General features: G+C 53.3%; 417 protein-coding genes, 5 tRNA genes and 3 pseudogenes (2 of these 425 cut by a window edge). 182 read left to right on the forward strand and 243 right to left on the reverse strand.

Annotation, left to right across the window (positions count from 1 at the left end):
- Positions 1-511 carry the 3' portion of a 4-hydroxy-tetrahydrodipicolinate synthase gene (gene dapA, locus IMCC3135_RS19620; RefSeq protein WP_088919147.1) on the forward strand. 365 nt of this gene lie to the left of the window's left edge, so 511 of the gene's 876 nt are visible here — the last part of the coding sequence; its start codon lies beyond the left edge, outside the window; the stop codon is at positions 509-511.
- Positions 512-570: 59 nt separating this feature from the next.
- On the opposite strand, the gene IMCC3135_RS19625 is transcribed toward dapA, so the two are convergent.
- Positions 571-1,029 (reverse strand): MaoC family dehydratase, encoded by a 459-nt coding sequence (locus IMCC3135_RS19625; protein WP_088919148.1) that lies wholly within the window; start codon positions 1,027-1,029, stop codon positions 571-573.
- Between the two features lie 151 nt (positions 1,030-1,180).
- Here IMCC3135_RS19625 and IMCC3135_RS19630 point away from each other — a divergent pair, with 151 nt between their 5' ends.
- Positions 1,181-1,582, forward strand: a complete 402-nt coding sequence (locus IMCC3135_RS19630) for a phosphopyruvate hydratase family protein (protein ID WP_205737622.1) — start codon at positions 1,181-1,183, stop codon at positions 1,580-1,582.
- 57 nt (positions 1,583-1,639) lie between these two features.
- On the opposite strand, the gene IMCC3135_RS19635 is transcribed toward IMCC3135_RS19630, so the two are convergent.
- Entirely contained in the window at positions 1,640-2,302 is a 663-nt protein-coding gene (locus IMCC3135_RS19635; RefSeq protein ID WP_088919150.1) for a GntR family transcriptional regulator, read from the reverse strand.
- Positions 2,303-2,498: 196 nt separating this feature from the next.
- Here IMCC3135_RS19635 and IMCC3135_RS19640 point away from each other — a divergent pair, with 196 nt between their 5' ends.
- From IMCC3135_RS19640 to IMCC3135_RS19670, 7 genes are all read left to right on the forward strand, one after another.
- Positions 2,499-4,061, forward strand: a complete 1,563-nt coding sequence (locus IMCC3135_RS19640) for a sulfatase family protein (protein WP_088919151.1) — start codon at positions 2,499-2,501, stop codon at positions 4,059-4,061.
- A 16-nt stretch (positions 4,062-4,077) separates the two neighbouring features.
- Entirely contained in the window at positions 4,078-5,232 is a 1,155-nt protein-coding gene (locus IMCC3135_RS19645) for a mandelate racemase/muconate lactonizing enzyme family protein (protein WP_088919152.1), read from the forward strand.
- A 37-nt stretch (positions 5,233-5,269) separates the two neighbouring features.
- On the forward strand, positions 5,270-7,210 hold the full coding sequence (locus IMCC3135_RS19650) for an ABC transporter substrate-binding protein (RefSeq protein WP_088919153.1): 1,941 nt from the start codon (positions 5,270-5,272) through the stop codon (positions 7,208-7,210).
- A 99-nt stretch (positions 7,211-7,309) separates the two neighbouring features.
- Positions 7,310-8,290: an ABC transporter permease gene (locus tag IMCC3135_RS19655; protein ID WP_257790430.1), complete on the forward strand. Its 981-nt coding sequence runs from the start codon at positions 7,310-7,312 to the stop codon at positions 8,288-8,290.
- On the forward strand, positions 8,287-9,438 hold the full coding sequence (locus tag IMCC3135_RS19660) for an ABC transporter permease (protein ID WP_169727495.1): 1,152 nt from the start codon (positions 8,287-8,289) through the stop codon (positions 9,436-9,438). Before IMCC3135_RS19655 ends, IMCC3135_RS19660 begins: the two co-directional genes overlap by 4 nt.
- Positions 9,428-10,474 (forward strand): ABC transporter ATP-binding protein, encoded by a 1,047-nt coding sequence (locus IMCC3135_RS19665; RefSeq protein ID WP_205737623.1) that lies wholly within the window; start codon positions 9,428-9,430, stop codon positions 10,472-10,474. Before IMCC3135_RS19660 ends, IMCC3135_RS19665 begins: the two co-directional genes overlap by 11 nt.
- Positions 10,467-11,450, forward strand: coding sequence for an ABC transporter ATP-binding protein (locus IMCC3135_RS19670; RefSeq protein WP_088919156.1), 984 nt, complete (start codon positions 10,467-10,469; stop codon positions 11,448-11,450). The genes IMCC3135_RS19665 and IMCC3135_RS19670 overlap by 8 nt, the downstream gene beginning before the upstream one ends.
- Before the next feature lie 42 nt (positions 11,451-11,492).
- On the opposite strand, the gene IMCC3135_RS35275 is transcribed toward IMCC3135_RS19670, so the two are convergent.
- Positions 11,493-11,621: a hypothetical protein gene (locus tag IMCC3135_RS35275; protein ID WP_257790393.1), complete on the reverse strand. Its 129-nt coding sequence runs from the start codon at positions 11,619-11,621 to the stop codon at positions 11,493-11,495.
- 477 nt (positions 11,622-12,098) lie between these two features.
- Here IMCC3135_RS35275 and IMCC3135_RS19680 point away from each other — a divergent pair, with 477 nt between their 5' ends.
- Positions 12,099-12,881, forward strand: coding sequence for a GntR family transcriptional regulator (locus IMCC3135_RS19680; protein ID WP_088919157.1), 783 nt, complete (start codon positions 12,099-12,101; stop codon positions 12,879-12,881).
- 39 nt (positions 12,882-12,920) lie between these two features.
- The gene (locus IMCC3135_RS19685; RefSeq protein WP_088919158.1) at positions 12,921-14,609 is read left to right on the forward strand and encodes an MFS transporter; all 1,689 of its coding nucleotides are present in this window, start codon (positions 12,921-12,923) and stop codon (positions 14,607-14,609) included.
- A gap of 10 nt (positions 14,610-14,619) precedes the next feature.
- Here the strand turns inward: IMCC3135_RS19685 and pta are convergent, their stop codons facing one another.
- The 7 genes from pta to IMCC3135_RS19720 form a co-directional block, all read right to left on the reverse strand.
- Positions 14,620-15,630, reverse strand: a complete 1,011-nt coding sequence (gene pta, locus IMCC3135_RS19690; RefSeq protein ID WP_088919159.1) for a phosphate acetyltransferase — start codon at positions 15,628-15,630, stop codon at positions 14,620-14,622.
- Entirely contained in the window at positions 15,627-16,664 is a 1,038-nt protein-coding gene (locus IMCC3135_RS19695) for a YeiH family protein (RefSeq protein ID WP_088919160.1), read from the reverse strand. Before IMCC3135_RS19695 ends, pta begins: the two co-directional genes overlap by 4 nt.
- A 2-nt stretch (positions 16,665-16,666) precedes the next feature.
- A complete protein-coding gene (gene xsc, locus IMCC3135_RS19700) occupies positions 16,667-18,445 on the reverse strand; it encodes a sulfoacetaldehyde acetyltransferase (protein WP_088919161.1) in 1,779 nt (592 codons plus the stop codon).
- Positions 18,446-18,556: 111 nt separating this feature from the next.
- Positions 18,557-19,843, reverse strand: coding sequence for a TRAP transporter large permease (locus IMCC3135_RS19705; RefSeq protein WP_088919162.1), 1,287 nt, complete (start codon positions 19,841-19,843; stop codon positions 18,557-18,559).
- Between the two features lie 10 nt (positions 19,844-19,853).
- A complete protein-coding gene (locus IMCC3135_RS19710; protein WP_236994621.1) occupies positions 19,854-20,327 on the reverse strand; it encodes a TRAP transporter small permease in 474 nt (157 codons plus the stop codon).
- A gap of 153 nt (positions 20,328-20,480) precedes the next feature.
- The gene (locus IMCC3135_RS19715; protein ID WP_088919164.1) at positions 20,481-21,704 is read right to left on the reverse strand and encodes a TRAP transporter substrate-binding protein; all 1,224 of its coding nucleotides are present in this window, start codon (positions 21,702-21,704) and stop codon (positions 20,481-20,483) included.
- A gap of 109 nt (positions 21,705-21,813) precedes the next feature.
- Positions 21,814-23,487: a GMC family oxidoreductase gene (locus IMCC3135_RS19720; RefSeq protein WP_088919165.1), complete on the reverse strand. Its 1,674-nt coding sequence runs from the start codon at positions 23,485-23,487 to the stop codon at positions 21,814-21,816.
- 151 nt (positions 23,488-23,638) lie between these two features.
- On the opposite strand from IMCC3135_RS19720, the gene IMCC3135_RS19725 reads away from it, so the two are divergent.
- Positions 23,639-24,412, forward strand: a complete 774-nt coding sequence (locus IMCC3135_RS19725; protein ID WP_088919166.1) for an IclR family transcriptional regulator — start codon at positions 23,639-23,641, stop codon at positions 24,410-24,412.
- 50 nt (positions 24,413-24,462) lie between these two features.
- Here the strand turns inward: IMCC3135_RS19725 and IMCC3135_RS19730 are convergent, their stop codons facing one another.
- The 7 genes from IMCC3135_RS19730 to IMCC3135_RS19760 form a co-directional block, all read right to left on the reverse strand.
- On the reverse strand, positions 24,463-24,852 hold the full coding sequence (locus tag IMCC3135_RS19730; protein ID WP_157736138.1) for a Rieske (2Fe-2S) protein: 390 nt from the start codon (positions 24,850-24,852) through the stop codon (positions 24,463-24,465).
- Positions 24,853-25,093: 241 nt separating this feature from the next.
- Positions 25,094-25,660, reverse strand: a complete 567-nt coding sequence (locus IMCC3135_RS19735) for a helix-turn-helix domain-containing protein (protein ID WP_088919168.1) — start codon at positions 25,658-25,660, stop codon at positions 25,094-25,096.
- A gap of 40 nt (positions 25,661-25,700) precedes the next feature.
- Positions 25,701-26,750: an L-threonine 3-dehydrogenase gene (tdh, locus tag IMCC3135_RS19740; protein WP_088919169.1), complete on the reverse strand. Its 1,050-nt coding sequence runs from the start codon at positions 26,748-26,750 to the stop codon at positions 25,701-25,703.
- Between the two features lie 2 nt (positions 26,751-26,752).
- Positions 26,753-27,961: a glycine C-acetyltransferase gene (locus tag IMCC3135_RS19745; protein WP_088919170.1), complete on the reverse strand. Its 1,209-nt coding sequence runs from the start codon at positions 27,959-27,961 to the stop codon at positions 26,753-26,755.
- Positions 27,962-28,042: 81 nt separating this feature from the next.
- Positions 28,043-29,323 (reverse strand): TRAP transporter large permease, encoded by a 1,281-nt coding sequence (locus IMCC3135_RS19750; RefSeq protein ID WP_088919171.1) that lies wholly within the window; start codon positions 29,321-29,323, stop codon positions 28,043-28,045.
- Between the two features lie 2 nt (positions 29,324-29,325).
- Complete coding sequence (locus IMCC3135_RS19755) at positions 29,326-29,901, reverse strand: TRAP transporter small permease (protein ID WP_088919172.1); 576 nt, start codon at positions 29,899-29,901, stop codon at positions 29,326-29,328.
- An 89-nt stretch (positions 29,902-29,990) separates the two neighbouring features.
- Positions 29,991-30,977 carry a sialic acid TRAP transporter substrate-binding protein SiaP gene (locus tag IMCC3135_RS19760; RefSeq protein ID WP_088919173.1) on the reverse strand — a complete coding sequence of 329 codons (987 nt, stop codon included), beginning with the start codon at positions 30,975-30,977 and terminating at the stop codon, positions 29,991-29,993.
- A gap of 431 nt (positions 30,978-31,408) precedes the next feature.
- Between IMCC3135_RS19760 and peaA the strand changes: the two genes are divergently transcribed.
- The 15 genes from peaA to IMCC3135_RS19835 all read left to right on the forward strand — a co-directional run bounded on the left by peaA (position 31,409) and on the right by IMCC3135_RS19835 (position 47,292).
- Positions 31,409-32,953, forward strand: a complete 1,545-nt coding sequence (peaA, locus tag IMCC3135_RS19765; RefSeq protein WP_088919174.1) for a quinohemoprotein amine dehydrogenase subunit alpha — start codon at positions 31,409-31,411, stop codon at positions 32,951-32,953.
- 24 nt (positions 32,954-32,977) lie between these two features.
- Entirely contained in the window at positions 32,978-34,423 is a 1,446-nt protein-coding gene (gene peaB / locus IMCC3135_RS19770; RefSeq protein WP_088919175.1) for a quinohemoprotein amine dehydrogenase maturation protein, read from the forward strand.
- A complete protein-coding gene (qhpC, locus tag IMCC3135_RS19775) occupies positions 34,401-34,721 on the forward strand; it encodes a quinohemoprotein amine dehydrogenase subunit gamma (RefSeq protein WP_088919176.1) in 321 nt (106 codons plus the stop codon). Before peaB ends, qhpC begins: the two co-directional genes overlap by 23 nt.
- Before the next feature lie 33 nt (positions 34,722-34,754).
- Positions 34,755-34,940 carry a hypothetical protein gene (locus IMCC3135_RS19780; RefSeq protein ID WP_088919177.1) on the forward strand — a complete coding sequence of 62 codons (186 nt, stop codon included), beginning with the start codon at positions 34,755-34,757 and terminating at the stop codon, positions 34,938-34,940.
- Positions 34,937-35,845 (forward strand): quinohemoprotein amine dehydrogenase subunit beta, encoded by a 909-nt coding sequence (gene peaD / locus IMCC3135_RS19785; RefSeq protein ID WP_088919178.1) that lies wholly within the window; start codon positions 34,937-34,939, stop codon positions 35,843-35,845. The genes IMCC3135_RS19780 and peaD overlap by 4 nt, the downstream gene beginning before the upstream one ends.
- Positions 35,846-35,881: 36 nt before the next feature.
- On the forward strand, positions 35,882-37,558 hold the full coding sequence (locus tag IMCC3135_RS19790; protein WP_088919179.1) for an ABC transporter ATP-binding protein: 1,677 nt from the start codon (positions 35,882-35,884) through the stop codon (positions 37,556-37,558).
- A complete protein-coding gene (gene qhpE / locus IMCC3135_RS19795) occupies positions 37,555-38,235 on the forward strand; it encodes a subtilisin-like serine protease QhpE (protein ID WP_088919180.1) in 681 nt (226 codons plus the stop codon). The genes IMCC3135_RS19790 and qhpE overlap by 4 nt, the downstream gene beginning before the upstream one ends.
- Positions 38,223-40,292, forward strand: a complete 2,070-nt coding sequence (gene ccsA / locus IMCC3135_RS19800) for a cytochrome c biogenesis protein CcsA (protein WP_157736139.1) — start codon at positions 38,223-38,225, stop codon at positions 40,290-40,292. Before qhpE ends, ccsA begins: the two co-directional genes overlap by 13 nt.
- Before the next feature lie 561 nt (positions 40,293-40,853).
- Positions 40,854-41,894: a nucleotidyltransferase domain-containing protein gene (locus IMCC3135_RS19805; RefSeq protein ID WP_088919182.1), complete on the forward strand. Its 1,041-nt coding sequence runs from the start codon at positions 40,854-40,856 to the stop codon at positions 41,892-41,894.
- Positions 41,891-42,718 carry a hypothetical protein gene (locus IMCC3135_RS19810; protein WP_088919183.1) on the forward strand — a complete coding sequence of 276 codons (828 nt, stop codon included), beginning with the start codon at positions 41,891-41,893 and terminating at the stop codon, positions 42,716-42,718. Before IMCC3135_RS19805 ends, IMCC3135_RS19810 begins: the two co-directional genes overlap by 4 nt.
- 109 nt (positions 42,719-42,827) lie before the next feature.
- A complete protein-coding gene (locus IMCC3135_RS19815; protein ID WP_157736140.1) occupies positions 42,828-43,619 on the forward strand; it encodes a ThiF family adenylyltransferase in 792 nt (263 codons plus the stop codon).
- A complete protein-coding gene (locus tag IMCC3135_RS35615; protein WP_088919185.1) occupies positions 43,603-44,106 on the forward strand; it encodes a Mov34/MPN/PAD-1 family protein in 504 nt (167 codons plus the stop codon). Before IMCC3135_RS19815 ends, IMCC3135_RS35615 begins: the two co-directional genes overlap by 17 nt.
- Complete coding sequence (locus IMCC3135_RS19825) at positions 44,093-45,118, forward strand: hypothetical protein (protein ID WP_088919186.1); 1,026 nt, start codon at positions 44,093-44,095, stop codon at positions 45,116-45,118. The genes IMCC3135_RS35615 and IMCC3135_RS19825 overlap by 14 nt, the downstream gene beginning before the upstream one ends.
- An 8-nt stretch (positions 45,119-45,126) precedes the next feature.
- Entirely contained in the window at positions 45,127-46,602 is a 1,476-nt protein-coding gene (gene tnpC, locus IMCC3135_RS19830) for an IS66 family transposase (protein ID WP_088919187.1), read from the forward strand.
- Between the two features lie 60 nt (positions 46,603-46,662).
- On the forward strand, positions 46,663-47,292 hold the full coding sequence (locus tag IMCC3135_RS19835; protein ID WP_157736141.1) for an SAVED domain-containing protein: 630 nt from the start codon (positions 46,663-46,665) through the stop codon (positions 47,290-47,292).
- Positions 47,293-47,912: 620 nt separating this feature from the next.
- On the opposite strand, the gene IMCC3135_RS19840 is transcribed toward IMCC3135_RS19835, so the two are convergent.
- Both IMCC3135_RS19840 and IMCC3135_RS19845 read right to left on the reverse strand, forming a co-directional pair.
- Positions 47,913-48,326 (reverse strand): hypothetical protein, encoded by a 414-nt coding sequence (locus IMCC3135_RS19840; protein WP_157736142.1) that lies wholly within the window; start codon positions 48,324-48,326, stop codon positions 47,913-47,915.
- 267 nt (positions 48,327-48,593) lie between these two features.
- Positions 48,594-50,339 carry an AMP-binding protein gene (locus tag IMCC3135_RS19845; protein WP_088921955.1) on the reverse strand — a complete coding sequence of 582 codons (1,746 nt, stop codon included), beginning with the start codon at positions 50,337-50,339 and terminating at the stop codon, positions 48,594-48,596.
- A gap of 83 nt (positions 50,340-50,422) precedes the next feature.
- Between IMCC3135_RS19845 and qhpG the strand changes: the two genes are divergently transcribed.
- From qhpG to IMCC3135_RS19865, 4 genes are all read left to right on the forward strand, one after another.
- Positions 50,423-51,772, forward strand: a complete 1,350-nt coding sequence (gene qhpG / locus IMCC3135_RS19850) for a flavin-dependent monooxygenase QhpG (RefSeq protein WP_088919190.1) — start codon at positions 50,423-50,425, stop codon at positions 51,770-51,772.
- A gap of 200 nt (positions 51,773-51,972) precedes the next feature.
- Positions 51,973-52,827, forward strand: coding sequence for an EamA family transporter (locus tag IMCC3135_RS19855; protein ID WP_088919191.1), 855 nt, complete (start codon positions 51,973-51,975; stop codon positions 52,825-52,827).
- Between the two features lie 45 nt (positions 52,828-52,872).
- The gene (locus tag IMCC3135_RS19860; RefSeq protein WP_088919192.1) at positions 52,873-53,727 is read left to right on the forward strand and encodes a 23S rRNA (adenine(2030)-N(6))-methyltransferase RlmJ; all 855 of its coding nucleotides are present in this window, start codon (positions 52,873-52,875) and stop codon (positions 53,725-53,727) included.
- A 72-nt stretch (positions 53,728-53,799) separates the two neighbouring features.
- Positions 53,800-54,237, forward strand: a complete 438-nt coding sequence (locus IMCC3135_RS19865; protein WP_088919193.1) for a MerR family transcriptional regulator — start codon at positions 53,800-53,802, stop codon at positions 54,235-54,237.
- Here the strand turns inward: IMCC3135_RS19865 and IMCC3135_RS19870 are convergent.
- Positions 54,228-55,145: a LysR family transcriptional regulator gene (locus tag IMCC3135_RS19870; protein WP_088919194.1), complete on the reverse strand. Its 918-nt coding sequence runs from the start codon at positions 55,143-55,145 to the stop codon at positions 54,228-54,230. The genes IMCC3135_RS19865 and IMCC3135_RS19870 overlap by 10 nt on opposite strands.
- A gap of 134 nt (positions 55,146-55,279) precedes the next feature.
- Between IMCC3135_RS19870 and IMCC3135_RS19875 the strand changes: the two genes are divergently transcribed.
- The 4 genes from IMCC3135_RS19875 to IMCC3135_RS19890 all read left to right on the forward strand — a co-directional run bounded on the left by IMCC3135_RS19875 (position 55,280) and on the right by IMCC3135_RS19890 (position 58,964).
- Positions 55,280-55,900, forward strand: coding sequence for a glutathione S-transferase family protein (locus tag IMCC3135_RS19875; protein WP_088919195.1), 621 nt, complete (start codon positions 55,280-55,282; stop codon positions 55,898-55,900).
- 33 nt (positions 55,901-55,933) lie between these two features.
- On the forward strand, positions 55,934-57,976 hold the full coding sequence (locus tag IMCC3135_RS19880; protein ID WP_088919196.1) for an FAD-binding oxidoreductase: 2,043 nt from the start codon (positions 55,934-55,936) through the stop codon (positions 57,974-57,976).
- 100 nt (positions 57,977-58,076) lie between these two features.
- Positions 58,077-58,544: a nuclear transport factor 2 family protein gene (locus IMCC3135_RS19885; RefSeq protein WP_088919197.1), complete on the forward strand. Its 468-nt coding sequence runs from the start codon at positions 58,077-58,079 to the stop codon at positions 58,542-58,544.
- Positions 58,545-58,610: 66 nt separating this feature from the next.
- The gene (locus tag IMCC3135_RS19890) at positions 58,611-58,964 is read left to right on the forward strand and encodes a cupin domain-containing protein (RefSeq protein WP_088919198.1); all 354 of its coding nucleotides are present in this window, start codon (positions 58,611-58,613) and stop codon (positions 58,962-58,964) included.
- Here the strand turns inward: IMCC3135_RS19890 and IMCC3135_RS19895 are convergent, their stop codons facing one another.
- The 4 genes from IMCC3135_RS19895 to IMCC3135_RS19910 form a co-directional block, all read right to left on the reverse strand.
- Positions 58,965-59,456, reverse strand: a complete 492-nt coding sequence (locus IMCC3135_RS19895; protein WP_088921956.1) for a universal stress protein — start codon at positions 59,454-59,456, stop codon at positions 58,965-58,967.
- A 22-nt stretch (positions 59,457-59,478) separates the two neighbouring features.
- On the reverse strand, positions 59,479-60,819 hold the full coding sequence (locus IMCC3135_RS19900) for a TRAP transporter large permease (RefSeq protein WP_088919199.1): 1,341 nt from the start codon (positions 60,817-60,819) through the stop codon (positions 59,479-59,481).
- Between the two features lie 26 nt (positions 60,820-60,845).
- Entirely contained in the window at positions 60,846-61,385 is a 540-nt protein-coding gene (locus IMCC3135_RS19905; protein ID WP_088919200.1) for a TRAP transporter small permease, read from the reverse strand.
- Between the two features lie 133 nt (positions 61,386-61,518).
- The gene (locus IMCC3135_RS19910) at positions 61,519-62,523 is read right to left on the reverse strand and encodes a TRAP transporter substrate-binding protein (RefSeq protein ID WP_088919201.1); all 1,005 of its coding nucleotides are present in this window, start codon (positions 62,521-62,523) and stop codon (positions 61,519-61,521) included.
- 500 nt (positions 62,524-63,023) lie between these two features.
- Here IMCC3135_RS19910 and IMCC3135_RS19920 point away from each other — a divergent pair, with 500 nt between their 5' ends.
- The 7 genes from IMCC3135_RS19920 (at position 63,024) to IMCC3135_RS19950 (ending at position 69,489) form a co-directional block, all read left to right on the forward strand.
- Entirely contained in the window at positions 63,024-63,410 is a 387-nt protein-coding gene (locus IMCC3135_RS19920; RefSeq protein ID WP_088919203.1) for a nuclear transport factor 2 family protein, read from the forward strand.
- A 58-nt stretch (positions 63,411-63,468) separates the two neighbouring features.
- Positions 63,469-64,869 carry an NAD(P)/FAD-dependent oxidoreductase gene (locus IMCC3135_RS19925; RefSeq protein ID WP_088919204.1) on the forward strand — a complete coding sequence of 467 codons (1,401 nt, stop codon included), beginning with the start codon at positions 63,469-63,471 and terminating at the stop codon, positions 64,867-64,869.
- A 175-nt stretch (positions 64,870-65,044) separates the two neighbouring features.
- The gene (locus tag IMCC3135_RS19930) at positions 65,045-65,662 is read left to right on the forward strand and encodes a phosphoadenosine phosphosulfate reductase domain-containing protein (RefSeq protein ID WP_088919205.1); all 618 of its coding nucleotides are present in this window, start codon (positions 65,045-65,047) and stop codon (positions 65,660-65,662) included.
- A gap of 167 nt (positions 65,663-65,829) precedes the next feature.
- Entirely contained in the window at positions 65,830-66,714 is an 885-nt protein-coding gene (locus IMCC3135_RS19935; RefSeq protein WP_157736143.1) for an AraC family transcriptional regulator, read from the forward strand.
- 47 nt (positions 66,715-66,761) lie between these two features.
- Positions 66,762-67,955 carry an NAD(P)/FAD-dependent oxidoreductase gene (locus IMCC3135_RS19940; RefSeq protein ID WP_088919207.1) on the forward strand — a complete coding sequence of 398 codons (1,194 nt, stop codon included), beginning with the start codon at positions 66,762-66,764 and terminating at the stop codon, positions 67,953-67,955.
- Positions 67,956-68,207: 252 nt separating this feature from the next.
- A complete protein-coding gene (hpaR, locus tag IMCC3135_RS19945; RefSeq protein ID WP_205737626.1) occupies positions 68,208-68,663 on the forward strand; it encodes a homoprotocatechuate degradation operon regulator HpaR in 456 nt (151 codons plus the stop codon).
- Between the two features lie 118 nt (positions 68,664-68,781).
- Positions 68,782-69,489, forward strand: coding sequence for a haloacid dehalogenase type II (locus IMCC3135_RS19950; RefSeq protein WP_088921958.1), 708 nt, complete (start codon positions 68,782-68,784; stop codon positions 69,487-69,489).
- Positions 69,490-69,491: 2 nt separating this feature from the next.
- Here IMCC3135_RS19950 and IMCC3135_RS19955 read toward each other — a convergent pair whose 3' ends face one another.
- The 4 genes from IMCC3135_RS19955 to IMCC3135_RS19970 all read right to left on the reverse strand — a co-directional run bounded on the left by IMCC3135_RS19955 (position 69,492) and on the right by IMCC3135_RS19970 (position 72,546).
- Positions 69,492-69,758, reverse strand: coding sequence for a DUF4404 family protein (locus tag IMCC3135_RS19955; RefSeq protein ID WP_088919208.1), 267 nt, complete (start codon positions 69,756-69,758; stop codon positions 69,492-69,494).
- 46 nt (positions 69,759-69,804) lie between these two features.
- Positions 69,805-71,355, reverse strand: coding sequence for a phospholipase D family protein (locus tag IMCC3135_RS19960; protein ID WP_088919209.1), 1,551 nt, complete (start codon positions 71,353-71,355; stop codon positions 69,805-69,807).
- 17 nt (positions 71,356-71,372) lie between these two features.
- A complete protein-coding gene (locus tag IMCC3135_RS19965) occupies positions 71,373-71,708 on the reverse strand; it encodes an NIPSNAP family protein (RefSeq protein ID WP_088921959.1) in 336 nt (111 codons plus the stop codon).
- 127 nt (positions 71,709-71,835) lie between these two features.
- A complete protein-coding gene (locus tag IMCC3135_RS19970) occupies positions 71,836-72,546 on the reverse strand; it encodes a FadR/GntR family transcriptional regulator (protein WP_088919210.1) in 711 nt (236 codons plus the stop codon).
- A 142-nt stretch (positions 72,547-72,688) separates the two neighbouring features.
- Between IMCC3135_RS19970 and kduI the strand changes: the two genes are divergently transcribed.
- Genes kduI through IMCC3135_RS19995 form a run of 5 tightly spaced genes read left to right on the forward strand, consistent with a single transcriptional unit; the run spans position 72,689 to position 76,652 of the window.
- On the forward strand, positions 72,689-73,519 hold the full coding sequence (kduI, locus tag IMCC3135_RS19975; RefSeq protein ID WP_205737627.1) for a 5-dehydro-4-deoxy-D-glucuronate isomerase: 831 nt from the start codon (positions 72,689-72,691) through the stop codon (positions 73,517-73,519).
- Positions 73,516-74,292: a 2-dehydro-3-deoxy-D-gluconate 5-dehydrogenase KduD gene (kduD, locus tag IMCC3135_RS19980; RefSeq protein ID WP_249776155.1), complete on the forward strand. Its 777-nt coding sequence runs from the start codon at positions 73,516-73,518 to the stop codon at positions 74,290-74,292. The genes kduI and kduD overlap by 4 nt, the downstream gene beginning before the upstream one ends.
- Positions 74,293-74,328: 36 nt before the next feature.
- On the forward strand, positions 74,329-75,558 hold the full coding sequence (locus tag IMCC3135_RS19985; protein ID WP_088919212.1) for a D-amino acid dehydrogenase: 1,230 nt from the start codon (positions 74,329-74,331) through the stop codon (positions 75,556-75,558).
- A gap of 55 nt (positions 75,559-75,613) precedes the next feature.
- A complete protein-coding gene (locus IMCC3135_RS19990; RefSeq protein WP_088919213.1) occupies positions 75,614-76,108 on the forward strand; it encodes an RNA pyrophosphohydrolase in 495 nt (164 codons plus the stop codon).
- Between the two features lie 13 nt (positions 76,109-76,121).
- Entirely contained in the window at positions 76,122-76,652 is a 531-nt protein-coding gene (locus IMCC3135_RS19995) for a GNAT family N-acetyltransferase (RefSeq protein ID WP_088919214.1), read from the forward strand.
- On the opposite strand, the gene IMCC3135_RS20000 is transcribed toward IMCC3135_RS19995, so the two are convergent.
- Positions 76,647-77,042 carry a hypothetical protein gene (locus IMCC3135_RS20000; RefSeq protein WP_088919215.1) on the reverse strand — a complete coding sequence of 132 codons (396 nt, stop codon included), beginning with the start codon at positions 77,040-77,042 and terminating at the stop codon, positions 76,647-76,649. The genes IMCC3135_RS19995 and IMCC3135_RS20000 overlap by 6 nt on opposite strands.
- 155 nt (positions 77,043-77,197) lie before the next feature.
- On the opposite strand from IMCC3135_RS20000, the gene IMCC3135_RS20005 reads away from it, so the two are divergent.
- Positions 77,198-77,620: a VOC family protein gene (locus tag IMCC3135_RS20005; protein ID WP_088919216.1), complete on the forward strand. Its 423-nt coding sequence runs from the start codon at positions 77,198-77,200 to the stop codon at positions 77,618-77,620.
- Between the two features lie 91 nt (positions 77,621-77,711).
- Here IMCC3135_RS20005 and IMCC3135_RS20010 read toward each other — a convergent pair whose 3' ends face one another.
- From IMCC3135_RS20010 to IMCC3135_RS20035, 6 genes are all read right to left on the reverse strand, one after another.
- Positions 77,712-78,998, reverse strand: coding sequence for an amylo-alpha-1,6-glucosidase (locus IMCC3135_RS20010; RefSeq protein WP_088919217.1), 1,287 nt, complete (start codon positions 78,996-78,998; stop codon positions 77,712-77,714).
- A 38-nt stretch (positions 78,999-79,036) separates the two neighbouring features.
- A complete protein-coding gene (locus tag IMCC3135_RS20015; RefSeq protein ID WP_088919218.1) occupies positions 79,037-80,119 on the reverse strand; it encodes an ABC transporter ATP-binding protein in 1,083 nt (360 codons plus the stop codon).
- A gap of 62 nt (positions 80,120-80,181) precedes the next feature.
- Positions 80,182-81,039 carry a carbohydrate ABC transporter permease gene (locus tag IMCC3135_RS20020; protein ID WP_205737628.1) on the reverse strand — a complete coding sequence of 286 codons (858 nt, stop codon included), beginning with the start codon at positions 81,037-81,039 and terminating at the stop codon, positions 80,182-80,184.
- A complete protein-coding gene (locus tag IMCC3135_RS20025; protein ID WP_088919219.1) occupies positions 81,036-81,884 on the reverse strand; it encodes a carbohydrate ABC transporter permease in 849 nt (282 codons plus the stop codon). Before IMCC3135_RS20025 ends, IMCC3135_RS20020 begins: the two co-directional genes overlap by 4 nt.
- A gap of 112 nt (positions 81,885-81,996) precedes the next feature.
- Positions 81,997-83,265 (reverse strand): ABC transporter substrate-binding protein, encoded by a 1,269-nt coding sequence (locus IMCC3135_RS20030; protein WP_088921962.1) that lies wholly within the window; start codon positions 83,263-83,265, stop codon positions 81,997-81,999.
- Between the two features lie 11 nt (positions 83,266-83,276).
- A complete protein-coding gene (locus IMCC3135_RS20035) occupies positions 83,277-84,350 on the reverse strand; it encodes a substrate-binding domain-containing protein (protein WP_088919220.1) in 1,074 nt (357 codons plus the stop codon).
- Positions 84,351-84,840: 490 nt separating this feature from the next.
- Here IMCC3135_RS20035 and IMCC3135_RS20040 point away from each other — a divergent pair, with 490 nt between their 5' ends.
- Positions 84,841-85,305, forward strand: a complete 465-nt coding sequence (locus IMCC3135_RS20040) for a DUF3461 family protein (protein ID WP_088919221.1) — start codon at positions 84,841-84,843, stop codon at positions 85,303-85,305.
- 23 nt (positions 85,306-85,328) lie between these two features.
- On the opposite strand, the gene IMCC3135_RS20045 is transcribed toward IMCC3135_RS20040, so the two are convergent.
- Positions 85,329-86,036 carry a LysR family transcriptional regulator gene (locus IMCC3135_RS20045; RefSeq protein WP_088919222.1) on the reverse strand — a complete coding sequence of 236 codons (708 nt, stop codon included), beginning with the start codon at positions 86,034-86,036 and terminating at the stop codon, positions 85,329-85,331.
- A 988-nt stretch (positions 86,037-87,024) separates the two neighbouring features.
- On the opposite strand from IMCC3135_RS20045, the gene istA reads away from it, so the two are divergent.
- The 5 genes from istA (at position 87,025) to IMCC3135_RS20070 (ending at position 91,399) form a co-directional block, all read left to right on the forward strand.
- Positions 87,025-88,566, forward strand: coding sequence for an IS21 family transposase (gene istA, locus IMCC3135_RS20050; protein WP_088917075.1), 1,542 nt, complete (start codon positions 87,025-87,027; stop codon positions 88,564-88,566).
- Positions 88,547-89,338 carry an IS21-like element helper ATPase IstB gene (gene istB / locus IMCC3135_RS20055; RefSeq protein WP_088917074.1) on the forward strand — a complete coding sequence of 264 codons (792 nt, stop codon included), beginning with the start codon at positions 88,547-88,549 and terminating at the stop codon, positions 89,336-89,338. Before istA ends, istB begins: the two co-directional genes overlap by 20 nt.
- Positions 89,335-89,844, forward strand: a complete 510-nt coding sequence (locus IMCC3135_RS20060; RefSeq protein WP_088917073.1) for a hypothetical protein — start codon at positions 89,335-89,337, stop codon at positions 89,842-89,844. Before istB ends, IMCC3135_RS20060 begins: the two co-directional genes overlap by 4 nt.
- A 92-nt stretch (positions 89,845-89,936) precedes the next feature.
- Positions 89,937-90,491, forward strand: coding sequence for a nuclear transport factor 2 family protein (locus IMCC3135_RS20065; RefSeq protein WP_205737629.1), 555 nt, complete (start codon positions 89,937-89,939; stop codon positions 90,489-90,491).
- A gap of 32 nt (positions 90,492-90,523) precedes the next feature.
- Positions 90,524-91,399: a nuclear transport factor 2 family protein gene (locus IMCC3135_RS20070; protein WP_088919223.1), complete on the forward strand. Its 876-nt coding sequence runs from the start codon at positions 90,524-90,526 to the stop codon at positions 91,397-91,399.
- Between the two features lie 22 nt (positions 91,400-91,421).
- On the opposite strand, the gene IMCC3135_RS20075 is transcribed toward IMCC3135_RS20070, so the two are convergent.
- Together IMCC3135_RS20075 and ltrA are read right to left on the reverse strand one after the other, a co-directional pair.
- Positions 91,422-92,660: an RNA-guided endonuclease InsQ/TnpB family protein gene (locus IMCC3135_RS20075; protein WP_088919224.1), complete on the reverse strand. Its 1,239-nt coding sequence runs from the start codon at positions 92,658-92,660 to the stop codon at positions 91,422-91,424.
- A gap of 231 nt (positions 92,661-92,891) precedes the next feature.
- Complete coding sequence (gene ltrA, locus IMCC3135_RS20080; RefSeq protein ID WP_088919225.1) at positions 92,892-94,262, reverse strand: group II intron reverse transcriptase/maturase; 1,371 nt, start codon at positions 94,260-94,262, stop codon at positions 92,892-92,894.
- 555 nt (positions 94,263-94,817) lie between these two features.
- Between ltrA and IMCC3135_RS20090 the strand changes: the two genes are divergently transcribed.
- On the forward strand, positions 94,818-95,150 hold the full coding sequence (locus IMCC3135_RS20090; RefSeq protein WP_088919226.1) for a hypothetical protein: 333 nt from the start codon (positions 94,818-94,820) through the stop codon (positions 95,148-95,150).
- A gap of 409 nt (positions 95,151-95,559) precedes the next feature.
- Here the strand turns inward: IMCC3135_RS20090 and IMCC3135_RS20095 are convergent, their stop codons facing one another.
- Together IMCC3135_RS20095 and IMCC3135_RS20100 are read right to left on the reverse strand one after the other, a co-directional pair.
- Positions 95,560-96,570 (reverse strand): Gfo/Idh/MocA family protein, encoded by a 1,011-nt coding sequence (locus IMCC3135_RS20095; protein WP_088919227.1) that lies wholly within the window; start codon positions 96,568-96,570, stop codon positions 95,560-95,562.
- The gene (locus IMCC3135_RS20100) at positions 96,567-97,652 is read right to left on the reverse strand and encodes an isocitrate/isopropylmalate dehydrogenase family protein (RefSeq protein WP_088919228.1); all 1,086 of its coding nucleotides are present in this window, start codon (positions 97,650-97,652) and stop codon (positions 96,567-96,569) included. Before IMCC3135_RS20100 ends, IMCC3135_RS20095 begins: the two co-directional genes overlap by 4 nt.
- Positions 97,653-97,860: 208 nt before the next feature.
- Between IMCC3135_RS20100 and IMCC3135_RS20105 the strand changes: the two genes are divergently transcribed.
- The 5 genes from IMCC3135_RS20105 to IMCC3135_RS20125 all read left to right on the forward strand — a co-directional run bounded on the left by IMCC3135_RS20105 (position 97,861) and on the right by IMCC3135_RS20125 (position 102,308).
- Positions 97,861-98,868, forward strand: a complete 1,008-nt coding sequence (locus IMCC3135_RS20105) for a Bug family tripartite tricarboxylate transporter substrate binding protein (RefSeq protein WP_088919229.1) — start codon at positions 97,861-97,863, stop codon at positions 98,866-98,868.
- Positions 98,869-98,949: 81 nt separating this feature from the next.
- Entirely contained in the window at positions 98,950-99,708 is a 759-nt protein-coding gene (locus IMCC3135_RS20110) for a hypothetical protein (RefSeq protein WP_205737630.1), read from the forward strand.
- Positions 99,708-101,219, forward strand: coding sequence for a tripartite tricarboxylate transporter permease (locus IMCC3135_RS20115; RefSeq protein ID WP_088919230.1), 1,512 nt, complete (start codon positions 99,708-99,710; stop codon positions 101,217-101,219). Before IMCC3135_RS20110 ends, IMCC3135_RS20115 begins: the two co-directional genes overlap by 1 nt.
- Before the next feature lies 1 nt (position 101,220).
- Positions 101,221-101,514 (forward strand): putative quinol monooxygenase, encoded by a 294-nt coding sequence (locus tag IMCC3135_RS20120; RefSeq protein WP_088919231.1) that lies wholly within the window; start codon positions 101,221-101,223, stop codon positions 101,512-101,514.
- A complete protein-coding gene (locus tag IMCC3135_RS20125; RefSeq protein ID WP_088919232.1) occupies positions 101,511-102,308 on the forward strand; it encodes an N-acyl homoserine lactonase family protein in 798 nt (265 codons plus the stop codon). Before IMCC3135_RS20120 ends, IMCC3135_RS20125 begins: the two co-directional genes overlap by 4 nt.
- A gap of 32 nt (positions 102,309-102,340) precedes the next feature.
- Here the strand turns inward: IMCC3135_RS20125 and IMCC3135_RS20130 are convergent, their stop codons facing one another.
- On the reverse strand, positions 102,341-103,387 hold the full coding sequence (locus IMCC3135_RS20130) for an RNA-guided endonuclease InsQ/TnpB family protein (protein ID WP_236994623.1): 1,047 nt from the start codon (positions 103,385-103,387) through the stop codon (positions 102,341-102,343).
- 121 nt (positions 103,388-103,508) lie between these two features.
- Here IMCC3135_RS20130 and otnK point away from each other — a divergent pair, with 121 nt between their 5' ends.
- Together otnK and otnC are read left to right on the forward strand one after the other, a co-directional pair.
- Positions 103,509-104,729: a 3-oxo-tetronate kinase gene (otnK, locus tag IMCC3135_RS20135; RefSeq protein WP_088919234.1), complete on the forward strand. Its 1,221-nt coding sequence runs from the start codon at positions 103,509-103,511 to the stop codon at positions 104,727-104,729.
- Positions 104,726-105,364 carry a 3-oxo-tetronate 4-phosphate decarboxylase gene (gene otnC, locus IMCC3135_RS20140; RefSeq protein ID WP_088919235.1) on the forward strand — a complete coding sequence of 213 codons (639 nt, stop codon included), beginning with the start codon at positions 104,726-104,728 and terminating at the stop codon, positions 105,362-105,364. The genes otnK and otnC overlap by 4 nt, the downstream gene beginning before the upstream one ends.
- A gap of 88 nt (positions 105,365-105,452) precedes the next feature.
- On the opposite strand, the gene IMCC3135_RS20145 is transcribed toward otnC, so the two are convergent.
- On the reverse strand, positions 105,453-106,385 hold the full coding sequence (locus IMCC3135_RS20145; RefSeq protein WP_088919236.1) for an aldo/keto reductase: 933 nt from the start codon (positions 106,383-106,385) through the stop codon (positions 105,453-105,455).
- Positions 106,386-106,992: 607 nt separating this feature from the next.
- Between IMCC3135_RS20145 and IMCC3135_RS20150 the strand changes: the two genes are divergently transcribed.
- Genes IMCC3135_RS20150 through IMCC3135_RS20160 form a run of 3 tightly spaced genes read left to right on the forward strand, consistent with a single transcriptional unit; the run spans position 106,993 to position 109,688 of the window.
- Positions 106,993-107,832 (forward strand): transglutaminase-like domain-containing protein, encoded by an 840-nt coding sequence (locus tag IMCC3135_RS20150; RefSeq protein ID WP_088919237.1) that lies wholly within the window; start codon positions 106,993-106,995, stop codon positions 107,830-107,832.
- 24 nt (positions 107,833-107,856) lie between these two features.
- Entirely contained in the window at positions 107,857-108,828 is a 972-nt protein-coding gene (locus IMCC3135_RS20155; RefSeq protein ID WP_205737631.1) for a D-2-hydroxyacid dehydrogenase family protein, read from the forward strand.
- A 2-nt stretch (positions 108,829-108,830) separates the two neighbouring features.
- Positions 108,831-109,688: a Rossmann-like domain-containing protein gene (locus tag IMCC3135_RS20160; RefSeq protein WP_169727496.1), complete on the forward strand. Its 858-nt coding sequence runs from the start codon at positions 108,831-108,833 to the stop codon at positions 109,686-109,688.
- Here IMCC3135_RS20160 and IMCC3135_RS20165 read toward each other — a convergent pair.
- The 4 genes from IMCC3135_RS20165 to IMCC3135_RS20180 all read right to left on the reverse strand — a co-directional run bounded on the left by IMCC3135_RS20165 (position 109,685) and on the right by IMCC3135_RS20180 (position 113,302).
- Complete coding sequence (locus IMCC3135_RS20165) at positions 109,685-110,482, reverse strand: aspartate dehydrogenase (protein ID WP_088919238.1); 798 nt, start codon at positions 110,480-110,482, stop codon at positions 109,685-109,687. The genes IMCC3135_RS20160 and IMCC3135_RS20165 overlap by 4 nt on opposite strands.
- A 27-nt stretch (positions 110,483-110,509) precedes the next feature.
- Positions 110,510-111,895 carry an FAD-binding oxidoreductase gene (locus tag IMCC3135_RS20170; protein WP_236994624.1) on the reverse strand — a complete coding sequence of 462 codons (1,386 nt, stop codon included), beginning with the start codon at positions 111,893-111,895 and terminating at the stop codon, positions 110,510-110,512.
- Positions 111,896-112,019: 124 nt separating this feature from the next.
- Positions 112,020-112,535, reverse strand: a complete 516-nt coding sequence (gene msrA, locus IMCC3135_RS20175) for a peptide-methionine (S)-S-oxide reductase MsrA (protein ID WP_088921968.1) — start codon at positions 112,533-112,535, stop codon at positions 112,020-112,022.
- Positions 112,536-112,612: 77 nt separating this feature from the next.
- A complete protein-coding gene (locus tag IMCC3135_RS20180) occupies positions 112,613-113,302 on the reverse strand; it encodes a 5-formyltetrahydrofolate cyclo-ligase (protein ID WP_088919239.1) in 690 nt (229 codons plus the stop codon).
- A gap of 198 nt (positions 113,303-113,500) precedes the next feature.
- Here IMCC3135_RS20180 and IMCC3135_RS20185 point away from each other — a divergent pair, with 198 nt between their 5' ends.
- The 5 genes from IMCC3135_RS20185 to IMCC3135_RS20205 are packed head-to-tail and all read left to right on the forward strand — an operon-like array spanning position 113,501 to position 120,066.
- Positions 113,501-114,550, forward strand: coding sequence for an ABC transporter substrate-binding protein (locus tag IMCC3135_RS20185; protein ID WP_088919240.1), 1,050 nt, complete (start codon positions 113,501-113,503; stop codon positions 114,548-114,550).
- Between the two features lie 29 nt (positions 114,551-114,579).
- On the forward strand, positions 114,580-115,407 hold the full coding sequence (locus tag IMCC3135_RS20190) for an ABC transporter permease (protein ID WP_088919241.1): 828 nt from the start codon (positions 114,580-114,582) through the stop codon (positions 115,405-115,407).
- Complete coding sequence (locus IMCC3135_RS20195) at positions 115,404-116,183, forward strand: ABC transporter permease (protein WP_205737632.1); 780 nt, start codon at positions 115,404-115,406, stop codon at positions 116,181-116,183. Before IMCC3135_RS20190 ends, IMCC3135_RS20195 begins: the two co-directional genes overlap by 4 nt.
- On the forward strand, positions 116,176-118,290 hold the full coding sequence (locus IMCC3135_RS34250; RefSeq protein ID WP_157736145.1) for a nucleoside hydrolase: 2,115 nt from the start codon (positions 116,176-116,178) through the stop codon (positions 118,288-118,290). The genes IMCC3135_RS20195 and IMCC3135_RS34250 overlap by 8 nt, the downstream gene beginning before the upstream one ends.
- Positions 118,291-118,296: 6 nt before the next feature.
- The gene (locus tag IMCC3135_RS20205) at positions 118,297-120,066 is read left to right on the forward strand and encodes an adenine deaminase (RefSeq protein WP_088919242.1); all 1,770 of its coding nucleotides are present in this window, start codon (positions 118,297-118,299) and stop codon (positions 120,064-120,066) included.
- 28 nt (positions 120,067-120,094) lie between these two features.
- Here IMCC3135_RS20205 and IMCC3135_RS20210 read toward each other — a convergent pair whose 3' ends face one another.
- Positions 120,095-121,261: a M20 aminoacylase family protein gene (locus tag IMCC3135_RS20210; RefSeq protein WP_088919243.1), complete on the reverse strand. Its 1,167-nt coding sequence runs from the start codon at positions 121,259-121,261 to the stop codon at positions 120,095-120,097.
- A gap of 81 nt (positions 121,262-121,342) precedes the next feature.
- Here IMCC3135_RS20210 and IMCC3135_RS20215 point away from each other — a divergent pair, with 81 nt between their 5' ends.
- Together IMCC3135_RS20215 and IMCC3135_RS20220 are read left to right on the forward strand one after the other, a co-directional pair.
- Positions 121,343-122,062, forward strand: coding sequence for a phosphoribosyltransferase (locus IMCC3135_RS20215; protein WP_205737633.1), 720 nt, complete (start codon positions 121,343-121,345; stop codon positions 122,060-122,062).
- A 37-nt stretch (positions 122,063-122,099) separates the two neighbouring features.
- Entirely contained in the window at positions 122,100-122,444 is a 345-nt protein-coding gene (locus tag IMCC3135_RS20220; RefSeq protein WP_088919244.1) for a hypothetical protein, read from the forward strand.
- A gap of 127 nt (positions 122,445-122,571) precedes the next feature.
- Here IMCC3135_RS20220 and IMCC3135_RS20225 read toward each other — a convergent pair whose 3' ends face one another.
- From IMCC3135_RS20225 to uraH, 4 genes are read right to left on the reverse strand one after another with little or no spacing between them, the layout of a single operon-like run.
- Positions 122,572-123,351, reverse strand: a complete 780-nt coding sequence (locus IMCC3135_RS20225; protein ID WP_088919245.1) for a GntR family transcriptional regulator — start codon at positions 123,349-123,351, stop codon at positions 122,572-122,574.
- Positions 123,352-123,394: 43 nt separating this feature from the next.
- A complete protein-coding gene (locus IMCC3135_RS20230; protein ID WP_088919246.1) occupies positions 123,395-124,216 on the reverse strand; it encodes a bifunctional allantoicase/(S)-ureidoglycine aminohydrolase in 822 nt (273 codons plus the stop codon).
- Positions 124,213-125,421, reverse strand: coding sequence for a urate hydroxylase PuuD (locus tag IMCC3135_RS20235; protein ID WP_088919247.1), 1,209 nt, complete (start codon positions 125,419-125,421; stop codon positions 124,213-124,215). The genes IMCC3135_RS20230 and IMCC3135_RS20235 overlap by 4 nt, the downstream gene beginning before the upstream one ends.
- 10 nt (positions 125,422-125,431) lie before the next feature.
- Positions 125,432-125,794: a hydroxyisourate hydrolase gene (gene uraH / locus IMCC3135_RS20240; RefSeq protein WP_088919248.1), complete on the reverse strand. Its 363-nt coding sequence runs from the start codon at positions 125,792-125,794 to the stop codon at positions 125,432-125,434.
- A 157-nt stretch (positions 125,795-125,951) separates the two neighbouring features.
- On the opposite strand from uraH, the gene puuE reads away from it, so the two are divergent.
- Genes puuE through IMCC3135_RS20255 form a run of 3 tightly spaced genes read left to right on the forward strand, consistent with a single transcriptional unit; the run spans position 125,952 to position 128,316 of the window.
- Positions 125,952-127,394, forward strand: a complete 1,443-nt coding sequence (puuE, locus tag IMCC3135_RS35020) for an allantoinase PuuE (RefSeq protein ID WP_088919249.1) — start codon at positions 125,952-125,954, stop codon at positions 127,392-127,394.
- 58 nt (positions 127,395-127,452) lie between these two features.
- A complete protein-coding gene (locus IMCC3135_RS20250) occupies positions 127,453-128,097 on the forward strand; it encodes a MarC family protein (protein ID WP_088919250.1) in 645 nt (214 codons plus the stop codon).
- Positions 128,098-128,106: 9 nt separating this feature from the next.
- Entirely contained in the window at positions 128,107-128,316 is a 210-nt protein-coding gene (locus IMCC3135_RS20255) for a DUF3565 domain-containing protein (protein ID WP_088919251.1), read from the forward strand.
- A gap of 22 nt (positions 128,317-128,338) precedes the next feature.
- Here IMCC3135_RS20255 and IMCC3135_RS20260 read toward each other — a convergent pair whose 3' ends face one another.
- From IMCC3135_RS20260 to IMCC3135_RS20275, 4 genes are all read right to left on the reverse strand, one after another.
- Positions 128,339-129,649 (reverse strand): TRAP transporter large permease, encoded by a 1,311-nt coding sequence (locus tag IMCC3135_RS20260; protein WP_088919252.1) that lies wholly within the window; start codon positions 129,647-129,649, stop codon positions 128,339-128,341.
- Entirely contained in the window at positions 129,646-130,098 is a 453-nt protein-coding gene (locus tag IMCC3135_RS20265) for a TRAP transporter small permease (RefSeq protein ID WP_088919253.1), read from the reverse strand. The genes IMCC3135_RS20260 and IMCC3135_RS20265 overlap by 4 nt, the downstream gene beginning before the upstream one ends.
- Complete coding sequence (locus IMCC3135_RS20270) at positions 130,095-131,150, reverse strand: TRAP transporter substrate-binding protein (RefSeq protein WP_088919254.1); 1,056 nt, start codon at positions 131,148-131,150, stop codon at positions 130,095-130,097. The genes IMCC3135_RS20265 and IMCC3135_RS20270 overlap by 4 nt, the downstream gene beginning before the upstream one ends.
- Positions 131,151-131,255: 105 nt before the next feature.
- Complete coding sequence (locus IMCC3135_RS20275; protein WP_088919255.1) at positions 131,256-131,726, reverse strand: MarR family winged helix-turn-helix transcriptional regulator; 471 nt, start codon at positions 131,724-131,726, stop codon at positions 131,256-131,258.
- Positions 131,727-131,833: 107 nt separating this feature from the next.
- On the opposite strand from IMCC3135_RS20275, the gene hmgA reads away from it, so the two are divergent.
- Genes hmgA through maiA form a run of 6 tightly spaced genes read left to right on the forward strand, consistent with a single transcriptional unit; the run spans position 131,834 to position 137,936 of the window.
- A complete protein-coding gene (hmgA, locus tag IMCC3135_RS20280; protein WP_205737634.1) occupies positions 131,834-133,159 on the forward strand; it encodes a homogentisate 1,2-dioxygenase in 1,326 nt (441 codons plus the stop codon).
- 42 nt (positions 133,160-133,201) lie between these two features.
- Positions 133,202-134,458: a fumarylacetoacetase gene (gene fahA / locus IMCC3135_RS20285; RefSeq protein ID WP_088919257.1), complete on the forward strand. Its 1,257-nt coding sequence runs from the start codon at positions 133,202-133,204 to the stop codon at positions 134,456-134,458.
- Positions 134,459-134,487: 29 nt separating this feature from the next.
- Positions 134,488-135,438, forward strand: a complete 951-nt coding sequence (locus tag IMCC3135_RS20290; protein ID WP_088919258.1) for an MBL fold metallo-hydrolase — start codon at positions 134,488-134,490, stop codon at positions 135,436-135,438.
- Between the two features lie 27 nt (positions 135,439-135,465).
- Positions 135,466-137,088: an FAD-dependent oxidoreductase gene (locus IMCC3135_RS20295; RefSeq protein WP_088919259.1), complete on the forward strand. Its 1,623-nt coding sequence runs from the start codon at positions 135,466-135,468 to the stop codon at positions 137,086-137,088.
- A gap of 6 nt (positions 137,089-137,094) precedes the next feature.
- Complete coding sequence (locus IMCC3135_RS20300; protein WP_088919260.1) at positions 137,095-137,301, forward strand: DUF2783 domain-containing protein; 207 nt, start codon at positions 137,095-137,097, stop codon at positions 137,299-137,301.
- A complete protein-coding gene (gene maiA, locus IMCC3135_RS20305) occupies positions 137,298-137,936 on the forward strand; it encodes a maleylacetoacetate isomerase (protein ID WP_088919261.1) in 639 nt (212 codons plus the stop codon). Before IMCC3135_RS20300 ends, maiA begins: the two co-directional genes overlap by 4 nt.
- Before the next feature lie 7 nt (positions 137,937-137,943).
- Here the strand turns inward: maiA and IMCC3135_RS20310 are convergent, their stop codons facing one another.
- Together IMCC3135_RS20310 and IMCC3135_RS20315 are read right to left on the reverse strand one after the other, a co-directional pair.
- On the reverse strand, positions 137,944-138,360 hold the full coding sequence (locus IMCC3135_RS20310; RefSeq protein ID WP_088919262.1) for a hypothetical protein: 417 nt from the start codon (positions 138,358-138,360) through the stop codon (positions 137,944-137,946).
- A gap of 10 nt (positions 138,361-138,370) precedes the next feature.
- Complete coding sequence (locus tag IMCC3135_RS20315) at positions 138,371-139,684, reverse strand: molybdopterin-dependent oxidoreductase (RefSeq protein WP_088919263.1); 1,314 nt, start codon at positions 139,682-139,684, stop codon at positions 138,371-138,373.
- A gap of 150 nt (positions 139,685-139,834) precedes the next feature.
- Here IMCC3135_RS20315 and IMCC3135_RS20320 point away from each other — a divergent pair, with 150 nt between their 5' ends.
- Both IMCC3135_RS20320 and IMCC3135_RS20325 read left to right on the forward strand, forming a co-directional pair.
- On the forward strand, positions 139,835-140,827 hold the full coding sequence (locus IMCC3135_RS20320; protein WP_088919264.1) for an LLM class flavin-dependent oxidoreductase: 993 nt from the start codon (positions 139,835-139,837) through the stop codon (positions 140,825-140,827).
- 71 nt (positions 140,828-140,898) lie between these two features.
- Positions 140,899-141,432 (forward strand): methyltransferase family protein, encoded by a 534-nt coding sequence (locus tag IMCC3135_RS20325; RefSeq protein ID WP_157736146.1) that lies wholly within the window; start codon positions 140,899-140,901, stop codon positions 141,430-141,432.
- Here IMCC3135_RS20325 and IMCC3135_RS20330 read toward each other — a convergent pair whose 3' ends face one another.
- Positions 141,433-141,717: a hypothetical protein gene (locus IMCC3135_RS20330; RefSeq protein ID WP_088919266.1), complete on the reverse strand. Its 285-nt coding sequence runs from the start codon at positions 141,715-141,717 to the stop codon at positions 141,433-141,435.
- A gap of 597 nt (positions 141,718-142,314) precedes the next feature.
- Between IMCC3135_RS20330 and IMCC3135_RS20335 the strand changes: the two genes are divergently transcribed.
- A complete protein-coding gene (locus IMCC3135_RS20335; protein ID WP_157736147.1) occupies positions 142,315-142,551 on the forward strand; it encodes a hypothetical protein in 237 nt (78 codons plus the stop codon).
- A gap of 58 nt (positions 142,552-142,609) precedes the next feature.
- Here IMCC3135_RS20335 and IMCC3135_RS20340 read toward each other — a convergent pair whose 3' ends face one another.
- From IMCC3135_RS20340 to IMCC3135_RS20355, 4 genes are read right to left on the reverse strand one after another with little or no spacing between them, the layout of a single operon-like run.
- Entirely contained in the window at positions 142,610-142,960 is a 351-nt protein-coding gene (locus IMCC3135_RS20340) for a DHCW motif cupin fold protein (protein ID WP_088919268.1), read from the reverse strand.
- Positions 142,961-143,992 carry a histone deacetylase family protein gene (locus tag IMCC3135_RS20345; protein ID WP_088919269.1) on the reverse strand — a complete coding sequence of 344 codons (1,032 nt, stop codon included), beginning with the start codon at positions 143,990-143,992 and terminating at the stop codon, positions 142,961-142,963. It abuts the gene before it with no gap.
- Positions 143,976-145,646, reverse strand: coding sequence for an ABC transporter ATP-binding protein (locus tag IMCC3135_RS20350; RefSeq protein ID WP_088919270.1), 1,671 nt, complete (start codon positions 145,644-145,646; stop codon positions 143,976-143,978). Before IMCC3135_RS20350 ends, IMCC3135_RS20345 begins: the two co-directional genes overlap by 17 nt.
- Positions 145,643-146,482 (reverse strand): ABC transporter permease, encoded by an 840-nt coding sequence (locus IMCC3135_RS20355; RefSeq protein WP_088919271.1) that lies wholly within the window; start codon positions 146,480-146,482, stop codon positions 145,643-145,645. Before IMCC3135_RS20355 ends, IMCC3135_RS20350 begins: the two co-directional genes overlap by 4 nt.
- 121 nt (positions 146,483-146,603) lie before the next feature.
- Between IMCC3135_RS20355 and IMCC3135_RS20360 the strand changes: the two genes are divergently transcribed.
- A complete protein-coding gene (locus IMCC3135_RS20360) occupies positions 146,604-147,650 on the forward strand; it encodes an RNA-guided endonuclease InsQ/TnpB family protein (protein ID WP_236994625.1) in 1,047 nt (348 codons plus the stop codon).
- A 33-nt stretch (positions 147,651-147,683) separates the two neighbouring features.
- Here IMCC3135_RS20360 and IMCC3135_RS20365 read toward each other — a convergent pair whose 3' ends face one another.
- Both IMCC3135_RS20365 and IMCC3135_RS20370 read right to left on the reverse strand, forming a co-directional pair.
- Positions 147,684-148,655 (reverse strand): ABC transporter permease, encoded by a 972-nt coding sequence (locus tag IMCC3135_RS20365; RefSeq protein ID WP_088919273.1) that lies wholly within the window; start codon positions 148,653-148,655, stop codon positions 147,684-147,686.
- Positions 148,656-148,750: 95 nt separating this feature from the next.
- A complete protein-coding gene (locus IMCC3135_RS20370) occupies positions 148,751-150,310 on the reverse strand; it encodes an ABC transporter substrate-binding protein (protein ID WP_205737635.1) in 1,560 nt (519 codons plus the stop codon).
- Between the two features lie 138 nt (positions 150,311-150,448).
- On the opposite strand from IMCC3135_RS20370, the gene IMCC3135_RS20375 reads away from it, so the two are divergent.
- Positions 150,449-151,420: a LysR family transcriptional regulator gene (locus IMCC3135_RS20375; RefSeq protein WP_205737636.1), complete on the forward strand. Its 972-nt coding sequence runs from the start codon at positions 150,449-150,451 to the stop codon at positions 151,418-151,420.
- 8 nt (positions 151,421-151,428) lie between these two features.
- On the opposite strand, the gene IMCC3135_RS20380 is transcribed toward IMCC3135_RS20375, so the two are convergent.
- From IMCC3135_RS20380 to fmdA, 3 genes are all read right to left on the reverse strand, one after another.
- A complete protein-coding gene (locus IMCC3135_RS20380; protein ID WP_088919275.1) occupies positions 151,429-151,944 on the reverse strand; it encodes an AmiS/UreI family transporter in 516 nt (171 codons plus the stop codon).
- A 140-nt stretch (positions 151,945-152,084) separates the two neighbouring features.
- Positions 152,085-152,438 (reverse strand): FmdB family zinc ribbon protein, encoded by a 354-nt coding sequence (locus tag IMCC3135_RS20385; RefSeq protein WP_088919276.1) that lies wholly within the window; start codon positions 152,436-152,438, stop codon positions 152,085-152,087.
- Positions 152,439-152,448: 10 nt separating this feature from the next.
- Positions 152,449-153,681 carry a formamidase gene (gene fmdA / locus IMCC3135_RS20390; protein ID WP_088919277.1) on the reverse strand — a complete coding sequence of 411 codons (1,233 nt, stop codon included), beginning with the start codon at positions 153,679-153,681 and terminating at the stop codon, positions 152,449-152,451.
- A 139-nt stretch (positions 153,682-153,820) separates the two neighbouring features.
- Between fmdA and IMCC3135_RS20395 the strand changes: the two genes are divergently transcribed.
- The 3 genes from IMCC3135_RS20395 to IMCC3135_RS20405 all read left to right on the forward strand — a co-directional run bounded on the left by IMCC3135_RS20395 (position 153,821) and on the right by IMCC3135_RS20405 (position 159,685).
- Entirely contained in the window at positions 153,821-157,363 is a 3,543-nt protein-coding gene (locus IMCC3135_RS20395; protein ID WP_205737637.1) for a hybrid sensor histidine kinase/response regulator, read from the forward strand.
- A complete protein-coding gene (locus IMCC3135_RS20400) occupies positions 157,350-158,234 on the forward strand; it encodes a response regulator transcription factor (protein ID WP_088919278.1) in 885 nt (294 codons plus the stop codon). Before IMCC3135_RS20395 ends, IMCC3135_RS20400 begins: the two co-directional genes overlap by 14 nt.
- Positions 158,235-158,791: 557 nt before the next feature.
- Positions 158,792-159,685: a hypothetical protein gene (locus tag IMCC3135_RS20405; RefSeq protein ID WP_088919279.1), complete on the forward strand. Its 894-nt coding sequence runs from the start codon at positions 158,792-158,794 to the stop codon at positions 159,683-159,685.
- 22 nt (positions 159,686-159,707) lie between these two features.
- Here the strand turns inward: IMCC3135_RS20405 and IMCC3135_RS20410 are convergent, their stop codons facing one another.
- The 14 genes from IMCC3135_RS20410 to IMCC3135_RS20475 form a co-directional block, all read right to left on the reverse strand.
- On the reverse strand, positions 159,708-160,418 hold the full coding sequence (locus IMCC3135_RS20410; protein ID WP_205737638.1) for an RraA family protein: 711 nt from the start codon (positions 160,416-160,418) through the stop codon (positions 159,708-159,710).
- A 33-nt stretch (positions 160,419-160,451) separates the two neighbouring features.
- Positions 160,452-161,159, reverse strand: coding sequence for an alpha/beta fold hydrolase (locus tag IMCC3135_RS20415; RefSeq protein WP_088919280.1), 708 nt, complete (start codon positions 161,157-161,159; stop codon positions 160,452-160,454).
- Positions 161,156-162,289: a cobalamin-independent methionine synthase II family protein gene (locus IMCC3135_RS20420; RefSeq protein ID WP_088919281.1), complete on the reverse strand. Its 1,134-nt coding sequence runs from the start codon at positions 162,287-162,289 to the stop codon at positions 161,156-161,158. Before IMCC3135_RS20420 ends, IMCC3135_RS20415 begins: the two co-directional genes overlap by 4 nt.
- Positions 162,286-163,254, reverse strand: a complete 969-nt coding sequence (locus tag IMCC3135_RS20425; RefSeq protein WP_088919282.1) for a cupin domain-containing protein — start codon at positions 163,252-163,254, stop codon at positions 162,286-162,288. Before IMCC3135_RS20425 ends, IMCC3135_RS20420 begins: the two co-directional genes overlap by 4 nt.
- Before the next feature lie 6 nt (positions 163,255-163,260).
- Positions 163,261-164,229, reverse strand: coding sequence for a nuclear transport factor 2 family protein (locus IMCC3135_RS20430; RefSeq protein ID WP_088919283.1), 969 nt, complete (start codon positions 164,227-164,229; stop codon positions 163,261-163,263).
- A 15-nt stretch (positions 164,230-164,244) separates the two neighbouring features.
- Positions 164,245-165,252 carry a LacI family DNA-binding transcriptional regulator gene (locus IMCC3135_RS20435; RefSeq protein ID WP_088919284.1) on the reverse strand — a complete coding sequence of 336 codons (1,008 nt, stop codon included), beginning with the start codon at positions 165,250-165,252 and terminating at the stop codon, positions 164,245-164,247.
- Complete coding sequence (locus IMCC3135_RS20440) at positions 165,252-166,019, reverse strand: SDR family NAD(P)-dependent oxidoreductase (RefSeq protein WP_169727498.1); 768 nt, start codon at positions 166,017-166,019, stop codon at positions 165,252-165,254. The genes IMCC3135_RS20435 and IMCC3135_RS20440 overlap by 1 nt, the downstream gene beginning before the upstream one ends.
- A complete protein-coding gene (locus tag IMCC3135_RS20445) occupies positions 166,016-167,107 on the reverse strand; it encodes a nuclear transport factor 2 family protein (RefSeq protein WP_088919285.1) in 1,092 nt (363 codons plus the stop codon). Before IMCC3135_RS20445 ends, IMCC3135_RS20440 begins: the two co-directional genes overlap by 4 nt.
- A gap of 6 nt (positions 167,108-167,113) precedes the next feature.
- Complete coding sequence (hisD, locus tag IMCC3135_RS20450) at positions 167,114-168,442, reverse strand: histidinol dehydrogenase (RefSeq protein ID WP_088919286.1); 1,329 nt, start codon at positions 168,440-168,442, stop codon at positions 167,114-167,116.
- 73 nt (positions 168,443-168,515) lie between these two features.
- A complete protein-coding gene (locus tag IMCC3135_RS20455) occupies positions 168,516-169,046 on the reverse strand; it encodes an ester cyclase (RefSeq protein ID WP_088919287.1) in 531 nt (176 codons plus the stop codon).
- Positions 169,047-169,054: 8 nt separating this feature from the next.
- Positions 169,055-169,936: a carbohydrate ABC transporter permease gene (locus tag IMCC3135_RS20460; RefSeq protein ID WP_088919288.1), complete on the reverse strand. Its 882-nt coding sequence runs from the start codon at positions 169,934-169,936 to the stop codon at positions 169,055-169,057.
- Between the two features lie 11 nt (positions 169,937-169,947).
- Positions 169,948-170,970, reverse strand: coding sequence for a carbohydrate ABC transporter permease (locus tag IMCC3135_RS20465; RefSeq protein ID WP_088919289.1), 1,023 nt, complete (start codon positions 170,968-170,970; stop codon positions 169,948-169,950).
- A 70-nt stretch (positions 170,971-171,040) separates the two neighbouring features.
- The gene (locus IMCC3135_RS20470; RefSeq protein WP_088919290.1) at positions 171,041-172,276 is read right to left on the reverse strand and encodes an ABC transporter substrate-binding protein; all 1,236 of its coding nucleotides are present in this window, start codon (positions 172,274-172,276) and stop codon (positions 171,041-171,043) included.
- 59 nt (positions 172,277-172,335) lie between these two features.
- Positions 172,336-173,394: an ABC transporter ATP-binding protein gene (locus tag IMCC3135_RS20475; protein WP_088919291.1), complete on the reverse strand. Its 1,059-nt coding sequence runs from the start codon at positions 173,392-173,394 to the stop codon at positions 172,336-172,338.
- A 201-nt stretch (positions 173,395-173,595) separates the two neighbouring features.
- Between IMCC3135_RS20475 and IMCC3135_RS20480 the strand changes: the two genes are divergently transcribed.
- The gene (locus IMCC3135_RS20480; RefSeq protein ID WP_088919292.1) at positions 173,596-174,606 is read left to right on the forward strand and encodes a nuclear transport factor 2 family protein; all 1,011 of its coding nucleotides are present in this window, start codon (positions 173,596-173,598) and stop codon (positions 174,604-174,606) included.
- 39 nt (positions 174,607-174,645) lie between these two features.
- The gene (locus IMCC3135_RS20485) at positions 174,646-175,599 is read left to right on the forward strand and encodes an alpha/beta hydrolase (RefSeq protein ID WP_088919293.1); all 954 of its coding nucleotides are present in this window, start codon (positions 174,646-174,648) and stop codon (positions 175,597-175,599) included.
- Between the two features lie 21 nt (positions 175,600-175,620).
- On the opposite strand, the gene IMCC3135_RS20490 is transcribed toward IMCC3135_RS20485, so the two are convergent.
- A complete protein-coding gene (locus IMCC3135_RS20490) occupies positions 175,621-177,681 on the reverse strand; it encodes a CocE/NonD family hydrolase (protein WP_205737639.1) in 2,061 nt (686 codons plus the stop codon).
- 88 nt (positions 177,682-177,769) lie between these two features.
- On the opposite strand from IMCC3135_RS20490, the gene IMCC3135_RS20495 reads away from it, so the two are divergent.
- The 4 genes from IMCC3135_RS20495 (at position 177,770) to IMCC3135_RS20510 (ending at position 182,933) form a co-directional block, all read left to right on the forward strand.
- Complete coding sequence (locus tag IMCC3135_RS20495) at positions 177,770-179,356, forward strand: ABC transporter substrate-binding protein (RefSeq protein ID WP_088919294.1); 1,587 nt, start codon at positions 177,770-177,772, stop codon at positions 179,354-179,356.
- Between the two features lie 158 nt (positions 179,357-179,514).
- Positions 179,515-180,471: an ABC transporter permease gene (locus IMCC3135_RS20500; protein WP_088919295.1), complete on the forward strand. Its 957-nt coding sequence runs from the start codon at positions 179,515-179,517 to the stop codon at positions 180,469-180,471.
- A gap of 1 nt (position 180,472) precedes the next feature.
- A complete protein-coding gene (locus IMCC3135_RS20505; protein WP_205737640.1) occupies positions 180,473-181,297 on the forward strand; it encodes an ABC transporter permease in 825 nt (274 codons plus the stop codon).
- The gene (locus tag IMCC3135_RS20510; protein ID WP_088919296.1) at positions 181,287-182,933 is read left to right on the forward strand and encodes an ABC transporter ATP-binding protein; all 1,647 of its coding nucleotides are present in this window, start codon (positions 181,287-181,289) and stop codon (positions 182,931-182,933) included. Before IMCC3135_RS20505 ends, IMCC3135_RS20510 begins: the two co-directional genes overlap by 11 nt.
- 59 nt (positions 182,934-182,992) lie before the next feature.
- Here IMCC3135_RS20510 and IMCC3135_RS20515 read toward each other — a convergent pair whose 3' ends face one another.
- Positions 182,993-184,078: an isocitrate/isopropylmalate dehydrogenase family protein gene (locus IMCC3135_RS20515; RefSeq protein WP_088919297.1), complete on the reverse strand. Its 1,086-nt coding sequence runs from the start codon at positions 184,076-184,078 to the stop codon at positions 182,993-182,995.
- Positions 184,079-184,481: 403 nt separating this feature from the next.
- Here IMCC3135_RS20515 and IMCC3135_RS20520 point away from each other — a divergent pair, with 403 nt between their 5' ends.
- A complete protein-coding gene (locus tag IMCC3135_RS20520; protein WP_169727499.1) occupies positions 184,482-185,666 on the forward strand; it encodes an FIST N-terminal domain-containing protein in 1,185 nt (394 codons plus the stop codon).
- Positions 185,667-185,733: 67 nt separating this feature from the next.
- Here IMCC3135_RS20520 and IMCC3135_RS20525 read toward each other — a convergent pair whose 3' ends face one another.
- The 5 genes from IMCC3135_RS20525 to pedF all read right to left on the reverse strand — a co-directional run bounded on the left by IMCC3135_RS20525 (position 185,734) and on the right by pedF (position 190,876).
- Positions 185,734-187,518 carry a PQQ-dependent methanol/ethanol family dehydrogenase gene (locus IMCC3135_RS20525; protein WP_088919299.1) on the reverse strand — a complete coding sequence of 595 codons (1,785 nt, stop codon included), beginning with the start codon at positions 187,516-187,518 and terminating at the stop codon, positions 185,734-185,736.
- A gap of 207 nt (positions 187,519-187,725) precedes the next feature.
- A complete protein-coding gene (locus IMCC3135_RS20530; RefSeq protein WP_088919300.1) occupies positions 187,726-188,745 on the reverse strand; it encodes a quinoprotein relay system zinc metallohydrolase 1 in 1,020 nt (339 codons plus the stop codon).
- The gene (locus IMCC3135_RS20535) at positions 188,745-189,536 is read right to left on the reverse strand and encodes a quinoprotein dehydrogenase-associated SoxYZ-like carrier (protein WP_088919301.1); all 792 of its coding nucleotides are present in this window, start codon (positions 189,534-189,536) and stop codon (positions 188,745-188,747) included. Before IMCC3135_RS20535 ends, IMCC3135_RS20530 begins: the two co-directional genes overlap by 1 nt.
- Positions 189,537-189,547: 11 nt before the next feature.
- On the reverse strand, positions 189,548-190,327 hold the full coding sequence (locus tag IMCC3135_RS20540; protein ID WP_205737641.1) for a substrate-binding periplasmic protein: 780 nt from the start codon (positions 190,325-190,327) through the stop codon (positions 189,548-189,550).
- Between the two features lie 102 nt (positions 190,328-190,429).
- Positions 190,430-190,876: a cytochrome c-550 PedF gene (pedF, locus tag IMCC3135_RS20545; protein ID WP_088919303.1), complete on the reverse strand. Its 447-nt coding sequence runs from the start codon at positions 190,874-190,876 to the stop codon at positions 190,430-190,432.
- Positions 190,877-191,053: 177 nt separating this feature from the next.
- Here pedF and IMCC3135_RS20550 point away from each other — a divergent pair, with 177 nt between their 5' ends.
- From IMCC3135_RS20550 to IMCC3135_RS20585, 8 genes are read left to right on the forward strand one after another with little or no spacing between them, the layout of a single operon-like run.
- Positions 191,054-192,187, forward strand: coding sequence for a rhodanese-like domain-containing protein (locus tag IMCC3135_RS20550; RefSeq protein WP_088919304.1), 1,134 nt, complete (start codon positions 191,054-191,056; stop codon positions 192,185-192,187).
- Positions 192,184-193,179, forward strand: a complete 996-nt coding sequence (locus IMCC3135_RS20555) for an AAA family ATPase (RefSeq protein WP_088919305.1) — start codon at positions 192,184-192,186, stop codon at positions 193,177-193,179. Before IMCC3135_RS20550 ends, IMCC3135_RS20555 begins: the two co-directional genes overlap by 4 nt.
- 19 nt (positions 193,180-193,198) lie before the next feature.
- Positions 193,199-194,242, forward strand: coding sequence for a DUF58 domain-containing protein (locus IMCC3135_RS20560; protein WP_157736148.1), 1,044 nt, complete (start codon positions 193,199-193,201; stop codon positions 194,240-194,242).
- Complete coding sequence (locus IMCC3135_RS20565; RefSeq protein WP_157736149.1) at positions 194,239-194,733, forward strand: DUF4381 family protein; 495 nt, start codon at positions 194,239-194,241, stop codon at positions 194,731-194,733. Before IMCC3135_RS20560 ends, IMCC3135_RS20565 begins: the two co-directional genes overlap by 4 nt.
- Positions 194,730-195,692, forward strand: coding sequence for a VWA domain-containing protein (locus IMCC3135_RS20570; protein WP_088919308.1), 963 nt, complete (start codon positions 194,730-194,732; stop codon positions 195,690-195,692). The genes IMCC3135_RS20565 and IMCC3135_RS20570 overlap by 4 nt, the downstream gene beginning before the upstream one ends.
- Positions 195,693-195,694: 2 nt before the next feature.
- Positions 195,695-196,657 carry a VWA domain-containing protein gene (locus IMCC3135_RS20575; RefSeq protein ID WP_157736150.1) on the forward strand — a complete coding sequence of 321 codons (963 nt, stop codon included), beginning with the start codon at positions 195,695-195,697 and terminating at the stop codon, positions 196,655-196,657.
- Positions 196,657-197,556, forward strand: a complete 900-nt coding sequence (locus IMCC3135_RS20580; RefSeq protein ID WP_088919310.1) for a tetratricopeptide repeat protein — start codon at positions 196,657-196,659, stop codon at positions 197,554-197,556. The genes IMCC3135_RS20575 and IMCC3135_RS20580 overlap by 1 nt, the downstream gene beginning before the upstream one ends.
- Entirely contained in the window at positions 197,550-198,956 is a 1,407-nt protein-coding gene (locus tag IMCC3135_RS20585; protein ID WP_088919311.1) for a BatD family protein, read from the forward strand. The genes IMCC3135_RS20580 and IMCC3135_RS20585 overlap by 7 nt, the downstream gene beginning before the upstream one ends.
- Positions 198,957-199,383: 427 nt before the next feature.
- Here IMCC3135_RS20585 and IMCC3135_RS34255 read toward each other — a convergent pair.
- The 3 genes and pseudogenes from IMCC3135_RS34255 to tnpC (IMCC3135_RS20600) all read right to left on the reverse strand — a co-directional run.
- Positions 199,384-199,503, reverse strand: a pseudogene (locus tag IMCC3135_RS34255) (IS110 family transposase); the annotation flags it as partial.
- Positions 199,504-199,728: 225 nt separating this feature from the next.
- Positions 199,729-200,766 carry an IS110 family RNA-guided transposase gene (locus tag IMCC3135_RS20595; RefSeq protein WP_088921977.1) on the reverse strand — a complete coding sequence of 346 codons (1,038 nt, stop codon included), beginning with the start codon at positions 200,764-200,766 and terminating at the stop codon, positions 199,729-199,731.
- 92 nt (positions 200,767-200,858) lie between these two features.
- A complete protein-coding gene (gene tnpC / locus IMCC3135_RS20600; protein WP_088918329.1) occupies positions 200,859-202,310 on the reverse strand; it encodes an IS66 family transposase in 1,452 nt (483 codons plus the stop codon).
- Positions 202,311-202,635: 325 nt separating this feature from the next.
- On the opposite strand from tnpC (IMCC3135_RS20600), the gene IMCC3135_RS20605 reads away from it, so the two are divergent.
- Positions 202,636-203,523, forward strand: coding sequence for a LysR family transcriptional regulator (locus tag IMCC3135_RS20605; protein ID WP_088919313.1), 888 nt, complete (start codon positions 202,636-202,638; stop codon positions 203,521-203,523).
- A 55-nt stretch (positions 203,524-203,578) separates the two neighbouring features.
- A complete protein-coding gene (locus IMCC3135_RS35620; RefSeq protein ID WP_088921978.1) occupies positions 203,579-203,968 on the forward strand; it encodes a GFA family protein in 390 nt (129 codons plus the stop codon).
- A gap of 40 nt (positions 203,969-204,008) precedes the next feature.
- On the opposite strand, the gene IMCC3135_RS20615 is transcribed toward IMCC3135_RS35620, so the two are convergent.
- The 12 genes and pseudogenes from IMCC3135_RS20615 to IMCC3135_RS20660 form a co-directional block, all read right to left on the reverse strand.
- Entirely contained in the window at positions 204,009-205,037 is a 1,029-nt protein-coding gene (locus IMCC3135_RS20615; RefSeq protein WP_236994626.1) for a YVTN family beta-propeller repeat protein, read from the reverse strand.
- 32 nt (positions 205,038-205,069) lie between these two features.
- Positions 205,070-206,332, reverse strand: a complete 1,263-nt coding sequence (locus IMCC3135_RS20620; protein ID WP_205737642.1) for an ABC transporter substrate-binding protein — start codon at positions 206,330-206,332, stop codon at positions 205,070-205,072.
- A gap of 98 nt (positions 206,333-206,430) precedes the next feature.
- Positions 206,431-206,601 (reverse strand): hypothetical protein, encoded by a 171-nt coding sequence (locus IMCC3135_RS34260; RefSeq protein ID WP_236994627.1) that lies wholly within the window; start codon positions 206,599-206,601, stop codon positions 206,431-206,433.
- Positions 206,598-206,768 (reverse strand): zinc ribbon domain-containing protein, encoded by a 171-nt coding sequence (locus tag IMCC3135_RS35625; protein ID WP_418251403.1) that lies wholly within the window; start codon positions 206,766-206,768, stop codon positions 206,598-206,600. Before IMCC3135_RS35625 ends, IMCC3135_RS34260 begins: the two co-directional genes overlap by 4 nt.
- Positions 206,769-206,806: 38 nt before the next feature.
- Positions 206,807-207,682, reverse strand: a pseudogene (locus IMCC3135_RS20625) (RNA-guided endonuclease InsQ/TnpB family protein); the annotation flags it as partial.
- A gap of 109 nt (positions 207,683-207,791) precedes the next feature.
- Positions 207,792-208,661 (reverse strand): SMP-30/gluconolactonase/LRE family protein, encoded by an 870-nt coding sequence (locus IMCC3135_RS20630; RefSeq protein WP_088921981.1) that lies wholly within the window; start codon positions 208,659-208,661, stop codon positions 207,792-207,794.
- A 64-nt stretch (positions 208,662-208,725) separates the two neighbouring features.
- Positions 208,726-210,126 (reverse strand): FGGY-family carbohydrate kinase, encoded by a 1,401-nt coding sequence (locus tag IMCC3135_RS20635; RefSeq protein ID WP_088919314.1) that lies wholly within the window; start codon positions 210,124-210,126, stop codon positions 208,726-208,728.
- 3 nt (positions 210,127-210,129) lie between these two features.
- Entirely contained in the window at positions 210,130-211,149 is a 1,020-nt protein-coding gene (locus IMCC3135_RS20640; RefSeq protein ID WP_088919315.1) for an ABC transporter permease, read from the reverse strand.
- Positions 211,146-212,123 carry an ABC transporter permease gene (locus tag IMCC3135_RS20645; protein ID WP_088919316.1) on the reverse strand — a complete coding sequence of 326 codons (978 nt, stop codon included), beginning with the start codon at positions 212,121-212,123 and terminating at the stop codon, positions 211,146-211,148. Before IMCC3135_RS20645 ends, IMCC3135_RS20640 begins: the two co-directional genes overlap by 4 nt.
- On the reverse strand, positions 212,120-213,589 hold the full coding sequence (locus tag IMCC3135_RS20650; protein ID WP_205737643.1) for a sugar ABC transporter ATP-binding protein: 1,470 nt from the start codon (positions 213,587-213,589) through the stop codon (positions 212,120-212,122). Before IMCC3135_RS20650 ends, IMCC3135_RS20645 begins: the two co-directional genes overlap by 4 nt.
- Before the next feature lie 183 nt (positions 213,590-213,772).
- Positions 213,773-214,768, reverse strand: coding sequence for a rhamnose ABC transporter substrate-binding protein (rhaS, locus tag IMCC3135_RS20655; RefSeq protein ID WP_088919318.1), 996 nt, complete (start codon positions 214,766-214,768; stop codon positions 213,773-213,775).
- A gap of 94 nt (positions 214,769-214,862) precedes the next feature.
- Entirely contained in the window at positions 214,863-215,684 is an 822-nt protein-coding gene (locus tag IMCC3135_RS20660; RefSeq protein WP_088919319.1) for a DeoR/GlpR family DNA-binding transcription regulator, read from the reverse strand.
- 171 nt (positions 215,685-215,855) lie between these two features.
- Between IMCC3135_RS20660 and IMCC3135_RS20665 the strand changes: the two genes are divergently transcribed.
- Both IMCC3135_RS20665 and rhaI read left to right on the forward strand, forming a co-directional pair.
- A complete protein-coding gene (locus tag IMCC3135_RS20665) occupies positions 215,856-217,958 on the forward strand; it encodes a bifunctional rhamnulose-1-phosphate aldolase/short-chain dehydrogenase (protein ID WP_088919320.1) in 2,103 nt (700 codons plus the stop codon).
- 18 nt (positions 217,959-217,976) lie between these two features.
- Positions 217,977-219,266, forward strand: a complete 1,290-nt coding sequence (rhaI, locus tag IMCC3135_RS20670; protein ID WP_088919321.1) for an L-rhamnose catabolism isomerase — start codon at positions 217,977-217,979, stop codon at positions 219,264-219,266.
- Between the two features lie 119 nt (positions 219,267-219,385).
- Here the strand turns inward: rhaI and IMCC3135_RS20675 are convergent, their stop codons facing one another.
- The 3 genes from IMCC3135_RS20675 to IMCC3135_RS20690 form a co-directional block, all read right to left on the reverse strand.
- The gene (locus tag IMCC3135_RS20675) at positions 219,386-220,603 is read right to left on the reverse strand and encodes a serine/threonine-protein kinase (RefSeq protein WP_088919322.1); all 1,218 of its coding nucleotides are present in this window, start codon (positions 220,601-220,603) and stop codon (positions 219,386-219,388) included.
- A gap of 18 nt (positions 220,604-220,621) precedes the next feature.
- A complete protein-coding gene (locus tag IMCC3135_RS20680; protein WP_088919323.1) occupies positions 220,622-222,157 on the reverse strand; it encodes an autotransporter outer membrane beta-barrel domain-containing protein in 1,536 nt (511 codons plus the stop codon).
- Positions 222,158-222,882: 725 nt separating this feature from the next.
- Entirely contained in the window at positions 222,883-224,088 is a 1,206-nt protein-coding gene (locus IMCC3135_RS20690) for a hypothetical protein (protein WP_157736151.1), read from the reverse strand.
- Between the two features lie 399 nt (positions 224,089-224,487).
- Here IMCC3135_RS20690 and IMCC3135_RS20695 point away from each other — a divergent pair, with 399 nt between their 5' ends.
- Positions 224,488-228,027 carry a caspase family protein gene (locus tag IMCC3135_RS20695; protein ID WP_169727500.1) on the forward strand — a complete coding sequence of 1,180 codons (3,540 nt, stop codon included), beginning with the start codon at positions 224,488-224,490 and terminating at the stop codon, positions 228,025-228,027.
- A gap of 35 nt (positions 228,028-228,062) precedes the next feature.
- On the opposite strand, the gene IMCC3135_RS20700 is transcribed toward IMCC3135_RS20695, so the two are convergent.
- Together IMCC3135_RS20700 and IMCC3135_RS20705 are read right to left on the reverse strand one after the other, a co-directional pair.
- On the reverse strand, positions 228,063-229,055 hold the full coding sequence (locus IMCC3135_RS20700; protein WP_088919327.1) for a tetratricopeptide repeat protein: 993 nt from the start codon (positions 229,053-229,055) through the stop codon (positions 228,063-228,065).
- Between the two features lie 56 nt (positions 229,056-229,111).
- Positions 229,112-229,930: a PP2C family protein-serine/threonine phosphatase gene (locus tag IMCC3135_RS20705; protein WP_088919328.1), complete on the reverse strand. Its 819-nt coding sequence runs from the start codon at positions 229,928-229,930 to the stop codon at positions 229,112-229,114.
- Between the two features lie 260 nt (positions 229,931-230,190).
- On the opposite strand from IMCC3135_RS20705, the gene IMCC3135_RS20710 reads away from it, so the two are divergent.
- A complete protein-coding gene (locus IMCC3135_RS20710; protein WP_088919329.1) occupies positions 230,191-231,018 on the forward strand; it encodes a DUF4198 domain-containing protein in 828 nt (275 codons plus the stop codon).
- Positions 231,019-231,068: 50 nt separating this feature from the next.
- Here IMCC3135_RS20710 and IMCC3135_RS20715 read toward each other — a convergent pair whose 3' ends face one another.
- The 3 genes from IMCC3135_RS20715 to gdhA form a co-directional block, all read right to left on the reverse strand.
- Positions 231,069-232,064 carry a hypothetical protein gene (locus tag IMCC3135_RS20715; RefSeq protein WP_157736152.1) on the reverse strand — a complete coding sequence of 332 codons (996 nt, stop codon included), beginning with the start codon at positions 232,062-232,064 and terminating at the stop codon, positions 231,069-231,071.
- Positions 232,018-233,244 (reverse strand): autotransporter outer membrane beta-barrel domain-containing protein, encoded by a 1,227-nt coding sequence (locus tag IMCC3135_RS20720; protein WP_157736153.1) that lies wholly within the window; start codon positions 233,242-233,244, stop codon positions 232,018-232,020. The genes IMCC3135_RS20715 and IMCC3135_RS20720 overlap by 47 nt, the downstream gene beginning before the upstream one ends.
- An 83-nt stretch (positions 233,245-233,327) precedes the next feature.
- A complete protein-coding gene (gene gdhA / locus IMCC3135_RS20725; RefSeq protein WP_088919332.1) occupies positions 233,328-234,674 on the reverse strand; it encodes an NADP-specific glutamate dehydrogenase in 1,347 nt (448 codons plus the stop codon).
- Between the two features lie 452 nt (positions 234,675-235,126).
- Between gdhA and IMCC3135_RS20730 the strand changes: the two genes are divergently transcribed.
- From IMCC3135_RS20730 to IMCC3135_RS20785, 12 genes are all read left to right on the forward strand, one after another.
- Complete coding sequence (locus IMCC3135_RS20730) at positions 235,127-235,828, forward strand: DUF4331 family protein (RefSeq protein WP_169727501.1); 702 nt, start codon at positions 235,127-235,129, stop codon at positions 235,826-235,828.
- A 51-nt stretch (positions 235,829-235,879) separates the two neighbouring features.
- Positions 235,880-236,449 carry a DUF4331 family protein gene (locus IMCC3135_RS20735; protein ID WP_088919334.1) on the forward strand — a complete coding sequence of 190 codons (570 nt, stop codon included), beginning with the start codon at positions 235,880-235,882 and terminating at the stop codon, positions 236,447-236,449.
- Positions 236,450-236,558: 109 nt separating this feature from the next.
- Positions 236,559-239,105, forward strand: a complete 2,547-nt coding sequence (locus IMCC3135_RS20740) for a cyclic nucleotide-binding domain-containing protein (protein ID WP_088919335.1) — start codon at positions 236,559-236,561, stop codon at positions 239,103-239,105.
- Positions 239,102-239,986, forward strand: coding sequence for a hypothetical protein (locus IMCC3135_RS20745; protein WP_088919336.1), 885 nt, complete (start codon positions 239,102-239,104; stop codon positions 239,984-239,986). The genes IMCC3135_RS20740 and IMCC3135_RS20745 overlap by 4 nt, the downstream gene beginning before the upstream one ends.
- Before the next feature lie 15 nt (positions 239,987-240,001).
- Entirely contained in the window at positions 240,002-241,711 is a 1,710-nt protein-coding gene (locus IMCC3135_RS20750; RefSeq protein WP_088919337.1) for a cytochrome c3 family protein, read from the forward strand.
- Between the two features lie 23 nt (positions 241,712-241,734).
- Positions 241,735-243,957, forward strand: a complete 2,223-nt coding sequence (locus IMCC3135_RS20755) for a heme-binding protein (RefSeq protein WP_088919338.1) — start codon at positions 241,735-241,737, stop codon at positions 243,955-243,957.
- Between the two features lie 34 nt (positions 243,958-243,991).
- Positions 243,992-246,007, forward strand: a complete 2,016-nt coding sequence (locus tag IMCC3135_RS20760; RefSeq protein ID WP_088919339.1) for a hypothetical protein — start codon at positions 243,992-243,994, stop codon at positions 246,005-246,007.
- Between the two features lie 10 nt (positions 246,008-246,017).
- Positions 246,018-249,791: a multiheme c-type cytochrome gene (locus IMCC3135_RS20765; RefSeq protein ID WP_205737644.1), complete on the forward strand. Its 3,774-nt coding sequence runs from the start codon at positions 246,018-246,020 to the stop codon at positions 249,789-249,791.
- A 4-nt stretch (positions 249,792-249,795) separates the two neighbouring features.
- On the forward strand, positions 249,796-251,106 hold the full coding sequence (locus IMCC3135_RS20770; protein WP_088919341.1) for a multiheme c-type cytochrome: 1,311 nt from the start codon (positions 249,796-249,798) through the stop codon (positions 251,104-251,106).
- Between the two features lie 52 nt (positions 251,107-251,158).
- Positions 251,159-252,241: an FHA domain-containing protein gene (locus IMCC3135_RS20775; protein WP_088919342.1), complete on the forward strand. Its 1,083-nt coding sequence runs from the start codon at positions 251,159-251,161 to the stop codon at positions 252,239-252,241.
- A gap of 25 nt (positions 252,242-252,266) precedes the next feature.
- Complete coding sequence (locus IMCC3135_RS20780; protein WP_088919343.1) at positions 252,267-253,220, forward strand: D-2-hydroxyacid dehydrogenase; 954 nt, start codon at positions 252,267-252,269, stop codon at positions 253,218-253,220.
- A 274-nt stretch (positions 253,221-253,494) separates the two neighbouring features.
- A complete protein-coding gene (locus tag IMCC3135_RS20785) occupies positions 253,495-253,659 on the forward strand; it encodes a DUF1328 domain-containing protein (RefSeq protein ID WP_088919344.1) in 165 nt (54 codons plus the stop codon).
- 343 nt (positions 253,660-254,002) lie between these two features.
- Here the strand turns inward: IMCC3135_RS20785 and IMCC3135_RS20790 are convergent, their stop codons facing one another.
- The 5 genes from IMCC3135_RS20790 to IMCC3135_RS20810 form a co-directional block, all read right to left on the reverse strand.
- Positions 254,003-254,854: a metallophosphoesterase family protein gene (locus IMCC3135_RS20790; protein WP_088919345.1), complete on the reverse strand. Its 852-nt coding sequence runs from the start codon at positions 254,852-254,854 to the stop codon at positions 254,003-254,005.
- On the reverse strand, positions 254,851-255,864 hold the full coding sequence (locus tag IMCC3135_RS20795) for a diacylglycerol/lipid kinase family protein (protein WP_088919346.1): 1,014 nt from the start codon (positions 255,862-255,864) through the stop codon (positions 254,851-254,853). The genes IMCC3135_RS20790 and IMCC3135_RS20795 overlap by 4 nt, the downstream gene beginning before the upstream one ends.
- A gap of 145 nt (positions 255,865-256,009) precedes the next feature.
- Positions 256,010-257,350, reverse strand: coding sequence for a PQQ-dependent sugar dehydrogenase (locus IMCC3135_RS20800; protein ID WP_088919347.1), 1,341 nt, complete (start codon positions 257,348-257,350; stop codon positions 256,010-256,012).
- A gap of 33 nt (positions 257,351-257,383) precedes the next feature.
- Positions 257,384-257,656 carry a hypothetical protein gene (locus IMCC3135_RS20805; RefSeq protein ID WP_088919348.1) on the reverse strand — a complete coding sequence of 91 codons (273 nt, stop codon included), beginning with the start codon at positions 257,654-257,656 and terminating at the stop codon, positions 257,384-257,386.
- Positions 257,657-257,768: 112 nt separating this feature from the next.
- Positions 257,769-266,183, reverse strand: a complete 8,415-nt coding sequence (locus IMCC3135_RS20810) for a GH36-type glycosyl hydrolase domain-containing protein (RefSeq protein WP_205737645.1) — start codon at positions 266,181-266,183, stop codon at positions 257,769-257,771.
- A gap of 325 nt (positions 266,184-266,508) precedes the next feature.
- Between IMCC3135_RS20810 and IMCC3135_RS20815 the strand changes: the two genes are divergently transcribed.
- Positions 266,509-267,639, forward strand: coding sequence for a phage tail sheath family protein (locus tag IMCC3135_RS20815; RefSeq protein ID WP_088919349.1), 1,131 nt, complete (start codon positions 266,509-266,511; stop codon positions 267,637-267,639).
- A 29-nt stretch (positions 267,640-267,668) separates the two neighbouring features.
- Here the strand turns inward: IMCC3135_RS20815 and IMCC3135_RS20820 are convergent, their stop codons facing one another.
- The 4 genes from IMCC3135_RS20820 to IMCC3135_RS20835 all read right to left on the reverse strand — a co-directional run bounded on the left by IMCC3135_RS20820 (position 267,669) and on the right by IMCC3135_RS20835 (position 271,610).
- Complete coding sequence (locus IMCC3135_RS20820; RefSeq protein ID WP_088919350.1) at positions 267,669-268,997, reverse strand: TRAP transporter large permease; 1,329 nt, start codon at positions 268,995-268,997, stop codon at positions 267,669-267,671.
- The gene (locus IMCC3135_RS20825) at positions 268,997-269,524 is read right to left on the reverse strand and encodes a TRAP transporter small permease (protein ID WP_205737646.1); all 528 of its coding nucleotides are present in this window, start codon (positions 269,522-269,524) and stop codon (positions 268,997-268,999) included. The genes IMCC3135_RS20820 and IMCC3135_RS20825 overlap by 1 nt, the downstream gene beginning before the upstream one ends.
- Before the next feature lie 22 nt (positions 269,525-269,546).
- The gene (locus tag IMCC3135_RS20830; protein ID WP_088919352.1) at positions 269,547-270,587 is read right to left on the reverse strand and encodes a TRAP transporter substrate-binding protein; all 1,041 of its coding nucleotides are present in this window, start codon (positions 270,585-270,587) and stop codon (positions 269,547-269,549) included.
- Between the two features lie 138 nt (positions 270,588-270,725).
- The gene (locus IMCC3135_RS20835) at positions 270,726-271,610 is read right to left on the reverse strand and encodes a TIGR01459 family HAD-type hydrolase (RefSeq protein ID WP_088919353.1); all 885 of its coding nucleotides are present in this window, start codon (positions 271,608-271,610) and stop codon (positions 270,726-270,728) included.
- A gap of 75 nt (positions 271,611-271,685) precedes the next feature.
- Between IMCC3135_RS20835 and IMCC3135_RS35630 the strand changes: the two genes are divergently transcribed.
- On the forward strand, positions 271,686-272,006 hold the full coding sequence (locus IMCC3135_RS35630; protein WP_088919354.1) for an alpha/beta hydrolase fold domain-containing protein: 321 nt from the start codon (positions 271,686-271,688) through the stop codon (positions 272,004-272,006).
- Between the two features lie 5 nt (positions 272,007-272,011).
- Here IMCC3135_RS35630 and IMCC3135_RS20845 read toward each other — a convergent pair whose 3' ends face one another.
- From IMCC3135_RS20845 to IMCC3135_RS35635, 3 genes and pseudogenes are all read right to left on the reverse strand, one after another.
- A complete protein-coding gene (locus tag IMCC3135_RS20845; protein WP_088919355.1) occupies positions 272,012-272,755 on the reverse strand; it encodes an ankyrin repeat domain-containing protein in 744 nt (247 codons plus the stop codon).
- Positions 272,752-274,530, reverse strand: a complete 1,779-nt coding sequence (locus IMCC3135_RS20850; RefSeq protein ID WP_157736155.1) for a Tle-like phospholipase domain-containing protein — start codon at positions 274,528-274,530, stop codon at positions 272,752-272,754. The genes IMCC3135_RS20845 and IMCC3135_RS20850 overlap by 4 nt, the downstream gene beginning before the upstream one ends.
- A 252-nt stretch (positions 274,531-274,782) precedes the next feature.
- A pseudogene (locus IMCC3135_RS35635) lies at positions 274,783-275,136 on the reverse strand (DUF6531 domain-containing protein); the annotation flags it as partial.
- 184 nt (positions 275,137-275,320) lie between these two features.
- Between IMCC3135_RS35635 and IMCC3135_RS20855 the strand changes: the two are divergent.
- From IMCC3135_RS20855 to IMCC3135_RS20865, 3 genes are all read left to right on the forward strand, one after another.
- On the forward strand, positions 275,321-275,761 hold the full coding sequence (locus IMCC3135_RS20855) for an SRPBCC family protein (protein WP_088919357.1): 441 nt from the start codon (positions 275,321-275,323) through the stop codon (positions 275,759-275,761).
- On the forward strand, positions 275,762-276,070 hold the full coding sequence (locus IMCC3135_RS20860; RefSeq protein ID WP_088919358.1) for an ArsR/SmtB family transcription factor: 309 nt from the start codon (positions 275,762-275,764) through the stop codon (positions 276,068-276,070). It begins immediately after the preceding gene.
- A gap of 102 nt (positions 276,071-276,172) precedes the next feature.
- A complete protein-coding gene (locus tag IMCC3135_RS20865) occupies positions 276,173-277,771 on the forward strand; it encodes a DUF222 domain-containing protein (protein ID WP_088919359.1) in 1,599 nt (532 codons plus the stop codon).
- On the opposite strand, the gene IMCC3135_RS20870 is transcribed toward IMCC3135_RS20865, so the two are convergent.
- From IMCC3135_RS20870 to IMCC3135_RS20895, 6 genes are all read right to left on the reverse strand, one after another.
- Positions 277,768-279,321, reverse strand: coding sequence for a TRAP transporter large permease (locus IMCC3135_RS20870; protein WP_088919360.1), 1,554 nt, complete (start codon positions 279,319-279,321; stop codon positions 277,768-277,770). The two genes, IMCC3135_RS20865 and IMCC3135_RS20870, sit on opposite strands and share 4 nt — an antisense overlap.
- Positions 279,318-279,815 (reverse strand): TRAP transporter small permease subunit, encoded by a 498-nt coding sequence (locus tag IMCC3135_RS20875; protein ID WP_088919361.1) that lies wholly within the window; start codon positions 279,813-279,815, stop codon positions 279,318-279,320. Before IMCC3135_RS20875 ends, IMCC3135_RS20870 begins: the two co-directional genes overlap by 4 nt.
- A gap of 22 nt (positions 279,816-279,837) precedes the next feature.
- Entirely contained in the window at positions 279,838-280,932 is a 1,095-nt protein-coding gene (locus tag IMCC3135_RS20880) for a TRAP transporter substrate-binding protein (RefSeq protein WP_088921983.1), read from the reverse strand.
- 106 nt (positions 280,933-281,038) lie between these two features.
- Entirely contained in the window at positions 281,039-281,431 is a 393-nt protein-coding gene (locus IMCC3135_RS20885) for a pyridoxal-phosphate dependent enzyme (protein ID WP_088919362.1), read from the reverse strand.
- Positions 281,395-281,748: an aminopeptidase P family N-terminal domain-containing protein gene (locus tag IMCC3135_RS20890; RefSeq protein WP_088919363.1), complete on the reverse strand. Its 354-nt coding sequence runs from the start codon at positions 281,746-281,748 to the stop codon at positions 281,395-281,397. The genes IMCC3135_RS20885 and IMCC3135_RS20890 overlap by 37 nt, the downstream gene beginning before the upstream one ends.
- 11 nt (positions 281,749-281,759) lie before the next feature.
- Positions 281,760-282,503, reverse strand: coding sequence for a GntR family transcriptional regulator (locus tag IMCC3135_RS20895; protein WP_205737647.1), 744 nt, complete (start codon positions 282,501-282,503; stop codon positions 281,760-281,762).
- Positions 282,504-282,660: 157 nt separating this feature from the next.
- Here IMCC3135_RS20895 and IMCC3135_RS20900 point away from each other — a divergent pair, with 157 nt between their 5' ends.
- A complete protein-coding gene (locus IMCC3135_RS20900; RefSeq protein WP_088919364.1) occupies positions 282,661-283,251 on the forward strand; it encodes a HutD/Ves family protein in 591 nt (196 codons plus the stop codon).
- Here IMCC3135_RS20900 and IMCC3135_RS20905 read toward each other — a convergent pair.
- Positions 283,248-284,630, reverse strand: a complete 1,383-nt coding sequence (locus tag IMCC3135_RS20905) for a formimidoylglutamate deiminase (protein ID WP_088919365.1) — start codon at positions 284,628-284,630, stop codon at positions 283,248-283,250. The two genes, IMCC3135_RS20900 and IMCC3135_RS20905, sit on opposite strands and share 4 nt — an antisense overlap.
- Before the next feature lie 78 nt (positions 284,631-284,708).
- On the opposite strand from IMCC3135_RS20905, the gene hutH reads away from it, so the two are divergent.
- From hutH to IMCC3135_RS20920, 3 genes are read left to right on the forward strand one after another with little or no spacing between them, the layout of a single operon-like run.
- A complete protein-coding gene (gene hutH / locus IMCC3135_RS20910; RefSeq protein ID WP_088921985.1) occupies positions 284,709-286,256 on the forward strand; it encodes a histidine ammonia-lyase in 1,548 nt (515 codons plus the stop codon).
- Positions 286,257-286,300: 44 nt separating this feature from the next.
- Entirely contained in the window at positions 286,301-288,004 is a 1,704-nt protein-coding gene (hutU, locus tag IMCC3135_RS20915; protein ID WP_088919366.1) for a urocanate hydratase, read from the forward strand.
- Positions 288,005-288,032: 28 nt separating this feature from the next.
- Positions 288,033-288,938, forward strand: coding sequence for a LysR substrate-binding domain-containing protein (locus IMCC3135_RS20920; RefSeq protein ID WP_088919367.1), 906 nt, complete (start codon positions 288,033-288,035; stop codon positions 288,936-288,938).
- Between the two features lie 5 nt (positions 288,939-288,943).
- Here the strand turns inward: IMCC3135_RS20920 and IMCC3135_RS20925 are convergent, their stop codons facing one another.
- On the reverse strand, positions 288,944-290,338 hold the full coding sequence (locus IMCC3135_RS20925; RefSeq protein WP_088919368.1) for a nucleobase:cation symporter-2 family protein: 1,395 nt from the start codon (positions 290,336-290,338) through the stop codon (positions 288,944-288,946).
- 114 nt (positions 290,339-290,452) lie between these two features.
- Here IMCC3135_RS20925 and IMCC3135_RS20930 point away from each other — a divergent pair, with 114 nt between their 5' ends.
- Both IMCC3135_RS20930 and IMCC3135_RS20935 read left to right on the forward strand, forming a co-directional pair.
- On the forward strand, positions 290,453-291,415 hold the full coding sequence (locus IMCC3135_RS20930) for a 2-dehydro-3-deoxygalactonokinase (RefSeq protein ID WP_205737648.1): 963 nt from the start codon (positions 290,453-290,455) through the stop codon (positions 291,413-291,415).
- Positions 291,412-292,014 carry a 2-dehydro-3-deoxy-6-phosphogalactonate aldolase gene (locus IMCC3135_RS20935; protein ID WP_088919369.1) on the forward strand — a complete coding sequence of 201 codons (603 nt, stop codon included), beginning with the start codon at positions 291,412-291,414 and terminating at the stop codon, positions 292,012-292,014. Before IMCC3135_RS20930 ends, IMCC3135_RS20935 begins: the two co-directional genes overlap by 4 nt.
- A gap of 15 nt (positions 292,015-292,029) precedes the next feature.
- On the opposite strand, the gene ppk2 is transcribed toward IMCC3135_RS20935, so the two are convergent.
- The 10 genes from ppk2 to IMCC3135_RS20985 all read right to left on the reverse strand — a co-directional run bounded on the left by ppk2 (position 292,030) and on the right by IMCC3135_RS20985 (position 301,832).
- The gene (ppk2, locus tag IMCC3135_RS20940; RefSeq protein ID WP_088919370.1) at positions 292,030-292,959 is read right to left on the reverse strand and encodes a polyphosphate kinase 2; all 930 of its coding nucleotides are present in this window, start codon (positions 292,957-292,959) and stop codon (positions 292,030-292,032) included.
- Between the two features lie 2 nt (positions 292,960-292,961).
- Positions 292,962-294,224: a glycerophosphodiester phosphodiesterase family protein gene (locus IMCC3135_RS20945; protein ID WP_088919371.1), complete on the reverse strand. Its 1,263-nt coding sequence runs from the start codon at positions 294,222-294,224 to the stop codon at positions 292,962-292,964.
- A 102-nt stretch (positions 294,225-294,326) separates the two neighbouring features.
- Positions 294,327-295,112, reverse strand: a complete 786-nt coding sequence (locus IMCC3135_RS20950) for an IclR family transcriptional regulator (RefSeq protein ID WP_088919372.1) — start codon at positions 295,110-295,112, stop codon at positions 294,327-294,329.
- Entirely contained in the window at positions 295,109-296,182 is a 1,074-nt protein-coding gene (locus tag IMCC3135_RS20955) for a Gfo/Idh/MocA family protein (RefSeq protein ID WP_205737649.1), read from the reverse strand. The genes IMCC3135_RS20950 and IMCC3135_RS20955 overlap by 4 nt, the downstream gene beginning before the upstream one ends.
- Entirely contained in the window at positions 296,175-296,504 is a 330-nt protein-coding gene (locus IMCC3135_RS20960) for an L-rhamnose mutarotase (protein WP_088919373.1), read from the reverse strand. Before IMCC3135_RS20960 ends, IMCC3135_RS20955 begins: the two co-directional genes overlap by 8 nt.
- A gap of 15 nt (positions 296,505-296,519) precedes the next feature.
- A complete protein-coding gene (locus tag IMCC3135_RS20965) occupies positions 296,520-297,629 on the reverse strand; it encodes a mandelate racemase/muconate lactonizing enzyme family protein (RefSeq protein ID WP_088919374.1) in 1,110 nt (369 codons plus the stop codon).
- Between the two features lie 18 nt (positions 297,630-297,647).
- On the reverse strand, positions 297,648-298,742 hold the full coding sequence (locus tag IMCC3135_RS20970; protein ID WP_088919375.1) for an ABC transporter ATP-binding protein: 1,095 nt from the start codon (positions 298,740-298,742) through the stop codon (positions 297,648-297,650).
- Positions 298,743-298,745: 3 nt separating this feature from the next.
- Positions 298,746-299,612: a carbohydrate ABC transporter permease gene (locus IMCC3135_RS20975; protein ID WP_088919376.1), complete on the reverse strand. Its 867-nt coding sequence runs from the start codon at positions 299,610-299,612 to the stop codon at positions 298,746-298,748.
- Positions 299,613-300,515: a carbohydrate ABC transporter permease gene (locus IMCC3135_RS20980; RefSeq protein WP_205737650.1), complete on the reverse strand. Its 903-nt coding sequence runs from the start codon at positions 300,513-300,515 to the stop codon at positions 299,613-299,615. It abuts the gene before it with no gap.
- 6 nt (positions 300,516-300,521) lie between these two features.
- Positions 300,522-301,832, reverse strand: coding sequence for an extracellular solute-binding protein (locus IMCC3135_RS20985; RefSeq protein ID WP_088919377.1), 1,311 nt, complete (start codon positions 301,830-301,832; stop codon positions 300,522-300,524).
- Between the two features lie 160 nt (positions 301,833-301,992).
- Between IMCC3135_RS20985 and IMCC3135_RS20990 the strand changes: the two genes are divergently transcribed.
- Positions 301,993-302,829 (forward strand): amidohydrolase family protein, encoded by an 837-nt coding sequence (locus tag IMCC3135_RS20990; RefSeq protein WP_088921989.1) that lies wholly within the window; start codon positions 301,993-301,995, stop codon positions 302,827-302,829.
- A gap of 47 nt (positions 302,830-302,876) precedes the next feature.
- Entirely contained in the window at positions 302,877-303,680 is an 804-nt protein-coding gene (locus tag IMCC3135_RS20995; protein ID WP_205737651.1) for an MBL fold metallo-hydrolase, read from the forward strand.
- On the opposite strand, the gene IMCC3135_RS21000 is transcribed toward IMCC3135_RS20995, so the two are convergent.
- From IMCC3135_RS21000 to IMCC3135_RS21020, 5 genes are all read right to left on the reverse strand, one after another.
- Positions 303,677-304,414, reverse strand: a complete 738-nt coding sequence (locus tag IMCC3135_RS21000; RefSeq protein ID WP_157736157.1) for a GGDEF domain-containing protein — start codon at positions 304,412-304,414, stop codon at positions 303,677-303,679. The genes IMCC3135_RS20995 and IMCC3135_RS21000 overlap by 4 nt on opposite strands.
- A 223-nt stretch (positions 304,415-304,637) precedes the next feature.
- Entirely contained in the window at positions 304,638-306,599 is a 1,962-nt protein-coding gene (locus IMCC3135_RS21005) for a bifunctional 2',3'-cyclic-nucleotide 2'-phosphodiesterase/3'-nucleotidase (protein WP_088919379.1), read from the reverse strand.
- A gap of 70 nt (positions 306,600-306,669) precedes the next feature.
- Entirely contained in the window at positions 306,670-308,280 is a 1,611-nt protein-coding gene (locus IMCC3135_RS21010; protein ID WP_088919380.1) for an NTP transferase domain-containing protein, read from the reverse strand.
- A gap of 70 nt (positions 308,281-308,350) precedes the next feature.
- A complete protein-coding gene (locus IMCC3135_RS21015) occupies positions 308,351-309,739 on the reverse strand; it encodes a sigma-54-dependent transcriptional regulator (RefSeq protein WP_088919381.1) in 1,389 nt (462 codons plus the stop codon).
- A 16-nt stretch (positions 309,740-309,755) separates the two neighbouring features.
- Positions 309,756-311,114 (reverse strand): sigma-54-dependent transcriptional regulator, encoded by a 1,359-nt coding sequence (locus tag IMCC3135_RS21020; RefSeq protein ID WP_169727502.1) that lies wholly within the window; start codon positions 311,112-311,114, stop codon positions 309,756-309,758.
- Between the two features lie 224 nt (positions 311,115-311,338).
- On the opposite strand from IMCC3135_RS21020, the gene IMCC3135_RS21025 reads away from it, so the two are divergent.
- A complete protein-coding gene (locus IMCC3135_RS21025) occupies positions 311,339-311,992 on the forward strand; it encodes a hypothetical protein (protein WP_088919383.1) in 654 nt (217 codons plus the stop codon).
- Here IMCC3135_RS21025 and IMCC3135_RS21030 read toward each other — a convergent pair.
- Positions 311,930-313,186, reverse strand: coding sequence for a M12 family metallopeptidase (locus tag IMCC3135_RS21030; protein WP_088919384.1), 1,257 nt, complete (start codon positions 313,184-313,186; stop codon positions 311,930-311,932). The two genes, IMCC3135_RS21025 and IMCC3135_RS21030, sit on opposite strands and share 63 nt — an antisense overlap.
- Positions 313,187-313,503: 317 nt before the next feature.
- On the opposite strand from IMCC3135_RS21030, the gene IMCC3135_RS21035 reads away from it, so the two are divergent.
- Positions 313,504-314,163 carry a peroxiredoxin gene (locus IMCC3135_RS21035; RefSeq protein WP_088919385.1) on the forward strand — a complete coding sequence of 220 codons (660 nt, stop codon included), beginning with the start codon at positions 313,504-313,506 and terminating at the stop codon, positions 314,161-314,163.
- 38 nt (positions 314,164-314,201) lie between these two features.
- Here the strand turns inward: IMCC3135_RS21035 and IMCC3135_RS21040 are convergent, their stop codons facing one another.
- Positions 314,202-315,035, reverse strand: coding sequence for a pyruvate, water dikinase regulatory protein (locus IMCC3135_RS21040; protein WP_088919386.1), 834 nt, complete (start codon positions 315,033-315,035; stop codon positions 314,202-314,204).
- 199 nt (positions 315,036-315,234) lie between these two features.
- Here IMCC3135_RS21040 and ppsA point away from each other — a divergent pair, with 199 nt between their 5' ends.
- Genes ppsA through IMCC3135_RS21055 form a run of 3 tightly spaced genes read left to right on the forward strand, consistent with a single transcriptional unit; the run spans position 315,235 to position 319,879 of the window.
- A complete protein-coding gene (ppsA, locus tag IMCC3135_RS21045; RefSeq protein WP_088919387.1) occupies positions 315,235-317,601 on the forward strand; it encodes a phosphoenolpyruvate synthase in 2,367 nt (788 codons plus the stop codon).
- A gap of 17 nt (positions 317,602-317,618) precedes the next feature.
- Positions 317,619-318,026: a hypothetical protein gene (locus IMCC3135_RS21050; protein ID WP_088919388.1), complete on the forward strand. Its 408-nt coding sequence runs from the start codon at positions 317,619-317,621 to the stop codon at positions 318,024-318,026.
- A gap of 26 nt (positions 318,027-318,052) precedes the next feature.
- Complete coding sequence (locus IMCC3135_RS21055) at positions 318,053-319,879, forward strand: HTTM domain-containing protein (RefSeq protein WP_088919389.1); 1,827 nt, start codon at positions 318,053-318,055, stop codon at positions 319,877-319,879.
- 15 nt (positions 319,880-319,894) lie between these two features.
- Here the strand turns inward: IMCC3135_RS21055 and IMCC3135_RS21060 are convergent, their stop codons facing one another.
- Complete coding sequence (locus tag IMCC3135_RS21060) at positions 319,895-320,461, reverse strand: thioesterase family protein (protein WP_205737652.1); 567 nt, start codon at positions 320,459-320,461, stop codon at positions 319,895-319,897.
- 125 nt (positions 320,462-320,586) lie between these two features.
- Here IMCC3135_RS21060 and IMCC3135_RS21065 point away from each other — a divergent pair, with 125 nt between their 5' ends.
- On the forward strand, positions 320,587-322,896 hold the full coding sequence (locus IMCC3135_RS21065; RefSeq protein ID WP_088919390.1) for a YgiQ family radical SAM protein: 2,310 nt from the start codon (positions 320,587-320,589) through the stop codon (positions 322,894-322,896).
- Between the two features lie 29 nt (positions 322,897-322,925).
- Here the strand turns inward: IMCC3135_RS21065 and IMCC3135_RS21070 are convergent, their stop codons facing one another.
- The 6 genes from IMCC3135_RS21070 to IMCC3135_RS21095 form a co-directional block, all read right to left on the reverse strand.
- Entirely contained in the window at positions 322,926-323,828 is a 903-nt protein-coding gene (locus IMCC3135_RS21070) for a hypothetical protein (RefSeq protein ID WP_088919391.1), read from the reverse strand.
- A 212-nt stretch (positions 323,829-324,040) separates the two neighbouring features.
- A complete protein-coding gene (locus tag IMCC3135_RS21075; protein WP_088919392.1) occupies positions 324,041-324,817 on the reverse strand; it encodes an SDR family oxidoreductase in 777 nt (258 codons plus the stop codon).
- A 73-nt stretch (positions 324,818-324,890) separates the two neighbouring features.
- A complete protein-coding gene (locus tag IMCC3135_RS21080) occupies positions 324,891-325,793 on the reverse strand; it encodes an ABC transporter substrate-binding protein (RefSeq protein WP_157736158.1) in 903 nt (300 codons plus the stop codon).
- 22 nt (positions 325,794-325,815) lie between these two features.
- The gene (locus IMCC3135_RS21085; protein ID WP_205737653.1) at positions 325,816-327,441 is read right to left on the reverse strand and encodes a bifunctional metallophosphatase/5'-nucleotidase; all 1,626 of its coding nucleotides are present in this window, start codon (positions 327,439-327,441) and stop codon (positions 325,816-325,818) included.
- 21 nt (positions 327,442-327,462) lie between these two features.
- Positions 327,463-328,449, reverse strand: a complete 987-nt coding sequence (locus IMCC3135_RS21090) for an aldo/keto reductase (protein ID WP_088921993.1) — start codon at positions 328,447-328,449, stop codon at positions 327,463-327,465.
- Between the two features lie 53 nt (positions 328,450-328,502).
- Complete coding sequence (locus IMCC3135_RS21095; RefSeq protein ID WP_088919394.1) at positions 328,503-329,612, reverse strand: Gfo/Idh/MocA family protein; 1,110 nt, start codon at positions 329,610-329,612, stop codon at positions 328,503-328,505.
- A 47-nt stretch (positions 329,613-329,659) separates the two neighbouring features.
- Here IMCC3135_RS21095 and hspQ point away from each other — a divergent pair, with 47 nt between their 5' ends.
- Genes hspQ through IMCC3135_RS21115 form a run of 4 tightly spaced genes read left to right on the forward strand, consistent with a single transcriptional unit; the run spans position 329,660 to position 333,611 of the window.
- Positions 329,660-329,986: a heat shock protein HspQ gene (gene hspQ / locus IMCC3135_RS21100; protein ID WP_088919395.1), complete on the forward strand. Its 327-nt coding sequence runs from the start codon at positions 329,660-329,662 to the stop codon at positions 329,984-329,986.
- Positions 329,987-330,015: 29 nt separating this feature from the next.
- On the forward strand, positions 330,016-331,440 hold the full coding sequence (locus tag IMCC3135_RS21105; RefSeq protein WP_088919396.1) for an MATE family efflux transporter: 1,425 nt from the start codon (positions 330,016-330,018) through the stop codon (positions 331,438-331,440).
- Positions 331,441-332,181 (forward strand): 23S rRNA pseudouridine(2604) synthase RluF, encoded by a 741-nt coding sequence (gene rluF, locus IMCC3135_RS21110; RefSeq protein ID WP_236994629.1) that lies wholly within the window; start codon positions 331,441-331,443, stop codon positions 332,179-332,181.
- A 56-nt stretch (positions 332,182-332,237) separates the two neighbouring features.
- Entirely contained in the window at positions 332,238-333,611 is a 1,374-nt protein-coding gene (locus tag IMCC3135_RS21115) for an FAD-dependent oxidoreductase (RefSeq protein WP_088919397.1), read from the forward strand.
- 37 nt (positions 333,612-333,648) lie between these two features.
- Here IMCC3135_RS21115 and IMCC3135_RS21120 read toward each other — a convergent pair whose 3' ends face one another.
- Entirely contained in the window at positions 333,649-334,821 is a 1,173-nt protein-coding gene (locus IMCC3135_RS21120; RefSeq protein WP_088919398.1) for an NAD(P)/FAD-dependent oxidoreductase, read from the reverse strand.
- 191 nt (positions 334,822-335,012) lie between these two features.
- On the opposite strand from IMCC3135_RS21120, the gene queC reads away from it, so the two are divergent.
- Together queC and queF are read left to right on the forward strand one after the other, a co-directional pair.
- On the forward strand, positions 335,013-335,702 hold the full coding sequence (gene queC, locus IMCC3135_RS21125) for a 7-cyano-7-deazaguanine synthase QueC (RefSeq protein ID WP_088919399.1): 690 nt from the start codon (positions 335,013-335,015) through the stop codon (positions 335,700-335,702).
- Between the two features lie 11 nt (positions 335,703-335,713).
- Positions 335,714-336,181 (forward strand): preQ(1) synthase, encoded by a 468-nt coding sequence (gene queF, locus IMCC3135_RS35170; protein WP_088919400.1) that lies wholly within the window; start codon positions 335,714-335,716, stop codon positions 336,179-336,181.
- Between the two features lie 20 nt (positions 336,182-336,201).
- Here queF and IMCC3135_RS21135 read toward each other — a convergent pair whose 3' ends face one another.
- From IMCC3135_RS21135 to iolD, 4 genes are read right to left on the reverse strand one after another with little or no spacing between them, the layout of a single operon-like run.
- Positions 336,202-337,035 (reverse strand): class II fructose-bisphosphate aldolase, encoded by an 834-nt coding sequence (locus IMCC3135_RS21135; RefSeq protein ID WP_088919401.1) that lies wholly within the window; start codon positions 337,033-337,035, stop codon positions 336,202-336,204.
- The gene (locus IMCC3135_RS21140) at positions 337,035-337,877 is read right to left on the reverse strand and encodes a 5-deoxy-glucuronate isomerase (protein WP_088919402.1); all 843 of its coding nucleotides are present in this window, start codon (positions 337,875-337,877) and stop codon (positions 337,035-337,037) included. Before IMCC3135_RS21140 ends, IMCC3135_RS21135 begins: the two co-directional genes overlap by 1 nt.
- Positions 337,878-337,889: 12 nt before the next feature.
- Positions 337,890-338,909, reverse strand: coding sequence for a 5-dehydro-2-deoxygluconokinase (gene iolC, locus IMCC3135_RS21145; RefSeq protein ID WP_088919403.1), 1,020 nt, complete (start codon positions 338,907-338,909; stop codon positions 337,890-337,892).
- 2 nt (positions 338,910-338,911) lie between these two features.
- Complete coding sequence (gene iolD, locus IMCC3135_RS21150) at positions 338,912-340,783, reverse strand: 3D-(3,5/4)-trihydroxycyclohexane-1,2-dione acylhydrolase (decyclizing) (protein WP_088919404.1); 1,872 nt, start codon at positions 340,781-340,783, stop codon at positions 338,912-338,914.
- Between the two features lie 126 nt (positions 340,784-340,909).
- Here iolD and IMCC3135_RS21155 point away from each other — a divergent pair, with 126 nt between their 5' ends.
- Both IMCC3135_RS21155 and IMCC3135_RS21160 read left to right on the forward strand, forming a co-directional pair.
- Positions 340,910-341,803: a sugar phosphate isomerase/epimerase family protein gene (locus IMCC3135_RS21155; protein ID WP_088919405.1), complete on the forward strand. Its 894-nt coding sequence runs from the start codon at positions 340,910-340,912 to the stop codon at positions 341,801-341,803.
- A gap of 21 nt (positions 341,804-341,824) precedes the next feature.
- Positions 341,825-342,982 carry a Gfo/Idh/MocA family protein gene (locus tag IMCC3135_RS21160; protein ID WP_088919406.1) on the forward strand — a complete coding sequence of 386 codons (1,158 nt, stop codon included), beginning with the start codon at positions 341,825-341,827 and terminating at the stop codon, positions 342,980-342,982.
- A gap of 93 nt (positions 342,983-343,075) precedes the next feature.
- Here IMCC3135_RS21160 and IMCC3135_RS21165 read toward each other — a convergent pair whose 3' ends face one another.
- The 6 genes from IMCC3135_RS21165 to IMCC3135_RS21190 all read right to left on the reverse strand — a co-directional run bounded on the left by IMCC3135_RS21165 (position 343,076) and on the right by IMCC3135_RS21190 (position 348,074).
- Complete coding sequence (locus IMCC3135_RS21165) at positions 343,076-344,104, reverse strand: LacI family DNA-binding transcriptional regulator (RefSeq protein WP_088919407.1); 1,029 nt, start codon at positions 344,102-344,104, stop codon at positions 343,076-343,078.
- A 3-nt stretch (positions 344,105-344,107) separates the two neighbouring features.
- Entirely contained in the window at positions 344,108-344,311 is a 204-nt protein-coding gene (locus IMCC3135_RS21170) for a hypothetical protein (RefSeq protein ID WP_088919408.1), read from the reverse strand.
- A 13-nt stretch (positions 344,312-344,324) separates the two neighbouring features.
- Entirely contained in the window at positions 344,325-345,095 is a 771-nt protein-coding gene (locus IMCC3135_RS21175; protein WP_088919409.1) for an ATP-binding cassette domain-containing protein, read from the reverse strand.
- A 3-nt stretch (positions 345,096-345,098) separates the two neighbouring features.
- Positions 345,099-346,130 (reverse strand): ABC transporter permease, encoded by a 1,032-nt coding sequence (locus tag IMCC3135_RS21180; protein WP_088919410.1) that lies wholly within the window; start codon positions 346,128-346,130, stop codon positions 345,099-345,101.
- 93 nt (positions 346,131-346,223) lie between these two features.
- Positions 346,224-347,162: a sugar ABC transporter substrate-binding protein gene (locus IMCC3135_RS21185; RefSeq protein ID WP_088919411.1), complete on the reverse strand. Its 939-nt coding sequence runs from the start codon at positions 347,160-347,162 to the stop codon at positions 346,224-346,226.
- Between the two features lie 96 nt (positions 347,163-347,258).
- On the reverse strand, positions 347,259-348,074 hold the full coding sequence (locus IMCC3135_RS21190) for a TIM barrel protein (protein WP_205737654.1): 816 nt from the start codon (positions 348,072-348,074) through the stop codon (positions 347,259-347,261).
- Between the two features lie 365 nt (positions 348,075-348,439).
- On the opposite strand from IMCC3135_RS21190, the gene IMCC3135_RS21195 reads away from it, so the two are divergent.
- Positions 348,440-350,188 (forward strand): DUF2628 domain-containing protein, encoded by a 1,749-nt coding sequence (locus IMCC3135_RS21195; RefSeq protein ID WP_088919413.1) that lies wholly within the window; start codon positions 348,440-348,442, stop codon positions 350,186-350,188.
- 261 nt (positions 350,189-350,449) lie between these two features.
- Here the strand turns inward: IMCC3135_RS21195 and IMCC3135_RS21200 are convergent, their stop codons facing one another.
- The 4 genes from IMCC3135_RS21200 to IMCC3135_RS21215 form a co-directional block, all read right to left on the reverse strand.
- Complete coding sequence (locus IMCC3135_RS21200; RefSeq protein WP_205737655.1) at positions 350,450-351,802, reverse strand: malonyl-CoA decarboxylase domain-containing protein; 1,353 nt, start codon at positions 351,800-351,802, stop codon at positions 350,450-350,452.
- 121 nt (positions 351,803-351,923) lie between these two features.
- Positions 351,924-353,087, reverse strand: a complete 1,164-nt coding sequence (locus IMCC3135_RS21205) for an MFS transporter (protein ID WP_088919414.1) — start codon at positions 353,085-353,087, stop codon at positions 351,924-351,926.
- A 42-nt stretch (positions 353,088-353,129) separates the two neighbouring features.
- Positions 353,130-353,900 (reverse strand): amino acid ABC transporter permease, encoded by a 771-nt coding sequence (locus IMCC3135_RS21210; protein ID WP_088919415.1) that lies wholly within the window; start codon positions 353,898-353,900, stop codon positions 353,130-353,132.
- Entirely contained in the window at positions 353,900-354,640 is a 741-nt protein-coding gene (locus IMCC3135_RS21215; protein WP_088919416.1) for an amino acid ABC transporter ATP-binding protein, read from the reverse strand. The genes IMCC3135_RS21210 and IMCC3135_RS21215 overlap by 1 nt, the downstream gene beginning before the upstream one ends.
- A gap of 94 nt (positions 354,641-354,734) precedes the next feature.
- Between IMCC3135_RS21215 and IMCC3135_RS21220 the strand changes: the two genes are divergently transcribed.
- Complete coding sequence (locus tag IMCC3135_RS21220; RefSeq protein ID WP_205737656.1) at positions 354,735-355,544, forward strand: transporter substrate-binding domain-containing protein; 810 nt, start codon at positions 354,735-354,737, stop codon at positions 355,542-355,544.
- A gap of 26 nt (positions 355,545-355,570) precedes the next feature.
- Positions 355,571-356,764 carry an amino acid aminotransferase gene (locus tag IMCC3135_RS21225; RefSeq protein ID WP_088919417.1) on the forward strand — a complete coding sequence of 398 codons (1,194 nt, stop codon included), beginning with the start codon at positions 355,571-355,573 and terminating at the stop codon, positions 356,762-356,764.
- A 78-nt stretch (positions 356,765-356,842) separates the two neighbouring features.
- Here the strand turns inward: IMCC3135_RS21225 and IMCC3135_RS21230 are convergent, their stop codons facing one another.
- Positions 356,843-357,217, reverse strand: a complete 375-nt coding sequence (locus tag IMCC3135_RS21230) for a Lin0512 family protein (protein WP_088919418.1) — start codon at positions 357,215-357,217, stop codon at positions 356,843-356,845.
- Entirely contained in the window at positions 357,214-357,579 is a 366-nt protein-coding gene (locus IMCC3135_RS21235) for a Lin0512 family protein (protein WP_088919419.1), read from the reverse strand. The genes IMCC3135_RS21230 and IMCC3135_RS21235 overlap by 4 nt, the downstream gene beginning before the upstream one ends.
- Positions 357,580-357,741: 162 nt before the next feature.
- Between IMCC3135_RS21235 and IMCC3135_RS21240 the strand changes: the two genes are divergently transcribed.
- Positions 357,742-358,461: a DUF4124 domain-containing protein gene (locus IMCC3135_RS21240; RefSeq protein ID WP_157736159.1), complete on the forward strand. Its 720-nt coding sequence runs from the start codon at positions 357,742-357,744 to the stop codon at positions 358,459-358,461.
- On the opposite strand, the gene IMCC3135_RS21245 is transcribed toward IMCC3135_RS21240, so the two are convergent.
- Positions 358,444-360,303, reverse strand: a complete 1,860-nt coding sequence (locus tag IMCC3135_RS21245; protein WP_157736160.1) for a serine/threonine-protein kinase — start codon at positions 360,301-360,303, stop codon at positions 358,444-358,446. The two genes, IMCC3135_RS21240 and IMCC3135_RS21245, sit on opposite strands and share 18 nt — an antisense overlap.
- Before the next feature lie 226 nt (positions 360,304-360,529).
- On the opposite strand from IMCC3135_RS21245, the gene IMCC3135_RS21250 reads away from it, so the two are divergent.
- Entirely contained in the window at positions 360,530-361,978 is a 1,449-nt protein-coding gene (locus tag IMCC3135_RS21250; protein ID WP_088919422.1) for a glyceraldehyde-3-phosphate dehydrogenase, read from the forward strand.
- Between the two features lie 44 nt (positions 361,979-362,022).
- Here IMCC3135_RS21250 and IMCC3135_RS21255 read toward each other — a convergent pair whose 3' ends face one another.
- The 4 genes from IMCC3135_RS21255 to xylF form a co-directional block, all read right to left on the reverse strand.
- Positions 362,023-362,895, reverse strand: coding sequence for a DUF4159 domain-containing protein (locus IMCC3135_RS21255; protein WP_157736161.1), 873 nt, complete (start codon positions 362,893-362,895; stop codon positions 362,023-362,025).
- Between the two features lie 340 nt (positions 362,896-363,235).
- The gene (locus tag IMCC3135_RS21260) at positions 363,236-364,021 is read right to left on the reverse strand and encodes an ATP-binding cassette domain-containing protein (RefSeq protein ID WP_088919424.1); all 786 of its coding nucleotides are present in this window, start codon (positions 364,019-364,021) and stop codon (positions 363,236-363,238) included.
- A gap of 27 nt (positions 364,022-364,048) precedes the next feature.
- Entirely contained in the window at positions 364,049-365,365 is a 1,317-nt protein-coding gene (locus tag IMCC3135_RS21265; protein ID WP_088919425.1) for a sugar ABC transporter permease, read from the reverse strand.
- 107 nt (positions 365,366-365,472) lie between these two features.
- Entirely contained in the window at positions 365,473-366,510 is a 1,038-nt protein-coding gene (gene xylF / locus IMCC3135_RS21270) for a D-xylose ABC transporter substrate-binding protein (protein ID WP_088919426.1), read from the reverse strand.
- A 124-nt stretch (positions 366,511-366,634) separates the two neighbouring features.
- Between xylF and IMCC3135_RS21275 the strand changes: the two genes are divergently transcribed.
- From IMCC3135_RS21275 to xylB, 4 genes are read left to right on the forward strand one after another with little or no spacing between them, the layout of a single operon-like run.
- Positions 366,635-367,867 carry an ROK family protein gene (locus IMCC3135_RS21275; protein WP_088919427.1) on the forward strand — a complete coding sequence of 411 codons (1,233 nt, stop codon included), beginning with the start codon at positions 366,635-366,637 and terminating at the stop codon, positions 367,865-367,867.
- A complete protein-coding gene (locus tag IMCC3135_RS21280) occupies positions 367,864-369,321 on the forward strand; it encodes a di-heme oxidoredictase family protein (RefSeq protein ID WP_088919428.1) in 1,458 nt (485 codons plus the stop codon). Before IMCC3135_RS21275 ends, IMCC3135_RS21280 begins: the two co-directional genes overlap by 4 nt.
- Positions 369,318-371,027 carry a CRTAC1 family protein gene (locus tag IMCC3135_RS21285; RefSeq protein WP_088919429.1) on the forward strand — a complete coding sequence of 570 codons (1,710 nt, stop codon included), beginning with the start codon at positions 369,318-369,320 and terminating at the stop codon, positions 371,025-371,027. Before IMCC3135_RS21280 ends, IMCC3135_RS21285 begins: the two co-directional genes overlap by 4 nt.
- A 30-nt stretch (positions 371,028-371,057) precedes the next feature.
- Positions 371,058-372,521, forward strand: coding sequence for a xylulokinase (gene xylB, locus IMCC3135_RS21290; protein WP_088919430.1), 1,464 nt, complete (start codon positions 371,058-371,060; stop codon positions 372,519-372,521).
- A gap of 44 nt (positions 372,522-372,565) precedes the next feature.
- Here the strand turns inward: xylB and IMCC3135_RS21295 are convergent, their stop codons facing one another.
- Together IMCC3135_RS21295 and IMCC3135_RS21300 are read right to left on the reverse strand one after the other, a co-directional pair.
- A complete protein-coding gene (locus IMCC3135_RS21295; protein WP_157736162.1) occupies positions 372,566-373,123 on the reverse strand; it encodes a TlpA family protein disulfide reductase in 558 nt (185 codons plus the stop codon).
- 14 nt (positions 373,124-373,137) lie between these two features.
- A complete protein-coding gene (locus tag IMCC3135_RS21300; RefSeq protein ID WP_088919432.1) occupies positions 373,138-374,241 on the reverse strand; it encodes a hypothetical protein in 1,104 nt (367 codons plus the stop codon).
- A 245-nt stretch (positions 374,242-374,486) separates the two neighbouring features.
- Here IMCC3135_RS21300 and IMCC3135_RS21310 point away from each other — a divergent pair, with 245 nt between their 5' ends.
- The 3 genes from IMCC3135_RS21310 to IMCC3135_RS21320 are packed head-to-tail and all read left to right on the forward strand — an operon-like array spanning position 374,487 to position 377,673.
- A complete protein-coding gene (locus IMCC3135_RS21310; RefSeq protein WP_157736163.1) occupies positions 374,487-375,590 on the forward strand; it encodes a hypothetical protein in 1,104 nt (367 codons plus the stop codon).
- The gene (locus tag IMCC3135_RS21315) at positions 375,587-376,654 is read left to right on the forward strand and encodes a hypothetical protein (protein WP_088919435.1); all 1,068 of its coding nucleotides are present in this window, start codon (positions 375,587-375,589) and stop codon (positions 376,652-376,654) included. The genes IMCC3135_RS21310 and IMCC3135_RS21315 overlap by 4 nt, the downstream gene beginning before the upstream one ends.
- Positions 376,655-376,656: 2 nt before the next feature.
- On the forward strand, positions 376,657-377,673 hold the full coding sequence (locus IMCC3135_RS21320) for an amino acid ABC transporter substrate-binding protein (protein WP_205737657.1): 1,017 nt from the start codon (positions 376,657-376,659) through the stop codon (positions 377,671-377,673).
- A gap of 48 nt (positions 377,674-377,721) precedes the next feature.
- On the opposite strand, the gene IMCC3135_RS21325 is transcribed toward IMCC3135_RS21320, so the two are convergent.
- The 12 genes from IMCC3135_RS21325 to deoC all read right to left on the reverse strand — a co-directional run bounded on the left by IMCC3135_RS21325 (position 377,722) and on the right by deoC (position 390,802).
- A complete protein-coding gene (locus IMCC3135_RS21325; RefSeq protein ID WP_088919436.1) occupies positions 377,722-378,549 on the reverse strand; it encodes a metal ABC transporter permease in 828 nt (275 codons plus the stop codon).
- Between the two features lies 1 nt (position 378,550).
- Complete coding sequence (locus IMCC3135_RS21330) at positions 378,551-379,456, reverse strand: metal ABC transporter substrate-binding protein (protein WP_205737658.1); 906 nt, start codon at positions 379,454-379,456, stop codon at positions 378,551-378,553.
- Positions 379,446-380,576 carry a hypothetical protein gene (locus tag IMCC3135_RS21335; RefSeq protein ID WP_088919438.1) on the reverse strand — a complete coding sequence of 377 codons (1,131 nt, stop codon included), beginning with the start codon at positions 380,574-380,576 and terminating at the stop codon, positions 379,446-379,448. The genes IMCC3135_RS21330 and IMCC3135_RS21335 overlap by 11 nt, the downstream gene beginning before the upstream one ends.
- 28 nt (positions 380,577-380,604) lie before the next feature.
- Complete coding sequence (locus IMCC3135_RS21340) at positions 380,605-381,162, reverse strand: hypothetical protein (RefSeq protein ID WP_169727503.1); 558 nt, start codon at positions 381,160-381,162, stop codon at positions 380,605-380,607.
- Positions 381,096-381,557, reverse strand: a complete 462-nt coding sequence (locus IMCC3135_RS21345) for a hypothetical protein (protein WP_157736164.1) — start codon at positions 381,555-381,557, stop codon at positions 381,096-381,098. The genes IMCC3135_RS21340 and IMCC3135_RS21345 overlap by 67 nt, the downstream gene beginning before the upstream one ends.
- A 279-nt stretch (positions 381,558-381,836) precedes the next feature.
- Positions 381,837-382,931 carry an ABC transporter ATP-binding protein gene (locus IMCC3135_RS21350; RefSeq protein ID WP_088919441.1) on the reverse strand — a complete coding sequence of 365 codons (1,095 nt, stop codon included), beginning with the start codon at positions 382,929-382,931 and terminating at the stop codon, positions 381,837-381,839.
- A gap of 104 nt (positions 382,932-383,035) precedes the next feature.
- A complete protein-coding gene (locus IMCC3135_RS21355) occupies positions 383,036-384,484 on the reverse strand; it encodes an extracellular solute-binding protein (RefSeq protein ID WP_088919442.1) in 1,449 nt (482 codons plus the stop codon).
- Between the two features lie 24 nt (positions 384,485-384,508).
- On the reverse strand, positions 384,509-385,537 hold the full coding sequence (locus IMCC3135_RS21360; RefSeq protein WP_088919443.1) for a carbohydrate ABC transporter permease: 1,029 nt from the start codon (positions 385,535-385,537) through the stop codon (positions 384,509-384,511).
- Positions 385,534-386,409, reverse strand: coding sequence for a carbohydrate ABC transporter permease (locus tag IMCC3135_RS21365; RefSeq protein ID WP_088919444.1), 876 nt, complete (start codon positions 386,407-386,409; stop codon positions 385,534-385,536). Before IMCC3135_RS21365 ends, IMCC3135_RS21360 begins: the two co-directional genes overlap by 4 nt.
- Complete coding sequence (rbsK, locus tag IMCC3135_RS21370) at positions 386,409-387,353, reverse strand: ribokinase (protein ID WP_088919445.1); 945 nt, start codon at positions 387,351-387,353, stop codon at positions 386,409-386,411. The genes IMCC3135_RS21365 and rbsK overlap by 1 nt, the downstream gene beginning before the upstream one ends.
- Positions 387,354-387,403: 50 nt before the next feature.
- A complete protein-coding gene (locus IMCC3135_RS21375; protein WP_169727504.1) occupies positions 387,404-389,776 on the reverse strand; it encodes an aldehyde dehydrogenase family protein in 2,373 nt (790 codons plus the stop codon).
- A 6-nt stretch (positions 389,777-389,782) separates the two neighbouring features.
- Positions 389,783-390,802 carry a deoxyribose-phosphate aldolase gene (deoC, locus tag IMCC3135_RS21380; RefSeq protein ID WP_205737659.1) on the reverse strand — a complete coding sequence of 340 codons (1,020 nt, stop codon included), beginning with the start codon at positions 390,800-390,802 and terminating at the stop codon, positions 389,783-389,785.
- A gap of 191 nt (positions 390,803-390,993) precedes the next feature.
- Between deoC and IMCC3135_RS21385 the strand changes: the two genes are divergently transcribed.
- A complete protein-coding gene (locus IMCC3135_RS21385) occupies positions 390,994-391,734 on the forward strand; it encodes a DeoR/GlpR family DNA-binding transcription regulator (RefSeq protein ID WP_088919448.1) in 741 nt (246 codons plus the stop codon).
- A 123-nt stretch (positions 391,735-391,857) separates the two neighbouring features.
- The gene (locus tag IMCC3135_RS21390; RefSeq protein ID WP_088919449.1) at positions 391,858-392,283 is read left to right on the forward strand and encodes a putative quinol monooxygenase; all 426 of its coding nucleotides are present in this window, start codon (positions 391,858-391,860) and stop codon (positions 392,281-392,283) included.
- 68 nt (positions 392,284-392,351) lie between these two features.
- On the opposite strand, the gene IMCC3135_RS21395 is transcribed toward IMCC3135_RS21390, so the two are convergent.
- Together IMCC3135_RS21395 and IMCC3135_RS21400 are read right to left on the reverse strand one after the other, a co-directional pair.
- A complete protein-coding gene (locus IMCC3135_RS21395; protein WP_088919450.1) occupies positions 392,352-393,053 on the reverse strand; it encodes an acylneuraminate cytidylyltransferase family protein in 702 nt (233 codons plus the stop codon).
- Positions 393,054-393,144: 91 nt separating this feature from the next.
- Positions 393,145-394,062: a LysR substrate-binding domain-containing protein gene (locus IMCC3135_RS21400; protein WP_088919451.1), complete on the reverse strand. Its 918-nt coding sequence runs from the start codon at positions 394,060-394,062 to the stop codon at positions 393,145-393,147.
- A gap of 99 nt (positions 394,063-394,161) precedes the next feature.
- Here IMCC3135_RS21400 and IMCC3135_RS21405 point away from each other — a divergent pair, with 99 nt between their 5' ends.
- Together IMCC3135_RS21405 and IMCC3135_RS34270 are read left to right on the forward strand one after the other, a co-directional pair.
- Entirely contained in the window at positions 394,162-395,160 is a 999-nt protein-coding gene (locus IMCC3135_RS21405; protein ID WP_088919452.1) for a hypothetical protein, read from the forward strand.
- A gap of 61 nt (positions 395,161-395,221) precedes the next feature.
- Positions 395,222-395,365, forward strand: coding sequence for a hypothetical protein (locus IMCC3135_RS34270; RefSeq protein ID WP_157736165.1), 144 nt, complete (start codon positions 395,222-395,224; stop codon positions 395,363-395,365).
- Positions 395,366-395,543: 178 nt separating this feature from the next.
- Here the strand turns inward: IMCC3135_RS34270 and IMCC3135_RS21410 are convergent, their stop codons facing one another.
- Positions 395,544-396,668: a type I restriction enzyme HsdR N-terminal domain-containing protein gene (locus tag IMCC3135_RS21410; protein ID WP_205737660.1), complete on the reverse strand. Its 1,125-nt coding sequence runs from the start codon at positions 396,666-396,668 to the stop codon at positions 395,544-395,546.
- Between the two features lie 240 nt (positions 396,669-396,908).
- Positions 396,909-396,996: transfer RNA gene (locus IMCC3135_RS21415), tRNA-Ser, on the reverse strand.
- Positions 396,997-397,312: 316 nt separating this feature from the next.
- Between IMCC3135_RS21415 and IMCC3135_RS21420 the strand changes: the two genes are divergently transcribed.
- A complete protein-coding gene (locus tag IMCC3135_RS21420) occupies positions 397,313-397,978 on the forward strand; it encodes a Bax inhibitor-1/YccA family protein (RefSeq protein WP_088919453.1) in 666 nt (221 codons plus the stop codon).
- A gap of 160 nt (positions 397,979-398,138) precedes the next feature.
- The gene (locus tag IMCC3135_RS21425) at positions 398,139-398,333 is read left to right on the forward strand and encodes a hypothetical protein (protein WP_088919454.1); all 195 of its coding nucleotides are present in this window, start codon (positions 398,139-398,141) and stop codon (positions 398,331-398,333) included.
- Positions 398,334-398,382: 49 nt separating this feature from the next.
- Here IMCC3135_RS21425 and IMCC3135_RS21430 read toward each other — a convergent pair whose 3' ends face one another.
- Positions 398,383-399,159, reverse strand: a complete 777-nt coding sequence (locus tag IMCC3135_RS21430) for an endonuclease/exonuclease/phosphatase family protein (RefSeq protein ID WP_088919455.1) — start codon at positions 399,157-399,159, stop codon at positions 398,383-398,385.
- Between the two features lie 27 nt (positions 399,160-399,186).
- The gene (locus tag IMCC3135_RS21435) at positions 399,187-400,650 is read right to left on the reverse strand and encodes a phospholipase D-like domain-containing protein (RefSeq protein ID WP_088919456.1); all 1,464 of its coding nucleotides are present in this window, start codon (positions 400,648-400,650) and stop codon (positions 399,187-399,189) included.
- Positions 400,651-400,788: 138 nt separating this feature from the next.
- Between IMCC3135_RS21435 and IMCC3135_RS21440 the strand changes: the two genes are divergently transcribed.
- The 5 genes from IMCC3135_RS21440 (at position 400,789) to IMCC3135_RS21460 (ending at position 404,905) form a co-directional block, all read left to right on the forward strand.
- Positions 400,789-401,433 (forward strand): HAMP domain-containing protein, encoded by a 645-nt coding sequence (locus tag IMCC3135_RS21440; RefSeq protein ID WP_088919457.1) that lies wholly within the window; start codon positions 400,789-400,791, stop codon positions 401,431-401,433.
- A gap of 16 nt (positions 401,434-401,449) precedes the next feature.
- On the forward strand, positions 401,450-402,478 hold the full coding sequence (locus IMCC3135_RS21445; protein WP_157736166.1) for a tetratricopeptide repeat protein: 1,029 nt from the start codon (positions 401,450-401,452) through the stop codon (positions 402,476-402,478).
- A 151-nt stretch (positions 402,479-402,629) separates the two neighbouring features.
- Entirely contained in the window at positions 402,630-403,589 is a 960-nt protein-coding gene (locus tag IMCC3135_RS21450; protein WP_088919459.1) for an SPFH domain-containing protein, read from the forward strand.
- A complete protein-coding gene (locus IMCC3135_RS21455) occupies positions 403,590-404,069 on the forward strand; it encodes an NfeD family protein (RefSeq protein ID WP_088919460.1) in 480 nt (159 codons plus the stop codon).
- A gap of 65 nt (positions 404,070-404,134) precedes the next feature.
- Entirely contained in the window at positions 404,135-404,905 is a 771-nt protein-coding gene (locus tag IMCC3135_RS21460; RefSeq protein WP_088919461.1) for a transporter substrate-binding domain-containing protein, read from the forward strand.
- A 48-nt stretch (positions 404,906-404,953) separates the two neighbouring features.
- On the opposite strand, the gene IMCC3135_RS21465 is transcribed toward IMCC3135_RS21460, so the two are convergent.
- Positions 404,954-405,517, reverse strand: a complete 564-nt coding sequence (locus IMCC3135_RS21465; RefSeq protein WP_169727505.1) for a hypothetical protein — start codon at positions 405,515-405,517, stop codon at positions 404,954-404,956.
- A 239-nt stretch (positions 405,518-405,756) separates the two neighbouring features.
- Between IMCC3135_RS21465 and IMCC3135_RS21475 the strand changes: the two genes are divergently transcribed.
- Positions 405,757-407,211 carry an HNH endonuclease signature motif containing protein gene (locus tag IMCC3135_RS21475; protein WP_088919463.1) on the forward strand — a complete coding sequence of 485 codons (1,455 nt, stop codon included), beginning with the start codon at positions 405,757-405,759 and terminating at the stop codon, positions 407,209-407,211.
- Positions 407,212-407,259: 48 nt separating this feature from the next.
- On the opposite strand, the gene IMCC3135_RS21480 is transcribed toward IMCC3135_RS21475, so the two are convergent.
- On the reverse strand, positions 407,260-408,384 hold the full coding sequence (locus tag IMCC3135_RS21480) for a PA0069 family radical SAM protein (protein WP_088921999.1): 1,125 nt from the start codon (positions 408,382-408,384) through the stop codon (positions 407,260-407,262).
- 114 nt (positions 408,385-408,498) lie between these two features.
- Complete coding sequence (locus IMCC3135_RS21485; protein WP_205737661.1) at positions 408,499-409,545, reverse strand: Gfo/Idh/MocA family protein; 1,047 nt, start codon at positions 409,543-409,545, stop codon at positions 408,499-408,501.
- A gap of 134 nt (positions 409,546-409,679) precedes the next feature.
- Here IMCC3135_RS21485 and IMCC3135_RS21490 point away from each other — a divergent pair, with 134 nt between their 5' ends.
- Positions 409,680-410,840 (forward strand): class I SAM-dependent RNA methyltransferase, encoded by a 1,161-nt coding sequence (locus tag IMCC3135_RS21490; protein ID WP_088919465.1) that lies wholly within the window; start codon positions 409,680-409,682, stop codon positions 410,838-410,840.
- A 100-nt stretch (positions 410,841-410,940) separates the two neighbouring features.
- On the opposite strand, the gene IMCC3135_RS21495 is transcribed toward IMCC3135_RS21490, so the two are convergent.
- The 16 genes from IMCC3135_RS21495 to IMCC3135_RS21570 all read right to left on the reverse strand — a co-directional run bounded on the left by IMCC3135_RS21495 (position 410,941) and on the right by IMCC3135_RS21570 (position 424,140).
- Positions 410,941-411,726: a copper homeostasis protein CutC gene (locus IMCC3135_RS21495; RefSeq protein WP_157736167.1), complete on the reverse strand. Its 786-nt coding sequence runs from the start codon at positions 411,724-411,726 to the stop codon at positions 410,941-410,943.
- Positions 411,723-412,625, reverse strand: coding sequence for an ROK family protein (locus tag IMCC3135_RS21500; protein WP_205737662.1), 903 nt, complete (start codon positions 412,623-412,625; stop codon positions 411,723-411,725). Before IMCC3135_RS21500 ends, IMCC3135_RS21495 begins: the two co-directional genes overlap by 4 nt.
- Positions 412,626-412,763: 138 nt before the next feature.
- The gene (locus IMCC3135_RS21505) at positions 412,764-414,653 is read right to left on the reverse strand and encodes an ATP-binding response regulator (RefSeq protein WP_169727506.1); all 1,890 of its coding nucleotides are present in this window, start codon (positions 414,651-414,653) and stop codon (positions 412,764-412,766) included.
- Between the two features lie 253 nt (positions 414,654-414,906).
- Entirely contained in the window at positions 414,907-415,437 is a 531-nt protein-coding gene (locus IMCC3135_RS21510; RefSeq protein WP_088919469.1) for a hypothetical protein, read from the reverse strand.
- Positions 415,434-417,371 (reverse strand): M35 family metallo-endopeptidase, encoded by a 1,938-nt coding sequence (locus tag IMCC3135_RS21515; protein WP_088919470.1) that lies wholly within the window; start codon positions 417,369-417,371, stop codon positions 415,434-415,436. Before IMCC3135_RS21515 ends, IMCC3135_RS21510 begins: the two co-directional genes overlap by 4 nt.
- A 168-nt stretch (positions 417,372-417,539) precedes the next feature.
- Positions 417,540-417,626: transfer RNA gene (locus tag IMCC3135_RS21520), tRNA-Leu, on the reverse strand.
- 146 nt (positions 417,627-417,772) lie between these two features.
- Positions 417,773-417,846, reverse strand: a tRNA-Cys gene (locus IMCC3135_RS21525).
- Between the two features lie 39 nt (positions 417,847-417,885).
- Positions 417,886-417,961: transfer RNA gene (locus IMCC3135_RS21530), tRNA-Gly, on the reverse strand.
- A gap of 46 nt (positions 417,962-418,007) precedes the next feature.
- Positions 418,008-418,083: transfer RNA gene (locus IMCC3135_RS21535), tRNA-Gly, on the reverse strand.
- A 68-nt stretch (positions 418,084-418,151) separates the two neighbouring features.
- A complete protein-coding gene (gene pgsA / locus IMCC3135_RS21540; RefSeq protein ID WP_088919471.1) occupies positions 418,152-418,712 on the reverse strand; it encodes a CDP-diacylglycerol--glycerol-3-phosphate 3-phosphatidyltransferase in 561 nt (186 codons plus the stop codon).
- 21 nt (positions 418,713-418,733) lie between these two features.
- A complete protein-coding gene (gene uvrC, locus IMCC3135_RS21545; RefSeq protein ID WP_088922000.1) occupies positions 418,734-420,551 on the reverse strand; it encodes an excinuclease ABC subunit UvrC in 1,818 nt (605 codons plus the stop codon).
- A gap of 44 nt (positions 420,552-420,595) precedes the next feature.
- Entirely contained in the window at positions 420,596-421,243 is a 648-nt protein-coding gene (locus IMCC3135_RS21550) for a response regulator (RefSeq protein WP_088919472.1), read from the reverse strand.
- 8 nt (positions 421,244-421,251) lie between these two features.
- Positions 421,252-422,223 (reverse strand): beta-ketoacyl-ACP synthase III, encoded by a 972-nt coding sequence (locus tag IMCC3135_RS21555; RefSeq protein WP_088919473.1) that lies wholly within the window; start codon positions 422,221-422,223, stop codon positions 421,252-421,254.
- Between the two features lie 88 nt (positions 422,224-422,311).
- Complete coding sequence (plsX, locus tag IMCC3135_RS21560; RefSeq protein ID WP_088919474.1) at positions 422,312-423,319, reverse strand: phosphate acyltransferase PlsX; 1,008 nt, start codon at positions 423,317-423,319, stop codon at positions 422,312-422,314.
- Between the two features lie 82 nt (positions 423,320-423,401).
- Positions 423,402-423,599, reverse strand: coding sequence for a 50S ribosomal protein L32 (rpmF, locus tag IMCC3135_RS21565; protein WP_088919475.1), 198 nt, complete (start codon positions 423,597-423,599; stop codon positions 423,402-423,404).
- Positions 423,600-423,621: 22 nt separating this feature from the next.
- A complete protein-coding gene (locus IMCC3135_RS21570) occupies positions 423,622-424,140 on the reverse strand; it encodes a YceD family protein (RefSeq protein WP_157736169.1) in 519 nt (172 codons plus the stop codon).
- Positions 424,141-424,172: 32 nt separating this feature from the next.
- Between IMCC3135_RS21570 and IMCC3135_RS21575 the strand changes: the two genes are divergently transcribed.
- Positions 424,173-424,754 (forward strand): Maf family protein, encoded by a 582-nt coding sequence (locus tag IMCC3135_RS21575; RefSeq protein ID WP_088919477.1) that lies wholly within the window; start codon positions 424,173-424,175, stop codon positions 424,752-424,754.
- 3 nt (positions 424,755-424,757) lie between these two features.
- On the opposite strand, the gene IMCC3135_RS21580 is transcribed toward IMCC3135_RS21575, so the two are convergent.
- The 3 genes from IMCC3135_RS21580 to cysS are packed head-to-tail and all read right to left on the reverse strand — an operon-like array spanning position 424,758 to position 427,290.
- Positions 424,758-425,237, reverse strand: a complete 480-nt coding sequence (locus IMCC3135_RS21580) for a phosphatidylglycerophosphatase A family protein (protein WP_205737663.1) — start codon at positions 425,235-425,237, stop codon at positions 424,758-424,760.
- Entirely contained in the window at positions 425,234-425,860 is a 627-nt protein-coding gene (gene nusB, locus IMCC3135_RS21585) for a transcription antitermination factor NusB (protein ID WP_205737664.1), read from the reverse strand. Before nusB ends, IMCC3135_RS21580 begins: the two co-directional genes overlap by 4 nt.
- A gap of 11 nt (positions 425,861-425,871) precedes the next feature.
- Positions 425,872-427,290, reverse strand: coding sequence for a cysteine--tRNA ligase (cysS, locus tag IMCC3135_RS21590; protein ID WP_088919478.1), 1,419 nt, complete (start codon positions 427,288-427,290; stop codon positions 425,872-425,874).
- Between the two features lie 138 nt (positions 427,291-427,428).
- Here cysS and IMCC3135_RS21595 point away from each other — a divergent pair, with 138 nt between their 5' ends.
- From IMCC3135_RS21595 to IMCC3135_RS21605, 3 genes are all read left to right on the forward strand, one after another.
- Positions 427,429-428,259 (forward strand): peptidylprolyl isomerase, encoded by an 831-nt coding sequence (locus IMCC3135_RS21595; protein ID WP_088922003.1) that lies wholly within the window; start codon positions 427,429-427,431, stop codon positions 428,257-428,259.
- Between the two features lie 105 nt (positions 428,260-428,364).
- Positions 428,365-428,865: a peptidylprolyl isomerase gene (locus tag IMCC3135_RS21600; protein ID WP_088919479.1), complete on the forward strand. Its 501-nt coding sequence runs from the start codon at positions 428,365-428,367 to the stop codon at positions 428,863-428,865.
- A 33-nt stretch (positions 428,866-428,898) separates the two neighbouring features.
- On the forward strand, positions 428,899-429,621 hold the full coding sequence (locus tag IMCC3135_RS21605; RefSeq protein ID WP_088919480.1) for a UDP-2,3-diacylglucosamine diphosphatase: 723 nt from the start codon (positions 428,899-428,901) through the stop codon (positions 429,619-429,621).
- 49 nt (positions 429,622-429,670) lie between these two features.
- Here IMCC3135_RS21605 and IMCC3135_RS21610 read toward each other — a convergent pair whose 3' ends face one another.
- Entirely contained in the window at positions 429,671-430,516 is an 846-nt protein-coding gene (locus IMCC3135_RS21610) for a ferritin-like domain-containing protein (protein ID WP_236994630.1), read from the reverse strand.
- A 57-nt stretch (positions 430,517-430,573) separates the two neighbouring features.
- Here IMCC3135_RS21610 and IMCC3135_RS21615 point away from each other — a divergent pair, with 57 nt between their 5' ends.
- On the forward strand, positions 430,574-431,473 hold the full coding sequence (locus IMCC3135_RS21615) for an EamA family transporter (RefSeq protein ID WP_088919482.1): 900 nt from the start codon (positions 430,574-430,576) through the stop codon (positions 431,471-431,473).
- A gap of 33 nt (positions 431,474-431,506) precedes the next feature.
- Here IMCC3135_RS21615 and recO read toward each other — a convergent pair whose 3' ends face one another.
- From recO to rpoE, 12 genes are all read right to left on the reverse strand, one after another.
- Positions 431,507-432,352: a DNA repair protein RecO gene (recO, locus tag IMCC3135_RS21620; protein ID WP_088919483.1), complete on the reverse strand. Its 846-nt coding sequence runs from the start codon at positions 432,350-432,352 to the stop codon at positions 431,507-431,509.
- A 5-nt stretch (positions 432,353-432,357) separates the two neighbouring features.
- Positions 432,358-433,245: a GTPase Era gene (gene era / locus IMCC3135_RS21625; protein ID WP_088919484.1), complete on the reverse strand. Its 888-nt coding sequence runs from the start codon at positions 433,243-433,245 to the stop codon at positions 432,358-432,360.
- 54 nt (positions 433,246-433,299) lie between these two features.
- Positions 433,300-433,983 carry a ribonuclease III gene (rnc, locus tag IMCC3135_RS21630; protein WP_088919485.1) on the reverse strand — a complete coding sequence of 228 codons (684 nt, stop codon included), beginning with the start codon at positions 433,981-433,983 and terminating at the stop codon, positions 433,300-433,302.
- An 82-nt stretch (positions 433,984-434,065) separates the two neighbouring features.
- Positions 434,066-434,518: a DUF4845 domain-containing protein gene (locus IMCC3135_RS21635; RefSeq protein ID WP_088919486.1), complete on the reverse strand. Its 453-nt coding sequence runs from the start codon at positions 434,516-434,518 to the stop codon at positions 434,066-434,068.
- Between the two features lie 325 nt (positions 434,519-434,843).
- Complete coding sequence (gene lepB, locus IMCC3135_RS21640; protein ID WP_088919487.1) at positions 434,844-435,641, reverse strand: signal peptidase I; 798 nt, start codon at positions 435,639-435,641, stop codon at positions 434,844-434,846.
- Positions 435,641-437,437: a translation elongation factor 4 gene (gene lepA, locus IMCC3135_RS21645; protein WP_088919488.1), complete on the reverse strand. Its 1,797-nt coding sequence runs from the start codon at positions 437,435-437,437 to the stop codon at positions 435,641-435,643. The genes lepB and lepA overlap by 1 nt, the downstream gene beginning before the upstream one ends.
- Positions 437,438-437,462: 25 nt before the next feature.
- Positions 437,463-437,834, reverse strand: a complete 372-nt coding sequence (locus tag IMCC3135_RS21650) for a glutaredoxin family protein (protein WP_088922004.1) — start codon at positions 437,832-437,834, stop codon at positions 437,463-437,465.
- 47 nt (positions 437,835-437,881) lie between these two features.
- Complete coding sequence (locus IMCC3135_RS21655; protein ID WP_088919489.1) at positions 437,882-439,330, reverse strand: DegQ family serine endoprotease; 1,449 nt, start codon at positions 439,328-439,330, stop codon at positions 437,882-437,884.
- The gene (locus IMCC3135_RS21660) at positions 439,327-439,875 is read right to left on the reverse strand and encodes a SoxR reducing system RseC family protein (protein ID WP_088919490.1); all 549 of its coding nucleotides are present in this window, start codon (positions 439,873-439,875) and stop codon (positions 439,327-439,329) included. The genes IMCC3135_RS21655 and IMCC3135_RS21660 overlap by 4 nt, the downstream gene beginning before the upstream one ends.
- 51 nt (positions 439,876-439,926) lie before the next feature.
- Complete coding sequence (locus tag IMCC3135_RS21665; RefSeq protein WP_088919491.1) at positions 439,927-441,033, reverse strand: MucB/RseB C-terminal domain-containing protein; 1,107 nt, start codon at positions 441,031-441,033, stop codon at positions 439,927-439,929.
- Between the two features lie 2 nt (positions 441,034-441,035).
- Positions 441,036-441,761, reverse strand: a complete 726-nt coding sequence (locus IMCC3135_RS21670; protein WP_088919492.1) for a sigma-E factor negative regulatory protein — start codon at positions 441,759-441,761, stop codon at positions 441,036-441,038.
- 3 nt (positions 441,762-441,764) lie between these two features.
- Positions 441,765-442,352 carry an RNA polymerase sigma factor RpoE gene (gene rpoE / locus IMCC3135_RS21675; RefSeq protein WP_088922005.1) on the reverse strand — a complete coding sequence of 196 codons (588 nt, stop codon included), beginning with the start codon at positions 442,350-442,352 and terminating at the stop codon, positions 441,765-441,767.
- 199 nt (positions 442,353-442,551) lie between these two features.
- Between rpoE and IMCC3135_RS21680 the strand changes: the two genes are divergently transcribed.
- Entirely contained in the window at positions 442,552-443,382 is an 831-nt protein-coding gene (locus IMCC3135_RS21680; RefSeq protein ID WP_088919493.1) for a sulfurtransferase, read from the forward strand.
- Between the two features lie 103 nt (positions 443,383-443,485).
- On the opposite strand, the gene rsgA is transcribed toward IMCC3135_RS21680, so the two are convergent.
- Positions 443,486-444,352 carry a ribosome small subunit-dependent GTPase A gene (rsgA, locus tag IMCC3135_RS21685; protein ID WP_088919494.1) on the reverse strand — a complete coding sequence of 289 codons (867 nt, stop codon included), beginning with the start codon at positions 444,350-444,352 and terminating at the stop codon, positions 443,486-443,488.
- 178 nt (positions 444,353-444,530) lie between these two features.
- On the opposite strand from rsgA, the gene orn reads away from it, so the two are divergent.
- Positions 444,531-445,076, forward strand: coding sequence for an oligoribonuclease (gene orn, locus IMCC3135_RS21690; protein ID WP_088919495.1), 546 nt, complete (start codon positions 444,531-444,533; stop codon positions 445,074-445,076).
- Between the two features lie 1,010 nt (positions 445,077-446,086).
- Here the strand turns inward: orn and IMCC3135_RS21695 are convergent.
- The 10 genes from IMCC3135_RS21695 to IMCC3135_RS21740 form a co-directional block, all read right to left on the reverse strand.
- Positions 446,087-448,072: an acetyl/propionyl/methylcrotonyl-CoA carboxylase subunit alpha gene (locus IMCC3135_RS21695; RefSeq protein ID WP_088922006.1), complete on the reverse strand. Its 1,986-nt coding sequence runs from the start codon at positions 448,070-448,072 to the stop codon at positions 446,087-446,089.
- Between the two features lie 5 nt (positions 448,073-448,077).
- Positions 448,078-449,673 (reverse strand): carboxyl transferase domain-containing protein, encoded by a 1,596-nt coding sequence (locus IMCC3135_RS21700; protein WP_088919496.1) that lies wholly within the window; start codon positions 449,671-449,673, stop codon positions 448,078-448,080.
- A 1-nt stretch (position 449,674) separates the two neighbouring features.
- On the reverse strand, positions 449,675-450,838 hold the full coding sequence (locus IMCC3135_RS21705; RefSeq protein WP_088919497.1) for an isovaleryl-CoA dehydrogenase: 1,164 nt from the start codon (positions 450,836-450,838) through the stop codon (positions 449,675-449,677).
- 119 nt (positions 450,839-450,957) lie between these two features.
- Positions 450,958-452,241 carry a phenylacetate--CoA ligase family protein gene (locus tag IMCC3135_RS21710; RefSeq protein WP_088919498.1) on the reverse strand — a complete coding sequence of 428 codons (1,284 nt, stop codon included), beginning with the start codon at positions 452,239-452,241 and terminating at the stop codon, positions 450,958-450,960.
- A 3-nt stretch (positions 452,242-452,244) separates the two neighbouring features.
- Positions 452,245-453,072: an ABC transporter ATP-binding protein gene (locus IMCC3135_RS21715; protein ID WP_088919499.1), complete on the reverse strand. Its 828-nt coding sequence runs from the start codon at positions 453,070-453,072 to the stop codon at positions 452,245-452,247.
- Positions 453,073-453,157: 85 nt separating this feature from the next.
- A complete protein-coding gene (locus tag IMCC3135_RS21720) occupies positions 453,158-454,396 on the reverse strand; it encodes an ABC transporter substrate-binding protein (RefSeq protein ID WP_088919500.1) in 1,239 nt (412 codons plus the stop codon).
- A gap of 78 nt (positions 454,397-454,474) precedes the next feature.
- Entirely contained in the window at positions 454,475-455,548 is a 1,074-nt protein-coding gene (locus IMCC3135_RS21725; RefSeq protein WP_088919501.1) for a branched-chain amino acid ABC transporter permease, read from the reverse strand.
- 111 nt (positions 455,549-455,659) lie between these two features.
- The gene (locus tag IMCC3135_RS21730; protein WP_088919502.1) at positions 455,660-456,553 is read right to left on the reverse strand and encodes a branched-chain amino acid ABC transporter permease; all 894 of its coding nucleotides are present in this window, start codon (positions 456,551-456,553) and stop codon (positions 455,660-455,662) included.
- Positions 456,550-458,490: an AMP-binding protein gene (locus tag IMCC3135_RS21735; RefSeq protein ID WP_088919503.1), complete on the reverse strand. Its 1,941-nt coding sequence runs from the start codon at positions 458,488-458,490 to the stop codon at positions 456,550-456,552. The genes IMCC3135_RS21730 and IMCC3135_RS21735 overlap by 4 nt, the downstream gene beginning before the upstream one ends.
- On the reverse strand, positions 458,487-459,350 hold the full coding sequence (locus IMCC3135_RS21740; RefSeq protein ID WP_236994631.1) for an ABC transporter ATP-binding protein: 864 nt from the start codon (positions 459,348-459,350) through the stop codon (positions 458,487-458,489). The genes IMCC3135_RS21735 and IMCC3135_RS21740 overlap by 4 nt, the downstream gene beginning before the upstream one ends.
- A 179-nt stretch (positions 459,351-459,529) precedes the next feature.
- On the opposite strand from IMCC3135_RS21740, the gene IMCC3135_RS21745 reads away from it, so the two are divergent.
- Positions 459,530-461,373 carry the 5' portion of a PAS-domain containing protein gene (locus tag IMCC3135_RS21745; protein WP_088919505.1) on the forward strand. 166 nt of this gene lie beyond the right edge of the window, so 1,844 of the gene's 2,010 nt are visible here — the first part of the coding sequence; the start codon lies at positions 459,530-459,532; the stop codon falls past the right edge of the window.

Genomic DNA, 461,373 nt, shown 5'->3' on the forward strand with positions numbered 1-461,373 from the left:
GAGCAAGAGCAATGAGCTGCCCATCATTGTCTACAACATTCCGGCACGAGCCATTGTCGATATTTCTGCCGACACCATGGCCCGCCTGGCAACTCTTCCTACCGTTGTCGGCGTCAAGGATGCCACAACCGATCTGGCCAGACCCGCTGTCGAGCGACAGCTTATTACAAAGCCCTTCTCCTGGCTGTCCGGCGAGGATGGCACCGCAGTCGCCTACAATGCCGCAGGCGGAAACGGCTGTATATCAGTCACAGCCAATGTCGCCCCGGCCCTGTGTGCCAGTATGCATAAAGCATGTGCTGATAATGATTTCCATACTGCCAGAGACATACAGAACTCATTGATGCCATTGCATCAATCCCTGTTCCTGGAGCCCAGTCCTGCAGGCATAAAATACGCTTGCTCACGACTTGGCTTATGCACAGATACCGTGCGCCTGCCGATTGTTACCCTGCAAGACTCTACCAAGGAAAAAATTGACCTGGCCCTGCAGTCCCTGAATCTTCTTTGATAACTACAAGCCCGTCCCACGCTCGATTGCGGGTGGGCTTGGTCGTTAAATATCAACGATCAATCAGAATCCACGGACGGCCTACGCTGAACCAGGTAGATGTGTTCGCAATACAAAACGCAGACCCCCTCCTGGTTGATGACATTGACTGACTCTATGACACGACCATGATCAGCGTGCTTCTTGTCCGGATACTTGTCCTTGATCGCCAGAACGGTGTGAATCGTGTCGCCTATATGCACAGGCTTCAGAAATCGTAGTCGGTCATATCCCAGACTGAAAGCGACCGGGTTGATCACGCTCGCTGACAGACCTATACCGATGGTGAATATCATCGTGCCATGCGCAATGCGCTGGCCAAACTCCTGAGTTGCACACCATTCAGCGTCCATATGATGCGGGAAATAATCACCGCTATGACCTGCATGTACAACGAAATCGGTTTCTGTAATCGTGCGACCGAAGGTCTGCCGACCGGCCCCGATTTCATGGTCCTCGAAAAATTGCTGGACGATCATCCTGTACTCACTGCCATTGAGGTATTGGGTTCTGGCAGTACAATACAACGCCAATATTCATTTGTAAAATGATGTTTTATATATGATTGATTAAACCTGAACAATCGAACCGGTAAAACGGATCAAAGAAGTATTTTGCAAGACAAAGTCTGTGATGATCTACCGCCTGCAAATCATCGGTGACGACTACCAGGTAACCAGCGCACCATTAGTTGAACAGGCGGCTGATGAGGGTGCCTGCAACGCGGTTCTGATCAAAGTCAATCAATCAGGCACCATTTCAGAATCACTGGACTGCCTGTCCACGGCACGACAACGCGGTTACCGTGCCGTCGTCTCGGCCCGTTCCGGTGAGAGCGAAGATGTGACCATCGCGCACCTGGCCGTCGGTCTGAATGCCGGCCAATTGAAAGTCGGCTCATTTACCCGCTCCGAGCGCATGGCCAAATGGAATGAATGCCTGCGTATAGCTGACCAGCTCGGCCCGGATTCTTTCGTAAAAGGCCTGCCGCTGGCGGATACCTGGTGGGCAAGACAATCAGTAAAAAGCTGAACCCTGTCAAATCCGGAGACCGGTGCTTGAGCAATCCGACTCAGTGTCGTCCTGCCTTCAGGTAATCCCAAGAACACGCATCTGTTGCGACATCTGCTTGAAGGAGCCTCCGGTATGGCGCTTGATAACGGCAAGAGACTCTTCCACATCGTTCTTGCGTAACGCTGCAAGCAGTGCGCGATGCTCCACGAGAATGGTTTCATGTCGCGGCGTCTTGATACTCAGCTTTGCCCCGTAGACATTCAATGCCCGTCGCAGCTTGTACCAGGTCTCAGCCGCAGGCTGGTTGTAATGTCGCTTGCAGATCGCCCAATGAAACTCATAGTCCAGCTTGCGAAAGACAGCCAGCTCGGAGATAGGTGTTTTCTCTATCTTTTCCTGAATCGCTTCCATCTCGTCAAGCAGATCTGGCGGTGCGAATTCGGCAAACCAGGCGACAAAATAAGGCTCCAGCAATTCGAGTATCTCGAAGATATTCTGAATGGTATTCGCATCACCCATGCGAATCGTTGCCCCGCGATTCGGGCTGATCACGACATAGCCCTCGCCTTGCATACGTCGCAGGACTTCGCGAACCGGACTTGTACTGACCCCATAACGCCTGGCCAGCTCAGCAACTTTCAGGCGTTGTCCGCCCTCCAGTTCGCCGGTAGAAATATCATTCAGAACCGCCTCATAGAGCGAGTTCGTCTCTTCTTGTTCAGTGCCGTTGGAAGTCAAGGTGATGTGTCATTCAAATTAGTAGACGTATTTAACCCGTTCGAGCCTGTATAGATCAACAAAAATCGTTCATGTGATTCAAATAATATATTATTTCTTCGCTTTCATGATACTTTGTCTCTCAGATACTCTAATCACAGGGAGCTAATGGTCGTGAAACTCTTTTCTATTCGGTTTACAAATGAGGACTGCACTCATGCCTGATGATGGAATTCCGAGCCAGGTAAAGCGTCCCAACGTTATTCTGATCACCACGGATCAACAACGTGGAGACTGTGTCGGCTATCAGCCGCGCGGTGTCAAAACTCCCCATATCGATCGAATCGCACAAGCCGGCACCCGTTTTGACACCTGCATAACTCCACACCCCATGTGTCAGGCAGCACGCGCCTCCATACTCACCGGCAAGCTGCCCTACACCCATGGTGTACGTGACAACGGTCGCAATCTGGCCAATCATTTTGGTGCCGATGGCCTGGGGGGAATATTTTCACAGGCGGGTTATCAAACTCAGTTCATTGGCAAAGCCCACCTATCTACCCATGAAACATTCAATGCCACCGGCCAGCCCGAGTGCTATTACAGCACTGCGGATTATCCGGCTGACTGGGGTGGCCCCTACTTCGGATTCGAATCTGTCGAACTGTTGCTTCGCCCACATCATCACTGCGCGTGGAACGATCCTCCGTACACATTGCATTATGAAAACTATCTGAACACGGACAATGCCGGTCGTCAACGCTGGGAGAAAGCCAAGGTGCATGCCAACCCGCAAGGCCTGCCAGATACCACTCATCTGCAAGTCTGGCGCTCGGCACTGGAAGATGAATGGCACTCAACCCCCTGGATTGCTGATCGCACGGTAGACATGATTCAAGACATGGGTGATGAACCCCTGTTTGCCTGGGTCTCCTTCCCTGATCCGCATCCACCGTTCCTTGCTGCCGAGCCTTGGGCCAGCATGTATCACCCTGATGAGGTCGACATTCCGGAACACCGTGAACTGGATCTGGACAATCGTCCCTGGTGGCATCGAGCCTTTCTGGAAAGCCCCATACGCAAGAACGTCAAACGACCTCATGCAGAAGCAGGCAAGGACTGGGGAGAATCCAAAGCTCTGACAGAGACTGAATTGCGAGATATCACCGCACTCTATTACGGCATGATTACCGCCATCGATCATCAGGTGGGCCGCATTCTGGATGCTCTGGAAGAAAGGGGCGAGCTGGAGAACACCATCATCATATTCACCAGCGATCACGGTGAATGGCTGGGTGATCATGGCTTGCTGCTAAAGGGGCCAATGTTGTATGACGGGCTGTTGCGAGTACCTTACGTCATGAGCGGACCGAATATTCCAGCTGGAAAAATAGTCCACGATCCGGTATCCACACTCGATATTCGCGCAACCCTGGCTGACATGTGCGGCCTGCAGGTCAGCGCTGATAACGGTGAATCACTCGTCGGCCTCCTGCAGAACACGGCAAGCCGCGACTTTGCACTCAATGAATGGGAGGTTGATGAAACACGCAGTGGTATCGGCATGGATCTGAGCACAGTACGCAGTCAACGCTATCGCATGTCCGTCGACTTGCGAACTGACACCGGCGAGCTGTACGACCTGCAGGAGGATCCCCATGAAATGCACAATCTGTTTGGCGATCCCGGGTATGCAAAAACCCAGGCCGAACACCTGTCAATGATCAACTCCCGGCCTGACGATCAGATACCTGTGGCCCCTCGTGTCGGCTGGCACTAACAGAAAACCAGATTCCATGACAAAAATAGCATCCATAGAACCCATACTGGCCCGCGTCGGCATCCGTAACCAGCTGCTGGTGAAAGTGACGACAGAAAGCGGCATTGTCGGCTGGGGTGAGTCCGGACTCTCTGCACGAGAAGAATCGGTAGCCGCCACCATCAGGCATTTTTCCGAATTCCTCATTGGCCAGGATTCAAGAAATATTTCGCGAATCTGGCAGGAAACCTACCGCAGTCAATACTTTGAAGGCGGACGTGTACTGACGGCTGCCATGTCAGCAATCGATATTGCTCTCTATGACATTCTGGGCAAACGCCTGGAGGTGCCGGTCTATCAGCTACTGGGGGGTAAACAACGCGATGTCATTCCTACCTTTGGCTGCTGTACCGGCAACAGCATCGAGGAGCTAGTCGACAATGTAAGAACACTGGTCAAGGATGGCTGGACCAGCGTGCGTATCAACTCATCAGGCTTTGAAACCGGCCAGATCTTTGATCCTCGTACCGCGATGGTCATCGCCGCAGAGGAACTGAAGCAGATACGCAAGGAATTCGGGCCCCAGCTCTGTCTGGGTATCGATCTGCATCATCGCCTGTCAGTGGCAGAAACCGCCAGCTTCTGCAACATGATGCCAAGCGGTACCGTCGACTATATTGAAGAACCCATTCGCGACGAGTCTCCCGAGGCCTACGCCAGCCTGAGGACACTTACCCAGATTCCGTTTGCCATCGGCGAAGAATTCTCTTCAAAATGGCAGGCAGCACCTTTCCTGGAACGTGGCCTGACGCAATACATGCGGGTTGATATCTGCAACATTGGCGGTTTCACCGAAGCCATGAAGCTGGCCGGCTGGAGTGAAGCTCATTACGTCGACATGATGCCACACAACCCCCTGGGTCCTGTCTGCACTGCCGCAACCGTGCATTTTTCAGCCGCAGTACCCAACTTCAGCTGGCTTGAAACACGCCAGTCCTCAGTTGAACAACTCGGTTTTCATGATCCCGAAATCTTTCCGAAACAAGTACAGATGGATGGAGCTGTCTATATTGTACCCGATGGCCCGGGGCTAGGCGTCGAAGTCAACGAAGAGATCATCAGAAAGCAAACCCCATTACATGTCGAACCTCCCCATCTGCGACGTCCGGATGGATCGGTAACCAACTGGTAGATTTATAAAAATACACACCAACCACAGTAGAGGAGCTATGACCACCAAAAACAACAAAATAAAATACCTGGAAACGGGGGTAGCAGGTGCCATTATGGCGTTTGCCACAGTAATGCCCGCATACGCCTACGAGCAGGCACCCTCATTGGATGAACAGGTGCAGGCAGGCACTCTGCCCGCCGTTGATGAGCGCCTGCCCAAGGAACCTCTGGTACTTGAGGTCGTTGAACAGCCCGGAGAATATGGCGGTACTTTGCGACGTGCCATTCTGGGAGGTGGCGATCAGCACAACCTGGTACGTACCATTGGCAGCGACAACCTGGTGCGCTGGGATGCCAACTGGACCGAAGTACGTCCCAACATTGCCAAGAGTTGGGAAGTATCAGCAGACGCCTCCAGCTTCATCTTCGAGCTACGTGAGGGCATGCGCTGGTCCGATGGTGCGCCCTTCAACGCTGATGACATCATGTTCTGGTACGAGGACATATTTCTGAACAGTGATCTGACACCCAACAAGGATCCAACCTTCATAGGCTCCACAGGGCCAGTCAAAGTCAGCAAGATTGATGACTACAAAGTCGAGTTCAACTTCGGGTCACCCAACGGCCTGTTCCTGCAAAACATGGCCTACGGCTTCGGTTATCACGTCACCGCTTACCCGAAGCACTATCTCAGTCAGTTCATGGAGAAGTACAACCCTGATCTGCAGACACTGGTTGATGCAGAACCTGCCGCAGCAGACTGGATACAACTGTTCAATCTGAAAGCAGGGCCGATGGACACCCCTCTGTTCTGGCAAAATCCGGATCGCCCTACCTTGCACGCCTGGAACCTGCGCAACGCCTACGGTTCAACCGAACGTGTCGTGGCAGAACGCAACCCCTACTACTACAAGGTTGACGAGAAAGGCCAGCAACTACCCTATATCGATCGCATAACCTACGATCAGGTAGAAGATGTCGAGACCATCCTGTTGAAAGCCTTCAACGGCGAGATCGACTATATGCTGCGTCATGTGGGCCGTCCTGCCAACAAGGCCTCACTGACCGACAACATGGAACGTGGAAAATATCACTTTTTCGATGTCGGCGATCTGCCGGGCAATATCATGATTCTCATGCTCAACCTGAATCATCCTGACCCGGTGAAGCGCGAAGTCATCAATAACAAGGATTTTCGTATCGGTCTGAGTCATGCCGTCAACCGTCAGGAGATCATCGATCTGTTGTACTTCGGTGCTGCAATACCTGCCCAGACTGCTCCCAGAGAAGGCTCAGAACTCTACAAGGAATGGTATCTGAAGCAGTTTACCGAGTTTGATACCGAGCTGGCCAACAAGCATCTGGACATGGCCGGACTCGACAAGCGCGACGACGAAGGGTTCCGCCTTGGCCCTGATGGCAAACGCTTTACCCTGGTTTTTCTGGTAGCTGATGTATTTGGTCTGCAATACCCGGATGCCATGGAACTGATTGCAGGCTATGCCGCTGATGTCGGCCTGGATATACAGGTACGGGCAACTGATCGCTCACGACTGATTTCCTTGCATACCGCTAATGAACAGGATGCCTATCTGTGGAACTGTTCAGGTGGCCAGGCTGACGCTTATACCGCGCCATTGTGCTATGTACCGATGATCAGCAATTCCGTCAGCTGGGCGCGACTCTGGGCTGAATGGGGTGTAGACAATACCCGTGGCGAAGAACCTCCGCAGGCAGTCAAAGACATCTTTACCGCTTATAACGAAGTCAAGGCTGCCCCCACACCTGAAGAAATGAAAAACAGGATGGGAGAGCTACTCGACATGTCAATGGAGCAGTTCTTCACTATTGGCCTGGTGCAGAACAACCCGGTATTCGGAATTGCCCGCAACAACATGCGCAACGTTCCTGATCCGTTGCCTATTGCCGGACAGCTTTGGTTTCCAGCGCCTTATACCGCCCAGATGTATTTTGAAGGCGGCACCAACCTGCCCTGAGCAAGCATGCGAAGTCCGGGGCGCCTGCCCCGGACATCGACGTCTTGCAACAATCAAATCACCTTAGCGTTCTAAACACCTCAGGGGTATCAGACAATGATGGGGTTTTGCCTGCGACGGATCATGTACATGATTCCGACGCTGATTCTGGTGTCAATCGTCACCTTCATAATCATCCAGCTACCACCGGGTGACTATCTTGATTCCCTTGCCGCTGACATGGGGGAGTCAGGGTCTGACAATACGGCGGTCGTCGAGACCTTACGTCAGCAATATGGCCTCGGCCAGCCCATATACGTGCAGTATTACAAATGGATGAAGGGCATTCTTCTGCACGGCAATTTCGGTATTTCATTCGAGAAGAATGTTCTCGTGACCGATCTGATATGGGACCGGCTCGGCTGGACATTCGGCATTTCGATAATGACGCTGTTATTCATCTGGGTAACGGCACTTCCCATCGGAATTTACTCGGCAGTCAAGAAATATTCGTTTGGCGACTATACCGCGACCCTGTTCGGATTCATTGGCCTGGCAGTACCAAACTTCCTGTTGGCACTGGTCATGATGTACGTCTCCTTCAAGTTTTTCGGGCAAAGTGTTGGCGGCCTGGTCAGTCCCGAATACATAGAGGCAGCCTGGAGTTTTGATAAGGTCATCGATCTTCTGAAGCATATCTGGATGCCGATTGTCGTTGTCGGAACCTCAGGGGCCGCCGCTCTGATTCGCATCATGCGTGCAAATCTGCTCGATGAGATCTATCGACCCTACGTAGTCACAGCACGTGCCAAGGGCATGTCCGAATTCCAGCTTCTGATGAAATACCCTGTGCGTGTCGCCCTGAACCCATTCATATCGACGATCGGCTGGATTCTGCCAAGTCTGGTCTCAGGAGAAATCATTGTCGCCGTCGTCATGAACCTGCCGACCACCGGCCCACTACTCCTGCGAGCATTGCTGGTACAGGACATGTATCTGGCCGGATCATTGATCCTGATCGTAAGCCTGCTGACGGTGATCGGAACACTGATTTCAGACTTGCTCCTGGCATGGATTGACCCGAGAATTCGCTACCAATGAACATGAGTCAGAGCACCACTACAACTCCAGTCCAGGATGCGGATGATGTTCCCGCACCCGTGCTACTCAGCCCAAGAGCATTGACATGGCGCAAGTTCAAACGACACAGAATCGCCTGGTACAGTCTGTACATTGTCGCCTTCATCTACCTCATGGCACTGGTGGGGGAATTCATGACTCCGGCAGATATCCACAAGACCAGTACCCGACGTGCCTTTGCACCGCCTCAGGGAATACACCTCTTTGCTCCCAACGCCCAGGGTGGTACTGACTTTCAACTGCATGCCAAAGGACTGAAGCTGGAGATCGATCGCAAGGCCATGCGCAGAATCTTTGTCACTGATGAGGAAAAGATAATTCCACTCGGTTTTTTCGTCAAAGGCTACGAATACAAGTTATTGGGACTATTCCCCAGCAAGGTGCATCTGTTCGGCCCGGTGGACCCAAAACAGAGCGTCTACTTCATGGGTGCGGACCGACTGGGCCGCGATATCATGAGTCGTATTATCATCGGCACACGAGTGTCGATGTCGATCGGCCTGATCGGTGTCATCGTATCGCTGTTTGTTGGCGTCACTCTGGGAGGTATTTCAGGCTTCTTCGGCGGCTGGGTCGACAATCTGATTCAGCGCTTGATCGAATTCATACGCTCCATTCCCACCATTCCCCTGTGGATGGGACTGGCCGCGGCGATACCACTTGACTGGCCACCTTTGAGAACGTATTTCGTTGTCACGCTGATCGTGTCGATGATTGGCTGGACCAGTCTGGCCCGAGAAGTTCGGGGCAAATTCCTGTCACTCAGGTTTGAAGACTTCATCATTGCCGCCCGACTCGATGGTTTGAGCGATATGGAAGTCATACGCAAACACATGGTGCCCTCGTTCTCCAGTCATATCATTGCCTCTCTGACTCTGGCGGTACCGCTGATGATACTGGCCGAGACTTCGCTCTCATTTCTGGGTGTCGGCCTGCAGCCCCCCGTAGTCTCATGGGGCACCTTACTCAAAGAGGCACAAAACGTACGCACTATTATTGAAGCTCCCTGGCTTCTGATCGCCCCGGCAACGATGATCGTTATCGCTGTGCTGGCCCTCAACTTTCTAGGAGACGGACTTCGTGATGCAGCAGACCCTCATGCACACTGACCCAGCAATGGCGACCATCAGCAAACCCGAGGGCCCGCCTCTACTGGAGATCTCTGGCCTGAAGACGCAGTTCTTTACCGATGACGGTGTCGTCAAGGCCGTCAACGGGGTGGATCTTTCAATATTCAGTAATCGCACCTTATGCGTACTGGGAGAGAGCGGCTGCGGCAAATCGATTCTGGCACGCTCGATCCTCAGAATTGTCGATGCACCGGGCAGAATTACAGAGGGCAGCATTGTCTATCGTTCGGCTGATGGTCGCAGCATCGACCTTGCCGCCGCCAGGCAAGGCTCCAGGGAATTGCGGGCGATTCGTGGTGATGATATTGCCATGATCTTTCAGGAGCCCATGTCATCGCTAGGCCCGATCACCCGCATCGGCAAGCAGATTACCGAAACGATTCTGCTACATCGAAAAATTTCCAAAGCCGAGGCAAAGGAGATTGCCATCGAGTTACTGGACAAGGTCGGTATTCCAAAACCTGCTGAACGCCTCAACTCCTACCCCTTCGAATTATCGGGTGGCATGCGCCAGCGAGCGATGATTGCAATGGCCCTGAGTTGCCGTCCGCGTCTGCTGATCGCTGACGAACCAACGACCGCACTGGATGTGACAACGCAGGCACAGATCCTCGATCTGATCGCAGAGCTCAAGGAAGAGCTGGAGATGGGTGTCATGCTGATCACTCATGACCTGGGAGTCGTTGCCGAGGTAGCCGAGGATGTTGCCGTGATGTATATGGGAAAAATTGTGGAAAAGGGCGACGTTTTCTCAATTTTCGAAAACCCTCAACACCCCTATACCAGAGCCTTGCTCAAATCCGTGCCACGTATCGGCGCTAGCCGCAAGGCTCGACTGCCGGCCATTCGCGGCATGGTCCCCCACCCTCTTGCAGTGCCTTCTGGTTGTACGTTCCGGACGCGCTGTGACAGTTTCATGCCCGGCGTCTGCGATCAGAAGCAACCCGCGCTGGTCGAACACGATGATTCGCAGGTTGCCTGCTTTCTTCATTCGCAGGAGACAACAGATGACTGATGCCATAATGCAGGTCAGAGATCTGAACATGCAGTTTCGCAGTGGCGGAGGCCTGTTCGGAGGCAACCCCAATATCGTTCAAGCCGTAGACAACGCCTCGTTTGACGTCTATCGCGGTGAGACACTGGGTATTGTTGGTGAGAGCGGCAGTGGCAAGACAACACTGGGTCGTTGTCTCATGCGTATCCTGGATCCCACCAGCGGCTCAGTGCGCTTTCATCGAAAACACAAGGAAATCATTGAGCTGGTCGATTGCGACAAGAAGGCGCTGCGTAGTGTCTGGAGAGACCTGCGTATGGTTTTCCAGGACCCCCAGTCTTCACTGAATCCACGCCTGCGGGTAATCGACATTGTCGGTCAATGTCTGCGTAAAACGGAGAATCTTTCCGGCAAGGCACTTTCAATTCGAGTCGCCGATTTACTTGAAAAAGTCGGTTTGCGACCTGAATACCTGCTGCGTTACCCCAATGCGTTCTCAGGCGGTCAACGCCAGCGTCTGGGCATTGCACGGGCCTTGGCAACTCAGCCAGAGCTGATCATCGCCGATGAAGCCGTCTCGGCGCTGGATGTCTCCATACAGGCACAGACCCTGAACCTGTTGCAGGATCTGCAGGAACAATTTTCGCTGACCTACGTCTTCATTGCTCATGATCTTGCGGTCGTTGAACATATCTGCGACCGGATAGCCGTCATGTACCTTGGCCAGATTGTCGAGCTTGCTACCACCGATGAATTGTTCAACAATCCGAAGCACCCTTACACTCGCGCTCTGTTAAGCGCCGTACCGGTGCCAGATCCGCGCGCCAGGCTTAACCGGAAAAAACGGGTTGCACTCAAAGACGGGACATCGACAAATACAGGCTGTCATTTTGCAGCTCGCTGTCCACATGCCACTGATCTGTGTCTGACACAAGCCCCGCCAAGGAAAACGATCGATGGGGCCGATGTACTTTGTCACTATGCGGGAGAGTTATGACAACTCAGGCCCCTGAAACCGGAACGACCGATCAGCCGGCTTCTAGCGGCCTGCTTTCAAGCGCCAGGCTGCGAACAGCTCAAGCGTTTCCGGATGCGTTGCCGGGTATAGGCCAATGATGCTGGCGCCTTCAAGCACCCGTTCAGTGACAAAGTCTTCAAAACAGGTCATTTCGGCCGCCTCATCAGCGATGAGGGCCGCTGAGGATGCTCGGGGTTTCCGAAAACCTCCAGCTGATTGAGATCTTCACGGGCCGGAATGTATCTCAGCGTATAGGCAGGCCCAACCATATTGCCTCGGCCATTGCGCAACAGCAGCACATTGTTGAGATCGGCTCCCGCTTCGTGCGAATCAATGGACTTGTATCGGGAAACATATTAACATCTTAGTTTGACACATCTAGTATATATGTGGCTTGACGCAGAATGATCCGATGAACTTGATGAGTAACCCGAATAGCTTTCTTTAGTGCTGTCAATGCAGGTATTCACCGAACTTCTGAGCACCCGACTATCATTCGCGCCAGCTGATTCAGTACTCGCAGATTCGGACAAAACCTGACTAACCCAGGTGTCATGCGCTGTCGCCTATACCTATATCTGTTATTCTGATTTTTTCCCTTTATCGACTACTCAAGAACGGATAAGAATGGCCAACGACAAATCACTGGATAATGTGCAGCCATTCTCGGAACTGTTCAGCGATTTTTCGCTATCCGGCAAGGAAAGCATGGTCAACCAGATCCATGCCATTCTCTGGGAACTGATAACCACGACAAAATTGCTGCCCGGACAACTCTTGTCTGAAAAGGAATTGTCAGAGGCACTCAACGCCAGCCGCACACCGGTTCGCGAAGCACTCATCCGGCTCGAAGATGCCGGACTGGTTTACGTGATACCCAAAAGCGGTACCTACGTCACACCCGTACGTATCAGCACCTATATCGAAGCCTGCTTCATCCGTATCCAGCTCGAAACCGGTGCCGTCCGACGCGCTACCGAAAGATTTGCAAGCTACCAGTCCGATGAAGACCTGAGCGGCATCATCAAACGCCAGAAGGCGGCTCTGAAAGAAGACGATTACTCAAAGTTCTTCCAGCTTGACGAGCTGTTGCATCAAGCCATTTTCACAATGGCAGGCCTGCCGGGAGTCTGGGATGTGATGCGCCGAACCCAGTCGGAAGTCTATCGAATCCGGCATCTCAAACGCGAGTTTCAATTACGCCATGGGGCGAAGGTACTCAAGGCGCATCAGAACATCGTTGACTGCATCAAGGCCGGCGATCCGGATGCCTCAGAAGCAGCGATGATTGATCATCTGGGCCCCCTTGAACGCGAGATAGAACAGCTAACCGCGTTCCCTGAGTTGCTTAAATTCATCGAGCAGCAAAATGCAGACACGCCTCGCTCTCGTCGACGCTCGTCCAAGTAGGTAAAAAGCACTTCACTGGAAACCGGTTGATTCGAACACATGCGCAACTCCTCTGATTCCACCCAGAAAAAAACTGCCAGTCCGATAAAACCAAGCTCGTCACTTGCGCCTTTCAGTAACCCCGTCTTTCGCTCACTCTGGTTTGCAACACTGATTTCAAACCTGGGCGGCCTGATACAGGCGGTCGCCGCCGGTTGGGCCATGACCACCCTGACGGATTCGGAATACATGGTGGCTCTGGTCACCGCATCAACCACACTACCGATCATGGCCTTGTCTCTGGTTTCCGGAGTGCTGGCTGACAACTATGATCGCCGCCGTATCATGATGGTGGCACAGACACTGATGCTGCTGGCCTCTCTGGGTCTGACGCTGGCTACCTACTTCGGTGTACTGACCCCGTGGATGCTGCTGTTCTTTACCTTCCTCATCGGTTCTGGTGCCGCCTTGAACAACCCGTCCTGGCAGGCTTCGGTCGGCGATATCGTTCCCCGTGAACAGGTGCCGGCAGCTGTCATGGCCAACGGCATGTCATTCAACCTGATGCGCAGCATTGGCCCGGCCCTGGGCGGTCTCGTCATTGTGGCTGCGGGTGTGACCACCGCTTTCACCCTGAACACCGTCAGTTATCTGGCCATGATTCTGGCGCTCGCCTTGTGGAGCCGCCCCCCGTCCGAGCGCACACTACCGCGTGAACGATTTGGCCAGGCAGCTGCTGCGGGTATTCGCTATGTGGGGCTTTCTCCGAATCTGTTGCGCATCATCCTGCGCGGCTCCCTCTTCGGCCTGACCGGTGTTTCGGTATTGGCACTACTACCGCTTGTCGCTCGTGACGCCCTGAACGGCAGTGCTTCCACCTACGGCTTTTTACTCGGATTTTTTGGAATAGGTGCCGTCATCGGGGCCCTCAACAATGCTCGCATTCGCGCAAAACTCAACAACGAGACGATCGTGCGCAGTACCTTTATCGGCATGGCACTGGGCGTACTGTTGTTGTCGGCTGGTCATGGCATGCTGTTATCAGCCATCGCCTTGCTCATCTGTGGTGCCTGCTGGGTAACCACCAACGCTTTACTGAATGTCTCCTTGCAGCTATCAACACCACGCTGGGTGGTTGGCAGAGCACTGTCGTTCTACATGATGGGCAATGCTGCGGGTATGGCAGGGGGTAGCTGGATCTGGGGTTTGGTTGCAGAACAACATGGCTTGCAGCTGGCTCTGATGATATCCGCAGCGACACTGATAGTGGGCAGCATCATCGGTTATCTGCTACCGCTACCCGAGTTCGATCGCTTGAATCTTGATCCGCTCAACCGCTTTATCGAGCCGACGCTGGCGGTACAACTGGCGCCACAAACCGGCCCCATCATGGTCACTGTCGATTTTGATATTGCCGAACATGACATACCGGCTTTTCTGGCGGGCATGGCCGCACGTCGTCGTATCCGCTTGCGTGATGGGGCCCGACGATGGTCACTGCTGCGTGACCTGGAGCACCCCAATATCTGGACCGAGAAATATTATGTAGCGACCTGGGTGGAATATGTTCGCCACAATCAGCGCCGAACCGTCTCCGACTCGGGCATCTCAGAAACACTCCACGCTCTGCACCGTGGTAATGAGCCGCCCAAGGTACGCCGCATGATTGAACGACAAACAGTCCCTAAACTCGCAGAACCCCATATCGAAGGATATGAGGAACCGCGATTCGAAGAGGTGCCACACTAGCCTTAAAAGTTCAGGGCGCTACACCAGCACCCGCTTGAACAGCAGTAACGGCAATCAGCTTGTACACATCATCGGCATTACAGCCTCGCGAAAGATCATTTGCAGGCTTGGCCAAGCCTTGCAATATCGGTCCAATCGCGATGGCACCACCAATACGCTGGGCAATCTTGTAACCGATATTACCGGCAGCCAGATCAGGAAATACCATGATATTGGCATTACCTGCCAGTTTGGAATCAGGCGCCTTGTGAGCAGCGATGTCAGGTACAAACGCTGCATCAAACTGGAACTCACCATCGATCATCAGTTCAGGCGCCAGTTCACGGGCACGATCAGTAGCCTCGATGACATGCGTAACCAGAGGATGCTTCGCACTACCCGCCGTTGAGAAAGACAGCATGGCAACCCGCGCTGTCTCACCCGACAGAGCCTCAAAGGAGGTTGCGGATGACACGGCAATCTGCGCAAGCTCTTCCACACTCGGCTGTATAACCAGAGCACAGTCGGCAAACACCAGCACCCGGGGCGTGCCATGATGTTCCTGTTCAAGAAACATCAGAAAGAAACTCGATACCGTACTCACACCCTTTGCCCGACCAATGACCTGCAATGCGGCACGTACCGTATCGCCTGTCGTATGTATCGCACCACCGATAGTGGCATCCGCCTGCCCCTCACGCACCATCATAGCTGCAAAAACCAGGGGATTACCGGTGACAGCCTCAAGGGCCATGGCAGCATCCACGCCCTTGTGGGCACGCAATGCATGATAGGCAGCAGCGTAGTCAGGCGTCAGTTGCGAATTGGCAGGATCAATGATTTCAATGGATTCCGATGAACCACCAAACTGCTTGAGTAGTGGTTCAACCTGTCCGGCCTTGCCCACCAGAACCGGCTGCGCCAGGCCTTCGTTGAAGGCGCGCACAGCGCCTTCAACGATTCTTGGATCTTCTCCTTCGGACAACACGATCCGTTGATTCAGACCGCGTGCCCGACTCATGATTGATTCAAGAATACTCATTTGAGATACCAGAGTCCGCCCAGAATGAATAGCGCAAGGAAAACGGTTTCCGCCACAATCAGAATAATGGCCTGACCACCGACATCAAAGATGGTTTTCAAGGAGCACTTCATACCCACTGCAGCAATCGCTATCAGCAGTGCCCAGCGCGACAATTCACTCAGAAACGATGCAACTACGGCAGGGATCAGACCCAGTGAATTAAGGCCAGCAAAAACCATGAAGGCAATGACAAAACCAGGGACAAGTGGTGGTTTGACAGCAGGCTTGCCACTCTCATCCGCATCACTTTCCATATTCCTGAACATCAAGGCAAACAGCAGTACCACAGGGGCCAGCATGCTGACGCGTATCAGTTTGACCAGAGTAGCCGTTTCACCAGCGGCATCTGACACCGAGAATCCGGCACCCACCACCTGAGCAACATCGTGAATAGTGCCACCCAGAAATACGCCAATCATCTGTTCATCCATACCCAGGGTCTGCGCAATAATCGGATACACGATCATGGCAATCGTACTCAGAACCGTCACACTCAGAACCGTGAACAGCAGATTGCGTTCCGAGTGTTCATTCTTGGGTAGTACTGCCGCAATGGCCATGGCAGCCGAGGCACCACATATAGCAACAGAACCACCTGTCAACAGAGCAAAACGCCAGCCACGTCCCAGAAATTTCGCACCTACCCAGGCAAACAGGATAGTAACCACGACGCCCAGTACCACCAGCCCGATCAGCTCGACACCCAGCCCGATTAACAACTCGACACTGATTCTCGCTCCCAACAAGGCAACCCCCATACGCAATACGGTTCGTGCCGTAAAGTTGATACCCGATACACAACGGCCCTCTTCGGCCAGAAAGTGAAATGCAATGCCCAGTAATAAAGCCATTAACATGGCAGGGGCGCCATAGTGCTCAGACAAGAACTGAGCACAAATGCCAATGACGGTTGCAACAGCTATTCCCTGCACAAGCCCGTCAATTGGGCCGAACTGTTGTTCGGCCCAGCCTTTCAAAGAGAAAGTAGTCAACGTCAAACCGTCTGCTGAGGAATCATGTCAGCCAGATCAATACCTGCAACAGAAACTGGCTGCTTCATGGCATCACGACGGAAGGGTTCGCCCAGCTCTTGATTCAGCAGAATTTCGATGAAGGTCGTTACGCCGTCTTCCATCTGTTCCTTGACCGCGGTATTCAGCGCTTCGGTCAACGCCTCAGTGCTGTCAACCTGAACGCCTTTCAGGCCACAAGCTTCAGCAATTTTTGCGTAGTTGACTTGCAGATCCAGCTCGGTACCCACGAAGTTGTCATCAAACCACAATGTGGTATTGCGCTTTTCAGCACCCCATTGGTAGTTTCTGAAGATAACCATAGTGATAGGTGGCCAGTCGTTGCGTCCACAGGCAGTCATTTCATTCATCGAAATGCCGAATGCACCGTCACCTGCAAAACCGATAACAGGTACGTCAGGACAACCGATTTTCGCACCCAGAATCGCAGGAAAACCGTAACCGCAAGGACCAAACAGACCTGGCGAGAGATACTTTCTACCTTGCTCGAAGGTTGGATAGGCATTACCGATCGCGCAGTTGTTGCCGATGTCGCTTGAGATGATGGCATCAGCCGGCATCGCATCACGAATTGCCAACCACGCGTTACGCGGTGACATTTTTTTCGGTTCACGCTCACGAGCCCGTTCGTTCCAGTTAGTGCCCGGATCATCATCTTCATGCTCCATGGATACCAGTTCCTGGCTCCAGCGCTTCTTGGTCTGATCGATCAGAGATTTGCGCTCTGCACGATCAGCGTTACCAGCAGAGGCTGACAGCTGCTCCAGGAGTTGTTCGGCCACTCGCTTGGCATCACCCTGGATAGGCACGGCAACCGCTTTGGTCAGTCCGATACGATCGGCGTTAATATCAACCTGAATAAGCTTCGCATCTTTTGGCCAGTAATCGATGCCATAACCAGGCAAGGTTGAGAACGGGTTGAGACGTGTGCCCAGGGCCAGAACCACATCGGCCTTGGAAATGATTTCCATGGCAGCTTTGGAACCATTGTAGCCAAGCGGGCCCATCGACAAAGGATGGCTGCCAGGAAAGGCGTCGTTATGCTGATAGTTGCAGCAAACAGGCGCATCCAGCTTCTCGGCCAACTTGGCTGATGCATCGATACCACCGGCAAGCACAACTCCGGCACCATTGAGGATGACAGGGAATTTTGCTTCTGACAACAAAGCGGCAGCATCCTGGATGGCCTGCTCACCACCACGTGGTCGTTCCAGACGGAAAACCTGTGGCAATTCGATATCGATGACTTGTGTCCAGTAGTCACGAGGAATGTTGATCTGTGCAGGGCCTGCCAGTCTGTGAGCCTGCAGAATGACGCGATTCAGAACCTCGGCAATACGCGAAGGATCACGAACCTCTTCCTGATAGGCAACCATGTCTTCAAACAGAGCCATCTGCTTGATTTCCTGAAAACCGCCCTGACCGATGGTCTTGTTGGCAGCCTGAGGCGTTACCAGCAACATGGGTGTGTGGTTCCAGTAAGCCGTCTTGACCGGCGTTACAAAGTTTGTGATTCCCGGGCCATTCTGTGCGATAGCCATGGACATCTTGCCAGTGGCACGCGTGTAGCCATCAGCACTCATTCCCGCGTTGCACTCGTGCGCGCAATCCCAGAACTTGATACCGGCCGCAGGAAACAGATCCGAAATAGGCATCATTGCGGAACCGATGATACCGAACGCGTGTTCGATGCCATGACGTTGCAAGACTTTTACGAACGCCTCTTCAGTGGTCATTTTCATGATAAATACCTCAGCTAAAACCAGTAGGGGTGAATTAGAGTGAAACGCGCATGAACTTAAAAACTACGAGGATCAATCCGTTGATCCGGACAGTACAATAAAGATTGTTACTTAGCTAAGGCCAGGTGCCATCGCCAGAGAGAACCAGGGAACAAAGGCGATCAACAACCACGCTATCAACAGGCCTCCCAGATACATCAGTGCAAAGGGCACAATCTTCGAATAAGGAATACCTGTGGTGCCACTGGCAACGAAAAGATTCAGACCAAAAGGCGGTGTGATAAAGCCGATCGCAGCACCGACAAGAAAGATGACACTGAAGTGAACCGGATCGACACCGTGGGCCATGGCAATAGGTGCCAGGATCGGTGCAAATATCACGGTCACGGGCAGACTTTCAAGAATACAACCAGCCGCCATGACGATTCCCATACACACCAGCAGCACCACCACTTCACTATCGCCAAACCAGGCCACGAAGTTGGCAACCGCATCGGCAGCACCCAGCAAACCGAAAACCTGCTGCATGACGATCGATATGGCAATCATCGGCGCCAGCATGCCGGTCAACTGACCGGAGCGCAGCAAGATCGTAGGGATTTCCCGAAACTTGATTTCCCGAGTAAACAACAAACCTGCTATCAGACAGAAGCCTACGGTAATGGCCGCCGCCTCGGTTGGTGAAAAGATACCTGAATAGATGCCATAGATAACAATGAAGATGGCAAAGAATCCCAGATAGGCCCGTCGAGCAGTACGCCCTACCCGTTTCATATCCAAAGGCTCTACCGAACCCCAACCATTCTTCTTGGCAAGGTACCAGCAGACACCCTGCATCGCCAGGACCATCAGTATGCCTGGCATGATGCCAGCAACGAACAGGTCCGATATGGACAGATTCATCAAGAAGCCATAGACAATGAAGATGATTGACGGTGGAATGATGATCCCTACCGTGCCACCTGCCGCAGCCGTCGCTGCTGCGAACCGCGAATCATAGCCATCCTTCACCAATACCGGATGCATGATGCCGCCAATGGTCGCCGTGGTTGCAGAGTTGGAGCCAGAGATCGCAGCAAACAGGCCACAGGAACTGATCGTGGCAAGCCCCAGACCACCACGCATCCAGCTCAGACAGGCGTGAGCAAAGTCGGCCAGTCGTTTGGCTATACCCGCCGCGGCAATCAAGTCCCCCGTGAGAATGAACAGTGGCAGCGACAGTAGACCGAAGAAATTCAGACCTTCAAACAGTGTGAAACCGATATTGGCCAACGTAAAGTCGATGATGATGGACACACCCACCACCCAGAATCCGATGACCAGAAAAATGGGCACCCCGACCAAGAACAGCAGAAAAACACCGAACGACACTAAACCTATCAACATTCCCTGATCCATGATGATCTCCTCAGTCCTGTCCGATGGCTTGAATATCGAGGATAAAATCTTCGCGCTTTCTGAAGCGGCGAATATCATCGATCAGATTCTGAACCACCCTGATCATCAGCAGCACCCAGGCAACCGGTGTGGCCAGGTAGAACCACCACTGCATGACATTGTCGGTTCCCTGCACGATGGCCCAGTTCATTTGCACCAGGCGGGTCTGCTCTATCGTGAAATAGACAACTATTGATGCAAAGACCAGCCACAGAATGGCATCCAGCCACATGCAGGCATACTGCAAGGCGTAAGGCAGTCGCAGACGAATGTCATTGAAAACCAGATGACTGCGCTTGCGAACATTGTATGAACAACCGATCCATGTCACCCACAGGAACAGATAGATCGGTATGGATGAACTCCACGGAATTTGCGTTTTCAATACAAAACGCTCGAATACGGCATAGACAATGATCAAAGCCATGGCCGAGTATGCGATCAAGATCAGCACTCGTTCCACGTTTCGATCAAGCCACCTGAGACAGGCCATCAACGCTTTCATAGGAGAACACCCTTAGGGGTAAAAACACTCTGGAATAACCTGGGGTAGCACAAAGGCTCCCCCAGGAAGAAGGAACAGCAGACTCGTTAAAGCCTATCCTTGCCACCAACGGCGGGCTTCAACCGATGCCACATCAGCATCAGCCGGAATCTCACGAGCGATGTCGTAGATTTCCTTGTACACATCAAGACCACCTGACATCTTGTTCAGGCGTGAGCGCCACTGCTCCCACTCTGCCGGTTGGAATTCAGGGGAACACATCTGCTCGGCCTTCTTGATTTCCTCATCAGACAAGGTCGCCACGCGAACACCATTATCACCAAACACTGTGCCTGCCGGTGGGTTCTCGACAGCACCAACCACTTCGATCAGTGCTCGCTCCTGCTCACGCTGCGTATATTGTTGCGCTTCGAAGGATGTTTCCATGACAATGTCCTGCAAATGGGCAGGCAAGGACTCGAAGGTGTCGTTGTTCATGGCTGTATGCTCAGTACCGCAGAAGAACTTCAGATCAACAGCCTGTGACAGTACGGGTGACATATTGGCGTAGGCCGCGGCACCCATCCAGGTTTCAGCACCATCAATCAATCCCTGCTTGAGACCGTCCAGTGTTTCCTCCCAGGCAATCGGCACCGGATTCAGTCCCATCAACTGCATGGCAATACGTCCAAGCTGTGTGCCAGTAACACGGTTCTTGGTACCAGCCAGCTCGTCAATGCTGGTAATGGTTGGCGCATCAGAAAACTTCTTGCCCAGCATCAGACCACGCAATTCACAATGGGTATAGAGGAACTGGATATTGTGCAAACGACGCATGGGTTCACGCAGCAGCTCTTCACTTTTTGGATGATAGAAAAAGTGATGCTGAGCTGCACGACTGGGGAACATATAGGCAAAATCCAGCACGTTGTAGTATGGCGCCGAACCCGCTGAGTTCTGAGTACTTGCCGTAAACAGATCAACAATGCCCTGCTGCGTCTTCTTGACACAATCGAGCTGATTACAGATCGCGTTGCTACCAATGAAATCGATCTTCAGTGCACCGTCGCTGTTTTTTTCCAGCTGGCGGGCAAACCAGAGCTGACCGGATTCCTGAATCTTCAGGTTCTGTTCATTGAATCCCGAGGCGCCAAACTTCAGCGTTTTAACCGGTGTTGTTTTGTCTCTATCCGCCTCAGTCGCAGCAGCGGCAGTACCTACTCCTTCCAGAGTCAGTGGCCCTACTGTTCCGGCAACAGCCAGCAGTGCAGAGGTATAGCCGTATCGACTTGCGATTCGCAAGAATCCACGTCGGTCGAGTGGTGTCTTTTTGCTCATGAGTATTCGACTCCTTGTTTCACCCGATTCGATGTCAGGTGTTTATTTGAAATCAGTGCCGTATACCACTGGCACTGTCAGGTATTACCACCGCAAAAAAACTACTCAGTCAAACCGAGGTGGTGGCAGGCTCAGTCTTGGGGTCATGACGTGCTGAAACATCCTCACTTCCCGAACCTTTTCTGGCATCTTCCAGAATCATGTCAACCGCTTTCTCAGCCATCGCAACGACAGGTCCATTGGTATTACCAGACACAAGCGTTGGCATGGATGAACAGTCAATAACACGCAGCGCCTCGATACCTCGTACCCGCAAACGCTCATCCAGAACCGCCATCGGATCACTGGCAACACCCATCTTGCAGGTACCCGATGGATGGAAAATGGTGGCGCCATGATTACGACTGAATTCCAGCAATTCCTCATCAGTGGTGGCATCCGGACCGGGTTTGACTTCGCGCTTGACGTAAGGCTTCATGGAAGCAGACTCGGCGATCGCTCTGGCAGCACGCAAACTGGCAACAGCCGTGCGTCGGTCAAGATCGGTCGACAGATAGTTAGGCACCATTGCCGGTGGCACCATCGGGTCAGCGGATTGAATATGGGCATGACCTCTCGATTCAGGTCGCAGCTGACACACTGACAGAGTGAAACCGGAGAACGGATGCACACTGCCTCCCGCCATGTCGGCCGATAGCGTGGCGACATGGAACTGGATGTCAGGTGATTTTGCTTCATCAGGCAAAGCCTTCATGAAACACCCGCCTTGATTGATACCCACAGCCAATGGACCAGAGCGATGCAGTAACCACTGCAGACCCAGCTTGGCTTGACCTATCAATGAATTCAACTGATCGTTAGTGGTCGGTATCGTGGCTTCATAGGTTGCACGAATCTGTAAATGATCCTGCAGGTTCTCGCCCACACCTGGCAGTTCGTGTACTACCGGAATGCCAAACTTCTGCAAGACCGCGGCAGGACCGATGCCTGACAATTGCAGCAGTTGTGGAGATTGCAATGCGCCGGCAGAAAGTAACACTTCGCCCGTCGCCCGTGCTTCATGTGAAATGCCACCTTGAACATAGCGCACACCGACTGCCCTCTTGCCCTCAAGGATGAGCCCGGTGGCCTGCGCATTGGTTTCAACCGTCAGATTGGAGCGATTTCTGGCAGGCTTCAAATACCCCTTGGCCGTACTCCAGCGCCAGCCCTTCCAGGTGGTCAGCTGATAGTAACCAGCTCCTTCTTGCTTTTCACCGTTGAAGTCATCAGTTCTGGGCACACCGCTTTCACCCGCACCGCTGATAAAGGCTTCGATGAGTTCATTCTTGTCACCGATATCGGAGACAGACAGAGGGCCATCGCCACCGTGATACTCACTGGCGCCACGCTGATTACGCTCCGAACGAATGAAATAAGGTAGAAGCTCATCATAGGACCAGCCACTGTTGCCCAGTTCTGCCCAGTGATCGTAATCTTCTCGCTGTCCACGTATGTAGATCAGACCATTAATGGAACTACAACCACCCAGTGTCTTGCCGCGTGGCCAGTAGATGCTTCGATTGTTCATACCCGGATCGGGTTCGGTGTGGAAGCACCAGTTATACTTTTTACTCCACATCGTCTTGCCGTAACCGATGGGCAGATGTATCCAGAATGAGTTGTCCTTGGGCCCGGCTTCGAGAAGCAGCACGTTGACAGCTGGATTTTCACTAAGCCGCGAGGCAAGAACTGCACCGGCAGAACCGGCCCCCACTACAATGTAATCGTAACTTCCTTTCATAGACGATTCCTTACCGCTGGATGCACTTGTACGGTGCAAGTTCACTTTTATGTGCCTTTTATTCACAAGTGACTTGCCACGAGTGAAGTATACATTTATCTTATTTCGGAACGCAACATTCCATTTCAATTATTTTTACAACCTATTGATCATGAAACTCACGGAAAGCTCGAATCAGTCACGCGGAAGCAGCTCTGCAGAGCGCACTCTTCGTTTGCTCCAATACGTGGCAGAGCGCTCTCAGTCGGTGCCACTGGCGGAATTATCCACGGCCCTGGACCTGCCAAAACCGACAGCGCACCGCATGTGTCAGATGCTGCTGGAGCTTGGGATGCTTGCCAATGATGTCAACGAAAAGGCCTTTCTCATTGGTCCTGCCCTGCGACGATTGGCGCTGGATACACTGACCCACGGCACTCTGAGCGCTTTGCGCCATACCGTGCTTGATGACCTGGTGGATGAAGTAGGCGAAACCTGTAACTTCACCACCCTGAGCGGCTCCTCAGTACTTTATCTGGATCGAGTCGAGACTCGCCATGCCTGGCGCTTGACGATCAATGTCGGCGAGCGAGTGCCTATCCATTGCACTGCCAGTGGCAAACTGTTTCTGGCCTTCATGTCCTCGACAAAGAGAAACTACCTGCTCAGAAATATAGAGCTTCGCAAACTGACCGATATGACCGAAACGGATCCTGCCAAATTGCGCACCATGCTCGACGCGATAGCCAGCGACGGGTACTCGGAAGACAGGCAGGAGTTCATCACCGGACTGGTAGCCATTGCAGTACCCGTTTTTGATACCAACAACGAGCTGCGGGCCGCGGTGGCCATGCATGCACCGATCAGCCGTGTCAGCAGTAGCGATGCTCTGGATATGCTGCCCGCCCTGAAAAAAGCGGCTCAGCGACTGACGGCGTTGCTGTAGCTGTGCCGTTCACGTAATCACGCTTGGTGGCACAAGCCTCAGTCTCTCAATCAGCGAACAGCTGCCAGTTCGCCAAGAACCTCGGCAACAACGATTTGATTATCGGCGCTGATGATGATGGGCACAGCATCCAGACAGGCTCCTATCCCCAACCCCTCAACTCCCTCACCATTGATCACCGAAAATCCTGCACCGTGATTGCTACAGCGCAAGATCGAGCCATCAGCAGACAGCAGTTTCTCGCCGCGGTGATTCAATGGTAGATACTGATGGGGACAGGCATTGACGTATGCCTTGACGCTTCGGCCCTTGCGGGCCAGGACAATGGGAAAGCCATCGTGCACAATGCACAAGCTCCCCCCATCGGGAATGTCCACGAATGGACAAAGTGCGGTGCCAGGCATCGGTGCACCTGACCAGGAATCCCATAAATCGCTCATCGTCTTCTGACCACCGGACTTCACCCTGTGAGAAGCGACAGACGAAACTGTCCCTGAATCCACTGCTTCTGTTATTAAGGAAATACCGCGCCGTATGAGTAACCCGTAACCTGTCACCCTCTGGCCAACATGAAGCTAGCAGCCTATATAGCCGCTAGTCAACACCTTAATGGTTTCGTAATTTACGATTGTTTTAATCAAATGAGGGGCGTTCTCGTTTACGCCCCACAAGGGCTCATATTCACGAACCCGTGACAATCAACAGAGCCCTGCCCGCCTTGCCATCGGCTCGGATGGAATGAGGACGATCAGCGACATAACGAATCGTATCGCCTTTGTTAACCGCTTCTGACTCGCCATCCGATGTCACGATCAGACGACCATTCAGCACTGTCAGGCTTTCCATACAGCCCGAACGATGCGGATCACTTTCAAGCGCACCGCCGGCATCGAACATCAAATCGTAAACCTCGGTATCACCCACCGTTTCTGGTGCACTCAATATGCGAATCTTGCAGCCTTGGCCCTGCGAATGAATCACCGGAGTCTGATCAGAACGAATGACTTCCCTGATAGGACCACGCTCATTCGGACCACCATCCAGCAAACCGGAGAAGTCGATATGCAGCGCCTGTGTCAGATTCCACAAGATGGCGACCGTCGGGCTGCTTTCAGCCCGCTCGATCTGTGAAAGCATGGAGCGGGAAACACCGGACAATCGTGCCAGCGCCTCAAGGCTGAGGCTACGTGATTTTCTGGCATCCTTGAGCCGGCTGGCCAGCCTGACTGAAATTTCGTCACTACTCAATCAACTACCCTCTTGCATTGCATTAGTTTACGAGGCGATATCAAACCCCTGTCCAGTCCAGCACGACCTTGCCGCTGGAGCCGCCCATCATCGTCGCAAAGCCTGTTTCAAAATCCTGCGCCGCATAACGATGAGTGATGATGCCTGACACATCCAGCCCATTTTGCAACATGGAGATCATCTTGTACCAGGTTTCGAATATTTCACGGCCATAAACGCCCTTGACCGTCAGCGCCTTGAACACAATGCGTGACCAGTCAACCGGACTCTTGCCAGGCGGTATGCCCAACATGGCGATACGCCCTCCCATGACCAGAGACTCGATCATCTGATCCAGAGCAGGCTGACTACCCGACATTTCCAGGCCAACATCGAACCCCTGTTTTATACCAAGCCTGGCACAAACATCATTGAGATCTTCGCTGGAGACATCAACCGGAACGACATCAGCCACCTGAGCGGCCAGAGCCAGGCGCTCCTTGTTGATATCGGTGATGACCACATGACGTGCCCCGGCATGCCGGGCGACTGCTGCCGCCATGATGCCAATGGGGCCTGCCCCCGTGATAAGCACATCTTCGCTGACCAGATCAAAACTCAAGGCGGTATGAACAGCATTGCCCAACGGATCCAGAATGGCTCCTATATCGTCACTGATAGCATCCGGCAACGGCACCACATTAAATGAATCCAGTCGCAGATATTGTGCAAACGCACCATTCTCCTGCACACCAATTCCCAGTGTTTGTGGATCCAGATGAAATTTTCCCGCACGCGATTGACGTGACTCCTTGCCCACCAGGTGCCCTTCGCCACTGACACGCTGGCCAAGTGCCAGACCTTCAACCTGACTGCCCATTTCGACAATTTCTCCGGCAAACTCATGGCCGATGATCAACGGTACCGGTACGGTCTTGGCCGCCCACTCGTCCCACTTCCATATATGCACATCAGTACCGCAGATACCGGTCTTGTTGACACGGATAAGCACATCCTTGGCACCTATTTGCGGAACCGGCGCACTCTGCATCCACAGGCCTTCTGAAGCATGTGCCTTGACCAGTGCTTTCATTTCAGTATTTGTCGTCATGTTCAACCAATCACACCGGTCTTGCGACCTGCAATATCAAATGCATTCAAGGCCCGATCCAGATCATCGCGAGTCAGTGCGGCACTCATCTGAGTCCGTATTCGTGCCTGGCCTTTGGGAACCACTGGAAAGAAGAAACCCGATACATAGACTCCCAGCTCAAACAGCTCTCTGGACAAGCTTTGAGCCAGCTGCGCCTCGCCCAGCATGACCGGAATGATGGGATGTTCACCCTCTGCCAGCGTAAAACCCAGAGAGCTCAAACCTGAACGCCAGTACGCGGCATTTTCGAACAATCGAGCCCGTAGCTCGTCCCCTTCTTCCACCAGCCGAATGGCCTCGATGGAAGCGGCAACAATGCTCGGCGCCAGTGAGTTGGAAAACAGATACGGACGAGCCCGCTGTCGTAGCAGATCAATTACAGCCGCAGGACCTGCCACGTATCCACCCATGGCCCCTCCCAGAGCCTTGCCCAAGGTACCGGTCAGAATATCTACCTTGTCGTTAACACCAAAATGCGCAGCCGTACCCTGCCCCTTTGGCCCCATGAATCCGGTGGAATGGCAATCATCAACCATCACCATCGCGTCATAGCGTTCGGCCAGTGCTGTAATTTCCGGCAGTTTCGCCAGGTAACCGTCCATGGAAAACACACCGTCGGTGGCAATCATGATGAAGCGCGCACCACTCTCTTTTGCGGTCTTCAGTTTTTCTTCCAGATCATCCATATCTGAATTCTTGTAGCGATATCGCTGCGCCTTGCACAGGCGGATGCCGTCGATGATGGATGCATGATTCAGGGAATCTGAAATGATCGCATCTTCAGGACCCAGCAATGGTTCAAACAAGCCACCATTGGCATCAAAACAGGCCGCGAAAAGAATAGCGTCATCCTTACCCAGAAACTGCGCCAGACGACGCTCCAGTTCCAGGTGAATATCCTGCGTGCCACAGATGAAACGAACACTGGCCAGCCCGAAACCATGTTGATCCATGGCCTCTTTGGCGGCTTGAATCAGGCTCGGATGATTGGCCAGACCCAAGTAGTTGTTGGCGCACAGATTGATGACATCATCACGTTGAGTGCCATCGAGCTGGACCGATACTCTGCCAGATTGTGCCGTAAGAATGGCACGTTCGGATTTGAGCAATCCTGCAGACTCGATGTCTTCAAGCTCATGCTGTAGATGCGTCAGAAATTGATTGTTCACGATAGGCTCCCCTCAAACAGGAGCGTATCATATAGCGGATAATATCCAATATCAAGGATATCTAAGCACTGAACAGATCGCCTATGAGCGGTAGATCAAGGTTGGCAACCATAGAGCCAGGTCAGGAATAAAGACCACCAGCATCAGCACAATCACTAACGGCACCAGAAACGGCATGGTGGCCGTGACACAGCGCTCAAAACGCACCCCGGACACTTGCGACAGGACATACAACACCATCCCCACAGGCGGTGTCAGCAGGCCCAGCATCAGGTTCAGGATGACAATAATGCCCAGATGAACCGGATCGATACCGACCTGAGTGGCAATCGGTAACAGAACCGGTACCAGGATGGTGATGGCTGCGATGGTTTCCATGAACAGGCCGATGGCCAGTACCAGCACCATCATGATGAGCAGCAGTACATTCTTGTTGTCGGATATTCCCAGCAACGTATCACCCAGTGAAGCGGCAACCTGGTTGGCGGTCAGAATGTAGGCAAAAATCGAAGCTGCAGATACGATCATCAGTATGGAGGCCGATGTTTCGATCGTATCCATTGAAACGCGAATCAGATGCTTGAAGCTTAGCGTCCGGTAGACAACCAGACCGAGAAACAAGGCGTAGGTGACGGCAGCTACCGCCGACTCGGTTGGTGTAAACACTCCCGTTACGATGCCACCGATGATGATCATGGGCGTCAGCAACGGCAGAAAAGCGGCTTTGAAAGTGGTGATGAGTCGAGACATCTCGAAACTTGAATCACGCGGGTAATTTCGCTTTCGCGAATACCAGGCCACCATGACCATCAGAGACACCGCCATCAACAAGCCGGGAATCAGGCCAGCAGCAAACAGCTCGCCAATGGAGACCGACGCCATGACACCATAGATAACCAATGGCAGGGAGGGAGGAATGATAGGGCCGATGGTGGAGGATGCCGCCGTGATACCGACTGAGAAATCGGTGTCGTAACCCGCATCACGCATGGCCTTGATTTCAATAGTGCCCAGGCCACCGGCATCGGCAACGGCGGCACCTGACATGCCAGCAAAGATGACACTGGCACCCACGTTCACATGCCCCAGACCACCATGCATCCAGCCGACCAGCGCGCGGGCGAAGGCAAAGATCTTGTTGGTAATGCCGGCGGTATTCATCAGATGTCCGGCCAGGATGAAGAACGGTATGGCCAGCAAGGGAAAACTGTCGACACCATTGATCATGGTGTGAATCATGACAACCGCAGGACGGCCTTCTATCAGGATGTAAATCAGTGAAGCACCGGCCAAAGAGACTGCAACCGGCACGCCGATAATCAGCAACAGGGCCAGCAGAACGAACATGAATGTCAATGCCATGATTAGCTACCAGCCGGCTGTGATAGGCCAAGTCTTTCAGCAGCGATGTCGGCTGCCGGGCGCTTGATCAATTTGAGAATATTGATGAATGAGGTCACAGCCATGGCAAAACAGGCCACTACCACCACCCAGTAGATAATGCCCTTGGGCAGATCAACGGAAATCATTCGCTGTGCCAGTGTCCGTTGCGCCAGTCCGATACAGTAATAACCGGCAGCACTGAAAAAGACGGTAACAATCGTTTCGCAGACGATGGCCAATGGCTTGATGAAGCTGACTGGCAGATAGCGATAGAAAAATTCGAGATAGATATGAGAGCCCTTGCGAACACAGGTAATCGAACCGATGTAGGCCAGAAAGATCAGAAAGAAACGTGCAATCTCCTCAGTCCATGCCAGTGAATCGTTAAGCACGTAGCGCGTGAAGAATTGCAGAGCCACAATGAAGAACAATACCCAGAAAATGAGAAGAGCCGGATAATCAGTCCACTTGACATCCGAGATGTCGTTGGTGACTTCATCAAATGCAGCCGACTCGAGGTCTGTTTTAGGCGTATCAGAACTGGGAGGGCTTGTCATCGGTAACTCCGCGGGACAGGGGGCGACACCCGGTCGACAGTGACCGGGTACGAAAATCGCTTGAAACGGTTAGTGGTAGAAAACGCGGATCAGGAAGCGTCAGGGATAGCTTGCAGCCGTTCGTACACATCACTAGGCCAAGGCATATCATCACTGATCAGAAACGGTTTTACCGCGTCGATAAAAGGTGCGCGATCAACCTCGTTGACGGTATTGCCCTGCTCGCGAAACCATTCTGCAAGCTCACCTTCAGCTGTTTCAATCTGCGTGCTGGCATCATCAGCAGCATCCTTGAGCACCTCAACCAGGATATCTCGATCGGCCTCATCCATGGATGACAATGTACTACCAGCGACAACCGTAATCAGAGAGTTGGTGATGTGCGCTGTCAGATTGATGTTGCTCTGCACTTCATAGAATTTCTTGAACTGGATGGTAGGTAGTGGGTTTTCCTGAGCATCCACGACACCTTGTTGCAGTGCCAGATAAACTTCAGCAAACGCCATTGGCGTCGGGTTGGCACCGACGGCTTCTGGAAAAAGCAGGTAGGACGGTGCATTGGGTACCCGTATTTTCAGATTTTTCATGTCTGCCGGGGTCAGGATAGGCTTGTTGGCTGTCACATGGCGAGCGCCGTAATAGGTCAAAGCGACAATTTCATTGCCCGTGGCATTCTTGTAGCCATCGGAGAGTTCCGCGAACAGATCACTTTCACGATATGACTTCCAGTGATTCAGACCACGCAAGGTGAATGGGTAGTCAGAGATCGAAATAGGTCCGTAGGCATTGGCAGCAAATCCGACACCTGTGTAGATGATATCGACGGTTCCCAGCGAAAGCCCCTCGTTGATAGCGGTCTCCTTACCCAGAGATGAGGCCGGGAATACTTTCATTTCGTACCGGCCTTCGGTGCGCGCCTCTAACTCTTCAGCCGCCTTGAGAATAGCCTGATGATAAGGAGTGGCCATCTCGTAGACGTGTGCGAACTGCAGCGTCTTGGCGGCACTTGCCGGCAAGGCAACGGCCATAGCGACAGTTGCCAGCGCAAAAGCGCCTGCCAGTTTTCTGATTTTCATACTGCTTCTCTCCTTGATACCGTCGATGACGGCAGGGGTTATGGCGAATCCGCAGACTCACTGAAAAAGCGTCAGGCAAATAATCTTGTCTCTGCACGCCTTTTTAGTCCGACCAAGAAAAGGTACGAATTGAGACTGAACGACATACTTGCCCGATAGTCGACTATATTCATGACTATGGTACGACAATATTTCTATTTTGTCACGAAACATATTCTTGAACTGCAAGCGCTGTAAACAGCACATCCATCAATCAATATGAGCCCGGCGCATGTCAAGGCAATGAAGAGCTCTTATAAAGACTCACACATTCAACGCTGGAAATACAGAAAAACTTGGAGTAGGCTCAGTTCACGGTTTAGCGGAGCAGACGAAAATTTGTCTGATGCCAACCTACCCGCACAACATCAAGACGACGAGGTGAAGCTAGCATGCGATTGACGACGCTTTTCATTCTACTGGTCCCCCTGACGCTCCTTGGCGCCTCAGCGTCAGCCTCCGAAGCACTGCTCAACTCCAAGTGCTCTTCGTGCCATGTTGCGCAAGACGACGGAAGTCTGTATCGCGTCAGTGAACAGCGCAAGACACCGGAAGGTTGGAACATGACCCTGTTCCGCATGGAAAAATCACACGGCCTGAAAATCACTGACGACGAACGTCAGGATCTCATCCGCTATCTGTCCAATACGCTAGGTCTGGCACCGCAGGAAACCGCCTCACAAAGAGCGATTCTCGAGCGTCGGCCCGATTACATAGAAACACCGGCTGACGAGGATCTCAATGTTCTGTGCGCACGTTGCCATACCTTTGGACGTATCGCCCTACAGCGACGTACCGAAGTTGAATGGTTGAAGCATGTGCATTTCCATGTCGGTCAGTTCCCCACTATCGAATATCAGGCGCTCTCTCGTGATCGCAACTGGTTCGACGATGCAATCAATATCGCGGTCCCCAAGTTGGCTGAACTATACCCACTGAAAACAGCAGAATGGGACGCCTGGCAAGCGGCCGACAAGCCATCGCCTGTTGGTGACTGGGTCGTGTTTGGGCACTGGCCCGGACGTGGAGATTTCAACGCCCTTATGAGTGCCAGCGGCGATAGCGAATCCATGGATATCACGATCAAGGGTCAATACAACGATGGCACAGCCATTGATGATCAGGGACAGGCAACCTTGTATACCGGCTATGAATGGCGTGCTGATGCCAATGGCATTCGACAGATCATGGCCATGAGCGAAGATGGCAAAACCCTCACTGGACGCTGGTTCAGGACAGAAGATGATTCTCTGGGCGCTCAGGTGAGCGCCGCTCGCATCGGCAGCGATGCAGGCGCTATTGCGCTCTCCCCTTCAGCGGCAAGAACGGGCAACACTACAAGTATCACCCTTTATGGTACTGAGCTGCCAGAGACCTTGTCGGCAGAGGGTATTCAGTTCACGAACGTCAGCCGTTCCAGTGACGGCACACAGTTGAGCGCCGATGCACTGGTTGCCGAAGGTGCCGCAGCCGGGCCACGTACACTGGCCGGTGGCGTGGAACTGATCGTCTTCGAACAGATCGATCGCATCGCTGTGGAGCCTGCAGAAACCATTGCGCGGGTCGGATCCAATGGCGGACCGATTGCCGCAGTACCCGCACAATTCGACGCCATCGCCTGGTCAAATGGCAGCGATGGCGCTGCAGATACTGATGATGATCTTCGCATTGGTGTCGTCGAGGCAAGCTGGTCGAGCAACGCTTTTGATGCGCTCGCCGAAGAGGAAAAGGATGCTGAGTATGCAGGCAGCATCGATAGTACGACTGGCCTGTTTTCTCCGGCTGGCGCAGGTCCGAATCCGGAGCGTCGCTTCGGTACCAATAATGTCGGCAATCTTTCCATTGACGCAACGGTCAATGAAAACGGGACCGACCTGACAGGCAGTGCACACCTTATTGTGACGGTACAACGTTTCAATGATCCCCCTATTCGATAAGTTGGAGCCCAGCCCTTGTCCTCAATGCTCAACTATGTTCATCACAACTGCCACGATGTAGAGGTGGATCAACGCCGTGTGTTGTTCCACATTCCCAGCTCTGCATTGTTCAACCTTGACCCCCTGAGTGCCGAGTTACTTGATCTTTTCAAGAATCAGGGAGCCCTGAGTGCAGTCGACCTGGAGACCCACTTTCGTGGTCGCTGCACCCCGGATAGCCTGCTTGAAGCCTTGCAGGAATTTCGTGACCTGGAAATAATCAGTGAGAACGCTGATCAGGTACCCGCCAACCCCAAGGTCAGTATCGAGCAATACCCGCTTTCAACTCTGGTACTCAATGTGAATACGGGTTGCAACCTTGGCTGCACCTATTGTTACAAGGAAGACCTCACCACGCCCACACGCGGTGAGAAAATGGCCTTCGATACCGCTTGTAGCAGTATCGATCTGTTGCTCAAGGAAGGGGCCAGCCGCGAGCGCATCAATATCGTGTTCTTCGGTGGTGAACCTCTGTCCAATTTACCACTCATCAAGGCCGCTACCGAGTATGCCGAGACGCGCTGTGCCGAACTGGGAGTCACCGTTGATTTCTCGATGACAACCAACGCCACACTACTCAAAGAAGACACCGTGGACTGGCTCAACGCTCATCGCTTCTCCATTGCCATCAGCATGGACGGCCCGGCTGTCATTCATGACCGTCATCGCAAGACCATTGGCGGCAAAGGCACGCACGAACTGGTTGCTGCCAAGGCGCGCATGTTGCTCTCTCGATACGACTCACGTCCGGTGGGCGCCCGCGTTACTCTGACAAACGGCAACACCGACCTGCAAGCCATTCATCATCATCTGCGTGACGAGCTGGGTTTTTTCGAAGTCGGCTACGCACCGGTCACCACCAGCGATGTGGCTGTATTCAACCTTGATTCTGATGAATTGAAGACGGTGTTCGAAGGCATGAAAGCGCTGGGCCAGGATTATCTCGAAAAAGCACTGGCCGGTTCCAACAACGGTTTTTCCAACATGCATCAATTGATGACCGACCTGCACCTGGGCTCTCGCAAGGCGCTGCCTTGCGGAGCTGGCGTCGGCATGCTGGCCGTGGATCACGAAGGAGAACTCAATCTCTGCCACCGATTTACCGGCTCCGATCTACCCACCTTCGGCAATGTCAAGATTGGCATCGACAAGCCCTCACTGGGCAAATTTCTGAACAAAGCTGCAGATCGATCGGGTCGAGGCTGTGAAACCTGCCAGATTCGCAACCTGTGCTCAGGTGGTTGCTATCACGAATCCTATGCGCACGATGGTGACCCGCTGAAGCCGGTCTATCACTATTGTGATCTGATGCGTGACTGGGTCGATTTCGGCATTGGTATCTACAGCAGAATCATCGATGAAAATCCGGCGTTCTTTGACAAGCATGTGATGCCACGGAGAGTAAATTATGAAACGACTACAACCCATTAATCGCAAGGCAGATCTACTCAGGCAAGCCGTCGAAGAAGGCAAGCAAAAGGAGGTCTACAGCATGGCCACCATCGCAGGTTGCGCCAGCACCCTGGATCCGGGCTGGGAAGTTGATGCCTTTGGCGGCGTGGCAGCTCTCTGCCAGCCGATGGAAGCTGATCTGTACGGGTGTTCGGATCCTTGCTGGTGGCCTGCACAGGTACCCGATACCCTGAACACTTATCCAGACTGGGGGACAGGAGCTGATGATGCAGCCGAAGACTGGCGCAAGCTACAAAGCGTATTCCCCAAAAAATAATCCGGATAGTTCAGAAACCGCAGGAGATAGAGCATGAGCTGTAAAGGGCAGACTTTCCGAGCGCTTCTGTGCGTATTGGGCCTGGCAGTATCCGGTATCTGTAGCGCTACCGAATACCTGGTGGTAGCCAGCAAACCCAACTTGCTAAACATCGTCGATGTGAAGGCGCGCACGGTCGAAAAAAGCATCGAAATGCCGGACGCAGGTCCGGGGGCATGACCATATCCATAGACGAAGAACGTCATATTGCCTACGTGCTACTCAACAGTTGGGGCAGTGTGGCCGGCATTGATCTGAAAACCGGTGAGCAGGTATTCCGCGCCGACCTTTCCCGTGATGGCAGACGTGTTCGAGCCATTCAGGGTATGGAGATCAGTCCCGACGGCAAACATGTATATGTCAACTGCTTACCGGTGAAGATAGGCTTGGGTGAATACGAGGTAGAAGACAACTACATCGCCGTGTTCAACACAGAGGATGGCTTGAATGCCGAGCCGGTACGCAAGATACCTGTCCCACGACGCGTAGCCGTATTGATGAGTTCCAATGACGGCACCGAGATTTATGCTTTGGGCCACGACCTGTACGTCTATGACGCGGCCACCGGTGAACACCTGCGCGACTACCCTATTCGCGGCTGGGATGCCGCTGATCGCACGGCTCCCGATATTCTGGACTTCTGGAATCAGTGGGAACAATCCGATACCTTCTCCACCCCCTTCTTTACCGTCGACACCTCAAAAGCGGAAGACGACCCAGCCGCTTACCGTATGGGTATGTTGACAATGGATCTGGAGAAAAAGGATTTCAGAATGGATGAGTACGAGAATTTTGAAGTCATCATTTTCTCGACCGTAGTCAATCCCGTACGGCGCAACGAGGCCTACGGTGTGTACACACAATTGACCAAGATCGACTTGGAAAAAGATGAACTCATTGCACGCAAGGATCTTGATCACACCTACTATGCTGTGAACGTTTCCAGTGATGGCAGTGAGCTGTATGCCGGAGGCACGCTCAACGACATCGCCATCTATGACACGCAAACACTCGATAAAAAGGGCGAAATCATCATTCCGGGCGGCAACATGTCACTGAGTTCCATGAGAATGGTGGATATGTAAAGGCGCACGACAGCACTGAAGGAGGCGAAGACCTGCTTGCGTATTTCTGCCTCGCAGTACCAGTGGATACGACAGTTTCTGCAGCCGCGAATCCTGCCTTTGGCAGGCGTCATGGCGTTGGCTTTTCTGGGCACAGCCCTGAGTGTGCTCACGCCCTGGATTACCCGCAAGATCATCGACGATGGACTAATCGCCGGTAACGTCAGTGTGCTGCAGAACTGGGTTGGCATCATGCTGCTGGTTGCAATCAGCGCAGCCCTGCTGACCGGCATCAACCGCATTGCCTATGTCGCCCTGTCCAGCGACATGCTCATGAGCATGCGTGCCTATTTGTTCGATCATCTGGGCTCGCTCTCACCCGGTTTCTACTTGCGCTGGCGGCAAGGCGATCTGATCGCCCGGCTCGATGGCGATATGGGCGAAGTTCAGAGATTTCTCGTCGACAGCCTGCTGGCAGCCTTCAACAGTGTGCTGGCCTTTATCGGTGTTATCTGGTTGATGCTGCTGTTAAGCCCGCAACTGACCTTGATCGCCTTTGTGTTGGTGCCTGCCAGTGTCCTGTTCCTCAAGCTCATGCGACCGCGCCTGGAGGCGCAGACCCGGCGCTTTCGCGAAAGCTCAACGGATGTGTCAGCCCTACTGGTTGACCGCCTGCCCAATATGCTGTTACTGCAGTCTTTTCTGGCCGTGACCAGCACCCGCAAAGAACTGGACAGCGTTCAATCACGCTATCGCGATGAACTGCTGCGCAATCAGGTTCTGGGCTATTGGGTGGCAACGGTGCCAGCCTTGTTCAACACCCTGGCAACAGCTGCGGTCTTCATTATCGGTGGTCATGCCGTTATCAACGGCAGCCTGACCCTGGGGACCCTGATTGCGTTCGCCAGCTATCTGGGACGAGCCGCCGGGCCTGTCAACACCCTGCTCGGCTTGTATGTTGCCGCACAACGAGTCAAGGTCAGCCTGGCTCGCCTGCAACAACTGCTGGACGAAGACCCAGCTGCCAGTGACCCGGTACAGCCACTGGAACTGCCGGCAGGACACGGCAAGCTGCAATTCACAAAGGTGAGTCACACCGCTGCGGGCACGGGTTCAGCCCCCTTGTGGCAGCCAGCCTCATTGATTATTCCCGCTGCCGCCCGCGTCTGGATCAGTGGTGATTCCGGGGCCGGGAAAACCACCTTGCTGCATCTGCTGCAACGTCATGCGGATCCTGCACACGGCATCATTTCACTGGATTCTGTCGCACTGTCTGATCTGACGATCAACGATTTACGCCAGGCAATACTGCTGCTGCAACAGGATGCACCGATACTGGATGCAACGGTGCGTGACAACCTGACCCTGGGTGGCACGTTCAGTGACGAACAACTGATCGAGGCGATGAACAATGCGCAATTGCACCCCTGGCTGAATTCACTTGACGCAGGTCTGGACACACGACTGGGCAACCGCGGTGCCCGCCTGTCCGGTGGTGAACGCCAACGCCTGGCATTGACACGTGCGTTTCTCAGACAACCGCGCGTGCTGCTGCTCGACGAGATCAGTGCCGCCATGGATACCGAACTGGAAAACAGAATCTGGCTAACAGTGGATCGCCTGTTCACCCGTCAAAGCCTGCTGATTGTCAGCCATAGAAGGCCCGAACTGCCAGGGCTCAGCCATGAATTACGATTGCACGATGGTCGCTGGCAGCTGGAGGCACTGCCATGAGCGCCGGCCCGGTAAAAATTGGCATTCTTGATACGGGTTGTATCGGTACCGTTGCCGAACGCAAAGCCTTTCCTGCTCAAGACGACCCTGCCTGGCCAGCCGTCACCGTTAACGATCATGGCCATCGAATAGCAACCATCATCAGAACCCATTGCCCTGAGGCATGGCTATATGATGGGCGCGCCCTGACTCAGGGGCTTGCCAGCAGCACCGAGCAGATCGCCAGCGCTTTGGAATGGCTGCTTGAGCAACAGGTGCATATCATCAACCTGAGTATCGGACTGCGCCAGGACCGGCAGATTCTGGCCGATGCCATTTGTCGCGCTCACGACAAGAATGTTCTGCTGGTAGCCTCCGCCCCTGCATTGGGGTCTCCGGTATACCCCGCCGCCTATCATGGAGTCCTGGCGGTGACCGGTGATGCACGCTGCGCTGCCGGAGACTTTGCCAGTCTTGCACCATCGTCTGCAGGCGCACCCCCTCACGCTCTGGATTTTGGTGCAGCCCCAGGTGGGCCACATCACCGCGCACACTCTCGCGGCATGGGAGCCAGTTTTGCCTGCGCACATGTCAGCGCTCGCCTGGCACAGCTATGGCTGACATCACCTGCTGGCGCTGATATCGTCGAGCGGCTTCATCAGCAATGCCTGTTCCGGGGTCGGGAATGCCAGCACTGACTCTGATTGGTAATGCTCTGCTGCTTATCAGCCTGATAAGCCTTGCCCTGGGCTTGTATCGAAAGACAATCAGTCTCACACCCATCGTCTGTCTCTGGTCTGCCATTGTTCTACTGGAACTGGCACTGGCGTTCGATCGATTCGAGCTTGTTTATGTGTATAGCTACAGTGCAACAGCATTGCCCCTGTGGCTAAAGCTTGCCAGCCTCTGGGGTGGTGAGCAAGGCACGCTGCTGCTACTGAGTACCCTGCTCGCAACCCTTGGCTGGCATTATCGCGCCTGGCCCTCGACCCGAGTCGGTATGCAGCTCATTGCCCTGGCCATGTTGCTGGGTTGTCTCTGGTTCAATCCCTTTGCAGCCACCGGCACAATGGCCAACGAGGGACTCGGGCTCAACGCACATCTGGTCTCGCCCTGGATGGCGCTACACCCGCCAGCTGTATTACTCGCCTACAGTTTTCTGTGGCTGCCTGTCGGTGCCGCCATCCACGGTCTCAACGGCGCCAACTCGGCCGCCTGGCTGGTCGCTGTTCGCGGCGCTGCCAGTGTCGGCTGGGGGCTGATGTGCCTGGGTCTGGCCAGCGGCATGTGGTGGGCCTTTCAGGATTTTACCTACGGCCAGTTCTGGCACTGGGATCCGGTTCAGACTGCCGTTTTCACGGTCTGGGCACTGGCCAGTGGGCAACTGCACGGCATACGCCAGCTCAACCCGCAAAAACCGGCCCCCGCTCTGCTGCTCTGGTCCAGCGTTCTGTGCGCCATCAGCATTCCGTTAGCCTTGCTGATCGTGCGGGACAGTACTCTGGCAAGCTCGCACCGCTATATCGGCGATACCAGTCTGTGGCTGATGCTGATACTGGCTGCGGGTCAATTGCTAGCGGCACTCTGGGCTCGTTTTTCTCGCCAGCAGCGCACTATTGCCTCCAGGCAAGCCGTCATATTGATCATTGCCTGCTGGATGTTTTTCGCGATGGCTGCCGGTGCTGCCGGATCGCTCGCCTACAGTTATATCTGCGAGAATCTGCACTGTTCCCGAGATTTTGTGCCATTCAGACAAGCCGTCCTGAGTTGGACTGGCGGTGCTGAATATGCACACCTAGCCAAGGTGTTCGACCAATGGGAAGTCGATCATTTCGTGGTGGTGAGACTGCTGTTACCGCTAATGGCGGTCTTGCTGTTGATGACCGGTTACGCCTTTATCCGTACCTCAACCAAGCGTGCCTTGTCGCTTACCGTAATTGCCGGCATTACCGGGCTTGCTGTCGGCCTTTATTTCAAACCACTTGAAAATCTGATCGACGGTACCGGTGTAACAACCGCCCATACCATGCAGTTGTTCTCGGTACTCGACGTATTACTGATGTGGTGCCTCTGGGCGATACTGGCCACCCTGCTTTGGTGCTACCAGGCTTGGCGCAGGCGTGGCTGGAATGCCTGGTCTCGGCTGATACCGGTCGGCCTTGTTCATCTGGGTGCCATCCTCTTCATTGTCGGGGCAACCATTGCCAGCACGCTTGACAGCAGTTTGCAGAAGACATTCAGCCTGCCAGCCCAGTACGGCAAACAGATTCGACTGGGCAGTGAATTCACGGTTACCCTGGATGCACCACAGTGGATTCAGAGCCATGATGGTATTGCAGGAGGCTCAGCCCTGAGCGCCCTGAGTCGTTGGCAATTCAGCACCTCGGATGGGCTTGCCCAGCAAGAGCACGCCAGTATCCTGTACCGGGACACACGGGCACAGCAAGATGGCACGCAGATGGGTAGCTTCAGACAACGCTGCATGATTCTGGACTATCGATTTGCACGGGCGCTTGATCGTCCGGGCTATATGCTGCATCCGGTCATCAATCGAGGCTTGCTGGCCGACTGGCAAATCTGGATGCCCGCCGAGCCGCCACCATTGCAGGGCGAATCAAGGGAGCAACTGATGATTGCCCGACGCTTCCCCATGATGTCTTTGCTTTGGTCCGGACTTGTATTGATATTAGTGGGTACAAGCCTGATTCTGTTGTCCGGCTTGCGGCGGACCGTCTATCCGGTCACTTCCCAGTGATCATCGACGCTACTCCGTCATTTTTTAGCTGTCCGGTACTGTTGGGTAGCTTCAGTCGGCTAAGTGCCCATTGCTGTCTATTGGAGTTACAGAAAACAGCAGATAATTTAGTCCGCTCTAACCCTTAAAGCCGCCGTTGGTTGCTTTAAAAAGTGTCTTATTTGTGATGCGGATGCATATCCGCAGATCGCAACTCTGTAGCACGAGTATGCAATGCGCAATGACGCTTGTATGTCACCAAACAGACTGACAATATAGCGTTCAACGATGCAAAGGCATTATCAGACAAGCATTGAGCAGCCCTTGCTCCAGATCGGCAAAACTTATCTGAGACCGAGAGTGAGTTTTGCGCCCATTTAATCGCATCATATTTTTCTTTTTTCGCCGAAAACACTTGGTTTTATTGCCTTGATGACAGCACCATAAACAAATTTATGTCAGGTATTGCATTTAATTCTGATGCCCTTATATTTTCCGGTTAACTGTTGATCGATGTGCTGTCAGTACAAGTGGTAGCCCTGTCTCGCGTCTATCTACACTCGTCGATTCAGAGGATAAATAATGGGGCTTCAGGCGCACTTCAACACATTTCACAACAAGATCAAGCTTAGTCGCGAAGACGAGGCATATAAAAAAGCACGTGAACGTGACAACAGCATAACGGCTGACGTAAAAGAGGAATTCAAAGATGCCGGTTACCCGGTAATCGATGACTTTCTCACGGGTTCACACGGCAACAACACTGCCATTCATCCACTTTCGGGCGATCTGGATATTGATCGAACACTGGTTATTGATGACGATCAGGCGCCTGAGAATCCGCTGGACCCTAAGAAAAAAACGCTCTCGGTACTGGAAGATCGAGGATTTAAGAATGCCAAAATCAAAATGTCCTGTGTCACCGCAGACTACGCAAGTGACAACGTGCATATCGACTACCCCATTTACAAAAAATCGGGTGATTCGTATTCACTAGCCATCGGGAAGAATAACTCAGACGAGAAAAACCGTGAATGGTCTCCTTCCGATCCGAAAGGACTAAAAAGCTGGGTGAAAGATCAGTCGGTACACGCCGCGCCGGCTGAAAAGAAGCACGATCAATATCGTCGTCTCGTTCGCTATCTGAAACGGTGGAGAGATTTCAAATTTTCCGATCCTGTTCTATCTAAGGTCTATTCGATCGGACTCACGGTCATGGCAAAAGAGTGCTTTGTCTCTGACCTTGATTCTGAGGGCTTTCCGAGCGACCTGTCAGCGCTAAGTCAAACCGTTAGCCAGATACTAGACAACGAGTACTTTACATGCGTTGACGTGGATGCAGATCGCTACAAAGTGCAGGTCGCTTTACCGGTTTCACCCTATCGCGATATTTTCGATGGCTCCAGCGCTGACACGGGGACGCAGTTTCGCAATCGACTAAAGAAGATGCTCAGTAAGCTCGAAGAAGCGGAAGGCCTGGACGATGTGCGCAAGCAGTGCCAGATCATGAATGAGTTGTTCGGTGATGACTTCCCTGTGCCCGATGCCCCGAAGACGCCAGATGGAAAAGCCGCGAAGACGTTCTCTTCAGCTGGTGCGGTTGGTACATCACAAGGCGCATGAATCACGTTGAAATAGTTGAACACCTGGTAGCAACTGGATTCAACGCAATGCATAATGAGAGCTGTGACTGCCTTTCAGTGTCGTTCGATATCAACGGCCAGAAAGCAACGCTGCTCCATCGCTTTCCCGAAGGTAAACTGATAGAAAAGCTCCCGGTCTTTTCCTTGCTTGAGCCGATGCAATTTGGGCACCTTGCTCATCTCATGTATAGCGCGGATAAACAGAGCGCCGCTATTTGCGCAGGAGACAACGGAACGGTATCGATCAACTATGACGTTCCTACTCTGGTGTACGAATACGCACTGAATCGGCAAGTCGAACTGGTGCGGCAGGCGGCAACTGATGCCGGCTGGAATCACACTGAACTGATTCGGGAGTTCTCACCTAATTGGGCTTTAATTTGCGACAAAATAGTCTGTCCCACCCTGTACTGTGCGGCTTCAGATGATGACAATGAACACGTACAAACAAAAACGCCTGCGCCAAAAGAGGAATTTGGCCTTCAGTCCAAACTACTTGCTTTAGCTGAGCCGCTATCACATGGAGACGTGTTTAAAGCGATACGTCACTCTGCAAAATGGGACTCCAGGCCAGTATCCGGAAAAACGATCATGCTCGATTTGAGCGCGATCGAGGCAGCACCATTACTTGCTGATGACGTACCAAGATGGTATGCGAACGCGGTAAAGTCACTAACGACTTCATCAGGTAACAGATTTAATCGCTATGCTCGACTCAAGAGTAAGCGTCATTGGGTGATATTCAATGCGAGCACACCGACGGGGATTGTTCGCTGTGCAGTACGGTTCGATAGCCTAAGGTAACAACAAACGATCCATTCCTTTATCTGAAGCTGATTGCAAGCTATGGAAAATAGATCCCGTTGAGGTCGCTGTATTAGATCGGGATAGGTTATTACCACGCAGTGGCGCATTGACTGAGCTACACGAAAAATCGATTCTCATTGTAGGCTGCGGATCTGTGGGGAGTGAGCTTGCAACCGCTATCGCGTGCACCGGTGTTGGTGAAATCCACCTTTCCGATCCGGATAATTTTTCAAGCGACAATTTGTACAGACATACATTGGGTTTGCGTAGCGTCGGCATGCCAAAATCTGTCTGTGTCGCGCACGATCTTAGCCTTCATTATCCGTGGATTGTTACGCAGTGGGATCAAGAGACGCTTCAGTTAAAGACAGATGTGGAGAAGCTCAATCAGTACGACCTTATTGTCGTTGCGATTGGCACGCCGACCATCGAGCGACAATTTCATGATTTTGTAACAACAAATGATGTGAAGACGCCCGTTCTCTATACCTGGCTAGAAGGTTACGGCATCGGCGGTCATGCTGTACTCGATATACCCAAGTCTCAAGGGTGTCTTCGATGCGCATACCTCGATCCAGACACCTGTGAGCAAGGACTCGCATCGAACTTGAATTTTCTTTCCCCGAACCAGGACATCACGACAACGCTGGCTGGGTGTGGGCATCAATTCATCCCGTACAGCGGTATTTCAGCAAAGACGACTGCAGCCATGGCGGCAGAAATGGCGATGGGATACCTAAACGGGCTGAATACCAAATCGTCGCGAGTTAGCTGGAGAGGAAGTGAGCAGGCAGCCCTCGATGTAGGTCTTTCAGTTTCTTATCGATATCATTCCTTCACTCAATCCTTACAGGTTGAGCCACTGAAAAACCGAGAATGTGATGTCTGTGTTGGCTGACTACCCTGTTCACTATGCAGGCCTAGGCCGATCGGTCCACATACATCACAAGGTTTGGCTGCTTTGGCGTTCTCAAAGGCAAATCAGGCTTGAAACGCCCGAAACTGCAGGTGTTCTCATTGGCCTTTCAAGCGAGGATAATAAGACTATCTGGATTCAGGATTCGACAATAGCGACACCCTTTGATGAGCAATCGCGTCACTATTTCAAGCTTACCGATAGCATGCATCAGAGCATGGTCAACGACGCCTACGAAAAATCAAACGGTGCTCAAATCTACCTGGGAACGTGGCACACACATCCACAAGATATACCCAACCCATCTCACGTTGATCTAGATGATTGGAAACACTGTGTACACAGAAATACGGGACGACCATTGGTGTTTGCCATTGTGGGCACTCAGGCAGTGCGCCTGTACTCCAAATGGGGAAATCACTTCAAATCACTAAAGCTAAAGGAATGTGCAATCGATGAATTGCGGTAACACACTTATTCAAACAACCGAAAAGCCTTTTTCAACGTTAAAGCAGGCAACTGAGTTTCTTGAGTTGGTGGGAAGTGAATTGGCCTGGACAGGCGCAGGGGTAATTTATGATAAAGAGCCCGGTGCGATTCTATTTTTATTGCTGGTCGACGAGGCTATCGTCTGTGTTTTTCGCTGTGCCTTAGCGTTAGACGATACCGTTGCTATTGCAACTTTAATGGTGGGTTCAACTACTGACGAATTCATCATTGCTTCAACGCCAGGGTTATCGTTTCCACACGACGATGTTCGTAGCCTTGAAAAATTGAACGAGCACTGGGGTATCGCCCAGTCTGCCGGAGTGTCGATCGCCGAACTACATAATCTATTCGATTCTTTGTTCAAGAGCATTCTGACTAAAGGGCGTGGGGCAAATATAAAAACAGACACTCGAAATCAAGTGTTGTTGGATTCACACGGTCGATGTATGTTTGATGGATGCTCAGTTGATTTGACAATAGATCATCTCACTGGTAAAACAGGCAATTACAAAACTTTGGCACATAATGTCGCTTCGTCAGAGCAAGGTGCTCGAGGCGTGGTTTATTTATCAAATGAGCTGTCCAATAAGCCTGAGAACATTCTGGTGTTGTGTGATGTCCATCATCGATTGGTGGATTCTGTGGCTAAAGCCGAATACCCAGCGCATGTAATTACCGATATGCGTTCACGATTTTGTAATCAGGCCAAAAATCTTCTCGACTCAATGCGCTACGAGCCGATGCCCGCGATATGTGTATGTTGGCCAGTACGAGACGATCAATTTTCCTTGCCTACTGAACAGCAAATAGCGGAGTCACTTAAACCCCTAAAAGCACGATGGTCTGGTGAGTTTCTTCCGATAGTAGAAAAGGATGAGACACTGAGATCGATGGATCAGGCAGACCGATGGAGAGTAAGCGTTCACGGCGTTGGAATAGCGTTTTCTGACTATGTAGGCTATTCTGAAGAAAAGGCCCTGCGAGTTTATTAGCCATCATCGTGCCCGATCCTCATCTATTAAATCCACCCCAAACGCTTGATGAGGCTCGCACTCAGATCGAGCAATTGTGGGGTGTGGTCGGTCAGTTAGAATCGATAGTCTCAGAACTTAAAGCGCAAAATGAGGAGCTTGTTGAACAGGTTCGAGAGCTGAACGAACGCATGGGCAAAAGCTCGCGTAACTCCTCCCGTCCACCCTCTTCAGACTCCACCTCGCAACGAGCCAACCGAAAAAAGAAACCCAAATCTACAAAACGAAAGGGTGCGCAGCCGGGTCATGAAAAGCACGAACGCCCGCTGGTACCCGAAAGTGATGTCGATCAGATTCAGCGCTATTTTCCGACCGCGGCCTGTGGCTGTGGTGGCTCTATTTTTGTCGATCCCGAGCCACGCTGTCGTCACCAGGTGTTTGATATCCCGGTGGTGCGTTTTTCAGTGATTGAGCATCAGCTGTTCGGTGGGCAATGCAACGGGTGTGGCAAACATCATTGCGCCCAGACTCCCGATAGCGTGCCTTCGGGGCAGATGGGCCCCAATCTGGTGGCACTTATCGCTCATCTGTCCGGGCGTTATCATTTGTCGATTCGTAATATTCAGGATTATCTGGTTGAGCACTGGCAGTTGCATTTCAGTCTCGGTGCCCTCTCTCAGGCTCAGGCAAAAGCGACGAGCGCATTAGGCGACCCGTACCGACAGATTGGCGATTTTGTTCGCCAACAACCCGTGGCGCATGCCGATGAAACACGGCATTTTCGCGGCAATGAGTGCCGTTGGCTGTGGTCGTTAGTGTGTGTGCAAGCTTGCTATTTCCTGACACAGGCCTCGCGCGGCAAAGAGGCTGCCGATAGGCTGTTAGGCGAATTCACAGGGTATTTGGTCACTGATGACTACGTGGGTTATAACCGTGTACCGGAAAGTCGTCGTCAACTGTGTTGGCCGCACCTGATTCGAAAATTCATCGATATTGCTGGACGGGTAAGCAATGGCGGCAAGATCGGACGCCGACTTTTATTACTTGCCCACGCGGTTATCCGCACCCGACATCGATGGCAAGATCAACTCATCGACGAGGCCGTTTATTACCGGCGAATGCAGCGACTACGCCGCAGCTTTCACCAGACGCTGGAGCGAGGTGCCCGGCTACGAATCGATGGGCGAACCAAACGTCAATGCCAACATCTTCTCAAGCGAGAATCTATGTGTTGGACCTTTCTCAAAGATCACAGGATCCCGCTAGACAACAATAGCGCTGAGCGTGCGCTTCGGCCCTATGTGATCTGGCGCAAGTTGAGCTTTGCCACCCAATCTTATCAAGGCGATCAGTTTCGTCCCTTGATACTGAGCATCGTGGGCACTGCACAACGGATAGGGATCTCAAGCTATCAGTTTATCCGCATCGCGTGTCACCAGTCGATGATTGAGGGCGAGGTGAAAGTGCGCTTTCCGTTTGATACGCCTCGGTTAGCGACTAGCTGAAAGAATCAGCTGCGGTTCCTACACCCCGCATGCGGGGCCGTGAACGGTTACCGATGGAGAGTGCTTCCTGCAGCGATAAATGCCGCGGCCACAAGAGTTGAGGTAGTCGCATCAGGTAAAAACTACCGCGCTGCACTATTCGCAACCGGCACCATGCCTGCGCTTATCGCACTTGGTGCGAAAATAGGAAACAAGTCCTCTATTTTCCCAATGCTGAAGCATCGTGAAGGTGGAAAATGGTTTTGGCCTGCAAATGATCCGACAGACGATTGTTCAAACATCACTGGACTGGGCGAGCTGTCTGCAAACGAACCGGAGGTCACCATCCAGTTAGCATTGACCGCTCTACCAGAGGGCATGGAGAAAGCTGCCAGTGATCTGGGTCATAAGATCCTGATGATCAGGCCCGAAGGTGATCTTACTAATGGTGTGCTGGGGCATCCGGAAGATGCTTTGTCGTTCAGACAACGTATTCAAGAGTTGCTCCATCTGCTCAAAGATAAGCACAACGTCAGTAAAGTCCATCTTATGCCTTGTGCATCGAATGCCGCCTGTGTCTGCTTTGGTCAGGCAATAGACAACTACCATCCAGATATTTTGCTCTACGACTTCATCGATGAGGCAAAAACCATGGAACCTCGTATCCTGATTTCTACTACCGGGAATAGATGTGAAATCCACACTGCTTAAGGCGATGAATCTTGACACCGCAGGAGTTTCGCCGTGTGGTCACACGTAGTTGTATATTAAGTATACATACTGGCTTTTTCTAGTAAAAGGTGAGGGTATATGACTCAAGGACAAACAAACGGACCCGCCGCATAAAGTCGACGAGCCTGTTGCTTCCCGGATACAAGTTTCCTAAACCATTTCCAATGGCCGCTACCAAGCACTAAGCAGACCTACGCTATCGCAACGCTCGTATGTCGGGTGTTGGCCAGAACCGGCTGGACAGTAATCCCCCAATCCGCGTTGGGTAGCGTTCCAACTCAGAAGTATTGATCCGTGCGAAAATAACTAACTTCATTTACACCCCACAACTGGAACGGTGCGGTTTTCCTGAACTGTGAAAATTCAAAATTTTCAGGAAATAAACCTCCTATGCGTGCACCTGTAACTACCTCACTTTTCTCTATGCGATAGAGCTAGCGCCTCGGTACGTCTTCGATCGTAATGTTCTCAGCACCGTCTGGCAAACAAATGTCCTCGGATTTCTGCGGAAAGAGAATCCTTGCTGACGAAAGTTGGCCTTCGTCGTTTGGGTATTGCAACTAGCGCGTTGAACGCTGGCTGCCCGATCGCCTCTTGCTTTAATCCGGCAGTCGGTCCAAGTCGAATTCCAACACTACCTGTTTCTCCAGGAATTCCTGCTTGATAGCGACAAGCTGAACTTCATCAACTCGAAACCCACAAGGTGTTTTGACTTGCTCTTGACACAACATCTCCCATTCCCGCCAACTAGTACAATTAGTCTCTATACCTCTGGGCTCAGAGATTGACGTCAAGTACTCGCCCTCAACCGAATAGCTCGCTGTTTCGAACCTGGGGTATTGTTGGTTTAAAGACGCTTTTAAAACGCCAACGGCTAACTTGCCAAGCTTGTCTGTCACCGGCAACAGGATGACGTTCTCATATTTCGTCCAGGCTCTTCCGTCAGCCATTTGAGCCACTCCTTCGCCGAACATGGAAACACTGAATTCTTCACCAATGGCGACAAAATCCATTCGCCCAGCCAGCTGAAATCTCCCATCGGTGCCTATGAGCCATTGGCTGTCACTGGACACTCTCATATCGTGCCCATTCTGTCGGCTCGAATGCGTTGCCCCACAAACCCAATTACCAGCGAGCGACTCTGGAACCCTGATCTCTTGTCCCTCCTTCACCAGCGACACTGGTGAAGGGGCACTGCAAGCTGTTAGCGCTACAAGGAAAAATGCCGAAGCTGGAATATGTCCATTGCGCATTGAATGACTCTTCTCAGGGTGTGGATCTCAAGCCGTTTTCGCCTCAACCAGCTCCAGCTTTTCTACCATGCGTTTTCGCATGATGAATTTCTGCGCCTTACCGGTCACGGTCATGGGGATCTCCTCAACAACCTGCACATAGCTGGGAATCTTGTAATGGGCGATCTTGCCCTTGCAAAAATCCGTCACTGATTCTTTGGTTATGGATTGCCCATCGGCATCATTCCGGCAGACTATCCAGGCACACACCGCCTCGATATATTTTTCATCCGGCACACCAAAAACCTGTACCTGGGTGACACCGGGCATGGTGTACAGATATTCTTCTATTTCACGCGGATAAACATTTTCACCACCACGTACGATCATGTCTTTGACTCGTCCGGTTATATTGCAAAAACCTTCTGCATCGAGCGTGGCCAGGTCACCGGTGTGCATCCAGCCTTGCGAATCGATACTGCCTTGCGTCTGCTCAGCATCTTCCCAATAGCCTTGCATGACCGAATATCCCCGAGTACAGAGCTCTCCCTGAGTGCCTACAGGCACGACATTCTGGTCCTCATCAATAATCTTCACACTCACATGCGGATGCACCTGTCCTACCGAGGAGACACGTTTTTCCAGTGAGTCGTTGACACTGCTCTGAAACGATACCGGACTGGTTTCTGTCATGCCGTAGGCAATCGTGACCTGATCCATATTCAGTGTGGACTGGACGCGCTTCATGACTTCAACAGGACACGGCGAGCCTGCCATGATGCCGGTACGCAGGTGCTTGAATTCGAAGTCCTTCAATTCAGGGTGGTCCAGCATGGCAACAAACATGGTAGGTACACCGTACATCGCAGTGCACTGCTCATTGCTGAGTACGCGCAAGGTGGCAAGTGGCTCAAAGCCTTCTGTCGGTACGACCATCGTTGCCCCCTTGCTGACACAACCCAGCGTACCCATGACCATGCCAAAACAATGGTAGAACGGTACCGGTATGCACAGACGATCGTTTTCAGTCAGGCCAATGGCTCGGGTGACAAAATGCGCGTTGTTGACGATATTGCGATGCGTCAGGGTGGCCCCTTTGGGCATGCCCGTGGTACCGCTGGTAAACTGGATATTGATGGCATCATCGATATCAATACTTGCTGTCAATCGATCAAGTTGCTGCAACTGCGCCTCTGTCGCCTTACCAGTACCACCTGCTATGTCATCAAAGGCGTATATGCCGGCTGCCGCATCCCCCACCTTGATCACGATCTGCAAGGCGGGCAGACGGGCTGATACCAGTTCGCCCGCCTGACAGCTATCAAGCTCGGGCGCCAGCTCGCGCAGCATGTCAACATAGTTTGATGATTTGAACTGTTCAGCCGTAATCAGCGCCTTGCAACTGACCTTGTTGAGAGAATATTCAAGCTCACTGGTCCGGTAGGCCGGATTGATGTTCACCAGTATCAAGCCAATACGCGCCGAGGCGAATTGGGCCAATAACCATTCCACCCGGTTGGGTGACCATATGCCGACTCGATCACCCGCCTGCAAACCCAGATTCAGCAAGCCGATAGCCAGAGCATCGACTCGATCGGAAAACTCCTTATAGCTCCAGCGTATCCCCTGAGCAACGAACACGGCTGCGTCCCGATTGCCATGTAAGGCAACTGTCTGTTGCAGCAATGCCGGAATACTCAGCGTCAACAATGGCTCTGACACAGGCCCTGTTACTTGCGAAAGCCCTTCCGAAGGAATACGTCCGTCCTTACTCTCGTGCTCGTCGTTGCTCATCAATGATTTCTCCCGCGTATCAGTCGCGTTGCGACCCATGCTGTACTCTATTAACAACATCGGTGCAAGTCAAAGGTTCAGACATGAAATCCCCTTGCCCCACTCCATACGATGTATTCATCAGTGGCAGTGGACCCGCCGGCAGCCTGCTCGCTATTCATTTGCAACGCTTTGGCCTCAAGGTGCTGTTGTGCGGAACTGCACGCCGATTCGATTCACTGGAAGGCATGACGGAACGTGGTGTGCTTGCCCTGCGTGCATCCGACTGCAAGAACGCCCTGGCCTCTTTGGGCCCTTTGGTGTTGCGACAGGCAAGGTGGTCAGGCGAACAATTCGGGGGCAACCAGGAATACCTGGTACAGCGTTCTGAATTTGACAAGGCCTTGTGGCAAGATGCCGGCGAGGCGGATGTTGACAGACTGCCTGGTCGAGTCGACAGAGTTATCTGGCAAGAGGGTTGCTGGCAAACTACCGTCGACAAGCAACCGATCTGCGCCCGCTATTGGGTCGATGCGCGCGGCAGACAAGCACCTGCCAATGCGATGCTGCAGCAAGCCCCGGGAATATTGGGAGTCGGTGCCTGGTGGCAAGGTGCTGCGACAACGCCTGCTGCAGGCATCACCTCCTTTGCCGATGGCTGGTGCTGGTATGCACGCCTGCCTGATGGGCGCACCCAGATGCAGATGTTCGTGGATGCCACCACGCATCGCCCACCTTCACGCGCACAACTGCGCAGCTACTACCTGCAGCTGATTTCGCAGTGTGACGAGGCGGCCGCTATTGTCCAGGACTCACACCTTTTGATTGAGCCCTATGTACGAGGCTCCGGATTGAACTATTCGGAACCCATGCCCGGCCCGTTTCATGCCCGTGCCGGTGATGCGGCGCTGGCACTGGACCCTCTTGCCGGCCATGGAATGTTCGAAGCCATGGCCTTGTCGATGACTCTGGCCAGCTGTATCCGGACGCAGCTTGATCGCCCTGAAAACGCGCAGCTCGCCATGAACTTCTACCGTGATCGAGTCCACGATGAATTCTGGCGACTGGCCCGGACTGGTCGCGATTTCTATCAATTGGAAACGCATTGGCCGGAGCATAGCTTCTGGTCTCGACGCCAACACTGGCCCGATGCCGAACCTTCTCACCCAGCCCCGGAACCGGGTATCGGGCAAATCGAAATCCGGCCAGTCTCGATCAATGGCTATATAGAGAATCGTCAGGTGGTGAGCTGCCCCGATACGCCTCGCGGCACCTGGGTGGTTGGCGAGGTTCCATTGGTAGAACTGCTGGAATACATCCGGCAGAAAGGCGGTGTTCCGGCACGTCAGGATCTGGAGGCATTCTGCGCCGGCAGCGACTGGCCGATGCAGTCGGTCGGCGCGGCCATCACCTGGCTGGCACAGCGTCACTTACTTGATCTGCGCAGTGACTGACGAGGACCTCGCACTGCGCGCACGCCATTGACGCCCATTGCCCGATTCTCCTTGAACTTGACAGTCGTTACTGTTCCAATCGGGCCCCGATACTCGTGCGAAAAACGCAACAATGCTTTCCAACAATCCTGCCCCTGCCCCTGACTCGAATGCGGGCCGCGACGCGTTCTGGAAAATCAAAGCGTCCCTGAAAGCGTGACATGATCAATAGCATTCCGCCGCAAGGCCTGGTCCTACTCTCAATCGTAGCCATTCAAGTTGGCGCAGCCGTCGCCATCCATCTTTTCCCGGTGCTCGGTGCCAGTGGCACGGTGGCCGTACGCATCATATTCTCAGCCATACTGCTAGGCCTGGCAGCACGCACCGGCTTGCGTACTCTGGTCCAGACATTCAGGCTGCACTGGAAACTGCTGGTGGTTTTTGGACTGAGCATCGCTGCCATGAACCTTTTCTTCTACCAGGCCCTCGCTCGCATCCCGTTGGGAGCAGCGGTAGCCTTTGAGTTTATCGGTCCTCTGGGGGTGGCTGCTCTGGCCTCCAGACGATTGACTCAATTTGCCTGGATAGCTCTGGCAGCACTGGGTATTGTCCTGCTATCACCACTGTCCGGTGCAGATCTGGATCCGATCGGAATTCTCTTCGCGTTGATGGCGGGTACGGGATGGGCATGCTTCATTATTTTTGCAGGCCGGGTCGGAAAGCTCATTCCGGGCAATGATGGCCTGGCGATAGGGATGGCCGTTGCAGCCCTCGCAATGATCCCCTTTGCCCTCCCTGTTGCCGGCATACTCGTCACCAACCCACTGATATTGCTTGCAAGTATTGGTGTGGCATTGCTCTCAACGACCATACCGTTCACCTTTGAATTTACCGCATTGAAACGCCTGCCGGCCCGAACCTATGGCGTACTGGTCAGCCTGGAACCCGGTGTTGCAGCGCTGGTTGGTGCCCTGTTACTGGGAGAGCGAATTGGCCTGCAGGGTATGATAGCCATCACTTGTGTGATCATTGCCGCCATCGGCATTACCCTGTCAGATGCACGAACCCCGCCTTGACTCTTGTATTGAGTCCCAGACAACCCCGATAAATTCAGACACAACATGCTTTCCTACCGTCACGGCTACCATGCCGGGAACCATGCGGATGTTCTCAAACATACCGTGCAGATTCAGTGTATCGATTACCTGTCCCGCAAAGAGACACCCTTCTGGATAATCGACACCCACGCCGGCGCCGGCGGCTATGAGCTGAACTCAGCCTTCGCTCAAAAGAACCGTGAGTACCAGAGTGGCATTGAGCGTATTCATCAGACATCCAATCTGAATTCAGCCGCTCTGCTGCGCTATCGCGATCTGGTGCGTTCGTTCAACCCGGAGAGCACCGACACGACTCAGGCTCTGAGCTACTATCCCGGCTCACCGCAGTTGTCGCAGGCATTGTTGCGCAAACAGGACAAGCTGAAGCTCTTCGAATTACATTCGAATGAAGCACCTGATCTGCAGAACCGCATGTCACGCCACAGGCGACAAGTCCAGCTGGTCCACGGCGATGGACTGGCCGGTCTCAAAGCCCTGCTGCCACCAGCCCCACGCCGTGCCCTGACGTTGATAGATCCCGCCTACGAGCTGCCAGACGATTATGCCGATGTGATCAAGGCACTACAGTCTGCCTGCACTCGCTTTGCAACCGGTGTCTACGCTTTATGGTATCCAGTACTGGACAAACCTGCCGTAAAGACACTGGTTCCCCAGCTGTGCGACACCCTCGGGCTACCCTGGCTATCGGCCAGGCTGGACATTTGCGATCCGTCCCTCGGCGGTATGACCGGCAGTGGCATGTTCGTCATCAACCCGCCCTGGACCTTGCAGCAGAGTCTGGCAGAAGCGCTGCCGGAGATGGTGTCTCTATTGGGTCAGGACAACAAGGCCAGTTACTCCCTGACCGCCAGCGAATAAGCTATACGGTATTGAATTGAACTGGAACGCCTATAAAACCTCTAGTCATTAGAGCTTTCAAGGGAGATCCTTATGGTTTTTTCGATCGGTCAACTGGGCAAGCTGACCAATACCAAGGTGCCAACCGTTCGCTATTACGAGGAAATCGGACTGATAACACCACTGGGCAGAAGTGAAGGCGGACAAAGGCGCTTTGACCAAGGCTCGGTACGCCGGCTCGGTTTCATTCGCCACGCTCGCGAACTGGGCTTTACCCTGGATGCCATTCGACAACTCCTGGGCCTGGCAGACCGCCCTGCGGCCAGTTGCGAGCCGATCGACGTTATCGTACGTGAACAGCTGGATGAAGTTGACCGGCGTCTGGCAAATCTGCAGGCCATCCGTGATGAACTAGGCAGAATGCTGTCTGAATGTGATGGTGGGGTCGCCAGCCAGTGTCGCATTCTTGAAGTGCTGGGCGATCACTCACTTTGCCTTACAGAGGATCATGCCAACCCCATTCAGGCATGAGTTGATACTACAATCATGGCACTCGGATCAGCATAAAAACTGACCAGATGATCGATAAGCGCACGAATACGGACTGTCAAATAACGATTGGGAGGATAGACCGCGTACAGGGCGAATTCGCTGGTTTCCATCTCCTCGAACAGTAATTGCAACTCGCCGCTTTTCAGAAAAGGATCGGCAACATACTTGGGGCAACGGCCAATTCCCAGACCCTGTGCCGCCATATGGGCAATGGCACGTGGCGAGTTGGCTCGAAAGCTGCCGTTAACCCGAACGGTACGTGTCCCTCCAGCACCCATGAATTTCCAGTGCTCCGGAGTGGTCGATGATTGCTGAATCAGACAATCATGAGACGCCAAGGCTTCAGGCTTTTCAGGTTCACCGTGTAATTCCAGATACTGCGAAGAGACCACCGTCACCATTCTCATATCGAGCAAGCGACGCGCAATCAGGCTCGAATCCTCCAGCTTGCCGAAGCGCACAGCCAGATCATGCCCATCCTCAATCAACGCAACCCGTTTATCCGACAGGTGCAAATCGATGCTCACCTTCGGGTGTGTCATCTGGAACGGTGCCAGTGCGGCAACCAATTCACTACTGCCAAACGCGCTGGGAGCTGAAATACGGATGCGTCCAGCCAGCTCCGAATGACGGGTCTGCACCAGGCCTTCCAGTTCCTCGAACTGGTCCAACAAAGGCTGGCAACGCTCCAGGTACGCCAGACCGATATCGGTCAGTCGCACACTTCGAGTGGTTCTGTTGAACAACTGTACGCCCAGGCGAGTCTCCAGCTGCTGAACATATTTGCTGGCAAGTTTGGTACTGATATCCAGCCGTTTGCCGCCCCCGGTAAATGACTGCTCTGCAGCCACCGCAGCGAACGTACGCATGCTTTCGATCGTATCCATGGAGCCTCCCGTCTCTGCTCACTCTATCCACATATTGTACATAATGAATCCCAGAGATGCCCATTGTCTTCATAACAGATCATGCCTACGATGCATTCACCAACAAGATCCCTTTATCCAGACGCTGATATCTTATGTCCAAGCCAATTCGTATTCACACATTTCCTCTTTCCGGCCACGCACATCGCGTCGAGCTTTTTGCCAGTCTGGCCGGCATTGCGCACGAACTCATTACGGTAGATCTGCCTAATGGCGCCCACAAACAAGCTGACTTTCTGGCGCTCAACCCAGCTGGTCAGGTTCCCGTTATCGAAGATGGGGATGTCGTTATCAGTGATGCAAACGCCATCCTGGTCTATCTGGCAAGAAAGTACGCGCCCGCCTACCTGCCACAAGAACCGGCACTGGAAGCACAAGTACAGAAATTCCTGACACTGGCAGCCGGTGAGCTGGCGTTCGGTCCCGCCGCTGCCCGATTGATTACCGTGTTCAACGCCCCACTCGATGCCGAGTTCACCCAACTCATCTCAGCCCGCCTGTTTGATAAGCTTGAAGCGCATCTGGCCGATAGAGTGTTTCTGGTCGGTGAAACCGCCACCATTGCAGACGTTGCCCTGTATAGCTATGCCGCTCATGCTCCTGAAGGCTATGTTTCACTCGAGCCCTACCCGCATGTTCGCCGCTGGCTGCAAAGCATTGAAGCTCTGGACGGCTTCAAGCCTATGCCTGCAACCAAAGCTGGCCTGCTGGCCTGATCGAGCACTGATCGACAGAAATCAGGAATATTCATGAACAAGCCCACTACAGACTCGTCGCAAGACTCGCCGTTTCACGCCGGAGAATTGCAGATCCAGGCACGCACTGGCAGCCTCGAGTCTGTAGCGGCCTTTGCACGCCAGGCCATTCGCAATTTCATGCCTGATCAGCATCGGGCATTTTTTCAGCAGCTGCCTTTTCTGGTTGTCGGTAGCGTCGATCAGAACGGCAGCCCCTGGGCCTCCATCGTGCCCGGCAAGCCAGGATTCATCCAATCGGACACACCGACCACACTTGAGATTGCAGCAAGCCCTCTCTTCGGCGATCCTCTGTCAGAGAACCTGCTACCTGGCAAGCCATTGGGCCTGTTGGGCATTGATATAACCACACGTCGGCGTAATCGCGTCAATGTGACTGTCGCCAGCAAATCTACAGAGGGTTTTAGCGCACAGGTTGATCAATCCTTCGGCAATTGCCCCCAGTACATACAAAAACGTTCTGTAGATTTCGTTCGCGATGCAGGCAAATCGGGTTCGAATGATCAGATGACCCGATTGCAAAGTCTGGATACTGCCGCCCGAGATCTGATTACAGCTGCCGACACTTTTTTCGTCGCCAGTTACGCCATCCCTCGGGATCAACCAACGACAGAAGGCGTCGATGTCTCGCACCGCGGCGGACAGCCTGGCTTCGTCAAGGTGGAAGGGGACACGCTGACCATCCCCGACTACCCCGGCAACTATCTGTTCAATACACTGGGCAATTTTACGGTAAACCCCAAAGCCGGTCTGATATTCACAGACTTCAATACCGGTGATGTTCTGCAGCTAACAGGCAGTGTTGAGATCTTGTGGGAACACGATCCTGTCGTGCAGGCATTTCAGGGTGCAGAACGGGCCTGGCGCTTCAAGCTGGATCACGCCATACGCATCAGCAATGCTTTGCCGTTCCGCTCAATACTGGAAGAATTCTCGGCCAATACCCTGCTGACCGGAAGCTGGCAACAAGCCGAAATGGCACTGGCCGCCGAAGCCCAGCGCGACGCCTGGCGCCCTTTTGCCGTCACTCGTATACAGGACGAGAGTGAAGTGATTCGATCCTTTTATCTGGAACCTACGGATGGCCACGGCTTGCCCAGCTTCGAGGCCGGACAGCATCTGACGCTTCGCGCACAAATACAGACAAGCTCGGCGGCAGTCATCAGAAATTACACCGTTTCATCAGCCCCGGGTGAATCGTATTACCGCATCTCAGTCAAACGCGAGCCTGATGGTGTCATGTCGAACCACCTGCACCAGAGCCTCAAGACAGGTGACATCATTGAGATCAGGGCACCGCGTGGTGACTTCTTCCTGGACCCCGCTGAGCATCGCCCCGCCGTATTACTCGCGGCAGGCGTCGGCATAACACCCATGATGGCGATGGCACAGCATGTTGCCAATCAGGGTGTACTGACCCGCCACACACGCGAGCTGACCATTCTGCACGCCTCCCAGTCCATCGAACAACGTGCCTTTGCCGATCAATTAAGCCAACTTGAACTTTATAGCGGAGGCAAGCTGCGATACCTGTCATACATCTCGGGGAGTGACGGGCGCATCAACACCGAGGTACTCAAATCCAGACTTGCTCTGGATGACTACGACTTCATGCTGTGCGGACCTGCCGCCTTCATACAAGCCATGTATGACAGTCTGCAGGAGCTGGGGGTGAGTGACTCCCGGATTTACGCAGAAGCCTTTGGCCCATCGAGTCTGACTCGCAGACCTGAGCCCGGTGTCATTATCGAGCAACAGCTTGACGAGGCAGACGATGCCCTCGTGCACTTCACCGTGAGTGATGTTGAACAACGCTGGAACAAAGGCGACGCTACCTTGCTGGAGCTGGCCGAAATGCATGGATTGACCCCCGCTTACGGCTGCCGTAGTGGCAGTTGCGGCAGCTGCGCCGCCACATTGGTCAGCGGCAACGTGACCTACCGTACAACACCCTCCGCGCAACGAGATCCCGATCAGGTCCTGATCTGCTGTGCCGTTCCTGCCAAGGATAGCGCGACGCTGAAAATCGCACTCTAAGTGATTCGAAAACAGAACTCCAGATCAATTGATTCACAAACCGTAGACAGAACTCCAGAATCCTCTCATCCCGATTTGCATCAGCCACCAGAAAAAGAACATGACTACTCGCCCACCCTTGCCACCCTTCACTCAAGACAGTGCCATTCAGAAAGTACGCCTGGCAGAAGACGGCTGGAATTCGCGCGACGCCGCTAAAGTAGCACTAGCCTATACCACGGATACTCAATGGAGAAATCGCTCCACGTTCGTCACCAATCGCGACGAGGCGCAGGCTTTTCTGGCAAAAAAATGGGAAAGTGAACTGGAGTACCGTCTCATCAAGGAGCTGTGGTTGCATGGCGAAAACAGAATTGCAGTTCGATACGCCTATGAATGGCACAACACGGCCGGCGACTGGTATCGCTCCTACGGCAACGAAAACTGGGAGTTTGATGACAGTGGCCTGATGCGCTATCGTTATGCCAGCATCAATGATCTGGCCATTGCCGAAGCCGACAGACAATACCACTGGCCACTGGGCCGTCGACCCGATAATCACCCCGGCTTGTCAGAATTGGGGCTCTAGCCTGTCTACAATAGACGGCTCTACCGGACATCCCTCATTCCAACACAAGGAACGCCTGTCACCACCATGCAAACCATCTCATTTTCCAACCCACCCGCCTCGCAAACCCAGAGGCGCCTGGCAGATCTGCCTGATCGAGTTGTCGAAGGCGATCCGAACCACGTGACGGAAATTCAGTATGAAAGCCCGGACAAATCCTTGCTGGCTGGCAGTTGGACCAGTACCCCGGGGAAATGGCATGCATTCACCGAGCGAGATGAATTCTGCTTCATCGTCTACGGACACTGCCGCCTGATCAGCGACACCGGAGAGAGCAACACCTACAAAGGCGGCGATGCCTTCCTGATACCCAATGGCTTCAAGGGCTACTGGGAAGTGCTTGAAGAGACCCGCAAGCACTTCGTCATCAGGCAATACTGATCACTCAGGTCGGTATGGCACCACCAGTGTAGGAATGGTTGCCCGTCGCAAAACTCTCTTTGCGACGCTTCCCAGAAATGTTTGCGAAAAGCCGTGACTGTGAGCCCCCAGAACAATCAGATCACAATCAAGTTCTCTGGAACGCCGCAGAATCACTTCCGCGGGATGCCCTTCAACCACATCGATGGAGTCTATCTGTGCTCGCACCGATTGATTCTCCTCGGCAACCGTTGGCCAGAAGGCAGTCTGTCGTTCGTCCAGCTCGGCTTTGATGTATTCACCGCGGGTGCGTAGCGCGGTCTCACGAGCAGCTTCGTCCTGAAAGAACAGCCGCATGGTTATCCGTGCATCCTCACTCATCGGTTCTGCCACATGCAGTATATGCAGCCTGGCCCCTGTCGATTTCGCCAGACTCACCGCGTGGTGCAATGCATAGGTCGAATTCTTGGACAAATCCGTTGTAAACAGAATTCGGGAAGTCGATGTCCTCATGATCATTTTTCCTGTCTAAAGCCTAGTAACCAAAAAAGCGAGGCAGCCACAGAGATATCTGTGGAACGAACGCGATGATGAAGATGGCAATCGTATTGATAAAGGCAAAAGGCAGCGCCTTGAGTGATATTTCTTCGATCGATATCTTCGATATTCCTGATGCGATGAAAAGGTTCTCACCCAGGGGAGGCGTCTGGAAACCGATACCCAGCGTACAGATCATGACCACACCAAAGTGGACCGGATCAATGCCGACGCTGTAGGCAACAGGCAGCATGACAGGCACCAGTATCAGAATGGTCGCCAGAGTCTCCATGAACATGCCGACAAACAACAGGAAAAAGATGATCAAAGTCCAGATCACATAGATGTTGTCGGTAAACGACAGCATGTTTTCAGCGATGACTGCGGGAATCTGGTTCTCTACCAGCAAGCGTCCAAACACCGTTGCGGTAAACATGATCAACAGCACCCGACCGGTTAACCATGTGGTGGTCTCCAATGCGGTAAACAGTTTTTTCCATGTCATTTCCCGGTAAATGAACGTACCGACAATCAGCGTATAGAAAATCGCAACAACAGCTGCCTCAGTAGGCGTAAAGAAACCGGAATAGATCCCCCCCAGGATGACTACAGGAGCCATCAATGCCCAGAAGCCGCGGTAGAGCTCACACCAGATTTCGCGGGCTTCCCAACCTTCGCTTGTCCCCTTGTAACCATGCTTTTTGGCCAGTATGTAATTCATGACCAGCAGACTTCCTGCAATCAGGAATGCAGGCATGAAGCCGGCGATGAACAGCTTGGGAATGGAGACGGTCTGGAATACGCCGAACTTCTCGACAGCTTCCGGTGGAGGTGGCATACCCAGAGCAGCAATACCGAAAATGATCATGGGAATCGAGGGTGGAATAACAATGCCCAGACCACCTGATGAGGCGGTGATGGCCGATGCGTATCCCTTGCTGTAACCGCGATCGATCATCGCCGGGATCATCAGCATGCCAACGGCCGCTGTGGTTGCAGGGCCTGAGCCTGATATGGCACCAAAGAACAGGCAGGCAAACACGGTCGCCGCCGACATGCCACCGGTAAACGGTCCGGCAAAACTCTCTGCCACATTGATCAGGCGTCTGGACAAACCCGCCGCCTCCATCAAGGCACCTGCCAGTATGAATGCCGGTAGTGCCATCAGCGGAAATGATCCCACCGAGGTAAAGGCAATCTGTACAAACTTGATCGGATTGTCGCCCAGATAAATAAAGGATATGAGAGTCGACACGCCCAGCGCTACCGTGATCGGTGCACCGATAAACAGCAGGGCCAGAAACGATCCGAACAGGACCAGAATGATTTCACTTTCCATTGCAGTAGGTTTCCTTGGAGTGCCCGTTAGTTTCTGTTGACGTCAAGATCGGCTTTCACCGCATCCAGATCTATGGCGTCCGGGTCACGCACATCCTCTTTGAGGATCAGCTTCTTGTAATTGACTTGTAGTATGCGAAAGGTCATGAGACTGAAGGCGATGGGCAATACGATATACACCCAGCTGAGGTGAAAGCCCATGGTCTGGGATGACTGGAATTTGTTCATCTTGTTGAAGATGAAATCGATCGACAGATAGATGAAAGTGACATTGAACGCAATCCAGAACAAATCTGCAAACGCCTCAATGTATTTGATGGCACCATCTGGCAGAAACTTGAACTGGAAGGTGACGCGATTATGCGCAGCCATCTTGGCCGCATAGCTGGCACCAAAGAAGACGAACCATACGAACATGTAGATGGATAGTTCTTCAAGCCAGGAGAACGAAAAATCAAATAGCGTCCTGACAATCACCTGCAGAAAAAGCAGGCAGACAAATATGGCCAGCAACGTGCGGCACAGATAACTTTCGATGTTGTCTACAAAATGCCAGAATCGTTTCATGGTCACCCTCAATGCAAATGGGAAAGGGAAAGGCTCCGCAATGACGGATGCGCCCAAAAATTGCCAGACCGCCAAAAAGGCACACCGGCGATGCCGGTGTCCTTTTCAGTCGTTCAGTACTTGTCAAACGGTCTTATTCAGCAACAGGGTCGCGGCCGATTTCTGCAAGAACAGCATTCAGCTTTTCGATACCACCAATGCTTTCATAGAAATTAGGCCAAACAGCCTTGGTCGCCAATTCGATGAATTCAGCTTCATCATTCTCAGGGTCACTGATCTCCATACCCTCTTCGATCAGGATATTCTTGATTTCAGCTTCTTTCTCACGCAGGAACGTAGCAGAAGCCTCTGTTGCAGCTTCGCCTGCCTTGAGAATGATGTCCTGATCTTCAGCGGAAAGCTCCTGGAAGACCTGCTCGGAAATGATCAGTGGTTCAATGGAAAAGATGTAGCGCAGGTTGGTTACATATTTCTGAACTTCATAGAACTTCATGGCATTGATGGTGGTGTACGGGTTGTCCTGACCATCCACAACTTTCGTCTGAAGTCCTGCAAATGTCTCAGACCAGGCCATCGGGGTCGGGCTGATGCCCCACGACTTGTAAGTCTCGATCATGATCTCGTTCTTGGGAACTCGAATGACCAGTCCCTGCAGATCAGCTACTGATTTAACCGGCTTCTTGGAGTTGGTCAATACCCGAAAACCGGTGTAGGTCCAGGCAACGATTCGAACGCCTGCATCTTCAATCGTGTTTTCAGTCAGCTCAGCACCGATAGGTCCTTGAGTCAGCTTCTCGGCATCTTCAAGACTGAGGATGACGTATGGCAGGGTGAAGACACCCACGCTTGGAGAGAAAGGCGTGATGTTGTTGATCGCCAGTATTGACATGTCCAGCGTGCCGATTGCCGCCTCGTTCACCGTATCTTGCTCTGAACCCAGCTGACCATTGAGAAACAAGGTGGCGGTGTGTTTGCCGTCAGACAATTCTTCCAGTGCCTTGACAAAACCCTGGCCGGTCGCCTCCTGACTACTGCCACCACTATCGCCAACGGCAACCTTGAAATTCTTGGCGGCGGCAGGAGTTGCAATCAGCGTTGCGCTGAAGGCAGCTACAGCCAGTTTCGAAAATAACTTCATATTTCTCTCCAATTGATTAGTGTTCGAGAAAACTGCCCAGTCGCTTGCTGGGATTCCTTCCTCCGCTACGAGCGTCGAATGCATTGATCAGACATCGCAACCTGCAGGACTTGCATTACCGGCCAAAGCAGGCTCAGGAACAACTGACTAGCAAAGCGCTTGAACTTTCTACGCTTCTCCACAGGTTGCTATTTGTAACGCGTATCGGAGCTGAGGTCCAGATAACTTTGACCGTGGACCCAGTCATGGATAAAGATTGGACTCAGTTCAAAATGAGGCAATCAGGCGATATTTTCCTCATTATGATGCGAACCAAGCGCAATCCATTTCTATCCGTTGTAATAGCGATCTGGTTCCACTAATGTATTTTCAGTGGCCCGTACACTGACATCGCCACTGCCTTACCATCCGCAACATGCAGTCTGGCAAGCAAGTGCGTCAATGCGACCTTGCCCATCAGACAACTATTTTCAGAACGGAACGGAAAAGGAAAAAATCACATGTCCAATGAAATCACTGCAGAAGATCTGGCGGCCACTTTTGATGCATTCAATGCTCACGACATCGATGGTGTCATGAAGTGTTTTGCTGAAGACTGCGTCTTTTATACCGTTGGTGGCCCAGAAGTCTATGGCAACAAGGTCGAAGGCAGCACGGCTATCGCCGCAGCATTCAGCGGTGTTTTTGCCGCCATGAGCGATGCACACTGGGATCATCACAGCCATTTCGTGCACGGCAATCGTGCAGTATCCGAATGGACTTTTTCAGGCACCAGTGCTGACGGTTCACGCGTTGAAGCCCAGGGAGCAGATCTGTTCACCCTTCGAGACGGAAAAATTATCGTCAAGCAGGCATTGCGCAAAGATCGCCCTGTTCAGAAAGCCTGAACCTCAACATCTTCCAATAAACCCTGACTTTCACTGCTATTAGCCGAATATTACCGTCATGCCTGATTCACTGCGTCGAAAGCACTGGCCAAAATCCAGTTACGATCCACGATATGACCCGCTAGTCGATTCAGGCCCTGGTCATAACCGGGACTATGCGCCGACGTACTGGATTGGTACTGCCGGAGAACCACCTGAAGATGACGGCCCGGTATCCGGTGACATGGACGTCGATGTCGTCATCATCGGCTCGGGCTATACGGGACTTTCCTGCGCCATCCATCTGGCCAAGGAGCATGGCATCAAGGCAACGATTCTGGAAGCCAATACGGTCGCCTGGGGTTGTTCGACTCGTAACGGCGGTCAGGCACAGATGTCTTCAGGCCGACTCAAACGTTCGCAGTGGATTGATCGCTGGGGTGTCGACGTTGCCAAGAAGTTGCACGCTGAGATCAGCGAAGGTTTTGAGGTCTTTCGCGATCTGATAGGCAGCGGTGAATTTGATTGCGAGCCCCAGGAAGGTGGACATTTCTACATCGCTCACAAGCCAGGCGTCATGGCCAAACTGGAGAAAGAAAGCAAGCTGCTGAACGACACTTTCGGCTACGGCTCTCGCATCATGGGTAAAGAGGAATTGCACGAGCGGTACGTGAAAGACCAGGAAGCCGCCGGCGCGATGTGGGAGCCTGATGGCACCTGCATTCATGCCGCCAAGCTTGCGTTCGGCTACCAGCAGCTGGCACGCAAACTGGGTGCAACTATCCATACGGGTAGTCCTGTCATGGGCTGGAAGACAGTCAATGGCGTCCATCACCTGACAACTCCCGGTGGCACAGTGCGCGCCCGTTCGGTGGCATTGGCAACGGCTGGCTATACACCGGCAGGCTTGAACAATAAAACCAAGAATCGGCTGATGCCCATTCTGTCCAATTCGATCGTGACTCGACCGTTGACTGATGAAGAGAAAGAGGCCTGCGGATTCCAGACCTGCTCACCTTTGACGGATACGCGTACGCTGCGACATTACTATCGTTATCTTCCCGATGGTCGAGTGCAGATCGGCAGCCGCAGCGCCGTGACTGGCAAGGATGCAGAAAATCCGAAACACCTGGCCTTGATCAAACACGGACTGGCGAGAAAATTCCCGGCACTCGAAGGCATAGATCTGGACTATTCATGGTGGGGCTGGGTCGACGTCAGCCACGACATGATGCCAAGAATCTTTCAGCCTGATCCGAAGCAGACTATTTACTACGCCATGGGATACGGCGGCAACGGTGTCATGTATTCGGCACAGGCAGGACGACGCATGGCGCAACTGGTGGCAGGCAAGTCTCACGGGCTCGATCTGCCTATTTTCACCTCTCCGCTTCCCAGCCATGGTGTGCTGACACCTTTCCGCCGACTAGGGCAACGGTTCATGTACGCCTGGTACCATATGCAGGACGAAATGCTGTAGCGCACGAGATTCAACGCTCATTTCGACAAGCAGATTTGAGACCGGTGTCAGGGGCTCGCAGGCCCCTGCCCGCATCGTTCGTATATTGAATAAGCTTATAACAAGAAAATATTGGAGCCCTTTTATAAACTGACCGATACTTCATGAAACCTTCAGACACGGACTTGCAGTCAAGATGGCTAGTGACGACACAGTAGAGCTCAACTACAGGCACCAATTAGCTGTAGCCCGTCATGCTATCCAAAGCACCCTGGCAATCAGTTGCAAACCGATTGTCAGCACCAAGTTCTCTGAAGAATCTGCCATTTTCCTGCATCTGGTGAGCCAGGTTCAGCCCGGCATTGCGGTCATCTGGGTTGATACAGGCTACAACACACGCGCCACCCAGTCATTTGCAAGTGAGATAACAGAAAGGCTGGATATCAATCTGCATACCTTCGAGCCACTGGACCACACCATCATCATGCCACCGGCTCTGGATGATCCAGAGCATGCAGCCTTCTCCCGGGAGGTCAAGGTAGAACCCTTTCAACGCGCACTCAAAACATTGCGTGCCGATGCCTGGTTGAGCTCGATTCGCCGCTATCAGTCCACCCATCGCAAGTCCCAGCCCATGTTCCAGACCTTGTCTGACGGCATGCTGAAAACCTCACCGCTGCTGGACTGGACTGCCGAGACCATGACACGCTATCGGCTGGAAAACCAGCTACCTCTGGGAGCTCCCTGCTTTGACCCGACCAAAGGCGAAGCCTTTCGTGAATGCGGCCTGCATCTGGATCGCAGCACGGCCTGAGCACTACAGCTTGTATCGCGTATAGACGGCTTTTGCAGGATTTCCTGCAAAGCCTGACAGGCAACTTTTGCCTGAACACGCTACATCCAACAGTAATAGGTTATTGAACCGGACTGAGCTATGCTGGCGACTTCAATCCTGTGTCGCTTGGTGCTATTCTGAATTTGATGACGAATTTCCCGACCAGCAAGCCCATCACACCAGAACTCGAACATGTCGATGTCGACGCACGTTCAGTACTGGCTTTCCAGCATGGCTTTCCCAGCCCACTGGTGCGATGGCATCGCCACGAAGACTATGAAATTCATGTCATTGTCGCAGGCGCAGGCAAGATGTTTGTCGGCGATCACGTCAGCTCATTCTCGCCCTTTCAACTGGTCCTGCTCGGACCGCAGCAACCTCATAACTGGATCAGCGAAACCGCCACTGACGAGGTTGTTGAATTGCGTGATTTTGTCGTGCAATTCCGGCGTGAGCTGGTGCCCTCCATGGCTCTCAGTGTCAGCGAACTGAGTGCCCTGCTGCCATTACTGGAACGCGCCCAGTATGGAATCGAGTTTTCCGGCCCCATTTGCCGTGATGCTGCCACCTGGTCAGAGAAAATGATCGCGAGTGACAACATCAGCAGAATCGCCATGCTGCTGGATTTTCTCGGCAAGCTCACCCGTGAAACTAACTACCGACTGTTATCAGCCACACCACCCGATGCCAGTCAAAGTGAAGAGACCCAGGACAAGATCAGCAAAATTACCGGTTATATTGCCGAACATCACGCTCGCGATCTGCGCCTGGCCGAAGTCTCTGCCATCAGCCAGATGAGCGAGAGCACATTTTCGCGTTTCTTCACCAAAGCCACGGGCTGCAATTTCAGCCGTTATCTCAACCGTCTGCGTATAGCCCATGCCTGTGAGCTATTGAGCAAGAGCGATGAGCCTGTTACCAGCATCTGCCACGACGTCGGCTACAATAATGTGGCTAACTTCAATCGTCACTTCAAAGACTATAAATCGATGACTCCTCGCGAGTATCGAAAACAGGTCAAAACTCGCTAAGAGCTCGTGCAACACCGAGCCAGCCAGCATTTTCACAGGCATTTTCAATGAACAATCCGAGACATGACATCGTCGTCATAGGTGGCGGTGTTATCGGTATGAACATCGCGTACAAGCTTGCAAAATCAGGCCGCGATGTTGCCTTGATTGAACCCGATGAACTCGGCATGGGGGCCTCCTACGGCAATGCTGGCACCATTGCAGATTACGCAACCATTCCCCTGGGTACGCCCAATGTTCTGCGAGACCTGCCTCGCCTGATGTTCGATCGCGAAAGCCCCTTGTCCATCCACTACTCCGTCGTACCTCGCCTGCTGCCCTGGCTGATCCAGTTTGCCTTCCAGAGCTTGCCCGGACCCAGCCGTGCCAATGCAAAGGCACTGGGACAGCTACTGAACAATGCAAACGCTCTGTGGCGAACCACCGCCGAGGAGCTCGGTGCCTCCCACTTGCTGCATCAACGCGGCTGTCTCTATCTGTATGACAGTGAAAACGCCTTCATTGCGGCAAAAGCTGATGAAAAGATGCGGCGTGATAATGGTGTGGCCCTCGAGGTCATCTCTGCCAGCGAGGTTCTTCAGCTGGAACCCGGCCTGAGCACCTTTCAGGGAGGCGCTCATTATTTTCCTGATGCCACCAGCATTGATGACCCGGGAGCGCTCATGAAAACCTTTGCCTCCAGGCTGAATGATCTGGGGATGAGCGTCATCAAGGCCCGCGCCAATAACATCGTGGAACACGGTCAATATAGTGACATTCACTGTGACGACAATCTGATCGTCAGTGCACGCAAGGTGGTCATAGCCGCCGGCGCCCATTCCCGTGCCCTGGCCAGATCCGTGGGCGAGAACGTGACGCTGGATACCGAACGTGGCTACCATCTCGAATTCGACATGCCCAAGTCCCCGGTTAGCCGCCCGGTTTGCTCGGCACGTCGGGGCTTTTATGCATCGCCCATGAATGGTCGTCTGCGTATTGCCGGTACCGTAGAATTTGGCGGCGTTGATTTACCCGCCTCGCCACAACGTCTGGCAATGCTGGAACGTGGTGCCCGCGAGCTGCTGCCTCAGCTCGGTGAAGTGAGCCGAGCCTGGCTCGGATTCCGCCCCTCGGTACCCAACTCTGTACCGATCATTCGCCGTTCAAAACGCAGCAAGCATATTATTCTGGCTTTCGGTCATGGTCACATCGGCGTCACACTTGCGCCTGTCACAGCAACCATGGTTCAGGCACTGATCTGAGGCACCCCCGAACAGCCACCTTTGCCGACTTGTCACGTCTTGCTCGCAAGCGGATCGGGATGAGCAACAAACGTATACAGGACTTGGCTCCTTACCCCAATCGTCAATCTGATGATGCTCTATGCAGCATGTTCCTGGCGTAAATAACCCCTCGATCGTGCATTTGGTTAATCTGTTAAGTATTATTTGCAAGTAGAAAGTCGGACACTTGGCAACACGGCCCTGAATTGAGGGCTATTGGATAATGCAAGAATGACGACCGAAGAAACACCCCTGGCACCCGCACTCAAGCGTACAGACAGATCCTTGCCCATCGCACTGCTGCGGGCACGTGAAACGCTCATGATACCGGTGCGTGAAATGCTGCTGCAAAGCCGCATCACTGAACAAAAATATCGAGTGCTGAGAGTCGTTGAAGAGTCCGGCCCTATCGAGCAGACTCGTATTGCGCAAAAAGCCTGCCTGCACCAACCCAGCCTGACCAGAATCATGCACGCACTGGATCGGGATGGATTCCTCGTACGCACAACCAATGAACACGATAAGCGCCAGACAATAGCGGTTATAACTGACGCTGGCCGCCAGCTGATTCTGGAACATACGGCGCTGAGTGAGGATCTCTTCCTGCGTCTGGAGAATCAGTTTGGCACCGAGAAAATGGATACGCTGCTGGACTTGCTGGATGAGCTGCAACAAGTCCAGCTGTAACGAGTCCTGAACTTGTTTCAGGCCAGCTCAGCCCTGTACCCTTTCGGGTGTCATGCGGCTGTACGGACAATGCCCGGATGTCTATAGTAATACTTTGCTCTGGATGACACCAATAGCCATGCCCAACGACACACAGGTTTCGATCATCGTATTCGATGTCAATGAGACGCTTCTCGATATCACCACGCTGGAGCCGGTATTCAATCGACTCTTCTGCGATGCAACCTTGTTGCGTGAGTGGTTTGCACAATTGGTCCTGTATTCCCAGACAATGACGCTGTCCGGTCTGTACACCCCGTTCGGCGAGCTGGCCATTGGCACACTGCGCATGCTGGCAAGCATTCATGGTGTCGTCGTGTCCGAGCGAGACATTGATGAGATGCGACAACTACTCGGCTCCATGCCTGCTCACCCCGATGCGGCACCGGCACTCGAGCGCTTGCACAAAGCGGGTTTCCGTCTGGTGACACTGACCAACTCGGCAAGTGCCTCAAGCCCGACAGCTCTGGAGCAGGCCGGCCTTGCCCAATATTTCGAGCAATCATTCAGTGTTGAAGCGGTTCGAAAATTCAAACCGGCACCCGAGACATATCAATTGGTAGCCGATGAACTACAGGTCCAGCCTGCACAGCTCTGCCTGGTAGCCTGCCACCTCTGGGATACCATCGGTGCGCAGGCTGCAGGCTATCGAGGTGCCTTCCTGACCCGTCCTCACAATGCCTTTCTGCCAGCCGACAATGTTCTTGTTCCTGACATCAGCGCATCAGAGCTGGCAAGCCTGGCCGATCAGATCATTGCACGATGGGGCTCAGCCAGCACCTCCTGAGATCAGATGCCCATGGCAGCCAGTCGTGTCATCAGATCATTGGCCATTGCCGTAACGCGCGGGTATTTGGCTTCATAGGTTTCAACCAGCGCCATGACCGATTCAGCCGTCGACGGATCTTCGCTCAGGGGTTCGCCAATCAATTGAGCGTCCATGAGATCAGCCAGTTGCGCAAGATTGTTGCGTGTTTCGACATCACTGTCTTCCAGCGTTTCGATTTCTGATCGAAGTTCCTGAATTGCCTTGCCAAGCTCTAACTTGTTAGTCATTACACCTTGCTCCGTTGATCATTGTTTTCCTGTCAACAGTATATCCCTACAGCAACCATTCGAAAGGCAGCCAGGTCAACATATAGACACTGACACGCTGCAACCGAGTCATATCGGGTTCGGTCGTATGTACGATGGTTTCACCAGTCGGTGTCACTTCTATCCATTCCAGCGAATGGCTCTTGCCAAGCCTGAGGCGATACGCCGAGCTCTCCAGACGTTCGAGCTGCGATTGACAAAGCGATTCGGCAAATTCGACACTGTGGAAAAAGATACCCATCTCGGTATTGTGGATAGCCGAACGCGGATCCAGATTGAAGGAGCCGACGAATTGCTGCTTGCGATCGATGATGAATGTCTTGGCATGCAGACTGGATCTTTTCGAGCCCATAAAGGACAGACTTGTTGTCTGACTATCCGGTTTGAATTCGTACATTTCGACACCCATCTCAACCAGCTCCTGCCGATAATCGATATAGCCAGAATGTACTGCCACCACATCATTGGCAGCGAAGGAATTGGTCAGCAGACAGATCCGCACACCGCGCGCCCTCAGCTCGCGAAAAACAGCCATGCCTCGCTTGCCGGGGATAAAATAGGGCGAGCTGATCAGCAGCTCCTGCTGTGCCGATGACAGCAACTTGATGATGAGAGAGGCAAGATTGCCTTCAGTATCAAAGAGTCCAGTCATTACTTTTTGTGGAGGGTCGTACACGACCCGACTCGAGCCGAGACAGGCCTCAAGATTGCCTGACATCAGTTGCTCGAGAGCAAGTTCCTCATGCGCGTTGCTGTGTTCGCGAAATCTGTCCTGACCCTGCGCCATCTGCTCTTTACACAGTGCAAATTGCTCCTCGTTACAGGGCTTGCCAAGCTGTATCACCTCAACGGCAATACCACTATGCCAATAGGCATCGAACTGCTTGACGACATCCACAGCCACCGGTCCTGCACCGATGACATCAAAATCGGCGAAAGACACCCCGTCTCCCACATTGAAATACTCATTGCCGATGTTACGCCCACCCACGATGCTGACGATCTTGTCCACCGTGAAGGATTTGTTGTGCATTCGCCGGCTGGATCTGGGAAATCTTGCCAGATAGTCCAGAATACGCGCCGGTCGAAGCCACACCGGATTGAAAATACGGATCTCAAGGTTGGTGGTCTCTCTGGCCAATCGTGCCAAAACAGGCTCGCGCCCCTTGATGCCGATATCATCCAGCAACAGCCGCACCTTGACACCCCGTCCTGCCGCCTCGATCAGGTTGGCTAATAGAGCCTGTCCCGCCTCGTCGTCGTGAAACAGATAATACTGTGCATCAATGGTGTGCTGCGCCAGATCCGCCAGACGAAAACGGCTCAGCAAGGCTGTCGAAGCCTTGCCAAGCGGCGAGAACAGAGAGCCTGGATGCTTCTCGGCGTTAGCGTCAAGCAATGCATCGACAGCCTCTGATAGAGCCGTATCAGGAACCGTTTCATCGCAAGCACATGACTCTGGTACAACTTTCAACGCTCTGTTGCCAAGTACCCGAATGAGCAGCAACACGACGATGATCAGAGCGGTGACATACATCAGAACTGGATAGTCACTCATGCGCTGGCTCTAGCATCTCACTTGGCCGATCGGGCCTCCGGATCAAAAAATGGGGCTGGCTTGACCAAGGTGTTTGTCTGCAGAATGAGATTGCCTGCCGCCGCGCTATGCTTCAGAAAAACCTGCCATAACGGGTCTGCAACCATGTTCTTGCGTCGGTTTTCGCGATCTGCAGCACTTTCGTAAACCCAGATATGGATATAGGAATTCACATCGCCTGTCTCGACCTGACCATAGACCAACGGCTCCCCCAGATGCTTGCGCTGTACATCCCAACCGTGCTCTTTGTACAATTTCAGCTGTGCGGCAATGGTGCCTGGTTGGCAGCGGTAAGTGCGGACGTCATACAGCATCGAATCTACTCCAGATAAACCGAACAGCAATGGTATAACAGGAACGCCGATCTCTGTCTGCAGGAGTACTTCGGAACGAACTACCAATCATCAAAATTTGCTGATAGTTATCATACCAATCACGCAATCACCCTCTGGACAACGCTCGATATCGCTCCAGACTACCAACCAGATGTGCCCTCATGGCCTGCCTGGCCTCCTCAGCCGCATGCCGCTCTATCGCCAGCAATATCTCTTCGTGCTCTGCACGCAAATCCACCAGATAGGACTGATAGGCTTTACTGTCAGGCACAAAGCCCAACTTGCTTCTGGGAATGGTTTGTCGCCCAAGGTATTCCATGAAGGCTTTGTAGGCAGGGTTGTTAGTGGCATCTGCTATGGCCTGATGAAAATCAAAGTCTGCACCTTCTGTCTCTGTGCCATTGCTCAGAGCATCGGAGTAATTTTTCTGACAAGTGCGTATTTTCTCAACCTGCCCGGGTGATGCCCGAGTGGCAGCCAGAAAGGCTGCTTCTATTTCAACCGCAGCCCGCAGCTCCAACGTATCAACGATGGCTATGATTTCGTTTGACATATCGGACAGCGATGGCAATCCATTGAGCGATGACGGCTTGTCTGATTTGACGTACAAGCCACTGCCTTGTCGCGATTCTATCAAGCCTGCAGCCCGCAATCCGGCAATAGCCTCTCTGACCACTGTGCGGCTCACACCATAGGTTTCGCACAGAACCCGCTCGCTCGGCAGCCTTTCTCCGACCGGTGGCTGGCCTGCCACTATTTTCTTGCGCAGGTCTTGCTCCATACCGGCCGCCAATCGCGGTTTGTGCTTCGTACTCATCAGCCTCACTCGTTATGAGCATCCATTTCCAGACATCCTACACCCAAGCCCGTTGATAAATTAGTTGTCATACCAATTTAAAAAAAGATTGAAAAATCGGTATAATGCATTCATCTAAATTTCCCACCAGAGAAGCATGACAATGGATATTCGTCAGGTCAGTAGCCCAACTGAAACACGTGGTTTTGACACCCGGCAACTGCGCGAAGCCTATCTCATCGAAACCCTGTTTCGTCCCGGTGAGATCTGCATGACTTACAGCCACCTGGACCGCACCGTCATCGGTGGCGCAACACCCCTGAGCGAAGCCTTGCCGCTGGTAGCAAACAAGCAGATTGGCTCACCCCGATTTCTTGACCGCCGCGAACTGGGCATCTTCAACATCGGTGGCAGCGGTCGTATCGTTGTCGATGGCACCGAGCATGAGCTGAAACGCACCGACGCACTCTATGTCCCCATGGGCACCGCAGAGGTGGCTTTCATCAGTGACGACGCCGCCGACCCGGCGCGTTTCTACTTTATCAGCACCCCAGCCCATGCCGCCCACCCGCTCAAGAAGATTACGGCAGAAGATGCCAATCTGATCAATCTGGGAACACAGTCTGATGCCAACGTCCGGCAGCTGCGTCAGTACATCCACCCGGACGTCTGCACCTCCTGCCAACTGGTCATGGGCATGACACTGATTGCCGATGGCAGCGTCTGGAACACCATGCCGTGCCACACACACGATCGACGCACCGAAGCGTATCTATACTTCGACATGGCCGCTGACACACGCGTCATTCATCTGATGGGCGAGCCTCAGGAGACTCGACATTTGATCGTGGCCAATGAGCAGGCCATACTCTCACCTGGCTGGTCCATCCACAGTGGCACTGGCACCGGTCGCTATGGCTTTATCTGGTCGATGGCTGGCGACAACCAGGACTTCAACGATATGGATTTTGTAAAAATGCAGGATTTGAAATGACTGAGCTCTCCACCGGAATGTTCAATCTTGATGGCAAGACCGCACTGGTTACCGGTGCCAACACCGGCCTGGGACAAGCCTTTGCCGTAGCCTTGGCAAATGCCGGTGCACGAGTCGCCTGCCTTGGCCGCTCCGATATGGAAGAGACTCTGGAGCTTATCAATGGTGGCCAGAATGATGGCAAGCGCGCCATCGCCATCAAGGCCGACCTTGGCAGCCTGGAGCCCATCGATCGCATCGTCGCTGAAGTCATGGCCTGGTCTGGCAGTATCGACATACTGGTCAACAATGCCGGCATCATCCGACGTGCAGATGCGCTGGACTTCAGTGAAGCTGACTGGGATGCCGTCATGGATGTCAATCTCAAATCCCTGTTCTTCCTGAGCCAGGCAGTGGCCAAAACCATGGTGCCCGGCGGTACTGGCAAAATCATCAACATCGCCTCACTGCTGTCTTTCCAGGGCGGCATACGCATCCCCTCTTACACCGCCAGCAAGAGTGGCGTTGCGGGACTGACCAAGTTGTTAGCCTGCGAATGGGGACCCAAAGGCATCAATGTCAACGCCATAGCCCCGGGATATATCGAAACCAACAACACACAGGCCCTGCGCGAAGACCCTGATCGCAACAAAGCCATACTGGACCGCATTCCAGCCGGGCACTGGGGCAACCCCTCTGATGTAGCGGGAGCCGTAGTATTCCTCGCCTCAGATGCCGCAAATTATGTGCATGGGATTACACTACCGGTTGACGGTGGATGGCTGGCTCGCTGACACTGTATTCTCGATGGTTTAACTCAAAGGCGTTACATGAAACATATAGCAGTTGTCGGTGCTGGTATCTCCGGTGTCACTACGGCCTATTCCCTGCTCAAGCGCGGTTATAACGTTACGATCCTCGATCGCAATCGCTATGCAGCCATGATGACTTCATTCGCCAATGGAGGCCAGTTATCGGCCTCCAATGCAGAAGTCTGGACGCAGTTTTCAACCATCATCAAGGGCATGCGCTGGATGCTCAAGCGTGACGCCCCTTTGCTCGTCAACCCAAAACCTGACTGGCACAAGTATTCATGGATGGCCGAGTTCATGGCCAACATCCCCAATTACGAAAGCAACACCATCGAGACCACCCGTCTGGCCATTGCCGCGCGTGAACACCTGTTCGAATGGGCCAAACAGGAAAATATCGATTTTGACCATGAAGCGCGTGGCATTCTGCATATCTGCGTGGACAAAGCCGGCTTCGAGCATGGTGAGCGTGTCAACGCAATGCTGGCCAAAGGCGGACTTGAACGTCGTGCAGTCACGCCTGATGAGATGCGTGCCATTGAACCTGCCATCCGTGGCGATCTCTACGGTGGCTTCTATACCGAGAGTGATTCAACCGGTGACATTCACAAGTACACCCGAGGCCTGGCTCAGGCTTGCGAGCGAATGGGCGGCCGTTTCATGTTTGATGTCCGAGTCCAGACTCTGACTCACGAAGGCGACAAGGTTCATGTGACCTACCATCAGGACGAAAACTACAGCGTCGAACGCGACACCTTTGACGGCGTGGTCATCTGTGCTGGTATCGAAAGTCGACGATTCGCCGCCCAATTGGGTGATCGAGTCAACATCTATCCGGTCAAGGGCTATTCAATCACCATTGATCTACCTAACGCTGAAAGCCGTGAAGCGGCCGCCTGGGTCAGCTTGCTGGATGACAAAGCAAAAGTGGTGTCAAGTCGCCTGGGCGAAAACCGTCTGCGCATTGCCGGCACCGCTGAATTCAACGGGGTGAACTACGACATACGCGACAATCGCATACGTCCTCTGGTGGCCTGGACGCGTCGCCTGTTCCCGGGTGTCGACACGGAACATGTCGTGCCTTGGGCAGGTCTGCGGCCAATGATGCCGAACATGATGCCTCGTGTTGGCGCAGGTAAGAAACCCGGCGTTTACTACAACACCGGTCACGGCCATCTAGGCTGGACATTGTGCCCTGCGACCTCCGAGATACTCGCGGATGTCGTCGAGCAAACAATGCCGGTATAAGAAGGCCAAACACAGCCATTCGAAAAACCAACGCTGACCCACAAAAAACATTACCGTGACCCCTGAACAAATCGCTCAATTGCCCTATCGCCCCTGCGTAGGCCTGATGATTATCAATAGTGATGGCCATGTGTTTGTGGGTCAGCGTATCGACAACGTGGAACCCGCCTGGCAAATGCCTCAAGGCGGGGTCGAGAAAGGTGAAACCACCCCCTTGGCCGCTCTGCGTGAACTGGGAGAAGAAACGGGACTCGCTGCTGCCGATATAAAAATCGTGGCTGAAAGTGCCGATTGGTTTACCTATGATCTGCCGCATGATCGAGTGCCGGGAATCTGGAACGGTCAATATCGGGGACAAAAGCAGAGGTGGTTTCTGCTACGACTGCTAAGCGAGGATTCTGCCATCAACATCCAGACCGATGAGCCTGAATTCAACCAATGGCGCTGGCTGGAGCCTGCACAGCTGGTTGACAGCGCAGTACCATTCAAACGTGAAGTCTATGCCTCCGTACTCGCAGAGTTCTTACCTTTGATCCAAAAGGACTCGTGAATCAACACCGTTGATGCGAACTGAAAGACTGCTATTACGGCAATGGAAAGAAGCGGATAGAGAGCCCTTTGCAGCGTTGAATTGTGACGCTGATGTCATGCGCTACTTCCCTCGCCTGATTACTCCTGAGCAGTCCAATGGCTTCATCGACGCCCAAACCGATCACATCGCCACCCATGGCTGGGGAGCGTGGGCGGTCGAAAGAATCGACAGCGCAGAGTTCATCGGCTTTGTCGGCTTTTCTCACCCGGCAAGCTGGCACCCCTGCGCCGGGGAAATTGATATTGGCTGGCGTCTGGACAAGCGACACTGGGGCCAGGGCTATGCTACCGAGGCGGCCAGTTTCGCCCTGAAAACAGGCTTCAATTCACTCGGATTCAAGGAGCTGGTCTCGTTCACCTCAGAGTGCAATTTGCCATCCATTGCCGTCATGATAAAAATTGGCATGCGAGAAGATCTACAGGGATTCGAGCACCCTCGCATAGATGTTTCAAGTCAGCTGCGCAGACATGTCATCTATCGCCTGGCCAGAGCCGCCTTATAACGGATTGTACTTGAGCGATCGAAGAAACAAACCCAGCCCACCAAATGCCAGAACCAGTATCACAAGCAGGTCGAATGAGCTCATGCCACGCAGGCCAAATTGCGCATTAGCCAGCACGCCGACAACCAACGCCACCAGCGATCCGATGCTCAGCAGCCAGCCAATATAGTTTTTGACATTGTAGAAAATGAAGACAACGCCTGCGATCAACGGGATCATCAGTGTTCCAGAGGTGATACCCAGCCCACCAATGCCGTAAAGACGCATTCCCAGGCCAAATCGAGACTCGATGGTGATGGCGTTGAACAACAAGTAAAATCCGGCAACCATCATCACGATACCAATCAGGAACTGCAGCTCCCCGCCTTGACTGCCACCTGCTCCACGCATCGCGATAACTCCATGTTGTAACTTTGACGCATAGAGTATAGCGGCAAAAACAGACAGAATTATTGGCCGCACTGAGGTCACAGCGTCCCATCAAATCAATCACGACACGCCAAAACTTGCTATCTTGAAACTTGTCATCACACAAGGTGTAAGTCATGACTGATCAAAACGATGCAGGCAAGGTCACTGGCATTGGTGGAATTTTCTTTCTCGCCAACAAAGACACCAAAAGCCTGACCCAGTGGTACGAAAAGCATTTAGGCATCCCCTTGCAGGAATGGGGCGGAGCTGTCCTTGAGTGGAAAAATGATACCGCTGAAGACGGTGGCGCAACCGTCTGGCATGTTGCAGCCACTGACAGCGATCTGCTGGCGCCGAGTCGTGCGCGATTCATGATCAACTACCGCGTCGATGATATGCAGGCGCTTATTGCGAAATTAACAACTGCTGGCGTAGAGATTCTTGAGGGTCCGCAATATCACGAAAATGGCGTATTCGCATGGATTGTTGACCCGGAGGGCAACAAGATAGAGCTCTGGGAACCCATGATCTGGGATGAGAAAAACAAGGGCGCCTGAGCACTCGTACAAGAAAAATTCAACAAGTTGCACAGCCTGCATTACACCAGGCTGTGCATTTCCCTGAACGTACTCGAATTACACGATGATGCTACGAAGCATTATCACGCAGAAATTCCATGACCATGGCCGCCGTCCACGTGAAAGTATCTCCACCCAGTGGCTCGCCAGATTTCGGATCGTAGTATTCAGCAAACCCTGACTCATCAATGAGCTTCAGGCTGGCCTGCCTGATCTTTTCGAACAGTTCGGTATGCCCTGCCCGGTCAAGCCCGTTGGCGATCATGTAGTTGATGATCAGCCAGGCAGGTCCGCGCCAGTAACGCTTGCCGTCGTAACGACTATCCGTCGGATCATGGCTGGGCACCAGGTAGTTGACCTGCTCACCCAGTGTTGTAATACGCTTTGCCAGTGACTCCATTCTTGCCGTTGGTACACCGGCAAAAACCGGCAACAAACCACCCACGGAAGCGCTATCTACCGCCTTGCCACTCACCCTGTCAAAACAGACATACTGTTGCAAGCGCTCATCCCACAGCGAATCCAGCGCGGCCAGACCCGCCTTGGCACGCGCCCTGTTGCGTTCTGCAACCTCAGGCTCACCCAGCGCATCGGCCAGGCTCGCCAGGTCGTTACACGAACGAATCAAAATGGCGTTGAATCCCGGATCAACCACCTTGAATGGTGATTGCTCATGCAACACCTCATTGTTCCAATCCAGTGACCTGAAGTGCTGCACCAAAGAGATGAATCGATCGTATTGCGCCATCGTAGGCCTGTGATCCGCATGAGCGTGCTGCAGATCACGGCGTTGATACGGCTCAAGCCCCTCTGTAGGCACGGCATCCAGGGCCGCATCCCAATCAATTGAATTATCCCGTCCCGACTCCCACGGATGTATCAGCGCAACCACGCCGGTACCGTGCGGATCACGACAACGAAAGAACCATTCGTGCCAGCGGTCTATACGTTGCAATAGATGGCCAGCCTTTTCTCTTGCCAGATCCTTGTCTTTCGCACGTTCGAATAGCAGGTTGGCGGCAAAACCTGCCACCGGTGGTTGAGTGATACCGGTCGTTGGCACAGTCCGGCCCGTTCTCCACACCTCGGGCCCCGGAAAGTAGCCATCATCAAGCTTGTGAAAAATGATATGCGGCACCATGCCATCATCCCACTGGTGCTCGAACAGAGTGACAAGCTCGGTCCAGGCACGTGCTTCGTCCACGTGTTGCTGGCCGATGGCAACCAGGCATGAATCCCAGTTCCATTGAAACGGATAAAGCCCGCTGGTGGGCACGGTGTAGTGACCACGATCGTTGATATCAAGAATCTGGGCAGCGCGCTTGTACAGGTCGTCGCGATGTGTATTTTGTGCCATGTGATTAAGTTCGAATATGTTGAAAGACGACGCCGCTGTCAGACTGACGCAATGGCAAGTTCGCTGCCTGGATCAAACCAGCGAACACGATCACTAACCGGTGACCATTGCAGTTCATCGCCCGACTTGATCGGATCGTCACTGTCCAGAACCACACGCAACATCTGATCATCGATCTTGCAACTGGCCAGCAAGTGGGAGCCTAAGGGTTCAAGTATGCGCACTGTGGCCGAGAACACCGGCTGCTGCTCTGTCGATGCGTTAACGGAACCTGTCGGATGCACTCTGATGTCTTCCGGACGAATCCCGAAACGCAGCTTTGCTTGACCTCCGGCAGGGCCAGAAACCCGTACTCCACCTACATTCCAGAAACCATCACCTGCGGGCGTAGCATCCAGAAAATTCATCGGTGGGTTACCAATAAAGGATCCGACAAAGTGAGCAGCCGGGTTTCTGTACACTTCAACAGCGGAGGCTGCCTGCACGATTTCACCCTTGTTCATGATGGCAATACGATCGGCCATACTCATGGCTTCAACCTGATCATGCGTCACATAAATGGTGGTCGTCTTGCTCTCTGCCAATACCGTTTTCAGCTCCGCACGCATCTCCATGCGCAGCAAGGCATCCAGGTTCGACAGCGGCTCATCCATCAACAGCACTTCAGGCTCGGTCGCCAGCGCACGAGCCACCGCGACACGTTGTCGCTGTCCGCCACTGAGCTGACCTGAATAACGCTGTAGCAACGCTTCTATATGCATCAATTCGGCGGTGCGATTGACCCGCTTGTCCACTTCGGGCTGAGGCAGCTTGGCCATGCGCAAACCAAAGGCGATATTTTCATAAACCGTCAAATGGGGAAATACCGCGTAGTTCTGGAACACCATGGCGATGCCACGATCACGAGGTGGTAACTGATCCACCCGTCTGTCACCGATCCACACCTCACCAGAGGTGGCGGTCTCCAGTCCTGCCACAATTCTTAAAAGGGTCGTCTTGCCGCACCCTGAGGCTCCTAGCAGCACAAGGAATTCCTGATCAGCAATGGTCAGGTCGATGGAGTGCAAGGCATGAGTTGACCCGTACTGCTTGGCCACTTGCTTGATTTTGATTTCTGCCACGATTACACCTGCAAATGAGTTGAGTGATGAGAGTTGATGCCTGCTATAACGAGAATGTCTCGCTAGCGATTGGCAATGCCCCACATGGAAAACAGATACTTCCTCACCAGGAAGATGAATATGAGCGCTGGTAATACCAGAACGGCTCCGCCAGCAAACTTCAAGTGCAACGGCGCAAATGACAGACTTTGCAATAAAAAGGCGGGCAAGGTTCTGTTCTCGATGGTGAGCACCGCGGCTGCAAATACCTCATTCCATGAAATAACAAACGCAAAGATGGCTGAGGCGGCAATACCCGGCAGTACCAGCGGAAAGATGACTTTCTGGAACGCCTGCAGACGACTGCATCCCAGTGTCCAGGCAGCCTCCTCCAACTCAATGGGAATGCCTGAAAACAGCGAGTAGGTAATCAGCACAGCAAACGGCAGAGCCAGTGTGGTATGTACTAATGCAAGTCCGAGTATGGAATCGTCCAGACCAATACGGATGTACATGACCGCCAATGGCAGCGCCAGCAAGGGCAACGGGAACGCCCTGGTCATCAACACCAGTACACGAAATGTGCTTTTGCCGGTGAAGTCGAAACGCGACAGGGCATACCCTGCTGGCGCACCGGCCAGAATGGACAACACCATGGTGACGGTGGCGACTTTGACCGAGCTCCACAAGGCTTGACCCACGCCTGCAAAATTCAGGAAGAAGCTGACACTATCGGTGTTCAGATCAGGGAACAGACTCTTGGGAAACGCATTGACATCCTCCGGCGAGGACAGCGTGTTGACCGCCAGCAGATAGATGGGTACCAGCACCCACAGACACAACAACACGACGACGCCGGTAAAAATGTATTTGTGCAACGGACTTCGCCCATGCACTGGACCGTCGAACATCACTTTGGCCGGTTGGATTTGCTGACTCATACCCGTGCTCCCTTAGGCACTCGCAAGGCCCACATGATCAACAGAGTGAAGGCAATGGAAATTGCCAGGATAACCAGCGCATAGGCCGCTGCTACGTGAGCATCACGCAATTCATACTGCCATGTGAAGACTTCGCTCATCAGCACCGGCAGGTTGGTGCCTCCCAGAGCCACCACAACCGCAAACACTTCAAATGCCAGAATGACACGCAGAATCATGGCCGTCTGCAAGCTTGGCTTGAGCATGGGCAAGGTGACTCGCGTGAAACGCTGCCAGCGGCTGGCACCGAAGACCTCGGCGGCTTCCGCATATTCTTTCGGTATCAGTCCCATCCCGGCAACCAGTATGACCAGTACGATGGAGGTGGCCCGCCATATTTCAGCCAGCACTATCGCCAGGAAAATAATGCCCTTGTTCTCATAGCCCAGAAAGCCTACCGGCTGTTCGACGACGCCCAGAGTGTGCAGAAAACTGTTGAGAAAACCGGATTGCTCAAAGATTGCCAGCCAGATCAGACCGGCGGCCAGATCTGAAATACCCAGTGGGATTGTCCAGATATAAAGGACTGCATCCCGACCTCGTTTCATGCCATTGACCAGCGTTGCCATGTAAATGGCCAATGCCATCTGGAACGGTACGACGGCCAGAGCCAACAACAGGGTATTGATCAGAGCGGTGTTGAATTTCCAGTGAGAGGCCATCTCCTGAAAGAAACTGGAGGTGAATTCACCGGTATCAGTAGTAAAGGCCTGCCACGCAACCAGCGTGAACGGATAGATGAAGAATATGCACAGAAACAATGTGGCTGGTAACAGCAACATATAGGGAAGGCTTTTCGAATACATGGGATACCTTTTCGAGAAAAACCGGAAGATGACGATATTGTCAATTCACCCGCCCGGCTTATGGCCGGACGGGCTACAGATTTACTACTTCACAAAGTTACAAACGCTAGAACTAGTCGACCGGACAAGCACCTTCGGAAGGCGCATCAGGAGCCCAGCAAGGAGCACCAGCTTCCTCCATGATCTTGCGCAGGCTGTCGGCCTGATCATCAAGTACTTCTCTGACATCCTGGCCCGCCAGGACGATGCGTTCGAAAGCGTCCACATAGACGGCGTTGAATTTTCCACCCAGATCGCCCAGACCTACCGGCAAAAGTCCCGGGTTGGCATCAGCAGAACCGGACATGGCAGCTACGGCAGCACCGGCCGCTTTCACAGAGGCAGGCATATCATCAGGCAGCTCGACGTCAACCACTGGGAAGAAGTTGGTCGCACGCAGCGTTTCTATCTGTACTTCAGGCTGGCTCATGTAGCTGATCAGATTTTTGGCAGCTTCCATGTCAGGCGCAGAGTTTGGTACAGCCATACCAACAACCACCGGCATGAAGCCACGACCCGTAGGACCTGCAGGCGCAGGGAAAGCGATGAAATCATCAGGACGCTGGTTAAAGGCGTCAGCCAGGCGCGCAGTATGATCAAACACGACCCAGACTTCATCGGTCAGCAGTTGTTCCTGCATGAAGGAGAAGTTGGTGGAACTGCGATTGGTGTAGCTCCACAGTTCCTTGAACTTGTTCCAGGCCAGTTCAGCTTCGGCGGAACGAAATTTCGTGACCATGGAATTGGTGTAGGACGGATACATATAGCCCTGGAAAAAACGGTGCTTCAGACCCTTGGGACCTGCCGGAAAACCGAACTTGGGAGAGCCTGTTTCTTCCGCCATCGTCTTGGACCAGGCAATCAGCTGGTCGTAGCTCAGTGCATTGATGTCCGCACCTTCAGGCAAGAATTCCAGCGCCTTCTTGTTGGCCGCCATGATGTAGGTAGCCTGCATCCAGGGTATGTACTTCTGTTCATCGGTACCCAGCTTGCCCAGTTCCAGAAACGTCTTGTTCATGCTTGACGTGTCCAGCTCGGACAAGTCAACAAGACCATCGCTCAATTCGATCAGATCACCATGCAGTGATCCCAGAACACCGATCTTGCCTTCTCCAGCCTGCAATTCCGCCTGGATACGAGTCAGCCAGGGGCCACCCTCGCTGGGCGCAAAGTCAGCGCCACCTTCAAAATCAGCCAGAACCTTTTCACGCATGATCTGCTGCTCCTCCGGCGGATTGGCCTGTGTCGACCAGAACAGCACTTCAGCGTTCGCTGCGCCCATGGCTGCCGCGGACAAGCCGGTGGCCAATGTCAGCGACAAGAGAGTTTTTACTGGTTTCATATTCATTTTCTCTAGTGGTTGGTGATTGAAGAAACAACAGGTGCAGGTGCGGGCGCAGGCCCATGACTACCGCGCTTGATCAGTATTGGTTCGATCATGGTTTGGGTGATGCCTGTCTGGCCATCCAGGATGTTTGCCAGCAGTGCGGCCATCTGGCGGGCTGTATCCTGAGTCGACTGGTCAAACGTGGTGAGCCCGGGCTTGGCATAAGCAGACTCGGGAATATTGTCATAGCCGATAACGCTCAGCTCGTCGGGAACACTGATTCCCATTTGCGCGGCACGCTCCAGAACACACAGACCCATCTCGTCAGTGAGCGCCAGAATGACCGTGGGGCGATGCCGGTCATTGAGTAACTGGTTGACCGAGAATTCACGCGCATCGATGTCGAACTGAGGAACACGCTGAATAACGACACTGACGTCCGGATCATTCTGCTCGGCAATCGCCTCTTGCAATCCCTCCTCACGATGACTGCGAAAGCTCATGGCTTCAGTGATGGATAGAAGACCAAAACGGCGATGGCCCAGTGAATACAACCATTTGAACATATCCGAAAATGCCTTCTTTCCATCGGTATCGATCCAGCTGTGCTCCGCACTGTTCTCCAGCGTTCTGCCATGAGTCACGAAAGGAAAGCCTCGTTTGATCAGGTAGTCAACGCGCTCATCGTGCTCGGCGATACGGTTCAGAACAATGCCATCTGCCCTGCCCGACTCCACCACGTGCCGCAAGACACCCAGATCGGTCTGGTTGGAGGCGACCGTGGACAGAAACAGGTCGCGCCCACACTCAACCAGGCCTTCACTCAGTCCGGTAATGTACTCGCCCAAAAACGGATCAATACGAGCCCGGTCACGCAACGGGAAGATCAGACAGACAAAATTGGTGCGGCCGGTGACCAGCGATCTGGCTGCCGAATTAGGCGAATATCCGGCACGCGCAGCCGCATCAAGCACGCGTTGGCGTGTGGCTGGCGCCACATCCGAAAAACCACCCAGAGCACGAGACACGGTCGTCACGGACAGATTCAGCTCTGTCGCGATACCCTTCAATGTGCCTTTACTGTCCTGTACCGCTGCCATATAACTCCGTCGAGGTCAATGAAACTGCCATCCGAAACGTTTCGGATACACAGTATCACAACGTTTGTTCCTGTAAAGCATTTATTATTAGAACTGCCCTGGAATTTCGCTAAACGACCGTTCAGGCGTTCAAAACCACTCTAACAATGAACAATGTTGCATAACACTCAGACTCTGCCATCGTGAAATGAATCACACATTCACCCGATGAGTACCTGTCACGATAATCGCGATTTCCAGGCGTCTTGCAAACCTGAACAGCATGGTCAGTCAGGAAGCAACTCCAAGCATCGGCTCTATAATGCAGCTCAGGCACAGCCGAGCAGGACTTCCTTGATTCGATAACAGCAAGAATTCGACAATCGTTTTTCGTATAGAAATGCCAGATTTCACAAATAGCCGTTTTTCGGGCTATATTGGCCACAGGCATGGGCGATGACTATGTCGTTCGAAATAATTCGTATCACCACACACTCAGGAGAAAATACCAATGGCTGGAAATCCGACTGATACAGACAAGCAATACCCCTCACTGACAGAAATGGGCATTGTCCGATTCAATGAAATCTCTCATTACAGTCTGCGCCAGAGTGGTCCTGACAAGGATGTATTGCGAATCATCTACAATCGCGCCAAAGGCTCCTTTCTACCGCATACCCGCAAATACAAATTTGGCCGCGCGCCAAAAACCGTGGTTGCTGATGGCGGCACAGCACGCATGGAACACACCTACGAAATTTCCCCGTTCCTGCTCAAGGCCGTGCACGAACTCGATGAACTGGTAAAGATCAATCAACACGATTCAAGCGCTTCATCTCACGAAGATCTGCAAACCGATCTCATGAATGAAATGAATGAATTGAAGCAACTGATCAACGAGTCAACCTCATCCGACAACAAGGCTGCCGTACTGGCAAAAATCGACAGTGTCAGCAAGCATATCGAAGCGCTCTAGCGTCACTGCCTGAGGAGGCACACTCAGTCGTCGAGAAAGAAATCGATCAGACGACGGGTCAATGCCTTCTCCGGATCAATATTTGGCCACACGGCGTAGACACCCATATCCGGCACGCCCCACTCGGGCAGAAGCTGGACAAGACTGCCCGAGGCGACCTCCTCTTCGATCTCGTCGAACGGGAGAAGCCGAAAGCCTAATCCCGCAAGGAGCGCGGATTTTGCCGAACCGATAGTGCCCACCTCGAGGCGAATATTCTCAGGCTTGAACGGAACAGACACGCCATCACACACGAAGGTATCCGTATTGGGCAGGCTTGACATCGCGATGTAGTCGCAAGCCGCAAGATCTTCGAACGTCTTCACCGCCGGGTACAAGCGGGCAAAACTCCAAAGCTTCTGACGCAATCGTGCTCGCCCACCCCAGGCCGGCATCGTGATGTGCAGTGTACCGACGGGGTCGTCGCCAACAGCCGTCAATGCATCGATGGCCTCCTCGCCTGCGGCGACCATCCGGCGGGCGGGCGACAGCGCGGTCTGACCCTCGGCGGTCAGGGACATCGAGTGCGTTGAGCGGAAGAACAGCGCCGTACCCATCTTCTGAGCCTCAAGCCGGGAAAGGTGATGACTGACAACCGACGTCGAGAGCTTCAAGCGACGCCCCGCTGCGCTAAGACTACCTGTGTCGGCAACAGCGACGAACACCGCTAGTCCGCGATAGCTATCGATCATCTTTCCAATCCTTCGAAATGTCTTTTAGCCAAATACTGGCTATTCGAGACGGGGCGCCAAGCCTATCCCTATCGTCAGAGCTGTCTACCAGAGAACACTATGAAACGCAGAACTTGATCAAGACTTCAGTGGGCGCCGCACTGGCATTGACCCTTGGACAACACGCAGGAGCACAGGAATTGGACGATCAGACACAGGTGTATACGACGCTCAATACCCGCGCATAGTTGCCGGGGAGCTAGTGCATTATAAAACAACCCTGCTCATCACTTCTGTTCAGGGTTCCAGGTTAGTTTGTTACCGATCCTCTGATTCGCGTGACACAGACTCAATCAACTGATAGGAAGGAATGGCCGTGTAGAAAGACGCGACGCCAGTCCTGATTTGACGGTCCGATCTGACGCCGCATCCCCAACCGTGTTTTCACACAGCCAAGTGAAGTATCGCACTTCATTAGGTTTCAATCCAGAGCTACCCGGCAGGGATTGCCGATGGACGACCTGGACACTGCACGGCGCTACCACTGCGCTCGTTGCCACCAACCGGTCATTATCTGCCGCCACTGTGATCGAGGCAATATCTACTGCTTCGATGGATGCGCCCAGGCTGCAAATAAAGAACGCTGCAAACGAAACGCAAAACGCTACCGACGCAGTCCTAAAGGCAGGCGTAGCACTGCCGCCCGTCAACGTCGTAACCGGTTGCGTAAAGCAATGCTTGAATCGGATCTCGAGTCGAGCAAACAACCCCCGCTCACGCTAAAGCCACCTGACTCAGAACCGAGTGCAACACCCTGCGATTCACCCATAGTAACGCACCGGGGTTCCGTCGAGGAGTCCGGCAGTGCTCCACTGATATCCAGGCCAACACAGTCTCGTTTTGTTTACTGCAACGGGTGTCAACGTGCCTGCAATGAGGCTATGAGAATCGATTTCCTGCGAACAACACGACATCACTCTCGACATCGGAATTACAAAGGGACACCACCATGACGATTCATGCTGAGTTGCATAGCCAGATTCTACGGCTTCACTTTGTCGAGCACTGGGGTGTCAATACCATCGCCCGCCAGCTGCATATTCATCACAGCGTGGTTGAACGTGTACTGAGCCAGGTTGGTGTGCCACAATCTGAGCGAACCGAGTCACGATCGATACGCGATCCCTACAACGACTTCATCGTAGCCACGCTGGACAAGTTCCCCGATCTGACCGCTACTCGCCTATATGTGATGGCATGTAATCGCGGGTATAACGGGTGTTCCAGTCACTTTCGTGCTCGCGTGGCGGAGCTGCGTCCCCGGAAAAATCCGGAGGCCTTCCAGCGTCTCAAGACTTTTCCAGGAGAACAAATGCAATGTGACTGGGGCTCATTCGGTCATCTGCAAATCGGCCGGGCCAAGCGTCCGTTGATGGCCTTTGTGATGGTGCTTTCCTGGAGCCGCATGATCTTCGTACGCTTCTATCTTAACGCACGCATGGAGAGTTTTCTGCGGGGACATGTTGCTGCCTTCGAGCATCTCGGCGTTGCTCGAGTTGTATTGTACGACAACCTGAAATCGGCTGTCATTCAACGCCACGGTGATGCGATCACATTCAATCCCGAACTGCTAAAACTCTCGGCACACTATCGTTTCGAACCGCGCCCCTGCGCACCGTACAGGGGGAATGAGAAGGGCCGAGTTGAAAGAGGAGTTCGTTTTATACGCGAGAATTTCTTTGCGGCCCGTGACTTCCGTGATCTGGATGATCTGAATAGACAGGCCGACCAATGGTGCACTGAGCACAGTACCCAACGCCCTTGCCAGGCGGATACATCAATCACGGTCGGTGAAGCGTTTGAAAAGGAGAAGGAGCACCTGATTGCATTACCGGACAATCCGTATCCAGCCGATGATCGGGTCAGTGTGTCCATCGGAAAAACACCGTACGCACGCTACGATCTCAACGATTATAGCTTGCCACACACTCATGTGCGTCGCGTGCTGACAGTACTTGCCTCGATGGGCACGGTGCGAATCACTGATGGTGCCAAGGTGATTGCCAGCCATGTTCGCAGTTATGGTAAAGGCGAACAGATTGAAGATCCTGCGCATCTGCAGGCACTCGTTAACTACAAGCGTCGGGGGCGTGCACACCGCGGCCAGGATCGGCTTTCGCAGTCTGCACCGAGCAGTACTGCACTACTGACACAAGGCGCCAAGCGTGGCTACCGGCCTAGCCAGGTGGTTGCCCAGCTACTGAACCTGCTGGACAGCTACGGGGCACAGGAGCTTGAACACGCCATTGCAGAGGCATTGAGACAACAGGTTCCACATCCCAATGCTGTGCGCATTGTGCTTGAACGACGGCGTGATGAGCACAACCGTCCACCACCACTGATCGTACCCTTGCCAGCTAACGCACGCGCTAATCACATTGTCGTGCGCCCGGGCTCATTGGATTGCTATGACCAGTTGAGCGACAACGACAACGACAACGACAACGACAATAGCGTGCCGGGAGAGACAGATGACGACTCCATTAAATAGTGAATTACAACAACGCGCCCTGGCCTTGAAACTTCATGGCCTTCTAGCACATTGGGATGAACTCTCAAAGGATCAGATTGCCTGGATCCCCTCTTTGCTGCAGTGGGAAGAGGTAGAACGAACACAGCGCGGCCTTGAACGACGTCTAAGCAGCGCTCACATTGGGCGCTTCAAGCCACTGGCAGACTTCGACTGGCAATGGCCTGAACAATGCGACAAAGGCGCCATCTCGGAGCTGATGAATCTGGAGTTTATTCACGAGACAAGCAATATCATACTGATCGGTTCAAATGGCTTGGGCAAATCCACTGTGGCTCAAAACATCACGCATGAAGCGGTGATGCAAGGTCATACCGCGTTGTATGTCAATGCTGCCGAAATGCTTGGAGATCTGGCATCACAGGATGGTGATAACGCGTTGCGACGCCGGCTCAGATATTACGCTCACCCCTCATTGCTGGTCATTGATGAGTTGGGCTATCTGTCCTATGGCGATCGACATGCGGATCTTCTATTTGAGATCGTCAACCGTCGCTACGAGAAGAAGCCGATCATTGTTACTACCAACAAACCGTTTAGCGAATGGGCATCCATGTTCCCCAACAACGGCAGTGTGGTCTCCATTGTTGATCGACTGGTGCATCATTCAGAAATACTGGTGATCAAGGGTGAATCGTATCGAGTCCATGAGGCCAAAAAAAGAGCAGCTTCAAAGAAAGGGACCCGAGCCAAAGTGACAAGAACGCCCAAACCAAAAGGCAAAGACTCATGAACTCACGTTGTGTTGATGTGGCCTTCTACTGGACGCCAGAGGAAGCTGCCGCCATTGTTGATTATCTTGACCGTTTGCGCGATACGGTTTGGGAGCTCTACAGCGAGGACATCATAGAGTGCCGCACGCCGGAGCTTGATGAGCAATGTGATCCACGCCAGCGGCATCTTTGTTTTGACGATGAAATAGACCGAATGGCAGGGGATGATAAACAGGAATCGACCTCATGTAACCAGTCCGGTAGAACCTCACAAGAGCCGGGTGTGATGAACGACAAAACCAAACTATGGGACGCACTGCCATCAATCGACGCTCTGTCCTCACTGAGTGACGAGGATATCGGTGAAATGCATAATTTGCTCCGTGCGCTATTGCACGCCTGCGAAGAACTCTACAAGGATCCGATAAGGCGCATGGGCGAACAAAGACATCAAGAACTTCACCCCCCGTGGAAGCGTGGCCTGTCCCGATCGTCAATGCCCAACTGGGACGACGAGGACTTCTAACAAAGACATGCTTTTCTAGCATCTGGATCCTGCGGGGTCCAGTGTCAGGCAGTCTCATTTATTGAAAAACTCTCCGGCAAATAGCCGCGCTTTTGATCCAGCAAAGACAACAGGCAAGCCTGGACACCGTCATGGCTTTCATGGGCGCGATGGGGGCCGGTGAGATGGAAAAGATGATGTCACTGATGGCCGACAACATGGTCTGGCACAACGAGGGCGACAAGAGCATGCCATGGATCGGACCCTGGGAAGGCAAAGAGGCAATCCTGAAGTTCCTGCCCGTCTTCTGCGAGAATTTCCAGACGACTCAATGGGAAAACACTGATGCATTTGCCTCGGGTGACACTGTCGCAGTCTTTGGAAAAATGAACGGGATCACAACACATTCGGGCAAGGAAATCGGTGAATTCACATTCGCTCTGCGAGCCAAGGTTCGCGACGGTCAGGTCGTCCTCTGGCACTGGTTTGAAGACAGCTTCGCCGTTAGGGATTGTGAAATAATTAAGTATCAATTTTCAGGTGTTCCTGCGCCTGTCCGGCAAGGCGTGAGAAGGGCGAATAGCCGGCTATTCAACCGCCGAACAACGCAGCAGGGCAGGATGCAGGGACGACTGAAAATGATAGTTAATTGTTTCACGATCCCTTAGTCAGGCGTTTCACGGTTAAAGGAATTTCTCATATGCTTAATACACGAACCCTGCTCCCGATTGGCCTTGTCGCACTTGCGCTGGTTGGCTGCTCAGATGATGATGATAATTCCAGCAACACCACACTGGAACCGACACAGACAGAAAGAGCACTTGCCGTACTCGATAGCATCGCCTCTGGCGATATCACCGACTTTACCGCTTTCGTCAGTGCTGACAACTACACACAGCACAACCTTGGATTCCCGGATGGTAGAGCAACCCTGTCAGAGGCTATTGATTCCGGCGCACTGAGTGGCACCACTGTCGAGAATGTTAGAGTCTTTGAAGACAATGACATCGTATTCCTGCACTCCATCTACGGCGGAACCTGGAACGGTGGCGTACCACAGGTCGGCTTCGACGTATTCCGTTTCGAAGAGGGTCAGGTCGTTGAACACTGGGACAACCTGGCTAACGTTGAAGATGATGGTGACGATTCCACCCAGACAAATGGCACATTGACGATCGATACAACAGTCGATACAGAAAGCAGTCGAACACTCGTAGCGAACACGATGCAAGCACTGTTCATCAACGGCGAGTGGAGCACGGTCACCGACTACTTCGATGAGGAAAACTACCAGCAACACAGCGTTGGTGCAGGCACCGACTTCACCGGTATTTCACAAATTGCCGCCAGCATCCCTGAAGGCAGCCCTTTCTATTCCTCAATGGAATACCTGTACGCAGACCATGACTTCGTACTGACAATGTCAGAAGGCTTCCCCGATGCTGACACGGGATTGAGCGATGCCTATTACGACCTGTTCCGGGTTGCTGACGGCCAGATCGTCGAGCACTGGGACATCATCCAGAGCATTCCGGATGAAAGTACCTGGGCCAATTTGACATCCTCCCCTCCCTGAATAAAGGGGATTCCTACGGCGTTCAAGCACATGCCTGAATCACTTCGGTGGGTTCCTGCTTCACTGGGGCTGCCTCAATTGCATGTTCGTGCAATTCAGGTCTGACGTCCCCTCCACAGGCCATCACGGCGTGTCCCGCCGCTACGATATTCTTTGCCGCATTGACATCGGCATTCTCTGCATGCCCACAAGACACACAGCAGAAGCTCTCTTGAATTTTGCGGTTCTCTTGCGCTACATGGCCACAGCCTGAGCATTGCTGACTGGTGTACTGAGCCGGCACCACAATCAAATCACCACCCACCCATTTGAGCTTGTAGCTCAGCTGTCGACGGAATTCACCCCAGCCTTGATCGAGAATTGCTCGATTGAGACCCGATTTCGCCTTGACGCTTTTTCCTGGAGCTTGTCGGGTGCCAGAAGCCGAACGAGACATATTGCTGACCTTCAGGTCTTCGATACACACCACTGCGTGGTTTTGACTAATGAGGTGTGATTTCTGATGCAGGTAGTCTGCTCGGACATTGGCTATTCGAATATACAGGCGGGCGATTTTCGCTTTCTGTTTTTTCCAATTGCGGGAATACTTGCACTGACGAGCCAGGGCTCGCTGTGCGTGTGCCAATTGTCGTCGAAGTTGTGCAAAACTGTTCTTCGGCAAATGAATGACACCGTCGCTTTGTGCTGCAAAAACGGTGATGCCCAAGTCGAGACCAATCGCTGTTGTGGATGGGTGTAGAGGAGTCTCAACCTGTTGTGCAGTCTGGACAGAAAAAAACCACTTACCACCTCGCTCACTGACGGTGATATTGCGTAGCGTGCCGATGACATTACGGCTGTTTCGGTAGCGCATCCAGCCTAACTTAGGTAGAAAAATACGATTGTTGGCCTGATCAAGCTTGAACTGTTTGGGTTCTGGAAAGCGAAAGCTATTACCACGGCCTTTCTTTTTGTACTTAGGGAAAGCAGCGCGTTTGGCAAAGAAATTCTGATAGGCCCGATCAAGATCTTTGAGCGATTGCTGCAACGCTTGAGCAGGTGCTAGTTGAAGCCACAGCGTGTCTTTATCTTTACGCCAGATTGTCAGATTTTTGCACATCTGGGCATAGCTGATGTACTTGAGTTCGGCCTTATGGTTCTCTTGCTGAAGTGCCAATGCCTTGTTGTAGACGAACCGGGAACTACCTGCAAACTGCCACAGTTGGCGGGTTTGTTCACCATTGGGGCGTAGCTCGAATTTGAAGGCTTGTAGACGTTCCATGAACTGAATAATACACTGGACCGATAGAGAGTATGCCACAGACATCCATTGAATACTGTTTTTATAAACAGCTATCCGAGAATGTGTTATCACTATCGAATCAAGGAAATCTTTGAGCTGGACGAGAAAGAGGCTTCGCCTCTAGCGATCGGGATAGGGGCCGACCGAAGTCGGGCCCCTCCCACACCACCCGGCATGCGGGTCCGCACCGGGCGGTTCGAGAAGTTGAGGTCATGAGAGACGAGGTACACCGAGGCTATCGTAGTACTTTACCGATAGAATAAGGTGCAATCCCGAAAGGCTGTTGTGCCAACAACGTTTGCTAGAGCAAGCGATGAGCTTAGCCAACTCCTGCGAGGCACCGAGACGACGTAAAGCGTCATACGCCGTACGGCCGCGTCGCCAGTGCTTGAGCTGGATAGCCCGCAATCGGCGTCGTATCCAGCCATCCAGATCACGGAAGATTTTCGGCGTTTGTGCCAGATGAAAGTAAGCCTTCCATCCGGGAATGAAACTCCGAAGTTCTACCGCAACTTGGACAAGGCTGCGACCACCGACGCGACGTGTGATCTGCCGGATGCGCTGCTTGAACTTGACGATTGCCGAGGGCGATACCGCGATCTTGACCGTGTTCCCACTCCACCGCCGTAAGCAGTAGCCCAGAAATTTACGACCAAACACGGGCCCGACTGCAGTCTTTGCCTCGTTCACCCGAAGGTGCAGTTTTGCATACAGCTTCCGAAGAGAGCGCAGTACCCGTTCCCCCGCCCGTTGACTACGAACATACACATTGCAGTCATCGGCGTATCGGGCAAACTTGTGTCCGCGCCTCTCCAGAGCCTGATCCACTTCGTCCAACAGCACATTAGCCAGTAACGGTGAAAGAGGGGAGCCTTGTACGGTTCCCTCCAAGCGTTCCACCAATACGCCGTTGATCATGACGCCAGCTCGAAGAAATCGTCGAATCAACCGAAGAACGGCCTTATCGTCGATTCGCTTACTCAGCCGGTCCATGAGAACGTCGTGATTGACCCTGTCGAAAAATTTCTCAAGATCCAAATCAACCACCACCTGATAGCCTTGTTGCACACACTGCTGTGCATGGAGCACAGCGTCATGAGCACTTCGACCCGGGCGAAAGCCGTAGCTGAATTCCGAAAACGTCGGGTCAAGCAGGGGTTGCAGTACTTGCAACAGTGCCTGCTGGATCAGGCGATCAATGACGGTGGGTATCCCCAATTCCCTGGAGCCTCCACCCGGTTTCGGAATTTCCACGCGTCGCACGGCCGATGGCCGATAACTACCGCGCAGCAATTCATCCCGGATCACTGGCCACTGGGTTTGAAGATATTCAATCGTTTGAGTGATTGAAAGACCGTCTACGCCCGCACTACCTTTATTGGCTTTGACGCGTTTCCACGCCTCCACCATGTTCTCTCGCGAGAGCGCCTGCTCAAGCAGATTCTCCCGCCCCAAGCTTTCGGTTCGTTGAGGCACCGACACCGCTTCACCGCGTGCAGGAAACTTTCGGGCTTCACCCGTTCGTCTCTCACTGCGCCTCGATCTCCCGAGTTTCTGGTGCTTTGCTTTGTCGAGCGTCATCGTCTTCTAGCTCTCCTTCTCGTTTAGCCCTTCATCGCATGATGACGACTACTATGGCCTCTGCTGACTTCTCACTCCGACCAGACGATCGTCGCCCTTTCAGGCACAAGGTGAGATCTCCCCGGGTAAGACTGCAATCCTTCCCCACACAACCGCCGAATCTACATTATCTCCCTTTGACCACAAGAGCTTCGCGATGATAGGCCCGCTCGCCCTGGTTGATAACGCCTCAATATTCGGTTCTTGTTCATCGGCTCGTGGTTTCGCTAGACACTTCCTCCCCACGCTTGGTCGCCCTTGCGCAGTTGTGCTTCACTTCGGTCGCTATGGTCAGCTTCCGGGAGGACTTTCACCTCCAAGATTGCACCCATGCCGGGCGCACCTATCCATCCCCGCCCTGAAGGACGGGGCTTTCCGCGCGTTGAGGTAAATCAAGTTTGATAATCGTGTCAGGGCAGATGACGACTGCCTGTCGTCTGGCCTGACGCTGGTTTCAGAGCACTACTGACATTTTCCAATGCGAAAGCCTTTCCCATGTTGGGAGACTAAAACACTATGACACATAAATTCGCACTGGCAGCCACAGTTGCATTACTCGTAAGCTGCGCCACAACCGTTGCACAGGCACAAGAACTCTGTGCACCTGATATCGACTTCAAAAGCGCCGTGGGTCACGACCAGGCACCAAGCTCGCTTGCGACTCTGAACTCGGCATTTAAATCGGCTTCCAAAAACGATCAGAACGATCTGGTATTCGTCTATTCAAAAGTTACCAGTGATACTGGGGTGTCAGCCGTTGTTGACTTGTTTCGGGTACGAGACAATATTCTGGTAGAGCATTGGGATGTCGTGCAGCAAGTGCCTGCGGATGAAGAGATTTTCGCATAGCTCACTCCTTGAGTCATTATGAGATATTTTCTGAGCCTGCCTGTGGAAACTCAAACTCTCAATGCTTGCCTGCTCTCGGGTTGGCCCTTGAACCTCAATCGATCCGAAACCCGCCCTAAAGAAGGGGGCAATACAGGATTTGGAATCATGTTGTGTGTACATGACTCCGATTCCTATTTCGCCCCTCCATACTGTCGATTGCGAATGCGAGCCCCGTAAGCCCGGTCTCGCTGCACCCCGCCAACGCGGCCTCGCGAATTGGAGTCCGTGACATTTTCAGACGAACCGCAAGTTCGTTTTCGAGATGAATTACCCACCGGAAAGTTCACCGCTAAAGATCAGTTCCCACAACTCTTCAATAGCACGATGGCTGCTAGAGCGAGACTTTGCGGTGCCGCTTTCCATCGGTTTAGACTTTCAATTTTTGAGCCTTATCTGCTGACGCATAAATGGCCTCTTCAATACGGATAACCTGCAAATATTCTCGGGCTTCGTTCTCGAACTTTGTACCATCTAAAATCCCGCAAATCACATGCGATTGCAAGCTATGGACGCAATCGCCACCGAATCCTTCCCTCGTATTCGGACCCAGCAGGGTCTTCATTGTCATTGTCGAATATTTTCGCAGCTGTACTGCGCCATCGCCAGTCAGGGTCAGGGTGCCTTCGGTGCCCTCAATCAGGCCCTCACCCATGGTGCAGCGTGTATTCTCCGCAGCATGGTCAAGGTGACGGTTCCCATCAAATATGGCACGCGCCCCATGAGAGTGGTCAAACAGAATATACCCTGCATCTTCGCCCGCAATCACAGGGTTTATCTTGCGTAGATCGGCATACACTGCCTTGGGGTCACCCAACAAATACCGGAATGTATCGATGAAATGGACAGCCGTTTCGTGGACCAAAAACTTTTCCATCTGCTGAAAGTAAGGCTGGCGATCAAGGTATGCGCGTGGCCCTTGCCCGTCGCCTGGACGAAGCCTGAATGTAGCCTGCTGTACCGTGCCAATTGCACCGTCATCGATCGCAACTTTGATCGCGCGATACCACGGTTGAAATCGGAAGTTTTCGTGGACGATGATGCGTGCGCCAGCGGATTCGGCCAGCGCGGTCATGTCCTCAGCCTCTGCCAGATCGTTACAAAATGGTTTCTGGCAAATGATTGTCTTGACCCCCGCCGCCAGCGCTGTCCTGATCGTCTCGGCGTGGGCAACTGGCGGCAGGATGATGTCGAGCAGGTCGGGAGTGGTATCCGTCAACATCTGATCAAGATCGTCGTACGCAGGCAAACCTGTTGCTTGTGCCTTACTGATTTCACGATTGCAGGACCCCACCAACGTGACGCGATCCATGCGCGCCCAACTGCCGTAATGGAATTGGCTGAAATAGCCCGCACCGACGCATGCAACTCGGATATTCATACTGCTAGCTCCTTAATAATAGCCAAACCAATGGATGACGTTGATCCCGTTCCACCCAAATCAGGCGTCAGACCGTCACCGTGCGCGATCACATCTTCGACCGCTTTACGCAAACGCGTGCCGTCTTTCATCATGGCAGCATTGTTATGCTTGGTGCCCAGCCACTCCAGCATCATTGCACCAGACAGGATCATGGCCATCGGGTTCGCTTTACCCATTCCTGCAATATCAGGCGCGGACCCGTGGCATGGTTGGAACACCGCGTTGTCCAATCCAATATCGGCGGATGGCGCCACACCAAGTCCACCCATCAGACCGGCACCCAAGTCAGACAGAATGTCACCAAACATATTCTCGGTTACCAAGACATCAAAGTCCCACGGCTTTTGCACCATCCAAAGGGCAGTGGCATCTACATAGGCGTGATCGGCCACCAGGTCGGGGAAATCCTTGGCAATACCATCAAAAATTTCGCGAAAAAACGCGAACGCGCGAAACACGTTTGCTTTATCGACACAGGTCACCCGACCAGGACCGACCCCTTTAGACTTACGATCACCAGCCAGTTTAAAGGCAAATTTGAACAGTTTTTCTGAAATATCGCGGGTGATAAGAAGGGTCTCACGGGCTTCGTCCTGTGTGACCTCGCCGCTTCCTTGTGAATAAAACAGACCTTCGGTGCTTTCGCGAATCAAAACAAAATCCACCTCGCGCCCCTCGGGCATATTCAAAGGAGTGCGCTGGCCCGGGAAAATGCGCACCGGACGCACGCCCGCAAACAACGTCAGTGCTTTGCGAATCTCAATCTGTGGGGAAATTTCGGTGCCATCATCGTAGCGCACGCTTGGCAGACCCATCGCCGACAGCAGGATCGCGTCCGATTCGCGCGCAACATCCATTGACGCCTTGGGCAGCGATTCACCGGTTTTAGCATAATAGGCCGCACCCGCCGGACAATCGGTGAACGACAGTTCATAGGTGCTTTGGGCTGCAAGCTTGCCCAGAATATCAATGGTCGGTCGTGTGATTTCGGGGCCGATACCATCGCCATCAAACACTGCGATATCAAAGCTGTTTTTCATATGATCCCTCGTTTCGATTTGCCCGTTGGGGCTATATAAATTCTGTTATCGTCTTAATTTGACAATGCATAATTTAATGTATACATTAAACGAATGCGACAAGAGACGCTCTGTTGTCGTCTTGAGTTGACAGTGCATAATTTAACGTATACATTAAATAAATGCAACAAGATACGAACAGTGTTTTTAGCCTCAGGGAGAAAGTGAAATGAAGACGACTTTTGGAAAGATTGCAGCGGTAGCTACACTTGTAATGGGTGTAGGTAGTGCGTCAATGGCTCAGGAATATCCATACCGCGACATCACCACGGCCGTAGTTTGGAGCGCTGGTGGCGGCACCGACAGCATTAACCGTATGATCATGGCGGAGATGGAAAAGCACCTGCCCGTCAGCATCAACGTCGTTAACCAAACGGGCGGCGTTGCTGGGTCTAACGGCATGGTTTATGTTAAAAACCAGGCGGATGACGGTTACACATTAGTCGGTCTGTCGGAATCCAACGTAACGGCCGCCGTCCAGGGCGGCTGGGACCAACGCTTTGATTTCTGGTTCCCGTTCATCGTTGGTGGATCGCCTGACCTGATTTCCGTACCCGCAGAAAGCCCTTACACCACACTTCAAGAGCTCATTGATGCGGCCAAGGCGAAACCCGGCTCCATTCCGGCGGCAGCATCCGGCGCAGGCGGTATTCACCATCTGAACCTACTTGCGATCCAGAATGGTACGGACGCAACGTTTAACTTTATTCCGTACGGTGGGTCAGCCCCCGGTCAAGAAGCTGCCATTGCAGGCGAAGTTGCTTTGGTTGTGACCTCACTGGCCGAACAGGCCGCACTTATCGAAGGCGGCCTGCTGCGCCCCTTGGCTATGCTGACACCAGAAGAAGCCACAATTGGCGATATCACTATTCCATCTGCCTTTGATCTATATGACGGGTTGGACGAATATCTCCCGCTGAAGCAGGCGATTGGTTTTGCTGTCCACGATTCCGCGCCTGATAACGTCAAAGCGGCGTTGGTAGCAGCATTTGATCAAGCAATGGCGGGCGATACGGTTGCCGAGTGGGCCTTGGCCAACAACTACGATATCGGTGGGCAATCCGGCGCAGAGGCAACGGCCCTGTTCACCAATCTTGAAGAGACATTTGCATGCACCCTCCAGGAACTTGGTGCTACAGAGGTTGATCCTGCTTCGCTGGGCATCACGTGCGAATAACCCGCACCTGAACGAGCTAAAACAGGGCGCTCACGCTGCGCCCTGTTTTATGATTTTCAGCATCTGCCAATGGACAACCACGTGGATAACACAAACGACATCAACGACATCGCTGTACTACGCGCCCGCGACTTTTGGGCTGCATTGGTGCTGATCGCGGTTTCGGCGTTCTTTTTATGGCGCACCAGTTACATTCCGCTCTTTGGCGGCAACCGCGCCGGCGTTAGTGGCGCCAGCTGGTACAGCTCTGCCGCCATCGTGCCTTTGGGCGTTTTTAGCGCTCTTTTCATCCTTTCGATCTTCCTGCTCGTAACGGCGATCCGCGCTGGAGGCGCCAAAACAGCCCTCACGGCAGTTGGTATTGGCTGGAACCGGTTTGAAGCGATCCGTTTTGGCACCATCGGCATCATCATCGGTTTCTTCATCGTCGGTCTCGTGCCGCGCGTTGATTTCATTTTATGTAGCGGCCTTTTGATTACTGCCCTGATCTACGGGTTTCATACGGGCAATCCACGTCGGATGATAATGTCTGCAATTGCCATGTTTATCCCCGCTTTCTACGCCTTGGCGATGCACCTTCCGCAATCGGAATGGGCAGCCCCCCATGACGATGACTGGCTGACCCTTGTCGCCTGGATCATCCTAAGCGCTATAGCTTGGCGCGGCCCACGCGACGCAGTGGCCCGTGCAACCCCTATTATTGCAATGATGGCCCCCCTCTTTTTAGTTTGCGTCATGGCCTTCGGGTTTCGCCAAAATGTGCCGAACCGCAGTGGTCTGATCTTTAGCCAGATCGAATACCAGTATTACGTCAACATTCGCCCGATCTGGAGAAACTGATGGAATTTGTACTGACACAGCTGTCCGGTTTCGGGAGCGCATTTTTAAGCCTTTCCAGCGATCCGATCACCTACATCTATCTGATCAGTTCGGTGTTTCTGGGGATCGTTTTCGGCGCTCTTCCGGGGCTGACGGCAACCCTCGCTATTACGATCCTGACAGGATTTTTCGGCAACAAGATCCCGCTGGATTATTCCATGATCGCCCTCCTGGGCGCATATGTAGGCGCAATCTATGGCGGCTCATACCCTACAATTCTTCTAAATATCCCAGGCACAGCCGCCTCTGCAGCCACCGCGATGGACGGCTATCCGTTAGCTAAACAAGGTCGCGGCGGTGAGGCATTAGGTCTGACCACCACGGCGAGCCTCATTGGAACGCTTATCGGCACAGTCGCATTGCTGATCTTCGTCTGGGTGCTGCTTTTGGTGTCCAAGAACATCGCAAGCCCGGAAAAGGCATTACTGGCGCTGTTTGGCATTCTTTTGTCTGGCACTCTTATGTCCGAGGATCTGGTTATAAAAGGTTGGATCGCCGGGTTGATCGGCTTAGCCATGGCCATGGTCGGGCTTGACCCCCTTCTGTCGGAGCCACGCTACACCTTCGGTTGGTCCTACCTTTTATCGGGCTTCCAGGTCGTGCCCGTATTGATGGGCGCCTTCGCCGTACCTCAGATCATCGAAGGGTTGCGCACCATGGAAATCGGGAAAATGGTCCAGCTCGAAGGACGTATTTTGCCCAATCTGAAAACCATCCGTAAACACATGCCAACGATTGCCCGCTCCGGCATCATTGGAACCAGCGTTGGTGCCTTGCCTGGTGTGGGCGAAGATGTTGCTGGCTGGGTCAGCTACGGGGTCGGTAAATCCGTCAGCCCCGATGGCAAGAATTTTGGCAAAGGATCGATTGACGGCTTGCTCTGTTCAGAAACCGCGAACAACGCCTGCATCGGCGGCGCGCTGATTCCGCTGTTGGTGCTGGGCATTCCGGGGTCGCCGCCTGCCGCGGCCCTGATGGGCGCGTTCACCATCAACAACATTATTCCAGGTCCGACCATTGACCCCGACATCATATTGCGGGTCGTTGCGATCATGGTAATGGCATCGTTTACGATGGCGATTATGGGCCTGTTCACAGCGCGCATTTTTATCAAGATCTTGCGCATCCCCCAGACCGTTTTCCTGCCAATCGTCATGGTTCTGACCACCATTGGTTCGTTCAGCGTTGGGGGCGGCATCAACGATCTGTACCTGATGCTGGGTGTCGGATTTGTAGCGTACTTCATGAACATGCTGCGCTATCCGATTGCGCCACTGGTCATCGGTGTCATCTTGGGCGGGCTGTTTGACGAAACCTTCCGTCGTTCCTTACTAATTTCCGACGGCGATCTGGGTGTCTTTATTAGCCGCCCCGGCGCCGCCATTCTGCTGGTGATGATTATTGCACTTGTCTTGTCACAATTGCCGCTCGTTCGCCGCATCTTCGCGCGTTTGCGCAAAAAGGCCGTCTAAAATGCCATACGCTGTTGTTGTAACCTTCAAAATCAAAGCTGACGCGATGGAGGATTTCACCTCTCTTGTGCTAGTTAATGCACGCAAAAGTCTGCTCCATGAGGACGGGTGCCATCAATTTGATGTGGCGACTGATCCCGCTTATCCGAACGAGGTATTTCTTTACGAAATCTATTCGGATCGCGCTGGGTTTGACGCACATCTCGCGTCAGCGCATTTTAAAAGCTTCGACAATGCCGTGGCCGACTTGGTTGAGTCCAAAGACCTGCGAACTTACTCGCAGGTTGAGCAATGACACATTGGGAGGTTCACGCCGTCAAATATGCGGATCGCAATGCGCGTACTCGTGCCGACAGCTTCCTGTTTGATGACAACCACGACGCGCCGCACGCTATGGACTATTACATATGGGTCTTGCGTCGCGGGCCCGAAGTGATTGTCGTGGACACCGGGTATGACAAGGCGGAAGCAACGACGCGCAACCGCCCCATCCGGATGGAACCCGCTGAGGCATTGGCCCCTTTCGGTATCAAGCCCGAGGATGTGACAACCGTCATCGTCACACATTTGCATTATGATCACGCTGGTGGGCTGCACCTGTTTCCCAATGCCAAACTGCATATGCAAGCCGCCGAGATGGCCTATGCGACTGGCCCGTGCATGTGTCACGACACCCTTCGCATGCCGTTTACATCCGATCATGTCTGCGAAGCAGTCAAACGATTGTATTCTGGTCAGGTCGTGTTTCATGACGGGGATGCGCAAGTGGCGGATGGTGTCACGGTTCATTGCATCGGCGGTCATTCACGCGGCTTGCAATGTGTGCGGGTGCTAACCGACGCGGGCTGGCTGGTTCTGGCATCGGACGCAGCCCATTACTATGAAAACTTCATGGCGCAAAAGCCATTCCCGATTGTGGTTGATTTGCAAAATATGCTCGACGGATTTGCGACGCTAAAACGTCTGGCAAGCAGCCCTGAGCTGATTGTGCCCGGCCATGATCCACTGGTCCGCCAGCTGTTTCCTGTCGGGATCGCCCCCCACATCACTCGGCTGGATCAAGGCCCCATGAAAGAAATTCCACATTGACATCCTCCTCTCCCTGAAGAAGAGGATTCCCACTAAGGAGCGCAATGTCCTGCGCCGAGACGGAGAATATTTCGAGCCGCGTTAACGTCACGATCATGCTGAACACCACATTCAACACATTGCCAGTCTCTTACCGAAAGAGCTCTTATTCCCTGCGGTCCGCACAGGCTTCCGCATTCGGAGCACGCTCGCGTGGTATAGGCTTCATTGATTTCTCGGTAGACAATACCGGCCTGCTGGCTCTTGTAGTCGAGCATTGTCTTGAAGCTGGCCCAGCTTGCGTCAAGCACAGACTTGGCCATCGTGGTTTTTGTCAGCTTCGAGCTACTGACATCTCCCACGTAGATCTCGCCGCATCGATTGACCAGATGGCGGCTGAATTTATGCAGGGCATCTGCTCTGCGATTCCTGATTTTTGCGTGAATCGCCCGGGTGCGCCGCTTGCGTCTTGCCCGTTGGGCCTTGGCAAGCTTGCCCTCCAGGTGGCGATACCAACGTCCCTCCAGCACGGTGCCATCGCTGCAGGTGGCAACGGTTTTCAGACCAAGATCGATACCAATACTATCTTGCCCCTTGGGACACGTGCGATCAACCGAGACACAGATGCAAAAATACCATCGACCGCGAGCATCCTCAGTGAAACAACCTGCCCTGAACTTGTAATTGGCAAGACCGAAGCTGTCCCATACCTTGAAGTGAGAACCTGCAAAGAAGACCTGCCCGTGCTTCCAGTGAGCTGCCCGAGCCTTGAAGGGCACCCATCCCAACGAGCGTTTATCGCCAAAACTCTTGCGCCACCTCAGCTTGCGACGCTTTGCCGAGTAGCGTTTACTGGCGTAGTGTTCGGCCGTTTCCTGAATCGTACTGCTGCCAATGTGCTCGAACTGCTTCGACGCACCCACCGTGTAAGCAGAGAAGTCAAATCCGGACATCCACCGACCACGCTCCCGAATCATACGATCAGACAGCTCGTTGCAGTAGTTCCATACCTGATTGACTTCAGCCGCCATGCTGCGCAAAAGCGGCGCGTGGCGATCTTTTACCCTGACTTTGAGAACCTTGATGTATGTTGATTTCACAGCTCGATTGTATAACCGTTCCGCCCCCATTCACCCAGAAGGGTCAACAATCACTAGATATATATACAGCATTCCAATTCCTCCCCGCCCTGAACGACGGGGTATCCTTGGAATTGAAGGGATGAAAATTGGCGTCATCGCAGATGATTTCACGGGCGCATCCGACATTGCGCTGACCTTCGCGCTTGGTGGCATGACCACCGTCCAATATGTCGGCGTGCCAAGCGGCCCATCAGGCGATGTGGATGCCGGCGTAGTTGCCCTCAAATCGCGCACGATTGCTGCAGCGGATGCGATTGCACAATCCCTCGCTGCCTGCGACTGGCTGTTGGCGCAGGGCGCGACGCAGATCGTTTTTAAGGTTTGCTCCACATTTGACAGCACCGCAGAGGGCAATATCGGCCCTGTCACCGCCGCGCTGGCCAAGCGCCTGGGTGAAACTGCTGTCATCGTTTGCCCGGCATTTCCTGAAAACGGACGCAGCGTTTATCAAGGGCACTTGTTCGTGAACGACGGGTTGTTGAGCGAAAGCGGGATGCAGGATCATCCCCTGACACCCATGACAGACGCCGACCTGCGCCGTGTGCTGTCGGCCCAAACCGACTGGCCCGTTGCTCATGTCGATTTTCGCACCGTGGATCGCGGTGCGAATGCCATTGTTGCCGCCATGCCAGCAGACGCAGCAATGGTGATCGTGGATGCGGTGCGCGACACCGATTTGATCCAGATTGGTGCAGCGGCAAAGCATTGCAAGCTGCTTGTGGGGGGATCCGGTATTGCGATCGGCCTGCCTGCCAATTTTGATCATGCTCCTGCCGCGCCTCACTGGCCTGGTATCTCGGGAAAGGCCGCAATCCTGTCTGGATCATGCAGCCGCGCTACCCGTGCCCAAGTACACGCCTACACCGGTCCCAAACGCGAAATCACCGCCGAGCAGGTCATGGATGCAACTGTCGACGCCGATGGCTTGGCCGATTGGGTGATGTCGACTGACGGCGCCCCGCTGATCTATTCCTCAGCCGATCCGGATGTCGTGCGCGCGGCCCAAGACACTTATGGGCGCGATGTGGTGGCGCACAAAATTGAAAATCTGTTCACCGATTTGACCGCCTGTCTTGTGCAACGCGGGATCAGACGATTGATCGTGGCGGGCGGGGAAACCTCTGGGGCTGCCGTGGCTGGCTTGAACGCAACCGCACTGCGCATTGGCCCCAAATTGGCCGCGGGCGTCCCAGCCATGAAAGTCGAGGGCACCGGAATTGCTGTGGCTCTTAAATCGGGTAACTTTGGCGGGCCGGACTTCTTTTCCGAAAGCCTGCACCTGATGGAGCAATCCACATGAGCGAAATCACCAAGATGCGCGACCAGATCGCGGCCTTTGCCAAATCGATCTATGATCGTGGGCTCACCTCGGGATCGACGGGCAATATCTCGGCCCGTTTGTCGGATGGCACAATCTTGATGACTCCGACGGGCAGTTCTATGGGGTTTATCGACCCTGCCCGCATTAGCCATTTGTCGGCCGATCTGCTCCTGCTGTCCGGCGACACCCCCACCAAGGAAATATCGCTGCACACGGCCTTTTATGACACACGGTCTGAAACAGGCGCAGTTGTGCATCTGCATTCGTGTCATTCGGTCGCATTGTCGATGATGCCAGATACCGACCCCGAAGACGTTATCCCTGCGCTGACACCTTATCCAATCATGCGCTTGGGCAAGGTCAAACTCCTGCCGTTTTTCCTGCCTGGTGACCCGGAAATGGGCACAGCGGTGCGGGGACTTGCGGGGAAACGCTCGGCTGTGTTGCTGGCAAATCATGGGCCGGTTGTTGCGGGCAAAGACCTTGAGGCATCGGTTTATGCGATGGAAGAACTCGAAGAAGGTGCAAAGCTGGCGATGATGACGCGCGGCATGGAGCGGATCGGCCTCTGCGCCGAAGATCTAACAAAGCTGCGCCTGAAATATCCCGCTTAGAACTATATTTGCCGTCCTTACGTGTTGCCCAGACACCAGACGCGGCAGTGAATCAAAACTTCACTGCCGTGTTGTAGTCTTGGTATTCTCAGGTATCTTCAGAACGGTCCGTTGCCGGTGCTGGAGTGGGACTGAGCTTGGTTATTTTTGCAAAAAGATCGTCCGACAGTTCCAGATTTAATGCATCTAGCGATGGCTGCAATTGGGAGACATTGCGCGCAGAGATCAATGTTGATGTGACTGCCGGATGCCGTGCTACCCAGGCCACGGCGAGTTCTATTGCGGGAATCGAGGAGCTTTCCGCCAGTGCACTCAGGCCGCGTGCAGTTTCGTGCATCCATGCCTGCCCATAGCGCGCAGCATAGGTGCGATCATCCTTAAGCCGCCCCGCTGCCCCATCGACGTATTTACCCGTGAGAAGTCCGCCACCCAAGGGCGAAAATGGGCAGACTGCGATGTCTTGGTCAATGCATGCCGGTAGAATCTCGACCTCGACTTGCCGCTTCACGAGGTTGTACATCGGCTGACAAACATCGATCTGAGTTCCGAATTTCGCACAAACAGCCTGTGCTTTCATGATCTGCCACGCCGCAAAATTTGAAACACCGATATGACGGATCATTCCTTCGGATTGCATCTCGGCCAAGGTGCCAAAGGTTTCTTCCAGCTCCGTTGCATCGTCGAACCGGTGCAGATAATAAAGATCTATCGTGTCGACCCCGAGGCGTTTACGGCTTTCATCATGGGACGCCCGCAGATTAGCTGCCGACGCAGGGCGATCGTTGGGTGCCTTCGTTGCTATAAGAACGTCGTCGGCAACGGGGGCGACGAACGCACCAAGGATACGTTCTGATTCACCGCCCGTATAGCTAAAGGCGGTGTCAAAGAGATTGATCCCGGCCCCAATGCACGCCTCGAACATCTCGCGGGCGTTGTTTTCATCCGCGGTGCCGCCAAACTGCATAGCCCCAAATCCCAATCGGGAAACAGCTGTTCCATTTTTCGTTTTGAGGCGCTTCATAGGTTGGCTTTCCAGATTGATGAATGGTATTTAGTGTATTTATTAATGTATACGTTAAAGTCTATGCCGTCAAGACACAATTACTGCTAAGCGGGGTTTGTCAACATCGTTGCGCGTCAAATCAGGATGCAGCTTGTTCCCTTTTCTCGGGGTTCAGCGTCATAACCGGTTGATGATTCCAGTCTCTGGATTTCCCACTCCATCTCTTCGGATTGACGGCTTTGGTTTTCTGGTATACCTCATCTGTACGACCGCGAAGTGGTGGGCTGGGCCATGGGAGCAAACAACGATACCGCACTCACACTACGTGCCTTGGACATGGCACTGAAGGCTCACAAACCACCAGAGGGACTTCTGCACCGTATAAGGATAGTGCTGGGCGGCATAAAGGTTCCCAATTATCCCTCGACCAGTTGAGTCGTGCAGGAAGAACCGGTGTCATAGACTACCTATGTCATAGACAGCAACAACCAGCAAGTCATCTCGACACAGACAACCCACCCACTGGAAAAACCCCCACGCATCCGGCAAAATACACCTACATCAGCCATACTGACCAACATCCCCTCACGGTGTACGACCGTCTAGCAACCCCCGGCCCCAAACTATGTCCATCATTGAAGTCGGGTGTCGACTTGAGTACCGAGTCCATTTTGAAACCAGTTTCATCTTTCAGGTAGCTGTTCTGGATTCAAAACATCAGAAAGTCATCAAGGAATCTCTGGTCTGCGATCCGCCGCATGAGATCCAGGTCTGCAAGGTTGGCAGCCTGGGCCATCGTATCCATCGCCTGATGGCGGAGCCCGGCTGTCTCAATCTGTTCTATTCGGCCACCATCGACAACAAGCCCAAGTCGGTTCGCTCCAGAAATCTGATCTCGAACTCGCATTCGAAACTACCCTGCGAAGTGCTTGAGTTTCTGAATCCAAGCCGGTATTGCGAATCGGACAAGCTTGAACAATTCGCGTGGGACCACTTCGGAAAAGTCAAAGCCGGGCATACCCGTGTGCAAGCCGTGGCGGACTGGGTTTTCAACCATCTGAAATACACCCCCGGCAGCACAAGCTCGCAAACCACGGCCTCTGATGTATTCATTCGCCGTGTCGGTGTCTGCCGTGATTTTGCACACCTCACCATTGCTCTGTGTCGTGCACTGGGTATCCCGGCCAGATACGTGGCAGGCTATGCGGTTAATCTGGTGCCGCAGGACTTTCACGGCCTGGTGGAGGCCTATCTGGATGGTGCCTGGTATCTGTTTGATGCCACCCGCCTGGCCCCCGTTAACGCATTTATCAGAATCGGTGTTGGCCGCGATGCATCCGATATGTCTTTCTCGACCTACGTCGGCAATTCATCTCTGAACCATATGTATATCTGGGCCTCCGATGCAGATGGGAAGCTGGTGCCTTCTGGAAAAACGAATAAAATGGCTATCAGCCTCGGTTAAACCTACAAGTCAGGAAGTATCTCAATGAGCAATCTGAAGATAGCGGTTCTGGATGACAGCGCCAACGCCTCGCAAAGAGTGGCGGACTGGAGCGTACTGAACGATGCCGACGTAACCGTCTTCACCGACACACTCAAGGCCGAGTCAGAGCTGATTGAACGCCTGCGTCACTTTGATGTTGTCTGCCTGATGCGTGAACGCACCCCCTTCCCTGCCAGCCTCATCAAGGCTTTGCCGAAACTCAAGCTGATCATCACCACCGGCCCTCGCAACTTGTCCATTGACATGGCGGCTGCGGCAGCTCTGCATATACCGGTATGCGGGACCGAATCGAGAAAAACCACCACCTCCGAATTCGCCATGCTACTGATGCTGACCCAGTCTCGTGGACTTCTCACCGAAGTGAACTCGATGCGTGAAACCGGCTGGCAGTCCAGCCTGGGTCGAGACTTGGCAGGACTTGATCTGGGCCTGATTGGCCTGGGCAAGATCGGTGAACAGATGGCAACACTGGGCAAAGCCTTTGGCATGACTATTCATGCCTGGTCGCCCAATCTGACAACCGCTCGCTGTGAATCACTCGGGGTCCAGTACCAACCCGACTTGTCCAGCTTGATGGCCAACACCGATATCGTCTCGGTCCATATGGTCCTGTCCGAACGCAGCACCCATCTGGTCAACGCTGCCGCATTTGCAAGCATGCGCAACGATGCGCTCTTCATCAATACCTCTCGAGGCCAGATCGTCGACCAGCAAGCCTTGCTGGATGGCCTGCACAACGGCAAGCCCCTCAAGGCAGCTCTCGATGTCTATGACGAAGAACCACTGCCCATGGACAGCCCACTTCGAGATACCCAGCTGACAGAATCAGGCAGACTACTCTTGTCACCCCACCTGGGCTATGTCACCGAGCAGACTTGGAAAGTGTTCTATTCGCAAACGGTGGACGCCATTGCAGCCTGGCAGAACGGCGCCCCCATTCGCCAGTTGAACTGAAGGTGGGCACACTGTATGAGGCTCTGCTTGAGCAGTTGTCGATCGTTGACAAGGCGATCGAACTGCCGGCAATCCAGGCCTTTACATTCCCGCCTCTGCCAGTCGATCCTAACGCACGTCAGAATAACTTTGCCTACCTCAGCCTCACTGACGGCTCTGTGGGGCTCACCTATGTGGCGCTCGACAATGCCCTTCAAGAGCTGCACAGTCAGCATGCCTTGCTACCAAAAGCCGGACAGTCTGCGATGGAGCTGGCTGGACTGTACCGGCACTCACAGGGCTGGAAACGTGCGCTTGGGCTGGCGGCCATCAATGCCATAAGCCAGCATCTGCTGTCCTACTCTGCCAGTGTCAATGCAATGCCCGACAACCTGCAGCTGCTTTCACCGCAAACCGATGAGCGAATCGGCATGGTTGGCTATTTTGCACGCCTGGTTGACCCTTTGCGTGCCAAAGGTATTCCGGTGACAGTGATTGAACTGGAAGAGTCACTATTGCGTGAAGAGCCCGGGCTTGAAGTCACGCTCGATACCTCACGCCTGGCGGGCTGCTCTCAGGTCATCATTACCGGCACCACGCTTCTCAACCACAGCCTGGACAACATCCTCAAACACTGCCATGAGGCTGACAATGTCTACCTGCTCGGCCCTTCGGCCAGTTGCCTGCCAGATGCGCTTTTTGCGGCAGGCATTACCCATGTAGGCGGTTTTCGTGTGGCACAGCCTGAGCTTTTCAAACAACGCTGGTCTGAGGCAGGACGCTGGAGAGATGCCGGTGAGCGATATTTTCTGACACGCGATAACTACCCCGGCGCAGCTTCGCTTATCAAAACAGCTCTGGGCGCTAATGAGCTGCCTTAGACAAGCCGTAGGCTCGAACCTCGCTTCTCCACAGCCTTGACCAGACTCATGGCCGTCAAGGCTGATGAACGCGGATTACCCGGTAAGGCTTCTCCTTCTATACTGAATTGCAGCTTACCGAACACACCCTGTGCTTCGATCTCATGCCGATTGGCGGTTATATCCGGATCAGCAATCAGTTCCACAGTAGTCTTGTCAAAACCGATTCCGGCTAGCGCAATGGTGGCGGCCACATTGGCATTCTTCGGGTACTGCAGTGCTGCCTCACGCGCACTGCCTGTAAAAAAGGTGGTTGCAGTGCTCAGCTCATCCAACACCAGCAGCTTTTCAGCAGGCGAGCCACGCCAACCTTGGACAGGTTTTCGACCTCTGTAGACAACGCGATTCAGGCCGCCGATGCTGGCCGCAGACAAGGCATCCATACCCCCTATGGCACCTGAAACCAGTGCGAGGTGCGATTGACCCATCGTGGAGGCCTGCTCGACCTGCGAGGCGAGATCACGCGCCGCCAGAGCACCACTGGAGACTGCCAACACATCCAGCCCCCAATGCAGAAGCGCAGGCACATGTTGTGCGAATCCTGCGTGACCGGCGCATTCAATCGCCAGATCCAGCGGCGGCAGCTTACTCAGATCCGAGACGCATACCATTGATTCGCCCAGCGCCTCTCTGACAGCCGCTTCACGTCCGGGTCTGCACAGTACCGCCGCAATCCGACTATGTTCACTGATTTGCAGAGCCTGATGCACATACTGCCCGATGGCACCAAAGCCGATTAACAGAATCTGTTGCATATCTGAGCTTCCCTGAGACTTGAGAGACTACTCAACCGTGACAACTTTGCCAGGGTTCATGATGTTGAGAGGATCAATACTGGACTTGATCATCCCCATCAAGGCATAAGCAGCACCATGCTCATCCTGCATGTATTTGCGCTTACCACTGCCAATACCGTGTTCGCCGGTGACCGTACCACCAAACTCAAGCGCAAGATGGCTCACTTGACCCGCCAGCGTCGTCGCACGCTGCATTTCATCCTCGCTGGCTGTATCAACCAGAATAAGCAGGTGAAAATTGCCATCACCCACATGCCCGACCAGAGGTGCCAGCAATCCGCTCTGTGCAACATACTCATTGGTACGCTCGATACAGGCTGCCAACGCCGAAATAGGCACACAGCAATCGGTGACAAGCCCCTCGGCTCCCGGACGCAAGGCTTTGCCTGCATAGTAGGCATTATGTCGAGCCTTCCACAGGCGGTTACGATCCTCGGTGCGAGTTGCCCAGTTGAAATCAGAGGCCCCGAACTCCTCGGATGCTGACTTGAACATCTCGACCTGTTCTGCGACCCCGGCTTCTGTTCCATGAAACTCCAGAAACAGATGCGGCTTCTCCGGCATCTGCATGTCCGGATTGTAGATATTCATGCCCTTCATCTGAACTTGGTCAAGTAGCTCTATACGAGCCATGGGAATGCCCATCTGAATCGCCATGATGACCGAGTCCACAGCCTCTTTAACGGAATCAAACGCACAGGTGGCAGCCGATATGGTGTCAGGCTGCCCGACCAGTCGAACGGTCAGCTCGGTGATGATGCCAAGCGTGCCTTCCGAACCAACCATCAGATGCGTCAGATCGTAACCCGAAGCAGATTTTCGGGCGCGACTGCCGGTTCTGATAATCTGCCCGTCTGGCAGTACCACTTCCAGCGCCAGCACGTTCTCACGCATGGTTCCGTAGCGAACCGTATTGGTGCCCGAGGCCCGCGTCGCTGCCATGCCACCCATGGTCGCATCAGCTCCCGGGTCGACAGTGAACATCAGCCCCGTGGCTCGCAATTCATCGTTGAGCTGAACCCGGGTCACACCGGGTTGCACCACCGCATTCATATCGCTTTCAAAGACGGTCAATACTCGCTTCATGCGACTGGTATCAACACTGACCCCGCCTTCGAGCGGAATCACATGGCCTTCCAGTGAAGTACCGATGCCATAGGGCACAACCGGCGTGCGGTTGGCCGAACAGATCTGCATGATCTGCGACACCTCTTGTGTATTCTCGGGGAACGCTACGGCATCAGGCAAATTTGGCGTACTGTGAGCTTCATCGTGACTATGCATCTCCAGGATGGAGCTACCTGTTGACAATCGTTCGCCCAACAGCTCACGTAATTGTTCGATGGCAACAGCAATATTCTCAGAGGGCACGGTTCGGGTTCCTGATGCGAAATGATGGTAGCGGATTCAGACACCCATCATGAATCGCCTATCCCGTGATGGCAAGTCCCTTTGCCTTAATACGACAGGATCATCAGCAAGTCAGTTGACTGATTCAGGCAACCGTACTGCGTTTCGGCAATTTCCAGCCTGGTCTGACAAAGTGACAGGTATAGCCGCTGGGAAGTCGCTCCAGATAATCCTGATGCTCGGGTTCAGCTTCCCAGAAATCAGAAACCGGTTCCAGTTCAGTCACCACTTTGGCGGGCCACAGCCCGGATGCATCCACATCGGCAATGGTGTCCAAAGCCACCTGCTTCTGCTCTTCACTGGTGTAGTAAATCGCTGAACGATATGATGGCCCTGTATCGTTACCCTGACGCATTGGTGTGCTGGGGTCATGAATCTGGAAGAAAAACTCCAGAATGGTGCGGTAATCGGTCGCCGCCGGATCAAAGATAATCTCGATGCCTTCCGCATGATTGCCATGATTGCGATAGGTCGCATTCTCGACCTCTCCACCGGTATAGCCGACACGCGTCGACACGATACCCGGCATACGACGTATCAGATCCTGCATGCCCCAGAAGCAGCCACCTGCCAGTACAGCTCGTTGATTGTTGGTACTCATGAATGTGCCCTGTATTCTGTTTCGATTGGATAGACACATAAGTGGTGTCTATGATGACTTTTTCGACCCCAAGGGCCCTATTGGTTCACTGCCCAGACGATATCCGATTCGGTAACAATGACATTCATCGGAATATCGTAGGGTTGCGGGAAAATGGTTGCTATTCGCGCTAGCGAATGACCCACGCCAATCACGATCGGTTTTACGCCCTTACCCTGCAGCTGCGCCAGAGTCCGGTCAAAGTAGCCGCCTCCATACCCCAGTCGATAGCTCTCCTTGTCAAAACCGACTAGCGGCGAGATAACGTGAGTCGGTATCAATGGCGGACCATCAACGGGCACCGGAATATTCCAGATACCGGGCTCCATCCTTGCCTCGGGCGTCCATTCACGAAAGACCAGTGGATGAGACTTGATTTCAACAACCGGCAAAGCGATGCGAACGCCTTTTCCGATAGCCCGCGCCATCCAGTCTCGCAAGTTAGGCTCACCCCGAAATGGCCAGTAGACACTGACGATGCAATTCTGTGAATCAGCCAGAATGGTATCGAGTTTTTCAGCCATACAATCGGCAGCCTTTTGACGCTCGCGAGCTGGAACCTCCAGTCGCAAATTGATCAAATGCTGCCTTTGCGCCTTGCGCCAGCGAGCGACATCGATCGCCGTTTGTGCATCGACAACTTCATAGCCATTCTGACCCGCTTGCAACTCGTGCGCAAAGCAAGGCGATGAGGAAAAACCAGAAGGCGTCTTGTCAGAATCGCTCATATTCAACTACCTGTGATAGTTGCAAAAATAGAATAACTCTTGTCTCGACCGGTTGTCGGGGCAAGGCGCCTCACAACTTGCCGGACTTGCTCGCTGTGCTATCTTTCCCAGCGACTGAGTAGCCCCGATCGCCGACCTGAAAGGACCCGAACGATGAAATGCGACAACCCATTCCGCACTCGACACGCTCACAGTGCAATGCAGCGCACTGTCCAGCTTCCGAGCCTGTCCGTAACTGCACTATCATTGTGCAGCCTGATCGCTCTTGGTTCAAGTGCTGCTCAGGCAGCCGATGAAAAACTGGTCATATCCGTCTACGGTTTTGCGCAGGATGCCTTCAGCGAGATCGTCTACAAACCGTTCGAAGAACAATGCCAATGTGAACTGGTTGTAGAAACTGGCAATAGTGTCGAACGCCTGGCAAAGCTTGAAGCTCGCAAGGATGACCCGGAAATCGACATGGCGGTCATGTCGACCCACGATGCACTTTCTGCAAACCGCAAAGGTGTAACACAAGCCATTGATGTGTCACGCCTCAGTAACTTCGACAAACTGTACGATATCGCCAAGGATCCGTTGGGTGACCACCTGGGGATCGGCTACACCTTCTATGCAACATCCATCGTCTATCGCAGTGACAAAGTCAGCATCGACAGCTGGCAGGATCTGTTCAAGGATGAATTGAAAGGCCGTGTGGCTTTTCCAAACGTGACGACCAATCAGGGACCTCCTGCGCTGTACATGCTGGGCAAGGCCATGGGTGATGATGATGCAAGCCTGGAAGCACCGATCAAACAGGTTGCAGAGCACCGGGACGATATCGTGACGTTTTATGAACGCTCTTCGCAAGTTGCCCAGCTGATGCAGCAGGAAGAAATACTGGCAGCACCGGTGGGTCGTTTCGCCTGGGGCGCCTACACGAAAATGGATATGCCTCTGGCATGGGCAACTCCCACTGAAGGCCAGACTGGCGGCATGAATGTGATGGTTCTCACCAAGGGCGCCAAGCATGAAGATCTGGCCTACCAGTTCATGGACTTCTGGCTCTCAACTGGTATCCAGACCCAACTGGCTGAGGCACTGGTGGACAGTCCTGCCAATGCAGAAGTGATTGTCAGCGACGAAGTGGCTGGCAACCTGACCTACGGCGCCGAGACAGTCAGCTCATTGAAGTTGATGGCACCTGATGTGATTCTCGACAATCGTGATCAGTGGCTGGAATCGTGGAACGACAAAGTTGCTCAATGATTCGCCATTAACCAGCAGACGGCATTCCGATGTTTGAAAACAAGTTTGTAGGCATGGCGCTGGTGCTGCCAGGGGTGCTGTTTGCAGCCCTGGTTTTTCTGCTACCCGTCGGTTACCTGCTCGCCGAAGGCTTCCAGAGCGCCGATGGCTGGAGCTTTTCCCCCTATATAGAGTTCTTTTCCAGCGAGCGTAATCGAACGGTATTCCTGCGCACTCTGAAACTGGGTGCCATGGTGACAGTGGTGTCGACCATCATCGGCTACGCGGCGGCCTGGAGTATCGTCTCACTGAAGCCTACCTCTCGTGGACGCCTGATCGGCCTGGTGATTCTGCCTTTGATGATTTCACCCGTGGCTCGGACTTACGCCTGGATCGTTATTCTGGGACGCACGGGCATCGTCAATCAGGCGCTAATGACCATCGGCCTCAGTGATGAGCCCATCCGGTTTCTGTTTACCGAGACGGCCGTCTTCATCGGCTTGTTACAGCTTTTCCTGCCTCTCATGATTCTATCGCTCTCCAGCGCCATGGAAAACATGCCTGCTGATGCCGTTGCGGCAGCCCGTGTTCTGGGTGCCAACCCGCTCCAGGTATTCTGGAAAGTGATTCTGCCCCTGACCCGGGAAGGCCTGGTGATTGGCGGCACACTCGTATTCACAGGTTCTCTGACCGCGTTCATTACACCCGCCATTCTGGGTGGATCAAAGGTGCTGATGCTCGAGACCCTGCTTTACCAGAGAGTAACCGTTGCCAATGACATTGCCTCAGCCAGCGTTATTGCCATGATTCTGATTGTCATGAGCTTCTGCGCCAACCAGCTGCTCAAGCGTGTCGCTACCGCCAGAGGTGCAAAGTGATCAGTCGATTTTTGCAATGGACAGTACTAGCGCTGACCATCGGATTCCTGATAGGACCTTTCTTCATTATCGTGGCGGCGGGCCTGTCTGCCGGAGAATCATTGGCCTTTCCACCACAGGGCCTGTCCCTGCGCTGGGTCATCAAAGTCTTCCAGATAGACAGTTTTCGCGATAGTTTCCTGCTGTCGATGGGATTGGCTATTTTTGGCACATTGGCAGCCCTGATACTGGGCGTACCGATTGCCTATGCGCTGGCTCGCTACAAACTACCTTTTGGCGAGACGCTGCGAACCATTGTCTCGGCCCCCATTATCGTGCCCGGCATCATAGTCGGACTGGCTTTGCTGCGCTATTTGGTGGTGCCTCTGAATGTCGAAGTTGTTGCAGCTTTGTTTGCGGCTCACACAGCGCTCATATTGCCCTACGCGGTGCGCGTTGTTTCTGCCTCTCTGAGCAATCTGAGAAGTGATATCGAAGAGGCCGCTGTACTGCTGGGCGCCTCGCGACTGGGAGCATTTTTCAGAGTCGTTCTACCCAACATCAAGAGTGGCATTCTGGCCGCCTTCATTCTGGGCTTTGTCACCAGTTTCAACCAGGTACCCGTCTCGTTGTTCCTTTCAGGTCCCGGGGTGCGCACTTTGCCCATCGACATGATCTCCTACCTGGAAACCACCTACGACCCATCGGTGGCAGCACTGTCCGCCTTACTCGCATTCCTTTCCATTGCCATTGTCTTCGTGGCTGAACGATTTCTCGGATTTTCCCGCTATGTCTGACTACCTACAACTCGAGTCACTGACACTGAACTACGGGAAAACAGTAGCCGTCGATTCCCTGAGCCTGTCTATTGCTCAGGGTGAACTGGTTGCTTTTCTGGGCCCCTCCGGCTGTGGCAAAAGCACTACCATGCGTGCTATCGCCGGTCTGATGAAAACCCGATCGGGCCGAATACGTCTGGACGGCAAGGACATTACTCGCAAGTCACCCAACAAGCGCGATGTGGGTATGGTGTTTCAATCCTATGCCCTGTTCCCTCATCTGAACGTGACCGAGAACGTAGCCTTCGGCCTGCGCCTCAAAGGCCTTGCCGATCTGGATGTTGCGATGCGGGTCAACGATGGATTGTCGATGGTAGGACTGACGGAGTTTGCCCAGCGCATGCCGGCTGAACTCTCCGGTGGACAGCAACAGCGCGTGGCACTGGCTCGGGCACTGGTCATGGACCCCAAAGTATTGCTGCTCGATGAGCCCCTGTCCAACCTGGATGCACGCCTGAGGCTGGAAATGCGCAGCGAGCTGCAACGGGTTCAGAAAAAAACCGGGCTGACCATGATCTTCGTGACGCACGATCAGGTAGAAGCACTGTCTCTGGCCGATCGTATCGTTGTCATGAACCGCGGCTGTGTCGAGCAGATCGGTACTCCCGAAGAGATCTACAACACGCCTGCAACGCGATTTGTGGCAGATTTCGTCGGCTTCGAGAATATCATTCCGATCAACAGTCCTCTGTCGTTGACAGGCTCCCTGCCAGCTGACGTTCAAGGGCTAGCCTGGCGTCCTGCCAGCGTGGTCATGGGAAGCGGCCCCTACAGCGGCAAGATCATGGGCAATGCCTTTGCAGGCACCGTGCGTGAATACCTGCTTGAGACCGCTTTTGGCCCTATACGTGCCGATGTGGCGCCCGAGCTACCCGCCTATCAATCCGGTTCTCAGATAGCCTTTGACCTGCCACTGTACATGGCGGTGCAGCTAACGAACATGAAACAGGATCCAGCCATCGAGCAAGCTATCGCTGCCTCTGATGCCGAAGCACAGACTGTGGCTGCACCCGGAGCAACTTCGCCGGAAACATCGGCACCCATGGCCGCGATTGCGCCCACCTCAACGACAAATCCTGTGTCCACGACTTTGAACGCGACTATGTCCGAACTCACAGAACCCAAGCTCAACCTCTGGGTCGATACCGACATGGGATTCGACGACATGCATGCCTTACTGGTCCTGCGTCACCAAGGGGTCAGACCCGCAGGACAATCCCTGGTGTTTGGCTGCACGCCGTTACCGCAGGTTCTCAACAATGCAATGAGCTTTGACAGCACATTCAACTGGTATGGATCATGGCATGCTGGTGCATCCGCCTCTTACGACGGCATCATCCGAACCGCTGAGCACGTGCTGGGCTGGAGCGGAATGCTGACCCGTGGAGCGATGCTGCCGCAAGGGCCTTTGATGCCATACGCCGCAGACTCAACAGCTGCCATGATCGACTGGCTATCGACGAACCCCGAGCAGCCTGAAATACTGGCCATGGGGCCGTTGACCAATATCGCTCAATTGGTACAGCAGGCACCTGAACTGGCCGCACGCATTACTCGCCTGACCTGGATGGGGGGTTCAACAGGCCAGGGTAACCAGACGGCCTATGGCGAGTTCAACGCCTGGGCAGATGCCAAAGCTGCCTCCATTGTGTTTGCATCAGGCATTCCCATTCAGATGGTCGATCTGGAAGTCTGCCGACAGGTTCAACTACAACCGGACGATCTGATCCCTTTGACAGACCCGGATTTACCAATGGGCCCACTGCTCCATGACTTGCTGGGTGGCTACCTGGATATTGGCCTGTCACGGGGCCGAAGCGGCATGGCGGTGTACGATCCGGTTGCCGCTGCGGCCATCGTCGCCAGTGATGATTTCGAATCAAGGCCTGTCAACATCCTGATCGAGACTCTGGATTCTGATCGTGAAGGTCAGACGATCATCTCTGATGCGATTGCCGGCCAGAGCCTGCATACGGTGCTCACGCTCAAGAATGCAAGCCGTGTCAAAAGCATGCTGATGGAAGCCTTGCTAAGCGCTGCGAAGAATGAAGGCTGGCAAGGGTAATCTGACATGAGAGCCACGGAACCGCAGGACTTGAACGAGCGTGCCTTGCGAGATCGCGCGGTTGCGGCGGCTCGTGGCGATGAACCATTCGATCTGCTGATTCGTGATGGCAGCCTGTTTGATGCCATCACCGGAGAAACACGTAAAGCGGATATTGGCCTGATCGGTCCATTGATTGCCAGCGTTCATGCAACAGGTCTGCATCAGGCAGCCAGCCAGAGCATTAATGCCAGTTGTCAGATTGCCATACCCGGGCTGATTGACACCCATATGCATGTGGAAAGCTCGATGATCACGCCTGCCAGTTATGCGCAGGCGGTGCTGCCACGTGGTGTCACCAGCATTGTCTGGGACCCGCATGAGTTAGGCAATGTCCACGGCATGGCAGGCGTCAACTGGGCGATTGAAGCAAGCTCCGAACTCGACCTGCGGGTCGTACTGCTGGCACCTTCCTGCGTGCCTTCAGCGCCGGGCTTAGAGCTTGCGGGTGCTGATTTCGCCGCCGATACCTTGCAAAGCATTCTGGCCATGCCGCAGGTTGGTGGCGTGGCGGAAGTCATGAACATGCGCGGCGTCATCGAACGCGAAGAGCGTATGACAAGCCTGGTACAGGCAGGACTGGACAGTGGCAAACCGGTTTTTGGTCACGCACGCAGTCTCAGCGGTCCCGACCTGGCAGCCTTCATGGCCGCTGGTGTGGTTACCGATCACGAGATTACCTCGGCCGAGGATCTGATGCACAAACTGCGAGCGGGTCTGGGTATCGAATTGCGTGGTTCACACGACCACCTGCTGCCCGAATGTGTGGCGGCCTTGAACGAACTGGGCTTTCTACCCAGCAACCTGACGCTGTGTACTGATGATGTCTTTCCAGACGACTTATACGAACGTGGCGGCCTTGATGATGTGGTGCGCCGCCTGATCAGCTACGGCATGCCGGCTAGCTGGGCACTGCGAGCAGCCAGCTACAATGCAGCCCTGCGCCTGTCACGCCCCGACCTTGGTTTGCTGGCAGCAGGACGCCGTGCCGACTTGGCCCTGGTTGATTCGCTCGACAATCTGCACTGTCATCGCGTCATCACCAATGGCAAGACTGTCGCAGTCGAGGGCAAGTGCCTGACGACTCCGATCGCCTGCGATACCACCCCCTTGATCTCATCTGTGAAAGTTGACAGCTTGGATGCCGGTGATTTCCATCTGCATGCCAAAGGTGATTCAGTCAAGATCAGAGCGATTCACAAACCCCGTTTTACCGAGCACGCCACGCTTGAGGCCCGTGTCGTTGATGGCATTGTCATACCTCCTGCAGAAGTCACCCTGATGGCGATCACACACCGCCACGGACGGGCCGCGGCCAAACCCAAAGTCGCTTTCCTCACAGGCTGGGGACAATGGCAAGGCGCCTTTGCCACAACCGTCTCTCACGACAGTCATAATCTGACAGCCTTTGGCGGCCATGAGCGCGACCTGGCTGCAGCCTGTAATGCCGTCATCCAGATGCAGGGCGGTATGGCGGTTGCCATCGACGGTAAAGTGATTGCCACCCTGCCCCTGCCCTTATCCGGGCTTATCTCCGACAGACCTCTCAGCGAGATCTCCGAACAGTTCAAGAACTTGCGAGACGCCATGGATCAGGTCATACAGTGGCAACCACCCTATCTGATATTCAAGGCCTGCTTCGGTGCCAGCCTGGCTTGCAATGCCGGTCCTCATCTGACCGATATGGGCATTGCGGATCACGCCATCAGCCCGACACCGCTTTCATCGATAATGTGATGCCAGGGCACCTGTCTCGAACAGCTTCCTAGGTAGGCAACACCTGCTCTGCCAGAGTCACCCAATAATTCATACCGGTTCGAATAGCACCGTCGTTGAAGTCGTAAGAGGTGTTGTGATGCAAGGCGCCATCCACCGCCGGACCATTACCAAGCCAGACATAGCAGCCGGGTATATCCTGACTGAAGAAGGAAAAATCATCGCCTGCGGTAGAGCGTGGAAAATCCGTCCTTACTGCTGCCCCGCATACCGTTTTTGCTGCCTGCAGCGCCAATGCGGTCGCGGCGGCATTATTGACCACGGGCGGTATACGGCGAATGTATTCGTAATGCGCACGAATACCAAAAGTGTCCGCTATTCCCTGTGCCAGCTGCCCGATACTCTGCTCAAGCTGATCACGTACCTGCGGCGTATAGGCACGCGCAGTTCCACCGATATGGACTTTGTCAGGAATGACGTTAAGTGCTTCGGGGTCACCTGCCTGAACCGAACAGGCACTCACCACCGCAGGTTCCAATGGATCAACCACGCGACCCGGAATGGTCTGCAGCGCACTCAGAAAATGCCCGGATGCGGTGATGGCATCTCGCCCCAGATGCGGCTTGGCACCATGCGTACCCACACCCTCAAAGACTACCCGCCACGAATCGGAGCTCGCCAACTGCGGCCCGACAACCACCGCCATCTCGTCAACCGCCAGTCCCGGCATATTGTGCAAACCAAACACCAGATCGCAGGGGAATTGTTTGAAAAGCCCTTCCTCCACCATGCGCCGGGCTCCACCTCGCCCTTCTTCTGCTGGTTGAAAAATACAATGCACGGTACCGGAAAAACGGCGACTTCGGGCAAGCTCCAGCGCCGCTCCCAACAGCATCACGGTATGCCCGTCGTGACCGCAGGCATGCATCTTTCCGGCAACCTTGGACTGGTAGGGGCGCTCGGCGACTTCGGTCATGGCAAGTGCATCCATATCCGCTCGCAAACCGATACTGCCTTTACCATCGCCAGCCGTGATGCTGGCCACCAGACCGGTACCGGCCAGGCCCGTATTAACCGTTATGCCTGCCGCCTCAAGATACTCCAGCACGCGGGCACTCGTACGTACCTCTTCGAAACCCAACTCTGGATGCGCATGCAGCTCATGGCGCAATTCGGTCAGAAATTCCAGGTCGGCGTTGGCGGTAGACTCTTTCATGACAGGGACTCTTGCTGACAGCTTCAAATAGTTTCCGGCACTATTCTACTCTTGGTACAGTAGTCGCGCAGAACAACTCCCATGGCAAATACGATGCAAACAACCAGCAACGATCCGGCCCTGCAATTTTGGCAGCAGATAGACCCTGCAGGCACCCACCCATTCAACCCGGACACCGGCTACCTTGATGGCTACCCGGCAACACTGAGTGACGGCAGTGAACTACTGCTACCCATCCGTGAGCGTGACAATGGCCAGTTTGCGCTGGCCTCACTCATCATCAATCAGGCAAGTTTTACGGTCGTCGATGCATTGGCCAGCGAACTGGCAGAGCAGCTAAGCACTTACCAACCGGACTTGATCGTAGGTGTACCGACACTAGGCCTGACACTGGCAGAGGCCACCGCACGCAAACTGGGCCACGCAGGCTATCTTCCTTTGGGCACATCACGCAAATTCTGGTATCAGGACTCGTTGTCCGTCCCCATGAGCTCAATCACAAGCCCCGGCGCCCAGAAGCGTCTCTATATTGACCCACGCCTGCTGCCCTTGCTTGAAGGTAAACGGATCTGTGTCATTGACGATGCCATCAGCACCGGCTCATCCATTGTCGCGGCTCTGAGCTTGTTGTCACAACTGGACATTACGCCGGTGTGCCTCGGCTTTGCCATGCGCCAGTCCAACGTCTGGAAACAGACATTGAAAGATACCCATCCAGGCATGGAAAACCTTGTGTGTTCAGCATTCCACTCTCCGAAACTGATACCGATAACCGGTGGTGGCTGGACTATAGAATCTTGATCTTATAACTGTATTCGGCCAGAACATCAGCCTGGCCATGGAGTGTATCGAAGGCACCTCGGAACCTGTTGAAGGCAAAGCCATCCCGCTGGATGAAGCCTCTATCCGCCAGCGTCTAAAGGCGCTTTCGCAAGAGATCACATCCAATCACGCTGATCTTCTGGAACTCCTGGTCCGGTTCGATGATCTTGAGGGCTGGAAAACCAGCGGCGCCCGTTACTGTGCCGCCTGGATGAATCTTGAAATCGGTATTGGCATACAGTCGGGTTGGGAATACCTGCGCGTTGGCCGCAAGCTACGCACCTTACCAACCCACATGGGGTACGAACGGATATACACGTGTATATTGCGGCGAGCCTGTCCAGGACAGTTATTTCGATAACTCAAGGGACATGCCTGCACTTTAATTCATTACTGAAACACCTGCCAGCTACGCAAGCATTGCCCGACTGCGGGAAAATAGTTCAGTTCACTGAACTTTCAGACTCGCTAACCTGGCTATCTACCTTTCAGTCCGCAGTTGTTCTCACATGTGCAAATGCCGCATATAGATCCCCCGGTGAGCGCTCATTATCCAGGTCGAGTTTGTCTTCCAGATGCTGCAGGTGAGCACTCATCGACGCCACTGCCGCCTGAGCATCGCCGCTGGCCATGACGTCGAGAATATCGAAATGCTCCTGATGTGAGCACAGGTCGTGATGGGGTATCTGATACATGGCAATAATCAGGGAGGTCTGCGGCACCAGCTCCTTCAGATAGCTCATCAGGGTTGTATTTTCCGACAGGGCAGATAACTGGATGTGAAAATCGCCCGACAATCTCAGACCGGCACCCTGTTGCTGTCTGCGCACATGATCCCGCTCATCCTCCACGCAGCGTCGCAGCATATTCAGTGACTCTGGTGTCGCATTGAGCGTTGCTTCGCGCACCACTTCTGCTTCGATCAACTTGCGGACACCCAGAATCTCACGGGCCTTGCGAACATCCGGACGGATGATGGTGGCACCGCGATTGGGCTGCATGTCAACGATTCGATCATGCGACAAACGCAGCAGTGCACGGCGCACAACGGTGCGACTGACCGAGAATATATCCGCCAGCTCATCTTCCTTGAGCTTCACACCGGGGCTCAGGCGATGATCGAGGATGGCATCCAGTATTTCATTGTAAAGCCGCTCATCCTGCGTCTGACCGCCCTGCACCGGAGCCGCCGGGCTCAGCATGCCTTCAAGCACACCACCCGACTTCCGGTTTTTTTCTGCTTTAGCCACTGTCGTCACTATTGCCATTAAAACGAGAACAATGATTGTACACAGTTGATGTATGCAACCGTTACAACAGAACCGCGTGGCGATTCACATCCTTGTAGAGCAGGTAACGAAACTTGGCAGGACCACCGGCATAACAGGCTTGCGGACAGAAGGCGCGCAACCACATGAAATCACCCGCTTCAACTTCCACCCAGTCCTGGTTCAGTCTGTAAACACCCTTGCCTTCCAGCACATACAGGCCGTGCTCCATGACATGAGTTTCCAGAAACGGGATGACAGCGCCGGGCTCCAGCGTGACAATCGTTACATGCATGTCGTGACGCAGATCGGCTGGATCAACGAATCGAGTCGTGGCCCAACGCCCTTCAGTATCAGGCATCACAGTTGGTGCAACATTTTGCTCATTGGTTACGAACGCTTCAGGCACCTCGACACCCTCGACGAATTCGTATTTCTTGCGAATCCAGTGAAATCGTGCCGCCTCGTCTGCTTGGTTATTCACCGTCCAGTTGCAACCGGGCGGTAAAAAAGCATAGCCACCCGGGCTCAGCTCATGCTGCTGCCCATCGATGCTCAGATTCAGGGTCCCTTCCATGACAAACAGAACGCTTTCAACCTTGGGATCTGGCTCGGGCTTGTCACTGCCGCCACCGCTCGAGACTTCCATGATGTACTGAGAAAAAGTCGTTGCAAAACCGGCGATTGGTCGTGCGATGATCCAGGCGCGTGTCTTGTTCCAGAACGGGAACGAGCTGGTCACGATGTCACGCAGAACACCTTTGGGTATGACGGTATAGGCCTCAGTGACCATCGCTCTGTCGGTCAGCAGATCGGTCTGCGGTGGCAGGCCACCATGCGGTGCGTGATAGACAGGCTTATTCATTCGGCTTTTGCTCCAGCCTGGTACCACTGATCAATAAGGGCTCGTTCTTCATCCGTCATTTGTGTCAGATTGCCAATAGGCATGGCTTTGGTGACAACAGTCTGCTGATGAACTGCGAGAGCTTGCCGCACGATATCGTCAGTCGTCTCCAGCACAATACCCTTGGGTGGTGCACTGAAACCTGGCTGTGAAGGCGAGTTGGCATGACAGACGGCACAGCGCTCTTGCATCACCGCTTCAACATTGGCAAACAGCTGCGCCGGACTTGCACTGGCGTTCTCGGCCGATGGCACACTGGGCTTGGGCACGATGGCTGCGGCTACACCCATGATCAGTACCGCTGCAATTACCAGTGGAACCGGCGTTGCCTTGTCATTGTGACGTTGTACGAAATAGACACGAATCAGAGCACCAGCGATCGACAATACAATCAGGATCAACCAGTTGTAGGCATGACCCCAGGTCATGGCGTAGTGGTTACTGATCATCACGAACAACACCGGCAGGGTAAAGAAGGTGTTGTGTACCGAACGCTGCTTGGCACGAATTCCATGGCTCGGATCCGGGGCGCGCCCTTCCTTCTTGGCCGCAACCAGATCTCGCTGACCAGGCATGATCACAAAGAAGACATTGGCAACCATGATGGTGCCCAACATGGCACCGTAGTGCAGATAGGCTCCACGTCCGCTGAAGATCTGACACAAGACAAACGCTGCAATGGAGACGAAGATCAGCATGGCAATACTGAGCTTGGTTTCATTCTTGCCGATTGCAGATTTACACAGCTGATCGTAGACAATCCAACCCACGGCAATGGTCAGCATGCCCAATATGACAGCGACCGGCTTGCTCAGATCCATGATTCGGGGATCGATCAGATAGATCTCGGCCTGATACCAGTACATAAGGCACAACAGGAACATGCCGGTTATCCAGGTGGTATAAGCCTCCCATTTGAACCAATGCAGTGTCTGCGGCAGCTCAGGGGGTGCAATCTTGTATTTTTGCGCATGGTAGAACCCACCACCGTGGACAGACCAGATCTCCCCTCCGACGCCCTGCTCGATGTCTTCAGCCATTTTTGGCTCTCGCAGGCTGTTATCCAGCCAGACGAAATAGAAAGAAGCACCGATCCACGCAATGCCAGTCACCAGATGTACCCAGCGGCCCAACAAATTGAGCCATTCAAGAATATAGCCTTCCATCGCTTAGCCCTCAGCTGCCTCGGTAAGTGGAATAACTGTACGGCGTAATCAGCAACGGCACATGGTAATGCTCATCGGCTGCTGCCACCCCGAACCGGATGACGACATCATCCAGAAATCGTGGCTCGCTCTTTTTGTCTGTACCACCATCAAGTGCGTTGAAATAGTCACCGACTGAAAACACCAGTTCATAGACCCCTTGCTGAAACTCATCCCCTTCCAGCAAGGCTTCATCACAGCGACCATCGCTGTTGGTCAGCACCTGATTGATTAGTGAACGCTGCTCATTGGATATGCGATACAGCGCTACAGGGATACCATCACCGGGCTTGCCCCGAGTAGTATCCAGTACATGCGTTGTGAGTCTGCCCATAACATTAGCCTCTTCCCCTGCCGATCAGACAGGTCATTGTGAGTTTGGCGATGGATGGACCATAGTTTGTTGACTTCATCATGTCAACATATTTGTACTTGATATTGTATCCATTTTTGTGTACAAATAATTCATACATTATTTCAGAGTTTGCACCATGACTGATTCGCAGGCAAATACGATGTTCAAAGAATCGCCGGCCGAACTGAGCCAGAGCGCTTTTGTGCAGCGATTTGGTGACATCTACGAGCATTCAGCCTGGGTTGCCGAGCGCAGCTGGGCGCAAGGCGTTAATGCCTCCCATAACCAGGTATCGGCACTGGCCGCACTGATGGCTGATGTATTGAGCCAGGCCAGCGAACAAGAGCAGATGCAATTGATTCGGGCCCATCCGGATCTTGCCGGCAAGGCCGCTTTGCAAGGTGAGCTGACAGACGACTCCACCGATGAACAGTCAAGTGCCGGTCTGGACCAATGCACAGCTGAGGAGCTTGCGCATTTCCAGCAGCTTAATGACGCCTACAAAGCCCGCTTCGACATACCTTTCATCATGGCTGTACGACACAGCAACCGTCATCAAATACTCGCAGGCTTTGAAGAACGCCTGCAAAATGAGCCTGCCGCTGAATTCGCACGAGCCCTGGCAGAGATCAATCGTATTGCCCTGTTCCGACTGCAAACTCAGGCAGAGCCGCTCTATCCGCGCGACATGATCGGTTACGGCAATCAGCCACCCAAAGTCACTTGGCCCGGCAAAGCCCGCATTGCCGTGCAATTTGTCATCAATTATGAAGAAGGCGCAGAGAACTGCGTGCTGCATGGCGACAAGGCATCCGAGGCATTCCTGTCGGAGATTGTCGGTGCACAGGCTCTGCCGGGCGTGCGCCATATGAATATGGAATCCATTTACGAATACGGCTCCAGGGTCGGCTTCTGGCGTCTGCACAAACTGTTTACCGAGCGCAAGTTACCGGTCACCGTCTTCGGCGTCGCCATGGCACTGGAGCGCAACCCTGAAGCGGTTGCTGCCATGCTCAGTGCTGACTGGGAAATAGCCAGTCATGGCTATCGCTGGATCGACTATCAGTATATGGATGAGGCCGAAGAAAAAGCCCATATGCTCAAGGCCATCGAGATACATACTCGCGTTACAGGCCAACGGCCTACGGGCTGGTATCTGGGCCGCTGTAGCCCCAACACGCATCGACTGGTTGCAGAAGAAGGCGGATTCGCCTACAACGCCGACAGCTATGCGGATGATGTGCCCTATTGGGATGCCGATTTTGGTGACAAACCTCAGCTTATCGTGCCCTACACCCTGGATGCGAACGACATGCGCTTTGCCTCGCCACAAGGATTCAATGCGGGTGACCAGTTCTTCAATTATCTGAAGGACAGCTTTGATACCCTGCACACCGAAGGGCTCGACACACCCCGCATGATGTCTATCGGACTGCATTGTCGCCTGGTGGGTCGCCCCGGACGTATCGCAGCACTGGCCCGATTTCTTGACTATGTCCAGTCATTCGATGATGCCTGGGTGGCACGCCGAATCGATATTGCCGAGCACTGGCAGTTACATCACCCAGCCGGAAATTGACAACTAAAGCGAGGCAAACGATGATGCCTCGCTTAACCCAGCGCTTCGAGTAAAACCAATGCCTTCACTGGAAAGTGTGATCAATGCGTTCATCACGCTATTTGTCACTGTCGACCCCATCGGCAACGTACCGCTGTTCCTGGGTCTGACGGCAGGCATGACGGCGCTGGTCCGTCGATCCATCGCCATTCGTGGTTGCACGATTGCACTGGGCATACTGCTCCTGTTTGCATTGACCGGCACCGGCATTCTCGATTCCATTGGCATAACCATTGATGCCTTTCGCATCGCAGGCGGCATATTGCTGTTCGTTACCGCCTTCGAAATGATCTACGGGCATCGGCAAGAGCGACGCGAAGAGGCCTCCAATACAGTTGCCATGGAGCGTGCGGCCAACCTGGCCGTTTTTCCACTGGCACTGCCACTACTGGCGGGTCCTGGCACCATTGCAGCCACCATTCTGATCGCCTCTGAAATGTCCTCTGAACCCGGCGTCAGTGTATGGGCGGGTAAAGCGACAATAATCGCGATACTGACGGTCATGATGCTATTGACAGCCGGTGTACTGATTGCGGCACACTCTCTGGACAAGTATCTGGGCAGCACCGGCAAACTGGTACTCACTCGACTGCTGGGTGTACTGCTGGCAGCCTTGTCGGTTCAGTACATCGCTGATGGAATCCTGGCTTTCGCACGCCACTGACAGCACCGCATGAAACAGAAGATCACAGGATTCCACAAGGATGAACTGGATGACTGGGTCGCTGAACTGGAATGCCGCCACACACAACATGTCCGGCACAACCCGCCCTGGACTAACCGGCCATGGGTTAGCTCAGAGCAGGGTCGGACCTGCAAGCTGGGTCTGGAGCTGGAATGCCTGAAGTGTGATCGGGACGAGCCAGTGGATTTTTTTTACTAAGAGAAGTAGCCTGACCGACCCACTAGATCAGCAATGCCAGCGATACCCAGGGCAATAGCAGTAACAAGGCAAGTCTGAGCATGTCAGCCAGCCAGAACGGTATCACGCCTTTGAAAATCGTCGCCAGTGACACATCGTTCAGCACTGAGCGCAGCACGAATACATTCATCCCGACCGGAGGCGTGATCAGACTGATTTCGGTCACCACCACCACCACAATGGCAAACCAGATACTGACCATTTCAGGGTCAGACAGCAGCCCGGTACCAAAATCGAGCTGAATGATTACCGGATAGAACACCGGAACCGTCAGCAGGATCATCGACAGACTCTCGAACACACAACCTAGCAGCAGATAGATGCCAACCATGATCAGGATGACGCCCCAGGCACTGAAACCCGAGTTGTAAACCATATCGACCAAGGCATCCGGCAGGCCTGCGAAGTTGACGAAGGCCGAGAAAATCTCAGCACCAATGATGATGGTGAATATCATGCCCGAAGACAGAATGGTCTCCCGACAGGCATCGACAAAATTTTCCCATGTCAGCCCACGAATCGCCAACGCCAACACCAGAGAGAAAAAAGCGCCCATGCCGGCAGCTTCAATCGGCGTGAATATCCCACCATAGATCCCGCCCATGATGAAGCTGAACAAAGCCAGCGTGCCAAATACACCTATCTTGTCGCGCCGCGTCATCGGCACCGGCTCACTGACCGGTGGAGCTCGTTCAGGGAATAGACGCACCGTGATCATGACGGCCACCAGATACAGAATGATGCCCAGCAATCCTGGCAACAGACCGGCAATAAAGAGCTTTGCAATATCGGTTTCAGTCAGAAGACCATAAATGATGAGTATGACTGACGGCGGGATCAGAATGCCCAGCGTGCCGCCAGCGGCAATCGCCCCTGCTGCCAGACCATCTGAGTAGCCAAAACGTCGCATCGGTGGCATGGCAACACGTGACATGGTGGCAGCGGTGGCCAGCGAGGATCCGGACACGGCAGAGAAACAACCGCAACTCAGAACCGTAGCCAGAGCCAAGCCGCCACGCATGCGTCCGAACAGGTGATCAGCACCGGCAAACAAGCCTTGTGCGATACCCGCCTTCGCCATGATATTGCCCATGAAGATGAACAACGGCACAACCGACAAGGAATAACTCAGTCCGGTTTCAAAAACCGCATTGCCTATCATGGAACCTGCCGGCGACATACCTCGCATCACGGCAAAACCTACACCACCGACCAATGCCATGGCAAAGGCTATGGGTACCCGCAGAAAGATCAGAGCCAGCAGTATCGCAATACCGATCAGTGAAATAGTCATCGACGGTAGGCCTCGATCAAACCGAAAATTGCCGCAAGCACACACGACAAAGCACCAAACCAGGCAAATGCGGCAAACGGTACATTCAGAGACTCTGAGTGTGCACCATCGATGAACTGCTTGTTTCCCAGCACCCACAGCCGCAAGGCAAAAAACAACAATACAGCTGCGGACAGCAGACCGATCAACACGGCCAGGGCACGCTGGACACCAGCAGGCAGGCACCCTGTCAACATATCAACATCGACATGAGCGCCCGCCCGGCTCACTAGCGGCAAGGAGGCAAAGACCAGCGCCCCGAGCAACATTTCTGTCAACTCGAAGGCACCGGTCAACGGCTTGTTGAGCAAGTAACGGCCGATCACATCAACGCCGGTCACCAACATCAGACTCACCAGCAAAGCGCCTGAAACAAACTCCAGCGCATTCTTGGCAAACTTCTCGATCATTGAGCAACGCCACTCAAGGTACGCAAACGCTCAATCGCAGCAGCGCCATCATAGCCTTCAGGCAAGCCTGCTGCCCAGTCCGACTCCAGCGTGGCAGCTGTGGATTGCACAGCACTCAGTACTGCTTCAGGTGCTGCGTACAGTTCGATCCCGGCTGCTTCGATTTCTGTCTGTGCAGCCTTGTCGGCATCGTTCCATGCCTGGCCAACACGCTCTGAAAATGCAAGCCCGGAAATACCTTCGATAGCGGCCTGATCCTCGGCACTGATGGAATCCCATTTGGCTTGATTCATGACCATGAACCAGGTCGTATTATAAACTCCGCCTGGTACCGTCATCGAGTACTTCAGATCCTTGGTCAGGTTGAAAGCGGTCAGCGCCTCGTAGGTAAAGGTCACCCCATCAATCACGCCGCGCGACAGCTTTTCATAGACTTCTGTCGAGGACATGAAAAGAGGCGTGGCACCCAGACCTTCCATCAGACCCGCCACGTAACCGCCGGGCACACGAATCTTCAGACCCGCGAAATCCTCAGGCGTATTGATCTTGCGTTGATTGTTGTGAAACAGCCCCGGACCATGTGTAAACAGCCCTAGAATTTTGGTACCTTCATGGTCCTTTTCTGCATCAAGATCTTCCATATAGACCTGATAAAAGGCCTTGGATGCCTCGATGGCATCATCGCCGATAAATGAGAACTGGCCAACCTCAGCTTTGGTAAATCGATCATCCTGGCTGAAGCTATGCAGACCGTAGGTAATGTCAGCCACATCATCCTTCGCCATGTCGAAATGCGCCGGTGGGCTACCGAGTGGCTTGCCCAGCACGCGGACCGTAACACGACCTTCGGTGACGGCCTCGACTTCCTTGGCCCAGGGCTTGATGGCATTGAGCGCAACCGGGTGCCGTGGTGGCAACCAGCTGGACATCACCAAGTCAGTTTGTGCCAAGGCGGGTGTTGCCAGCGTTGCGGCAAACAGACCGGCTAGCAAGGTAGCGCTGGTCGAGCCTAACAAGGCTCCCGCTATGGTCCGAGTCTTTAAACGATTCATTTACATCTCCAGTGGTAGCCCATTCTCGAAATGGAAGGGTGCTGGCTGGCGACAGTATCCGTTGCGCATGCAACTGTCAATGAAAAGACAGGGCTTTATGCAGAACTATTCGTGCTCAACCCCATCCTCACGGCGCACCAGATCCAGCGACAACTCGAGCTTGTTCATTGCATTGACAAAGGCGCTGTACTCATCCCCATTCAGGCATTGCATGATCTTGCGCTCCTGCTCCAACACCAGGGGGATCAACTTCTTGTGCAGGGTACGGCCTTTGGCTGTCAGGCGCAGACGTGCCATACGTCGATCTCCTTTGGCTTCCGTACGGGCGATCAGCTGCACCTCGATCATGCGACTGACACCCCGACTGACTCGCGACTTGTGTGTCCGGGTGCAATTGACAATATATTGCGCCGTGCACGCCTCATGCGCCGCCAGGGTCACCAGGATGCGCCACTCCACAATATCGATACCAAACCGGTCAGCATAGACCTCTGCCAGTTTGGTGCTCACTTCAGCAGCCAGCCGATTAAGTCGGAACGGGACAAAGTCAAGCAGTTGCAGATCAGTTTTGTGCATATGATTCAGTAATCTTTTATTTGTTGCATGCGCAACTTTGTTGACAGTTGCATGTGCAACGGTTAGATTCTACACCACGCGATAACGATGCACCCATGAGAACCCGCATGAGCAAGACACTCGGCACTCAAAACGCCTATATGCCAGGCTTTGGCAATGATTTCGAAACCGAAGCTCTGCCAGACGCCCTGCCGCAGGGCCGTAACAGCCCTCAGCGCTGCAACTATGGCCTGTATGGCGAACAGCTCAGCGGTACCGCCTTCACCGCACCCAGCCATCAGAATGAGCGCACCTGGTGCTATCGCATCCGCCCCTCTGTCAAGCATTCAGCTCGTTACCAGAAAATCGATTTGCCCTATTGGCAATCGGCTCCCAGAATCAATCCTGATGTCATCAGCCTGGGTCAATATCGATGGGATCCCATCCCCCACAGTGGCGAGTCATTAACCTGGCTGACGGGTATGCGCACCATGACCACGGCCGGTGATGTCAATACACAGGTGGGTATGGCTACTCATATCTATCTGGTGACAACATCCATGGTCGATGAATACTTCTACTCAGCCGATAGCGAGATGCTGATCGTGCCGCAGGAAGGCGAGTTGCGAATCTGCACCGAACTGGGCGTGATTGATCTGGCCCCCAAGGAGATTGCCATTATCCCTCGTGGTCTGGTCTATCGCGTGGAAGTGATGTCCGGGCCTGCGCGCGGCTTTGTCTGTGAAAACTACGGACAAAAATTCGAACTTCCAGGACGCGGCCCTATTGGTGCCAACTGCATGGCCAATCGGCGCGATTTCAAGTCACCGGTGGCAGCCTTTGAAGATAAAGAGGTGCCATCGACGGTCACGATCAAATGGTGCGGACAGTTTCACCAGACGCATATCGGTCATAGTCCACTGGATGTGGTCGCCTGGCATGGCAACTACGCACCCGTCAAATATGATTTACGTACCTACTGTCCGGTGGGCTCCATTCTGTTCGATCATCCGGACCCTTCCATCTTCACTGTGCTGACCGCCCCTTCGGGAGTTCCCGGCACGGCCAATATCGACTTCGTGCTGTTCCGTGAACGCTGGATGACCATGGAAGATACCTTTCGTCCGCCCTGGTATCACAAGAACATCATGTCCGAGATGATGGGCAATATCTACGGCGCCTACGATGCCAAGCCGCAAGGTTTCGTACCCGGCGGCATGAGCCTGCACAATATGATGTTGCCACACGGCCCGGATCAGCAAGCCTTCGATCGTGCCTCCAATTCCGAACTCAAGCCTGAGAAACTCGACAACACCATGTCGTTCATGTTCGAGACTCGATTCCCGCAGCATCTGACAGAATTTGCAGCCCATGAAGCACCTCTTCAAGATGAATACATAGACTGCTGGGATAGTATCGAGAAGAAATTCGATGGCACGCCGGGCCTTAAATAAGATACCCGACCAATCAAGGTCAACTTGACCACAGGAAACCTGATGACTCTTTTGAAAAGCTGGGTAGACAGCGCCAACAGCGCTACTACTGATTTCCCACTGAACAACCTACCCTACGGCGTTTTTTCCATTGCCGGTGGCGCACCCCGTTGCGGAGTCGCCATCGGTGATCAGGTACTTGACGTTACTGCACTGGAGAACGACAAACTGCTGGTGATCGCAGATTCTGCAGTACTGCAGCAAGCCGTCTGGAACCCGTTGATGGAATTGCCGGCAGATAGCTGGAGCTCGTTTCGCACTCAGTTGATTGCACTGCTTGAAGACGGCGCTGCCGATCAGGACAAGCTCACACCACACCTCTACGCTTTGGCCGATGTACAGCTGCACATGCCCATGCGCGTCAGTGAATTTACTGACTTCTACGCCGGGCGTTATCACGCAACCAACGTCGGCACCATGTTTCGTGGTGCAGAAAATGCCTTGCCACCCAACTGGCTGCACATCCCCATTGGCTATAACGGTCGTGCCTCCTCGGTTGTCGTATCCGGCACACCGGTACAACGTCCCTGGGGACAGTTGAAAGGCCCGGATCAGGAATTGCCCGCTTTCATGCCTTCACGCCGTTTCGACCTGGAACTGGAAATGGGCGCCATTGTCGGCAACGCATCGCAAGGCCCTGTCAGCGTCGATGAAGCCGATGCCATGATCTTCGGCTACGTCTTGCTGAACGACTGGTCGGCACGTGACATCCAGGCTTGGGAATATCAGCCTCTGGGACCGTTTCAGGCCAAGGCGACAGCCACAACCATCAGCCCCTGGATTGTCACAGCAGCGGCGCTGGATAGTTTTCGCGTCAGCACACCAGAACGCGAATTTGAACTACTGCCGCACTTGCAGGATACCGGCCCCATGCTCTATGACATCGAGCTGAGCGTCACCCTGGCACCGGACCAAAAAGCGGCAACCACCATTGCGCAAACCAACTATAGCGAGATGTATTACTCGGCAGCACAACAACTGGCTCATCACACAACATCCGGTTGTCCGATGCGCACCGGCGATCTGCTGGGTTCGGGCACCATCTCCGGCCCTGAAAAAAGCATGCGCGGGTCCCTGCTTGAAATCAGCTGGGGCGGCAAGGAACCGCTGACTCTGGATACCGGCGAGACACGTACTTTCCTCGAAGATGGCGACACGCTGACTCTGCAGGGCCATGCACAAGGTGATGGCTATCGCATCGGATTCGGTGATTGTTCCGGCACGCTGGTGCCGGCACTTGAAAAGCCCTATTCCCGCTAACTTAACTCCCAACATTCAGGACAACCATCATGGCCAAAGCATTTGCCTCACAAGGCGACATGACTGAAAAAGAAATCAGTTTTACCGAAGTCGGCAACGGCCTCTGGGCTTTCACAGCAGAAGGCGACCCCAACTCCGGCGTCATCATTGGCGACGAAAGCGTCATGATCGTCGAAGCTCAGGCCACACCTCGCCTGGCAGGTAAAGTGATCGAAAAAGTCCGTGAAGTGACGGACAAGCCGATCTCTCACGTCGTGCTGACTCACTACCATGCTGTACGCGTATTGGGTGCCAGTGCCTTCAATGCCGACCAGATCATCATGTCAGATGCTGCGCGCGCCATGGTGGTCGAACGCGGACAGGAAGACTGGGATAGTGAATTCGGTCGTTTCCCGCGTCTGTTCCAGGGCCATGAAAGCATTCCCGGTCTGACCTGGCCCACGCAGACGTTCAGCGGTCGCATGTCCGTGTATCTGGGCAATCGTCGTGTCGATCTGATGCAAATGGGACGTGCTCATACTGCTGGCGATATCGTCATTCATGTACCGGATGAGAATGTCATGTTCACCGGTGACATCGTTGAATATCACTCAGCCTGCTATTGCGGTGACGGCCACTTTGGTGACTGGGGCAAGACCCTGGACAATATTGCAGCCTTTGACGTCGATGCGATTGCACCGGGTCGTGGCGGTGCACTGGTCGGTCGTGAACAGGTCAATGCAGGCATCGACAGCACACGCGACTTTCTGGAAAGCACCTGGCGTCCTGCCGCGCGAGTTGCCGCACGTGGTGGTTCACTCAAGCAAGCCTGGGATGCCGTACGAGAAGCCTGTGATGCCAAGTTCTCCGACTACGCCATCTACGAGCACTGCCTGCCGTTCAACGTGGCACGAGCCTATGACGAAGCCCGTGGCATCGACACGCCTCGTATCTGGACCGCCCAGCGCGACCAGGATATGTGGGAAGCGTTACAAGACTAGCCTTTAACTCTACAGACGGGAAGCAGCATGGTTGACGTGCGTTACACAACAGCATTCGAACTCTACCCCTACGCCAGGGCCTCTGATCAGGATGAAGCTGCTCCTCAGCGTCATCCCGTCGTCATTGTCGGCGGGGGGCCTGTCGGCATGGCCATGGCACTGGACCTGGGGCGCAAGGGCACGCCGGTTCTGGTACTGGATGATCATGCCGGTGTCGGTCAGGGTTCGCGGGCCATCTGTTTTGCCAGACGGACACTGGAAATCACAGACCGTCTGGGTTGTGAACAACGCATGCTCGACAAGGGTGTTGTGTGGAACGTAGGTCGTGTTTTTCATGGTGAGGAAGAGGTGTTCAACTTCAACCTCTCACCGGCGACCGGCCTGCGTAATCCCGCCTTCGTCAATCTGCAGCAACCCTATTTTGAAAAGTTTCTGGTTGAACAGATACGCAAGGAACAGGAACGCGGTGCACCTATTCAGATTCGTGGCTGCAATCAGCTCACCGGGCTCAGCGACCTGGGTGAGCATGTCTTGCTGGATATCGATACGCCTGAAGGCCCCTACCAGCTGGAAGCCGATTGGCTGGTTGCCTGTGATGGAGCTCGCTCAAAGGTCAGGGACCTGTTGGGACTCGATTTTGAAGGTCGGGTATTCGAAGACAACTTCCTGATTGCCGATGTCAAGATGAGTGCGCCATTTCCTACCGAACGATGGTTCTGGTTCGAGCCACCATTCAAGAATTCCGGGCAATCAGCCTTGCTGCACAAGCAGCCCGACGATATCTGGCGCATTGATTTCCAGCTCGGCTGGGAGATTGATCGACAGAAAGAGCTGGAGCCTGAACGCATTCGAGCACGAGTCGATGCCATGCTGGGTGACGGCGTTGACTACGAACTGGAATGGACCAGCATCTATACCTTCCAGTGTCGTCGCATGGAAAAGTTTCGCCATGGCGCTGTCATGTTTGCAGGCGACAGCGCTCACCAGGTATCCCCCTTCGGAGCTCGTGGTGCCAACTCGGGCATTCAGGATACTGACAATCTGGCCTGGAAACTGGACCTGGTCATCAAGGGCCTGGCCCCGGAGAGTTTGCTCGACAGTTATTCAGAGGAACGCGTACACGGCGCCAACGAGAACATTCTCAATTCGACCCGGGCCACCGATTTTCTGACGCCCAAGTCTGCCATCAGCAAGCGCTTCCGCAATGCCGTATTACAGCTGGCGCAAAAGCATGAGTTTGCCCGTCCACTGGTCAATTCGGGTCGTCTGTCCCTGCCCTGCGTCTATGACAATCTGTCCCTGAACGGTCCCGACTTGCTTGATGGTCCGTTACAGACACGTGTCGGAGCGTGCTGTATAGATGCAACCCTGAAACAAGGCTTCCTGCTGGACCAACTAGGTAACCGTTTTACTCTGATGGGCATCGATGCCGAACTGCCAGACTCACTGCAGCTTGAAGGTCTGGATATTCACTGCCTGTCCCTGAGTTGTGACGATGACTCTAGCGACGGCCTGCGTCAGCGCTATCTCGGTGATCAGGCATCCGGCGTCTATCTGGTTCGACCTGATCAACACGTCGTGGCTCGCTGGAAGCACTACGACCCTGCACTAACTAGTGCCGCTTTGCGCATTGCCATTGGCAAGGGATAAACCATCATGACTCAGGAATCACCTACACTGAACCTTACTCCCAACATTGCCGATGCTGATGGTTTCTATGACGAGTTGCTACGAGCTCACGAATCACTGACAGACGAGCAAAGCGATGCGTTTAATGCACGTCTGGTACTGATCTTGTGCAACCATATTGGCAATCGCAGCCTGATCACCCAGGCGTTGGCCGCAGCGAGACTCGAATCATGAGTGAGACCATTCTCTACGACTATTGGCGATCAACGGCAAGCTATCGCGTTCGTATCGCTCTGAATTTAGCGAATATCCCTTACCAATCCGTATCGGTAGATCTGGTTGCGGGCGATCATCGCAAACCCGAACATCTGATCCTCAACCCTCAGGGACTGGTTCCGGTACTTGAGATTGATGGTGAACGATTTACACAATCACTGGCCATTATCGATTATCTGGATGCCACCAGAAACCTGGGCTTGTTGCCACAGAACCCGATCCTGCGCACTAAAGTACAAGCCCTGGCACAAGCCATCGCAGTCGATCTGCATCCGGTCTGTAATCTGGGCGTGGTCAAACATGCAACCAACGGTGAAGAGCCTGCTCGAACCGAGTGGATGCAGCATTTCATCACGCCGGGACTAAAAGCCTTTGACACTCTGCTGAAAGACTTCGAGCAGATTCCTTTTTGTACCGGCAGCACACCCAGCCTGGCCGACATCTGCCTTATTCCCCAGTTGTACAACGCGCAACGCTGGGGAGCTGACTATGCAGGATGCTCACGCATCATTCAGGCGGCTGATGCCTGTGCTGAACACCCTGCTTTTATTGCCGCACATCCTGATGCGGTTGCAAACGCGGTTAAATCCTGATTTACAACTACTCGACGGGACGGATTTCCAGTGCAGGCAGGTGATTGATACCCTGCACCGGACTCAAGGGCGCCAGACTTGAACCTGACGTTGGATCCATCGCGGCAGTGCTATTTTCAATGCCGAAATTGCTTGTCAGATAGCCCAATACCAAAGACCGATTGTCGCCTGATAGAGGCGGCATATTCTGTTTCGCCGACATCCAGTCCAGCAATACATCCCAGCCTTCATGAGTCAGGCCTTGCTGCTTGACCAGGTTCAGCGAATGACAGCCACCACACCAGGCGCCTGTCAATGCTCGTCCCTCACCTTCAGGCCAGCCGGCTCCGAACGGATCATCCTGTGCCTGCACACTGGCGAATGGCACAACAAGCCATGCCGCCAGCAGCCCTGTTGCAATACCTTGCAAGCCGTATTTACGCATGATGTGCCCCTTAAGCCTGAGGAACCATCACCGCGATACGGTGCATGGCATTATTCAGGTAGCCCTTGGGGTTCCAGGCGACACTGAACGGCTGCACCTTGCCCTGGTCATCCGTGGCACGCGCCCAGATTTCATAGTAGCCATGAGTTGGAAAACTGACTTCACCTTCCCAAGTGGCCCATGAGAAGGGGTTCATCAACGGTGCCAATGGCGCCTCGACCCAGGAGTTTCCAAAGTCGTTGGACAGCTCTACCTTGGTCACGGTTGAATCACCTGCCCAGGCATGTCCGCGCAGACGCAATGATTTTTGCCCCGGCGACAAGGTCTCTCCGGTCTGCGGACTGGTGATCAGGGATTTGACCGGCATTGATTCGAAAGTCACAAAATCCTTGTCTTCCACGACAGCTCCAGGCTGTACCGGGAAGGCCGGTACCGAGTAGGACGGGGGTGCCATTTTCGTACCAGTCCACTTTTCAGGTGAGAGCACAATTCCGGTCAGCCACTTCTGCGAACAGGAGCCAGGCCAGCCCGGTGTCACAAGACGCAGAGGTGCGCCGTTCATGGGATGAATGTCTTCACCATTCTGCTGGAAAGCAATGATGTTATGCGGATCCAGTGCTTTGGCGATAGGTACACCACGTGACATGGGGGCCTTGCTGGCATCACCGGACAGATGCGTATCCGCACCCAGGTTTCCGGTATAGACAGCTGTTGACTTGACACCGGCTTTTTCCAGTACATCTTTCAGGCGAACACCCTTCCACATGGAATTACCGATGGCACCGGTTGACCATTGATTGCCTTTGGCCGGTGGATTGAATCCAGCACGGCCATTGCCGCCACATTCGATCTGCAGGGCGAGCTCGACGACTTCAAATTGTTCTTTCAGCTCAGCGATCGTGAACGTCATCGGTGTCTCCACCTCACCACTGATCGTAAGCGTCCACTCATCAACATTCACCTCTTTGGGTGGAACGCCATTGTTACGCACGAAATGCCGATTGATCGGGGTGATATCCGCATCCAGCAAGTGTGCCGGTGTCTCGGCATTGATCGGGCGATCGTTGAGTACGCGTAAGCCATCCTTGCCTGCAATATCCAGCTCGATGGTGCCATCTGCAATCGCTGCAGGTATGAGTCCTGCCGGCATGAAACGATGGAAGGGAATGAATCCGCCCAGAGCGGCTGCCATGGCTGTCAGGCCTGCGCCTTTGAGAAAACCGCGCCTGTCCGGGTAACTGACCCGTCCGAAAATCTGTCGATCGGCCTCTTCCGCATTTTGCTGATAGAGCTCGAATAGATTACGTTTGCTTTGGTCGACCATACATTTCATCCAGAAAAGCGGACCCCATTATTAAGCTTTTGTTCCCGGCGATCTTCAGCCAGATGGACAGCGCTGACTGGACCAGCTTGAGAAGCCAGATTCAATGCCCACTTTATCTCGCATTGCCTGAAGTATCAAAGGAACCCCTATATGACTACCCTCTCCCTGCTCGATCTGGTCCACGTCCGTCAAGGAAAAACACCCGCTGATGCACTGGCCGATGCCTTGCTGGTCGCACAACGTGCCGAACAACTTGACTACCGTCGCTTCTGGGTCGCAGAACACCACAACATGATCGGTATTTCCAGTGCCGCCACCTCCGTGGTCATTGGTCATCTTGCTGCCGGCACATCAAAAATTCGTGTCGGTTCTGGCGGCATCATGCTGCCTAATCATTCGCCTTTACAGATTGCTGAACAGTTTGGCACACTTGAATCCCTGTTCCCGGGTCGCATCGATCTGGGTCTGGGACGCGCCCCTGGTACCGATCAGGTGACTGCCCGTGCCATGCGGCGCGACCTGCATGCCGCTGCCGAGAGTTTCCCGCAAGATGTACAAGAATTGCAACGGTTGCTGGATGAGCCCGTGCCCAACCAGACCATTATCGCCGTTCCCGGTGCAGGCCTGAAGGTGCCTTTGTGGATGCTCGGCTCCAGCCTGTTTGGTGCGCAACTGGCAGCACAACTAGGACTGCCCTACGCCTTTGCCTCGCATTTTGCACCCGATGCTCTGGATGCAGCACTGGCCAACTATCGCGCACGCTTCCAGCCTTCCAAGCAGCTTGCAACACCTTATGCCGTTCCCTGTGTCAACGTCATAGTGGCTGACACCGACGAGGAAGCTCGACATCTGTACACCACCTTGCAACAGATGTTTGTGGGCATGCTACGAGGCACTCGTGGCCTGATGCCAGCCCCGATCGAGAACATCGAGAACTTCTGGTCACCGGCAGAAAAAGCGCAGGTCTCGCATATGCTCTCCTGCGCCTTTGTCGGTTCACCAGCGACCGTGCAGGAAGGACTCGAACAATTCGTGGCTCGCACACAAGCCGATGAGCTGATGGTCAGCGCACCGATATTCGACCATCAGAAACGATTACGCTCTATCGAGTTGCTGGCGGAGATTGGCCCTCGTCTGGGATAATGGCAGGTATCCAAATAATCAACATTTTGCTATACGCTTTGCTGTGGGTATCCTTTGGATACCTGCACTCGGTGTTGACCCGGCCTTCGATAAAGAACCGGCTACCGGCCCATGTCAGGCATGGCTACCGGCTTGCCTACAATATTGTTTCGGCTATCCACTTTCTGCTTGTATACCTGATCGGCCGTGCACTGCTTGATCAGAGTCGCTTCGATCTGTCCTTGTCAAATCCTGCCGCCTTCCTCTATAGCTTACTCAGCATTGGCGGCGTTATTGTCATTCTGTTGGCACTGAGACAATATGATCTCGGCCTGTTTTCAGGCATAAGCCAGCTGTTGAAAAAGAACAATCCGGATGGTGATGTCATTGAGCCTCTCAACACCGCAGGCCTTAACCGATGGATCAGACACCCTCTCTACACAGGCGCTTTCATGTACCTATGGGGTGGTGCAAACTCGCAGTTCGGTTTATGGACCGCGATATTTGCCAGTGCCTATCTGTTAATCGGTGTTCACTACGAAGAGAGGAAATTGATAGCCGTTTATGGCGATGCCTATATCAATTACAAAGCGTCTGTTTCCAAATTCCTGCCATTGAAATTCTGACTAGGTTGTCGTGCGGCCAGAGCCCCTGGCATTCAACGCACCTACGACGCTGCCAAGCACGGTGCCACACAGCAAACCCCATTGAAACGAATTGACAGGTGACGAGACGACCATATCCATTCCTGCCAGCCCCAGAAAAGCCAAGGTGATCATTGCCAGCTGTGAGCCAATGGCTGCGCCGAGCAAGATCTGGTTGAACAGTGCACGTTCAGCTGTTTCAACTCCACGTCTCTGTTCGCCCTCCTGATCATTGCCAAGATCGAATCTCGAAGCTTTTATCACCATGAAACTGCACCCTCTCAGAAGTGGCACGATTGCCTGAGGTTCGCAGCAGATTGTCACGGGGGCAGTCGACGATTGCAGATTTGAAAATCTTTCCAGGTAATATGCAAACCTGGCGGGTCGATCGGGATGGTACCAGAACACAACCAACGCCCTGTTCAGCCGCGATTCAGTAGAGCCCGCTTATTCTTGATCCACACCTGAGCAAGGTCTGCCAGCCCGACAAACGGGCAGTCTCAAGATCTTACACAGATGTAAACCAACTGCAATCAGCTGGAATACCCGGACACTGATACTAGTGTCATGAACGGGGATACAGCCCTTGCCAGAAAGCTTACATATCAAGGAATACTACGATGAAGACTCTTGAAAACGCAAAACGAACCATGCGTCGCACAATGGGCCGCGTCATAGCTGTAGCCACTTTCAGCGCAATGGCCATTGCAGCAGCCCCGGCACAAGCCACTACCGCGAATGCAACCGACGCCTTTTACAGAACAGCTGCGGTGCCAACCAGCAATCAGAATGCAGCTCGTATAATCCCCGCAGAACTGACTATCGGAATTGAGCTTGCTCACGGTTATGGTCACAACAGGGGTAATGACCGTCACCGCAATGAGGGTCACAATTCCCGCCGCAATGATCGCGGACGCTCCGATTCTCGTCGAGGCGATAGCCGACATCACGATCGTCAAAGAAGACACTACGGCGCATCTGAAGGCCATTATGGCCGAGGCCACAATAAGCACGGCTCTTCACGCCGCGACCGTTCTCATGGTCACGGTGGACATCGACGTTTTTTACAACGTTTTCATCAACGTCACCATTGATCAGTAATTCGCCATCGCTGACTCACCGGGCACAGGCCTTATACATGCCCGGTGAGACAAATCACTTATTGCTTCAGAAAATCCCCATCGATGATCAACAGATGAGCACCACTCTCAGTCGTCACCGAGCGATGAGAGCTGAGACCATCTGAAACAACATAGGACATCCCCTCCGTCAACAAAGAACGAGTGCCGTCCTTGAGCTCGTTTATTACCTCGCCCTTCAGGCAATAGACGATATGGCCTTTCTCGCACCAGTGATCGGCCAGGTAGTTTTCAGAGTATTCAACGTACCGGATGCGCAGACCACCAAATTGCATGGTCTGCCAATAGGCCATACCGGTAACACCCGCATGTTCTGTAGGAGAAACTGCCGACCAGTCGATTGTCTGAAATGGAATATTGAGGCTTGTCATTTACTGATTACCTTGTTCCTGCGCGCCATTCAGAAAACTGGTCAGATTGCCTCCCAGCTCCGGCTGCAGATAGCCACCTTCCTGAACAAATAACACCGGCAAGCCGGCGGCGGCAATGGCAGCTCCGATCTGGGCAAAACCACCGCTCGTCACCTTGAGTGCCTGGAAAGGGTCGGCTTCATGGGCATCGAGCCCGAGGGCAACCACAATGATATCGGCACCAAAGGCCTTGATACGTTGTAGCGCGGTTGTCAGTGCGTCCAGAAAGACCGCATCGCTACTACCCATGGGCAATGGAAGGTTAAGGTTATAGCCTCGGCCACGGCCTTCTCCTCGCTCATGTGCATGCCCCCAATAAAACGGATAGAAACCGGAAGGGTCTCCATGTATGGATACGGTCAGCACATCATCACGCTCATAGAAGATGCCCTGGGTGCCATTGCCATGATGCACATCAACATCCAGAATGGCAGGTTTCAAGCCCTTGCCCAGTAGATAATCAGCGGCAATGGCGGAGTTATTCAGAAAGCAGAACCCTCCCGCCAGATCACTAAATGCATGATGGCCCGGCGGACGACACAGAGCGTAGGCCTGATGTTCGCCCTCCAGAACCAGGTCCGCCGCGCTCAGTGCTGTTTGTGCAGACCAGTAGGCCGATTCCCAGGTATGGCTGTTGATGGGACAGGACATGTCTGTCTGATGGTAGCCCGCCAGTCCCAATGCGGAGCTGGGATAGGAGGCGGTACGCCGATCGGGGCGAACACTGGACAGGATCTCATCGGGCGCATCCGGATTCTGCTTCCATAGCTTGTGAATGGTTTCCAGAAACACCAGATATTCAGGTGAATGCACACCGGCAATCGGCTGCATGCCATGATCACTGGGCGTGTCGAAGGTACAACCCGCCGCCATCGCACCCGCATACAAGGCATCAGCCCGTGCGGGCTGCTCCGGGCATGTTGACGCCACCCCGTTCGATATGTACTTCTGGGGGCTGTGCGCTAGCTGTCGTTCATCAAATATTGCTTTCACGAATATTCCTGTTTTGCTTCATATCGTGCAGCGCCTGCTCATAGAGCTGGCCCGGAATGGCATCCAGCAGGCTGCGTGTGTAGGGTGAAACAGGCGCATGCAGCACCTCACTTGCCAATCCAGTCTCGACGATTGTGCCATTTTGCATCACCACGACTCGATCGCAGATCTGCGCGGCTACCCGCAGATCGTGGGTTATGAAAATCATGGACAGATTGAGACGTTTTTTCAGATCCCCGAGCAACTCCAGCACCTGCGCCTGAACCGAGACATCCAGAGCGGATACCGCCTCATCGGCAATCACAATATCAGGCTCAAACGCCAGAGCTCGTGCGATACCGATACGTTGACGCTGCCCACCCGAGAACTCATGTGGAAAACGATTGAGCGCAGATTCATCCAGCCCGACCAGATTCAGCAATTGCTTTGCCTTGGCAATCGCCGTTGCGCGCGGCGTGCCATAGGCCAGCAAGCCTTCAGTGAGAATTCTGTCAACCCTGGCACGCGGATTAAGCGACGAGTATGGATCCTGAAAAATCATCTGCATACGTCGTCTGCTGGCCCTGAGCGCCTCCCCTGACAGGCTGGCTATATCAACACCGTTCAACAGCACGCTGCCCGATGTAGGATCCAGCAGCCGGACCAGACATCGCCCTACTGAGGACTTGCCTGAACCACTTTCGCCAACGATACCGATAGTCTCCCCTGCATACAGGGAGAACTCGACATCTTGTACAGCCTTGACGATGCGCTTCTTTCCAAAAATGCCACCGCTGGATGAGCTGAACGTCTTGCACAGCTGCCTGACTTCCAGGATCGGTTCTCTCTTCATCTGTTCTGTTTCAGCAGACTCGGTACCGGACACCGCAGATGCCATTCTGGGAACCGCGGCAATCAACGCCTGGGTATAAGGATGTTGCGGATGCAGCAGTACTTCATCCCTCTCACCACTTTCGACAATCTTGCCGGCCTGCATCACGATGACCCGATCGGCAATATCGGCCACCACACCGATATCATGGGTGATGAATATCACGCCCATCTTGTGCTTCTGTCGCAAGTCTTCAATCAATTGCAGAATCTGCGCTTGAGTGGTGACATCCAGCGCCGTGGTCGGTTCATCGGCAATCAGTATCTTGGGCTCCAGAGCCAGTGCCATGGCAATCATGACTCGTTGACGCTGACCGCCTGATAGTTGAAACGGATAGGCACGCGAGGTCATCAGTGGTTCGGGTATACCGACATCACTCAACAGTTCGATGGCCCTTGCGGTGCGTTGGGCACGGCTCAAGACGCCATGAGCCTCGAAGACTTCCTCTATCTGAGCACCCACCCGCATCAGAGGGTTCAGGGCACTGAGAGGTTCCTGAAAAATCATGGAAATCGACTTGCCTCTGATCTTGAGCAAGGCTGTCTCATCAAGGCTGAGCAGATCCACACCATCAAACTGGGCTGTACCTGCAACTGGTAAAACCCCTTCGGGCAACAAGCCCATGATGGCATTGACGGACATGGACTTGCCCGAACCACTCTCACCCACAATGCACAGAATCTCACCGGCATCCAGCGTGAAAGAGACATCCTCAATCGCGTGTTTGCGATCAGCATTCACCGGCAATGCCAAGGTCAGGTTGTTGATGCTGAGAATGCTCATTGGCCTCTTCTCGTCAAACGCGGGTTCAAGGCATCATTAAGCCCTTCACCAATCAGGTTGAGCGACAGCACGGTCAACAGGATCGCCACACCGGGTATAAAGGACAACCACCAGGCGGTACGCATGACCGTTCGTGCTGCACCAATCATGAAACCCCATGACATGACATTGGGATCGCCCAGGCCCAGAAAGGACAGGGAGCTTTCCAGCAGAATGGCCGTGGCGACCATCAGGGAGGCCAGAACAATGATCGGCGGCAAAGCGTTGGGCAGGATATGGCGCAGAATTATAGAGGTGTGACTCAGGCCGGAAAGCGTTGCCGCTTCAACAAATTCACGTGTTCTCAGGCTCAAGACTTCACCGCGTACCAGTCTGGCCACCGGTGGCCAGCTCACGATGGCAATGGCCAGGATGATGAACAGCAAGCTGGGTTGAAAGATGACCAGCAAGACGATTGCCAATGCAAAACTGGGAATCGATTGAAAGAACTCGGTAAAACGCATCATCAGATCATCTACCCGACCTCCGAAATAGCCTGCAATGGCTCCCATCGGAATACCGATGGCGAGCGCCGCAATCGTTGAGACCAGACCTACTATCAGCGACACATAGGCACCATGTGCAAGTCCTGCCAGCACATTGCGCCCCAGCGCATCGGTACCCAAGGGCAGACCATCGGTGCTGAACGGCGCCAGAAACGGTCTTTGCACCATCTTCCACGGACTCTGTGGAAACAGGAATGGAGCGCTGATGGCGATAATGACAATGAACAGCAGAATGAACAGACCGATAACGGCTCCGCGATTCTGTGAATAACGCATCCAGAAATCTTTCATCCCTTCAATTCCAAGGATACCCCGTCGTTCAGGGCGGGGAAATATTGGAATGCTGTATAAATTGCCAGTAGTTGTTGACCCTTCTGGGTGAATGGGGGCGGAACGGTTATACAATCGAGCTGTGAAATCAACATGCATCAAGGTTCTCAAAGTCAGGGTAAAAGATCGCCACGCGCCGCTTTTGCGCAGCATGGCGACTGAAGTCAATCAGGTATGGAACTACTGCAACGAGCTGTCTGATCGTATGATTCGGGAGCGTGGTCGATGGATGTCCGGATTTGACTTCTCTGCTTACACGGTTGGTGCGTCGAAGCAGTTCGAGCACATTGGCAGCAGTACGATTCAGGAAACGGCCGAACACTACGCCAGCAAACGCTACTCGGCAAAGCGTCGCAAGCTGAGGTGGCGCAAGAGTTTTGGCGATAAACGCTCGTTGGGGTGGGTGCCCTTCAAGGCTCGGGCAGCTCACTGGAAGCACGGGCAGGTCTTCTTTGCAGGTTCTCACTTCAAGGTATGGGACAGCTTCGGTCTTGCCAATTACAAATTCAGGGCAGGTTGTTTCACTGAGGATGCTCGCGGTCGATGGTATTTTTGCATCTGTGTCTCGGTTGATCGCACGTGTCCCAAGGGGCAAGACAGTATAGGTATCGATCTTGGTTTGAAAACCGTTGCCACCTGCAGCGATGGCACCGTGCTGGAGGGACGTTGGTATCGCCACCTGGAAGGCAAGCTTGCCAAGGCCCAACGGGCAAGACGCAAGCGGCGCACCCGGGCGATTCACGCAAAAATCAGGAATCGCAGAGCAGATGCCCTGCATAAATTCAGCCGCAACCTGGTTAATCGATGCGGTGAGATCTACGTGGGAGATGTCAGTAGCTCGAAGCTGACAAAAACCACGATGGCCAAGTCTGCGCTTGACGCTAGCTGGGCCAGCTTCAAGACAATGCTCGACTACAAGAGCCAGCAGGCCGGTATTGTCTATCGAGAAATCAATGAAGCCTATACCACGCGAGCGTGCTCCGAATGCGGAAGCCTGTGCGGGCCGCAGGGAATAAGAGCTCTTTCGGTAAGAGACTGGCAATGTGTTGAATGTGGTGTTCAGCATGATCGTGACGTTAACGCGGCTCGAAATATTCTCCGTCTCGGCGCAGGACATTGCGCTCCTTAGTGGGAATCCTCTTTCTTCAGGGAGAGGAGGATGTCAAGAAATCACACTGATTCTGGGATCAACCAGACCATAGAGGATGTCGGTAATCAGATTGAACAGCAGCACCATGGCGGCACACACGAAGAAGACGCCAAGAATCACATTGTAGTCACGCTGATTGATGGCCTCGAACATCAGTCGGCCGATACCCGGCCATGCAAAGACCGTTTCTGTCAGAACCGCACCACCCACCACCTGACCGGCTTGCAGTCCGGCCAGCGTGATGACGGGCAGAAGAGCGTTGCGCAATATGTGCCGCCGTTGAATCAGCTTCATGGCCAAGCCCTTGGCTCGTGCTGTTTTCACAAAATCCAGCCTTGATACCTCCAGCATTGAAGCCCGCGTCATACGCATATAGACAGCGGTGAAAAACAGACCCAAGGTGCTGGCAGGTAGAATCAGGTGCGTGCCTATATCCAGAGCCCGGCGCAGACCGGTATAACCTGCACCGATGGTCTCATAACCGAATCCCGGCAACCATCCCAACCCCACAGAGAACAGCAAGGAGGCCATCAGGGCAACCCAGAACAGCGGCGTTGCATAAAACAATAACGCAACTGTGGAGATAATGGTATCGACCCAGGTTCCCTGCCTTGCTGATGCCTTGACACCTGCCAGCACGCCCAGAACAATGGACAGACTGAACGCCGATAGCGTCAACAGCAAGGTGGCTGGCAGTCGGCTCCAGATCAATTCCGAGACAGGCATCTGCTGACGATAGGAGAATCCCAGGTCCAGGTGCATGGCACCCCAGACATAGGTTCCCAGTTGCACCATCAGCGGCTTGTCAAGACCGAACTGCTCGCGCAGATCTGTCAGAAATTTCTCATCTGCAGCGCCCGCCTCTCCCGCCATGATCGCCGCCGGATCACCCGGTGCTGCATGTATCAGGAAAAAGTTGAGCACCAGAATGGCAAACAATATGATCACCGACTTGAATAGCCGGCCCGCTATGAATCTGAACATTCCATCTTCTCATTAACAAGCAACAGACCATGGAAGTGGCAGGCCATGCAGACCCGCCACCCGCTCCCTGAAAACAAGGGCGTCGACACCAGCTACTACTGTTTGATCCAGGCGTCACGCATACCGTCATTCACACCCGTTGCGGTATTGATCGGGTTCTGGACAGAGCAGCGGTAGATGGTTGGAAAGCTGAGCTCCAGCAACCAGGCAACAGGGGCCTCTTCTACCAGTTTTGCCTGCACTTTGGAGTACAGCTCTTGACGCTGTTCGGCATCACCCGCTGCCGAGGCTTCTGCAAACAAGGCATCAACTTCCTCGTTGATATAACCCGAGACATTGTTCCACGGAGAGCCGGGCTCTGCATTGGTAGAAATATAGGTTCGTGATACACCCAGATCAGGGTCACCGTACTGGTACAGATAGGTGAAGGCCAGATCATAATCACGCTCTGCCAGTTTCTGGTTCCAGCCGCCCGCATCGGTCGCTATCAGTTCGACATTGATACCGACTTCACTCAGATTCTGTTTGACAGCCTCGGCCCAACGCTGCCAGGTTTCTCCATAGGGCAATGGCAACAAACGTAGTGTCTCACCGTCATAACCGGCATCTTTCAGTAACTGACGCGCCTTGTCGGGATCATAAGCCAACTCTGGCAGGTTTGAATCATAAAAGCGTGTGGATGAGGATACCGGACCACTGGCTACTTTGCCGACACCATTCCACAATGCGTTCAGTGCAAACTCACGATCAATGGCAAGCGAGACAGCCTGGCGGATTCGTACATCTGCCAGAGGGCCACTCGCATTGTTCATCCACAACCAGGACAAGGGACCAAAGAACTCCCAGCCCTTGTCAGAACTACAGGTATTGTCCATCGCCAGCAGGCGCTCTACATCAAAATTCTCGATTGAGCCACCGGGCAATAAATCAACCTTGCCCGTCTCATAGGCGATGGAACGCGAGGCGGCATCGGGAATGATGTGGTAGTAGATATCATCCAGATAAGGCTTGCCTTCAAGATAGTATTCTTCGTTCTTGACCAGGTGGATGTAGCTACCCTTCTCCCACTTATCGAATTTGAAAGGCCCGGTTCCTATGGGCGTATTGTTGGCGGGATTGTTCTTGAAGTCAGTGCCTTCGTAGATGTGTTTCGGAATGATGGGAGCTGAACCTGCTTCAAAGACCCCTAGAAAAGGCCCGAAGGGTGCCGACAATTTGAATACGACGGTGTTGTCATCCGGTGCGGTTATGCTCTCCAGACGCTGCATATTGTTACGCAGACGTGTATTGGTTTCAGGTAGAAAAACATCAATCGAAAAGACAACATCGGCTGATGTAAACGGTTCTCCATCATGCCACTTGACGCCTTCTTCCAAGTGAAAAGTATAGGTTAGCCCATCATCAGAGATGGACCACTCCTTTGCCAGGCTAGGCATCGCATCGAGGTTTTCGTCGTAACGCAAAAGTCCTTCGTATATCTGACCCGCCACGTTCTGCGTGGGCCCATTTTGCAAAATGCCCAGCATCAGGCCCGGCGGCTCAGGCTGTACGACGGCATTCAGGGTTCCGCCACTTTGCGGGGTCTCGGCTATGCTGGCACCGCTACACAAGAGGCCAAGACTGAGCAAGACTGTTTTACCAATGGAATATTTCACTAACGTTTTTCTCCGATTGACAATGACGACTCCCACCACGAGGGTTGAGTCGCAGACAAGTCCGAACACCATGGAATCTAACTTGACACTTTGAATAAATCAAATAGATAATAAAAATTGTCTATATAGATTAAATCTATGATGAAGGAAGTTGATCCCGAGATAGCCAGCCGCTTCGTACGGGAACTGGACTGGAACCTGTTGCGAACCTTTGTGGTCATTGCCGAATCGGACAACATTACCCATGCGGCGCAGACGCTGAACTTGCGCCAACCTTCCGTATCCGCGGCCTTGAAAAGGCTCGAACAGGTTGTCGGCAAGCAGCTGGTGGTCAGAAACCCCAATGAATTCCGACTCACCGATACCGGCCAGCTCCTGTATCGAGAAGCGCTGGATATTCGTGGCTCCATTCTGCGACTGGGCACGATTTTGCGAGATGTGGAAGACAAGATTCGCGGGCATGTCACGCTTGCCATGGCCAGCCATGTCATCTCACCTATCATCAATGAGGTGCTTACTGAGTTCTATGAGATGTGCCCAGAGGCCTCAATCAGTATCGACATCATGGCCAGCAAACTGGTGCAGGCCAAGGTCTATGAGCAAAGTGTTTCGTTCGGTGTCTGCCTGGTCAGAAACCAGAATCCGAAGATGAAATATCAGCGTTTGTTCAGAGAGTATTTTGGTCTGTTCTGTGGGCAGACTCATCCGTTATTCGGCAAGCAGAACCTGACCAAAGGCGATCTTCGTGGCTACACCAGCGTCAGCTTTGTTACTGACCAGATGAACGATGCCCTGCGCCCGGTAACGCTGATGCGCGCCGAGGCCGAACTCTCTGATCGTGTGTTCGGCACATCAGCCCACCTGGAAGAGATCAGGCGCATGATCGTCAGTGGCCTGGGCGTCGGGCCCCTGCCCTTGCATGTGGCACGTGCCGATGTGGACTCGGGCATTCTGTGGCGACTACCGCCCTATGATGATCCACCGGCAATTGACGTAACACTCGCCTGGAATCCGAATGCCAGAAAAAACCGGGCCGAGATGATCGTTCATGAACTATTCCTGAAGAAGGTAGCATCCATGCCATTTTCTGAACGGGATTATTTTGTCTAGCGTAAAGCCTATTTCAACACCCCATCGAGCAATAGATACCCTGGCAACCAGCCAGTTAACACACCCACTGACGTGGCAACAGTTCCTGTGAGTTTCACGATCGGTTTTTGCAAAGCCAACAGCAGAAAGAATAAAAACCACAAGAATGACCAGGCCACCCAGGATAGACCAAACCAGACTTGCCAGATGCTCGATGCATTCATCAAAGTGTCAAGGGCAACAGGCACAGCAGTGATCGCGACAAACAGGCTGAACCAGCCAAGCCCCTTGCCATCCGACTTGTTGAAGCGATTGATGGCTATCCAGAAATAGGTAAAGCCGAAGAGAAATGTCAGCGCAGCAGCCTTGATAGATTCGGCATCGGCATCGACGCCAAAGGCAAGTTTGAAGGACACCATGCAGGCAATAATTCCCGAGAATACATTGATGACCCAGATTTCATTGTCAGCAATACGACCGTGAAGCCAGATACCGTTGAGAACCAGCACGGCACCGACGTAAAATAGTGAAAGTCCCAGCAGCATCAGAAGTCTCCATAGTCAGATTGAACAAGAATCCAGGCAAGGCTGTATCGCGTTCAGGCTGGGCACACTTGCCAGTCTGAGCAATCAATAACCGTTTTAAACAAGCAGTGCAGCGTCAATACATGACGCTGCGCACACCTCTAGTGGCTGATCATCCACGGCCGTTTGCCAGGGAATGACTTGGCCCCATTGGCTGCTGTCACTGTCGCCTTCGACTTGGATTTTCCTGATCCACAACAACCGCAACTGGCTGGATGCGGCATCTGACGCGGATCTTGATCGCGCGACATTTTCGGTACATTCGATGAAAGCTCATTGACATCCATGGCATGTCGCGTATGTGCTGATGTGACGCTCTGACGTGGCGCTGTCAACCAGGCCCGACTCAGCGGTGACTGACATTGACTGCATTCCATTGCCTTGTCTCTGTCTTCGTAGTCGCGACGGAACTCATGAGGACCGCAGTTATTACACACATAGTCGTAGACTGGCATTGGTATGCCCTCAGCTTTTGTCAAGTGACAGAGGCATGGACACGCCACCAAAGTCCTGAACCACCGGCCCCGCAGCACTGGGGTTGATATCGAAATCAAAGATCTCCGTAGGCAACCACAAGGTTGCGCAAGAATTGGGAATATCCACGACCCCACTGATATGCCCTTGCACAGGTGCGGTACCCAGTATTGAGTAGGCCTGAGCGCCGCTGTAGCCGAACTTCTTCATGTACTCAATCGCATTCAGACACGCCTGCCGGTAGGCAACATTTACATCCAGATAGTGCTGCTTGCCTGATTCGTCAACTGAAATTCCTTCAAATATTATGTAATCCTGATAATTGGGAGTAATCGGACTGGGTTTAAAAAGTGGGTTCTTGACACCATAAGTCTTCATGCCACCCTTGAGTACTGATACTTTCATGTGTACCCATCCTGCCATCTCGATCGCACCGCAGAAGGTAATTTCGCCATCGCCCTGACTGAAATGCAAATCCCCAACCGACAGCCCACCGCCTTCAACATAGACAGGAAAATAGATCTTTGAGCCACGTGAAAGATCCTTGATATCACAGTTGCCACCATGCTCCCTGGGGGGCACGGTACGGGCCCCCTCAGCCGCCGCTTTCGCCTTGGCATCCCCGGTAAGTTTTCCCATATGAGCTGTTTGTGCATACGGCGGGTTGGCCAGCGGTGGTACTCGATCGGGGTCCGTTGCAATCAGTCCCAGCTCACGCTCGTTCCATGTGGACAACAATGACGGATCAGGCAAACAGCCAATCAGTCCGGGGTGAATCAGACCCGCGTATCGAACGCCGGGTACATGACGAGACTTGGTAAACATGCCTTCAAAATCCCAGATGGATTTTTGCGCTGAAGGAAAATGATCAGTCAGAAAGCCACCCCCATTGGTCTTTGAAAAGAAGCCATTGAAGCCCCACATGCTTTCCTCTTTTGCACCGATATCCAGTAATTCCACAACCAGAAGATCACCCGGCTCCGCCCCCTTGACACCAATCGGACCGCTCAGAAAGTGAACCGTACTCAAATCAACGTCGCGTACGTCATCAGCACTGTCGTTGTTCTGGATATACCCGCCAGTCCAGTCATAGGTTTCCAGTATGAAATCATCGCCTGGCTTGACCCAGGTGGCCATCGGAATGTCCGGGTGCCAGCGATTGTGAACATTCTCGTTTTCATAGGGAGAACTGTTCAAGTCGACCTTGATAAGAGTGTCAGTCATGGCATACCTCGTTTTGTTAGATTGTGGTAACAGAGGAAATTATCTACAGCGAATAGCAACAACGGGTTTGTCCGTTCTTTGCGGAGCTAGTTATGCTTGCGCTTCACCGTTCACTTCGGCAATCAGTATTGCCAAGACCATGGCGATGACACAATACGTCAATCGACGTACACTCGATACGCAGTACCTTTCGCGAGTCGCTTGTAGACGAGATTCAGATGCCCTTCAGGAACGTATCGTCAACGAACATCCAGCAGACTCCGAAATTCAACCCACAGCGACTACTGACATGAGCGCGCAAAGGGCTCCGCAAAAGATTTTCCCGATCCGCCGCAAGTACAACAGCTGGGTCGCCAATGAATCCATGGAAGACTATGCCCTGCGCTACACGGCACGCAGCGTACGCAAGTTTTCCATCTGGCGTGTTGGCAACACCGCCTTCGGTGCTGCATCCTTTCTTGCCCTGGAAGCCATTGGTGCGGCCATGGTCCTGAACTACGGTTTCATGAACACGCTGTGGGCCATCATCGCCGTCGCCGCCATAACCTTTATGGCGGGATTGCCCATCAGTTATTATGCAGCTCGATACGGTGTCGACATGGACTTGCTCACACGCGGTGCAGGCTTTGGCTATCTGGGTTCCACCATCAGCTCGCTGGTGTATGCCTCGTTCACCATCATCTTCTTCGCTTTCGAAACAGCCATTCTTGCCGTCGCTTTGCAGATGTGGATCCCACTACCACTGTGGGCCTGGTATGTCATCTGTTCCTTGCTCATCGTACCTTTGGTGGCACGCGGCATCACACTCATCTCGCGCATACAGCTTTGGTCCCAGATACCCTGGTTAGCACTGCTGATAGCGCCATACATCGCAATTGCCTGGAAAAACCCGCAGGCCTATGTGACTTTCAGTCAGTTTGCTGGCTCAGTTTCCGGCAGCGCAGACTTCGATCCGATTCTGTTCGCATCGGCAGCAACCATTGCGTTTGCACTGTGTGTGCAGATTGGTGAACAGGTGGATTTTCTGCGGTTTCTACCAGAACGCACGCCGCAGAACCGATTTCTCTGGTGGTCAGCTGTAATATTGGCAGGGCCCGGTTGGATTCTGACAGGCGCGATGAAGATGCTGGGTGGCGCCTTCCTCGCCTTCCTCTTGCTGGAAGCTGGCAATACTGCCTCGCAGGCCATGGAGCCAACGCGTATGTACCTGCTGGGCTTCGAGCACGTCTTTGATAATCCGCGCCTGGTGCTGTTTGCAACCCTGGTGTTTGTTGTAATATCCCAAGTCAAGATCAACATAGTCAATGCCTACGCAGGATCATTGGCCTGGTCGAATTTCTTTGCCCGACTGACCTATAGCCATCCCGGCCGTGTGGTCTGGCTGATTTTCAATTGCCTGATCGCCATTCTGGTCATAACGCTTGGTGTTTTCGAGTCACTGGAGCATGTTCTTGGACTGTACAGTACGGTGGCTGTTGCCTGGGTCGGCACCCTGGTCGCTGACCTGGTTATCAATAAGCCCTTGGGACTCAGCCCGAAAGGTATCGAGTTCAAACGCGCTCATTTGCATGACTTCAACCCGGTAGGACTGGGCTCAATGGCCCTTTCCGCCGCTATCGGGATGACAGCTCAGCTGGGCGTATGGGGAGCGATAACAGCAGCTTTCGCACCGTTCCTCGCTCTGGGCTGTACCTTCATCTTCACGCCCTTGTTGGCCATCCTGACACGCAGTCGATACTACCTTGCAAGGACACCGTCTATTCCCGGCAACAATGGCAAGGTATTGCGCTGCACCGTCTGTGAAAACCTGTTCGAAACCGATGACATGGCGCAATGCCCTGCCTATGGTGCGCCTATTTGTTCACTGTGCTGCACTCTGGAATCTCGCTGTCATGATTTGTGTAAAGACCCCGCGCCCATCATGCAGCACACGCACAGAGTACTCTCGGCTATTCTGCCCAACAGTGCCGCTCACCTGGTAAACAGGCGTGTTGGCAGCTACCTGTTCGTACTGCTTGCACAAAGCATCGTGCTGGGCTCTATCATCGGCCTTGTCTACCTGCAATCACTAGCAACGATGGGCACTGACAGTAACCGTGAGCAACTGGATAGCCTGTTCTTCGAGATCGCCGTTATTCTATTGATCCTGGTCACTATTTCGAGCTGGTGGACTGTACTGGGCAAGGAAGGTCGACGAATGGCTCAGGATGAACTCAACCGTCAGAACGAACTGCTGATTCAGGAAAGTGAGGCTCATCGCCTGACAGATTCTGCCTTGCAGAAAGCAAAGGAGTTGGCCGAGCAAGCCAATCAGGCCAAGTCCAGTTATGTTGCCGGCATGTCGCACGAGTTACGCTCACCACTGAACGGAATTCTTGGCTACTCACAGATTCTCTTGCATGACGAGAGCCTGAGTGACAAACAGCGCAGCGCTGTACAGATAATTCATCGTAGTGGCGAACATCAGCTCGACCTGATAAACGAACTGCTTGATCTTGCTCGTATCGAAGCCGATCGTGTTCGACTGGAACCTGCACCGTTGCCATTGGACGAATTCTTCAAGGAAGTGTTGCAGATGATTCGTCCACTGGCTGAGGCGAAGGATTTGCAACTGAATCATGCTTGCCAGGGAATCATGCCGGACTTCGTGCACGCCGATGCCAAGCGAATGCGTCAGATACTGATAAACCTGTTGAGCAATGCCGTGCGATTCACCGATGCAGGACGCATTACACTGGCCGTAGCATTCACAGATAACGAGCTTGTTATCAGCGTTCAAGATACCGGCATTGGCATTTCGTTGCACGACAAAGTGCGGATTTTCGAGCCCTTCGAACGGGGTTCTGCTGGCCGACAACGGGGTGAACCAGGCGCTGGATTAGGATTGACAATCACGGAGAAATTAGTCTCCCTGATGAAAGGTCGTCTGACGTTGCACAGTGAACCAAATCAGGGCAGTACGTTCAAGGTGTTCCTGCCTTTAATACATGCCAAGCCACCATCTCCAAATGAAGCCCCCGAACGTGAGGTCATAGGTCACAGCGGCTCTCCGCGCAGATTACTGGTGGTGGACGATCAGGCAGTACAGCGTCATATGCTGATTGGCATGCTTACCCCCTTGGGATTCAGCGTACGAGAAGCTGCAAGCGGTACCGAGTGTCTGGAACAACTCGATACTTACAGGCCAGACGCCATTTTGCTCGATCTGAGCATGGCCGGACTGGACGGATGGCAGACCGCAAGAAAAATACGCGCTCGAGGCATCATCAACCTCCCAATCATCATTGTTTCAGCAGATGTACTGGGTAATCACGCACAAAAAATGTCGGCTTCGCAATGCCAGGCTTTCGTGGCCAAACCCGTGCTGGAGTCTGAGCTTCGTGCCGCACTCAAGACCGAGCTTGATCTTGCCTGGATCTATAAATCCAGAGTTGTCATATTGAATAGTCAGCTTGAAACATCAAGAGCACCTCAATTGTCCTTCAACAACCAGGACCGGGATGCACTGCTGCGACTGGTTCGTATTGGCCACGCAAATGGCCTGCATGAGCTGCTTGATGAACTACTGCGCAGGGATGAGAGCCTGACTGCATCCTGCACCACTGCACGCGACTGGCTTGACAGGTTCGAACTGGACCATCTGGAAGAATTACTACTGGAGATCGACAATGCCCACCTTTGAGTTGGACGGACTCGCAACAAAACCCGTTGTACTCGTTGTTGATGATGAGCCGGGCAGCCTGAAACTGCTGTGTGACACACTCGGCACGACTGGTTATACGGTTCTGGTGGCAAGGGACGGTGAATCCGCAATGAAGCGATTGTCACGAATCATCCCGGATGCCATTCTAATGGATGCACTGATGCCAGGGCTTTCTGGGTTCGATACATGCCGTCAGATCAAATCTCACCCAGAGTGGATGCATATCCCCATCATTTTCATGACTGGTTTATCCGAGACAACCCATGTTCTGGAAGGTTTTGACAGCGGTGGCGTGGACTACGTCGTCAAACCGTTACGCATTGCAGAAGTAATCGCCCGACTACGCACTCATATTCACACTGCTCGTGAGGTCAGACTTGCTCATACAGCCATCGACCGAGCCGGCCTGTCTATCGTGCGAGTGGATGAAAAATTGCAGCGCGCCTGGTGCTCACCACATGCAATGAAGGTGATCGAAAAGCTGGGCATAGACACAAGCGCTGCATTGCTGGCTGGGTTCTGGCTTGACACCGCTCAGTCCGAACAGTGGTCAGAAATGCTGGATATCAGGGATCTGGGGGAAACTGTCAAGGGTGAAATACTACTGCTGATTTCCTGCCGAAACACCATTTCCAAAGCTGTTGCAAGAATCGCTAACGCTGCCCTCACTCCCAGAGAAACGGAGGTACTTTCCTGGATAGCCAAAGGCAAGACAGATCGGGAGATAGGTGACATTCTCGGTATCAGCCCCCGCACCGTCAACAAGCACCTTGAGCATACCTTTACCAAACTCGGCGTGGAAACAAGGGCCGCCGCCGCCGCACTGGCAAGCCAGCAAGTCAGTGCCTGACTTCACACTAACCACCCCACGGTGAGCCCCTTGGCAAGCCGTTACATCGTCACACCAGAAAACCTGATAATGCACCCGCGCAAACACTCCAACAGCAAGGTTTTCAACTCTTTTTAAAGCCATTTTTTCGCCCCATGACGGTGCGTCGAACTCGTGTGTGCAACCTTCTGGTGCATGCAAAAATTACTGTTGCCATAGGAACCAAGACGTTCTACGCTACAGTCAGGAGACGGTAATTTACAGACTAGAACTGCACGGCTTCGACTGAAAACGGTGAATGATTCCTTGCAAAAAACCATGTTGGTTCCAGTCTGAAATACCGCCTCAAGCTCAGCCTGTCAAGTATAAAACCTACAGAAATACAAGCATGGCTCATTATTTGTAACCCGTATGAACTTGACAACACCTCAAGGATTGGAATAACACACAACTGATATCAACTCGGACGGGCAAGCGAAATCACAGAGCAGACGACAAACTGCCAACCCGCAAGCACACCACACTAGAGACAACTTTCACAGACTTTCAGACAAACACGTATATACCGGAGATAAGCAATGGCATTTGGTACTTTGCTGGCAGGAAATGCTGTACTTCTGGACACTGACATACGGCATGGTGGTTTTAGAGTCAGAAATCGTGGTGGCAACAATTACGCGGCACCAGGTGCACGCGACAACGCAGTAAAGACACCGGTTGAGCTGTCTGACACATACGGACTCTGGCATCGCTCATGGTTGCAAACTCCGTCTGTTTACGATAATTCAACGCATGTCATGTGGATGCAAGCCGCTGAACTACATGTGGACATGCGTTTGCCCGAAGGCGTTAGAGAAATGGAATCTGCAAGCTCTCTTGCGGCTCTGAACTCGTCACAATTACGATTGCTTGCCGCAGCAGATGGCTTTGCCGGCAAAACCTCAGTCACTGACAGCATCTGTACATGGTCCCGGCGTATCAACTTCCAGGGCCCCTTGAAAGGCATGGATGTGGGAGAGCTTAAACAGACGACTGAAGGCCTGCTGGAAACCGGTCTGTATGCCAACTACAATGAACTCTGGCAACATGTGGACAATGAAAAACCGCAGGAACGCCTTCTGTCAGACAACCATGGCAGAACCATCGTGATCTTGTGGACAGAGACACAATTTGCACTGGGTCGAGGCTGGTCCGGTAGAATCGACCACAATCGTTCTCTGCGTGAACATGTAGATTTTGCCTTGGGTCGTCAGGATCAGGCGGCCCTGGCACGTGCTTTTGATCAGGAATTCTGCTTCGGTCAAATTGAAGACGGACGCGGTATTGTCGAGCATTCAACTCAACCCATGCGACGTGGCACTTCTGTATTTGATGCTACAGAGTTGTTTTCTGGTGCTGCGAGTATCGAATTCAGCCTGGTAGATTTTTTTGGAGAATCAACAAAGGTGAAATTCAAGTCGTCGAGGCGTTAACAGTCCATCGTTATCGCTGATTTCAGGTACGTGATGCCTCAAATTCGCGCCAGGCCTTCTCAAGCTTTTCAATATTGAATCCTGGCTCACGCGCAGGCCCCAGAATCAGATGCTCACTACCCTGCATCTTGAGGATGGCGGCTTCCAGCTCCGCAATGACCTCAGTTGGTATGACCAAGGCGCCGTGACGATCTGCATGCACCAGATCACCGGTGGCAACCGTGATACCCATTACTTGCACAGGAATACCAATTTCTCGCACATGCACAAAGGCGTGACTTGGACCAATGGAACCTGCCACCACCGGGAAGCCTGCTTGCAGATCACCCAGATCCCGCATGACCCCATTGGTTAAAGCACCATTGAGACCCAGCCCCTTGTGCACGGTGGTATGCACCTCTCCCCACCAGGCACTGACACAATGTGGGTAATCCATATCCTCGATCACGGCGATGGCAGGCCGTGGTCCGTCTGCCATATGCCGGAAGTAATTCAGCCGTCGTTCGCGAATCACCTCTTTGGACTCGACAGGTGCCTCGAGCCCTGCGATTCTGGCGGTGCGCGCAAAGCCGACCATGGCTGGCGCTAGCGGGTCTGAGGCCTGCATCGTCCCCTTGGTGTATTGATTAAAGCCTCGCTTGCCCTGCGCTACCTCTATGGCATTGCAGACAGTGGGCGTATCAACTTTTTGCAATAACGCCAGTAAGCTGGGCGACAAGCTGTGTTCTGACATGACTTGAATCCGGGTTAGGTTGGTTGATAGAGGTTAATGTTGATAGTCACAGGCCTGCAACCAGGCTTGCAGATGGGCATTGGTTTCAGCCGGTTGCTCCAGCACGGGCAAGTGCCCTGCGTCAGCAACAATGGCAAGGGAGGAGTGGGACACCAGCTCGTGCATCAGGCGGTGTCTTTCAGGTGGGCACAGCCGGTCCTGATCACCACACAGTATCAAGGTGGGAACCCTGACCGATCGTAGCGTTGCACTCTGATCAGGCCGCTCCCGCAGCGCCAGGGATTGCCGGATGAAGACATCACTCCCCAGCTCCTGCGCCATCTGCGCACACAGATCCAGAATCTCTGCCTTGTTGTGATTATCGGCCAGATAGTTAGGCTTCATCTCGTCACGCATCACCTCCAGCAACCGACCCTGCCTGACCTTTTCCATCTGCGGAGTACGTACCTGCTTGACCTGATCCAGCTCTGCCAACGGGTTGGTGTCCAGCAGTGCCAGCCCGCGCACCCGCAGCGGTGCCTGGCGCTGCACTTCCATGGCCACAATGCCGCCCATGCTAAGACCGCATAGTGCAAACTCGGAAGGTGCGTGCCGCAAAACCTGTTCTGCCAGGCTCTGCACATCTGAGTGCTCGCTCAAGGGACTGAACTGGACGGCACGTTCGTTTGAGAATTGCGCTATCTGATGGTGGTACATCCGGGCATTGCACATCATGCCCGGCAATAGCAGCAGAGGAATCAAACAGCTGATCTCGCCAGCGCTGCGCCTTCTGCCAGAGAGGCCAGTTTGGCGTAGGCAATATCCGTATCAACCGCACCAAAACCTGCAAAGGTACCAAAGCCGCAATCTGAGCCTGCCTGTACCCGCTCAGCACCCACGATATTGACAAACCGTGTCAGCCGTTCGGCAACCAGTTGCGGATGCTCAACGAAGTTGGTGGTGGTATCAACCACCCCGGGAATCAGAATCTTGTCATCCGGAATTTCGCGGCTTCTATCGCGAAACACGGTCCACTCATGTGCATGCCGGGGGTTCGAAGTTTCGAATAACAGATGCTGGGCGCGCGTTTTCATCAGAACGGGAAAGACCGTTGCCATATCCACATCGCACACATGCGGGCCTTCGTAATTGCCCCAACAGATATGTACACGTACCCTGGCAGGATCAATATCGCTCAGCGCATGGTTGAGTGCCTCGACGTGTTGATGGGCAATCTTGACGAATTCTGCATCACTCAGATCACTGAACAACATATGCCGCGACAAGGCCAGATCCGGACAATCCAGCTGCAATATCAGCCCAGCATCAACAATGGTCTCGTATTCGGCCTTCATGGCGTCGGCCAGCACTCCCAGGTATCGCTCACGGCTGGGGTAGAAACTGTTCTGCAAAAACAAAGAGATGACGCCCGGCGATGCCGCGTTCATGAAACCAGCCTCGGCGCCATGCTCTGCCATACCCGCCTTGAGGTTGGCAATATCCTTTTCCAGCTCTCCCTGGCCTTTGGATACCACTTCACCGGTACACATGGGCCGGGCATATTGCGGGGTGCCTCCTTCATTGGCCAGTCGCTCCAGAAAACCTGGGAACAGCTTCAGATCAGCCGGTGCATTGCGTTCGCTATCGCCAGAAAAGCCGGTGTAGCGATCCTTGACGTAGGTGGCGTAGCTGATCTTGCTGGTCTCACCATCAGAGACGATATCCACCCCGGCGTCTACTTGCCGTTTAACCGTTGCCGATACCGCACGCGTCATGCAGTCGTCAAATCCGGCCTGGTCAAATTCTTCCTCACGCTCGCGCGCGAATATATAATCCACAACACTCTGCCGGCGTGGCAAGGAGCCTACGTGCGTGACCGGTATCTTTTTCATGAGAAGTCCTTTGTCAGCCCGGCCTGATCATCGGTATTGCGGACGCGATACAGGCTCGCCTCACCGCTCATGCTGGGCTCCAGCGCATGCAACAGGCCCGGTGGCACTGCACAGGTATCACCCGGATTGAGCACACAGCTACCACCTTCCCAGCCCAGGCGCCAATGGCCTCGCATCACCATCAGTATCTCGTGACGCTCACTGCTGTAAAGACCCGTATCCAGAGAATTGCGACTGATAAAATCCACCTCGAAGCCCGGACGATCCTTGATCAAAGCCTGGTCGCCAATGACATTGCAAGGAGCCTTGGCCGACAACGCCATCATGTCGTGATAGCGGGCGACGTAGTGGCTGACCACTTCTTGCACCGTCGGCTCCTTGATCTGCGCCAACTGCTCATCATTCAACACTGGCATGGCCTGCACGCCTTCAGGCAATAACTGACCCTGCTTGCTGTCATACAGCACACCGTTGTCACCCAGAATCAGGCCATGGGCACTGGCCTCCTGGATCACCTGCGGTGCCCAGACCACACCACCACCGGCATCGTCACCGCCCAGCACCGCCATGATCATGCCGTAGTCGGTGCCCACGTTTTCAAAGCCGCGAAAAATACCGGTCGGGATATTGAAGATATCGCCTTCTTGCAGAATCACCTCACCGGCGGTGCCACTACGTCCCCAGAAAAAACGCCAGCGGCCCTTGAGTACAAAAAACACCTCGGCGGTGCGGTGCGTATGCAAGGAGTTGCGGCATTTGGGCGGCTGTCCGGCAGCACCAATGTTGAAGCCGGGCGTCTCCTTGATGTGTACATGCTGATCGGCACTCTCGGAGACACCGCCACCGATGATGGTGAAGTTCTCTTTCTGATCCGAGCCTGGTGTGTGGGCATCGATGAATGCGGTACGGCAGGGTTGCAGATCCCCGTAACGAACAATTCGCGCTTCCATTTGTGCAGGTGTCATAGTCAATTATCCCGTTTTCAACGCAATTTGCTTCCAGATGGCGGTCTCGTCGAACAGCACGAACTCTCGACGCAAGCCCCAGGGGCCGAATTCAGCATGGCAAATTCCCATGATGTAGACATCGGCACCACTGGGTGCGCCATACGCGCCCCACCCGTCATGCTTGCCTTGCAGGCTCCAGCGTATCGCTGCCCGCGGTGGCATCAGCGGATCGTCGCGCCCGATCTGATGTTCGATACGAAACTGTGCATTGGGGAAGCTGGCCCGTAATCCCGTCCAGAAACGATCAACATCACCATGCGAATGACCCGTCATGCCACCCGGGTACTCCAGTTGACAGGCGCGATCATATTCGACAGGAATAGCCGCCAGATCTGCATTCATCAGGCGTTCAAGCAGCTCTGCGTAACGTTGGCCCCATTCATTATCATTACCCTTGCCCTTGTAGGGGCCAGGCTTGTCAATCGCCGGAGAGAACAGCGGCGCACACTGTTCCGGCCCGCCTTCCCGGGCGATCTGATCCCGGGCAAAGTCGGCAGGATCCCATCCCAGCTGGCGCACAACAGCGCCCTGGTCGCGAATCAACCACTCATCATTGATCTGGTTGTTGATGGCATGACAGTCGGCAATGGCGCGATAACCCAGCCGCTTGCCGGTAGCGCGACCATAGACACCATCACCGCTATGGGTCGCCGTCGAGTAGAGCCGATGCGAGGACAGCATGCCCTCCTCCGGACTACCGCTCCAGATCACATCCTCAGCCAACAGGGTACGATCGGGAAACTCTGCCAGCGTCGACAGGGTTGCCGCAATCACGCCCTGATTGCCGACCACGACGCCGGCTGTAGAACGCACAACAATATCCGTCGAATAGTACTGATTCAGCGTGGCGATACCACGATCTTCCCAGATCTCTTTGGTGATACTGATGATGTAATCGGGGAAATCTCTGAACCGGGGGTCAAAGCCGTGCATACCTAGTCTCTCTTGTCAGGGTTTGATACTGGAACTGCGCACCACCAAGGGTGCGTCTAACGACAAGCGCCGTGGCGGCGCGTCTTCCTGGGTAATCTGGGTCATCAGCATGTTGACGGTTTCCTGCACCATACGATTGGCAGGCTGGCGTACCGTTGTCAGTTTGTAGGCACCCCAGGCGGCGGCCGGCACATCGTCATAACCCACCACTCCGACATCTTCGGGGATTCGCAGACCTAATTCGTCGCGTATGACATCCATTACCGCAAAGGCCATATGGTCATTACAGATGAACACCGCATCCGGCCGCTCCTCCACCGAGAACATGCGCCGTGCAGCAACCTTGGCCTGTTCGAAGTTGAAGTCCCCCTCTTCGCGAGCGAAGAGTTTCATCCCTACCGAGGCCAGCCCCTCCCGAAACCCTGCTTCACGATCACGCTGGGTGGAGGCACCATTCCAGCCCGCTATATAGGCAATGCGCTGGTATCCGCTCTGCGCCAGATGCACCGCCGCCTTGCGTCCGCCGGCAAAATTGTCCGATGTCACAGAGGATAGAGAATCGTTATCCTGAGTTCGATTGAACAGCACCACCGGTACACCCGCGGCATGACAGCGCAACGCCAGTTCCGAGGACATGGCTACCGAGGCCAATACAATGCCATCAACCTGATAGTCGAGTAGCTCGCCCAGTACGGCATCCATATTATTCGATGTCTGCGCCGCCATGAACACCAGGACGTGATAGCCCTCTGCCTGCAATCCATTGGACAGCTTTTCCAGTACCTCTGGATAGAACTGGTTATTCAGATAGGCGACAACCAGGCCGATGATGCGTGACTTGCCGGTGATAAGGGAGCGTGCAAGCACATTGGGTCGGTAACCGAGCTGATCAGCGGCGCGACGAACTTTATCGGCAGTTTTGGGTGAGACGCTGGCGCCTGGTGTGAAAACCCGTGATACCGCCGACTGACTGACACCTGCCAGCTTGGCAACTTGTGACGAGGTGATTTTTTCGATCGCCATCAATCTGCAGTCCAGCCACCGTCAACCATCAGTGCCGTACCGGTAACCAGAGCTGCCGCATCGGATGCCAGATACAATACTGACCCCATGATATCCTCGACCACACCGGTACGGCCCATCTTGATTTTCTCTTCAATCCAGCGGACCCGTTCAGGCTGATCGAACGTCTGCTCGGTCAGCGGGGTTCGTATAAACGTAGGGCACACGGTATTGACGCGAATGCCTGCGCGACCCCATTCGATTGCCATGGCTTTCGTGAACCCTTCCACCGCAAACTTGGAGGCACAATAGACCGAACGATCAACGCCGCCCACATGTGCCATTTGTGATGAAATATTGATCAGCGAACCCGGCTTGCCTGCCTCAATCAAGCCCTTTGCAACTGCTTGTGTCAGAAAGTAGGCACCGCGAAGATTGACATTCATCACCGTGTCAAAATCCTCCAACTGAGTATCAAGCGCCGCAGCATGACGGGCCAGACCTGCACTGTTGACCAAGATATCGAATGGCCCTTGCTGGCTGACAGCCTTCTGTACTGCAGCCACATCAGCGATATCCAGCGCCAGCGCCTCACAACTGTAGCCTTGTTCGTGCATGCTCTGGATAGTCTGGTCAAGCCGCTGCAGACCGCGTGCTGCCAGAACGACATGCGCGCCCGCTTCAGCCAGTGCCACGGCGCAGCCCTGTCCGATTCCTGAAGAGGCTCCCGTGACCAAAGCACGGCGGCCCTCAAGTCTGAAGCTAGGTGTTTTGGGCAATGGCATCATGAGGCTGTTTTTCTATCACTGTTGGAAGAGCGCTCATTGTCAGCCATCAATGCGTCTCTTTTATCTCTCAGCTCCAACATGCGTGCAAAAAGATCGATGCCCATCTGGCCGAACAGATCAATCATGTCGACAAAGACCCAGTTTTCAGTGAATTGCTCATCGGAACGCAGCCAGAAGTCGATACCTGAGACAGTGAGCCTGACCCCCGAGGCCGACTCCCCCAGATACGGCCCTGTGTGAGTCGCCTGGACACCGGCCACCCCGGAGGAGGCCAGCAGACGCCCTTCTGCAAATAAAGACTCCAGGGCGAGCACTTTACGGTCGGGAAAAGCGACCAGCCAGGGTTGCTGGTGCAGCTGCTCGAACTCGGAAAAAGACAGACAGGCACCGATTCCGCCCGGCCCGTACCATTTCAGATTGGGATGAAAGAAATCGGCCATACCCATGCTGGACAGATCATTCTGGTCAAATCCATTCAAGCCACCGTAGAGTAGCTTGTGACCCAAGCTCAAGGTCTGCGCAGTTTCCTCAGAGCTCTGTGCCTCATCAAGCACCCCATCGAAGCCTGTCGCCGCAGGATAAACATGAGAGGCACCACGGGGTGCTGGCAACACCGGCAAACCGATCTGCTCGAACCAATCAACAAAGTCGATAATGACCTGTGACTCGACCATCACATCGCCCTTGAAGCGAATAAACTCGCTCCAGCGAATGCGCAAGGGACGACTCGTGGCAGGGATACCCAGAAAGCTGTCGCGGGCCATACCCGTCAGGTAGCCGGTGCCGGCGACCCAATAGGCGTCTTTAGCTTCATCGCCGACATGATCGATCGATTGCCCACCCATGAACAGATGCACTTGCCGAGTCAGATCTGCAAACGCCTGTTTGAGCGGTATCAACACCTCCTGGGCCAGGGCGTAGGGTCCCGTTATTTCACCCAGTGGTGCAGGACCTTTCCAGCAGAAATGCTCTGACAGGTAGGAAGCTGCAACGGCGGGCATATCCTCGCAGCTGGCTGAATCGATGGTCGCCCAGTATTCACGCACACGTGCCTTGTTGGCTTGGTTGAGTTCCAGATTGAGTTCCAAGGCGATTTACTCTTGCGAATTAGTGTGAGGTGCGGCTTCGCCATAAGGCACATTGATGCCGCCATAACGTCGCACCCTTACATTGGCTTGCTCGGCGTGACCGACAAACCCTTCGAGCAGGCACAGGCGTGAGCAGTAAGCGCCGATTTCTGCCGCAGCCGCATCGGTAGTCACCCGCTGATAGCTGTGAGTCTTCAGAAACTTGCCGACCCACAGCCCACCGGTATAGCGTCCGGCCTTGTTGGTGGGCAGCGTATGGTTGGTGCCGATCACCTTGTCGCCGTTGGCCACATTGGTGCGCGGCCCCAGAAACAAAGCGCCATAACAAGTCATGTTTTCCAGAAACCAGTCATCCCGATCAGTCATCACCTGCACGTGCTCACTGGCGATATCATCCGCAACCGCCAGCATTTCATCGTAACTATCGCAGACAATCACTTCGCCGTAATCGCGCCAGCTGGCACCCGCTGTTTCAGCCGTTGGCAGTACCTGCAAGAGGCGCTCGATTTCAGCCAGTGTCTCCTCGGCCAGAGCGCGAGAATTGGTCAACAGCACTGCAGGAGAGTTGTAGCCATGCTCGGCCTGGCCCAGCAAATCGGTGGCGCACAGTTCGGCATCAACCGTCTCATCGGCAATCACCATGGTCTCGGTCGGGCCTGCAAACAGATCGATGCCCACGCGGCCAAACAACTGTCGCTTGGCTTCTGCGACAAAGGCATTACCGGGTCCCACAAGCATGTGCACAGGCTCGATTGTCTCGGTACCCAGTGCCAGCGCGCCGACGCCCTGCATGCCACCCAGTACATAGATTTCGTGTGCACCGGCCATATGCATGGCCGCTATAACGGCCGGATTAGGCTGTCCTTTAAACGGTGCTGTCGTGGCGGCAATACGTGGCACGCCGGCCACCGAGGCTGTCAGCACGGACATATGAGCCGAGGCGACCATGGGAAATTTGCCTGCCGGCACATAACAACCCACCGACTGCACCGGTATGTTCTTGTGCCCCAGAATCACCCCCGGCAGAGTCTCCACTTCAATATCGGTCATGGAGGCACGTTGAGCCTCGGCAAAGCGTCGAACCTGTGCCTGGGCGAATTTGATGTCTTGGATATCACTGGGCGCAACCGCGGCGATCAACGTCTGTATTTCATCCTCGCTGAGGCGGTAGCTATCACGCGAATCCTTGTCGAATTTCTCCGCCAGCTCACGTACTGCAACATCACCACGTGCTTCGATATCGGCTAACGTCGTCTCAACGACCTGCCGCACTTTGGCGTCATCCTCAGCACGCTGCTCAAGAGATTTGCCGCGCTTCAAGTACTCAATCGTCATAACGTTTTCCCGGCTCAGGCCCTGTCAGGGCAGTTTGATCTTGTGAATAATGTCTTGGTTGTAAAACGGCCTTCTATTGGCCGGGCTTAGGCGCCACACGTTCTCCGCGATCAAAGGCCTCCCAGCCTTCGCCACCGAATACATCCTTGCCAAGCTGTGCCAATACATGGGGAAAATCCACCATGACCCAGTTGTCGACAATTTTGCCGTCAACCACTTTCCAGAAATCCATATAACGAATCTCGACCTTCTTGCCGCTAGCCACCACCCCCATGAAGTCGCCGCTATGTGTGGCCTCTTGTCGGCCAAAGGCTGCCGCCCATTCACCCATATACAAACGCGCCTCATCGATACAAACCTTGTCAGAAAAAGCGGCCTGGAAAGGCTGTTGCCAGTTGCTCTGAAACTCTCGCAGGCCAGTCTTGGAACCACAGCCCGCATTACCCATCCAGCGAAAAGACTCGGCGAAAAATTCCCCGATATCGCCTATTCGATGATCATTCAAACCATCGACCATGCTCTCGATCACCTCACGGGTCTGATCCGTCTTGCTCATATCCGTGTCACGGCTCAAGGCCGCTTGTTCGGGTCTGGTTCCCTTCATGACTATTACTACCCTTTTACTGCGCCGGCAGTCAGGCCGGACACGATTTGACGTTGAAAAACCATGATCATGACAAATAACGGTGCGGTAATTGAGACCACCGCCGCCACTGCAAACATCACATTACCCTTGGTCTGGGTGGTTCCCAGAAAACTGGCAATCTTGGGCACCATGGTCTGATTCTCCTTGGACAGGATCATCGCTGTGACCGCAAAATCGTTGTACGCCAGCAAGAATGAAAACAGTCCGGTGGTAATCACCCCAGGCCACATAACCGGCACGATCACATGGCGGAAAGCCTGGAACCGGTTACAGCCATCAACCATGGCGCTCTCGTCCAGATCCTTGGGAATGTTCTTGAAAAACGAGTGCAGCATCCACAGCGTGAAAGGCTGATTGATGGCAACCAGGACAACGACAGCCGTCGACAGATTGCCCCACAGATTCCACTTGAAAAACACCGGCAGATAACCAGACACCAGCGTGATCGGTGGCATGGCACGAAAGATCAGCGCAATGATCAGGAACCAGAAGGCGTAGCGGTAGGTTGAGCGCGATAGAGCGTATCCACCCAGGGTGCCGAATGTGAGCGAGATGGTCACAACGAACAGACAGACAATCGCGGTATTGATCGCCGCCAGACCAAACGCTTCCTTGATCCAGGCACCATAATAGCCATCACCGGTCAGTGCACTACCCGTCTCCTCTATCGTCAATGGGCCGGTGAGTGAGTTGACCCAGTCGGCCTTGGAGAAAAAATCCCCTTCCACCTTGAATGAGCCCCATAGGGTCCACAAGAACGGGAAAGCAGCCAATATCATCCATATCACCAACACACTGATCAACAACACGTTGAGAGCGGCGGACCTTCTTTGCGTTTGCGCAGCCATTAGACGGACCCCTACTTGCGTGTAAAGTCGCGCCAGGTGCGAACCAGCACCGGCATCAACAGGATTGCAATACCCAGAATTGTCAGCACAGACGTTGCGGCTGCCGAACTCAACTGTCGCGTCTCGCCACCCAGATCGTTGTAGATAGCCCAGGAAAGTGAGGTGGCATGTGCCGAGGCGGAGAAACTGACGATAGGCTCGAATACCCGGAAGTTATCCATCAGCTGCATGAGCGCTATAAAGGTTGTCAGCGGCAACAGATGCGGGATGATCACGTAGCGAATCTGCTCCCAACGACTGGCCCCATCGATCATGGCCGACTCCAGAGTGTCGTTATTGACGGTCTGCAAACCGGCGTAGTAGACGATGAAAGCGAAAGGCGCTGAATGCCAGACTCCGTACACCATCAACATGACCCAGGTCAGCGGCGTGGATGCCTTGACCGACAGGTTCGGATCACCTGCTATATATTGCAAGGCCGCCCCCACAACACCGCGAGCGTCCACCATCCAGAAAATAATCAATGAGCCCACCAGAGGCGTCACCATCATGGGCAGCAGGGAGAAGAAGATCAGTGGTCCGCGCAGCTTTTTGGTTGCGCTGTTAACAGCCACCGCGATGATGAAACCGACGATAATCACCAACGGCGTGACAATGAAGGTATAGGCCAGCGTAAAGCTCATGGCCTTGTAGAATGGCAGATTGACCAGCTTATCGTAAAACTCACCGAGTCCTGCCGAACTACGCCAGGCGGCACCAACCTCTTTGACAGCCAGATGACTGCGATCCAGATAGGTAGTCAGACCTGCAAAACGGCCCAGTGGGCTTGCCTTCTGTATGGCCTGTGTGGCTTCCTGATCAACGGCTGTCGTGGTAGTACACCCGAAAGGACCACAGTTCTCGACTTGCTTGATGACTTGCGCATGATCGACATAGACCGACTGCACCGCCACCGAGATTATCGGCACGAAGATAAACAGCAGCATCGCCAGTGACGAGGGAAGCACGAACCAGAAAAACGTCTTGTGTTTCATCAGTTCCTATCCGGAGGGAGGCAGAAAAACATCAATGGGGGCGATTCTCACCGCCCCGCTGTCGATGGGCCTAGTTCAGAAAACCTTTCTCTTTAGCTGCCGTGGTGTACGTAGCCTCGATATCTGACAGAGCCGCTTCGGCGCTTTCCTTGTCTTGCAGATAATCCGACAGGTTGTCACCCAGTGCTGTTTGCAGCAGACCCATATAGGGCAGCATGGGATACGGCTTCGCACTCGCCTGAATGGCAGCAAAAACCCCCTTGTTCACAGGCGCTGGCTCGTAACCTTCGAGCATCCAGACTGCCTGAGCCATGGTTTCATCGTTGAGGATGTCAGGACTGGTGCCCGTCATCATCGACACAAATGTGGCTTCGGCATCTTCATCGCTAATGTTCTTGGCAACGGTCCAACCATCCCACCACAGGGTCGTGGCAGGCACCGTGCCGCCAGCGACTGTCATGGGGCCAGCGACAGCCACATTGCTGTACACCACTTCTTCAGCACCGTCTTCGTCCATCAGCACGCCGACTCGTGAGCCCCACATATTCATCAGAGCCACATTGCCTGCTTCCACTTCGGCACCCGTGGCGTTTGAATCATGAGTCAGAAAATCAGGGTTCATGTATTCGGTCAGTGCTTTCATCATTTCCAGAGCAGCCACGCCCTGAGCATTGTTGATGGCCACTTCAGCCGTTCCGGGCTTGAAGAAATCACCGCCAGCTCCGATGTACATATTGACGAATTCGGTAGCCAGATTCCAGCCCGACTGATAGGCACCTCCAACCGGATTTTCCATGATGCCTTTTTCACGGATCAACTTCGCCGCTTCCAGCAAGGCCTCATAGGTTTTGGGGGGTTCGACGCCAATCTGTTCAAGCACATCCTTGCGATAGGTCAGGTGCTGTGCATTGGCCATGAAGGCGACGGCCATGACCTTGCCATCAATGGTTATCAGGTTGCTCTTGGGAATGTCCTGACCATATTTTTCGATCAGATCGTCCAGTGGACGAAGCACATCGGCATTAATCAGCGCCACGATTGAGGAGTTGGCGATGATGGCTGAGGTGTACTCAGCCGGATTTCCCTGCAAGCCTGCCAGATTGATTTTCTGATGATCAGCGGTCAGATTGGCAGTAATGGTGACACCATCTCCAGCACAGGCTTCTGCGGCTTTGACCACGGTATGAATGGCAGGAAATTCGTTACCAACTATATTGACTCGTCCGGATTCAATACCACAGCCGGCGTAAACTGCATTCGCAGACATCGCCAGTGAGGTGGCGAGTATCAGTTTTTTCAAGAGCATGGTTTGTCTCCCAGGTTGAAATACGGGGTGCGGCCGCAACGATTGCGCCGGCCGTTGGTTCACAACTTGCGCGAAACGCGCGCGCCTGTCTCGGCATCAAAGAGATGACAAAACTGCGGTTCTATGGCGATCGATACCGAGTCTCCGATATTCGTCCGGAAATTCTTGTCAGCTTTGACCGACACCAGCACACCATCAATTCTTACCGAAATCATGGTGGCGTCACCCAACAGCTCCAGCGTGTATACGGGGGCATTGATTTGCCCGTTTGCCCCCTCGGCAAGCCTTGCATCCTCTGCTCGAAAACCCAGAGTGACAGGCCCCTCTTGCGCCTCCAGCACAGGTACCGACATATGTTTCGCCTTGAACACCCCATTCTCGATTACGCCGTCAACCAGATTCATGGCCGGGGAACCGATAAAGCTGGCTACAAAGGCATTACTGGGATTATCGTAGATCTCGGTAGGTGTTCCTACCTGCTGTACCAGCCCGGATTTCATCACCACAACCCGGTCAGCCAGAGTCATGGCCTCGATCTGATCATGAGTGACGTAAACGGTGGTCACCGCCAGCTCGTGGCACAGGTTCTTGATCTGGGCACGGGTAGAAACGCGTAATTTGGCATCCAGGTTGGACAGTGGCTCGTCCATCAGAAAGGCATTTGGCTCACGTACAACCGCACGTGCCAGAGCGACCCGTTGTCGCTGACCACCCGACAGTTCGGCAGGTTTACGATGCAGAAATTCATCCAGCTCAACCATAGCCGAGGCACGCTTGACACGTTCGTCGTGACTGGCAGGATCAATCTTGCGCACCTTCAGGGGAAAACGGATATTTTCGTAGACGTTCATGTTCGGGTAGAGCGCATAGGACTGAAACACCATGGCCACATCCCGATCCTTGGGCTCCAGATCATTGATTACCTTGCCATCAATGCGGATCTCGCCGGAACTGACATCCTCCAGGCCTGCAATCATTCGCATGGTGGTGGTCTTGCCGCAACCGGAAGGTCCCAGCAACACCAGGAATTCACGATCGGCAATGGTCAAGTTGAAGTCATTGACACCAACAAAACTGCCCCACCTCTTGCACAGATTGCGTAGTTCGATTTCAGCCATGGTGAGTCCCTGTCCTCTAATGCACTAAAACAAGATTTTTGCATTCGTTTGCAAAACAATACGCCCAACCACATCTGCAACGCAAGTTATTTTTGCATTCGTATGCAAATTAATTTTTCACACGGTTTACACTAAGCTCTGACAGGTATTGCCCAAGCTTTTCCAGCCCTCTTTGTTCGCAGCATCTCTTTCGAGGTTGTCATGAGTCGTTTCCAATCCGCCAAAAAACTATTGCGTCGCTATATGCAGGCAATGGAAGAGGCCTCAGCATCCACCGCTACCCAAGTGCTCGCCGAGTACACCAGCGCAGACTATTCGTGGCGTGGAGTCTTTCCCTTTCGCGAACAGGACAGTGGTGAATCGGCAGCTCGGGTTTTCTGGCAACCACTGATGCATTCTTTCACTCGCCTGCAACGCCGCGAGGACATCTTCATGGCCGGAGAGAATGTCTATGATGGTGAGACATGGGTCATGAGCTCGGGCAACTTCATGGGCCTGTTTGATAACGACTTTCTGGGCATACCGGCAACCCGGCGCATTGCCAATCTTCGCTATGCAGAATTCAGCTGTGTGCGAGATGGCAAGATCTGCCAGACAGGCTTGTTTGTAGACCTGATTGGCCTCATGGTCCAAGCTGGGGTCAACCCCCTACCCCCTTCCACCGGGGTTTATTACAACTACCCAGGTCCGCGCTACCATGACGGGCTGCTGCATGACGAGGCGGATCCGGCAGATAGTGAAATCACCTTGTCCCTGGTGAATACCATGGTGCAGGATCTGAGTGATCTTAATACCAGTGGCGCAATGGGATGCCCACCGGAGGTGCTGGCCAGGACATGGCATGAGGACATGCTCTGGTATGGCCCTGCGGGAATCGGGGCCAGCTACACCATTCCTCGCTACCAGGAGCAGCACCAGCTACCTTTTCGAAATCAACTGGGCGACAAACAATTCCAGGGACATGTCTGCCGCTTTGCTGAAGGTAATTACGCCTGTTTTTTCGGCTGGCCAAACCTGAGCAACAGCCCCCTGGGTGGCTGGCTCGGTTTACCGGGAGGCAGTCAGCACTCGAAAATGCAAGTGGTCGATATCTACCGACGCGAAGGCGATAAACTGGTAGAGAACTGGATTTTGATCGATCTGCCATGGTGGCTGACACAACAAGGCCTGGATGTACTCCAGCGCAATCGCGAGCTACGTGGAGTTATGTAGAGTCGCCAGAACCTGTAATTTTGAGGCACTATAGCCTTCATGAAAAACTCCCCACAAGCAGACTACGCATCATTGATTGATGCGCAGACTCATGACTTCATTCGTCGCACAGAGCTCTGGTATCCACCCGGCACTACGGGGCAGAGTATCGAGGCGCAGCGTCGCACCTATGATGCGTTGTGTCGGGAGTTTCATCGCGATTACCCGCCCGAAGTGACGGCCTCAGACGATACCACTGGTATATCCACACGACATTATGTGCGTGCCTCTGCTGACAGCACAACGGCTGCAGCCCAGGTCGTGTATTTTCACGGTGGTGGTTTTGTGGTTGGTGGACTGGAGAGTCATGATGATGTCTGCGCCGAAATCTGTCAGGCCAGTGGATTTCCCGTTACTGCTATCGACTACCGCCTCTGTCCTGAACACACACATCCAGCCGCTTTCGAAGATGCCGTGGCCGGCGTAGAAAAAGCCTGGCAGGCCAGTCAGATGCCTATCGTTTTAGTTGGCGACAGTGCCGGTGGCAATCTGGCCGCAGCGGTTGCCCATCAACTGCGTTCAAGCTCAATCAAGCTGGCAGGCCAGGTACTGATTTATCCTGGCCTGGGTGGCGACATGAGCAAAGGCTCCTATCTGCAGCATGCCAATGCGCCCATGCTCAGCACCGAGGAGGTCGAATACTATGCCACCCTCAGAGCCTCTGCCTCACATGACAAGAGTGACCCTACTTTGTCACCACTGAGTGATTCCGACTTTTCAGCACTACCCCCCACCCTGGTCTTCGGTGCAGAGTGTGATCCTTTATCTGATGATGGCAAGCATTACCGCGACAGAATTCTGCAGGCAGGTGGCAAGGCTGCCTGGTTCAATGAAGCCGGACTGGTACACGGGTACCTCAGAGCACGTAGTACCGTTGAACGAGCCGAGTCCAGCTTCAAGCGTATCGTTGAAGGCATCCACCTGCTGGGCACCGGTCAGTGGCTCAACACCTGAATACGCACAGCTTTACTGCCCCTATACAAACTCGCGTGCAATCGTATCCTTGTATTCACGCCTGAATACTTGCGTACCTGACTCTGTCGCTATCAATACAGCACTGACGTAAAAGGCCTTTGCATCACAATGCATATGCACCTCGACATCCGTTGCCCATTGCCACTCATCCCGGCCGCCAGTCTGCGACCAGGTAATGCTGACGTTCGCACTCAACGGATCATCAGGATGGATGGACCAGATCTCATGTGTCTCACTGCCCGATAGCAGGCCGTGAGCCTGATCGCGGTTTTCACCAAAGTCATTACTGATGCGGGTCGTCACGATACCGCTCTTTTCATCCTTGAGCGTTGCTCGTGTGGAGCAAGCCTTGCGAATCACATCCACCGCCCAGGCAGGTGATGTCTCTGGCGGTTCGAAGCTGACATTATCCGTCTGCTCTGGCCTGACTGGCAAACTGAGAGCGCCGCTGGATACGGTGAGTTCAAAGACCCCTGGCTGTGGCCAGACGAAGGGCCAATAACTGGTCGACAGAGCAATTCGCAGGCGATGACCTGCGGGTATTCGATAGGCTATCTGATCTAAAACGACCTTGTACATTGTCAACTCACCCGGGACAGGCGCCAGCGGATGTTCCGGACGATCAGCATGGACCAGGTTCATCAGACCCAGAGTAATCAATGCCGAGCTACCATCGGGGCGAAGATCACACAGACGCACACAGATCATTCCGAAAGGCTGGTCCACACTGGCAAACAGATTCAGTTCCGGGGCACCGACGATATCCAGCGCTGTGCTCAGAATCTCCCCGTCGAAGATCATGGAACCCTGATCATCCACAGATTGCTCGTCGGGCAACTCCGGTCCGAAGGCGAACGGAAAGTACTCACCGGCTGCCTGCCCGCAGTCCTGAGGCGATGTTATTGTCGCCAGAAAACAGCCATCAGCGTTAGCTTGAGAGCCCGGCACATTTTGGTGCAAGGTGCCCGTTGCAGGTGCATCGGTCACCGTCAAATCGTGGCCCAGATTGAAAAGCTGGCTCTGAATACTGCTCGAAGGCCAGTCAGATTCAGCAATCCAGCGACCCGGACGCTCCGGCAACCAACGTGCAGGCGCAATGCTGTCCATCAACCAGACACGATAATCAGGTTCGTTCTTCACGCCTGTGTCCTCATCCTTCAGCCATTGATCCCACCATCGCTTAGCCTCCTGCAGGAAACCGATGGCAGGTTGTGGCGCCGCATAGTGAGGGTATTTATGTATCCATGGCCCCACGATGCCCTTGACCGGTGATGTCAGTTTACCAAGCAGATGACTGACAGTATTGCGATAACCATCATGCCAGCCACCGACCGTGAGCACAGCCGCCTGGATGGCCGTGTAGTCCTCACACACTGAGCCACGCTGCCAGTACGCATCGCGGCTCTGATGGCCGTGCCAGGTGGATGCCATGAGCGGTAATTGCTCCAGCCGCGCCATCCACATGGCCCGCCAGTCCTCGCCAACCAGCGCCTTGTCAGGCGGCCGCGATGAATAGGAGAGCATATTGGCAGCCCAGCCGATGTTCTCCCCCAGCAGACAGCCACCTTTGTAATGGATGTCGTCGGCAAATCGATCCACCGAGGAGCACAGGGTAATAACCGCCTGCAGTGCCGGTGGCCGCATAGCTGCCAGCTGCAAGCCATTGAAGCCTCCCCATGAGATGCCCATCATGCCGACCCGCCCCGTACACCAGCTCTGTGAACTGGCCCAGGCAATGACCTCACTGGCATCCTGCCATTCCTGATCGGTGTATTCATCCTCCATGAAACCGCCCGAATCGCCGCTACCGCGCATGTCAATTCTCAGGCAGGCATAACCGTGCGAGGCAAACCAGGGGTGCATCAGCTCATCACGGGCAATGGTCCCATCGCGTTTGCGATAAGGCAGGTGTTCAACAATGGCAGGTACCGGATGCAGCGATGCATCCGCGGGCATCCAGATACGTACTGAAAGCCTGCAACCATCGGACATGTAGATGCCGACATCGGGCTGGTCAGTTATCTGACAGGGAAAGTCATTCACCGTATCTGTACCACTCACAATAAGGAAACTCAATGAAAACGCTTGCAATGCGTCACTATATGTCGTTTCCTTGTCGCAAGGAAAACTGCATTCAGGAACACCATTAATGTCGATGTCTCTCGAACAACTCGGTAAGCTTGTGGTCGCTGGCAAGCTTGACCGCCGCACTTTCATGAAGCGCGCAGCTGCCATGGGCGCAGGCGTTGCACTGTCAAACGGCCTGCTGTCTCAAGCAGCATTGGCACAAGAACCCGTAAGCGGCGGCCTGCTCAAACTGGGCAGCGCCGGTGGTGAATCCACCAACAGCCTGGACCCTGCCACAGCCAGTAGCTCCGTACCCTTCATCAACGGGCACCAATGGGGCGACGTGCTTCTTGACATCGCTGATAATGGCGGTATCGAAAACCGTCTGGCCGAAGAATACGGCTCATCGGCAGATGCAAAAACCTGGACATTCAAGATCCGCAAGGGTGTCGAATTCCACAACGGCAAGACTCTCACACCGGCTGATGTACTCGCCACCCTGGAGCGTCATTCAGGTGAAGACACCAAATCTGGTGCACTGGGCGTAATGCGCGGTATCGAAACCATGAAAGTGGACGGTGACACGGTCGTCATCGGTCTCAAGGATGCCAACGCCGATCTACCCTTCCTCATGACCGATTACCACCTGATGATCCAGCCCAATGGTGGCAAGGATGATCCGGCCGCTGGAATCGGTACAGGCCCCTACAAGATGGTAGTCAACGAGCCCGGCGTTCGTCATGGCTATGAGAAAAACCAGAACGACTGGAAATCCGATCGTGGCTTCGCCGATCAGGTAGAAATACTGGTTATCAATGACGATACAGCGCGAGTAGCAGCACTGCAATCAGGCCAGGTACACATGATCGAACGCGTACCACCCAAGATCGTCGAACTGGTCAAGCGCATCCCCAATGTGGATATCAAGAGCGCCCCGGGCCGAGGACACTACGTCTTCATCATGCACACCAACACAGCCCCCTTTGACAACAACGACCTGCGTCTGGCACTAAAATACGCCATTGATCGCCAGGAAATGGTTGACAAGATTCTGTTCGGTTATGGCTCTATCGGCAATGACATGCCGGTCAACCAGGCCTACCCCTACTTCTCTGACGATATCGAGCAGCGCAGCTACGATCCGGACAAGGCAGCCTTCCATTTCAAGAAGTCCGGACATGAAGGCCCGGTTGTACTGCGAACGGCAGACGGTTCATTCCCCGGTGCCGTTGATGCCTCACAGCTGTTTCAACAAAGCTGCGCCAAAGCCGGCATCACGCTGGACGTCAAACGTGAGCCCAATGATGGCTACTGGTCAGAAGTCTGGAACAAACAACCGTTCTGCACCTCGTATTGGGGTGGCCGCCCGACGCAGGACCAGATGTATTCAACCGCTTATCTGTCAAGCGCTGACTGGAATGACACGCGCTTTTTCAATGACGATTTTGACAAGATGTTGCTAACGGCACGCGGCGAGCTGGATGATGCCAAACGCAAGCAGATCTATCGCGATATGGGCACGATCGTACACAACGAAGGTGGACTGATCTGTCCGATGTTCAACGACTGGGTTGAAGGCGTATCCACCAATGTCGGTGGTTGGGCTGTCAACTCCAACCAGACCATGATGAACGGTCAGGCCCTGTCACGCTGCTGGTTGAAGTCTTAGTTATAGCCTGTGACTTTGTGGATTTTGCATAAAACCACAACCATTCGCAAGAAGCGCCCCTCGACCAGGAATCCCATCCGGGAAGCCTGGTCGGGGGCGTCTAGTCGTGGGCGCCTACGCCCTGCATTCCCCATTCCAACCACAGCCGTGGATACTGCATGCCCTATCTGATCAAGCTGATTCTTCAGCGTCTTGCGATGGGGGCCGGCCTGTTGCTGGCCGTATCCGCGCTCATCTTTGCCGGTACAGAAATTCTGCCAGGCGATGTCGCCCAGTCCATTCTTGGCCAGAGTGCAACGCCTGAGGCGCTGGCCAACCTGCGGCGCGATCTGGGAGTCAATGAACCGGCTCTGGCTCGCTATCTGGGCTGGCTAGGCGGGATTCTTACCGGTGATCTTGGAACAGCACTAACCAATGGCACCGACATCGCCGCCGCCATTGGCAAGAGGCTATACAACACCCTTTTCCTGGCCTCGGTTGCCGCTGCCGTTTCTGTGCCACTGGCGATCCTGCTGGGCCTGATTGCGGTGCGCTACAAGAATCGATGGCCCGACAAACTCATATCGAGCACCACCCTGACCTTCATCTCCTTACCTGAGTTCTTCATCGGCTATATCCTGATCTATTTTGTCGCCGTAAAGCTTGGCTGGTTTCCCAGTGTGGCCACCGTTTACGAATCCATGAGCTTTACCGAGCGCCTGTCCGCTGTCGCTTTGCCGGCAGCCACTCTGACACTGGTGGTACTGGCTCATATGATGCGCATGACGCGCGCAGCCATTCTCAACGTCATGCAGTCAGCTTATATAGAAACCGCCGAACTCAAAGGTCTGTCAGCTTTCAGAGTCATCTTCAAGCATGCTTTTCCAAACGCCATCGCGCCGATCGTCAACGTGGTCATGCTGAACATGGCCTACCTGATCGTCGGCGTCGTGGTCGTCGAAGTCATCTTCGTCTATCCCGGCATGGGACAGTATCTGGTGGATCATGTCGCCAAGCGGGACGTACCGGTAGTGCAAGCCTGCGGACTGATCTTTGCCGCCTTCTTTATCGGTTTGAATATGCTGGCTGATATCGTCGCCATATTAAGCAACCCAAGAATCAGGTACCCACGCTGACATGATGTCCAAAATACCCGTCAGTGCCCTGTTGGGAATACTGCTGACCAGCCTGTTCTTGCTAACCGCCCTGTTCGCGCCCTGGCTCGCACCCTATGGCATCGCAGAAGTTGTCGGCGATGTCTGGGAACCTATATCCACGAGCCATTTGATGGGCACAGACAATCTGGGACGTGATCTGCTATCGCGCATGATATTCGGTGCCCGTACAACCATATTCATTGCCCTGATGGCCACCGCTCTTTCCTTCACACTCGGCTCGGTTCTGGGATTGACAGCAGCTGTCATCGGCGGCTGGTTCGATCAGATACTGTCCCGTTTCGTGGATCTGCTGATGTCGATTCCTACGCTGATATTCGCACTGGTCATACTCTCTGTTCTGCCATCGAATCTGCTGACCCTTATTCTGGTCATGGGTACACTGGACGCAACCCGTGTCTATCGACTATCACGGGCTGTGGCTGTTGATATCAATGTCATGGAATTTGTCGAGGCCGCCCGCCTGCGTGGCGAGGGTCGACTCTGGATCGTCTTTCGAGAAATCCTGCCCAATGCCCTGACGCCGTTGATTGCAGAGCTGGGCTTGCGCTTTATCTTCCAGGTGCTGTTCCTGTCGGCACTGTCGTTTCTCGGCCTGGGCATACAGCCGCCAGAAGCTGACTGGGGCGGCATGGTCAAAGAGAACAAGGATGGAATAATATTCGGCATAGGGGCAGCTTTGATACCAGCTGCGGCTATCGCCATACTGGCCATTTCGGTCAATCTGGTAGCGGACTGGGTGCTCAACCGCACTACCGATCTGAAGGGAGGTCGCAGTGGACAATAAAACACCAGACGCACTACTGGATGTGCGTCATCTGCAAATCTCGGTCACCATTCATCCCACCGACGGCAAGTCTCACGATGTGGTTATCGTCGATGACATCTCCTTCAGCTTGCCCAAAGGTCGGGTGCTGGGCTTGATCGGTGAGTCTGGCGCTGGCAAATCCACCATAGGCCTGTCGGCTCTGGGCTATGGACGTGGCGGCGTGCATATCTCTGGCGGTGAGGTGATTCTCAACGGACGCGACATACTCAACGGCGGCAAGTCATTACTGCGCAACGTGCGTGGACTGGAGGTGTGTTATGTCTCTCAATCAGCGGCTGCCGGGTTCAACCCTGCCCATCGCCTGATCGACCAGGTGATCGAGGCAAGCCTTCGCAAGGGCTATTCAAACTCCCAGGCTCGAGAGCGCGCCATTGGCCTGTTCAAGACCTTGAGCCTACCCGACCCGGAAAACATCGGCAGTCGCTATCCCCATCAGGTATCCGGCGGCCAACTGCAGCGGGTAATGACCGCCATGGCATTATGCTCAGAACCGGACCTGATTGTATTTGATGAGCCCACAACCGCACTGGATGTGACGACGCAAATCGATGTACTGGCGGCCATCAAGCATGCCATTGCACAAACCGGGGTGGCAGCCTTGTATATCTCGCACGACCTGGCTGTCGTTGCACAAGTCTCGGATGAGATCATGGTGCTGCGTGGCGGCAAGATGGTCGAGCATGCCGATACACGCAGTATCATTGAAACGCCTCAGCAGGAATACACCCGCGCCCTGGTAAGTGTGCGCTCGATAGATCATGAGGAAAAGTCACCCGACGGTGGCCAACCGCTACTGCAAGTCAAAGACATCACAGCTCGTTACCCGAGCACCGATGTGGACGTGCTACGCAATGTATCGATAGAACTCCTGCCCGGCCAGACGCTGGCGGTCGTTGGTGAGTCCGGATCAGGCAAGTCAACACTGGCGCGTGTTTTGACAGGTTTACTGGAGCCCAGTGCTGGCTCCATCAAATTCGATAATCGCACGCTCCCCAGCGCCATGGGTCAACGTAGTCGCGATGACTTGCGCGAGCTGCAGATGATCTATCAGATGGCAGATGTCGCCATGAATCCGCGGCATACGGTAAGAACCATCATCGGTCGACCACTCACCTTCTATTTCAATCTACGCGGTGATGAAAAGAGACGGCGTATCGATGAGTTGCTGGATGAAATCGAGATGGGCTCGGGATTTGCCGATCGCTATCCGGCAGAGCTCTCCGGCGGACAGAAGCAGCGTGTCTGTATTGCCCGCGCTCTGGCCGCAAAACCCAAACTCATCATTTGCGATGAAGTGACCAGTGCCCTTGATCCACTGGTCGCTGATGGCATCCTCAAACTGCTGCTGGACCTGCAAAGCGTTGAACAAGTGGCCTACCTGTTCATCACTCACGACCTGGCCACCGTACGCGCCATTGCCGACTCCATTGCGGTCATGCACCGTGGCAAGGTTGTTCGTTACGGCGGCAAGTCGGAGGTGCTGTCACCGCCATTTGATGATTACACCAAGCTACTGCTATCCTCGGTGCCAGAGATGCAACTGGGCTGGCTGGACAAGGCCATGACGGAAAGGAGTGCGCGTCAGCCAGGCTAGCAGAGCGTATTGACAAGCGCTACGAGCCATACCCTATAGTGGGGAGGCTCTTAGGGCTCTTAGCGTTGCAGTATGCTCAACAGTGCTTCGGTGATGGCCAGAGTACCCATATCACCTCCGAATTCCATCGGGCGCAACAGATTTTCGGCAAAGCCCGTATCGACTGCCTGGTCAATCAGCACAGCGGCACTTCTGATACTTTCATCACCGCTCTTTTCTGCCAGATAGTCCAGCATCAATCCACCACTCATGATCGCCGCCAGAGGGTTGGCTTTGTCCTGTCCCATGATATCTGGCGCACTGCCATGCGCTGGCTGAAACATTGCGTTCGCATCACCAATCTCGGCACAGGCAGCCATCCCCATACCACCCACGAGACCGCCTGCCAGATCGGAGAGGATATCGCCGAACATATTCTCCATGACCATGATATCGAACTCCCACGGTTGCCGAATCAGATCCAGAGCCTGTGCATCGACATAGTTGTAGCCAGTTTCAATATCCGGATACTGCGGCGCAATCTCATCGAATATCTTGCGAAAAAATGCCATCGAATTGAAAACATTGGCCTTGTCGACGCAGGTCACTTTTCCAGGCTTGCCCCGGCTCTTTCTTTTCTGTGCAAGTTTGAATGCAAAATGGTGTAATTTTTCAGTCGTTGCACGCGTAATGCGCAGCGTATCCTGCACTTCACTATCGCCAATGATCACACTGCGTCCGTGCGCAGCAGCAGAATAGAACAAGCCTTCGGTGGATTCTCTCAGGACCACCATATCGATAGCTGCCGCCCTTGGGTCTGCCAGACGCTGAGGCGAGTTCGGATAAGCCTTGATCGGACGAACCCCCGCATAGAGCCCGAAACGGTCACGTATCCGTAAATGCGGGGAGATTTCGGTGCCGTTGTCATGCCGGATGGAGGGCAGACCAATAGCGCCGAGAAATATGGCATCCGCCTCACCTGCCTTCTCCTCACCACCAGGTTCGATGTCGTTACCGGTTTCCTTGAAATAAGCAGCACCTGCCTGGATCTGCGTATAAGCCAATTCTGGCGCGGCACATCGAACCAATGCTCTGTCAACGATAGTCATCATGGCATCTGACACATCAACGCCGATTCCATCACCTTTGATCAGTGCAATTTCCATTGATAAATTCCTGAGGTATAGCCTTCCAGCTAGTTGTTGCAGATAGTAGAGCTGCGAAAATCAATCAGTATTGAGGATATCCATCGGCTCGACAGATGTACGCCTGCTGACAGACGACATCAGCATGTCTCATTCTAAGCTTGTCGGACACAGATCTCTCTGGCTTGCGATTCAGAATACCAGTTACACCATAATTTAGGTATATTTTAATGTATACATTATTAAGGATAATCGTTCTCATTTTTGCAAGACACAAGCTCTGCCCTCGATATATCACGGATATTCCTTGTGCGATCCCATTAGCTCGTTCACGATACAGCTACCTTTGAGACGAACGATCAGCAAGCATCTGATCAGGTCTCGATGATGTGAGTTCTAGCAAACGATCATGAGGGTCCCATTCGTGCAATCATCTACCGCAGGCCCCATATCCCAGAAACGCTATTCCAGTGGAATACAGGCACTGTGGAGTAAAACGGCAACAACCGACCAAGTGTGCAGCAGCATCGCCGGGGTTAATGCTGAACAGGATTTTTCCGCCTGCATCATCTGGTTTTCTGCCAGCTGCCACCATCCAGAAGCATTGGTGTCGGGCATGGCGCAGCACTCACCAGCACTGAAATTCTGTGGCTGCTCCACCAGCGGCGAGATCACTCCCGACGGTCTGCAGGATGACGGTATCGTTGCCATCCTGTTGCCGGCACGCTGGTTTTGCGTACATACCTTTGTCATGCAAAATATTGCCAATTTGGGTATGGAAAATATTGCCCAATACACCTCTGATCAACGCGAATCGTTTCTGGATTCCCTGCCGCAAACAGACCCTGCACAGACGCAGTTTGCCCTGCTGCTGATAGATGGTCTCACCTACTCGGAAGAGACCGTCACCGTGGCTATTGACAGAGGGCTGGCTGGCATTCCTCTTATCGGAGGCTCTGCCGGAGACAACCTTGAGTTTATAAAGACCTGGCAAATCAGCAATGGTCACGCTTGCACGGGAGCAGCGATGCTGTCTTTGATCAGTTGCAAGCTACCGTGTCAGGTCTATACCAATAATAACTTCGTGCCGACCGAACACAAACTGGTCGTCACCGAGTCGGATCCGAATCAGCGCCGAATCAGCGAGTTCAACGCAGAACCGGCAGCGGTTGCCTACGCAAATGCCATTGGCATGCGACCTGATGAGCTGGATGCTGGTAGCTTTGCTTCATATTCGGTGATCATTCGAATGGGCGACAAGCATTATTGTCGCTCTATCCAGCAATTGAACGATGATCTGTCATTGACATTCTTCTGTGCCATCGACAATGGGCTGGTACTGACCCTGGCTCGTTCCGAAGGCATGGTGTCCTCCTCACGCCAGGCCATTGAAGAGCTGGAACATAAAATCGGCCCCATCGACGTCATGTTCGGATTTGACTGCATTTACCGAAAACTTGACGCCCAGTATCGACAAACCAGTCATCGAATTGCTGAACTATACAAAGAGAAGAACTTTATTGGCTTCAACAGCTACGGTGAGCAGTACAACTCCATGCATATCAATCATACATTTACAGGTATTGCTATCGGGATGCCTCCTGAGTAGCTCAACCGCGTGATGCCAACCCATGTCACTGCAGGGTTGGCACCACGCTCGGACTCAAGCGTAAAGACTACTTGGCAGCCAGACCTTCAGGCACTTTGAATACCCACACAGATCCGCCCTGGTTCAGATAGCTAACCACCTTGGCAACTTCTCCACCCCACAAAGGTACCGCACCGCCCCAACCAGTGACGATGGCAACGTACTGCTCACCATCCTGTTCCCACGTAATGGGCGAGGACACGATGCCGGTGCCAGTCTGGAATTTCCAGAGCTCTTCACCTGTCTCATCATCAAATGCCTTCAGATAACCTTCAGGTGTACCGGTGAATACCAGACCACCCGCGGTAGTCAGTACCCCACCCCATAAAGGTGCCTTGTTCTTGTATTCCCACTTGATATCGCCTGTGACCGGATCAAGAGCTTTCAACGAACCAATATAGTCATCGAACAAAGGCTTTATCGTAAAACCTGCACCCAGGTAAGCAGCGCCTTTCTTGTATGTGATGGGTTCATTCCAGATATCCATACCCCATTCGTTTGAAGGGATGTAGAAGTTTCCGGTGTTCTGGGAATAGGCCATCGGCATCCAGTTCTTACCGCCCAGAAAACCGGGAACGGCGAATGATGATTTGCCTTTCTTGCCATCGGCACTTTCTGCCGGGTTACCGGGACGATTATCCGGGTCATATAAAGGACGACCGTTCTCATCGATACCCTTGGCCCAGGTTATATCCTGAACAAACGGGACTGCCGAAATGAACTCACCGTTAGTACGATCCAGCAAGTAGAAAAAGCCATTACGATCCGCTGTGGCACCGGCCTTTATGGTTTCACCGTCTTTTTCCATGTCAAACGAGATGAACTCATTGACGCCGTCAAAATCCCAGCCGTCGTGTGGCGTTGTCTGAAAGCCCCATTCGATCTCGCCGTTTTCCGGATTGATGGCAATACGTGAAGAGGTCCACTTGTTATCACCCGGACGCAGATGACTGTTCCACGGTGCAGGGTTACCCGTTCCAAAGTAGGCCAGCTTGGTATCAGGATCGTAGGTGCCGCCCAACCAGGGAGCTCCACCACCGTTCTTCCATTGATCTCCCGCCCAGGACTCGTTAGCCACACCCGTCATGGTTGACTCTTCGCCGTTGAGCGTGCCCATATGACCTTCGATGGTTGGCCGTGACCAGACCAGTTCACCGGTATCAGGATTACGTGCATCGACCTGACCGACGATACCGAACTCACCACCGGAATTGCCCGTCACAATCAATGGACCATGTGCTTCACTGGGTACGATCAGAGGCGCTGCAGTATAGGAGTAGCCCGCCTCATAGTCGCCCAGCTTCTTGCGCCAGATGACCTTGCCGGTCTTGGCGTCCAGAGCCACGATCTTGGCATCCAGGGTGCCAAAGAAAACCTTGTCGCCCAGTATGGCGGCGCCCCTGTTGACCACATCACAGCAAGGCAGAATACCTTCAGGTAATCGCGCATCGTACTGCCAGAGCTCTTCACCGGTTGCGATATCAATGGCCCACATACGGCTGTATGAACCGGTGACGTACATGACGCCATCCTTGATCAATGGTTGTGACTCCTGACCACGCTGCTTCTCTCCTCCAAACGAGAAAGACCAGACAGGGTACAGATTCTTGATGTTGTCCTTGGTCAGAGTCGCCAGCGGGCTGTAGCGTTGTCCACGAGGCCCCAGTCCGTAGGAGACGATGTCTTCTACCGAGGCCTGGTCATTCATGATTTCCTCAATTGAAACATCCAGCGCGGTGGCCGATGTGGCGAATCCTGCGACGCTAAGTGTCAATGTGCTGGCAAATGCCAGCAAGGTCTTTTTTCGCTTCATTAATTGCTCCTAGAGTGGAAAATCATTGCATTCATCGAGAGGTGAACTCGGCGTGTAAGTGTCAAGGCGTACAGTTCTTCAAGGTGCCGTGCCATCGCATCAGCAGTTTAGTCGAGTTTTCACAAGCTCCATAGTGGACAAAAGTACACTGCAAGCATGGTTTTTAATTCAAGGCACGCTTACAGAACATTCTCAATCCTCCTTTTTCTAACGAGTGACCTCAACGACGGGATAAAGTACATCTTCCAGCGCCGGATACAGATGTACAACGGATCTTTCATACTCGGTACGAATCACACCCAAGCCTTCAAAACGTGCCGGAATGGGTAGCACCATCGCCTCATTCATGGTAAGTCCCTTGCCGACCGAATCGCTGATGCTGCCATACAGCCAGTCAATATAATCAGCGGTTTGTACCAGAGATTCATCCTTGGCATCGCTGGGCCCATGACCGGGCACCAGCAGAGACTTATCCATACCGGACAGCACCTCCAGTGAAGCCTTCCATGAAGGAATATCGGCATGTGGCGTTGTCGGAGCACGATAAAGAAAGGCAAGATCACCTGCGAACACCACGCCGGTCTCATCATCTCTGATGACAAAATCGCTGTTGGTGTGGCCTTCAAGGTAAAACAGTGAGAACTGTCGTCCCCCCACATCCTCATTATCAGTATTCATGACAACAGTCGGTGCAACCGAATACGTACCGCGCATCCAGTCCCCTAGCAGACGATACATATTGTCGGTAAACCCGTCACCTTCCAGACTTATGTTCTCAATCACCTTTTGCGGTGCGGCGATGACAGAGGCCTCAAATGACTGGTTACCCAGAAAATGATCCGGGTGATGGTGAGTGTTATAAACCCGAAGTATCGGCTTGCCGGGTACGGTTCTGCCGATCAGCTCGCGCAAGGCATCGCCGTAGCGCTTCGAAGGCCCCGTATCGATCACGACAACGCCATCGGGGACCTCGATGAAGGAGGTATTGACGATATTGCCGCCATTGTCCTGGCTAAAGTATTCGGTGCGCCCCAGCACCGCCCACGTTTTTGATGCCACCTCAACCGCAACCAGATCAAAATCGAGTAACCGTGCCCCTGCCGAACCACAGGCGGCACAACCACATCCTGCCGCAAACCACTGCAACACCTGTCGTCGCGACCTGGATATCGGTGCCGCGCTGGCTCTGCTGCCAGCGACAGGCATGACAGGTGTTGAAGTGTTCATCAAAGCTCGTTGGCCGCAGGTATATCCAGAGGAAAACTGAAGGTATTACCTTCAGTGTCGCGAGAGGAAACACGCAGAATCATTTTTTCTCGCCCTACTTGCGGCTTTATGGTCAGCGTCGGATTTTCACTAACGGGCTCATACAGATCCAGCTCGGCAATTGCCCCACCTTGCTCATTGCTGATCGTCAGCTCATTGAGATAGAAGGCGGGAATTCCTACAGCCAGACCAGTGTCCATCGGGTGGCGCATGCGCAGCGTCATCCGCGCATTGCTATCATTTTCACGAATGGCGAATGCGCGTGTCTCGCCCAGCGTCTGCATCCAGTTGCTATTGCCGTGCGCAGCCGCAGCAGTGGTGCAACCACCACCAGCCGCATCTACCACGGCACCACCCACATGCCATACGCCATCAGCCGTACGAACACCGACATGAATGGGTGAGGTCTGCTGCAGTTTGAGTCGAAAACCGATATAAGGCAGTGCCCCTGCAGGACGAAAATTCATCACCAGCGGAATCGGATTCAGATCAGCCACAGCAATGATTTCTTCGACGCCGTCAAGCTCGGTGGCGTCGACCGTGACCGGTACATGAAACTGGTTCTCGGCAGACAAAGGGGCCATGACCTTGACTCGATCATCAAATACGATATCGCCCTCTGGCATGAAACGCTCGACCATGGCCTGCCACATGACTGACTGGAAGGGGTCCTCAGGAACCTCTCTGGCCAAAGCTCCTGTGCTAGCAGCTGCTAAACACAGGGCAGAGACCACCTTCAACCACTGTTTCATACCCTATACCTTCATTGCTGTAACTCGACGGGTAGCCATTCAACGCCATACTTTGCATAAATAGCCTGCATATCGCCCGATTCGATCATCTCCGTCAATACGTCACCCAGTGCATAACCCAGATCCCGACTGTCGTGCTTGACGGCAATCCCAACCGGCCAGCCCGTTCGTACGATACCGGGCATGGGTGGCTGAACTACTTTGGAATTTATATCCGGAGCGCTAAAGGCTACCCATTCTGCCTGAGCTCGTGAAGCAAGCAAGGCGCCTACCTCACCCGTCGTGTAGAGAAGCTGTGCATCCTTGAAGGTCCAACCTCGACGAATGCTCTCCAGCAACTGTCCACGAAATGCTGCTGACAGAAAGAAATCGCCTGCGGTATCCAGTTCCACAGCGATCGGATTGGATACAAAGCGACCAAATGTATCCACTTCAGGATGGATATCCTGGTTGAATATCACAGCCATCTGTTCCTGAAAGTAAGGTGAGCTGAGCACTGCAAATTCATTGCGTGCATCCACCTCACGATCAAACGGGGCGTGCATCATGACATCGGCGGTCTTGTGATAAACCAAGTCACCTTTCCATATATAGACTCGCAGATCGTCATCCAGATTTTCGTCAGCCGGTCCAATAAGAAACTCGACATCCACCCCCAGACTCTTGCCAAAGCGACGCGCTATCTCCACATCAATACCTTGAGCGACCCCCGCCTCATCCTTCCACGAATAAGGCGCGTAGTCGCTGTAGGCAAACACCACCAGTTTGCCACTGTCGACAACATCGTCCACTGGACGGGCTTGCAGCGCAGACGAACAAAGCGCTGCCCCCAATAGACACAAAGACGCTGAAAGCAGCTTTGACTGTTTAAGAAAACTGATGGATAGCACTGTTTATTCTGGCCGTGGTTGAGTTTCTGTATACGAACGGATTGCCCACATGGCTTCCTGATTCAGAATATTCTCAAACGGAGGCATCTTGTAGGCGCCATTCTGAGTATAGCCCTTGCGCACTCGTTCCATAAACCACTCATCACCAAACTCACCATCCTCCAGCATGCGAAGATCCGGCGCAATGCCGCCTGAAATGGCTTCCAGTCCGTGGCAACGAGCACAATTGGATATATAGGCAGAAGCACCGATGGTACGCGCCAACTCGTATTGTTCCCCACCCATTACGCGATAGGGGTTTTCCATGGCGATCTCTTCAGGCAAGACTTCCAGGCCTTCGGTATCCACCGCTTGCGGTTGAACATCACCATGGCCAAAGCCGGTTGTTGAGAGCATGAACTGCGACAGGACCAGCAGCACGGTACCACCGGTCAAAAGACGTCTTTTCATTTGCTTGTAAAGTCTGTGATTCGAAGGAGCGTAGGGTAGCCTGAGCAACGAAACATCAACATGGTACTTTGGGTGCTATGCACAATAAAACATGATTTACAGACACCAAAACAATGAAGTCGGCCTTGGACTTTGGTACCACTGTGTTTACTCCTCACACAATGCATACTCCTGATCATGCTGGATAAAATCTTACTTGCACTTGCCTTGACTCTAGTTAGTGCTGCACCGGTCGCGGGCCAATCAGACACTCGCTATGATGTCGACCCGGATAGTGGCCTGCGAATGGAGCGTTACCGAGCTCCAGTGCCTGCTGACATACCTGGCGGCATCACTCTGAACACCGAACAGGCCATCGCACTCTGGCAGCAGGAAAAGTTGATCTTCATCGATGTCTTTCCACCAAAGGGGCTCGGACCCGACCCACTGGATGGACATTGGCTCATCCCTGATGAACGCCTGTCGATACCCGGCGCAGTCTGGCTACCTGAGGTGGGTCGAGGCACACTGACGGATGAGGCCGTTGATTATTTCAAACGCAATCTGGTACGGCTGACCAATGACAAGCCTGACACAAGTATCGCTTTTTACTGCACATCCGACTGTTGGCAGAGCTGGAACGCTGCCAAGCGGGCCATTGACTGGGGCTACAGTGCCGTTCACTGGCTTCCCGTGGGCACCGACGGCTGGCTGGAGCTGGGGGCTGAGCTGGTAGCGGTACAACCGATCAATTTCTTCGATGATTCGACTCAGCAAGCAGCAGCATTGACAGAAGCTCCTGAGAGCCAGACGGTAACCGATATCACGGCCGAACCTGCGTTTCCCGATGCCGCTCGTATCTTCCTGATCGATCAGCAAGGCGTTGAACTGGAAATTGGCAATGTTGTATTTTCGAAGAACGGCCCGGATAAGAGCGGGATCAGCGTTGAAGTAGACAGTGACCAGTTCGTTGACCAGTTTCTGTCAATGCGTCCCTTCAAATGCCTCACCGGGGCGAGCGAATGGTTCTGCTATCTGCCCTACCCGTATGAGCTGAAGAACGAGGTGACAACCAAGGAGCTTACCGAGCTGGAGTACCAGTTATTGTTCATCTGGAAATCGGTGGCAAGTTTTGGTATCGATGCGTGGAATGGTGTGTACTACCAACTTGAATGGCAGCCAGATGGCAGCCTGCAAGGCAAACTACTACAAGGAGATCTCAACGTGCTGGCCTCACCACCAGAACCAAACAGCCATCCGATCGAACTGGACGAGTTCATTGCCGAGGACGCCCAAAGTCGTTTATACCCTTCGCTGATCATTCGGCCATGAAGGTGGGTATTGACGAACAACAAGCACCGCAGGCAGCGTTCAGCGCTCTGCAAGAACTCAGAGCAACACTTGGCAAGCAGCTCGTCGGACTTGAACCGCTGATCGACCGGCTGCTCATAGCCTTACTCACCGGCGGGCATCTTTTGATAGAAGGCCCACCGGGTGTTGCCAAAACCCGCACCATCAATCGCTTTGCACAATTGCTGAACGTCAGGTTCGCACGCATACAGGCAACCCCTGACCTGTTGCCGGCAGATATCACCGGCACCGATATGTTCCAGCAGCAAAGCGGTGAATTCAAGTTCCATGCAGGCCCCCTGTTCAACCATATCGTGCTGGTGGATGAGGTAAACCGGGCACCACCCAAGGTTCAGAGTGCCTTGCTTGAAGCGATGGGTGAGCACCAGATAACCACCAATGGTGTCACGCGCAAGCTTGAAGAACCGTTCATGGTGGCAGCCACACAGAACCCCATTGAGTACGAAGGCACCTATCCCTTACCAGAAGCACAACTCGATCGATTCATGTTCTTTGTCACCATTGATCTGCCAGGCATTGAACAAGAGAGGATGATTCTGGATCAGGTATTGAGTGAACCAGACGCTTTACTCGATACTCCCAAGGTGGCTGCAATCGGTGATCGTGAGCTTATCCTGCAGGCCAGACAGGCAATACCGCAGGTATTCCTCTCCGAAGCGGTGCGTGATTACATTGTGCGTCTGGTTAGTGCCACTCGTGGGCACGGTGCCGGAGCTGCAGTTGCCACAGGCATTGCCCAGGCTGCCAGCCCGCGTGCATCGATCAATCTGGCGATAGCCTCACGTGCCGCTGCCTGGCTTGACGGGCGCGACTTTGTGACGCCTGATGATGTCGTGGCCCTGGCTCCGGATATCCTGTGCGGACGTATTGCACTGGACTACCGGGCTCGTGCAGCCGGCAAGACGACACGACAGCTTGTCAACGAATTGCTGGACGCAACCCCGCGGGTCTAGCACGGATACTGATGACGCTGTGAATGTGCCTGAAACTGACAATCTGGATGATCCAAGCGTAAGCATCAGCGTGCAGTCATTACTGGACGAAAGACATTCGACCCATACCAGCACCTTGCATCAGCCTGCAGGTACAGGCCAGTGGACCGGCAATTTTCGAGGCAGTCGTCGAGGTCATGGCACCGACTTTGATGATCTGCGCCATTATAGTCCGGGCGATGAAATCCGACATATTGACTGGAAAGCCAGCGCCCGCACCAACACACTGCATACACGACTATATCGAGAAGAGCGCGAACATCGAGTCACACTGATTACCGATCTGCGCAGCTCCATGTTCACAGGCACACATGAACTACGCTCGGTTAAAGCCTGTCGCGTAGCAGCAAGATTACTATGGCAAGCGGTCGAAGGAGGCAGTCGAACCAGTGTCGTTGGGGTTTGCGACACCGGACTATTTGCTAGTGAATACGGTAACGGCCATCGTGCCGCGATAGATGCCTGTGGACTGCTGAGCCGCCGCTTTGAGGATGCCCGACAACAAGCCACGTCGAGCCTGCAACGTTCCTCATTGAACAGCGATAAGCACGAATCAACCGATGTGCTGATCACCCTGCCCGGAGCCTACACAGAGCATGGCGAACCGCCTGTGACATTCGAACAGGTCGCCCATTGGCTGATCACACAACGACGGCTACATGGGACGATAATATGGATTAGCGCTTTTGATCAATTGGGTGACAAGTTCAACGAGGCAATGCAGATACTGTCACAAGCGACCAGACAAGCCGCCGTACACATCAACGATGTCATGCTGGAGCAGGCCCTGCCAACGGGTCGCTATGGTTATCGTTCTGGCGATCCGTCGAACTGGACCCAGAACCGAGCCCCTCATGCCATCACGATCAATCGTCAACAACGCCAGCGTTTGCAACAGCAACTCTCAGAACAGAAACAACAGCGCATTGCACGCTTCTCGGATCTGCTGATTCCCTTGCTGGATACAGATGCTGGCAATACGCAGATTGTCACCGTTCTACGCCAACACGGTTACCTGCCTTGAACAGCGAGCAACTTCTCAGCCAACTGCGAGACATACAGCTGCCCCCTGCACCTGAAAGTGTGCCTGCCTGGCTCATTGCCGCCAATTTGTTGTTGCTGCTTACTCTGTTACTGGGAATTTACCGACTCTGGCGTCTGAAAAAAAATATTTGGCGACACGATGCATTGAACCAGGTGCTCAAAGCCCGCTCCATGGAGCCTGCAGCGGCGATGCTGGCGCTGGCAAAACTGCTCAGACAAATCATGCTGCACAGAGGGCACGATATTTCCAAGACCGGGCGTTCCTGGCTGAGCAGCCTGGATGTTGCCTTTGATACGAACTGGTTCACACAGGCAGAAGGACAGGCATTCGGCAGCTCCTTATACCGACAATCGACTATCAACAACAATGAACTGCAACTGCTGTGTCTGCATCTTGAGCGTCTTATAAAAGCTCTGCCAGCCAGGGCGAAGAGCACGGCTCAGCAACAACGGCCACATCACGGTTCATGATTCACTTCAACTGGCCATGGGTGTTGCTGCTGTTGCCTGTTCCATGGCTGTTCAAGCTCTTGTCGACAAAGCCTGTATCAGCAGCTATCGATATACCGCCGACAATGGAGCACGCATTGCAGTCTCTGACTGGCGACACGAAGAATCCTGTGGATATCAGGCAGATTCTGCTTTGGCTTTCCTGGCTGTCTCTACTGCTGGCAATTGCTCAACCCTGGCAACCCGGAGATGCGGTAGTACAACCAGTCAGTGGCCGTGCCATTGCCCTGGCCATCGACATTTCAGGCAGCATGGAACGACAGGATTTTTCATTCAACGGGCAAACCAGCGATCGTCTCAGTATCGTCAAAAAGGTAGCCGGTGACTTCGTCATTCAACGCAAGGGGGATCGATTGAGTCTTGTACTGTATGGCAAACAGGCTTTCATCGCATCGCCACTGACCTTCGATCTGCCTGCATTGAGCCATATACTCGACAGCGCAGGCATTGGCATGGCAGGCCGCTCAACCGCAATTGGCGACGCCATCGGCCTGGCTATCCAGACCTTGCAAAGCGATCCGGCTGGCCAGAAGGCCATCTTGTTACTCTCGGACGGCACCAACAATGCAGGCTCGGTTGAACCGGAAAGCGCTGCAGAACTTGCCAGCACCCTGGGCATCCGTATCCATACCATTGCTCTGGGTAGCGTCGATGGGGAACTGGAGGGCTATAGCACTGCGCAGTCTGCGGATCTGGATGAAGCAACGCTTGCATCGGTGGCAGAAAAAGCTGGCGGCCTGTTTTTCAGGGCCACCAGCAGCGATGAACTGCAACAGATCTACACAGCCATTGATGAGCTTGAACGCGCAGAGGTGGAAGCACCACCTGTAATTCTGCGCAACGACCTTCGACAGTGGCCACAAGCGGTATTGTTGCTCTGCCTGTTGCTGCTGGCAAGCCGCCAGCGACTGTCCCGATGAACATGAGCTGGCAAATCGGTGAATGGTTGATTCTTCGTCCGCTGTGGTTATTACCGGCATTGCTACTGGTGATTGCAGCCTTCGTGTGGCGACCTGACAGCTATCACAATCATTGGCGCAAGATCCTGTCGCCCGCTCTGTTCCGTTTTCTGGGTGCTGACACCCGTCGCGCATCACGATGCAATCTGCCACTGCTGGTTGCCGCTGTGGCAGCCCTGAGCTTCTGCCTGCCGGTCCAGCGGCAAAGTGATGATGACACCTGGCGTCACAGCATCGGCTGGCTGGCGGTGGCTGATGTCTCACGTTCAATGACACTAGACGATACCGTGCCCTCCCGTCTCGCTGCCATGCGCGAGGCACTGGCTCAATTATCCCGCCAGGCTGGAGCCAGACCCATCGCCTTGATCCTGTTCTCCGGAGATGCATTTCTGATAGCGCCACCGGCCTTCGATCGATCGATATTCAATGAACATACCGCCTTGCTGGAACATGGCGTCATTCCAGTCGAAGGCTCTAACCTGGCACGGGCTCTCTCACTGGCAACATCAGTCATAGAAGACAGCCAGTTGCTCAGGACGCGCATATTCGTGCTCGGTGACTCGGGCGGTATCGGTAAAAGCAGCATCGCCGCAGCACGCTTTCTGGCCGATGCCGGCCATCAAGTCGATACACTGGTATTTGGCTCATCCGAGCCCATGCAAGAAACAAGCAGCGATGAGCGTGGTGATGAAACCGCTGTTGACTGGCAACAGGCACAGGCGCTGTCCAGAGCCGGTCATGGCATCAGCGTCAGGGCCAACAGCTTTGGCGTCATTGATTATGATCAACTTGAGCTGGACAAGCAATCCAGTGTCTCGACCCACGCAGCACTCAGCAGCCTTGTGTGGCAGGATCAATCACACTGGTTACTACTACTGGGCATACCACTACTACTGCAATTGTTCCGCCAGGAGTCAGCACACTGATGCGCAGGCTAGCAGCTTACCTGCACCCTCTGCGATGCATACTGGTGTTCAGCCTGGTCCTCGCTAGCGCCGTACCTGCATCAGCCAGCGACGACAATCTGCTGGCCCACCGCTTGTTCGAGCAAGGAGACTTTGTTCGTGCGGGCGAGATATTCACCGATCCGGCCTGGAAAGGCGTGGCGTTTTATCGCTCAGAGCAATGGTGGCGTGCAGCCGAAGCTTTTGTCAGAGCTGATGATCCCGTGTCGGCATTCAACCTGGGCAATTGCTATGTGCAATTGGGATATCTGGAACTGGCACTGGATGCCTATCAGCAGGCATTACTGCTGGACTCCTCACTTGAGGCGGCGGCCGACAATGCGAAGTTGATGCGCAAACTACTGGCAGCAGAGGACAAACAGAAACAACAAGGCGGACGTCAACCATCGGGCGAGGAAATAGAGCGCCTTGAAACCCAGGATGAGACTCACGAACGCGGCAGTGGCGAAGGCGGTGATGAGCAAAGCGATATCAGTGAAGCTGCCCCGACCGAACAGTCCGATGAACAAGGCAAACAAAGCATGAAAAGCGGCGAAGATGCTCAGACGGGTCAGGGAGGACAGGCCAGCAAGCAAGAACACCAAGCCGCTGAGAAACAGGATGGCGGCGCGCTCAAGGGTGAGAGCAGTGATGAGAGCCCCCAGAATAGCGCCTCCGGCGAAGCTGAGTCAGAGACTCTCTCAGATGATTCTCTGGCAGCAGGCGTGCGAAGTACCCTGGAAACCGAGCAGGCTACAACGCAATGGCTTAACCGGATCAGCCATGACTCAGCCCTGTTTCTGCAACGACGTATCCGACTGGAGCAACGTCGCAGACTGGCCGCCGGGCAATCCGCACCTGCAGGTGGCAGCTCATGGTGAGGCATCTGGCTCTACTTGGCTGCCTTCTGATATGGATATGTACCACCACTGCCCTGCTCATCCCCAAAGCTCAAGCTGCCGATGTAGTGCCCTCCATAACACTCACAGGCAGTGACGAGCCTGTGTATCTGGGGGATAGTGTCTTCATCGAACTCGAAATCGTTGGTATCGAAGAGCCACTGGATATCAACCCTCTGCTCCAAGGGGCCGACCTGTTACGTGAAACGACGGGTACCCGCATTGCCGTCATGAATGAACAAGTCGTTGATATGAAATCACGACGCATGGAGCTGGTCCCACGTCGTGAAGGTCGTGTCATTTTCGGCCCTCTATCGGGAAGCAGCATCAAGGGTCAGGTGACATCGAATGCGATCGTGATCGAGGTGCTGCCGCCTGCCCAGCTGGACTGGCAACCCACACAGGATGATCTGCAGATCCAGCTTTCGCTCAGCCTTGGTGACGGCGAGGTCCTGTCACAGGTCTATATCGGGCAGCACATCATTGCCGATATCGAACTCAGACACAAATACCCGATTGCCGACGAGCAAATCACTTTGCCAGACTTTAACGGTTTTGATGTCTTGGAGCAGTATGTCGAACGCAGAACACTGGACAAGCAAGGTGACGGGGAATCATGGCGCCTTACTGCCTGGCGCTATCATTTGTTCCCCCAGCATTCAGGCGAACTGAGCCTGGCTGCTCTCACCTGGAAAGGCACCGCTATTCGATCACGCACACAACGTGCGACATTCGACAAACACTCTCAGTTCCCGACTTTGCAGATCAGACCAGCCACCAGCAGCTCTGACTGGTGGCTACCTGCCAGTCAGGTCTCACTCAGCAACACCTGGTCCAAGGACCCCAGAGAATTGACAGCGGGTGACGAAATTCTCAGAACCATCACACTCACCGCACGTGATGTACTGGCCAGTCATCTACCGGTCGTTGTTCCCCCTGAAAGCCGCGCCTTGACAACAACCCTAATCGGACAAACCCGATCCCAGCAACTGTCAGGCAATCATACAACTGCCACAGCAGTGTTTGAATTTCGAATGACGGCCCAAAGCCCCATTCCCGTGTTTCTGGATACGGTGCGAGTGCCCTGGTTCAGTACGGTCGAGGCCATTCCCAGAGAGGTCATCATTCCCGCCCGCCGCATCAATGTCGGACTACCTGATCGTGCCGATTTGCTGGCCAGCCTGGCACTGGAGAATAACTGGCTTGATGCCTTCCTGTTACGACTTGAAGGTAATGTAACTCGACTGATACCCTGGCATATCACACTTGTATTATTGTCTATTGCAGCAGCCTTGATCTGGCTGCTACAACTGGTGCACTGGTACAAACGCCGCCGCCGGTACAAACAAGACGTCAATTCGAGCGTACTACCTGATCTTTGAGCAGAAGCAAAGTGAAGTAAGACGACTCTCAATCCATGCCACGAATCGCAACAAACGTACGGCCGATTGAGTTCCGTGCAATTCGTAGTATTCTTGCTCAACCGCCGCACGCATTACCGGCGTACCGCGCTGATCTGAAGCCTTCAGTGTCTCGTTTTCGGACTTCGGTGGTATAACAAACAAGGCATTCATCATTGATATGTAACTTATGTGGACTCCCCCTGTGTCAACAACAAAATTGCATAAATGAAGAAATAGATGCGTACTTATGTACGAGCTCTCGATTGAGTAGCGAACTCAGGCTCTGTGATATTTACGCGGGACGTGTTTTCAATTCTACTCAACGAGCTCAAGGCTCTTCGTTACTAACTGAGTTAACACGCTGATTTTTATCTTCGTTTTTGCATCTTCATCGTTGGAACGCTTTTTAGACGGCGACAGGATCCGCCTTATATTCGGTACCTTGTGTGAGCATGGCAAATGCCGTCCTCACGTTTTTGTTGGCCAGAGCAACCGCCGCGATTTTCTTGCCTCGTCGCGCGACCAGCTGCTTATGTGGACTCCCCCTGTGTCAACAACAAAATTGCATAAATGAAGAAATAGATGCGTACTTATGTACGAGCTCTCGATTGAGTAGCGAACTCAGGCTCTGTGATATTTACGCGGGACGTGTTTTCAATTCTACTCAACGAGCTCAAGGCTCTTCGTTACTAACTGAGTTAACACGCTGATTTTTATCTTCGTTTTTGCATCTTCATCGTTGGAACGCTTTTTAGACGGCGACAGGATCCGCCTTATATTCGGTACCTTGTGTGAGCATGGCAAATGCCGTCCTCACGTTTTTGTTGGCCAGAGCAACCGCCGCGATTTTCTTGCCTCGTCGCGCGACCAGCTGCTGTATCCACACCTCTTTACTGGTGACCGCTGTTCTTTTGCACACCTGTGCAACGACTGCCATCGCTCCGGTAATAAGCTGGCTCCGCAACAAGCTGTTTTTCACATACCTGCCGATTGAGCCGAGCTTTACCTTGCCTCCCGATGTGTGCTGTATCGGAGTCAATCCGATGCATGCCGAGGCATCCTTACCTTTGCAAAACGAACCCAGGTCCGCGCAGCCCAGTGCTATATACAGGTTCACGGCATTGATTACTCCCACCCCTTCCAGCTTGAGCAGCCGCTTGCAATCTTCATGCTGCTCAACTAATTCCTCCAGGCACCCATCGTATATAGCTATGGATTTGATGATGCTCAGGTGGTGTTGCCAGGCGGTATGCAACGCCTCTCTAAAAGCTGCCGAGAATTCATTCTCCGCATCTTCAAGCACAGATTCTATTACCCCTCCCAATCCACCATTTCTCGCGCTAACACGAATATTAAACTCTAATAATAGTGCTTTTAGCTGATTGCCAGAAGCGGTCTTTTGTTTCACAGATAACTCCCTTAAGCGCAAAATGGTTTGCAACTGCTGTTGCTCAATAGTCTTTCCCTTGATGAAACTTATGTCCGGCAACATGGATGCCTGGACAATCGCCAATGCATCATTCTTATCTGTTTTCTGGTTCTGTCTGATCTTGGATACCAGATCTGCTGATATCAAATGTGCAGCATGGCCAGCCTCCGTGGCCTTCTGTTTCCAGTAATTTGATGTGCCGCAAGCTTCAAATACTACCGTCGTGCTGGAGCTCGTAAATAGCCATTCAAGAAATTCGTGGTGTGTCATTTCGGTGTTCGATTGCACTTTCTTGCTCGCGTAAACACACACTTGAATAACATCTTTTGCCAAATCAACACCAACAATAGTATTCTTCATGCTGGACTCCATTAATGTGAATTGTGTCGGAACGATTACATTAACCCACTTCCTAGAGGAGGTGGGGGAGTCCAATTATCTATTCAGCCGTTTCAGGCGGCCTGAGCTTGTGATTGAATAGTATTGGCTATGAACGAAGGCAACTGCCCATCAAAGAGCATGTTCAGCGCATCAGTTGCTGAAACTCCATTTTTGCGGCACGTCGATAGGTAGCCGCGAATTCGACACGATATCAAGGCACCGTCCATCGAACGGAAACATCCTGATATTTTTTGCTGCACCTTGGTCATCCGTATGTCGTTCTCACCCTGGTTGTTGGTGAACGGCACTATCGCATCACTCATGAATCGCAACACGTCATCTTCGTAGTTGATCAGACGCTCGAGCAAATTTCGTGACTTGCTGCGCTTGAGGCGGCCACGGGTACCACTTCGACGATTGTCTATCGGTGGAGGACATTCGATCTGTGCTTTTTTCGTTATCCGACGATATCTGGCGTACCAACGAGTCGCCTCATCTAAATCCAACTTACCTTGAGCCTTGTTGACCGCTGTATTGAGTTCTATCAGGTATTGACGCATCGTTCTTGCCCACGCTTGCTTATCCTGCTCCCAGGCACGCTGCAGTTCGCGTAGGTGGTGTGCGTTACAAAGAGAATGGAGACAAAAAAGATATGTGTAATAGGGCTTCCAGTGGTCATGACATAGCACGCCGGTGAAGTGTGGAAGAATGTCGATCTGATCCATCGCTTCAGTGCCACGGCGTTCGTGCGGGTAATAGTAGGTAAATTGTAGGTTCGAGGTGCAGTGCAACCAATGACGCTTGCCATTAATGTTGATGCCCGTTTCATCCACGTGAAGTAAGGTACTGTTCGTGAGCTGATACTTGACCCAACTTTCATATTCTTCCAGCTTGTCAAACGCTTTACGATTGAAGTTATGGATCGTCCCGGCACTAAGCGGCATTAGAAATTGATCAGCAAACTGTTCGTGTACTCGCTCATAGGGAATGAGCTGTTTCTGAGACAGATAGACTGCCTGAACTTTTACCGTATTGCCGTATTGAGCTCTGGCAACCACTCCTTCGGGGAATGGTGCGGTGTACTGATATCCATCACTACCTTCAAGAATCTGGGCGCGGTACTCGGTGACGACAGCGCAGATCTTGATATCAAAAACCTGTCGTGACTCATAGCCCACTTCTTTGTACTCGACTCCTGTGGGAATCGTGCGCTTATCGATTTTGATGGGCACAATTTCATCTGGTTCAGCCACCGGTTCCAGGGTGCACCCCTTATGACCTTTTTGTCCACCGGGCTTGCGTTTGCCTCTGGGCGGCCTCGCTTTCTTGTCGCGATTCGGATCTTGTGAAGGTGGGATGCTGCTAGTGCTGCTGTTAAGAGTGACACGGTTGAGCAGCAGGCCAACCAACAGAAGCAACACCTCCAAAGAGGATCTGAGCGCAGGTGATAGATCCTTCTCATTTTTCAGAGATAGCTTGACCGACTCGATGGTCGATTCAACGTCAATATCCTGAATTTTCACTGTGACAACCCAAACATTTCAGAGCTGCTCTCATAGCCACGTTTTGTCTATGAGGAGCATAGACGTCATTGAGAAAACTGCCAGAAAAATAGCACCACTGTGCAATCTTGAGGCACCGTGGAAAATGAATGCGCATACAGGCTTACAGATGCAGGGCCAGCGGTATTGCTCTCGACCAAGTACTAATCAAGTGTGCAAATCTATCGCGGCAACGACAAATACGGCTGAATAGTTACATTGATATATCCTTTTCGCAGTGAAAACAGATAGTCGTGGCTAGAACATCGGTTGCCTACCCTTCATAAATGGATCCTCCTATCCGCAAATGAATGAACCTTCTCTAGACGATCTACGCCTGTTCCTGGTAGTGGCCAGCGAGGGCAGCCTGAGTGCCGCCGCAAAGCGCCTGTCGGCAAGTACTGCCACGCTCTCGCGCCGTATCAACCAGCTGGAACAGCAAACGGGTCGATCACTCTTCCATCGTCAACCCAGCGGCTACGAGCTAACCGCCGATGGAGCCTCGCTACGTGAACGCGTTTTGCAGCTGGACGCGGTGCGCGCAGAACTTGCCGACTGGCTTGCAGAACCTACCCGCCGGCCCATGGTTAGACTCTCTGCCGGTACATGGACCTGCAACTTGCTTGTAGAGCATATCTCGCAGCTGCACCAGAAAGATGACGCTTTCGGACTGGTATTCGTATCCACAGAAGAACGGCTCAGCATTGCGCACCGCGAGGTTGATATCGGTCTGCGTAACACCCGACCTGACGATCCGCATCTGGTCACGCGACGCATTGGCGAGGTGTGCTACGCAAGCTACGCCGCGACGGACAGGGAATTGGCTGATGGTGAAGAGCAACGCTGGCCGTGGCTTCTAGTCGCACCCGATTGCGCCCATACACGCAGTGCTCATTGGATGGTAGAGCATCGACTCTCCCAGGCAGTGCTACAGGTTACCGCCTCGCGCACCCTGCTCGATCTGACGGTCGCCGGCGCTGGCGTGACTGTTCTACCGTGTTTCGTTGGTGATCGATTACCAAGCCTGCGCCGTGTCGGCCCTCTCATCGATGAGCTGACTGAATCGCAGTGGCTCGTGATGCACAGCGAAACCCGGCATCGCCCTGCAGTGCGTACCGTGATCGAAAGAATAGGCATAATGATCAGTAATTACGCGGATCTATACAGTGGCAAATGCCAGCGTGAGCCAATCTGAAGCCGTTACACGATAGCGGCGGATATCCATAAGCAGACAACGGAAGGTATTGATTTTGATCGAGGGCAGCTGCTTGTGCGGCCAGGTGAGTTACGAAATATCCGGAGAGCTTGGTGAGATAGTGCATTGTCATTGCGTGACTTGTCGCAAGGCACATGGCGCTGCTTTTTCCAGTGTTGCAGCCGTGCAAGATGCAGATTTCAGGCTTAACGGCGAAAGTGCTCTCAGTTGCTTCGAATCATCGAAAGGCAAACATCGTTATTTTTGCTCTGGCTGCGGTACTCAGATCTATGCAAAACGCGAGAATACAAAGCATATTATTCTTCGACTGGGATCACTTGATTCAAATACAGTGACGCAGGAAAGGAGTCATATCTGGGTCTCTGAGAAAGCCGATTGGTATTCGATACACAACGAGCTACCAGAATACCCCGAGGCTGAGTAATACGCCTCAGGGCACAACCCAGAGAGAATGCCGCTTCGTCTTAACCGGGAATATTCTCCTTGGGCAATATGGCAATACCCCAGGGGTAACGACCAACCTTGATTGTCTTCACCGCTTTGCGACTGGCAACATCGACCATCGTTACGTCACCCGACACACCATTGGTTGTGTAAAGCATGTCCTGCTCGGGGGTTAATGCCATGTGCCAGACACGTCGACCTACCAGTATGTAATCCACCACTTCAAGTGTCTTGCGATCCACCACCGCCACATGATTTGAAGGCCCTAATGCGATGAACGCCGTCTTTCCATCGTCGGTCAGCTCCATCCCCACCGGTTGAATCTGGTCTCGTGAGACTCCGGGAATCGAAAAGCTGATTTTCTTTTTGATCTCCTTTGTTTCTGTATCAATGACAGCGACGGTGCCTCCGATCTCCGACGACACCCACAGCTCCTTGTCATCGGATGAGAACTCTGCATCTCTTGGCCGTTGATCCACCAGGGTGTTGGCCACGATAGTCTGTGTTTCCGTGTCGATCCAGTGAGTCATATTGGATGTTTCGGAGGTAACGATGGCATATTTGCCATCATGACTCACGGCCATGCCTTCAGGCTCCACACCCACATCGATTTGTGAAACCACCGTACGAGTTTCAATATCCACTACGGTGGCGATTGCATCATCCTCATTAGCGATATACAGATGCCGGTTATCCGGATGCAAGGCGAACTGTTCCGGGTCTTCGCCACTGGGCAGTTCAAAGAGAATCGAATCATCGCTAACATCAATCACCTGTACCGTGTCCGAATCGGAGGCACAGACGAACAACTTGGTGTAGTCGTGACTCAGGATAACGCCACGAGGCCGTTCACCCACATCCAGAGTCTTGATTACTTCATTGGTTTCTGTGTCGATGACTGACACAGTATTGTCTTTTTCATTACTGATATAGGCCCAATGGGCGTTTGCAGTACCAGACATGATGCCTATTGTCAGCCCCAGGGTACCCAGTATCGGGGCTTTGAATTCACGCAAGCTGACGACTCTTTCGTACCATTGCCTGTTCACGGTGTTTTGTCCTCTTAGTGTCAATTTATTAATTAGAGAAAGTCTTTGCATTGGGTTTCTGGTGCATCAAGACCTAAGGTATCCAGTTCGGTTATCGGATGCAGAAAGCCTTCAATGGGTGCGGTAGCGACCATCGCTTGAGGATGTACAAGCTGTACACTCTGGCGCATCTGTCCATTCCAGTTACGAAAGCTGAGCGGTGAACCCTTGAAGCCACCCAGTTCGAATTCGCTGGATAGCAGGTAGCTTCGAATAGCCGAAGGATCCACCGAACCGGTACGGGTAACCGCTTCACCGACACTACGAATGGCAGCCCAGTTACTGTAGTCGCGGGATGTCATGTCGCGCGCAGCCAGCTTCCTGAACCTGGATTGCAACTGCGCAGCCCCCCATTGCTCGATCACTGGCGACCAGGCCACAGGGGTCAGCCCTGCACTACCGGTAACAGGCCGTGGCAGCCAGGTATTATAAAGTATGTATTGTGAAAACTGCTGATCTTCATCAGCAACAATGATGGCATCGTATTGCTTGGCTTGTGTAAAGACAGGCACCTCACTTGAGGCAGTACGGCGCATGTCTGCATCTTCAATCCATTTTTTGCTTTCAACTACTTTCACGCCAAATTTGGTCATTGAGCGTCGTAGCGCATCGGCAAAGGCTTTGTCTTTGTGATTATTGCCTTCAATCAGGAACACCTTGTTCCAGCGTCGTTTGTAGAAAAACTGGATCAAGCCATCGCTGAGCATGGCACGTGAGGGTATGGAGTGCAGCACATTAACCTGGCATTGCTCATTGCGCAGCTCATCATTCATGCTCTGCGCGTTGAAGATCAGATCGTCTGCCGCCTCCGGCAATGCCGCTATGGCTGTCAAATCATTCGCAGGAAGGTTCGCGACAACCAGGTGAGCACCACTAGCCAGTTTGGCTCTGATTTTTTCATTGCGTTCGTCCACAGGCTCATCAGGCTCGAAACTCATGCGCTCCAGCGTGTAGTTCTGACCCAGAAAACGCCCCGTCGTATTGTTATCCTCTATGCCGAGTGCCGCACCCTGCTCGCCCTCATCTTCGGGCCAACTGACCAGATTGGACAATACCGGAGGGTGCTCAATGCGTTGCTCCAGGTACAGGATGTTCACATCCAGCGTGGTTGATTGCGCATTTGCCTGGAGACCAATCGAAGCCAGTCCCATCGCGGCCAGCGTTCTAAAAACAGGTCGGCGGACTGTGCAGACAAAGAGCGATTTCAGGTAGTTCATAGCCAGATAATATAAGTGTTCTTCGTCAGACTTTTTCATGAAGTCAGATAGTGGCTTAAGGTGCACTATTCGGCTATGGGCAATGGGTACCAAGCAGAGATGGGAGAAGGCACAAAGCCTCCTCCACACCGGACTTGTCAGCCGCCTGCCACGCCCTGTGTATTCACATACAGCGAGTAGACGGAGGTGCTGGCCGCCATGAACAGCCGATTACGATGCAAGCCACCAAAGCACAGGTTCGCACAGCGTTCTGGCAGTTGAATTCTCCTCTCCCTGAAGAGAAGAGGATTCTTTTCCTCTTCGCTCATTCGTAGGCTCCTTCTGCAAGGCTCTGAATTCCCAGAGCGGCAATGTTGCGGGCCGCGTTTATATCGCGATCGTGCGAGCTTCCACACTCGACACAGCTCCATTGCCCCTGCGCGGGCCGCTTATTACGAGATCTTTCAGACCTTTCGGTCCGCTGAGTGCACCGCACACAGAACAGGCTCGTGTGGAATATGCCTCGTTCACTTCTTGGTAGATAACCCCTGCGCTAGCGCATTTATATTCCAGGGCTCTCTTGAGGCTAGACCAACCAGCATCCAGTGCTGACTTGGCCATCGTAGTCTTTACCATCGCTTTGGATGAGACGTTTCCGACAAACACCGCCGCACTCTTTTCTACAATCCTTGTAGAAAACTGATGGATTCCATCGCTGCGGCGGTTTCTTATTCTGGCGTGTATCTTCTTTGTCTGACGCTTCTTTCTTGCCCGCTGGGCCGTGGCCAACGCTTTCTCATCCGCTCGATACCAGCGCCCATGCAATACATCTGCCTCACTGGTGGTCGCAGCATCCTTGCACCCCAAGTCAATACCCATGGCGATCTTGCCCGTTGACTTCCTGATCGGTACCTCAACAGCGACGTTGAAATACCACCGACCCCGACTATCCTCACTGAATGATCCAGAGCGAAGCGTGTAGCCTGCCAGTCCGTAGCTATCCCAGACACCGTAAGCTGTACCATTGAAATGTACCTGACCGTTACGCCAGCGGGCGTGACCGGTATTGAAAGGCACCCAACCCAACGAGCGCCGTACTCCCCCGGACCTGCGCCACGCCAGTTTGCGCTTTCTGAACTGGATTCTTGCCTGAACGTAGGAGCCTGCTACTTTCTGCACCGTATGGCTATGCAAACCCAGCTCTTTACTGGCGCCAGTGGTGTATGAGTGAAGATCGAAAACCGAAAGAAAACGGCCCAGTTCGCGAATACTGCGCTCTGACAGCTCGTTGATGTAATTCCAGACGTAATTAACGGCTCGTGCCTGACGGGAAAGCTCAGCGGCATGTTTGTCCTTGACACGCAGTCTCAGCGTGCGCAGTTGTTTCTGATTGGAAGATGCCTGATTCATGCTTCTATCTTAACCGCGTTACACAGGCTAATTCCGTTTATTGCACCAGGAAGCTATAAATATATACAGTATTATCGTTTTCAGCTCTCACATTCGCTAGGACCCCGCCCTAAGCGCAGGCCCGGCTAAACGACGGGGTTTGCCGCTCAGTCTGATCAATCCTGCCAATCAGGACACCTGCCGGATTGAATATATGAACCCCGTCCAGACCGGCTTTACCCATCCCCCAACCGCACCACAGATTGCCATCCATATCGACACGAAAGCCGTCGGGGGTGCCCTCCTTGCCAGCATCAATCAAAACTCGCTGATTGGCCAGTGTCTGTGCATCGACAACGTCAAATTCAAGTATCTGTCGAGGCTCGCCTCGCGACTGCACCACATAGAGTCGAGACTCGTCGGGCGAGAAAGCCAGGCCATTGGGCTGCTTGATGCTATCAGCGACCATGGTCAGTTTGCCCTCTGGAGATAGGCGATAGACATTGGGTGACACCGCCGGCTCGGCTTTCTCGCCCTCGTAGAATCCCAGAATGCCGAAAACCGGATCGGTGAACCAGATTGAACCATCCGAGTGACAGACGACGTCGTTTGGCGAGTTCAGGGCTACGCCCTCGAAAGAATCAGCAAGTACCGTACGATGCCCATCAAGCTCGGTACGGATAACGCGACGTGTCAGGTGTTCACAGCTAATGAGCCGACCATTGCGATCGCGTGTATTACCGTTGGAATTATTACTGGGTGCCCGAAAAACACGTGCTGACTCACTCTGTTCATCCCAGCAATACTGGACATTGCCCGGAACATCGCTCCACACCAGCGTGCCACTCTCACCGATCCAGACCGGCCCTTCACACCAGCGATACCCGGTCGCCAATCGTTCGATTTTAGCCAACGGCAATCGATACTGATCAAATTCCGGTGTGACCGATACGATGGCAGGATCAGGGTAGCGCTGACTGGGGGTCCAGAGGGTGCTCATGCTTTTTTGCAGTGCCTGTGTTGGAATAAGAAGCATGATGCCTCAGCCCCATCGGTAGATTCTTCTACCAGCTGTTATCGGCGTGCTGCATTATCTGCTCACGCCAACGACTTGCGTAATCAATTAACAGCCTGCGCCTGTCAACAGTGGATTCGACCAGAATATTGCTGCTTTCACCCACCGGTCTGGCAATGAGCATCGCAGCACCCGCACTAGTGCCTGTCATGGACGTGCTAAGCGTCACAGCCCTGCCAGAAGCTGCAGCCAGCATTTGCGCAAACACACTATTATGGGCCATGGGGCCCTCTACGTGAGTCATGCCCTGAGCACCGATCAAGTTCAGACACTGCTCACTCATCAACGCCAGATACAAGCCGACCGCACAAACGCGCTCAGCATCACTCAGCAAGGCATGATGACCCAACCAGCACCCCCTGTGTTGCGGATAAGGCCCGGTCCCTTCGACGTGAGATGGCATGACAAACACGCCTTTTTGCATGAGCTGAACAATGAGCCCGTCTACATCCTTGTCATTCAGCGACTTGGTGTTGCATGACTTCAACAACTCATCATGTTCACGCCCTCCCATAAATCGAGCGGAAGGCACAGCAGCGCCCTTTGCATTGACGTTCAATAGTGAATCACGATGCTCATTCAGCACAACCTCATGTCCACCTATCGCCATGGCGATGACCCAAGTGCCCGTGGACAGCACTGAAAACGGATTTTCCCCCTCACCAAGATACGGCACCAGTGACGCATTGGAATCGTGAATACCCACATGGACAGGCAGGTGCATTGGCAAACCCGTACGTTTTGATATAGCGTCATGAAGCGGCGCGGCGAAATGCCCTGAATTGGCAACAGGCGGCATACGAGCCTGCCAGTCGGTGCGTGCCAACAAGGATGAAACAACGCGCTTGGTCGGTCTGTAGAGATCCGTATGACAGCCCAGGGAAGTTGCATCGTTAAGCCTGGCACCGCTTAACCAGTGAACCCAATACTGTGGCCAGGTGAGTATGGTACTCACCGTATCGAATGCCTCAGGGAACCTTTGTTGCTGCCAATACAGCTGGGCGCCCAGATTCAGCCCACCGGGCAAGGCCGGTGAACCGGTTTCAGCAAACGCGGGACGTATCCGTTCATATTCATCACGCAACTGGTCCACGCCGCTAAATTCATAGTCCATGACCGGCAGAGCCAGCTCACCCTTCGAATCTATCAATGCACCCGTTGCACCATGGGTCGCTACCATCAACGCATCCACATCCCCACTGCTGGCCAGCTTGGCCAGGCTGTCAACCAGAAAAGCTTCGATATGCGCATGGTCAATATGCGGATAGGGTCCGCTATCAACGACTCTGGCAGGTGTGGTGAACACATGCAATTCCCGACTGCTATCGGTATCAACCAGAGCCACTTTGGAGTTGCTCTTACCCAGATCTATAACCGCTACCCTGGCCATGATCTAGTGAGCCCCGGCGCGCCGCAGACGATTGCTCGTTCGGCGCAGGATAATGGGCAGTGCAATAACACCGATGAGCAGCAAACCGACAAAAATCGACATGACGATGCCCGGCACATTGAGCAATCCCAGGCCGAAGGTAACCATTCCCATAACCAACGCTGCAATGAAAACGCCCAGTATGCTGCCGGAGCCACCCAGGATACTGACACCCCCCAACACAACCATGGTGACAATCTCAAGCTCCCAACCCACGGCAATGGAAGGCCGTGTAGAGCCCAGTCGCGAGGTCAGACAGACCGCTGCAATACCTGCCATCAACCCGGTCAGCAAGAACAGAATGAACTTCACGCGCGGGACACGAATTCCTGAAAACAGAGCGGCCGTCGGATTGTTTCCGATAGCCACTGTTGCGCGGCCAAAGGAGGTTCGATGCAACAACACATAAAATACAATAGCTGCGAGCAGAAACAACACCATCTCGAAGGTGATAACCCACCAGACATAACCTTGACCAAAAAAGGTGAAAGACTCCGGATAGCCAGAATAGGACTTGTCTCCCAGCACGATAAAAGCCAAGCCTCTGAACAAGGACAGGGTTCCGATCGTAATCACGATGGAAGGCAGACCCAGAACCGCAACCAGAAACCCGTTGAACGCACCACACAGGACACCGACACCAATGCCGACGGCGACCAGAGTTGGTGTATCAGCACCCATTTGAACGGCAAACCCCATGGCCGTCGAGGACAAGGCAATGATCGAAGCTACCGACAAATCGATCTCACCGGCGATGATCAGCATGGCCATGGCAAAGGCGATCATCGCTTTTTCGGTAAAGTTGAAGGTAGCATCCGACAGATTCCACGGATCCAGAAAGTACGGGGATGCTTGCGTATTGAGAAAGAAAATCAATATGCCTACAGCCAGTAACAAGGTCTCCCAGCTGGAGAAGATTCTACGCAGTGCACTGCTACCGCGATCTGGCATGGAATACTGCGACTTTACCGTTGCCTCTTTCATGCTTTCTGCGCCGATTTAAGTATGATTCGACCCGGCTTGCGTTCTGCACGGGCGTTGAAGATGATGGCCACGATAATGGCCGAGCCGGAGATAGCCATCTGCCAGAACGGAGAGATGTCGATCACAGGCAAGGCATTCTTGATAACCCCCAGAAACAGAGCACCCAGCACCGCACCCAGTACCGTTCCCATTCCGCCTGAGATGGATATGCCACCGATCACACACGCTGCCACGATATCCAGCTCAAAGCCTCCGGCGATATCCACATAGGCAACCGCGTAGCGTGAAACCCACAAATAGCCTGCCAGGCCGGAAACAGCCCCGGAAATGACAAAGGCCATAAAGCGTGTCTTACCCACATCTATACCCGTGTAGACCGCTGCATTCGGGTTACCTCCCACCGCGTAAAAGGCTCGACCCAGAGCAGTGCGTCGCATGAGGAGCGCCACGATGGCAATGATGGCAATGGCAAACCAGGACAACATCGGTAATCCCAGCACAACCGTGCGCGGCAAATCCTTGAACGCTGCGCTCATTTCATGGGCGTTGACCCACTGCCCTTGCGAGACCAGAAAAATCATGCCCCTGAAAATGGTGAGAGTACCCAGGGTCACCACAATAGGCGGTATGTCCAGCTTCCAGACCAGCAATCCATTGAGGCTGCCCAGAAGCGCACCCACCATGACCGACATCAGCAGCAGCACCGGCATCGGTATACCAGGCAGCGCCGAGTTGAGCATTGCACACAACATACCCACCAAAGCCAGGTTGGATGCCATGGACAGATCGATGCACCGCGTCAGAATGACAATCATCTGCCCTAATGCCAGAATGATCAATATCGAGGTGTCGTTGAAAACTGACAACAACATCGCTGGTCGTATGAAGGCTGGGAAGCGAAGATAGACAAGCCCGATGATCAGTATCAACGCACCGGCCAGAATCAGATCACGAGATATGCGTAAAGACTTCATGCTGCCTCCTCTTCTATACCCGCCGCCGCACGTACCAGTGCTTCCGGCGTTGCCTGTTCACGATCAAACTCAGCCACTCGCCGGCCCTCGCGCATCACGATGATTCTGTCGGACATCCCCATGACCTCGGGTATTTCCGAGGACACCATGATGACCGCCAGCCCCCTGGCGGCCAGCTCACGCATAAAGCTGTGTACAGCGGCCTTTGAACCGATGTCGATACCTTTTGTCGGCTCATCCAGAATGATGACCTTGGGCTGGGTCGCCAGCCACTTGGCGATAACCACTTTCTGCTGATTACCACCGGACAACTGGCCGACCGGTTGATCCAGTGCCGCCGCCTTGAGCTCCAGACGCTGAGTGTACTCACGCGCCAACTCATACTCTCTGGCGACTCGGACAAAGCCGCGTTTTGCAGTACTTTTCAATGACGGCAACGCGACGTTCTGCACAATGGGCAGTCCGGTGAAAGCACCTTGCCCGCCTCTATCTTCAGGTACGTAGACGACACCTTCTCGAATGGCATCCGCCGGGCTCTGCAATTTCACGGTACGCCCATCCAGAGTAAGCGTGCCTTCACTGATACGCGTTGTGCCAAACAAGGCCTGCATGCACTCACTGCGACCCGCCCCCACCAGACCGTAGAACCCTAAAATTTCTCCTCGGCGTAATGAAAAACTGATGTCAGCAAATTCGGTGGGGTGAGTAAACCCTTCAACCTGCATGACCTGCTCACCCAGCTCACTGATTCGTGGTGGGAAAACGCTCTCCACGGATCGACCGACCATCATCTCGACCAGCTCGCTGGGGTGGGTATCGCAAATTTTACCCTCGCCCGCCATCGAACCATCACGAAATACAGTGTATCGATCAGCAATCCGGAAAATTTCATCGAACTTGTGACTGATGAACAGAATGGCCTTGCCATCGGCTTTCAACAGATCTACCAGAACGTAAAGCTCTTCAATTTCCTTGTGCGACAAAGCCGCCGTTGGCTCATCCATGATCACGACTCGCGCATCGACGGATAACGCACGTGCAATCGCGACCTGGTGTTTGCTTGCGATACCCAGTTCTCGCAAGGTGGTTTGCGGATCGAGATGGGCCCCGACCTTTTCCAGCAGTGCTTGCGCCTGAGCATTTATCTGCTTCCAGTCAACCAGCCCCCAACGGTTGCGAGGTGCATGCCCAATGAATATATTCTCGGCAACTGACAGGTCATCAAACAGCACGGTTTCCTGGTGAATAGCGGTAATGCCCGCCTTAGTCGCTGCATGTGGATTCGCCAGCACGCTCGCCTGCCCATCAATGCGTATGACACCGCCATCAGGCTGATAGATGCCCGTGAGTATTTTGACCACGGTTGATTTGCCCGCCCCGTTCTCACCAACGAGTGCCGTGACTTCTCCCGCATGCAGATTCAACGACACCTCAGAGAGTGCTTTGACTCCGGGAAACAGTTTCACGATTCCATCGAGGGATAGAACTGGCGGGGGGGCGTACTTGTAGATTCCGAATTCAATTCGTGACTCTCGACAGTTATGGGTAAGGAGTATCAGAAACTATCTGATATAAAAGGATCCAGGCAGTGCTGCCAAAGACATGCACAGCACTACCCGTCCGTTCAAACTGCAGCGATGCAGACCGTCTTAGAAGATATCCTTGAAATCATTGACGTTAGAGGCGTCATACACGAACGGATCCGCCATGGCGCCTGCACGATCATCATCCAGCGTCACGTTACCCAAGCGACCCATACCAATTTCGCTACCCGCCTCGGCCACCGCTTCACCCTTGACCAGGTTGTAGGCGATCATGGTTGCCGCATAACCCAGATCAATCGGATTCCAGATAGCAAAGGACTTGCTGGCACCGGATTCGACATGTGCGGCCATTTCCGAAGGCAGGCCCAGGCCCGTGACATTGACCTCGCCAGCCTTGCCAGCATCAGAAACTGCCTGTGCTGCAGCAACAATGCCTACCGATGTCGGTGAAATAATGGCTTTGAGGTTCGGATACGAAGACATAAGACCTTGTGCCTCACGATAGCTCTTGTCTGACAGGTCATCTCCGTAAACCGTTGTCACCACATCAATGCCTGGATAGTTATCCATAACCTTGTTCATCTCGTCTATCCAGACGTTCTGGTTGGTCGAGGTGGCCGTGGCCGAAAGAATGGCCACCTCACCACCTTCGGGTAGATGATCGGCTGCCAACTTGATGATCATGTTGCCGATCAAGGGACTGGAAGAAGGGTTCAAGTGCATCATGCGACCCTCTGGTGCGACGCCCGAGTCCCAGGACACGACAGTGATGCCGCGAGCCATGGCCTTTTTCAAGGCAGGTACCACGGCATCCTGATCATTGGCCGAAATGGCGATCGCATCCACCTTCTGGGCGATCAGGGAGTTGATCACTTCAATCTGACCTTCTGCTGTCGTATCCGTCGGACCGGTATAGATGATCTCGACCCCGCCCATCTCAGCCGCTGCCTCTTCGGCACCCTTGGCAGCCGCTTCGAAGAAACCGATACCCAGTGCCTTGACGACCAATGCAATGCGCATGTCATCTGCCTGGGCCGGACTGGCGCATATTCCCAGGCTTATAGCGCCCGCAGCCAGTATTTTGGAAAATGGTGTTTTCATGTTATTCCTGCCGTGGTTGTCGTTATGGTGTTTTTATGGTTACTACTGGTTTTTCCAGTTACTACTGTTGAGCCAAATCGCTTCGGCCGTCTACCTATCCAGCGTCCGACAAAGTATCGTCCGCCAGGGAATTTGAGCTACTCTTGAGAGTGGCCACGATCACGCGAACATCTGCGTTTTCCAGCATATTCACAGTGGCGTCATCGATTCTTTCATCAGTAATCAGGACATCGATGCGCTCAAGGGAACAGATCAGCTGACTGGAGCGACGTTTGAATTTGCTGGCATCGGCCAGAACCACCAGCTCATCCGTCTGAGCCATCAACTTCAGCTCACTCTGTATCACCAAAGGATCCGACTCCATCAGCCCCATCCTGCCGACGCTATGCACACCCATGAACATCCGGTGCGCATAAAAATTCTTGGTCACATCATTTTCGAACGGACTGAGAATGATGTTCTGCTCACGATAAATAGTGCCCCCTGGCATCGTTATCTGATTTTTGGAGTTATGCAGCAGGTGCTCGGCAATGGGGAATGAGTTGGTACAGATCTGTAACCGCCTGCTGGTCAACAGGTGCACCATCTGAAAGGTACTTGTTCCCCCACTGATGATCAGAGCTTCCCCATCAACACACAACGCGGCTGCCTCACGGGCGATGGCGCGTTTCTCTACAACATTGATTGATTGGTTGACACTGAATGGTCGACCTGCCAGTCCTGTCTGAGCCGGAGGTAATAGTGCTTCTGCTCCGCCTCGAACCCGCTTGAGCTTCTTTTCCAGATGCAATGACGCGATATCACGCCTTATGGTCGCCTCGGATGAATCCGTCAGTTCGACCAACTCTGCCACTGTGGCAACCGGCCTTTCTTGTATGACAGACAAAATGATCTTCTGTCGCTCTCGTTCATGCATATATTTGCTCCTGAATCACAACACATGATACCTACGAGCTCATAAGTGTCAATCATTTTCAATCACAACCGATCATATTTTCATTAATTCGATCATTTTTACCAATTCTTGATTGACTAAGATCGTTTTTGACGACATTATTCTCATTCGTCAAATTCAGGAATCGTTCTCATGAGCAGTCGTCACACATCTGGTTTATTGCAAAGTCAATGGAACGAGCCACATGCAGCCACTATGGATGAGCCCGGCAGATTGCTGTATCGCTCTAACTTGTTGGGCGCAGACAAACGCATCACCAACTACGGGGGTGGCAACACCTCAGCCAAGGTCATGACCGCAGACCCCTTGTCAGGCGATGAGGTTGAAGTGTTATGGGTCAAGGGCTCTGGTGGCGATGTAGGCACGATGGCTCTGGATGGCTTTGCCACGCTGTATCAAAGCAAACTGAATGCGTTGAAGGATTTGTATCGTGGCGAAGCACATGAGGACGAGATGGTCGCCTACCTGCCTCATTGCACATTCAATCTCAATACGCGCGCAGCTTCCATTGACACGCCTCTGCACGCCTATGTTCCCAAAACTCATGTCGATCATATGCACCCCGATGCCATTATTGCCATCGCCGCTGCAGCTGACAGCCAAAAGTTGACTCAGTCTATCTTCGGCGACGACATTGGCTGGTTGCCGTGGAAACGCCCAGGCTACGAATTGGGCTTGTGGCTCGAGAAGTTCTGCCTGGAAAACCCCAAGGCTCGTGGTGTCATTCTGGGCAGCCATGGTCTGTTTACCTGGGCTGATTCGGCTGCGGAATGCTATGCGGTGACGCTTGATATAATCAACAAGGCCATCGTCTGGCTAGATGAACAGACTGCAGACAGCGCAGCATTTGGTGGCTCTGAGTGTCAGGTGCTCTCTGCCGAAGAACGTCAGTCTGTTGCCTCGAAACTCATGCCCGAAATTCGTGGACTCATCAGCACAGATGAATACAAGATTGGCCATTTTGACGACAGCGATACCGTGCTTGAATTTGTCTGCTCCAAACAGCTGACATCCCTGGCGGCACTGGGTACAAGTTGCCCGGATCACTTTCTTCGAACCAAGATACGGCCATTGATTGTCGGCTTTGATGCTCATAAACCTGACATCGAGAACACAAAGGAACAACTACCGCAGGCGATTGAAAGCTATCGTCAGGAATACGCTGCCTACTATGACCGATGCAAACACGCTGATAGCCCTGCCATGCGAGATCCAAATGCGGTGGTCTACCTGATACCCGGTGTCGGCATGATCACCTTCGCAAAAGACAAAGCGACTGCAAGAATATCCGGTGAGTTCTATACCAACGCCATCAACGTCATGCGAGGCTCTTCTGCCGTTTCCACCTACCAGGGATTGCCCGAGCAGGAAGCCTTTGACATTGAGTACTGGTTGTTGGAAGAGGCCAAATTACAGCGTATGCCCAAGCCCAAGAGCCTGGCTGGACGCATTGCTCTGGTGACCGGAGGGGCCGGTGGTATCGGTTCAGCCACAGCGGAAAGATTCCTGAGGGAAGGCGCCTGTGTCGTCCTGGCAGATATCGACAAGGAGCTGCTTGAGCAGAGTTGTGCACACCTGTCAGAGCGATATGGCTCAGATGTTGTGCGCCAGGTGCTGATGGATGTGACCAGTGAGACGCAGGTAGCCGATGCATTTTCTAAAACCGCGAATCAATACGGTGGTATTGACATACTCGTCTCCAATGCCGGCATCGCCACCTCGGCAGCTGTCGAGGACACCAGCCTGGCATTGTGGAACAAAAATATGGATGTCCTGTCGACCGGCTACTTTCTGGTCTCCCGGGAGAGTTTTCGTCTGATGCGCCGCCAGAACATGGGCGGTGCCGTTGTCTTTATCGCCTCCAAGAATGCACTGGCAGCCTCCCCGGGTGCTTCAGCCTATTGCACAGCCAAGGCTGCAGAAGTACACCTTGCTCGCTGTCTTGCCCTGGAAGGTGCAGGCGCAGGCATCCGTGTCAACGTAGTCAACCCTGATGCCGTCCTGCAAGGCTCCAAGATCTGGTCTGGCGACTGGCTGAAGCAACGTGCCGATGCCTACGGCAAAGACAGTTCGGACCTACAAGCTCATTACCGTGAACGTTCATTGCTCAAACGCGATGTTCTGCCCGAAGATATCGCCGAAGCCAGCTATTTTCTCGCCAGCGATGCATCGCTGAAATCCACCGGCAATATCATCAATGTCGATGCCGGCAACGTGCAGTCTTTCACTCGATAACGGCGGAGCATCAAGAATATGAACCCATTGATCGATGCAGCTTTGCTGGCTGATGAAAACAGCAAACTCAGTGCTGATCTGGATACCGACTATGCCGCGCTGGGTGAACAACTCCAGCGCCAGGGCCACGACATAGACCAGTTATGCAATACAGCAGCCCAGTTCGGTATCGCCATACCCTCGTGGGGTGTGGGCACCGGTGGCACACGCTTCGCACGTTTTCCGGGACCCGGCGAGCCTCGCCATGTATTCGACAAGCTGGAGGATTGCGGCGTTATCCAACAACTGTGTCGCGCGACTCCCAAAGTCTCATTGCATATTCCGTGGGATGACGAAAACCCCACCGAGATGAAAGACAAGGCACAGTCGCTGGGCTTGAGTTTTGATGCCATGAACTCGAATACCTTTCAGGACCAACCTGACCAGAAACATTCCTACAAATACGGCTCCTTGTCGCATACCGATGCAGCTACACGGGCTCAAGCGGTCGAGCATAATCTGCGCTGCATCGAAATAGGTGAGGCGATCGGTTCTGATGCACTGACTGTATGGGTCGGTGATGGTTCGAACTTTCCGGGACAAACCCATATGGGTCGGCAGCTGGATCGCTACCTGGATGGCATGCGCCAGGTGTATGCAGGGCTACCTTCTCACTGGCGTCTGTTCACTGAACACAAGATGTACGAACCTGCCTTCTACTCCACTGTCGTGCAGGATTGGGGCAGCAATTACCTGATTGCCAAGGAGCTGGGACCACAAGCCTCCTGCCTGGTTGATCTGGGACACCATGCCCCCAATGTGAATATAGAAATGATCGTGTCTCGTCTGGCTCATTTTGGAAAATTAGGTGGCTTCCACTTCAACGATTCCAAATATGGAGATGACGATCTGGACTCCGGTTCCATTGATCCTTATCGATTGTTCCTTGTCTTCAATGAGTTGGTGGACATTGAGCAGCGTCAACCAGAGTCATTCAATCCAGCCTATATGCTGGATCAATCACATAATGTCACCGACCCTATCGAAAGCCTCATGAGCAGTGCTCTGGAAGTTCAACGAGCCTATGTGCAGGCCTTGTTGGTAGATCGTGAAGCCCTGGCGTTCCATCAGGAAAACAATGATGCACTGATGGCCAGTGAAACACTCAAGCGGGCTTTCCGGACTAACGTAGAGCCCCTGCTTCAGCGTGCCCGTCAAAACATGGGAGGGGCTATCAACCCCGTAGCAGCGTATCGTGAAGCCGGCTACCGGTCCAAGGTGGCAAAACTACGACCCGCAGTCAGTGGCGCAGGTGGTGGCATAGTCTGACAAGAAAACCTTTAGAAAACCTGAAACAAGACGGCACTTGCCTCTGCAGCCAGCAGGTGCCGTTTCAGCAACTGAACCGAAGCTAACTACTCGCCGTCGCCTACAAACGACGGTCATGATCAGTTACCACTCGACTTCTTTATCTCATCCCTGCGCTGGCGCGCCAATGGGTGATCTGGATCTTCTCGCAGTATGGTTTCATAAAGCTCCAGAGCGTTAGAGCCTGGAGGTTCAGTCAGCTCATTGGAGACCTCGTGCATTTGGGCCAGTTTCAGCAGTCGCTGGATTTTAGGTGAATCTTCACTGAGCTCAGGTACCTCAACGGCTAACGGCTCCACAGGTGACGGCTCTGCGGGTAGCGTCTCGTCCAACTCCGGTTTGCCAATTGAAAGAGCTGTTTCTGGTACCGCATTACCATTCTTATCGATGAACGACCACCCGGCACCCAATGCAATAACAAGTGCTATCAGTGCACCACCGAGCCACAGCTTTTTTGTGCCTGTATTCTCTGGTTCTGGTGATACAGCAAGCAGTGCATTCATATCTGCCAGAACGGCATGGTGATCCTGATACCGATCATCAGGCTCTTTTGCCATAAGGCGCGATATCAATGGCTGATAAGCACTCTCGCTATCTGGCAACAGTGGGATGGGGTCATTGACGTGTTGTAGCATCAACCCCATTGGATCAGTGGATTTATAAGGCCGCTCTCCACTGAGCATTTCAAAAAGCAGAACACCAATACTGTAAAGATCAGACCTGCCATCTATTTCTGCAAGCCCTTTGGCCTGCTCAGGGCTCATGTAGGCAGCAGTTCCAATAGCCGCACCCGCCACTGTTAGCTGTGTTTTCTCGTTAAGTGATTTCGCGATACCGAAGTCAGCGAGCATCGCACGACCTGATTCGTTGAACAAGATATTGGCTGGTTTGACGTCACGATGGATTACACCACTTTCGTGCGCATAACCAAGTGCATCAACAATCGGTAGTAATATTTCAAGCGGATGGTTGTAGGGATTTCCAGAATCAAGAATGTCCCTCAGGTTGGGGCCTGAGAGGTATTGCATAGCGATATAGTACATATCTCCTATGCAACCCACATCATAGATATGAATAATATTGGGATGGTTGTCAAGATTGGCGCATGTTCGCGCCTCTTTTAAAAATCGTTTGCAGAAATCATCATCATCTGCCAACTTTGCGTCCATGATCTTGAGCGCAACATTGATCTGCAGGCTTATGTGTTGAGCCAGATAAACCTTTGCAAACCCACCCTCACCAAGCAATTTGTTTTCATCAATGATGTAGCCTGGTATCGATGGGGTTTCAGTAAGCATATTGCAAACAGCTTTTGACTACATGAACTCGAATCTGATGCCTGCTGCGATCGACAGCTCTTTCAAGTCTTCCAGGCTTTGCAGAGAACGAATCTCCGTATAGAGCTGAGTGCCACCTTGCAGAACCGCAGATGCGCCTGCTCCAATGGTGTAGTAATTTCGATCAGGACTGTCGGTCACCACTATCAGCTGTGTGTTCCGAGGATCATGCACATAAGTAGATACGATCTGCCGGCTATCATCATCGAACTCATGAATCAACTCGACGCTTAACTGCGGTGAAATGATTGCCTTTGAAGTGCTGAATGTTTTTGACAATCTGAAGCCGACAGCCCCAGTCAGTGATTCTATGCTTTGCTTATTGACGCTTAACTTCAAGGCAGAGTCGCCCGTCTCCTGATACGCATCCAGATCTACTGACAGCAATGAGATGCGGCCATAGGGTGCAAAGGACAATCCGCCCGATCTGAATTCGTAGCCACCACCAACTCCAAATCTGAATGCCGAACTATCCGTCTCTGCACGCACCGTATCATTCACGCCATCATTGGCTTGAGGATTATCAGGTTGACTATTGTCCGTCGCACCTTCCGCACCGTTGATGACAATTCGACGAGTCATGTCGAAGCTACCTGAACTGAATCCAGCAATCACATCAACGTAGGCAGAATCTGAGAACCACATGCCATAGCCGCTGATGTTGATTTGTTCTGACTCCAGATCACCGCCATCAACGTCGAGCGTTGTATCAAAATCTGTTGTTGACGATGTATAACCAAGATTCACTCCGCCCACGATAGTCGGGGTAATCAAGTAGTCGAATCCCAGGGATAAACCGGTGGAACTTGCTTCAAAACCATCCTCACCTTCTGTTGCATCTTTATCTGATCTGGCTCCAAGCCCATTGACATAAAAGCCAAAAGGGCTGGCCAATGCATCGTCCGCTGCTGCTGCACCGCCAACAAGAGAATCCGTTGCCAGACTACCCGCAGCGATCATGCCCCCTGCTCCTGTCATGTTCGCGCTGCTGAGTTGTAACGATGAAACCCTCGACAGCAAGCTCGACAAACGGCGACCAACAGTCGAAGACTGCCTTGCAACCGATTCGGTGGCCAGACTACCTGCCGCTGCGACCTCTTCAGCTGCGGCATTCTGTACTGCTGCGCCTAATTCGTCAGCTGTTATACCCAGATCTTTAGCCGTACCAGCCGAACCTGGCTCAGCGCCTGCCAGTACATTAGCGGTGTGTACCATCTCCCCGCATTTGTCGAAGAGTACTTGTTGCTGGGCAACATCGTTTCGTGAATTATCAATTCCACCATCAGGATCCTGGCTGGCATTGATAAAGGCACCACAGACTGTTTGTATCGCATCGCCAGTACGCTGTTGCAACTCTGTAAACCCGTCTGTTCTTCCAAGGCTAGTCGAGGGCTCAAAGTCCTGCGCATAGACAAGGCCTCCACCGAGAGTGGTTACGAACAGACAAAATATTGAACCTGTTTTGATGATTCCCGGGGCCAAGTGTAAATCCCGGCTGTACTCGACTCGAATCATACGAATGTTCTCCACTCTTCAATATAGATAGCGTTAGAAAAAGGCGCAGTTATTCAAACACTTGCTACTACCCCATAACCGCACATGATCAGAGCTAATAGTGCAACTCGAATCCATTACGAATTGACTGGCTTTGACGCACTTTCAGGCAATGGAAGCAATGTCACGTTGTTTGGCATTATCAAACACTTTCAAAATATATACAAATGGTCACACTTATGTATTTCCGAATCAAACGGCTCGACAAACAAACTTTATATGGAGCATGAATAAAACGTTTATTCCTATTTTTACAGTCGTTTAGGCAGTTTCCTGCTATCCAATTCATTCAACATTGTTGACTGAAACGTCGAAGCCTGCACTCATAAACTAGCCTAAAGGCGCAACACTCAACGAGGTATTCAAGTGCGTGAGTTCACTGTTTCAAGTGTGAATGTTTTTTGACAGCCTGACGCATATGCTTTGTGCGTCACATTTTCTGGATACACGTTGCCATCATTATCGACACCCTCATCAGAAGTGACAGCTCCTGAGGTCGACAAATTCCAACCTGCCTGACTCAATCATTCCCAGATCACACTTATGACTCACTCGCCTAGACTAAAGGATAAGTTCATTCCATTAGTCGTAGAGAAAGAGTAGGCTCGCCGTTTGCTGACATGTGGAGATAAGCAAGTACATCGCCGCGCTTGCTTTGCCCAATCTGGTCCAGGGCAAAGAATGCTCTAATTCTGTGTCTTGTGTTTAAGCTGAGTAATATTCCTTAGTTCTTCAAGCTCATCTATGACACCCGTTTCACAGGTAATCAATGAGTCTTCGGACGCAATGCCTATTCGTTGTACTGTGGCATCGTTACTTTCTAGCTGTGCTTTCTTGTTGCTCATGACAGGTTTTCGAGGAGCAGTAACGTCAAGTTCTGACTCCATATCGTCAGTAAGCAAGTCAGAACCGGAGATCCCCTGTGATTCATCTGTATGCGGTATGAGCAGAGTGGAATCTGAATCAGCTTCGCTGGCACGCGCTGTCCGCACGATTGTATTACCCTGCTTCGGTGCCAGGTACCGGCTCAATGATTCTTTAGTAACCGACGCGCCCCTATCGTCTATCACCTCATGCTTACTGTTACGCCTACGTTTAAGCATAAATATTATGATCGCCCCGACCACTAAGACCAAAAGCGCCACAATTGTCAGAAGTACAGGAATACCTACCCCCTTCTTGTCTTCCTGCCTCTGTTCAGGCAACAGAATTGAACTGACCGCCGTTGGTTGATCAGAGAGCACTGCGACCGGCAACTCCTGTGTATCACCCGGAAGCGTGAAAGGCAGCACTAAAGAGAGTTGATTGATAGCATCAGATGCATCGCTGAAAGTAATAACCTTGTTGTTCGCAAACCCTTGAATGATTGGACTTAACGCGGATGGCGGAGCATTTTGCGGCACTGCCAGAATAATGGCAATGGACTTACTGGCCGCATCGGGCAACAACACGAGTTCCAACCAGTCAGAATACTTGGCGACCGCATTTGCATCGGCAAGTAAAATATCACTGTTACCAAACACCAGTAACACTCCACCTTCTGTGCTCAGTTCGCTAATGCCTTTCTCGATCCCGACGGCAATATTACTGAATTCACTGGGCTTAACATTGGAAAACACCTGGCTTATTCGTTCCAGATGAGCGTCATCAGCAACAGTCAGGTCTGTACTTCGCTGGAACACCTCATCAAAGATCACGACACCAACGGAGTTTTCATCACCAGCAGCGCCTGCAACTTGTAAGGCTACTTCGTTAGCTGTGCGTAGTGAACTTTCGTCTAGTGCCGCGTCAACAAGTATCTCAACAGAGCTTGCAGCAGCATTGGAACACGGCACCAAAACTCCAAACATGGCACATAGGCAGTACGCCTTTAAATCATAATTGAGTCTCATTCAATAACTCCGTGTTCAACTCCAAGCTACTCTATGGTAGAGGAAAGACACATATTTCATGCTCGGTAATTTTACGCCCAGCTTATTGCCTTATAATTCAACTAACCGAAATATGCTGAACTATCGAGCCATTTTTGACAATTACTTGGTTAAATAATTGACGTATGTCGATTGGCATGAAAGTCTGATTTCTTGCTCTCTATTTATAGTACGTGATACCGTCGATCGAGGTGGAATGATATGTCGAGTATGAGGACTTGTTTATTTTGTCAAAAAATACTTGATGCCCTGTACAAGAGCGGTGTGTTTCTTGTCACGTCAGTCACTGTATTTGTGGTGGGTTGTGCGACCAACGCAGTGCCACCAGATTCCGCCCCCCTCTCGCGAGACGCAGACCGCTTGTTGATTGTAGATTGTCTTTTGCCAGGACAGCTGCGCAGACTGGGACGATCCATCACCTACCTTACCCCTCGCCGCCCGGTCAAGGTTCCGACTTCCGAATGTGAGATCCGCGGTGGTGAATACGTTGCCTACGATCGAGCAAATTTCTCTACATCGTTGAAAATCTGGTTGCCCAAGGCTGAATCGGGCGACCCTGAAGCACAAACTTATGTCGGAGAAATATTCGAAAAAGGTCTGGGATTGCAGGCCGATCCGGTTGTTGCTGCAAGTTGGTATCAAAAAGCTGCCGATCAACGGTTTTCACGCGCTCAAGTAAATCTCGGATATTTATACGAAAGCGGAATCGGTGTGCCGCAAGATCTGGTCAAGGCGATGAACTACTATCGCGAAGCGGCTGGATTCGACGAAGGGAGTCTTGAGTACACAACGGCATTGCAGGTTGCAAATCGAAAACAGCAAACACTCGATCTGGTGTCCCGAGAACAGGATATAGAGCGGCTTAACCAGACTGTTGCACAACTGGAAATAAAAAATACCGAGTTGCGCAATCGACAAGTCGAGCTTCGAACCCAGCAAAACAATATCAATGCCTTGGCCGATGAAACCGCACAACAACGAAAACGCGTACTCGAATTAGGAGTCAGCACCACAAGTTCGACGAGCATCAATCAAAGCAGTGAGAAACTGGTCACAGCTTTGGAACAACTTGATACGCTTAATCTGCAACTCTCCACGACCGAATCTGAAAAGGCAGAACTGCTAGGCAACTTGCGGGAGCAACAAGCAAGCACAGACAGTCTGCGACAGAAATTCAATGCCAGCAACAAGGAATTGAACGCAGCCAACGAAAACCTGTTGGCTCAAAAACAAAAGATATCAAAGCTCGAATCAGCCTCACTCTCAGGTGGAGACAGCTCTGCACAAATGCTTCAGTTGCAAAGCAGACTGACTAATGCACAACAGGCGTTTGAAAAGGAAGCCTCAAAAACAGACAACTTGCAGCGTACACTTGCTCAAAAATCCACGCTGCTACAAAATCAGATAGCCAACGCTGAATCCAGAGAGTTGTCACTCAAAGGCGAGCTTTCTCGCTTGTCCGGAAATGTCGCTGACACACAGCTATCCGCTGCACAATTGAAGAACGAACTAACAGCACAGATCAACACCCGTCAGTCTGAAGTCGAACAGCTCAAACGACAACTCAACAATGCTGTGCGTGAGTTGTCAGTGACACAGGCTGGACTGGAAAACACCCAAGGTCGACTAGGAACACCCAGCCCAGAACTTGCCAGAGCCAACACTGTTCTGCAACAGCAAAACACAGAATTCACTCAACAGATTGCTGCGGCGATACAACTGGAAGAATCCCTGAAAACCGAACTTGACAGACTCGGATCATCACTGGCAGATGAACAGATTGACAAAGCCAGACTGCAGCGTCAAATCACAGCTCAGCTACAGGAACAGACACAACAAGCGCAACAATTACAGAGTCAACTACAACGTTCCAATTCTCAACTGGAGCAAGCCAGAATCCAGATTGAGCAAGGTGGCAAAAGCAATACTTCCCAACCGGCACAATTTGCACAATTGCAGCAGCAGCTAGCTCAACAACAATCGACACTGGCATTGCAAATCGAAGGTACTGAACGACAGCAGAAACAATTACTGTCGGACTTGGAGTTGATGCGTGTTCGTGCAGTTGACTCTGAAGCACAGAATAAGTTGTTAAAGGGAGAGATAGCCCAACAGGAGATGTTGATTGCATCCCTGTCTACAAGGTATGAAGAATCTGTGAGTGCACTCTCTGCCAAGGACAGCAACCTGGGCACCCAGCAAACGCAAATAGCGCAATTGCAAGAGGAGTTGCAACGAGTTCGAGAATCCTCAATCAACTCGACGCTCCTGGCACGAGCTGATAACAAGGATCTTCAAGAGACACTGAATACTGAACGTGAAACTTTTGCAGCACTGCAGCAAGAAGTTGAAAACTTGAGAGGCAAGCAGACGGGCGAATCTCGCACTCTTGAAAACCAACTGGCAGCAGCTGATCAGACAGAAGCATTGCTCAAGCGACAACTTGAGAGCAGTAGTGATGTGGCAGAGAGCCTGCAACAGCAGTTAATGGCTCAACAGCAGCAGTATCAGGCGCAACTCAAAGAGGCAGAGAATGAAGTGGTTGCCGTCAAAGGCGAACTTAACCGTGCTCAAGACGAAAGAATCGATGCGCAATTAAAACTTGCAAGCCTTGAATCCGATCTCGTGCAGCAGCAACAAATGATTTCTACTCAGGAATCTGAAATAAACAAGCTGCAGTCGGAAGTTACCAAGGCCCAGGCTCAGGCCGACAAGCCAGCAATCGAACAAGTACCACAGATTGTAAATGCCGGACCTATTATCGAAATCATCGAACCCGACATCACGATAACCCGTGGTGGTCCCGCTATGAAGATTCTGAGCAATGCCGCAAAGTCATTTGATGTTATTGGTAAAATTTCCCCATCAAATAACATTCTCAGCTTCAAGATCGATAGCACCTCTGTTGATCTTAATGACAATGGCGTATTCAAATACCCAGCTGACGTCTCATCGCCTTCTCTCCGAATGGTCGCTATTGATGATGCAGGTGAACGAACTGATCTGGAGCTGCAACTCTCACAAATGAGAAGTGCGAACACTACCGCCGAACAACCAAGCTCGGATATATCAGGTATAGAGTTTGGCAATTTCCATGCACTCATCATCGGCAACAATCGTTTCGAGAATCTTCAGAACCTCAAGACGGCAGAAAATGACGCCATTGCGGTAGAAGCATTGTTAAGAGAAAAGTACGGGTTCAAGACAAAGTTGCTATTGAATGCCACACGTTACGATATGCTCAGCGCGCTCAACAGCATGCGAGAGAATCTGACCTCTGAGGACAATCTTCTCATCTACTACGCGGGGCATGGCGAGCTTGCGAACGAGACCGGATATTGGCTGCCAGTTGATGCCGAACCCGATAGCGATGTGAACTGGATACCAAACTCCACGATCACCAAGTATGTAGAAACGATAAACGCTAAACATATCATTGTCATCGCGGATTCCTGCTATTCCGGCACGCTTTCCAGAACATCACTATCCCGACTGGGAAAAGGACTAACGACACAACAAAAACATAATTGGTATGAAACGATTGCCAGTGCAAAAGTACGGACGGTATTTACATCTGGGGGCTTGAAACCCGTATTGGATAGCGTCGGTGGTTCATCTCAGCATTCAATATTCTCAGCAGCCTTCCTGAACGAGCTGGAAACATCCGATGAGCCAGTAGTGTCCACCTACAAACTTTTCTTGAGGGTACAGGAGAGAGTGAAGGCAGAAGCCACCCGACTGGGTCTCGAACAAAATCCTCAATACTCACCCATGCAATTTGCAGGACATGAATCTGGAGAATTTCTGTTTATTTCAGATCAGGATAATGTCACTAGCAAGCTCGAAATCCCAACATATCTTGTAGTTAAAGACGCATCCAGGGTTGCTGCGTTGCGTTAGGAAAGGCTTGCGCTTTTGGTGATTAACGCCTGTGTTTATTTCAACTCATATTGGATGTTGAGCGGGATGACTTCCGATGTATCCACAGGCACTTCATACAGCTTTACCTCCCAATCACCCGCAAGAGGCATTGCAGTACCTGAGCGTGATGCCCTGGCACCAACAGTCACCATTGCACTGGAGCTGAGACTCTGATCAGGCATCATCGCCATAGAATCATCAAGTTTGACCGTGGTAGGAAAGTCCGAAATTTGACGACGGGTAACAGCTAGCGGCATAGCTGACTCACCCGCAGCCTGTGCGTAAACATAAACGACATCATCAGGTGAAAATGTACTCGATATTTCTGGGTCAAGCGTAATATATAAACTTAACTCCGGATTGACAGACGTATTATCGCGAGTACTATCCACGTCAGCTACCATGTCATTCGCAGCGTCACTTTCGGACCTTGTGTCAACTCGAGTTACCGAAAACGCTATAGCCGCATCAATTAGCTCAATAGAGTTGCTATCCGGTGGAATTTCGCGTTTTAGCAATTCAAACAGGATGACAGCAGCCTCATCATTTCCAGACTGTTGATTGACCAAAGCCATCATCCATAAGCTCGGCTTGTGTTTATTGTCTATATCAAGTGAACGGCCTAATAGATCGAACGCCTTTCCCGCAAATGAACCGTTGTTCATTGATGCGATGATTTCTGCATGATAGGCAAGTAAATCAGGTTGATCTGGAAACTGCTCCCTTGTGGATTGAATCAACGCGTCTGCCTCTTCGTATTGTTGTTGATCAAACAACACTTTTGCCTGAGACAGTTGCACTTCAAATTCACCTGGCTTTGCCTTCAGGTATTTTTCAAGCTCTTTCTTCAGTTTTATCTGCTCGCGGGAGGCGTAGGAGTCAAACTCACTATCAATATCTGCACTAATTGATGATTCGCTAATTGAATCTGCAGACTGCCCTTCGTGATAAACAACCATCAACAAGGAAAGCACAGAGAGACCTGACAAGAATATTCGTACAGACATGTCTTATTCACACTCAATTGTTGAACACTATTCGATATACCGCAACCAGAGTTCTACTACACGCTTCTGCGTTGCACCGTCTTATCCAGATCTTCTGTTTTATTGAAAGTAGCCGAGGTGCCATCCACCTTAACTATAACAACGGATATATTGTCATTACCTCCGTTTGCGTTTGCAATGGAGATCAACTCATTGCAGGCCATATCAGGTGAATGTCGTATTTTTTGCACAAGAACTTTCTGCAGAAGCTTCGCATCAATCAAATTACTCAGACCATCGGAACATAACAGGAAAACATCTCCTTCGGAAACATTCTCCAGCGTAATATCAGGGAATATGTTTTCCAATAACCCGATTGCCTTGATCAATATATTTTTTGAGGGTGCCGTGCCTTTCTGCCCAGCATCGTACCACTCTTGATACATTGTATGATCACGAGTTAGTTGCTGTAAATCACCTCCTCTAAGTCGGTATAGCCTGCTATCTCCGACGTTAAAAATGACGACCTGCTTCTTGTTTTGCAAGAAATATGCACCAACCAGGGTGGTACCCATCCCCTGACCGAGGTTAGAACCGTTATTGCGATTCTTGGCCAATATCAATTCATTACATGCATTGACGGCATCCAGAACAATGTTGTAGTAGTCTTCTTGCCTGACAGGTTCACGTATATTTTCAGCATGAATCTTGATACGAGACATAAGCTCATCAAGCGTTGACTGGCTTGCAACCTCACCCGACATATGCCCTCCCATGCCATCTGCGATTGCATAGAGATTTGCTTCTGAATCAACGGTCAGCGAATCCTCATTGTGTTTTCGCGCCTGCCCAACATCTGTTACTCCGGCTGCATCCAGTTTTAGCGCTAATTTCATTTAATTATTAACCTTTAATGCTCGCTTACAGTTTCGTTGAACGAAAATGTCCCGTGTCACAAATACTTCTATAATGCCTCGCGCATAATATCAATTTCCAATATTATTGCGACTGCGTGTGTTATATTTTTCACACTTGTCAATTGAATAATTATCACTCTAGCCAGTAAATCTTTCAAGATCATTTTCGGCTGATGTTTGATATTAGATAACGTATAAAGGTTCTCATAATTTTTTAAAGAAGGACAAGCCATTCGTCGATGAACATGTATTTGCGCAACACTATCGCTGGCTGCATCTGGGCGTTAAGCACAGTTCACGCTCAAGCCCATGACTTTTGGATAGAACCAGATTCGTTCACGCCAAATGAAAATCAAGCCGTGGCAATATCCCTGCGCTTTGGAGTGGGTTTCAACGGACAAACCCTGCCCTACGTCAACTCCTTCTTCACCGATTTCAGCCTTACCGATAAAAACAGTCGTTCGCACATCCGATCCAGACAAGGCGATGACCCAGCCGCAACAATAACGGCGACAGCCGGTGCCCAGTTGCTGGGTTACCAGAGTGTCCCCCAGTTTGTAGAATTGAAAGCTGATAAATTTAACCAATATCTTGAAGAGGAAGGAATTGAATATATTCGCGTAGAACGTGAACGTCGGGGAGAAAGCGATTCGCCAGCTCCGGAAAATTTCGTACGTTGCGCCAAAGCACTGATTCAAACTGGCCCTGCAGATCAAGATGTGTATCGAAAAAAACTCGGTTACACACTTGAACTCATTCCACAAAGTGACCCATATCAGCTCGAAAAAGACGATAAACTGCAATTCCAGTTACTCTATAAAGACAAGCCAATCGATGGCTTACAGTTGCAAGCGGTCTCCAAAGCTGATCCAGATAATGTGCAGAAAATTCGTACAGATATGAACGGTAAAGCTAGCGTTAAAATTGATAAATATGGGGTGTGGCTAATAAAGGTTGTGCTTATCCTACCCATTGAACGGAGGCAACAGATCAATAATGAAACAAAATTCGCATTATGGCAAAGTTATTGGGCGAGCTATGTTTTCGAACTCGTTGATGAAAGCTGATTGATTACGTGCCGTAAAGCGATCTTACACAAGCAAGTCTCTAAACAGACTCATGCACACAAATCAAGTTGCTCGACCGATATAGTAGAAGGCATATAAGTGAATACTTCTGGATTAGTTCCAAAACTCAGTAACAGATTACCTTCCGACTCGCCAATGATATAGGTGAATATTCTGAATGGATCATGATACTGACCACCGCCGTCCGAAAACAACGTAAGAAAATTGAAGCCAAAACAACCTTGCTCGGTTCTTCCGTAAAACCTGATCAACCCTTGGCCAGAAAGTTCCACATATTGATCTGATTCAGGAAAAATCCATAATCCTTTCAGTTCCAGCGGAAATTCATCACCAACAACGCCTGATGACCTGATGTAAGCTGGACGAGTAGATAAAGTAGTGGGCCTGTTTTCGGCAGTAAAACTAATTTCATTTCCATAAAACAACTGCCCTCTCTCGACCAGGTATATCGAATAGTCCGCATAGGGTGTGGGGCGTCGGGAAACATCATCTCCAGGCCTGTTGGAACAGCTGCTAATATCATAGTCGACACCGACTTCCCAATCACTTATTTCACAAGTTGCCTGAGTATTGAAGAAAAGCACTGAATCGTCAGAGCGCGGTATTATCGAATAGGTTTTAGTGACGAAATTTATATTACTGACGGTTCCCCTGTCAGGTAGAACATAAGAAAAACTCTCCTCTACGGTACCAGTAGTTTTGGTGTCGAACGCAGCTATAGAACACGTTAAATCAAAATAGCCCGATACCGTCTTGGTAAACTTACCGTTCGTGAGAAATTCGATGGCAGTAGTCAGAGATAAGGAACCACTTGATGAATCACAAGGCGTAATCCAGCTGCCCACAATGGGACTGTTTGCGAGATCGGATGAACCGGTATCACTACTTCCGCCTCCACTACTGCACGACGCCATAAGAAATGGGAAAAGAACGACAATACGCCAGGCACGGTTTAGCAGGCGAGGAAGATCCGGAAACCTAGAACTCATACCGTATACCTGCGCCAAGATAAGTTTCAGAAACATTTTCATAACCGAGTAAAGACTGTAAATTGGCAAACAGCTGTAACCCGCTACGCAATACCGCAGTTGCGCCTCCTCCCAAATAGAAGTAATCAGAGTCGAGTTGACGTTCGGGAAATCGTTGCGCTACCGCAGCATTGGATACAGTTCCCTGACTGAATCCAGCAAGCGAGCCCCTTAGGCTGCTACTGGTATCCTTGAATTCGTGTATCCACTCAAAGTCTCCCTTCAAAGAGACAACGGCCACTGCCGTGCTAATGACATAGGTCGATCCAAATCCGACACCTGTAGTCAAGGATTCAACTTCCTGATCTGTCAAACGTAAAGCGAATCCGCCACCCGAGCCGGGCGCTGGATGCCCCGGTGAATTAGCGAGATCCAGTTGTTCACGATAGCCATCTATACTGACTTGAGCATAAGACAAGCGTGTGTATGGAGAATACTCGAATTGCCTGTATTGTCGCTTGAGACCAGTCGCAAAGCTGGCACGAACCAAATCACTATTAGTTTCGGCAACGATCACTTCATTGACACGATCCAGAAGAATGAAACTATCCTCATCGCGCAATCCATTAACAGTCTGAGCGCGCCTGAAATCAAATTCTCCAGACCCTATACTGACGATACCATCGATGTAATAAGTATCATTTTCATGGATACCATAGAAGGAGAAAACATCAAATGACCCTTCTACATCATTGCTTACAACGTTTACCGATCCGGTTGTGGTGAAATTGTCCTTTGGTGCTGAACAGCCCGACACCTTGCTGGCACCCAACATTACACCAACAAACGACGTTGAAGAAAGAGCATAGTCAATAGACAACGCTGTCGCTGTAGTATCCCAATCAATGCCTGCCCCCGGGTTTATTGATTGCTCATCTCCCGTAGCACCAAACGCACTGACCAAAAGTCCGATTCTGCTGGAGATGCCATCCTCGTCGCCCGCAGCACTACCCGATATATCAGACTCCTGGTTCGACGCGACAATTAACGGATTCTGCCCACTGAGATTGGCTGATCGCCGTTGAAAATTTGTTCCAAACTCGAGTGTTCGTAGCCCCGCAGCGCTGGCCAGATCGATCGTATCCAGATCTGAATTGAACGGTGACAGTGGATCCAGATTTGAATTTTCCGAAAAATCTATTGTAGGGCAGCTAGCAACAGCATCGCTCAGGCTCAAGAACGGCCCTGCGAGCAGTAGAATGGTAACTGATTTCAATTTTCGATATTTTTTCAGAATGATTCTCCGAATTGATTACGCTTCTAGACCACTCCAAACGCCAAAACTGCATCTCCTACTTTCTTGAATCCAGCAATGTTTGCACCTTTGGCATAGTTGCAATAGCCACCTTCATTGCCAGCTTCGTAGCAGCGATCATGAATGCTCAACATGATTTCTCGCAGCATCACACTAAGCTCAGCTCCGCCCCAAGAACGCTTACCTGCGTTCTGACTCATTTCCAGACCAGACATTGCGACGCCACCTGCATTTGCAGCTTTAGCCGGTGCAAACAAGACCTTGGCATCCAGAAAAGCCTTCACGCCTTCAGCAAGCGTAGGCATATTGGCTCCTTCTGAAACCGCCATACACCCATTGGCTATTAACGTCTTTGCATCGTGACCTTCGATTTCATTCTGTGTGGCACAGGGCAGTGCAACATCACAGCTCACTCCCCACGGACGGCTACCTTGATGGAATTCCGCACCGAATTCTTCAGCATATTCGCTGATACGACCGCGTCTGCGTATTTTCAGATCCTTCACCCAATCAATCTTTTCCTGTGTAAAGCCGTTCTTGTCATACACGAATCCGTCGGAATCTGACATCGTCAGAATTTTTGCACCATTCAGCAAAGCCTGTTCGGCAGCATAAGTGGCCACATTACCTGATCCAGATACAAGGACCGTTTTTCCTTCAAGTGAATCGTTTGCAGCCTTCAGCATATCGATCAGGAAGTAGACACAGCCATATCCCGTTGCTTCGGTGCGCATCGCACTACCACCATAATCCAGGCCTTTCCCTGTTAGAACACCTGTAAATTGATTCGTGATGCGCTTGTATTGACCGAACATATACCCGATCTCCTTGCCTCCAACACCAATATCTCCAGCTGGTACATCGATATCCTCGCCAACATGGCGATAGAGTTCAGTCATGAACGATTGACAAAATCGCATGATTTCATGATCAGATTTTCCACGAGGATTAAAGTCCGCCCCACCTTTACCACCCCCCATTGGCAAACCCGTTAGCGAATTTTTGAATGTCTGTTCAAAAGCCAGAAATTTGAGGATGGACTGATTAACCGAAGTATGAAACCTCAGGCCACCTTTGTAAGGACCGATAGCATTGTTATTCTGAATTCGATATCCGCGATTGACCCGTATATTGTTGTTATCGTCATGCCAGCAAACACGAAAGGAAATGATGCGGTCGGGTTCACATAAACGTTCCAGGACCTGTTCTTGTGCGTATATCCTGTGGTCTTGCATCCACGGGATAATGTCGGATGCCACTTCGTGCACTGCCTGATGAAATTCGACTTCACCAGGGTTCCTGCTGATTAACCCGTCCATAAAATGCTCGATATCCGTGGCACGTGTTTGCATCTATTCAGCTCCGTAAGCGGTATCGACATGATCTGGAACAGAATTGCAACTGGCGATTGATACAAACACTCTCGATAAATACAGAGTCAACCAGAGTTGCAAAATACCTGTTTAGAGGCGAATAGATTTATTCCTAATTGGATACTAAATCAACAAGACTTAAGGCTAGTCATCTGCACTGTAAAGCTGGATCACAGGCGTGTACAGTGTGTTACCTCTATTGAAAAATGCCTACAACCATCAGTCTCAGTTCGTATCAGGTAGAAATGGAACTAGTCGACTTTATAGCTAATGCAAATTGCTGCAGCTAAATATTTATGAACAGGAAAGAGTTATGTCGCCTTAGCTTTTATCGGTTGCTTTATTAATCCCATTTTTTAAAGTCATATTGCGATATCACACCGAACAGCATTACAGGAACAGACGTAATTTCCACACAGGAGGAAATGGTAATGACCAAGATTCGATCGAAAGTCTGCATCGTCAAAAAATATTGCATCACCGCAGCATGTTCAACATTGCTTGCATCCGGTGCCGCGTATTCGGCTGACCATGCAGACAGCCCGAACCAGCGAGGCAGCCTGGCTGCGCGCCAAGCCGACATCACTGATGTCTATGCCTTCATGAACCCAAGCGATAGCGATGAGTTGGTACTGATGTTGTTAGTCGCACCAGACGCATCAGGAGTACTTCCCGATAGCGAACCAACCCCTACCTTTGCAAGCGATATTAGCTACAACATCCTCATGCAGAACTACAGTGGTACAACGGCAGGAGATCATTTACGCATCTCTTGTATGTTCACGGACGCGACACCACAGGTTGTCTTCTGTGGACTGGATAGCTTATCGGTGTCGGGTGATGTTGGAACTACCACTGCAACCGAAGGCTTGAGAGTATTCACTGGTATTACTGACGATCCGTTCTTTTTCAATAGCGGTGGCTTGAATGCAACATTCAATGCCGATCCTCCAAGCCCCATGTTTGAGGAAGGAGCTAATCCGGATAGCCCTTTTGTTAATGCTACCGGTCAATTCAATGCCTTTGCCGATCAGAACGTTCTTGCCATCGTTATCGGAGTGGATAGAGACCTGGTTACCAACAATCAGGCAAGCCCGGAGCTCAGATTGTGGGCAGCAACGGCACCAATGTAGTCTGCTGACATTCGTGAACGTAACTCACATCGAATAGCGAGGATACAGAAAATGATCAACAAATCCATATTCAAACTGATTATCGCTGCAACATTGATGACAACGGTAGTTGCCTGCAGTAGCGACGACGATAATGACAATACACCCGGCAACGGAACCGGTGGCAGTGTTGATGAAACAGGTGCCTTACCGGTCATCCTGGATCGCATGGGTCGCCCCGGTGTCAACACGGCATTGATTGCAACTGATGACGACAAAGACGCCTATAACCTTGCAGGAGATCCCGCACAGTGGGCTGGTTCATTCACGGTCGCCATTACCGAGCGCGCCGCAGCCATAGACAGTCTGGACACAGTCGAGGGTAATGCGCTGGCTAGTCCTAGCGCACTTGCCGATTTGTTAGTTGATGACCGACTACGAATTGATACCTCGGTACCGGAGTGCAACAACTATCTTGCACTGGAACTCAGTGTCGGTGGATGCGGAGGCCGAACATTGGAGCGAGATGTCATCGACGACACCCTGCAACAATTGGTAGTTGCGGATACCCCAGTCTCTGACCTTGCCGACAACGACAGTAGTTTCCAGAGTGAATGGCCATTTCTCGGCGTTGCTAACTAACGGAGCAGTTCAATACAATGTGCGGTAGACACATATTAGTGAACGGTGTGTCTGCCCGCACCTTAAAGACCGGGGCTACAGATAACCGGCAAAAGGGGCGTCAAAACACATGAGTAGTCATTATCATATTGCCATCATAGGGTCCGGACCAGCAGGCCTGAGCGCGGCGGCCAGGGCCGCGCAAAAAGATCAGGAGGCCGGTCGAAACGAACCCACCCATGTATTACTTGAAGCTTTTCCGCTTCACGCCAAAACAATTCAGCAGTACCAGAAAGGCAAATACGTGATGGCCGAACCCGGCTATCTGAACTTGCGTAGCGATTGTGAATTTGAACAGGGAACGCGGGAGAACATTCTAGATCACTGGTCGCAAAACCTGACTGATAACAAAGTCAATTGTCTTTATAGCTCAGAGGTTAGCAAGGTTACTGGTGAACAAGGCAATTTCACCATTCAAATCGGCAACGGCACGTCACTGAGCGCCGAAAATATTGTCCTGGCCATTGGCGTTCAAGGGAATCCGAGAAAGCTCGGATCACCCGGATCAGAACATCCGCTGGTGCAATATCAGCTTGACGACCCTGATGAATATCACGGCGAACATATCATCGTTGTCGGTGCGGGCGATGCAGCGATCGAAAACGCTGTTGCACTGACTGCTAACAACAAAGTAAGCATACTCAATAGAAAAGACGAATTCAGTCGAGCAAAAGAAGGCAATCTGAATGGAATTCTCGCTGCAATCAGTGATGAAAAAGTCGCTCTGGAATGTTTTTATTCCTCCAGCGTCAAGCTTGTTGAGCCAGACAGTGACGATCCAAAACTATTGCATGTCACACTGAACACCTCAGAGGGCGAGATAAAAGTTGACGCCCATCGAATCATTGCGCGTCTTGGAGCGATTCCGCAACGCGCCTTTGTGGAATCCATGGGCATCGAGTTTCCCAACAAGAAACCGGAGACTATGCCTGAGCTGGACAATCATTATCAATCCAACGTACCGGGCATCTACATCGTCGGAGCACTCGCCGGATACCCGCTGATCAAGCAAGCGATGAATCAGGGTTACGATGTGGTCGAATTCATCAACGGCAATGAAATAGATCCAGCTGATCACCCTCTTCTCGAATACCGATTTGCCGGTCTGCCATTTCGACTTGATGTCAACGAACAAGTACACCGACTGCAGCAGATTATTCCCATGCTAAGTCAACTCAATTCACTGCAATTTCGAGAACTACTGATTGAAAGCTCAATGATTGCAAGCTACCCGCCTGGATTGGAGCAGAAAGAGGCAGAAACCCGTTTGGCTGAGATTGCAAAGACACTGGGCGGATCAAAAACAGAACTGCGGATTACCGAGTTGTTGAAAGAAGGCGACACCCTCTATGAGCCAGGCCAGTTCGGTACCTCTTTTTACACCATCGTTGCTGGTGAAGTACAAATAGAGAAGTGGCTGGAGACTGGAGAATCCGTCAAATCCACATTGAAGCGCGGCGAGTTTTTTGGCGAGATGAGCCTGCTGTCCGGCCATCCACGACTGGAACGAGCATCTGCTGGTGTTGGGTGCATTCTGATCGAAACACCGCGCCGTATCATGTTGAAGCTCATCAGTTCAAATGAAGAAGTCGCAGCGGGTATTGAATGGCTATTTGTTGTACGAGAGCTACAGCGTCATTTCGCACCTCGCGCCCCCACCAGCGAGTTACGAGCTCTCTCGGCTAATTTGGAAATTCGTCGTATGCAAGCCGGCGAATTCTTGTACGAACAAGGCAGTGAGGAAGAGTGTTTGTATCTGATTAAATCAGGTGGCATCACCCTGTCCAAGAACGTCAATGGAGAAGAGATTTTTATCTCACAAGTCCGCGCCGGCAAGATGGTTGGACAAATTTCTCTGATGGGAGATCCCATTCGCCGACAGAGCGCCGTGGCTACCGTCGTATCCGAAGCCATACGCATTGACCGACAAACATTCAACACTCTAATGCAGCGTAGTGATGCTCCGATCGCTACTCTGCAAGGCTATGTCACCGAACAAATAGCTGTCGATACGCGCATGGAAGTGCGCCCTGAAGCCGCTGCCTCCATGAACTTTCTGATGAAAAATGGCTTGGGTGAAGCAACAAACACTCTGATCATTGATGAATCCCTTTGTGTTGGATGTGATAATTGCGAAAAAGCCTGTGCCGAGACTCATAACGGCATAACTCGACTCGATCGTCGCGAAGGTCCGACATTTGCCAACATCCATATTCCCACCTCATGCCGGCACTGCGAACAGCCACATTGCATGAAAGACTGTCCTCCCAACGCGATTCGTCGCGCTGAGTCGGGGGAAGTATTCATCAATGATTCATGCATCGGTTGTGGCAATTGCCAGATCAACTGCCCTTATGATGTTATCCGCATGGTCAAGCCACCAGCCAAAAAACCAGGGCTAATATCATGGATGCTACTGGGTCTGGGCACCGGACCAGGCGAATCGAAAAACAGTCAGAAAGGTGGAAGTCCAAGCGCAGTAAAAAAGGCCGTGAAGTGCGATGCCTGTGTTGATCTACCCGCTGGACCTGCTTGCGTTAACGCCTGCCCCACTGGCGCTGCCATGCGAATTGGCCCTGCTCAATTCGTGGAACTCGTTGAGGAAAAACAACGATGATTCATACGAGTATTCTTGGATATCGTTCGGCACGCTACCTCTGGGTTACGATTATTCTGATTGCGATCAGTATCGGCATCTATATAAGCCAATCTGGCAGTGATCAACCAGCCAATGGTGGTACTTGGCAAGGCTATACGACCGGCACATTGGGTGCATTATTGATTTTGTGGTTATCACTGCTTGGTGTACGAAAACGGCGCTACCGCTCTCGCACTGGATCGGTTGCAGGCTGGACATCGGCTCACGTGTACCTTGGCACATCAGTAATTATCATAGGCACACTGCACAGTGCTGGCCAGCTAGGCTGGAATATTCACTCATTAGCCTACGTGTTGATGTGCACGGTGGTTGTCAGCGGCTTTTTTGGTATTTACTACTACGTATCCCTACCTGACAAATTACTACTCAATCGCGGTGGACGATCACGAGAGGCCCTGTTTGAAGAGCTACATAAGCTCGATGCGGAGGGACGTTCAGCGGCAGAACTTTGCAGCAGCGATATCACCGTTGGTGCAACTAGCGCCATTGAACGAACGAGTATCGGAGGCGGAGTCGCTGCCCAATTATTGCGCTCTGACAACTCAAACATGAGCGTACCCGTTAACGGCAAACCTAAGATTGTCGAGAACAAGGATCAGGCGCGAGTGCTCACAATGATAGCCGCTCGTATTCCTGATGCACAAAGAAAATCCGAAGTTGAACCGCTAAGCAATCTCATGTCAATCATGGGTCGACGCCAGGCAGTCATCCGCCGCATCGTTCGGGATATTCAACTTCAAGGCTTGTTAAAAGTGTGGCTGTATCTGCACATACCGCTAACGTTTGCGTTACTTGTATCGCTCGTTGCTCACATCATTTCCACCTTTTTGTACTGGTAGGCGTTTATCGATCATATGGACATACTGATTCGACAAACTAACAGTATCAATAGCAGCGATGCGATTTTTACAGATCGTGCTCTTGATATAAAAGTACTGCATATCGGTAGTGCGCCCGACCAGGACTTGCAATTGGTAGGGGCAGATGTATTGCCGCAGCACGCAGACCTGACAGTCAGTGGTAAAGGTGCCCGGATAAGCTGCCGCCGTGGTGCTCTCGTATCGGTTAATGGTACTGAGGGTAAGAAGTTTGATCTCTCTGCCGATGATGTCGTTGAATTCGGTGGGAATAGAATCGAGGTGTCAGTAGCACCAACAGGCTTCGACGTCGCCATTGTAGTGAGCAGGAGCAGTGCCAATGAACCTGCCTCCTACGAGCAGTCCTACAAGACGGATCTATCACAAACAAGACTAGCTCCCAGATTCTTCGGCTGGGCTTTGAGCTTGACAATACTGGTTGTGACGATGCTCATCCCCCTCGCCTATCACTTCATGTCCAAGTCGGAGACCATCACGCAGGCGACGAATATGTCGTGGCCTATCACCGACACATTATGGTCCAGTGGACCCTTGCACAAGGTGCATTCCTCACTCGACGAAAGCTGCAATAGCTGCCATGTAGAGCTGTTTCAGAAAGTGACCAATGATTCGTGTCAGACCTGCCATGAGGATACGCAAGATCATATCGTTGCTGTTACGGAGAACCAGCACCTGCCTATTGAGATGAATGGTACTTGTGCCAGCTGTCACCGTGAACACAACGAACCGGTGTCCAGTTTGGTTATTACCAGCAACAATTTGTGCGTTGATTGTCATGCACCACATGATTTGCAAACTGATTCAACACCTCTAGAGCGCGTAGAAGGTTTCGGTGAAGGCACGCACGCAGCGTTTCAGCTCAGTTTGTTGGCACCTCCAGAGGGAGGCTCCTACGATTCAACAGATGAATGGCTTGTTGAGCGTGTTTCGCCAACAGGGGCAGAAGAGAATTCTCAACTCAAGTTCAATCATGAGATTCATTATGACTCCAGTAAAGTCACGCTTGACCAGGGAGACGCTCTTAGCTGTGCCACTTGCCACGATCTGAGTGTTGATGGTGAGCATTTTGAGGATATTGAATTTGAACTAAACTGTGCTAATTCGGGGTGCCACGAGTTGGAACTTGATCCACGCAATCGACTACCACACGGTCAACCCGATGTGACGGTAGCCGCGATCGAAGGCTTCTATTTACGAAAATTCGGTAATCCGGACAAAATCAACTCGACTACCATCGTTGATCGTCGTCGACGAGTAGATAGATCCAACGACGATGCTGAAAAATGTAGCGGCAGCGCTTACGAATGTGCGCGAGAACTGGCAGCACGCAAGATAGAACAACAGTTCACTAAAACCGGTTGCGTTACTTGTCACACTATCGATGATGTAGGCGGTGAAGTACTGGATCGCTATCAAGTTGCCGTTGTAAAGTTGAATAAGGATTATCTGGCCAACGCGCGCTTCGATCATCAGGCTCACGGTGTATTAGTAGAGCCAGGTGGAGTGGAATCATTCACTGGAGATGATTCATGCGTTTACTGCCACGCGGCTCCAACGTCTTCAACTAGCGCAGATATATTAATTCCCGCTATTGACAATTGCACGACTTGTCATAATGGCCCAGAGCGCGTACTTAATGCGCCTTTAGGCTGTATTGACTGTCATGCATATCATCCCGCATTATGAATATATACGGAGGGGTAATGCTTATGGCTACGTTGCGTAAACTGTCACTAACCATGACAGCCATGTTACTAACGATAGTGGTTAGCAGTTGCTCGGAAGGGACCCCCTCCGGCGATCCGAGTGGAGCTGACTCGACCGTAGGCTGCGATGGCAGTTGTTTCGAATCCGGGGAATTTCTAACTATTGCCGATGTTGAGCAAGTCATTGCACAAAGCGTTCAAGAAGCACTTGCACGCAACGTGAACGCAACGATTGGTGTTGTCGATAGAGTTGGCAATGTTCTCGGCGTCTATCGCATGGGAGAGCGTGAAGAGCGATTTGTCGTACTGTCGACAGACTTTACTGATACAGACGGCATTATCGATGCAGTTGCAGATCAGACCTTTGCCGTCACGGGTGGCCTTGAAGGCATAAAACTACCTTTGCCCGATGACTCAGGTGCTGGAACATTCGCGCCGTTCAACCTGGACCACCTTGCCGCAATTTCAAAGGCGATTACGGGTGCTTACTTGTCCTCGGAAGGCAATGCATTCACCAGTCGCACTGCAAACCAGATCGTGCAGGAACATTTCAATCCGGGTGAGGACTTTCAACCGGGTGGTCCTCTGTTCGGTGTGCAATTCAGCCAGTTTGGATGTTCGGATTTCACACCTTTTCAACAAGATGATCAAATCGCTGCGGGTACCTTTGCAGTGGGGCCAAGACCATCACCGCTGGGTCTTGCAGCAGACCCAGGTGGATTGCCGCTGTATAAAAATGGTGCGGTGGTTGGCGGCATTGGCGTGATGGCTGACAGCATTTATGGCATTGACAAGTTTGTTGCTGATATAGATGCCGATATTGACGAAACCATTGCTATTGCCGGAACATTTGGCTTTGGAGCGCCGCTGGATCGTCGTGATCGCATAACCGTCGAAGGTAAGGTATTTCGATACGCTGATGCAGATTTTAACAATCTCATGACAAACCCGATACAAGCACCTGCTCTTTCGACAAACGATGCAGATGTGGGCGCTCTCATTGCAGTACGAGGATTTACCAATGGAGATCTGAAAGAAGGCACTGTATTTGGTCAGCCAGACTCGGGAATTCGTGCATCGGATGGCGTCTCTACCGGAGAGAATTTCGATAATGAATTAGATGCATTCATTTTCGTGGATGAAAACAATCAGCCGCGTTTTCCTCCGGTGGACAGTACGGATCCGACGCTAACGGCTGAACAGCGACTCTCATCAGCGGATGTCGCATCCATATTGTCAAACGCACTGGATGTTGCTAACCGCGCTCGAGCACAAATCAGAAGACCACTTGGTACACCGGCACGAGTGACTATTTCTGTCGTCGATACTCGTGGGGAAGTATTAGGCATGATCAGAGGACGCGACGCTCCGATATTCGGAGCTGATGTGTCATTACAGAAAGCGCGCACGTCGGCATTTTTTTCCAGCCCTGATGCGGCCGATTATTTCCAGGCACCTTCATTGAATAACCCCGATGGAGCTGATGCGACAAGTGGTTTTCCATTAGTCACCTATATTCAGCCAGGACCGACTCTCGGTACACCACTACTGGTGGAGTCGAACATTACCGACTATGTCACTGCAGCCCAGTCGTTCATCGGCCCCACAGCGTTGGCTGACGGCGCTTTTGCTTTTTCAGATCGTGCTGGTGGCAATTTATCCCGACCGTTTTTCCCGGACGGGATCAACGGCACCGATCCCGGTCCATTCAGCAAACCACCCGGTGAATGGAGTGTCTTCTCAACCGGCTTGCAACTCGATCTGGCTTATAACGCGCTACTCACAGGTGTAGTGTTTGCTGCAGCCAACTCTCCTGATGGCGTTAGCACCGAACCTGAGGATCTGAGTGCCGGTGCGCCACGGCCTCCCTTTGCTGGTGGTTGTGCCGGCAAAGGCCTGAATATCCTCGGTCGACCACAAGTTAGCGAAGTGTCAGATTCGCGCCTGGCCAACGGACTACAGATCTTTCCCGGTAGTGTTCCCATCTATCGCGACGATACCTTGATCGGTGCTATCGGCGTTTCGGGAGACGGCGTAGACCAGGACGACATGATCTCCTTTCTTGGAGTAAACAATGCCGGTCTGGAAGTCGGTGGATTTGGCAACGCGCCCATGTCGATGCGAGCTGATCAATTAACACCAAAAGATGTGAGGCTGCGCTTTGTTCAATGCCCACAGTCACCGTTCATCGATTCAATGGAGGATAACGTCTGTGCTGGCCTCTAAGCGATCAATTAGCCTCGTTCAAGGTGATAAAAAAATGAACACATCCAGCTGCGTACAGGCATTCGTCAGCTCCGTGCTGTCAGCTACAGCGTTCAGTACGCTTTATCTGGGCATACCCACGCTGTCACTGCTACCCAGCGTTGCATCCGCCGCAACTTGCTATATCGATGATCGTGGTCGCATCGTCACGCGCCGTCGGCCTGGGTATACAGCCATCGAATGCCCGAGCTCTGAACCTTCTCCTATTACACCCTCCACCACCCCTGCTCCAACAAACGATCCGGACACACTGGCAGCCCCCACTTCCGATGCCCCCCCAGCAATCGATCAAAGTGTAGAACAGCCCGCCGCACCGTCGGTGCAGTTGTACCGATTGCCAGGACGTCGAGGCGCTCTGGAACCTGCAGAAAATCCCGGACAACCCAAGCAGAGAGCGCAACGCCTGAGAAATCCTGCTTCGCCGATACCCAGACCTTCACTGTCCGACTATGGTGCATCAGTTCCGACTCCAGATCGTTGGCGCATCGTTGACGATCTTGGTTATACAGAGTCCTTGCTGGACCCATACAATCGCAATCCACTCAAAGGTGACAAGCCAATCGGCGATGAATGGTTCTACAACGTAGCAGTCATTGCCGACACGATTCTGGAACTGCGTGATATACCGACCCCTGTAGGTAGCTCATCGACACAGAACACGGGTGAGATAGATGTATTTGGCGATCAGGAGCAGACACTGGCGGTGCAAAACGTTGCCGTCGAACTTGTCTACTACAAAGGTGATACCGTCTTTCGACCACCGGATCATGAATTTCGTTTAACCGCTGCATTCAACTACAACTACGCCGTACTCGAAGAAATTCAGGGTATCAATGCCGATCCACGCGACGGAGATGATCGAACCGATAGCCAAGTCGGTATTCAGGCTGCGTTCTATGACAAACACCTGAGAAACGTTTCCGATCGCTATGACTTCGACAGCTTGCGAATTGGTATTCAGCCGTTCAATAACGACTTCAGAGGGTTCCTTTTTCAGGATAATCAGTTCGGTATACGTCTGTTCGGTATCCGTGACAACAACAAGTGGCAATACAATCTGGCCTGGTTTCGCCGTATTGAAAAGGACACTAATAGTGGTCTGAACGATTTAGGTAGAGGTCTGCGAGATGATGATGTATTCGTTGCCAACCTCTATCGTCAGGATATGCCCGTCAAGGGCTTCAATTCACAAGCATCCATACTGTACAACCGCAATACCGAGGGTGATGAGTTTCACTATAACGAGAACGACTTCATCGAACGCCCCGCCTCACTGGGCTTTGAAGCTCCACGCGATTACGACGTGGTGTACCTGGGATATAGCGGAGATGGCCACTTTGGCCGATTAAATCTGACCACATCCAACTACTACGCTTTCGGTCAGGAGTCCCGCGGTGTTTTCGTCAACGATGAAGTTGATATCAGTGCATTCTTCCATGCCAGCGAAATCTCCATGGACTTTGACTGGTTCAGACCTCGCATATCATTCATGTACGCAAGTGGTGACAGTGATCCGTATGATGATGTAGCAACCGGCTTCGATGCGGTATTCGAGAACCCCGTGTTTGCAGGGTCAGATACCAGCTACTGGAATCGACAAGCTGTGCCACTCATTGGCGGTGGTCGGGTCGCGATATCGGGTCGCAACTCATTGTTGAACGCGTTGCGCTCATCCAAAGAAGAAGGCCAGAGCAACTTCACGAACCCGGGTCTGATACTTTTCGGCTTAGGTGCTGATATGGATCTGACGCCTGCCCTGCGACTGAGCTTGAGTCTGAATAGCTTGTTCTTCGATAAAACCGAGGTCCTGGAAGTTGCTCGAAACCAACCAGATATCGACAAGGATATAGGTCTGGATGCCTCTGTTTCACTCACCTATCGTCCTTTCACCTCTCAGAATATTGTGCTACGAGGCTCCTACGCCACCCTGATTCCAGGTGCAGGATTCGACGATCTCTATCCTGATGAAACAGCGGGATACTTCTTTTTCAACGCTACGTTGACTTACTAAGGTTGCCATTATGCTTCTATATAAATCGATGCAAGGTAATCGACATACGCCACGTATGAGTCGGTTGTTGAGTAAGGGTATGCTCCTGTTGGCGGCTTTGGTTCTCAGCCCTCTTCAGGCAAGTACGGGAGAAGAGGCTGCAGTTGCTCGCGACTATTCGTTTACTCCTGCCGCACCTGGCGTGCAAAGCACCGCAGACGTAGATCAAAAGAATGCTGGCTGCATCACTTGTCACATCGACAACGATCTGCCCTCCATGCACACTAACCCAGCGGTTAAAATCGGCTGTGTCGATTGTCATGGTGGTGATAGTACGATTCCCGAAGCTGCAGGAGCCGAGCCCGGTTCACCTGAGTATCTGCTGGCAGCTGAAAAAGCGCATGTACTCCCTCTCTACCCAAAATCCTGGGAGTATCCCTCCAGCGCCAATCCGGAGAGAACCTATACTCTGCTGAATAATGAGAGCCGTGAATTCGTACGCTTTATCAACCCATCGGATTACCGCGTAGCAGATGAGGCCTGCGGTGCATGTCATCAGGACATCATAGAAGCATCCAAACGCAGCATGCACTCAACCGGTGTCATGCTCATGGGAGGTGCTGCATACAACAACGGCATCCTGCCTAACAAGCAATACAATATAGGCGAAGCCTACGACGACAACGGTGTTGGCGTTAAGCTGCTCGGCCCCATCATTCCCGAAGAGCTCAGAGAGCAGGCGGCGGCGGCCGGTATCTTGCCAGAGCTGTATCCCTTACCTGCCTGGGAAACCGTAAAACCCGGAGATGTCTTTCGAGTTTTTGAACGAGGTGGTCGAAACATCAGCAATCTGTTTCCGGAAACCGGCATTCCTGGAGCTCTTGGACTTGTACAACGATTAGAAGAACCTGGACGCCCGGATATTCGTCAATCCAACCGCGGCCCCGGTACTGGTGCACGTATCTCAGTCCCCTTGATCAACATCACCAAGACTCGTCTTAATGACCCACTTACCTGGTTTGCAGGCACCAATGATCAACCCGGTGATTATCGACAATCCGGCTGCGCCTCTTGTCACGTCGTTTATGCCAATGATAGAGACCCTAAACATTCAGGTGCATATGCCCAGTTCGGACACGGCGGGCAAACGCAAACAGCGGATCCCACGATTCCACGTGAAGAGGATGGTCATCCACTAAAGCATGCATTTTCGCGAGCCATACCGACCAGCCAGTGCATGACCTGCCATATGCATCAGCCGAACATGTTCATGAATACCTTCATGGGTTACACCATGTGGGACTACGAGTCCGATGCACCGCGCATGTGGCCCGAAGAGCAGCAATACCCAACATCTGAAGAAGAATGGGCGGTACTGGATCGTAATCCGGAAGCCGCCTCTGCACGAGGAAAATGGGCAGATGTCGATTTTCTGAAAGACGTCTGGGAGCGCAATGATGAAATGCAGGACACCCAGTTCGCGGATTATCATGGCCACGGCTGGAACTTCCGCGCAGTATTCAAGCGCGATAGAAAAGGTAATCTGCTAGACGACGAAGGTACTATTGTTGAAGACGACGATCCTGATAAATTCGACAAGGCCGTACATATGGCCTCCATTCATATGGATGTGGGAATGCAATGTGTTGATTGTCACTTCTCGCAAGACAGCCATGGAAACGGCCATATCTACGGCGAAGTTGCCTTAGCCGTCGAGATTGGCTGCAAGGATTGTCACGGCACAGCGCAGGAATACCCCAATCTGTACACCTCAGGGCCTGCCGCACTCGAAGGCGGTAAGGATCTTCTGACATTGCGCACCCCTGATGGTCGACGTCGTTTTGAATGGCGCGGTGACGAGCTCTACCAGTCATCGTCTCTGGACTCTGAGCTTGAATGGAAGATGAGTCTGGTCAAGGACACAGTCAATCCTGATCATGTCAGTTACAACAACAAGGCCGCACGCGCCAAAACCATGAGTAGCGATACAGCGACTCAGGAATGGGGACCATCGGTATCAGCAGATGATCTGGCGCATTCAAACGATGAGATGGAGTGCTACTCCTGCCATACATCCTGGACGACAACCTGTGGCGGTTGTCACCTGCCAATCGAGGCTAATCGCAAAACACCAAGACATCATTATGAAGGTGGCGAATCACGAAACTTTGCAACCTATAACCCCCAGGTAGCAAGGGACCAGATGTTTGCTCTGGGTCGCCGGAGTCCGAACAAGGATGGTGGCAAGATCGCACCAGTGCGCTCCTCTTCGGCCTTGATATTGTCTTCCACCAATGCGAACCGGGAAAAGATCTACGTTCAGCAACCGCCAATCGCATCCAGTGGATTCAGCTCACAAGCCTTTAACCCACATTTCCCGCATACCACTCGAAAAACTGAAACAAAGGAATGTGAAGATTGCCATCTATCGGCTAATGGCGACAACAACGCAATCATGGCGCAGCTATTGTTGCAAGGCACAAACTTCATCAACTTCGTCGGCTACCACGCCTACGTAGGCGGTGATGGTGGAATTGCCGGAATTCAGGTTACCGAGTGGGACGAGCCTCAAGCGGTGATTGGTAGCTACTTGCATGAGTATGCCTATCCGGACTGGTTCGAAGAGCATCAGGACAACAAGCAGGTACTCGCTACAAGCCATAAGCACAGTTCAGGAAAATCACAATGTGTGCAACTCCGGGGGGAGTATTTGTATGTAGCCGAAGGCGACGAAGGTATGCGCGCCTATGATGTTGCGAGTATTGCCAACAAGGGCTTCTCGCAAAGAATCATTACAGCCCCTGCCAGCGCACTGGGACAGGACACCCATGTGTCATCCCGCGATGCTACTTGCGTTTTGCTACCAACCACTCAGCCAATTGCCCCTGAACAAAACCAGGGTGAAATGATGCGCGAAGCCAACATGGAACAACCTTTCCATCCCTTGTTTAACTACGCGTACATCTCAGATGCAACTGAGGGGTTGATTCTTGTAAACGTCAACACATTGGTCGATGGTGAACCACGTAACAATTTCTTTGAACGCGCACTAACGTGGAACCCTGACAACGTATTGGAGGGCGCACAGCACCTGAGCATTGGCGGGCACTATTTGTATATCGCAGCAAAACAGGGTGTTGTCATTGTCGATATAGACGATCCGTTAAATCCTCAGGTGGTCACAATCATTCCACTCGATGATGTGCGAGCCACCATGCTGCAATTCCGCTACCTGTTTGTCACAACAGCTGAAGGCTTGATCTCCATTGACGTTTCGAACCCGCTCAAGCCAAGGGTCACGGAAAACAATCTGGTCCGCATCAAGGATGCACGTAAGCTATTTGTATCACGCACTTACGCCTACGTTGCTGCAGGAGCTGAAGGCCTCATTATTGTTGATGTCGAAAAACCGGAATCGATGCTCGAATACCAACGCTTCTCTGAAGGGCTGAAAGATAGCCAGGATGTGATCGTTGCCAGCACCAATGCTTCACTGTTTGCCTATGTCGCCGATGGCACTGATGGGTTGAAAGTCATTCAACTGACCTCCCCTGAACTTCAACCCAAGTTTTACGGATTCAGCCCAGAACCAAATCCACGCCTGATCGCGACTCACTCTACGGGCAAACGATTGCTAAGCCTGTCACGACCTCTGGAACGTGATCGTGGCGTGGATGAGTCAGGCAATCAGATTGCGGTCTTTGGTCGTCGCGGTTCTCGACCACTGAACAATGAAGAGATGCGCAAGATGTACCTGAATGATCAAGGACAGCCTTGGGTAGTGACCAACGATCCGGTCAAGTAATGGCATGACTGAAAAAAAGCACAAGTGTCGCCTACACGCGATCCTTTTACTGGTGGGCAGTCTTGCCTTGGCCCTGTCCTCCAGTCAGTCATTTGCAGTTGACGTATTTGCCGAAACCCACTTGGGGCCCGCTACCTGCGCTACTAGTCAATGTCATGGCAAAAGCGCACCGTACCCAGATCGAAATGTGAATCTCAACGAGTACACTATCTGGATTGATGGGGACAGACACTCCATTGCATACCAGACATTGCTATCCGAGGAGTCGCAACGCATAGCGGCCAAACTCGGGCTAGAGAACGCTAAAAATGCCACCATTTGTCTGGATTGCCACGCTGACAACGCACCGGACGACAAACGTGGACCCAAGTTTCAAATCAGTGACGGAGTCGGGTGCGAAGCTTGCCATGGTGGTTCCGGGCAATGGATAGAAACACACACGGATACAGACGCAACTCACGCCAAGAACCTGGCTGCCGGAATGATCGCAACCGAAACTGCTGAAGTCCGCTCTGAGGTCTGCCTGAGCTGCCATCTGGGTACCAAAGACAAATTCGCGACACACACTATCATGGGAGCCGGCCACCCTCGCCTCAGCTTCGAACTGGACTTGTTTACTGCCAACCAGCCTGCTCACTATATCGTTGATGATGACTATGTGAAGCGCAAAGGCTCCATTCCCAGTTTCAACCTCTGGCTAACCGGCCAGTTTGAAAGCGCCAAACAATCACTGAATGTTGGAGTCCAACGTCTGCACGATGGGATTGGCATGTTCCCGGATTTTGCATTTTATGACTGCCAAAGCTGCCACCATTCACTAAAGAACGTGCGTTGGAGCAAGCGACGAACAGATGGAGTTCTGCCGGGCACATTAAGACTACATATGCCCAATATCGTGGTTCTGGATTCAGTCGCCAGAGCACTGGGTGCTGACGATATCCAACAGACATTGCAAGGCGAGAAAATTAATACAATAAAGGCTGCTCAGCAAAGCAGGCAAGACTTTGCCACAGCGGCACAGAGTATGCTGAATAGCCTGGCAGCTGCGAGAGACACGTGGGCACGCAAATTTTCGAATACAGAGATAGTGGCAGTACGTCGCGCCTTGCTGGAAAATGCGGCAGCCGACCGTGCCAGTGATTACGCAGAAGCTGAACAAATTTATTATAGCTTTGAGAGTTTGTGTTATACGCTGGATGAGCTCGATCGCTGCGCGAGCACATTGGATCAGCTGTTCGAGTCGATCTCTGATAGCGATACTTTCAGCCCCCGAAGTTTTTCCCTGCTCGCAAAAAAACTGGTCGACAGTTTTTAGACTTTCAGATGTAATCTGCAGGTAAAGAAAAGAGCATCCAGAGGATAATTACATGAGCGATATGGATGAAAGCAAACCGCACTTACGCAGCCTGCTCGATAGCGAAGTGTATGAATTAGACGGTGATATGACCATCGGCAGACATGCGGATTGTAATATCGTGCTTGATAAAGAACTGGGGGCGTCACGCAAACATGCCCGTTTCAGGATGGCCGGTCAGAATTTGTTTGTTACCGACCTGGGGTCAACCAACGGCACTCTCGTCAATGGTAAAGAGATTGAAGGTGAAGCTCAGTTGTCAAATGGTGATTTACTGGTCTTTGACGTCAACGAGTACGAAGTGATTATCCCTGCACAGAGCGCAGAGCCTGAGTTCGACCCGAATATGACGGTCTTCATCAATCGAGCAGTGACAGCTACAAAAGAGGCAGCAGAACCTGCCCCCAAGCCAGCTCCCGCTCCCAAGCCAGCCCCCACCCCCAAGCCAGCCCCCAAGCCAGCCCCCAAGCCAGCCCCCGAACCCACCCCCACCCCCACCCCTGACGAAGCCGCTCACCGACCCGGCTCCTGGGTGAGTTCAGCTGATGTCAAAAATTCCGATTTAACCGTCTTGGCACCCGGCGTTGTGGCAATGAGTGCCGAGGCTGCACAGCTTGATCTGACCTCTATTTCCGAACCGACAATCGTTGTTCAAACTGGCGAAAATGCAAACACACTGTTGCCATTGACTGGTAAGCAGAGTGAGTGGAGTATCGGATCAAATGATGATAGAAATCTTCGAATACCACAGGCGGGAGTATCCGGGAATCATGCCGCCATTATCCGAGAAGGATCAAAATGGAAAGTCGTTGATCAGATGTCTATCAACGGCACATTTGTCAACGGTAACCGCGTCAATATCCGTTTTATTGACAATGATGATTTGTTGCGCTTTGGTCCGGTTGAATGCCGGTTTGTAGTGCCGACTGGGTATGCAGGGTCCGGACGATCCAGCAGGAAAACCGGAAAAGGCATGTCAGCCTGGAAGGTTGTAGTCCCCATTGCCTTGCTGCTTGTTCTAGGCGGAGGCTATTACGCCTACAGCACAGGAATGCTCTCTTCAACACCTCTCACCACAGAGGCAGGTATACAATAGCCGATCAAACAAACAGAGATAGATAATGCGAGTTGTTTTTCTGGATCGCGCAACCTTTGGCCCAACCGTCGACATCACGCGACTTGATACGCCGCATGAATGGCTTGAGTTTGACAAGACGCGGGAAGATCAGGTTGTTGAGCGACTTGCTGGTGCACAAATCGCCATTACCAACAAGGTTCCTCTACGAGCAGAAACACTCGCACAATTGCCTGATCTGAAAATGATCAGCGTAGCGGCTACAGGCTACGACGTTGTAGACATCGAAGCCTGCAAGAAACAGAACATCCGAGTCTGCAACGTTCGCGGTTATGCCATCAACACTGTGCCTGAGCACACCTTCGCCCTGCTTTTAGGCTTGCGCCGATCCATCTCTGCCTATTGTGACGATGTGAAGAACGGTGAATGGCAGAAAGCCGGACAATTCTGTTTCTTCAATCACCCCATAAAAGACCTGTCTGGATCCAGACTTGGCATTATTGGAGAAGGTGCGATCGGCCAGTCCGTTGCAAGGATTGCGACCGCATTCGGCATGATTCCAATGTTTGCCGCACATAAAGGCATGAGCGGTATGGGGCCACTTTATACTCCCTGGGATGAGGTCATCGAGACATCCGATGTCATCAGTGTCCACGCACCTTTGACTGCCAACACTCGTCACTGTCTGAGTACAGATGAATTTTCTCGTATGCAGCGCAAACCGCTCATCCTCAATACCTCCCGTGGCGGCCTGGTGGACGAGGCTGCCCTGGTTGAAGCCTTGGACAAACAACAGATAGCAGGTTTTGGATTCGATGTATTAACCACAGAACCACCCTCGGCGGACAATCCCCTGATGACAGTTCTGGATCGTCCCAATGTGCTGCTCACGCCACATATCGCGTGGGCCAGCGAGGAAGCCATGACAGAGGTCTGGCGACAGACAATAGCTCATGTCGGCTGCTTTCTGGCAGGTGAGCCGCGCAACGTTCTGGTGTGAATTTGCCCATGATATGGCTTATCCCCGAAACACATTAAAATTCCGGCATTTCATGACGTATGGCAACTTCACCGACGAGCGAGCCTTTTTTGGCCAGAACTCTGGCATTGCCGTTGATCGTTATCGCACTACAAACCATGGAGAGAAAGGTAAAAGTTACGGTGCGCCTTGTCACTATTTCAACTGTTATCAGTAGTAGCACTATCGTCGTATCTTCAAGTTACCGCAGTCATCAGGTTTCTCTGACAATGCTGCCTGAAAAAAGGATTACACCATGCTTAGTTGGGCTATTACATTCTTCATCATCGCTATTATAGCTGCCGTTCTCGGTTTTGGCGGTATTGCAGGAAGCGTTTCCGGCATCGCGCAAATTTTGTTTATAGTCTTTGCTGTCTTGACCGTCATATCATTCTTCGGGGGCAAGACAAGGAGGATTTGAACATCCGATCCTTGACTACTTAGTGCTCGTGAAACACAAAGAAGGCGTTGAGACTGACTCTCTGCGCCTCGATTCTACTGGATTGAATCGGAAGGCAGCCTAGTGGGTCGATTGGGAAATAAGGTAATGCTCAGCGAGTTTATCAGCCGTGATGGCAAGGCGTTCCCGTGAAGGCGTACCGGGGTACTCCGAGGGGGAACAACGCAGACAGCGCGGCTGACAAGCTCGCCCTTCGGGAGCCTGCATGCGCCCTGCCGTCTGCGTTGCCCCTCCTCGTCGCACTCCAGTGCGCCTTCGTCGGGTCGCCTTGTCGGCCGGGCGCATGCAGACTCTGAGTATCACCTTATTTTCCAATCGACCCACTAGGCACGCTTCTCAGCTCCACTGATCGAGTGGCCTGCTGAAAAAACTGCCTCCCCTCCACCCTGTAATCCCACCGCTCTACAGCTATTCCATCGAAACCAGCGCGCTCATCAATCTTGACAAGATTGTACGAATTGGGATGGTCATGACGGACTCGTTTCGATATGGCAGTGCCTGCGTTCAGTATCCACATCGGTGGCTCGCCCTCACCTGTGTTTGCGATCAACTGCTCAGTTGCATCGAGTAGAAACGGGCGATGCACATGTCCGCTAAGAATGAGATTAACTCCTGCACCATGCCAGGCTCGACAAGTCTCCGAATCGCCGTGATGGGCATCACCCTTGTCAGACAGGGAATTGATACCCAGGGGGTGATGCGTGACCACCACATTGACATCGCCTTCAGCGCATTCCTGCGCGACTCTGGCAACCTCATTTCGACGCCTTGATGTGATGAAACCACTCGCATGCCGCTCTCTGCGAACGGAGTTGACGGTGATGAATCTTACACGCCCCACATGCTGCACAGCCACCCGAGTGCTGCCGAACACGGAGCGATAACGGTGAAACGGGCTGAACATCCTCATTACGGGATTAAACAGAGGGATATCATGATTGCCTGGAACGACAATAACTTCGGTATCGGTTTTATCAATTTCCTCCACGAAGCGTTTGGCAGCTCGAAACTCACGCCATTTGGCACGCTGAGTCAGATCGCCGCTAATCACTACCACCTCTGGCGATAGTTCCCTTACCTGCCTGATCAGAGAGCTAAGCACTTGCGCGGATTCCGTCCCGAAGTGAAGATCAGACAAGTGCATGATCGTAATCATTCTGACTCGACTTCCTCTTCTAGTAATGGACGAACTAACCACTGTGGCTTTTCACTCACTTTTACCACCAGAGGCAGGCGTAACTTGCAAGCCTCGCCATCTACCGACACATCAATCACTTTGGACCTGCGACGCCCGATATCAATTTTTATTTCGTTGAAAACAAAGGTATTCAGCTCGGGCGTCTCGCTGACCCGCCCCCAGAAACCACGCCATATGGTGGCTAGCTGTGTTGCGACTCCCACCGGCGCAAGAACCGCGCAGACCATCTCATCTTTGCCGAATCCAGGTAGAGAGTCAACGCCCACTAGCTCAAGCTGCAAGCGGTTGTTACACAATATCAACGTACTGCAATCAACACTGGTTTGTCTTGATTGACTGGTGATATTCAAACGCATTCTGGACGATTGATGCAATGCCGAAACTATTGCCGCAAGACTGGCCACTCCACGGGTGCGCCCCAGAGTTTTCTTGAAACCTTCACGCTCACGCTGCAGTCGGGCATACGAGCCAATACTGGCATTGACCATGAACTGACGGTCGTTGATCATCCCCACTCTGGTGGCTTGAGGCCTTGAGCATAATATCAGCTTGACTGCCTCACCCGTGTCCTCTGGTATGCCATGTGAGCGGGCTACAAAGTTGAACGTTCCCGACGGAATTATCGCAAGCGCTTGTTGTCTGCCTACCGCAAGAGCTATCGCCGCATTGATGGTGCCATCGCCACCTGAGACCACCAGCGTACCTGAACATGCTTCTGCCTTGTCCAGAGCGGATGTCAGCGCCTGCTCCAGACTCTGTGCGCTTTCTCTACCCAGATACATGAACGGTCGCTGCGCGGATTCAAGCTCAGCCTGAATAATGCGACGCATCTCCTCTGTGTCTCTATTACCGGACTGATCATTCATGTAAATGACCAGCGGTCCGGTAATACTCGGCGCCTCGGTGTTGCTGTTCATACTTGGAGCTTTGGCATAGATATCCACAGCTTCCGGTTGATCTCCCATCATCGTCGTTCAAACCCTACCTGCAGTGGATTGATGGACTCGGTACGTCAGGCTTCCTGCTGCCATCTCGTTTGAATCGTGGGCAAAGTGTGCTCCCCACCTGCCCGCTTCTGAAACGTTCTGTCAAATTTACGCACTCGGTACTCAATCACTGAGTATCTGCAATCGCATCCTCGTCAGGCGTGACTCGCCAGACAATATTCCCTACATCATCAGTGCTTAACAGGGCCCCTTCACTGTCGACTGCCACGTCAACAGGTCTACCCATTGCCTCATCATCTGCATTGACGAACCCCGTCAGGATGTCTTCCGGTTCGCCAGCAGGTATGCCGTCTTCGAAGGGTACAAAGATAACCTTGTAGCCGCTGCGCGGTTTACGATTCCAGGATCCATGTTGGCCGACGAAGACGCCATGTCGATAATGATCAGGGAACAGTGAGCCGGTGTAGAACGTCAGGCCCAATGATGCTGTATGAGGACCCAGTGCATAATCAGGGACAATGGCATTTTCAACAAACTCCGGGCGCTGTGGCTTGACCCGTGTGTCGACATGCTGCCCATAATAGCTGTAGGGCCAACCGTAAAAGCCCCCCCGTTTCACTGACGTCATGTAATCAGGAACCAGATCACTGCCAAGCTCATCACGCTCGTTAACGGCGACCCACAGCTTACCTGAATCTGGCTGCCAGTCCATACCGACAGGATTTCGTAGTCCTGATGCGAAGACGACAGTATCTCCTGAGCTCGCATCGATCTCCAGGATAGCCGCTCGATTGGTTTCATTCTCCATGCCGTTCTCGGCCACGTTGCTGTTGGAGCCCACACCCACGTACAGCTTCTTGCCATCAGGACTGGCAATCAGACTCTTGGTCCAATGGTGATTGATTTTTCCTGCAGGCAAGTTGGCTAACAGCACAGCGGGTGTGCCGATGCTGGTATCACCCTCCTCATAGGGAAACTTCACCAGCGAATCGGTATTGGCAACATACAAAGTGTTGCCAACCAGCGCCATGCCAAAAGGTGAGGTTAGATCACTGAGAAAGACCGACTGAAATTCTGCCACCCCGTCATGATCGGCATCACGCAGCAATGTGATTCTGTCCGCACTCGGCACACCGGCCCCCGCTCGTTTCATGACCCTCGCCATGATGCGTCCCTTGATACCCTTAGGAGGTTTAGCTTGAGCATTGGATTCTGCAACCAGCACATCGCCATTGGGAAGCACATATAGCCAGCGCGGATGATCCAGGCCTTCTGCAAAACGGTTGACTCTCATGCCCACTGCAGCCTCTGGTGTAGCACCTTCAGGCCAGGATGTTGCCTCGGCAATGTTCACTGTCGGAATCAACGTCTTGTTCGGCTCTGGCAGCTGCGGATTTTCACCCTGCCCTTGCCGCACCGCAAGCGTTGCACTCTCTCCGCAGGCTGACAACAGAAAGGCTGACAACACGACGAGAAAACCCTGGCTGACTGCAGAATATGAATGCATACATGCCTCTAAACGTTGACTAAATGAAAATTTCTACTTGATAAGTGCACCGCAATCGTCAATGTCCTTTTGTTCCACACCGTCACCGGCCTTGTCAGATTCGTTAACTTTCTCACAGTCTTTGATATTGCCAGAAGCCTCACCCGATTCGGATTTTTCCTGTTCCGGCGTCTGTGTTTCAGTCTCGACCACCTCCTTTTTGAGCTTCTCGGGTACCTTGCTATCCTCTGCATGAAGCCCTGAAATAGTCAATAACTGAAAACTCATGATGATTGCTGCAAGACTCTTGCAAGATACTGTTTTCATCCTCTGATCCATTGGTTTGATTAGTTTTAAAGGAGCTCTACTTGCCTCTGTATGGTTGGATACCCTACACGGCCTTCCGCGAAATTCTGGCCCACGCAATTTTTACAACCTCTCAGTCCAACGGCCATCCCCGCTCAACGTCAAGCACAGTGTCGTTGATCGATACGGTAGTGTTGCCTGCCTGTTGCTCCACTTTTATATTCAGAACCTGAGTACCGAGACGTAACGTGGCCTCATATCCAGGCCAGGAGGATGGCAGAACGGGCACAACATACAACACTGAACCGCGACGTGTAATGCCCAGTATGGACTCTACTGCAGCCCTGTATAGCCAGCTCGCAGATCCTGTATACCAAGTCCAGCCGCCGCGTCCGGCACGCCCCTCACCCGCATAGACATCGGCTGCTACGACATAAGGCTCGACACGATAGATATCCGCAGACTCCTTGTCAGTGGCGTGCATGACTGGATTCAGTCGTTGCCAACAGGTGTAGGCGTCATCACCCCGGCCCAGCTGCGCCAGGGCAATAACCACCCAGGTTGCCGCATGTGTATATTGGCCGCCATTTTCTCGAACCCCCGGAGGGTAGCCTTTGATATAGCCAGGTTCTTTATCTGTATTAGCGAACGGAGGCACAAACAACCTTATCGTGTCAGTTTTGTTATCAACAAGACGCTCCAGCACACTGTTCATGGCCTTGGCCGCACGTGTCGGACCTGCCAACCCTGACATGACACTCCATGACTGGGCTATCGAATCGATACGACATTCCACACTGGCCGATGAACCCAACGCTGTGCCGTCGTCGTACCAGGCACGCAGGTAATGATCCTGCTCCCAGGCGTCACTTTCCAACGCAACCAGCAATGCGTCAAGATGCGCCTGCCAAAGAGCCACACGTGATGTATCACCGCGTTGCTCTGCCAACGGAATGAATCGTGAAAGGGTACTGGCCAGAAACCACCCTAACCAGACGCTCTCACCACGTCCCTGTTCACCGACTCGATTCATTCCATCATTCCAGTCACCGCCGAGCATCAATGGCAGTCCATGCACGCCAGTGCGTTTCATGGCCAGTGCCAGAGCACAGACGCAGTGCTCGTACAACGCAGACTTCTCCTGCGAGGTGTCCGGCAAAAACATCCGGTCGTGCTCCCCAGGCTCAAGCTCTGGCCCTTCCAGAAAAGAGAGCTCCTCATCCAGAATGGCAGAGTCGCCAGTCACTGACACATAATGGGCTACGCCGTAAGCCAGCCACACCACATCATCGGATATCAGCGTTCGCACACCCACGCCACTGCCCGGCAGCCACCAGTGCTGGACATCACCCTGGTAGAATTGTCTCGAAGCTGCATTGAGAATCTGTCGACGGGCAAGCGAGGGCTCATGCAGCAGGAACGCCATGGTGTCCTGTAATTGGTCACGAAAGCCGTACGCGCCACTCGCCTGATAAAAAGCCGCACGTGCCTGCAATCGACACCCAACGCTCTGATAGGGCAACCAGGTATTCACTAATAGATCCATGGCTTTATCTGGTGTTTGCACTTGCAGAACATCTGTCAGTCCATGCCAGCGTTGCCGAACGGCTTCGAGCGAATCATCAAACGAATGTTGCCTGTGCTTGTGCACAAGATGAAGTGCCTGATATTCCGAGCTTGCATCACCCAACATAAAAGTGAGTTGCTGTTCTTCACCGGCTTCCAGCGTCACATCAACAGATAGTGCAGCACAGGGGTCCCGTGTATAAACCCCTGTCGCATCACTCAGCAAATCACCCGTGAGCATGGGCTGCGGCAACCAGACAGTGCCATCTCCCAGTGCGGACTGACGGTGACAGGTCCACGACGAGAGCGGGCGATCGCAGGCAACAAACGCTGTATGAGCTGCGTAGTCATTGCTGTATGGGTTGCTCGCCAGCATTACTTCGTCGCTGGAGGATAGACGTGCATTGATGGTGGATGCCGTACGTGCCCTGTCGTTACCCAGAACCCATTCGACATAGTGATAGATACGCAAGCTGCGCTTGCGCGATCCCGAGTTGCACAGTGCCAGACGCGTCAGCTTCACGGGGTCTGTGACGTGAACCGTTTGCAACAACGACAGCGACAGTGTCTGCGTTTTACTGGAGAATCGACTATAACCCAGACCATGCCGTATCTCGAACTGATCCTGCCCTGATCCACAGAGTGCCGGCATGGGGCTGCAGACAGCGCCGGTATCCAGATCCACAATCAGCCAGGTTTCTCCGGGACGATCGACAACCGGATCATTGCTCCAAGGTGTCAGTTGATAATCTCGCGAGTTACTGCTCCAGGTATAACCCGTTCCCTCGGCTGAAACATGAGCACCAAAATTGTCGTTCGACAGTACGTTTATCCATGGATGCGGCGTCGCATGCCCGGCGGGCAGGTTAATCACGTACTCTCGCCTGGCTTCGTCAAAACCGCCATAACCGTTCCAATACTGCAACTGCGAACCTGCATCCGGAGGAACTGCTACATCTTCGCGTCGTGACGCATGCAACACTTGCGGAACCAAAGGCCTGGACCTGGAACGCCGCCCACGGACTCGCCATACCCGTTTCGCCCGCTCTATCTGAGTCGTGAATTTTCCATTACGAGCCTGGAAAATGACCCTTGCCGTCGCCATCAGACTTTTATGAAGCGTATCGGGAATCAGATCACGCCTTAGCGCGAAGATATGATTGGCGCCATCACCACTACTTCCACGTAATCGCGCATTTTCACATAGCGCTTCTATGGCAAGCTGCAGATCCTGGGTATAGGAACTCAACCTCTCATTGACAACAACCAGATCGGTCAGAAACCCACGTGCCCGGAAGTACTCCTGCGCACGCAAGGATTTTCTGACTATCTCGATATCGGTTTCTGCATCAATTCGCAGAATCAGAATCGGATAATCACCTGATATACCCAATGACCATAACGTGGACTGCTGGGACAAGGCATGATCACTGGCATCTGGTCCCAGAATACTTTGTGAAAAAATCAGATGACTGGCCAGAGTCTGAAAGACAATGGCCTCTTCGGGTGACATGCCCACGTAGCGCAGCTGCACCTGGGAGCGTGTCCAGGCATGCATCGCTTCACGCTCAAAACACTCCGGATGCTGCAATCGGGCAATACCGGTCTCAAGCTGCGCACCGGAAGGTGCGGCCAGCGTCCAGAAAATCATGCTTGTCTGTTTGCCCGCAGGGATTCTTATCGTTCGGCGCAGTGCAAACACCGGATCCAGCGTGAACTCACTGCCCGCGGTAAATACAGCATCCTTATCGAACGCTGCAGCAATATCGAGACGACGCCCTCGACCGATAAACCGACGTCGATCGGTCTCCGCTTCCGTATTCGATTTGTTGCGCTGGCTACTGACCACCAGATGCGCAACCTCCATATCTGGCTCATCATGCCTTCGGCGGTTACGAACCGCGCGTATGACGCTTTTATCAGCAGAGACAGTCGTGCGCACGAACAACTTGGAGAATGCCGGGTGCGCCTTGTCGGCACTCGCCAGCGACAGCACTGGCTCACTGTAGCTGGTGACATCCAGAAATCGCTCTTTGTCACCGTCATTGAATAGGGTGATGCGATGCCCCTGAGCATCAGTCTCACTGGCAACAATGACCTCCACCAGAGTACGCAGCGAGCCGACACGTTTGTGGAACTCTGCCCGGCTATCAGAGAACACTGCCTCACAGACTTCTCCATTTGCCCGGCGAGGCTCAGCCGTTGCAGACCACCATTCACCGCTTTTCTGGTCACGGACAAAGAGAAACTGCCCCTGATGAGCTTCGTTGACGTCTGCCGTCCAGCGATTCACAGACAGGCCATTCCAGCTGGCATGTCCAGAACCCGTAGCAGTCATCATCAATGAATAGTGCCCATTGGATAACAGACTGACTGCGCGCTCACTGGCCACAGGATCAGTAATCGTTCGATGAACCGGCCCCAAGGGCTCGTTCCGACCCGATATCAGATCTGCCTCATGCTGATTGACCGACGAGACAGGCACGTTGCGTGGCGCATTCTCCTGTAACAGCAGCTCAGCGGCTTCTATGACCGGATCGCTATGAAAACGGGTACGCAAACGGCCCTGAAAGACCACGTTGGATATCGCCAGAATCGACATTCCATGATGATGCGCCATGTAGTTTCTGACAATTGCAAACCGGGTGTTCTCGGGTAGCCGTGAGTGGGTAAAATCAATTGCGTCATGAAAACCATAGCGGCCAAGTGCGCCCATTTTCGTCAAACGATCAAGATTGACGATGGCTGCACGGGGTTGGTATTGAGCGGCAAGCATGGTGGCATAGGGTGCAATGACCAGATTCTCTGCCAGCCCCCGCTTCATGCCCAGCGTCGGCACACCAAAGTTTGCATACTGGTATGTCATCTCCTGGTCCCGAGCATTGAATGCCGACTCGGAAATGCCCCATGGCACCTTGCATTGTCGGCCATACTCGATCTGTCTTTTTATGGCCTGTGCATTGGACTGAGAGAGTATTCCACCAGGTTGCTCCTGCATGACAAGAGGCGGCATCAGATACTCGAACATTGATCCTGACCAGGAAACAAGTGCCCCAAGGTTGCCCACAGGAACGATGGGGCGTCCCAGACGAAACCAGTGTTCGGTCGGCAAATCGCCCTTGGCGATACCGAAGAGACTGGTCAGTCTTGCTTCAGAGGCAAGCAGGTCATAGCACGACTGATCCAGCTCATCGGTGTCCGGCCGGTAGCCTATCGCCAGCAGTCGGCGCTCGGGCCGCAGAAGAAAGGCAAAATCCATATTGAATGCCAGAGTGCGTGCACGGTCCCGCAAGAATTCAAGCCGAGAGCGCAAGACCTCAACAGCGGCTTGCTCCAACCGCGTATCCTCCAGCGTTGCCCGGCAGTTCTGCGTCACCGCATGCGCCCATTCGATAAGCGCACCCGTTCGTTGCGACCCGGTTTCCAGATCAATCTCACGGGCAAGCTTTTCGATATCCTCTGCCATTGTGAGCAAATAGCTGGTCGTGACAGCGGCAAATTCCGGCTCGCGAATCAGGGCATCGGTCGTACGTTGAAAGCCATTGATGCGCTCCTCGAGGCGGCGTCGCAGAGGTCGAAGACTACGCCTGTCATCAGGCACGGCGGCCAACTCTTCAGCCACGATGGAAATGCAATCAGCGATTCCTTCATACCCTGCCTGCAGATAGGCATAGGGTGCCTCAGCCCAATCGCGGCAAGTCGCTGAAAGTGTAATCAGGTGTCCGGCCAGATTGCCACTATCCACCGCTGACACGTAAGGAGGCTGAAGCACCTTGCAGGTTTTCGTATCGTACCAATTGAACAGATGACCGCGATGCTTGTCCAGAGCTTCCACCGTAGCCAGCGTATCTTCGATTCGCTGCACCGTATCCTGAATAGCAATCCAGCCGAAGTCACGAGCAGATATCACAGACAACAGGTAGAGCCCGATATTGGTCGGAGAGGTTCGGTTGGCAACAACCGGCTCCGGATGTTCCTGAAAATTGTCGGGTGGCAGACTATTGTGCTCTGGCGTGACAAAAGTCTCGAAGTAATGCCACGTACGTCGTGCAATTGTGCGGAATTGGCGTCGCTCCTCGACACTGACTTCAAGCCGATCCTGAGTCTCAGCCGATTGACTGACCTTCCATGCCAGCAATGGCGAGGCGACCCACAACGCACATAACGGTGCTGCCACTAACAGCGTGTCGTTTCCGGCCGCCATTGCCAGTAAAAAACCAATGCCACCAATCAATACTGCACCGGGCATGACACGATAATAGTCCGATATGCCCCAGTTGGCGCCAGCATGTGCCTGCGCCGCTGTGCGCCATTCCAGCAAGTTCTGACGACTCACAAACAGGCGATACAGAGTCCTGCCGATGGCATCTGCCATGGACACGGCACTGTGGGCGATAAAGACAATGCGCAGAAGGACTTGTGAAGTTGCCGAGCCAATCTCGGTGATCACGGAGCTGATATGTACCCTCAGCACACGTTCATCCCCTGCCGGAAAAATCCCTTCAACAACACTCAGAGTTGGTGCGATGAACAGACTGAGAAAAAGCGCCAACTGCCAGATGACGCTGTCATGGAGAGACAGAAGCGTCCACCCCAGCAGCGATGCCAGTACCCAGGCAATCGGTACCAGAGAGCGTCGCAGATTATCCAGCATTTTCCATCGACCCAGCGAAGAAATACCCGCATCAGCTCCCAGTATCAGAGGTAATAGCTGCCAGTCACCACGTGCCCAACGATGCTGACGAGAGGCTTCAACCTCGTATTTCACTGGAAAGTCTTCTACCAGCTCGACATCGGTCACCAGTGCGCTTCTGCCCACCGTGCCTTCCAGCAGATCGTGGCTCAGTATGGTGTTGTCGTCGAACCGCTCGTCAAGCACCGCTATGACGGCATCAACGTCATACAGGCCCTTGCCGGTGAAACTGCCATTGGCAGTCAGGTCCTGATACACATCTGAAACGGTGAAAACGTAGGGATCCAGGCCTCTGTTCTGTGAGAATGTATGCTGGAACACCGAAGCCTCATCTCCGGTGGTCAGAGAGGGCATGACCCGGGGCTGCAAAATGGCATGACCCTGAACCACACTATTGCTGATCGGGTCTATCTGTGGGCTATTCATCGGGTGCGCCAGCTTACCGACCAGCCGCGTTACCGAATCACGAGTCAGACGTGTATCCGCATCGAGTGTCATCACGAAGCGGATATGATCTGGTAGGTCCGTTTCTACAAAGCTGGTGTCGCTACGACCACGCAACACGCGGTTCAACTCGATCAATTTGCCGCGCTTGCGTTCCCAGCCCATCCAGGTGCCTTGTGACTCATTGAATGTGCGATTGCGATGCAATAAATAGAAACGTGTACTGCCGGTATGCGCATAGCGTTCGGCCAGTCTGGCTATTTCTGCCTGAGCGTAGGCCAATAATTCTTTGTCATGATCGTTCACCGGAACATCGGCATCGACCCAGTCACTAACCAATGCGTAATAGAGTTCACCACGGGTACTGGCAAGATAGTGGACTTCAAGATTGCGTACCAGATCATCGATCGCATCACGTGAACTGATCATGCACGGCATGACAACCAAGGTCCTGGACTCCTGTGGTACGCCATCGGCATATTCGTAGCCAATAAGGCGCGCCGGTGCTTTCATATGCGTCACCAGGAAGTTGAACAGCCCGGTTGCTCCTTCGGTGGCGGGCAACGTTGCCAGAAATCCCAGCAACAAGGCTTGCCAGACAGGCAGACCGGCACTCAACACAAACAAGTAAGCAGCTATCAGTGCCAGCAACGTCAGCAGGCCAATCGGGATTGCAATGGCTTTCCACCCAAAGGCGACCCAGGTGCGCAGAATCCGGTTGGATATAGAGGGCTGCGCACCTACCAGCCGCTCGAAGCCAGCTCGCCCATCACCGATAAGATAATAACCAACATAGTCTTGCGTTTTTAGCGCGTGAGGCCCCACACTCGAATCAATGGCTTTTTCAATGACAGTGAGCTCATCCAGACCTGACTGTCTGGCTATCGTTTCTATGGCGTTGCGATATTGATCCTGAGAGGTGAAGTCCAACTGGTCAAATCCGTCACAAGATTGCAGCATCTCATCAACCTTGCTGACCGTCTTGAACCATTCCGTCCAGTCGATATCGTTGATGGTTCGCAAACTTCTGATGATGTTGCCTATGCGAACCGCACCGGCAGAGAGTCTCGATTGCTCAGCGATCAACACCTCCTCCGAGTCACTGCCCTGCTCTTCCAGCCGCTCCTCAAGCCAGATGCTACATTCGTGTGCCTGCACGGATGCATCCCGTAAGCGGTAGATAAGCTGGCTTGCAAATGAGTAATCAATATCGTTCGGTGTCTCACGCTGGAGCAGCGAGAGTCGCAAATCGCTTGACTGCTCAAGCAGCACTTGGTCAGCGATATGATTGGCACTTGCACGTGATAATCGCCGCTTCTGAATCTGTACGGCCAACGTACGCAGCTCTTCTATAAGCAGGAAGCGCAGCAATGAGGGGACGGCCCACAACTCTCCAATTCGGCACGGCACGCTACTTTGATAGCCTTCTATAGCAGACGTTACGCGCGTCGCGGTTACCTCACTGTGCGAATGCCTGAGATACAGGAATGCCAGCGCCGTCATCCTGGGCACCTTGATCCCTTTGTTTGTCTCAATAGTAGGCAACTGTCGATAGAAACGCGGCGGCAAGTCACGACGAGCCTGTTGGATGGTTTCCTCAATAAGAAAGTAGTTGTCGAGCAACCATTCGGCAGCAGGTGTGAGAATTTCACGTTTTTCAGCTGCCGTTAAGAGACTGCGATAAACCGCCTCAATGTCATGCTTGTTTTTTAGCTGACGTGCGCGAATGTCAGTGCCAGTGAAAACATCACACTCCACCCGTGCACTGATTCCAAGCTCTCGCCCAACGTCTCCAAGCTGCTTGCCAGACAGGTATTCAAGTTCATAGGGTGGATGAGTGGACATAGAATTTGCTTGAGCGATGTTCATGATCGGCTGTACACCTCGATTACGAAGCAAAAGCGTGATAGTGAGCCCGTGTTGCAATCGGTGCCAGATTTGCAATTTTTACTGTAATTACTTTTTGGAAAACCGGTATATATAAATAACCAGCTGTCCCTGCGAAGCGGCAACGTCAATATTCTGTCTTTACTTTCCTGAAACTAGCCTCTAATGTGACGATACGGAGTAGAAAACGAACATGCAAAGCAACTTTGAAAATCAAATATCTTTCACCACAAGCTGATGCACAAGCTCAGATGACACGTATTTCTCTGTAGGAGAGAGAACCTTGGAAGACTGGCCGATAAAAGTCGAATTGAACGATATCTCTAAAAGCATCAGCCCTATTGCAAGTGCACCTACAACGATTACGGCATTTGTAGGGCTTGCCTCTCAGGGTCCCGTCAACACAGCCTGTTCAATTCACAGTTGGCAAGAGTTCGAAAATCAGTTCGGCACTTTGTCGATGGAATCAACGATGAGTTTTGCCGTGCGGGATTTTTTTGCAAACGGAGGTCGACACGCCGTTATCGTCAGAATCAACGACAAAGACAATGAAAACCCGAATCCCACCATCGCTAGTCTCGACTCTCTGAACGCTCTACCTGTTATCAATTTTCTATGTATCCCGCCACCCAGTTTCTACAACGATATTGAAGATCATGTCTGGCGCGATGCGGCCCTTTACTGCGAGCAACGTCGTGCCCTATTGATCATTGACCCCCCTTCCAGCTGGACATCCGGCTCGCAAGTTGTTGCAGACATGACGGCTGGCAGAATTATCAACAGCCCCAGTGCCTTGATTTACTTTCCTCGACTGCAACAGAAGAACCCTCTGCTCGACAACCAGACTCAAACTTTCGTCCCTTGTGGAGCTGTGGCTGGCACTATTGCAAGAATGGATGAACAGACAGGCGTCTGGAATTCTCCGGCCGGTGTTTCAGCCAGAATCATGGGAATCGACGATCTGTCCGCCTCAGTGAGTTCATCTGAATACAGTCAACTCAATGTCTTGGGTGTGAATTGTCTGCGCAACCTGCCTCGCTACGGGCATGTTATCTGGGGAGCTCGAACCCTGCATTCCAGCAACTCCAGCAAGGACTGGAAATACCTGGCGGTACGCCGGACTGTTCTGCACGTAGAACAAAGTCTCACACTCTGGTTGAGCCAGATCGAATTCGAATCAAACTCAGAAGCGCTATGGTCGGAAATCCGCAAACATACCAATATCTTCCTCTACCATCTATATCAGCATGGTGCGTTTCAGGGTCAGTCTGTCGAGGACGTCTATTTTGTACGTTGCGATGAAACAACGATTTCGCTTGCTGATATCTCAGCCAGAAGAATCAACCTCATGGTGGGGCTGGCGTTACTGAAACCCGCTGAATTTGTCGTCATTACCATACGATTCAAAAACTGAACAATCAGCACAGCATCAAACTCAGGACGCTAGAACGAGTCGATAAACCACACCAGCCACAAAGTGATGGATGGAAATACGACCAGAATGACAACGCGCACAACATCAGTCAATACAAATGGCAGAACACCACGGTAGGTATCCTTGATGGGGATGTCCTCTGACATCGAGTTGATGATGAACAGGTTCATGCCCACCGGAGGCGTGATCAAACCGACTTCCACCACAATGAGAACCAGGATACCGAACCACAAACCAAAGTCATCCGGGCTCATGCCAAAATCCAGTACGATCATGATCGGGTAGATGATGGGTACGGTGAGAAGCACCATCGACAGGGAGTCCATGATGCAACCAAAAGCCAGGTACATGAACAGCACCGCAACAAGGACCAACCAGGGTGAGAAGCCCTGAGCACCGACCCACAAGGATGCCGTTTGCGGCAGCTGGGTCAGAGCCAGAAAATTGTTGAAGATGCCTGCCCCCAGAATGATCAGAAAAATCATGGCGGTTGACATGGCCGTCGACAATAGAGATTTCTGCAATTTCGCCCCACTCATCTGACCCGATACCAAAGCGACGATACCCGTGGCCGCAGCACCGACCGCTGCAGCTTCGGTCGGCGTGAAGATGCCCGAATAAATGCCACCAACAACGATCAGAAATATGGCAATTACAGGCCAGACCTTCGCCAGAGCACGCAATCTTTCGATCCACGGCTTGCGCTCCTGAAGGGCCGAGGAATTGGGAAATACCCTGACCCAGATCGAAATGGCCATGATATAGCCAAAGGCAGCCAGCAGCCCTGGAACCAGTGCGGCCACAAACAGCTTTTCTATATTCTGCTCAGCCAGAATGGCGTAGATAACCAGTATGACTGAAGGCGGAATGAGGATTCCCAATGTACCGCCCGCCGCCAGCGCTCCTGTTGCCAGTGAACCCGGGTAGCCGTAACGGCGTAATTCTGGAAGAGCAACCTGCCCCATGGTCGCAGCGGTCGCCAGCGATGAGCCACAGATCGCCCCGAAGCCTGCGCAGGCACCAATAGCAGACATGGCAACGCCGCCACGCTTGTGTCCCAGAAAGCTCTCTGCTGCGCGAAACAGCGAGGCGGACATACCCGATAGTGTGGCGAACTGCCCCATCAATAAAAACAGCGGGATGATGGAAAAGGAATAATTCGAAAATGTTCCATAGGTCAGCGTCTTGAGCTGATTGAGCGTCATCAAGGGTGTGCCGGTCACCAGATAAGTTCCACCGAACCCGACCAGTAGCATGGAAAGCGCAATGGGAATGCGCAGAAAGATGAGCAGTAGCAGCACAGGAAACGAGTACAGTGCAAGATCAAAATCCGACATCAGAGTGACTCTTGTGCCAAGGGATTAACCACTGCTCGTCCAGAGCGAAGCACACAAAAAGCGGCAACAACGGCAAACACTACAGCCCCTGCCAGACTGGCAAGATAGCCCTGCCAGACCGGAAACTGCAGGATCAATGTCGTCTCGTTGTAGCGCAATTTATCCAGCATGCCCAGATAGAGTCTCCATGCACCAATGGAGGCTATGAGCAACATGCCCAGATCCACCACCACATCGATAATACGATTCATCAAAGCTGGATACGCGGACTTGAACAGGTCTACTGATGCATGACCGCGTTGCAATTGACACCACGGCAAGAAAGCGAAGACAGCTGCCGCCATGCCAATCTCAGTGATATCATAGATCCCCTTGATGGGGCCAAGACCCATATTGAGCGGGATCAAGGCCCGCCCAATAATGGATACGCAAGTCAGTAGAATCAGAACGATCAAAGCGGCCCCACCCAGTAGTGCCATGCCCCGTGCCAGAAAATGCGCACACCGGTTCAGATACGAATACATCATGCGCAGACTCCCAGGAATTTGACTACCTGGCTTTCTCGACAATCAGTGCCTTGGCCCGCTCAATCAAGGCTTCACCGTCGATGTCTTTTTCAGACATATCCGCCACCCAACGTGTCACTACCGGTTCAGCAGCTGCCTTCCAGCGAGCAACTTCAGCCTCATCCAACTCCCAGATAACGTTCTCGTCAGAGGCAACAGCAATGTCGCGTCCAGGCTTGTCATTATCGGCAAGGACCTGTCCCGCAATTCCTGACAGTCTGGCGCCTGACTCAGCATCCAGAATGGCACGCAAATCATCAGGTAAAGCGGCGTATTTATCCTTATTCATGACCAGCACGATGGTGGCGGTATACAGCGCTTCGGCACCACCGAATTCGGTGTGATTATCCACCAGTTCAGTCAATCGAATGGACGGCGTCACTTCCCATGGCAGCACCGTGCCATTAACAACACTCTTCGAAAGTGCCTCTGGGATTGATGGTAGAGGCATGCCCACTGGCGTGGCTCCCAGCTCCGACAACAAGTCGTTAACAATGCGCGTAGGACCACGCAGCAACTTGCCTTTCATATCTTCAAGTTTGGCCACCGGCTCATCGGTGTGAATAACCCCCGCTCCATGCACCCATGCACCTAACACCTTCACATCCGCATATTCGTTTTGCTGGAAGTCCTCTTCTACCATCTGCCAGTACGCCAATGAAGTGGCCACCGGATCAGTCATCATGAAAGGTAGCTCGAACACCTCTGTCCGAGGAAAACGTCCGGGCGTATAGCCAACCAGTGTCATCGAGATATCAACAACGCCATCTCGTGCCTGATCCATCAATTCTGGTGGACGTCCACCCAGAGCCATTGCGTCAAAATGCTGGATCTTGATACGTCCTTCCGAGAGTTCCGCCAAACGCTCTCCCCACGGTTTGAGTATCTTTGCGGGAATCGTGGCAACAGGCGGCAGAAACTGGTGCAGACGTAGTGTCACGTCTTGCGCTGTCGCAAGCGCCGGTAATAGAGAGAAAGCGAGAACAACTGTTGCCGCCACTTCCAGGTTGAAACGTCTTTTCATCGATTTACTCTCAATTGTGTTTTGTGCATTGAGCCTACGCACCAAGTATCAGTGTAAAGGCTTTTTTTCCCACATGGTTATTGACAAGCGTTGAACTTCGTGCAGTGACATCATTTCGAGACCTCTGACGCATCTGGCTTAACTGGCAAACTGATACCGCTCCAGCACAAAGTCTGGCAAAGCCTGCAACTGAACACACTGATTGTAGATTTCCCCAAGTGATTCGTCTGCATGTATGCCGCTTCTGATCAGTACAGAATCCAGTCCGGCCTGCTGAGCTCCCGCAATATCATGTACGGGGCTATCACCGACACACACAACACCCGACTGATCAACATCACCGAGCCAGTCAAAGGCCGCTGCATACATCATCGGATAAGGTTTGCCGATCCGATGCACTGTGCCACCCAAAGCTTCATAGAGCTCGGCCACCGCCCCGGGTCCATAGGTGGTGCCGAACTGGCTGAGCCTTATGGTATCCGGATTGGTACACAGACAATGAATACCTTTGTCTGCCAAAGGTGCCAGCAAAGTGCGGTAGCTCTCCAGCGATACATGTCGCGGATCACTTCCAGCGATAAGCAGCAGTTGCGCTTCCTCACTATTCCTGGCCACCCGAAGCGGCAAAGCATCCAGGTGCGCTGCTGGATTTTCGGCAATCACCAGAACAGCGACGTTGCGCGACAAGCCAGCTTCTGGCAGGTTCATGAGATAACTGTGAGCCAGCTCACCGGAGGTCAACACCGTCTCGAAACTTGAGCGACTGAACCCCAGAGACAGTAGCCGCTGGATGTTCGGTGCGGAGCGTTGTCCCGAATTAGACAAAAGCACAACTCGCTTGCCCAATGCCGATAATCTGCGCAAGGTATCCGGTGCGTGTGGATAGGCCCCTCTATCGTGTAGCAACACGCCGAATTGATCGACCAGAAACGTATCATAGCGCTCAAGCAGCTCTTCAATACCTGTGATTGATTTGAACCCGGTCATTTCGATCTTCTGCTTGCCAACTTCATTCTCAACCATCGGTATTCCTGTGCCCCTGTTTTCAATGAACTGCGTCTGATACTGTCAAGGCTTGTCACACCAAAGATTTCCAAGATGCAGGTTGATCGTCACGCTCGTCTGCTGGCAACTGAGTCAAAATGCTCGCTCTTGTCCGTCGAATACCGACTAGCACCGGAGCACCCTTACCCCGCTGGTCTCAATGATTGTATTGAAGTCTTTCGCCAACTACACCACGTGCGTGCAAGTTACCCCGGCACTCAAGGCCCGACGGCCGTTGCAGGCGACAGCGCTGGTGCTAATCTCGCACTGGCACCTCTGCATGATCTAGGACGTAAAGCCTACTGCTCGCACAGTGTGCAGGAGCAGGCAGGACTGAACTCTCAGAGACCGGCGATACTTAGTCTACTGCAATAACGGCCCTACTTTTCTGTCGTCTCACCTCGCGTCCATGGCGTGATTTGAAACCCCCTTTCGCGAAACTTGTCTGCAAGCTTCAGTCTGTACACATTTCCAGGAGCAGACTCGTCAACAGGAAATCTTTCCAACATGCTGATGTCGGATTTTAGTTGATCACCGGTGTAGTTGCCTTTGTCAAATAATAATAGGGCTAAATCGTACCTGCCTATCATAATCGCAAGAGACATAACACTCCTCGGAGCGCTATCAGGAAACTTGATCGATGGCGCAATAGTAGGATCAGCTCCCGCGTCTAGCAAAATCCCCAACGCCTTCGTATTCTCAAATCTCAGAGCACAGGCTAAGGGCAGAGAAATAGAAGAACTGATATCGATTTGGTGATAATTCACATCGTATTCTTTGTCGATCAATAGACGTAGAAATTGCTCGCGGCCTTCCGCGGTTACTGCACAGAGAACCCAACCCTCCTGTGAATCATCTAGCCACTCGACTGGGCTTGCTCCAAGTGATAGATGGCGATCAAAGTCTTCCAGACTGCCAGACAATACCGTATCTCGTAATGCATAGTCTTCAGCATCAGCAGTCACTTCATGATGCGGTAACTCTCTGGAAAAAATAACTGAACTGTAGAAATTCAGAAAGGAAAGCGCTAAAGCCAACAGTAATAACTCACTTCCATTTTTTTTTCTTTGCCAAAAGACTATCGATCGAAGAAAAGCCTCGGCGACAAATTCAATATACTTCATACACATTGATTCCTAGTGATCAATTCTGACAGTGATTGCTGTACAGAGTCCATTAGATGCAGGAGTACCCCAAGCCGACCTTGATAAAAACTGTAGGGATTTTGACTAAGATTTTCTTGTATCCAAGAAAACTCAGGTTTTGGCAGGCTATTGACAGTGCCAGGAGGAAGGCCCATAAAACTGATATCAGTCTGCGCCTGACTAAGAATTTCACCAACGACGCTGTAAATCTGTGTATTACTCTGCGCTTGCCCATAGTCCACACCCAGCCCAATTGCTGACTCTTCGTCCAAAGCTGCAGGATTGAAAACCGTGGCCTCACCTCCAACCGACGAAGCTGCTGCAGTAGCCAACCCACCGCCCAATGAATGACCGACGAATTGGAAATTCACGTCGGGTGAATTCTCTACAAGCCTTTTAGCGAGTAGCACTGCTTTCTTGTATTGAAACGACGAAAAACCCAACTCCTGCTCTAGGTTGTTCCACCAATCCCCTCCACTCGTAAGGTCAGTCCCCGCAAAGGAAACAATATACTCATCACGTGCTTTGTCATAAAATATTTCCGCATGAAACGAACCCTCGTGCAGATCTTCAAGCCCAATTGAAAGGTCATCAAGATTCGCCTCCACAAACCGCGTATCACAATCCGCATCCACATAAGCACACTCAGCCACTTCAGCATAATCCCGAACTCTCAAAAGAGCTGCACAATCCTCCAATGGATTCTCGCATGGAATACTGTCAGCATCATCGTCAGACTTGGAGCTGCGTTGAGAACTACTTCCATCTCCGTTCAGAGATTCCTTTCGCCTCGCCTCATCCAGCTCTTCACCTGTGATGGTACTACCGACCTCCAACTGATTCCCCGCCTCCCCCAGGAACTCATGGACAGTCCCCTGCATAAATGCCTTCTGGGCAAGCGCGGAGAACAAAACCTGCTGATTGGTTCCGGTAGCACGAATCTGCTCGAAAGCTACCCTCAACTCTGCAATCGTGGTTGTCTGGCCAACGTTATAGTCCTCCAGCATTCCACTTTGCCAGTTAACGTCGACAAGGCGACCAACCTGATCGTATTTTGATTCCAGAATATGGGTACTTCCATCACGCCTCAGGGTGAGCTGAATGGTGGAGGGATAACCCAGCGAATCCACTGCCAGCACCATCAATACATCGTGCGGATAGTATTGAACTCTGTCACTGGCTTCATTCGATCCATTCGGCAGTCTGTCAATTTCAACTTCCCTGCCTTTTGATACTTCAATCGCATTCTTGACCAGTTCAAAAATATGTCCAGTCTCATCCTGCCTCCAAGAATATATCTGTGTGGAACCATTCGAAAAAACCACACGGGTTTCACCCTTATCACTGTCGTCACTATTCGAATATTCCAGTGTCAAATTCGGTGGCCCTGCCTGGCTTCCATCAGCTCGAATGCTACTGCCACTTCTATAACTGATAGCGCGTCCTAGTTCATCGTACTTCCAACGCGCGAACACTTTCCCCCTGCTATCACTACGCTCTGTTAACAGTGACGTGTTCAGGGGATCCTGATACCCATAGCGACGACCTGTATTTCCTTGTGCCCCCAAAGGATACTCAACTGAGACAAGATTCTGAATCTTTGAGTAATTGAAACTCACCTGCTCGCCGTCGGCCAACATCACCCGAACCAAGTGACCGGATGCAGCTGAACCATTGATCCCCTCATAAGCAGGCAACCCGACGCCACCGGGTGCATACTGAAATACCAACGAGCGTCCAAGCTCATCAGTCACAGAATACAGCCGAGCCTCCTTGTAAAACAGGTTCAGGCTTCCACCATCGGCGAAACTGATCTTTGTCAGAAATGAGCCAAAAAACGCAAAACTACGACCATCGGGTAACTGCCAGACGTATCGATCCGAGGACGTTTCGATTAAACGCCCATCTGCCTCATTTGCAGGAATAAACTGATCACCCCGCCGCCTGAAAACAATAACCCGCCCATCCGATTGCTCGATACGACGAACATCATCACCATCGGACGCCAGGCCAACAGAATAGGTATGCCTCCAACCATTGCCCAGTCCAATATTCTGAGCCGTATTGGAGCTGTTGTAGTGTCTGACCAGCGACAGATGGGAATTGCCCAGCTTTATATCCACTTCGCTCTGGTATTTATTACCTGACACCACATCAATCGGATTGCCGACATGCGCCGAGGTTGCAGAGTCCGGCGGATTGCTTCCCACATCACGACTGACACTGCAAGCAGGTTGCCCATTGGACACACTCGCGGGACATTCAAGGTTGGCGGCCTGCAAGCCTGAGCAGTACTGCATTAATGCAAACAATGCCAGCATCGACAAATAAAGGCGCTTAGTGGCGCGTATCCATTCCATAGACAATTACCTGATCCTTGGTAAGGTCACTTCTTGACCTGCCTTCAGGCTAGCCTGACTTTCCATGGATGGCAAGATCAATTTCCAAAAAAACACACTCCCAACATGCAACCATTTAGTTGCATATAACGAAAATCCATGCTCTACTGCCTACCACTGTTCCAATCAATCAACGAGGCACGCAATGCAAGACATCATTCAACGTGAGATCTCGATCAATGCTTCACGCGAGAAGATCTATGAAGCGATAAGCAATCCTGAGAAAGTAATTCAATGGTTTCCTGAAACTATCGAGGGTCATTACACTAAAGGTGAACAGCCCGTTTTCGGATTCGGGGATCATGGGAAAAATCAGGTTTATATTGTTGATGCGGTGCCCGTCGAATACTTTGCCTTTCGCTGGGTTCCAGGTGGCAACCACTTCATAGGCGATGTTCTCAGTGTGGCCACCACGCTGGTAGAGTTCCAGATCTCAGAAGAACAGAATGGTAGCTGTCAAGTGACGGTGAAGGAGAGTGGATTTGCAGGTCTTCCACATGACATCGCAGAATCCAGCTTCAACCAGAACTCCGGAGGCTGGGAATTCATGCTTGGTCGATTTGAATCATATTTTACGGAACAATAAGTGTCAGTAGAAAGCATATTCAAAGCTCTGGGTGATCCGGTTCGTCTGGAAATCGTAACTCGATTATCAGACGGATCCACCTACACGATCGGAAAATTGTCCGAAGATCTGGGCGTTTCCCGACAAGGCGCACGCAAACAAATACAAGCCCTGGCCTCTGCGGATGTCATTCAGCTCCACCCTGCTGGCCGTGAAACACAGGTCACACTCAACAGCGCATCGCTGCAAGAGGCACGACTCTTCATCACCCAACTAGAGCGACAGTGGGATCAACGCCTGTTGGCATTAAAGCAGATGATGGAAAAATGAGCAGCCTCAGCCTATAGAATAAGACTGTATTTATATACAGTTATAAAACTTGCCTATGAAACCATGCAATGATACATTGAGATCTCAAACGGAGCGCTCATTATGGATAATAGAAGCAAGCCTGACGTTGACAATACAGACCACAGAACCCCACTAGGCATAGGTTCATTTGGCCAACAGGAACGAGAGCAATTCGGCCAGTCTATTCGTCTGGCCATGGAGTGTATCGACGCCACTTCAGAGCCTGCTGAAGGCAAGGCCATTCCACTGGATGAAATTACAGTCCGCCAACGCCTGAAAGCTCTTTCGCAAGAGATTACATCCAATCATGCTGACCTTCTGGAATTGCTGGTCAGGTTCGACGACCTGGAGGGTTGGAAAGCCAGTGGCGCCCGTTATTGCGCCGCCTGGATGAACCTTGAAATCGGCGTAGGCATACAGTCAGGGTGGGAGTACCTGCGCGTCGGGCGCAAGCTGCGTACCTTATCAACCCTCAGGGCACTGTTCAGAGCAGGCAAGCTGTCCTGGTCCAAGGTTCGTCTGATCTCGCGTGTGGCCGATGCGGACAATGAAAAGTGCTTGTGCCATGCCGCACTGGATGCCTCCGTATCTGACGTCAAACGCTTGTGTGCAGGATTTCGATGGCAAGAGGATGACAACGGTGAAGCCGAGAACGATCGCGCCCTACAACAGCTGGCCTCACGTGCACTGACCTGGAGTGAATCAGGCAACGGCAACACTCGTATTCAATTGACCCTGCCACCAGAAACAGCTCAGGCATTTCTTAACAGTGTCGAATATTCCTTGAGCCAACTGGACGATACCAAAGAGCCAAAAGACGACGCCAGCAGCACTATCTCCCAACGCCGTGCCGACGCAACTGTATTAATGGCAGAGACCAGCCTGCATAATGCCGGTCGAGATATCGTCACTGCTGACCGGTACCAGGTGATTGTGTCAGTCGACGCCTCTGCACTAACAAAAGGCGGTGATGATAGCAACATCCCGTCAAAGCGCCCAAGCATCAAAGGCTCAGGCCCTGTCGCCCGTGAAACCGCCAGACGAATTGCCTGTGATTGCAGCTTAACGATCAACAAGACAGTAAACGGCGAACCGGTTGATATCGGACGAAAATCAAGAATCTGGCCCAACGCCATGGCGCGCGCAATCAGGGAGCGTGATCAGCATTGCGTCTGGCCCGGTTGCACGCAAACACAACATCTGCATATCCATCACCTACAACATTGGGCCGATGGCGGTGCGACCTCTGTACAGAATAGCGCCTGCTTGTGCTCAGCGCATCACACCCTCGTTCATGAAGGTGGCTACACCATTCAACGAGTTGAAGACAATGAGCAGCGTTTGTATGAACAGTTCGTGGAGCAGCAACACACAGCTGACATAGGCCAGTTTGATGTCGAGAAAGAGTTGCGTAATGACCATGACTCCTTCAAAACCGTGCGCAAACTATCTCCTGATAATTACCGCTTTCGTATTGTCGATGCTCAAGGGCAGAATATTAACAACTGCTCAGACGCGGATAGCAGCGACATCAGAACCGACTCAACAGTGGGTTTCGATGAATATACACGTGTAGGTTGTGGCGAGCAGCCTGCCCCAGATTATTATCATGGCAGAATCAGGGACAGGCATGCCTTTCTACATACGTCTGAAGCAGCTGCGAGTTACTCTATTCATTAGAACAACCAATCAGGCAACCACCTTGATACACCCGGTACCAGCCAGACAATCGAAATGCCGATGATCTGCAGACCGATGAACGGTATGACACCCGCATAGATCTGTCCGGTTGTCACCTCTTTGGGCGCCGCTCCACGCAGGTAAAACAAGGAGAAGCCAAAAGGAGGAGTCAAAAAACTGGTTTGAAGATTGATCGCCAACAGCATACCCAGCCAGATAGGGTCATGCCCCATCAGTATCAGTGGTGGCACAATCAAGGGCAGAACGATGACAGAAATTTCGACGAAATCCAGGAAAAAACCCAGTACAAAAACAAACGCCAGGCTGAATATCAGGGCACCCGTTGCACCACCTGGCATCGTGCTGAGTATATGAGCAACACGCTCCTCGCCTCCCAGGCCGACAAAGACCAGCGAGAAAATTCCAGCAGCCAGCATGGTGGCAAAAATCATGGATGTCATCGTCATCGTTGAGGTCACTGCCTCGTGGATGATTGATTGTTTGAATATCGCTTTCAGCGCTGCCAGAATTGCGGTAGCACCGATAACGGTCAACAAAACATAGAACCCTCCAGAGACCAAGGCAATGGTATCCAGATCATTTCGCTGCAAACGAACGGGGAATACACCGGCAAGAATACCCAGCATGCCCAGCGCAAAGACTCCGGTCATGATCAGCCAGCGACTACGCTCACTCAAACGCATCCCAGCCATCAACAGGGCACCAATCGCACCGACAGATGCCGCCTCAGTCGGTGTGGCAACTCCTCCCAGAATGGCGCCCAGTACAGCAATAATCAGAACCACTGGAGGAAGAATTGCGGTGGCCACTTCCCTGCGGGTCGGTTTAGCCAGATCCAGTGAAGCTGGAGGCATGTCCTGCGGCCTGAGCTTGCCCAGCACCAGAATATAGATCAGATAAAGCACAACCAGTATGAGCCCGGGCAAGATAGCCGCTGCAAAGAACTGACCGACAGATAGTGCTTCAACTGAGAATTTCCCTTGTTCATATTGTGCCTGCTGAAAGGCATTGGACATGACATCGGCGAGAATGATCAGCAAGGTGGACGGTGGAATGATCTGGCCTAGTGTGCCGGCCGTGCAGACAATTCCGGAAGCAACTTTCGGGTTATACCCAGCACGCAGCATAGTGGGCAATGCGATCATTCCCATCGCAACAACCGTTGCTCCAACGATGCCGGTGGAGGCGGCCAGAAGTGCACCGACCAATACGACAGAAATTCCCAACCCTCCACGTAACTGGCCAAACAGGCGGCCCATGGTATCCAGCAGCTCCTCGGCGATACGACTCTTCTCCAGAACCGCTCCCATGAAGACGAACAAGGGAATGGCGATGAGTACCGAGTTACTGAGAAGTCCGAATATGCGCTGGCTCATGGCGCCCAACAGTGAGATGTCCATGACATCCAGCGCCCAGCCCAGGTAGGCAAACAGAATGGCAATACCGCCGATACTGAATGCCACTGGAAAGCCAAGCAGAATGGCTGCGAACAATGCCGCAAACATCGAAATATCCAGATAGCCTGTCATCGTTCTACAGGCTCGGAAAAAAGGCGCAACAGTATGGCGACCGATTGCAACAGGACTAACAAGCAGAAGGCCGGGATTAGCGATTTCATTAGATAGACAGCCTTGAGCCCGCCAACCGAAATGGGCCCCTCCAGTATTTTCCAGGAGTTGACAACGGTTGGCCACGACCAGTACATCACTGCCAGCATGGTTGGAATGAGAAAGAAGACATGACCAAAGATGTCTATATGCCTGCGGGTTTTCTCAGTGGCTTTTGCATAGAAGACGTCGACTCGTACATGCTTGTCTACCAGCAAGGTGTAACCGGCAGCCAGCATGAACAAGGTCGAATGCAGATAGAGAACGCTCTCCTGGGCGGCAATGAAGTTCACACCGAAAACATAACGGCCAACAACAATCGCAAACTGGAGCAGTACCATCGCGAGCACGAGCCATCGAACCACGATGGCTACGTACTCGTTGATTTTGTCCAGTGTATTGGCTACACGTTCCATATCGAACAGATTCCGAGCGGGTCTAGTAACTCAGGAGTTTGGCTCGAGCATTCATCTGGCCGTTATCCGCATAGCTCATATAGCCACCCACCAGGTCTCGGTAAGCAACAAAGCTCTCTGTTATACGCTTGACCAGCTCATCGTCGTCCTGGCGCAATTCGTCAATGACCTCGACCGCTGCGGCACCCATAGCCTGCATGACATCATCTGGCAACTGGCGAACCTGCACGCCATGATCATTAACCAGTGCCTGTAGAGCCTGTGCATGCTTGGTGGTGTATTCAGTCCACACCGGGTTGTACAGACTGTCACAGGCGAATGTGACTGCCTGCTTGAGATCTTCTGGCAATTCTTCAAATACTTTGCTGTTAACGCCGCACTCTTCGGCAGATGAAGGTTCACCGACACCGGGCCAATAGTAATTCTTGGCGACCTGGTAGAAACCCAGAGCCGAGTCGGACCATGGACCGATAAACTCACCCGCATCAAGCGCGCCAGTCTGCATGGCCTGGAACATGGCGGGACCACTCATGGATTCAGCAGCCATACCCAGCTTGGTTGCCATTTCGGAAGCCAGACCTGTGGTGCGATACTTCATGCCTTTCAAGTCTTCGACTGATTTGATTTCATCACGAAACCAGCCTGCCCATTGCGGACCAGAGTTTCCGCATAGAAAGGGCTTGATGCCGAAGCGGCCATACATCTCGTCATACAGAGTCTGCCCACCACCGTGAGCCAACCAGCCAAATTGCTCATCTGCACGTAAACCAAAGGGCTGTGAGCCAAACAGCAGAATTCCTTTTGACTTGGATCCCCAGTAGGCGGGCACTGCATGATAAAGCTCGGCTGTGCCTTCAGAAACCGCATCAAATACACCAGGACCAGGAACCAGCTCGCCAGCCGCATAGAGTTTGACTTCGATGCGACCACCTGACAAAGCCGTTATCCGGTCGGCCAGCATCTGGGCGGCAACACCCGGTCCCGGAAGATTCTTCGGCCAGGCTGTCACCAGCTTCCACTTTCGGACATCCTGGGCGATTACCGGTGCGGTAATGGTCGCCGTAGAGGCTGCTGCAGCCCCAGCCAGCCCTGCCTTCACAAATTGTCGTCTTTTCATGATGCTCGTCATTTCGCGTTGCTTGCCTGATCGGACTGTATCTATCATATGTGTATACATATATTTTTGTAAACAATTATGGCAAAACAAATTCAATCAATGATCATCAACCGTTCTCAGGCCCCTCTGAGATGATGATCATGGCGCGATCCTCTGCACTGAGGCTCAATAACGCCAATCCGGCAAAACCGGCAGCACCGCTGGGTGTCGTCTCAATGCCGTACTTTGCGAGTTTTTCAGTGGCTGCGCTTGCGGCGGCATCGGAGATCGTGACAAAAACATCAGCGTCTCGACGCAAGGATTCAAATGCTATTTTTGAAGCATTCTTGCAATCGAGCCGTCCCATATTCGAATCAGGACCATCACCGCTTACCAACGCTTCGGCCTTGATACTCTTTTGCAAGCAGGCCGCACGCTCTGGCTCGACGACTACGATCTGCGGTTGAACAGCCCAATATTCCCTTACATGTGCAGCAACTGCAGCAGCGAGACCGCCAATGCCGCCAAGGCATCGTGCAACAAGCTGATGCCATCATCATCAGGTGCCGGTGCGGCCCACGTTCGGATATCGTCAATCCAGCTCTGCCGCATCAGCGCGGCTCCGATTTCAGGAATGATCGCAATCGGCTTGCCCTCGACTGGCACAATCAGGAACCAGGGTCGCGTGGGACTTTGCCAGTACTGGGTATGAAAGCCGCTGAAATAGCGTAGATCTGCTTCACTCATGATCAGAAGCGCTGACAGATCGGCCTCGACCATCAGTTTCTGGGCCTTGCGTACGCGTGTCTCGTATTCTGAGAGATCAAATCCACGCATTGCTCAGGCCTTTAAAGGTCAATCGACATACGATAACCTGGCGCGTAAACCAGCTGAACGAAGGTAATGGTTGCTCCCTGAGTGTTGCGAGTCGTACGCTCGGCTCTGAACAAGGCCGTCTGAGCATCACACTCCAACACTTGTGCATCTGCATCATTTGCATGACAGGCTTCCAGTATCAGATCCCCACCGCTGAATGGTACGTGTTCAACCAGCCATTCATTCGCACTCTGGCTCGTAAAGTCAGCACTTTCCGCAGCAGGCACAACGGATATATCTATCCAGCGATTTTCCAGAACAAAGGGGCGCTTGTCGGCCATATGAACAGCGCGTATGCACAGGATTTTCGAGTCCTCAAGCAAGCACATTTTTGCCTTGATCGCCTTGCCGGGACGTGCCAGTCTGCGACTGATCAACTGATAGTCGTAAGATTGCCCTTTCTGTTCCACTTGTTGTCGGATGACAGGGATATTGAAACTTGCTTTGTGTTCCGGATGTATGACAACACGCGTTCCACCACGTCGCCGCCGTTCCAGCAAGCCCTCCTCCGCAATGGCCTGCAAAGCACGATTCACGGTCGTTCGTGCACAACCAAATTCGGTCGCCAGGTCTGCCTCACTGGGCAACAGCTCGCCCGGCTTCCAGACACGGGTATGCAAACGATGCAAAACTTCCGCCTGCACATCCATCCAACCGTTTATCGAAGATTTGTCCAGAAGTATGTTCCTGATATTTTTTGCATAGACCAATGCCAAGTATACGCACCCCCAAAGGCATTGGGATTGCATGACACCGGCATCATACGTGCAGGTTACACAGTCGATCTATCTATATAAGATATAGAGCATCCAGCTGAGCTATCCTACCGGGTAGGCGCGAACCTACTTCACAAACGGATTTTGCAGGCATTTAATGAAACTGACCACTCCGACTGAATTCATTACGACATCCTGGAAGAATGGCAAGGGCCAGACTATTGAACTGGCTATCAATGAACAAGGCACATTGGCCGACTTTGACTGGCGAATCAGCATGGCCGGCGTGACCGGCGACGGTACGTTTTCTGATTTTACAGGCTATACCCGATGCCTCGTATTGGTTGAAGGCTCTGGCATACAGTTGTCTCATATGTCTGCAGAAGGACAAGCAACGAAGGATCAGCTCGGAAGACTTCTGGATATGGCGCAATTCGATGGCGGCAATCAGACCTTGGCAACATTGGTAGATGGCCCCATCACCGATTTCAATATCATGACCAGAACAGGCACCTGGCACGCTATTACGCGAATATGTCGTGCAGCGGATGAATTAACGCTCATCAACCCTGTAAAAACATTTGTCTATGCCGTCATGGGAGAAACGCAGCTACGAGCCATGACTCCAGAGTCACGATGGAGCCTGCCGCAGGGTCATTTGATGCAGGTCGAGGCAGGCGAATTTGCCATGCTCGCCATCAAGAGCCCTGGCTGCATTGTCGTTGAGCTGCACCCTATCGCGGGTTAACTTCCACGTAGTTTTTTCATGACTTTCCGATATTTCTGAACAATGGTGTCACGGTTGATATGCCGACCTGACGCCACCTGGTGTCGACCTGCTGACCAGACATCTCTGACCATATTGTCATCACCAGCAAAGATGAATATGTCGAGCAGGGCGTCTCCTGTTACGCCCTCAAGATCAGGATGCTGGCCATCGAGTGTCAAAAAGTCAGCCCACTGCCCCGCTTCAATACGGCCTGATTGACGACCTGCAGCTTGCGCTCCACCGCGAACAACCTCATCAAACATCCGCCTGCCAGTAGAGTACTCTGAGGTAGCCAATGCAGCCCTGGAGCGATCACGCAAACGTTGCGAGTAATCCAGCGTCCGCAATTCTTCACTTAAGCTTATACGGATATTCGAATCCGAGCCTATCCCGATAAGCCCTTGCTGCTCCAGATAGCTGACTCCGTCGAATATGCCATCACCCAGACTGGATTCGGTAATCGGACATAGACCCGCTACGGCCCCTGTACGGGCCAACCCGGCTGTTTCATGGGCAAGCATCTGGGTACAGTGAATCAGGCACCAGCGACTATCAACATTGGCATTGTCTAACAACCACTCGATTGGCCGGGCTCCCCAGGCATTCTGTACTTCCTCGACTTCAGCAACTTGCTCGGCAATATGCATGTGAAATGGTGCTGAGGGTGCCATTGCCAGTAGTTCAGGCAGACTTTCGCGCGCAACCGCTCGCAAGCTGTGCGGAGCTACGCCGATGAGTGAATCTGCAGGTAGATGACTGATTGCCTGTTGTGCATGGCTCCACAAGCGCGCATAACCAGTCAAGTCAGTGCCAAATCGACGCTGCGCCTCATTCAAGGCCCTTTGATCGCATCCCCCGTACTGATAGTGCACTGGCAGCAAAGTAAGGCCAATGCCTGAGGTTTGCGTGGCTGCTGCTATGCGTACCGCCAGCTCCGCCGGATTGTCATATTCGTGACCACCTGACTGATGGTGGACGTAATGAAATTCCACATTAGTGGCGTACCCGGCCTCCAGCATTTCCATCTGCACGAATGCTGAAATGGCTTCCATATCATCGGGTTGCAACTGATCGAGAAAGCGGTACATCAGATTTCGCCAACTCCAGAATGAATCCCTGGGATCAGGCCCACGGCGCTCACTCAATCCTGCCATGGCACGCTGAAAAGCATGCCCATGCAAATTGGCAGGCGCTGGCAGCAATACATCAACTTTCCAGCTGGCCTGACTCGAATCCCAATCAGGCAATTCGCTGCAGCGTTGCACAGAAGCAATGCGCCCGTCATCTGCCATATCTACCAACACATCCGAAACCCAACCATCGGGGAGAAGTGCCTGAGCTGCGTGAATTATCTTCATTGCGATGTCACTCTCGACTTGACATTTTTAATATGTATGGACATATTCACACCATTATCCACTAAAGGCAAGTTCATCATGAGCATTGTTCTCATTCCAGGTTCAACCACACTGTCGACTCTGGAGCAGCTATGGCGCGAAAATACCGCCGTCTCTCTGGACCCCTCCGCGCGCCCTGCCATGCAGGCAGCTGCGGACCTGGTTGCTCAGGCGGCCGCTGGCGACGTAGCTGTTTATGGCGTCAATACCGGATTTGGAAAACTGGCCAGCATCAAGATCGAATCTGCCGATACGGCCACCTTGCAACGCAACCTGGTGCTGTCCCACTGCTGCGGTGTCGGTGAAGCACTGGACATTCCAACCACCCGTCTGATGATGGCCCTCAAACTGCTGTCTATCGGACGCGGCGCTTCCGGAGTGGCACTGACCACGGTAGATCTGATCGAAGCCATGCTTGCTGCGGGCGTCACGCCAGTTGTACCGGTGCAAGGCTCGGTGGGCGCCAGTGGCGACCTGGCACCTCTGGCGCATTTTGCAGCGACACTGATGGGCGAAGGTCACGCCTTTTTCGACGGCGAAAAAATGGCCGCCAAAGACGCACTTGGCAAAGCCGGATTGCAGGCTGTTACGCTGGGACCCAAGGAAGGTCTGGGGCTTATCAATGGCACACAATTCTCGACAGCTTGTGCACTCGTCGGCCTGTTTGCTGCCTGGCGCAGTGCAACAACATCGACCGTCATCGCGGCCATGTCCACGGATGCCATCATGGGCTCGACAGCGCCCTTGAACCCGGCTATTCATGCACTGCGCGGGCATGCCGGGCAGATAACCGTAGCAGACACCATGCGCACGGTACTGGACGGTTCACAGATCCGCGAAAGCCACCGTGAGGGCGATACCCGAGTGCAGGACCCATACTGCATTCGTTGCCAGCCTCAGGTGCTCGGCGCTGCTATCGACCTGTTGGGCTTTGCCGGGAAAACCCTGGAAATCGAAGCCAATGCTGTCACCGACAACCCACTGGTGCTAGTGGAGACCGGGGAAATTGTCTCGGGCGGAAATTTTCATGCAGAACCTGTGGCTTTCGCGGCCGATCAGATTGCCATCGCCCTCGCCGAAATCGGGGCTATTGCCCAACGACGTGTTGCCCTGATGGTAGACCCGACGTTGTCATTTGATCTGCCGCCTTTTCTGACACCGACACCGGGGCTGAATTCAGGCTATATGATTGCCGAAGTCACCACCGCTGCACTGATGAGTGAGAACAAGCATCTGGCCAACCCCTGCTCCACCGATTCCACGCCCACATCAGCCAATCAGGAAGATCATGTTTCCATGGCCGCTCACGGCGCACGACGACTGCTGCGCATGAACACCAACCTGACCAATATTCTGGGAATAGAGCTGCTGTGTGCCGCACAAGGTATCGAATTTCGTGCACCACTCAAAACGAGTGATTCACTGGCCCGTTCAATAGCGGCACTGCGCCTGAGCGTACCGACACTGACTGCCGATCGTTATCTGGCCGATGATATCAATGCAGCAGCAATACTCGTGGAAAACGGTGCGGTGGCGAATGCTGCTGGTGTTAGCAATCTGATGAATCCTGCAACATCCTCGTTATAAAATATTCTGCAATCACTGAACTCAATCACCTCGGAAGCCTCATCATGACAGACTCCAGCACTGACAATAATACAAGCAAGACTCCTGGCCCACGCCATAATCAACGCACCATAAAATCGCCTACTGGCAATGAGCTGAGCTGCAAAAGCTGGCTGACGGAAGCTCCCATGCGTATGCTGATGAACAATCTGCATCCGGATGTGGCTGAAAATCCTCATGAACTGGTGGTCTATGGTGGCATCGGCCGGGCCGCTCGTACCTGGGAGGATTACGACCAGATAGTGGCTAGCCTGCAGGCTTTGGAAGACGATGAAACACTACTGGTTCAGTCCGGCAAGCCGGTTGGAGTTTTCCGTACGCACAGCAACGCACCCCGTGTACTGATTGCCAATTCCAATCTGGTACCACACTGGGCCACCTGGGATCATTTCAATGAGCTCGACAAGAAGGGCCTGGCCATGTACGGCCAGATGACGGCAGGTTCGTGGATCTATATCGGTAGCCAGGGCATTGTCCAGGGAACCTACGAGACTTTCGTTGAAGCGGGCCGACAACACTTCGATGGCAGCCTGACTGGTCGCTGGATTCTGACCGCGGGTCTGGGCGGCATGGGTGGTGCGCAACCACTGGCAGCGGTTATGGCCGGTGCCTGCTGCCTGGCCGTTGAATGTGATGAGACTCGCGCAGACTTTCGACTGCGCACCCGATATGTGGATGCAAAAACGCATGATCTGGACGAAGCGCTGGCCATGATCGAAGAATGGACTGGCAAAGGCGAGGCAAAATCGGTCGCCCTGATTGGCAATGCCGCTGACGTCTATCCTGAGCTGGTCAGGCGTGGTGTGCGACCTGATATCGTGACTGATCAGACCAGTGCACACGACCCCATTCACGGCTATCTGCCACAGAACTGGACCGTAGCCGAATGGAAAGGCAAGCAGGAAACTGACCCCAAAGCCGTTGAAAAAGCGGCTCGTGCCAGCATGAAGACACATGTGGCAGCCATGGTGGATTTCTGGAATGCAGGCGTGCCCACACTGGACTATGGCAACAACATTCGCCAGGTCGCTCTGGAGGAAGGCCTGGAAAATGCCTTTGCATTCCCCGGCTTTGTACCTGCCTATATACGTCCTCTGTTCTGCCGGGGTGTCGGGCCTTTCCGTTGGGCAGCCCTGTCGGGTGACCCGGAAGATATCTACAAGACTGACGCCAAGGTGAAGGAAATTCTGGCCGATGACAAACACCTGCACAACTGGCTGGACATGGCGCGAGAGCGAATTGCCTTCCAGGGATTACCCGCACGTATTTGCTGGGTAGGTCTTGGAGTTCGAGACAAACTGGGACTGGCCTTCAATGAAATGGTCCGTAATGGCGAGCTTTCAGCGCCAATCGTCATTGGTCGTGACCACCTGGACTCAGGCTCGGTGGCCTCGCCTAATCGCGAAACAGAATCCATGCGTGATGGTTCCGATGCCGTCTCTGACTGGCCTTTGTTGAATGCCTTGTTGAACACAGCCTCCGGTGCTACCTGGGTATCTCTGCATCATGGCGGCGGTGTGGGAATGGGATTCTCCCAGCATTCCGGCATGGTCATCTGCTGTGACGGCACTAAAGAGGCTGACGAGCGAATTGCCCGCGTATTGTGGAATGATCCGGCAACGGGTGTCATGCGACACGCTGATGCAGGCTATCCGGATGCACTGGATTGTGCCCGTGAGAATGGGTTGAATCTTCCGGGTATTCTCTGATTTTTCTCATCCGCACAGAGATCAGCTCATGCAGGCTTTGCCGTTGAATGCTCTACGTGTATTCGAAGCTGTCGTGCGACTCGGCAGCTTTCGCGCAGCTGCTGAGGAGTTGTGTGTTTCGCAGTCTGCCGTGAGTCATCAGATCAGGCATCTGGAAGAATGGTTTGCGTGTCCTTTGTTTGATCGCGGCGGTTCACGCCCTCAGCCACTACCCTATGCGGAGCATCTGGCTGCCACTTTGGGGCTCAACTTTCAGGACATGCATCAGGCTTGTCAACGTGTGCATCGAATATCCGCTTCATCAACGCTGGTTATCGCGGCAATTCCTTCAGTGGCTACGTGCTGGCTTATACCGCGACTTTCCGATTTTCGCAGGCGTCATCCCGAGATCGACATTCGGATCATTTATGCCTTTCATGGACAGACAATCGATTTTGGTGAAATTGATCTGGCATTTGTCTTTGCAGAAAATCAAACGCAACAGGCCGGCACTGACACTCATCTGTTTTTACGCGGTATCAGTGCACCGGTGTGCAGCCCGGCCATCAGTCAGAGCTTGCAGGGAAAATCACTGCAGGATGTCAATGTCGACATCCAGATTCTGCATGATTCGAATTCCAGCGGCTGGGAACAGTGGTGCCGTAAAGCCGGAAACGACAAAATTCTCGAGTCGGCAGGCCTGACATTCGAGGATTTCAATTTGCTGCGAGCAGCCGTGTTAAGTGGTCAGGGAGTTGCCCTTTGTCCTCTGTCCATGGTGCAAGAGGATCTGGCTGGTGGTCACCTGGTGCAATTATCTGAATTGACTGTGATGGAGACGTACAACTATTACCTGATTGAACGATCTCTGAGTAATTCCAGTACACAAAAGTCCGTGGATGCTTTCAAGAACTGGTTGTTTGAAGTCCGGGACAAGAAGTCCCGGACAGGATAGCAGTATCAGGACTTGCCGCCGCTCACGGTTGAGGCAGGCGTGGACACATCCATGTCATCAACCTCTTCTGGCTCGTGAGGAATCACGATATTCAGAATGATGGCAATCAATGCCGCTGGCAGCAAACCTGAGGTCAACAGCACTTTGACTGTTCCAGGCAAGTGCTGCAGAGCATTCGGCTCGAGTTGCAATCCGAGTCCGACAGACAGGGCGATAGCGAAAATCACCATGCTTCGACGATCCCAGACCACATCGGACAACATGCTGACACCCGCCGCTGCCACCATACCGAACATCACGATGACACCGCCGCCGAGTACGGCGATAGGCATACTGGAGATAGCAGCCCCGAACTTGGGGACCAGGCCACAGATGATCAGAAAGATCGCACCGATAGTCACCACATGTCGACTCATGACACCGGTCATGGAGATCAGACCGACATTCTGACTAAAGGAGGTATTCGGCAAGGCACCAAAAACACCGGCGACTGCAGTTCCGAAACCATCAGCCAGCGTACCGCCGGTTATTTCCTTGTCAGTCGCCTCGCGCCCGGCCCCACCTTTGGTAATTCCGGAAATATCACCCACAGTCTCTATGGCCGAAATAACTCCCATCAAACACATACCGATGATGGCAGCGGCATTGAATTCAATGCCGAAGTGAAACGGATCCGGCGGAGCAAACCAGGCGGCTCTGCTCACATTGTCAAAACTGACCATGCCCATCACCAGCGCGGCAACGTAGCCTGCCAGCAAACCCAGCAACACGGCAGAGACTGACAGCATGCCGTTCGTGAAGAACTTCAATCCCAGTGTCACCGCAATAACCAGCAATGCCAGTCCCCAGTGATTCAGGGTTCCATATTCAGGCGTACCGATCAGCGGTACACCGCCGGCTGCATACTGAATGCCCACCTTCACCAGTGCCAGACCGATCATGAGTACGATCAGACCTGTAACAAGCGGTGGCAACCAATGTCGAATTCGGCCAATAATAGTGCCGAGAAAGAAGTGGAAAATGCCGCCAATAATGATGCCGCCCATCAAGGCCGCCATGCCAAATTGAATGGCAATCGGAATCATGATGGGTATGAAGGCAAAACTGGTGCCCTGCACCACTGGCAACTTTGCACCCATCGGGCCTATGCCGATAGTCTGTATCAGCGTTGCCAGACCTGCGAAGATCATGGACATCTGAATCATGTAGATCATGTCGGAGATATCGGCAGAGCCGAATCCGAAGCCTGCCGCACCAGCCACTATAATCGCTGGGGTGACATTACTGACGAACATCGCCAGCACATGCTGAATTCCAAGAGGAGTACCTTTTATGATTCCCGGAAAATAGTTCGGATCGCGCATCTGCGCAGGGGTCATGCCGCCTTGTGTGCGTGCCATATAGTGCTCCCGTTAAGTTACTAGATCTAAATGTACACTAGCAGTCTCCATATTGCACACATTCGTGTCAACAATATTGTGGACATTACTCACTAATCAATCGGATACCTCATCGTGGCCTCTTCTGTAGAAAGACTTTCCGAGCCAGCCAATCCTTCGATAAGAGAACAGACTCCGGCATGGATAGGAGTGGATTGGGGTACCTCCAATCTGCGTGTCTGGGTTATGAATTCGGACAATCACCCCCTGCACGCGCTGGAATCATCAGCCGGTATGGGAACCCTGGAACCATCGCAATTCGAACCGACGTTGCTTGGCCTGATTGAGCCCTACCTGGATGCCAGTCGGGTGCTACCTGTCATCTGTTGCGGAATGGTAGGCGCTCGCCAGGGCTGGAGCGATGCCGGCTATCTCACCACACCGGTCGACCAGCAAAGTCGTGCACAGGCTCATTTCACACAAACTAACGATAAACGCATCAGCGTTCATATTCTGCCCGGCGTCAAGCAGCTCTCTCCGGCTGACGTCATGCGAGGTGAGGAAACCCAGATAGCCGGCCTGCTGCTGCAGACACCCACGTTCAGCGGCACCGTCTGCCTGCCGGGTACCCATACCAAATGGGTCAGTATCGAGAACAGCACCATTAACAGCTTTCAGACCTGTATGAGTGGTGAGTTGTTTGCCCTGCTCTCGAAACAATCGGTCTTGCGACACTCGGTGCAAAGCGAGAACTGGTCAGACGAGGCTTTTGATCAAGCGGTGGCATCCGTCATTGAAAAACCGGAAACACTGGCCAGCGCACTGTTTTCACTACGTGCGGAGAGTCTGGTTAACGCCGTGCCCGATGAAGTGCTTCGATCTCGTTTATCAGGTTTGTTGATTGGGGCTGAATTGGCAAGCTGTCGTTCACTTTGGTCTGACAAAAAGGTTATGATTGTCGGGGACGCGAAACTGGCAGGTCTTTATGCTCAGGCCATGTCCACACTGGATTCCCAGGTGAATCTGGTGGAAGGAGATGCCATGACACTGTCTGGCCTGATCGCCAATTATCAATCACAACTGGAGTTGCAAAGGTGAGCCGTAAACTGATCGCAATATTGCGTGGAATTACCAAGGATGAAGTCATTGATGCAGCAACGGTCCTGATCGATGCCGGCATTACCTCCATTGAAGTTCCCTTGAACTCACCTGAAGCAACAGTCAGCATTGGCATGTTGGTAGAAGCCTTTGGCGACCAGGCGCTGATCGGCGCCGGTACGGTTCTGACTGTCGAAGATGTTGACAAAGTTGCCGCTGTCGGCGGACGCATGATTGTTTCACCCAATTGCAATCCTGCCGTCATCAAGGCAAGCAAGTCGCACTCGATGTTCTCCTACCCCGGAGTCATGACGGCCACCGAATGTTTCGCCGCACTGGAACACGGCGCTGATGGCCTCAAGTTCTTCCCCTCATTTCTGCTCGGTACAGCCGGTCTTGCCGCTTTGAAGGCCGTACTACCCGCCAGTGCAGAGACCTATGCGGTCGGCGGTGTCGGGCCGGACAACTTCAAAGAGTGGATGGATGCAGGGATTACCGGTTTTGGTATCGGTACCGGTATTTTCAAACCAGGCTTCACCACTGATGATGTGGCGAGTCGTGCTGCAGCTATCGTCAAAGCTTACGATAGCTGCAGCTAGAGGTCGCACCAACGACTAACCGTAGCGGTTCTTCACATACAACTCGGACGGTATGACCTGCCGTTCGTAGTTGGAGTTATAGACACGTTCCGGTAACTCGATAGGCTCATGCGGAACATCATCATAGGGCACTTGCTCCAGCAGGTGACTGATGCAATTGAGCCTGGCCACCTTCTTGTCATTGCCTTCAACAATAAACCAGGGCGCTTCAGGAATATTGGTCCGTTCGAATGCCTGCTCTTTCGCCTTGGTGTATTGCTCCCACTGGACACGCGCCTGCAGGTCCATGGGGCTCAGCTTCCATTGCTTGAGCGGATCCAGGATACGCATGCTGAATCTGCGTTGCTGCTCTTCATCGGTAATGGAAAACCAGTACTTGATGACTCGTATGCCAGACCGAACCAGCATGCGCTCGAACTCGGGCACATCCTGATAGAACTGCTCGACCTGATCGGGCGTGGCAAAACCCATGACCTGCTCGACACCTGAGCGGTTGTACCAGGATCGATCAAACAGAACTATCTCCCCACCCGATGGCAGATGCGGCACATAGCGCTGAAAATACCATTGCGTTGTCTCACGCTCGGTAGGTTTGTTCAGCGCCACCACTCGGGCCACCCGTGGATTGAGCCGCTGGGTGATCCGCTTGATAGCGCCCCCCTTGCCAGCAGAATCCCGTCCTTCAAATATGATGGCAATCTTCTCACCCGAATCCACTACCCATTCCTGCAATTTGATCAACTCACGCTGCAGCATCAACAACTCGCCCAGATAGACTTTTCTGGACAACTTCGAAGGTGGTGCCGTGGCATAGATCTCGAGCAGCTCTTCGGGCAAGTCAAACTCGTCATGAAACGGTGCAATGTCGTCATTCAGCAGCTCTTCAATTTCATCCTCGAGCCACTCTGTTTCCTCCAGTGCCCGCTTGCGTCGTTCGTCACTCATGGTCAAATCATTCCCATGCAGTTGGCATAGAAAGTCGTAGTTGCAGGCCAGTCAGAGAAGACGCCGATAACACCGACATCCTGTGCCAGCACATCGATAGTCTTGAGTATGTCACCGTCATTCTTCAGTGCATCCAGCGTGCTCTGGTAGTAATAAGTACCACCGCCTTCGAGCACTTCTTCAACGATACGACCGGAACGATCTGATGACCAGGAAATCATGTCCATACCAGCAGCCTTTGCATTGATGGCATAGGTAGATGGCACGATCTGGTTGGCCTCATCAGTCGTCAGTAATACAGGCATGGGGGGTGCAACAATGTTGAGTCCGGCCTGTTTGAGTGCGGCAAAATCTTCCTGGCTTGGCGGATTTGCAGCTGTTTCAGCAGGATCACGTCCATCCAGCCACACAGCCTGCTTGCCAAAGGTCGGAAATTCGCGAATCCACAGCTCGGTGTCTTCAATGTCGAAAGACTGAGGCCAGACATCGTCATAGTAGATACCGGCATCCACGTAGTCCTGAATGAACTTGCGTGCATAGTTTGCTTGCGTCAGCCCTGAATCACCAAAGCCATCAGTCACGCTCTTGAGCTCTGGCGTGAACTGTCCGCCCAGCTCACCAATCAGCTGGATACTTTCCTTGTGGCTCATCAGGGTCGCACCGGTTGCATAGAGATCGGTACGAAAATCAGCGGTACCGCCCATATAGGCTTCAACGGTCGTCGCTGAGGAATCGGCTGAATCCATCTTGCCTTCGAGCGATTTGAATTCTTCCAGCGTCAGGTCACTGGCACAGCAGCGGGCGCTTGCAGGCTCGATCATCTCACCTGCCTCATCGTACTGAGCCGGTGCGAAGGGAATAGAACACTTTTCTGCCAGCGGTGTAGCCAGAATATTGGTGGTGGTGTGCAGATCGCATTGTGCGTGCCGACAAACCAGCTCGGCATCACTGGTGAAAGTCACATCACATTCGATAATTCCGGCACCCATGCGATGGGCGGCCAGGTAAGCCTCCATGGTGTGTTCCGGAAATTGTAGCGAAGCCCCTCGATGCGCTATCGAAAAATTGCGTCGCTCATATTGCGTGGTCGTGGCAGCACAGGTTTGCAAAGCCTCTTTCAGCTCACCCTCTTCGAGCTGATCAACCAGATAGAACGGTCGCGGCCCCAGATGGACCGGATCGGTAGTCGCGGCGCTTGCCACGTTGATGGCGAGTGAGGATGCTCCTGCGAGGCTCAGTACAATGCTGCTCAGAATGGGATTCATGTTCTGCTTTCTCTACGTCAGTTGATATAGCTAGAAAATCAAGCATGCAGCATCGCAGCGCGATGTTAAAGGGACGTTACATTACCGTTAATCCCCATCCTCTCAACTATCGGCCAAACGACCACCGAGCAAATGCGATATATTTTTACTCATGACGATTAATGCCTTGCGGGTCTGAACCTGAGTCAAATGGTCGCCACTGTTCAATCGTCGTATGAAGGGAATGGTCACGGCCGCAATTACCTGGCCGGAGTGATCATGGATCGGCGCTGAGATATTGATGACGCCCTCGACGACCATTGAGGGGCATTCGCAATAGCCCTGTTTGGCAGCACTCTCACGATTATGAGCGAACAGTTTGCGCAATTTTGCAGACTGATCACTCAACTGCTCTTCCAGTGAGGCGAGCTCTTGTGCATCCATACTGGCCGTCAGCACCGCACCCGATGCTGTCTGCACAATCGGAACACGAGCACCCAGCCGCACAGAAGTCACATTGTTGCCCGGCGAATCAACCTGGGCGATCACCAGAATATCGGTATTGTGCCGAATGGTCATATGGACTGACTGGTTGACCTCCCTCGCCAATGCCTGCATCAGAACGGCGGACACCGTCGATAATCTTCGAATAGGTGGATAGCGATGCGCCACTTCGAACAATTTCGTGGTTAGTGAATAACGCTCGCTGTGATGGTCAAAAGCCACGTACTCGCGCTCTTCAAGTACCACGAGCATACGAAATATTTCGCTGATGGAGCGATCAAGCGCACGTGCGATGTCCGCCTTTTTCTGCGCCTCTGGTTCGGAGGCCAGAAACTCGAGAATATCCAGCCCTTTGGAAAGGGCCGGAGCACTGTACTTGTCAGACCGTTCTTGTGGCTGGCTCATTCGGGAAGTCCGGCTATCGGCGTCGCTGGTGCGGCGCTGCTGTTGTAGGCGGCCTCGACCAGAGCCATGGTTTGCCAGCTGTCTTCGACATTGCTGATCAGTCGCTCATCCTCACCTGTCAGGAAACGCTGCAATTGTGACATCCGTGAAGCAAAAGCATCCGGAAACCACTCACCTGTCAATGATACCTGCTGCCACTCATCGGTACCTTGCTTGATCCATAGCTCATCCGGCTCCCCGTGCGGATAATCCAGATTCACACCCAGCTTTACGTAGGCCGCCCCTGCGCTGCCACACACACGGAACTCGCACGCCTGGAAACGCCTGCCATAGGCATGATCATGATTAATGGACAAGCAACAGCGCACCCGATCGCCGTAATCAAGAATGGCCGAGGTACGTGTCTGCGCCATGCTACTGGACGGATGCCCCAGAGTCCTGGCGTGTATGCCAAGAGGATTTCCCAGCACGGCACGTATCAGATCCAGGTAATGGATAGAGTGCAGTGTGATCTCCACCCGCGGCAGCCCTTCGAGAAATTTCCACAGCCCCCAGGGCGTATCCAGCGCCAGCCAGGCATCAAAGTCCAGCACTTCACCCAACATGCCCTTATCGATGGCATCCTGCAGAGCCAGCATCATGGGCGAGAAGCGCAGCTGGAAATTAACGGCCGCCTGTAAATCCTTTGCCCGACACAGAGCCAATATTTCTGTGGCCTCTGCCAGGTCACTGCCCATCGGCTTCTGGATCAGCACTGCAGCACCCTGCGGCAGTTGATCCAGCACACCGACAATAGCTGCCGGTGGTATTGCCAGGTCGAATACGACAGACTTTTCAGCCGTTGCCTCGGCCAGAGTGCTGAAGGCCTGGCAATCCCACTGGGCCGCCAGCTGGCTGGCCTTTTCCTGGTCCGGATCGTAGATACCCAGAACCGGATAACCAGCCTTGCCATAAGCCGGTAGATGCGCATCCGAGACGATGGAGCCGGCACCAATGATGACAATGGGCCGAGGTGCGCTGGCCAGTGGCCAGTGTTGTCTGAGTGATTGCATGGCTGATCTGTCAGTCAAGATGAAAGACATTCTCCATCGTTGCCCACCATTCACCTTCTTCGCGTGTTTCCAGTGGCTTCTGACATGGCATGCAGACATCCCACCAACGCTGGGTTTCCGGGTCCGCAGCCATCAGGGCTGAGTCAGCCTCGAAGTCCGTGCCGTGATATTCCCAGTAAGCGAACAAGAGATTTTCCGGCTCTCTGAGAAATATCGTGTAATTACGGATATTACAGGCGGAGATTCTATCCAGCACACCAGGCCATACACCGGCATGCAGCTGTTTGTATTCTGCGATCTTTTCGGCGTTCAAACCGATAACCATGCCCATGCGTTCCATCTATAGATATCTCCGTCAACTGATGTGTGTCGTCAGGTTTGCAACCCGGCGTTTGTCTATTTCCGACCAGTCCCAGTCTATCCCCAGACCCGGTTCTTCGCTGGGAAAAGCATGCCCGTTTTCCATTCGCATACCAGAGCCGGTAATGTCGTCAAGCTGCGGAATATATTCCAGCCAGGGTGCGTTCGGAATGGCGCAGACCAGACTGACATGCAGCTCCATCAGAAAGTGCGGGCAGACCGGCACATTATGAGCTTCTGCCAGATGGGCCACTTTCAACCACGGCGTGATGCCGCCGATACGGGCCACATCCACCTGCACGATAGAGGCCCCGCCCAGGCTCAGGTAGTCCTTGAACTGACTGAGCGAGTACAGACTCTCACCTACAGCAATAGGCACACAGGTGCTGGCCGCCAGGCGTACATGCTCCATGACATCGTCTGCTGGCATGGGCTCTTCAAACCAGGCAATACCGAATTCCTCCAATACCCGGGCACGGCGCGTGGCTTCAGCCCGGCTGAACGCCTGATTGGCATCCACCATGATTTCAGAAGCATCGCCCACGGCGGCTCGCACAGCGGCCAGACGCGCACGATCCTCGGACAGATGCGGCCTGCCAATCTTGATCTTGGAACCGGCAAAACCCTGTTCGCGTGCTGCCACCGCATCATCCACCAGTGCCTGGGTATCAATATGCAGCCAACCGCCTTCGGTGGTGTACATCGGCACGCTCTGCTTCGCACCACCGAGCATCCTGTAGAGCGGCAAGGAGGCTCGCTTGCAGCGCAGATCCCATAAAGCTGTATCAATGGTCGCCAGTGCCAGAGAGGTGATTGCACCAACCGCCGTTGCATGTGTGGAGAACATCAGTGAGCGCCAGAGGCGATCAATATTCTCGGCCTCCTGCCCTATCAGTTGCGGTGCCAGTGTCTCAGCCAGCAGTGACATGACCGCAGGCCCGCCCTGACCAATGGTGTAGGAGTAACCGACACCCACGGCGCCGTCACTGTCGGTGATTCTGACCAGCGGTGTCTGCTGACTGTCAAATGACTGGATGGCATCGGTTCGCCTGACTTTAGGTTGCAGGTCAACCATGCACAGTTCAACGTGTTCTATTTTTGCCATGGTGCAGTTGAATCAAGTTTAGCCGAGACTGTCTTGCGAATCAGAATCGAACAGGTGGGTACGGCTCATATCCAGCTGACAACGCAATGTTTCACCCATTGCAACCGGTCGAGGATTTAGCATTTTGGCCTGTATTTCCTGGCCGGCAATCTCACCAAACAGCACGGTTTCCGTACCCAGCGGCTCAGACAGATTGATCAGCAAATCAAAACTGGCCGTCTCGCCACTCAGATGCAGGCCATGACCTTCGGGCATGAGGTTATCGGCACGAAAACCGAACACCACCTCCTGATTGGCGATGACCTTGCCAGTCAAGCGTGATGGCATCGGCAGATGCGTGCCATCGCTGAGCACAAGCTGCAGGGCATCAGCAGTTATTCGGGCATTCAGCAGATTCATGGGTGGCGAGCCAATGAAGGTTGCCACAAAGGTGTTGACCGGCGTTTCGAACACTTCCAGAGGTGTGCCCTGTTGTTCGATATGACCATCGCGCATGATGACAATGCGATCGGCCAAGGTCATGGCTTCCACCTGATCATGGGTGACGTACACGATGGTGGTCTGGATACGCCGATGCAGTTTCTTGATCTCAACCCGCATCTGTGCCCGCAACTTTGCATCCAGATTGGACAGCGGCTCATCGAATAGAAAGACATCCGGGTGCCGAACGATAGCTCTGCCCATGGCAACGCGCTGCCTCTGACCACCAGAGAGCTCTGCCGGCTTGCGCTGGAGCAGCTCCCCCAGGCTGAGTATCTCAGCCGCCTCTGCCACCGCCTTTTCGATCTCGGCCTCGCTGCGATTGGCGATCTTGAGTGAGAAACCCAGATTCTCACCGACCGTCATATGCGGATAGAGCGCGTAGTTCTGAAACACCATGGAGATATTGCGATCACGCGGCGGCAGATCGTTGACTCGCTGTTCACCGATGTAGATGTCGCCACTACTGAGTTCCTCCAGACCCGCAATCATTCTCAGTGTGGTCGACTTGCCACAGCCTGATGGCCCTACCAGTACCACAAATTCATTGTGTGCAATATCCAGATCGATACCATGAACAACCTCAAGGTTGCCATAGCTCTTGACGATCTTGTTGAGCTTAACGCGTGCCATTGACTATCCTTTGATACCGCCAAAAGTGAGACCGCTGATAAGGTGCTTCTGCACGATGAATGTCAGTATCAGAGCCGGAATGATCATCAGGACGGCCAACGCGCACATGCCGCCCCAATTGATAGTGAATTCTGAAGTAAAGTCCAGCAGGCCGACAGGCATGGTCTTGGAGTAAACCGAGCGTGTCAGCTGACTGGCCAGAGCGTACTCGTTCCAGGAAGTAAGAAAGGCAAAAATGGCCGCCGATGCAATACCGGCCTTGGCCACTGGAAACTCCACTTTCCAGAAAGCCTGCCAACGGGTACAACCATCAATCTCTGCAGCCTCTGCCAGCTCTTTGGGAACCTGGCGGAAAAAACCATCAATCAGCCAGATAGAAAACGGCACATTCATGGCGACGTAGGCAAGAATCAGCGCAAAGTGCGTGTCGATAATACCCACCTTGGCAAAAACAATGAACAAGGGGAGTGACAAGGCAACCCCGGGCACCGCACGGGTCACCATGAAACCGACGAAAATCGCTGACTTGCCGCGAAACCGATAGCGGGCGAATGCGTAGCCTCCGGCAATGCCAATAAGAATGGCTATAAGCGTACTGGTCAAAGAGATGATCAGGGAATTCATGAAGTAGCGCAGTACCGGTACTCCACCCTCACCCACACCCCCGAACATGGCTCGATAATGGTCAAAGCTGAGACGCTCGGGAATCCATACCGGCGGTTTTGCCATGATCTCAACGGTTGGCCGGAACGAATTGAGAACAATCCACAAACCGGGCAGACAGATGATCGACATGGCGATGAACAACGCGATCAGATGTGCTGCACGCAGGCCTTGCTTCCTGAGTCGATGTTGCTGATTGATATCCATTCAGTGATTGAATCCCAGCACTGCGCGCGATGCGTTGAGCTTCTTGAAGAAGTAGATAGTGAAGAATATGGCCAGGAAGATAGAGATATAGCCCATGGCATTGGCCAGACCCATCTTGGCATCAACGTAGCCGGTGCGACCAATCAGTGTCCACAGCAGTTCGGTTCGACGCGCTGGCCCACCGTTGGTCATGATCTGTACGATGTCATAGGCGCGCGCCACATCCAGGCTGCGGATGGCCATCGCAATGTAGATGAAGGGCATCAGAAAAGGCAAGCTGATATGGCGAAAAGATTGCCACGGCGTACAACCGTCAACCTTGGCAGCTTCAAGCGGGTCACGTGGAATGGCGAACAGGCCTGCCAGAATGAGAATGGCAAAGACGGATGTAGACATCCAGACCTCGGCAAAGATGATGGAGAACATGGCAAGTTTTTCATCCACCAACCAGGCGATAGCCTGATCCGTAACACCCAGTGATTGCAGCGCGTTATTCACCAGACCGACATTATCATTGAAGATGAACTTGAACTGGAAGCCCACCAGAATGGGCGAGAACATCATCGGGAACATCATGATGGTTCGTAATCCACGCTGACCCCAGGTCACCTTGTTGACCAGCAGCGCCAACCCCAGGCCCAGCAGCATCTCCAGATTAAGGGCCACTGTCAGCAGAAAAACGGTGCGCCCGAATGCCCACCAGAAATTAACATCAGTTGCCACCTTGACGTAGTTGTAAGTACCAATCCACTTGTATAGCGTCTCGGGGCGAGTCAGCCTATAGGGCGTGAAGCTCGAATACAGAGACAACAATAGCGGTATCAACACCACGACCAGGAGAATCACAATGGCTGGCAACAGCAGTGCCAGCCAGGGTGGTAGTCTTTTCAGAATTCTAGGCACGAAGTTCTAATACTCACCATTCTCACGCATCATCTCATCAACCGCTTCTGACGCTATTTCCAGAGCTTGCGCAGAGCTCTTGTCGCCTAGAATGGCTGCCTGCAATTCTGGATAGATCACATTGGTCGCCTCTATCCAGTAAGGTGTCTGGGGCGCCGGGAAGGCGTGACTGGAAGCCGCCTGAAAGGCCTTGAGCACTTGCGTCTTGTATTCATCACCTTCTGCCTGTTTGACCACATAATCCCACACCGCCTTGCGCGTAGGCAGTGGGCCTGCCGAGCTTTCCAGTTTCTGACTTTCCTCGTTGGTCAGAAACGCAACCAGTGAAGCCGCCGCCGCCTTGTTGTCGCACGACTCGGTCACAGAGAAACCATGATGACCGGACCAACCGGTACGAATACCAGCACTGCCTTGCGGTTGCACCACGACGCCGACATTACCGGCAACCTTGGAACTCTCAGGATCGTTGAAGAATCCTGCCCAACCAGGCCAGTCAAGACTCAGCGCGATGGTACCCGAGGCAAAGCCCTGCCCCAACTCGTCCCACAGATAGGAGGTCGTGCCCTTGGGTGTGGCCCCGGACTGGTACATATTAACGAACCAGTCCAGTGCACGAATACCGGCTTCGCTGTTGAATGCGGGCGACCAGTCATCATTGAATAATGCACCACCTTCGGCCACCACCATTTCGTAGAAGCGTCCGACAATCGCTTCATCCTTGCCGGCAAACTGAGTGCCGTAGAAGTTCGGAGGGTCGCTGAAGAAGATGGCCTGATCAGTGACTTGCTGCCAGGTGTCTGGTGGTGTCAGATCGTAGCCGTATTCTTCCTTGAACTGTGCCTGTTTATCAGCATCTTCATAGAGATTTTTTTGATAATACAATGCTGACACATCAAATTGAGCACGTGGCAACATGACCAGTTTGTCGCCTATTCTGGATGCAGCGATATTCGAATCGACATATTCAGCGATAAAGTCGGCAGTCAGAAACGGTGTCAAGTCGGTATAGAGCGACGGGTACTGAGAGGCAAAGGATGAATGATTTGATCCGACACACCAGCCTAGCGAACCGGCAGCCACATCTGATTTGAACTCCTTGTCCAGCTCAAAATGGTTCTTTTTGGAGATGACATTGACCTTGGCGCCCGAATCCGCTTCCCATTCGGCAATACGCGCATATAGCGCCTCATATTGCTGACCACCGATGAGCTTTGCATCAAGTGTGATTCCATCAAAATCCCCGGCGACAGCAGTTCCGCACACGGCCAACAACGGAATGGCCAGCGTGGTGGCTGACCAAAGTTTAGTGTTTTTCAAGTTCCTACCCCCTGACGAGTGTATTCAGTCCGGCTTCAAAACATCGTTAGTCCGGCGCATGTTTCACATATAAACTTAATTTTTAAATATAATCAAGTAGAAATTATCAACGGGTCCTTCATAATGCGGCACCCGTTGCTTGAAACTGCTGGAGTCATTCATGCTGATCGACACTCATGTACACCTGATCTATCGAGACAAGTTGAACTATCCCTGGCTGGCAGAAGTTAGCGCCCTTGATCGCGATGCCACCTATGAGCAATATGCCAATACCGCTCGGCGCATTGGTATCGAAGGCGCTTTGCATATGGAGGTCGATGTTGACGATAAGGATCGTGACGCCGAGACGGACCTGATCCAATCACTGATGCAATTGCCCGACAGCCTGATGCGTGGAGCCATTGCATCCTGTCGACCCGAATCTGACGCATTTCCTGCATGGCTTGAGAAACAACGACTGCGTCCGGAGATCAAGGGATTGCGCCGGGTGTTGCATGTGGTACCCGACGAGGTGTCAACGACCCCTACGTTTCGCGATAATGTCAAACGACTGTCAGCAACAGGATTGACTTTTGATCTGTGTGTTTTTCCCAGGCAGATACCGCTGGCCATCGAGTTGGTTGATCACTGCCCCGAGGTGAATTTCATTCTGGATCATTGCGGGGTTCCCGATGTGAAATCCGGCGAAATGAATCCGTGGCAACAACACATGACACAACTGGCCGAACGAGCCAATGTCTCAGCAAAAATATCAGGCGTCATGGCCTATGGCGATCCTGACAACTGGACACTGTCAGATCTACGACCCTTTGTAGAGCACACCATCGCCGCTTTTGGCTGGGATCGCGTGGTCTGGGGTAGTGATAGCCCAGTCTGTACTCTGGGTGGCCAGATCGAGACCTGGGTGGCGGCAACCCATGCGCTGATCGATGGTTGTTCCGAAACGGAAAAAGCGGCATTGTTACGCGACAATGCACGAAAAATCTGGACGCTGTAAAGTAGCGGAAAACTTCCGCTCTCAGTACCAGATTACGTTCAACCCCTATGATTCAGAGATTAAGATTCACACTGCTGGGCACCGGCTCCTCCGGTGGCGTCCCGCGGGTCGGCAATCAATGGGGCGCCTGTGATCCGTCAAATACCCGCAACCGACGACGTCGCTGTTCGCTGCTGGTCGAGTCAATTCAGTCCGAAGACATCAAGACCAGTGTCGTTATTGACACCGGTGCCGACTTGCGTGAGCAACTACTCAGCGCCGAGGTAGATCATCTGGACGGCGTGCTGATCACCCATGCGCACGCTGACCATATTTTCGGCATGGATGACCTGCGACAACTGGCCATCAACATGCGTTCGAGCATCACGGTGCACATGGATACCACCACCACTCAGGTGGTCAAGCAGGCGTTTGGCTACTGCTTCAACCAGGCACCAGGTAGTAGCTACCCGCCTTTTTGTAATCTGGGCCATATCGAGCATGGTCAGTCAACCATCATTGAGGGCGCTGGCGGCAGCATCGAAGCCCTGCCACTACTGGCCGAACATGGCGACATACACGCCCTGGGCTTCCGCATTGGTGATGTCGCCTACCTGCCCGACATGAAACGCATTACCGACGAGGCAAGCCTAGCAGCGCTACAAGGTGTCAGGGTCTTGATCGTTGATGCATTGCGATACAAGCATCATCCCACCCATATGAACCTGGAAGACTGCCTGGCGTTTATCGATAGCATCAAACCTGAAAGTGCGGTGCTGACCAATATGCACAGTGACATGGATTATGACGAGCTGTGCCAGAACCTGCCGCCTCACATCAGACCAGGGTATGACGGGCTACAGCTGAGCTAGCGGCGATCGCCCTTCGATAACAACTCACTTGCGCGGTTCTTGCGGCGTTCAATGGCTGTCGGCTTGGCATTCTGCCCCTCCGTTTCCTGAATTTTGGCTCTCTGGGCGCGCCCGGCAACCTTGTCTGCGTACATTCGCTGATCCGATTCGCGCAGCAACTGCTCGGCCGTTGACCTGCCGGTTGCTGGCGAAGATGATCCCACGCTGGCTGAGACACTAATCTGCTGGCCGCCGAAAACGAAAACGCTGGTTGCCGCCTTGCGAATCGTGGCTTCTACCTCACGAGTCCTGCGCCCACCACGATTGTCGCGCACCATGACCACGAACTCATCACCACCCAGTCGTGCCAGCAAGGCATCTGAGGGCAGATAAGCGGTCATCGTCACCGCTATGAATTTCAGCAGCTCGTCACCCGCCTCATGCCCATAAGTGTCATTGACCGCCTTGAAACCGTTCAGATCGAACAGCACCACACGGTTGACATGTGATCCGCGGCGGCGGTTCGTCATGCGCATCGCAAGATTCTGCTCCAGATACCAGGTGAAGAACCGCCGGTTGGGCAAGCCTGTCAAACTGTCGCGATAGGCCAGATCCTGCAAAGCCGAAGTGCGCTTTTGCACACGTTGTTTCACTCGTGCCGGCTCACCCAATACATAGAGTACGAGCAAACCCAGCACGGCGGCACTGAGTGCAATCAGCACGACCACACCGCCGAGTTTCAGGGTCACACTCATGACCATTACAGCCGCAAAAAAAGCGACTGATGCGAGGATTCCTGGTGATCTGTTCAAGTTGTTATTGATAATGTCCATGAGCTGCTAATCGGGCAGGTCGAATGGATTTATGGCCGCAATTTGAATGCCATTCAATAACTTACTGAACGCGTTACATGGTTACTTGACAGACTCCCACAATCTGCTACTCCTAGACATATACGGGGAGTCCGCCAGATTTCGCCTACTCGCCCATCGGAATACGGTAGCGCGCAAAGCCACTATCCAGCATCTCGAGATAGTCGAACCGCTGAGCATTACTGGCATCACTGGCCGTCGGCGAAGTATCGAATACAACCTGCACCTCACCATTGATCGGTGCAAAACCCCAGTTGTTATCTGCCTGAGGATCTAGCTCGCCTGAGGCAAGAATGTAATCCACCAGCGCCTGCCGATTGGTCTGTGGAGCTTCAACAATGATGGTGCTGCCATCCAGAGCCGGAAAACCACCGCCGCCACCCGCACGATAGTTATTGGTTACGACAACGAACTCCTGCTCTGCATCAATCGGGCTACCATTGAAGCTCAGATCCACGATACGGTGTGCATTCTCGTCCAGTAACTCGCCTTTGTCACTGTAACGCGGCGGCTGAGTTACGTCGATCAGATACGAGACACCGTCAATGACGTCAAAATTGTAGGAGGGATGAGTCTCACTGACCAGAGCCTGCTGCTCTGTTGAAGCCGGATCGATCGTATTGAATTGCACCGCTGAACGCTCCAGCCATTCACGCACTTGTGCGCCATTGAGCTTGACCAGTCTGGCTGTATTTGGATAAATATACAGATCAGCGACATTGCGAATGGCAATCTCACCGGCAGGCAGATTGGTATAGTAATCAGGACCGCCACGGCCACCTGCCTTGAAAGGTGCACCCGCTGACAATACCGGCAGCTCGCCATACTCGGTGCCTTCGATCAACTGCTTGCCGTACCAGGTTTGAGCATTGTTCACGATCTGAATCGAGGGATCATCCTGTACCAGCGCGAAAAAGCTGTTGATCGGCGATGTAATGCTGCCAACGGCCTGCCCCACCCACTCGATAGTGCCAGCGTGCTCGCTACTGACAGCATCGATGATATCTTGCTGTGAGCCGACAACCGGGATGTTCTCACGACCCTCACGACGGTATATGGCGCGATTTTCCACCTGACTACCGCTCACCTGCCAGTTGCCATCCTCTCCGCTAAGCGTCAGATCGATGATACCCAGATGGCTTCCCCAGAAACCCGGCATGACGGCGGGCACTCCATGCAACGTGCCGTTCTCCAGATCAGCACCTGGAAAATCTTCATAGGCTTCGGAGGGAAACACGCTATGTGCGTGACCGAACATGATGGCATCAATACCGTCCACCTGTGCCAGCTCAGCCGTGGCATTCTCACGCAGACCATCAGGGTGTGAAGTGGCGATGCCGCTATGTGCGATGGCGATGACCAGATCAGCTCCCTCTTCGCGCATTTTGGGAACCAGAGCCTCAGCCGTCTCCACAATACCTCTGACCGTGACACGGCCTTCCAGATTGCCCTTGTCCCAACTCATGATCTGGGGAGGGGTAAATCCGATGACTCCCACCTTGAGGTCATGCCATTGTCCTTCACTGTCCATCAGCCGACGTTCCAGCATGACGTAGGGTTGTATATATTGGCGATCATTAGATGGATCATCGTCCCCATCCACTGCATAGACGTTCGACAGGACATAGGGAAAGTTAGCACCCGACAGTGATTTGAGCAGGAACTCCAGACCGTAGTTGAATTCATGATTGCCAACATTGGCGGCATCATACTGAAGCAGATTCATCGCCTTGAACATGGGATGCACGTCACCATAACTGAGCCCTTTGGCGCGTGCCATATAGTCACCCATCGGGTTGCCCTGAATCAGATCACCATTATCAAACAACAGGCTGTTGCGAGCTTCAGCGCGAGCATCCCGAATCAGTGTGGCGGTGCGGGCAAGGCCAAAATCGTCGACCTCGGTATCACGATAATAATCGTAATTCATTGCATGCATATGCAGATCAGTGGTCTGCATCAGGCGCAGATCCAGCTCTGCAGCCTGCGCACTGGCAAACAGACCGCAGGCTAGTAATGGAACCAGTAGAAAGGGCTTGGCGGTGACTCTCGTAGTACTGCGATTCATTGTCAATTCTCCAGTCGAAGGTTGGCGTTGAATAGCAGTCTACATTGATTTATCCCGATCGATACCGGACTCAGACGAGCGCCACAAGATCATCCGGTGTATCGATATCGAGCAAGACACCAGGCTCTGCACAAGCCACCTCGACCACGCTATCGGGAAACTGTCTGGCCAGAACACGGGCACCGACGTCGCCTTCAAGCATCAACACCGAATCGAACAGGGAGGCTGCGATGATGACCGGATTACCGCGTCGCCCATTGAAGGTCGGAATGTACAAAGCCTTGTCGGGAGCTTGCCGAAATGCCTGGATCAACGCCTCCATCACCTGCCTGCTGGCATTGGGCATGTCGCCCAGGCACACCAATGCGGCATCAGTACCGCGGGCACTCAATTCAGCAACACCTCGCACCAGAGAACTGGCCATGCCGGTGGCATACAAGGGATTGTGAACCACACTGATCGGCATTTCCTGTGAACGCCAGGAAGTGTTGCACAACTGGCCAACCTGATCAGCCTCATGACCGGTCACCAGCACCGCACTACCGGCAGTGCTGTGCTCAACCTCTTCCAGAACATGCGCCAGAACGGGCCGTGAATGGCGTAGCGCCAACAATTTATTCTGCTCGCCGAAGCGTGTGGATGACCCCGCCGCCAACACCAGGGCGGCGACTGACAATCGTCCTGATTGCGCAACCCGCGGCTCAGGCCGATCCATTATTTCATGTAGCAGACCTCCGACCCCCAGAGTCGATATCCACCCCGAATCCACAGTCAGGCCACTGGCAAGCCGTTCAAGCACCTTGTCCAGACCATTGGGCCGTGACGAGCGAGCGCAGCCTGGCATGCCGATTATATGTGTACTGCCAATAGAGCCTACCAACAGCAGGTTGCCCGGATCCATCGGCATGCCAAAATGATGAACAACGCCGCCCAGATGGGTGATCGCCGCAGGAATCACATCCTTGCGATCGGCAATGGCAGAGGCACCCGCAACGAGTATCCAGTCAGCTCCGGCAGCCAGCCCCTGCTCAATGGCTGACACCAGCTCCTGCTGCCTGTGCGGCACCCGAACCTCATCCAGTAAATCCGCATGATGAGCCAGCAGTCGTTGCTGTGTCACCCGGCTGGTTTTGTCCAGCACTGATAGCTTGAGCGTCGGCAGCCGGGTCTGGATGAAAAAGGCTTTCCGGGTCAGGGATGCATGGACTTGCAGCTGGCTCGTGAACACTGCGACTACTTGCTCTACGGAACGTTTGTTGACGGCAAAGGGGATGATCTTGACGGTGGCAATCAGTCGCCCTTTCCCCACCGAACTGGACGGCATGACGGTGGCAACGGTTATGCCCTCATCCACAGCGTTTGCCTGATCGACAAGATTTCGATCAAAATCGCAGACCCCATCCACCAGCGCATGGATGTTGACACGCCCGGTGCTGGCCTGACCCAGACGAACACCCTCACCAGCCAATGCCCGGGCCACGATCAGTGCCGCCTCGTCCTCATGCACATCATCGGTTTCAAGCTGTGCCACAGTCACACGTTCATGATCACCAGCGAGTAGTTGCCGTATGTGGTCTTGTGTGATTTTTCGCCCCTTGCGAAGCTTTCCTTCGGGGGTTTTCAGCGAGTGTGCCAGATAGCTGCCAACAGACTCACGCACGCACACTTCACCAAATATCATGTTTTGAGGCTCTAGATCCTGTTAGAGCATCATTGTAACCGCCAGACACGGACAGTACTGGTATCCGGATTCAGATCTCTGCCACTGATGCACGTTCTTTTTCGTAGCTATTAAGGCGGTTATACAGCGTCTTCAGACTGATACCCAGAACCTTTGCAGTCTGACTTTTGTTGTTGTCATTGGCGATCAGAGTCGCCTCGATCAACTGTTTTTCAACTTCGCTGAACGTTTGACCGATAAAAGGCGCTATCTGATCACTGACACCGGACTCATTCTCGACGAACAGCGACAGATCAGCAGCGATTTCATCCCCTGCCTCCGTCAAACGATAAGCGGTCAACAACGTGTTCTTCAACTCCACCTGATTACCCGGCCAATAGTGGCCACGAAGTTGTGCCACGATCTCTTCGGACAGACTTTTCTCCGTATCAAAAACCTGGTTGAGCTGTTGAACTGCGCTTCGTGCAAAATATTCGATATCGGCTTTGCGTTCCACCAGAGGTGGGACGTTGATACAGTTTTTCGCCAACGCGTAATAGAACCGGTCATACAGACGACCTGAACTCAAGGCATCCTCAACCGGCTCACGCAAAATGCCGACCACGGCACAGTCGTAGGCATCTGGCGTCAAAGCATTGCTGGCCAATACCGTCCCCGAGCTCATGAAGCTGACCAAACGTCGTTGAATATCCACCGGCAACGATGAGACATCATCCAGTACCAAAGTACCGCCATCGGCTTTCTTCAAATAGGCTTCGATTCCCTTTTCACCGCCCTCATGTGGCCGTTTGCTATCACCAAAAAATCGATCGATGGCTGGCTGGCCAGTTTCACTGGCGCAGCTGATGATATAACCACGGCCGGCGCGCTTACTGTACCGATGCAGCAAAGCGGCTATATCCGCTTTCAGCACACCGGGCTGGCCAGTTATCAAGGCATGACACGGCTCGGCCGCGGCCGCATTCCTGACTTGCGCAACCAGATTCTGACTCGCCGGCGAAGTACCGACCAAGGCACCAAAACCCATCTTCAATTCTGGCGGATACGAGGTCGTGGAGACCACACCCTTGCGTCGATGACCATCGGCACGACGTACTGCAAAGACCAGTTCTCTGGCCTCTGCAGGTTTGACCAGAAAATCGAATACACCTGCCTGCAAGCACTTTCGAGTGCGCTCGGCATCATCGGTACCGCTAATCACGATAACCTGAGTTTGACCACCGGCAGTGAGTGTCTTGATGGCATCTACCCCATCCCCATCGGGCAATGACAGATCCAACAGAACAATGGAAGGGGGCTGCAGGCGCACGGTTTCGAAGGCGTCTGCCAGACTCTGCACGTGATTGGCAGAAAAACCGGCGCTTTCCAGAATGCGCTGCATGGCCGATGCCGTATCGCGGTCGTCTTCAACGACCAGCACGTCCAGCGCTGTATTTTTTTCAGTAGCTATCGCGTTCATTGTATATATCCGTTTTCTAGTACGCGTTCATGCGGTTATAGAGCGTTTTGAGACTGACACCGAGCGTCTTTGCAGTCTTTTCCTTATCACCATCAAGATGGGTCAGAGTTGCATTGAGCAATTGTCGCTCGAACTCCCAGATAGTAGTGCCAACCCATTTTTCTATTTCAGATTGTGGCTCTGTTGACAGCGACTTTGAACTCTCGAGAACAAGTTCCACCTCCATGCCTGGCGGCGTTGCTGCAACCGCCTGTTCGATAACACTGCGCAACTCACTGATATTTCTTCGCCAGGTGGTATTGGCCAAAAGCGCTTTACTGGCTTGCGAAAACACCAGACCTTCTGATTTTCCCGCCAGAGACTGAGCCAGCAACAAATCGGCAATTGCCTGAATATCATCACGGCACTGGCGTAAATTGGGAACTGCAAGTGTGATCTGCGCCAGTCGAAACAGGAAGTCGGATCGCAGAGAGGTCTCATCGACATCTGTCGTATGCGAGCTACGGGCAATACCGATCACCGACAAGGTCGCTTCCGCCCCACTCGCCCCGTCGACACGTCGAAAAGAGCCGGAATCGAGAAATGGCAACAAGCGTGACTGAATCTCCGCTGGTAGTTTCTCTACATGGTCCAGCACCAGAGTTCCAGCTGCAGCCTGCTCGATATAGCCCTTGTGCAGGATTTCGCCCGTGGCAGAATCCTCTTGTCCGAAAATTCTTACCATGCCTATTTCACCCTGCTCATCAGAGCAGTCGATGACCAGACACTGACCGCTGCGTCGACCACGTTCATGGATTGAGCGGGCCACTGATATCTTGTCAACGCCGGTCTCACCGGTAATCAGGGCATGCCCGCGGCTTCGTTCGGCACTATAGCTCATGGCTGTTCGCAGAGCACTAAGGGCGTGATGCCTGCCCACGTGGACCCAGCCGCTCCTGACAGCCATCACCGAACCGCCTGTCTCTGCCAGTTCATCAGCAGATGTTCTGGAGGCTAGCGGTGCCAGACGCTGTCGCAGACTTTCCAGGTCAACAGGCTTGAGCAACAACTCCACAGCCTGATTGCGAATACTCTTGATGGCAGCTCGTTGCGAGTCATCACCACTGATCACGATAAAACGACCACGCGTGTCATTGCGTAACTCTGCCATCAAGTCCAGACCGTTGCCATCAGGCAAATCGATATCGACCAGCATCAGATCAGGTGCCTTGTCGCGGATCAGGGCACGCGCCTCATCAACCCGGTGGGCAACGAGAACGTCATAGCCCAGCGATTCCAGTATCCGTTGATAGGCTTTGGCAAGCGTTACATCGTCTTCCAGTACCAGGGACGAAGGTTTCGACGGGCTGAGCCGTGGGTCTGTTTTGCTATTCATGGGGTCATTATCCGTATCCATCGACACTCACCCAGGCAAAATTGTAATATATACACGCTCTTCCTGAATACAGGACCTTCGATCGAGATTGAATCTCGATTGGTCAGCAAATCAGATATTCACGTGCTCGGCAAGGTAACAAACGGGACCCTTTTTTCCACTTTGCCACACCAAGAGTCTCCCATGCGCCTACACTCGCTAACAGGACCCATTGGATGACGTTCATGTCACGGCAACTTGCCTCTTCATCGATTTTCTATCCCGCTCTGCGAATTGTCGGACTGGCGCTGCCCGCTGCCTGTCTGTTTTGGAACAGCGTCCCCGTTGCGTTCGCTCAACAGGGACTGCAAGTACGCGAACAGAATGGAATGCTCTCCGTTCAGGCCAACAATGCCACCGCCAGTGAGCTTGCCCAGTTACTGAGCGATCAACTGGGTATCAGCGTGGTCGTTACCGGCGACACGGAAGCCCGTGTCAATATCGACATTATCGATGAACCGCTGGACAAGGCCCTGGCCAAGCTAAGCCCGAACCATTTACTGGTCCGCGAAGACAAACAGCCTGACAGCGCCATTACCGAGGTGGTGCTCATGATGGGCGAAGGCAGCGCCTCCGACAGCTCCGGTGGTGATGAGCAGTTTCTCCCCAGTGGTTCGCCAGCAGACGACATCGTTATTGACGAAGCTCAGGCAACAGAGGAAGCCGTGCCAACGCGCGATCCTAACCGCTCGGCCGCCGTACGGGAGGCAGCAGATGCCGCATCCAGTGATGCAGCCGGCATGACGCCTGAGAATTCGGGTGGTTCACCGCCGCCCTCAGCTTTCGATCCGGTCTCTGGCTTGCCCGTAGATCCTCTCACCGGTCAGCCGCTGGAATAACAACAGCAGCAGCCCTGGCCACAACCAGAATGCCGCCCCTCCATAGGAGACGGTCGTCGTTGTCGTCAGGGTCGCCGGATCGGCAAGTGCACTAGCCTGAGTTGGCTCAATTGCCGTGTCGAAATTGTCTTCGTTGTTCTGAGTGTCGCCATCGGGGGTCTTTGAACGCACTACCGCCGTCACCTGTCTTGCATCGACCACGCCCTTCAGTGTCAGAGTCAGCTTACTGGAGCTGCTGCCGGCAAGCCGACTCAATGAGCAGGACACCTGCGACTCTACCTGCACCCCACAGTCCCAACCTGTACCGGCAGACTGAATCAGCTGGGTGGCGCCTATCTGCACATCAACGTCTATCGTATTCGCACCCTGAGCCAGCTCATTGCTGATATGCACTGTTACCTCAGAGCCCTGAGCGTCGCTGTAAACTTGAGTCACGATTGACAGATCAGCGGCATAGAGTTGCGCAACCGAGTCAAGATCACCACGACTGGGTACGATGCGCTGGCCAATAACATCGGCTGAAACCAATAACGGGGTGATGGTCTCTTTACCGTTGACCGAAAAATTGCTTGGGCCGTAATGCATGATCGACTCATAATCGTAGTCGCCCAGAATGCGTGAACCAGCGGGCGCGACATCAAAATTATGACGTTTGTCCTCGGCAATATTGTCCCAGTTGATCGTGATGTACTGATCACGGTCGGGACGTGTGTGTTCGTGCTCCAGTCCCAGAACATGCCCTATTTCATGCATTATGCTGCCTGAAGTGCAATTATCAGCCACCCAGACCTCTTGCTGCCCACCGAGCCTTCCCACCCAGGAGGCACAGCCTGAGCCCGGCTGAAAGAGGATCGAATCCCGTGGCTGTTCCTGCCCGGAAGGCCAGTCATCCAGCGATACCAGAGTAACGCCTCCTACCTTGTTCCAATGCTCCACCGCGGCAGCCACCGCCGTCACACTGCCCTTGGGCAGTTCCGGATCGATACCGTATGGCACGATGCCGTCGACCCACAGCTGGGAGGCACCTGAGAGTGAAATGGAACGTGTGGCAATCCCGCTAACCGAAGGCTTGCTTGAGGTAATGATGTCACCTTCGATCAGGCGGAGCTCAGTCAAGTCCTTAGCCTGCGCCATCGTGCTTGCCATCGTTGTCAGCACGCTGCCAAGCAGCAGGCTGTTAACGAGCAGACGCAAGTGGCTCAATCGCCTGGTCTGACTGGCAGACAGGCGCAACGAGAGCACTTGGAATAGTTGGGAATCGGCGCACAATTGCGACACAAAAAGACCTCAAAACGATGGCTTGAGTCTCAAAGCGGCAAAGTCGAGCTTTTCTTGAACCGGACTAACCTGACCGAAGCTGCTTGCCTCTTATTCGCCAGCACATCCACGATGGCATTGAGCTGTTGTGTATTTAGCCTCTGCACTATTGCGGAACACGTCTCGAATCCCCATCGTTACTGCAGAATTCAAGCCTGTCTGAGCCACCAGACGATTAACTGCAGAGGTAAACAATGTCACTTAGAATCAACGACATAGCTCCAGATTTCAAAGCAACTACGACCCAGGGTGAGATGCAGTTTCACGAATGGGTAGGTGATAGTTGGGCGGTCCTGTTTTCCCACCCCAAGGACTTCACCCCGGTTTGCACCACAGAGCTCGGCATGGTCGCTCACTTGATGCCCGAATTCGAAAAACGTAACTGTAAGGTGGTCGGTTTGAGCATCGATCCGGTCGACAATCACGCCGAATGGGCCAATGACATTGAAGAGACGCAGGGGGCGAAGGTCAACTTCCCCATGATCGGTGATACCGACCTGGCAGTTGCCAAAGCCTATGACATGTTTCCGACTGATATGAGCGGCACATCCGAGGGTCGCACAGCGGCCACCAATGCCACCGTTCGTTCGGTGTACATCATTGGTCCGGACAAGCGTATCAAACTCATCATGACCTATCCGATGACAACGGGACGCAACTTCGACGAAATTCTGCGCGTTATCGATTCCATGCAGCTCACAGCCCAACACCAGGTGGCCACGCCGGTGAACTGGACCGATGGCAATGAGGTCATCATCGTGCCTTCTGTCAGCGATGCCGAGGCTGAGAAAAAATATCCACAAGGATTTCGCAAGGTGAAGCCTTATCTGCGGTTCGTCGAACAACCCAAGTAGAAAAACGCTCCAGACCCGACAGTAGCGCCTGTCGGGCTCTAGACTCTGACGCCCCGAATTGACTTGGTCCGGTTCACCACCATTGCACCGATCTCCTCCACCGACATGCGAGTGGTGTTCAACCACGGCAACTGATGTGATCGAAACAGGGCTTCAGCCTGGGCAATTTCGCGCTGGCAGGTCGCCGCGGTACTGTAATTTGATTCCGCGAAGCGTTGCTGGCGAATCTGCAAGAGCCTGAAGGGGTCAATGGTCAGACCAAACAACTTCTCCTTGAATTCTTGCAAGGCTTCTGGCAGACGCTTCTGCTCAAGTTCGTGATCGGTCAACGGGTAATTCGAGACGTACAGGCCGTAGTGCAGCGATAAGTACAGCGACGTCGGTGTCTTGCCACAGCGAGATACGCCAACAATGATCAGATCGGCCTGTCGATAGTGTTCGATATCCATGCCATCATCGGTCTGCAGGGCGAAATGCACCGCCGCAATCCTCGAGGTGTAGGCTTTCTCATCAGTGACGCCGTGAGATCTGCCAATGGTATGGGATGACTTGATACCCAAACGCTGCTCCATGGGCCCGATAAAGGTATCAAACAGGTCAAATACCTCTACCTCAGCTCGCTTGAACTGCGAGCGCAGCTCTTCATTGACCATCGTCAGGAAGACCAGCGGCGAGTGTCCCGTGCTGCTACGAATCGAGTGACAGCGCTTCACCAGCTCCCCCGCCTTGGCCGCTGTATCGACAAATGTAAATGTTTCAGTCTTGAAATCAATCTCGGGAAACTGGCTGAGCAGGCTGTGAGCCATGGCTTCAGCCGTCAATCCGGTCCGATCGGAGACGATAAAGGCGTAACGTTTCTTGGAGTTGGGCATAAAGGATGAATGTCTTGACTATTCGGAAGGGGTAAATCCATTACTATATTGCCCACTGTGCGGCAGAGCGCAATTTCAGGCAAGTATCCTGCCTGTCGCTATGATGTGTTGATTACGTACCCGGAACTACCTTTTAAGCCGATTTTGATCTGATATCGATCCCATATACAGACCATTCGGCCCACCACGAGGAATTGAAGTGACTCAGTACATCCGTTGGTTCAAAGAGTTGGGCATGAACGATGTGCCTGTAGTTGGAGGCAAAAATGCTTCCCTGGGCGAGATGATTGCCAATCTGTCGACAGCAGGCATCAGCGTACCAGACGGCTTTGCCACCACGGCAGATGCCTTCCGAGAGCATCTACAGGTCAGTGGACTGGACGATCGGATCAACGCCCGGTTGGACAAACTGGATACCGATGATATGCAGGCGCTGACACAAACAGGTGCTGAAATTCGTCAATGGGTCATGGAAACAGAGCTGCCAGAGGGATTGGTAAACGCCGTTTCAGAAGCCTGGAACACCATCAGTGTCGGTGCAGGAGGCAATGTTTCAGTGGCCGTGCGCTCCTCGGCTACGGCTGAAGATCTGCCTGAAGCTTCCTTCGCTGGCCAGCAAGAGACGTTTCTGAACGTCAAGACACTCGATGACGTATTGGTGCGTATTCGTGAAGTCTTTGCCTCTCTTTATAATGATCGTGCGATTTCCTACCGCGTTCACCAAGGCTTTGCACATGCCGATGTCGCTCTGTCAGCGGGTATTCAGCGCATGGTCCGAAGCGATATTGGCGCCAGCGGCGTCATGTTCTCCATCGATACCGAATCCGGCTTCAGTGATGCGGTTTTCATTACCTCCTCCTGGGGGCTGGGCGAATGCGTTGTACAGGGTTCTGTCAATCCGGATGAATTCTATGTGCACAAGCCGACTTTGACGGCAGGCCGACCGGCCATTCTCAAGCGCAGTCGTGGCGCCAAGCGCATCAAGATGATCTACGGCACAAGCACTGCAGTCGATACGGTGGACGTCGATGTCGCCGATCAAATGCGTTTCTCGCTGAACGATAGCGATGTACAGTCGCTGGCCACCATGGCCATTACCATCGAAAAGCACTACGGCCGACCCATGGATATCGAATGGGGCAAGGATGGTCAGGATGGCAAGCTCTACATACTGCAAGCCAGACCCGAAACAGTCGAATCACGTTCCAACAAGAACATCATCACCCGCTACCAGCTGGCTGATCACAAAGCCACCGTACTGACCTCTGGCCGAAGCATCGGACAGCGAATCGGCGCTGGCGTGGTCCGTATTGTCAACAGCATCAACGACATTGGCAGCGTTCAGAACGGTGATGTACTGGTCACCGACATGACTGACCCGGATTGGGAGCCGGTCATGAAACGCGCAGCCGCCATTGTGACCAACCGAGGCGGTCGAACCTGTCACGCCGCTATCATCGCACGCGAACTGGGCGTTCCTGCCGTGGTCGGTTGCAATGATGCCACCAGCAAACTCACCGATGGCCAACAGGTCACTGTCAGTTGCGCTGAAGGCGATACCGGCTTTATCTATGACGGCAATCTGTCTTTCGATATCGCTGAAACACAGCTGGACAATCTGCCAGAATTGCCTTTCAAGCTGACCATGAACGTGGGCAACCCGGAACGTGCCTTTGGCTTCAGCCAGTTGCCTCATCACGGCATCGGCCTGGCCAGGCTTGAATTCATCATCAGCAACACCATCGGCATTCACCCCAAGGCTTTGCTGAACCATGCCTCCATGCCGGATGATGTTCAGCAGCAGATCGCTGAGCGCAGTGCAGGCTATGCAAATCCTCTGACTTTCTATGTCGACAAGATCGTCGAAGGTGTTGCAACATTGGCAGCCGCCTTTGCCCCTTACCCGGTGATTGTGCGTCTGTCCGATTTCAAATCCAACGAATACCGCAACATGGTGGGTGGTGAGATTTTCGAACCGGAAGAAGAAAATCCGATGATCGGCTTCCGGGGTGCCTCTCGCTACCTCTCCTCCTCCTTTTCAGATTGTTTCGAACTGGAATGCCGGGCCCTGAAACACGTGCGTGAAGTCATGGGCTTTACCAATGTGGAACTCATGGTGCCTTTCGTCAGAACCCTTGAAGAAGCAGATCAGGTACTGGCCCTGATGGCAGAAAATGGTTTGGAGCGCGGCGCTCATGGTCTGCGCGTGGTCATGATGTGTGAAGTGCCCAGCAACGCCATCATGGCTGATGAGTTTCTGGAGCGTTTTGACGGTTTCTCTATTGGCTCCAACGATCTGACACAGCTGACTCTGGGTCTGGATCGCGATTCGGGCCTGGTTGCGCATCTGTTCGATGAGCGTGACCCGGCGGTGAAGAAATTACTGTCAATGGCGATTTCGGCGGCCCGCAAACAGAATAAATATGTCGGTATCTGTGGACAGGGACCTTCGGATCACCCGGATCTGGCACGCTGGCTCATGGAACAGGGGATATCCAGTGTTTCCCTGAACCCAGACACAATTGTAGAAACCTGGCAATTTCTGGCTGCTCAACAGCAAGACTGAATGCTACTGTAGCTGCAATGAGCAAGCCTACCGACAAAACAGTCAACGATCAGAGCTTCTGGCGAACCTTGCAAAAGGATTCGCCAGAATCTGATGCAAAGACTCCCAGGCTGGTCGATCTGACAGCCGATATGTCGGAGCTGACACTCAAGGAAAGAGACGAGCGGCGTCGCTCTTTACGCTCCATGCTGGCAGCCACGGTGGCTCGCCAGCAAAAGGTGCGGCGCAATCGCTTACCGCCACTGACCCCCGGGCTTGTTGTCAGAATCAAAGACGGTGAGTTCAGGCAGCAACTAGGCACGGTTCGAGATGCCGACTATATTCATAGTCGTGTATTGCTTGGCATTGAAGGCGAGTCTGAGCAACAATGGATTGAGTTTGCTCACATCGCTGCTCTGATAAAGGATGATGTGGCAGGCTCTTGAGCTAAGCCAGAGACAGAGACCCCGTCATGAACCACGTCCGACGTGTGTTCAGCCTCGATCTGAGATCGATCGCGCTGTTCCGCATTTTACTTGCAATGCTGCTGCTGGCAGACCTGGCCTTGCGCAGTGTCGACCTGACAACCTTTTATACCGATGACGGGGTTTTGCCGCGACGTAGCTGGTTGCTGCTGACACACCGATGGCACTGGTCAATTCATGGAGCCAGTGGCGAGCTCTGGTGGCAGGTACTGCTATTCATGCTGGCTGCCGGTTTTGCCTTCGCCCTGCTCTTCGGGTATCGCAGCAAGCTGGCTGCCGCCGCCTCTTTCATCCTGTTGGCTTCCCTCCTCAATCGCAATGGTCTGATACTGCAAGGGGGCGATAATCTGCTGGTCATCATGAGCTTCTGGGCAATGTTTCTGCCACTGGGTGCACGCTACTCGATCGATGCAGCCTTGCAAGAAGCCCATCAGCACAATCCCAATGGTTTGCCGAGCAACGCCTATCGTGAGCAACCCTATTTTTCCGTAGCCACTGTCGCCATTGTCCTGCAAGTGCTGTATCTGTACTTTTTCACCGCTTTGATGAAAACCGGTGATGCCTGGACGACCCGCTTTGATGCCGCCTACTACGCAGTCAGTCTGCAGCATTTCGCCACGCCCATCGGCGACTGGATCAGGCAGTTCCCCACCTTGCTCAAAGGCGCGACAATCTTTGTTCTGGTTGTCGAATTCATCGGACCGCTACTGGTAATCAGCCCCTTCTTCTGGCCCTGGATGCGCCTTGCAGGCCTGTTACTTCTTGGCTCTTTGCATTTCGCCTTTTTGCTCATGCTGCACATCGGCCTGTTTCCGCTGATCGATTTCATGGCATTGAGCCTGCTCATACCAGGCACTCTGTGGGCCTGCCTGCGCAACACTCAAAGCCAGATCGCACGTCGCCAGCAGCTCGAAGCTATCGTGATCTATTACGACGAGGATTGTGCCTTCTGTCTGAAAATGTGTCTGATTCTGCGCTGCTTTCTACTGCCGCAGGGCACTTGCATTCTGCCTGCGCAAAACTACCCGCTTGTACACGCCATCATGGAGCATGAGAACACCTGGGTGATAAAAGACCCGCAAGGCAAATACCAGACTCAATGGCGGGCCATGGCATTCCTGTTCTCGCAACGCTGGCCCTTCAAACCGCTGGGATGGCTGATGTCCAGCTGGGTACTGCGAGGCGCTGGCAAGCGCGTCTATCGCTGGGTGGCAGAAAATCGCGGCCTCATGGGCACACTAAGCAGTCGCGTATTGCCTTTCAGAGCACTCAAGACAAGGCCAACGCTGGCAGGCTCTCTGCTCGCTGGCCTGTTCTTCTACGTCGTGACCAGTTTCAACATCTACGAATTGCCGGGCAATCGTGGGCAGATGCCAGAGCACGTCAATCATCTTGCACGCACAGTTCGACTGGATCAGCGCTGGGACATGTTCGCCCCCTACCCTCTGACAACCTCATCCTATCTGCTCATTCCCGGAACCTTGCGTAACGGCGAGCAGGTAGATCTGTATTCACTGACCTCCAGCAAACAGGACTGGCAGACACCAGAACGCTTCTACCCACTCTATGAAAGCTATCGATGGCGCAAATACCTTGGCCGCGTCGATGGGCACTCGAACAATACGGTGCGCTCGGCATTGGGCAGCTATCTGTGCAAAAGCTGGAACCAGCAACCACGAGAGCGTGAGACGCAACTGGCGACACTGGAGATCTTCGTGGTCAAGCATCGCACCAATACCCAAGGTACGCCCAAAGAAGAATCAAGGCACAAACTGTGGCGTCACTGGTGTTATGCAGAGTTTGCCGATTCCTGAGGCTCTTCAGTGCAACTAACTGACGATATAACTGGCATTACCGGTTGCAATCAATGAGTCCTGGTCGTTGCTCAGACGCATACTGCAGACAGCCACGCGACGCCCCAACCGCACCACCTCGCCCACGGCCGTAAATTCGCTGCCAATACCCTGGCGCAGATAATCAACACGCAGGTCAATAGTGGCCAGGCGTGAGAAGCGTTCAAGGATCTGCAGCGTGGAATCTGCAGGATGAAATGCGGCGATTCCCATCATGACGGCCAGACCACCGGCAACATCCAGTACAGAGGCAATCACCCCTCCATGCAGGCGACCGTGCAGGTAATGTCCAATCAGCTCTGGCCGCATCTGGAAATTGATACGGACAGGTCCCGGCTCAAGTTGGTCTATGCGAAAGCCGAGAAACTCGTTGAAGCTGATTTTTTGCTCAAACAACGTTGTAATTTCTGCAACCAGTTGCCGTTGTTCCTGCTCTGAGCGCTGTGCATCGGCAGAAGGTGGCTGCGAGCGATCTGATTCGGTTGTCACGTTGGCTTGATAGTTCAAAACGGGGGTGTCATGAGCATAACAGCCTGTATTCACTCTGCTACCGTGTAAAAATGTCTCTAAAGTCCGTCAAACCTGAAACGTTTAGCGTATTTGAGGCGTACTCACGCCCAGCTGGCCGCTAAACAGTTACCATACTCGATTACACCGAGATCTGTTCCATGTCCGCCAGGCCTGCAAAAGACCAAACACGCGCGTTATTCGACTATCCGCCGTACTGGGCCGAATGCTATGGCCGAGCTCCTTTCCTGCCCATGAACCGGGCAGAGATGGATGAGCTGGGCTGGGATAGCTGCGACATCATTGTCGTCACCGGCGATGCTTACGTTGATCACCCCAGTTTTGGCATGGCCATCATTGGCCGATTGCTCGAATCTCACGGGTTCCGCGTTGGCATCATTGCCCAGCCAGACTGGCAAAACGCCGACGCCTTCAAGCAACTGGGCGCACCCAATCTGTTCTTCGGTGTGACCTCCGGCAATATGGACTCCATGATCAACCGTTACACGGCTGATCGTAAAATTCGCTCGGACGATGCCTACACCCCTGATGATATTGGTGGCAAACGACCCGATCGCAGCACCATCGTGTATTCGCATCGCTGCCGGGAGGCTTATCAGGACGTCCCTATCGTCATAGGTGGCATTGAAGCCTCGCTGCGACGCATTGCCCATTACGATTACTGGCAGGACAAGGTTCGCCATTCCATTCTGGCTGATGCCAAGGCTGACATGCTGGTCTACGGTAACGGTGAACGTGCCATTGTCGATATCGCTCATCGACTCGCCGCTGGCAACCCCATTGACGAGATAACCGACCTGCGCGGCACCGCATTCATTGTGGATGACCTGCCCAGTGACTGGATCATCATCGATTCGAGCAAGATCGACAAGCCGGGCCGTATCGAAGAACCGGTCAATCCTTATGTCGTCCCCCAGGACGGTGCCGCCGAAGCCGCCGGTTCACCCTGCCAGGACGGCAGCGGCCAGACCAGTGAGCAGAGTCCGGCAATAAGCGCCGACACATCCCCAGCACTTGCAGATCTGCCTGCGCTGGAAATGGCAGTGGGTTCTACCACTCAAGTGCTCACTTTCATGAGCCGCGAAGAACGTCAGGCCATTCGCCAGCAAAAACGCAACATGACCGTTTTGCGGCTGCCCTCCTACGACATGGTCAAGAACGACAAGGTGCTCTATGCCCACGCCAATCGTGTGCTCCATCTTGAGACCAATCCAGGCAATGCACGAGCAATGGTGCAGAACCAGGGAGGCCAGAAATTATGGCTGAACCCACCGCCGATCCCTCTGACAACAGAGGAAATGGATTACGTCTTCGATCAACCGTATAAGCGGGTCCCTCATCCTCTGTACGGCAAGGCACGTATTCCTGCCTACGAAATGATTCGCTTCTCGATCAACATCATGCGCGGCTGTTTTGGCGGATGCACCTTCTGCTCGATTACCGAACACGAAGGCCGCGTCATACAGAATCGCTCCGAAGACTCGATCATCAAGGAAATCGAGATAATTCGCGACGAGGTTCCAGGCTTTACCGGCGTCATCTCGGATCTGGGCGGGCCGACGGCCAATATGTACCGCATTGCCTGCAAATCACGAGAAATCGAGGCCAACTGCCGATTGCCATCGTGTGTCTATCCGGACATCTGCTCCAACCTGGACACCGATCATTCCTCGCTGATCAAGCTCTACAAGCGCGCACGTGAATTGCCTGGCGTCAAGAAGGTTCTGATTGCCTCAGGCCTGCGTTATGACCTGGCAATCAAGTCCCCTGAGTATGTCGAGGAACTGGTGACGCACCATGTCGGTGGCTACCTGAAGATTGCTCCTGAGCATACTGAACGCGGACCTCTGGACAAGATGATGAAGCCGGGCATCGGTGCCTATGATCAATTCAAGGAGATGTTCGAGCACTTCACCAAGAAAGCTGGCAAGAAGCAGTTTCTGATTCCCTATTTCATTGCAGCCCATCCGGGAACGACCGATTCTGACATGATGAATCTGGCGATCTGGCTGAAAACCAATGGTTTCAGGGCCGATCAGGTACAGAATTTCTACCCCTCACCGATGGCGACAGCCACCACCATGTACCACACGGGCAAGAACCCCCTGAAGCGCATACGGCGTGATGGTGAGGAAGTGCCCATTCCCAAGAGTGGTACACAGCGAAAGCTGCACAAGGCATTTCTGCGCTATCACGATCCACAGAACTGGCCAATGCTGCGCGATGCCCTTCGATCCATGGGACGCAACGATCTTATTGGCAACGGCAAGCAGCATCTTATTCCCACCTACCAGCCCAAGGGCGACCAGGTGGGTTATCAGAATGCCCGGCGCAAGAACAGTACGCCGCTGGATAGAAAAAGCGGGCGCGGCGCAGCCGGAGTCGGCAAGGTGATAAAGGGACAGATACTGTCGCAGCACACCGGTCTGCCACCTCGCGAGACTAACTAGACCGGATTCGCCGGTCCAGGCGGGGCCTCTCAGGCCCCCATGCCCAGTCGCTGGGTCAGTATTGGTTTCAACAACTGACCCAGTTCCTCGGCAGCATTCAGCATGCCTCGGCTGAGACCGATATTGGTCGCTCTGACATAACGCTGACCCGCTCCACTTTGCAGCACCTCGTTAAAGTCACGGAGCATATCCACTGACTGGTTCTGGAACATGAAGGCCAGAGTTTCCAGTGAGCTTGCCTGATATTGTCTTCGCATGGCGCTCTGATGCGCCCTGGCAGCATCGATCAGGTCAGAGACGCTCTCTTGCTGGTGCGCCGGCAAGGCTGGCATCAGCCCGACCTGCAAAGCGACCTGCATACTGATGAGTGTATCCACAGCAGAATCTGTTGCATGCAATGACTTTTCCAACTCTGCAATGACAGCAGCGCGTTCGGGCTGCAAGCTGCGTATGCCCTGCAGGTCATGCCAGACATTAAATCGATCTGCATTACTCAGAATCGAGTTTTCTCTTTCGGCCTGACTGAGTTCACGCCCCGATTCACTTTGATAAAAAGTAGTCAGATAGCTGATATCGCCCGTGCTGAGTTCGCTTTCGAGCTGCAACGACAAGGAGGCTTGCAAGCGCTCGCTACTGAACACTTCCTGTAGCGCGCTGTGTAATGGTGGTATGTCTTGTTGTTCAAACGGTCCTAGCATGCCGCCGTTACGAATCGATTGTTCGAAACTGCTGATGACAGCTTTAGGCAGATTGTCCAGTTGTACGCTCAACCCGCTCAATCGCAGCAACTCGGCTACCGCTGAACTATGTGGCAGTAGCTGGTCCGGAAGAGGCGTTACATCCGATTCCACTGCTTGTACGGGTTCGTAAACAGAAAATAAAGCCAGCAGCGTCCAGGTCGCTGGCATTAATACCTGTGTGCGCTTGATCATGTGCCGCGCCTCTTGTTATTTATTATTGTTATTCAACCTGATAGTCACTCACCAGGCAGCAAAATAATTAACGGCACGTCGGGGGGTTATCCGACCATGCACGCTGCTTTATGTGCGCAACGCACATTTTCCCCGACAGTTTTGCAATCCAGCTCACACAATATGAGCCTTGCGATGCCCAACCCGGCATTGAAAATGCTGTCTGGGATTTTCTAGAAGGCCTTGTTGACAGCCCCGCCGTCGATCAGCAAGCTCTGACCAGTAATATAGCTAGCGTGTGTGCTACATAGAAATGCGCAGGCGGCTCCGAACTCTTCAGGCTGTCCGAATCGCCCAGCAGGAATGCTAGCGGCTCGCTTGGCCGCAGCATCCTCATAGGATTCCCCCAGACGTTCAGCAGTTGTCCTGATGCCACCTTGCAGGCGGTCTGTATCGAAGGCACCGGGCATGATCTGGTTTATGGTGACACCGGTTGAGGCAACCGAGCGTGAGACACCGGCCAGAAACGAGGTCAGACCGGCACGTGCACCGCTGGACAGGTCAAGCCCCGGAATGGGCGAGACGACAGACGAAGATGTGATGTTGACAATACGACCCCAGCCACGCTCCCCCATACCATCCACACAGGCACGAATCAGTTCCAGTGGCGTCACCATATTCATGGTCACACCTGCCAGCATCGCCTCACGATCGATTTCACGAAAATCCCGGAACGGCGGACCCCCATTGTTGTTAACCAGAATATCCGGGGCGGGACAGGCGGCAAACAAGGCGGCCTGGCCTTCGGCTGATGACACATCTGCCATCACGACGGTCACCGTCACACCGAACTTTTCCAGCTCCTTCTGTGTACTGGCAAGCTTTTGTTCATCGCGACCATTGATGACCAGATCCACACCCGCCTCTGCCAGTGACATGGCGCAAGCTCGACCGAGCCCGCGTGACGATGCACATACGATAGCTTTGCGGCCACTGATTCCGAGATCCATAGCGACTATATCCACACATGATTGACAGGACTGGCAGCATAACGCACCTACGGGGTCAGGCTCCAGTCAGGACTCAGGAATCCTCCAGACGCAGGCGCAGACGTTCGCGTGCCTCGACCAGTTGCCCGATGACATCCACCAGCCAGGGACCGGCGCAGATTGTCTGGTTGCTTGGCAGGGAAATGATCATCGGATCCAGACCTGCCTGGCGCAACGCCGGATGTTCAGCCAGCATCTGCCCGCGCGAATAGGTCCCCTTGCTGTAAGGCGATTCGATCAATGCATCCGGAGCCAGATGAATCATGTCCTCAAGCGCCAGAACACCATAGGATTCGATACCCTTGTCTGCCGCCACATTGTGCCAACCGGCCCGCTTCATGGCTTCACCACGCAACGACTGGTGGCCCACCGTATAACCGTTGGCATCATAGACGGCAGCCCGTGGTGATGAGCGACCACTGAGCCGCATGGCGGTATCCAGCTCATCGACCCGTCGATCCAGCTCTGCCAGTTGCTGCATCAGTGTCGCAATCACAGATTCGGCGCGTGCCTGCTGATGCAGAATGTCACCCATGCGCCGAATGTTATCCAGCATGGACTCGACCGAGTCGGCAATCTGCAGCGTCTCCACCTCCACTCCAATCTCATCGAGCAGAGACAGGGTGTAGCGTGAATTGTAGGGACCTGTTACCACCACATCCGGGGCGCGCGGCAAAATGTCTTCAGCCTGCGGCTCTGCCTGCGCATGGTTCTGCGCCTTGTCGTGAAAGTAGGACCCTGACGACTCCCGGCTCAAACGCGACAGAGCGCTTATCTGTGCGGGATCAGCCAGCAACATGACCATCTGGTCCACACACAGATTGATTGACAGCACACTGGGCAGCTTGCCGGTGTCGGCGGCTGCTGCTGCTGCTGCCGAAAAATTCATGCCAGCAGCTAGCAGCAGGGATAAGCCATGACGCTTCAGGACATCCATGCTGCCAACCGCCCGGCTTTGATTACAGCTGACTGATACGGCCGTGCAACGCCGGCTTGTAAGGTGCATTGGCAGCCAGATAGTCTGCGACGACATCTTCAACGTTCGGCCCAAAGTCATAAGCCTTCAGAGCGTTCTCGGCAAAGACCGAATAACCATCACCACCGCCTCTGACATAGTTGTTAGAGACAAGACCGTAAGTCGCCTCCGGATCAATCGGCTGCATTTCTCCATCAACATCAACCAGGACTTCAACAATGCGACCCTCATTGGCAGGCTTGGAAGGATCCCAGGTAAAGCTCAGACCAGCCACTTGTGGAAAACGTCCCTTGACCTCCTCAACCTGACTGACACCGTTCTCAAGAGCGGCAATCACATCAGCCCCTGTCAGCTCGAAAGTTGACAAGGTATTCTGAAATGGCAGCACGGTCAGCACCTCACCCATGGTGATTTCACCCGCATCGATAGTGGCGCGCACACCACCCGAATTCATGATCGCAATGCTTACGCCCTGATCCTTGACGCGATCCAGCAATGCGTCGGCAATCAGATTACCCATTTCGCATTCCTGCAAGCGACAGATATCACGGCTGCCTTCAATGACGCTGTCGGATACCGCAACAACCTTGTTGCGAATACTTTCCAACGGCTTGGCAAGCTCGGTAACCCGCGCCACTGTCTCTGCATTCTCGCTAACCGTACCGTCAACAGAAATCGGATCACCACTGGCGTCCATCACCTCACCGGCATCATTGAAGGTTACCGCCAGCTCGCCGACATACTTGCCATAGGCATAGGCTTGCACGATCGCGGTATCGCCCACCATCGTCGGATAGGGACCAGCTGCATCTTCATCCGTGTTCGATAAAAAGGTGTTGCTGTGGCCACCCACAATGACATCGACGCCGGTGGTTTCAGCAGCAACGCGTTTGTCGACTTCATAACCGGAGTGCGACAGAACGACAATGCGATTGATTCCCTGTGCGGTGAGTTCATCCACTTCACCCTGCACGGCTGCGACGGGGTCAGAGAAGGTAATGTTCTTGCCAGGGCTTGCCAGCTCACCCGTGTCTTGAGGCGTCAGACCAATGATGCCGTACTTCTTGCCAGCCTTTTCAACCACGGTGGACTTCATGATCTTGTTGGCGAGTGACTCATCCTTGCTAACGTCAGCATTTGACATCACGACCGGGAATTCAACGTTGTCGATGAAAGAGCGCAGCACCAATGGTCCGTCATCGAACTCATGGTTACCCACGGTCATACCGTCGTATTGCAGAGTATTCATGATCTCGGCTGCAACCTTGCCCTTGTAATAGGTATAGAACAAAGAGCCCTGGAACTGATCCCCACCGTCGAACAGCAACGCATCCGGATTGCGTTTGCGGGCGTCGCTAACGGCCGTTACCAGACGTGCAAAACCGCCAAAGCATTCGCCTGCCGTATTGTCTTCGGCCGAACAGGGGCTGTCGTACTTGGTAATAGGCTCGACTCTGGAATGAAAGTCGTTGGTATGCAAAATGGTGATCGTGTCATCTGCAATAGCCGTTGCGCCAAACGACAGAGCGCTTGTTGCCAGTACACAAGGCAAAATACGACGGTTCATACGCTTGCCGGTCTGTCGAACTCTAAAGAATCGGTTTTTCATCGAAGCAGTTTCCTCTGACAGTTACTCGTAGATGGGGAAAAACGTATTGAAGGCCAGTTCGGTAAAGACACCCGGATCATTGAATCGCTGATTGCGGTTCAAGCCACTCACAGCAGCCATGTCCTCATCAGTCAGTTCAAAATCGAACAGTGCCGCATTTTCCAGCAGACGCTCTGGTCGGGATGTTTTAGGGATGATGGAATTGCCGCGCTGTACACCCCAGCGCAGAATAACCTGTGCCGGCGTTCTGCCCAGACGCTCGGCAATGGCGATAACACTGGGCTGTTGCAATACCGACTGGCTCTCTTCTGCCATGCCCAGCTCCAGGTAGGACAGCGCACCCAATGGCGAGAAGGCAGTGACAGCAATGTCCTGCTCTGCACAGAAACGCACCAGTTTGTCCTGTGTCAGATAAGGGTGGGATTCTATCTGCAGTACAGCGGGCTCAATGCGTGCGTAGTTAAGCAAATCACGCATCAGGCTGACACCATAATTGCACACGCCGATATGCCGCGCCAGACCCGAGTCCACCAACGTCTCCATGGCGCGCCAGGTATCCTGCAGGGATACTGCAGCCGGTTTCATCATCGGTAACTCATCGCTGGGATCATGCACCCACTCGGGTGGGTAGCGAGTTTCAAACGGTACGAATTCCAGCGCGATCGGAAAATGCACCATATACAGATCCAGATAGTCCAGTCCCAGGTCGTCCAGAGTCTGGTCCATCGCCATGACCACATGATCCGGGTGATGATAGGTATTCCACAATTTGGAAGTCACCCACAGATCTTCGCGGGTACACAAGCCTTCCTCGATGGCGCGGCGAATACCCTCACCGACCTGTTTCTCGTTGCCATAGTCGCAGGCACTGTCCAGATGCCGGTAACCGGCACGAATGGCCTCGACCACGGCATCAGCCACCACGTCTTTGTCGATCTTCCATAATCCAAGGCCGATTACCGGCATCTGGCCATCAGCGCCGACTGGCTGGGTGGGAATTGTCGTCATACAGCTTCCTTTGTTCTTCATTGTGATTGGGAGATGGGTTGATTGCAGGCCTTTTACAGTTCGACAACCTGCCCGGTTCGAATGGATTCCTGAGCGGCTGCGCCCATGCGTACTGCTTTGGCGCCATCACTGACTGTCACTTCAACCGCTGCGCCCTGCAGCACTGCTTTGGCAAAACGCAGGTGCTGATAGAAGGTGGAACCATGATGGTCCCCTGCGGCTGCCAGTTGCGGATCGACTGCTATCACATCGATTTGTGGCTGACTCTGATCACGCGGACTGAAGACCACCCTGGAATGTCGTTCGCCAGCATCCGGCCAGAACCGGTCTGGCCCGGGTATATAGGCATCCAGTTTGCCCTTGTCGCCGATCGCTGTGAGTTGCTCCTGCGGTTCTGCGCCATCGGCAAACATGCACAACTCCAGAGCACCACGTGCACCATTGTCAAAGTCGACAATAACCAGTGCGTTGTCAATGATATCGGGTGTCCGGCCTTCGTAGGATTCATCCAGATGATTCACATCCATGCCACCACTGGCAAACACACGAACAGGCTCAGCGCCTGTCATGAGTCGCATCAGATCGAAGTGGTGGCAGCATTTTTCAACCAGCGTGCCGCCGGTATTTTCACTGAAGCGGTTCCAGTCACCGACTTTCTCCAGAAACGGATAGCGTTGCTCGCGAATGCTCAGCATACGCAGAGTACCAATCTCGCCACTGGCCAGTCGTTCCAGAAAACGCGCCGTCGGCGGCATATAGCGGTACTCCATGGCAACCCAGAAAGGCGCCGGATAACCCTCCAGTTGCTGCTGCAGATCATCACAGTCGCTGAGCTTTGTACACAAAGGCTTTTCCGTCAGAATCGCCTTACCCAGTGGTAACAATTCGGTGATGATGGCGTGGTGCGTAAAATTGGGTGACACGATAATGAAGGCATCCACATCATCACTGGACAACTCGGATAGCTGGCTGTAGGCCTGCACCTCTGTATTACCCAGCGAGCGCGCCAGCTCCAGCGCACTCTGGCGCATTCCCTCGTCCGGGTCGATAAGCGCCACCACTGAAAGTGGCAAATCGTGAATATCCCTGACAAGTGCAAGGTTTTTCAGGTGTTCCTGGCCCATCATGCCAGTGCCAATGATGGCGTAGCGAAGTATGTTCATATGCGAATTCTAGCCGCAATGTGTAAACGCCGGTTAAACTGCTTGTTATGATCAGAGACGCAAAATTCGGAATTGGCCAGGTAGTGCGACATCGTGTCTATCCATTCAGAGGAGTAATCTTCGATGTAGACCCGGTTTTCGGCAACTCGGACGAATGGTATGACGCCATTCCAGAGGCAGTCCGGCCTCGCAGGGACCAACCTTTCTACCATCTGTATGCCGAGAATGACGAGTCGGTATACGAAGCCTATGTCTCAGAGCAGAACCTGCTGCCTGACGAGGATGCCACCCCGCTGCGACATCCGCGCATTGCCGTGGACTTCGAACGCAGCCCGACAGGTGTTTATCGCCCCAGAAACCTGGCCGCTCATTAGCTACGTAGCTTCTCCCGACTCCTGACCCCATGGCCACACACGGCGTTCGTTACACCGAAGGTTCGATCCTCGGCCATGTCAGCACCCTGTCGATTACCTCGGCCATCGGCCTGTTCGCCATCTTTGCCGTGGACCTGGTCGATGTCTTCTTCATTGCCATGCTGGGTCAGCCGGAGCTGGCGGCAGCCGTAGGCTATGCCGGTACCGGCTTGTTTTTCGGTGCAGCCATCTGTATCGGCCTGTCCATTGCCACATCCACGGTGGTTGCTCAGGCCATGGGGGCCGGGCAGGAACAGGAGGCAGGTCGTCTGGCCACCCACGGCTTGCTGTTCAGCCTGGCACTGACCCTGCCTCTCACCCTGCTGGCCCTCTGGTTCGCCCCAGACCTACTGGCACTCATGGGCGCTAGCGGCGAGACCCTGCAGCTTGCTACACACTATTTTCGAATCGTCGGCGCCGCCTTGCCCATAATGGGACTGGGCATGGCAGGCACCTCCCTGCTACGCGCTGTTGGAGAAGCCCGTCTGTCGATGTGGGCCACCATCATTGCCGGTCTGGTTAATGCGGTACTGGACCCGATTCTGATTTTTGGCTTTGGCCTGGATCTTACCGGGGCGGCTATCGCCTCTGTGCTGTCCCGATTCACGGTTGCCGGCATGGCTTTGTACTACATCATCAAGCGCCATCAACTGATCCAGCGTCCGGCCCCCTCCAAACTGGGTCACGATGCACGTCAGCTGGGCAGCATAGCGGTGCCCTCGCTCATTACCAATCTGGCAGGCCCGATCGGTGCGGCCTATGCCACCACACAAATGTCCCGCTTCGGCACCGATGCGGTGGCAGCCGCCGCCGTTATCGGCCGCATCACACCGGTCGCCTTTGCCGGACTCTACGGACTATCCGGTGCCGTAGGCCCGGTCGCCTCACAGAATGTCGGAGCCGGCCAGACTCAACGCGTCAGCCAGACGCTCAAGGCCAGCGCCTTGTTTGTCACGCTTTATGTCATACCGGTCGCCATTGTGTTGTTTCTGGCCCGCCACTTTCTGGTGGAGGTGTTCGTCCTGCAAGCAGAGGCCGCAGAGCTGTTGCAGTTCTACTGCAGCTTTATCGTCATCACCTACTGGCTGTACGGCTTGCAACTTGCCGCCAACCCCTTGTTCACCGCACTGCGACATCCAGGCTATGCCACCATCAGCAACCTGTTTCGCGACTTGTGCCTGGGCATTCCCTTCATTCACCTGGGCAGCAACTGGTTCGGTGCTCCCGGCGTGCTCGGCGGTCAGGCACTGGGCAACATGATTGCCGGTATCGTCGCCTTCAGTGTCGCCTTGTGGCTGAGCAGCCGCCTGGAACGTGGACTATCGATCAGCCTGCCATTCTCCTTCTGCAACGGCAAGCAACGCTGGAACTTCTATCGCAGTCTGGCTCCCGGTGTGCAGCACCGCGGTCACTAGTTGGTCGAGAAATACATTAGCTCTGACTCATCAATCCGTATCAACAAATACATCTGCGAAAGCGGCCTCTGCCCCAGAAAGGCTGCAGATGCCTATGTCGCACGAGGTGTTGTCTTTATCAATGGCAAACAGGCAATCCTGGGTGATCAGGTCTCTGCCGGTGACAAGGTCACTGTCGATGGGCTGCCTATCGAACCACTAGCGCCTGAGAATGTGCTCTTCATCGCTTTGAACAAACCCGTTGGGGTGGTGTGTACTGCCGCAAAAACTGACAAACGTAATATCGTCGATTTTGTTGACCATCCATCCAGAATATTTCCGGTCGGCAGACTCGACAAAGACTCTCAAGGATTGATATTTCTGACTAACCGCTGCGATCTTGTCGACAAGATTCTGGGGGCCGGCAACCGGCATGAAAAGGAATACCGGGTCACCGTCAACAAGGCCATAACTGATGACTTCATAACCGGTATCAGCCATGGCGTGCCCATGCTCGGTGTCATCACGAAAGACTGTGTGGCTGTCAAAGAGTCGGACTATGTGTTCAGAATTACCTTGATTCAGGGGTTAAACCGACAGATTCGTCGTATGTGCAAACACTACGGCTATTCTGTGGAGAAGCTGGAGCGCTTTCGAATCATGCACATCAATCTGGATGGACTGGAGCTGGGTGAACGGCGTGATCTGACTGATGACGAGCTATCGGTATTGTTTCATGTATTGGAAACTCCACGTCGGTAGACTGATCAGGTTTTCCAGACGCTAATTGGCTCTTTTTGCATTCCGAGGATTGAATCATGAATACCCAGACGATCACAGAACCGGCACGCCAGATCGAGGTTGTCCACACAACGGACGTCCTGGTTGTCGGTTCAGGACCCGGCGGGCTGCCAGCAGCGTTAGCGGCTGCACGGGCGGGGGTTGAGGTCACGTTAGTTGAGCGCTTTGGTTGCTTCGGAGGTAACCTGACGGTTGTTGGCGTTGAGGGCATGCACTGGTATCGACACGAGCAAACGGTAGAATCCAACGGCATTGTCAGAGAGTTCGAAGAGGCCGCCAAACAGATGGGCGCCGCTGTACAGGAGTCCCAGTCACTGTCCTACGAGATCGACTCCGAAGGCTTCAAGCTGGTCGCTGACAAGTTGGTGCTGGACGAGGCCAATATCCGTCCCATGCTGCACCGCCAATTCGTCGCGCCCATCATGGAAGGCAATACCATCGTCGGAATCATTACCGAATCCAAAGCGGGACGCGAAGCGATCCTTGCCAAACGGGTCATCGATGCAACAGGTGATGCCGATGTCATCGCACGCGCAGGGGCACCGACGTTCATGACCCCCAAAGAATCCATGATGGCCGCCTCGGTCATGTTCCATGTCGCAGGCGTCGACAAGATCAAGTTCATGGAGGGTATCAAGGCTGATCCGCAAACCTACAAAGACTGGGGTGGCGGTGGCGAATGGAACATCGAGACGACGGGCAAAGAGGACGAGATGTTTTCGCCCTTCCTCAAAAAGCCGTTCGAGCAAGCCATCAAGGATGGCCTGATTCCCGCCAATCTCAATACGATTGCTGGAACCTGGGGGGCTATTCATGACACCGGCGAGCTGACCTATATGAATCTGATTCACCTGGATGGTTGTGATGGCACGGACCCGGACGACTTGACGCAGTTTGAATTCGAAGGCCGACGGCAATCCATGCTGGCCATTGAGGCCCTGCGACGCTATACCCCTGGCTGCAGTGGTATTCGACTCAGAAACTTTGGCATGACGATTGGTATTCGTGACACACGAAAGGTTGATTGCCTCTACAACATGACATCCACCGATGTGCGTGAGCAAGGACGCTTCGAGGACAGTGTTGGCATCTTCCCCGAGTTCATCGACGGTTATGGCATCCTGATCCTGCCGACGACGGGCCGCTATTTCGAAATCCCCTATCAGAACCTGTTACCCAAGGGTGTCGAAAATTTGTTGGTATCCGGGCGTGCAACCGGTGGCGACAGAGTCAGCCATGCCGCCACCAGGAATATGGCCTGTTGTGCTGTTACCGGGCAGGCAGCGGGTGTTGCCGCAGCCTTGTCCGTTAAATCCAGTCAATCGCTCGCCAAGGTCGATGTTCGCAGTATACAAAAGGAACTGGAACGACAAGGTGCACGCGTGCATTGACGAGTCTTGATGATCGCCAAGGCTATTTTTTCATAAACTATTTCACAGCGGCGAGATCGTAATTGACAGCCGCCATTTGCTCCCGGCTTACCAACGCTCCCGCCAGAGCCTTGCGAGCCTGCAGATGTGTTCTGGCATCGTTGATGGTTTCGACCGCACTCAGATGATTATTGGCAAAGCGCAAGACTGCCCCATCCTCTCTCATGACGCTGTCGTCGTCTGATGCGGCCAGTCCGGCAATCTGCAGCTTCCAGTCGGACTGATCAGACCAGAACCAGGGTACAGCTGCATAGGCTGTATGAGTACTGCTGACCAACCGGGCCGCAATCGTTTTTGCATGATCTGTTGCAGCCTGTACGCTTTCCAGTCGTATGGGCAGGCCCGTTACCGGGTTGGGGAAAACAGCGCAATCACCCATCGCAGAGATGGAATCATCATGGGTCAGCAGGTATTCATTGACAACAATTCCATTATCAACCAGTAGACCGGCAGCCGCGGCCAGCTCCGTATTGGGCACAACGCCCGCCGCAAGAAGCACGGTGTCAGCAGAAATTTGAGACCCATCAGCCAGAACCACCCCTTCACCAGTCACCGAATGAACGGGATTATCCAGATGGACAACCGTTCCCGCATCCCGATGTTTTGCCAGAAAACGTGCTGACATCTCTGGCGAAACAGCTCGCGACATCAAACGAGATGCAGCTTCCGCAACACAGACATCATGACCCATGCTGCGTGCAACCGCCGCGAACTCCAGGCCAATGAAGCCGCCCCCGATAACAACGCTGCTACGGGCAGCTGTCAAGGCCTGGCGCAAAGCCTGCGCATCATTCAAGGTGCGAAGATCCAGCGCGTGATGGAGCCCGGGTATCGGGGGGCGAAGATTTCGTGTGCCGGTGGCCAGTATCAGATGGTCATAGGCAAACGATTCCTTGCCAGCCCAGACCACTCGATCGGTACGATCAATTCGTTCAACTTCAACCCCCGTATGCAGGGTTATGTCCTTTCTTTCGAAAAAGGTTGCAGGTCGTATTTGCAACTTGCGAGCTTCGCCATCTTTCAAAAACGCCTTGGACAAGGGAGGACGCTGATACGGAAGGTGCTGCTCTGCCCCAATCAGTACGATACTGCCCTCAAAACCTTCCGCTCGCAAACTAATGGCAGCCTGCAACCCACCCTGGCCTGCGCCGACTATCACAATCCTGTCCATTGACTACTCCAGTTTCTTCGACCTTGTTTCGGAACGGCTTTAATGCCAGCGTGGCGTGAGTCCGTGATGGACGATACCAGCCACACGCGTTAACATTGCCGCCGCAACTTGCAGTTAAACAATTTCGCGCCTTGGACAAGCTCCTGGGCGCTCCGGTCGCAGCCTACCCGGATAAAACAAGGACAACAAGCATGAATACTCTCGTGATCTGCTCCGGCGGACTCGATTCCGTTACGCTCGCCTGGAAAGTGGCGTCCGAAGCCAAACTGGCAGGGCTGATCAGCTTCAATTACGGCCAGCGACACCTACGGGAACTGGATGCCGCAGCCAGCTGCGCACAACAACTTGACGTACCTCACGACATCGTCGATCTGCGTGCCCTGGCCAGCTTGCTGCCTGGTTCTGCCTTGACCGATCCTGATATTGACGTACCTCTCGGGCACTATCAGGAACAGAGCATGCGCAGCACCGTCGTGCCGAACCGCAACCCCATCATGATGAGCATCGCATTTGGTGTCGCCTCTGCACGCGCTCTGGATGCCGTTGCGCTTGCAGTACACGGGGGAGATCATTTCATCTATCCCGATTGTCGTCCAGGCTTCATCCACGCTTTCGCCCAGATGGAGCAACAAGCCCTGGAAGGGGTGCACTGCCCCCAGCTGCAAGCCCCCTTTGTCAATGGTTCAAAAGCCGATATCGTGCGTATTGGCTACGACCTCAAGGTGCCTTTTGCGGACACATGGAGCTGTTATGCAGGTAATGATGTCCACTGCGGCCGCTGTGGCACTTGCGTTGAGCGACGCGAAGCTTTTCAGTTGGCAGACGTGACAGATCCGACCACTTATGCCGATCCGCACTCGGCTATTCCATCACAACCTTAGAGGCAACACCCATGTCTGATGAAACAATTTACAGCGGATTAAAGCAATTAGGCGGCGCGACCGTACTACCCAACTCGCCTGAAGATGCCGAGCTGGAACGAGTCGCTAACCCTGAAGCGGGCACAGACTATCTGGTTCGATTTACGCAACCAGAATTCACCTCTCTGTGCCCGATGACAGGACAACCGGATTTTGCCCATTTAGTGATCGACTACATACCGGGTGAATGGCTGGTCGAGAGCAAGTCCCTGAAACTCTATCTGGGCTCTTTTCGTAACCATGGTGCATTTCACGAAGCCTGCACCGTCTCTATTGCCAAGCGCCTGGAAGAACTCCTGCAACCAGCCTGGTTGAGAATTGGCGGCTACTGGTTTCCACGCGGTGGCATGCCCATCGATGTCTTCTATCAGACCGGTGAAGCTCCGAGCGGTGTCTGGATACCTGAACAGAATGTGCCAGGTTATCGAGGTCGTGGCTGACAGACAAGCTGTCAGCCCATTCAGGCCACCTGCCCCATACTGCGCAGCACAGTCCGAGTTGCTGTCACCAGAGGATCATGGGTTTCGCTCAGCAGAGCTACCCGATCAAATCGTGCAGGATCGGCATTGACGGCCGCCCGTAACGCCTCACCGAATATCATGCGCAACTCGGTACCGATATTGTATTTGCAGATACTCGATGTTCTGGCAAGTTCAATACGCTGATCGGCCGGTACACCTGAACCTCCGTGGATAACCAGCGGCACCTCGGTACAGGCCTGGATGGCGCGGATACGCTCTTCGTCCAGTCGCCCACCAACGCCTTGCTGCAAATGCACATTGCCGACCGATACTGCCATGGCATCAACCCCGGTCTCAGAGGCGAAACGAGCGGCTTCTGCAGGGTCCGTACCTTTGGATTCTTCTCCATCGGCATAGCCAACGAAACCGATCTCACCTTCACAGGACACACCAGCAGCATGGGCCAGTTCGGCAATGGCGGCCGTCTCTGCAATATTCTGTTCCAGAGATTTGCGCGAACCGTCATACATGACAGAACTGAAGCCACAGTCGATGGCCATATGGCATTCTTCGAAAGAATAACCATGATCCAGATGCATCACTACCGGCACCGAAGCCTCATCAGCCAGCCAGCCCATCATCCTGCCCAGCACCGGCAAGGGCGTATGACTTCTACAGCCAGGCCCGGCTTGTAGTATCACAGGCACGCCTTCGGCTTCAGCGGCTGCCACAAAGGCTCGCATGTCCTCCCAACCCAGCGTCACCAGACCGGCAACTGCATAGCCCTGTTGCAATGCCGGCTGTAACACCTCGGCAAGTGTTGCGCGTGGCATTACTTGAACTTCGCGATCATGTCTTTGATGCCCGGTATCGTCTCTATCTGATAGGCATGCGTTGGCTGAAAGTATTGAACCAGAGAACGCTGAGACAGGCCTCCCAGAATAGTGAAGTAGTACATTTCATAGCCTGGCAGAGCCGCACAAGGGTGATAACCCTTGTCCAGACAGATGGTTGAACCATCAACGATATGGTAGGCATCACCCGGCTCATTGTCGACACGCTGCAACATCTGTACACCAGAACCATGGTTCGGGCGGAAGCGGAAATTGTAGGTTTCATCATGCCGTGTTTCGTCTGGCAATCGATCTGTATCGTGCTTGTGAGAAGGAAAGCCGGACCAACCGCCCTGACCTACCGTATACAGTTCGCTGACCAGCAAACGACCCACCTTGTCATGCTGCTTCTGCCCCAGGATATGCTTGATCTTGCGATGCGTCTTGGTGTCATCCGAACCATATTGGACCTTGTCCAGCTCTGCAACCCGAACATCAAAGGGTTCCAGCACCTTGTCATAACGTGCCCCAGCGATAAAAACTTCGGCATTATCAGAAACACAGGCCATCGTCACCTTGGCACCTGAGGGAATGTAGACACCTTCGGGCTCACCGTCCCAGACATCGACACCGCGATTGCCCAGATCGGTAAAGGATACGCCTTCAACCTCAATGTTCACGGTCCCTGTCGCCGGTGCGATACAGGTCTCGTAGCCTGGTACCTGGTATTCGAACGCCTGGCCTTTCTTCAACTTGACGATATTGAAATAGTTCAGCGGTACCAGCTTGTCATCGATATCGACAATGGGCTTATTCTGATTGTCATAGGGTGCAATATGCATGAGACGTTTCTCTTATGATTGAAGGGCGTGATCGACATGCTCAGCCAGAAAACTTTCCAGCTCGGCTGTCGATGGCATGGCAGGCGCACAACCGACTCGGGCGACTACCATGGAGGCGCAGGCAGATCCGCGGCGCACCGCATCGCGCAATGAATGCCCGGCCGCCAGGGAAGCAATCAAGCCGCCCATGAAACTATCGCCCGCACCGGTTGGTTTGAGCGCATTTGCCGGGTAGATACCCGTACGAAATTCTTCATCAGGGGTCAGGGTAATCGAGCCATGCTCACCCATCTTGTAGATGATAATGCTGGTATTTGCAGCCGCACTTGCAGCCGTACTTGCAGCCGCACTGGCATCTCCGCGTGCCAGTTCACGAGCCATGTCCAGGCCCTTGTCATAGTCACCGGCCATGAAACCGAATTCGACATCATTACCGATAATGATGTCACACAGCGCACCGGCGCGACTATAGACATCTGCCGCCTCTGCAGGCGATGCCCAGCTATAGGGTCGATAGTCGATATCGAATATCAGTGGAATGCCTGCCTGCCTTGCCAGTTCAAATGCCCGGAACGCAGCACTGCGTGAAGGTTCGGCTGCCAGCACGGTACCGGTAGTAATCAAGGCATCGAACGATGAGTAATCAACAGCCTCTACATCGGCAATACTCATCTGGAAGTCAGCGGCACCATTTCGATAAATAACCGTCTGATGATCCTCAATCCGGCTTTCCGATACCGCCAGTGAATTGCGAAATTCACCGCCAACCGAGCGCACATGCTTTCGTGCAACGCCATAGTGATCCAGCTGATTGAGACAGAACCGACCCACCGCATCGTCAGATACACAGGTAATCAGTGAAGCCTGCCCTCCCAACCGCGTGATCGCCACAGCGATATTGGCTGATGAGCCTCCCAGACTGGAAGAAAAAGAGGTGGCCTCTTCTGTTCGTGTGCCTGCAGGCTCAGGCGAAAAATCCATCCCCGCACGCCCCATCACCAGAAAACGCTTGCCGGCAAATACAGTTTTCATACTCAAACCCCGCGTCGCTGCTTGCTGCGACTGGACTCAACTTCCTCATGGGCAGCTCTGATCTTGCTGCTTTCACTGACTTGCGGCGTCCCTACTTCCCACCAGGTATGGCCTTCAGTGGTCCAGCCTTCATAGGCGTCAACCTTCATGACAATAACCGATGTCTTGCTCGCAGCCTTGGCACGTTTGAAGGCCTCACCCAGCTCACTGACATTCTCGACTGTTTCTGCCAGTGCGCCCATGGCACGAGCATGCGCTTCAAAGTCCACAGCAAAGGGGGAGTCAACCGTCGGACAGTCGCTCAACAGATTGTTGAAGCTCTCGTTACCGGTATTGTTCTGCAATTTGTTGATAACAGCGAATCCCCCATTATCCAGCACCAGGATGATCAGCTTCTTGCCAGTCAACACGCTGGAATAAACATCCGAGTTCATCAGCATATAGGAGCCATCGCCTGTAAAGACAATGGTGTCCTTGTCTGGCTGACGTTCTGCCTGCGCAATTCGTGCGCCCCAGCCACCGGCAATTTCGTAGCCCATGCAGGAAAAACCAAACTCGACATCAACGGTTCCGATGCCCAGTGTGCGCCAGTTGGCTGTCACTTCAGCAGGCAGGCCACCGGCGGCTGCCACCACACGATCTTGCGGATCACACAACTCATTGATCACACCAATCGCTTGTGCATAGGAATTGGGCCGGTTGCCATGAGCCACATTGACCGCAACGGTTGCATCCCATTGCTTGCGCTCTTCTGCCGCCAAGGTAGTCCAGCTTTGTGGACATTGATAGCCACTCATCAAATCGGCCAGTTGCTCCAGTGCCACCCTTGCATCACCAACCACCGGCAAGGAACAATGTTTACCCGCATCATGGCGAGCGGCATTGATGGATATGAATTGAGCCTCTTGTGCAAAGGCTGTCCAGGAACCCGTGGTGAAATCCTGTAATCGGGTACCCACCGCAAGAATGACATCAGCCTTCTCTGCCAGTGCATTCGCAGAATCCGAACCGGTGACGCCAACCGGGCCGGCATTGAGAGGATGAGTAGCCAACAGGTTGGCACGCCCCGCAATGGTCTCAACCACAGGAATCTGATGCGCCTCGGCAAAATGGCTGAGCTCTTTGACAGCCCCGGAATATTGCACGCCACCACCGGCGATGATCAGTGGCCGGGCAGCACTTTTCAAAAGCTGCACCGCATCGGCCAGCTCCTGCTTATCAGGTGCGGCTCGGCGAATCCGGTGCACCTTGCGCTCAAAGAAGACGGCAGGGTAATCGTAGGCCCAGCCCTGCACATCCTGCGGCAAGCCCAGGAAGGCAGGTCCGCAATCGCCCGGATCAAGCATGGTGGCGATGGCATTAGGCAAGCTCTGGATGATCTGGGCGGGATGGACGATACGATCCCAGTAGCGTGTCACCGCCTTGAAGGCATCATTGACACCCAGACTCGGATTGTTGAAATGTTCCATTTGCTGCAATACCGGATCCGGCAAGCGAGTGACATAGGTATCACCGCACAGCAGTAGCATGGGTAGTCGGTTGGCGTGTGCCAGCGCGGCGGATGTCAACAGGTTACTAGTACCCGGACCTGCCGATGCGGTACAGAACATCAAGCGCTGGCGCAGGTGATATTTTGCATAGGCTGCCGCTGCAAAACCCATGCTCTGTTCGTTCTGGCCTCGGTACAACGGCAGTTCGTCTTTATGTTGATACAGGGCCTCACCCAGACAGGTGACATTGCCATGGCCAAAAATGCCGAATCCACCTCCAAACAGGCGTTGTTCCTGTTCTTCTATGACAATGTACTGATTGGCCATCCAGCGAACAATCGCCTGCGCCAGAGTCAATCGGATAGTAGTGCTTTGGTCAGCCATGGTATTTACTCGGGACCGTGGGTCAGGTACGTGTCCAAATTAGATGGACGACTTGTATTGACGGTGCAACAGACGACAGAATACAATAAATGCAACCGGTTGCAAACCTTTGGACATAATCAAATAATGAGCATCAGAATTGGCAACGCACCCTGCTCATGGGGTGTAGAGTTCGCAAAGGACGACAGAAACCCCACGTGGCAGACTGTCCTCGAACAATGTAGCCGCGCTGGCTATACCGGCATCGAGCTGGGTCCCGTCGGCTTCATGCCGGAAGACCCTGCCGAACTCGGTGACGCCCTGGCAGCCCACAAGATGGAACTGATTGGTGGCGTTGTGTTTCGCGCATTCCACGACAAGAACCAGTGGGACGATGTCATGGACGGTGCGGTACGCACCTGCAAGGCCCTGCAGGCTCACGGCGCCAAACACTTCGTTCTGATTGATTCCATCTCGCCGCGCCGCGCACCCACAGCAGGGCGCGGCAGCGAGGCGGAACAAATGGATACGGCCGAATGGACAGCCTATCGTGATCGCATCATGACCATCGCCAAACTCGGCTATGAAGAATACGGACTGATCCCCGAAATCCACCCACACGCTGGCGGTTTCATGGATTTTGAACCCGAAGTAGAAAGATTACTGGAAGAGACAGATCCTGAAAAACTCAAGATCTGCATCGACACGGGCCATTGCACCTACGCAGGTTTTGATCCGGTTGCGTTCATGCAACGGCATATGGAGCGCATCACTTATGTGCATTTCAAATCCACCGATGCCAAAGTCAAAGCGGCAGCCATTGCAAATCGCACTGGCTTCTATGAGGCCTGCGGACAAGGTATTTTCTGTAATCTGGCAGACGGCGAAGTCGATTTTCCCGCCGTGCGCAAACTGCTGCTCGATGCCAACTATTCAGGCTGGTGCACCATAGAACAAGATTGCGATCCACTGCTGGACCCTGACCCTGAACGCGATGCACGTCTGAATCGTGAATACCTGCAATCCATCGGCTTCGCCTGATCCAACAACGAATATATCGACATGAGTAAATTGAGCTGGGGAATGATTGGCGGCGGTGAAGGCAGCCAGATTGGTCCCGCCCACCGACTAGGTTCAGGCCTGGATGGCCTGTTTGAATTCACGGCTGGTGCTCTGGACCACAGACCGGAGGCCGGACGTAGCTACGGACAGCAACTGGGCCTTGCCGCTGATCGCTCCTATGGCGATTGGCGTGAAATGCTTGAAGGTGAGTCGGCACGGGAGGACCGTGTTGACCTGGTGACCGTGGCCACTCCCAACTCCACACACTTTGAGATCACCAAGGCATATCTGGAAGCAGGCTTTCACGTTTTGTGTGAAAAACCGATGACCATGACCGTCGATGAAGGCGAGCAGATTGTCAGAATAGCCCAGGAGAACAAGCGAATCTGTGCGGTCAACTATGGCTATACCGGTTACTCCCTGGTACGACATATGCGCGCCATGGTAGCCCGTGGTGATCTGGGCAAGATCCGTCTGGTCAATGCCGAGTTCGCACATGGTCATCACGCCGATGCAGCCGATGCCGACAACCCTCGCGTACGCTGGCGCTATGATCCTGCACAGGCCGGTGTGTCGGCGCAATTTGCCGACTGCGGTATTCACGCCCTGCATATGGCAAGCTTTGTTACCGGTCAGGAAGTCACCAAACTATCGGCTGATATCGTCTCCTGCATCGCCTCGCGTGAACTGGAAGACGATGCCATGGTCAATTTTCGCATGGATGGCGGCACCGTCGGTCGTCTGTGGACCTCCTCGATTGCCATCGGCCGCCAACATGGTCTCAGCATTCAGGTTTTTGGTGAAAAAGGCGGCTTGCGCTGGTCACAGGAACAACCCAATCAGCTGTACTGGATGCCGCTGAACCAGCGCCTGCAGATCATCGAACGCGGTGAGACCAACCTGTCTCCAGAAGCTGATCGGGCCACTCGTGTGACCATCGGCCATGCCGAAGGTATGCCGCTGGCTTTTGCCAACATCTACAAGGATCTGGCTGAAGCCATCCGTGCAGAAAAGGAGACTCGCCCCACTGACCCAGCGGCTGATCTGTATCCTCGAGCGACAGACGGATTACGCTCCATGGCAGCAGTGGTGGCCGTGGCTAAATCCGGCGCGGCTGGCGGTGAGTGGGTGGACGCACGCCCACCCATGTTCAGATGATTACCTGTATTACTGACTGAGGCTGCGACCAGAGGCTCGTGAAGTGGAGAACCTACCGCTTCACGAGGCCTCAGGACTATCCCACAAAAATGCTCAGCTTTCCACGTCCGGGCTTTGCACATCCAGACGAGGTCTGAGCGTTTTTCGCTCTACCACGTAACTGGGAAACAACCGGGCTTCGGGGTAGCGATCCGGCTCCTCCAGCATGGCAACGATCAGCTCGATCGATGAACTGATGATCTGCTGGATGGGCTGCCTGATGGTTGTCAGAGCGATGCTTTCCCAACCCGCCATCTCCATGTCGTTCAAACCGATGATGCCAACATCCTCTGGCACTCGCAAACCCGTCTCACCAAGGGCGCTTAGCGCACCAATAGACAAGACATCGTCGCCGCAGAAATAGGCTTGTGCCGGAGCATTCTGCAGCAGCCGGAGCATCTCCTTGCGTCCCGCATCAAATGAATATTGCTCGGCAAATGAATGGCTCACTTCAATAGACGGGTGCAAAGACAGCTCCGAGATGAAGCCTTCATATCGATCCTGGGTTGAAGTCGCCGTCACCGGCCCGCCCATGAAGGCGACCCGTTTATAACCACGAGCCAGTAGCTCCCGGGCGGCAATGCGACCACATTCGACATTATCAATACCGACCACATGCACCTGCGGCGAGCTGGATTGACGGCCAAAGGAATGCACGACCGGCATTTTTGCCTGCCGGAAGGCCTGGGAAAATTCTGGGGTCAGGGTTGAGGAGGCGACAATCACACCGTCCACAGAATACTGCCGCAACATGCGCAGCGTGCTTTCCGGGTCCGTCTCGTCCGTCAGATTGACCAGCAGCGGTCGCAATCCACGATCCTGCAAACCGCGAGTAAACAGATCAAAAACTTCCAGAAATATCGGATTATGAAAGTTGTTGGACACCAGACCAATGAGACGGGTTCGACCCGTTGTCAGGCTCGATGCCAGGGCATTAGGGGCATAGCCCAGATCAACCGCCGCCTTGAGCACCTTGCGACGCATGGTTTCAGAAACCGAGGCACCATCGGTAAAGGTTCTGGATACCGCCGAGCGAGACACACCCGCTCGTTCTGCGACATCCTTGAGCGTTATAGCGCCCATGCCTCAGTGCTGATTATCGTTGCCCGGCCAGTCACAAAGAAACAGCTGCCACAAGGCGTATCCTCCCAGACTGCCGAAGATGACTCCCCAGAAAGGGGCGCCCGTGAGAAACTCCACGGCCGCCCACCCGAAACAGACCAGGAGCAACACCACTCGTCGCCAGACGGGCAGAAAGAAATCTATCTGTAATTCAAAACCTTTGAGCATGCTGGTGTCGTGATCAGGCAGCGCCTGCGTATTCGGCGCCGGTCTTGGCACCCGTGATATAGGCGACCACGTCCTGACCATCAGTCTCATCGACATTCAGGTTGGCCACGATACGCCCACGGCGAAAGACGATTATACGGTCAACCAGATCGAAAACCTGACGCATGTTGTGACTGATCAGAATCAAGGGTTCACCGGCCTCCTTGAGCGTACGGACAATGTTCTCCACCTGCGCTGTTTCCTGCACCCCCAAAGCCGCCGTTGGCTCATCCATGATGGTGAGCTTCGAGTGGAATGTGGCGGTACGAGCGATAGCCACACACTGTCGCTGACCACCTGACATGTTACGGATCGGATTGTTGATATTCGGAATCTTGACTGCTGTGCGCTTCAACCCCTCCTCCGTGGCTTTACGCATACCGCGCTTGTCCAAAATCGAGAACGGTCCCAGATTGAACAGAATTTTCTCGCGACCCAGAAACAGATTCGACGGCACATCCAGATCATCGGCCAGCGCCAGTGTCTGGAAAACTGTCTCTATACCCGCCTCGCGAGCATCCAGAGGTCCGGCGAAATCAACCTGCTCACCCATGAAATACATCTGACCACGGGTGCGCTGCTCGACCCCGGTTATCTGCCGGACAAAGGTGGACTTGCCCGCCCCGTTGTCACCCATAATGGCCACATGTTCGCCAGCACGCAGTTCAAAATTGGCGTCATTCAGAGCATGTACGCCACCGTAGTGCTTGGTCAGACCTTCAGTCTTGAGAATGATATCGGACATGTTTCAACTCTCCGTTGCACGTTTTTTCTGACGATAGACATCGGCGACGACGGCCCCCACGATAACGGCGCCCTTGATCATCTCCTGATAAAAGGCGTCCAAGCGTATGAAGGTAAAGCCGGAGATGATGATCCCGAATATCAGCATGCCGATCGCAGTACCTATAATCGAACCACGCCCTCCCGCCAGGGATACCCCACCGATGACGGTCATGGCAATGGCGTCCAGTTCGTACATGACACCCATGCCGGATTGAGCGGTCAATCCGCGTGCTGCCAACACCATGGCGGCCAATCCCGCCAGCAGACCGGCGATGGCATACACCAGTACCAGGTGCCGCTCGACATTGATACCCGACATACGAGCAGCGTCCGGGTTCGAACCGATAGCATAAGTATGCTTGCCATAGACCGTATGAGTCAGTATCAGATGAAACAGAATGGCAATCGCAATAAAGATATAGACCGGCGTCATGCCTTCACCCAGAGAGGCGAAACTCTCGGTCGGGAAGGAGACCGGCTGGCCCCTTGTCCACCACTTGGCAACACCTCTGGCAGACACCATCATGCCCAGAGTTGCAATAAAGGGTGGTATTTTCGTATAGGCAATCAATAGCCCGTTGATCATCCCGGCGAATAGTCCACACGCCAGACCGATGATGATGGGAATGAAGACCGGCAGATCGACCCAGCCCTGCTCCAGAAAAATAGCCTTGTCGTAAGTACCCACCTGCGCAAAGCTCATGGCGATCATGGCCGTTGCGCCGACCACAGAACCGGAGGACAGATCTATGCCGCCGGTGATGATGACCTGGGTGACGCCTATGGCAATGATGCCGATAATCGACACCTGCAAGATCATGATCTTGAGGCGTGTGATATTGCCGAAAAAACTCTGATCCCGAACAATCCAGCCCAGAATCTCGAAGATGATCGCGATGCCGATCAGTCCGATGAGCGCATTCAGCTCAGGCGGCCAATAGCGCTTTTTCTTGACGGCCGGACTCGGCGCTACGGAATTTACTGCGTCAACCATGGCTATGGATACTCCAATTTACACTTGAACTTGAGAAAGCAGCCAACAGTGGCTGCTTTTACTTCCTTTCAGTCAAACGTCAGAAACGTCGTATCAGGACGTGAAATCATCTACATTTGCAGGTGTGACAAGCTTGAACGGAATAAAGACTTTACGATCTGTCTTCTCACCAGCTACCAGCTTGCGGGCGATATCCACTGCGCCTGCGCCCTGACCTGCCGCATCCTGGAATACTGTGACATCCAGGTCACCTGCTTTCATGGCTGCCAGTGCATCAGAGGTTGCATCCACGCCGCCTACAACAATATCAGCCATGTCCATACCGGCAGCCTTCATGCCCTGAATAGCACCAATCGCCATTTCGTCATTGTTGGCCAGTACTGCATCAAACTCAATACCACCTGAAATCCAGTTCGTCATCAGATCCTGACTCTCGATTCGGCTCCAGCTGGCTGTCTGCTCTTCCACAATGGTCATGAAGTTACACATGTCCATGCCAATGACATCCTTGACATCCTTGGTACGCTGAACGGCAGCCTGATTACTGAGCTCACCCATCATGACAACAACATTGGCACCGCCGGCCTTGCCCGCTGCGCGCAGCTCCTTGCACACTTCAAAAGCTGACAAAGTGCCGGACTCGATTTCGTTGGAGCCGACGAAAGCCTGATTTTCAGGTAGTTCGTTGACATTGACTGGCTCACGATTGAGATAAACCAGTGGAATACCAGCATCAGCGGCGGCCTTGGTCATTGCCATCGTAGCGTCGGTATCAACCGGATTGACGATAATCGCGTCGACACCGGCGGCAATAAAATTCTGGATCTGGTTGAGCTGCTTGCCGACATCGTTCGTTGCATCTTCCACCTGCACATCAACACCATCAATCGACTCGGCGTGATCCGTCATTGCATTACGCATGACGGTCAGAAAGTTATCGTCAAAACTGGCAATGGATGCACCGAAGGATTCGGCCATGGCCTGTCCTGAAAGCATTGTGGCAATGCTGGCAACAATCAGTGTCTTTTTCATTATCTCTTCTCCATCATGCTGTGTCCGGCGCACGAAGATTGAAACCGGAAATACCCTCTAAACAGGGGCTTTTGAAAAATCATGAGTACGCGCTCTTCATGCAGCAAGCTGATGAAGGCGCGAGGTGATGAACTGGCACGAGGCCCGCAATGCCTGCAAATGATCTGGCAGATCGTGAACCGCAGGAGCAAAGGCCTCGAACGAGACAGGCCCCTGATAGCCGTCTTCCAGCAGTTGGCGTAACTGCGCGATATTACCCAGCTGATCATGCTCATCAACGAGGATACGATCTGCATCCAGCATCTGACTGGCGGCCATTGCGTCAACAACGCCTGACACATGCACGATGCCGGTGTGTTCTGCGAAAACCGGACCGCCGCCCGAGACATGATGATGAAAAGTGTCATGCACCAGCTTGAAACAATGCGCCGCATCCAGCGCCCCTATGGCAGCAACCGCATCCTGCTTGCTACGCAATGAGCAACTGGAAAACCCCAGAGGCTCTATCAGAGCAATCAGGCCATGATCTTCCAGTAAAGGTTGCAGCTGTCGCAATACGCCAATCAGATTGTCCTGCCGCTCGATATCACTGGCAGAGTGAGCATCGTTACGGGGAATGAGACTGATGGCCTGTGCACCGCAATCAACAGCCAGTCGCATCAGTGATTGTGCGGCGGCCAGCTTTTCTGGCGAGAAATCATCAAAGGCACAGACTTCAGCCAGAGCAAGAATAGACAGATTTGCATCCCTTGCCGCCTGCCCGGCCGCTTTGGCACTCAGGCCATCAAACAAGGGCCTGTTCAGATCATTACGCACCTCGATCCCGACACACTCCAGAGCTTCTGAAATCTTCAGGAGTTCTGCGTATGAGGCCTTCGCCAACGTCATGTGGTTAAGTGCAAATCCGAACAAGGTTCCTCCGTCAGGACGCGCAAGAATCGCATCCTCTAGTTCACAGGAGTTGTGATTATGCGAGTGTTACCAGCACCTTGCAAGTATTATTTGCAACCGGTTGCAATTGAGCGCCTACTCACCCTTGGCTTCACGGCATTGCAGCCGCTCGAATAATGTCGGAACCTGGAAAACCATGGCAACTAACTGGCCCGAGGCAACGCTTTTAGCACCATGGCCTATCCTCATAGCACACCGCACGGGGGATTTTATGCGGCATTAAGGTTAAACTTGTTAGTGACTGCAGGGCCCCCAGCCTGATCGCTCACCACCGTTCAAGGCGAGTAGTAGCTCCGACACCAAGGCCAAAACAAGATTGACCACCCATGATTGATGAAGATCTGTACCAGCAAGCCACTGATGAGCTGAACTCGGACAAGCGACGACCGCATATCTGGGCTCGGGCCTGCGCGCTGGCTAGTGACGATCACGACGAGGCCAGGTATCTGTACACCAACCTGCGCGTGGAAGAACTCATCGCACAGCGCGAGGCCGAGGGCCCGCGACCAGTCGTAACAGGCTCGAGCGGCGCTGACAGCGACCTTGAAACACCACTGGAACTCGAACCACTGGAACTGGAAGGTGAGGGCATCCCGGAGTCGATATCAGCACCTTCAGGCGTTGACCAGGCTCGTAGCCCCGATGATCTTCTGTCTCTGAATTCGGCTCACCTGGAAGATGGGGAACCCCTCTCAACCATCGAGCGCACCAGCTTTCAGGAAAAATTCGACAACAGCTCCGATCTTGACGACGCGGATGATCAGCCAGTACAACGACCGACACAGCGGGATGAAGAGCAGACAGAAATCGCATTTCCCGACGACTACCTGGACGAAACCATCAATCTGACCTCAGAGCTTGATGGTACGGCCGTGTACGAACTCGACAACGACGATGTCAGCGAATTTGACGGTGATGAGCTTTTCGAAACCAATGATCTGCTCGCCGAGGACCTGCTGGCCCCCGACGGGGACGACGAACTACTAGCGGATGTGGCACCTGCCGCTGCATCAGCCACTAGCCCATCACATTCTGACACCGCCGAGGACGACGAGCTGGAAGCCTTGCTGGGCGGCGTCTATCAAGGCAGCGAACCGCCGCCACCGACTGACCCTCTGGCCGACGACGACGATGACGCCGATGCAGCAATGACTGTTGATTTCAGCGATGTCACAGGCACCCAGGCCGTACTCGACGACAGCTCCGAATGGCTGGAAGGCGAACTCACTGCAGAAGAAAACCAGAGAGAGCTGCAGGAGTACTCACCATCCGCACCGGCTGACAAACCCATTGACGACACCGATCGACTGTCCATGGAACTGGAGCGCCAGGCCAACGACCTGCCCGGGCAGCGCGATGACATCGTATCCGCCAGCAACGAAAATGATGATCTGTTCGCACTGAGTGACGACGATGCGCCTGCAGTCGACACGGGCGATACCTTCGATGAAGAAGCAGAAAGAGATATTACCGAGTCGTTGAAACGAAAGTACGCAGTCACTGATACTGCAAAGCTTGACGAGCTTGAGACCAATGATGCCGACATCTATCTGGCAGATGGTGATCAGAGCGACGATGAAGATGCACGATCGTCAGCTGGTGCCGCCACAGACAGCCCCTCTGCGTCCTTAAGCAGAGAGCTTCCCGTTGATCTTTCAGATCAGCAGGACGGCACCCTCTATAGTGTTTTCCGTCGCGATGAACAGGCACAGGCGGTGAAGAATGGCGTGTCCTGGCCAGCACTGTTCCTGACATTGCCTTATCTGGTTTACCGGCATCTGTTTGGTACCGCTCTGGTTTATTCCCTGATGTGGCTGATTCTCATTGCAGGGCTTCTGGTTGCTGGACTGTCATGGCTCGACGCTGGAAATACCGTGAGCACGGCCGTTAAATTCGGAACCGTCGGCTTTGCGCTTCTGACAGTTATCGGTTTGCTCTACCTGCCATTTCGTTACGCCAATCAGTGGCGTGAGGACAAACTCGAGCAACGCGGTTTCGAACTGGTTGCCTGGGTACGGGCCACAACTCCGGGCAAGGCCATCGCTGCAGCCCGACGAGCGGCAACTCTCGATTAAATCAACCCGCGTTGGCAGTAAGGGGTATGCCCCTCATTTTGCAAGGTTACAAACGGAAGGGTGCCTCATAAAACAATAGCGGTCATTTATTTCCGGCTGCTCCTGTCGTTACTCCTTTCAAGTCATCGCGTAAGAATGACGGGCAGTGACCCGATTGAGGTTACGGCCGGCCGGCACGAGAGTGGCGGTATTTTAGGGGCAGCCGGAAAATGGATTTTCCGGCTACCAATTATCCAGGCCCGTATCCGACCGACTTGTCTCTCAAGCTCGTTTACGCGACCATTTGGGCTTACTCAGCAAGGCACGCACCTCCGACGACATGATCACCGCCTGCTCGTTGGCATAGGCTTCATGGTTATCCTCGACCTTGTCCAGGTCGTACAAATAACTGACCATGACACCCGCAGATTGCGACAAGCCTTTTCTGAATACATCCGCTGCCGGCAGAATATGATCGAGACTGGCACCGTTGCCCAGATGAAAACGCGCCACCGGATCCAGCGGCAAATGATCCTTGCGTTTCTCTTCATGCATATAATGAGCCACAAGATACTGTAGCTGCTCAGAGTCTGTCTCACTGAGCACCACGCTCTCCTGGGTAGAAATTCGCTGCGCTGTCAGCAAGGCCTCCCGGAACCGAATCTGCGCCTCATCCGGTGCCACACTCGTATCAACTGCCTGCTCAACCCGCTCATTCACCCACCGCATCAACCCCGGAACCGGCGAGAGTGTGCGAAAGGTTGTCAGACCCGGCAACTGCCGAGACAACTCCTTGGCCACCTGCTTGATCAGAAAATTACCGAAGGAGACACCAGCCAGTCCCTTCTGGCAGTTCGAAATGGAATAGAACACCGCCATGGTGGCATCTTGCCTGGCAACCACTTTACGCCGTGTTTCCAGAATGCCCTTCACCGTGACAGGACTGGCCTGAGTCAGGGCCACTTCGACGAATATCAGTGGCTCATCCAGCATCGCCGGATGGAAAAATGCAAAGCAGCGCCGATCATCCGGCTCAAGGCGACTACGTAACGCAGTCCAGCTACTGATTTCATGGACCGCCTCGTAGGCAATGATTTTTTCAAGAATATTGGCTGGCGTATGCCAATCAATTTCACGCAGCACAAGAAAACCGCGACTGAACCACGATCGAAACAAGTGCTGAAAATCAACATCGATACGAAGCATCTCCGGATACTCCTTGCATACCTCCAATAACAAGGCACGCATCTGCACCAGCTCATTGGTAGCACCCGGAACCCGATTCAAGCGGCGAAGCAGTTCCTGACGTCGCGGTTCGACGCTACTCATGAGAATGGCCAGATTCTCTGCATTTCGCTCCTTCGAATAACGCTGAGCCGCCCGCACGGCATGTTCTGCATTGATATCGAAGCGCTCTGCCAATAACCGGAAAAAGGCCAGCTGCTCCTCACTGTCGGCAGCCGCAAAGCGGCTGAGAAGCCCACGGGCCAGCCGATTGCCCGACATTTCACCACTTTGCGACAGCAGGGCATCACAGAGCTCGGCCAGAGACCCTTGTTGCTCGATCTGTTGCTGTTGCTCATCCCGAGCAAAAACCGAACTCAACAAATCCGACAGATAACTGATGCGGTTCATGCCCTGATGACCTCGTGTGAGCTGCTTGTTCTGACTCAAATCATACCGCCATACTGAAGCGATAGACCCCTACTGGTAATGAAGTAGCATCAGACAGGCCACACTGGGGCTTAAGGGATCTCTATCTCGACAATGAGTGTTCACGCCACAACAGAAGGCCACTGGGCACAACGACGAATAACAGCATCAGCAACATGACGCCAAAAAAAGCGCCTTCCAGACCAAAGCGGACAACCAGTGGCTGGCTCAGTAAAGGCGACAGGAACTGGCCCAGAAATACGGCTGTCGAAATGCCACCCGATGCCCTGCCCCGCATGGTTGAAGGCACCTGCGACATCAACCAGATAGTCAGATTGGGAAAATTGAAGCCCAGGCCCAGACCAATCAGCGGCATGCTCAAGTACAGCTGTGTCAGCGTGCTGGCCTGCGATAACAGATAAAAGCCCACAGCCATACACAGAAAACTCGAAAACAAGATCTCCTGATTACCTAGCACCTTACGCAGGCGCTGATAGTTGGCCGAGGCTACCGAGGAAAACACCTGACTCAGCACGACCGCAAAACCTGCGTATTTCAGGCTATCCGCCCCTAACTCGATCGCATAGAACGGCAACTGGGTAGGAACGACGTAGAACAACAGCATGGTGATAAAACCCAGCGAATATATATACAGCGCATGCCGCACAGGGAAATGCCCATCCATCGCACCTGGCTCATCCTGATTCTCAGGCGGTTTGCTGACGTACTTGTAGATCAATGGAAACAGAAGGATCGGCACCAGATAGACAGCAAACGGTGCTCGCCATGACCAGTCCGCCAGGATAGAGCCTGCGGAGATGAAGATAATACCGCCGGCTGACATCGCAGACGACTGGATACCCATGGCACGATCTCGTTCAGCCCCCTGAAAATGATCAGTCAGCAATGCCATGGAGCACACCATGATCATGCCCACCGCACCACCCAGAAGCAGACGGCTCCATAACAACAAGCTCAGATCATCCAGCCAGAGCCCTGCGCTGCCGGCCACGATATACAACGCAACGCCTGCCTGGAGCAAGGTACGCCGACCCAGCCGATCCGCCAGACAGCCCGCTATCGGCGCTGTGATGGCAATGGCCAGTCCGGGCACCGTAATGATGAATCGTGTCAGGTATTCAGCATCCGGATGATCGGAGAAATGTTCCAGTAAACCTGGTAAACCCGGAGCTATCGTCGCACCCGCCATGACCGTCAGACTGGCGCAAGCCAGTAGCACTGGCAACAGAAAGCGCGATCGAGACATCAGCTTTTACAGGCTTCAGCGTTGGACAAAAGACGGTACATCTCAGCGCTCGTCACGATTGGACAGGCGGCGCTCCAGCCAGCGTACGCCAGCCGAGACAATCAGAATCAAGACCAGATATTCCAACATCAGAATTGAATAGGTTTCCAGTGGCCGGTATTCAGCGGTGACCAGCTCATTGGCCCGACGGGTCAGCTCCTCCATACCAATGACCGACACCAGTGAGGACATCTTGAGCATATAGACCAACTGATTGCCCAAGGGTGGCAGCACCCGGCGCACAGCCTGCGGTAACACGACATACCGCATCCGGTCTATATAACCCAGACCCAGAGTATCGGCTGCCTCAATCTGTCCCTTGTCAATGGACTGAATGCCGGAACGGAAGATCTCGGCCTCAAAGGCACTGTCAGACAATGCCAGCGCCAGCACGCCAGCCCAGAACACATTGATGGCGACGCCCAGCATGATCGGCAAACCGTAATACACCCAGAGTATCAGCACCAAAAGCGGCACCGCCCTGACAATTTCCACGTACACCCGATTGAAACCTCGTGCAAACGGGTTTTTCGACAGCCCTGGCAATGCCACTAATAAACCGACAACAATGGAAATGACAATAGCCGTCATGGACAGCAACAGGGTGTATTTGAAACCAGCCAGCATGAACATCAGATTGGCGCGACCAGCCTCGGTGGCTGGTGACACGACGTACCATTGCAGTTCTCCGGCGCAACCTGACAGCAATGGCAATAGCAACAACCAGCTCAAGGTTCTGAGGCGTACGGACGGCACGTCTAGTCGATCCTTCATCAGTGCTGGAGAATCTGCTGCAAGAACAATCGGCCGCGCTCTGTCTGTGGGGCGGAAAAAAACTCTGCCGGTGAACTCTGCTCCACGATCTGGCCGGCGTCCATGAAAACCATGGTGTCGGCCACTTTGCGGGCGAAGCCCATTTCGTGCGTCACCACCAGCATGGTCATGCCTGTATCGGCCAGCTCGATCATCACATCGAGCACCTCGGAAATCATTTCCGGATCCAGTGCCGAGGTAGGCTCATCGAACAACATGATCTGCGGCTCCATGCACAGACTGCGAGCGATGGCGACCCGTTGTTGCTGGCCCCCGGATAATTGACCGGGAAACTTGTCCGCCTGCTCGGGTATGCGCACACGTTCCAGATACTGACGTGCAAGCTTGGTGGCTTTTTCGCGGGATAATTTTCGTGCACGCATCGGCCCTAGCGTCAGATTGTCCAATACAGACAGATGCGGAAACAGATTGAACTGCTGGAACACCATGCCGATACTCTGACGAGCGGTGCGCAACGCCCGACGATTACCACCCAGCTCCACTCCATTAACCAGCACCTGGCCGGCATCGTGTTGCTCCAGCTGATTGACACAGCGGATCAGTGTGGATTTACCGGATCCCGAAGGTCCGCATATAACCATCCGCTCGCCCGCAGCAACGTCCAGGGAGACCTCGGTCAGAGCCTGAAAATTACCGTAGAACTTGGACAGCTTTTTGATCTGGATGACGGGTTCTGACATGGTCTTAGTGTAACGCAGTCATGTGCCTGCGCAAAAACAAACGTGGATCAGCTGCAGTCGGTATACTCCCGAAGTCCCTAATAATAAAGCAAAGATGATGCTTGCAAAAATCAAGAGCGTATTCGGCCGCACTGTGACCGCAATCGTATTGCCGGTATCCATGATGCTACTGAGTCAGTCAGCCGTGGCCGCCGACTCGGCACTGGCAGACATTCTCGCCTCCGGCACCCTGAAAGTCGGCACCACCGGCGACTGGGACCCGATGACGGTCAAGGTTCCGGCAACCAACAGCTATAAAGGCTACGACATCGATGTCGTTACTCAGCTGGCCAAGGATCTGGATGTCAAACTGGAGCTGGTACCCGCTGACTGGAAAACACTTGTCAATGGCATCACCGCCGGCAAGTACCATATGACTGGCAGCGCATCGATCAGTGCCTCACGCGCCAAGGCTGCAGGCTTTACCGACAGCTACTTTTCACTCAATACCGTGCCATTGACGCTGAAGAAAAACGCCGAGCTCTTCACTGATTGGGCTGATCTGGACAAGCCGGAAGTGACAGTCGCCGCCACCCTGGGTACCACTCAGGAACAGCAGGTCAAGAAATTCTTTCCCAACGCCAAATACAAGATCATCGAAGCCCCTGCCCGCGATTTTCAGGAAGTGCTCGCAGGCCGGGCCGATGCCCATATTACCTCCAACGTCGAAGCCGTCAAACTGGTAGAGAAATACTCACAGTTGATGATCGTTCCCGTTAAGGAGACACGAGCACGTACTCCCGTCGCCATGCTGGTGCCGCAAACCGATCAGGTCTGGATCAACTACCTGAACACCTGGATCAATCTCCAGAGCGAGCTTGGCTTTTTCGACGAACTTGCCATCAAATGGCAACTCAGCAATTGATCAACGGAACACACGAGTAAACAAAAATGTTTGAAGCACTACCGGAACCGAAGGCAGATGCCATCCTGGGCTTGATGGCAGCATTCAGAGCTGACACCCGTACGGACAAACTGGATCTGGGAGTCGGAGTTTATAAAGACTCAGCAGGCAAGACCCCGGTCATGCGTGCTATCAAGAATGCAGAAAAAAAACTGCTGGAGACCCAGGACACCAAGTCCTATGTTGCGCCCATTGGTAGTGCAGCCTTCTGCAATGCCATTATTGCTCAGGTCTTCGGTAGCGATGCAGACACCTCCTGCATCCGTGCAGCACAATCTGTCGGTGGCAGTGGCGCCCTGCGCGTATTAGCCGATCTTTTGAAGCAAGGTCGCCCTGATGCTGACATCTGGTTATCCGACCCGTCCTGGCCCAACCATGTGCCATTGATGCAGGCTGCTGGTTATGCCTTGCACACCTACCCCTACTACGATGCACAGACCGGCAGCGTCAACATTGAAGGCATGCTGGAATCACTTGGCAAGGCAAAACGTGGCGATATCGTGCTCTTGCACGGCTGCTGTCATAACCCCACCGGCGCCGATCTGAGCATGGACGACTGGGCTCGAGTCGTGAAGCTGCTGAAAGACAACGACCTGTTTCCGTTTATCGATCTGGCCTACCAGGGTTTTGGTGATGGTCTCGAGCAGGATGCAGCAGCGGTACGATACATGGCCAGCGAACTGCCTGAACTGGTGGTTGCAGCCAGCTGTTCGAAAAATCTGGGCCTGTACCGCGAGCGAGTCGGTGCCGCCATACTCATGGCAAAAACCGAAGCGGAAGCTACCCGGGCGCTGGGCCGATTAGGCGGTGTTATCCGTTCAAACTACTCAATGCCACCAGATCATGGTGCCAACACCACTGAGATCGTTTTGAGTGATGCCGCACTGAATGCCGATTGGAAGGAAGAGCTGGAAACCATGCGACTGCGCATGGTCTCACTACGCCAGGCGTTCAGCGAAGCATTGCGCAAGCGCTCCAACTCCGAACGCTTTGACTACATCGCCGAACAGAAAGGCATGTTCAGTCGCTTGCCATTGAATACGGCACAGCTGGACAAACTGCGTGACGATCACGGCATCTACATTGTGGGTGACGGTCGAATCAACGTTGCCGGACTTCCAGAAAGCGGCATGGAACAGCTAGCGGACGCTATCTGCACAGTACTCGCCGAAGTCGAGTAATCGGCCAAGGAGCACGAAGGGCCGGTTGCTTCAGGCAATCGGCCCCCTACAACTCTATTGATTACACGGTACTGGTGATTACACGGTACTGGCTGGCAGTGTGAACTGCCCATCGGGCAACTCCAGGAAGGCTGCAATACCGGCTGCGGCTATGACGCTAACCGTTCCCGCCTCCTCGTCCACTACATTCAAACCGCCCATCTCAACGTTCACAGTGACGGTGCCATAGGGAATTTCTGCCGCGACGGCCGCCGCATCGACCTGCTCTGGCTTCTGCACACCAATCGTGACGGTGACCTGCATGTCATCGCGATTCAGACCCAGACTGCGAAACAAGGTCAGTGAGCTGTGATGCAAAGCATCGTGAACGGCTCGTCGTGCAGCCTTGGTGTAGTCCTCACCGTACAGATCGTTGCCGGTTCCCATTTCCAGAATGATGCGCTTCATGCTCATGAGCTGGCTCCTGAATCTGCCTGAAGCACATTCAGATACACCACAGCAGCGGCATTGGCAATGACGGTTACATTGCCGGTCTCTTCATTGATGATATCCAGACCGCCCTTGACTACTCGCACCTGGGCACGACCGTAAGGCAGAACCTCGGCGACACGCTCACGATCCACGGACTCGGGCTTGGCAACACCGATTTCCACGTCCACTTCCATGCTTTCGCGTGGGTATCCCAAGGCGGGGGCTACAGAGACGGAGTTATGCCAGAGGGCATCTTTCAAAGCGCGGATAGCCGCTTTCGTATAGTCCTGACCCCGCAGGTCAGTTCCCATACCCATTTCCATCAATAGACGCTTTCTTGCCATGATCCTTTACTACTCCGTTTTGTGCTTTCGTACCGGAATAGTGACATGAAAACTGTGATTGCCGGATTGCGGGTGGCACAGGACCATTGTTACTTGGGGCGTCTTGCCCGTGTGAGAACCAGCTCTCATTGAGTAGTCAATGTAACCGCCGATAACCCGAGCATGTTCATACTATCTACCAAGGCGCTTTCTCATACCTTCGGACAAGCCCAAGCGCTACTCAGACTGTGCCTGCTGAGTTTACTATTGTTAATTCCAGATGTAACCCAGGCGGCCATTTACAGCTGTGCGACCAGCAATGGAGGAAGGATATTTCAGGATCGCCCTTGCCCGATAGTTATTCAACAAAAAACACCGGTAAAAACACAGCGCCTGATGCCTTTTGGCATTCACGAGTCCTGGTTTGAATTACCACAACAGGCACAAGGGCGCGCCTATTGTGATCGGCGTCGCTGCGAATGCGGTGAACTACAACGAAGTTTCAATGGCTCGCTGGATCAGGCGCTCGCTGATGCACTGTATATCGATGGCGGCTGGCATCGCTACGAAACCAGCTATAAGCTCTGGCTTGCCGCACCAGGCAGCTCGAAGGCTCGCCATGACTACACCAGGCAAATGGAAGACGCCGCCTGCAACGTCATGATCTCGCAGCAGCTATTACGCGAGTATGCAGAAGAGGTCACCGAGCGGCTTCGTCAAAAGGCAAGGCTTGCTGAAGAATACGGCTTCGATCAGCCAGAACCCTGTCAGGATCAGATCAGGGAGGCTTGCAGTTACCTGGATGCCGTTGAGCTGTTGCAGCGTATCCAGTCGGATGCCCGAGCCTTGCAAATACCTCGAGAGCTCACCGACTCTACGCCAGCACTACCATTGAATCGCTGACCACTTGCCTTCGATTCGCCGACTTGAGATCGTACGTTCACGATAGGCCGGCGATGGCGTGGCACGATCACCGTTATCACGAACCATGTTCTCGATCCGCAAGACAGCACTGATTGATTTGTCTGCATTTCTGACACGAATATGAATGATATCGATATCCAGATGAGTGAAGCGTGACATGAGTTGTTTAAACAACGCATTCTGATCCGAAGGTGCAGTCAGGCCTTCCATCGTGGCCACATCATTATTCTCCAATGCCCGTCTGAGCTTGTCGAACCGTTCAATGACCTTGTCAAAGTCGTTATCACTGACGGGAGTTCGCGCATCAATCAGCGCTACTCGCCAGCGACTGCGCAATGTCTTGAGACGTTCATCATTACGATCCAGCGTGGTGGCTTCATCCAGAGAAGCTTCGGCCTCGTCCAACAGCCCCTGATCAAGCAGAGTTGAAGCCCGAGTCAGGGCATCTGCCAGCTTTATTCGCCGTGCCCTTAACCGCGCTTGCCGATCAGCCTCCAACGAGGCCCTTCGCGCTTTTTCCGCTACAGCCTTGCGTGCCTCTTCAGCCGCCAGCTCTCCAGCTTGCTTCTCAGCCTCAGCCAGTCGCCTCTCTTCCTCAGCGGCAGCTTGCTGCTCTTCTGCCAGTTTCTTTTCCGCATCCAGCTTCGCAGCCTTGCTCTGCGCTACCTTCGCGGCACTGCGTCGCTCGGCAACATCATTATCGACAACTGCATTTTTGTCCGTAAAACCCGGTATCAGGGACGCGACCAACAGAACACTGACAGCAATGGCAACCAGCCCCCACCACTTATTCGGACGTCTATGTGACTTGCGCACAAACCTGCGACGTGCCCGGGCTGCCTGCACCTCACGCGGCTCGGGGTGATCGCGCATGGACAATCCAGACAGTGGATCAGACGGCCCTATCTTTTCGGTCGGACGCGTCGTGAAGGCTGCAGTATTATCGACTCGCCGGGTAACCGTATCCGGCGTCGGCTCGCTCAGCAGAGCCGTCATCCAATCAGACAGCGTTTGCGGTCGGTCAGCGATACGGAACTGCAAAGCCCAGTCGATATTTTTCAGAAAAGCATCCGAATAGCGATCGCGCCCCAACATTCTGGCCGGTAACAACGGATCCTTACCACCATTGAGCAGGGCCGTTCCACGCTTGGCACTGTCAACCGGCTCCATCCCCGTCACCGCGTAATACAACACAGCTCCCAAGGCATAGATATCCGTCCAGGGTCCTTGCTGCTGATCGTCGCCCTCGCTGTATTGCTCCAGCGGCGCATAACCGGCGGAAACCAATGCCGTCAGGGTATTGGGGCCAGTAACACTGGCGCTACGTGCTGATCCGAAATCCAGCAGCACAGGCGTACCGTCGGTGCGCACAAGAATATTCGCAGGTTTGATATCACGGTGAATGAAGCCATGCTTGTGAACTTCGGACAGCCCCTTTGATATCGGCACAAACAACTGCTTCAACGCCCCTTCATCGGCGTTCTCCGGATTCTTCAGGTGTACACGAAGGTCTTGCCCTTCCTCGAACTCCATGACGATATAGGCAGTGTCATTGAGTTCGAAAACCGACATGACTCGCACGATATTCGGATGTTTGAAGCGCACCATGTTGCGCGCCTCAGTGATGAAGCGCTGCACACCCTGATTGGCCCTCTCCTGCAGATCCAGAGTCGCAGACTCGGTATCGTCCGTGCTGGTAGGTATCAGTACACGGTATTCCTTGATCGCCACCAGGTGGTCAAGGTTGGTGTCTGTGGCCAAATAGATGACACCGAAACCCCCACGCCCAAGGATTCGCTCAATGCGATACCAATTAAGCATCTCTCCTTGACGGAGCGATCGATAGGGGGCGCTGGCTTCCATCTAACGCGGCAACTGACCGTTTATAGTTCGTATGAATGGTACGCGATTCATGTCACAGGTTCACAACTCATGAAATTTAAATAACCGAATAATGACTATTTTACTAGTCATGGACCTCTTGCCGCTAAGATCCACGTCCGATAGCTAACTATATTTTCCATCCACCTTTCAAAGGACGTATTTTGTGACCGTATCTACAGCGCATCTGAACACGTATATCGAAGAACAAGGCTTGGCCGAACAGATGATCCCATCGGTGGGTTCCCTCTATCGCAATCGCGGTGTCATTGTTACGGTATTTGGTCGCAAACTGATGAATGGGTCAACCATTGACATCATCAAAGCCCACCAGCAGGCACTGCAGGTCGTTGGCGAGAAAGTGACGTTGTTGGAAACCAGTGCGGTGCTGAACGTGCTTACCGCTGTTCAGCCAGGCAGTTCACGCATCGATATCGGCAAGCTGGCTTTCGGCGCACGTCAGGCTGGGCTGGTAGATGAGCCGGCCGCATTACTCAACTACGTGAAAGAGGCACTGCAGGACATTCCCGATGCCTCATCCGTACTTGAAGAACCTCGCGATGTCGTGCTTTATGGCTTTGGCCGTATCGGTCGTATCCTGGCACGACTGCTGATCGAACGCACGACATCCAACAACCCTCTGCGGTTGCGGGCCATTGTCGTTCGAGGCGGCCGCGAAGGCGATTTGCGCAAACGTGCCAGCCTGCTGCGTCGTGACTCCATTCACGGCCCATTCAACGGACATGTGTCGGTTGATGAGGAGAATAGCGCCATCATTGCGAACGGCAATTTCATCAAGGTGATCTATGCCAATCAGCCCGAAGATATCGATTACACCGCCTATGACATTCACGATGCCCTGATTGTCGACAACACCGGTGTGTTCAAGGATGAGGCCGCTCTGAGCCGACATCTGGTCCCCAAGGGCGCCCGCAAGGTCCTGCTCACCGCCCCTGCCAGCGGTGCGATCAAGAATATCGTCTACGGCGTGAATCACGACATGATTGAGGACGATGACATGATTGTCTGTGCAGCAAGCTGTACGACCAATGCCATCACACCGGTCCTGAAGATCATCAATGACCGATTCGGCGTCATCAATGGCCATGTGGAAACCGTACATTCCTACACCAATGACCAGAATCTGATCGACAACTACCACTCGGCAGATCGTCGTGGTCGCAGTGCTCCGCTCAATATGGTACTAACCTCAACCGGTGCGGCCAAGGCTGTGTCCAAGGCCCTGCCGGAACTGGAAGGCAAACTGACGGGTAATGCCATTCGTGTGCCGACGCCCAATGTTTCCATGGCCGTGTGCAACCTGAACCTGGAAAAGGCAACCAACCGGGAAGAATTGAACGACTACGTCCGTGAAATTGCCTACAACTCTGCGCTGAGTCAGCAGGTCAGCTACTCGTATAGCACCGAGGTGGTGTCAACCGATTTTGTCGGCACGCCAGAGCCTGCCATATTCGATTCCGTTGCAACTATCGTAGACGGCAATCGCTGTGTGCTGTACGTCTGGTATGACAACGAGTTTGGCTACAGCACGCAGGTACTGCGCGTCATGCAACACATGGTAGGCCTGCATATCCAGAACGTTCCGGCCATCTGAGACAAGTCGTCTGACCCTGCCCGCGCGGCAGGGTCAACGGATAATCAGTGCGTCATGCCGTACATGACGTAGTTGACCCCGAGACGGTAGGCCGTGGCGGTATACAGAGCGCTGTATTCTTCCATGTCGGCATGCTCCCAGGCATCACCCAGATCCATGTTCCAGTTGATGATCGCCATGATCCGGCCATCATCATCCATTACGCCGCGCCATCGCGGTTGTTGCCTGGAGGCATTGCTTTCGTTGACGGCTGACGATTTCATGATTGGCAGTTCCCAGGTCTCTCCGGGGTTCAGACATAACGCTCGCAGCCCGGGTATCTGGATGAATTCGTCGATGGCAAAATGCACATTGAAGATTTCATGGCTCGGTGGGATATCCACAATGGAGCGATCGGGAAAGACTTGCCGCATCCAGCCTTCGAATTCTTCCCATTGATAGGATCCGTGAAAATCGTCCACCAGCAGGAACCCGCCTCGCAGCAGGTACTCACGCAGGGTATCGGCCTCGGGCTGGCTGAAAGAGGCAAAGCCTGCCTCCACCACATACAGCATCGGATAATCGTAGATCCGATCGTCAAGCAGTGAAATGGACTGACTGTCTGTGTTGGTATCAAGCCGCGTCAAGCGCTTGAGTGCCGCGATAAAGTGCGGCTCTGATTCTGAACAATCAGCCTGCCAGTGTGGATAACCAATGCGATCACCCAGATTCTCGATGGCAGCCTGATTATCTGAAAAAATGAGTCGGGAGAACGTGAACTCCTGATCCGCAGGTGCATTGAGCGCCGACGGGCAATCGGGCCGCTGCGGGGTGGTACAGATTGCCAGCTCTGCCAGAGAGGGAGTACTGAACAATACCGCGGCAATCGCCGTTGCACCACATCGGACACACCACTGTTTGAACGTAACGATTGCCACTGTTTTCAAGCTGCTCCTGCTATCACGGTCACGACCAAGGATCGATGTCATTCTGCAAGACAGACGCCACAATGTCAGCAAGCCCCAACGATCTCTACTGTATCTGCATGGAGACTTGGTCCTGCCAGACGGCATAACGTTCCTCCAAAAACGCAGACAGAGCTAGATCCTAGACCATTTTAGCCACACGATGGAACGATGCTCTGGCAGCGGCGTACCTGAATGAGTTAGATATCACTGAAAAAACGGCATTCACCCTGCTCGTTTCATACTCAGAGCATGCAGTCCGGTAGAAACGCGCAGGACCCCACAAGAGGCCCTGCCTGAAGTTTGGGGTTCTTCAGTCGAATTGAACGGCACCAGGGCCAGGTGTTGCCCCCGGAGGGCATTTGCCCAGAATGATCATGCCCAGCACCTCATCACGCGTCACATCACTGACCGGAGCAGTTCCGACCATCTGACCGTTCTTCATGACGGCAACACGATCTGCCAGATCGAAAACATCCTCGATATCGTGGCTGATCAGAAAGATACTGATGCCATCCTTCTTGAGCTGTTTGATCAACTCTCCGACCTGAGCGGTTTCCTGTGGGCCCAGAGCCGCGGTCGGCTCATCCATGATCAGTATCTGCGCATTGAACAGAATGGCCCGTGCAATAGCCACCGACTGACGCTGACCACCAGACAAGGCCTTGACCGGCTCCTTGAATCGTTGAAAGCGTGGGTTCAGCCGTCCCATCACCTCACGGGCATGGGCCTCCATGGCCACATCATCCAACGTGCCCCAGGCTGTGCGCAACTCGCGTCCCAGATAAAGGTTGGCCGCCGTATCAACGTTATCTGCCAATGCCAGTGTCTGGTAGATAGTCTCGATGCCCAAAGCTTTGGCATCTCGTGGATTGCTGATCGTGGCGTTCTCACCGCGAACGCGAATGGTGCCGCTATCGCGCTTGTAGGCTCCCGACAACAATTTGATGAAGGTGGATTTGCCGGCACCGTTGTGACCTAGCAAAGCCACCACTTCCCCCTTGTGTAAATCCAGGGAGGCATGATCGACAGCGTGAATGCCGCCGAAGGCGATCGAGCAATCCTGCATCTCGACGACCTTGGTAGAAGATGTTTCCATATTATGTATTTTCTCTGCTGCGCGCCGCTAGATGGAACGTCTGCGATAGAGGCCGTCAAGCCAGACAGCAAGTACCAGCACGATACCTACCACGACATTCTGGAACGGTGCATCCACTCCCAGCAACACCATGCCGCTTTGCAGCGACTGCATGACCACGGCACCGAGCATGGCGCCTAGAATAGTGCCCACACCACCTCCCAGAGAGGTGCCGCCGATAACCGCAGCGGCGATAACCAGAAGCTCATCCAGCGTGCCCTGCGCGTTGGTAGATGCGTTCAATCGAGCGGTCGAGATAGCGCCTGCGATGGCGCACAGTATCCCCATGAGAATGAAGATCTTCATGGTGACCCATTTTGTATTGATCCCCGCCAGCTCTGCCGCTTCCGGATTGCCACCCATGGCAAAAACATAGCGGCCGAAGCGCGTACGGGTCGCAATGAAGGTCATCACAACGCCGACGCAAACGGCAATGACCACCGGGATAGCAATACCGTGAGCGATGAACAGACCACCATCAGGCAGTTCAATATTGTTGCTCTGTGCGTAACGGCGCACGATGCCCTTGGGCCAGGGGTAGCTGTTGGCAACAGATACAGCCCCTAGTACCGCTCCACAGCTCACCACAGCCAATGTCAATTCAGCCCATACCGGACGCAGTGGAAAGTTGAAACGCTGGCGATTAAGACGTCCCTGAAACAGCATTGCTATAATGCCAACGCAGGCAATAGCCGCCACAACCCAGCTCCAGAAAGCACCAATCGAGCCGTACGGACCACCGCCCATCAAACGGAAAGTGGTGTCCATGGGGGCGACTGTCTGTCCCGAGGTGACCCACCAGGCAGCACCGCGCCACACCAGCAATCCGCCGAGCGTCACGATGAAGGCAGGCACTGCCAGATAGGCAATGACATAACCATGTAGCGCGCCAATCAATGCACCAAGAGCAATACCGATGAACAGTGTGAACACCCAGATCCAGCCACTTCCGGTGCCAAAAATATCAGACAGAAAGGTTGTTTGCGACACGCCCATCACCATCGCCACGAACCCCAATATGGAGCCGACCGACAAATCAATATGCCGGGTCACGATGATCAACACCATGCCGGTCGACATGATTGCTACCGAGGAGGTCTGAACCGAGAGGTTCCAGAGGTTGCGTGGTGTCAGAAAGCGACCATCTGACAGCAAATGAAAAGCCAGCCATATCAGCAGCAAGGCTCCAAGCATGCCAAGCATGCGGGTATCAACTTCTGTCGCCCGGAGGAATTTGACCAGGAGAGAAGCTTCACTTTGCCTGGCACCTTGCGCCTCGGCTGGGGGCGAATTTTTTCCGCTCATGAAATATTCAAAGGTTGGTGAGTTGTTAGGAGAAGGGACAAAAATTCAGAAGGTGGCAACACAAAGCCTGTGTTGCCACCATCACACTATCCGCATTCAAGCGTTCATTACTGACAGGCAGCTACAGAATCGGCAGCACCTTCACACAACTTGTCCTTTTCTATCCAGCCCGCGTCAACAACGACGTTCAGGTTCTCCTGAGTCACAGCAACCGGGGCCAGAAACACCGCATTCAGGCTCACACCGTTTGGACCACCGGCCCATTCGACAACATCGGGTGCCTCGGTTGGCGCAGCGCCGTCAGCCATCATGGTGGCAATCTGAGCAGCGCCCTTGCCCAACTCACGAGCATCTTTCCAGACCGAAACCGTCTGAGTACCACGAGCAACACGATTCAGAGCCGCATGGTCACCATCCTGGCCTGAAACAGGAACTGCACCGTCCAGACCCTGAGCTGCCAGTGCTGCAACCACACCACCCGCAGTACCGTCGTTGGATGCGACAACTGCATCAACTTCATTGTCGTTGGCGGTCAGAATCTGCTCCATGTTGCGCTGCGCGTTTTCTGGCTTCCAGGCGTCGGTATAGGCTTCACCCACGTTGATGATGCGACCTGCATCAATCGATTCCTGCAGAATTTCCATTTGCCCACCGAACAGGAAATCAGCATTTGGATCAGAGGACGAACCCTTGATGAAGGCGTAGTTGCCTTCCGGCATGGCGGCCAGTACTGCCCGTGCCTGCATACGCCCTACTTCGACATTGTCGAAGGTGATGTAGAAGGCATCCTTGTTTTCGATCAGACGATCGTAACCAACAACAGGAATACCTTCAGCGACAGCCTGCTCGACTGCTGGCCCAATGGCACCAGAATCCTGTGCCAGGATGATCAGAGCATCAGCACCTTGCGAAATCAGTGCTTCCACATCAGACAACTGCTTGGCAGCTGAGGCTTGTGCATCGGCTGATATGTAAGTGTCACCGTTCGCTTCAATGACTTCCTTGATAGCAGCTTCATCAGTCTTCCAGCGCTCTTCCTGAAAATTCGACCAGGAAACGCCTATTGTTTTGCCTTCTGCCAGTACCGGTCCTGCCAGAATGGCAGATACAGTCGCAGCGACTATGAGGGCTCCAGTTTTTTTCATGCTAACTCCAAGTGGTAAGGTCGTCGTATTTATTTCACGACTGGAATAAATAGTGACTTCACCGGCCAAATGTGTCAAGTTGTTTTTGACAAGAACACACAACAACCACAACTCCAGAGAACAAATGCAGCCGTCTTCCCTTATTCGCAGTGACGATCTGCGCAATGAAAACCGGCGACGCCTGCTCGACACCTTGCGTGCCGAAGGGCCTTGTGCACCTGCGCGGGTGCGCGCTCTGACAGGACTTAGTGCAGCCTCCATATCCATGCTCAGCTCCCAGATGGTCGAACAGGGCATTCTTCTCAGCGAACGTTATCCAACGCATCTGGATAAGAATCTGCGTGGCCGACCTCGTTCACAGTTATCACTCAACCCGGCTGCCGGCCATGTACTGACGATCGCACTGACCATCGACCGTATAAGGATCCGCCTGGTGGACTACGCGGGCAAGATCTGCGCTACTCGGGAGCAATACCTGGAGACGCGAATACTGGATGCTAGCCAGCTGTTAGCAGTCCTGTGTGAAAACATTGACGAGTTGCTCTCACGTCACGATGCAATGCGGCTGCGTCACATCGGTGTCGGTTTTCAGGGCCAGACCGAGCATGCCACCGGCGCTCTGCTCTGGTCGCCGATAATCCGTGATCACAACATCCCACTGGGTGCAATGTTGCGCCAGCGTTATGCGGTGAGTATCAGTGTGAATAACGATTGCCGGCTAATCGCCCAGGCACTGAGCCGCAGTCAGGCAGAGGTGTTGGGCAAAACCTTTGCCACGGTTCTGTTTTCCCACGGTGTCGGACTTGGCTTGTACCTCAACGGCCAACCTTTTGCAGGGACACGCTCCTCGGCCATGGAGATCGGCCACTTGCGCTACAAATCCGGTGGCGCACTGTGCCGTTGCGGCAGACGCGGCTGTATTGAAGCCTACGCTGCCGACTATGGTATCGAACGGTTGGCAAAGGCTCAGCCTATCGATCAGGAACCTGCTGGTCGCGTTACCGAGGCGAGCATGGACTTGCTGATCGCCGCCGCTCAGGCTGGCGAACAGACAACAGTCGAGGCTTTTGTTACCGCCGGCAAAGCGGTTGGTGAAGGACTGGTCAATCTTTTCACCCTGTTTGACCCCATGCCCGTTGCACTGGTAGGTCATAACGATGAGGCCTTCGATTTGATGCGTACCGGCATTCACGCCATACTCGATTCGCACCTGCCCGACGGCCCTGAAGCATCCGAACTTCTGCATCGCTTCGCTCAGGATGACCCCCTGCTCAGCCAGGGCCTGATAGACAATAGCCTCAACCAGGTCGATCGATTATTCGCTGACCAGAAAACCGATATTGATCTGACCGGATGAAACTGCCCACTACTTTTTTAACGGCCTGCATGGTTCTAAGCTTTCCTGGCAGCCTTGCACTCATCCAGACTGCCATGGCCGATGAAGCGCAGACGCCAGCACCCAGCCTCACGCCGTGGTCTGAAAGAGCTCTGCTACAGCCGGTTCTCAGTACGGACTATGCGGGTCGTCTGGACAGGGACAAACTCATGGAACTGATTTCAGCCGGTGACCATCTTTTCAACGCACGCTTCACCAGTCTCGATGGTGTCGGCCGACCGATGGCCACTCAGGCCATTGTTCCCACCAAACGCAAACGTGCCCCCAGAAGTGGTTTTTCACGCACTGCAGGCCTCGATGCAAACGCCTGTGCCAGTTGCCACAATGTGCCAGTGAGCGGTGGCGCTGGAGATTTTTCCGCCAACGTTTTTGTATCCGAAGGTTTCCAGCATGCTGATTTCGACACCGTAGATCCTCAGTTTTCCAACGAACGCAACACCAATCATCTGTTCGGTGCGGGTCTGGTAGAGCTACTGGCACGCGAAATGAGTCGCGACTTGCAGGCCATACGCACTCAGGCCCTGATGGAGGCACGCAGCACTGGCAAACCCTTGTCTGTAGTCCTGAATAGCAAAGGCATTCACTTCGGTACGCTGAGCGTCATGCCCGATGGCCGGGTAGATCCTGAGGGTATCGAGGGCGTAGACCACGATCTGGTGATCCGGCCCTTCACCCACAAGGGGGTCATGACCTCACTACGGCAATTTACAATCAATGCCTTGAACCAGCACCATGGCATGCAAGCCGTTGAACGGTTCGGTCCACGCTGGACTGGTGAGAACGATCACGATGAGGACGGCGTGGAAAACGAAATAGGTATTGGCGATGTGTCGGCACTGGTCGCCTGGCAGGCCAGCCTTGCGCCCCCCTTTCCAACCCAGCCTGACGATATCGACTGGCAGGCAGCAGCCAGCGCCGGCCAGAAACACTTCACAGAGGCAGGCTGTGTGGACTGCCACAAGCTCTACCTGCCACTGGAGTCTCTGGATTTTGCCGATCCCGGTCCTCTGGATGCGGCCGGCACTTTACGTACCGGAGAAGGCAGCGATGCCATCTATGACCTTCAACTGCTCGACTGGGCCAGCCAGCTGGAACGCGATGAGAACGGAGACGTGATGGTTCCCTTGTTCGGCGATTTGAAGCGGCATGTCATTGCCGACCAACAATTGTCGGCATTGGGAAATGAACTACTTTCACAGCGATTTGTTGAACGCAACGTCTTCATGACCAGCGAATTATGGGGCGTTGCCTCGACCGCGCCTTATGGTCACCGTGGCGACATGACGACACTGAGCGAAGTCATCCATGCTCACGGTGGTGCTGCACGCACATCACGCGATGCCTGGCAGGCCATGTCGAACCGCCAGCAAAGCGAGCTGATTGCCTGGTTGAAAACACTGGCGATCGAACCATGAGAACTCTCATCACACCGTCAATACAGACAGCTTTTCTACTGATCAGTGCATCACTGTCGTTCAGCCATGCCAGCCTGGCGCAGGATTTCCCTGGCGACATACCGGTATTGATTGAACAGTCCGAGGTTGCCGGCCTGCTGCATCGTTATGAAGGTCCATGGGAATATTTTGTCGGTGGCGGTGTCAGCACCTTCGACTGCAACCAGGACCGCCTGCCCGATCTGTATCTGGCAGGCGGTGAGAACAAGGCAAGCCTGTTCATCAATCGCAGTCAGCCGGGAGGCGAACTGAAGTTTGAAAAGATCAACAACACCCCCTTATCGCTTGAACGCAGCATTGGCAGCTACCCTGTAGATATCGACAATGATGGCATTCTGGATCTGGTCGTCATGCGGGTCGGCGAAAACCAGCTATTCAAGGGCGGGCCTGATTGCAGCTTCACCGCATCCAACATCGCCTGGAAATTCAATGGCGGCAATGCCTGGACAACGGCGTTCAGCGCCAGCTTTGAACAGGGCCAGCGCTTTCCGACACTCGCCATTGGCAACTATGTCGACCGGACGGCTCCAGGCTCCCCCTGGGGCACCTGTCACCCGAACGAGCTGCACCGCCCCGCTGCGGGTGCAAGCGCGGGTGCAAGCGCGGGTGCAAGCGCGGCTGCTTCCCCTGAAATCCCGGACTACTCCGATGCGCAGCCATTGGCACCCGGCTACTGCGCCTTGTCCATGCTCTTTACCGACTGGAATAAATCGGGCACCGACGCCTTGCGTGTCACCAACGACAGGCAGTACTACCGCGGTGGACAGGAACAGATGTGGCGTCTGGATAGTGGTCGCTACCCGCGCCTCTTCAGCACCGCTGACGGCTGGGAGCCACTGATTATCTGGGGTATGGGAATAGCAGAGGCAGATCTGAACGCCGATGGCTATCCCGAGTACGCGCTGACCTCTATGGGCGACACAAAATTGCAGGTGCTGGATCTGCAACAAGCTATCGAGGAGAATCGCCCCAGCTACGAAGACATGGCCTGGGATCGGGGCGCAACGGCACACCGCCCCTACATTGGCGATGATCTGAAACCCAGTACCGGCTGGCATTCCCAGTTCGAAGATCTCAACAATGATGCAAGTCTGGATCTGTTCATAACCAAGGGCAACGTCGAGAACATGAATGACTTTGCCGGCTTTGATCCTGACAATCTCCTGCTCGGCCGCCCCGACGGCAGCTTCAGCGAACAAGGCCTGGCCGCGGGCATTGCTCTGGACCGTCGAGGCCGTGGTGCCAGCATCACCGACTTCAACGCCGATGGACTGCTTGATATCATCGTCGTTAACCGCCGCGATAATGTCAGCCTGTTTCGCAACGCTGGCATGGCATCCGGGCAAGGAGCACGCCCCGGCGGCAACTGGCTCAAACTGGAGCTGCAGCAAAGCGGTGCCAACCGGCACGCCATTGGCGCTCGTCTGTCGATCAAGACAGGCAATCAAGTGCAGACCCGCCGACTGCATGTCGGCGGTGGCCATGCTTCGGGAGACGCCGGTTTCGTGCATGTCGGATTGGGCGTTGCCGAACGCGCCACCGTTCGCGTGCAGTGGCCAGATGGCGAATGGAGCGCCCCCTTCAAACTATTCGCCAATCATCACGTCATTATCGAGCGCGGCAAGGACACTGTCATTCAATGGTTTCCACCCGTCGCCAAACCCTGACCCAATCAACCTTACGGATACTTTCACACCATGTTTCTAGGTATAGATCTAGGTACCTCTAGCGTCAAGAGCGTTCTCATGGACGCCGAACAACAAATTCTTGCCAGCCACAGCGCCGCTCTCGACGTCAGCCGTCCACAGGATGGCTGGTCAGAACAGAACCCCTCAGACTGGATCAGCGCTATCGAGCAGACGCTGGATGCGCTTCGACAAAGCCACCCCAAGGAGCTCTCTGCGGTGCGTGGAATTGGCTTGTCCGGCCATATGCATGGCGCTACCTTGCTGGATGATCAAGACCAGGTCATCCGCCCATGCATGCTATGGAACGACACTCGCAGCCAGGCACAGGCTCAGCGTCTGGATACACCGCAGTTTCGCCAAATCGGTGGCAACATCCTGTTTCCTGGCTTCACAGCCCCTAAAGTCGCCTGGGTTGCCGAGCACGAAGCTGACAATTTTGCGCGTTTGGCCAAAGTACTTCTGCCCAAGGATTATGTTCGCTTGTGGCTGACAGGCGAACATGTCGGCGACATGTCCGATGCCGCCGGTACCGGCTGGCTGAATGTTGCCAAGCGCTGCTGGTCCGATGAGCTGTTGCAGGCAACCGGGCTTTCCCAGCAACACATGCCACGCCTGGTAGAAGGCACACAGGTGTCCGGCCAGTTGCGTACAGCACTCGCGACACGCTACGGCATGCTCAATAGCGTGGTCGTAGCCGGTGGCGCCGGCGATAATGCAGCCAGCGCCTGTGGCATGGGCACAGTAGCAGACGGTGATGCCTTTATCTCCCTGGGCACCTCTGGCGTGCTGTTCGCAGCCAACGATAGCTACCAGCCCAATGCCCAGAGCGCTGTGCATGCGTTCTGTCATGCATTGCCCGATACCTGGCATCAGATGGGCGTGATACTCGCCGCAACCGATGCGCTCAACTGGCTTGCAAAAGCCATGAAGTCCACACCGCAAGCACTGAGCTCACCGCTGGATTCGCGACGGGCAGAGCCAACGGATGTGATCTTTCTGCCGTACTTGGGAGGCGAACGAACGCCCATCAACGACACCGATGCACGTGGCGTCTTCATGGGACTCAAGCACTCGACTGATGCCGATGAAATGACCCGTGCCGTATTGCAAGGAGTGGCGTTTGCCTTCAAGGATAGCCAACTGGCACTGCAATCAGCTGGTAGCACACTCAAACGGGCTGCCGCCATAGGCGGTGGCGCAAAATCCGACTATTGGCTGCGGGTTATTGCCAATACGTTGAACATCCCGCTGGATATCCCCCTCGATGGTGATTTTGGTGCCAGCCTCGGAGCTGCCCGACTGGGAATGATTGCTGCCGAGCAAGCCGATCCCTTAAGTGTATGCACCGCACCGCTCATTGAGCGAACGGTAGAACCTGATGGCTCCAGCGCCGCCTTTGCCGAGCAATTTGAACGCTATCATGCCACCTACGAAGCACTGGCTCCGATCATGCGTCATCCCTCCAATAACTGAAGGGACTCGCCTGCCAGCTCACTTTTGTGAGCTGGGCTGAAGTGCTAGCTTCCTGCGCTGGTATCCGCAACAGGTCCGGCGACAACGGCTTCAAGTGCCGCTCTTTCAATCATGCCGGTGCGCGCGCCGGCAAGATTGCCGGAGGGGTCATACAGCAGGTAGGTCGGTGTCGCTCGAAAATCCTTGCCCGTCAGTTCCTTGTACTGGCGGTGGAACACGTCCGTGAATACGACCAGATTCGGGTACGACGGATTGTGCCGATCGATCAGTTTCTGAATCTCGGCCTCGGCCTCCATGCCATCCAGAGCAATACCCACTACGCGTGCATCACTGGCCTGATGATCATGATGAAAGGCTTCAATCATGGGCTTTTGCTGCTCACAGGGAATACAGTCGGTCGACCAGAACATCACCAGTGTCCAACGCCCATCACCGACGTAATCGTTGAGATTGACCCGGCTACTTTCCATGTCCTGGAGTTGAAAGGACTGCGCCAGCCCGGCACCAAACAGTAGTGAACCGCCCACCAGACAAGCCAGCAGACGCTTGCCCATGACAGGCCAGCACAACAAAGAGGACACTTTACTGAAGATCAAATTCACCGATTTTTTTCTGCTTAATCCTGACGATTGAGAGTCACCACGACACCTCGCCGCGGCAATGTGTTGCCTGAACTATCACCTGCCCAGCAGCCTTCGTCAAGAATTCTGTTCTGCGGTATACCCGCAAACAATAGCGCTTCGCGTACTCGACTAGCCCGCCCTAGCGCCAATGCCGCATTACCGCTTTCCAATTCCGTTGGACCCAGCGAACAACCGATCACTGAAAACAGATCCGACTCTGGCTCGAAGGATAATACCATTTCATCCACCAGTCTCTTGTTAACCGCACCAAGTCGTAATGAGTCGTTAGGGAACAACAGGATCAGCTCCTCCACGACACGATGCTCGGCCAGCAAATCTTCGAAGTTGGACTCCCCCAGATCAAATACGTTCTCCACCCGCGTCAAATTAGCCAACGGCAAAGCCAGATTCTGCTTGGCGATAGCACCGGACACGACCGGATTCAACGGATTAGCCTCATCAGGTACGGACAGAGGTGAGACCTCTGGGTTTGTACCTGCTGTATCCTGCGCAAGTTCGCCGGTCGCCACCTCGGTATTCGGGCTGACAACAGGCACCGGATCAACTACCGAAGCCGTATTGGCGAATACCCGATCATTGGGAATAATGGCACTGGCGTCGGCACCGCGAACATACAAGGGCGTGAGCGGACTGATTCCAGCCACACCAGCCATCAGAAAGCTGCGACGCAATTCGACACTGCCAATTGCCATTTCATAGGTGGCCTGCTGAGCTGCACCCTGATCAGTTTTCTGGGCCGATTTCTGCTCAAGGCGATACTGGAACAATTGACCACTCGACGTATCGTTGACCCAGCGCACCCCGTAGCCTGCAGCCCGCAACGCCATCTGCATGGCGACGGTGAACTCATCGGTGCGCGAAGTTCGCAGCAGATTAATCGTCGTCTCTGCCGGTTGCAGCAAATCGATCTGCCGCAAAGTGTTCACAAAATTCCCGGCAATAATCTGTACAGGCTCCGCTCCCTGCTGCCCAGAAGCCGCAATAGACAGTTCGTCTTCGGCTTGGGGTGGCTGGCTGACACAGCCCAAAGGCAGGCAGGCCAACAGAAATACGAGAGTGAATCGAGACAGATGCATTTTCTTGAAATCTTCCTTGAAGGCCTGAATTCCAGACAGCTTATCTGGAGCGGCGGCAATTTACGGATACTATACCGGCGGTTGATACTTGTAGAAGGTGGCTCCGATCACGTTTAGTGAAGCTCGTCAAAAGAAAACATGAATCGATCCGAATTCATCACGCAAGTTCGGCATGTTGGTACCTTGCGAATCAGATACCCTATCTGTAACAAGCTGACAGATCCGCAAACCGGAGCAAGAAACCCGTGATTCAACTTTCCGGCAACAGAGCCGAATATCCTGCCTGGAAACCTCTAGTGGCCATCTGCCTGCTAGGCAGCTCCCTGGCCTTAAGTGCCTGCGCAGTAACCGACACTCCCATTTCTCCAGCGTCCCTGATAGCCGATAAGGCCAACCGGAACATATTCGGGAAAGCCGCCCCGGTACCCACAGCGTACCGGACAATGGTCAACGACCTGAGCGACGTCGTCGTGCAGATCTTTGATCCTCGCGATACCACCCTGCAAGTGACAAGAAGCAATGCAGATCCTATTTTGCAGTACTTCGTCCAAGTCCTGGCTGAACACGGTTTTGGCATACAGCGAGTCAGTGCCGACCAGGGAGCTCAGTACCTGCAATATGAACTCAGATCGATTGATGATGAGAATGGCGTGCTGGTATCCCTCAATGTGGGTCCCGTGGTAGCCACTCGTTATTATCAACTGCTGCGCGACAACGTCGTTACCCCTACCAGCGTTGTACAACTTGCGGGCACGCGCGCACCGGTCACGGTAGCAGATACTCCGACAGGTCGATTCAAAGTATCAAACCCGGCCTTCTCACAGGTGCAATACGTCGCCGCGATGAGTCTTGATGAGCAATCACCCATCATCTCGCTGGTTACGCCCGATGTTATCAACAGCGCAACAAGCCAATCCGCACGCGGGCCCAGCCTACAGGCTCTGAATTCCAGTAAAGTTGAAGTCACCAATCTTTTCTTCGGCACAGAATCCAACTTTGCATCCATTCTCGATGGCCATGAACAAGTGGATCGTCAGATCGTGGTGTTCGGTAATGACTCCATGATATTGGGCGACACCAACAAGCAACTGATTGACCAGTTTGTGGATGAGAAGCTAGAAGCTACCGACGTCATCAGCCTGGTCGGTTGCAGCAACGGCCCCACCGCTCTGGATATCGGCAACGAAGGCCTGGCGCTGGGTCGGGGCAGACGCGTAATCGAAGCATTGATGGCCCGCGGCGTATCGCGCGAGCAAATTCTGGATGAAGGTTGCTGGGCTCCGACCAAGGCAGATGATCGGTTTCCCAGTCGTGGTGTTGTCCTTGAATTGTGGCGGAGTCAATCATGAGCTTTTCACCTGCCGCCTCACTGAGCACAGGCGTCACTCTACTTTCATTACTGCTATCAGGCTGTACGGGGCTCTCAGGTCCACAAGGCGTGGACCAGGAAGCCTTGCTGCCCCGATTGGCAGGCAATGCTGCCTCCCTGAATGAAATCAGCGGACTGGAGCGAGCTCATCTACAGCTGATTGCCACCAACCTTGTCGCCACCCTGGTGCAGATTCCAGAAATGCGCCCGGCCACTGTCACCTTGCAGATCAACACACCATTCACCGCTTTTGGCAATGCGGTGATCAGGGCACTGGAGGATGCCGGCTTCGGCATGCAACTGGTCGATGCGGACCAGGGACAGAATTTCGTCTCATACAGCAAGAGTCTTTCCGAGACCGAGTCCGGACTGGTCACCAACTATGGACTTGCCGTTGGTCGTATCCGCTTGTCACGTGAGTACGTCATTGAAGCCGATGCCGTCTACCCTTCATCCCTGATGACTATCTCAGGAACTGATTCAATTGCCGATATCCAGTTGGCGGACAACATCTTTGCCGAACAAGGTGGCCAGAGCACAGCATTCATCAGCGGTGCACAGCGCGCTGGAATTCCTGACCCGAACCTCAAGGCAAGCACCATTGATGTCAACGAGTTCGATAAGCTGCCAGAAGACAAACGCACAACGCAGGAATATGTCTTCACGGAAGCCCGGCAACGCTATTTTGAAAGTGACACACGCCGCCGCGTACCGGATCTCAGTCGCTACTCCAAGCACCGCCGCACGGTACTGATATTCGAGGACAACACGACTCAGGTAATGGGCAATGCCAACAAGCAGGCTGTACGCTTGCTGGTGCGCGAGTTCAGTGATGATGACATCATGCTGATCAAAGCCTGCCTGGATGCAGACGGACGTGACGAGGCCTCCCTGAACAGGGCCATTCGTGTTGAAGAAGAACTGGCAGGTCTGGGCGTACCGACAGAATCTGCCTATATAGCCCCATGTGCGCGGATCAGTTATCGCCACGCATCGGACAACTCTCCCACACCGGTGGAACTGATTCACTACCGTCCAAAATAAAGATGATGCTATCCAGAAAAAGACTCCTGCTACCAGCCCTGCTGGCACTCATCAGCGGCAACAGCACCTCAGCTGCGACGCTCGAAACCGCTCTCGATCGTGGCGCACTGCGTTGTGGTGTAAATGCGGAGCTAGCCGGTTTCGCCAAAGCCAATAGTCTGGGTGAATACAGTGGCTTCGATATTGATATTTGCAGAGCTGTAGCCAGCGCGGTCTTCAATGACAGCGAAGCGGTGGAGATGATTCCGGTAACCACGACTGATCGTTTCCCGGCCATGCTGTCCGGCACATTTGACATCTTGTCCAGAAACACGACGTGGACACTTGAGCGCAACGCGCAATTCGGGCAATTCGCCGGCGTCAATTTCTACGATGGGCAAGGCTTCATGGTCACCAAGTCCAGTGGCATCAGAAGCGCACTGGAACTCGATAACCAGCCGATCTGCGTCGGTAGAAATACTACCTCAGTACCGAACGCAGAAGATTTTTTTGCCGTCAGTGATATTCGCTATCGCCCAGTCTTTTTCAATGATGAGGTTGAAGCAGCTGAAGGATATAAGGAGGGACGCTGCAAGGCACTGACAGCTGACCGCTCAGCACTCGCAGCTCATCGCACAGGCTTTCCCGAGTCTGATGCACATATGGTATTACCCGAAGTCATATCCAAGGAGCCACTTGGCCCCATGGTTCCCCAGGATGACTCACGCTGGGAGAACATCGTACGATGGTCGCTTAACTGCATGATCAACGCCGAGGAGCTGGGCGTGACCAGCAGCAACGTCAACGATCCTGCCACCGCCAACACACCGGCTATTCAACGCCTGATCGGAGCTGTCGACAACATGGGCGAATTACTCGGACTGAACAAGCAATGGTGCAGCCGCATCATTCAGCAAGTTGGCAACTATGGCGAAGTGTATGACCGCCACCTTGGCCCTGATACGCCTCTCGGACTTGAGCGTGGTATCAACGAGCTATGGACCAATGGCGGCTTGATCTACGCACCACCCGTTCGCTGAGCAGGTACAGCAGCTGTAAAAGGGACTGGCTGGAAGGATCTGGCCAGTTTAAGGAACCCCTGCTTTATCACTCAGACTGACACCATCCTCATCACGAAGCGTGAAAGTCTCGGACACGGGCAAAAGCACTGAAACGCCGTAACACGCAGAACCGAGGAGCGCCAGACACCACACGATGGTGGCACCTGACGGCCAGTCATTCCAGGCCGACATGAACAAGCCCATCAGATAGGCACTCAAGCCAACTGTGTAGGCCCACACACGCACCCTCCGCCCGTGCAGGCGACGAACCGCCAGCGCTGGAATGATCAGACTGGCAAACACCAGGTAGACCCCGACGAGTTGCGTGGACAAGGTGATCGTGACCGCAAACAGCGGATAGAAAAGCCAGCCACCCTGCTGCTGCCGCAGACGGAACCAGGCAAACAGCACGCAGCTGTAGACCATAGCCACCCAGAACAGCTGCGTGGCACTTGTCCACAGAATTTGCCCGACCAGCAAATCTCTCAGGCGCTCACCACCCTGTGGGTCCGAGGCCAGCAGAAGAATGCTGCCTGTAGCGGCCATGACAAAGGCGACACCAATCAAGGCTTCCTGCTCTTTGGGGTCATGCTTGCGCAATAGGTAAAGCAACAAGCTGGCGACAATCGCCGTGCATATCGCAATTGCCTGCCCAAGGACAGGCGCATGCTCATCCATACCAAAGGTGCTCGCCGCAACCAGACCAAAGCCCGCTATCTGGGCTATGGCAAGATCCAGGAAGATGATTCCTCGACGCAGCACCTCCTGACCCAGCGGCACATGAGTGGCAACCACCAGCATACCTGCGAGCATGGCAGGCCAGAGAACATCGATTTGTATCAACAGTATGTCCACCTCAGCCTCCTGTCAGCAACAGGGTGAGAATCGAGTCATACAGACTCTGCAGGTCATCGGCCTCGTCGTTTCCCCCAATCGTGAACGGCAGCTCCAGCAATGCAATGTCACTATTGTCAGCCAGCCAGCGGGCACCCCTTTTGTTCTGATAATTCGCGATCAGCACGAAATTGGCATTCTGCGCACGTGTGGTTTGCAATAACTCGGCAAGATGTCCGCTGGTCGGCGGAATACCGGGTTTGGGCTCAAGATCACCGACGGTCTCAATCTGCAACCAGTCCAGCAGGTAGCTCCAGTTCTTGTGATAGACAACAGCTCGCTTACCTCGCAGCGGTTCGGCCCGTTTCTCCCAGCGCTGCACCGCTTCTGTCCAAGCGGACGAGAATATCGATAAGCGCTGACGATAGTACTCGGCGTGTTCGGCGTCGACAGCCTGGAGTCGCGCACTGAACGCCTCAGCAATAACCAGCAGCCTACGCGGGTCCAGATACACATGCGGGTTACCGTCCGCATGAACATCGCCCTGACTTCGGTCTACCTTCTGGGGCACCTCGATGCGCTCAACCTGCAAGGCTGCCAGAAAGTGTCCGGGTTGCCCGACTTGAACACGGCGGTTGCCGGATTTTTCCAACAACAACGGCAACCATCCGATTTCCAATTCCGCTCCCGTGCAGAACACCATGTCGGCATCACGCGCTTTGATGATCAGTGATGGCCTGGCTTCTACGTGATGTGGGTCCTGCATAGCATGCGTGGCAGACTCCACCTTCACCCTCTCGCCACCCAGCTCTTCAGCCAGCGCCTGCCACTCCGGTTCGCACGCCAGAATGTTCAGCGAAGCCTGCGCAAAAGGACTTGCCGAGAAAAATAGCGCGCACATCGCCAGTATTTGTATTCTAGAATTCATGGGCACCATGCGCTCCGAGGGTCATGACGTATTGCAGGCTGAGCGTGTCATTGGCATCCTCAAAGCCTTCCGCGTCCTGCAGAGTGTATTGAAGGCGTAGCTGCGAGAAATGGGAACGCATCCAACCGAGCATGACTTCCGTTTCTCTGAGCGACTGGTCGTGAAAATGATCGCCGTGAGCGGCCTTCAAATTCACTTCTCCATAACGGATCCCTGCCGACCACTGTGAATGGAAACGGTAGACCGACGAGGCATACCAGCCCTTGTGTACATCACTATCCTGGGCAAAATCGCCAAGTTCATCGACATACAGATATTCGCCCGACAAGGTCAGCTGGCTATTCCTGGCATTTCCCTGCGGCGCCCACTTCCAGACAAAATCCAGCAGATACATATTTTCGCCACTGTATGCCGCATCGTGTGAATGGTCGTGTCCGTCTTCATCTGCATCCTCTTCCACCACCTCTTGCACGGCATCAAGACGATTGCGCAAGTAAGATACTCCAGCCTGCCAGCTGCTGGCATCGGAGAGATCACCGCCCCAGGTGGACTTGAGTGTGAAGACGCCGATTGCCGGATCTGCCTCACCACCGGCCAGCGCTGTGCCGTTGAAGGCTTCGACGCCAAGCTGCCAGAAGAACGGCACCGGCATCAGGCCAGCAAGGCGTACACCGTCATCGAAATAGTGTGAGCCGAGAAAAGCGCGATACAAGGCTGGACGCTCTGTAAAGCTGTCCGCATGAGTATGTCGTGAATTCAGGTAACCCACCTGCGACAGAAAGCGTCCTGCGCGAATACCGAGGCCGTAAGGCAGCGCTACGGTGTCAAAGAAAGCTTCCTCAATGTCCAACTCGGTATCGCCCTCGTGACTCTCAAGCACCGTGGTCAAGCGACCGCTGAACAGATCATCCACAGCGCCGCTCAACGACAGTTCAGTATGACCCAGCCCAAACCCCTTGCCTTGTTCAGACAAAGCACTGTCCTCTGATTTGAAGAAGCCGTCGAGCACGAAGCTGAGCTCAGGGTTCTCGGCATGTGCAGACTCTGCTGTCATGCTCATGACCAGCGCCAATGCCACGGACGCGCCGATACCCGGCGCGTGTATTCGTCCCGTATTCATGGTTTATCAGTCCTGATGTTCGTGCGATTCAGCCAGTCCCAGCCAGGTGATGCCCCACGAAGACCTGATCGCCCACGATACCAACGAGCTCATCGACCTCTTCATGCGCAATCACCGTTCCGATTCTGGCTTCCGCTACCATCGACTCGGGGTTTAGCAACTTGCTGGCAGGAAAGTCTTCTTGCTTCAGATCGATGAACAACATGCCGTCACCACAACCGAACGCAATGAACTCATCATTAGCGGCATGTCCGTGCAGCAGGGGGCATGGCTCTTCGTAGCGATGCTCGAGCGTGAAAGTGCCACCTTCATAGGCATAGCGCTCGACCGCTGCGGGCAAGGTCGTATCAGTTATGGATGGGTCCCGATAGGTGACGAACAACTTGTCGTCTATGAGTTTGGCTGCTCCGTGCATATTGTTGGTCAGTGACAACTCACCCGTCACACTCCCTGCAGCTATATCCGCATCGCTCAGAATGGTCACTGTCGAGGGCACCCCTTCCTCCGCGTCAAAGAAGATCACACCGTGTTCTTCATGAGTACTGTAGTGGGTTGGACTGAAACCAGACAGCGTGAAATCGAGCATGGCCGGGTCCACGGCATAGTCGTGCAAATGGTCGACGTGATTCTCGGTGTACAGACCGCTATCCACAACGAGACCCTATTGTCATTGCGTTGAATGAGCACCGCGTAGCGCTTGTCCGGGCTGGCGTACAGACTGGCCTCGCCGCCGGCCATGGCAAATCGTTGCAGCGCAAACTCGGAGTCAAGGTCGTACACCACGACGGCTGAATCATCACTGTCATACAAAGCCAGACGACCAGCGGAGTCGATACTGACTGGCTCGTCTTCCTCGTTGGATGATGATCCGTCGCTGCAGGCACTGAGAAACAAGGCTGCGGCGCCGGCTGCGCCGACAAACTTCCCGTAGCGCGAGGTTGTGTGTTTGTGGTTCTGCGAGACCAACATTACAATTTTCATTTATGTTATGTTATAACGTATCTTTTTAATAGATGCAAAAATCCACCGTTATCCAGCAGATTGCCCTCTAAAGAGGTGCATTCATCAGGGCAATTGCACAGCGAAATCCCACCATCAACGCTTTTTGTATATGGTCAGTCAGACGCAATCGTCCGATCTGTGCAATCGCGCCACAGTCTACATGATATGTAATAACATAACATTTAATTTTTCAACTGCCCATCCAACTGGACAAGGATCAGTCAGGCTCTATCAATTTCACGCCTGACAAATCACGATTCAACTATCGAGACCCGCCTCGCGCAAAGCAACACCATCGGATGCCCTGAAAAAATGCATCTTGGATGCATCGAGGTAAACAGTCACCCTGTCATCAGGTTGAGCCTTGTTGCTGGCATGCACCTGCGCCGTAAACTTCTCATCCCCTACCTGGCCTATCAGCAGGGTATGCGGCCCAAGCGGCTCCATTTCGACGACCCCTACTTCGATAGATGGCCCCAGAGACGAATCCTCACCGGTATGCTCAGGTCGGATGCCCAGTACCATTTCTTTGCCTGCCATACTGGCAAGATAAGCAGGTGCTGGAAATTCAATTCCATTCTTCCCTATAAAGACCGGCCTCTCATCTTGTATCAAGATCTTGCCAGCCAGCATATTCATGCTCGGCGCACCGATGAATGAAGCTACAAACGCATTGCGAGGTCGCTCATACAAGGTAATGGGATCTGCTGCCTGTTCAATCACCCCACCTTGCATGACAATGACACGATCAGCCATCGTCATGGCCTCAATCTGGTCATGAGTGACGTAGACGATGGTACTTTTCAGCCGTCGATGCAATTGCTTGATTTCGGTACGCATCTCGATACGCAGCTTGGCATCCAGGTTCGACAATGGCTCGTCAAACAAAAAGACATCAGGGTCGCGTACCAGGGCTCGGCCAATTGCCACACGTTGACGTTGCCCACCCGAGAGCTCCGCCGGCTTGCGATCCAGATAATCGTCAAGGTTGAGTATGCGCGATGCCTCTTTCATCGCCTCCTCTGCCCGTTCCTTGCCTTCGCCTCGTACCCGCATTCCATAGGTGATATTTTCACCCACCGTCATATGAGGAAACAGCGCATAGGATTGAAACACCATGGCGCAATTACGCAACCCAGGGCGCAGCTGTGTGACATCACGAGAACCGATACTGACAGTGCCGGTCGTCGCCGTCTCCAAACCGGCGATCATTCGCAATGTTGTTGTCTTGCCACACCCCGAAGGACCTACCAGTACGACAAACTCGCCATCGGCCACCTGCAGGTCCAGCGGCGGAATAACTTCCACTTCACCAAACGATTTGGTAACGCTCTCAATATTTATAGTGGCCATTTCTACACATTCGTTTAGCCGAATTCGGCGTTTTCGATTCCAGGCACACCCTTGGAGATAGTGTCCCCAAGGGCATGCAATAGCACAATCAGATCAGATCGAACTCAGTCAAGACCCATTGAGGCACGGTAGGCAGCTAGCTGCTCATCTCTTCCCAAATCGTCTGTCAGCTCATTCCAGCCAGCGGCAACAGTATCGAGTGCTTCCTGAGGTGTCACATCACCTGCCAATGCTTTGGACAATTCGATTTCCAGTATTTCCGTGTAGGAAAAGTACGCAGGCAGACGCATATCAAGGGCCACATTGTCGGCAGTTACCGACGCTTGCTGTGCACCCAGGTATTCTCGTGCTTCACGCTCAGAGAAGATACTGCTCCAACGCTCCGTATTAGTGGTATGAGAAATACGATACGGATTAACACCCGTACCAGCGGTTACCGTTGCTTCACCCGACACCTCGGGGCTGGACAGGTAGGAGATAAAATCCCAAGCCGCATCCTGCTTTTTGGACGTTTGCGGCACCGCTGCCTGCCAGCCACCAAAAGCCATGAATGGCGTGTTCAGAACATCATCATACTCATCCCATTCACCCGTCTTGTAATTGTAGACCTCTCTTGCACTTGGCAAGACCGCGGACCCAACACTACCAGCAACCTTTGACTGCTCAGGGTCAGCACCGATAACGCCGGTATCGCCCCAACCAATAGACTGCGCAACCTGGCCACCTGCAAAGGCAGCATTAACCTCTCCAAAAGAGAAATTCAGAGCACTAGGCGGCGCCAGCTGGGAGGCACGAATGTATTCTTCCAAACCCTTTACCCAACCCGGATTATTGACTTGTGCATCCATGGTGTCAGGATCAAAGAACATCGAGCCTGGAAAATCTGGATGGCTGGTGTAGGCCGCAGCATGACTGAAGAGAAACCAGAATTGCTGACCACCACGGCGGAACGCTTCAGCAGTACCCCAGACACCATCGATATTGGTCTGGAAATATTCTGCGATATCCAGATATTCTTTCCATGTCGCAGGAATCGCCAGATCATAGCCATACTTTTCCTTGAAACCTGCCTGGTTAGCCTCGTCTTCAAAAAGATCAATGCGGTAGGAGTATGTGTGCACATCACCATCCATCGTCTGCGACAGAACCTTACCGTTCCAGACCATCAATGATTCGCGATAAACAGGGGCGATATCCTCCCAGTCCTCTCCCTCTTGATAGCTTGCAGGCATCTCCGACAGATAAGGTGTGAAGTCCGGCGCCCAGGCAGGTGCAAATGCGATGACGTCAAAAGCATCGTCACCAGAGGCCAGTGTTGTGACAATCTTCGGATACAGCTCTGACAAGGGGAATTCAACAACCTTGACCGTCCCACAGGTTTTGGCTTCCCAGCCTTTGGCTGCATTTTGCAAAGCGGATGCGATGTATGGACCAGTCTGAGTGGTCGCCGTAATTTCCACGCCGGTATAGTCTGGCGAACATTCAGCCCAGACAGCCGGCGCTGCCAGGGCTGCAACAATGGCCAATGATGTGGTTTTCACTATTTTTCTCATGATTCTCTCCTTAGGGTATTTTTATTATTTAACTGCACCGATCGTCAACCCGGAGCGCATCAAACGCCCAAGCAGACCGGCAATGATGACCATCGGTACGATTGCCACCAAAGCTGCTGCCGATATGGCCCACCACTCATCGCCACGCTGGCTGTTTTGTCCTGCGACAAGAATGGGCAGGGTTTGCCACTTTGAATTGGTGAGAAAAAGGGCAAATAGAAATTCATTCCAGACGAAAGCCAGCGTGATCACGAAGGTGGCTATCAGGCCCGGTCGAGCCATCGGCAGCACAATGCCGAAGAAGATCCGCCAGCTGGGTACATTCTCAACCAATGCGGCCTCTTCCACATCTACCGGCAAAATGGCAATGAAGTCACGCATCAACCACACTACGATAGGCAGAGAAAATGCCACATAAGCCAGCGTCAAACCAAAATAGGTATCGGTCATCTTGAAACCCATCTTGCCCATTTCGGTGTACAGCAGGAACAATGCGAAGGCCACAACAATAGGAGGAAACAGACGCTGACTGACAAACCAGAAAATGATGTCATCATTGCCTAACACCGGTCCAGGAAGCGCAAAGCGATTAAGAAAAATGGATAGCGCAAGTGCGACACAGAAGGCAATAATGGATGCCATGGCCGGATTGACACCAAATACTTCACTACCCAGAAGATACCCTCCCATTGCCACAATAAAGAAACTGATGCCACTGGCCAGGCGCACCTTGAACGGGAACCTAACCAGAGCATAGGCCGCCATGCTACCCACCAGAGTGGCAATCAGAGAGGCCGATAAACCCACAATGGTAGACGCCCAGAAAGTGGAAAAAAATGCGCCTCGTGAGCCACTGAACAAATCCTTCCAGGCTTTCAACGTCGGCTGAAAATCAACAAAAGGCAGATAGGTCGGACCACCGACGACATCCACTGGCGACTTCAAGGAGGTGATAGCGACCCAATACAAGGGGAACAGTGTAAATATCAACCAGACCAGGCAGGCAAACAACACCCAATATCGTTTGCCGCCCTGCAGATCCCGTACGCTCATTTGTACTTCTCCAGATACGGCTTGAGAATAGCCAGGTACACAAGACTGATTACCAGGACCACGGCCAGGAACATGAATGACAGCGCCGAGGTATACCCCAGATTGAATTTCTTGAATCCTTCCTGGTAGGCGTACAACGACAAGGTTTCGGTGGAAATACCCGGACCGCCGCCTGTCATGACAAATACGGTGTCAATGATCTTGAAGCTTTCCACGATACGAATGAAAATGACCGCCGCGGACATGGGTAGCATCATCGGAAACGTGATACTCCAGAACTGCTGCCAGGCAGATGCATTTTCCAATTCTGCCGCCTCATAGACATCCTCCGGCAGACTCTGCAAACCTGCTAACAACAGCAGAATAACCAATGGCGTCCATTGCCAGATCTCCACAGTAATCAGAGAACCCAGTGCCCACTTGGTATCGGTTAGAAAAGGCAGATTGGAAAAGCCGAAGAAGCTGGTTAACTGATTCAACGGGCCCATGGTCGGATTCAGAATCTGACGTGCAACCAAGGCCACCGCAACCGGAGCAACCAGCATTGGCAACAGAAAACTGACTCGGAAAAAATCGGCTCCCGGGACACGCTTTACCAATGACAGAGCAATACTGAATCCGATGATAAATTGCAGAGCAACCGAGATGAAGGCGATCAAACTAGTGGTACTGACAACTTGCCAGAACCGCTCGTCTACCATCAAATCTGCATAATTTTCGAGGCCAATAAAGCGTGCAGGCCTGGGTGGAATCAAACGCAGGCTCATGAAACTGTTGGCCAGCGAATAGATCAACGGGAAGATCGCCATGACCAGCACAATCAGTACTGCAGGCCACAGAAAAAAGTGCTTGACCGGATCTTCGCGTGTCATCAGCTTTCAGAGCCGAACGTATCTGCAAGCAATTTTTCTATCTCCTGCTTGTCAGGCATCGAAGGTGCAGTGCCTCGTCGAGTCACCGAAATTCCTGCCGTAGCACACCCGAAACGCACCGCAGAGACAATCTCTTCACCCGCTGCCAGCGCTGCCGAGAAGCCACCCACAAAAGCATCCCCTGCGCCACTGGTGTCTATCACCGTGTCACTGGACATGGCAGGCACATGCGCATCCACCTCATCCGACAATACATAAACACCCTTCTCCCCCAGGGTAATAACTGCAACACCCGCTCCGCGTTCTCGCAACTGTGTCGCAGCCGCCCTGGCCTGCTCCACCGTGGTAACGGGAAAACCGACGATATCGCGCGCTTCTGTTTCATTGGGAATGATGAAATCACACAATGACAACATCTCTTCGGGAAAGGACTCAGCAGGTGCTGGATTAAATATGGTGATTACACCGGCATCACGTGCAATCTTCAGCCCCTGCATCGCAGCTTCCACAGGTTGCTCGAGTTGCGTAACAAACACCTTCGATGACTCAATCACCGAGCGCCTGGCCTCTACATTCTGGGCAGACAAGGTACCACCAGAACCTGGATACACAATGATGGCGTTTTCACCGTTGCTATCGTTAACAAAGATAAAGGCGGCACCCGTCGGACAGTCAGACATGACTTCAAGCTCTGGAACAACACCCACCTGGCGATAGGTATCCAGAGCCATTTTTCCGAAGGTATCATCACCCAATTTGGTGATAAACGAGGTTCTGGCACCGGCACGGGCTGCTGCCACGGCCTGATTCGAACCTTTGCCGCCGGGTCCGACTGAAAAGCCGCTACCGGTCAGCGTTTCGCCAATGCCCGGCATTCTTGATGCCTGATAGGCGGTATCCGCAACAAATATCCCCAGTACTGATACTCCTGCCTGCTCACTCATTGCCTTTCCTCTTACTGGCATCTGTTGAAGGGACCACAATTGCATTAATCCTATTCACCGTATGGCACCCAGATATTCTTGATGTCTGTTGCTCGGTTCAGATACTCACGCCCTTCGCCAACTATCGGATCCAACCAATCGATCTGCCGATCAAATCCACTCCAGATCCGCTTCAGATTGCCGGTAGAATTTTCTTCGACACAGTGTGTGATAGCTGGCCCTGCAAATGCCCACAAGGCATCCACATCGTTATGCTTGCTCAGCGTGTCCGCCAGCTCCATGGCGTTTCCGGTAACAATATTGACCACCCCTGCCGGAACATCCGATGTTTCAAGTATCTGATAGAAATCAGTCGCCGATAAAGGCGAGCTCTCACTGGGCACTATCACACTGCAATTGCCACTGGCCAACTGCGGAGCCAATAGACTGATCATGGCCAGTAAGGGTGATTCTGGTGGACAGATCAAGCCGACCACACCCTGGGCTTCAGGCACTGCCAGCGCCATACCCTTGATAGGGGGCTGGTGCACCGCACCTTCGTATTTGTCTGCCCATGCACCATAGGTAAACAAGCGCGATACAGAGGCTTCAACCTCCGCTGTCGCCTGCTTCATCGTGACCCCGGTCATCTGTCGAATGCGTGAGGCAAATTCAGCTTCGCGTATCGAAAGATTCTCTGCAAGGAAGTACAGTATCTGAGCACGGTTGTGAGTCGTTGTTCGCGCCCAGCTTGTTGCTTTGCGTGCTGCCTCTACCGCGTTACGAATATCCTTCCTGTTCCCCTCACCGACATCCCCCAGGCTAACGCCACGAGGCGAGACCACGGCCCGTGAATAGTTGCCATCTGGCCGCACTTGCCGACCACCAATATAGAGCTTGGCCGTTCGGTCCAGCACCTCAGCGGTACGGCTGGTCTCAATGGGCAAGGCTTCAGCATCCTTACGCATCGGTGCTTTCATCCAGGCATCCGGCTTCAGGTAATCAAAACAACCTTCACGCCCTCCTTCCCTGCCAAATCCACTCTCTTTTTTGCCTCCAAAACCAACGCCTGCGTCCATGACATTCGTGGTATTGATCCAGACAATGCCTGCTTGCACCGCAGCGGCCACTTCCAGCGATTGATTGATGGACTCACTCCAGATACTGGCGGACAGTCCATAGCGGGTGTGATTTGCTACAGCGATGGCTTCGTCGAAAGTACGAAAGCTCATGGAGACCACAACAGGACCGAATACCTCCTCGCACATTATCGCCGAGCTGGGATCCGCATCGCTGAGCAGAGTTGGAGGATAGAAACTGCCACCCGAAGGCATTTCAATCTCGGGCTGATAGAGTGAGGCTCCCGCAGCCACTGCCTGCTGCACCATCGCCTGCACTCGATCAAATTGCACCGGCGCTACCAACGAGCCCATATCGATGCACTTGTCCAGAGGCTGACCGACACGCAAACGTGACATGCGCTCTCGCAAGCGACTGTGGAAGTCTTCAGCAATACCTTCCTGAACCAGTATTCTGGAACCAGCACAGCAAACCTGCCCTTGATTGAACCAGATCGCATCCACCACGCCTTCAACAGCTGCATCCAGATCGGCATCTTCAAAAACAATAAAGGGAGATTTGCCTCCTAGCTCCAATGTAAGCGATTTACCACTACCTGCAGTGGCCTGACGAATCCACTTTCCAACGGCGGTTGATCCGGTAAAAGCTACCTTGTCCACTTGTTCGTGCACAGCCAATAACGCACCTGCGGCCCCGTTGCCGGTAACAATATTAAGCACCCCCTCAGGCAGACCAGCCTTGGCTGTCAACTCTGCAAACAGCAGCGCACTCAAAGGCGTATATTCTGCAGGCTTCAGCACCACGGTATTACCCAAGGCCAACGCGGGTGCAATTTTCCAGGCCATCATGAGGAATGGAAAATTCCAGGGGATAATCTGACCGACAACCCCTATAGGTGAGTGATCGGGAAATTCACTGGATTGCAATTGCGCCCAACCAGCGTGATGATAGAAATGTCGAATTGCCAGCGGGATATCAATATCACGGGTTTCACGAACCGGCTTGCCACTATCCAGTGCCTCTACAACGGCAATCAGACGTGCATGCCGCTGAATGATTCTTGCCAGGGCATACAGAACCTTGGCCCGAGAATGCCCCGGCAGAGCAGCCCATGCAGGTTGAGCGGCCCGAGCCGCCTTGACCGCAGCATCAACGTCGTCTTGGCGTGCTTCTGACAATGTCGCCAGCACCTCACCCGTCGCCGGTTCCAGAGTAGTAAAGGAAACTTCAGAAGGTGCGGTAAAGCGACCATTGATAAAATGACCAAAGCCATCTTGATGAGCTGCCAACCATTGGCGGGCCTCACTATCGCTTTCTGGAGCAGAGCCGTAGGACATAGTGTCAAAATAATGCGCAACGTTCACGAGGAATTATCCAATGGGGTGGCGGTGATTGGCGCTGTAAGCACCTTCGACATGATGTTCAAGCTGACGCTCGATATCACCCAGCAAACTTGAGGCACCAAAGCGAAACAGTTCAGGCGCCAGCCAGGCATCGCCCAGCTCTTCTTTAACCAGTGCCAGATAGGACAAGGAGTCCTTGGCCTTGGATACGCCGCCAGCTGGCTTATGACCCACCCGAATGCCGGTCAGCGCCTGGTATTGGCGAATCATGCGCAACATAACCATGGTGATGGGCAATGTTGCATTCACTGACTCCTTACCGGTGGATGTCTTGATGAAGTCTGCACCTGCCATCATGCACACCAGGCTGGCTCGAGCTATATTGTTGAGTGTTTTCAGATCACCGGTTGCCAGAATGGCTTTGACATGTGCATCGCCACAAGCAGCTCGGTAATCCTTCATTTCCTCATACAAGGCTTGCCAGTTGCCGGTCAGTACGTATTCTCGTGTGATGACAATATCGATTTCACGAGCACCAGCAGCCACCGATTCTTCAATTTCCTGGAGTTTCAGATGATGCGGGGTCAGACCTGCAGGAAAACCTGTGGATACTGCCGCAACCGGTATTCCACTACCCTGCAGTGCATCCACAGCCGTACCGACAAAACGATGATAAACACAGACCGCTGCGGTCGTTATGCGCCGTTCCTCCATACCCATTGCTGCCAGCAGTGACGGCTTGACAGGGTTCATGGCCTTGGCACACAAACGCCGTACTCGCCCTTCCGTATCGTCGCCATTGAGCGTCGTCAGGTCCATGCAAGTCACGGCTTTGAGCAACCAGGCTGCCTGTGCCTCCTTCTTGACTGTACGTCTGCCCGCGAGGGATTGGATACGTCGATCAGCAGCGGAGCGATTCACGCGTACACTCTCGACCCACCCCATATCCAATGACATACCCGGGTTGCGCATGCCATGTCCGGAGCTGTCGATACCAGGCGAAGACATCGCAGCTGCCACGTCTGGCTTCCTGAGAGCAGTGCTCATGGCAAACAAAGCCTTAATGGCATCATGGGAACATCACCTCGTAGTAAGTGGAACAAGATTGGCGCAATTATGTCAAAATGTAAACATTAAATGTTATATTTTTTACATTCACACGCAAACCGATAAACAACAGGCCGTCTCTCGGCGAGCACGACTTCAATCAATTTCCCCCGCATTCGGAAAACCAAACTGTGGCCTCTCGCAAGCAAAAACGCCTCTCCCAACTGCTCGATCTGATTTCCGAACAGTCCAGCATGCACATCCGCGATGCAGCCGAAGTGCTGGACGTCTCGGAGATGACCATCAGACGAGACATCCGGGACAATCCGGACAAGTTCGGCCACCTGGGTGGACATATCGTCCCGGCAAACAAGCTCTCTCACCGCGCCTCTTACGATCTGGGCATCGAGACCGATATTCACGATCAGGAGAAACGACAGGCCTGTCAGCAATGCCTGCCGTTCGCTATTACTGAAGACATCATCTTCGTGGACTGCGGAACAACTCTGGTGCACCTGATGGATCTTTTACCCCATGATCTTGAGATATCCATCGTCTGCCATGCTTTGAACATTGCAGACAGAGCGGTTCGCAAATCCAATGTGAACCTGATCCTGATGGGTGGGCAGTACCATTCGCCAACCTCATCCTTCCACGGCCTGGGGGCTGAAGCCATGTTCCAGCGCCTGGGCATCAGCACCGGCTTCTTCTCGGCGGCAGGCATCCATCCTCTACACGGTGCCACCTGCACACATTTCAATGAAGTAGCCGTAAAACAAGCCGCCATGAACAGCACCACTCGCCGCATTCTGGTTGCCGATAGCAGCAAAATTGGCAAGGTATCGCCTGCGCGCTACGCCAGCATAGAAGATTTTGATTTGATCCTGACGGAACAGGGATCCTTTGAGTTTGCGAGTGAGGCAGCTGATTAAACCGTTTGAACATCCATTTTCACAAATGTTGCATATCAAACATTTTTACAAACCGCATCAAACAATCTCCGATTGACCACCAACGCGACACCACACACTTTCAGTCCCTGGAGGACTTTGAACATGAGCACGCAAGAAAACCACTCGCCCAGCACCAGCAAGATCATGGCTCTGGAAGCCTTTGAACATGTACCCAATGACAACGTTGCCCGCTACCTTGAACTCGCGCAGATCATTGATGATCAGGTTCGCGACGAAGAGCCAGGTATGCTGCTACATGCACTGACCCAGTTCAGTAAAAGTGATACCGAGACAGTTTTCAAATGGCTGGAAGTATTTGAGAACGCCGATGCACTGGAGGCGCACCTTGGCAGCAAGCATGTCGCTGCGCATATCGAGAAACTAGCCGACGGCATTCTGGAAGGCCGTATCGATCTGGTGATCTATGCTGACTGGGATGAGGCCACGCGAACCTATTGGCAAAACCACTTCTCTGCGGTCAACTTCAGCTTCGCCGCTGTTGAATCGGGCTTCTATCGCCAACGCTGAACTGCGCAAACTGCCACTTAACAACGGCGAGACGATGGTAATCGATGAAATGATTTTTCACACCGCACTCAGGCAGCCGTCGCAAGACCGGGGTTAGACATCAGCACTTCGCAGATTTTCAGATCCATGGCCGTATCAATGTCTGCCGAACGCTCGGCACTCATTTCATAGGCAACGGTTCGCGGGCCATTCATGCTCTTGTGCTCCTCCATCGCCGCAATATTCGCAATATAGATGGCACCATTGGGGGCGAATACAGGACTGAGTGACTGGCGATCCGTTTGCATCAGGGCCTCTTCATAACGCTCCAGATGACCCTCCTCCGACAGACAAAACAGCCAGTTGGGATGATGCTTGGCCCGTGTAACACCGATACAAAAATCCGCTTTCTGTCTGATCATCTGCTCAATGGCCTTGTCCACGTCAGCTGCCGTACGCAGTGGACTGGTAGGCTGCAGCAAGACGACAAGATCATAGCCCGGCACCATCTGACAGGCATGCAGCAGCGGTGCCATTCCGGGCGTGTCATCCATAGCCAATGCCGCCGGTCGTAGAAAGGGTACATCTGCCCCCCAGCGCTTTGCAATATCGGCAATTTCCTGACTGTCGGTCGACACCACGACACGATCTACACAGTCGGAGTCAAGGGCCGCATCAATACTCCAGGCGATCAAAGGCTTGCCTGCCAGTGGTATGACATTCTTGCCCGGCAGTCCCTTGCTATTGCCGCGTGCCGGAATCACCGCCAGCACCTTCCGAGTTCCTATCATGTCGCTGCCTGGATCATTGCTGAATTCTCCCGTTTCCGGATAACACTTGCTCTCGCCTGCGATGAACGGCGTTCCGGCTTAGTCCACACAGTCAAGCAAGACGCCTACCAGAACGGGAGAAACTGCACGATCGAACCCTTCGAGGTTTTTGAAGCAGCAAGTCTATTAACCGTAAAAGCTCACCCTGCGCTGCAGGTGCATCACGACTTATCGCACAATACGGCCGCAGCAACGGCAAGGCAGTCGAGTGAGCGATACGCAACCGCCCTTCATACTCGGCGTCTTGTGCGAAGCCGCCCTGCGTCAGGGCCACCCCAACGCCTTGCTCTGCCAGGGCCATCGCCAGGCTGGTGTTGGCGACGCGCTTGCCGCGAGCGGGCGAGATATCCCGTGCAATACCCGCCTCCCGAAACCAATCGTTCCATCCCAGGTGATCCATGTAACGCTCACCCCAGTCAACATGGATAAACAGCTCTTCAGGCAATGACTTTAGCGATAGATTATCTAAGGCAATTTTTGTCGAAATCACAGGCACGATGGATTCGTGCATCAGTACGGTGGCGTGGTGACCGGGGTAGAAATGATCTCCGTAAGTAACCCGTATATCAACGCCGTCGCGTATCAGTTCGACTGGATCGTCCTCGACACGGATGCGCAGCGGAGCGTCCCAGTCGGCCACTCGTGAGGCCAGCCAACGCTCCGCCAGAGCCGGCAAGACACTCACACACAACGGTCGACGATCGCGATCACCCAACAACTTTGACGTCAGCGTCGATAGCTGATTCAAGGCGCTGGCACTGTCTCGGTAAATCGTCATACCGGCATCAGTTAACGCGATGTGGTTATGCCCGCGGGTGAACAGTGTCTTGCCAAAGAACAGCTCTAACTTGCGCACCTGCATACTCACAGCTGCAGCCGTCACGCCCAGCTCTTCAGCGGCGAGTACAAAGCTGCCGCAACGGGCGCTGGCCTCGAAGGATTTCAATGCGTTGAGTGGAGGTAGCCTCATATTCTGGCATCAGTTTTTCTAAGTCTGAGTCAGTATATCTGCATTGACCTGCACCATTAATGCCGCGACAGTTGGATCTCAAAAAACAAGGAAACTCTCATGCCCGCCCACGACCTCACACTGCGCCGTTTCCCTGAGTCTCTCCCCGGCTTCGCACCGATAGCCGATGACCCGGTATTCGACCCAGCGGTGCATCTGGCCCTGGGCCAGCCCGAACGCATCTATTCACTGGACGAGCTTGGTTACAAGCCAAACCAACTGAGCGAGGCCACCGATTCGGCCGTGGCGGCGACCGATTGCTTTCGCATACTCAGCGACGAAGGTGTGGCGGCCATGTATCACGTCTGCAAGCAACTGGAAGCACACACAACATCGAATGTACGCATCTCGCGCAACACCCGCGGGGGTGTTTATCGTTCACGCTTCATCCGCGATTTAAGCCTGTCGCCGGAGATCACCGAGCACCTGGGCACACTGCTGCAATCGCCTCTTCTGCCCCACGCCATGGGCCACCAGCTGGCACACCTTAACTACCAGCCGCTGACTGTGGGCGAGAATATCGACAAATGGCACTACGACACCTTGCAAGTGGACTACGTGATGTTTGTCACCGACCCCAATGTCGTTGATGGCGGTGAGTTTCAGTATTTCCGCGGCACCCGCGACGAGATGAAAGAGCTGCACGCCGCAGGCCAAACAATTGCGCCCGAGCGCATCATCGCCCCACCGATACCTGGCGCCGGATATGCCATATTGATGCAGGGTAACTACGTAGTCCACCAAGCGCGCGGCTTGCAGTCGCCGGGGGAGCGCATCACTTTCGTCAACGGCTACAGCTTCGCAGACCCGACAATCAGCGACTTCACCGCATTCAAACAACTGAGAACCGTGGACCCGGCTGAGACTGTTGACGCCGAGTATGCACGCCAGATGGCCTACCGTAGCGCTCAGCATTTACAAGCCTGTATCAACACGCCACATTACGGCGACACTGACGCCACTATCAAACAACTGCAACGCGCCCGCGCCGAGCTGGATATAGCCATCAATGCACTACAGGACAGGGAAGATGAGGTAATCAAGCACTTTGGTGACTAACCGTCAGCAATGGCTATTCAGACATTCCATAAGCCCCGACCTACTGAAGTGCGAGCTTACTGTGAATGAGCCGAACACCCGATGGGCTGGCGGCATTAGCTATATCTACACAGCCACTGGCTGGACCTATCTGGCCATCGTGATGGATATGTGCAACCTCCAGGGGTGGGCTGGGCTTATTCACGTACGACTGACTCACAGTTAGCGGTGGGGCTCTACGCGTGGCGATAGAATCACGTCAGCCAGCACAACGATTGCTGCTTCATTCAGATCAAGGCTATCAGCACACTGCCAAGGTACTTCGTCAATATCTCTCAGACAATGACATTGTGTAAAGTATGAGCCGGCGAGGAAACTCGCCGGAATACTCTTTCATCGAAATTTTAGTTCGGCTCCACTGTCTCAGTATCAGAGAAATCTGGCGAGCTTGCATACGATCGAAGCGTAGCTAATATCCGCCCTGAGAACTTGTAGATATCATCCACAGAATCTATCGAATGTCTCGTTTCAGCCTTGTCTTGGTCAAACAAGCCAAGAACCATTTTACTTTCATTATTGAACCGAAGTCTGCATATTGGCTTTCTGTTGTTGTCATCAAGGAGAATGCCACAGTAGCTTTTGGTATCACGCATCACAACTCGCTCTACCGCAACCTTTTGCCTGGCTATTGCCTTTACAACGTTATATCCGTCTATTTCATCCTGAGTCGTTACAATTCCATCATCGTTATCTGGCGGATTGGCATGCGCCACTTCGATATCGGTTTCTATAGAATCGGAGCGACTACTTGAACTGCTCAAAGCGCTAGCTATCCGCTCATCGACGACGTTGGTCAGAAAGCGTTGCATCGCCTTAAAAACCAAAGGTGTAAACTGCTCACGCACTTTCTGGGTATATGCACCGTCTTGTACCCTTCCCGCAATTAGCTTGACAACATCATCATCAGGCTTCTCAAACTGAGCCTTTAGAGATTTGATAATTAAATTGGTATATTTCAACTCATTTGCCGAACTAAGTACAGTGTCCAAGTCAAATTTACCTCGACACATTTTCTTAATCTCTGGGATAACGTGAGATCTTAACTTCGTAATGTCGAATTCTAGAAAAGGCTTATCGTCCATGATATTCGGCTTATCTAGATCAGAATAAAATTCATAATTTACTCCGTTCGTCAGGACGCCGATTCTCGCGCTACTTGTATGGAAATACCTAATCAGCTGCTGGGCATGCTTCAACGAGAGATTGTCTCCAATCCGCTTACATTCAACCAAAAAGATCACCTCTTGTTCACTGTTCAGTATTGCGTAATCAACTTTCTCACCCTTCCGGTTGCCCACATCAGCAACGAACTCTGGAATGACGACTTTTGGATCGAAAACGTTGTATTCGAGGATGTTCATTATGAAGGGCATGACCAAAGCATTTTTGGTCGCTTCTTCGGTTCCCAGCCTCTCGCGTGACGCCTTAGCCGTCTCGGCCAGCTCTCTCAGCTTGTCAGCAATATCCACTTACCATCCCTCCTAGGAACGTCTTTCGTGTAATTATCGCCAAGCACAGGTCATGCGACTCACAGAACAGGATTGCAGCGCTTGGAGTCGTTGATTGAGCTTACTTGGTTGGGCTTGTGCATGGCCAGAAACAGAATACTGGCGCAGCCAAAGCCCTCAGCAGTAGAAATGCTTTTAGGGGATGGCTTGTTCAGCTTCTGAAATTGAAACGGTTCCAGATCAACGCTTCAGTCAGAATAGTGGCGGAGAGGGAGGGATTCGAACCCCCGGACCTTTAACAGTCAACGGTTTTCAAGACCGCCGCATTCGACCACTCTGCCACCTCTCCGCGAAGCGCGAAGTTTACTAGGTTCTGAACGCTTTGTGTGCGTTTGAATGAAATCCGAGCAAAAAAAATGTCATTTTCTTGCAGGAACGGTCGAAAACAGTTGAATCAGACAGGATGAGGTATCTTGACAAGATGGCCCACAACCCCCAAGTTAAGTCACTTGAAGCCGCTGATTAACCTCCATTTTTTCCGAATATAATCAGCGAAAAATACGAGCGATCCGCTTTCACGCAGAATGCCGTACAAGGTTATAGTTACACAACATCTTTTACGTGACAGATAACTGTCCGGTTACTTTAAGGAGCTATTTAGAGTCATGCTGAAAACCAATACGATTACTCAGTCGGCGGAGAGTGCTCTCTCCACCAACCGCGTACTGCGTAATACCTATGCCCTGCTGGCAGCCACACTGGTGTTCAGTGGCATCATGGCCGCCGTGTCCATGGCGATCAATCCACCATACTTCACCTCACTGATTGCCACCTTCGGCGCAATCGGCGTTCTCATGTTCGTACTGCCCAAGTTTGAGAACTCCGCCGCAGGCGTCGGCATCGTATTTCTCGGCACCGGCATGCTCGGCTTTGGCCTGGGCCCAATGCTCAACGCTTACGCCGGCCTGCCCAATGGCCAAGCCGTCATCGCAACAGCCATGGGTGGCACCGGTGTGATCTTCCTGGCGCTGAGTGCCTACGTGCTGACTACCAAGAAGAGCTTCGACTTCATGGGCGGCATGCTGTTTGTCGGCATGATCGTTGTCTTCGGTGCCGCTATCATCAACATGTTCGCGCAGATCCCGGCACTGTCCATTGCCGTATCAGGTGCGATCGTACTGCTGATGAGTGGATTTATCCTGTTTGACACCAGTCGTATCGTCAATGGTGGTGAAACCAACTACATTCGCGCCACGGTCTCCATGTTTCTGAACATCTTCAACCTGTTCACCAGCCTGCTGCACCTGCTGGGAATCATGAGCGACGATTGATCCCTGGTTGGTAGATGAAGCCACCCCGGCTTGCTGTCGGGGTACTTCCTACAGACTCAGGCATTGATCTGCTGATGCACTTACCGGGCTGCCATCATTGGCAGCCCGGTTTCGTATTGCTGGACGAACCCTTAACAACCTTTCTGGAAAGACTTTCGGCATGGACAACAATTTGTGGTATCAGATTCCTGTGGCACTGGTCATGGGCTTCATGATCTGGCGCATGGTTCCGGTCGCCAAAAACTGGTTGCAAAACGGCCCCAAGGGCAGCTCCAAAGAATGGCTGAATGTATCAATGCTGCTGGCAGCTGTGGTCCTGTTCGTAACCTTTCTGATCGTGGTCGTCAGAGGCTAACAGCCTGCCAAAGGGCTCGTCCAACGAGAAATGAGCCCTGATGTGACCCCTACCGCGGTATCCGTTCGAATGTCGCTGTGATAGGGGCATGATCTGACGAGTTATAGTTTTTCAGAGACTCGACGCTGTGCAGTTCCAGACCTCGATAAAACACATGATCCAGATGCTGGTTGAGGTGCGCCAGACGACTCTGACGCTGCATCACCGCCTCGGTTAACCCGGCATTGGCAGCCACCTCCTGAAATAGACTCAGACGCGATGGGTTCCAGGTGTTGAAGTCACCGGCCAGAATGACGGGGCCGCTATGCGGCTGCAATGCGACTCTCAGCTGGTCAAGCTGCTCGACATATTTGTGCACGCTGACAAAATTGATCGCGTGCATGTTCAGCACCAACAGACATTCATCCTCCCCTTCCAGCGGGTAGAGCGTCGTCAGCAACAACTTCTGTGTCTGCGAGACAGGCTCACTGTGCGGTGACAGATAGAAGTGCTGCTCCAGCGGCGTTACCACGCAGCCTGTCTTGACTCCATGCTCGACGTGAGTACGCGGATGCCGGAAGCTTCTGGCCATGATCCAGCCCAGCCTCTCATTCTCCGTAAACAAGGCATCAGAGGGTGCATTGAACACGGCCTCCTGCAACAGCGCCAGATCACGATCAGCGATCAGCGCCTGAAAGTCTACCGACCAACTGGGACGCTTGGCTTTCAGAATATTCCAGACCAGGCATCGAATGAAGGGACCCAGCACTGGCTGCACGGCGGTGCCCAGCTGTTGCAGCTCATCATCTGCGGTATAGCAATGTGGTAACAGGTGGCGACGGATCATGGGTACATTGCTGTCTTTTCCATCGCCTTACAAATAAGGCGAAAATAACCGAAAGAAATTGTTTCGCAATCGCAACAGAAGATATCGGTCCGCGCAATCTGAGACTTCACTGGCACTCGCAAGCTTGCGCTCGAAAATGGTGCTCATTTCTGCGTTCATTTGCTTGTCATAGCATTCGAGGTTGATTTCGAAATTCAGTTCCAGACTTCGTGCATCCCAGTTACTGGAACCAATCATGCTCCAATAATCATCGACCAGAAACAACTTACTATGATCGAATGGTGCATCGGACTCGTGCAGGTGTATACCATCACGCAATAATTTGCGCCGATTGGCCAGCATCGCCCAGCCAACAAACAGCAGATTGTTGCGTGCCGGCACGCAGATATCAACGCGCACACCCCGCAACACGGCAATCTGCAAGGCACTCAGTACGGTTCTGTCCGGTAGAAAGTACGGAGAGACGACGCAAATTCGCGTTTTGGCAGCCTGTATCGCTCCCAATATGGTCAATTGCAGCTTCTGGTAGTTATCGTCCGGCCCATCAAGCAAGGCTCGTATGCTGACCGAACCCGCAGCCTCTCCATGCCAGTGCGGCAGGCTCAATGACTCACGAGCGGCAAACTGCCAATCAGCCGCGAACACCGCATTGATCTGATTGATCACAGGCCCCTGCACCTTGAAATGCACATCCTGAGTCAGGTGTTTGCTCTTTCTACCTACCTCCTCCATCGCCGAGCTAACCAGATTGCCTGCCCGAATATTCATGCCGCCGACAAAGGCCACCTGGCCATCCACGGACAGTATCTTGCGGTGATTACGCAAATTGATGAAGCGTGTGCCAGCCGTCGACCAGGTAGACAGAAACCGCGCTGTCTTCACACCCCGTCGTCTCAGCACCCGATCGGCCCGCACCAGGCTGAAGCCATACCCCACGCCCAGACCATCGATCAGAACGCGCACCTCCACCCCCCGCTCGTGCGCTGCGACCAGAGCATCGACAAACTGACTACCGACGTCGTCATATTCGAAGATATAACTGGATAACACCACGCACTGGCAAGCCTGATTAATGGCATCGATCATGACCGGATAGGCGGCATCGCCATTGATCAGAGGCTCGACACTGTTGCCCGCCATGTAGTTCGTGTGGTGAATGCCCCCACCCAGGCGCATGAGTGGCAGCCAGTGATCCGGCACCGTATTCAAGTCCACGGTATTGCCTTGCACCTCAGCATTCACCGACACCGTGTAATCGGGCAGTTCAGCCTGGGCTCGGCGTCGAATGCGATTGATGCCAAACAACCAGTACAGAATGGCTCCAACGAGAGGTGCCAGCACGATGATCCCCAGCCAGCTGAAAGCTGCGCCCTCGTTTTGCTTGTTCAGAACGACATGCACTCCGGCGGCCAGCGCCAGAAGCAGGTACAGCAGACCTGCCAGCGAAAAGGCCGTGCCCGGGTCAACGTAATCTAGCGGATCGCCATTCATTGCAAGGTGTCCCCGAAGGGGGCTGTGAACTGGGCCACAAGTATAGGCAGTGGTTTGCAGATTGCTTGAGCTCCTCCAGTCAAGTTAGTAACAGATACGCCGACACTGCCATATATCAATCACGTTTCGGTGTCCGCTATGGCTCGCTCGTCAGACTCCAATTTCTTTCTCGCTATTGTGCGTGATAAAACCTTTCAGGCACGTGAAATTCGACGCGTGATCATGCTTACATTCATTTACCTGGCTATCACCACGGCACTGGTTGGCGTTTTCTATCACCAGATGTTGGGGCGCTTGCTCGATGGTATGGCACCGCTGCTATTTGTTTCCGAAGACATGGCGCTGGCCAATGAAGCATTACCGACACTGTCTGATGTCCTGGGTAATTGGCTGATTGCCATGTTACTAGTCAATGCGGGCATTACCATCATGCTGGGTATCTTCATCACCCGCCGTCTGGGACATCCCATTCTTGCAATCAAGCGCAGCCTGCGTGAAATTGGTGACGGAAACCTGGATGTGCGTCTGCGTGAGTCGGACAAGAACGAATTCGGTGAAATCGCAGGAGAACTGACCGACGCCATGCGCAGCGTACGCGAACAGATTCGTGCCGCTCGAGCCGGCATCAACCAGGTCGGCGAGCTGGAAGCCAATGCTGGCAATGCCGAGGATATCAACCAGGCGCTGTCAGAATGTCGCAATGCACTGGATTACTTTCAGATAGATCGGCCCAGCAGCAGTGCGAACGACGACTCTTCATCGGTAAATCAAAAGGCGGCCTGACATGCGGCTTGAAATCATGAATCCCTCACCGTGTTACCACTTTGCACTACGCCCTCTGGTGGCAGCGACGCTGATTGCGTTGGCATTGCAAGCCTGCAGCGGCGGCAGTGACAGTGGCAGCACAGCCACCAAGGAGCCAGGTGTCAACGGCACCTACCTGTATATATCTACACCTGATTTCTATTTCGGTACCAATGATGTTGGCACCAGTGCCACGCAGAATATACAGATTGCCAATCGTGGTGCTGATATCTATCCCCTGACGTCAATAACGATCTCTGGAGACAATGCAGAGGAATTTTCCACCGATCTTTTTGAAGATATCGTGCTCAACCCTGCCGAAGCCATCACCGTGGGTATCACTTTCCAACCCATCACCGACGGTCGCAAGTTTGCCAATTTCGTCGTTGACTACGAGACCATTCAGCAGGTGGCCGAATCCGTCAATATCAACGAACAGAACTACTACGAAGCCAAGGATCTGGAGAACTCGGGAAACTACTCGGCAGCCGCACAATCCTATAGCGACTATATCGAAGGCGAGCCGGTCACCATCAACAAAGCCAAGGCAACCATCAAACTGCCGGTTATCACCGAGTCAGAAATCTACGGCGACGGTGACGACTTCGATCTCTACCTCTCAGCACTGGATATGCGTGACGAGGGCGATCTGGAAGGTGCCAGCATGCAGCTCGATGTTGTCCATACTTTGTTTCCCGATGGTTATCTGGCAGATGATGCTTTGTATCTACAAGGCTATATCCAGCTGATGGATGAAAAAGACTACTCCGGTGCCTTGCGTACCATGCAGCAACTACGCAAGGAATATCCCGATTCAACTTACTACGATACCGCTCTGTACAGCGAGGCGATTGCCCAGCAGCAGATAGGTAACGATTCGGTTGCTCGCGAGATTTTTCTGGATCTGCGTTATCGGCACACCGGCATCGATACCCTGGGTATCACCATGGCCAAGGACAATCTCGTCTCACGCTTGTGGTTTGATCGGGCCAATAGCGCACTTGATAGCATGGGTACAGCCTGATTGATCCATTACGGGTGCTGCCCCTGAGTTCACGGGGCAAGCACCTTGAATTGTCCTGAAGAATACCCGAGCAGTATTGAAAGAGCGGTGCTTTGGCATCACATTAGTTAGAATAAAGCCCCGCTCTTGCAACTTCAAGGACACCACTGGTATGGAAACTCTTCTGAGCTCTGGCTCTGCATTCTGGATCGGGATAGCGATCGTTACGCTGATCTTTCTCAACTCTTCTGTCAAATTTGTCCCTCAGAACACGGCCTATGTTGTTGAACGTTTCGGCAAGTTCAGAACCACACTGACCGCTGGTCTGAAGTTCATACTACCCATCATCGATCGTGTCGCCTACAAGGTATCGCTGAAGGAACTGGCGCTGGACGTACCCTCGCAATCCGCCATTACCAAAGACAACATCACGCTGACCGTCGACGGCGTTCTGTACTTGAAAGTAATAGACCCTGAAAAATCCAGCTACGGCATCGACAACTATGTATTCGGCGTCACGCAGCTGGCTCAAACCACCATGCGTTCGGAAATCGGCAAGATCACGCTGGACCGCACATTCGAAGAAAGAGATCTGCTCAACTCGGCGATTGTTCAGGCAATCAATGAAGCCGGCGAGGCTTGGGGAACTACCTGCCTTCGCTATGAAATAAAAGATATCACCCCCCCCAAAAGCGTTCTGGAGGCCATGGAACGCCAGATGAAGGCTGAGCGTGACAAGCGCGCCACGGTGCTCGAGTCTGAGGGGCAGCGACAGTCAGCCATCAATATCGCTGAAGGACAACGACAGTCCATCGTTCTGGCGGCCGAAGCGCAGAGAGAACAGCAAATCCTGGAAGCCCAGGGTGAAGCCGAAGCTATTACCACCGTCGCTCAGGCCAAGGCAGGCGCTTTGGAAACGGTCGGCAAGGCAGCAGCAACCGTTGAAGGTCAAAAAGCCGTACAGCTGGATCTGGCGACCCGTGCCATCGCTGCCAAGGCAAGTATCGCCAAAGCCTCCACCATTGTTCTGATGGACGGCAAACAAACAGACGCGGGCCAGGTTGTCGCCGAGAGCATGGCTGTGGTTGCGGCCATGAACTCCAGCGAGGCATTCAAGTCCGGCGGCCATTAGATGGACACCTTGTTCACTAATCAGGCCACACTCTGGCTGACGATCGGTTTCGCATTACTGGCCATCGAAGCCGTCGCCTTCGGCTTTACCAGCGGCCTGTTGCTGTTCGGCAGTCTCGGGGCGATTCTGACGGGCGCATTGTTATGGCTTGCCATCGTTCCCAATACCTTTATTGCCGCAGTTGCCTGCTTTGCCATCAGCACCGCGCTGATTACAGTGATCCTGTGGAGACCCTTGAAGCGCCTGCAAAGTGGCGCTGAACTGGGCCATGATCGCAGCAGTGATCTGATCGGGCATAGCTTCATACTGTCTAGTGACATTGACAACGAGCAATCTGGCAATCAGAAATATTCTGGTATCAACTGGCGGGTGGAGCCAGCTGAGGAACTGGCAGACAAGTCCATTGCTGCCGGCACCCGCGTGTGCGTCACAGCCGTGAGTGTGGGTGTTTTCTTTGTTCAGCCGACCGAGCAGGCATGAGCAATCGTTGATAGAGTTCGCAGAACAGTGCAAACAGCCCCCGACAAACACGGACTGAAAATCTCATGCCTGACAACACCAACCAGACGACTGCCCGCTCCGAACTGATCGCATCCCTGGCCCCTCATGGCATCCTGCGAGCTGGCATCAACATGAGCAACTTCCTGTTGGTGAATCAGACCGATGCCAGCGGTCAACCCGACGGCGTCTCACCCGCCATGGCCCGAGCACTGGCCACCGAGCTGGGACTGGAGTTGAAGCTGATAGCCTACAAAGGCCCCGGCGACGTTGCAGATGGTGCCAGCAAGGGCGAGTGGGATATCGCCAATATTGCACTGGAAGCCGAACGAGCCAAAGTAATCGACTTCAGCCCTGCCTATTGCGAAATACAAGCCACCTATCTCACACCACCCGACTCCCCCATCAACAGCCTGGCTCAGATTGACCAACCGGGCAATCGCATCGCCGTGAAAGAACGCAGCGCCTACGACCTGTGGCTCACCCGTCATATCAAACAGGCAACACTGGTCCGAGCCGCCTCACTGGACGAATCATTCGAACGCTTTCGCGACGAGGGCCTGGAAGTCCTCGCAGGACTACGTCCAAAACTACTCCAGCAACAAACACTGATGCCTGGCTCTACCCTGTTTGACGAAAGCTTCATGGCCGTCCAACAAAGCATGGGGTGCCCGACTGGCAAGACACTGGCTGCAGCCCATATACGAGACTTCGTAAAACGATCCATCGAGTCCGGATTCGTGGCAGAACTGATTGAACGCTATGAAGTGGTGGGGCAGCTGTCAGTGCCGGTGATATCCCCTGAAACGATCGGTTAACGATCAGGATTGCAATGACGCGGTTTAGAAAAGCCTGATCGAAAACCACTAAGTCTCGTTATTGATAGCGTTGCTGATCGTCTTTTTCAGCCATTCTCTGTCATTAGCAGCAATCCATTTACCGAGTTTCATCACACCAAAAGGACAAGCGATTAGCAGCAGGCTTTGTATCAGGGACATAAAACCTGCTTCGCCAGTTTCTTGCACTACAACGACTACCATGATGCCGAAAATAACGAGCGCGAAAACAAGCCAGAACGTCATGAACACTTGCACAAATCGGTTGAGCCGAAAAACTCCGGACAGTTTTGTAGTATTGATTTCAGTTTCAAAATGACCCACAAAAACAGGCCTGAATGAATTCGTTACAAAAGCGGCAGAGCGTTCAAGTTTCACGGAATTAACACCCACAAAGCCTACTATTTTAGGTGAGCCGCCATGAAAGAATCCGAACCGCCTCACTTTTGCCTTTAGCCGGCTAATTGCCAGGTCGGTGGGAACATCAAAAGCCATCTCTAAAATTTCTGAGCCATAAATACTGTGAAATATACTCTTCATAGCCAGGTTACGTTGCAGATTGCTTTTCAGTGAGTTGAGATCCCTGTGGTTCACGCTTAGGATATCGAAATAATTGATACGTAACTGTACTACTTCACTGGACGGATCAACCCTACAAATGGCATATCAACGATGGTCCAGAAGTCTTCATACTAACGGGCGGTCAGGTTGAGAAAGATTCCATGCTGAACCAGGCAATCAACACCTCAAAACACTCCCGCGGGAGCGCTTCCCCATTGACTCAAGCCCCCATTCAAGAGATAATAAGTACCTGTATTAATTAAGGATTCGGCATGGATACCAACCTTGATCTATCTACGATTTCTACCTCCGAACTGGAGTCATCAATCACCCGTTTAAGCTGCGATCTGAACGCGGCAACTTACCGGCAATTGATGCTGCTCGCCGAGTTCGATCGGCGACAGGGCTGGGGCCATGACGGGCTTCGCTCCTGTGCACACTGGTTGAATTGGCGCTGCGGAATTTCGATCGTAGCGGCGCGTGAAAAAATGCGAGTTGCCCATGCGCTGGAAAATCTGCCGCAGACCTGCCAGGCGTTTGTCTCGGGCCAGTTGAGTTACTCCAAGGCAAGAGCCATCACTCGCGTAGGCACTGTCAATAACGAAGCCTGCCTACTCTCATATGCCCGCTACGGCACTGCCAGTCAGCTGGATAAAACCGTCCGACTCTACCGGCAGCAATACCTCGGTGCTGATGCCTTGATGGTCGACTATCACCAACCTGCCCTGACGAATTCAGAGACGAATTCCGAAACTGAAGTCGACCCTTGGGATCAGGAAAACCAGGGTGCCATGCACAACAAGGATTATCGCTTGTTGAATACACGCTGGGATGAGCATGGCTGTCTTTTGATTCAAGCGCGACTGACAGCTGAGCAAGGCGCTCTGGTCATCAAGGCACTGGAGGCGGCGCTCAGTACACTCGCAGAAAGCGAACCATCGGACAGCAGTGAAAGTCATGCGCTGGAAAACACTCCCGCGGGAGCGTCAATTGACGAAGAAGTGTTATCGCATGAGATGAACAAGCGGCCGCCAAGACGCCGGGCCGATGCCTTGCTGTTGATGGCAGAAGCCTTTCTCAAAGACAGCAAAGCTGGCTCATGCACGGATGATCGCTATCAGGTAGTCGTGCATGTCGATAGTGCAGTTCTGGCCAAGGAGCAGTTTGAAAAGCCCAGTGGAGAACCCGATTGTCATGTCGAAAATCAGGTTGCCTTACCGGTCGAGACTGCTCGACGACTCAGTTGTAGCTGCAAAATTGTCACCGCTGTAACCAACGGGTCAGAACCCTTGAACATCGGGCGCAGCACACGGGCTATTCCAACCGGCATCCGGCGAGCGCTGGCTATTCGTGACGGTGCTTGTACTTTTCCGGGCTGCGACTGCCACAAACACCTGGACGCACATCACATTATTCATTGGGCCAATGGCGGCGAGACTTCACTGGAAAACCTGACCCAGCTATGCCATCACCATCACACCCTGATGCACGAAGGTCAGTTCACAGTCGTGCGCCTGTCTGACGGGCAACTCTTGTTCAAACGACCCGACGGCTCAACGATTGCATCGATCGTTGAAGCTGAGTCCGACTGTGACGCTGAATCCATACCCGAATCCAAATTGCCAGTAACTGTCAATGAACTCTGGTCTGGTTGTGGAGATACCATGGACTACGCAATGGCGATGCACAACCTGCATTGCAGGGATAATGCGAGAGCGGCTTGCTGATGGTGAAAAAGCTCATCACCGCTTTGAGAACAACTCTCAGAAAATCCCTTAAAACAAACTGATCTGCTGCCCCGCAAACGGTGCGACCGCAGGCGGCTGTGGATGTACAAATCGCGTCGTGTCGGTGGCGAACACTGGCCGGCCCGTGGCAAGTCCATGACGACGACAGGCCAGTTCGAATTGCTGGCGGATGAAGTCGGCTCTGGGGCCCTCGCCTGAGAAACGGGAACTGAAATCGCTGTTGTTGAGCTTGCCGGCACGCAAGGATCGGATGGCTTTCAATATTCGCTCTTTCTTCAAGGGATAATGAGCGTCCAGCCATTCTGGAAAAAGCTGTGCCAGTTCGTGCGGCAAACGCAGCACGATTGCATTGGCACCGGTTGCCCCTGCCTGGGCACTGGCTGCGACAATGGCGTCTATCTCATGCTCGTTCAGAGCCGGAATAACCGGCGATACGGATACCCTGACGGGTATACCCGCATCGGCCAGCGCCTTCATCGTACGTAGCCGGCGGTGTGGCGCTGCCGCCCTGGGCTCCAGTCGATGGCTCAGCTGATTATCCAGTGTGGTTATAGAAATGGACACGGTGATCAGTTTTCTGGCAGCCAGCTGTGAAAGCAGATCGATATCCCGTTCGATCAGAGCAGACTTGGTAATCAGATAGACAGGGTGTTCGGTTTCCAGCAAGACTTCCAGAATCTGCCGGGTAATTCCCAGGCGCTTTTCCAGTGGCTGATAGGCGTCGGTATTGACACCCAGCGCTATCGGCTTGCACTGATAGCGTGGGTTGGCCAGCTCGCCTCTCAAAAGTTTTGCTGCATCCAGTTTGGCATAGAGCAATCGTTCAAAATCAAGCCCTGCCGAGTGGCCCAGATAGGTGTGTGATGGTCGGGCAAAACAGTAGGCACACCCGTGCTCACAACCCCGATAGGGATTGATCGACTGATCGAAGTGAACATCCGGAGACTGATTGCGCGTGATAACTGTTTTCGCTCTGTCCTCTCGCCACTGGGTACGCGCACTGGTGGCTGACTCCGCGTAGGCATCATCGGTGCAAAGCTGTGCAGTTCGACGCCAGCCATCGTCGATATCCATTCTCTGGAGTGTCTCGAAACGTCCACTGCGATTGCTCTGGGAACCGCGCCCGCGTCGCTTGTCTGGTCTGTCAAACATGGCCTGCTCGTCAGAAGCATTTTTCGCCATACTACTATATTTATAAACAGTATTGCTACTCATTACAGCGCCGTACATGAATGACACCTGATCATCGCTGCTCGAGCGGCTGACCTACACTTGCAGCTTGCGCCCCTGAGCAGCCGACTGGTAGACCAGCTCTTCGAGCTGCAGTGTCAACAGATAAACTTCGGCCCCCGTTTCAAGGCGGCTACCGGTGCGCAAGTGATTGACAACATGCTGCTGAAAAGCCTGTACCGAATCACCGGCAAATCCTGGCCAGTCCTGCGCAGGCAGGATCACCTGATCATCCACGTAGCCGTGAGAGCGCTTGCGCACCTGTCCGTCCCCCTTGATGCTCAGTGTCCCTCGCGTCCCCTCGAACAGCACCTCACCAAAGGTGAGACGTGGATTGTCACTGGAATGATCCAGATGTCGATTGCCATCGAATAGCGCCCGCACGCCATCCTCCATGTCAAACAGGATGAAGCCGGCATCCTCACCGGCAATCACAGGGTTCAGACGTCGCAAATCCGCATAGACTGATTTCACCCGGCCGAACAGATACTGAAAGGTATCGATGTAATGCACCCCGGTTTCATGAATAAGCAGGCGCTGCATGGTCTGGAAATACGGCTGCCTTTCCAGATAGGCTTCCGGCCCCTGTCCATCTCCGGTTCGCAAACGAAAAGTGGCCTGCTGCACCGTGCCAATCTCCCCTGCTTCCATGGCGGCAGCTACCACCCGGAACCAGGGCTGAAACCGGAAGTTCTCGTGCACAATCAGGCACGCATCACTAGCCTTGGCCTCAGCCACGATTTCACGGGCTTCTGCCAGCGACAGACAAAACGGCTTCTGACAGATGATGGTGCTCACACCCGCCGCCAGGGCGCAGCGTATAGCCGCAGCATGAGTAGCAGGCGGTGTGACGATATCCAGAATATCCGGCGATACGTCAGCCAGCATGGTATTCAGGTCAGTGTAAGCCGACTCACAAACCTGTTCTGCACGCGCCAGTTGCGCATCGCAACAGGCGATCAGAGACACAGACTCGATGCGACGCCAGGCTTCATGATGAAACTGGCTGAAATATCCTGCTCCCATACAAGCGACCGTCAAGGTGTCTGCTGCCATGCCATGCTCCCGTGATGCTGTCCTCATGCTCGCATATTATCCGGCGACAACGCCATCGCTCCTGACGCCAGGGACTCAATCAGCGGCCCTGTTGCCCTATACTGCGAGGATATTGCAAATGGTCTCCCGTTTGCGCCCAGGCACGTTCAAAACGAGTATTCATGAAAGACAAATCCGGCTGGAACAAGTATCGCCACAAGCGTCCCGAGATCGTGCCACGCGAATCCGAGCTTGTCATCGAGTCATTGACCAACGCCGGCGATGGTCTTGGGCGCGAAGAGCAACGGGTGATTTTCGTCCCCTATACGGTACCGGGCGACCGTGTGCGCATCAAGATCACACAGCGCAAGAAAACCTATGCGCTCGCCAGCGTGGTTGAGATCCTGGAACCGAGCAAGGACCGCATTAGCGCCCCGTGCGAGTACTTCGAGCGTTGTGGCGGCTGTGATTGGCAGCATGTTCCCTATGCGGTGCAGTTGTCAGCCAAGCAGGAACAGTTGACAGATACTCTGGCACGCATCGGCTTGCTTGAAAATCTGCCCATGAAAACCATCACCCCCTCACCTCAGGAATATGGCTACCGTAACCGTATACAGGGTGAGATCCGCGCTGGACAGTTTCACTACAAATGGCGACGCAGCGATCAACGAATCGCCATCGACAAGTGTGTTATTGCCGAAGATGCCATCAACGAATACCTGGCATCAACTGATCTGACACAAACACTGCAAGGTCGAGTGGAAATCTCGGTTGAAGACGGCGTTGTTACCATGTCTGCCGTGAATGATCGTAATTCCACCGAACTGGGCTTCAGGCAGGTCAATACGGCTGTCAGCGATGTTCTGACGGCTCGCCTGCTGGAACTGGTGGGAAAATCTGAATGCCAGCACATCGTGGATCTCTACTGTGGCCGTGGTCACTGGACCAACCTGATAGCGCAGACTCACCCGGACCGCAAAGTTGTCGGCGTCGATGTATCGGCCGAGAATATTGACGCAGCACGCGCTCAAACTCACGAATTGGCGCTGGAAAATGTCGCTTTCCACCAGGCCGAAGTCGAGAAAACCCTGAAAAAGCTGGGTATCAAGGAAAGTCTGTGCATTGTCGACCCACCTCGCTCTGGCCTCGACACCACCGTGATCGATACCCTGATTGAGGAACCTTGCAAGCATTTGCTGTATGTCTCATGCCACCCTGCAACGCTGGCCAGAGATCTGAAGCGTCTGACTGAATCTGGTTACCGAGTCGTGAGCGTGGAATCACTGGACATGTTCCCGCAAACCGCGCACCTGGAATCCCTCGTGCACCTTGAGCGCATCTAGAACCATCGTTCATCCGCTGCCCGGCGATTTCTTGCCGGGCAGCGCGCTTTACACCTGATAGCCGAGTTCTCCACCATAATTATTGCAGGCTGGAGAACGACTAACAGATAGCCAGAATGCGCTGATATTCGCGAATCAGCTGCTCATCTACCAGGCCACGCCCCTGCGCAAACCCAAACGCCTCGTAATCGCTTTCTTCGCCAGAGACTCGCGTACACGAAGAGTGAAAGGATCCGATACCTGTTTGTGAGCGGATCTGCCCGGCCAATGTCGGGCTCAAGCCGGCACCTGCCATTATGCAGATTCGATTTCCGGCGTATGCCTGCATCTGCCCCAGTTGCACCAGCCCTTCACCCACCTGCCTGGCACCACCGGATGTCAGAATGCGCTCAAACCCCAGAGCGACGGCCTGATCAATTGCCTGTAGCGGATCGTCAAGCATATCGATCACCCGGTGCAAGGTCTTGCCCATCGAACCGGCAGCCTCACACAACCGTTCCAGGCAGGCCTGATCCAGGGCGCCAGCGGTGGTTGCAGCTCCCAGAACAACACCAGCAAGGCCCGCCTCACCCGCCGCTTTGATGTCCACGCACATGATATCTACCTCAGCCTTGCTAAAGCAGAAGTCTCCCGCCCTGGGACGAACCATTGCGTAGACCTGAGCGGCTTGGCCATCAGAGCCAGAGAGCATCTTGTGCGAATTCGCCTGTGCAGCCCTTTGCATGAAGCCATGACTCGGAGTCAACCCACCCAGCGCCAATGCAGCACAGAGTTCGATACGCTCAACACCGGCCTTTTCACACACCGATAGTGCCTGCTCACTATCCACGCACACTTCCAGCTCTGCCCTGGCTGATTGCTGATGCTGAGCAGATAGGGTACTCACAAGGCGGTCAGAACCTGACGCACTCTTAGTGCCGCACCCAACAGCCCCTGTTCGGGACCAGAAGCCGCGGAATACAGCAAGGATGACTGGATATTTATCAAAGAACGGTTACAGACCTCCCTGTCCAACGCCTCGATCAATGCTTCACTACGAGCCAACCCACCGCCAACGGGCACAATGGCCGGACCAATCAGGTTGACCGCGGCGGCCAATGCACCTCCCACCACGTCCAGCCATAGGTCAATGACCTGCTCAGAGTCTTGGCAACCGGACTGCCAGGCTTTCACGATATCCAGACTGGTGGCATGACGGCCATGCAAGTGATGATGCAACCGTTCAATCCCACGCGCCCCACCCAGCGTATCCACACAGCCTTGCTGACCACAACTGCACGACACAACAGGCAAGGCGGTACCGGTGCGCATGGCACTGGCGGGCCCATGTCCCCATTCGCCAGAAAGCCCGCCTAGTCCAACATGCAGGCGACCATCCAGTACCAGCGCTCCACCAACCCCGGTACCCAGAATGACAGCCAGCACACCGCTGTATTGCCGAGCCCTGCCCAGATGGGCTTCAGCCAAAGCAAACGCATCGGCATCGTTGATCAGAACCACACCTCTACCCAGGATCAGCTCCAGCTCCCGGGCCAGTTCGTGGCCACTGATACACGGTATGTTGGCACTGTTGATCTGGCCTGTCTGAGGGTCAATGACGCCAGCAATGGACACGCCCAGAGTGCTGCTATCAGGTGGACAAATGCGCTTTATGGCCGCGCAGAAATCATCAAAATGATCCACCGGGGTTGCCATCCGCGCATGTTCCGTAATCTGACCCGACTCGGTGACAGATGCTGCAACGATTTTTGAACCACCGATATCAAGACAGAGGTTCATCGACATAAACATGCCGTGATCGATGAGGGATGAAAATGTACCGCTTGGCAGGCTTTATGAGAGTTCAAATGACTGTTCGACTTGACTGAAAATACCTTTCAAACTATCACATCAATAGCCGGCTCTGGCAGCACGAGCAATCAGTCATGCAACAGGCACTGTCGCAACCTCGTCGGCTTTCTGTTCACGTAGCATGTCCAGAATGGCCTCTTTCAGATTCTCTGGAGAAACCGGTTTGGTGAGACAGTGAAAGCCGGCTCTTTCAATCTCATGCAATTCATCAGCTCCCGAGGCACCACTCACCAACATGGCCGGCATAGCCTGCTCCAGGACTTCACGCAATAGTTGAATCGCATCGAGTCCGCTGCAGCCGTTTGCCAGATGCAAATCACACACCACCGCATCCGGCTCAAGGGCAAGAGAGAACAATCGTTGCAGCCCTTCTTCCGCATCACGCACACACACAGCGATGCACCCCCACTGAGTCAGCATGCTTTGCATGGCGTCCCGTATGGCGACATCATCATCGATAAAAACGATGCAACGTCGCAACAGATTTTCCTCTGTTTTCACAGATTCAAATGCCCGACTATCACCAGGATCACTGGAATTCGATTCACGTTCGGGTGATGAATCGCACGATTCAACGCCTGTCGCCATCAGCAACCTGACTTCCGTACCGCCGCCCTTAGCCACATCCAACTTGATATCTATATCAAGCAATGCGCTCAGTCTGTGCACTATGGATAATCCAAGCCCAACCCCTGAAGCCCTCTGACTATCACCCTCCATCAGCTGATAGAACTCACTGAATACTTTCTGGCGCTCAGAGTCGGGTATGCCATGCCCGGTATCACTGACAAGGATGCTCAGACCCGCGCTTTCACGGCGGACAATGATGGACACACCTCCGGTCTCGGTAAATTTGATGGCATTGCTGATCAGATTTCGCAATATCCGGGCAAACAAGGTGCGATCGGTATAGATAATTTCATTCGGGTAATCACACACACAATACAAGCCTTTCTCACTGGCCACCGGCGAGAACTCTAGCGAGAGTAGCTCGAAAATCGATTCCAGAGAGACTGCCTCATATTCCGGCTTTACTACATTGGCATCCAGCCTTGAGACATCCAGCAGGCTGTTGAACATATTGTTGAGGGCCACCGTCGATTTTTCGATGGATTCAAACAGCTTCTGATTTGTCTCATTCTCGCTCTTCTGTCGCAAAGCGTGATGAAAAAGCCCGAGGGCATGTAATGGTTGTCGCAGATCATGGCTCGCTGTTGCCAGAAAGCGGCTCTTGTCGATAACCGCTTGTTCGGCACGTGCCTGGGCTTTTTGCGCGAACGACTGCTGCAATGACAAGCTTTCAACAAGGGCCTTGTTTTCAAGGTTCAGTCGGGCAATGTGTCGGTAACGGTTCTGAGTCAGGCGCCCCAGCAACTCAATACTGAGCACTGTTATCACGATGATCAGCGCCAGCAACCACAAGTCCTTTCCCCCACTGTAGACAAGCATTACAACCATAGGCGTTACCAGACTTGACAACATGAACCGGGAAACAGGCGGAAAAAACACGGTAACTGCAGACAATATGCAAACCAGAGAACAGAAAGCCCCAATCAACAATAGTCTGTTCTGATCAGGCATGGGATAGAAAACGGCCAGACTCGCCAGTCCGTATATGACACCTGAATAGACCGAACCTGCATCAAAAACAAGCCGCCAGCAAGGGGCGCATTGCTTACTCTGAGACAATCGTTTGTACTTTTCACCGACGTAAACCTTGATCGCCCCCTCAATGACACAGGCGACCAGAAACCAGACAAGCCATAAAGTCGGCACATGCCCCCTTACGGCATAGATACCAACGCCCAGAATCGCAAATACCGATATTGCGTAGTACTTGCTATGTACAAGCACGTCACGAATCAGCATATGCTCCCAGTCATTCAAGGGAACGGTTCGGTAGTCTCGATAGGACGAGGCAATTGTGGCAATCCATGACCTGTTGCCGCTCTCGCCTCTCATCCCTCTCTCTCGATCTGCATACGCACAAACACCGGTCATGGAGCAACAAGATTTCCGGATGAGGCCCCTGAAATCCTAAACTGACAACAAATGCGTCGACTGTCTCGCTGGCAAATGTCGGTGACCCTGTGTGAGTCGAGGCATGATAATTCCTCGTAATACAGCCTCAAGAGCCTGGGTGGTAGAAACCAATCAGCTACGAGGGGTTTCTGTCGTGCAGGCTCCTAGTCGTATGTATAACCCATTTCCAGATTTATTGCGATTCGATCCGTATTGACAATGTCTCTGTCTCAAGCTGGACAAGGGTTTGTTCATTGAGATGCACATGACCATCGATAGTCGTCGGCGTGAAACTGACGGCATACTCACCGGGTGCTGACATTGCATAATAATCAGCGATATTCATCTGCACGTCGACCCGCTCATGAGCGGGTATTTTCAGATAATCCTCTTCTGAGGGTGATGATCTCTTGACCATTCGCCCCTCATAGGCGACTGGCTCTCCATCCAGTGTGACGGTAAAAACATCTGCTGACAGATTACGTTCCAGCGGAGTATTCCAGATCAGTAAATCAATCTCAGTGTCACTGTTATTGCGGACATAGAATGTGAGTTCGGATCTGACAGCCTTGTCATCGTCAGCTTCTATACCTGCAACCAACACCGCTTGCATCGAGTCTTCCGGCATTTTAACAACCTTGTTGATCTGCTCGCTCGCACTGCAGGCGCTGCCTCCCAGAACCATCATCAGAGCAAAAACCGCGAAAGTCTTGAAGTGCATCATCCCCGCCCCCTTCTCGTCACTGAACGTTGATAGGCAAGCGATAGCAGTAGCACACCGAGTCCCCAGAAATTCAAGGAACCAATACCACTACTACTACTTGATGCTATTGGCGTTACGGATGGAACCAGATCATCATCCGGAATTGCTGGCGTTGTTGTAGGCGCATCAGGTACTGATGGTGTGACAGGGACAACCGGTGCTGGGTCATCATCGTCCGGCAGTGGTGCGATGGGATCTGCTGTCTGTGAGGTTGCCAACAGTGAATAATCGGAGGCCGTGGAGCCGACAACCAATACGTAGTAGGTATTGTCCGGCAACGGCAAGTCACAGCTATCCGTCGTTGAGTCGGCAATAATCGAAGCAGATGCGCAGACCAGGTTCGCATCGACAAAGTCTATGGAATCGAAGATATAAAGATCAGCATCACCACTGAGTGACTCCAGCTCGACAAGTTGCGCACCATTTACCAGATAGACGTCTCGCGCATTCTCTTCCAATGCGCCTGCCAAGGCGCTATCCAGTTCCAGAGTTACTGCTGCTGGCGCGACGGGCTCCGGGGAGCTGGCTTCCAGCGTGAAGCTGGCCGAGGTAAACCCGAAAACCCGGATATACACGGTACCTTCCACAAAATTCTCACAGATATCGACCGCATTTGCATTGATCGAATTACAGCTCTCTGCACTCAGTGCCTCATCCGTGTAAACATACAGATCGGCATCGCCAGAGATTGAGGTCAAAGTGATCTTCTGAGCACCGCTCACCTGGTAGGTAATGAAGTCATCGCTGCCCACCGTTCCACTGAGCGAGGTATCCAGCGTCAACGTCGTGTGCTGCAAGGGCTGCGTAGGATTCGTGGTACCGAGAATTTCCAGTTCAGGAGTATTTTCTGCAAAATATTCATGGCTATCGGCATTGGCAATGGCTTTCTCCGGATCTGTCGTGGCCAGACTTTGCGCGCCCCGCTGCGAGTAGACGTTATCGTCGGTATCAGCAAGTACGGTGAAATGCGACAGTTCATGAACGATGGTGCCCGCGCGTGAATCTGTACCACTCAGACTTGCCGAACGGAACGATGGACAGAGATAGATCTCATACGGCCTGCTCGGAAACACATAGGCATACGTATTTCGCTCATCGCAGCTGCAGTCATACTGAATCTGTTCGTCTGCCAGTGCCGTGCCGATTGACTGGAAATTAGACAACACTCGAGTAAAGCGCGCCTCCTCATACTCACCGAACCAGGTAACGTATCGCGGTGAACCGGAGCGCTCATCGCTGGCCAGACTCTCAAGATCCGCAATAGCGGTGTTCACGTACTCCTGCGCCAGCTCTGTGGCCGCAAATATATCGGCCTGCTCCTGCACTGAACAGCTTTCATAGGCCGGCGTCAGCGCACGCAGCGACACTGCAGGAGCCATGTTCACAGCCACACTGTTGGATTTCAGGGTATCAACACTCAGCAGCTCAGGCTCCGGCGCCTTACGCACCGAAGTACTCTTTGAGGATGAGCTCTCGACGCTATACCGCAACTGGCCAGCAAAACTCACGCTGCGTCCATCTGCTTTGTCAATACGGTAATAGTCATTCAGTTTGACGGTACGGCTGGCAGTCTCGCCCGGTGCCAGAACCAGATACTCATCAGTCGTCGGTACGCCACGCTTGACTGAACGACCTATATAAGCGGCTTGCTCAACCAGCGGCCAGTCCTTGCTATAGCGTTCTACCCGAAAGACGTCGCTGGACAAGGCATCTTCGAATGGTGTATCCCAACGCAATACTGATAGCGTACTGCTGCCTGTATTGGTCAGAGAGACTGCCACACTGCCGGCCGCGCTGCCTGGCTCAAGAACAAGCCGCAACGGACCTGCGTGCACGGCCATCGACGAGAGGCAGCACAATAAAACGGCAGCAAAGCGGGTTATGCGAAAGCGCATCCGGAATCTCCATGAACATCGCTCGCAGTATAGCCAGTAACCGGTGCCTCAAGCACCGCGAGCAGCTGTCTATCGACAGGTTCGATTCACACAATCAGGAAATGTACACCACAGCAACCGCACGCCACCAATAACGGGTGATCAGGTTTTCAGTATGCAAGTGGATGATGGTGCCCGGGGCCGGACTTGAACCGGCACGACCTTACGGTCGAGAGATTTTAAGTCTCTTGCGTCTACCAATTTCGCCACCCGGGCATTTCAGGGGAGATACAAACCTCTGCCGTGGTAGCGCGATTATTGGCAGGGCCTTACTCGAGATAACACCGAGTCTACATGTGACGTAATACGAGTGGCACGTATCGACACAAATCACGCGGATAAAAGTGCTTACCGCGTAACAATGGAGGCTGAGCCCGGAGTCGAACCGAGGTAAACGGATTTGCAATCCGGTGCATAGCCACTCTGCCACTCAGCCGAGTGTCGTACAAAATACAAGCTAAAATCAGACCAGAAATGGAGCGGGAAACCAGGTTCGAACTGGCGACCTCAACCTTGGCAAGGTTGCGCTCTACCAACTGAGCTATTCCCGCACCGATCGTGATTTTACTACAAAAAACTAAATTGCCAAAAAATAATTGGAGCGGGAAACCAGGTTCGAACTGGCGACCTCAACCTTGGCAAGGTTGCGCTCTACCAACTGAGCTATTCCCGCACCGATCCGCCTATTATGTTATCGATCGATCATGCTGTCAAGCGTCTCGACGAAAATTTTTGCCTTTTTTATTCTTCTGTCGAAGAATCACTAAAAGCGGCGTTCATGTAACCGACCATCGACCAGATCGTCAACACCGTGGCCACATAAAGAGCCGCCATGCCCATCTTGTAGATTGGCAAACCGAACAGGTCATGCAGGTACAACAACATGGACAATGAGGTGATCTGGGCTGTCGTTTTGACTTTGCCTATCCACCCTACTGCCACTTTACCTCGTTGCCCCATTCCGGCCATCCATTCTCGCAGAGCGCTGATGGTGATCTCCCGACCGATGATGACAATAGCCGGGATGGTCAGCCACGGACTGTTATCAAACTCGACAATCAGGATCAACACAGTGGCGACCATGAGCTTGTCAGCCACCGGATCGAGGAAGGCTCCGAACCGGCTCTCTACACCCCACAGGCGAGCCAGGTATCCGTCCAGCCAGTCAGTGATTCCAGCCAGAACGAAGATGATGCAGCTTACTGGGCGGGCCCATGGCGCGTCCAGATAGAAAATCACGACAATTACTGGCAATAATGCAATTCTAAGCAGCGTCAGCCACGTTGGCAGATTCTGTTTCATTTTTTAATCTTCATTCAGGGATCAACCCTTTGATACACGGGTGGGATGCAGCTCATCGTACACTCTAGCGGCCAGGTCTACGCTGATTCCGGGGACCGCAGATATATCTTCTATGCCGGCTTTCTGCAACCGTTGCAGACCACCAAAATGTGTTAACAATTGCTTCCTGCGCTTCGGGCCCAGGCCTTTTATGTCTTCCAGAATAGAACGCTGGCGCTTCTTTGCACGTCTGGCCCGGTGTCCGGCAATGGCAAAACGATGAGCCTCATCACGAATTTGCTGAATCAGCAGTAGCGCCGGTGAGTCTGTCGTCAATTGTCTCTCGGTGCGCCCACCATGCTGCTCATCACGACACAGAATCAGGGTTTCATCACCAGGTCTTCGATCCGGCCCCTTCGAGACACCCACAACCTGAACACTGTCTACCTGCAGCTCAGCCAATACTTCGATTGCAACGCCTATCTGCCCCTTGCCACCATCGATGAAAAGGATATCGGGCAGCTCACGCCCTTCCTTGATCATTCGCGTGTATCGGCGCGTCAAAGCTTGACGCATTGCCGCGTAATCATCGCCAGGCGTGATGTCTTCGATATTGAAACGCCGGTAGTCGCTCTTCAGCGCACCCTCGGCATTGAATACCACACACGAAGCCACTGTCGCCTCCCCCATGGTATGCGAGATATCGAAGCATTCCATGCGGCTCGGCGCCTCATCCAGCTCCACCAGTGCTCGTACAGCCTCCAGTCTGGCAGCCATCCCTGAGCGAGATGCAAGTCGTGTCGCCAGACCTACCTCTGCGTTGGTCAGCGCCAGAGCCTGCAACTTCGCACGCTCGCCGCGCACACTGTGAACCACGCCCACACTTGACCCCAGGCGCTTGGAGAATACCTCCGCAAACAAATCAGCATCCTCGACCTGCTCACTACAGACGATTTCACGAGGCAGATCGTGCTCCAGATAGAACTGCGCCATGAATGCATTGAGAATCTCACCGCTAGTACTGCCCGCAGGAGAGGCCGGGTAGAACGCCTTGTTGCCCAGGTTGATGCCATTACGCACGAAAAACACCTGCACACAGCTTTGCCCTCCCTGGGTTACCGCAGCCACATAGTCGGTGTTACTGCCATCGCGCAACGTTGTCGACAAATCGCTGACGGCTTTCAAACTGCCAATCTGATCGCGCAGACGCGCTGCTGATTCGAAATCCAGAGCTTCACTGGCAGCTTCCATACGCTGCACCAGATCATTGACCACATCCATGGACTTGCCTTCCAGCACCCGCACGGTCATATCAACATCCTGCCGATATTCCTCGGGAGAGATCCGGCTCACACAAGGCGCGGTGCAACGCTTGATCTGATATTGCAGACAGGGTCTGGAGCGATTGCGAAAATAACTGTCTTCACACTGACGTACCCGAAACAGTTTCTGTACGAGCCCCAGAGAGCGTTTGACAGAGCCGGCGCTGGGATAAGGGCCAATGTACTTGCCCGGCACCTTGCGAGCCCCACGTTGATAGCTGAGCCGCGGATAGTCATCGCGGGTGGATATGAAGATATAGGGATAACTTTTGTCATCACGCAGCACAACGTTATAGCGCGGACGATGCTCTTTGATCAGATTGTGTTCAAGCAACAAGGCATCAGCCGCACTATCGGTAACCGTGGTCTGCACCGTGACGATCTGAGACACCAGAGCCTGTGTTTTGCGATTGTCCAGCGTCTTCTGGAAATAGCTCCCCAGACGATTCTTCAGATTGCTGGCCTTGCCAACGTAAATGATATCGCCTTGCTCGTTGTACATGCGATAGACACCAGGACGCGTAGTCACTGTGCGCATGAAAGAGGCGGCATCGAAGGCCGGAAGTGGATCCTTGTCAGTGTTCAGTCTTCGTTCCACAAATCAAAGCGAATGGCCAGTCGAACCAGTTCTGCGGTGGTCTTGACCTGCAATTTTTCAAACGCACGAGTCCGGTGAGTGCTCACCGTTTTTTCGCTGATATGCAGGTTGCTTGAGATTTGACGATTGCGATGGCCACGAAGCAGAAGCGTGATGATTTCTGATTCCCGACTGGTCAGCTTGTCAAAGGGGTTCTGATTATCACCATTGATGACATCCATAGCGACTTGCTGGGCAACATCGGGCGACAGATATTGCTCGCCATCCATGACAATCCGCATCGCCTTGTCCATTTCATCCGAGCTACTGCCTTTGGTGATATAGCCCCGTACTCCGGCATTCAACAACTTGCGGATATGACCCCCTTCCAGCTTGCCGGTCACCATGATGATGCGACTGTCCGGAGCCAGACTCAACAGTTTGTCAGACGCCTCCAGGCCATTGATACCGGGCAGACTGATATCCATCAGTACCAGATCAAAGGGCTGTGTGGCCGCCATCTCCAGTGCTTCTTCTCCCGAATTGGCTTCAAAGATGAAACCTATCTGAGGGTTCTCTTCCAACAAGCGACGCATGCCGGCACGGACGAGTTCGTGATCATCGACCACCAATACCTTCAGATGCCCATTCATATGGTTTTCTACCAGTTCACCAGTGCAGAGCCCCAGGTAAATCCTCCGCCAAATCCTTCCATGAGTATAGTGTCACCGCGATTGATCCGTCCATCGCGTACAGCAACATCAAGCGCCAAGGGGATCGACGCAGCTGAAGTATTACCATGCCACGCGACTGTTTGCACCACCTTTTCCATGGGCATTCCCAACTTTTTAGCTGTTGCCGCAATAATGCGGTGATTAGCCTGGTGAGGAACCAGCCAATCTATATCCGTTTTTTCCATTTGATTGGCCTCCAGCGTCTCGTCCACAATTCGCCCCAGAGTCTTGACGGCCATGCGAAATACTTCACTTCCGGCCATTTCAACATAGGCAGTACCAGACTGCACCGCCGACAGATTGTTGGAGACCCCCTTTGGCACTTGCAGCAATGAGGCAAAATCCCCATCAGCATGCAGATGCGTGGACAGTATTCCCGGCGAATTGTCACGCTTGAGAATGACTGCTCCGGCACCATCGCCGAACAAGACACAGGTGTTCCGATCGGTCCAGTCAATAATACGGGAGAACGTCTCAGCTCCAATCACCAAGGCAGTCTTCACACTACCGGTGCGCATGAACTGATCAGCGACAGATAGAGCGTAGACAAAACCGGTACAGACGGCCTGGATGTCGAATGCCGGGCAACCATGGATTCCCAGTCGACTCTGCAACAGGCAGGCTGTACTGGGAAATACCTGATCTGCCGTGGTAGTGGCGACAATGATCAGATCAATGTCCGAACACTGAATTCCCGAGGCTTCGATGGCACGTCGGGCGGCTTTTTCAGCCAGATCCACCGTGAACTCGCCTTCTGCCGCAATATGCCTTTGCGTAATACCCGTCCGCTCCCGAATCCAGGCATCGCTGGTATCGACGGTTTTTTCCAGTTCGGCATTGGTTACCACACGATCTGGCAGGTAACCGCCGGTCCCAACGATACGCGAGAAATGTGTCATGTTATCGGTGCTTATTGCCTAGAGCCGTCATACGACAGCAGTGGCCGCAGCGCTTGCCTGGCAATCAGCCGCGCCACGGGCAGAATTATCAGGCCGCGTTGAGCGTCTCACCCAAGCGATCCGCAATCATTGAAGGAAGATTGTGGCCTATTTCCAGCAGAGCGATATCAATAGCGTTAGCAAAAGCCAGCGCATCCGCACCGCCATGACTTTTGACAACAACACCCTGCAAGCCCAACAGACTGGCGCCGTTATAGCGTCTGGGGTCGATACGATTACCGAAAGCCTGAAGAATGGGTCGTGCAAGCAATCCCACCAGCTTGTTCCAGAGAGAGCGTTTGAACTCCTCCTTCAAATAGTGAGACACCATGCGGGCTACACCCTCACTCGTTTTCAGTGAGACGTTGCCGACGAAACCATCACAGACCACGACATCGACCTTGTCCGTATAGATTTCATTGCCTTCAACGAAGCCGGTGTAATTCAGTGAGCTATTGGCCAGCAAAGGCGCCGCCAGCTTGACCTGTTCATTGCCCTTGATATCTTCCGAGCCGATGTTAAGCAGAGCAACACGCGGTCGCTCAATACCGTCCACTGCCTGGGCCAGAATCGAACCCATCAGCGCGAACTGATAAAGATTTTTGGCCGAACTATCAACATTTGCGCCCAGATCGAGCATATGCGTATGACCATCAATCGCCGGGATGATGGCGGCAATAGCGGGTCTGTCGATACCACTGACTGTTTTCAGCACAAACTTGCTGATAGCCATCAATGCACCGGTATTGCCCGAACTGACGCAAGCATCCGCCTTGCCTTCCTTGACCAGGTTGATGGCAATACGCATCGAGGATTTTTTCTTGGTGCGTAGCGCGACGGCAGCACTATCATCCATGGTAACTACCTCGGAGGCAGGCACAATGGAATAGCGACCGTCCGGCAAAGGAACACTGCCGATATGTTGATTGATGTGGTCGGGATCACCCACCAGCACCAGATGAACATCACTACGCTGACCAAGCACGGTGCGCACGGCATCGATAATGATACCCGTGCCACCGTCGCCACTCATGGCGTCAATTGCGACTGTCAGCATGTGTGGTAGTAAGTTGTCCTGAACTCATCCACAAATTGCTTCAGAGACCTGCTGGATGAGTAAGGGGACATCTTGTCAGTATCTACTCGTCGTCGTCTTCTGATACTTCAGGAGTCTGTACTACTTGATTACCACGATAGAAACCATCGGCAGTCACGTGGTGACGACGATGTAGTTCACCAGTAGTAGGATCAGTAGAGAGAGTAGGGTTTTTCAGTGCATCGTGCGAACGACGCATGCCGCGACGTGAGGGTGTCTTGCGGCTCTTTTGAACGGCCATGACTTCTTATCCAGTAGAGAGGTTAATGTAAATTCAGTTTCTTCAATGCGGCAAAGGGATTGGGTTTCCCCTCCTCCACTTCAACAGGCAGGTCACCGAATTCTGTCGGGCCTTGATTGCATGCTGACATGTCGCTGTGTTTCGGTACTTCAGGCACGTGCAAAATCACTTCGTCTTCGAACAAATCGACAACATGAATATGCCCTTGATCATCAAGTATTACGGGGTCGAACTCTTTGGGTAATTCCTCTGCTTTCAGTTCATCGTCGACAAAAATCAGTTCGAACGGCTCACTAACATCAAAGTCCATCGGCTCCAGACAACGCTGACAGATTAGTGTAAACCGTGTCTCCAGACGCCCACTAATCACTATGTGATTCTTGAGTCGCGAAAACAAGGCGCTAACCTGTACATCATTGTTACTGGACGCCAGAATGCCGCTGAGCCGTTTCAATTGACTCTGCGGCAAAACAAGCTCGAAGCGTGTTCCCTCACGGGCCAATAACTCGGGTTTGAATCGCTGAGGAAGTGCCTTGACCATAACCCACGAATAATAAAGAAAGGAGTGAAAGTTTGCAAGTGCTTGTTCTAGCATCAGGATCACGATATCGGGCAGAACTTCTGCAAAGACTGAAGCTGCCGTTCTCGCAGCTCTCCCCGGATATCGATGAAACCGCCACCCCGGGAGAGCCTCCCGCCGCACTGGCAACACGATTGGCTGGCGCCAAAGCCGCAGCAGCGCGCAGTTTGACGTCAGAGCCGGCCATTATAATAGCGTCTGACCAAGTTGCAGCATTAAATTTTGAACGTCTGCGAAAACCCGGCTCCGTGGAACTGGCGCGAGCGCAAATTAATAAAATGAATGGTCAATATGTCGACTTCTTCACGGCACTTTGTCTGCTGGATACCACTACTGGACACCAATTTACCGCTCTGGACCACACCCGAGCCCGCCTGCGAGAGCTGAGCGAGGCAGAAATCACCCGTTACATCGATGCAGATCTGCCGCTGGACTGCGCCGGCAGCTTCAAAGTGGAGTCCCTGGGGATCAGTTTATTCGATTCAGTCGACAGTAGTGATCCGACCGCACTGATCGGATTACCACTGATTGCCCTGTGCAAGGGGTTGCGGACATTCGGCTTCTCACTGCCCTGACAATCAAAGCAGACGCAGCAGAATCTGCAGCACCAGCAATGAAAACAGACCAGCCAACACATCATCGAGCATGATTCCAAGACCACCGTGAACCTGGCGATCTATCCAGCTGATCGGCCATGGCTTGCTGATATCAAATATGCGGAACACCACAAACCCGGCCAACACCCACCAGGTGGTACGCGGCATGGCCATCATGGTAATCAGATAGCCAACCACCTCGTCCCAGACGATGCCCGGGTGATCATGCACCCCCAGAGCTTGTGCACAGACATGGCAGCACCAGACCCCGATAGCAAACAGCACCAGCAACGCCACGCTGTAACCCAGCAGAGACTGAGGCATGAGAAACAGCAGCGGGATTCCCAATAGCGTCCCGAAAGTGCCAGGTGCACGCGGTGCGAGGCCCAATCCGGCCCCCAGAGCCAGGAAATTGGCAGGCCCGGCGAACAGGTCTGCAGGCTTGATTGCTTTCAGGCTCAACGTTTTCTCATTTCCAGTGGTCGAACGGCAAGTGCCAGCTTATCCAGCACCCCATTGACGTAACGATGGCCTTTGTCGGCGCCATATCGCTTGGTGATCTCGATGCCTTCATTGATAACAACACGCGCCGGGATATCCGGACATTCGGTCAGTTCAAAGGCCGCAACACGCAACACACCGCGTTCGATCGGATCCAGCTCGGCAATCGGTCGGTCCAATGCATCGAATAGCGTCGCATCGATAAGCTCAGGGTTATGACTGACGCCATTGAAAAGTCGTGTGAAATACTCAACATCCACACGCCCCATGTCTTGTTTTTCCATGAACTGCGTGCGCACATCGGAACTTTGCCCGCCACTGACATCCCATTGATACAGGGCTTGCAGCGCCTTTTCACGGGCGTAGCGCCGTGATTGCGAAAGACTGACCTTCTTGGCAGGCTTGGGCTTATCAGCCGTCTCCGCCTCTGTTGCGTGAGCCTCAGAGGACTGAGTCGCACGGGCCTCTTGCTCCAACTCGGCTTCACGCAACATGTCACCCAACGAGCGAGGCTCTTCGGTGCCAGGGATCACGGGATCAAGTGGTGCTGAAGACACCTCGTCTGTTTGTGGAATCTTTTTCACGGGTTTTGCCCTCAATCGCGGCGCCAGGTGGTTTTGCCACCGGCATCTTCCAATACAACACCCTGTGCAGCCAGTTCGTCACGAATCTGGTCGCTACGGGAAAAATCCTTTGCGGCTCTGGCCGCCTGTCGTTCTTTGATCAATGTGTCTATCTGTGCAGCCGATGGCCCATCCTCGCTGGCCTCGCCCTGCAGCATAACCTCTGGATCCTTGTCCAGGACACCCAGCCGCCCGCCCAGATAGACCAGCGTCGAGGCCAACTTGCGCGAAACTGCGCTTTCCAGATCGGCTTCCTTGTTGAGCGAGTTGGCTAGCTCATGCAGCACAGCCAGGGCCTCTGGCGTGTTGAGATCATCGTCCATCGCAGCCTCGAAACGCTCCAGATAACCAGCATCCAGTGCCGTTGTATCCACAGCAGTTGACGCCTGGGTCAGCGCTTCTCTGTCGACAGGACGACCGCGTAGCGCCGTATAGAACCTGCGCAGTGCCGTGCGTGCGGCCAACAGGGCCTCGGTGGTGTAGTTGAGCGGACTGCGGTAATGGCTACCGATAATGAACGTCCGAATCTCCTCACCCGAATAGTGCGCCAGAACGTCCCCGATGGTCATGAAGTTATTGAGCGACTTGGACATCTTTTCATCGCCAATTCGCACCAGACCATTGTGCATCCAGTAACGGGCAAATCGACCACCGGTCAGAGCCTCACTCTGAGCTATCTCGTTTTCGTGATGTGGAAACTGCAGATCGGCTCCACCGCCGTGAATATCGAACTCCTCGCCCAACAGGTCCATTGACATGGCGGAGCATTCGATATGCCATCCGGGGCGCCCATCACCCCACGGCGACGGCCAGCTGGGCTCGCCAGGTTTGGATGATTTCCAGAGTACGAAGTCTAGAGGGTCGCGCTTGTATTCGTCGACAGCAACCCGCTCACCGGCTCGCAGCTCGTCGACCTTGCGACCCGACAGCTTGCCGTATTCGGCAAACGATTTGACCGAATAGAAAACATCACCGTTATCGGCCGCATAGGCATGACCGGACTCGATCAGCTGGCCGATGATACGCACCATGCTCTTTATCGACTCTGTCGCTCGCGGCTCGTGCACGGGTGGCAAAACGTTCAGCGCACGCTCATCAGCGTGCATTTTTTCTATATACCGCTGCGACAGCTGACCCGGGGTCACATTCTGTTCTGCAGCACGCTTGATGATCTTGTCATCCACATCCGTGATGTTGCGCACATAGTTGACCAGATAACCTGCTGACTGGAGATGCCGGAACAAAACATCGTAAACAATCATGACGCGGCCATGACCCACATGGCATTCGTCGTAAACCGTGATTCCACACACGTAGAGGCCCACATGGCCTGCTTTCAATGGCTTGAAAGGCTCCTTGCGTCGATTAAGTGTGTTGTAGATCTGCAGCATGTCGAATGGATGAAGCGGGTAATTGGGGAAGTTTGGCCGAAGCCTATCAGATTACCCGATGGTTACTGGCAGGAGTGAGGCTACAAATACCGTTAAAATTGCAGATGTCAGGTAAATACCGAAATGACAGGAATTCGCATGCCCTCTTTCACCGTCGTTACCACTGCCCTTGCGGAGGTAATCTCTACAGCTCTCAACCGGCTGCCACAAGCAAGTACCGCGCTGCTGGCTCTGCTGGCCACACTGCTGACGCCTCAGTCGGCACTTGCCGCCAGTGGCACCAGAGTGATGCTGGACACCACTCAGGGGCCCATCGTGCTGGAGCTTGATGATAAACGCGCCCCGCAATCCGTCAAGAATTTTCTCGAATATGTTGATAGCGGCTTCTATGACGACACCTTGTTTCATCGGGTCATAGAGGGTTTCATGATTCAGGGAGGCGGCTTCAACCAGAAATACCAGAAGAAACCGACTCGCTCACCTGTCAGCAATGAGGCCTACAACGGCTTGCGTAATCGGCACTACACCATTGCCATGGCAAGAACAACGGCACCACATTCCGCCACGTCACAATTCTTCATCAATAGCGAAGACAATTCCAACCTGAACCATACCGATACCACTCAGCGTGGCTGGGGCTACGCCGTATTCGGGCGAGTCGTGGAAGGCCAGGACGTTGTCGATGCCATCTCGCGTGTGCGTACCGGAGCAGGCGGCCCCTTCAGCCGGGATGTGCCGACTGAACCTGTCATCATTCTGTCCGCATCACGAGTCCAGCAATCTGATACCGCCGCGGCCGCACAGGCCGACAACAACAATCTTTCCGGATCAGGCAAAACCTCATCAACACCCGAACAGGAACTGCCAAAGTCTACAACGGCACCTGGAAATACACCCCTACCCGCAGCTACGCCTGCGGCTGACAACGTTGCTGATAACAACCCGCAGCAACCCATCGAACAAAACTGATCAGCGGCTGACGCATAAACTGCATACAACCGTCCTGCCAGAGCAGGCACGGTTGTCAGACTGCTACACTTCGCACTTGTTTCTAAAAGAACTTCGGTAAATTTAATGAAAGCGACCATTACGACCAACAAGGGCACCATCGTGCTTGAGCTCGACACTGCAGCAGCACCAGAGACTTGTGCCAACTTCAAGCGCTATGCTGACGAAGGACATTACGCCTCTACGATCTTCCATCGCGTTATCCCCAACTTCATGATCCAGGGCGGCGGCTTCACAGCTGACATGGACCAGAAGAGCACACACGAGAACATCAAGAACGAAGCAGCCAACGGTTTGAAGAACGACACTGGCAGCATCGCCATGGCTCGTACACCTGATCCGCATTCGGCCAGCTCACAGTTCTTCATCAACCTTTCTGACAACGACTTCCTCAACTTCCGTGACGAGTCTCAAGCAGGCTTCGGTTATTGCGTATTCGGCAAGACTATCGAAGGCACTGACACGATCGCGGCCATAGCTGGCGTGCAAACCGGCTCCAACGGTCCTCACCAGGATGTTCCTGCTGAAGCTGTCATCATCGAATCAATCTCCGTAAGCGAAGACTGATCAAACCACTCTGACGACCAAGGCCTACGCCTGATGACTGGAAGCCATCTGTTCATCGCCGATCTGCACCTGGATCCAGAAAACCAGTGCGTAAGCGAACTTGCCATGCGGTTCTTGCAAAAAGCCCATGGCAAGCAACATCTCTACATTCTCGGCGATCTGTTCGAGTACTGGCTCGGTGATGACGTTGGCCTGCCTGTCTATACACAGGTGCTGGAAGAATTCAGACAACTGCGCGAATCCGGGTGCGGCATCACGGTCATGCATGGCAATCGTGATTTTCTGCTGGGAGAGGCTTTCGCCGAATCAGCAGGTGCCTGCCTGGTGCGTGACGACGAGATGATCATCACCCTGGGCGATGAACCTGTCCTACTCATGCATGGCGACACCCTGTGCACGGATGATGTTGACTATCAACGATTCCGGCACAATCTACGTGAGCCACGCTGGCAAAAGCAGTTTCTTGCAAAATCGGTTGATGAGCGGCGTGATCATGCTGAAGCAATGCGGGCGGCCAGCCACGATGCCAGTGCCGCTAAATCCGCTGTCATCATGGATGTCAATGCTGCTGCTGTAACCAAACACATGCAGGCCAGTAATTGCCATACCCTGATCCATGGTCACACGCATCGCCCTGCCGTACATAGCGGCATCCAGCCCGGAGATACCCGTTGGGTGGTCGGTGACTGGCATGACGATAGTGCCCAGTACGTGCAATGGGATGGACACGAATTTTCCCTGAACACATTCCGCTGAAGTGCTGCCAAGAGGATCGTGAAATCATTCACGCCCTCTTTCACGACTCCTAACGCCCTTTTGACAGCTTGTATTCCTCTTCCATTTCCCTGATCAGTGCCAGCTCCTGTTCATTGAAGCCTGCCTCCAGACGAGCCTCGCGATTATAGGGACTGCGCAGATAAGCACTATTTTCACCCTTCAGTAAATCTCTGAAGACCTGCGTACCATCCAGCGATTGCCTCTCACACAAGTATCGAAACCAGCGGTTGCCAACCTCTACGTGGGTGATTTCGTCCGTATAGATCCGCTGCAGGATCGCGGCAGTTTCCTCGTCTTTCAAATGCTGCAACTTGGCGATCATCGGTGGTGCCACATCCAAGCCTCGTGCTTCGAGTATGCGTGGCACCAACGCCATTCGTACGAGCACATCATGATCGGTACGACGCGCCATATCCCAAAGCCCGTCATGTGCCGGCAAGGCTCCATAATGCGAATCAAGCTCAGCGAGCCTGTCATTCAACAATAGAAAATGCTGGCCTTCGTCCGAGGCGACTCGCAACCAGTCAGTGACATACCTGAGCGGCATGTCGCGAAAGCGATAGACCGCATCAACGGCCAGATTGATGGCATTGAATTCGATATGCGCCAAGGAATGTACAAGAGCGATGCGACCGGCCAGCGAACCCAGGCCACGGCGAGCCAACTGATGCGCCTCTACCAACGCCGGTAATGCAGGCCGGCCCGGCGCATCGAGCTGTCGAATAATCGAGACGCTTGAGCCAGGCATACTGGCTTGCTGATCGTCAGCGCTCACATCCTGCCATTGCTGGTAGAGATCAATGCTCGCATTCGCCTTGCTGACCGGGTCAACACAGAGCAACACTTTTTCGGACTCACTAAATACGTCGATCATGTCTTGCTCGGTTACCATGTAAAGCGCTCCTGCATCATAGCCAACTATCGAGACCCAATGACTCTTCTCAGCCCATGGATTGCCTTCACCGTCATGGCAGCCTTGATGCAAGCCGTACGCACAGCAGGGCAGAAACAACTTTCGAACAGCGTCACCCCCATGAGCTCAACGCTCATTCGCTACGTTTTCGGGCTTCCCTTTGCCATCATCTATCTGGTCTACATCACTCGTAGCGAGCTTGCTACGCTGGCCATGTCTGCCCTTGGCAATACCCGGTTTCTCCTGTTCGCACTGGCCGCCGCACTGGCTCAGATCATTGCCACGTTTCTACTCGTCAAAGTATTCAGTTTTCGAAACTTCACCGTCGGCACCAGCCTGGCGAAAACCGAAGCTGTTCAGGCAGCTATCTTCGGCACGTTCCTGTTCGGTATCCCACTGGCCTTCTCAGGCTGGTTGGCGGTTGCCATCGGTTTTCTGGGCATTTACATTGTCAGCATGCCAGCCACGAACCAACGCTGGGAACCACAGACGGTCATATTGGGCACGCTGTCGGGCACCGCGTTTGCACTGACCTCCTTATGGATTCGTGAAGCCAGTCTGAGCCTGGGTATGCCAGTCTTGTCCAGCGCCGCCATTACGCTGGTTTTCATGGTCACGGTACAGTCACTTATGTGTCTGAGTTACACCTACGTGCGTGAGCGCTCACAATTTTCAGCGATCGGCCAACGTCTCGGCCTGGCAAGTTTTGTCGGCCTGACCAGCGCACTGGGCTCTGTCGGCTGGTTTACGGCCATGACCTATCAGAACCCGGCCCTGGTCAAATCACTGGGTCAGATCGAATTCATTTTTACGCTGCTGCTAACCACGCTCTTCTTCAAGGAACGGATTACGGCTCGTGAGCTGCTCGGTGTTGCCGCCATCGTCTGCAGTGTCATTCTGATTCTGCAGGCTCATTGATTGGTGCGGCTAACCCAAACCGCTCTGAAATTCTTATTCGCGCCGCGCCAGTGATTCAAATAGCTCACGACTTCGCAGTGGCTTGTCGCCCAGGTGGACTCGCAGAATCTGACGCATCAGCGGCCTGGCCTCCTTGAGCACAGCCGGATCATCCAGCTCCAGATTATCCAGCGCCAGCAACGTCCGGCCACTGACCTTCACACCCGCATCCTGAGTCATCCCATCAGCATGAATGGAAGGGTTACTGCTATCTCCCTCCCCCATTCGATGCTTTTCCTTCTGGATTCCAAGACTCGCATCCGAATCCAGCGATCGATTCATGGGAATTGCAACCGCATTGGCCGGATGATAGTGATAATCAAGATCGGCCTCGATCGGCTTTCCTCCCGGAGTACATCGGGCCAGATCAGGCAAGACGGCGAGCCCCTCAAGCAATTGCAACTCGAAGGTACGCAGCACCGACTCCATGGAGGCCTGCCCCGGCTGGCCGGTGGCTGCCAGGTTCATCAGAGCCATCACATAATGCGCGAATATCGCCTGTTGTGGCTGGTCCTTGCCCAGCAGACGCAGAATCAGCTCATTGATGTAATAGCTGCAGGCCAGCTCGGCGCTCTCCATTTCCAGAGGCGCACCGCTTTCCTCGATCCCCGTCAGAGTTCTCATATCACTACCGCCAACCCAGGATAACAGCAAGGGTCTGAACGGCTGATAAAGCGCCCGGGTTCTTGGCTTGGATGAGCGGGCGCTCTTGGCCATCATGCCAATACGCCCATGACTCAGCGTAAAGGCATCAACGATGAAGCTGGTCTCCGCCCATTGCGTGTAATGCAATATATAGGCGGGTTGCAGCGAGGTACTGACACTACCGTCATCTTGCATGGACGTTACTGATTGTCGTAACCCAGACTGCGCAGAGCTCTTTCATCATCCGCCCAACCTTCCTTGACACGCACCCAGCACTCCAGAAAGACCTTCTTGTCAAACAGGGTTTCCAGAGTTGCGCGAGCTCGTGAACCGACCTCTTTCAATTGCGCTCCGCCTTTGCCGATGACAATGCCCTTCTGACTTGGCTTGTCGACCCAGATCACAGCACCGATGCGCAGCAGATCCGCGCTCTCTTCAAAGGTTTCAATCTCTACCGACAGGGCATAGGGCAGTTCCGCCGAGAGCAGTCGCGTCAACTGTTCACGTACCGCTTCAGAGGCCAGAAAACGTGCTGAGCGGTCTGTCAGCTCATCTTCGCCATAGCGCCAGGGGCCTTCTGGTATGAACTTGCCAATCTGCTCTTCCAGCGAGTCTATTCCAGACCCCTTGCGGGCTGAAATCAGAACCACGCCTTGCAAATTCTCATGGGTCGGCAGCGTGCCCAGATACGGCAGCATTTCTTCCTTCTTGCGAATATTGTCGATCTTGTTGACAGCAATGAAGAAAGGCACGCCAGAGTTGCTGACAAGCTCGAAGGCGCGCTTGTCATCATCATTCCAGACCATGGCCTGAAGTACCAGAATAACGACATCCACATCATGCAGAGAGGATGATGCCGTCCGGTTCAATACTTGGTTGAGTCGCTGCTTGCCCGTCACGTGAATTCCGGGGGTATCCACATAAACTACCTGACGCTCACCGACGGTCTGGATACCCAGAATGCTGTGTCTTGTCGTTTGCGGCTTGTGTGCAGTGATACTCAGCTTCTGGCCGATCAGCCGGTTCAGCAGAGTGGATTTACCCACATTCGGCCGGCCAGCGATCGATACAATGCCGCAGTAAGTCATTGGAAAATAGTCCTTGAAAGGCGAGATTAACGCGTATGCGCCAGTCTACTCGCTCTATGTGTTCAGTTGCTGTTGAAGATCTTCAAGCATCCGTGCCGCGGCGGCTTGTTCCGCCTTCCGTCGACTGGTAGCCGTTGCACGAACCTTCAATGTCAGCTCCGGCAAGGTACAAGCCACGGTAAAACTCATGTCATGCGATTTACCACTCGCATCAACCACTTCGTATTCCGGACGCGACAGGGAGCGGCCCTGAAGCAGCTCCTGCAGTCGAGTCTTGGGGTCTTTCAGTTCAGCCGATGGCGGCAGATTAACGACTCTGTCTTTATACAGGCGCAAAATCAGTGCGCGAGCCGCTTCGTGCCCGCTATCCATGAAAACAGCGCCAATGATGGATTCCACCACATCAGAGAGAATCGAATCGCGTCGAAAACCGCCACTGCGCAGCTCTCCGATACCCAGGTTCATGAAATCGCCCAGGTTAAGCTCGCGGGCTATTTCGGCAAGCGTACTCTGCCTCACCAGACTTGCCCTGAGACGACTCAAGGCACCCTCGTCCTCATCCGGACGGCTATTGTATAGCTCGGCCGCAATGACGAAGTTCAGAAAACTGTCGCCAAGAAACTCCAGCCTTTCATAATTATGTGAACCACTGGAGCGGTGCGACAAGGCCTCATCAAGCAAGCTCGAGTCTTTGAAGCGATAGTCCAGCTGTTTTAAAAGTATACCGAGATCTGCCATGCGCGCACTTTAACAGCGCAAGCACTGTCGCGTCCTCAAATTGACCCTGCTTGGACGGAATAGTAGCTGTGCATGGCCTTTTTCAGTGTGTCGCTGATACTTTCGTGTCGAAAGATGTCACAACATCGACATTCCGAAACAAGGTATCGCGCTTTTCGTACTGCACGGTCACTACGTAACCCAGATTACCGTCCTTTTTCAGCTTGATTGTCTCTTCCGGACTCAAATCCCACAGGTTATTTGTCCGGTAAGCCTGATTGATATAGCTGTACACCTTGCTGCGAGGCTGCTTGAGCAATTCTGGATTCGAGGCCACATCGGTGGCTATTTTCGAAACCGTCCAGTTCTCCATATAATGCGGCCCCACCTTGAAGGCGAACATGCCGATGAAGACTGCGACAGCCATGATGGCAAAGATGCTCATCATTCCCATACCGCGCTGACGCTGCATCAACGCTGCCTGACCGTTGCGCGATACGAGACGCAGGCTAGTGCCCGACTGCGGCTTACAATCTGTGTGCTGCGTGGAACCCATCTGATCTTACCCTCGACACCGATGCTGACAGATGCACCAGAGTGCAGCTGTATGAAAGTAGGTTCATGAATTCCGGAGTCTTGCGACAACGGCGTTCGCTACCTTCCCACTACAGCGTCAGAATCAGGCCAGACCTGAGAGAACCAAGCCACGTCGCCACTAGTGAAACTGGCCAAGTGTGATGTGCCTGTGTATTTTGCGAACCAGCCCCCGTTTCCACGGATACCAGCGGTTAGCGAGGGTCGTCGGTTCAAGGGCTCGTGAAATAATGGCTTATCGATTTCACGAACCCTCTGCTTGCCAGGCCTACGTTACCTGGCCAGCCTTACTTGATCGATGAGAACAATCGACTCCAGATAACACCTTCGTTCCAGTGCATCCAGATGTACTTGGCTTGCCCGACAAGATTTTCCTCAGGCACGAATCCCCAGAAACGACTGTCATTACTGCGATCGCGGTTGTCACCCACCATGAAATAGTGGCCTTCAGGCACGGTGAAAGTCCCGGAACGCTTGGGGAATTCCTCAGTGAATTGCAGAATCTGGTGATCAACCTCGCCCAACTTCTCCGCATGGGTTGTTGCACCCAGTACAAGCTGCTCATCAACAGGACTGACATAGGGCTCGCCGGCACCAACAGGCATGGCCTCTCCATTGACGATGAACTGCCGGTTTTCGTAAACCACCGAATCGCCAGGCAAACCAACAACCCGTTTGATGTAGTCCAGACTTGGATCCTGCGGATAACGAAATACCGCCACATCACCGCGTTCCGGAGAACCCGTGTCCAGTATCTTGGTATTGAGGACCGGCAGTCGTACGCCATAGCTGAACTTGTTGACGAGTATGAAATCACCAATCAGCAAGGTCGGAATCATGGAGCCTGATGGGATACGAAACGGCTCGAACAGGAACGAGCGCAATACCAGCACCACCAGCAGAACCGGGAAAAAAGATTGCACATACTCCACCAGAATCGGCAGCTCGCCATTCTGATCACGCATCGCAGCCTTGCGTTTTGGTGCGAAAAACAACGCATCCACCAGCCAGATAAGGCCGGTGACCGCTGTAGCAACAACGAGTAGCAATGGAAAATTCAATTTGTCAGCCCAGCTCGACGGCATTATTTACGATCCACTTGCAGTACGGCCAAGAATGCTTCTTGTGGGATCTCGACCTTGCCCACCTGCTTCATGCGGCGCTTACCCGCCTTCTGCTTTTCCAACAATTTGCGCTTGCGCGAAACGTCACCGCCGTAACACTTGGCGGTTACGTTCTTGCGCAAAGCCTTGATTGATGATCGGGCAATGATGTGCGAACCAATGGCCGCCTGCACCGCTACATCAAACATCTGTCTGGGTATGATGTCCTTCATGCGATCCGCCAGCTCACGCCCACGACCCTGCGAACGATCCCGGTGAATGATGGTAGCCAAGGCGTCGACCTTGTCACCGTTGATCAGAATATCGACCTTCACCAGGTCGGCAACCTGGAATCGCTTGAACTCATAATCGAACGAGGCGTAGCCTTTACTGACTGACTTGAGTCGATCGAAGAAATCCAGCACCACTTCCGACAGTGGCAGCTCATAGGTCATCTGAACCTGGCGACCCACATACTGCATGCTGATCTGCACACCCCGCTTCTCTACGCACAATCCGATAACCTCTCCCACATAAGTCTGTGGCAGCAACAGATTGGCGCGAATGATCGGCTCACGAATTTCATCGATAACATTCACCATCGGTAGTTCCGACGGGTTATGGATGTACGACAACTCACCCTTGGTGTCCAGAATTTCATAGACCACGGTCGGTGCCGTAGAAATAAGATCCAGATCGTATTCACGCTCCAGACGCTCTTGCACGATTTCCATATGCAGCATGCCCAGAAAGCCACAACGAAACCCGAAACCCAGAGCCGTTGAGGATTCCGGCTCGAAATGCAGCGCAGCATCGTTTAACCGCAGCTTGGACAGTGCTTCACGAAAGGCTTCGTAGTCTTCACCTTCGATAGGAAACAGGCCGGCAAATACACGCGGCTGCACTTCCTTGAAACCAGGCAAGGGCTCAGCAGCCGGACGACTGGCCAGAGTAATGGTGTCACCCACACGAGCCGCTTCAATCTCCTTGATACCGGCGATGATAAATCCCACCTGCCCGGCCGACAGACTATCCGTGGTCTTGCGCTTGGGTGTGAAGATTCCGACATCATCAGCCTGGAAAGTCCGACCCGTTGACATGATCTGGATCTTGGAGCGACGATTGATAGTGCCTTCAATAACCCGCACCAGAGTCACGACGCCCACATAGGAGTCGAACCACGAATCAATGATCAGAGCCTTGGCAGGCGCAGTACTGTCACCCTTGGGTGGTGGTACACGGGCCACGAGTTGCTCAAGAAGATCCTCGATGCCCACGCCTGTCTTGGCACTGACGTGAATCGCATCATGGGCTTCGATACCGATGATCTCTTCGATTTCATCAACCACTCGCTCAGGATCAGCAGCGGGCAAATCAATCTTGTTCAATACCGGAATCACTTCCAGATTCTGCTCTATGGCGGTATAGCAGTTGGCAACACTCTGCGCTTCGACGCCTTGTGAGGCATCCACTACCAGCAAAGCTCCCTCACACGCAGACAGCGAGCGGGACACTTCGTACGAGAAATCGACATGGCCCGGAGTGTCGATGAAATTCAGGTGATAGGTGACACCATCACGCGCCGTGTAGTCAAGCGAGACGGCTTGGGCTTTGATGGTGATGCCACGTTCTTGCTCAATATCCATGGAATCAAGCACTTGCGCGCTCATTTCACGGTTTGACAAACCACCACAGACCTGGATAAAGCGATCCGCTATCGTGGATTTGCCATGATCGATATGGGCAATAATCGAAAAATTGCGTATATTTTGCTGCATGCGGTCGGGTTCGGGGAGGCGTTACCTATTCGGCGGGCGAGGTGCACGCGGCGAGGAGTTTCCTATTGTAGCTTGCAAGAGCCTCTCTCACGGCTTCCAGATCCAAAAAGTGTTCACTTAACACTATCTGTTCATCATCGGAAGGCAAGTCGGCGATCGATCGGACGGCTATCGGCTCAAGATGTGCGCCAGTTTCAGACCCCCTGTTCTGCGATAGCCGCACGAGACTCAACACGGGGACTCGTACGTTATAACGCTCTCGCAGAACCGGATCCTCATCAATATCCACCCGTGTCAGATGGAAAGTATCAGGCTCCAGCAGCTCGCCCAGCAGCTGCTCCATGTCCTCACACAGATGACAGCCTTCCCGGAAATAAAGAATCAATTCAGGAAGCATGGTCTTTGCCTTGTTACTCACGGGCAGATGTGAACCAGAGAACTCATTCAGTCATCCAGCTTGACGGCCAGGAAAACCGGGCCCTCTGCACGATGCACCAGCACAGCAACCGATTTGCGATCGCCCAGCTCAGCCAGAACCTGCGCAACCTCTCTGGCAGAATCAACAGGTCGGTTGTCGATCGTGGAAATGACATCATCGACCCGAATACCGGCTCTCTGCGCAGGCCCACCTTCTTCAATGCTATCCACCAGCACACCCCCCTTGTCGATCGCGAGGGCATTGCGGGTGTCATCATCCAATGGACGAACCGTCAATTTCAGCACATTGATTTCAGGATTCAGCCTATCGGCAGGCCGGGTGGCCTGTCGCAGGTCCTCATCGCTGGGTAACTCACCGATATTGACGCTCAGTTCGATCGATCTTCCCTGCCTGACCACCTTGAGCTTCGCATCACTATTGGCAGGCACACGACCCACCAGCGGCGGCAAGGAGGATGAGCGCTCAATGCGATGTCCTTCGAAATGGGTAATGACATCACCGACCGCCAACGTCGAGTTGGCAGCCGGGCTATCCGGAAGGATGCTGGCCACCAGAGCGCCGTGAGCGCGTGTCATGCCAAAGGACTCGGCAAGCTCCATGGTGACTTCCTGAATGATGACGCCCAACCAGCCTCGAGTGACGGTACCGGTTGAACGGATCTGGTCAGCCACATCGATCGCCATCTCGATAGGTATCGCAAAGGAGAGCCCCATGAAACTGCCCGTGCGGCTATAGATCTGACTATTGATACCGATCACATCACCGTCCAGATTGAACAGTGGTCCACCGGAGTTACCCGGATTGATCGCAACATCGGTCTGGATAAAAGGTACGTAACTCTCATTGGGCAAAGCCCGTCCTGTCGCACTGACGATACCGGCTGTAACAGAAAAATCGAATCCGAAGGGTGAGCCTATGGCCAGCACCCACTCCCCGACTTCCAACTCATCGCTGTTGCCGATACTGACTGTAGGCAAACCCGAGGCCTCTATCTTCAGCAAGGCCACATCGGATCGCACATCAGCTCCAACCACTCTGGCAATCAGCTGACGACGATCGTGCAGTCGCACCAGCACTTCATCTGCCCCTTCGACGACATGATTATTGGTCAGAATATAGCCATCTTGCGAAATGATGAAACCCGAACCCAGAGCGTTGCTCTCCAGAGGACCGCCTTCACGCCGCTGCTCTTCACGGAATCGACGCAGCAGCTCATCGACGCTGTCATCCTCAAGCCCTGGCAACTGCGCCTGCACGTCCTCTTCGTTGATTTCGTGCGAAATACTGATGTTGACAACTGATTCGTAATTCTTTTTGACCAGCGTCGTGAAATCAGGCAGCGAGGATTGCAACGCGGTGGCTGAGGCCGATACCAGCAGTGCCACCATCAGAAAACAGAATGACAAGCATTCAGGCAGACGCAATCGGAATTGCGGCTTGGTCGAGGACGTCATGGATTCTCCCGGATAGTGCACGTTGAACGAGACAGGACTACAGGGTTCAATGGAACCGTTTCGGCTACCACTATACGACCAGTTTGCAGGCTGAGTCGCTTTTCCAGACGCAACAATACCCCGGGCGTCATCATTCGCCATGCAAATACCCCTCCAGCCAGACCTGCAAGGGCCGCGACGGCGAGTATCAGATCACGAAACCCGTTAAACGAGGACTGCAAGGCAACCGCGGCCGGTAGTTCAGACAGAAACAGACTGGCGATTATCGTCGACACGATCAAACCAACCGTTGGCAGGCCGTAGGAGCCACAGACCAGCCACAACCACTGGGGACCTGCTTCATCGAATTCGACTATCAGCAAATCACCCGCTTCAAGCGCTTGCTCGGTATGACAGCTGATGCGTACCGGGGCCATTCCCAGATTGAATATGCCACTACCACAGCCCTGCCCCCGAGCGCAGCGTGCACAGGCGGCGGAATCGATTTCAACCTTGACGGCCTCTCCGGCCTTAACAGACTCAAGTGCCCGGGCTGGTCGCCTCATGAGGAGAGGGGGCGAGCCACTCTATGACAGAGCCTCATTTTCAGCAGGCTTTTATGGGATCACGACAGCCAAGGCAATCGCCTTGACAGTATTTGCCGGCACTTCACCGACAACCGTTATAAAGGCGTTCTCGGTACTCAACCCAAAAGCATTCATGGCACCCATGCTGGACAAACCCGCTGAGGCATTGGCCTGTTCGGCTACGGTTGCGTACTCGACATAAACAGAGACTGATGTCATACCGTCGGTCAACATCACATGACTCATGGGACCGGTGCTCATCGGCATGGGGGAATAAACCTCTGAGACCTCTTTATAACCTTCAGGCAACTCGCCAAAACTGACTCTGTCCACCTGCTTGGCCACCGTTTCCGGCAAACCGGATGTTGCCTTGAGCTTCTTGGGTTCCAGCCAGCTGATCTTTTCCCGGCCAGAGTCGATATCAAATCGAGCCACCTCAATGCTGACGGGGTATTCGATATGTGTGAATATCACCTGTTCCACAGCCCGTTGCGGACCATCAAGCAACATGGATCTGAGCAACATATGCGTATCCTGATCGATCCAGAAGCGATACCCATAGCGAAACTTGTCGGTAGGCATGACATTGACTACATAGGTAGCCAGGCCTGCGACTCGATCAGGATTCCCCATACTGAGTTCATATCGCCCATTGGAGGCCAGATCCGCATCGATCTGTGGCAACAGCTCATTCGGTTTGGATTTACTGACAATCACCGACTCACTGTCGGGCCAGATGCAGGTAACCAGGCTGTGATTCCGAATAACTTCCCGGGCCTCTCCATCCAGGGCTCGTAGCCGTTCAAGCTCGCCTTCTGAATTGCTGGAGTGAAGGATATCCATGGACGTTATATGGTTACCCTGCACATGCACGAAAGTACCTTCGTAGTTCAGAGACTTCATGGCTTCGGACATGGTCCGAACCAATTCAGCCGGATTCAGGGCTGGCTCTGAATCGCTGACAGCATCGGCATCAGGCAACGAAGCACTGGACGAATCCGCCAATGCACTCGCCCCCACGCCCATGAGCGAACCGATCAGCAGCGTACGCAGTGCCAGACGAAACAGGCCACTGCGGTGCTGCGACAGGATACCCAACTGAGTTGTCAGCTCGAAAGCCGAATACGAGCACTTCACTTTCAGCGCTCCTGCGTACGCTCGTCATAACCAACCAATCGTGAATAAGGCAACAGCCCTTCTCGATCGGAGGTCGGGGAATTTTCGATGTGTTGTGACAGAAGCATATTCAGCCGTTCTTCATCACCGACACGCTCCGAGGACTGCGGAGACACCCAGAAAGAACCGGTGTTGGCGACCAGATCAACTTCTGGCAACGGTGTACCCAGCACTTGCTGAGAAAAGGCATTACTGCCGTCGATGGAACTTGCGCCACTACTTGCCAAAGTCTGTGTTGGCTGCGCTGGATCCTGCTGCCACACGTTCATGCCCACAACCGTCACTGCCGCAACACTTGCCGCCAATGCAAAACCGGTGATGCCGGTACCCAGCCACGAGGAGCGTTGTTCACGAGCCGCAGACAGATCAGCCACTGGAGCCGCTTGTTCGACTGTTACGTTACTTGATGGTGACGCCAGGCTGGCAGCCTCGCTGGAGATTGGCGTGATGTTGCTGTACGCCGGCTCATCATCGATGGCGGCGCAGATTCGTGAAACAAGCGCACTATCTGTCTGCACGGGCTCGTTGTTGATCACATCACGAATCAGATGGTAGCGTGCCCACTTGGCGCGCAGCGCTTCATCGCCACACACACCTTTGACACATTCTGATGGGTTCAGCTCATGCCACTCACCATCCATGAGTTGCGAAAGCTGTTCATTATTCACGGGGTCATTTGGATGCTGCATGGTTTACCTGCGTCGTTCTTCGAGCAAGGGCTCGAGGTTGATATCGATGGCTTCCCGGGCACGGAAGATTCGTGAGCGTACGGTGCCAATCGGACAATCCATGGCCTGCGCGATGTCTTCATAGGACATACCTTCAAATTCGCGCAACCGGATTGCGGTGCGCAGATCATCGGGTAAGGCCTCTATGGAATCGCTCACAACACGCGCAATCTGTTCTGTCACCATGACTCGTTCTGGTGTCGCGTTATCGCGCAGCGCGCTGCCACTATCGAACTGCTCGGCATCAGCGGCGTCGATGCCGGTGTCACTGATTTTGCGGCTCATGGTGACCAGATGATTTTTTGCCGTATTGATGGCAATCCGGTACAGCCAGGTATAGAAAGCACTGTCGCCGCGGAAATTCTTCAGTCCGCGGTAAGCCTTGATAAAGGCCTCCTGTGTAACATCCTGGGATTCATGGGCGTCATGCACGTAGCGTGAGACAAGATGGCCGATCTTGTGCTGATATTTGAGCACCAGCAGATCGTAGGCCGACTTGTCGCCACGTTGTACGCGCTCAACCAGCGCCATATCTATTTCTTTGTCACTCAACGGCTTCGCTCCCCGAGCGATTAGAGGTTCCGATGCAGACACCTTGTTCGAGGCGCGAATCATATCAGTTGTACATCCTATATCACCCGATGGGCCAATACTTTGTATGACCACGTTTCTCGGTATAGTTCATCCTTGGCTCTGCAATTGTGCACTGCTTCGATAAATAGTCCATTCGCAATTCTTACGGAACTCACTCATGTCCCTGCCCCTGATTCTAGATGTTGCTGATCTGGCCACTCTGCTGGCTGATATCCAGACCGAAGGCAGCACCCTGACCCGGTCAAATCTCTGCCTGGTTGACCTTCGATCCGCCGAAGCGTTCGCAGCCGGGCATATACCCGGCGCCTGCCATGGTGATGCAGCCCTGTTGAGCCGAGCTGAGAGCCCGGTCGGTGGCTTGTTGCCGCTTCCTGAGCAATTCAATCGTTTTCTGGCTGACATCGGCGCCAACCTGGGCGATCAGATCATCGCCTATGACGGAGGTGGTGAAACCGCTGCCGCCCGCCTGCTCTGGGTCATGGATGCCTATGGTTATGAGGTGGGTAGCTGGCTGAATGGCGGCTTCAATGCCTGGCAATCCACCGACCTCCCTGTCAGCCACAGCGCCGAAAAACCCGCTTCCGGGAATCTGTCACTGTCTGTATTTGGCGATAACGTGATGTCTGCCGATGAGCTATTGAGCGAACTCGCCTCGCCGACATTGAGTATCCTGGACGTGCGCAGCGCAGCTGAATACAACGGCACTGACGTTCGAAGCGCCATGGGTGGTCACGTCCCAGGGGCCCAGCATCTTGAATGGACAGCCTTACTGGACGCACAAGGACGCCTGCTTGAGGATGATGCCCTGCAGGCGAAACTTGCCCCGATGAAACTGTCTACGGATAACACGGTTGTTGTCTACTGCCAGACACATCAGCGCTCAGCCGTAACCTATGTCGCTCTCAAACACCTGGGATTCACGGATGTTCGCGCTCTGGATGGAGCATGGTCCAACTGGGGAAACCGGGCAGACACACCCAAGGAGTAACGCTTCAGCAAGCCTGCGTTATTGAATAGAGTCAGATAGGGAGGGCCTGCACCCTGATACCGGGGTGCAGGCCGACTAGCAACCAGCGTGGATCAGGACCGTGCTATATCCCTGCAAGCTTGCAGTAGTTGTCGTAACGCCACTGCGCCACTGTGTTCTCTGCCAGTGCGTGTAACACACCGCAACCGGGTTCAACGGTATGGGAGCAGTCGCCAAACCGACAAGACTCGGCAGCTCTTGCCAGCTCGTGATAGCCCTCCCTGACGATATTCGGAGCCAGATGTGCAACCGAGTACTGTCTGACGCCGGGAGAATCGATGATCGCCGCGCCTCCGGGCAGGTCGTACCAGAATGTCACTGACGTTGTATGCGAACCGATACCCGTCGCCGCTGAAACCGCTCCGACGCGCAATTCCTTGTCAGGTAACAGTTTCTGGATGATCGAGGACTTGCCAACACCACTCGCTCCGACCAGGGTAAACGCCCGCCCTTCCAGCTCATTCAGTAACGGGTCTATACCATCTGCGTTCTTGGTATCGATGGCAACGGCCGGATAACCAATACTGCGATAGACCTCCAGCATGCGATCGCAGCTTTCCCGTTCCTCCTCGGATAGCAGATCAGCCTTGTTCAGAATGATCAGCGCCCCGACACCGGCTCGATGTGCAGCCAGACAGAATTGGTCGATCAACAAGGTATCGATGCCAGGAGGGTTCGCTGATACGATCCCCAAATGCGTCAGATTGGCAGCCAGAGGCTTGAAGGTGCGCCTGTCCGAGCGTTCCAGCACGCTACTACGGGGCACTAATTCGTGAACCCGCAGAACATCGCCGTCCTCTTCACAAAGCACCTTATCGCCTGCGACCAGCAATGGCACGCTTCGTAAGGGATAAGCTTGGCGTATTGCAGATTGCCCCTCGATCTGTACCGCAACGCTGGCACGAAAGTTGGCAATAATACGGGCCTGCATACTCACAAGGATGATGGACTAGCTAATGAAATACGGATGGCAGGCACGCTCGGGGTTTGTGTGCTTGAATAACTGCGCAGAGTGTAACGCGATATGCGACTGACATGGCGCAACCCTCTGACTACATGGCTAATCGGCCTTCCTGAACTTACCTTTAACAGACAAGCGAAACATCCTGATGCCAGCGAGTAACGACAACCTGATCTGGGTTGATCTGGAAATGACCGGATTGGACCCGGAAAACGACACTGTAATAGAGATTGCGACAATTGTTACCGACCCGCAGCTCAATACCCTGGCCGAAGGGCCCGTCATCGCCATTCATGTGGAAGAAGCCAGGCTTGAAGCCATGGATGAATGGAATACCAAACACCACAACGAGTCCGGCCTGGTACAACGTATAAGAGACAGCAAATACAGCCTGGAACAGGCCAGCCAGGAAACTATCGAGTTTCTAAAAGACTGGATAGAACCCGGAAAGAGTCCGATGTGCGGGAACAGTATTTGTCAGGACCGTCGGTTCATGGTGCGTTATATGCCGACACTTGAAAATTTCTTTCATTACAGAAACGTCGATGTCAGCACCATCAAGGAACTGGTACGCCGCTGGCAACCTGATGCAGGACCGGGCTTCAGCAAGCAGAACACGCACCTTGCTCTGGACGACATCAGAGAGAGCATTGCCGAGCTTCAGTACTACCGGCAATATGTTTTCTCCATTTGATTCACTGTCTCCCTTAACAGGCATGACATATAACATCGAGTCAGCAAATTATTCCTCCCCGATGCTTGACGAGAGACTTAACAGTTGATCTTATGCACAAGCCAGCTCAAACCTGCTGTAACTCACATTTTTGCCGTCTCAAACTGGCTTACATTCAGAAAAAAACCATAACTTGTTGTTTTAATTGAATATATAAAGATTGTTCAATTAATGCTCAATATGACAATAGTGTTACGGCATGCCGCTTGCAGAGCCATTTTCGCACTTCATCCACAAGGTTATCCACAGAAATTGTGGATAACCTTGTGGATTCTGAGCATATCCCACCCCATTGAATCCATGGTGGAATCAGAGTGCTGACAACAAGGAATCAGAAGGATTCTAGCCAGGCAGCCTTGTAACAAAGCGGATATTCACACTGGTCATAAAATGTACAAAACTCTGCAAGCCTGATGCCATATAGGTTGCAGCGTTCTATACGCCAGCCGTCCACATACTTATCCACAGTTAATGTGTATAAACAGAGCATAATTGGGTGTTACCTTTTAGACGTGGAATGATATTGCTCAAACTCCAGCGACAGTATTTCGACTCGAAAAAATGTAATCAGGCTGATTTTTTTGCAAACTGACAGTGTTTTGTCACTCCCGATGCTTGACGTGATTAAATTCCTCTGAGCTTTATACACAACACGCCATTTCTTCCACAAAAAGCACAATTCCCACAACGTCCAATCGATGCCAAAAGTGAAAATACTTCTATCTCATTGATAATATTGAATTATTTAAATTTGTTCAAATATAGAACAATTTCACGATATTGTTATAGAACATGGCCTGCAGCACCTTTTCCGAGCTTCATCCACAAGGTTATCCACAGATTTTGTGGATAACCAGAAAAGGGCACAACAAAACACTGGCGCTGGACAATATTTGTACCTGAAACGAAGGTTGTTTCTCACCTGCAGCTTCTGCCATGGCCTGCCCGAAATCTGCGTTACCTCGCTGCTCTCATGGTTGCTCAGTTTTCACCAGGCTAACCAGCAGACTGCCCCCGTCCACGGTGCCCTCGACACGGCAATGCACCTGCTCAACCACACCATCTCTGGGGGCCAGCACACTGGTTTCCATCTTCATGGCCTCAAGCACCAGCAGGCGCTGTCCCTCTTTGACACTCTGTCCTGGCAACACATCCACCAAACGGATGACACCGGTCATCGGAGCACTCACAAAATCGGCATTGCTGGCTGACTCCTTCGCAGACTCCAACGGGTCAGGGCAACGAAACTCCAGCGTTCTGCCTTCAGCAGACACACTCACACAAGCACACATTGGTTCATCCCAGCGCACAACAGATACTCGCTTTTTAAGACCATTGACTTCAACCACCAGACAATCTGCAGATAATGGCTGAATTCGGACATCCAGCTGCACATCGCGACTGTCAACATCGAGCAGTTGATAATGTCCAGGTTCGGCAATGGCATACCTGAGCGTCTGCACCTCTCTCTGGCAATGCATTGTCAATAAATGACTAGCACTGCCCCATAGCCGCCAGCCTGACAACGACTCATTGAAGTCCACATCAGCCAAAGACAACGCGGCCACAAGGGTGCTGAGCATGGAGGCAGGCTCTACGGCTGTCAGCGTATCCAGCTCGCGCTCGATCAAACCGGTATCCATCATGCCTTCCACAAACAGTGGATGCCGTGCAAGAGCACCGAGAAAATCCACATTGGTGACTGTACCGGCTACCTGTGTGTTCTGCAGGGCGCGGCTCAATTGCTTCAAGGCCTGCTCACGCGTGTCTGCATGGGTGATGATCTTGGCAATCATCGGGTCATAGAATGGCGTGATGTCATCACCCGATCGCACCCCTGTGTCATTGCGGACTCGCGGATCGAACGTCAGCCTTTGCAAATGGCCGGTGGCGGGCAGAAACCCGGCCGGTACATCCTCTGCATACAGCCGAGCCTCAAAGGCGTGCCCCTGAATGCTCAGTTCATTCTGGGTGAAGGGCAAAACCTCACCGGCAGCCACACGTATTTGTGCCTCCACCAGATCTTGACCGGTTATCGCCTCGGTGACCGGATGCTCAACCTGGAGCCGTGTATTCATTTCCATGAACCAGAAACCATCCACACGTAGTCCCTGCGAGCCGTCGACAATAAACTCGATAGTACCGGCGCCTTCGTAATTGATAGCCTGTGCCGCTGTCACAGCCGCTGTCGTCATGGCAGCTCGTACCGCCTCGCTCATCCCTGGTGCTGGTGCCTCCTCAATCACTTTTTGATGGCGACGTTGCAAGGAGCAATCTCGCTCGAATAGATGCACCACGTTGCCATGACTATCACCAAACACCTGTACTTCGATATGCCTGGGACTGAGGATATATTTCTCAACCAGTACCGCCGCATCACCAAAGGCACTGAGCCCTTCACGAGCAGCACTTTCCAGTGCCTGCTCAAAATCCTCGGCCCGATCCACTCGTCGCATTCCTTTGCCACCACCACCGGCACGCGCCTTGATCAGTACGGGGTAACCAATCAGCTCAGCTTGTTGCGCCAGAAAATCAGGCGATTGCTCGCTACCGTGATACCCCGGAACAACCGGCACACCGGCCTTTTCCATCAGGATTTTGGCAGCATCCTTCAATCCCATGGCACGGATTGCACTGGCGGTGGGACCGACAAAGATCAGCCTTGCCGCTGTCACGGCTTCTACAAAATCGGGATTTTCCGATAAGAACCCATAGCCGGGATGAATGGCCTGAGCACCGCTTGCCAGTGCGGCGGCAATGATCTTGTTGCCATCCAGATAGCTTTCGCCCACCGGTGTTGCGCCAATGTGCACCGCCTCGTCGGCCAGTTCTACATGGCGCGCCTGGGCATCGGCATCAGAGAAGACAGCCACGGTGCGGATGCCCATGCTGTTGGCCGTTTGAATAATGCGGCAGGCGATCTCGCCGCGATTGGCGATAAGTAGGGATTCAATCATGAGCATTACATCCGGAACAATCCGAAACGCGTTTCGGCGATGGGGGCATTCAGACAGGCTTTGAGTGACAAGGCCACCACATCTCGTGTGCTACGAGGATCTATGATGCCGTCGTCCCAGAGTCTGGCTGAGGCATACAACGGGTGTGACTGACTCTCAAACTGTTCGAGTATGGGTTTTCTAAACGCGCTCTCATCCTCCTCAGACCAGGACTCGCCGCGTTTCTCCAAAGCACTGCGCTTGACATTGGCCATGACCCCAGCCGCCTGCGGTCCACCCATGACAGAGATACGCGCGTTAGGCCACATCCAGACAAACCGTGGACCAAACGCACGTCCACACATTCCATAATTACCCGCCCCATAGGAGCCACCGATAATGATCGTGATCTTGGGCACCTCGGCGGTGGACACGGCATTAACCAGTTTGGCCCCATCCTTGGCGATACCGCCAGCCTCATACTTTGAGCCCACCATGAAGCCCGTGATGTTCTGCAAGAACAGCAGCGGTATTTTCTGTTGGCAGCACAGCTCTATAAAGTGCGCACCCTTGGTTGAACTCTCTGAGAACAGCACGCCGTTGTTTGCCACGATACCCACCGGCATACCGCGTACCGAAGCAAAACCGCACACCAGGGTCGTACCGTAGCGCTCCTTGAACTCATCAAACTCTGACCCGTCCACCAGCCGTGCAATGATGTTGCGAACATCATAGGGCTTGCGTACATCGGCAGGCACTAGCCCCATGATCTCTTCAGTGTCGAACAAAGGCTGCTTGAACTCTGTGGCTGCGACAGGCACTGCAGGCCTGGCTTTCAGATTGCCGACAATACGCCGAGCCAGGGCCAGCGCATGCTGGTCATCATCGGCCAGGTAATCGGCCACCCCCGACAACCGGGTATGAGTATCGCCACCGCCCAGGGTCTCCGCATCGACCACCTCACCAGTGGCCTCCTTCAACAACGGAGGTCCTGCCAGAAAGATGGTGCCCTGCTCACGCACGATGATGGTCTGATCACTCATCGCCGGTACATAGGCGCCACCGGCAGTACACGAGCCCATAACCACCGCTATCTGGGCGATTCCTTGCGCACTCATGCGAGCCTGATTGTAGAAGATCCGGCCAAAATGCTCCTTGTCCGGGAACACCTCATCCTGATTGAGCAGGTTCGCCCCACCACTGTCCACCAGATACAGACAAGGCAGATGATTTTGCTCGGCAATCTCCTGGGCACGCAGGTGTTTTTTCACCGTCAGTGGGTAGTAGGTACCGCCTGCCACGGTGGCATCATTGCACACGATCATGCACTGCCGACCGGCCACCGTACCGATGCCGGCAATCACACCGGCTGCCGGTATGTCCTCGCTATAGCAGTTGCTGGCGGCAAACAAACCTACTTCCAGAAAAGCGCTGCCCGGATCAATCAGACCATTGATGCGATCACGCGGTAGCAACTTGCCTCGTTCCACATGTCTCTTTCTGGATCGCTCCGAGCCACCTTGCATTATTTTTTCCGCCTGCAGCGCGATTGCATCGCATTGCGAGCGCATGGCACAGGCATCATCCTCGCTGAGGATCGCCTCTATTCCGATGCGAGCCATATCAGTGAGTCTCGTTGAACAGTTCACGACCAATCAGCATGCGGCGTATCTCGCTGGTACCCGCTCCAATCTCATAGAGCTTGGCATCACGCAATAGACGCCCTGTCGGGTACTCGTTGGTATAGCCATTACCTCCCAGACACTGAATGGCATCCAGAGCCACTTGAGTGGCTTTCTCTGCAGAATACAAAATGCAGCCTGCCGCATTCTTGCGCGTGGTCTCACCACGCTCACAGGCACGGGCAACCGCATAGACATAAGCTCGGCAGGCGTTCATGGTCGTGTACATATCGGCCAGCTTGCCCTGCATGAGCTGGAAAGTACCAATAGCCTGACCAAATTGATGGCGCTCATGCACATAAGGTACAACCACATCCAGAGCAGCGGCCATAATGCCCAAAGGCCCTCCCGAGAGTACAACGCGTTCGTAGTCCAGCCCCGACATCAGCACATTGACACCACGTCCCTCTTCACCCAATACATTGTCGAAGGGCACGAGCACATTTTCAAATACCAGCTCGCAGGTGTTGGAACCACGCATACCTAACTTGTCCAGCTTCTGAGCCGTTGAAAATCCTGGCATATCACGCTCGATCAGAAAAGCGGTGATGCCACGAGAACCGGCCTCAGGGTCGGTCTTGGCATAGACCACCAGGGTGGAGGCATCAGGCCCATTGGTGATCCACATCTTGTTGCCATTGAGAACATATCCATCAGTGCTTTTTTCTGCCCGCAATTTCATAGACACCACATCCGAACCAGAGCCCGGCTCTGACATGGCCAGTGCCCCTACGTGCTCGCCACTAACCAGCCTGGGAAGATAGCGGGACTTCTGCTCATCCGTACCCCAACGATTGATCTGGTTGATACACAGGTTCGAATGTGCCCCATAGCTCAGCCCCACCGAGGCACTGGCACGACTGATTTCCTCTATGGCGATGGTGTGTGCCAGATAACCCATACCAGAACCGCCGTATTGCTCTGGAACCGTGATGCCATGCAAGCCGATTTCACCCATTTTCTCCCACAGATCAGGCGGGAACTCGTTACTGGAATCGATCTGGGCGGCTCGTGGTGCAATCTCTTCCTGTGCAAAACGCTGCACCATCGATTGCAGGGCCTCTATATCCGCGCCCAGATCAAAGTTCATGGTTTCATTGAACATCTTGTATTCTCGCTTGAGTCATTCTGTGACACTGCCAGCGGGCTTAACCAAGCTGCCAGTTTCGTATTGACCGGTGATTCAGCTGCCTGCTGCAATTAATAATCTGGGGCTGCGACCGGTTAGCGCATATCGACAATCAGCTTGCCATCATCGCTCAAGGTACCTGGCTCAACAATCGAGATGCTGGTATTCAGATGGCAAATATCACGAAACACCTCCCTGATCATCTGGTTCTCCTCCGCCGTATCACGACCGATATAATCATCACTGTATTCACAGAACAGAATCACGTCATCTTTTTCATTGGTTCTGGAAATAATCAGTCGAGCTCTCTTCAAGCCCTTGACCCTGTCGCACAAGCTCGCAATCTGTCCCGGCCTGACAAACATGCCTCGCACCTTGGTCGCCTCATCGGCACGTCCTAACCAACCTGCCAATACAGGTCCAGTACGACCATCCTGACGAGGTTTATCTACAAATGCAGATAAATCCCCGGTTCCAAAACGCACCAACGGATAATCATCTCGAAGGGTAGTCACTACCACCTCCCCAACCTCGCCTACGGCCGCCGGAATACCGGTGCCTGGCTCGACGATTTCCACGATGACATCCTCATCCACCACCATTAATCCGCTGGGCTCAGTCTCGTAGGCAATCAGTCCCAGCTCTGCAGTGGCATAGAACTGCAATACATGCAGGCCACTGTCTTGAAAGAACTGGCGTAGACCCGGCGTCAGTGCGCCACCGCTGACTACCGCCTTTTTCAATGGCAGTGGTCCTCGATCTGCCAGCAAACAGGCTTCAATCAGTGTTTTCAAAAAATCCGGTGTACCCACATAGGCTGTCGCTTCGTACTGAAAAACCGTGGTGACATGCAGCTCCATCGCCGCATTGCCAGCCGGAATCACCGCACAGCCCATCGCCCTGGCTCCAGCATCGAGTATCCAGGCACCGGGGGTCAGATGATAGGAAAACGTGTTGTGCACGATATCCCCTGACTGGAAACCTGCGGCACGCAACGCCCGCTGTGTTCTCCAGAATTCAGGCTTCATAAAACCTGGTTCATGAATGGGTCCCGGTGAAACAAACAGATAGTCAGGCTTGGCACCCGCACTCAGCAAACCTCCAAAAGGCGGACTTTTTTCCTGTATGTCGACTAGATCCTGTTTCCGCAAAACGGGCAGTTTTTCCAGATCAGAAACCCCCTGAATGGATTCAACAGAGTGCCCTGCATAGGCCTTGCCGTAATACGGCTGTGTCCAGGCCTGCTGCAACATGATTCGCAGACGAGACGCCTGTTCGGTAACCCGTTCGCTTGCAGCTCTGCACTCGCGATCGTCAATCTGGGCAGTCACCGGAGCACGATGCTGCACGTCCAACTTAGCTTCATTATCGTTAGTCATCACCTACAACCATCGCTTGCGTCGCTTGAACGACTTGATGTTCTTGAAACTCTTTCTGTCACCACCACCGCCAAGATAGAACTCCTTGATATCTTCATTGTTCTTCAGCTCTTCACTACTACCATCGAGCACGATTTTGCCGTTCTCCATGATGTAGCCATGCTTGGCACAATGAAGCGCCATAGCTGCATTTTGCTCCACCAGAAGAATGGTTGCTCCAAATTCACGATTGAGCTTCTTGATGATGCCAAACACTTCCTTGACCAAAAGCGGTGACAAGCCCATGGACGGTTCATCCAGCAAGATGAGTTTGGGTCGGGCCATCATGGCTCGCCCAATAGCCAGCATCTGCTGCTCCCCGCCAGACAGATAGCCCGCCAGACCAGTACGCTCGCGCAGTCTTGGAAAGTAGTCGAACACAAGATCCATATCTGGTTTGATCCTGGCATCTTTGCGCGAGAACGCGCCGAGTCTCAGATTCTCGATGACTGTCATATCCTGAATGATGCGACGCCCTTCCATAACCTGAAACACACCACTTTTGACCATGGCCTCGGGCGGCTTGTGACTGATCGTCTGTCCGTCAAAGCGTATCGATCCACGCGTAATTTCGCCATTTTCCGAATTCAGCAGCCCGCTGATCGCTTTCAGCGTCGTGGATTTGCCAGCACCATTGGAACCCAGTAATGCGGTTATCGAGCCTCTCTCAACCTCAAGACTCAAACCACGCAGAACCAGCACATACTCGTTGTAAACCACTTCAATATTGTCAATCTCGAGCAAATTGTCCTTGCCTGGATCGCTCGACTGCTGAATCACTTGCTGTTGCATGGTGCTTCCATCACATCAGAGGTAGAAGCAACGAACCTGCTGGTCCGTTGCCCACGGATTAGAACAACGCTAATACCTGCTCGGCTTAATACCCGATCCAGTCATCACGTTGCGGCAAACTCACATCGGCAATTTTCTTGATAACAGCCTTGCCATCTACCGCTGTTCCGGTATTGATCGACACCGTCGTGGTGCCTCGATGATCTGTCTCGCTCCAGCTGGATGGCAAGCAGACACCTTCCAGACCATCAGGTACCCAGTCCTTTTTGGCGTACATGCCCTGCTTGATATTTTCACCCGTCATTCCACCGTTTTGCTTGGCCCATTCCATTGCCTCTTTCATGTAAAACACACTGCACACAGCGCGAATGTAATGGTGAGTCGGTTTCTCTGACTTGTCGAAGCTACCTTGAGCATGGATCTCACGAACACGGTCCATACCCGGTGCATCCGATTCCCAGAAAGGTGATGCGGAAGGAAAGACATAATCCACCGCCTCGGCCGCTTCAATGGTTCTGTAATCTCCACCCCAGATGTTGGCCATGTATTTCACTTCAGTACCTACCGTGCGGCATGATTTGAGCAACGAAACAACAGAGCCACCCAGGTTACCGATATAGGCGTAGTTGGCTCCCGAGTCCTTGATGGTCAGACACTGTGCCTTGAAATCACCGGGCTTCATGGGCACAACAATCGGGTTGAGCACATCCATACCCAGCTCAGCGGCGTACTCCGAACACGCCTCTTTGGGTGCATTCGGATACGGATGGTTATCCCCTAGATAGACAAACCTGGGTGATTCAACACCGCCTGCCTTGGCATCATCTGCCGCCCATTGCACCATTGCCCTACAGGCGTCGGAATAGCTGGGTCCATAGAAAAAATTATACGGTGCAGGCTTTTCAGTCTTGCTGTTCAATCCCGTTGGATCGGTCAAATGCCCCGAATAGGACGCTGACCACACCGGAATTTTATCTTTGGCAACAAACGAAATCAGTGCTTCAGTATCGCCAGTACCCCAGCCTTGAAGTGCAACCATCTTCTTGCGTGACTTCCAGCGTTTGTAGGTAGCAATGGCTTCTGGCACCTTGTAGGCATAATCCACCTGTTCCATTTCTATCTGCGTGCCTGAGATTCCACCATTGGCATTGATCCAGTCCACGGCATCCTTGATACCCGGTCCGTAGTTTTTACCGACAAACGCTGTAGGCCCGGTGTAATCGATCAGATTACCAACGAAGACGCTATCCTGGGCTTGTACCATCGAGGCACTGGCAACCAGAATCGACAGGCCGGCCAATCGACCTATATGCTTGTTTCCCATTCTCTTTCTCTCCAAGTAGGTGTAGCTGAACAACAGATGGCATTCAGGTGGTGATGCCGAGTTTCCGTGCAGAGATTGTCAGTAACTGAACGGGTAGAGCTTGATGGATTTGCGTATCTGACCGACACGATGCGCCAGACCATCTGGCTCGAAAATCAAAAACAGAATGATGGCTGCCCCAATCGACATCTCTTTGATGTAGGCCTGGCCCGATGCCAGCCCTGACAAGGCACCGGGGAATGTGCCAATCAGCCCTGAGGTAAGGCTCTGCATCACTTGCGGTAGCAGCACGATAAAGGCGGTCCCCAGCAAGGTGCCGGGCACAGAACCCAGGCCACCGATAATGATCATGGCCAGAAACTGAATGGATAACAGAATGGTGAACCCTTCTGCCGAGACAAATCCCAGATAATGTCCAAACAGCGCACCTCCCAGCCCGGCAAAGAACGATGAGATGCCAAAAGCCATAACCCGATACCGAGTCAGATTGATGCCCATGATCTCGGCGGACAGATAGTGATCACGTACAGCGATCAAGGCACGCCCGTCACGGGTGCGCTTCAGATTGGCAACGGCAATATACGACACAATCACCCAGAACAGCACCAGATAGTAGTAGCGCTCATCCGTATCCAGCAGAAAGCCAAACAGGTTGACCGTTTCAGCCAAAGACCCTGAGGAGCCTCCGGTAAACCAGCTGGCGCGGGCAAAGAAATCTTCAAGAATGAATTGTGCAGCCAGGGTTGCCATGGCCAGATACAAGCCCTTGATACGTGCAGCCGGCAAACCGAAGAGCATGCCCACAGCGGTGGTTAGAACACCTGCCAGAGGGATGCTTAGAAAAACCGGTATGCCCGTTGTCCCATTGATCCAGGCAGAGGCGAACGCACCAAAACCAAAAAAAGCGGCATGTCCCAGACTGATCTGTCCTGTCATGCCCACCACGATATTCAGACCCAGTGCAGCAATGCCGTAGATACCGATCAGAATCATCAGACTGATCAGATAGGCATCCAGCAATAACGGCGCTGCCAGCAGAACCAGCAAACCAAGTGCGGCGGCCCAACCAATCCAACGAGTCAGAAACAGATACTGATCCTGCTTGTAGGTGGTTCTGAAATCACCGCAGGGTCTCAATGATGATGTACTCATGTCAGCACTGCCTCAACGTTACGATTGTCGTGTTGCTCGTGTCGTGGTCCGACCCCCGAGAAAAACCAGGAGCTTTGAGATAGATCGCCTGAACAGGCTGTTCACTGTTCATCAGATACGCTCGATATCACGGGTGCCAAACAGGCCATAGGGTTTGATCATGAGAATGATGATCAGCACATAAAACGGGGCGACCGTATACAGATTACCTATATGCAAATACTGCCCGTCGACGTATTCGGCCAGATTCTCCAGCACGCCAATCAGGATGCCGCCTATCACCGCCCCAACGATGGAATCCAGTCCACCCACGATAACGGCGGGAAACACCTTGATACCGATAAAGGCCAAGGAGTTGGAGACAGAATTGACGATGCCAATAATGATGCCTGCGATACCGGACACGACCGCTGAGATGGCCCATGACATGGCAAACACTTGCTTGACGGAAACCCCCAGACTCTGCGCCGCTTGTTGATCCGAGGCGGTGGCACGCATGGCCAGACCGTGACGTGAATATTTGAAGAACAGATAGAAGATCAGCATGATGACCATCGACAGAACCAGGCTCAGCAGATACGCCATCTCCACGTTGAAATTGCCGATACTGACCACCTCGGTTTCAAAAATCTTCGGAAACGAGGCGGCATTATTGCCAAATATCCAGTTCATGCCCGCTTGCATGAATATAGACAACCCGATGGTGACCATGATGATCGAGATGATCGGCTCACCGATCAGTGGTCGCAGCACCACCATCTGAATGACGATACCGAAGATCATCATGAACACCATGGTGAATAGAAAGGCCAGCCAGAAAGGCAGACCCATGTTGGTTACCAGCGCCAGGCAGACCCAGGCCCCCAGCACCAGAAATTCTCCCTGCGCAAAGTTGACCACCTGAGTCGATTTATAGATCAGCACAAAACACATGGCGACCACGCCATACAGCATGCCTACAATGACACCGTTGGCCAGTAACTGAAGCAGCAATGAAGTATTCATGACAGCGCCTCCCGGGCATCAGCAAGCTTGTTATCATCAAGGACGTGCACCACGATCGAGGTTTGTATTCTCTGCTGTGTACCGTCCTGGAACGTGATCATCGTATCCACCTCAATAGCCTGTCTATCGGTATAGATGGCATCGATGATGTCTTCATACTTCTGGTTGACCACCTTTCGCCGCACTTTGCGCGTGCGCGTCAGCTCACCATCATCAGCGTCCAGCTCCTTGTACAACAGGACAAATCGTCGCAGGCGCTGGGCCTCGGGTAAGGTCTCGTTGATACGCTTGATCTCCTCAGATATCAGCTCATAGGCCTCAGGGCGCGATGACAGATCTGTATAGGTGGTAAACGAGATTCGTTGTTTCTCCGCCCACTTGGACAGAATTGGGTAGCGGATGCAGATCATGGCAGTCAGATAGTCACGATCAGCACCCAGCACTACCGCCTCACCGATATAGGGGCAGAATTTGAGCTTGTTCTCAATGAACTGCGGTGAATAACGCAAGCCGCTGTTCATCGTTGCCAGATCCGATATGCGATCAATGACAACCAGATGTCCTGCTGAGTTGTAATAACCAGCATCCCCTGTGTGCATCCAGCCTTCGCGCATATCCTCCTGGCTGGCAACCTCATCCTTGTAGTAGCCCAAGAACATATTGTCATGACGTGTGACTATTTCACCAATGCCTTTTGCATCAGGCTGCTCGATGCGCACCTTGATTGCATCGCAAAATGGCACACCCACCGTATCAAAGTCCACATCATCACGGCTGTGTATGGTGTACGCACCCAATAATTCGGTCTGGCCATATAACTGTCGCAGTGGCACTCCCATCGCCAGAAAGAACTTGAAGGTATCAGGCCCCAGAGCGGCACCGCCGGTTGCTGCCGAGCGTACATTCGTCAAACCGAGTCGATCCTTGAGTGCCTTGAACAAGCCCCACTCAGCCAATGCTGATGGCTGGTTGCTATCAAACCCGCTCAAACCCTTGCTCAGAAAATGATCATGCAACGTACGTTTGACCCAGCTGGCATCCATCATTCTGGCGCGCACCGTGGCGACAAGCTCCTCCCAGAGCCTGGGTGGGAATAATACAAAGGTGGGTCCTATCTCACGCAGATCTGACAACATGGTTGCGCTTTCTTCAACGAAATTTACGGTCATTCTTGAGATCAATGACATACCTACCGCATACACCTGCTCCATGATCCAGGGCAATGGCAGTGTGGACACATACTCATCCGTCTCATCCTTGGGATCCACACGCAGATAATCATTGCAGTGCTCAATGACACTGCGAGCATTGAGCATGACCAGCTTGGGGTGAGAGGTGGTACCCGATGTGGTACATAAAATGGCCAGCGTCTCCCCATTACCCGCGCTAACCAGAGATTCATAGGAGGCTGGCTCTTGCTTATGTTGCGCCTCACCTTGTTCACGCAGACTCTCCAGCGAGATTAGTCGTGGATCATCGTATTTACGAACACCGCGCGGGTCTTCGTAGATGATGTGTTCAACACAACTGCACTCTTCCTCCAGGTTAAGGAACTTGTCCACCTGCTCTTCATCTTCGACAAAGACGATTCTGGTTTCTGCATAGTTGACCAGATACGCCAACTCCTGCTCCATCAGATCCCGATACAAGCCCAGGCTCACCCCCTGGCAGGCGTGTACGGCAATCTCGGCTGCTACCCAATCGGGTCGATTGTCACCGATGATTCCCACGATTTCACCGGGCTTGATACCCAGAACCTGCAGACCTTGTGCAATGCTGCGAACATTGCTGTTGTACTGCGACCAGCTCTGGCTTTTCCAGATGCCATACTGCTTTTCTCGCAGTGCCGTCTCATCAGGAAAACGGGCCGCATTGGCTGCCAGTAATTTGGGGAAGGTATCCAGCACCGGATTCTCTTTGCTACTGAGCTGATTCATGACGCCAGAGTCTCCTCATCATCGAGCCATTCAGCGCCCAGATAAGCCCGCTTGACGTGCTCGTTCTCCATCACAGTATCGGGCAGACCGTCCACCACCTTGGCACCAAAATCCAGCACCATTACTCGACTGGAGATATCCATGACCACGCCCATATCATGTTCAATCATGATCACGGTCATGCCCATTTCTTCGTTGAGATCGACAACGTATCTGGCCATGTCCTCTTTTTCTTCCATGTTCATACCGGCCATTGGCTCATCCAGCAGAACCAGCTTCGGCTTCAGAGCGATGGCTCTGGCCAGCTCAACGCGCTTTCTGAGCCCGTAGGACAAGGTGCCTGCGATGGCGTTGCGAATAGGTTGGATTTCGAGAAAATCGATGATCTCCTCTACATAACGGCGATGCTCAAGCTCCTCCTTTTGCGCACCAAACCAATAGGCCATGCCTGTCAGAAAATTGTTTTTCAACAGATGATGTCGACCCACCAGAATGTTATCCAGCACACTCATGTGATCAAACAGCGCCAGATTCTGAAACGTTCTGCCAATGCCCAGATCAGGACGCGCATTAGGCTTCATACCGGTGATCTCGGTACCTGCAAAACGTATCGATCCCTGGTCCGGTGTATAACGACCGGAGATGCAATTGAGCATCGATGTCTTGCCGGCCCCGTTGGGACCGATGATCGAATACAGCTCCGCCTCTTCGACGGAAAACGTCACCTCATCCAGAGCGCGTACGCCCTTGAAACTCAGTGACACATTCTCCACTTCCAGCAACATCGTTAGCCCCACCCAGTCAAAGTCTGCCCGCAGACCAAATGCTCTACAGCCTTGGCCGAAGAACCTTGAGCTCAAACTAGCAAGCAATCATTTCCGGAGAATTTCAAACTTATTTCGAATTGTTGCAAAGCAACTCTTTGTATACTCGAACAAGGCCGATTTTTCGGATCACCAGAGCACGCGCATGCAATGACGTATGTATTCAATGCTCGTCATGCCTGTGCAAGCAGTCGACCAGGGAGAGACTCAATTCAGTGGACAGTCCTGCTTACGACGACATCATTGATGATCGAAGCTTTGTCGATCAGGGTCTGAACCTGATCAATCAGGCGCTGTCCATCTTCAACACCGAGATGCGCCTGATAACCTGCAATCGCCGATTCATAGAGATGTTCGAGCTGCCGGAAAATCTGGTACTCGCCGGTAGCACCTTTGCAGATATCAATATGTACCTGGCCAGACGTGGCGAATTCGGCCCTGGCGATCCAGCCACCCTGGCAAGTGAGCGGCTCGAACGGGCCAGACTTTTCGAGCCACACTATTTCGAGCGTACTCGGCCCAATGGACGTCGCATCTCGGTCGAAGGCCACCCACTCAGCGACAAGGGCTGGATTACCATCTACTCGGATATCACTGAGACCTGGCAAAACGAGCAGATGCTCAAGTCTCGCGATGCCGAACTGTCCGACAAGCTACTGGTCAGAACCGAGCTTCTTTCTGCCACCAATCGCAGTCTGACCTCAGCCAACCGTGCGCTACAGGAAACCAAGTCTGCCTTGCAGGCCTCCGAGGATCGCATGCGCTCGATCACCAGCGCAATTCCAGCTCATATCGCCTATATCGATACCCGCTATATCTATCGGTTTTCCAATAACCGCTTCAGCGATACGATGAAGATCAAGCGACCCGGCGTGACGGGTCGTACGATGGAGAGCATTTTCCCCGCACAGGTATTCACCAAACTACGACCCAAGCTTGATGAAGCATTCGGCGGTCAGCGCACCGATGTTGAATACGAGATGATTGATGATGAGGGCAACACACAATTCCTACGCACCATTTTCTCTCCCGAGATTGATGAGGAAGGCCTCACTCTGGGCGCTTTTGTGCTGTCGCTGAATGTCTCTGCCGAAAAAGCGGCCACCGAGCTGCAACTACAAGCCAAACGCATGGAAACAACCGCCCAACTGACCAGTGGTCTGGCGCATGATTTTTCCAATATTCTGACCGTCATTCTGGGTAATCTCGGTCGTCTGGCCGATCTGTCCAATGACGAGAACAGTCGCCTTGTCAGTTCCACCGAATCAGCGGCTCGTCGTGGCACACGCATCATCGACAATCTGATGGCCTTGCTCTATCGGCAACATCTGGATGTTCGTGAAACCAATGTCAGCAAGATCATGAGCGACCTGGCAACGCTGTTCAGTGCATCGATGAGCGAATCGATTGTTGTTGATCTGCAAATTCCAGACAAGGACATCATCGCCATGGTTGATGGCGGTGCCTTGCAAGATGCCATTCTCAATATATTGTTCAACGCACGCGATGCTATCGAGAGCTGCTCCATCGAAGGCCGCCTGGGTATCACCGCCTCCATTATTGACAGTGCCACCTCCCACTGCCTGCAAGTATCGGTCACAGATTCTGGCGCAGGCTTCACCGCAGAGGCACTGAGTTCTGCCATCGAACCATTCTTTACAACCAAACCTCAAGGTAAAGGCAGTGGATTGGGTTTGGCCATGGTTCACGGTTTTCTCGAAGAATGTAGCGGCAAGCTATTGTTGTCCAATAATGCTGACGCAGGTGCAACCGTCACAATCAACATTCCTCTCTCGCCACTTGAACCCGGCCTTGTTCGCTCTCAGGAGACAGCCGATGCACTACATCACCAGCGAGTATTGATTGTGGATGATGATGCCGAGCTGCGCGCCCTGATGCGTGACCATGCCACCGAACTGGGGCTATCGGTTATCGAGGCCGATAGTGCCGAAGAGGCTGGCCTTCTATTGAGCCGAGTAGACGGGATTGATGCGCTGATATCCGATATCATCATGCCTGGCGATGACAACGGACTTGATCTGGCACGCCAGGCGACAAG

It is taken from the genome of Granulosicoccus antarcticus IMCC3135 (assembly GCF_002215215.1).
Taxonomy (GTDB): domain Bacteria; phylum Pseudomonadota; class Gammaproteobacteria; order Granulosicoccales; family Granulosicoccaceae; genus Granulosicoccus; species Granulosicoccus antarcticus.

Excerpts from the sequence above, each read along its gene's own strand:
- pedF (WP_088919303.1), bottom strand. The coding sequence starts at position 190,876 with ATGAAAAGACGTCTTTTGACCGGTGGTACCGTGCTGCTGGTCCTGTCG.
- IMCC3135_RS20995 (WP_205737651.1), top strand. The coding sequence starts at position 302,877 with ATGATTCAGAGATTAAGATTCACACTGCTGGGCACCGGCTCCTCCGGT.
- IMCC3135_RS21635 (WP_088919486.1), bottom strand. The coding sequence starts at position 434,518 with ATGGGTTCCACGCAGCACACAGATTGTAAGCCGCAGTCGGGCACTAGC.
- ltrA (WP_088919225.1), bottom strand. The coding sequence starts at position 94,262 with ATGACGCTCGACAAAGCAAAGCACCAGAAACTCGGGAGATCGAGGCGC.
- IMCC3135_RS20035 (WP_088919220.1), bottom strand. The coding sequence starts at position 84,350 with ATGGCAGCGGTACAGGACAGTAAAGGCACATTGAAGGGTATCGCGACA.
- IMCC3135_RS21200 (WP_205737655.1), bottom strand. The coding sequence starts at position 351,802 with ATGAACCGCATCAGTTATCTGTCGGATTTGTTGAGTTCGGTTTTTGCT.
- IMCC3135_RS20150 (WP_088919237.1), top strand. The coding sequence starts at position 106,993 with ATGTCCATCATTGAAGTCGGGTGTCGACTTGAGTACCGAGTCCATTTT.
- IMCC3135_RS19910 (WP_088919201.1), bottom strand. The coding sequence starts at position 62,523 with ATGAAGTTATTTTCGAAACTGGCTGTAGCTGCCTTCAGCGCAACGCTG.
- IMCC3135_RS19645 (WP_088919152.1), top strand. The coding sequence starts at position 4,078 with ATGACAAAAATAGCATCCATAGAACCCATACTGGCCCGCGTCGGCATC.
- IMCC3135_RS20595 (WP_088921977.1), bottom strand. The coding sequence starts at position 200,766 with ATGAAGAATACTATTGTTGGTGTTGATTTGGCAAAAGATGTTATTCAA.
- IMCC3135_RS21440 (WP_088919457.1), top strand. The coding sequence starts at position 400,789 with ATGGCTCGCTCGTCAGACTCCAATTTCTTTCTCGCTATTGTGCGTGAT.
- IMCC3135_RS21135 (WP_088919401.1), bottom strand. The coding sequence starts at position 337,035 with ATGCCACGCGCAACACTTGCCGAGGTGTTACAGCCGGCATTGCAACAG.
- IMCC3135_RS20090 (WP_088919226.1), top strand. The coding sequence starts at position 94,818 with ATGACACATAAATTCGCACTGGCAGCCACAGTTGCATTACTCGTAAGC.
- IMCC3135_RS20555 (WP_088919305.1), top strand. The coding sequence starts at position 192,184 with ATGAAGGTGGGTATTGACGAACAACAAGCACCGCAGGCAGCGTTCAGC.
- IMCC3135_RS21555 (WP_088919473.1), bottom strand. The coding sequence starts at position 422,223 with ATGACACATTTCTCGCGTATCGTTGGGACCGGCGGTTACCTGCCAGAT.
- IMCC3135_RS20180 (WP_088919239.1), bottom strand. The coding sequence starts at position 113,302 with ATGAGCGATTCTGACAAGACGCCTTCTGGTTTTTCCTCATCGCCTTGC.
- IMCC3135_RS35615 (WP_088919185.1), top strand. The coding sequence starts at position 43,603 with ATGTCTGTGTTGGCTGACTACCCTGTTCACTATGCAGGCCTAGGCCGA.
- IMCC3135_RS20300 (WP_088919260.1), top strand. The coding sequence starts at position 137,095 with ATGACTCAGGAATCACCTACACTGAACCTTACTCCCAACATTGCCGAT.
- IMCC3135_RS20000 (WP_088919215.1), bottom strand. The coding sequence starts at position 77,042 with ATGCGTGGAGCAGGTGGCAGTCAAGGCGGGGAGCTGCAGTTCCTGATT.
- IMCC3135_RS21430 (WP_088919455.1), bottom strand. The coding sequence starts at position 399,159 with ATGATCCGTCGCCACCTGTTACCACATTGCTATACCGCAGATGATGAG.
- IMCC3135_RS21005 (WP_088919379.1), bottom strand. The coding sequence starts at position 306,599 with ATGAATCGCAGTACTACGAGAGTCACCGCCAAGCCCTTTCTACTGGTT.
- IMCC3135_RS20505 (WP_205737640.1), top strand. The coding sequence starts at position 180,473 with ATGATGTCCAAAATACCCGTCAGTGCCCTGTTGGGAATACTGCTGACC.
- IMCC3135_RS20120 (WP_088919231.1), top strand. The coding sequence starts at position 101,221 with ATGCCATACGCTGTTGTTGTAACCTTCAAAATCAAAGCTGACGCGATG.
- IMCC3135_RS19985 (WP_088919212.1), top strand. The coding sequence starts at position 74,329 with ATGAAACATATAGCAGTTGTCGGTGCTGGTATCTCCGGTGTCACTACG.
- IMCC3135_RS19685 (WP_088919158.1), top strand. The coding sequence starts at position 12,921 with ATGCGCAACTCCTCTGATTCCACCCAGAAAAAAACTGCCAGTCCGATA.
- IMCC3135_RS19755 (WP_088919172.1), bottom strand. The coding sequence starts at position 29,901 with ATGACAAGCCCTCCCAGTTCTGATACGCCTAAAACAGACCTCGAGTCG.
- IMCC3135_RS21165 (WP_088919407.1), bottom strand. The coding sequence starts at position 344,104 with ATGGGCGCTATAACGCTCAAGGATGTCGCAGAACGAGCGGGTGTGTCT.
- maiA (WP_088919261.1), top strand. The coding sequence starts at position 137,298 with ATGAGTGAGACCATTCTCTACGACTATTGGCGATCAACGGCAAGCTAT.
- IMCC3135_RS20865 (WP_088919359.1), top strand. The coding sequence starts at position 276,173 with ATGGATAATAGAAGCAAGCCTGACGTTGACAATACAGACCACAGAACC.
- IMCC3135_RS20945 (WP_088919371.1), bottom strand. The coding sequence starts at position 294,224 with ATGAATCCCATTCTGAGCAGCATTGTACTGAGCCTCGCAGGAGCATCC.
- hspQ (WP_088919395.1), top strand. The coding sequence starts at position 329,660 with ATGATCAGAGACGCAAAATTCGGAATTGGCCAGGTAGTGCGACATCGT.
- IMCC3135_RS20635 (WP_088919314.1), bottom strand. The coding sequence starts at position 210,126 with ATGGCCAGGGTAGCGGTTATAGATCTGGGTAAGAGCAACTCCAAAGTG.
- IMCC3135_RS20265 (WP_088919253.1), bottom strand. The coding sequence starts at position 130,098 with ATGATCGAGAAGTTTGCCAAGAATGCGCTGGAGTTTGTTTCAGGCGCT.
- IMCC3135_RS20515 (WP_088919297.1), bottom strand. The coding sequence starts at position 184,078 with ATGGAAATTGCACTGATCAAAGGTGATGGAATCGGCGTTGATGTGTCA.
- era (WP_088919484.1), bottom strand. The coding sequence starts at position 433,245 with ATGACTTACTGCGGCATTGTATCGATCGCTGGCCGGCCGAATGTGGGT.
- puuE (WP_088919249.1), top strand. The coding sequence starts at position 125,952 with ATGACTGATTCGCAGGCAAATACGATGTTCAAAGAATCGCCGGCCGAA.
- IMCC3135_RS20215 (WP_205737633.1), top strand. The coding sequence starts at position 121,343 with ATGGCAAATACGATGCAAACAACCAGCAACGATCCGGCCCTGCAATTT.
- IMCC3135_RS21570 (WP_157736169.1), bottom strand. The coding sequence starts at position 424,140 with ATGGTCAAGGCACTTCCTCAGCGATTCAAACCCGAGTTATTGGCCCGT.
- IMCC3135_RS21320 (WP_205737657.1), top strand. The coding sequence starts at position 376,657 with ATGATGCTATCCAGAAAAAGACTCCTGCTACCAGCCCTGCTGGCACTC.
- queF (WP_088919400.1), top strand. The coding sequence starts at position 335,714 with ATGTCTGATGAAACAATTTACAGCGGATTAAAGCAATTAGGCGGCGCG.
- IMCC3135_RS20310 (WP_088919262.1), bottom strand. The coding sequence starts at position 138,360 with ATGCGTAAATACGGCTTGCAAGGTATTGCAACAGGGCTGCTGGCGGCA.
- IMCC3135_RS20700 (WP_088919327.1), bottom strand. The coding sequence starts at position 229,055 with ATGTCTGTACGAATATTCTTGTCAGGTCTCTCTGTGCTTTCCTTGTTG.
- iolD (WP_088919404.1), bottom strand. The coding sequence starts at position 340,783 with ATGGCTGACCAAAGCACTACTATCCGATTGACTCTGGCGCAGGCGATT.
- IMCC3135_RS19650 (WP_088919153.1), top strand. The coding sequence starts at position 5,270 with ATGACCACCAAAAACAACAAAATAAAATACCTGGAAACGGGGGTAGCA.
- IMCC3135_RS20340 (WP_088919268.1), bottom strand. The coding sequence starts at position 142,960 with ATGACAAGCCTCAATATTCCATTTCAGACAATCGACTGGTCGGCAGTT.
- IMCC3135_RS21155 (WP_088919405.1), top strand. The coding sequence starts at position 340,910 with ATGAGCATCAGAATTGGCAACGCACCCTGCTCATGGGGTGTAGAGTTC.
- IMCC3135_RS19840 (WP_157736142.1), bottom strand. The coding sequence starts at position 48,326 with ATGGATTTTGTCGCCATTGGTGAAGAATTCAGTGTTTCCATGTTCGGC.
- xylF (WP_088919426.1), bottom strand. The coding sequence starts at position 366,510 with ATGAAAAAAACTGGAGCCCTCATAGTCGCTGCGACTGTATCTGCCATT.
- xylB (WP_088919430.1), top strand. The coding sequence starts at position 371,058 with ATGTTTCTAGGTATAGATCTAGGTACCTCTAGCGTCAAGAGCGTTCTC.
- IMCC3135_RS19900 (WP_088919199.1), bottom strand. The coding sequence starts at position 60,819 with ATGGAAAGTGAAATCATTCTGGTCCTGTTCGGATCGTTTCTGGCCCTG.
- IMCC3135_RS19950 (WP_088921958.1), top strand. The coding sequence starts at position 68,782 with ATGCCCAACGACACACAGGTTTCGATCATCGTATTCGATGTCAATGAG.
- istA (WP_088917075.1), top strand. The coding sequence starts at position 87,025 with ATGACGATTCATGCTGAGTTGCATAGCCAGATTCTACGGCTTCACTTT.
- rnc (WP_088919485.1), bottom strand. The coding sequence starts at position 433,983 with ATGGCAGATCTCGGTATACTTTTAAAACAGCTGGACTATCGCTTCAAA.
- IMCC3135_RS21670 (WP_088919492.1), bottom strand. The coding sequence starts at position 441,761 with ATGCAGCATCCAAATGACCCCGTGAATAATGAACAGCTTTCGCAACTC.
- IMCC3135_RS21265 (WP_088919425.1), bottom strand. The coding sequence starts at position 365,365 with ATGAGCGGAAAAAATTCGCCCCCAGCCGAGGCGCAAGGTGCCAGGCAA.
- IMCC3135_RS19760 (WP_088919173.1), bottom strand. The coding sequence starts at position 30,977 with ATGAAAATCAGAAAACTGGCAGGCGCTTTTGCGCTGGCAACTGTCGCT.
- IMCC3135_RS20465 (WP_088919289.1), bottom strand. The coding sequence starts at position 170,970 with ATGAAACACAAGACGTTTTTCTGGTTCGTGCTTCCCTCGTCACTGGCG.
- hutH (WP_088921985.1), top strand. The coding sequence starts at position 284,709 with ATGAGCATTGTTCTCATTCCAGGTTCAACCACACTGTCGACTCTGGAG.
- IMCC3135_RS21715 (WP_088919499.1), bottom strand. The coding sequence starts at position 453,072 with ATGCAACAGCAAGTGATTCAGCAGTCGAGCGATCCAGGCAAGGACAAT.
- hisD (WP_088919286.1), bottom strand. The coding sequence starts at position 168,442 with ATGACGATTGAGTACTTGAAGCGCGGCAAATCTCTTGAGCAGCGTGCT.
- IMCC3135_RS21160 (WP_088919406.1), top strand. The coding sequence starts at position 341,825 with ATGAGTAAATTGAGCTGGGGAATGATTGGCGGCGGTGAAGGCAGCCAG.
- IMCC3135_RS21610 (WP_236994630.1), bottom strand. The coding sequence starts at position 430,516 with ATGATCGACGTATTTAGTGAGTCCGAAAAAGTGTTGCTCTGTGTTGAC.
- IMCC3135_RS19680 (WP_088919157.1), top strand. The coding sequence starts at position 12,099 with ATGGCCAACGACAAATCACTGGATAATGTGCAGCCATTCTCGGAACTG.
- IMCC3135_RS19965 (WP_088921959.1), bottom strand. The coding sequence starts at position 71,708 with ATGCTGTATGACGTCCGCACTTACCGCTGCCAACCAGGCACCATTGCC.
- IMCC3135_RS20715 (WP_157736152.1), bottom strand. The coding sequence starts at position 232,064 with ATGTTTCTGAAACTTATCTTGGCGCAGGTATACGGTATGAGTTCTAGG.
- IMCC3135_RS21460 (WP_088919461.1), top strand. The coding sequence starts at position 404,135 with ATGCCTGACAACACCAACCAGACGACTGCCCGCTCCGAACTGATCGCA.
- IMCC3135_RS19890 (WP_088919198.1), top strand. The coding sequence starts at position 58,611 with ATGCAAACCATCTCATTTTCCAACCCACCCGCCTCGCAAACCCAGAGG.
- orn (WP_088919495.1), top strand. The coding sequence starts at position 444,531 with ATGCCAGCGAGTAACGACAACCTGATCTGGGTTGATCTGGAAATGACC.
- IMCC3135_RS20805 (WP_088919348.1), bottom strand. The coding sequence starts at position 257,656 with ATGAAAACAGTATCTTGCAAGAGTCTTGCAGCAATCATCATGAGTTTT.
- IMCC3135_RS20900 (WP_088919364.1), top strand. The coding sequence starts at position 282,661 with ATGAAACTGACCACTCCGACTGAATTCATTACGACATCCTGGAAGAAT.
- IMCC3135_RS20790 (WP_088919345.1), bottom strand. The coding sequence starts at position 254,854 with ATGATTACGATCATGCACTTGTCTGATCTTCACTTCGGGACGGAATCC.
- IMCC3135_RS20775 (WP_088919342.1), top strand. The coding sequence starts at position 251,159 with ATGAGCGATATGGATGAAAGCAAACCGCACTTACGCAGCCTGCTCGAT.
- IMCC3135_RS20735 (WP_088919334.1), top strand. The coding sequence starts at position 235,880 with ATGATCAACAAATCCATATTCAAACTGATTATCGCTGCAACATTGATG.
- IMCC3135_RS20525 (WP_088919299.1), bottom strand. The coding sequence starts at position 187,518 with ATGAAGCGAAAAAAGACCTTGCTGGCATTTGCCAGCACATTGACACTT.
- IMCC3135_RS20920 (WP_088919367.1), top strand. The coding sequence starts at position 288,033 with ATGCAGGCTTTGCCGTTGAATGCTCTACGTGTATTCGAAGCTGTCGTG.
- IMCC3135_RS20855 (WP_088919357.1), top strand. The coding sequence starts at position 275,321 with ATGCAAGACATCATTCAACGTGAGATCTCGATCAATGCTTCACGCGAG.
- IMCC3135_RS21660 (WP_088919490.1), bottom strand. The coding sequence starts at position 439,875 with ATGAGGCGACCAGCCCGGGCACTTGAGTCTGTTAAGGCCGGAGAGGCC.
- IMCC3135_RS20460 (WP_088919288.1), bottom strand. The coding sequence starts at position 169,936 with ATGGCTGCGCAAACGCAAAGAAGGTCCGCCGCTCTCAACGTGTTGTTG.
- IMCC3135_RS20880 (WP_088921983.1), bottom strand. The coding sequence starts at position 280,932 with ATGAAAAGACGACAATTTGTGAAGGCAGGGCTGGCTGGGGCTGCAGCA.
- IMCC3135_RS20795 (WP_088919346.1), bottom strand. The coding sequence starts at position 255,864 with ATGATGGGAGATCAACCGGAAGCTGTGGATATCTATGCCAAAGCTCCA.
- IMCC3135_RS21090 (WP_088921993.1), bottom strand. The coding sequence starts at position 328,449 with ATGACGACAATTCCCACCCAGCCAGTCGGCGCTGATGGCCAGATGCCG.
- lepA (WP_088919488.1), bottom strand. The coding sequence starts at position 437,437 with ATGCAGCAAAATATACGCAATTTTTCGATTATTGCCCATATCGATCAT.
- IMCC3135_RS21455 (WP_088919460.1), top strand. The coding sequence starts at position 403,590 with ATGGACACCTTGTTCACTAATCAGGCCACACTCTGGCTGACGATCGGT.
- IMCC3135_RS20950 (WP_088919372.1), bottom strand. The coding sequence starts at position 295,112 with ATGAGCCAGCCACAAGAACGGTCTGACAAGTACAGTGCTCCGGCCCTT.
- IMCC3135_RS21025 (WP_088919383.1), top strand. The coding sequence starts at position 311,339 with ATGTCACGGCAACTTGCCTCTTCATCGATTTTCTATCCCGCTCTGCGA.
- plsX (WP_088919474.1), bottom strand. The coding sequence starts at position 423,319 with ATGCTGACAGTCGCAATTGACGCCATGAGTGGCGACGGTGGCACGGGT.
- IMCC3135_RS20965 (WP_088919374.1), bottom strand. The coding sequence starts at position 297,629 with ATGGCAAAAATAGAACACGTTGAACTGTGCATGGTTGACCTGCAACCT.
- IMCC3135_RS20455 (WP_088919287.1), bottom strand. The coding sequence starts at position 169,046 with ATGAAGGGAACCAGACCCGAACAAGCGGCCTTGAGCCGTGACACGGAT.
- IMCC3135_RS20620 (WP_205737642.1), bottom strand. The coding sequence starts at position 206,332 with ATGAAAAAGTCTGACGAAGAACACTTATATTATCTGGCTATGAACTAC.
- IMCC3135_RS20190 (WP_088919241.1), top strand. The coding sequence starts at position 114,580 with ATGTTTGAAAACAAGTTTGTAGGCATGGCGCTGGTGCTGCCAGGGGTG.
- IMCC3135_RS20760 (WP_088919339.1), top strand. The coding sequence starts at position 243,992 with ATGAACACATCCAGCTGCGTACAGGCATTCGTCAGCTCCGTGCTGTCA.
- IMCC3135_RS21000 (WP_157736157.1), bottom strand. The coding sequence starts at position 304,414 with ATGAGTGTGACCCTGAAACTCGGCGGTGTGGTCGTGCTGATTGCACTC.
- IMCC3135_RS20575 (WP_157736150.1), top strand. The coding sequence starts at position 195,695 with ATGAGCTGGCAAATCGGTGAATGGTTGATTCTTCGTCCGCTGTGGTTA.
- IMCC3135_RS21450 (WP_088919459.1), top strand. The coding sequence starts at position 402,630 with ATGGAAACTCTTCTGAGCTCTGGCTCTGCATTCTGGATCGGGATAGCG.
- IMCC3135_RS19720 (WP_088919165.1), bottom strand. The coding sequence starts at position 23,487 with ATGAAAGGAAGTTACGATTACATTGTAGTGGGGGCCGGTTCTGCCGGT.
- IMCC3135_RS20690 (WP_157736151.1), bottom strand. The coding sequence starts at position 224,088 with ATGAGACTCAATTATGATTTAAAGGCGTACTGCCTATGTGCCATGTTT.
- IMCC3135_RS21020 (WP_169727502.1), bottom strand. The coding sequence starts at position 311,114 with ATGAATAGCAAAACAGACCCACGGCTCAGCCCGTCGAAACCTTCGTCC.
- IMCC3135_RS19660 (WP_169727495.1), top strand. The coding sequence starts at position 8,287 with ATGAACATGAGTCAGAGCACCACTACAACTCCAGTCCAGGATGCGGAT.
- IMCC3135_RS20970 (WP_088919375.1), bottom strand. The coding sequence starts at position 298,742 with ATGGCACGCGTTAAGCTCAACAAGATCGTCAAGAGCTATGGCAACCTT.
- IMCC3135_RS20890 (WP_088919363.1), bottom strand. The coding sequence starts at position 281,748 with ATGCGTGGATTTGATCTCTCAGAATACGAGACACGCGTACGCAAGGCC.
- IMCC3135_RS21260 (WP_088919424.1), bottom strand. The coding sequence starts at position 364,021 with ATGGAAACATCTTCTACCAAGGTCGTCGAGATGCAGGATTGCTCGATC.
- IMCC3135_RS20645 (WP_088919316.1), bottom strand. The coding sequence starts at position 212,123 with ATGAAGTCTTTACGCATATCTCGTGATCTGATTCTGGCCGGTGCGTTG.
- IMCC3135_RS20640 (WP_088919315.1), bottom strand. The coding sequence starts at position 211,149 with ATGAAAGAGGCAACGGTAAAGTCGCAGTATTCCATGCCAGATCGCGGT.
- IMCC3135_RS21390 (WP_088919449.1), top strand. The coding sequence starts at position 391,858 with ATGAGCACGCAAGAAAACCACTCGCCCAGCACCAGCAAGATCATGGCT.
- IMCC3135_RS19955 (WP_088919208.1), bottom strand. The coding sequence starts at position 69,758 with ATGACTAACAAGTTAGAGCTTGGCAAGGCAATTCAGGAACTTCGATCA.
- IMCC3135_RS20205 (WP_088919242.1), top strand. The coding sequence starts at position 118,297 with ATGAGAGCCACGGAACCGCAGGACTTGAACGAGCGTGCCTTGCGAGAT.
- IMCC3135_RS20095 (WP_088919227.1), bottom strand. The coding sequence starts at position 96,570 with ATGAATATCCGAGTTGCATGCGTCGGTGCGGGCTATTTCAGCCAATTC.
- IMCC3135_RS20605 (WP_088919313.1), top strand. The coding sequence starts at position 202,636 with ATGAATGAACCTTCTCTAGACGATCTACGCCTGTTCCTGGTAGTGGCC.
- IMCC3135_RS21215 (WP_088919416.1), bottom strand. The coding sequence starts at position 354,640 with ATGTCAGAACCCGTCATCCAGATCAAAAAGCTGTCCAAGTTCTACGGT.
- peaD (WP_088919178.1), top strand. The coding sequence starts at position 34,937 with ATGACCATATCCATAGACGAAGAACGTCATATTGCCTACGTGCTACTC.
- deoC (WP_205737659.1), bottom strand. The coding sequence starts at position 390,802 with ATGAGCACTGCTCTCAGGAAGCCAGACGTGGCAGCTGCGATGTCTTCG.
- IMCC3135_RS21210 (WP_088919415.1), bottom strand. The coding sequence starts at position 353,900 with ATGAAGGATCGACTAGACGTGCCGTCCGTACGCCTCAGAACCTTGAGC.
- IMCC3135_RS21435 (WP_088919456.1), bottom strand. The coding sequence starts at position 400,650 with ATGAATGGCGATCCGCTAGATTACGTTGACCCGGGCACGGCCTTTTCG.
- IMCC3135_RS21335 (WP_088919438.1), bottom strand. The coding sequence starts at position 380,576 with ATGAATACGGGACGAATACACGCGCCGGGTATCGGCGCGTCCGTGGCA.
- IMCC3135_RS21505 (WP_169727506.1), bottom strand. The coding sequence starts at position 414,653 with ATGAGAGGCGAGAGCGGCAACAGGTCATGGATTGCCACAATTGCCTCG.
- IMCC3135_RS20740 (WP_088919335.1), top strand. The coding sequence starts at position 236,559 with ATGAGTAGTCATTATCATATTGCCATCATAGGGTCCGGACCAGCAGGC.
- IMCC3135_RS20295 (WP_088919259.1), top strand. The coding sequence starts at position 135,466 with ATGGTTGACGTGCGTTACACAACAGCATTCGAACTCTACCCCTACGCC.
- queC (WP_088919399.1), top strand. The coding sequence starts at position 335,013 with ATGAATACTCTCGTGATCTGCTCCGGCGGACTCGATTCCGTTACGCTC.
- IMCC3135_RS20800 (WP_088919347.1), bottom strand. The coding sequence starts at position 257,350 with ATGCATTCATATTCTGCAGTCAGCCAGGGTTTTCTCGTCGTGTTGTCA.
- IMCC3135_RS19895 (WP_088921956.1), bottom strand. The coding sequence starts at position 59,456 with ATGAGGACATCGACTTCCCGAATTCTGTTTACAACGGATTTGTCCAAG.
- IMCC3135_RS20330 (WP_088919266.1), bottom strand. The coding sequence starts at position 141,717 with ATGGTGATAAAAGCTTCGAGATTCGATCTTGGCAATGATCAGGAGGGC.
- IMCC3135_RS20780 (WP_088919343.1), top strand. The coding sequence starts at position 252,267 with ATGCGAGTTGTTTTTCTGGATCGCGCAACCTTTGGCCCAACCGTCGAC.
- IMCC3135_RS19625 (WP_088919148.1), bottom strand. The coding sequence starts at position 1,029 with ATGATCGTCCAGCAATTTTTCGAGGACCATGAAATCGGGGCCGGTCGG.
- IMCC3135_RS21285 (WP_088919429.1), top strand. The coding sequence starts at position 369,318 with ATGAGAACTCTCATCACACCGTCAATACAGACAGCTTTTCTACTGATC.
- IMCC3135_RS21550 (WP_088919472.1), bottom strand. The coding sequence starts at position 421,243 with ATGAATGGGCATCTGAAGGTATTGGTGGTCGATGATCACGAACTCGTC.
- IMCC3135_RS20630 (WP_088921981.1), bottom strand. The coding sequence starts at position 208,661 with ATGAGCACCCTCTGGACCCCCAGTCAGCGCTACCCTGATCCTGCCATC.
- IMCC3135_RS20425 (WP_088919282.1), bottom strand. The coding sequence starts at position 163,254 with ATGACACCTGCACAAATGGAAGCGCGAATTGTTCGTTACGGGGATCTG.
- IMCC3135_RS21170 (WP_088919408.1), bottom strand. The coding sequence starts at position 344,311 with ATGCTCAAAGGTTTTGAATTACAGATAGATTTCTTTCTGCCCGTCTGG.
- IMCC3135_RS21080 (WP_157736158.1), bottom strand. The coding sequence starts at position 325,793 with ATGGATGTCCTGAAGCGTCATGGCTTATCCCTGCTGCTAGCTGCTGGC.
- IMCC3135_RS21195 (WP_088919413.1), top strand. The coding sequence starts at position 348,440 with ATGATTGATGAAGATCTGTACCAGCAAGCCACTGATGAGCTGAACTCG.
- IMCC3135_RS20185 (WP_088919240.1), top strand. The coding sequence starts at position 113,501 with ATGCAGCGCACTGTCCAGCTTCCGAGCCTGTCCGTAACTGCACTATCA.
- IMCC3135_RS21365 (WP_088919444.1), bottom strand. The coding sequence starts at position 386,409 with ATGACACGCGAAGATCCGGTCAAGCACTTTTTTCTGTGGCCTGCAGTA.
- IMCC3135_RS21015 (WP_088919381.1), bottom strand. The coding sequence starts at position 309,739 with ATGAACGCGATAGCTACTGAAAAAAATACAGCGCTGGACGTGCTGGTC.
- IMCC3135_RS20530 (WP_088919300.1), bottom strand. The coding sequence starts at position 188,745 with ATGAACACTTCAACACCTGTCATGCCTGTCGCTGGCAGCAGAGCCAGC.
- cysS (WP_088919478.1), bottom strand. The coding sequence starts at position 427,290 with ATGCTGCAGATCTACAACACACTTAATCGACGCAAGGAGCCTTTCAAG.
- IMCC3135_RS20785 (WP_088919344.1), top strand. The coding sequence starts at position 253,495 with ATGCTTAGTTGGGCTATTACATTCTTCATCATCGCTATTATAGCTGCC.
- IMCC3135_RS20705 (WP_088919328.1), bottom strand. The coding sequence starts at position 229,930 with ATGAAATTAGCGCTAAAACTGGATGCAGCCGGAGTAACAGATGTTGGG.
- IMCC3135_RS20380 (WP_088919275.1), bottom strand. The coding sequence starts at position 151,944 with ATGCTGCTGGGACTTTCACTATTTTACGTCGGTGCCGTGCTGGTTCTC.
- IMCC3135_RS19960 (WP_088919209.1), bottom strand. The coding sequence starts at position 71,355 with ATGAGTGACTATCCAGTTCTGATGTATGTCACCGCTCTGATCATCGTC.
- IMCC3135_RS19705 (WP_088919162.1), bottom strand. The coding sequence starts at position 19,843 with ATGGATCAGGGAATGTTGATAGGTTTAGTGTCGTTCGGTGTTTTTCTG.
- istB (WP_088917074.1), top strand. The coding sequence starts at position 88,547 with ATGACGACTCCATTAAATAGTGAATTACAACAACGCGCCCTGGCCTTG.
- IMCC3135_RS19725 (WP_088919166.1), top strand. The coding sequence starts at position 23,639 with ATGAAACTCACGGAAAGCTCGAATCAGTCACGCGGAAGCAGCTCTGCA.
- IMCC3135_RS20750 (WP_088919337.1), top strand. The coding sequence starts at position 240,002 with ATGGACATACTGATTCGACAAACTAACAGTATCAATAGCAGCGATGCG.
- IMCC3135_RS20275 (WP_088919255.1), bottom strand. The coding sequence starts at position 131,726 with ATGCACAAAACTGATCTGCAACTGCTTGACTTTGTCCCGTTCCGACTT.
- IMCC3135_RS20255 (WP_088919251.1), top strand. The coding sequence starts at position 128,107 with ATGAAACAGAAGATCACAGGATTCCACAAGGATGAACTGGATGACTGG.
- fahA (WP_088919257.1), top strand. The coding sequence starts at position 133,202 with ATGACTCTTTTGAAAAGCTGGGTAGACAGCGCCAACAGCGCTACTACT.
- IMCC3135_RS21280 (WP_088919428.1), top strand. The coding sequence starts at position 367,864 with ATGAAACTGCCCACTACTTTTTTAACGGCCTGCATGGTTCTAAGCTTT.
- IMCC3135_RS19730 (WP_157736138.1), bottom strand. The coding sequence starts at position 24,852 with ATGAGCGATTTATGGGATTCCTGGTCAGGTGCACCGATGCCTGGCACC.
- IMCC3135_RS20550 (WP_088919304.1), top strand. The coding sequence starts at position 191,054 with ATGCTGGATAAAATCTTACTTGCACTTGCCTTGACTCTAGTTAGTGCT.
- IMCC3135_RS21120 (WP_088919398.1), bottom strand. The coding sequence starts at position 334,821 with ATGGACAGGATTGTGATAGTCGGCGCAGGCCAGGGTGGGTTGCAGGCT.
- IMCC3135_RS21205 (WP_088919414.1), bottom strand. The coding sequence starts at position 353,087 with ATGTCTCGATCGCGCTTTCTGTTGCCAGTGCTACTGGCTTGCGCCAGT.
- IMCC3135_RS21490 (WP_088919465.1), top strand. The coding sequence starts at position 409,680 with ATGAAAGACAAATCCGGCTGGAACAAGTATCGCCACAAGCGTCCCGAG.
- IMCC3135_RS20435 (WP_088919284.1), bottom strand. The coding sequence starts at position 165,252 with ATGGCGATCGAAAAAATCACCTCGTCACAAGTTGCCAAGCTGGCAGGT.
- IMCC3135_RS19995 (WP_088919214.1), top strand. The coding sequence starts at position 76,122 with ATGCGAACTGAAAGACTGCTATTACGGCAATGGAAAGAAGCGGATAGA.
- uvrC (WP_088922000.1), bottom strand. The coding sequence starts at position 420,551 with ATGCGCACAGTGACTACGCGTCCTGGTGTCTATCGCATGTACAACGAG.
- IMCC3135_RS20730 (WP_169727501.1), top strand. The coding sequence starts at position 235,127 with ATGACCAAGATTCGATCGAAAGTCTGCATCGTCAAAAAATATTGCATC.
- IMCC3135_RS20830 (WP_088919352.1), bottom strand. The coding sequence starts at position 270,587 with ATGAAAAGACGTTTCAACCTGGAAGTGGCGGCAACAGTTGTTCTCGCT.
- IMCC3135_RS20290 (WP_088919258.1), top strand. The coding sequence starts at position 134,488 with ATGGCCAAAGCATTTGCCTCACAAGGCGACATGACTGAAAAAGAAATC.
- IMCC3135_RS21350 (WP_088919441.1), bottom strand. The coding sequence starts at position 382,931 with ATGGCCACTATAAATATTGAGAGCGTTACCAAATCGTTTGGTGAAGTG.
- IMCC3135_RS20765 (WP_205737644.1), top strand. The coding sequence starts at position 246,018 with ATGCTTCTATATAAATCGATGCAAGGTAATCGACATACGCCACGTATG.
- IMCC3135_RS21035 (WP_088919385.1), top strand. The coding sequence starts at position 313,504 with ATGTCACTTAGAATCAACGACATAGCTCCAGATTTCAAAGCAACTACG.
- IMCC3135_RS19880 (WP_088919196.1), top strand. The coding sequence starts at position 55,934 with ATGAACAAGCCCACTACAGACTCGTCGCAAGACTCGCCGTTTCACGCC.
- IMCC3135_RS19825 (WP_088919186.1), top strand. The coding sequence starts at position 44,093 with ATGAATTGCGGTAACACACTTATTCAAACAACCGAAAAGCCTTTTTCA.
- IMCC3135_RS20480 (WP_088919292.1), top strand. The coding sequence starts at position 173,596 with ATGAGTCGTTTCCAATCCGCCAAAAAACTATTGCGTCGCTATATGCAG.
- IMCC3135_RS21050 (WP_088919388.1), top strand. The coding sequence starts at position 317,619 with ATGAGCAAGCCTACCGACAAAACAGTCAACGATCAGAGCTTCTGGCGA.
- qhpG (WP_088919190.1), top strand. The coding sequence starts at position 50,423 with ATGAAATCCCCTTGCCCCACTCCATACGATGTATTCATCAGTGGCAGT.
- IMCC3135_RS21360 (WP_088919443.1), bottom strand. The coding sequence starts at position 385,537 with ATGAGCGTACGGGATCTGCAGGGCGGCAAACGATATTGGGTGTTGTTT.
- gdhA (WP_088919332.1), bottom strand. The coding sequence starts at position 234,674 with ATGCAAACACGTGCCACGGATATCGAGCATTTTATGGACGGGTTAATC.
- IMCC3135_RS21115 (WP_088919397.1), top strand. The coding sequence starts at position 332,238 with ATGAATACCCAGACGATCACAGAACCGGCACGCCAGATCGAGGTTGTC.
- IMCC3135_RS19780 (WP_088919177.1), top strand. The coding sequence starts at position 34,755 with ATGAGCTGTAAAGGGCAGACTTTCCGAGCGCTTCTGTGCGTATTGGGC.
- IMCC3135_RS20010 (WP_088919217.1), bottom strand. The coding sequence starts at position 78,998 with ATGGCACAAAATACACATCGCGACGACCTGTACAAGCGCGCTGCCCAG.
- fmdA (WP_088919277.1), bottom strand. The coding sequence starts at position 153,681 with ATGACTGACACTCTTATCAAGGTCGACTTGAACAGTTCTCCCTATGAA.
- IMCC3135_RS20270 (WP_088919254.1), bottom strand. The coding sequence starts at position 131,150 with ATGAATCGTTTAAAGACTCGGACCATAGCGGGAGCCTTGTTAGGCTCG.
- IMCC3135_RS20835 (WP_088919353.1), bottom strand. The coding sequence starts at position 271,610 with ATGGTTGAGAATGAAGTTGGCAAGCAGAAGATCGAAATGACCGGGTTC.
- IMCC3135_RS20755 (WP_088919338.1), top strand. The coding sequence starts at position 241,735 with ATGGCTACGTTGCGTAAACTGTCACTAACCATGACAGCCATGTTACTA.
- IMCC3135_RS20210 (WP_088919243.1), bottom strand. The coding sequence starts at position 121,261 with ATGAAAGAGTCTACCGCCAACGCCGACCTGGAATTTCTGACCGAATTG.
- IMCC3135_RS20260 (WP_088919252.1), bottom strand. The coding sequence starts at position 129,649 with ATGACTATTTCACTGATCGGTATTGCGATACTGCTGGCTCTGATCTTT.
- IMCC3135_RS20045 (WP_088919222.1), bottom strand. The coding sequence starts at position 86,036 with ATGATCGATAGCTATCGCGGACTAGCGGTGTTCGTCGCTGTTGCCGAC.
- IMCC3135_RS21400 (WP_088919451.1), bottom strand. The coding sequence starts at position 394,062 with ATGAGGCTACCTCCACTCAACGCATTGAAATCCTTCGAGGCCAGCGCC.
- IMCC3135_RS20925 (WP_088919368.1), bottom strand. The coding sequence starts at position 290,338 with ATGGCACGCACACAAGGCGGCATGACCCCTGCGCAGATGCGCGATCCG.
- IMCC3135_RS21010 (WP_088919380.1), bottom strand. The coding sequence starts at position 308,280 with ATGATATTTGGTGAAGTGTGCGTGCGTGAGTCTGTTGGCAGCTATCTG.
- IMCC3135_RS20485 (WP_088919293.1), top strand. The coding sequence starts at position 174,646 with ATGAAAAACTCCCCACAAGCAGACTACGCATCATTGATTGATGCGCAG.
- IMCC3135_RS21515 (WP_088919470.1), bottom strand. The coding sequence starts at position 417,371 with ATGCGCTTTCGCATAACCCGCTTTGCTGCCGTTTTATTGTGCTGCCTC.
- IMCC3135_RS21275 (WP_088919427.1), top strand. The coding sequence starts at position 366,635 with ATGCAGCCGTCTTCCCTTATTCGCAGTGACGATCTGCGCAATGAAAAC.
- IMCC3135_RS20100 (WP_088919228.1), bottom strand. The coding sequence starts at position 97,652 with ATGAAAAACAGCTTTGATATCGCAGTGTTTGATGGCGATGGTATCGGC.
- IMCC3135_RS20005 (WP_088919216.1), top strand. The coding sequence starts at position 77,198 with ATGACTGATCAAAACGATGCAGGCAAGGTCACTGGCATTGGTGGAATT.
- IMCC3135_RS21345 (WP_157736164.1), bottom strand. The coding sequence starts at position 381,557 with ATGAAAATTGTAATGTTGGTCTCGCAGAACCACAAACACACAACCTCG.
- IMCC3135_RS20975 (WP_088919376.1), bottom strand. The coding sequence starts at position 299,612 with ATGGATATCAATCAGCAACATCGACTCAGGAAGCAAGGCCTGCGTGCA.
- IMCC3135_RS20810 (WP_205737645.1), bottom strand. The coding sequence starts at position 266,183 with ATGTCCACTCATCCACCCTATGAACTTGAATACCTGTCTGGCAAGCAG.
- IMCC3135_RS21725 (WP_088919501.1), bottom strand. The coding sequence starts at position 455,548 with ATGAGTACATCATCATTGAGACCCTGCGGTGATTTCAGAACCACCTAC.
- IMCC3135_RS21655 (WP_088919489.1), bottom strand. The coding sequence starts at position 439,330 with ATGACGTCCTCGACCAAGCCGCAATTCCGATTGCGTCTGCCTGAATGC.
- IMCC3135_RS21055 (WP_088919389.1), top strand. The coding sequence starts at position 318,053 with ATGAACCACGTCCGACGTGTGTTCAGCCTCGATCTGAGATCGATCGCG.
- otnK (WP_088919234.1), top strand. The coding sequence starts at position 103,509 with ATGAAAATTGGCGTCATCGCAGATGATTTCACGGGCGCATCCGACATT.
- IMCC3135_RS21225 (WP_088919417.1), top strand. The coding sequence starts at position 355,571 with ATGTTTGAAGCACTACCGGAACCGAAGGCAGATGCCATCCTGGGCTTG.
- IMCC3135_RS20165 (WP_088919238.1), bottom strand. The coding sequence starts at position 110,482 with ATGCAACAGATTCTGTTAATCGGCTTTGGTGCCATCGGGCAGTATGTG.
- IMCC3135_RS21340 (WP_169727503.1), bottom strand. The coding sequence starts at position 381,162 with ATGCTCGATTTCACGCTGTCTGGTTTCAGTCCAACCCACTACAGTACT.
- IMCC3135_RS20125 (WP_088919232.1), top strand. The coding sequence starts at position 101,511 with ATGACACATTGGGAGGTTCACGCCGTCAAATATGCGGATCGCAATGCG.
- IMCC3135_RS20675 (WP_088919322.1), bottom strand. The coding sequence starts at position 220,603 with ATGCTTACTGAAACCCCATCGATACCAGGCTACATCATTGATGAAAAC.
- IMCC3135_RS21695 (WP_088922006.1), bottom strand. The coding sequence starts at position 448,072 with ATGATTGAATCCCTACTTATCGCCAATCGCGGCGAGATCGCCTGCCGC.
- IMCC3135_RS20875 (WP_088919361.1), bottom strand. The coding sequence starts at position 279,815 with ATGGAACGTGTAGCCAATACACTGGACAAAATCAACGAGTACGTAGCC.
- IMCC3135_RS21230 (WP_088919418.1), bottom strand. The coding sequence starts at position 357,217 with ATGAGCATGAAGCGCATCATTCTGGAAATGGGAACCGGCAACGATCTG.
- IMCC3135_RS20070 (WP_088919223.1), top strand. The coding sequence starts at position 90,524 with ATGCTTAATACACGAACCCTGCTCCCGATTGGCCTTGTCGCACTTGCG.
- IMCC3135_RS21395 (WP_088919450.1), bottom strand. The coding sequence starts at position 393,053 with ATGATAGGAACTCGGAAGGTGCTGGCGGTGATTCCGGCACGCGGCAAT.
- rpmF (WP_088919475.1), bottom strand. The coding sequence starts at position 423,599 with ATGGCCGTTCAAAAGAGCCGCAAGACACCCTCACGTCGCGGCATGCGT.
- IMCC3135_RS21185 (WP_088919411.1), bottom strand. The coding sequence starts at position 347,162 with ATGAAAAAGACACTGATTGTTGCCAGCATTGCCACAATGCTTTCAGGA.
- IMCC3135_RS21220 (WP_205737656.1), top strand. The coding sequence starts at position 354,735 with ATGATGCTTGCAAAAATCAAGAGCGTATTCGGCCGCACTGTGACCGCA.
- IMCC3135_RS21680 (WP_088919493.1), top strand. The coding sequence starts at position 442,552 with ATGTCCCTGCCCCTGATTCTAGATGTTGCTGATCTGGCCACTCTGCTG.
- IMCC3135_RS20990 (WP_088921989.1), top strand. The coding sequence starts at position 301,993 with ATGCTGATCGACACTCATGTACACCTGATCTATCGAGACAAGTTGAAC.
- IMCC3135_RS19805 (WP_088919182.1), top strand. The coding sequence starts at position 40,854 with ATGGGGCTTCAGGCGCACTTCAACACATTTCACAACAAGATCAAGCTT.
- IMCC3135_RS21175 (WP_088919409.1), bottom strand. The coding sequence starts at position 345,095 with ATGTCCGATATCATTCTCAAGACTGAAGGTCTGACCAAGCACTACGGT.
- IMCC3135_RS19885 (WP_088919197.1), top strand. The coding sequence starts at position 58,077 with ATGACTACTCGCCCACCCTTGCCACCCTTCACTCAAGACAGTGCCATT.
- qhpC (WP_088919176.1), top strand. The coding sequence starts at position 34,401 with ATGAAACGACTACAACCCATTAATCGCAAGGCAGATCTACTCAGGCAA.
- IMCC3135_RS19940 (WP_088919207.1), top strand. The coding sequence starts at position 66,762 with ATGAACAATCCGAGACATGACATCGTCGTCATAGGTGGCGGTGTTATC.
- peaB (WP_088919175.1), top strand. The coding sequence starts at position 32,978 with ATGCTCAACTATGTTCATCACAACTGCCACGATGTAGAGGTGGATCAA.
- IMCC3135_RS19860 (WP_088919192.1), top strand. The coding sequence starts at position 52,873 with ATGCTTTCCTACCGTCACGGCTACCATGCCGGGAACCATGCGGATGTT.
- iolC (WP_088919403.1), bottom strand. The coding sequence starts at position 338,909 with ATGAAAACTGTATTTGCCGGCAAGCGTTTTCTGGTGATGGGGCGTGCG.
- IMCC3135_RS21700 (WP_088919496.1), bottom strand. The coding sequence starts at position 449,673 with ATGGCTCGCATCGGAATAGAGGCGATCCTCAGCGAGGATGATGCCTGT.
- IMCC3135_RS19665 (WP_205737623.1), top strand. The coding sequence starts at position 9,428 with ATGCACACTGACCCAGCAATGGCGACCATCAGCAAACCCGAGGGCCCG.
- IMCC3135_RS20495 (WP_088919294.1), top strand. The coding sequence starts at position 177,770 with ATGTCGATGTCTCTCGAACAACTCGGTAAGCTTGTGGTCGCTGGCAAG.
- IMCC3135_RS20060 (WP_088917073.1), top strand. The coding sequence starts at position 89,335 with ATGAACTCACGTTGTGTTGATGTGGCCTTCTACTGGACGCCAGAGGAA.
- IMCC3135_RS20230 (WP_088919246.1), bottom strand. The coding sequence starts at position 124,216 with ATGAATAAGCCTGTCTATCACGCACCGCATGGTGGCCTGCCACCGCAG.
- tdh (WP_088919169.1), bottom strand. The coding sequence starts at position 26,750 with ATGACGACAAATACTGAAATGAAAGCACTGGTCAAGGCACATGCTTCA.
- IMCC3135_RS20400 (WP_088919278.1), top strand. The coding sequence starts at position 157,350 with ATGCCCACCTTTGAGTTGGACGGACTCGCAACAAAACCCGTTGTACTC.
- IMCC3135_RS20535 (WP_088919301.1), bottom strand. The coding sequence starts at position 189,536 with ATGAAACAGTGGTTGAAGGTGGTCTCTGCCCTGTGTTTAGCAGCTGCT.
- IMCC3135_RS35275 (WP_257790393.1), bottom strand. The coding sequence starts at position 11,621 with ATGACCTGTTTTGAAGACTTTGTCACTGAACGGGTGCTTGAAGGCGCC.
- IMCC3135_RS20235 (WP_088919247.1), bottom strand. The coding sequence starts at position 125,421 with ATGGAAGGCTATATTCTTGAATGGCTCAATTTGTTGGGCCGCTGGGTA.
- IMCC3135_RS21315 (WP_088919435.1), top strand. The coding sequence starts at position 375,587 with ATGAGCTTTTCACCTGCCGCCTCACTGAGCACAGGCGTCACTCTACTT.
- IMCC3135_RS20025 (WP_088919219.1), bottom strand. The coding sequence starts at position 81,884 with ATGTATTCGAAAAGCCTTCCCTATATGTTGCTGTTACCAGCCACATTG.
- IMCC3135_RS20845 (WP_088919355.1), bottom strand. The coding sequence starts at position 272,755 with ATGAAGTATATTGAATTTGTCGCCGAGGCTTTTCTTCGATCGATAGTC.
- IMCC3135_RS20030 (WP_088921962.1), bottom strand. The coding sequence starts at position 83,265 with ATGAAACCAGTAAAAACTCTCTTGTCGCTGACATTGGCCACCGGCTTG.
- IMCC3135_RS21235 (WP_088919419.1), bottom strand. The coding sequence starts at position 357,579 with ATGGCAAGAAAGCGTCTATTGATGGAAATGGGTATGGGAACTGACCTG.
- recO (WP_088919483.1), bottom strand. The coding sequence starts at position 432,352 with ATGCAAGATGACGGTAGTGTCAGTACCTCGCTGCAACCCGCCTATATA.
- IMCC3135_RS21240 (WP_157736159.1), top strand. The coding sequence starts at position 357,742 with ATGTTCATACTATCTACCAAGGCGCTTTCTCATACCTTCGGACAAGCC.
- IMCC3135_RS20905 (WP_088919365.1), bottom strand. The coding sequence starts at position 284,630 with ATGAAGATAATTCACGCAGCTCAGGCACTTCTCCCCGATGGTTGGGTT.
- IMCC3135_RS21605 (WP_088919480.1), top strand. The coding sequence starts at position 428,899 with ATGACTGGAAGCCATCTGTTCATCGCCGATCTGCACCTGGATCCAGAA.
- IMCC3135_RS20365 (WP_088919273.1), bottom strand. The coding sequence starts at position 148,655 with ATGTTCAGATTCATAGCGGGCCGGCTATTCAAGTCGGTGATCATATTG.
- IMCC3135_RS21355 (WP_088919442.1), bottom strand. The coding sequence starts at position 384,484 with ATGAGAAAAATAGTGAAAACCACATCATTGGCCATTGTTGCAGCCCTG.
- IMCC3135_RS19870 (WP_088919194.1), bottom strand. The coding sequence starts at position 55,145 with ATGGATACGATCGAAAGCATGCGTACGTTCGCTGCGGTGGCTGCAGAG.
- IMCC3135_RS21405 (WP_088919452.1), top strand. The coding sequence starts at position 394,162 with ATGCCCGCCCACGACCTCACACTGCGCCGTTTCCCTGAGTCTCTCCCC.
- IMCC3135_RS19875 (WP_088919195.1), top strand. The coding sequence starts at position 55,280 with ATGTCCAAGCCAATTCGTATTCACACATTTCCTCTTTCCGGCCACGCA.
- hmgA (WP_205737634.1), top strand. The coding sequence starts at position 131,834 with ATGAGCAAGACACTCGGCACTCAAAACGCCTATATGCCAGGCTTTGGC.
- IMCC3135_RS21595 (WP_088922003.1), top strand. The coding sequence starts at position 427,429 with ATGCCCTCTTTCACCGTCGTTACCACTGCCCTTGCGGAGGTAATCTCT.
- IMCC3135_RS21710 (WP_088919498.1), bottom strand. The coding sequence starts at position 452,241 with ATGACTAACGATAATGAAGCTAAGTTGGACGTGCAGCATCGTGCTCCG.
- IMCC3135_RS21140 (WP_088919402.1), bottom strand. The coding sequence starts at position 337,877 with ATGCATATTGCACCCTATGACAATCAGAATAAGCCCATTGTCGATATC.
- IMCC3135_RS20585 (WP_088919311.1), top strand. The coding sequence starts at position 197,550 with ATGGTGAGGCATCTGGCTCTACTTGGCTGCCTTCTGATATGGATATGT.
- IMCC3135_RS21300 (WP_088919432.1), bottom strand. The coding sequence starts at position 374,241 with ATGCATCTGTCTCGATTCACTCTCGTATTTCTGTTGGCCTGCCTGCCT.
- IMCC3135_RS20020 (WP_205737628.1), bottom strand. The coding sequence starts at position 81,039 with ATGAGTCAGCAAATCCAACCGGCCAAAGTGATGTTCGACGGTCCAGTG.
- IMCC3135_RS21730 (WP_088919502.1), bottom strand. The coding sequence starts at position 456,553 with ATGAATACTTCATTGCTGCTTCAGTTACTGGCCAACGGTGTCATTGTA.
- IMCC3135_RS21065 (WP_088919390.1), top strand. The coding sequence starts at position 320,587 with ATGTCCGCCAGGCCTGCAAAAGACCAAACACGCGCGTTATTCGACTAT.
- IMCC3135_RS19640 (WP_088919151.1), top strand. The coding sequence starts at position 2,499 with ATGCCTGATGATGGAATTCCGAGCCAGGTAAAGCGTCCCAACGTTATT.
- IMCC3135_RS34260 (WP_236994627.1), bottom strand. The coding sequence starts at position 206,601 with ATGAGCGAAGAGGAAAAGAATCCTCTTCTCTTCAGGGAGAGGAGAATT.
- IMCC3135_RS20350 (WP_088919270.1), bottom strand. The coding sequence starts at position 145,646 with ATGAGCATTCTCAGCATCAACAACCTGACCTTGGCATTGCCGGTGAAT.
- IMCC3135_RS20335 (WP_157736147.1), top strand. The coding sequence starts at position 142,315 with ATGACCGTCACCGCAATGAGGGTCACAATTCCCGCCGCAATGATCGCG.
- IMCC3135_RS21095 (WP_088919394.1), bottom strand. The coding sequence starts at position 329,612 with ATGAACATACTTCGCTACGCCATCATTGGCACTGGCATGATGGGCCAG.
- IMCC3135_RS20470 (WP_088919290.1), bottom strand. The coding sequence starts at position 172,276 with ATGCTCTTGAAAAAACTGATACTCGCCACCTCACTGGCGATGTCTGCG.
- IMCC3135_RS19750 (WP_088919171.1), bottom strand. The coding sequence starts at position 29,323 with ATGGCATTGACATTCATGTTCGTTCTGCTGGCCCTGTTGCTGATTATC.
- IMCC3135_RS19670 (WP_088919156.1), top strand. The coding sequence starts at position 10,467 with ATGACTGATGCCATAATGCAGGTCAGAGATCTGAACATGCAGTTTCGC.
- rbsK (WP_088919445.1), bottom strand. The coding sequence starts at position 387,353 with ATGAGTGAGCAGGCAGGAGTATCAGTACTGGGGATATTTGTTGCGGAT.
- IMCC3135_RS21180 (WP_088919410.1), bottom strand. The coding sequence starts at position 346,130 with ATGGTTGACGCAGTAAATTCCGTAGCGCCGAGTCCGGCCGTCAAGAAA.
- kduD (WP_249776155.1), top strand. The coding sequence starts at position 73,516 with ATGACTGAGCTCTCCACCGGAATGTTCAATCTTGATGGCAAGACCGCA.
- IMCC3135_RS19935 (WP_157736143.1), top strand. The coding sequence starts at position 65,830 with ATGACGAATTTCCCGACCAGCAAGCCCATCACACCAGAACTCGAACAT.
- IMCC3135_RS21650 (WP_088922004.1), bottom strand. The coding sequence starts at position 437,834 with ATGCTTCCTGAATTGATTCTTTATTTCCGGGAAGGCTGTCATCTGTGT.
- IMCC3135_RS35630 (WP_088919354.1), top strand. The coding sequence starts at position 271,686 with ATGCAGGTTGATCGTCACGCTCGTCTGCTGGCAACTGAGTCAAAATGC.
- IMCC3135_RS19845 (WP_088921955.1), bottom strand. The coding sequence starts at position 50,339 with ATGAGCAACGACGAGCACGAGAGTAAGGACGGACGTATTCCTTCGGAA.
- IMCC3135_RS19925 (WP_088919204.1), top strand. The coding sequence starts at position 63,469 with ATGCCTGATTCACTGCGTCGAAAGCACTGGCCAAAATCCAGTTACGAT.
- IMCC3135_RS19865 (WP_088919193.1), top strand. The coding sequence starts at position 53,800 with ATGGTTTTTTCGATCGGTCAACTGGGCAAGCTGACCAATACCAAGGTG.
- ppk2 (WP_088919370.1), bottom strand. The coding sequence starts at position 292,959 with ATGAGTGACGAACGACGCAAGCGGGCACTGGAGGAAACAGAGTGGCTC.
- rsgA (WP_088919494.1), bottom strand. The coding sequence starts at position 444,352 with ATGCAGGCCCGTATTATTGCCAACTTTCGTGCCAGCGTTGCGGTACAG.
- IMCC3135_RS20395 (WP_205737637.1), top strand. The coding sequence starts at position 153,821 with ATGGCGATGACACAATACGTCAATCGACGTACACTCGATACGCAGTAC.
- IMCC3135_RS20825 (WP_205737646.1), bottom strand. The coding sequence starts at position 269,524 with ATGATGTATTCGTATCTGAACCGGTGTGCGCATTTTCTGGCACGGGGC.
- IMCC3135_RS20430 (WP_088919283.1), bottom strand. The coding sequence starts at position 164,229 with ATGCACGGCTTTGACCCCCGGTTCAGAGATTTCCCCGATTACATCATC.
- pgsA (WP_088919471.1), bottom strand. The coding sequence starts at position 418,712 with ATGAAACAGAATCTGCCAACGTGGCTGACGCTGCTTAGAATTGCATTA.
- IMCC3135_RS21070 (WP_088919391.1), bottom strand. The coding sequence starts at position 323,828 with ATGATCAAGCGCACACAGGTATTAATGCCAGCGACCTGGACGCTGCTG.
- IMCC3135_RS21485 (WP_205737661.1), bottom strand. The coding sequence starts at position 409,545 with ATGAGGACAGCATCACGGGAGCATGGCATGGCAGCAGACACCTTGACG.
- IMCC3135_RS19715 (WP_088919164.1), bottom strand. The coding sequence starts at position 21,704 with ATGAGCAAAAAGACACCACTCGACCGACGTGGATTCTTGCGAATCGCA.
- IMCC3135_RS21245 (WP_157736160.1), bottom strand. The coding sequence starts at position 360,303 with ATGCTTAATTGGTATCGCATTGAGCGAATCCTTGGGCGTGGGGGTTTC.
- IMCC3135_RS21705 (WP_088919497.1), bottom strand. The coding sequence starts at position 450,838 with ATGTTCAATGAAACCATGAACTTTGATCTGGGCGCGGATATAGAGGCC.
- hutU (WP_088919366.1), top strand. The coding sequence starts at position 286,301 with ATGACAGACTCCAGCACTGACAATAATACAAGCAAGACTCCTGGCCCA.
- IMCC3135_RS21500 (WP_205737662.1), bottom strand. The coding sequence starts at position 412,625 with ATGTCGATGAACCTCTGTCTTGATATCGGTGGTTCAAAAATCGTTGCA.
- IMCC3135_RS20960 (WP_088919373.1), bottom strand. The coding sequence starts at position 296,504 with ATGGAACGCATGGGCATGGTTATCGGTTTGAACGCCGAAAAGATCGCA.
- pta (WP_088919159.1), bottom strand. The coding sequence starts at position 15,630 with ATGAGTATTCTTGAATCAATCATGAGTCGGGCACGCGGTCTGAATCAA.
- IMCC3135_RS21040 (WP_088919386.1), bottom strand. The coding sequence starts at position 315,035 with ATGCCCAACTCCAAGAAACGTTACGCCTTTATCGTCTCCGATCGGACC.
- IMCC3135_RS20405 (WP_088919279.1), top strand. The coding sequence starts at position 158,792 with ATGGCATTTGGTACTTTGCTGGCAGGAAATGCTGTACTTCTGGACACT.
- IMCC3135_RS34250 (WP_157736145.1), top strand. The coding sequence starts at position 116,176 with ATGTCTGACTACCTACAACTCGAGTCACTGACACTGAACTACGGGAAA.
- peaA (WP_088919174.1), top strand. The coding sequence starts at position 31,409 with ATGCGATTGACGACGCTTTTCATTCTACTGGTCCCCCTGACGCTCCTT.
- IMCC3135_RS20355 (WP_088919271.1), bottom strand. The coding sequence starts at position 146,482 with ATGAAAGATTTCTGGATGCGTTATTCACAGAATCGCGGAGCCGTTATC.
- IMCC3135_RS21735 (WP_088919503.1), bottom strand. The coding sequence starts at position 458,490 with ATGAATCAGCTCAGTAGCAAAGAGAATCCGGTGCTGGATACCTTCCCC.
- IMCC3135_RS20410 (WP_205737638.1), bottom strand. The coding sequence starts at position 160,418 with ATGTCAGAACACAGCTTGTCGCCCAGCTTACTGGCGTTATTGCAAAAA.
- IMCC3135_RS20500 (WP_088919295.1), top strand. The coding sequence starts at position 179,515 with ATGCCCTATCTGATCAAGCTGATTCTTCAGCGTCTTGCGATGGGGGCC.
- IMCC3135_RS20315 (WP_088919263.1), bottom strand. The coding sequence starts at position 139,684 with ATGGTCGACCAAAGCAAACGTAATCTATTCGAGCTCTATCAGCAAAAT.
- IMCC3135_RS21425 (WP_088919454.1), top strand. The coding sequence starts at position 398,139 with ATGGACAACAATTTGTGGTATCAGATTCCTGTGGCACTGGTCATGGGC.
- IMCC3135_RS20320 (WP_088919264.1), top strand. The coding sequence starts at position 139,835 with ATGACTACCCTCTCCCTGCTCGATCTGGTCCACGTCCGTCAAGGAAAA.
- IMCC3135_RS19970 (WP_088919210.1), bottom strand. The coding sequence starts at position 72,546 with ATGAGTACGAAGCACAAACCGCGATTGGCGGCCGGTATGGAGCAAGAC.
- rhaS (WP_088919318.1), bottom strand. The coding sequence starts at position 214,768 with ATGAAAACACCATTTTCCAAAATACTGGCTGCGGGCGCTATAAGCCTG.
- IMCC3135_RS19920 (WP_088919203.1), top strand. The coding sequence starts at position 63,024 with ATGTCCAATGAAATCACTGCAGAAGATCTGGCGGCCACTTTTGATGCA.
- IMCC3135_RS20420 (WP_088919281.1), bottom strand. The coding sequence starts at position 162,289 with ATGAAAAAGATACCGGTCACGCACGTAGGCTCCTTGCCACGCCGGCAG.
- IMCC3135_RS20155 (WP_205737631.1), top strand. The coding sequence starts at position 107,857 with ATGAGCAATCTGAAGATAGCGGTTCTGGATGACAGCGCCAACGCCTCG.
- IMCC3135_RS21480 (WP_088921999.1), bottom strand. The coding sequence starts at position 408,384 with ATGTTTGACAGACCAGACAAGCGACGCGGGCGCGGTTCCCAGAGCAAT.
- IMCC3135_RS21085 (WP_205737653.1), bottom strand. The coding sequence starts at position 327,441 with ATGAAAAACCGATTCTTTAGAGTTCGACAGACCGGCAAGCGTATGAAC.
- IMCC3135_RS20665 (WP_088919320.1), top strand. The coding sequence starts at position 215,856 with ATGAGCAGTCGTCACACATCTGGTTTATTGCAAAGTCAATGGAACGAG.
- rhaI (WP_088919321.1), top strand. The coding sequence starts at position 217,977 with ATGAACCCATTGATCGATGCAGCTTTGCTGGCTGATGAAAACAGCAAA.
- hpaR (WP_205737626.1), top strand. The coding sequence starts at position 68,208 with ATGACGACCGAAGAAACACCCCTGGCACCCGCACTCAAGCGTACAGAC.
- uraH (WP_088919248.1), bottom strand. The coding sequence starts at position 125,794 with ATGGGCAGACTCACAACGCATGTACTGGATACTACTCGGGGCAAGCCC.
- IMCC3135_RS21600 (WP_088919479.1), top strand. The coding sequence starts at position 428,365 with ATGAAAGCGACCATTACGACCAACAAGGGCACCATCGTGCTTGAGCTC.
- IMCC3135_RS20870 (WP_088919360.1), bottom strand. The coding sequence starts at position 279,321 with ATGACAGGCTATCTGGATATTTCGATGTTTGCGGCATTGTTCGCAGCC.
- IMCC3135_RS20770 (WP_088919341.1), top strand. The coding sequence starts at position 249,796 with ATGACTGAAAAAAAGCACAAGTGTCGCCTACACGCGATCCTTTTACTG.
- IMCC3135_RS21615 (WP_088919482.1), top strand. The coding sequence starts at position 430,574 with ATGACTCTTCTCAGCCCATGGATTGCCTTCACCGTCATGGCAGCCTTG.
- IMCC3135_RS21720 (WP_088919500.1), bottom strand. The coding sequence starts at position 454,396 with ATGGGAAACAAGCATATAGGTCGATTGGCCGGCCTGTCGATTCTGGTT.
- msrA (WP_088921968.1), bottom strand. The coding sequence starts at position 112,535 with ATGAGTACCAACAATCAACGAGCTGTACTGGCAGGTGGCTGCTTCTGG.
- kduI (WP_205737627.1), top strand. The coding sequence starts at position 72,689 with ATGGATATTCGTCAGGTCAGTAGCCCAACTGAAACACGTGGTTTTGAC.
- IMCC3135_RS20145 (WP_088919236.1), bottom strand. The coding sequence starts at position 106,385 with ATGAAGCGCCTCAAAACGAAAAATGGAACAGCTGTTTCCCGATTGGGA.
- IMCC3135_RS19905 (WP_088919200.1), bottom strand. The coding sequence starts at position 61,385 with ATGAAACGATTCTGGCATTTTGTAGACAACATCGAAAGTTATCTGTGC.
- qhpE (WP_088919180.1), top strand. The coding sequence starts at position 37,555 with ATGAGCGCCGGCCCGGTAAAAATTGGCATTCTTGATACGGGTTGTATC.
- IMCC3135_RS20710 (WP_088919329.1), top strand. The coding sequence starts at position 230,191 with ATGAACATGTATTTGCGCAACACTATCGCTGGCTGCATCTGGGCGTTA.
- IMCC3135_RS20440 (WP_169727498.1), bottom strand. The coding sequence starts at position 166,019 with ATGATGCCATTGCCCAAAACACCTAGCTTCAGACTTGAGGGCCGCCGT.
- IMCC3135_RS20570 (WP_088919308.1), top strand. The coding sequence starts at position 194,730 with ATGATTCACTTCAACTGGCCATGGGTGTTGCTGCTGTTGCCTGTTCCA.
- IMCC3135_RS20220 (WP_088919244.1), top strand. The coding sequence starts at position 122,100 with ATGGAGTGTATCGAAGGCACCTCGGAACCTGTTGAAGGCAAAGCCATC.
- IMCC3135_RS20075 (WP_088919224.1), bottom strand. The coding sequence starts at position 92,660 with ATGGAACGTCTACAAGCCTTCAAATTCGAGCTACGCCCCAATGGTGAA.
- xsc (WP_088919161.1), bottom strand. The coding sequence starts at position 18,445 with ATGAAAATGACCACTGAAGAGGCGTTCGTAAAAGTCTTGCAACGTCAT.
- IMCC3135_RS20745 (WP_088919336.1), top strand. The coding sequence starts at position 239,102 with ATGATTCATACGAGTATTCTTGGATATCGTTCGGCACGCTACCTCTGG.
- IMCC3135_RS21330 (WP_205737658.1), bottom strand. The coding sequence starts at position 379,456 with ATGAATTCTAGAATACAAATACTGGCGATGTGCGCGCTATTTTTCTCG.
- IMCC3135_RS20115 (WP_088919230.1), top strand. The coding sequence starts at position 99,708 with ATGGAATTTGTACTGACACAGCTGTCCGGTTTCGGGAGCGCATTTTTA.
- IMCC3135_RS20385 (WP_088919276.1), bottom strand. The coding sequence starts at position 152,438 with ATGCCAGTCTACGACTATGTGTGTAATAACTGCGGTCCTCATGAGTTC.
- IMCC3135_RS20475 (WP_088919291.1), bottom strand. The coding sequence starts at position 173,394 with ATGGCTGAAATCGAACTACGCAATCTGTGCAAGAGGTGGGGCAGTTTT.
- IMCC3135_RS20105 (WP_088919229.1), top strand. The coding sequence starts at position 97,861 with ATGAAGACGACTTTTGGAAAGATTGCAGCGGTAGCTACACTTGTAATG.
- IMCC3135_RS21510 (WP_088919469.1), bottom strand. The coding sequence starts at position 415,437 with ATGATGCACTTCAAGACTTTCGCGGTTTTTGCTCTGATGATGGTTCTG.
- IMCC3135_RS19855 (WP_088919191.1), top strand. The coding sequence starts at position 51,973 with ATGATCAATAGCATTCCGCCGCAAGGCCTGGTCCTACTCTCAATCGTA.
- IMCC3135_RS20225 (WP_088919245.1), bottom strand. The coding sequence starts at position 123,351 with ATGGCAATAGTGACGACAGTGGCTAAAGCAGAAAAAAACCGGAAGTCG.
- IMCC3135_RS20040 (WP_088919221.1), top strand. The coding sequence starts at position 84,841 with ATGGCTGGAAATCCGACTGATACAGACAAGCAATACCCCTCACTGACA.
- IMCC3135_RS21445 (WP_157736166.1), top strand. The coding sequence starts at position 401,450 with ATGAATCCCTCACCGTGTTACCACTTTGCACTACGCCCTCTGGTGGCA.
- IMCC3135_RS19930 (WP_088919205.1), top strand. The coding sequence starts at position 65,045 with ATGGCTAGTGACGACACAGTAGAGCTCAACTACAGGCACCAATTAGCT.
- IMCC3135_RS21475 (WP_088919463.1), top strand. The coding sequence starts at position 405,757 with ATGGATACCAACCTTGATCTATCTACGATTTCTACCTCCGAACTGGAG.
- otnC (WP_088919235.1), top strand. The coding sequence starts at position 104,726 with ATGAGCGAAATCACCAAGATGCGCGACCAGATCGCGGCCTTTGCCAAA.
- IMCC3135_RS21420 (WP_088919453.1), top strand. The coding sequence starts at position 397,313 with ATGCTGAAAACCAATACGATTACTCAGTCGGCGGAGAGTGCTCTCTCC.
- IMCC3135_RS21105 (WP_088919396.1), top strand. The coding sequence starts at position 330,016 with ATGGCCACACACGGCGTTCGTTACACCGAAGGTTCGATCCTCGGCCAT.
- IMCC3135_RS20680 (WP_088919323.1), bottom strand. The coding sequence starts at position 222,157 with ATGATTCGAGTCGAGTACAGCCGGGATTTACACTTGGCCCCGGGAATC.
- ccsA (WP_157736139.1), top strand. The coding sequence starts at position 38,223 with ATGCCAGCACTGACTCTGATTGGTAATGCTCTGCTGCTTATCAGCCTG.
- IMCC3135_RS20375 (WP_205737636.1), top strand. The coding sequence starts at position 150,449 with ATGATGAAGGAAGTTGATCCCGAGATAGCCAGCCGCTTCGTACGGGAA.
- IMCC3135_RS20580 (WP_088919310.1), top strand. The coding sequence starts at position 196,657 with ATGCGCAGGCTAGCAGCTTACCTGCACCCTCTGCGATGCATACTGGTG.
- IMCC3135_RS21075 (WP_088919392.1), bottom strand. The coding sequence starts at position 324,817 with ATGGATCTCGGAATCAGTGGCCGCAAAGCTATCGTATGTGCATCGTCA.
- IMCC3135_RS19655 (WP_257790430.1), top strand. The coding sequence starts at position 7,310 with ATGGGGTTTTGCCTGCGACGGATCATGTACATGATTCCGACGCTGATT.
- lepB (WP_088919487.1), bottom strand. The coding sequence starts at position 435,641 with ATGCCGTCGAGCTGGGCTGACAAATTGAATTTTCCATTGCTACTCGTT.
- IMCC3135_RS19810 (WP_088919183.1), top strand. The coding sequence starts at position 41,891 with ATGAATCACGTTGAAATAGTTGAACACCTGGTAGCAACTGGATTCAAC.
- IMCC3135_RS20820 (WP_088919350.1), bottom strand. The coding sequence starts at position 268,997 with ATGTCGGATTTTGATCTTGCACTGTACTCGTTTCCTGTGCTGCTACTG.
- IMCC3135_RS20250 (WP_088919250.1), top strand. The coding sequence starts at position 127,453 with ATGCCTTCACTGGAAAGTGTGATCAATGCGTTCATCACGCTATTTGTC.
- IMCC3135_RS20660 (WP_088919319.1), bottom strand. The coding sequence starts at position 215,684 with ATGCATGAACGAGAGCGACAGAAGATCATTTTGTCTGTCATACAAGAA.